General features: G+C 67.0%; 381 protein-coding genes, 2 tRNA genes and 14 pseudogenes (2 of these 397 cut by a window edge). 172 read left to right on the top strand and 225 right to left on the bottom strand.

Features of this window, described 5'->3' with window-relative positions; all coding sequences use genetic code 11:
• Nucleotides 1-515: the 3' end of an FAD-dependent oxidoreductase gene (locus PSR88_RS29010; RefSeq protein ID WP_016883454.1), read on the top strand. The gene continues 886 nt to the left of window position 1, outside the view; only the last 515 of its 1,401 coding nucleotides appear in the window; its start codon lies off the left edge, out of view; its stop codon occupies nt 513-515.
• Nucleotides 516-598: 83 nt separating this feature from the next.
• Here PSR88_RS29010 and PSR88_RS29005 read toward each other — a convergent pair whose 3' ends face one another.
• The 5 genes from PSR88_RS29005 to egtA all read right to left on the bottom strand — a co-directional run bounded on the left by PSR88_RS29005 (nt 599) and on the right by egtA (nt 5,392).
• Nucleotides 599-1,081 (bottom strand): hypothetical protein, encoded by a 483-nt coding sequence (locus tag PSR88_RS29005; RefSeq protein ID WP_016883455.1) that lies wholly within the window; start codon nt 1,079-1,081, stop codon nt 599-601.
• Nucleotides 1,082-1,154: 73 nt separating this feature from the next.
• Nucleotides 1,155-2,129: an L-histidine N(alpha)-methyltransferase gene (egtD, locus tag PSR88_RS29000; RefSeq protein ID WP_016883456.1), complete on the bottom strand. Its 975-nt coding sequence runs from the start codon at nt 2,127-2,129 to the stop codon at nt 1,155-1,157.
• Nucleotides 2,126-2,872 (bottom strand): ergothioneine biosynthesis protein EgtC, encoded by a 747-nt coding sequence (gene egtC / locus PSR88_RS28995; protein WP_029539514.1) that lies wholly within the window; start codon nt 2,870-2,872, stop codon nt 2,126-2,128. Before egtC ends, egtD begins: the two co-directional genes overlap by 4 nt.
• Nucleotide 2,873: 1 nt before the next feature.
• Nucleotides 2,874-4,178, bottom strand: a complete 1,305-nt coding sequence (egtB, locus tag PSR88_RS28990; RefSeq protein ID WP_016883458.1) for an ergothioneine biosynthesis protein EgtB — start codon at nt 4,176-4,178, stop codon at nt 2,874-2,876.
• On the bottom strand, nt 4,178-5,392 hold the full coding sequence (gene egtA / locus PSR88_RS28985; RefSeq protein WP_016883460.1) for an ergothioneine biosynthesis glutamate--cysteine ligase EgtA: 1,215 nt from the start codon (nt 5,390-5,392) through the stop codon (nt 4,178-4,180). The genes egtB and egtA overlap by 1 nt, the downstream gene beginning before the upstream one ends.
• Nucleotides 5,393-5,538: 146 nt before the next feature.
• On the opposite strand from egtA, the gene PSR88_RS28980 reads away from it, so the two are divergent.
• From PSR88_RS28980 to PSR88_RS28970, 3 genes and pseudogenes are all read left to right on the top strand, one after another.
• On the top strand, nt 5,539-6,714 hold the full coding sequence (locus tag PSR88_RS28980; protein WP_016883461.1) for an aminotransferase class V-fold PLP-dependent enzyme: 1,176 nt from the start codon (nt 5,539-5,541) through the stop codon (nt 6,712-6,714).
• 21 nt (nt 6,715-6,735) lie between these two features.
• Nucleotides 6,736-6,882 (top strand): annotated as a pseudogene (locus tag PSR88_RS28975) (PPOX class F420-dependent oxidoreductase); the annotation flags it as partial.
• Nucleotides 6,883-7,008: 126 nt separating this feature from the next.
• The gene (locus PSR88_RS28970) at nt 7,009-8,481 is read left to right on the top strand and encodes an FAD-dependent oxidoreductase (RefSeq protein ID WP_016883462.1); all 1,473 of its coding nucleotides are present in this window, start codon (nt 7,009-7,011) and stop codon (nt 8,479-8,481) included.
• A gap of 6 nt (nt 8,482-8,487) precedes the next feature.
• On the opposite strand, the gene PSR88_RS28965 is transcribed toward PSR88_RS28970, so the two are convergent.
• Both PSR88_RS28965 and PSR88_RS28960 read right to left on the bottom strand, forming a co-directional pair.
• Nucleotides 8,488-9,738: a GAF domain-containing protein gene (locus tag PSR88_RS28965; RefSeq protein ID WP_016883463.1), complete on the bottom strand. Its 1,251-nt coding sequence runs from the start codon at nt 9,736-9,738 to the stop codon at nt 8,488-8,490.
• Complete coding sequence (locus PSR88_RS28960) at nt 9,735-11,522, bottom strand: flavin-containing monooxygenase (RefSeq protein ID WP_011597822.1); 1,788 nt, start codon at nt 11,520-11,522, stop codon at nt 9,735-9,737. Before PSR88_RS28960 ends, PSR88_RS28965 begins: the two co-directional genes overlap by 4 nt.
• Nucleotides 11,523-11,855: 333 nt before the next feature.
• Between PSR88_RS28960 and PSR88_RS28955 the strand changes: the two genes are divergently transcribed.
• Both PSR88_RS28955 and pth read left to right on the top strand, forming a co-directional pair.
• Entirely contained in the window at nt 11,856-12,479 is a 624-nt protein-coding gene (locus tag PSR88_RS28955) for a 50S ribosomal protein L25/general stress protein Ctc (protein ID WP_009478948.1), read from the top strand.
• Between the two features lie 108 nt (nt 12,480-12,587).
• Entirely contained in the window at nt 12,588-13,160 is a 573-nt protein-coding gene (gene pth, locus PSR88_RS28950) for an aminoacyl-tRNA hydrolase (RefSeq protein WP_016883464.1), read from the top strand.
• A gap of 66 nt (nt 13,161-13,226) precedes the next feature.
• On the opposite strand, the gene PSR88_RS28945 is transcribed toward pth, so the two are convergent.
• Nucleotides 13,227-14,858, bottom strand: a complete 1,632-nt coding sequence (locus tag PSR88_RS28945; RefSeq protein WP_020476827.1) for a fatty acyl-AMP ligase — start codon at nt 14,856-14,858, stop codon at nt 13,227-13,229.
• Nucleotides 14,859-15,070: 212 nt separating this feature from the next.
• Here PSR88_RS28945 and PSR88_RS28940 point away from each other — a divergent pair, with 212 nt between their 5' ends.
• Entirely contained in the window at nt 15,071-16,774 is a 1,704-nt protein-coding gene (locus PSR88_RS28940; protein WP_029539515.1) for a peptide chain release factor 3, read from the top strand.
• Nucleotides 16,775-16,792: 18 nt separating this feature from the next.
• Here the strand turns inward: PSR88_RS28940 and PSR88_RS28935 are convergent.
• Nucleotides 16,793-16,987 (bottom strand): annotated as a pseudogene (locus tag PSR88_RS28935) (DNA-binding protein); the annotation flags it as partial.
• Between the two features lie 72 nt (nt 16,988-17,059).
• Here PSR88_RS28935 and PSR88_RS28930 point away from each other — a divergent pair.
• Both PSR88_RS28930 and PSR88_RS28925 read left to right on the top strand, forming a co-directional pair.
• Nucleotides 17,060-17,266 carry a hypothetical protein gene (locus tag PSR88_RS28930; protein WP_016883466.1) on the top strand — a complete coding sequence of 69 codons (207 nt, stop codon included), beginning with the start codon at nt 17,060-17,062 and terminating at the stop codon, nt 17,264-17,266.
• A 110-nt stretch (nt 17,267-17,376) separates the two neighbouring features.
• The gene (locus PSR88_RS28925; protein ID WP_016883467.1) at nt 17,377-17,883 is read left to right on the top strand and encodes a hypothetical protein; all 507 of its coding nucleotides are present in this window, start codon (nt 17,377-17,379) and stop codon (nt 17,881-17,883) included.
• A 19-nt stretch (nt 17,884-17,902) separates the two neighbouring features.
• On the opposite strand, the gene PSR88_RS28920 is transcribed toward PSR88_RS28925, so the two are convergent.
• The 3 genes from PSR88_RS28920 to PSR88_RS28910 are packed head-to-tail and all read right to left on the bottom strand — an operon-like array spanning nt 17,903 to nt 19,544.
• On the bottom strand, nt 17,903-18,580 hold the full coding sequence (locus tag PSR88_RS28920) for a pyridoxal 5'-phosphate synthase (RefSeq protein WP_016883468.1): 678 nt from the start codon (nt 18,578-18,580) through the stop codon (nt 17,903-17,905).
• A gap of 27 nt (nt 18,581-18,607) precedes the next feature.
• A complete protein-coding gene (locus PSR88_RS28915; RefSeq protein WP_016883469.1) occupies nt 18,608-19,021 on the bottom strand; it encodes a VOC family protein in 414 nt (137 codons plus the stop codon).
• A gap of 46 nt (nt 19,022-19,067) precedes the next feature.
• Nucleotides 19,068-19,544 (bottom strand): nuclear transport factor 2 family protein, encoded by a 477-nt coding sequence (locus PSR88_RS28910; RefSeq protein WP_016883470.1) that lies wholly within the window; start codon nt 19,542-19,544, stop codon nt 19,068-19,070.
• Between the two features lie 384 nt (nt 19,545-19,928).
• On the opposite strand from PSR88_RS28910, the gene PSR88_RS28905 reads away from it, so the two are divergent.
• Nucleotides 19,929-21,425, top strand: coding sequence for an acetyl-CoA acetyltransferase (locus PSR88_RS28905; RefSeq protein ID WP_016883471.1), 1,497 nt, complete (start codon nt 19,929-19,931; stop codon nt 21,423-21,425).
• Nucleotides 21,426-21,438: 13 nt separating this feature from the next.
• Here PSR88_RS28905 and PSR88_RS28900 read toward each other — a convergent pair whose 3' ends face one another.
• From PSR88_RS28900 to PSR88_RS28865, 8 genes are all read right to left on the bottom strand, one after another.
• Nucleotides 21,439-23,223: an ABC-F family ATP-binding cassette domain-containing protein gene (locus PSR88_RS28900; RefSeq protein WP_009478938.1), complete on the bottom strand. Its 1,785-nt coding sequence runs from the start codon at nt 23,221-23,223 to the stop codon at nt 21,439-21,441.
• The gene (locus tag PSR88_RS28895) at nt 23,223-24,158 is read right to left on the bottom strand and encodes a 4-(cytidine 5'-diphospho)-2-C-methyl-D-erythritol kinase (protein WP_011597813.1); all 936 of its coding nucleotides are present in this window, start codon (nt 24,156-24,158) and stop codon (nt 23,223-23,225) included. The genes PSR88_RS28900 and PSR88_RS28895 overlap by 1 nt, the downstream gene beginning before the upstream one ends.
• A gap of 72 nt (nt 24,159-24,230) precedes the next feature.
• Nucleotides 24,231-24,884, bottom strand: a complete 654-nt coding sequence (locus tag PSR88_RS28890) for an urease accessory protein UreD (protein ID WP_011597812.1) — start codon at nt 24,882-24,884, stop codon at nt 24,231-24,233.
• On the bottom strand, nt 24,884-25,573 hold the full coding sequence (ureG, locus tag PSR88_RS28885; RefSeq protein ID WP_009478935.1) for an urease accessory protein UreG: 690 nt from the start codon (nt 25,571-25,573) through the stop codon (nt 24,884-24,886). The genes PSR88_RS28890 and ureG overlap by 1 nt, the downstream gene beginning before the upstream one ends.
• A gap of 34 nt (nt 25,574-25,607) precedes the next feature.
• Nucleotides 25,608-26,243 carry an urease accessory protein UreF gene (locus PSR88_RS28880; protein ID WP_411755680.1) on the bottom strand — a complete coding sequence of 212 codons (636 nt, stop codon included), beginning with the start codon at nt 26,241-26,243 and terminating at the stop codon, nt 25,608-25,610.
• Nucleotides 26,240-27,961, bottom strand: coding sequence for an urease subunit alpha (locus tag PSR88_RS28875; RefSeq protein ID WP_011597810.1), 1,722 nt, complete (start codon nt 27,959-27,961; stop codon nt 26,240-26,242). Before PSR88_RS28875 ends, PSR88_RS28880 begins: the two co-directional genes overlap by 4 nt.
• The gene (locus PSR88_RS28870; RefSeq protein ID WP_029539516.1) at nt 27,958-28,272 is read right to left on the bottom strand and encodes an urease subunit beta; all 315 of its coding nucleotides are present in this window, start codon (nt 28,270-28,272) and stop codon (nt 27,958-27,960) included. Before PSR88_RS28870 ends, PSR88_RS28875 begins: the two co-directional genes overlap by 4 nt.
• Before the next feature lie 8 nt (nt 28,273-28,280).
• Nucleotides 28,281-28,583 carry an urease subunit gamma gene (locus PSR88_RS28865; protein ID WP_005238744.1) on the bottom strand — a complete coding sequence of 101 codons (303 nt, stop codon included), beginning with the start codon at nt 28,581-28,583 and terminating at the stop codon, nt 28,281-28,283.
• Between the two features lie 139 nt (nt 28,584-28,722).
• Between PSR88_RS28865 and dctA the strand changes: the two genes are divergently transcribed.
• Nucleotides 28,723-30,108, top strand: coding sequence for a C4-dicarboxylate transporter DctA (gene dctA / locus PSR88_RS28860; RefSeq protein ID WP_016883474.1), 1,386 nt, complete (start codon nt 28,723-28,725; stop codon nt 30,106-30,108).
• On the opposite strand, the gene PSR88_RS28855 is transcribed toward dctA, so the two are convergent.
• Complete coding sequence (locus tag PSR88_RS28855) at nt 30,102-30,944, bottom strand: ElyC/SanA/YdcF family protein (protein WP_029539517.1); 843 nt, start codon at nt 30,942-30,944, stop codon at nt 30,102-30,104. The two genes, dctA and PSR88_RS28855, sit on opposite strands and share 7 nt — an antisense overlap.
• Before the next feature lie 227 nt (nt 30,945-31,171).
• On the opposite strand from PSR88_RS28855, the gene PSR88_RS28850 reads away from it, so the two are divergent.
• Nucleotides 31,172-32,140, top strand: a complete 969-nt coding sequence (locus PSR88_RS28850) for a helix-turn-helix transcriptional regulator (RefSeq protein ID WP_029539518.1) — start codon at nt 31,172-31,174, stop codon at nt 32,138-32,140.
• A gap of 105 nt (nt 32,141-32,245) precedes the next feature.
• Nucleotides 32,246-32,680, top strand: a complete 435-nt coding sequence (locus PSR88_RS28845; RefSeq protein WP_016883476.1) for a hypothetical protein — start codon at nt 32,246-32,248, stop codon at nt 32,678-32,680.
• 89 nt (nt 32,681-32,769) lie between these two features.
• On the opposite strand, the gene PSR88_RS28840 is transcribed toward PSR88_RS28845, so the two are convergent.
• Complete coding sequence (locus tag PSR88_RS28840) at nt 32,770-32,973, bottom strand: cold-shock protein (RefSeq protein ID WP_005255446.1); 204 nt, start codon at nt 32,971-32,973, stop codon at nt 32,770-32,772.
• 298 nt (nt 32,974-33,271) lie between these two features.
• On the opposite strand from PSR88_RS28840, the gene PSR88_RS28835 reads away from it, so the two are divergent.
• Entirely contained in the window at nt 33,272-34,528 is a 1,257-nt protein-coding gene (locus PSR88_RS28835) for an integrase catalytic domain-containing protein (protein WP_016881501.1), read from the top strand.
• A 317-nt stretch (nt 34,529-34,845) separates the two neighbouring features.
• Here PSR88_RS28835 and rsmA read toward each other — a convergent pair whose 3' ends face one another.
• Genes rsmA through PSR88_RS28820 form a run of 3 tightly spaced genes read right to left on the bottom strand, consistent with a single transcriptional unit; the run spans nt 34,846 to nt 38,012 of the window.
• Nucleotides 34,846-35,736 (bottom strand): 16S rRNA (adenine(1518)-N(6)/adenine(1519)-N(6))-dimethyltransferase RsmA, encoded by an 891-nt coding sequence (gene rsmA, locus PSR88_RS28830; protein ID WP_011597804.1) that lies wholly within the window; start codon nt 35,734-35,736, stop codon nt 34,846-34,848.
• A gap of 10 nt (nt 35,737-35,746) precedes the next feature.
• A complete protein-coding gene (locus PSR88_RS28825; RefSeq protein WP_011597803.1) occupies nt 35,747-36,874 on the bottom strand; it encodes a resuscitation-promoting factor in 1,128 nt (375 codons plus the stop codon).
• A 22-nt stretch (nt 36,875-36,896) separates the two neighbouring features.
• Nucleotides 36,897-38,012, bottom strand: coding sequence for a resuscitation-promoting factor (locus PSR88_RS28820; protein ID WP_011597802.1), 1,116 nt, complete (start codon nt 38,010-38,012; stop codon nt 36,897-36,899).
• 241 nt (nt 38,013-38,253) lie between these two features.
• On the opposite strand from PSR88_RS28820, the gene PSR88_RS28815 reads away from it, so the two are divergent.
• Nucleotides 38,254-39,723, top strand: a complete 1,470-nt coding sequence (locus PSR88_RS28815; RefSeq protein WP_011597801.1) for an amino acid ABC transporter substrate-binding protein/permease — start codon at nt 38,254-38,256, stop codon at nt 39,721-39,723.
• Nucleotides 39,720-40,490, top strand: a complete 771-nt coding sequence (locus tag PSR88_RS28810; protein ID WP_009478922.1) for an amino acid ABC transporter ATP-binding protein — start codon at nt 39,720-39,722, stop codon at nt 40,488-40,490. The genes PSR88_RS28815 and PSR88_RS28810 overlap by 4 nt, the downstream gene beginning before the upstream one ends.
• A gap of 49 nt (nt 40,491-40,539) precedes the next feature.
• Here PSR88_RS28810 and PSR88_RS28805 read toward each other — a convergent pair whose 3' ends face one another.
• On the bottom strand, nt 40,540-40,980 hold the full coding sequence (locus PSR88_RS28805; RefSeq protein WP_009478921.1) for a DoxX family protein: 441 nt from the start codon (nt 40,978-40,980) through the stop codon (nt 40,540-40,542).
• A 138-nt stretch (nt 40,981-41,118) separates the two neighbouring features.
• Entirely contained in the window at nt 41,119-41,961 is an 843-nt protein-coding gene (locus tag PSR88_RS28800; protein WP_005255429.1) for a TatD family hydrolase, read from the bottom strand.
• Between the two features lie 35 nt (nt 41,962-41,996).
• Here PSR88_RS28800 and PSR88_RS28795 point away from each other — a divergent pair, with 35 nt between their 5' ends.
• From PSR88_RS28795 to PSR88_RS28785, 3 genes are read left to right on the top strand one after another with little or no spacing between them, the layout of a single operon-like run.
• On the top strand, nt 41,997-42,890 hold the full coding sequence (locus PSR88_RS28795) for an SDR family NAD(P)-dependent oxidoreductase (RefSeq protein WP_016883477.1): 894 nt from the start codon (nt 41,997-41,999) through the stop codon (nt 42,888-42,890).
• Nucleotides 42,891-42,943: 53 nt separating this feature from the next.
• The gene (metG, locus tag PSR88_RS28790) at nt 42,944-44,503 is read left to right on the top strand and encodes a methionine--tRNA ligase (protein ID WP_009478919.1); all 1,560 of its coding nucleotides are present in this window, start codon (nt 42,944-42,946) and stop codon (nt 44,501-44,503) included.
• Between the two features lie 47 nt (nt 44,504-44,550).
• Nucleotides 44,551-45,786, top strand: a complete 1,236-nt coding sequence (locus tag PSR88_RS28785; protein WP_050787398.1) for a DUF2786 domain-containing protein — start codon at nt 44,551-44,553, stop codon at nt 45,784-45,786.
• 17 nt (nt 45,787-45,803) lie between these two features.
• On the opposite strand, the gene rsmI is transcribed toward PSR88_RS28785, so the two are convergent.
• Entirely contained in the window at nt 45,804-46,634 is an 831-nt protein-coding gene (gene rsmI / locus PSR88_RS28780) for a 16S rRNA (cytidine(1402)-2'-O)-methyltransferase (protein ID WP_011597796.1), read from the bottom strand.
• 74 nt (nt 46,635-46,708) lie between these two features.
• Here rsmI and PSR88_RS28775 point away from each other — a divergent pair, with 74 nt between their 5' ends.
• A complete protein-coding gene (locus tag PSR88_RS28775; protein ID WP_037197419.1) occupies nt 46,709-48,217 on the top strand; it encodes a dolichyl-phosphate-mannose--protein mannosyltransferase in 1,509 nt (502 codons plus the stop codon).
• Nucleotides 48,181-48,309, top strand: coding sequence for a hypothetical protein (locus tag PSR88_RS28770; RefSeq protein ID WP_342338586.1), 129 nt, complete (start codon nt 48,181-48,183; stop codon nt 48,307-48,309). Before PSR88_RS28775 ends, PSR88_RS28770 begins: the two co-directional genes overlap by 37 nt.
• A 51-nt stretch (nt 48,310-48,360) precedes the next feature.
• On the opposite strand, the gene PSR88_RS28765 is transcribed toward PSR88_RS28770, so the two are convergent.
• The 4 genes from PSR88_RS28765 to PSR88_RS28750 form a co-directional block, all read right to left on the bottom strand.
• Nucleotides 48,361-49,992: a BCCT family transporter gene (locus PSR88_RS28765; protein ID WP_371113087.1), complete on the bottom strand. Its 1,632-nt coding sequence runs from the start codon at nt 49,990-49,992 to the stop codon at nt 48,361-48,363.
• Between the two features lie 90 nt (nt 49,993-50,082).
• A complete protein-coding gene (locus PSR88_RS28760; RefSeq protein WP_011597793.1) occupies nt 50,083-50,514 on the bottom strand; it encodes a DoxX family protein in 432 nt (143 codons plus the stop codon).
• A 50-nt stretch (nt 50,515-50,564) separates the two neighbouring features.
• Nucleotides 50,565-50,939, bottom strand: coding sequence for a GntR family transcriptional regulator (locus PSR88_RS28755; protein ID WP_016883479.1), 375 nt, complete (start codon nt 50,937-50,939; stop codon nt 50,565-50,567).
• Nucleotides 50,940-50,997: 58 nt separating this feature from the next.
• Nucleotides 50,998-51,681 carry an NAD(P)H-binding protein gene (locus PSR88_RS28750; protein ID WP_009478912.1) on the bottom strand — a complete coding sequence of 228 codons (684 nt, stop codon included), beginning with the start codon at nt 51,679-51,681 and terminating at the stop codon, nt 50,998-51,000.
• A gap of 87 nt (nt 51,682-51,768) precedes the next feature.
• Between PSR88_RS28750 and arsC the strand changes: the two genes are divergently transcribed.
• On the top strand, nt 51,769-52,125 hold the full coding sequence (arsC, locus tag PSR88_RS28745) for an arsenate reductase (glutaredoxin) (RefSeq protein WP_009478911.1): 357 nt from the start codon (nt 51,769-51,771) through the stop codon (nt 52,123-52,125).
• Nucleotides 52,126-52,138: 13 nt separating this feature from the next.
• Here the strand turns inward: arsC and arcA are convergent, their stop codons facing one another.
• Nucleotides 52,139-53,356, bottom strand: coding sequence for an arginine deiminase (gene arcA, locus PSR88_RS28740; RefSeq protein ID WP_009478910.1), 1,218 nt, complete (start codon nt 53,354-53,356; stop codon nt 52,139-52,141).
• Nucleotides 53,357-53,463: 107 nt separating this feature from the next.
• On the opposite strand from arcA, the gene PSR88_RS28735 reads away from it, so the two are divergent.
• Both PSR88_RS28735 and soxR read left to right on the top strand, forming a co-directional pair.
• Nucleotides 53,464-53,994, top strand: a complete 531-nt coding sequence (locus PSR88_RS28735) for an FABP family protein (protein ID WP_016883480.1) — start codon at nt 53,464-53,466, stop codon at nt 53,992-53,994.
• 41 nt (nt 53,995-54,035) lie between these two features.
• Complete coding sequence (gene soxR, locus PSR88_RS28730) at nt 54,036-54,515, top strand: redox-sensitive transcriptional activator SoxR (protein ID WP_016883481.1); 480 nt, start codon at nt 54,036-54,038, stop codon at nt 54,513-54,515.
• Nucleotides 54,516-54,518: 3 nt separating this feature from the next.
• Here soxR and PSR88_RS28725 read toward each other — a convergent pair whose 3' ends face one another.
• Nucleotides 54,519-55,013, bottom strand: a complete 495-nt coding sequence (locus tag PSR88_RS28725; RefSeq protein ID WP_009478907.1) for a DUF2505 domain-containing protein — start codon at nt 55,011-55,013, stop codon at nt 54,519-54,521.
• Between the two features lie 50 nt (nt 55,014-55,063).
• Nucleotides 55,064-55,507: a GNAT family N-acetyltransferase gene (locus PSR88_RS28720; RefSeq protein WP_016883482.1), complete on the bottom strand. Its 444-nt coding sequence runs from the start codon at nt 55,505-55,507 to the stop codon at nt 55,064-55,066.
• A gap of 124 nt (nt 55,508-55,631) precedes the next feature.
• Here PSR88_RS28720 and PSR88_RS28715 point away from each other — a divergent pair, with 124 nt between their 5' ends.
• The 5 genes from PSR88_RS28715 to PSR88_RS28695 all read left to right on the top strand — a co-directional run bounded on the left by PSR88_RS28715 (nt 55,632) and on the right by PSR88_RS28695 (nt 63,744).
• Nucleotides 55,632-57,086: a wax ester/triacylglycerol synthase domain-containing protein gene (locus PSR88_RS28715; protein ID WP_016883483.1), complete on the top strand. Its 1,455-nt coding sequence runs from the start codon at nt 55,632-55,634 to the stop codon at nt 57,084-57,086.
• Between the two features lie 17 nt (nt 57,087-57,103).
• Nucleotides 57,104-59,362, top strand: coding sequence for a glycerol-3-phosphate 1-O-acyltransferase (locus PSR88_RS28710; protein WP_016883484.1), 2,259 nt, complete (start codon nt 57,104-57,106; stop codon nt 59,360-59,362).
• Between the two features lie 4 nt (nt 59,363-59,366).
• Complete coding sequence (locus PSR88_RS28705) at nt 59,367-60,806, top strand: HAD-IB family hydrolase (RefSeq protein ID WP_009478903.1); 1,440 nt, start codon at nt 59,367-59,369, stop codon at nt 60,804-60,806.
• A 185-nt stretch (nt 60,807-60,991) separates the two neighbouring features.
• Nucleotides 60,992-61,621 carry a hypothetical protein gene (locus PSR88_RS28700; RefSeq protein ID WP_016883485.1) on the top strand — a complete coding sequence of 210 codons (630 nt, stop codon included), beginning with the start codon at nt 60,992-60,994 and terminating at the stop codon, nt 61,619-61,621.
• Nucleotides 61,622-61,698: 77 nt separating this feature from the next.
• Nucleotides 61,699-63,744 (top strand): ABC transporter ATP-binding protein, encoded by a 2,046-nt coding sequence (locus tag PSR88_RS28695; protein ID WP_342338583.1) that lies wholly within the window; start codon nt 61,699-61,701, stop codon nt 63,742-63,744.
• 3 nt (nt 63,745-63,747) lie between these two features.
• Here PSR88_RS28695 and PSR88_RS28690 read toward each other — a convergent pair whose 3' ends face one another.
• Both PSR88_RS28690 and PSR88_RS28685 read right to left on the bottom strand, forming a co-directional pair.
• On the bottom strand, nt 63,748-64,587 hold the full coding sequence (locus tag PSR88_RS28690; protein ID WP_016883488.1) for an SDR family oxidoreductase: 840 nt from the start codon (nt 64,585-64,587) through the stop codon (nt 63,748-63,750).
• Nucleotides 64,588-64,726: 139 nt separating this feature from the next.
• Nucleotides 64,727-64,870, bottom strand: coding sequence for a hypothetical protein (locus PSR88_RS28685; protein WP_005561362.1), 144 nt, complete (start codon nt 64,868-64,870; stop codon nt 64,727-64,729).
• 644 nt (nt 64,871-65,514) lie between these two features.
• Here PSR88_RS28685 and PSR88_RS28680 point away from each other — a divergent pair.
• Together PSR88_RS28680 and PSR88_RS28675 are read left to right on the top strand one after the other, a co-directional pair.
• Complete coding sequence (locus tag PSR88_RS28680) at nt 65,515-65,931, top strand: helix-turn-helix domain-containing protein (protein ID WP_005238699.1); 417 nt, start codon at nt 65,515-65,517, stop codon at nt 65,929-65,931.
• A gap of 133 nt (nt 65,932-66,064) precedes the next feature.
• Nucleotides 66,065-67,483, top strand: a complete 1,419-nt coding sequence (locus tag PSR88_RS28675) for a glucose-6-phosphate dehydrogenase (RefSeq protein ID WP_016883490.1) — start codon at nt 66,065-66,067, stop codon at nt 67,481-67,483.
• 14 nt (nt 67,484-67,497) lie between these two features.
• On the opposite strand, the gene PSR88_RS28670 is transcribed toward PSR88_RS28675, so the two are convergent.
• The 8 genes from PSR88_RS28670 to PSR88_RS28635 all read right to left on the bottom strand — a co-directional run bounded on the left by PSR88_RS28670 (nt 67,498) and on the right by PSR88_RS28635 (nt 74,446).
• On the bottom strand, nt 67,498-68,511 hold the full coding sequence (locus PSR88_RS28670; RefSeq protein ID WP_016883491.1) for a hypothetical protein: 1,014 nt from the start codon (nt 68,509-68,511) through the stop codon (nt 67,498-67,500).
• Nucleotides 68,511-69,011 (bottom strand): ImmA/IrrE family metallo-endopeptidase, encoded by a 501-nt coding sequence (locus tag PSR88_RS28665; RefSeq protein WP_016883492.1) that lies wholly within the window; start codon nt 69,009-69,011, stop codon nt 68,511-68,513. Before PSR88_RS28665 ends, PSR88_RS28670 begins: the two co-directional genes overlap by 1 nt.
• A 2-nt stretch (nt 69,012-69,013) precedes the next feature.
• The gene (locus PSR88_RS28660) at nt 69,014-69,853 is read right to left on the bottom strand and encodes a cell surface protein (protein WP_342338581.1); all 840 of its coding nucleotides are present in this window, start codon (nt 69,851-69,853) and stop codon (nt 69,014-69,016) included.
• Between the two features lie 544 nt (nt 69,854-70,397).
• Nucleotides 70,398-70,473 (bottom strand) — tRNA-Ala (locus PSR88_RS28655).
• A gap of 97 nt (nt 70,474-70,570) precedes the next feature.
• On the bottom strand, nt 70,571-71,311 hold the full coding sequence (gene glpR / locus PSR88_RS28650; RefSeq protein WP_009478893.1) for a gephyrin-like molybdotransferase receptor GlpR: 741 nt from the start codon (nt 71,309-71,311) through the stop codon (nt 70,571-70,573).
• A gap of 274 nt (nt 71,312-71,585) precedes the next feature.
• Nucleotides 71,586-72,221, bottom strand: coding sequence for a GNAT family N-acetyltransferase (locus PSR88_RS28645; RefSeq protein WP_011597779.1), 636 nt, complete (start codon nt 72,219-72,221; stop codon nt 71,586-71,588).
• A 25-nt stretch (nt 72,222-72,246) separates the two neighbouring features.
• Nucleotides 72,247-73,506, bottom strand: coding sequence for a gephyrin-like molybdotransferase Glp (gene glp / locus PSR88_RS28640; protein ID WP_005238688.1), 1,260 nt, complete (start codon nt 73,504-73,506; stop codon nt 72,247-72,249).
• Nucleotides 73,507-73,525: 19 nt separating this feature from the next.
• Complete coding sequence (locus tag PSR88_RS28635; RefSeq protein ID WP_009478891.1) at nt 73,526-74,446, bottom strand: UTP--glucose-1-phosphate uridylyltransferase; 921 nt, start codon at nt 74,444-74,446, stop codon at nt 73,526-73,528.
• Between the two features lie 105 nt (nt 74,447-74,551).
• On the opposite strand from PSR88_RS28635, the gene PSR88_RS28630 reads away from it, so the two are divergent.
• The 4 genes from PSR88_RS28630 to mscL all read left to right on the top strand — a co-directional run bounded on the left by PSR88_RS28630 (nt 74,552) and on the right by mscL (nt 76,903).
• Entirely contained in the window at nt 74,552-75,130 is a 579-nt protein-coding gene (locus PSR88_RS28630) for a 5-formyltetrahydrofolate cyclo-ligase (protein ID WP_016883495.1), read from the top strand.
• A gap of 103 nt (nt 75,131-75,233) precedes the next feature.
• On the top strand, nt 75,234-75,542 hold the full coding sequence (locus tag PSR88_RS28625; RefSeq protein WP_009478889.1) for an FmdB family zinc ribbon protein: 309 nt from the start codon (nt 75,234-75,236) through the stop codon (nt 75,540-75,542).
• A gap of 97 nt (nt 75,543-75,639) precedes the next feature.
• On the top strand, nt 75,640-76,353 hold the full coding sequence (locus tag PSR88_RS28620; protein WP_016883496.1) for an SAF domain-containing protein: 714 nt from the start codon (nt 75,640-75,642) through the stop codon (nt 76,351-76,353).
• An 82-nt stretch (nt 76,354-76,435) separates the two neighbouring features.
• On the top strand, nt 76,436-76,903 hold the full coding sequence (gene mscL / locus PSR88_RS28615; RefSeq protein WP_009478887.1) for a large conductance mechanosensitive channel protein MscL: 468 nt from the start codon (nt 76,436-76,438) through the stop codon (nt 76,901-76,903).
• A gap of 68 nt (nt 76,904-76,971) precedes the next feature.
• On the opposite strand, the gene PSR88_RS28610 is transcribed toward mscL, so the two are convergent.
• The 12 genes from PSR88_RS28610 to mrf all read right to left on the bottom strand — a co-directional run bounded on the left by PSR88_RS28610 (nt 76,972) and on the right by mrf (nt 87,530).
• On the bottom strand, nt 76,972-77,649 hold the full coding sequence (locus tag PSR88_RS28610; RefSeq protein WP_011597775.1) for an MspA family porin: 678 nt from the start codon (nt 77,647-77,649) through the stop codon (nt 76,972-76,974).
• 71 nt (nt 77,650-77,720) lie between these two features.
• Complete coding sequence (locus tag PSR88_RS28605) at nt 77,721-78,404, bottom strand: MspA family porin (RefSeq protein WP_011597774.1); 684 nt, start codon at nt 78,402-78,404, stop codon at nt 77,721-77,723.
• A 244-nt stretch (nt 78,405-78,648) separates the two neighbouring features.
• Nucleotides 78,649-79,326, bottom strand: coding sequence for an MspA family porin (locus PSR88_RS28600; protein WP_342338578.1), 678 nt, complete (start codon nt 79,324-79,326; stop codon nt 78,649-78,651).
• A 71-nt stretch (nt 79,327-79,397) separates the two neighbouring features.
• Nucleotides 79,398-80,081 carry an MspA family porin gene (locus tag PSR88_RS28595; RefSeq protein WP_011597774.1) on the bottom strand — a complete coding sequence of 228 codons (684 nt, stop codon included), beginning with the start codon at nt 80,079-80,081 and terminating at the stop codon, nt 79,398-79,400.
• A 663-nt stretch (nt 80,082-80,744) separates the two neighbouring features.
• A complete protein-coding gene (locus PSR88_RS28590) occupies nt 80,745-81,305 on the bottom strand; it encodes a molybdenum cofactor biosynthesis protein B (RefSeq protein ID WP_005567398.1) in 561 nt (186 codons plus the stop codon).
• The gene (locus PSR88_RS28585; protein ID WP_011597773.1) at nt 81,305-82,792 is read right to left on the bottom strand and encodes a S1C family serine protease; all 1,488 of its coding nucleotides are present in this window, start codon (nt 82,790-82,792) and stop codon (nt 81,305-81,307) included. Before PSR88_RS28585 ends, PSR88_RS28590 begins: the two co-directional genes overlap by 1 nt.
• 123 nt (nt 82,793-82,915) lie before the next feature.
• Entirely contained in the window at nt 82,916-84,391 is a 1,476-nt protein-coding gene (locus tag PSR88_RS28580) for a sensor histidine kinase (protein WP_016883498.1), read from the bottom strand.
• The gene (locus tag PSR88_RS28575) at nt 84,391-85,077 is read right to left on the bottom strand and encodes a response regulator transcription factor (protein ID WP_005238656.1); all 687 of its coding nucleotides are present in this window, start codon (nt 85,075-85,077) and stop codon (nt 84,391-84,393) included. The genes PSR88_RS28580 and PSR88_RS28575 overlap by 1 nt, the downstream gene beginning before the upstream one ends.
• 68 nt (nt 85,078-85,145) lie before the next feature.
• Nucleotides 85,146-85,754, bottom strand: a complete 609-nt coding sequence (locus tag PSR88_RS28570; protein ID WP_009478881.1) for a trimeric intracellular cation channel family protein — start codon at nt 85,752-85,754, stop codon at nt 85,146-85,148.
• Nucleotides 85,755-85,778: 24 nt separating this feature from the next.
• Nucleotides 85,779-85,952: a 50S ribosomal protein L32 gene (gene rpmF / locus PSR88_RS28565; protein ID WP_009478880.1), complete on the bottom strand. Its 174-nt coding sequence runs from the start codon at nt 85,950-85,952 to the stop codon at nt 85,779-85,781.
• Nucleotides 85,953-86,013: 61 nt separating this feature from the next.
• Entirely contained in the window at nt 86,014-86,268 is a 255-nt protein-coding gene (locus tag PSR88_RS28560) for a type B 50S ribosomal protein L31 (protein WP_011597770.1), read from the bottom strand.
• On the bottom strand, nt 86,265-87,530 hold the full coding sequence (gene mrf / locus PSR88_RS28555) for a ribosome hibernation factor-recruiting GTPase MRF (RefSeq protein ID WP_051004181.1): 1,266 nt from the start codon (nt 87,528-87,530) through the stop codon (nt 86,265-86,267). The genes PSR88_RS28560 and mrf overlap by 4 nt, the downstream gene beginning before the upstream one ends.
• 98 nt (nt 87,531-87,628) lie before the next feature.
• On the opposite strand from mrf, the gene rpmB reads away from it, so the two are divergent.
• From rpmB to rpsR, 4 genes are read left to right on the top strand one after another with little or no spacing between them, the layout of a single operon-like run.
• Nucleotides 87,629-87,865 carry a 50S ribosomal protein L28 gene (gene rpmB, locus PSR88_RS28550; protein WP_009478877.1) on the top strand — a complete coding sequence of 79 codons (237 nt, stop codon included), beginning with the start codon at nt 87,629-87,631 and terminating at the stop codon, nt 87,863-87,865.
• Complete coding sequence (gene rpmG, locus PSR88_RS28545; protein ID WP_005238642.1) at nt 87,865-88,032, top strand: 50S ribosomal protein L33; 168 nt, start codon at nt 87,865-87,867, stop codon at nt 88,030-88,032. The genes rpmB and rpmG overlap by 1 nt, the downstream gene beginning before the upstream one ends.
• Before the next feature lie 12 nt (nt 88,033-88,044).
• Nucleotides 88,045-88,350, top strand: a complete 306-nt coding sequence (rpsN, locus tag PSR88_RS28540; protein WP_016883500.1) for a 30S ribosomal protein S14 — start codon at nt 88,045-88,047, stop codon at nt 88,348-88,350.
• 9 nt (nt 88,351-88,359) lie between these two features.
• Complete coding sequence (gene rpsR, locus PSR88_RS28535) at nt 88,360-88,614, top strand: 30S ribosomal protein S18 (protein WP_009478875.1); 255 nt, start codon at nt 88,360-88,362, stop codon at nt 88,612-88,614.
• A 61-nt stretch (nt 88,615-88,675) separates the two neighbouring features.
• Here rpsR and PSR88_RS28530 read toward each other — a convergent pair whose 3' ends face one another.
• The 3 genes from PSR88_RS28530 to PSR88_RS28520 form a co-directional block, all read right to left on the bottom strand.
• Nucleotides 88,676-89,269: a DUF305 domain-containing protein gene (locus PSR88_RS28530; protein WP_016883501.1), complete on the bottom strand. Its 594-nt coding sequence runs from the start codon at nt 89,267-89,269 to the stop codon at nt 88,676-88,678.
• A gap of 70 nt (nt 89,270-89,339) precedes the next feature.
• On the bottom strand, nt 89,340-89,729 hold the full coding sequence (locus tag PSR88_RS28525; RefSeq protein WP_237724128.1) for a DUF6153 family protein: 390 nt from the start codon (nt 89,727-89,729) through the stop codon (nt 89,340-89,342).
• An 80-nt stretch (nt 89,730-89,809) separates the two neighbouring features.
• A complete protein-coding gene (locus tag PSR88_RS28520) occupies nt 89,810-90,862 on the bottom strand; it encodes a serine hydrolase domain-containing protein (RefSeq protein WP_016883503.1) in 1,053 nt (350 codons plus the stop codon).
• A 141-nt stretch (nt 90,863-91,003) separates the two neighbouring features.
• Between PSR88_RS28520 and PSR88_RS28515 the strand changes: the two genes are divergently transcribed.
• The 5 genes from PSR88_RS28515 (at nt 91,004) to PSR88_RS28495 (ending at nt 98,322) form a co-directional block, all read left to right on the top strand.
• Entirely contained in the window at nt 91,004-91,933 is a 930-nt protein-coding gene (locus PSR88_RS28515) for an AEC family transporter (RefSeq protein WP_011597763.1), read from the top strand.
• 14 nt (nt 91,934-91,947) lie between these two features.
• Nucleotides 91,948-92,412 carry a hypothetical protein gene (locus PSR88_RS28510; RefSeq protein ID WP_009478870.1) on the top strand — a complete coding sequence of 155 codons (465 nt, stop codon included), beginning with the start codon at nt 91,948-91,950 and terminating at the stop codon, nt 92,410-92,412.
• 1 nt (nt 92,413) lies between these two features.
• Nucleotides 92,414-93,577, top strand: a complete 1,164-nt coding sequence (locus PSR88_RS28505; RefSeq protein WP_016883505.1) for an MFS transporter — start codon at nt 92,414-92,416, stop codon at nt 93,575-93,577.
• 149 nt (nt 93,578-93,726) lie between these two features.
• Nucleotides 93,727-96,909 carry an NAD-glutamate dehydrogenase domain-containing protein gene (locus PSR88_RS28500; protein ID WP_011597761.1) on the top strand — a complete coding sequence of 1,061 codons (3,183 nt, stop codon included), beginning with the start codon at nt 93,727-93,729 and terminating at the stop codon, nt 96,907-96,909.
• A gap of 51 nt (nt 96,910-96,960) precedes the next feature.
• Nucleotides 96,961-98,322, top strand: coding sequence for a flavin monoamine oxidase family protein (locus tag PSR88_RS28495; protein ID WP_011597760.1), 1,362 nt, complete (start codon nt 96,961-96,963; stop codon nt 98,320-98,322).
• A 24-nt stretch (nt 98,323-98,346) separates the two neighbouring features.
• On the opposite strand, the gene PSR88_RS28490 is transcribed toward PSR88_RS28495, so the two are convergent.
• Entirely contained in the window at nt 98,347-99,873 is a 1,527-nt protein-coding gene (locus PSR88_RS28490) for a PucR family transcriptional regulator (RefSeq protein ID WP_011597759.1), read from the bottom strand.
• Between the two features lie 288 nt (nt 99,874-100,161).
• On the opposite strand from PSR88_RS28490, the gene PSR88_RS28485 reads away from it, so the two are divergent.
• Nucleotides 100,162-101,400: an MFS transporter gene (locus tag PSR88_RS28485; RefSeq protein WP_011597758.1), complete on the top strand. Its 1,239-nt coding sequence runs from the start codon at nt 100,162-100,164 to the stop codon at nt 101,398-101,400.
• Nucleotides 101,401-101,417: 17 nt separating this feature from the next.
• Nucleotides 101,418-103,067: an amidohydrolase gene (locus PSR88_RS28480; protein ID WP_016883506.1), complete on the top strand. Its 1,650-nt coding sequence runs from the start codon at nt 101,418-101,420 to the stop codon at nt 103,065-103,067.
• A gap of 9 nt (nt 103,068-103,076) precedes the next feature.
• On the opposite strand, the gene PSR88_RS28475 is transcribed toward PSR88_RS28480, so the two are convergent.
• Nucleotides 103,077-103,700 carry a TetR/AcrR family transcriptional regulator gene (locus PSR88_RS28475; RefSeq protein ID WP_009478863.1) on the bottom strand — a complete coding sequence of 208 codons (624 nt, stop codon included), beginning with the start codon at nt 103,698-103,700 and terminating at the stop codon, nt 103,077-103,079.
• Between the two features lie 103 nt (nt 103,701-103,803).
• On the opposite strand from PSR88_RS28475, the gene PSR88_RS28470 reads away from it, so the two are divergent.
• The 8 genes from PSR88_RS28470 (at nt 103,804) to PSR88_RS28435 (ending at nt 115,981) form a co-directional block, all read left to right on the top strand.
• Complete coding sequence (locus tag PSR88_RS28470) at nt 103,804-105,222, top strand: APC family permease (protein WP_016883507.1); 1,419 nt, start codon at nt 103,804-103,806, stop codon at nt 105,220-105,222.
• Complete coding sequence (locus PSR88_RS28465; protein ID WP_016883508.1) at nt 105,222-106,907, top strand: amidohydrolase; 1,686 nt, start codon at nt 105,222-105,224, stop codon at nt 106,905-106,907. Before PSR88_RS28470 ends, PSR88_RS28465 begins: the two co-directional genes overlap by 1 nt.
• 200 nt (nt 106,908-107,107) lie before the next feature.
• Entirely contained in the window at nt 107,108-108,538 is a 1,431-nt protein-coding gene (locus PSR88_RS28460) for a gamma-aminobutyraldehyde dehydrogenase (protein WP_011597753.1), read from the top strand.
• Nucleotides 108,539-108,589: 51 nt separating this feature from the next.
• Entirely contained in the window at nt 108,590-109,930 is a 1,341-nt protein-coding gene (gene gabT / locus PSR88_RS28455; RefSeq protein WP_005238605.1) for a 4-aminobutyrate--2-oxoglutarate transaminase, read from the top strand.
• A gap of 81 nt (nt 109,931-110,011) precedes the next feature.
• Nucleotides 110,012-111,973 (top strand): primary-amine oxidase, encoded by a 1,962-nt coding sequence (locus tag PSR88_RS28450; protein WP_016883509.1) that lies wholly within the window; start codon nt 110,012-110,014, stop codon nt 111,971-111,973.
• On the top strand, nt 111,966-113,420 hold the full coding sequence (locus PSR88_RS28445; RefSeq protein WP_011597751.1) for an NAD-dependent succinate-semialdehyde dehydrogenase: 1,455 nt from the start codon (nt 111,966-111,968) through the stop codon (nt 113,418-113,420). The genes PSR88_RS28450 and PSR88_RS28445 overlap by 8 nt, the downstream gene beginning before the upstream one ends.
• 34 nt (nt 113,421-113,454) lie before the next feature.
• Nucleotides 113,455-114,345, top strand: a complete 891-nt coding sequence (locus PSR88_RS28440; protein WP_016883510.1) for a universal stress protein — start codon at nt 113,455-113,457, stop codon at nt 114,343-114,345.
• Between the two features lie 55 nt (nt 114,346-114,400).
• The gene (locus tag PSR88_RS28435) at nt 114,401-115,981 is read left to right on the top strand and encodes an APC family permease (protein WP_011597750.1); all 1,581 of its coding nucleotides are present in this window, start codon (nt 114,401-114,403) and stop codon (nt 115,979-115,981) included.
• On the opposite strand, the gene PSR88_RS28430 is transcribed toward PSR88_RS28435, so the two are convergent.
• Entirely contained in the window at nt 115,941-116,552 is a 612-nt protein-coding gene (locus PSR88_RS28430; protein ID WP_005238594.1) for a TetR/AcrR family transcriptional regulator, read from the bottom strand. The two genes, PSR88_RS28435 and PSR88_RS28430, sit on opposite strands and share 41 nt — an antisense overlap.
• A gap of 162 nt (nt 116,553-116,714) precedes the next feature.
• On the opposite strand from PSR88_RS28430, the gene PSR88_RS28425 reads away from it, so the two are divergent.
• Together PSR88_RS28425 and PSR88_RS28420 are read left to right on the top strand one after the other, a co-directional pair.
• Nucleotides 116,715-117,695 carry a nitrilase-related carbon-nitrogen hydrolase gene (locus PSR88_RS28425; RefSeq protein WP_016883511.1) on the top strand — a complete coding sequence of 327 codons (981 nt, stop codon included), beginning with the start codon at nt 116,715-116,717 and terminating at the stop codon, nt 117,693-117,695.
• Complete coding sequence (locus PSR88_RS28420; protein WP_016883512.1) at nt 117,695-118,717, top strand: agmatine/peptidylarginine deiminase; 1,023 nt, start codon at nt 117,695-117,697, stop codon at nt 118,715-118,717. Before PSR88_RS28425 ends, PSR88_RS28420 begins: the two co-directional genes overlap by 1 nt.
• Before the next feature lie 50 nt (nt 118,718-118,767).
• Here PSR88_RS28420 and PSR88_RS28415 read toward each other — a convergent pair whose 3' ends face one another.
• The 4 genes from PSR88_RS28415 to PSR88_RS28400 all read right to left on the bottom strand — a co-directional run bounded on the left by PSR88_RS28415 (nt 118,768) and on the right by PSR88_RS28400 (nt 122,782).
• Nucleotides 118,768-120,741: a vWA domain-containing protein gene (locus PSR88_RS28415; protein ID WP_016883513.1), complete on the bottom strand. Its 1,974-nt coding sequence runs from the start codon at nt 120,739-120,741 to the stop codon at nt 118,768-118,770.
• Complete coding sequence (locus PSR88_RS28410) at nt 120,741-122,126, bottom strand: sigma 54-interacting transcriptional regulator (protein ID WP_009478852.1); 1,386 nt, start codon at nt 122,124-122,126, stop codon at nt 120,741-120,743. The genes PSR88_RS28415 and PSR88_RS28410 overlap by 1 nt, the downstream gene beginning before the upstream one ends.
• Nucleotides 122,127-122,189: 63 nt before the next feature.
• The gene (locus tag PSR88_RS28405) at nt 122,190-122,372 is read right to left on the bottom strand and encodes a hypothetical protein (protein ID WP_016883514.1); all 183 of its coding nucleotides are present in this window, start codon (nt 122,370-122,372) and stop codon (nt 122,190-122,192) included.
• Nucleotides 122,369-122,782 carry a VOC family protein gene (locus PSR88_RS28400; protein ID WP_029539523.1) on the bottom strand — a complete coding sequence of 138 codons (414 nt, stop codon included), beginning with the start codon at nt 122,780-122,782 and terminating at the stop codon, nt 122,369-122,371. Before PSR88_RS28400 ends, PSR88_RS28405 begins: the two co-directional genes overlap by 4 nt.
• Nucleotides 122,783-122,920: 138 nt before the next feature.
• Here PSR88_RS28400 and PSR88_RS28395 point away from each other — a divergent pair, with 138 nt between their 5' ends.
• Entirely contained in the window at nt 122,921-123,565 is a 645-nt protein-coding gene (locus PSR88_RS28395) for a winged helix-turn-helix transcriptional regulator (RefSeq protein ID WP_016883516.1), read from the top strand.
• Nucleotides 123,566-123,572: 7 nt separating this feature from the next.
• Here PSR88_RS28395 and PSR88_RS28390 read toward each other — a convergent pair whose 3' ends face one another.
• The gene (locus PSR88_RS28390) at nt 123,573-123,884 is read right to left on the bottom strand and encodes a hypothetical protein (protein WP_011597744.1); all 312 of its coding nucleotides are present in this window, start codon (nt 123,882-123,884) and stop codon (nt 123,573-123,575) included.
• A gap of 162 nt (nt 123,885-124,046) precedes the next feature.
• On the opposite strand from PSR88_RS28390, the pseudogene PSR88_RS28385 reads away from it, so the two are divergent.
• Both PSR88_RS28385 and PSR88_RS28380 read left to right on the top strand, forming a co-directional pair.
• A pseudogene (locus tag PSR88_RS28385) lies at nt 124,047-124,618 on the top strand (DUF4126 domain-containing protein).
• Nucleotides 124,619-124,635: 17 nt separating this feature from the next.
• Nucleotides 124,636-125,601 carry a serine aminopeptidase domain-containing protein gene (locus tag PSR88_RS28380; RefSeq protein ID WP_016883517.1) on the top strand — a complete coding sequence of 322 codons (966 nt, stop codon included), beginning with the start codon at nt 124,636-124,638 and terminating at the stop codon, nt 125,599-125,601.
• On the opposite strand, the gene PSR88_RS28375 is transcribed toward PSR88_RS28380, so the two are convergent.
• Both PSR88_RS28375 and PSR88_RS28370 read right to left on the bottom strand, forming a co-directional pair.
• On the bottom strand, nt 125,602-126,696 hold the full coding sequence (locus PSR88_RS28375) for an N-acetylmuramoyl-L-alanine amidase (protein WP_009478845.1): 1,095 nt from the start codon (nt 126,694-126,696) through the stop codon (nt 125,602-125,604).
• Between the two features lie 204 nt (nt 126,697-126,900).
• Nucleotides 126,901-127,766: pseudogene (locus PSR88_RS28370) on the bottom strand (DUF559 domain-containing protein).
• Nucleotides 127,767-128,197: 431 nt separating this feature from the next.
• On the opposite strand from PSR88_RS28370, the gene PSR88_RS28365 reads away from it, so the two are divergent.
• A complete protein-coding gene (locus PSR88_RS28365) occupies nt 128,198-128,431 on the top strand; it encodes a hypothetical protein (RefSeq protein WP_009478842.1) in 234 nt (77 codons plus the stop codon).
• Between the two features lie 55 nt (nt 128,432-128,486).
• Here the strand turns inward: PSR88_RS28365 and purH are convergent, their stop codons facing one another.
• From purH to PSR88_RS28345, 4 genes are all read right to left on the bottom strand, one after another.
• Entirely contained in the window at nt 128,487-130,043 is a 1,557-nt protein-coding gene (purH, locus tag PSR88_RS28360) for a bifunctional phosphoribosylaminoimidazolecarboxamide formyltransferase/IMP cyclohydrolase (protein ID WP_011597739.1), read from the bottom strand.
• On the bottom strand, nt 130,036-130,701 hold the full coding sequence (purN, locus tag PSR88_RS28355) for a phosphoribosylglycinamide formyltransferase (RefSeq protein ID WP_009478840.1): 666 nt from the start codon (nt 130,699-130,701) through the stop codon (nt 130,036-130,038). Before purN ends, purH begins: the two co-directional genes overlap by 8 nt.
• A 68-nt stretch (nt 130,702-130,769) precedes the next feature.
• Nucleotides 130,770-132,293 carry a DUF6350 family protein gene (locus PSR88_RS28350; protein ID WP_011597738.1) on the bottom strand — a complete coding sequence of 508 codons (1,524 nt, stop codon included), beginning with the start codon at nt 132,291-132,293 and terminating at the stop codon, nt 130,770-130,772.
• A gap of 112 nt (nt 132,294-132,405) precedes the next feature.
• Entirely contained in the window at nt 132,406-133,476 is a 1,071-nt protein-coding gene (locus PSR88_RS28345; protein WP_016883521.1) for a DUF5336 domain-containing protein, read from the bottom strand.
• A gap of 126 nt (nt 133,477-133,602) precedes the next feature.
• Here PSR88_RS28345 and PSR88_RS28340 point away from each other — a divergent pair, with 126 nt between their 5' ends.
• Nucleotides 133,603-134,229: an IMPACT family protein gene (locus PSR88_RS28340; protein WP_016883522.1), complete on the top strand. Its 627-nt coding sequence runs from the start codon at nt 133,603-133,605 to the stop codon at nt 134,227-134,229.
• 60 nt (nt 134,230-134,289) lie between these two features.
• Here PSR88_RS28340 and sucD read toward each other — a convergent pair whose 3' ends face one another.
• The 3 genes from sucD to PSR88_RS28325 all read right to left on the bottom strand — a co-directional run bounded on the left by sucD (nt 134,290) and on the right by PSR88_RS28325 (nt 138,499).
• Nucleotides 134,290-135,192, bottom strand: coding sequence for a succinate--CoA ligase subunit alpha (gene sucD / locus PSR88_RS28335; protein WP_005238543.1), 903 nt, complete (start codon nt 135,190-135,192; stop codon nt 134,290-134,292).
• A gap of 15 nt (nt 135,193-135,207) precedes the next feature.
• Nucleotides 135,208-136,377 (bottom strand): ADP-forming succinate--CoA ligase subunit beta, encoded by a 1,170-nt coding sequence (sucC, locus tag PSR88_RS28330; protein ID WP_005238541.1) that lies wholly within the window; start codon nt 136,375-136,377, stop codon nt 135,208-135,210.
• A 169-nt stretch (nt 136,378-136,546) separates the two neighbouring features.
• Nucleotides 136,547-138,499 carry a hypothetical protein gene (locus PSR88_RS28325; protein ID WP_016883523.1) on the bottom strand — a complete coding sequence of 651 codons (1,953 nt, stop codon included), beginning with the start codon at nt 138,497-138,499 and terminating at the stop codon, nt 136,547-136,549.
• A 231-nt stretch (nt 138,500-138,730) separates the two neighbouring features.
• On the opposite strand from PSR88_RS28325, the gene PSR88_RS28320 reads away from it, so the two are divergent.
• Nucleotides 138,731-139,792 carry a M23 family metallopeptidase gene (locus PSR88_RS28320; RefSeq protein WP_009478835.1) on the top strand — a complete coding sequence of 354 codons (1,062 nt, stop codon included), beginning with the start codon at nt 138,731-138,733 and terminating at the stop codon, nt 139,790-139,792.
• A 77-nt stretch (nt 139,793-139,869) separates the two neighbouring features.
• On the opposite strand, the gene pcrA is transcribed toward PSR88_RS28320, so the two are convergent.
• Entirely contained in the window at nt 139,870-142,356 is a 2,487-nt protein-coding gene (gene pcrA, locus PSR88_RS28315; RefSeq protein WP_016883524.1) for a DNA helicase PcrA, read from the bottom strand.
• A gap of 272 nt (nt 142,357-142,628) precedes the next feature.
• On the opposite strand from pcrA, the gene PSR88_RS28310 reads away from it, so the two are divergent.
• On the top strand, nt 142,629-142,925 hold the full coding sequence (locus tag PSR88_RS28310; RefSeq protein WP_005238528.1) for a chorismate mutase: 297 nt from the start codon (nt 142,629-142,631) through the stop codon (nt 142,923-142,925).
• 38 nt (nt 142,926-142,963) lie between these two features.
• Here the strand turns inward: PSR88_RS28310 and PSR88_RS28305 are convergent, their stop codons facing one another.
• Nucleotides 142,964-144,418, bottom strand: coding sequence for an NAD-dependent succinate-semialdehyde dehydrogenase (locus PSR88_RS28305; protein ID WP_029539525.1), 1,455 nt, complete (start codon nt 144,416-144,418; stop codon nt 142,964-142,966).
• 69 nt (nt 144,419-144,487) lie between these two features.
• Between PSR88_RS28305 and pgi the strand changes: the two genes are divergently transcribed.
• Nucleotides 144,488-146,140, top strand: coding sequence for a glucose-6-phosphate isomerase (gene pgi / locus PSR88_RS28300; RefSeq protein WP_011597733.1), 1,653 nt, complete (start codon nt 144,488-144,490; stop codon nt 146,138-146,140).
• A gap of 1 nt (nt 146,141) precedes the next feature.
• Here the strand turns inward: pgi and PSR88_RS28295 are convergent, their stop codons facing one another.
• Nucleotides 146,142-146,921 carry an FAD:protein FMN transferase gene (locus PSR88_RS28295; protein WP_016883526.1) on the bottom strand — a complete coding sequence of 260 codons (780 nt, stop codon included), beginning with the start codon at nt 146,919-146,921 and terminating at the stop codon, nt 146,142-146,144.
• A gap of 104 nt (nt 146,922-147,025) precedes the next feature.
• On the opposite strand from PSR88_RS28295, the gene PSR88_RS28290 reads away from it, so the two are divergent.
• On the top strand, nt 147,026-148,285 hold the full coding sequence (locus PSR88_RS28290) for a hypothetical protein (protein WP_016883527.1): 1,260 nt from the start codon (nt 147,026-147,028) through the stop codon (nt 148,283-148,285).
• A 1-nt stretch (nt 148,286) separates the two neighbouring features.
• Here PSR88_RS28290 and PSR88_RS28285 read toward each other — a convergent pair whose 3' ends face one another.
• Complete coding sequence (locus PSR88_RS28285; RefSeq protein ID WP_016883528.1) at nt 148,287-149,651, bottom strand: NAD(P)/FAD-dependent oxidoreductase; 1,365 nt, start codon at nt 149,649-149,651, stop codon at nt 148,287-148,289.
• 9 nt (nt 149,652-149,660) lie between these two features.
• On the bottom strand, nt 149,661-150,413 hold the full coding sequence (locus PSR88_RS28280; RefSeq protein ID WP_009478827.1) for an SDR family oxidoreductase: 753 nt from the start codon (nt 150,411-150,413) through the stop codon (nt 149,661-149,663).
• A gap of 88 nt (nt 150,414-150,501) precedes the next feature.
• Between PSR88_RS28280 and PSR88_RS28275 the strand changes: the two genes are divergently transcribed.
• Nucleotides 150,502-151,935: a dihydrolipoyl dehydrogenase family protein gene (locus PSR88_RS28275; protein WP_016883529.1), complete on the top strand. Its 1,434-nt coding sequence runs from the start codon at nt 150,502-150,504 to the stop codon at nt 151,933-151,935.
• A gap of 49 nt (nt 151,936-151,984) precedes the next feature.
• Here PSR88_RS28275 and PSR88_RS28270 read toward each other — a convergent pair whose 3' ends face one another.
• Nucleotides 151,985-153,436, bottom strand: a complete 1,452-nt coding sequence (locus PSR88_RS28270) for an NF041680 family putative transposase (RefSeq protein WP_244163528.1) — start codon at nt 153,434-153,436, stop codon at nt 151,985-151,987.
• A 168-nt stretch (nt 153,437-153,604) separates the two neighbouring features.
• Between PSR88_RS28270 and PSR88_RS28265 the strand changes: the two genes are divergently transcribed.
• The 3 genes from PSR88_RS28265 (at nt 153,605) to PSR88_RS28255 (ending at nt 157,598) form a co-directional block, all read left to right on the top strand.
• Nucleotides 153,605-155,134 carry a carboxylesterase/lipase family protein gene (locus PSR88_RS28265; protein ID WP_016883530.1) on the top strand — a complete coding sequence of 510 codons (1,530 nt, stop codon included), beginning with the start codon at nt 153,605-153,607 and terminating at the stop codon, nt 155,132-155,134.
• Complete coding sequence (locus PSR88_RS28260; protein WP_011597728.1) at nt 155,131-156,597, top strand: carboxylesterase/lipase family protein; 1,467 nt, start codon at nt 155,131-155,133, stop codon at nt 156,595-156,597. The genes PSR88_RS28265 and PSR88_RS28260 overlap by 4 nt, the downstream gene beginning before the upstream one ends.
• 98 nt (nt 156,598-156,695) lie before the next feature.
• Nucleotides 156,696-157,598 carry an SDR family oxidoreductase gene (locus PSR88_RS28255; protein ID WP_016883531.1) on the top strand — a complete coding sequence of 301 codons (903 nt, stop codon included), beginning with the start codon at nt 156,696-156,698 and terminating at the stop codon, nt 157,596-157,598.
• Nucleotides 157,599-157,604: 6 nt separating this feature from the next.
• Here PSR88_RS28255 and PSR88_RS28250 read toward each other — a convergent pair whose 3' ends face one another.
• Nucleotides 157,605-157,982: a VOC family protein gene (locus PSR88_RS28250; protein WP_009478824.1), complete on the bottom strand. Its 378-nt coding sequence runs from the start codon at nt 157,980-157,982 to the stop codon at nt 157,605-157,607.
• 145 nt (nt 157,983-158,127) lie between these two features.
• On the opposite strand from PSR88_RS28250, the gene PSR88_RS28245 reads away from it, so the two are divergent.
• On the top strand, nt 158,128-159,225 hold the full coding sequence (locus PSR88_RS28245) for a CaiB/BaiF CoA transferase family protein (protein ID WP_009478823.1): 1,098 nt from the start codon (nt 158,128-158,130) through the stop codon (nt 159,223-159,225).
• A 51-nt stretch (nt 159,226-159,276) separates the two neighbouring features.
• Here the strand turns inward: PSR88_RS28245 and PSR88_RS28240 are convergent, their stop codons facing one another.
• Nucleotides 159,277-160,761 (bottom strand): PLP-dependent aminotransferase family protein, encoded by a 1,485-nt coding sequence (locus tag PSR88_RS28240; RefSeq protein ID WP_016883533.1) that lies wholly within the window; start codon nt 160,759-160,761, stop codon nt 159,277-159,279.
• Between the two features lie 62 nt (nt 160,762-160,823).
• Between PSR88_RS28240 and PSR88_RS28235 the strand changes: the two genes are divergently transcribed.
• Nucleotides 160,824-161,036, top strand: a complete 213-nt coding sequence (locus PSR88_RS28235; protein WP_237724130.1) for a hypothetical protein — start codon at nt 160,824-160,826, stop codon at nt 161,034-161,036.
• On the opposite strand, the gene PSR88_RS28230 is transcribed toward PSR88_RS28235, so the two are convergent.
• Complete coding sequence (locus tag PSR88_RS28230; protein WP_016883534.1) at nt 161,009-162,547, bottom strand: alkaline phosphatase D family protein; 1,539 nt, start codon at nt 162,545-162,547, stop codon at nt 161,009-161,011. The two genes, PSR88_RS28235 and PSR88_RS28230, sit on opposite strands and share 28 nt — an antisense overlap.
• Nucleotides 162,548-162,579: 32 nt before the next feature.
• On the opposite strand from PSR88_RS28230, the gene PSR88_RS28225 reads away from it, so the two are divergent.
• On the top strand, nt 162,580-163,173 hold the full coding sequence (locus PSR88_RS28225; protein WP_371112957.1) for a methylated-DNA--[protein]-cysteine S-methyltransferase: 594 nt from the start codon (nt 162,580-162,582) through the stop codon (nt 163,171-163,173).
• Here the strand turns inward: PSR88_RS28225 and PSR88_RS28220 are convergent.
• Both PSR88_RS28220 and PSR88_RS28215 read right to left on the bottom strand, forming a co-directional pair.
• Nucleotides 163,109-163,540, bottom strand: coding sequence for a racemase (locus PSR88_RS28220; RefSeq protein ID WP_237724131.1), 432 nt, complete (start codon nt 163,538-163,540; stop codon nt 163,109-163,111). The genes PSR88_RS28225 and PSR88_RS28220 overlap by 65 nt on opposite strands.
• 85 nt (nt 163,541-163,625) lie before the next feature.
• Entirely contained in the window at nt 163,626-164,915 is a 1,290-nt protein-coding gene (locus PSR88_RS28215) for an adenylosuccinate synthase (RefSeq protein WP_005260012.1), read from the bottom strand.
• Between the two features lie 218 nt (nt 164,916-165,133).
• Here PSR88_RS28215 and PSR88_RS28210 point away from each other — a divergent pair, with 218 nt between their 5' ends.
• Together PSR88_RS28210 and PSR88_RS28205 are read left to right on the top strand one after the other, a co-directional pair.
• Nucleotides 165,134-165,787, top strand: coding sequence for a hypothetical protein (locus PSR88_RS28210; protein WP_029539526.1), 654 nt, complete (start codon nt 165,134-165,136; stop codon nt 165,785-165,787).
• Nucleotides 165,784-166,557: a site-2 protease family protein gene (locus tag PSR88_RS28205; RefSeq protein ID WP_009478808.1), complete on the top strand. Its 774-nt coding sequence runs from the start codon at nt 165,784-165,786 to the stop codon at nt 166,555-166,557. Before PSR88_RS28210 ends, PSR88_RS28205 begins: the two co-directional genes overlap by 4 nt.
• A gap of 39 nt (nt 166,558-166,596) precedes the next feature.
• Here PSR88_RS28205 and PSR88_RS28200 read toward each other — a convergent pair whose 3' ends face one another.
• From PSR88_RS28200 to PSR88_RS28185, 4 genes are read right to left on the bottom strand one after another with little or no spacing between them, the layout of a single operon-like run.
• The gene (locus PSR88_RS28200) at nt 166,597-167,100 is read right to left on the bottom strand and encodes a winged helix-turn-helix transcriptional regulator (protein ID WP_016883536.1); all 504 of its coding nucleotides are present in this window, start codon (nt 167,098-167,100) and stop codon (nt 166,597-166,599) included.
• 41 nt (nt 167,101-167,141) lie between these two features.
• Nucleotides 167,142-167,414, bottom strand: a complete 273-nt coding sequence (locus tag PSR88_RS28195) for a DUF6510 family protein (protein WP_005238458.1) — start codon at nt 167,412-167,414, stop codon at nt 167,142-167,144.
• A 19-nt stretch (nt 167,415-167,433) separates the two neighbouring features.
• On the bottom strand, nt 167,434-168,201 hold the full coding sequence (locus tag PSR88_RS28190; RefSeq protein WP_016883537.1) for a ferredoxin reductase: 768 nt from the start codon (nt 168,199-168,201) through the stop codon (nt 167,434-167,436).
• Complete coding sequence (locus tag PSR88_RS28185) at nt 168,191-168,790, bottom strand: molybdopterin-dependent oxidoreductase (RefSeq protein WP_009478805.1); 600 nt, start codon at nt 168,788-168,790, stop codon at nt 168,191-168,193. The genes PSR88_RS28190 and PSR88_RS28185 overlap by 11 nt, the downstream gene beginning before the upstream one ends.
• Before the next feature lie 107 nt (nt 168,791-168,897).
• Here PSR88_RS28185 and PSR88_RS28180 point away from each other — a divergent pair, with 107 nt between their 5' ends.
• Nucleotides 168,898-170,304 (top strand): MFS transporter, encoded by a 1,407-nt coding sequence (locus tag PSR88_RS28180; protein WP_011597718.1) that lies wholly within the window; start codon nt 168,898-168,900, stop codon nt 170,302-170,304.
• A 30-nt stretch (nt 170,305-170,334) separates the two neighbouring features.
• On the top strand, nt 170,335-171,504 hold the full coding sequence (locus PSR88_RS28175) for a thiolase family protein (protein ID WP_016883539.1): 1,170 nt from the start codon (nt 170,335-170,337) through the stop codon (nt 171,502-171,504).
• A gap of 17 nt (nt 171,505-171,521) precedes the next feature.
• On the opposite strand, the gene PSR88_RS28170 is transcribed toward PSR88_RS28175, so the two are convergent.
• Nucleotides 171,522-172,478 (bottom strand): helix-turn-helix transcriptional regulator, encoded by a 957-nt coding sequence (locus PSR88_RS28170; protein ID WP_011597716.1) that lies wholly within the window; start codon nt 172,476-172,478, stop codon nt 171,522-171,524.
• 63 nt (nt 172,479-172,541) lie between these two features.
• Between PSR88_RS28170 and PSR88_RS28165 the strand changes: the two genes are divergently transcribed.
• On the top strand, nt 172,542-173,003 hold the full coding sequence (locus tag PSR88_RS28165) for a pyridoxamine 5'-phosphate oxidase family protein (protein ID WP_016883540.1): 462 nt from the start codon (nt 172,542-172,544) through the stop codon (nt 173,001-173,003).
• Nucleotides 173,004-173,006: 3 nt separating this feature from the next.
• Here PSR88_RS28165 and PSR88_RS28160 read toward each other — a convergent pair whose 3' ends face one another.
• From PSR88_RS28160 to PSR88_RS28145, 4 genes are all read right to left on the bottom strand, one after another.
• Nucleotides 173,007-173,417, bottom strand: a complete 411-nt coding sequence (locus PSR88_RS28160; RefSeq protein WP_016883541.1) for a hypothetical protein — start codon at nt 173,415-173,417, stop codon at nt 173,007-173,009.
• A 69-nt stretch (nt 173,418-173,486) separates the two neighbouring features.
• On the bottom strand, nt 173,487-174,413 hold the full coding sequence (locus PSR88_RS28155) for a cation diffusion facilitator family transporter (protein WP_009478799.1): 927 nt from the start codon (nt 174,411-174,413) through the stop codon (nt 173,487-173,489).
• A 72-nt stretch (nt 174,414-174,485) separates the two neighbouring features.
• A complete protein-coding gene (locus tag PSR88_RS28150) occupies nt 174,486-175,553 on the bottom strand; it encodes an FUSC family protein (RefSeq protein ID WP_009478798.1) in 1,068 nt (355 codons plus the stop codon).
• Nucleotides 175,554-175,617: 64 nt separating this feature from the next.
• Nucleotides 175,618-176,034, bottom strand: a complete 417-nt coding sequence (locus tag PSR88_RS28145; protein ID WP_005260038.1) for a DUF3151 domain-containing protein — start codon at nt 176,032-176,034, stop codon at nt 175,618-175,620.
• Between the two features lie 138 nt (nt 176,035-176,172).
• Between PSR88_RS28145 and PSR88_RS28140 the strand changes: the two genes are divergently transcribed.
• Nucleotides 176,173-177,303, top strand: coding sequence for an alginate regulatory protein AlgP (locus tag PSR88_RS28140; protein ID WP_016883542.1), 1,131 nt, complete (start codon nt 176,173-176,175; stop codon nt 177,301-177,303).
• A 59-nt stretch (nt 177,304-177,362) separates the two neighbouring features.
• On the opposite strand, the gene fbaA is transcribed toward PSR88_RS28140, so the two are convergent.
• Nucleotides 177,363-178,397 carry a class II fructose-bisphosphate aldolase gene (fbaA, locus tag PSR88_RS28135; protein WP_016883543.1) on the bottom strand — a complete coding sequence of 345 codons (1,035 nt, stop codon included), beginning with the start codon at nt 178,395-178,397 and terminating at the stop codon, nt 177,363-177,365.
• Between the two features lie 204 nt (nt 178,398-178,601).
• On the opposite strand from fbaA, the gene PSR88_RS28130 reads away from it, so the two are divergent.
• Together PSR88_RS28130 and PSR88_RS28125 are read left to right on the top strand one after the other, a co-directional pair.
• Nucleotides 178,602-179,333 (top strand): VTT domain-containing protein, encoded by a 732-nt coding sequence (locus PSR88_RS28130; protein WP_029539527.1) that lies wholly within the window; start codon nt 178,602-178,604, stop codon nt 179,331-179,333.
• A gap of 25 nt (nt 179,334-179,358) precedes the next feature.
• Nucleotides 179,359-180,024 carry a DedA family protein gene (locus tag PSR88_RS28125; RefSeq protein ID WP_011597709.1) on the top strand — a complete coding sequence of 222 codons (666 nt, stop codon included), beginning with the start codon at nt 179,359-179,361 and terminating at the stop codon, nt 180,022-180,024.
• Here the strand turns inward: PSR88_RS28125 and PSR88_RS28120 are convergent.
• The 5 genes from PSR88_RS28120 to PSR88_RS28100 form a co-directional block, all read right to left on the bottom strand.
• Nucleotides 180,021-181,187, bottom strand: coding sequence for a GTP-binding protein (locus PSR88_RS28120; RefSeq protein ID WP_016883545.1), 1,167 nt, complete (start codon nt 181,185-181,187; stop codon nt 180,021-180,023). The two genes, PSR88_RS28125 and PSR88_RS28120, sit on opposite strands and share 4 nt — an antisense overlap.
• A gap of 50 nt (nt 181,188-181,237) precedes the next feature.
• The gene (locus PSR88_RS28115) at nt 181,238-182,593 is read right to left on the bottom strand and encodes an LLM class flavin-dependent oxidoreductase (protein ID WP_016883547.1); all 1,356 of its coding nucleotides are present in this window, start codon (nt 182,591-182,593) and stop codon (nt 181,238-181,240) included.
• A 68-nt stretch (nt 182,594-182,661) separates the two neighbouring features.
• A complete protein-coding gene (locus PSR88_RS28110; protein WP_009478790.1) occupies nt 182,662-183,780 on the bottom strand; it encodes a glycoside hydrolase family 76 protein in 1,119 nt (372 codons plus the stop codon).
• Between the two features lie 34 nt (nt 183,781-183,814).
• Nucleotides 183,815-184,507, bottom strand: coding sequence for a TrmH family RNA methyltransferase (locus PSR88_RS28105; RefSeq protein WP_009478789.1), 693 nt, complete (start codon nt 184,505-184,507; stop codon nt 183,815-183,817).
• A 4-nt stretch (nt 184,508-184,511) separates the two neighbouring features.
• Complete coding sequence (locus PSR88_RS28100; RefSeq protein ID WP_009478788.1) at nt 184,512-185,108, bottom strand: hypothetical protein; 597 nt, start codon at nt 185,106-185,108, stop codon at nt 184,512-184,514.
• Nucleotides 185,109-185,222: 114 nt separating this feature from the next.
• Between PSR88_RS28100 and PSR88_RS28095 the strand changes: the two genes are divergently transcribed.
• Complete coding sequence (locus tag PSR88_RS28095; protein ID WP_009478787.1) at nt 185,223-185,669, top strand: hypothetical protein; 447 nt, start codon at nt 185,223-185,225, stop codon at nt 185,667-185,669.
• Here the strand turns inward: PSR88_RS28095 and PSR88_RS28090 are convergent.
• Complete coding sequence (locus PSR88_RS28090; RefSeq protein ID WP_009478786.1) at nt 185,653-186,381, bottom strand: lysoplasmalogenase; 729 nt, start codon at nt 186,379-186,381, stop codon at nt 185,653-185,655. The two genes, PSR88_RS28095 and PSR88_RS28090, sit on opposite strands and share 17 nt — an antisense overlap.
• 103 nt (nt 186,382-186,484) lie before the next feature.
• On the opposite strand from PSR88_RS28090, the gene PSR88_RS28085 reads away from it, so the two are divergent.
• A complete protein-coding gene (locus tag PSR88_RS28085; protein ID WP_016883548.1) occupies nt 186,485-187,126 on the top strand; it encodes a ScbR family autoregulator-binding transcription factor in 642 nt (213 codons plus the stop codon).
• A gap of 5 nt (nt 187,127-187,131) precedes the next feature.
• Here PSR88_RS28085 and PSR88_RS28080 read toward each other — a convergent pair whose 3' ends face one another.
• Nucleotides 187,132-187,425 (bottom strand): hypothetical protein, encoded by a 294-nt coding sequence (locus PSR88_RS28080; protein ID WP_016883549.1) that lies wholly within the window; start codon nt 187,423-187,425, stop codon nt 187,132-187,134.
• Nucleotides 187,426-187,670: 245 nt separating this feature from the next.
• Here PSR88_RS28080 and PSR88_RS28075 point away from each other — a divergent pair, with 245 nt between their 5' ends.
• Nucleotides 187,671-188,939 (top strand): benzoate/H(+) symporter BenE family transporter, encoded by a 1,269-nt coding sequence (locus PSR88_RS28075; RefSeq protein ID WP_016883550.1) that lies wholly within the window; start codon nt 187,671-187,673, stop codon nt 188,937-188,939.
• Between the two features lie 4 nt (nt 188,940-188,943).
• Here the strand turns inward: PSR88_RS28075 and PSR88_RS28070 are convergent, their stop codons facing one another.
• Nucleotides 188,944-189,441, bottom strand: coding sequence for a DUF1992 domain-containing protein (locus PSR88_RS28070; protein WP_016883551.1), 498 nt, complete (start codon nt 189,439-189,441; stop codon nt 188,944-188,946).
• A gap of 130 nt (nt 189,442-189,571) precedes the next feature.
• On the opposite strand from PSR88_RS28070, the gene PSR88_RS28065 reads away from it, so the two are divergent.
• From PSR88_RS28065 to PSR88_RS28050, 4 genes are all read left to right on the top strand, one after another.
• The gene (locus PSR88_RS28065) at nt 189,572-191,119 is read left to right on the top strand and encodes a flavin-containing monooxygenase (RefSeq protein WP_016883552.1); all 1,548 of its coding nucleotides are present in this window, start codon (nt 189,572-189,574) and stop codon (nt 191,117-191,119) included.
• On the top strand, nt 191,116-191,571 hold the full coding sequence (locus PSR88_RS28060) for an SRPBCC family protein (protein WP_016883553.1): 456 nt from the start codon (nt 191,116-191,118) through the stop codon (nt 191,569-191,571). The genes PSR88_RS28065 and PSR88_RS28060 overlap by 4 nt, the downstream gene beginning before the upstream one ends.
• A gap of 93 nt (nt 191,572-191,664) precedes the next feature.
• Nucleotides 191,665-192,105: a MarR family winged helix-turn-helix transcriptional regulator gene (locus tag PSR88_RS28055; RefSeq protein WP_009478779.1), complete on the top strand. Its 441-nt coding sequence runs from the start codon at nt 191,665-191,667 to the stop codon at nt 192,103-192,105.
• A gap of 34 nt (nt 192,106-192,139) precedes the next feature.
• Nucleotides 192,140-193,408, top strand: a complete 1,269-nt coding sequence (locus PSR88_RS28050) for an MFS transporter (RefSeq protein WP_016883554.1) — start codon at nt 192,140-192,142, stop codon at nt 193,406-193,408.
• Nucleotides 193,409-193,465: 57 nt separating this feature from the next.
• On the opposite strand, the gene pyrE is transcribed toward PSR88_RS28050, so the two are convergent.
• From pyrE to PSR88_RS28020, 6 genes are all read right to left on the bottom strand, one after another.
• On the bottom strand, nt 193,466-193,996 hold the full coding sequence (gene pyrE / locus PSR88_RS28045; RefSeq protein WP_011597696.1) for an orotate phosphoribosyltransferase: 531 nt from the start codon (nt 193,994-193,996) through the stop codon (nt 193,466-193,468).
• Nucleotides 193,997-194,016: 20 nt separating this feature from the next.
• Entirely contained in the window at nt 194,017-194,811 is a 795-nt protein-coding gene (locus tag PSR88_RS28040; protein WP_009478777.1) for an SDR family NAD(P)-dependent oxidoreductase, read from the bottom strand.
• Nucleotides 194,812-194,878: 67 nt separating this feature from the next.
• The gene (locus tag PSR88_RS28035) at nt 194,879-195,682 is read right to left on the bottom strand and encodes a hypothetical protein (protein WP_016883555.1); all 804 of its coding nucleotides are present in this window, start codon (nt 195,680-195,682) and stop codon (nt 194,879-194,881) included.
• A 94-nt stretch (nt 195,683-195,776) separates the two neighbouring features.
• A complete protein-coding gene (locus tag PSR88_RS28030) occupies nt 195,777-196,712 on the bottom strand; it encodes a DUF5666 domain-containing protein (protein WP_011597694.1) in 936 nt (311 codons plus the stop codon).
• A 143-nt stretch (nt 196,713-196,855) separates the two neighbouring features.
• A complete protein-coding gene (gene clpB / locus PSR88_RS28025; protein ID WP_009478774.1) occupies nt 196,856-199,408 on the bottom strand; it encodes an ATP-dependent chaperone ClpB in 2,553 nt (850 codons plus the stop codon).
• A 168-nt stretch (nt 199,409-199,576) separates the two neighbouring features.
• Entirely contained in the window at nt 199,577-200,614 is a 1,038-nt protein-coding gene (locus tag PSR88_RS28020) for an alpha/beta hydrolase (RefSeq protein ID WP_009478773.1), read from the bottom strand.
• Between the two features lie 191 nt (nt 200,615-200,805).
• Here PSR88_RS28020 and PSR88_RS28015 point away from each other — a divergent pair, with 191 nt between their 5' ends.
• Together PSR88_RS28015 and PSR88_RS28010 are read left to right on the top strand one after the other, a co-directional pair.
• The gene (locus PSR88_RS28015; protein WP_009478772.1) at nt 200,806-202,026 is read left to right on the top strand and encodes a globin domain-containing protein; all 1,221 of its coding nucleotides are present in this window, start codon (nt 200,806-200,808) and stop codon (nt 202,024-202,026) included.
• Between the two features lie 59 nt (nt 202,027-202,085).
• On the top strand, nt 202,086-202,838 hold the full coding sequence (locus tag PSR88_RS28010; protein WP_016883557.1) for an FAD-binding oxidoreductase: 753 nt from the start codon (nt 202,086-202,088) through the stop codon (nt 202,836-202,838).
• Nucleotides 202,839-202,847: 9 nt separating this feature from the next.
• Here PSR88_RS28010 and PSR88_RS28005 read toward each other — a convergent pair whose 3' ends face one another.
• Both PSR88_RS28005 and PSR88_RS28000 read right to left on the bottom strand, forming a co-directional pair.
• Complete coding sequence (locus PSR88_RS28005; protein ID WP_009478770.1) at nt 202,848-204,014, bottom strand: FAD-binding oxidoreductase; 1,167 nt, start codon at nt 204,012-204,014, stop codon at nt 202,848-202,850.
• Between the two features lie 111 nt (nt 204,015-204,125).
• On the bottom strand, nt 204,126-205,703 hold the full coding sequence (locus PSR88_RS28000) for an AMP-binding protein (RefSeq protein ID WP_016883558.1): 1,578 nt from the start codon (nt 205,701-205,703) through the stop codon (nt 204,126-204,128).
• A 174-nt stretch (nt 205,704-205,877) separates the two neighbouring features.
• Between PSR88_RS28000 and PSR88_RS27995 the strand changes: the two genes are divergently transcribed.
• The 5 genes from PSR88_RS27995 (at nt 205,878) to PSR88_RS27975 (ending at nt 210,127) form a co-directional block, all read left to right on the top strand.
• Nucleotides 205,878-206,372: a CinA family protein gene (locus tag PSR88_RS27995; RefSeq protein WP_009478768.1), complete on the top strand. Its 495-nt coding sequence runs from the start codon at nt 205,878-205,880 to the stop codon at nt 206,370-206,372.
• A 58-nt stretch (nt 206,373-206,430) separates the two neighbouring features.
• Nucleotides 206,431-206,838 carry a ChaB family protein gene (locus PSR88_RS27990; RefSeq protein WP_009478767.1) on the top strand — a complete coding sequence of 136 codons (408 nt, stop codon included), beginning with the start codon at nt 206,431-206,433 and terminating at the stop codon, nt 206,836-206,838.
• Nucleotides 206,835-208,016, top strand: a complete 1,182-nt coding sequence (locus PSR88_RS27985) for a zinc-dependent alcohol dehydrogenase (protein WP_016883559.1) — start codon at nt 206,835-206,837, stop codon at nt 208,014-208,016. The genes PSR88_RS27990 and PSR88_RS27985 overlap by 4 nt, the downstream gene beginning before the upstream one ends.
• On the top strand, nt 208,016-209,494 hold the full coding sequence (locus tag PSR88_RS27980; protein WP_016883560.1) for an FAD-dependent oxidoreductase: 1,479 nt from the start codon (nt 208,016-208,018) through the stop codon (nt 209,492-209,494). Before PSR88_RS27985 ends, PSR88_RS27980 begins: the two co-directional genes overlap by 1 nt.
• Before the next feature lie 69 nt (nt 209,495-209,563).
• The gene (locus tag PSR88_RS27975) at nt 209,564-210,127 is read left to right on the top strand and encodes a type 1 glutamine amidotransferase domain-containing protein (RefSeq protein WP_016883561.1); all 564 of its coding nucleotides are present in this window, start codon (nt 209,564-209,566) and stop codon (nt 210,125-210,127) included.
• A 16-nt stretch (nt 210,128-210,143) separates the two neighbouring features.
• Here PSR88_RS27975 and PSR88_RS27970 read toward each other — a convergent pair whose 3' ends face one another.
• Together PSR88_RS27970 and PSR88_RS27965 are read right to left on the bottom strand one after the other, a co-directional pair.
• On the bottom strand, nt 210,144-211,328 hold the full coding sequence (locus PSR88_RS27970) for a sensor histidine kinase (RefSeq protein WP_016883562.1): 1,185 nt from the start codon (nt 211,326-211,328) through the stop codon (nt 210,144-210,146).
• 1 nt (nt 211,329) lies between these two features.
• Nucleotides 211,330-211,956 (bottom strand): response regulator, encoded by a 627-nt coding sequence (locus tag PSR88_RS27965; RefSeq protein WP_025432069.1) that lies wholly within the window; start codon nt 211,954-211,956, stop codon nt 211,330-211,332.
• A 289-nt stretch (nt 211,957-212,245) separates the two neighbouring features.
• On the opposite strand from PSR88_RS27965, the gene PSR88_RS27960 reads away from it, so the two are divergent.
• Nucleotides 212,246-212,722, top strand: coding sequence for a hypothetical protein (locus tag PSR88_RS27960; RefSeq protein ID WP_009478762.1), 477 nt, complete (start codon nt 212,246-212,248; stop codon nt 212,720-212,722).
• Nucleotides 212,723-212,769: 47 nt separating this feature from the next.
• Entirely contained in the window at nt 212,770-212,916 is a 147-nt protein-coding gene (locus PSR88_RS27955; RefSeq protein ID WP_009478761.1) for a hypothetical protein, read from the top strand.
• A gap of 86 nt (nt 212,917-213,002) precedes the next feature.
• Here the strand turns inward: PSR88_RS27955 and PSR88_RS27950 are convergent, their stop codons facing one another.
• The 4 genes from PSR88_RS27950 to dnaK are packed head-to-tail and all read right to left on the bottom strand — an operon-like array spanning nt 213,003 to nt 217,108.
• Nucleotides 213,003-213,410, bottom strand: a complete 408-nt coding sequence (locus tag PSR88_RS27950) for a heat shock protein transcriptional repressor HspR (protein ID WP_011597686.1) — start codon at nt 213,408-213,410, stop codon at nt 213,003-213,005.
• On the bottom strand, nt 213,410-214,594 hold the full coding sequence (gene dnaJ, locus PSR88_RS27945; protein WP_005238348.1) for a molecular chaperone DnaJ: 1,185 nt from the start codon (nt 214,592-214,594) through the stop codon (nt 213,410-213,412). Before dnaJ ends, PSR88_RS27950 begins: the two co-directional genes overlap by 1 nt.
• Before the next feature lie 22 nt (nt 214,595-214,616).
• Nucleotides 214,617-215,267, bottom strand: coding sequence for a nucleotide exchange factor GrpE (gene grpE, locus PSR88_RS27940; RefSeq protein WP_009478759.1), 651 nt, complete (start codon nt 215,265-215,267; stop codon nt 214,617-214,619).
• Complete coding sequence (gene dnaK, locus PSR88_RS27935; RefSeq protein ID WP_009478758.1) at nt 215,264-217,108, bottom strand: molecular chaperone DnaK; 1,845 nt, start codon at nt 217,106-217,108, stop codon at nt 215,264-215,266. Before dnaK ends, grpE begins: the two co-directional genes overlap by 4 nt.
• A 300-nt stretch (nt 217,109-217,408) precedes the next feature.
• Here dnaK and PSR88_RS27930 point away from each other — a divergent pair, with 300 nt between their 5' ends.
• Nucleotides 217,409-217,975, top strand: coding sequence for a hypothetical protein (locus PSR88_RS27930; protein ID WP_009478757.1), 567 nt, complete (start codon nt 217,409-217,411; stop codon nt 217,973-217,975).
• 6 nt (nt 217,976-217,981) lie between these two features.
• Here PSR88_RS27930 and PSR88_RS27925 read toward each other — a convergent pair whose 3' ends face one another.
• Nucleotides 217,982-218,242, bottom strand: a complete 261-nt coding sequence (locus PSR88_RS27925) for a hypothetical protein (RefSeq protein WP_237724132.1) — start codon at nt 218,240-218,242, stop codon at nt 217,982-217,984.
• A 70-nt stretch (nt 218,243-218,312) separates the two neighbouring features.
• Nucleotides 218,313-218,633 (bottom strand): hypothetical protein, encoded by a 321-nt coding sequence (locus PSR88_RS27920; protein ID WP_237724133.1) that lies wholly within the window; start codon nt 218,631-218,633, stop codon nt 218,313-218,315.
• 132 nt (nt 218,634-218,765) lie between these two features.
• On the opposite strand from PSR88_RS27920, the gene PSR88_RS27915 reads away from it, so the two are divergent.
• Nucleotides 218,766-219,308 carry a DinB family protein gene (locus PSR88_RS27915; RefSeq protein WP_009478755.1) on the top strand — a complete coding sequence of 181 codons (543 nt, stop codon included), beginning with the start codon at nt 218,766-218,768 and terminating at the stop codon, nt 219,306-219,308.
• Between the two features lie 215 nt (nt 219,309-219,523).
• Here PSR88_RS27915 and PSR88_RS27910 read toward each other — a convergent pair whose 3' ends face one another.
• Nucleotides 219,524-220,216 carry an RNA-guided endonuclease InsQ/TnpB family protein gene (locus PSR88_RS27910; RefSeq protein WP_202801320.1) on the bottom strand — a complete coding sequence of 231 codons (693 nt, stop codon included), beginning with the start codon at nt 220,214-220,216 and terminating at the stop codon, nt 219,524-219,526.
• Nucleotides 220,217-220,427: 211 nt separating this feature from the next.
• Between PSR88_RS27910 and galT the strand changes: the two genes are divergently transcribed.
• The 4 genes and pseudogenes from galT (at nt 220,428) to PSR88_RS27890 (ending at nt 224,410) form a co-directional block, all read left to right on the top strand.
• Nucleotides 220,428-221,594 carry a galactose-1-phosphate uridylyltransferase gene (gene galT / locus PSR88_RS27905; protein WP_016883565.1) on the top strand — a complete coding sequence of 389 codons (1,167 nt, stop codon included), beginning with the start codon at nt 220,428-220,430 and terminating at the stop codon, nt 221,592-221,594.
• The gene (gene galK, locus PSR88_RS27900; RefSeq protein ID WP_016883566.1) at nt 221,591-222,781 is read left to right on the top strand and encodes a galactokinase; all 1,191 of its coding nucleotides are present in this window, start codon (nt 221,591-221,593) and stop codon (nt 222,779-222,781) included. The genes galT and galK overlap by 4 nt, the downstream gene beginning before the upstream one ends.
• Nucleotides 222,782-222,898: 117 nt before the next feature.
• Nucleotides 222,899-223,048 (top strand): annotated as a pseudogene (locus PSR88_RS27895) (UDP-glucose 4-epimerase GalE); the annotation flags it as partial.
• A 42-nt stretch (nt 223,049-223,090) separates the two neighbouring features.
• Nucleotides 223,091-224,410 carry a DUF2252 domain-containing protein gene (locus PSR88_RS27890; protein ID WP_011597679.1) on the top strand — a complete coding sequence of 440 codons (1,320 nt, stop codon included), beginning with the start codon at nt 223,091-223,093 and terminating at the stop codon, nt 224,408-224,410.
• Nucleotides 224,411-224,415: 5 nt separating this feature from the next.
• On the opposite strand, the gene PSR88_RS27885 is transcribed toward PSR88_RS27890, so the two are convergent.
• From PSR88_RS27885 to PSR88_RS27875, 3 genes are all read right to left on the bottom strand, one after another.
• Entirely contained in the window at nt 224,416-225,912 is a 1,497-nt protein-coding gene (locus tag PSR88_RS27885) for a dynamin family protein (RefSeq protein ID WP_011597678.1), read from the bottom strand.
• The gene (locus PSR88_RS27880; protein WP_011597677.1) at nt 225,909-227,753 is read right to left on the bottom strand and encodes a dynamin family protein; all 1,845 of its coding nucleotides are present in this window, start codon (nt 227,751-227,753) and stop codon (nt 225,909-225,911) included. The genes PSR88_RS27885 and PSR88_RS27880 overlap by 4 nt, the downstream gene beginning before the upstream one ends.
• 172 nt (nt 227,754-227,925) lie before the next feature.
• The gene (locus PSR88_RS27875; RefSeq protein ID WP_016883568.1) at nt 227,926-231,279 is read right to left on the bottom strand and encodes an IniB N-terminal domain-containing protein; all 3,354 of its coding nucleotides are present in this window, start codon (nt 231,277-231,279) and stop codon (nt 227,926-227,928) included.
• 358 nt (nt 231,280-231,637) lie between these two features.
• Between PSR88_RS27875 and PSR88_RS27870 the strand changes: the two genes are divergently transcribed.
• From PSR88_RS27870 to PSR88_RS27850, 5 genes are all read left to right on the top strand, one after another.
• Nucleotides 231,638-233,464, top strand: coding sequence for an Hsp70 family protein (locus PSR88_RS27870; RefSeq protein WP_342338565.1), 1,827 nt, complete (start codon nt 231,638-231,640; stop codon nt 233,462-233,464).
• Nucleotides 233,465-233,471: 7 nt separating this feature from the next.
• Nucleotides 233,472-235,415, top strand: a complete 1,944-nt coding sequence (locus PSR88_RS27865; RefSeq protein WP_016883570.1) for a LuxR C-terminal-related transcriptional regulator — start codon at nt 233,472-233,474, stop codon at nt 235,413-235,415.
• A gap of 154 nt (nt 235,416-235,569) precedes the next feature.
• Nucleotides 235,570-236,730, top strand: a complete 1,161-nt coding sequence (locus PSR88_RS27860) for a hypothetical protein (RefSeq protein ID WP_016883571.1) — start codon at nt 235,570-235,572, stop codon at nt 236,728-236,730.
• Nucleotides 236,731-236,842: 112 nt separating this feature from the next.
• The gene (locus tag PSR88_RS27855; protein WP_011597672.1) at nt 236,843-238,162 is read left to right on the top strand and encodes a S1 family peptidase; all 1,320 of its coding nucleotides are present in this window, start codon (nt 236,843-236,845) and stop codon (nt 238,160-238,162) included.
• Between the two features lie 239 nt (nt 238,163-238,401).
• The gene (locus PSR88_RS27850; RefSeq protein ID WP_029539528.1) at nt 238,402-239,712 is read left to right on the top strand and encodes a S1 family peptidase; all 1,311 of its coding nucleotides are present in this window, start codon (nt 238,402-238,404) and stop codon (nt 239,710-239,712) included.
• A gap of 67 nt (nt 239,713-239,779) precedes the next feature.
• On the opposite strand, the pseudogene PSR88_RS27845 reads toward PSR88_RS27850, so the two are convergent.
• From PSR88_RS27845 to PSR88_RS27825, 5 genes and pseudogenes are all read right to left on the bottom strand, one after another.
• A pseudogene (locus tag PSR88_RS27845) lies at nt 239,780-240,219 on the bottom strand (NADPH-dependent FMN reductase).
• Nucleotides 240,220-240,250: 31 nt separating this feature from the next.
• Nucleotides 240,251-240,952, bottom strand: coding sequence for a hypothetical protein (locus PSR88_RS27840; RefSeq protein ID WP_016883575.1), 702 nt, complete (start codon nt 240,950-240,952; stop codon nt 240,251-240,253).
• The gene (locus PSR88_RS27835; RefSeq protein WP_016883576.1) at nt 240,949-241,689 is read right to left on the bottom strand and encodes a hypothetical protein; all 741 of its coding nucleotides are present in this window, start codon (nt 241,687-241,689) and stop codon (nt 240,949-240,951) included. The genes PSR88_RS27840 and PSR88_RS27835 overlap by 4 nt, the downstream gene beginning before the upstream one ends.
• A 171-nt stretch (nt 241,690-241,860) precedes the next feature.
• Complete coding sequence (locus PSR88_RS27830; protein WP_016883577.1) at nt 241,861-242,547, bottom strand: hypothetical protein; 687 nt, start codon at nt 242,545-242,547, stop codon at nt 241,861-241,863.
• Between the two features lie 292 nt (nt 242,548-242,839).
• Nucleotides 242,840-243,286 carry a hypothetical protein gene (locus PSR88_RS27825; protein WP_011597666.1) on the bottom strand — a complete coding sequence of 149 codons (447 nt, stop codon included), beginning with the start codon at nt 243,284-243,286 and terminating at the stop codon, nt 242,840-242,842.
• Nucleotides 243,287-243,905: 619 nt separating this feature from the next.
• On the opposite strand from PSR88_RS27825, the gene PSR88_RS27820 reads away from it, so the two are divergent.
• Both PSR88_RS27820 and PSR88_RS27815 read left to right on the top strand, forming a co-directional pair.
• Complete coding sequence (locus tag PSR88_RS27820) at nt 243,906-247,142, top strand: (Fe-S)-binding protein (protein WP_342338563.1); 3,237 nt, start codon at nt 243,906-243,908, stop codon at nt 247,140-247,142.
• 37 nt (nt 247,143-247,179) lie between these two features.
• Nucleotides 247,180-247,581, top strand: a complete 402-nt coding sequence (locus PSR88_RS27815) for a hypothetical protein (RefSeq protein WP_016883579.1) — start codon at nt 247,180-247,182, stop codon at nt 247,579-247,581.
• Nucleotide 247,582: 1 nt separating this feature from the next.
• Here the strand turns inward: PSR88_RS27815 and PSR88_RS27810 are convergent, their stop codons facing one another.
• On the bottom strand, nt 247,583-249,061 hold the full coding sequence (locus PSR88_RS27810; RefSeq protein ID WP_237724135.1) for an Hsp70 family protein: 1,479 nt from the start codon (nt 249,059-249,061) through the stop codon (nt 247,583-247,585).
• Between the two features lie 225 nt (nt 249,062-249,286).
• Between PSR88_RS27810 and PSR88_RS27805 the strand changes: the two genes are divergently transcribed.
• From PSR88_RS27805 to PSR88_RS27790, 4 genes are all read left to right on the top strand, one after another.
• Nucleotides 249,287-250,489, top strand: coding sequence for a hypothetical protein (locus PSR88_RS27805; protein WP_020476831.1), 1,203 nt, complete (start codon nt 249,287-249,289; stop codon nt 250,487-250,489).
• A gap of 88 nt (nt 250,490-250,577) precedes the next feature.
• Nucleotides 250,578-251,951: a GTPase gene (locus PSR88_RS27800; RefSeq protein ID WP_237724136.1), complete on the top strand. Its 1,374-nt coding sequence runs from the start codon at nt 250,578-250,580 to the stop codon at nt 251,949-251,951.
• On the top strand, nt 251,948-252,325 hold the full coding sequence (locus tag PSR88_RS27795) for a hypothetical protein (protein ID WP_237724137.1): 378 nt from the start codon (nt 251,948-251,950) through the stop codon (nt 252,323-252,325). Before PSR88_RS27800 ends, PSR88_RS27795 begins: the two co-directional genes overlap by 4 nt.
• Nucleotides 252,322-253,770, top strand: coding sequence for a dynamin family protein (locus PSR88_RS27790; RefSeq protein WP_016883581.1), 1,449 nt, complete (start codon nt 252,322-252,324; stop codon nt 253,768-253,770). Before PSR88_RS27795 ends, PSR88_RS27790 begins: the two co-directional genes overlap by 4 nt.
• A 35-nt stretch (nt 253,771-253,805) precedes the next feature.
• On the opposite strand, the gene PSR88_RS27785 is transcribed toward PSR88_RS27790, so the two are convergent.
• Both PSR88_RS27785 and PSR88_RS27780 read right to left on the bottom strand, forming a co-directional pair.
• Nucleotides 253,806-254,777 carry an alpha/beta hydrolase gene (locus PSR88_RS27785; protein WP_016883582.1) on the bottom strand — a complete coding sequence of 324 codons (972 nt, stop codon included), beginning with the start codon at nt 254,775-254,777 and terminating at the stop codon, nt 253,806-253,808.
• A 182-nt stretch (nt 254,778-254,959) separates the two neighbouring features.
• Nucleotides 254,960-255,994: an alpha/beta hydrolase gene (locus tag PSR88_RS27780; RefSeq protein WP_029539530.1), complete on the bottom strand. Its 1,035-nt coding sequence runs from the start codon at nt 255,992-255,994 to the stop codon at nt 254,960-254,962.
• 159 nt (nt 255,995-256,153) lie between these two features.
• Between PSR88_RS27780 and PSR88_RS27775 the strand changes: the two genes are divergently transcribed.
• Entirely contained in the window at nt 256,154-257,044 is an 891-nt protein-coding gene (locus PSR88_RS27775; protein WP_016883584.1) for an esterase/lipase family protein, read from the top strand.
• Nucleotides 257,045-257,049: 5 nt separating this feature from the next.
• Here the strand turns inward: PSR88_RS27775 and PSR88_RS27770 are convergent, their stop codons facing one another.
• The 3 genes from PSR88_RS27770 to PSR88_RS27760 form a co-directional block, all read right to left on the bottom strand.
• Complete coding sequence (locus tag PSR88_RS27770) at nt 257,050-268,914, bottom strand: non-ribosomal peptide synthetase (RefSeq protein ID WP_157180172.1); 11,865 nt, start codon at nt 268,912-268,914, stop codon at nt 257,050-257,052.
• Between the two features lie 207 nt (nt 268,915-269,121).
• Complete coding sequence (locus tag PSR88_RS27765) at nt 269,122-271,071, bottom strand: prolyl oligopeptidase family serine peptidase (protein WP_016883587.1); 1,950 nt, start codon at nt 271,069-271,071, stop codon at nt 269,122-269,124.
• A 24-nt stretch (nt 271,072-271,095) separates the two neighbouring features.
• Nucleotides 271,096-272,496 carry a carotenoid oxygenase family protein gene (locus tag PSR88_RS27760; protein WP_029539532.1) on the bottom strand — a complete coding sequence of 467 codons (1,401 nt, stop codon included), beginning with the start codon at nt 272,494-272,496 and terminating at the stop codon, nt 271,096-271,098.
• A gap of 150 nt (nt 272,497-272,646) precedes the next feature.
• On the opposite strand from PSR88_RS27760, the gene PSR88_RS27755 reads away from it, so the two are divergent.
• The 3 genes from PSR88_RS27755 to PSR88_RS27745 are packed head-to-tail and all read left to right on the top strand — an operon-like array spanning nt 272,647 to nt 275,121.
• Nucleotides 272,647-273,909, top strand: a complete 1,263-nt coding sequence (locus PSR88_RS27755) for a pyridoxal phosphate-dependent aminotransferase (protein WP_011597655.1) — start codon at nt 272,647-272,649, stop codon at nt 273,907-273,909.
• Nucleotides 273,910-273,964: 55 nt separating this feature from the next.
• The gene (locus PSR88_RS27750) at nt 273,965-274,684 is read left to right on the top strand and encodes a helix-turn-helix domain-containing protein (protein ID WP_016883589.1); all 720 of its coding nucleotides are present in this window, start codon (nt 273,965-273,967) and stop codon (nt 274,682-274,684) included.
• Complete coding sequence (locus PSR88_RS27745; RefSeq protein ID WP_016883590.1) at nt 274,681-275,121, top strand: hypothetical protein; 441 nt, start codon at nt 274,681-274,683, stop codon at nt 275,119-275,121. Before PSR88_RS27750 ends, PSR88_RS27745 begins: the two co-directional genes overlap by 4 nt.
• On the opposite strand, the gene PSR88_RS27740 is transcribed toward PSR88_RS27745, so the two are convergent.
• The 3 genes from PSR88_RS27740 to PSR88_RS27730 form a co-directional block, all read right to left on the bottom strand.
• Nucleotides 275,112-276,293 carry an MAB_1171c family putative transporter gene (locus PSR88_RS27740; RefSeq protein ID WP_016883591.1) on the bottom strand — a complete coding sequence of 394 codons (1,182 nt, stop codon included), beginning with the start codon at nt 276,291-276,293 and terminating at the stop codon, nt 275,112-275,114. The two genes, PSR88_RS27745 and PSR88_RS27740, sit on opposite strands and share 10 nt — an antisense overlap.
• Before the next feature lie 4 nt (nt 276,294-276,297).
• Nucleotides 276,298-276,759 (bottom strand): hypothetical protein, encoded by a 462-nt coding sequence (locus PSR88_RS27735; RefSeq protein ID WP_237724140.1) that lies wholly within the window; start codon nt 276,757-276,759, stop codon nt 276,298-276,300.
• A gap of 505 nt (nt 276,760-277,264) precedes the next feature.
• Entirely contained in the window at nt 277,265-278,407 is a 1,143-nt protein-coding gene (locus PSR88_RS27730; RefSeq protein ID WP_342338560.1) for an RNA-guided endonuclease TnpB family protein, read from the bottom strand.
• A 247-nt stretch (nt 278,408-278,654) separates the two neighbouring features.
• Here PSR88_RS27730 and PSR88_RS27725 point away from each other — a divergent pair, with 247 nt between their 5' ends.
• Nucleotides 278,655-279,950, top strand: a complete 1,296-nt coding sequence (locus PSR88_RS27725) for a YibE/F family protein (protein ID WP_029539533.1) — start codon at nt 278,655-278,657, stop codon at nt 279,948-279,950.
• An 11-nt stretch (nt 279,951-279,961) separates the two neighbouring features.
• On the opposite strand, the gene PSR88_RS27720 is transcribed toward PSR88_RS27725, so the two are convergent.
• From PSR88_RS27720 to PSR88_RS27705, 4 genes are all read right to left on the bottom strand, one after another.
• On the bottom strand, nt 279,962-280,195 hold the full coding sequence (locus tag PSR88_RS27720; RefSeq protein ID WP_237726957.1) for a hypothetical protein: 234 nt from the start codon (nt 280,193-280,195) through the stop codon (nt 279,962-279,964).
• A gap of 50 nt (nt 280,196-280,245) precedes the next feature.
• Nucleotides 280,246-281,664 carry an Hsp70 family protein gene (locus PSR88_RS27715; RefSeq protein ID WP_016883593.1) on the bottom strand — a complete coding sequence of 473 codons (1,419 nt, stop codon included), beginning with the start codon at nt 281,662-281,664 and terminating at the stop codon, nt 280,246-280,248.
• Between the two features lie 115 nt (nt 281,665-281,779).
• A complete protein-coding gene (locus tag PSR88_RS27710) occupies nt 281,780-282,745 on the bottom strand; it encodes an esterase/lipase family protein (RefSeq protein ID WP_016883594.1) in 966 nt (321 codons plus the stop codon).
• A 117-nt stretch (nt 282,746-282,862) separates the two neighbouring features.
• On the bottom strand, nt 282,863-284,185 hold the full coding sequence (locus PSR88_RS27705) for a UDP-glucose dehydrogenase family protein (protein WP_016883595.1): 1,323 nt from the start codon (nt 284,183-284,185) through the stop codon (nt 282,863-282,865).
• A 105-nt stretch (nt 284,186-284,290) separates the two neighbouring features.
• On the opposite strand from PSR88_RS27705, the gene PSR88_RS27700 reads away from it, so the two are divergent.
• Nucleotides 284,291-284,809, top strand: coding sequence for a protein-tyrosine-phosphatase (locus tag PSR88_RS27700; protein WP_011597644.1), 519 nt, complete (start codon nt 284,291-284,293; stop codon nt 284,807-284,809).
• On the opposite strand, the gene PSR88_RS27695 is transcribed toward PSR88_RS27700, so the two are convergent.
• Together PSR88_RS27695 and PSR88_RS27690 are read right to left on the bottom strand one after the other, a co-directional pair.
• The gene (locus PSR88_RS27695; RefSeq protein ID WP_029539535.1) at nt 284,774-286,483 is read right to left on the bottom strand and encodes a polysaccharide biosynthesis tyrosine autokinase; all 1,710 of its coding nucleotides are present in this window, start codon (nt 286,481-286,483) and stop codon (nt 284,774-284,776) included. The two genes, PSR88_RS27700 and PSR88_RS27695, sit on opposite strands and share 36 nt — an antisense overlap.
• A gap of 120 nt (nt 286,484-286,603) precedes the next feature.
• Nucleotides 286,604-299,281 (bottom strand): non-ribosomal peptide synthetase, encoded by a 12,678-nt coding sequence (locus PSR88_RS27690; protein WP_016883596.1) that lies wholly within the window; start codon nt 299,279-299,281, stop codon nt 286,604-286,606.
• A 228-nt stretch (nt 299,282-299,509) separates the two neighbouring features.
• On the opposite strand from PSR88_RS27690, the gene PSR88_RS27685 reads away from it, so the two are divergent.
• Nucleotides 299,510-301,402: a DUF4012 domain-containing protein gene (locus PSR88_RS27685; protein ID WP_016883597.1), complete on the top strand. Its 1,893-nt coding sequence runs from the start codon at nt 299,510-299,512 to the stop codon at nt 301,400-301,402.
• An 18-nt stretch (nt 301,403-301,420) separates the two neighbouring features.
• Here PSR88_RS27685 and PSR88_RS27680 read toward each other — a convergent pair whose 3' ends face one another.
• From PSR88_RS27680 to PSR88_RS27670, 3 genes are all read right to left on the bottom strand, one after another.
• Nucleotides 301,421-301,654, bottom strand: coding sequence for a hypothetical protein (locus tag PSR88_RS27680; protein ID WP_016883598.1), 234 nt, complete (start codon nt 301,652-301,654; stop codon nt 301,421-301,423).
• Entirely contained in the window at nt 301,651-302,904 is a 1,254-nt protein-coding gene (locus PSR88_RS27675; protein WP_016883599.1) for a S8 family serine peptidase, read from the bottom strand. The genes PSR88_RS27680 and PSR88_RS27675 overlap by 4 nt, the downstream gene beginning before the upstream one ends.
• Nucleotides 302,905-303,065: 161 nt before the next feature.
• Nucleotides 303,066-303,494 carry a hypothetical protein gene (locus tag PSR88_RS27670; RefSeq protein WP_016883600.1) on the bottom strand — a complete coding sequence of 143 codons (429 nt, stop codon included), beginning with the start codon at nt 303,492-303,494 and terminating at the stop codon, nt 303,066-303,068.
• A gap of 289 nt (nt 303,495-303,783) precedes the next feature.
• On the opposite strand from PSR88_RS27670, the gene PSR88_RS27665 reads away from it, so the two are divergent.
• Both PSR88_RS27665 and PSR88_RS27660 read left to right on the top strand, forming a co-directional pair.
• Nucleotides 303,784-306,630 (top strand): LuxR C-terminal-related transcriptional regulator, encoded by a 2,847-nt coding sequence (locus PSR88_RS27665; protein ID WP_016883601.1) that lies wholly within the window; start codon nt 303,784-303,786, stop codon nt 306,628-306,630.
• Between the two features lie 427 nt (nt 306,631-307,057).
• Nucleotides 307,058-307,204 (top strand): annotated as a pseudogene (locus PSR88_RS27660) (helix-turn-helix domain-containing protein); the annotation flags it as partial.
• 177 nt (nt 307,205-307,381) lie between these two features.
• Here PSR88_RS27660 and PSR88_RS27655 read toward each other — a convergent pair.
• Nucleotides 307,382-308,701, bottom strand: coding sequence for an HNH endonuclease signature motif containing protein (locus tag PSR88_RS27655; protein ID WP_016883602.1), 1,320 nt, complete (start codon nt 308,699-308,701; stop codon nt 307,382-307,384).
• Nucleotides 308,702-308,787: 86 nt separating this feature from the next.
• Between PSR88_RS27655 and PSR88_RS27650 the strand changes: the two genes are divergently transcribed.
• Nucleotides 308,788-309,201, top strand: a complete 414-nt coding sequence (locus PSR88_RS27650; protein ID WP_016883603.1) for a hypothetical protein — start codon at nt 308,788-308,790, stop codon at nt 309,199-309,201.
• On the opposite strand, the gene PSR88_RS27645 is transcribed toward PSR88_RS27650, so the two are convergent.
• Together PSR88_RS27645 and rfbA are read right to left on the bottom strand one after the other, a co-directional pair.
• Nucleotides 309,153-309,467: a hypothetical protein gene (locus tag PSR88_RS27645; protein ID WP_237724142.1), complete on the bottom strand. Its 315-nt coding sequence runs from the start codon at nt 309,465-309,467 to the stop codon at nt 309,153-309,155. The genes PSR88_RS27650 and PSR88_RS27645 overlap by 49 nt on opposite strands.
• Nucleotides 309,468-309,495: 28 nt before the next feature.
• Entirely contained in the window at nt 309,496-310,374 is an 879-nt protein-coding gene (gene rfbA, locus PSR88_RS27640; RefSeq protein ID WP_029539536.1) for a glucose-1-phosphate thymidylyltransferase RfbA, read from the bottom strand.
• A gap of 364 nt (nt 310,375-310,738) precedes the next feature.
• On the opposite strand from rfbA, the gene PSR88_RS27635 reads away from it, so the two are divergent.
• Nucleotides 310,739-311,671, top strand: a complete 933-nt coding sequence (locus PSR88_RS27635) for a polysaccharide pyruvyl transferase family protein (protein WP_157180174.1) — start codon at nt 310,739-310,741, stop codon at nt 311,669-311,671.
• 94 nt (nt 311,672-311,765) lie between these two features.
• Here PSR88_RS27635 and PSR88_RS27630 read toward each other — a convergent pair whose 3' ends face one another.
• The 7 genes from PSR88_RS27630 to PSR88_RS27600 form a co-directional block, all read right to left on the bottom strand.
• Nucleotides 311,766-312,824 carry a glycosyltransferase family 4 protein gene (locus tag PSR88_RS27630; protein ID WP_083853116.1) on the bottom strand — a complete coding sequence of 353 codons (1,059 nt, stop codon included), beginning with the start codon at nt 312,822-312,824 and terminating at the stop codon, nt 311,766-311,768.
• A 40-nt stretch (nt 312,825-312,864) separates the two neighbouring features.
• The gene (locus PSR88_RS27625; protein ID WP_157180176.1) at nt 312,865-314,367 is read right to left on the bottom strand and encodes a lipopolysaccharide biosynthesis protein; all 1,503 of its coding nucleotides are present in this window, start codon (nt 314,365-314,367) and stop codon (nt 312,865-312,867) included.
• The gene (locus PSR88_RS27620; protein ID WP_157180177.1) at nt 314,364-315,629 is read right to left on the bottom strand and encodes a hypothetical protein; all 1,266 of its coding nucleotides are present in this window, start codon (nt 315,627-315,629) and stop codon (nt 314,364-314,366) included. The genes PSR88_RS27625 and PSR88_RS27620 overlap by 4 nt, the downstream gene beginning before the upstream one ends.
• Nucleotides 315,630-315,723: 94 nt before the next feature.
• On the bottom strand, nt 315,724-316,365 hold the full coding sequence (locus PSR88_RS27615; protein WP_157180178.1) for a glycosyltransferase family 4 protein: 642 nt from the start codon (nt 316,363-316,365) through the stop codon (nt 315,724-315,726).
• A 458-nt stretch (nt 316,366-316,823) separates the two neighbouring features.
• Nucleotides 316,824-317,729 (bottom strand): glycosyltransferase family 2 protein, encoded by a 906-nt coding sequence (locus tag PSR88_RS27610; protein WP_157180179.1) that lies wholly within the window; start codon nt 317,727-317,729, stop codon nt 316,824-316,826.
• On the bottom strand, nt 317,726-318,337 hold the full coding sequence (locus tag PSR88_RS27605) for a glycosyltransferase (protein ID WP_157180180.1): 612 nt from the start codon (nt 318,335-318,337) through the stop codon (nt 317,726-317,728). Before PSR88_RS27605 ends, PSR88_RS27610 begins: the two co-directional genes overlap by 4 nt.
• A 582-nt stretch (nt 318,338-318,919) precedes the next feature.
• A complete protein-coding gene (locus PSR88_RS27600; RefSeq protein WP_016883608.1) occupies nt 318,920-320,440 on the bottom strand; it encodes a sugar transferase in 1,521 nt (506 codons plus the stop codon).
• A 733-nt stretch (nt 320,441-321,173) separates the two neighbouring features.
• On the opposite strand from PSR88_RS27600, the gene PSR88_RS27595 reads away from it, so the two are divergent.
• Entirely contained in the window at nt 321,174-321,677 is a 504-nt protein-coding gene (locus tag PSR88_RS27595; protein WP_016883609.1) for a hypothetical protein, read from the top strand.
• Here the strand turns inward: PSR88_RS27595 and PSR88_RS27590 are convergent.
• A complete protein-coding gene (locus tag PSR88_RS27590) occupies nt 321,661-322,059 on the bottom strand; it encodes a hypothetical protein (RefSeq protein ID WP_016883610.1) in 399 nt (132 codons plus the stop codon). The genes PSR88_RS27595 and PSR88_RS27590 overlap by 17 nt on opposite strands.
• A gap of 351 nt (nt 322,060-322,410) precedes the next feature.
• Here PSR88_RS27590 and PSR88_RS27585 point away from each other — a divergent pair, with 351 nt between their 5' ends.
• A complete protein-coding gene (locus tag PSR88_RS27585; RefSeq protein WP_016883611.1) occupies nt 322,411-324,219 on the top strand; it encodes an MFS transporter in 1,809 nt (602 codons plus the stop codon).
• A gap of 130 nt (nt 324,220-324,349) precedes the next feature.
• On the opposite strand, the gene PSR88_RS27580 is transcribed toward PSR88_RS27585, so the two are convergent.
• Genes PSR88_RS27580 through PSR88_RS27570 form a run of 3 tightly spaced genes read right to left on the bottom strand, consistent with a single transcriptional unit; the run spans nt 324,350 to nt 326,703 of the window.
• Nucleotides 324,350-325,099: a glucose 1-dehydrogenase gene (locus tag PSR88_RS27580; RefSeq protein WP_016883612.1), complete on the bottom strand. Its 750-nt coding sequence runs from the start codon at nt 325,097-325,099 to the stop codon at nt 324,350-324,352.
• A 26-nt stretch (nt 325,100-325,125) separates the two neighbouring features.
• Entirely contained in the window at nt 325,126-326,241 is a 1,116-nt protein-coding gene (locus PSR88_RS27575) for an LLM class flavin-dependent oxidoreductase (protein ID WP_011597602.1), read from the bottom strand.
• A gap of 60 nt (nt 326,242-326,301) precedes the next feature.
• Entirely contained in the window at nt 326,302-326,703 is a 402-nt protein-coding gene (locus PSR88_RS27570) for a nuclear transport factor 2 family protein (RefSeq protein ID WP_016883614.1), read from the bottom strand.
• 231 nt (nt 326,704-326,934) lie between these two features.
• On the opposite strand from PSR88_RS27570, the gene PSR88_RS27565 reads away from it, so the two are divergent.
• Together PSR88_RS27565 and PSR88_RS27560 are read left to right on the top strand one after the other, a co-directional pair.
• On the top strand, nt 326,935-329,607 hold the full coding sequence (locus PSR88_RS27565; protein WP_016883616.1) for a LuxR C-terminal-related transcriptional regulator: 2,673 nt from the start codon (nt 326,935-326,937) through the stop codon (nt 329,605-329,607).
• A gap of 113 nt (nt 329,608-329,720) precedes the next feature.
• Nucleotides 329,721-331,166, top strand: coding sequence for a 3,4-dihydroxy-2-butanone-4-phosphate synthase (locus tag PSR88_RS27560; RefSeq protein WP_029539537.1), 1,446 nt, complete (start codon nt 329,721-329,723; stop codon nt 331,164-331,166).
• 63 nt (nt 331,167-331,229) lie between these two features.
• Here PSR88_RS27560 and PSR88_RS27555 read toward each other — a convergent pair whose 3' ends face one another.
• Both PSR88_RS27555 and PSR88_RS27550 read right to left on the bottom strand, forming a co-directional pair.
• Nucleotides 331,230-331,982 carry a carboxymuconolactone decarboxylase family protein gene (locus PSR88_RS27555; protein WP_237724143.1) on the bottom strand — a complete coding sequence of 251 codons (753 nt, stop codon included), beginning with the start codon at nt 331,980-331,982 and terminating at the stop codon, nt 331,230-331,232.
• Nucleotides 331,895-333,553, bottom strand: a complete 1,659-nt coding sequence (locus tag PSR88_RS27550) for a class I adenylate-forming enzyme family protein (RefSeq protein ID WP_029539538.1) — start codon at nt 333,551-333,553, stop codon at nt 331,895-331,897. The genes PSR88_RS27555 and PSR88_RS27550 overlap by 88 nt, the downstream gene beginning before the upstream one ends.
• A gap of 413 nt (nt 333,554-333,966) precedes the next feature.
• On the opposite strand from PSR88_RS27550, the gene PSR88_RS27545 reads away from it, so the two are divergent.
• Both PSR88_RS27545 and PSR88_RS27540 read left to right on the top strand, forming a co-directional pair.
• Nucleotides 333,967-335,133, top strand: coding sequence for an LLM class flavin-dependent oxidoreductase (locus PSR88_RS27545; RefSeq protein WP_016883620.1), 1,167 nt, complete (start codon nt 333,967-333,969; stop codon nt 335,131-335,133).
• Between the two features lie 146 nt (nt 335,134-335,279).
• Nucleotides 335,280-335,957: a TetR/AcrR family transcriptional regulator gene (locus PSR88_RS27540; protein WP_029539539.1), complete on the top strand. Its 678-nt coding sequence runs from the start codon at nt 335,280-335,282 to the stop codon at nt 335,955-335,957.
• A 61-nt stretch (nt 335,958-336,018) separates the two neighbouring features.
• Here the strand turns inward: PSR88_RS27540 and PSR88_RS27535 are convergent, their stop codons facing one another.
• From PSR88_RS27535 to PSR88_RS27515, 5 genes are all read right to left on the bottom strand, one after another.
• Nucleotides 336,019-336,795: an SDR family NAD(P)-dependent oxidoreductase gene (locus PSR88_RS27535; RefSeq protein WP_011597593.1), complete on the bottom strand. Its 777-nt coding sequence runs from the start codon at nt 336,793-336,795 to the stop codon at nt 336,019-336,021.
• Nucleotides 336,796-336,978: 183 nt separating this feature from the next.
• Nucleotides 336,979-337,755, bottom strand: a complete 777-nt coding sequence (locus tag PSR88_RS27530) for an enoyl-CoA hydratase-related protein (RefSeq protein WP_011597592.1) — start codon at nt 337,753-337,755, stop codon at nt 336,979-336,981.
• 13 nt (nt 337,756-337,768) lie between these two features.
• The gene (locus PSR88_RS27525; RefSeq protein WP_011597591.1) at nt 337,769-338,632 is read right to left on the bottom strand and encodes an enoyl-CoA hydratase-related protein; all 864 of its coding nucleotides are present in this window, start codon (nt 338,630-338,632) and stop codon (nt 337,769-337,771) included.
• A complete protein-coding gene (locus tag PSR88_RS27520) occupies nt 338,629-339,111 on the bottom strand; it encodes a nuclear transport factor 2 family protein (RefSeq protein WP_011597590.1) in 483 nt (160 codons plus the stop codon). Before PSR88_RS27520 ends, PSR88_RS27525 begins: the two co-directional genes overlap by 4 nt.
• 127 nt (nt 339,112-339,238) lie before the next feature.
• Nucleotides 339,239-339,748 (bottom strand): nuclear transport factor 2 family protein, encoded by a 510-nt coding sequence (locus tag PSR88_RS27515; RefSeq protein ID WP_011597589.1) that lies wholly within the window; start codon nt 339,746-339,748, stop codon nt 339,239-339,241.
• A gap of 287 nt (nt 339,749-340,035) precedes the next feature.
• Here PSR88_RS27515 and PSR88_RS27510 point away from each other — a divergent pair, with 287 nt between their 5' ends.
• Nucleotides 340,036-340,617 (top strand): flavin reductase family protein, encoded by a 582-nt coding sequence (locus PSR88_RS27510; RefSeq protein ID WP_016883624.1) that lies wholly within the window; start codon nt 340,036-340,038, stop codon nt 340,615-340,617.
• Nucleotides 340,614-343,795: pseudogene (locus PSR88_RS27505) on the top strand (carboxyl transferase domain-containing protein). The gene PSR88_RS27510 and the pseudogene PSR88_RS27505 overlap by 4 nt, the downstream one beginning before the upstream one ends.
• Nucleotides 343,796-343,858: 63 nt before the next feature.
• Here PSR88_RS27505 and PSR88_RS27500 read toward each other — a convergent pair.
• Nucleotides 343,859-345,817 carry a flavin-containing monooxygenase gene (locus PSR88_RS27500; RefSeq protein WP_157180181.1) on the bottom strand — a complete coding sequence of 653 codons (1,959 nt, stop codon included), beginning with the start codon at nt 345,815-345,817 and terminating at the stop codon, nt 343,859-343,861.
• 285 nt (nt 345,818-346,102) lie between these two features.
• Here PSR88_RS27500 and PSR88_RS27495 point away from each other — a divergent pair, with 285 nt between their 5' ends.
• Nucleotides 346,103-347,428 (top strand): MFS transporter, encoded by a 1,326-nt coding sequence (locus PSR88_RS27495; protein ID WP_063711561.1) that lies wholly within the window; start codon nt 346,103-346,105, stop codon nt 347,426-347,428.
• A gap of 51 nt (nt 347,429-347,479) precedes the next feature.
• Here the strand turns inward: PSR88_RS27495 and PSR88_RS27490 are convergent, their stop codons facing one another.
• A complete protein-coding gene (locus PSR88_RS27490) occupies nt 347,480-348,325 on the bottom strand; it encodes an SDR family NAD(P)-dependent oxidoreductase (protein WP_016883626.1) in 846 nt (281 codons plus the stop codon).
• Between the two features lie 113 nt (nt 348,326-348,438).
• On the opposite strand from PSR88_RS27490, the gene PSR88_RS27485 reads away from it, so the two are divergent.
• From PSR88_RS27485 to PSR88_RS27440, 10 genes are all read left to right on the top strand, one after another.
• On the top strand, nt 348,439-349,374 hold the full coding sequence (locus PSR88_RS27485) for an alcohol dehydrogenase catalytic domain-containing protein (protein ID WP_016883627.1): 936 nt from the start codon (nt 348,439-348,441) through the stop codon (nt 349,372-349,374).
• A gap of 340 nt (nt 349,375-349,714) precedes the next feature.
• Complete coding sequence (locus PSR88_RS27480) at nt 349,715-350,146, top strand: nitroreductase/quinone reductase family protein (RefSeq protein ID WP_016883628.1); 432 nt, start codon at nt 349,715-349,717, stop codon at nt 350,144-350,146.
• 123 nt (nt 350,147-350,269) lie between these two features.
• Nucleotides 350,270-351,709, top strand: a complete 1,440-nt coding sequence (locus PSR88_RS27475) for a family 43 glycosylhydrolase (protein WP_016883629.1) — start codon at nt 350,270-350,272, stop codon at nt 351,707-351,709.
• A gap of 176 nt (nt 351,710-351,885) precedes the next feature.
• Entirely contained in the window at nt 351,886-353,310 is a 1,425-nt protein-coding gene (locus PSR88_RS27470; RefSeq protein WP_016883630.1) for an NAD(P)/FAD-dependent oxidoreductase, read from the top strand.
• Entirely contained in the window at nt 353,307-353,687 is a 381-nt protein-coding gene (locus PSR88_RS27465; RefSeq protein WP_016883631.1) for a cupin domain-containing protein, read from the top strand. The genes PSR88_RS27470 and PSR88_RS27465 overlap by 4 nt, the downstream gene beginning before the upstream one ends.
• Before the next feature lie 78 nt (nt 353,688-353,765).
• Nucleotides 353,766-355,301, top strand: coding sequence for an APC family permease (locus PSR88_RS27460; protein ID WP_016883632.1), 1,536 nt, complete (start codon nt 353,766-353,768; stop codon nt 355,299-355,301).
• Nucleotides 355,302-355,386: 85 nt separating this feature from the next.
• On the top strand, nt 355,387-355,848 hold the full coding sequence (locus PSR88_RS27455; RefSeq protein ID WP_011597577.1) for an Lrp/AsnC family transcriptional regulator: 462 nt from the start codon (nt 355,387-355,389) through the stop codon (nt 355,846-355,848).
• The gene (locus PSR88_RS27450) at nt 355,845-357,230 is read left to right on the top strand and encodes an aspartate aminotransferase family protein (protein ID WP_342338556.1); all 1,386 of its coding nucleotides are present in this window, start codon (nt 355,845-355,847) and stop codon (nt 357,228-357,230) included. Before PSR88_RS27455 ends, PSR88_RS27450 begins: the two co-directional genes overlap by 4 nt.
• Entirely contained in the window at nt 357,227-358,720 is a 1,494-nt protein-coding gene (locus PSR88_RS27445; protein WP_016883634.1) for a gamma-aminobutyraldehyde dehydrogenase, read from the top strand. The genes PSR88_RS27450 and PSR88_RS27445 overlap by 4 nt, the downstream gene beginning before the upstream one ends.
• Before the next feature lie 124 nt (nt 358,721-358,844).
• Complete coding sequence (locus tag PSR88_RS27440) at nt 358,845-360,035, top strand: TerC family protein (RefSeq protein WP_011597574.1); 1,191 nt, start codon at nt 358,845-358,847, stop codon at nt 360,033-360,035.
• Between the two features lie 80 nt (nt 360,036-360,115).
• Here the strand turns inward: PSR88_RS27440 and PSR88_RS27435 are convergent, their stop codons facing one another.
• Nucleotides 360,116-360,559, bottom strand: coding sequence for an SPW repeat protein (locus PSR88_RS27435; RefSeq protein ID WP_011597573.1), 444 nt, complete (start codon nt 360,557-360,559; stop codon nt 360,116-360,118).
• A 177-nt stretch (nt 360,560-360,736) separates the two neighbouring features.
• Between PSR88_RS27435 and PSR88_RS27430 the strand changes: the two genes are divergently transcribed.
• On the top strand, nt 360,737-360,895 hold the full coding sequence (locus tag PSR88_RS27430; RefSeq protein ID WP_016883635.1) for a hypothetical protein: 159 nt from the start codon (nt 360,737-360,739) through the stop codon (nt 360,893-360,895).
• 48 nt (nt 360,896-360,943) lie between these two features.
• A pseudogene (locus PSR88_RS27425) lies at nt 360,944-361,256 on the top strand (hypothetical protein).
• A 5-nt stretch (nt 361,257-361,261) separates the two neighbouring features.
• Here the strand turns inward: PSR88_RS27425 and PSR88_RS27420 are convergent.
• Nucleotides 361,262-372,046, bottom strand: a complete 10,785-nt coding sequence (locus PSR88_RS27420) for an amino acid adenylation domain-containing protein (RefSeq protein ID WP_016883636.1) — start codon at nt 372,044-372,046, stop codon at nt 361,262-361,264.
• A gap of 414 nt (nt 372,047-372,460) precedes the next feature.
• Here PSR88_RS27420 and PSR88_RS27415 point away from each other — a divergent pair, with 414 nt between their 5' ends.
• Genes PSR88_RS27415 through PSR88_RS27405 form a run of 3 tightly spaced genes read left to right on the top strand, consistent with a single transcriptional unit; the run spans nt 372,461 to nt 376,422 of the window.
• The gene (locus PSR88_RS27415; RefSeq protein WP_016883637.1) at nt 372,461-374,293 is read left to right on the top strand and encodes a DUF4012 domain-containing protein; all 1,833 of its coding nucleotides are present in this window, start codon (nt 372,461-372,463) and stop codon (nt 374,291-374,293) included.
• A gap of 51 nt (nt 374,294-374,344) precedes the next feature.
• Complete coding sequence (locus PSR88_RS27410; protein ID WP_029539540.1) at nt 374,345-375,310, top strand: glycosyltransferase family 2 protein; 966 nt, start codon at nt 374,345-374,347, stop codon at nt 375,308-375,310.
• Nucleotides 375,307-376,422, top strand: coding sequence for a polysaccharide pyruvyl transferase family protein (locus PSR88_RS27405; protein ID WP_016883639.1), 1,116 nt, complete (start codon nt 375,307-375,309; stop codon nt 376,420-376,422). The genes PSR88_RS27410 and PSR88_RS27405 overlap by 4 nt, the downstream gene beginning before the upstream one ends.
• On the opposite strand, the gene PSR88_RS27400 is transcribed toward PSR88_RS27405, so the two are convergent.
• From PSR88_RS27400 to PSR88_RS27370, 7 genes are all read right to left on the bottom strand, one after another.
• The gene (locus PSR88_RS27400) at nt 376,407-377,690 is read right to left on the bottom strand and encodes a lipopolysaccharide biosynthesis protein (RefSeq protein WP_016883640.1); all 1,284 of its coding nucleotides are present in this window, start codon (nt 377,688-377,690) and stop codon (nt 376,407-376,409) included. The genes PSR88_RS27405 and PSR88_RS27400 overlap by 16 nt on opposite strands.
• A gap of 17 nt (nt 377,691-377,707) precedes the next feature.
• Nucleotides 377,708-378,784: a Coenzyme F420 hydrogenase/dehydrogenase, beta subunit C-terminal domain gene (locus PSR88_RS27395; protein WP_342338555.1), complete on the bottom strand. Its 1,077-nt coding sequence runs from the start codon at nt 378,782-378,784 to the stop codon at nt 377,708-377,710.
• 138 nt (nt 378,785-378,922) lie between these two features.
• Nucleotides 378,923-380,332: a membrane protein gene (locus PSR88_RS27390; protein ID WP_029539541.1), complete on the bottom strand. Its 1,410-nt coding sequence runs from the start codon at nt 380,330-380,332 to the stop codon at nt 378,923-378,925.
• 42 nt (nt 380,333-380,374) lie between these two features.
• Nucleotides 380,375-381,481, bottom strand: coding sequence for a DUF1972 domain-containing protein (locus PSR88_RS27385; RefSeq protein WP_037197515.1), 1,107 nt, complete (start codon nt 381,479-381,481; stop codon nt 380,375-380,377).
• 54 nt (nt 381,482-381,535) lie between these two features.
• A complete protein-coding gene (locus PSR88_RS27380) occupies nt 381,536-382,624 on the bottom strand; it encodes a glycosyltransferase family 4 protein (protein WP_016883644.1) in 1,089 nt (362 codons plus the stop codon).
• An 85-nt stretch (nt 382,625-382,709) separates the two neighbouring features.
• Nucleotides 382,710-384,224 carry a sugar transferase gene (locus PSR88_RS27375; protein WP_016883645.1) on the bottom strand — a complete coding sequence of 505 codons (1,515 nt, stop codon included), beginning with the start codon at nt 384,222-384,224 and terminating at the stop codon, nt 382,710-382,712.
• Between the two features lie 532 nt (nt 384,225-384,756).
• Entirely contained in the window at nt 384,757-385,128 is a 372-nt protein-coding gene (locus tag PSR88_RS27370) for a hypothetical protein (protein WP_016883646.1), read from the bottom strand.
• A 190-nt stretch (nt 385,129-385,318) separates the two neighbouring features.
• Between PSR88_RS27370 and PSR88_RS27365 the strand changes: the two genes are divergently transcribed.
• Complete coding sequence (locus PSR88_RS27365; protein WP_029539543.1) at nt 385,319-386,065, top strand: alpha/beta fold hydrolase; 747 nt, start codon at nt 385,319-385,321, stop codon at nt 386,063-386,065.
• Between the two features lie 80 nt (nt 386,066-386,145).
• Here PSR88_RS27365 and PSR88_RS27360 read toward each other — a convergent pair whose 3' ends face one another.
• From PSR88_RS27360 to PSR88_RS27350, 3 genes are all read right to left on the bottom strand, one after another.
• On the bottom strand, nt 386,146-387,279 hold the full coding sequence (locus PSR88_RS27360) for a glycosyltransferase (RefSeq protein WP_016883648.1): 1,134 nt from the start codon (nt 387,277-387,279) through the stop codon (nt 386,146-386,148).
• Nucleotides 387,280-387,664: 385 nt separating this feature from the next.
• On the bottom strand, nt 387,665-387,910 hold the full coding sequence (locus tag PSR88_RS27355; RefSeq protein ID WP_157180183.1) for a hypothetical protein: 246 nt from the start codon (nt 387,908-387,910) through the stop codon (nt 387,665-387,667).
• Nucleotides 387,911-388,266: 356 nt separating this feature from the next.
• Nucleotides 388,267-388,797, bottom strand: coding sequence for an ester cyclase (locus PSR88_RS27350; RefSeq protein WP_016883650.1), 531 nt, complete (start codon nt 388,795-388,797; stop codon nt 388,267-388,269).
• A 150-nt stretch (nt 388,798-388,947) separates the two neighbouring features.
• Here PSR88_RS27350 and PSR88_RS27345 point away from each other — a divergent pair, with 150 nt between their 5' ends.
• From PSR88_RS27345 to PSR88_RS27335, 3 genes are all read left to right on the top strand, one after another.
• Nucleotides 388,948-389,673 carry an HAD family hydrolase gene (locus tag PSR88_RS27345; RefSeq protein WP_011597565.1) on the top strand — a complete coding sequence of 242 codons (726 nt, stop codon included), beginning with the start codon at nt 388,948-388,950 and terminating at the stop codon, nt 389,671-389,673.
• Between the two features lie 2 nt (nt 389,674-389,675).
• Entirely contained in the window at nt 389,676-392,015 is a 2,340-nt protein-coding gene (locus PSR88_RS27340; RefSeq protein WP_011597564.1) for a glycoside hydrolase family 65 protein, read from the top strand.
• 180 nt (nt 392,016-392,195) lie between these two features.
• On the top strand, nt 392,196-393,029 hold the full coding sequence (locus tag PSR88_RS27335) for a sulfurtransferase (RefSeq protein WP_011597563.1): 834 nt from the start codon (nt 392,196-392,198) through the stop codon (nt 393,027-393,029).
• A gap of 7 nt (nt 393,030-393,036) precedes the next feature.
• Here PSR88_RS27335 and PSR88_RS27330 read toward each other — a convergent pair whose 3' ends face one another.
• Both PSR88_RS27330 and PSR88_RS27325 read right to left on the bottom strand, forming a co-directional pair.
• Nucleotides 393,037-394,041 (bottom strand): cation diffusion facilitator family transporter, encoded by a 1,005-nt coding sequence (locus tag PSR88_RS27330; RefSeq protein ID WP_016883655.1) that lies wholly within the window; start codon nt 394,039-394,041, stop codon nt 393,037-393,039.
• Nucleotides 394,038-394,448, bottom strand: a pseudogene (locus PSR88_RS27325) (ArsR/SmtB family transcription factor). Before PSR88_RS27325 ends, PSR88_RS27330 begins: the two are co-directional and overlap by 4 nt.
• A 117-nt stretch (nt 394,449-394,565) precedes the next feature.
• Here PSR88_RS27325 and PSR88_RS27320 point away from each other — a divergent pair.
• Genes PSR88_RS27320 through PSR88_RS27310 form a run of 3 tightly spaced genes read left to right on the top strand, consistent with a single transcriptional unit; the run spans nt 394,566 to nt 397,476 of the window.
• Nucleotides 394,566-395,075 (top strand): MarR family winged helix-turn-helix transcriptional regulator, encoded by a 510-nt coding sequence (locus PSR88_RS27320; protein WP_016883656.1) that lies wholly within the window; start codon nt 394,566-394,568, stop codon nt 395,073-395,075.
• Nucleotides 395,072-397,015 (top strand): MDR family MFS transporter, encoded by a 1,944-nt coding sequence (locus tag PSR88_RS27315; protein WP_016883657.1) that lies wholly within the window; start codon nt 395,072-395,074, stop codon nt 397,013-397,015. The genes PSR88_RS27320 and PSR88_RS27315 overlap by 4 nt, the downstream gene beginning before the upstream one ends.
• Before the next feature lie 5 nt (nt 397,016-397,020).
• Nucleotides 397,021-397,476 (top strand): GtrA family protein, encoded by a 456-nt coding sequence (locus PSR88_RS27310; RefSeq protein ID WP_016883658.1) that lies wholly within the window; start codon nt 397,021-397,023, stop codon nt 397,474-397,476.
• Between the two features lie 32 nt (nt 397,477-397,508).
• Here the strand turns inward: PSR88_RS27310 and PSR88_RS27305 are convergent.
• From PSR88_RS27305 to PSR88_RS27295, 3 genes and pseudogenes are all read right to left on the bottom strand, one after another.
• Nucleotides 397,509-398,730: pseudogene (locus tag PSR88_RS27305) on the bottom strand (alkaline phosphatase PhoX); the annotation flags it as partial.
• 4 nt (nt 398,731-398,734) lie between these two features.
• The gene (locus tag PSR88_RS27300) at nt 398,735-400,531 is read right to left on the bottom strand and encodes a zinc ribbon domain-containing protein (RefSeq protein ID WP_016883661.1); all 1,797 of its coding nucleotides are present in this window, start codon (nt 400,529-400,531) and stop codon (nt 398,735-398,737) included.
• Between the two features lie 3 nt (nt 400,532-400,534).
• Nucleotides 400,535-400,954: a recombinase family protein gene (locus PSR88_RS27295; protein WP_237724144.1), complete on the bottom strand. Its 420-nt coding sequence runs from the start codon at nt 400,952-400,954 to the stop codon at nt 400,535-400,537.
• A gap of 514 nt (nt 400,955-401,468) precedes the next feature.
• Here PSR88_RS27295 and PSR88_RS27290 point away from each other — a divergent pair.
• The 3 genes from PSR88_RS27290 (at nt 401,469) to PSR88_RS27280 (ending at nt 403,328) form a co-directional block, all read left to right on the top strand.
• Nucleotides 401,469-401,786, top strand: a complete 318-nt coding sequence (locus PSR88_RS27290; protein ID WP_005573288.1) for an ArsR/SmtB family transcription factor — start codon at nt 401,469-401,471, stop codon at nt 401,784-401,786.
• Nucleotides 401,783-402,283 (top strand): SRPBCC family protein, encoded by a 501-nt coding sequence (locus PSR88_RS27285; protein WP_016883662.1) that lies wholly within the window; start codon nt 401,783-401,785, stop codon nt 402,281-402,283. Before PSR88_RS27290 ends, PSR88_RS27285 begins: the two co-directional genes overlap by 4 nt.
• Before the next feature lie 61 nt (nt 402,284-402,344).
• The gene (locus PSR88_RS27280; protein WP_016883663.1) at nt 402,345-403,328 is read left to right on the top strand and encodes a sigma-70 family RNA polymerase sigma factor; all 984 of its coding nucleotides are present in this window, start codon (nt 402,345-402,347) and stop codon (nt 403,326-403,328) included.
• Between the two features lie 3 nt (nt 403,329-403,331).
• On the opposite strand, the gene PSR88_RS27275 is transcribed toward PSR88_RS27280, so the two are convergent.
• Nucleotides 403,332-403,736 (bottom strand): VOC family protein, encoded by a 405-nt coding sequence (locus PSR88_RS27275; protein WP_029539545.1) that lies wholly within the window; start codon nt 403,734-403,736, stop codon nt 403,332-403,334.
• Between the two features lie 96 nt (nt 403,737-403,832).
• On the bottom strand, nt 403,833-404,504 hold the full coding sequence (locus PSR88_RS27270; RefSeq protein ID WP_016883665.1) for a type 1 glutamine amidotransferase: 672 nt from the start codon (nt 404,502-404,504) through the stop codon (nt 403,833-403,835).
• Between the two features lie 335 nt (nt 404,505-404,839).
• Here PSR88_RS27270 and PSR88_RS27265 point away from each other — a divergent pair, with 335 nt between their 5' ends.
• Nucleotides 404,840-406,231, top strand: a complete 1,392-nt coding sequence (locus PSR88_RS27265) for a WS/DGAT/MGAT family O-acyltransferase (RefSeq protein ID WP_016883666.1) — start codon at nt 404,840-404,842, stop codon at nt 406,229-406,231.
• Between the two features lie 2 nt (nt 406,232-406,233).
• On the opposite strand, the gene PSR88_RS27260 is transcribed toward PSR88_RS27265, so the two are convergent.
• A complete protein-coding gene (locus PSR88_RS27260; protein WP_009478374.1) occupies nt 406,234-406,530 on the bottom strand; it encodes a SelT/SelW/SelH family protein in 297 nt (98 codons plus the stop codon).
• Nucleotides 406,531-406,668: 138 nt separating this feature from the next.
• Here PSR88_RS27260 and PSR88_RS27255 point away from each other — a divergent pair, with 138 nt between their 5' ends.
• The gene (locus tag PSR88_RS27255) at nt 406,669-406,794 is read left to right on the top strand and encodes a hypothetical protein (RefSeq protein WP_005257351.1); all 126 of its coding nucleotides are present in this window, start codon (nt 406,669-406,671) and stop codon (nt 406,792-406,794) included.
• A 40-nt stretch (nt 406,795-406,834) separates the two neighbouring features.
• On the opposite strand, the gene PSR88_RS27250 is transcribed toward PSR88_RS27255, so the two are convergent.
• On the bottom strand, nt 406,835-407,608 hold the full coding sequence (locus PSR88_RS27250; RefSeq protein ID WP_016883667.1) for an alpha/beta hydrolase family protein: 774 nt from the start codon (nt 407,606-407,608) through the stop codon (nt 406,835-406,837).
• 137 nt (nt 407,609-407,745) lie between these two features.
• Here PSR88_RS27250 and PSR88_RS27245 point away from each other — a divergent pair, with 137 nt between their 5' ends.
• From PSR88_RS27245 to PSR88_RS27225, 5 genes are read left to right on the top strand one after another with little or no spacing between them, the layout of a single operon-like run.
• Nucleotides 407,746-408,723, top strand: coding sequence for an ABC transporter permease (locus PSR88_RS27245; protein ID WP_016883668.1), 978 nt, complete (start codon nt 407,746-407,748; stop codon nt 408,721-408,723).
• Nucleotides 408,720-409,646, top strand: coding sequence for an ABC transporter permease (locus tag PSR88_RS27240; RefSeq protein WP_016883669.1), 927 nt, complete (start codon nt 408,720-408,722; stop codon nt 409,644-409,646). The genes PSR88_RS27245 and PSR88_RS27240 overlap by 4 nt, the downstream gene beginning before the upstream one ends.
• Nucleotides 409,643-411,499 carry a dipeptide ABC transporter ATP-binding protein gene (locus tag PSR88_RS27235; protein WP_016883670.1) on the top strand — a complete coding sequence of 619 codons (1,857 nt, stop codon included), beginning with the start codon at nt 409,643-409,645 and terminating at the stop codon, nt 411,497-411,499. Before PSR88_RS27240 ends, PSR88_RS27235 begins: the two co-directional genes overlap by 4 nt.
• A 29-nt stretch (nt 411,500-411,528) precedes the next feature.
• A complete protein-coding gene (locus PSR88_RS27230; protein ID WP_016883671.1) occupies nt 411,529-413,214 on the top strand; it encodes an ABC transporter family substrate-binding protein in 1,686 nt (561 codons plus the stop codon).
• A gap of 49 nt (nt 413,215-413,263) precedes the next feature.
• Nucleotides 413,264-413,869, top strand: coding sequence for a hypothetical protein (locus tag PSR88_RS27225; RefSeq protein ID WP_016883672.1), 606 nt, complete (start codon nt 413,264-413,266; stop codon nt 413,867-413,869).
• Nucleotides 413,870-413,873: 4 nt separating this feature from the next.
• Here the strand turns inward: PSR88_RS27225 and PSR88_RS27220 are convergent, their stop codons facing one another.
• The 7 genes from PSR88_RS27220 to PSR88_RS27190 form a co-directional block, all read right to left on the bottom strand.
• Nucleotides 413,874-414,242, bottom strand: coding sequence for a hypothetical protein (locus PSR88_RS27220; RefSeq protein WP_009478367.1), 369 nt, complete (start codon nt 414,240-414,242; stop codon nt 413,874-413,876).
• A gap of 116 nt (nt 414,243-414,358) precedes the next feature.
• Entirely contained in the window at nt 414,359-415,630 is a 1,272-nt protein-coding gene (locus PSR88_RS27215; RefSeq protein ID WP_016883673.1) for a zinc metalloprotease, read from the bottom strand.
• Nucleotides 415,631-415,652: 22 nt separating this feature from the next.
• Nucleotides 415,653-417,593, bottom strand: a complete 1,941-nt coding sequence (locus tag PSR88_RS27210) for a DNA/RNA non-specific endonuclease (RefSeq protein WP_016883674.1) — start codon at nt 417,591-417,593, stop codon at nt 415,653-415,655.
• Nucleotides 417,594-417,676: 83 nt separating this feature from the next.
• Nucleotides 417,677-420,634, bottom strand: coding sequence for a CHAT domain-containing protein (locus PSR88_RS27205; RefSeq protein WP_016883675.1), 2,958 nt, complete (start codon nt 420,632-420,634; stop codon nt 417,677-417,679).
• 12 nt (nt 420,635-420,646) lie between these two features.
• Complete coding sequence (locus PSR88_RS27200; protein ID WP_016883676.1) at nt 420,647-422,047, bottom strand: lipase/acyltransferase domain-containing protein; 1,401 nt, start codon at nt 422,045-422,047, stop codon at nt 420,647-420,649.
• 123 nt (nt 422,048-422,170) lie between these two features.
• Entirely contained in the window at nt 422,171-422,740 is a 570-nt protein-coding gene (dcd, locus tag PSR88_RS27195; RefSeq protein WP_005238072.1) for a dCTP deaminase, read from the bottom strand.
• 9 nt (nt 422,741-422,749) lie between these two features.
• Entirely contained in the window at nt 422,750-423,418 is a 669-nt protein-coding gene (locus PSR88_RS27190; RefSeq protein WP_011597536.1) for a TetR/AcrR family transcriptional regulator, read from the bottom strand.
• A gap of 86 nt (nt 423,419-423,504) precedes the next feature.
• Between PSR88_RS27190 and PSR88_RS27185 the strand changes: the two genes are divergently transcribed.
• Both PSR88_RS27185 and PSR88_RS27180 read left to right on the top strand, forming a co-directional pair.
• Nucleotides 423,505-424,329 carry an oxygenase MpaB family protein gene (locus PSR88_RS27185; protein ID WP_016883677.1) on the top strand — a complete coding sequence of 275 codons (825 nt, stop codon included), beginning with the start codon at nt 423,505-423,507 and terminating at the stop codon, nt 424,327-424,329.
• Nucleotides 424,330-424,425: 96 nt separating this feature from the next.
• Nucleotides 424,426-424,499, top strand: a tRNA-Gly gene (locus tag PSR88_RS27180).
• A 407-nt stretch (nt 424,500-424,906) separates the two neighbouring features.
• Here the strand turns inward: PSR88_RS27180 and PSR88_RS27175 are convergent.
• The 8 genes and pseudogenes from PSR88_RS27175 to PSR88_RS27140 all read right to left on the bottom strand — a co-directional run.
• Nucleotides 424,907-425,209, bottom strand: a pseudogene (locus tag PSR88_RS27175) (IS1380 family transposase); the annotation flags it as partial.
• A gap of 141 nt (nt 425,210-425,350) precedes the next feature.
• Nucleotides 425,351-426,742, bottom strand: a pseudogene (locus tag PSR88_RS27170) (NAD(P)/FAD-dependent oxidoreductase); the annotation flags it as partial.
• Nucleotides 426,743-426,827: 85 nt separating this feature from the next.
• Nucleotides 426,828-428,042, bottom strand: coding sequence for a PucR family transcriptional regulator (locus PSR88_RS27165; protein WP_016883678.1), 1,215 nt, complete (start codon nt 428,040-428,042; stop codon nt 426,828-426,830).
• 99 nt (nt 428,043-428,141) lie between these two features.
• Nucleotides 428,142-429,551 (bottom strand): L-serine ammonia-lyase, encoded by a 1,410-nt coding sequence (locus PSR88_RS27160; RefSeq protein WP_016883679.1) that lies wholly within the window; start codon nt 429,549-429,551, stop codon nt 428,142-428,144.
• Nucleotides 429,551-430,912 (bottom strand): DegT/DnrJ/EryC1/StrS family aminotransferase, encoded by a 1,362-nt coding sequence (locus PSR88_RS27155; protein ID WP_016883680.1) that lies wholly within the window; start codon nt 430,910-430,912, stop codon nt 429,551-429,553. Before PSR88_RS27155 ends, PSR88_RS27160 begins: the two co-directional genes overlap by 1 nt.
• Before the next feature lie 76 nt (nt 430,913-430,988).
• The gene (locus tag PSR88_RS27150; RefSeq protein WP_016883681.1) at nt 430,989-432,422 is read right to left on the bottom strand and encodes an amino acid permease; all 1,434 of its coding nucleotides are present in this window, start codon (nt 432,420-432,422) and stop codon (nt 430,989-430,991) included.
• 173 nt (nt 432,423-432,595) lie between these two features.
• Nucleotides 432,596-434,056, bottom strand: coding sequence for an aldehyde dehydrogenase family protein (locus PSR88_RS27145; RefSeq protein WP_016883682.1), 1,461 nt, complete (start codon nt 434,054-434,056; stop codon nt 432,596-432,598).
• Entirely contained in the window at nt 434,053-434,952 is a 900-nt protein-coding gene (locus PSR88_RS27140; protein WP_016883683.1) for an NAD(P)-dependent oxidoreductase, read from the bottom strand. Before PSR88_RS27140 ends, PSR88_RS27145 begins: the two co-directional genes overlap by 4 nt.
• Nucleotides 434,953-435,198: 246 nt before the next feature.
• Between PSR88_RS27140 and PSR88_RS27135 the strand changes: the two genes are divergently transcribed.
• Nucleotides 435,199-435,513 (top strand): YbaK/EbsC family protein, encoded by a 315-nt coding sequence (locus PSR88_RS27135; protein ID WP_011597527.1) that lies wholly within the window; start codon nt 435,199-435,201, stop codon nt 435,511-435,513.
• 34 nt (nt 435,514-435,547) lie between these two features.
• On the opposite strand, the gene PSR88_RS27130 is transcribed toward PSR88_RS27135, so the two are convergent.
• The 12 genes and pseudogenes from PSR88_RS27130 to PSR88_RS27075 all read right to left on the bottom strand — a co-directional run bounded on the left by PSR88_RS27130 (nt 435,548) and on the right by PSR88_RS27075 (nt 451,991).
• Nucleotides 435,548-438,802 carry a protein kinase domain-containing protein gene (locus PSR88_RS27130; RefSeq protein ID WP_016883684.1) on the bottom strand — a complete coding sequence of 1,085 codons (3,255 nt, stop codon included), beginning with the start codon at nt 438,800-438,802 and terminating at the stop codon, nt 435,548-435,550.
• A gap of 97 nt (nt 438,803-438,899) precedes the next feature.
• A pseudogene (locus tag PSR88_RS27125) lies at nt 438,900-439,309 on the bottom strand (DNA-binding protein); the annotation flags it as partial.
• Between the two features lie 266 nt (nt 439,310-439,575).
• Nucleotides 439,576-441,168, bottom strand: a complete 1,593-nt coding sequence (locus PSR88_RS27120; RefSeq protein ID WP_029539549.1) for an AMP-binding protein — start codon at nt 441,166-441,168, stop codon at nt 439,576-439,578.
• Nucleotides 441,169-441,326: 158 nt separating this feature from the next.
• Nucleotides 441,327-442,712 (bottom strand): flavin monoamine oxidase family protein, encoded by a 1,386-nt coding sequence (locus PSR88_RS27115; RefSeq protein ID WP_016883686.1) that lies wholly within the window; start codon nt 442,710-442,712, stop codon nt 441,327-441,329.
• Between the two features lie 33 nt (nt 442,713-442,745).
• Nucleotides 442,746-443,435 (bottom strand): hypothetical protein, encoded by a 690-nt coding sequence (locus tag PSR88_RS27110; RefSeq protein ID WP_016883687.1) that lies wholly within the window; start codon nt 443,433-443,435, stop codon nt 442,746-442,748.
• Between the two features lie 77 nt (nt 443,436-443,512).
• Nucleotides 443,513-444,811, bottom strand: a complete 1,299-nt coding sequence (locus tag PSR88_RS27105; protein ID WP_029539550.1) for an NAD(P)/FAD-dependent oxidoreductase — start codon at nt 444,809-444,811, stop codon at nt 443,513-443,515.
• 5 nt (nt 444,812-444,816) lie between these two features.
• Nucleotides 444,817-445,191, bottom strand: coding sequence for a hotdog domain-containing protein (locus PSR88_RS27100; RefSeq protein ID WP_011597520.1), 375 nt, complete (start codon nt 445,189-445,191; stop codon nt 444,817-444,819).
• Entirely contained in the window at nt 445,188-446,852 is a 1,665-nt protein-coding gene (locus tag PSR88_RS27095; protein WP_016883689.1) for a flavin-containing monooxygenase, read from the bottom strand. The genes PSR88_RS27100 and PSR88_RS27095 overlap by 4 nt, the downstream gene beginning before the upstream one ends.
• A 110-nt stretch (nt 446,853-446,962) precedes the next feature.
• Complete coding sequence (locus PSR88_RS27090; protein WP_016883690.1) at nt 446,963-448,420, bottom strand: aldehyde dehydrogenase family protein; 1,458 nt, start codon at nt 448,418-448,420, stop codon at nt 446,963-446,965.
• Nucleotides 448,421-448,469: 49 nt separating this feature from the next.
• A complete protein-coding gene (locus PSR88_RS27085) occupies nt 448,470-449,564 on the bottom strand; it encodes a Zn-dependent alcohol dehydrogenase (protein WP_029539551.1) in 1,095 nt (364 codons plus the stop codon).
• 14 nt (nt 449,565-449,578) lie between these two features.
• Complete coding sequence (locus PSR88_RS27080) at nt 449,579-450,358, bottom strand: enoyl-CoA hydratase/isomerase family protein (protein ID WP_016883692.1); 780 nt, start codon at nt 450,356-450,358, stop codon at nt 449,579-449,581.
• Nucleotides 450,359-450,368: 10 nt separating this feature from the next.
• Nucleotides 450,369-451,991: a class I adenylate-forming enzyme family protein gene (locus PSR88_RS27075; protein ID WP_016883693.1), complete on the bottom strand. Its 1,623-nt coding sequence runs from the start codon at nt 451,989-451,991 to the stop codon at nt 450,369-450,371.
• Nucleotides 451,992-452,299: 308 nt separating this feature from the next.
• On the opposite strand from PSR88_RS27075, the gene PSR88_RS27070 reads away from it, so the two are divergent.
• The gene (locus PSR88_RS27070; protein ID WP_011597513.1) at nt 452,300-452,980 is read left to right on the top strand and encodes a TetR/AcrR family transcriptional regulator; all 681 of its coding nucleotides are present in this window, start codon (nt 452,300-452,302) and stop codon (nt 452,978-452,980) included.
• A gap of 33 nt (nt 452,981-453,013) precedes the next feature.
• Here the strand turns inward: PSR88_RS27070 and PSR88_RS27065 are convergent, their stop codons facing one another.
• Both PSR88_RS27065 and PSR88_RS27060 read right to left on the bottom strand, forming a co-directional pair.
• On the bottom strand, nt 453,014-454,483 hold the full coding sequence (locus tag PSR88_RS27065) for an MFS transporter (protein WP_011597512.1): 1,470 nt from the start codon (nt 454,481-454,483) through the stop codon (nt 453,014-453,016).
• Between the two features lie 19 nt (nt 454,484-454,502).
• Nucleotides 454,503-455,402, bottom strand: coding sequence for a phytanoyl-CoA dioxygenase family protein (locus PSR88_RS27060; protein WP_016883695.1), 900 nt, complete (start codon nt 455,400-455,402; stop codon nt 454,503-454,505).
• Nucleotides 455,403-455,648: 246 nt separating this feature from the next.
• Here PSR88_RS27060 and PSR88_RS27055 point away from each other — a divergent pair, with 246 nt between their 5' ends.
• Nucleotides 455,649-456,320: a TetR/AcrR family transcriptional regulator gene (locus tag PSR88_RS27055; protein WP_016883696.1), complete on the top strand. Its 672-nt coding sequence runs from the start codon at nt 455,649-455,651 to the stop codon at nt 456,318-456,320.
• 68 nt (nt 456,321-456,388) lie between these two features.
• On the opposite strand, the gene PSR88_RS27050 is transcribed toward PSR88_RS27055, so the two are convergent.
• The 3 genes from PSR88_RS27050 to PSR88_RS27040 are packed head-to-tail and all read right to left on the bottom strand — an operon-like array spanning nt 456,389 to nt 459,172.
• Nucleotides 456,389-457,162 carry a gamma-glutamyl-gamma-aminobutyrate hydrolase family protein gene (locus PSR88_RS27050; RefSeq protein WP_016883697.1) on the bottom strand — a complete coding sequence of 258 codons (774 nt, stop codon included), beginning with the start codon at nt 457,160-457,162 and terminating at the stop codon, nt 456,389-456,391.
• Nucleotides 457,159-458,514 (bottom strand): glutamine synthetase family protein, encoded by a 1,356-nt coding sequence (locus tag PSR88_RS27045; RefSeq protein ID WP_011597508.1) that lies wholly within the window; start codon nt 458,512-458,514, stop codon nt 457,159-457,161. The genes PSR88_RS27050 and PSR88_RS27045 overlap by 4 nt, the downstream gene beginning before the upstream one ends.
• Nucleotides 458,507-459,172 (bottom strand): hypothetical protein, encoded by a 666-nt coding sequence (locus PSR88_RS27040; RefSeq protein ID WP_011597507.1) that lies wholly within the window; start codon nt 459,170-459,172, stop codon nt 458,507-458,509. The genes PSR88_RS27045 and PSR88_RS27040 overlap by 8 nt, the downstream gene beginning before the upstream one ends.
• A gap of 158 nt (nt 459,173-459,330) precedes the next feature.
• Here PSR88_RS27040 and PSR88_RS27035 point away from each other — a divergent pair, with 158 nt between their 5' ends.
• Together PSR88_RS27035 and PSR88_RS27030 are read left to right on the top strand one after the other, a co-directional pair.
• A complete protein-coding gene (locus PSR88_RS27035) occupies nt 459,331-460,296 on the top strand; it encodes an alpha/beta hydrolase (protein ID WP_016883698.1) in 966 nt (321 codons plus the stop codon).
• An 824-nt stretch (nt 460,297-461,120) separates the two neighbouring features.
• Nucleotides 461,121-461,373, top strand: partial view of a phytanoyl-CoA dioxygenase family protein gene (locus PSR88_RS27030; RefSeq protein WP_237724145.1) — the 5' portion only. 620 nt of this gene lie beyond the right edge of the window; the window shows 253 of its 873 coding nt (coding positions 1-253); it begins with the start codon at nt 461,121-461,123; its stop codon lies beyond the right edge, outside the window.

Below are 461,373 nucleotides of genomic sequence, written 5' to 3'. Positions count from 1 at the left end.
GGGTCGAACGCAGCCCGATGGGCGACGTCGCGAAGGTGCACGCCGTCTTCGACACCCCGTTCTGGCGCGCCGACGGACTGTCCGGCCAGGCCACGATCTACGGCGACCGCGCCGTCGGCGTCGTGTTCGACAACTCCCCCGCAGATGCCGAACACGGTGTGCTCGTGTGCTTCGTCTACGGTGACCGCCAGCGGTCCTGGTCGGCGCTCTCCGACGACGACCGCCGAGCCGCGATCATCGACATTCTCGTCGAACTCTTCGGCGACCGCGCCGCGTCACCGATCGACTACACCGAGAAGATCTGGCCGCAAGACGTGTGGGCGCGAGGAGGATACGCGGCGAGCCCTACCCCCGGAACGTGGTTCGCACACGGGCACGACGGCTGGCGTGCTCCCGCGGACCGCATCCACTGGGCGGGCTCGGAGACCGCGAGCATCTGGAACGGCTACATCGACGGCGCAATCTCCTCCGGGGCGCGCGCTGCCGAGGAGATCCGGAAGCAACTGTCCCACTGAACGAACGGGACGCTCGTTCGATCTGACGCAACGAGCGTCCCGTTCGTGCGGGGGCGGAGCAGCGCGGGGATCCGCGAGGACGCTCAGGGGACGAAGAAGTACCCCAGGCCCGGAACGATCGTCGCCGAGGATTCGCCGAGGACGGTCGCCGTCACGTGCCCCGACCCTGTGGGCACGTCGACGACCGGTTCTCTGCCCGGCATTCCGAAACTGCCCGACGGAACGGTCACTGTTCCGGTCGCCCCCGTGCTGAGATTGAGCCACCGCACCGTGGTGGCGGAGGTGTACGTCGTGCAGTTCGCTCCCGGGGTGAACGCCGGGCACATGCTCGTCGCCGACAGCCGCGCGACGCCCGGTCCCGGACTCGCGCCGGTCGATGCGGCGAGCGACACCGTGGCGAAGGGAAACGGGTCACCGATGACCCCGGTGAACGGGACCTGGAACGCCGTCGTGGTCACCGACACCGGATCCGGTACGGCGGCGGCGATGCCGGCGGACGCGGTGGTGAGCGCCACCGCTGCGGCGCAGGTGCCGAGAGCGAGGACAGCGAGCTTCGAAGGACGCACAAGTTCTCCTCGGGTCGATTGCGCACTACGCGGTCACTATAAGCGCGATCGTGCCCGAAGTTGATCTTGTCGGTCAGTTCCGCGCGGCGCACACCAGCGCGAAGCGGTCGTCGGGATCGGTCCAGGTGCGGTCGACGTCGAATCCCGCCTCTGCCAGCTCCCGTCGGATCCCGTCGAGGGTGAACTTGGCCGAGATCTCCGTCCGCAGCTGCTCACCCGCGGTGAACTCCACATCCAGATCCAGTTCGCCCACGCGGATCGACATCGCACGCTCGGCCTCGAGCCGCATCTCGATCCACTCGTTGTCGGCGTCCCACAGCGCGACGTGCCGGAACTCGTCCACCGGGAAGTCGGCGTCGAGCTGCGTGTTGAGTACCTGCAGGACGTTGCGGTTGAAGTGGGCTGTCACCCCGGCGGCGTCGTCGTATGCGGGGACGAGGACGGCGGGATCGATCACCAGTCCGACACCGAGGAGGAGGTGCTCCCCCGGTTCGAGGACGTCGGCGATTCCGGAGAGGAATTCCGCCCGCTCGGCCGGCACCATGTTTCCGAGGGTGCCACCGAGGAACGCGATCGTGCGGCGGCCACCGCGAGGAAGGTGGTGCAGCGACTCGGTGAAGTCGCTGACGACGCCGCGCACGGTCAGATCCGGGAACTCCACGCCGATCTGCTCCGCCGCACCCTCTAGCGCGGACACCGACACGTCCTGCGGTACGTACGTGTGGAGACTTCCGTGCCGCGTACCGGCGCCCAGCAGGAGCCGTGTCTTCTCCGACGACCCCGATCCGAGTTCCACGAGAATCTCCGGCGCCGCGACCTCGGCGATCTCCCCCGAATACCGTCTGAGCAGTTCCCGTTCCGTACGCGTCGGGAAGTATTCGGGCAACGCGGTGATCTGCTCGAACAGCTCGCTCCCGCGGGCGTCGTAGAAGTATTTGGGAGGCAGCCATTTCGGGTTCGACGTGAGCCCGACGGTGGCGTCCTTGCGCAGAGCGGCCTTCAGCTGCTCGGGCTGCAGGTACACCTCGAGGGTCGGTGTGGTGGTCATCGTGCTCCCATCTCGAGCGGGGTGACGATCAGGCGTCCGGGGCGTGCGCTGACGAAGTGACGGTCCGGAATCGATTGCCATGCGGGGTTGTCGTCGTAGGGTTCGGACATCACGATGGCCCGCTCGTCGTCGACGAGCACCGACAGCGAGTGATGCCAGGTGGTGGCCCACAGTTCGCTGCCGTTGCCCAGCAGCAGATTCAATCGCGAGTTCGGGGCCGCGGCGACGACGTCCTGTACGAGCGCACTCATCGCCTTCTCGGGGTCCTGTTCGCCGAGCGCCCGGCGTAGGAGCAGCCACAACGCCGCCGAGTCGGTCGGTGCCTCGAGTTGCAGCAGATCGTTCACGGGGAGCTCCGCGGCGAGCGCGCCGAGCGACTCCGGCCACCCGCGGACCACCCCGTTGTGGCTGAAGGCCCAGGTCTCGTCGGAGAACGGTGCACAGGCCGTGTGTTGCACGGGCATCCCGACCGTCGCCGACCGTGCGGCGGCCACCACTGCGCGGGAGCGGATGTTCGGCAACGTCTCTCGCACGACGGGGTCGGACCAGAGCGGCTGGGCGCTGCGGTAGCGGGAGAAACCGTCCGATCCCCACCAGCCCACACCGAATCCGTCGGCGTTGACGGTTCCGCCGCCTCTCATGTCGCGTGGCGCGTAGGACTGGCGCAGGAGCGAGTTCTCGCCGCGACTCAAGAGGTCGCCCACCGACTGTTCCGGTCCCAGATAGCCCAGGTGTCGGCACATCTCAGCGGTCGTCCCCCGGAAGGTCCCGAGCACAGCGGAATCCGGAGAAGATCTGTCTCCGGATCGGGTGGTCCCAGTTGCGAAACGTCCCACGGCACGCCACCGGGTCGGTGCCGAACGAACCGCCACGCAGCACGCGGTAGTCGCCGCCGTAGAACACCTCCGAGTATTCCCGGTACGGGAATGCCGAGAACCCGGGATAGGGCTCGAACGGCGACGACGTCCACTCCCACACGTCGCCGATCAGCTGATGGACGCCCAGCGGCGATGCCCCCGACGGATATGCCCCGACCACCGCCGGACCGAGGTGACGTTGCCCGAGGTTGGCGAGCGAGGAGTCGGGTTCGGCGTCGCCCCAGGGGAATCGGCGCGACCGGCCGGTGAACGGATCCCACCGCGCGGCCTTCTCCCATTCGGCTTCGGTCGGAAGTCTCTTGCCGTCCCAGCACGCGAACGCCTCGGCCTCGAAGAAGCAGACGTGGACGACCGGTTCCTGGAGATGGATCGGCTCGGTCACCCCGAACCTTCGTCGCCACCAGGTTCCGCAACCGTCGTTCTCCCAAAATTGGGGAGCATCCAACCCGGCTTCGAGGCGGTGCGCCCATCCCCGCTCACTCCACAACTCGGGCCGCGCGTAACCTCCGTCGTCCATGAACTCGAGGTAGCGGCCGTTGGTGACGGGGACGGCGTCGATCACGAACGCCGGAACGTGCACGCGGTGCGCGGACCTCTCGTTGTCGAGCGCCCACGGATCGTCCGACGTTCCCATCGTGAATTCGCCGGAGGGAATGACCACTTCGTCCTCGTCGATCGCCCCGCCGACACGCGGTGCGCTCTCCGCGGCCAGCACAGCCGGGCCGGTGCGCAGTTGATGGGTGGCGAGCATCGTTTCGGCATGCTGCTGCTCGTGCTGCGCGATCATGCCGAACGCGAATCCGTTCTCCTCGAGCGGCCGGCCCCGGAACGTGCTGCGGTCGAGAACATCCCACGACTTGTCTCGAACGGTACGTACGTATTCCCTGGCCTCGTCCGGGTTCAGCAGCGGCAGGGACGGCCTGGAGTTCCTCGAATGTTTGAATGCGTCGTACAACTCGTCGATGTCGCGGCGGACCGGTTCCCGGCCTCCGACGTCCCGCACGAGCCACAGCTCTTCCTGATTGCCGATGTGCGCGAGATCCCACACGAGCGGGCTCATCAACGGGGAATGCTGTGCAACGAGGTCCTCCCCGTCCACACAGTCCGTCAACCCCGCGGTGCGCTCCCGCGCCCGTGTCAACACAGTCTCGATCTTTTCGCGGGTACCCATCAGCGTTCCTCGCTCGGTGCCTGGCCCCGGCAACATCGTTCGGCGGCGGCATCGAGCAGTCTGACGAATTCGGGGTCGGGCGAGTACGCCGCCGCCAGCGACAGCAGAGCTGTTGCCGCAGCGCGCAGTTCGAGGTCGGCCAGGCCGAACTCGGCCGCGTCCCGCCAGCGTTCGGCGGTGGGCAGCGCCGCGTCGAGTGCCTCGGCCATGGCGCCTGGGCCCGACAGCAGCGCGTCGATCGCCGCGATGGGAACCCGCCACTGGTCGCCCGGTTGCGCGTCGAGGTACCGCACCTCGAGATGACCGGCCGCGCGCACGGGCGGAAACAGGGTGGTGAGGTGGTAGTCGAGGTCGGCGGGCGTCGGGCGACCGATCACGTCGTCCAGTGCGCCCTCGACCCAGTCCGCGAAAGTTGCACCGTCGGGCGCTGTCCAGTCCGTTCCGTCGTTGCGGATGCACAGCAACGGCACGTCCAGCACCCACCCCGCATAGTCCGCGACGTGCGGGGTTCCGATGGTGCGCGGCGAATCGAGTTCGAGCCACGTTCGCATCCGCTGCGACGCCCATTGCCCGTCGGGTACCCCGTAGAGCCGCGGCGAACACGCGAAGGCCGCGATCAATGCGGGACCGATGGCATGAAGCAGGTGCCACCGCTTCTCCACCGCAACCGGATCGGCCCCGGCGTCCACGCTGATCTGCGTTGCGGCGGTGTTGCACATCATCAGCTTCCCGAAGGGCCCGATGCCGGTGAAACGGGATTCCATGGCGCAGTAGCGCGGCGATTGGAGGAGACGTTGCGCGGGCCGGCGGGTGTCCGCGGCCTCGGACGACATGAGGATCGATCGGGAAGACAACAGGTCCGTGAGAACCGCCTGATCGGCGGCGAGATAGTCGCACAATTCGCGTGCGGAGTAATAGGGGGCGCTGGACAGTTCGATCTGTCCGCCGGGTTCGACCGTGACGGCGCTGCCACCGGGAAGGGGCTGAGCAGGAGAAGTAGGATCGATGGTTCTGGGGGTGTGCGGCCCGAGAGCTTCGGCGAGAGCGGCGAGGTCGGGTCGCACGTATTCCGGCAGTTGCGCGGTCAGCCACTCCAATTCCGCGCCGATCAGCTGCGGTGGCCCCAGTTTGAAGCAGACACCACCCAGGTACGCCTCCGCCGCCGGCCGCGACGTGAAACACGTTGCCTCGACGGACTGAACTGCAGTAGCCATTCGACCCTCCCCTTCGGGCGCCGCCTGAACGTCGTTATCGACATTAGAGCGCCTCGGCCGTCGATGCACGCCCCATCGGCATACTTTTCGAGGAACCTGCACGGGTACGTTCGAGTCCAGTCACCGCAAAAAGGGAGGTATCGGACATGCTCGACCTCGAGCAGGCGCGACGGGACACCCCGGGCTGCCTCGACAAGGTGTTCCTCGACAGCGCGGGCTCCTCGCTTCCGCCGACCCCGGTCCTGGACGCCGTGTTCGCGCACCTGCGCCGGGAGGCCGACGTGGGCGGCTACGTCGCGGCCGCCGAACGGGCCGACGACCTCGCCGCCGTGAAGTCGTCCCTTGGCCGGCTGATCGGGGCGAGCGCCGACAGCATCGCCCTGGTGGACAGCGCCACCACCGCCTGGAACGACTTCTTCCATGCCGTTCCGCTCGAGGCCGGGGACCGTGTGCTGATCTCGGAGGTCGAGTACGCCAGCAACGCCATCGCCGTCCTGCAGCGGGCCCGATCCGTGGGCGCGACGGTCGACGTGATCCCCAGCGACCCCGCAGGCCAGATCGACGTCGCCGCCCTCGAAACGCTTCTCGACGACCGGGTCCGTCTCGTGTCCCTCGTGCACGTGCCCACCAACGGCGGCCTGGTCAATCCCGTCCGTGAGGTGACGGAGCTGGCACACTCGCACGGCGCGCTGGTGCTGCTCGACGCGTGTCAGTCCGTCGGCCAGATCGCCCTCGACGTGAGCGAGCTGGGCGTCGACGCACTCTCGGCCACGGGCCGCAAATGGCTTCGTGCACCTCGGGGCACCGGCTTCCTGTACGTCCGGCCGGAACTGGCCGCGACCCTCGAGCCGGCCGCCCTCGACCTGCACAGCGCGGAGTGGACCGCGGCCGATGCGTACCGGCTCGCCACCGATGCCAGCCGGTTCGAATTCTGGGAATGCGACGTCGCCGCACGCCTCGGACTCGGGGTGGCGGCCGACTATCTCCTCGACCTCGGTGTGGCCGAGGTCGAGGCGGCCGTTGCTGCCGGGGCCGAGCACCTCCGGTCGGGGCTCGCGGCGATCCCCGGTGTCACCGTGCGCGACCTCGGCGCCCGCCGCTGCGGAATCGTCTCGTTCACCGTCGACGGGTTCGATCCCGGCGACGTCCGGAAACAGCTGGCTGCCCGCAACGTCACCGTCACAGCCAGCCTGCGCGGATCGACACTGCTGGACATGAGCGCCCGCGGACTGGACGCCGTGGTGCGGGCATCGCCGCACTATTTCTGCTCCCCGGACGACCTCGACCGGTTCCTCGCGGAGGTGCGGACGCTCGCGAACTAGCGCAGTAAGCGCGAACTCCCCCCGGGCCGGGCGGCCGAGCACACGCGGCTGCGCACTTTTCCCGACGTCCGGATCCGTCCGTGCACGTGGTCCGGCAAGCCGACGGGCCCGCAGGCGCAGGCCACGGCGCGACTGCTGTCCGGCGAGGAGGCGCGGGCTGCGGGCGCTCGCCGACCTCCGGACGCGACGTCCCACTGACCGGGAGATCCACCGATTCGGGTTTTGTAACAGGTTACAGTTTGAGGGTAACCCACGTCACACCACACCCGTGACCGCCCGAGAGGACTTCCACCCATGGTCGACGCCACACCGATCCGCCCCCGGTCCGCAACAACGGTCACCGAGTGGGACTACGAGGCCGACGTCGTGGTCGCCGGTTACGGCATCGCCGGTGTGGCCGCCTCCATCGAGGCCGCGCGCGCCGGCGCCGACGTCCTGGTCCTCGAACGCACCAGTGGCTGGGGCGGTGCCGCCGCTCTCGCCGGCGGCTTCATCTACCTCGGCGGAGGAACGCCGCTGCAGAAGGCGTGCGGGTTCGACGACTCCCCCGAGAACATGAAGACGTTCATGATGGCGGCGCTCGGCCCGGGCGCCGACGAGGAGAAGATCACCGACTACTGCGAGGGCAGCGTCGAGCACTACAACTGGCTCGTCGACTGCGGTGTCCCGTTCAAGGCGAGCTTCTGGGGCGAACCCGGCTGGGAACCCCCGTTCGACGACGGACTCATGTACTCCGGCGGCGAGAACGCGGCGCCTTTCAACGAGATCGCGACCCCCGCACCGCGCGGCCACGTTCCGCAGATGGACGGCAAGAGGACCGGCGAGAAGGGCGGCGGCTACATGCTGATGAAGCCGCTCGTCGAGACCGCCGAAAAGCTCGGGGTCCGAGCCGAATACGACATGCGCGTCCAGACTCTCGTCACGGACGACACCGGTCGCGTCGTCGGGATCGTCGCCAAGCAGTACGGCAAGGAGGTGGCGGTCCGGGCGCGCCGCGGCGTCGTCCTCGCCACCGGCAGCTTCGCCTACAACGACAAGATGATCGAGGCCCATGCGCCGCGACTCATCGGCCGCCCCGGTGCCGCCATCGAGGAGCACGACGGACGGTCGATCCTCATGGCGCAGGCCCTCGGCGCCGATCTCGCCCACATGGACGCCACCGAGGTCGCGTTCGTCTGCGACCCCCAGTTGATCGTCCGCGGCATCCTCGTCAACGGCCGGGGGCAGCGCTACGTTCCGGAGGACACCTACTCCGGGCGGATCGGCCAGATGACCCTGTTCCACCAGGACAACCAGGCATTCCTCATCATCGACGAGGCGTCGTACGAGGAAGGCGCGGCCGCCACCACGGCCACGCCGTTCCTGCGCGTCCAGCCGAAGTGGGCGGCGGAGACTGTCGAGGAACTCGAATCCGACATGGGCCTGCCCGCCGGCGCACTGCAGTCGACCGTCGAGGTGTACAACAAGCACGCCGCCGAAGGATCGGACCCGCTGCTGCACAAGAAGTCCGAGTGGGTGAAGCCGATCGGCACCCCCGTCGCGGCACTCGACCTGCGCGGGTTCACCCTCGGTTTCACTCTCGGCGGCCTGCGGACGACCGTGAACTCCGAGGTACTGCACGTCTCCGGCGAACCGATCCCCGGCCTCTTCGCGGCGGGACGGTGCACGTCCGGCGTGTGCGCGGGCGGCTACGCCAGCGGCACCTCGCTCGGCGACGGCAGCTTCTACGGCCGCCGCGCCGGCATCAGTGCCGCGAAGCAGGCCTGACCGGGCCTACCCGACGAGCCGGACCGTCACGCCGGCCGCGAAGCGGTACGGCTGGGTGCTCAGGACCGCGCCGAGACTCTTGCGCAGACGCGAGACCTCGGCGCGGACCGCCACCACGTGGTCGCGGTCGCCGAACAACGATTCGCTGAGCGAGGCGGCGTCGACGCCCGCCGGTCCCGCGACCGACAGCACCCGCAGGATCTGGGCGTGCCGGGGCGAGAGGGCCCGCGTCCAGTTGACGTCGCCCCGGACCGTCACGTGCGGTGCGTCGCCGAGGTCGAGTTCCAGTTCGATGGCCGTCCCGTCGACGCGCCTGCGCACCAGCCAGCCGTCGCCGAGCGGTTCGGGTACGCACAGCCCGAGCCCCGGGACGAGCAGTGGCCGGTCCAGGCTCGGCGGCGAGACCCGCTCCGGGGCCGCGATGCCACTCGCCTCCGCGACCCACCCGTGCTTGTCGACGACCAGCGCCGGACCGCCCGCCGACGCCAGCAACGGTGCCGCCCTGCCGCGCAGCTTGTCCAGTTGCGCCGTGTGCTCACGCCACAGCGTCGCCTCGGCCAGACGCACCGCGGTGCGGACGAGCGCGACCGTGGTCGGGTGGATCGACATCGCCGACCCACTGATGTCGACCACACCGAGAATCTCACCGGTGCGCGGATCGTGAACCGGCGACCCGGTGCACGACCAGCCGTGATGCGAGGGGGCATAGTGCTCGGCCGAGAACAGTTGCACCGCAGCATCTTCGATCAGCGCCGTGCCGATCGCGTTGGTGCCGACCGCCTGCTCCGCCCAGCGCGCACCCTCCGTGAACCCCAGGGCATCAGCCGCTTTCCGGACCCCGCGGGAACCTTCCCGCCACAACAGGACACCGTCGGCGTCGGCGATGACCACGATGAAGTTCGCATCGTCCGCGACCTGCGTCAACGTGCTGCGCAGTTCCGGGAGCACGGTTCGCAGCGCCGTCCGGGTGCGCCGCGCCTCGATCTCGGAGAAGTCGGCGGGCTCCACGTCCGCGCAGTGGTCCGGGCTGACACCGCCGGCCTGCAGACGGGACCACGACCGCGCCACCACGTCCCGTGGAAGGGCGGGCGGCTGCTGCCCGGACAGCACGGCGTCGTGCACCTGGCTGAGCAGCCGGGCATGTCGCGGCAGATCCACACCGCTTGCCACTGCGGTCAGCCGGTCTGCGGTCGGACGTTCAGCGCTCACAACGCCGAGGCTACCCCCGGCGTTGTGAGCCACACCACTGTCCGTCATCGGATCGGCTGCAACCCTTCCTCCTGGGCCTTGATCTGGAAGGCCAGATACTTCGAGTAGTGCCGGGACTGATGCAGGTTGCCTGCCATGAACCAGAAACCCGGATGACCGGACCGGCGCCACACCGTGCGCAGCTCGCCCTCGGCGTCGAGGCCCCAGACGTCCTGGCAGCGGTCCGCGACCGCGTCGCCGAGGAACTTGCGGGCGCTCTCACGCATGTTCTTGTATCCGGTCGCGAGAACCACCACGTCCACCGGCATCTCGGTGCCGTCGGCGAACACGACCCCGTCCGGGGTGAAGTGATCGATCTCGGTTCCCTGCTTCACCGACACCTCGCCGCTCGCGATCAGCTCGGATGCGCCGACGTCGATGTAGTAGCCGCCGCCGCGTCGCAGGTACTTCATGAACAGGCCACTGCCGTCCTCGCCGAAATCGACCTTGAATCCGGCCTTCCGCAGACCGTCGAGCATCTCCGCGTCCTTCTCGGCGATGGCCTCCGTCGCCCCGGCGTGAATTCCCGCGAGCAACGGGTACGGCAGCGACGCGAAGATCAGGTCGGCGTCCTGCACCGCGGGCCCGCCCTCCTCGTACACGCCGCCGAACAGTCCGGGGATGCCGTGCTTGCTGCTCATCACATACGTGGACGAGCGCTGCAGGATGGTCACGTCCGCACCCTGCTCGTTGAGTTCCTGGGCGATGTCGTGGCCCGAGTTGCAGCAGCCGACGACGAGGGCCTTCTTGCCCTGCATCTCCCGGCCGCCGACGAACCAGCTCGAATGCTCGATGGTTCCCTCGAACGTGTCGGCACCAGCGATCCGCGGAATGTTCGGCACCCCACTCATTCCCGTGGCGAGGACGACGTGCCGGGGGTGCAGCGTGCGGGTGGAGCCGTCGTCGCGGGCGACGGTCACGGTCCATTCGCCGGTGGCGTCGTCATAGCTGCCGCCGGTGAACTCGGTTCCCGTCCACACGTTGAGTTCCATTGCGTCGGCGTAGAACTCGAACCAGTTCGCGAGCTTGTCCTTGGGCGTGAACACCGGCCAGTGGTCGGGGAAGTTCAGGTACGGCAGGTGGTCGTACCAGACCGGGTCGTGCAGGACCAGCGAGTGGTAGCGCTTTCGCCAGCTGTCACCGATCCGGTCGTTTCGCTCCACCAGCAGGGTGTCGACTCCGAGCTGTCCCAGACGGGCGGCGAGGGCGAGACCACCCTGGCCGGCGCCGACGATCACGACGGCCGGCTGCTCGGTCTCGAACTCGCCCTTGGCGGTTCGCCGGTCGAGCCAGTTGATCTTGCCGCGGTGGGCGCCGTGATTCGTGCCCTGAACCCGCCGATGCCCCTTCTTCTCCTCGTGGCCCTTGATCTCCTCCATCGCGCTGATCAACGTCCAGGCGCGCCACTCTCCGTCGTCGTCGCGCCTCAGCCGAACGAAACCGCGGCTGCGGGCCAGGGTCGTCTCGAATGTGAAGAAGGCCTGTATCCAGTCGCCCTCCGGATCAGCCACCGCCTCGGCGGGGTGCGCGGGTGACAGGACGAGGTGGCGCGGCTCGTGCACCGGAACCGAATCCGCGAGGCGCGACTCGATGTCCGCGCGACCGTGTGTGGTGTGCAGATCCCAGGTGAACGACAGCAGGTCGCGCCACCAACCGTCGACCAGGAAGTGCTGGGCGGCCCCGCGCGCGTCGCCTCGTTCGAGGGTGGCACCGAATCCGGCCAGCCAGCGCCGGGCGATGTCACCCGGCTGCGGGATGTTGGTGTCGACGGGTGCGTCGAGTGTGGCGGTCATGGTGTCCTCCGTCGTCGGCAATCGAGAAGTTCGATACCTCTGTGATACGGGTCACAAGGACGGTGCGGCAGGGTTGCATCGGATTGCACCGACCTCACCTCGGCGCCGCGCAGCCTCCCGAGGACACCCGATTAGCAGGTCAGCGGGCCATCCGGTAGAGTTCCATAAGTTGTCTCGGCGAGGGTGAACCAGAAGTTCCAATTGGCTGGCTCACCGTGATCGACGCGGCGACGGCTCTGCTCGAGCGTTTCGCTCCTGGCCGTCGCGTGTTCGTCCCTCGTCGACTCGAACCGCCCGCCAGTTACCACCGTGAGTTGTAGGAGCCGTTTCACCATGTCTGACGAAAATCGCCTCGTAGCCGCCGTGCGCACCGAGTTCGGCAAGGGCGCCGCCCGCCGCGCGCGCCGCGACGGCCAGGTCCCCGCAGTCCTGTACGGCCACGGTGAGGACCCCCGCCACCTGAACGTCCCCTCCCGCGACTTCGCCGCCATCCTGCGCGCGCACGGCACCAACGCCATCCTGACCCTCGACATCGAGGGCAAGGAGCAGGTCGCGCTCACCAAGTCGGTCGTGGTTCACCCGATCCGCAACTACATCGAGCACGCCGACCTCCTCGTCATCAAGAAGGGCGAGAAGGTCACCGTCGACGTTCCCGTCGTCGTCACCGGTGAGGCCGCTGCCGGCACCCTGGTCGCGCAGGACGCCGCCACCATCTCCCTCGAGGCCGACGCGCTGCACATCCCCGAGCAGATCGAGGTCTCGGTCGAGGGCCTCGAGGTCGGCACCCAGATCCTGGCCAACCAGCTCGAGCTGCCCAAGGGTTCCACCCTGCAGGCCGACGAGGAACTGCTCATCGTCAACGTCGTCGCAGCCCCGACCGCTGCCGACCTCGAAGAGGAGACCGGCGAGGCCGCGGCCGAGGCCGAGGCTCCGGCCGAAGAGGGCGCCGAGAGCTGATCCTCTCGCAACCGCACTGATGTCGGCGGCGCGTCGTCCCGGATTGTCCCGGGGTGACGCGCCGCTGTCGTCTGACACGACCCCCTCACGCATGGAAGGACCCTGTCGGTGAGTGAAGACACCGCTCTGGTGGTGGGCCTGGGCAACCCAGGACCGCAGTACGAGAAGACCCGGCACAACGTCGGCTTCATGGTGGCCGGCGTGCTGTCCGCTCGCATGGGTGGCAAGTTCAGCGCGCACAAGAAGAGCGGCGCCGATATCGTCCAGGGCCGACTCGAGGGCCGTCCGACGATCCTCGCCAAGCCGCGGTCGTTCATGAACCTGTCCGGTTCCGCCGTTGCCGGCCTGGCCCGGTTCTTCTCCGTCGATCCGGGCAACATCGTGGTCATCCACGACGAACTCGACCTCGACTTCGGGACCATTCGCCTCAAGCAGGGCGGCGGCGAGGGCGGACACAACGGACTGCGGTCCATCTCGAGCGCGCTCGGCACCAAGGACTATCTGCGCACCCGCGTCGGGATCGGCCGTCCCCCCGGACGGATGGATCCGGCGTCGTACGTGCTGAAGCCGTTCTCCTCGGTGGAACGCAAGGAACTCGACCTGGTCTGCGAAGAGTCGGCCGACGCCGTCGAACTGGTCCTGCGCGTCGGGCTCGAGGCCGCGCAGAACCGCCTGCATTAGGCGCTCCGCGCCCGTGAGTGGTTAACGAGTCTCTGGACTCTCCAACCACGCACGGGCGCGAAGCGCCTAGCTGACCAGATTCGCCGACGTGGCGCGGCGGAGTTTGCCCGACGACGTCTTGGGAATGCTGCCGGGGCCGAGGACGGCGACGGTGCGGGGCCGCACGCCGACCTCGGAGAACACGGCGTGCACTACCTCGTGCTCGATGCGCTTGACCACTTCGGGGTCCTGGTAGTCGTTGGTCTCCACCGCGACGGCGAAACTTTCCCGCTTCTGCCCCGCGTCGAGGCGCACGGCCACCGCGTTGCCGGGACGCACGCCGGCGACGGTGCCCGCGGCCCGCTCGATATCGGTCGGGTAGATGTTTCGGCCGCCCATGATGATGACGTCCTTGACGCGACCGCACACGACGACGAGGCCCTCTTCGGTGAAGTAGCCGACGTCGCCGGTGTTCAGCCAGCCGTCCGCGTCCTGCGCGGGCTTGTGCCCGTCGACCGTGATGTAGCCGGGTGTGACCGCCTTGCCGCGGACCTCGATGATGCCGACGCCGCGGGTCGGGAGCAGCTCACCCTCGCTGTCGACGACGCGACCCTCGAGGTTCGGCACCATCTTTCCGAGGGTGGCGAGGGCACGCGCGTTCGGCTTGCTCGACGGGACGGCACGCTGCATCGCCTCGAGGAGATCCGGGTCGACGAGGTCGAGGACCTGGCCCTGATCCGGATCCGGAATGGAGACGGCGAGGGTGGTCTCGGCCATGCCGTAGACGGGGGCGAGTGCCGACGGGTTCAGGCCGAAGCGGGCGCCCGCCTCGGCGAGCTTGTTCATCGTCTCGGGGTCGACGGGCTCGGCACCGTTCCACATGTACCGGACGGTGCTGAGGTCGACGGCGCCGTCCTCCGCCTGCTTGAGGCGGCGGGCGAGCAACGAGTACGCGAAATTGGGGGCGGCGGTCACCGTGCCCTTGTACTTGCCCATCAGCTCCGCCCACAGCAGCGGCGTGCGGAGGAAGTCCATCGGGGTGATGCTCACGACCTCCGCGCCGACCTGCATCGGAACGCTGAGGAACCCGACCATCCCCATGTCGTGGAACAGGGGCAGCCAGCTGATCATCACGTCGTCCTCGATGGAGAACTTGATCCGGTCGATCATGGCGTAGGCGTTGGTGTAGAAGTTCTCGTGCGTGACCTGCACGGCCTTGGGCGAACCGGTGGAACCGGACGTGAGCTGCTGCAGTGCGATGTCGCTCTCGAACGTCTCGACCGGGTCGATCTCCGTGCCCTCGTTCAGCTCGGCCACCGTCACCACGGTGATGCCACGCTCCTCCAGCAGCGGCTTGGCGGCGTCGAACGGCGCACCGAGGATGACGGCTTTCGCCTGAATCATGTTGATGACGGTCTCGGTGTCCTTGGCCCACACGGCCAGGTCGGTGCGCGGCGTCGGCTGATGCAGCATGGTGACGGACGCCCCGCGCATCCAGGTGCCCTGGCAGGAGGGTGCGATGTCGACGGGCTGACCGGCGAGGATGCCGATGGCGTCGCCGTGACCGATACCTGCCTCGGCGAGCGCACCCGCCATGCGGCGCGCGGCCTTGTGGATCTCGCCCCACGGCTGCCGCAGCGGCGCGTCGGGCTCACCCGTGTTGAGGCCACGGGTGCTGCTCGCCGCGGTCGCGTACATCTCGTCGGTGAACTTGCTCACAGTCTTCCTCCTGCACATACGGGTGTCCGAACGCAGAAACGGTGAACTCCGGAGCGCCCCGACGACTCACCCATATAAATCCCTCACCGGCCTCCGATCGTTACTCCTCCCTGGATGTGACTGTGCTGCGAGTTCGTGTTCGGTACCCGAGTAACCTGGTATGCGGCCACACGGTCTTCCTGCACGCACCCCGTCCCCCGAGAGGTTCTTCGTTGACTACCCCGTCCGACTCGGCCGACACCATTCCAGCCGAGGCGGCGCCTGTCGCCACATCCGGCTCACCGGAGGGGAAATCCGAGAAGGGTGTCCGGGCGGAGGCGTCGCGCCGCCGCACGTTCGCCGTGATCTCGCATCCCGACGCCGGTAAGTCGACGCTGACGGAGGCTCTCGCGCTCCACGCGAAGGTCATCTCCGAAGCGGGCGCGGTCCACGGCAAGGCGGGCCGCAAGTCGACGGTGTCCGACTGGATGGAGATGGAGAAGGCCCGCGGCATCTCGGTCAGCTCCACTGCCCTGCAGTTCAACTACCGCTCCACCGAGGCGTCGGCGGACGAGCCGGTCGACAACGTGATCAACCTGGTGGACACTCCCGGTCACTCCGACTTCTCGGAGGACACGTACCGCGTCCTGACGGCGGTGGACGCCGCCGTCATGCTGATCGACGCCGCGAAGGGTCTCGAACCGCAGACGCTGAAGCTGTTCCAGGTGTGCCGTCACCGCGGAATCCCGGTGATCACGGTCATCAACAAGTGGGACCGGCCGGGCCAGACGCCGCTCGAGCTTCTCGACGAGATCCAGGAACGCATCGGTCTCACCCCCACTCCCCTGTACTGGCCCGTCGGGATCGCCGGCGACTTCCGGGGCCTGCTGCGGCGCGGCGAGGACGGTGCCCCGCGGGAGTACATCCGGTTCACGCGTACCGCGGGTGGCGCGAAGATCGCCCCCGAAGAGGTCATGGATGCCGACGCCGCTCTCGCGAAGGAGGGCTCCGAATGGGAGACCGCCGCGGAGGAGAGCGAGCTGCTGTCGGCCACCGGTCAGGACCACGACCAGGAGCTGTTCCTCGGCGGCCAGACGTCGCCGGTGATCTTCGCGTCGGCGATGCTCAACTTCGGTGTCCGCCAGATCCTCGACACGCTGGTCGAGCTGGCGCCGCCGCCGCGCGCCCGGGAGGACGTCGCCGGCGCCCCTCGCGAGGTCACCGACCCGTTCAGCGCGGTCGTCTTCAAGGTCCAGGCAGGCATGGACACCGCGCACCGCGACCGGCTGGCGTTCATGCGCATCGTGTCGGGCGTGTTCGAGCGCGGCATGGTGGTCACCCACGCCCAGACCGGCAAACCGTTCACGACGAAGTACGCGCAGACCGTGTTCGGTCGCGAGCGTTCGACCGTGGAATCGGCGTACCCCGGCGACGTGGTCGGACTGGTCAACGCCACCGCGCTCGCCCCCGGACACACCCTGTTCTTCGAGAAGAAGGTGGAGTTCCCGCCGATCCCGTCGTTCGCGCCGGAGCACTTCTCCATCCTGCGGGCCGAGAGCGCGGGCAAGTACAAGCAGTTCCGGCGGGCCGTGGATCAGCTCGATTCCGAGGGTGTCGTGCAGATCCTCCGCAACGACCTGCGTGGCGACGCCTCCCCGGTCATGGCGGCCGTCGGCCCGATGCAGTTCGAGGTGGTCGCGGCGCGGATGAAGGCCGAGTTCAACGTCGAGGCCCGGATGGAACCCCTGGGCTACGCGTTGGCGCGGCGCACCGACGCCGAGTCGGCCGACGAGCTGAACCGTCAGCGCGGCGTCGAGGTGTTCACCCGCTCGGACGGGGTGATGCTCGCTCTGGTCAGCGACAAGTGGCGCCTGCAGTACATCCAGAAGGAGCTGCCCGACCTCACGCTCGAGCCGCTCGTGGCCGCCGCGGACTAGCGTCTTCTACTACAGCGTCTACATAGATCTCACACTCTCCGCCACTGGCGCAACGGATAGTTGAGATGGATGTGTGTCACGGCTACCTGTATCACCGTGCGGTGGTGCGGGTTTGACCGTGTCCCACACCGACGCTCGTGGTGCAGGAACATGCTGTTTCGGAGTCACCTCCATCCGCGGTGTCACGGTGGGCAGGCTGCGGCGGACCCGGCGCACCACATCACCGGGGCGATCCCCCGACATCGACGACCTCGTCACCGAACTGGGCGAGGTGCGCAACCGCGGGTGGGCCTGGAACGGGAACAGGGGACGGTCGGCGTGGTGTGTATCGCGACCGTCGTGCCCTACCGAATCCCCGCCACCGGCGCCCTCAGCGTGTCCATGCCCGCCGAGGTCGCGTCGTACCCGGGTGAGCTGGAGCGGATCGCCGGCGTGCTCACGAAGCACGCGTCCGCCTGGGCCCGGGAATTGAGGGCCGAGGGGGTCCGGTGAGCCGTAGAGGTGTGCGGCCCGCCGGACCCTCCTGGTAGCTTTCAGGTCGAATCGAGCACACTGACGGGCTTTGCGCGGTACCCGTTTGGCCACGAGCAGGAAGCGACACGATGGAGAACGGCATTTCCACCAACGGATCGGGCAGCAACGGCTACGCCGGCACGGGTTCGGCGTCGGAGTCCCCCTTCGCCGAACCGAGCACGGGCGGGCTGACCGGCAGCAATGGCAACGGCAAGTCCACGGCCAGCTCCGCCGAGAAGTTCACCTTCCCGCTGCCGACGCGCAGCTCGGGTTCGCACAGCACCGAGGAGCCGGCCGAGGCCTCCGACACGACGGCGTCGCCCGCATCTCGTGGACGCACCGTCATGCGACGCAACGCGATGGGAGTGGCAGCCGTGCGAGTCGCGGGCCGTCTTGCACACACCGAACTGCTCGAGGAGCACCAGGCTTCGGAGAGCAGTCACTCCGCCGATCCCACGGTGGACGCCGACGAACTGCTGGCGCTGCTCGGCGAGTACCTCGTCGCGGCCGGGTTCGAGCGCCCCGAGATCCACGCGAAGCTGAACGGCCAGTCGATCGTCGTCGACCTGCGCTCGCCGTCCGCGACCGCACGCTGACCCCCGCCGCCGGGCGCGGTCAGGGCCACAGCACCTCGCGGATCCACCGGCCGGACTCGCGGCGGTAGAGCTGGCGCACGTGCCTGCGCCCGGCGTCCGCCTGCCAGAACTCGACACTGTCGGGGACGATGCACCATGCCCGCCATGTGCCCGACACGAAGTCGGGGTCGGCCTCGATGCGGGCCACCGCCGCCGCGACGGCGCGTTCGTAGTCGGCGGGATCGTCCAGGACCTCGCTCTGACGACTGGCGGCTGCCACGGCCCGCGCGGTGACCGACCGTTCGCGGAAGTCGCGGGCGGACAGTGCCGGATCGCCCTGGACGACGGAACCGCGCACCCGCACCTGCCGACCTTGTTCGCGCCAGTAGAACGACAGTGCCGCAACGGCATTCGTAGCAAGTTCACGACCCTTCGGTGAGCGAGTGTCACCCGAGAACCAGAAGCCCTGCTCCGTGACGTCCTTGAGGAGCAGGAAACGCGCGTCAGGATTGCCGTCGGCATCGACGGTCGACAACGCAGCCGCGTGCGGTTCCGGAACACCGGCCGCCGCAGCCTGCGTGATCCAGTCGAGAAACAGTGTGGTCGGCGCATCCGGAAGCGCGTCGACGGGCGGAGGTGTCTCGCCGCCGAGTGCGGGCAGGGCGCGAATCCATGCGCGGGTGTCCGGAAACGACGATCGGTCGGGTGTTGTCGGCATGCGCCGACAGTAGCCGCGCCCGGACCCTCAGGCCGACGCGGCCGGATCGGTCGGCCCCACCAGCATCCAACGGTGGCCGAACGGATCGATGAGTGTCGCGTTGCGGTGTCCGTGCCCCTCCGAGATCCACCGCTCCACCGTGCCGCCGGCGTCGCGGGCACCCACCAGGACGGCATCGGGGTCGTCGACGGACAACATCAGACTCACCGACGTCGAACCGGATTCCGGCGCGGTCAGGCCCATCTCGGGGAATTCCTCGGCGAGATAGATCATGCCGGTCGGCAACCGCAGTTCCGCATGACCGACCCGGCCGTCGTCCATGACGATCGGCTCACCCACCACCTCGGCGCCGAATACCTTGGAATACCACTCGATCGCCTCGACACCCCGCCGCACGGTCAGGTACGGCAGCGCGCCGGGAACAGGGACGTCCGAAGCCATCGTCACCTCCCAGTGTCCGCGGTGCGTCGAGTCCCAGTGTGCTCCCTCAGGCTGACGCCGGAGGTTGCAACATCGCCCACTTGTTGGAGGTGAGCCGGAAGCTCGGGAAGTCGGAGAGCGCCGCAACCGATTCCCAGGTGCGTTCGTAGCCGGTGTGCGTGATCCGCCAGTTGCCGTCGGGGCACCGAAGATAACGATCGTGATAATAGGCTGACCCGCGCAGCAGCATGCCGTCCTCGGGAATCAGCGTGGTGTCCGCGAGAAACCACACCCCTACCGCGGTGTCACCGGTGACGGTGATCTCGGGTTGGCCGCACTGATGCTCGGTGATGACGTGGGTCCCGAGAGTGTTCTCGAGGAAGGACACGAACGAGTCACGGGAATCGAACGTGAGGTATTCGCTGTACGTCGCCGTGACGTTCGGGACCATCGTGTCGGCGAACTCCACCCACGACTTCGTGTCGAGAGCACGTGAGTAACGGTGCTTGAGCTGCTCGATCTGTTTGATTGCTTCGAGATCCATGACCCCCGCCTCCTGTGCAGCGAACATGCAAGCCCTGGACTGCAGATTAGTCGGATAATCTGCAGGTTCGCCTTGGTTTCCCCCGTTTTGCCCGGATCATGCATATTCAGGCCGTGATCCGGGACACGAAAAGGTTACGAAATGACTGCATGGCCTGCGCACCCGCATACCCGTCACACTACCTTAGGCTACCCTCACCTGGCGAGGCCCGGGGCCGCCGGCCTCCGCGGGCCCGAAGATTTCGCACCCCCGAGCATCGGCATTCCAGTTCTACTGCTACACAGAACCTTTCGAAATCCGGTCAGGATTGCTGTGACCCCGGATCCACAGGTATCTCGTCCGGCGCTATGGTGACGCTGACGTGGTCACGCGAGAGGGGAATCCATGGATCCGACCCGCATACCGGTGATCGTCGGAGTCGGCGACATCCGCTCCGGCCGAGCAGGCGATCCGGCAGCCCCGCGTGAACCGCTCGACCTGATCACCGACGCCGCGCGTGCCGCTCTCGCCGACAGCGGCTCCGCTACCCTCGGCTCCCGGATCGACGCGATCCATGCGGTGAAGACCGTCAGCTGGTCGTACGACGACCTCCCCGGACTGCTGGCCGCCCGGTTGAATCTGCCGTCACCACGATCGAGCACGTCCCCGATCGGCGGCCACTGGCCCGCGGCGTTCCTCGACCGCATCGGCGACGACATCGCCGCGGGCCGGTCGTCGGCGGCGCTCCTCGTCGGCGGCGAGGCGCAGGCGACCATGACGGCGCTCCGGAAGTCGGGCACCGATCCCGCGTCACTGGGCTGGGCGTCGGCGCCGGGCGGTCCCCCCGCGTTCGACCCGGCGGATCTCGGGAGTCCCGCGATGCAGCGCGCCGGCCTGATCGTTCCGACCCGGGTGTACCCGTTGTTCGAGAACCGGGTGGCGCACGAGTCGGGTGTCGGACCCGATCAGTCGCTGGCCGCGTCGGCCCGGATGTATTCGGCGTTCTCCGAACTGGCGGCGAAGAACCCGGCGTCGTGGACGTCCGAGGTGTACTCCGTTCAGGAGATCGCCACGGTGGGTCCGGGCAACCGGATGGTGTGCGAGCCGTACCCGTTGATGCTCAACGCCATGCCGTTCGTCGATCAGGCCGCCGCGGTGCTGGTGTGCTCGCTGGCCGTCGCGCGGGACCACGGCGTTCCGGAGGATCGCACGGTGTACCTGTGGGGCGGCGCGGGAGCCGCCGACCCCGTGGACGTACTGAGCCGCAACGGTTTCGGCACGTCCGCAGCGATGACGAACGCGGTGCACCGGGCACTGTCGCGGGCATCGATCGACGCCTCGGCACTCGACATCGTCGACGCGTACAGCTGCTTCCCGGTGGTACCGAAGCTACTCACCCGCACGCTCGGCCTGCCCGAAAGCATCGTGCCGAGCGTGACGGGCGGCCACTCGTTCTTCGGCGGTCCCCTCAACAGCTACACCCTGCACTCGATCGCCGAGGTCACCCGCCGACTGCGGGAAGGCGCGGGACCGGCCCTGGTCCACGGCAACGGCGGCTATCTGACGTACCAGCACGTCGTGTTGCTGGCAGGCGCCCCGCACCCGGGTGGATACGTCGGCGATCCGGAGCCGGTGCAGCTCGCGTCGGAGGCGCCGGAACTCGTCACCAGCTACGAAGGACGAGCCGACATCGTCACATCCACGGTGGAGCACGGGCGGGACGGCGCCCCCGCGACCGGCTTCGTCGTCGCGCACACACCCGACGGCCGGCGCCTGGCCGGACACACCGGCTCCGAGGAGGCGCTCGCACTGTCCGCGTTCGCGCAGACCCCGGCGCGGTCGGTGATCGGGCGGTCCGTTGACGTCACGGACCGCGACGGCATCCTGTCGCTGCGGTTCTGACCGGCCGGGGACGCTAATCCAGTTCGGCGGCCAGCGCCATCCACTGTTCCTCGGTGGCTTCCTTCTCCGCGACGACCTGCTTGAGTTCGGTGTCGAGCTTCTGCAGCTTGTCCGGATCGGTGGCCGCCTCCGCCAGCTTCTCGTGCAGCTTCCGTTCCCGGTCGTCCAGCTTCGCCACGGCCCGCTCGAGACGCGACAATTCCTTGCGCGCGGCGCGTTCGGCGGCCCCGTCCCGCACCTGCTTGGGGGCCGACGCACCGGTTGCCGTCGACGCCACCGACGGCGCGCCGGTGTCGACCATCTTCGCCCGGCGACGCAGGTAGTCCTCGATCCCACCAGGCAGGTTGGTCAGCTTACCGTCGCCGAACAACGCCCACGTGGAGTCACAGATGCGTTCGATCAGGTACCGGTCGTGGCTGATGACGACCATCGTGCCCGCCCAGCCGTCGAGGATGTCCTCGAGTTGCTGCAGCGTGTCGATGTCGAGGTCGTTGGTCGGCTCGTCGAGCAGCAGTACGTTCGGCTCCGACATCAGCACACGGGTCAGCTGCAGCCGGCGACGCTCGCCACCGGACAGGTCACCGACCGGTGTCCGCTGCCGCGCCGGCGTGAAGCCCAGCCGTTCGGCGAGCTGCCCGGCCGACACCTCCTTGTCGCCCAACGTGATCCGCTCGGCGACGTCCTTGACTGCTTCGAGCACCCGCATGTTCGTCGGCAGATCGTCGAGTTCCTGACGAAGCCAGCCGATGTGCACCGTCTGTCCCTGGATGCGCTTGCCCGACGCCGGCGAGATCTCCCCGGCGAGCGTGCGCAGGAGGGTCGTCTTGCCGGAGCCGTTGACGCCGACCAGGCCGACCCGCTCCCCCGGCGCCAACCGCCACGTGAGGTCGTCGACGAGCACCCGGCCGTCCGGCGTCTCCAGGCGCGCATCCTCGAGTTCGATGACGACCTTGCCGAGCCGGCGCTGCGCGAACGACGCCAGCGCGACGTTGTCGCGGGGCGGTGGGACGTCCGCGATCAACGCCTCGGCGGCCTCGATCCGGTACTTGGGCTTGGACGTGCGGGCGGGTGCACCGCGGCGCAGCCAGGCCAGTTCCTTGCGGGCGAGGTTGCGGCGACGTTCCTCGGACGCGTCGGCCTGCCGGGAACGCTCCGCGCGGGCGAAGATCCAGTCGTTGTATCCGCCCTCGTAGCTTTCGACCTTGCCGCCCACCACTTCCCACGTGCGGTTGGCCACGGTGTCGAGGAACCACCGGTCGTGGGTCACGACCACCAGCGCGCTGCGACGGCCGACGAGATGTTCCGCCAGCCACTGCACACCTTCGACGTCGAGGTGGTTGGTCGGCTCGTCGAGCACCAGCAGGTCGAGGTCCTGGACGAGCGCGGCGGCCAGTGCGACGCGTCGCCGCTCACCACCGGACAGCCCGTCGACCGACACCTCGAGCCCCAGGTTGTCGATGCCGATGCCGGCCAGGATCGACCGGATGCGGGCGTCGCCCGCCCACTCGTGGTCGGCCACCCCGAGCGGTCCGAGCACCACGTCGCCGACGCTCGAGCCAGGCGGCAGTACGCCACGCTGGGTCACGACCGCCATGCGCAGGCCGCCGACCCGGCTGACACGCCCGGAATCGGGCGCCTCCACGCCGGCCAGCACCTCGAGCAAGGTGGTCTTGCCACCACCGTTGAGGCCGACGACGCCGATGCGTTCGCCTTCCTGTACTCCGAGCGATACCGAATCGAGCAGCGGCTTGATGCCGAAGGACTTCGATACCTGCTCGAGATTGATCAGATTCGCCATCAGTGCGATCCCTCCGCCGCGTCGTTGATTATTCGGGCGCCCGGTACGGGTCCGCTGGCGACCCGCACCGTGCGACACACCCCCGCACCTGCGAGTTCTGCGCTGACCCGGACCGCGGCATCCGCTTCAGCACAAAGAAAGGCACAGGTCGGACCGGACCCGGAGACGATTCCGGCCAGTGCGCCCGCCGCGACCCCGGCTCGCAGCGTCCGCCGCAGGCCCGGATTCAGCGACAGCGCGGCCGACTGCAAATCGTTGCCCAGCAACGGGGCCAGCGTCGCGGCGTCGCCCGTCGTGAGCGCGTGCATCAGGTCTTCGGGTCCGCCGAGTCGCGGCGGATTCCCGTCGGCACGCAACCGGTCCAGCTCCCGGAACACGGTCGGTGTGCTCAAGCCGACCTTCGCGAGCGCGAGCACCCAGTGGAACGTGCTGCGGGAGAGCACCGGCAGAAGTCGCTCGCCGCGTCCCGTGCCGACCGCGGTGCCACCGTGGAGGGAGAACGGAACGTCGCTGCCGAGCTTCGCGGCGAACCCGTCGAGTTCCTCCCGCGACAGGTCGAGTTGCCACAGCGCGTTCAGCCCGACCAGCGTCGCCGCGGCGTCCGCGCTGCCGCCGGCCATGCCCCCGGCCACCGGGATGCCCTTGTCGATGGCGATCTCGACGTCCGGGCGCCGCCCCGACTCGGCCGCGAGCATCTCGGCGGCCTGCCACACGAGGTTGCTGCTGTCGGTCGGCACGACGCGGGCGTCCTCACCGCGGACCGTCACCGACAGCGTCTCCGCGGGGGCCACCGACACCGTGTCGCTGAGCGAGAGCGCCTGGAACACCGTGTTCAGCTCGTGATAGCCGTCGTCACGCAAGTCCCCGACGGCCAGATGCAGATTGACCTTGGACGGGGCCCTGACTACGACGGGGCGAGGAACGACGGAAAGCACAAGGGTAGAGCTTAGGCGCTCCCGGTACGGGTGCGGAAATGCGCACCATCACGCACTTTGCCGCTCACCGCGTCACAGGCGCGGGCCGAGCCGGGTGGTGAGGCTGCCGCCGCGGGCGAGGGGCAGACGGGTCCGCGCCGACCGGATGTCACCGGTGACGTCCGCGACCCGGTCGTCCGGGTACCGCAGTTCACTCGTGACGGCCGCGGGGCCGTCCAGAACGTCGTGCGAAACGGTGCCGACGCCGAGTTCCAGCTGGTGACGGAGCAACGGCAGGGCGCCGAGGTCGGCGTTGGTGACCCCGACCCAGCGTCCCGCGCTCTCCCCCGCCCGGCCGATCTGCACCCGCTCACGCAGCAGCAACGTCGACGACTCGGTGAGGGACACCGTCGTCTCGACGCGATGCTCCGCGCCGCCCGCGATCACCGTGGGTTCGAGCGCGCAGTCGAGCACGGCGTCGTCCGCGACCTCCACCGACCACTGCGCAGTGGACAGCACACGACCCCGGCCGGGCAAGGCAAGCGACGCGGCGACGCTGCGCAGCGTCAGCCGGGCACCCGGCAGGACCCGGACGGTGATCTCCCAGTGATCGCCGCCGAGCGGGGTCGCGGCGGTGCCGATCACGTGGACCGTGTCGCGGCCGGTGATCCGCGCCGCCAGTCCCCCGACCGCGGAGATCCGCGGACTGCGGTCGGGGGACGCGACGATCGTCAGTTCGGTGCGCACTACTGGTGCACGTCGGCGAGGGTGCGCACCTGCTCGCGCACCCACTCCAGAGCCGGTCCGGACGACGGGTCCTCCGTCAACGAGATCAACGCCGTGGGCCGTCCCTCGCGGACCCGCTCGGCGTCACGGCGCATCACCCCGAGATCGGCTCCGACCATGGGTGCGAGGTCGGTCTTGTTGATGACGAGGAGATCCGAGAACGTCACACCGGGGCCACCCTTGCGGGGAACCTTGTCACCACCCGCGACGTCGACGACGAAGATCTGCACGTCGATCAGGCCCGAGGAGAACGTCGCGGTGAGGTTGTCGCCACCGGACTCCACCAGGATCAGATCGAGCGGCGGGTTGGCCGCGATCAGGTCGTCGATGGCGTCGAGGTTGGCGGTGATGTCGTCGCGGATCGCCGTGTGGGGGCACCCACCGGTCTGCACGGCGGCGATCCGCTCGTCCGGCAGCACGGCGTGGCGTCGCAGGAAGTCCGCGTCCTCGGTGGTGTAGATGTCATTGGTGAGCACGGCCAGCGACAACTCCTCGCGCAGTTGCCTGCACAGCGCGGCGACGAGCGCCGTCTTGCCCGATCCGACGGGCCCACCGATCCCGATCCGGACCGGCTCCCCCGCCACCCGGACCCGCCGGGGACGGTCGTGCTGGTGGTCGTGGGGTTCACCATCGATGAAATGCGGTGGCATGGTTGATCTCTCCTTACTGGGATACAGCTGAGTGTCACGACACGAACAGGGGGCGATTCCGCAGAACGTGCCGCTCGGCGACGACATCCATGAAGGGGTCGGACACGCTGGACAGTCCGGTCACGCACCGGCCTGCGACGTCGTCGCACAGGTCGGACAGTGCGAACGTGCACGCGGCGACCTGCGCGGGATCGAGAGCGAGCAGACGCTGCGCGGCGATCGCGGACCCGGTCATGGTGGTGTACACGACGACCAGCGCCGCCTCCCGCGGTTCGACCGCGGTGACGGATCCGACCACCCCCGACACCACGGGCAGGTGCGGGCGTGTGCCCAGCGGCGACCAGTCGTGCCCCGGCCACGTGGTGCGGGCCAGCCGCAGCAGACCTCTCCCCTGCGCCCGCGACGACGACCGCGCCGCCGGGGACGGGGTGCGCGCATCCATCTCGGCGTCGGCGTGTTCGGCGGTGAGCCGGCCGGCGCACACCGCCGCGGTGATCGATCCCCCGACGAGCCCGGCGGTCCGTATCCGGCGAAGCAGGAACGCCTCCATCGTGGCGACGTCGCGGACGACACCGCTGGCGACGGCCTCCTCGATGCCGCCCGAATGCACGTGGCCGCCCGTGGGCAGCCGCGAGTCGGCGAGAGACATCAGGTGAGCGAGGCGCATCAGAACAGGAAGTATCGCTGGGCCATCGGCAGTTCCGCCGCCGGTTGCTCTTCCCACACGTCGCCGTCGATGCGGACCGTGAACGTGTCCGGGTCCACCTCGATCCGCGGCTGCGCGTCGTTGCGGGGCATGTCCGACTTGCCCCGCGACCGCACGTTCGCGACCGGCACCAGTCGACGGCTCAGGTCCAGCCGATCGGCCAGTCCGTCCTCGAGGGCATGCGGAGCGACGAAGTGCACGGACGTGGCGGCCGCAGCCTTGGGCGCCGCCCCGAACATCGGACGCGGAAGCACCGGTTGCGGAGTCGGTATGGACGCGTTGGCATCGCCCATCGCAGCCCACGCGATCATCCCGCCCTTGATCACCGCGTGCGGCCGGACGCCGAAGAACGCCGGATCCCACAGCACCAGGTCGGCGAGCTTGCCGACCTCGACCGATCCGATCTCGGCTTCCAACCCGTGCGCGACGGCAGGGCAGATCGTGTACTTCGCCACGTACCGCTGGACGCGCTGATTGTCGGCGCCGTTGTCGCCGGCCAGGAATCCCCGTCTGCGTTTCATCACGTGCGCCGTCTGCCACGTGCGCAACACGACCTCGCCGATGCGTCCCATCGCCTGCGAGTCGCTGCCGATCATGGAGATGGCGCCGAGGTCGTGGAGCAGATCCTCCGCCGCGATGGTGGAGGGCCGGATGCGGCTCTCCGCGAACGCCAGATCCTCCGGGATCTTCGGGCTCAGATGATGGCACACCATGAGCATGTCGAGATGCTCGTCGAGTGTGTTGACCGTGTGTGGCCGGGTCGGATTGGTCGAACTCGGCAGAACGTTCGCGTGCGCGGCCACCGTGATGATGTCCGGCGCGTGGCCGCCGCCCGCCCCCTCCGTGTGATAGGCGTGGATCGCCCGTCCGGCGATGGCCGCGAGAGTGTCCTCGACGAAACCGGCCTCGTTCAACGTATCCGAGTGGAGGGCCACCTGCACTCCCGCGGCGTCCGCGACGGTGAGGCACGCGTCGATGGCGGCCGGAGTCGAACCCCAGTCCTCGTGCAGCTTGAACCCGGAGACGCCGCCGCGCAACTGCTCCCACATCGACTCGGAGCTGACCGTGTTGCCCTTGCCGAGCAGCGCGATGTTCATCGGCCAGCCGTCGAGTGCCTCCAGCATCCGGGCGGTGTGCCACGAACCAGGGGTGACGGTGGTGGCCTTGCTGCCCTCGGCGGGGCCGGTGCCGCCGCCGATCATCGTCGTGATGCCGCCACCCAGCGCCTCGTCCATGATCTGCGGGCAGATGAAGTGCACGTGGCAGTCGATACCGCCTGCCGTCAGGATCTTGCCGTTCCCGGCGATGATCTCGGTGGACGGACCCACCACCAGATCGGGGTGGACCCCCGACATCGTGTCGGGGTTGCCCGCCTTACCGAGCGCGACGATGCGTCCGTCCCGAATACCGACGTCCGCTTTGATGATTCCCCAATGGTCGACGACCACCACGCCGGTGATCACCGTGTCGGGGGCACCCTCGGCGCGGGTCGCGCGACCCTGACCCATGGACTCGCGCAACACTTTTCCGCCACCGAACACCGCCTCGTCGCCGGCCAGCCCCGGCCCACCGCTGCGGTCCTCGGTGATCTCGATCAGAAGGTCGGTGTCGGCGAGCCGGATGCGGTCACCGGTCGTGGGACCGAACAGCTCGGCGTAACGTGCGCGGCTGAGTTCGGTCATGACGCGTCCAGCTTTCCGGGAGGAGTGAGGCTCAGCCCGTGCACCTCACGGGTCCCGCGCAGGGGGACGAGTGAAATCGTCTGCGCGATACCCGGTTCGAAGCGCACCGCGGTGCCGGCGGGAATGTCCAGCCGCAGCCCGTGGGCGGCGGAACGGTCGAACTGCAGGGCGTGATTGGCCTGCGGGAAATGAACGTGACTCCCGACCTGGACCGGGCGGTCACCGGTGTTGACCACCTCGAGTTCGGTGCGGGGAGAACCCTCGTTGAGCTCGATCACGCCCTCGGCGCACACGACTTCACCTGGAATCACGGTCACCCCTACGCAATCGGATCGTGGACGGTGACGAGCTTGGTTCCGTCCGGGAACGTGGCCTCCACCTGCACGTCGTGCAGCATCTCCGGGACGCCTTCCATCACGTCGGACCGGGTGAGCACCTCACGACCGGACACCATCAACTCCGCCACCGACCGGCCGTCGCGGGCCCCCTCCAGGATGTGATCCGTGATGAGGGCCACCGCCTCCGGATGGTTCAACACGAGGCCGCGTTGCCGGCGCCTGCGCGCGAGTTCCGCGGCGTAGCTCAGGAGCAGACGCTCCTGCTCGTGGGGCGACAAGCGCATGTGTCCTCCTGCGGTCGGTGCGTCGCAATACTGCCACGAACTGCAGTGTGGCACCGCCCACGCCCGGAACGGCCGCCGTTCTCACCGCGGAAACATTCGTGACACGAACCCGTCACAGCACCTTCCTAGTGTTCCCCCAATGGCCATCTCCACTGACGCCCATCCCCCACCCGGCGGCGACGTGTCGACAACCGGGACGCGATCGCCCTGGTACACCAACCTGTTCGTCCAGCTTCTCGTCGGAATCGTCGGCGGCATCACTCTCGGCTGGTTGTGGCCGACGGTAGGGTCGGAGCTCAAACCGATCGGCGACACGTTCGTCAAGCTGATCAAGATGCTCATTGCGCCGTTGATCTTCACGGTGGTCGTCACGGGAATCGCCAAGGTGGGCGACGTCAAGGCCGTCGGACGCATCGGCGTGAAGGCACTGATCTACTTCACCGCCGTCACCGGGTTCGCGCTGCTCTTCGGACTGGTCATGGGCAACATCGTCAAGCCCGGCGCCGGATTCGACATCGACCCGGCCACCCTCGCCGACGGCACCGAGCAGATCTCGGAGAAGACAGGCGGTGGCGAACTCCCCGGCGCCGTCGAATTCCTCATGGACATCGTCCCCACCAGTGTGGTGGGCGCGTTCGCCGACAACATACTTCTGCAGGTCCTCTTCTTCGCGGTGCTCTTCGGCATCGCGCTGGCCAAGTACGGCGAGCACGGTCCCCCGCTGGTCCTCGAATTCGTCGACCACCTCAGCCACATCATCTTCATGATCATCGGCTGGATCATGCGGCTCGCCCCGATCGGCGCGTTCGGCGCGATGGCGTTCATCATCGGCCAGTACGGAATCTCCACACTCGGCAGCTTCGCCAAGCTCATCGCCTGCTGCTACCTCGCCGGAGCGCTGTTCGTCCTCGTCCTCGCGCTGATCGCGAAGGTCGCCGTGGGACTGAACATCTTCACGTTCATCCGCTACACCAAGGAGGAGTTCGGTCTCGCGCTGGGAACCGCATCGTCCGAGGCAGTGCTTCCCCGCATCATGACCAAGCTCGTCGGCGCCGGGAACTCACAGGCCGCGACCGGGCTCGTGGTGCCGACCGGATACTCGTTCAACCTCGACGGGGCCGCGATCTACCTGTCCATCTCGACACTGTTCCTCGCCCAGGCCACCGGCCACGACCTGTCCGTCGCCGACCAGCTCGGCGCGCTGTTCATCCTGCTCCTCACGTCGAAAGGCATGGCAGGCGTACCCGGGTCGTCGTTCCTCGCGCTGTCGGCGACCGCGACCGCGCTCGGAATCTTCCCCGTCGCGGCGGTAGCGGTGCTGCTCGGCGCCGACCGGATCATGGACTCGATGCGGGTGTTCGTGAACCTCCTCGGCAACTGTGTCGCCACGTTCGTCGTCTCGAACTGGGAAGGCCAGCTCGACAAGCAGAAGATGCAGGACGCCGTAAACGGAAGGCTCAGCCCCGGCGGCGCGGATCCCGTCGCGCAGCCGCCGGTCGTGGCCGAATACGAGTCGCGTCAGTAGCCGGCGGGAATGCCGAAGACCCTGATCGCGTCGCGGTACATGCCGAGTTGCTGATCCTTGGTCAGCGGCATGACTTCGGCGATCAGCTGACCGGCACTGGTGATCGCGCTCATCGCCCCGACCACCGGCAGTCCGGCGACGTTAAAATCGACCGTTGCCCTGCGGATGTGGTTGGCCGACGTCACGATGATCGCACCCCCCGCGCCGAGCGAGCGCGCGAGCGGAACGGAGTTGAGCGCGTTGCCCACCGTCGATCCGGCACGATGCTCGGGGTGGATGCGTTGCGCCGGGACACCGTGCGACTGCAACCATCCCTGCATCGCGGCCGCCTCGGTGATGCCGTTCTGCGGGTTGCCGCCGGTGACGATGATCGGCGACATCGGCGAGGCCCACGACTGGACGAGCGCGGCCTGCAGGCGGTTGATCAATTCCGGTCGCATCGCGCCGTCGGGTAGCAGTCCGTAACCGAGGACGATGATCGCGGTGGACGGACCCTGGATGGCCGGAAGTGGGTTCGGGGGCGTGAACGACGCAATTCTGATCGCGTTCAGCATTCCGTCGACGCCGGCGCGCATCCCACCGTCCATCGCGCCGAGCCGGGCGAGCGCGGTCTCCCGGGTGACCAGGTCGCCCGCGGCGTCGGCGTAGATGGCCTGCAACGCCAGCGCATTGGTGTCGCCGGGTTCGCCGGCGACGGCGCCACCGATGTCCGCCAGGGCGCCACGGGTGTCACCCGCGGCGAATCTGCCCTGCGCGCTGTTGAAGAGGTCGGCGGCCGAGGCGGATGCCGTCGCGGTGGTCGAGACCGCCAGAGCCAGGCAGAAGGCGGTGGTCATGACGGTGGCGAGCAGCGCCCTGACTGCTGAAGAAATGGGCCGAACACGAAACTGCGTCACGCTGAGACCTTTCCGTCGGATTTTCACGAAGTACACATGCGATGGTCCGTGGAGCGTCGGCGCCAGTGTAGTGACACTCGTGGGGCTGGTGGGAAAATCGTTACTTACCGTTACCCGCAGTCGATAGAGGACCGAAGATGTCCTCTATCGATGGCATTCTGGGACGCATGCGGGAAACTTCGGCACGACTCCTCCGGCTACTGTCGCTGCTCCAGACCCGAAAGGACTGGTCCGGGGCAGAACTCGCCGACCGGCTCGGCATCACCCCACGCACGGTCCGGCGAGACGTGGAGAAACTCCGCGACCTCGGGTACCCCGTCGACGCGACGGTCGGGGTGGGCGGTGGCTACCAACTCGGCGCGGGCGCGGAAATGCCGCCCCTGCTCCTCGACGACGAGGAAGTCCTGGCCGTCGCACTCGGCCTGCAATCCGGTGCGACCGGGTCCGTGGTGGGCATCGGGGAGGCGTCGATGCGAGCGCTCACCAAACTCCGGCAGGTGATGCCGTCCCGTCTGCGGCACCGCCTAGAGGCGCTGCAGGTCGACGTGGTCCACCGCGAGCCCGCGAAGAGCGCCGTCGACGCGCAGATCCTGTCGGCCGTCGCCTCCGTGTGCCACAACCACGAACGACTCCGGTTCGACTACCGCACCCACGACGGCACCGAGAGCCGGCGTGAAGTGGAGCCGTACCGTCTCGTCCGATCCGGGCTGCGCTGGTACCTCGTCGCCTGGGACCTCACGCGCGCCGACTGGCGGTCGTTCCGCATGGATCGCCTGACACCCAAGATCCCGACAGGACCGCGGTTCGCGCCCCGCGAACTACCGCCCGGCGGCGCCGCCGAATTCGTCGCACGCGGCATCAACCGCGCCGTCACCCGGATCCGCGCACGGGTGCTGCTGCACGCGTCGATCGACGAGATGGCGACCCTGGTGCACGAAGACTGGGGAACCCTCGAAGAAATGCCCGACGGACGATGCGCGGTCGCGCTCGGCGGCGACTCCGTGCCGTCGATAGCCAACTGGCTCAGCGCATTCGGCGTCGACTTCACCGTCCTCGACCCTCCTGAGCTGCGCGAAGAGTGCCGGCGGGTGGGTGAGCGCCACCGCCTCTTCGCCGACCGCTACGGTAACGCCTGACCGAGACGCCGTTCAGCCGTCACCGTGGACCGAAAATCTGTGGGAACCGGACGGTCCTGCGCGGCGTCCAACCAGGTGACGACAGAAAGGGCGGGGTAGTCGGGGATGCAGCACACGATTGTCGAGGAGGGGCGCGCGCGGGCGCCTGCGGGGACGGGAACAGTCGGGAAGGTGCTCGTCGGGGGTCATCTGGCGCTCGCGGGCGCGACGGTGGTGATCATGGAGTTCTCGCTGGCGTTCGTGTGCACCCTCGACAACGGAACCCAGCCGTGGACGTGGCCGAGCAGGTACTCGACGGCTTGGTTCGTCACCGCGACCATCCTCGCCACCACACTGTGGGCGCTCTTCGTGACGGGTGTGGTGATCTTCTCGTCGAGGCCCCGGCGGGCGCTCGGCACGGCCACGTTCTTCGTCGCCGCGGCGCTCGGAGCCGCTGCGGTGATCGGGCTGTTCGGTCCGTCGGAGAATTCCGCACTGCAACTCTGGCTGGTCTGCGCCATGAATCTCGGGTATCAGGCCGCTCACCTGCGGTCGGCGTAGCCGGTCGGAAACGAGTCAAGGCCCCACTCTGACGAGTGGGGCCTTGCTCGAACGTCATGTCCCGGCGAACCGGGAAGTCATGGCCGTTCTCAGATCAGGGTGACGCCGGTGGCCTGCGGGCCCTTGTTGCCCTGGCCGATCTCGAACGAAACGCGCTGATTCTCCTCGAGCGTGCGGAAGCCGCCGCTCTGGATCTCCGAGTAATGGACGAACACGTCAGCGCTGCCATCCTCGGGGGCGATGAAGCCGAACCCCTTCTCGGAGTTGAACCACTTCACGATGCCCTCTGCCATGTAAATCTCCTCTAACACAGTAACTTCTTCAAGCAACCGGCTCGGTTACCTGGGTCATTGAACACGACCGTCTATGACAATTCCTGTGGAGGACGTCCAAACGCTCGCAACCATCGATTTGCGAGCGTGGGAAACACAAACACAAAACTTACGACCTCCAATAGTGAACCACACATCCGGCCGGTTGTCTCCCCCGCGACGAGACTCACGAAAACTGCCCGCGAAACCCCTCTCCGTGCCTCACGTAGGAATGCCCGCGAAACGGTGAGTGTGGTGGGGCATGAGGAATGGGTTGTCGATGCAGTCTCGTGCCGAGGTCACCAGCAGGTACGCGAAGGCGTATGTGAAGGCCAGCAAGACGGACAAGGGCCGAGTCCTCGACGAGGTGATGTCGGTGACCGGCTGGTCGCGGGACAACGCCCGACGTCGGCTGGTCGCGGCCGCGAAACGGCCACCGGGAACTGGCCGGCGGGTCGTCGAGCCGCCGAGGAAGCAACGGGCACCGAAGTACTCCTACGACGCCGTGAAGGTGCTGCAGCGGGTGTGGGCTGCCTCGGGTGGACAGTGCGGGAAGTACCTCGCCGCGTCGATGACAATCCAGCTCGATGGGCTCGAACGCCACGGCGAACTCGTCGACGGCCTCGACCGGTACAGCCGGACGGTCCGGGAGGAACTGCTGTCGATGTCGCCGGCATCGATCGACCGGTACCTCAAACCGGCCAAGGCCACCGACCGGATCAGGGGAATCTCGACGACTAAACCCTCACCGCTGCTGCGTAGTTCGATCAAGATCCGCAAGTCCGGTGACGAGGTTGAAGCCGAGCCGGGGTTCTTCGAAGGCGACACCGTCGCGCACTGCGGGCCGACGTTGAAGGGCGAGTTCGCCCGCACCTTGAACCTGACCGACGTGCACACCGGCTGGGTGTTCACGTCCACCGTGCGCAACAACGCCCACGTCCACATCCTGGGTGCACTCAAAGCAGGCGTCGATGAGGTCCCGTTCGAGGTGACCGGCCTGGACTTCGACAATGGCAGCGAGTTCCTGAACAAGGCCGTGATCAAGTGGGCCGGCGAACGGGAGATCTTCTTCACCCGATCGAGGCCCTACAAGAAGAACGATCAGGCCACCATCGAGTCGAAGAACAACCACCTGGTACGCAAGTACGGCTTCTACTACCGCTACGACACAGTCGAGGAACGGGCCGCGCTGAACCGTCTCTGGCGGCTGGTCAACGACCGGCTCAACTACCTGACCCCGACCAAGAAACCGGTCGGGTTCGGGACCGACCGCAACGGACGACGTACCCGGCTCTACGACAAGCCGAAGACGCCGCTGGACCGGCTGCTCGCAGCACGGGTGCTCACCTCGACCCAGCAGGTAGAGCTGGTCGCCTACCGAGACTCGCTCAACCCCGCGGCCATCGGCCGCCAGATCGCCGACCTGCAGGCCGTTTTGCTCAAACTCGCCAAGGACAAGACCGAACAGCTCTACCTCGATTCGATTCCCACGGCCCTACCCGACGTCCGCAAAGGCATCCGGATCAAGGTCTCCTGACCCACCCGCTTGGCGGGCATTTCTAGTTGAGGCACCACTCCGCTTTCGCGGGCATCTTGACTTGAGGCACTACGCCCCGGGCCGAACTCGCGCAGGTCAGGGGATGAAATTGGCGTACACACCGGGCGCAACGGGCGCCACGATCCCGTCCGGCGCCCACTGTCAGCCCCGCGTAGGCATTCCAGCGGACGAGCGCCGACCCCGGTCGTCCCGGAACCGGCCACGCCTGACCCTGCACCGTCGAAAACGGCGGGATACCGATGACCGTGGGATACCCCCCTGTGAGTACTTATCAACGTCCCGCGGTTAATAAGTACTCACGGCTGGGTGGCGGCGAGACGCACGAAGGCCGCCGCGTCGAGGGTCTCACCGCGGGCGGACGGTGCGATGCCGGCCTCGAGCAGTCGCCGCTCCGCCTCCGCGGGTGAACCGGCCCAACCGCCGAGCGCGGCGCGTAAAGTCTTGCGGCGCTGAGCGAAAGCCGCATCGATGACGGCGAACACACGGCGGCGGTGTGCGTCGTCGACGGGCCACGGCGGTTCGGCGTACCGATCAATGCGCACGAGACCCGACTCGACCTTCGGCACGGGCCAGAACACCGCGCGCCCGACGGCGCCCGCGCGCCGCACGGCGCCGAAGAAATTGGCCTTCACGCTCGGCACACCGTAGATCTTGCTGCCCGGGGACGCCGCCAGCCGGTCGGCGACCTCGGCCTGCACCATCACCAGAGCGGTTCGGAGACTGGGAAGTTCGGAGAACAGGTGCAGCAGCACCGGCACCGCAACGTTGTACGGCAGATTCGCGACGAGAGCCGTGGGCTCACCGGGGATCTCGGACGGCTTGACCCGCATCGCGTCCGCGCCGACCACGGTCAGCCGGTCCGCGAGTTCCGGAGCCCGGTCGGCGACCGTGACCGGGAGTCGCGCCGCGAGGTTGGGGTCGATCTCGACGGCGATCACCTTGTCGACGACATCGAGCAGCGCCAACGTGAGCGAACCGAGCCCCGGCCCGACCTCGAGGACGGTGTCCTCGCGTCCCACGCCCGCGGTGGCGACGATGCGGCGGACCGTGTTCGCGTCGTGCACGAAGTTCTGCCCCAGCTGCTTGGTGGGGCGCACGCCGAACTCCTCGGCTAGCGCACGCACCTCGGCGGGGCCGAGCAGTGCGGCCTGACCTCGAGCGACGGGGGGTACTTCGGCTTCGGACACCAGCCGAACTTTAACGCACGCCGAGCCTGCCCGAGCACGACGGCCACGCTCCCCAGCCCTGCGTCTTCTGCGTCTGCGACGCGACGGCGATCTGCTCCTCGCGGGTGGCGAGGTCGGCACGCGGCGCATACTTGAGGCCGCCCTGACGCTCCCACGTGTTCTGGTCGAACTGGACGCCGCCGAAGAATCCGTTGCCGGTGTTGATGGCCCAGTTACCGGTGGCCTCGCACTGCGCGAGCGCGTCCCAGACCGAACCGTTCTCGACGGGCGGCACCTCGGTACCCGGCTTCGCGCCGACGCGGATCACCTTCGGCTGCGCCGGCGTCGTGACCGTCGCGGACACCTGGTTGCGTCCGACTTCCCTGCCGTTGACGGTGTTGACCGCGAACGTGATGTCCTGGACGCCGGGCACGCCCGGATTCTCGAGCACGGTGCGACTCTTGTTCATCGTCGGGTCCTCGATGCGCTGCTCCTCCGGAGCCAGCGGCAACGTCTCGACCTTCGTCTCGGTGCGGTCGCGGGTGACGGTCACGGCCATGCCCTCGGTCAGCGGGGTGTCCGCGGCCGGGACGACGGTGTCGGCCTGCTCGAGCGGCGCGCCGTGCGCGGCGAGGAACTCCCCGACCGTCGGCGCGGCCATGCGCACATCGGTAACCGGGAGCGCGCCGTCGGCGAGCGTGACGACGAGCGGATTGAGCACCTCGAGCGCTGCACCGTCGAGCGGAAGTCGCTGCGAACGGGACGCGGACACGTGCACGTCCTCGCCGAGTTCGAATTGCTTCAGCGCGTCCTCGACGGTGAGCGCGGTAGTCCACACCGTCTTGGGCTGACCGTCCACCGTCAGCGTCACTTCACGCGCGCGGCGCAGCACCACGGTGTCCCCGTCGGACAGGCTCGCGTCACGTTCCGGTGCCACGGCGTCGCGGTCGTTGATCGAGTACCCGGCGTCGGACAGGGCGGCGTCGACGCTCGTGGTCATGGTGCTCAGCGAGATCTTCTCGCCGTCCACGTCGAGTGTGACGGTCTTGTGCCGGACCACGGCCATCACTCCGCCTGCGATCAGTGTGGCGAGAAGCAGGGCCACCACGGTGTAGAGCAGCGGCGAGCGAGCCGAGTTGATCTTCGCGAAGGGCGACATCGTGTTCCTTTACTTCAGACCGTCAGCGGAGTCCGAGCTTGCTGGTGCAGGCGGGCCATGCGCCCCAGCCCTGTGCCGCCTGGACCTTCTCGGCGACGGAGATCTGCTGTTCGCGGGATGCGAGGTCGGCGCGGGCGGCGTACTGGCTGCCGCCGAACGCCTCCCAGGTGCTCTGGGTGAACTGCAGTCCGCCGAAGAACCCGTTGCCGGTGTTGATGGCCCAGTTGCCGGTGGCCTCGCAGTGCGCGATCGAATCCCAGGTGGAGGCGTTGGAGATGGCGAGTTCCTTCACACCGACCTTGACCAGTGCCGGCGCGGGCTCGCGGAGCACCTGAGAGCTGAGCTCCTGGCGTCCGGCCTCGACACCGTTGACGGTCTTCACGGATGCGGTGACGGTGCGCTCGCCGGGAACTCCGGGGTTCGCGACGACGGTCTTGCCCTTGTCGAGCGCGGGATCCTCGACGCGGTTCTCGGGAGGCGCGATGGGCAGCGTCTCGGTGCGCGTCTCGGTGCGATCGCGGGTCACGTGGATCTCGGCGCCTTCGACGACGGGGGCGTCGGCGGGCGGAACGACGGTGTCGGCCTGCTCGAGCGGGGCGCCGTTGGCCGCGAGGAGCTCACCCACGGTGGGGGCTGCCAGTCGGACGTCCGTGAGCGGTGCGCCGCCATCGGCGACCTTGACGAGCTTGGCGTTGACGACCTCGAGCGCGGTACCTTCCAGCGGCAGGCGCTCGGCGCGAGACGCCGAGACGTGGACGTCGTCGGCGAGTTCGAACTGCTTCAGTGCGTCGTCGACGGTGAGGGCGGTGGTCCACACGGTCTTCGGCTGCCCGTCGACCGTGAGGTCGATCTCACGAGCACGCCGCAGCACCACGGTGTCGCCGTCGGAGAGCGACGCGTCGGCCGCGGGAGCGACCGCGTCACGCTCGCTGACGGCGTACCCGGCGTCGTCGAGCGCGCCGCCGACGTCGGAGGCCATCGTCCCGAGCGAGATGGTCTCGCCGTCGACGTCGAGCGTGATGGTCTTGTGCCGCGCCACTGCCAGCGCACCGCCCACGACGAGCGTCGCGAGCAGTGCCGCGACGACTACGTAGAGAAGGGGCGATTTGGCGTTGTTGATTCTGGCTAAAGGCGACACATGAATTCCCAAGGCTGGCGAAGGTTTGATCACGGTACGGTAACGAATCGGCGATGGTCTGGCAACTTTGCCGCTACGACCTGCGTGCGAGATCACGAAAAGGTTGAGATCGGGGACAGTTTTCACTTCACCGCGAAGGATCGCTTCTGGTCCGGACCACGTGCGAAACGCAGTATCTTGCGACATGCACCAAGAAGCCCGGAAGCGACCGGGCACTACTGACTGAGAAAGCTGGGGTTCCGTGCGCAGCAGATCCGATCGACTTCTGAGACTCGTCAGACGTCCGAGAGTGCCCGCGGTGATCGCCGCGCTGACGCTGCTCGTCACACTCGTCGCGCCCGGCCTTGCCGGCGCACAAGAGCCCGCACCGGGCAACAACTACACCATCGCCACCGACATCACGTTCGCCCCGTTCGAGTTCCAGGACGAGAGCGGCAAGCTCGTCGGAATCGACATGGATCTCCTCGCCGCCATCGCCGAGGACCAGGGGTTCACCTACCAGGTCAACGCCGTCGGATTCGACGCCGCACTCCAGGCGGTCACGGGCGGTCAGGCCAACGGCATGATCGCCGGCATGTCGATCACCGACGCCCGCAAGGCGACGTTCGACTTCTCCGATCCGTACTTCGAGTCGGGCGTCCAGATGGGCGTGCTCGAGAGCAACGACTCGGTCACCTCGTACGAGGACCTGCGCGGCAAATCCGTCGCGGTCAAGAACGGCACCGAGGGCGCCACGTACGCGGAGTCCATCAAGGACCAGTACGGATTCACCACCAAGTACTTCGCCGACTCGTCGAGCATGTTCGACGAGGTCCGCACGGGTAACTCGGCGGCCGTGTTCGAGGACTACCCCGTCCTCGCCTACGGCATCAAGCAGGGCAACGGGTTCAAGACGGTCACCGACAAGGTCCCCGGCGCCAGCTACGGGTTCGCCGTCGCGAAGGGCCAGAACGCGCAGCTCCTGCAGGAATTCAACACCGGGCTCGCCAACCTGAAGGCCAGCGGCCAGTACGACGAGATCCTCGACACCTACCTCAACTCGGACGCATCCGACGACGACAACTCGATCCTGGGCCTGATCAAGAGCACCTACCCGCTGCTGCTCGAGGGCCTGTGGCTCACGATCGTCCTGACCGTGGTATCGATCGCCATCGCGCTCGTCCTCGGCGCGATCTTCGGCCTGTTCCGGGTGTCGACCAACATCGTCCTGCGCGGCATCGGCACCACCTACGTCGACGTGTTCCGCGGCACCCCGCTGCTGGTGCAGGCGTTCTTCATCTACTTCGGCATCCCGGCGGCCCTGGACTTCCAGATGTCGGCGTTCACGGCGGGCATCATCACGCTGAGCCTCAACGCCGGCGCGTACATGGCCGAGATCGTGCGCGGCGGCATCCTGTCCGTCGACAAGGGCCAGATGGAAGCGTCGCGGAGCCTCGGCATCAGCTACCTGAAGTCGATGCAGAAGGTCGTGATGCCGCAGGCCGTGCGGACGATGATCCCGTCGTACATCAATCAGTTCGTGATCACGCTGAAGGACACGTCGATCCTGTCCGTGATCGGGCTCGCCGAGCTCACTCAGACCGGGCGGATCATCATCGCCCGCAACTTCCAGTCCTTCAACATGTGGCTGATCATCGGCGTGATGTATTTCATCATCATCATGGCGTTGACGAAGCTGTCGAACCGGCTCGAGAAGAGGATCAACAAGTGACCGAGACACCGGTGACAGAGAACAAGGCCGAGACCGCCGACCCGAAGATCCGGGTGAAGGGTCTGAAGAAGTCGTTCGGCGACAACGAGGTCCTCAAGGGCCTCGACGTCGACATCGCGAGCGGTGAAGTGGTCTGCGTGATCGGGCCGTCGGGCTCCGGCAAGAGCACGTTCCTGCGCTGCCTCAACCGGCTCGAGGACATCACGGACGGCAAGGTCGTGGTCGACGGGTTCGACGTGAGCGACAAGAAGATCGACATCGACCGGGTGCGTCAGCACATCGGCATGGTCTTCCAGCACTTCAACTTGTTCCCGCACATGACGGCGATCGAGAACGTGATGCTCGCGCCCGTGCAGACCAAGCGGGCCTCCAAGGAGGAGGCGCGGGCGACGGCGGTCCGGCTGCTCGAGCAGGTCGGGTTGGCGGAGAAGGCGGACGCGAAGCCGGCGAACCTGTCCGGTGGGCAGAAGCAGCGCGTCGCGATCGCGCGGGCCCTGGCGATGAACCCGGACATCATGCTGTTCGACGAGGCGACCAGCGCCCTGGACCCCGAGATGGTGGGCGAGGTGCTGCAGGTTCTGCGCGACCTCGCGAAGGGTGGCATGACGATGGTCGTGGTCACGCACGAGATGGGCTTCGCCCGCGAGGTGTCCGACCGGGTGATCTTCATGGCCGACGGTTACGTGGTCGAGGAGGGCACTCCGGAGCAGATCTTCGGCGACCCGCAGCAGTCCCGCACCCAGGACTTCCTGAACAAGGTCCTCTGACACGTGAGTGGCGAAGCGTGCCGGGGCACGCTTCGCCACTTACATGGGGTCAGACGGTGGCGCGTTCCTTCGCGACCCACGGAACCTTGTGGCCGAGCAGTCCGTCGACGCCGAACCGGCCCGATCCGACGACGGCGAGCAGCAGCGAGCCGACTCCCAGAGCCAGCACCAGCTCGTAGCCGCCCTCGCTGGCGAAGATTCCCTTGTCGACGTGCACGAGGAAGAAGGCGCCGACCATGTCGAGGAAGAGCAGGATGCCGAAGATCGGGACGGCCGCCCCGACGATGAGCGCGATTCCGCCGATCAGCTCGATCCACGTCGCGAGGAACGCCGAGACGCCGGGAAGCGGAACTCCCATGGCCTCGAAGCCGGCGGTCGTGGCGTCGAGTCCGTTGGTGAATGCCTTCTGCCAGCCGTGGGCGAGGAAGATGACGCCGATGCCCACGCGGGCGACGAGGATTCCCAGGCTTCGAACTGCGGGGTTGTTCATGGATGTGCCTTTCATCGTGGTGTCCCCGCGCGACCGGGACGACCGTTAGTTGAACAAGCAGCGATCCTAAGTTCTCTAACTTGAAACTTCAACATAGGGCCTTCGGCCCCGTGAGTGGTTGACGAGTCCAGGGACTCGTCAACCACTCACGGGCCGGAGGCCGTACACGCGCTCGGCGGTCGCGGTGGACGCCTTCGCCAGGTCGTCCGGATCCTCGCCACGGATCTCGGCGAGCGCCCGGACCGTGTACGGGAGGCAGTACGGCTCGTTGGGAGCGCCCCGGAACGGGTGCGGAGTGAGGAACGGCGCATCCGTCTCGACGATCAACTGATCCGATGGCACCAGGGGGGCCGCTTCCCGCAGGGCCTTCGCGTTCTTGAAGCTGACGGTGCCGGAGAAGCTGAGGACGTAACCGGCGTCGACGCACTCGCGCGCCATCTCGGCGTCCGAGGAGAAGCAGTGAAAGATCACCGTCTCCGGCGCACCCTCCTCACGCAGCACCTGCAGCAGCGCCTGATCGGCCTCCCGGTTGTGGATCATCAGCGTCTTGCCGAGCCGCTTCGCGAGGTCGATGTGCCAGCGGAAGCCCTCGGTCTGCTCGGGGACCGTGGCGCAGCCGTCGAGTTTCCCGGGCCAGTAGAAGTCGAGTCCCGTCTCTCCCACCGCGACCACCCGAGGATCACCGGCAAGTCGCTCGATCTCCGCCCGGGTCGCGTCGTCGAGCACGTTCGCCCGGGTGGGGTGGATGGCCACGGCCGCGTAGACGCGGGGATCCCAGTGGGCCGCATCGACGGCGAACTGCGCGGCCGCCAGGTCGTCGGCCACCGTGACCACCCGCTCCACCCCGACCGCGGCGGCCCGGTCGACGATCGCCGTGACGCTCGCGGCGTCCGAGGCACCACACGCGTCGAGGTGGGTGTGCGAGTCGACGAGCGGGAACAGCGGCGCGGGGGCTTCCGGGGCGGGACGGTCTTTGCTCATGCGGACATTGTCGACGCCGCCGCCGCACGTGTCACATGCGGTACTTTCTCCCGGACGGGGAGGGAGCCGTGTCCATGACTTCGAGCTCGATGAACGGCCGCGTGATCGCGGTGACCGGTGGCGCGAGGGGAATCGGGAGGGAGGTCGCCCGACAGCTGGCACTGGCCGGCGCCCGGGTCGCGATCGGCGACGTCGACGGCGCCGCCGCCCGCAGGACGGCGGACGAACTCGGCCGGGCGGGCGGGACGGTGGAGGGTCTCGAACTGGACGTCACCGACACCGCGTCGTTCGCGGCATTCCTCACGGCCGTCGAGGACCACTGGGGCCGGATCGACGTACTCGTCAACAACGCGGGCGTGATGTGGGTCGGCAGGTTCGACGAGGAACCCGAGTCCGCGACGGATCGGCAGCTCGCCGTGAACCTGCACGGCGTCATCCGCGGGGTGAGACTGGCGGCGCCGGCGATGCGTGCGCGCGGCCGCGGCCAGATCGTCACGGTGGCGTCGCTGGCGTCGAAGGTCGCACCCCCCGGCGAGTCGACGTATGCCGCGACGAAACACGGCGTGCTCGGTTACCTGACCGGTGTCCGCGAGGAACTCCGCGGGTCGGGCGTGCAGATCTCGGTGATCATGCCCGCTGTCGTCGACACCGAACTCGCGGCCGGCACGGCGACGGGCGCGGCAAAACTGCTGACGCCGGCCGACGTCGCGAAGACCGTCGTCGCGGTGATCCACCGCCCCCGGTTCGAGGTCACCATCCCCCGGTACGTCGGCCCGCTTGCGCGCCTGGTCACCGTCTTTCCGCAGTTCGCCCGCGACTTCGCGATCCGCCGCATGGTCCCCGACCAGGTCAGGTCCACGAACAAGTCGGCCCGCGCGGCGTACGAGTCACGCACCGTCACCGACGAGGACGGCGCCGGGCAGGCCTAGAACCCGAATCTGCGCGTCACGAAACGGCGGCGCGCAGATAGAGTGGTCGCACCATGAATGCTGCTGATTCCACCGCCTCGCGGCCACCTTTCTATCTGACGACGGCGATCGCGTACCCGAACGGCGTCCCGCACATCGGCCACGCTTACGAGTACATCTCCTCGGACGCCCTCGCACGTTTCAAGCGTCTGGACGGGTTCGACGTCTACTTCATGACGGGAACCGACGAACACGGCCTGAAGATGCAGCAGACGGCGGCCAAGGAAGGCATCGACGTCCGTGAGCTCGCCGCGCGGAACTCGGACGTGTTCGAGGCCATGGACAAGACGTTGAACATCTCCTTCGACCGGTTCATCCGCACCACGGATGCCGATCACGAAGAAGCCAGCAAGGCGATCTGGCGGAGGATGCTCGACAACGGCGACATCTACCTCGACACGTACTCGGGCTGGTACTCGGTCCGCGACGAGGCGTTCTACACCGAGGCCGAGACCACCCTGCAGGACGACGGTTCACGCCTGTCCACCGAGACGGGCACCCCGGTCGAGTGGACGGAGGAGTCCACGTACTTCTTCAAGCTGTCCGAGTACCAGGACAAGCTGCTCCGGCTGTACGAGGAGAATCCCGACTTCATCGCACCCGCGACTCGCCGCAACGAGATCGTCAGCTTCGTCAAGGGCGGACTGAAGGACCTGTCGATCTCCCGCACGACGTTCGACTGGGGCGTTCCGGTCCCCGACCATCCCGAGCACGTGATGTACGTGTGGGTGGACGCGCTCACCAACTACCTGACCGGCGCCGGATACCCGGACACCGACTCCGAGCAGTTCGGCAAGTTCTGGCCGGCGAACCTGCACATCATCGGCAAGGACATCACCCGGTTCCACACCGTGTACTGGCCGGCGTTCCTGATGTCGGCGGGAATCGAACTGCCGAAGCGCGTCTTCGTGCATGGATTCCTCTACAACAAGGGCGAGAAGATGTCGAAGTCGGTCGGCAACGTCGTCGACCCCGTCGCCATGGTGGAGCAGTACGGCCTCGACGCCGTGCGCTTCTTCCTGCTCCGCGAGATCTCCTACGGCCAGGACGGCAGCTACAGCCACGAGGCCATCGTCACCCGGATCAACGCCGACCTGGCGAACGAGCTCGGCAACCTCGCGCAGCGGTCGCTGTCGATGGTCGCGAAGAACTGCGACGCCCAGGTCCCGACCCCCGGCGAGCTGACCGAGGACGACACGGCGATGCTCGCGCAGGCGGATGCGCTGCTCGGGCGGGTTCGAGCCGAATACGACGTCCAGGCACTGCATCTCGCGCTGGAGGCGATCTGGTCGGTTCTCGGCGAGACCAACCGGTACTTCTCCAAGCAGGAGCCGTGGGTTCTGCGGAAGACGGATCCGGAGCGGATGGCGACGGTGCTGTACGTGACGCTCGAGGTGGTGCGGATCGTCGGCATCCTCGTGCAGCCGGTGATGCCGGACGCCGCGGAGAAGATCCTCGACCTCCTGGGCCAGAAGGCCGATGCCCGGCAGTTCAGCGACCTCTCGACACGCATCGTGGCGGGCACCCCGTTGCCGGCGCCGTCGGGCGTGTTCCCGCGTTACGTGGAGGACTGATCCGTGTGGGGTCCGTTCTTGTCGGACCCCGCATGCACACTCTCCCCATGACGCCGAATAGAACATACATTCGATCTCATCACGGTGGATTCGGGAACGGAGCGCGCGTGTTCGACGACGAAGTGAGCCCCCAGGCCGCCGCGGCGGTCCACACCCTGATGGGTGAGTTGTCGGCCGCGTACGAGCGTGGGTGGCAGCCCGCCGACGTCGTGCATCTTGCGCGGAGATCGAAGGAGCCGTCCGACGCGGCGCTGGCGGCGGCCCTGGTGCTGCACGAGGCGGAGCGCACGCGGGCCGCGCACCGGGCGCCGCGGGACTGGGTGGAGCAACTCCGCACCATCGGCGAGCAGTACCCCGGTGCGTCGCACCTGGCCGGGCGGGTTCCGGTCGACGGTCCCGACGTTCGGGCGCTGGCCGCCGGACTGCTGTTCGAAGACCCGTACCACTCCGTCTACCAGCTCACCGACCTGTCACTGACGTGGACGAATCTGCCCGGCTGGACGGTGCTCGCTCCCCCGCCGTCGACGTGGCCCGTCGTGCGGGTCGCCGACCCGGCCGCGGCCGTGCCGGGCGAGACCGAGGCCGACGCGAAGGTGCTCAACAGGATCCGCGGGCTGCTCGCAAAGGCCGAGGCCACCGATTTCGCGGAGGAGGCCGAGATCTTCACCGCGAAGGCGCAGGAGTTGATGACGCGTTACGCGATCAACGCCGCTCTCCTCCACACCCAGAACGGGGTGGGCAACACGGCGGTGCACAGTCGCCGCATCCACCTGGAGAATCCGTATGTCAAGGAGAAGGTGCACCTCCTCACCGAGATCGGTGACTCCAACCGGGTACGCACCGTGTGGTTCAGCTCTCTCGCCATCGCGACCGTGGTCGGAACCCCCCTCGACCTGCAACAGGTAGACATGCTGTTCACCTCGCTGCTCGTGCAGGCAACGCGCGCAATGCAATTCGCGGACGCCGACAGTCGCAGTGGTTCACGCACCACGTCGTTCCGGAAGGGTTTCCTCGCGGGCTTCGCCAGCCGCATCGGCCAGCGGTTGCGCGACGCCGACAGCCGGGCCACGGCCGAGGCCGCCGACGAGGCGTCGATCGCTGTCGACGATCTGCTGCCGATTCTGGCCACCAAATCCGAGGCCGTCGACGCCGAGTTCGACCGTCTGTTTCCGCGTACCAAGAAGGCGCGCGGCAGGGCTGTCGACGCCAACGGCTGGTACGCCGGACAGGCCGCCGCCGACGACGCGTCGCTGGCTCCCGGAGAGCGTGCCCTCCGGCGGTAGCGCTCGCCGGAGGGCACCTAGTCCTTCCGGGAGGCCAGCACCGTCTCGTAGAGTTCCCGCTTCGACACGCCGGTGGTGGCGACGAGCGCGCACGCATCCTTGAGCCGGGTGCCGTCCGCGACGAGTCGCTCCACCTCGTCGACGAGGTCGGCGGGGTCGGACGCGACGAGAGTGGCGCCTTCCACCACCACCGTGATCTCGCCGCGGACACCGTCGGCGGCCCACTCGGCGAGTTCGGCGAGGGTGCCGCGGCGAACCTCCTCGTACGTCTTGGTCAGTTCCCGGCAGACGGCGGCGCGGCGGGTTCCGCCGAGCACCTCGACCGCGTCTGCCAGGCAGTCGGCGAGCCGGTGCGGTGCCTCGAAGAACACACACGCGCGTTGCTCGGCGACCAGGGCCCGCAACCACGTCTTGCGCTGGCCTTGTTTCCGGGGCGGGAAGCCGTCGAAGCAGAACCGTTCGACGGGCAACCCGGACAGCGCGAGCGCCGTCGTCACCGCCGACGGTCCGGGCAGGCACGTCACCGCCAGATCCTCGGCCACGCACGCCGACACCAGCCGGTACCCGGGGTCGCTGACGGAGGGCATGCCGGCGTCGGTGACGAGGAGAACGGTCTTGCCGGACGCGACGTCGGCGACGAGGGCGGGCAGCCGGGCCGTCTCGACCTGGTCGTAGAAGCTGACGACCTTGCCGGTGATCGTCACGTCGAGAGCAGAGGCGAGAGCTTTGGTGCGGCGGGTGTCCTCGGCGGCGACGACGTCGGCCGTCCCGAGCGCCGTACGCAGCCTCGGCGAGGCGTCACCCACGTCCCCCATCGGTGTTGCGGCGAGCACTAGGCGACCAGTCATGACCCACAGCCTACGATTGCGGCGTGACGATGCTGACGGACGAGCGACCGACGCCCTCCGCACGACAGCCGTCCATGGTCGGACCGGCGCCCCTCGTGCCGCCCCCCGACTTCGGTCCCGTCGACCGCGCCCGCGGCTGGGTGGTCACCCTGTTCGTCACGGCGATCGGGGCGATCACCCGGTTCACGATGCTCGGTTACCCGACCGACGCGGGCACTCCCGTGTTCGACGAGAAGCACTACGCGCCGCAGGGCTGGCAGGTGCTCACCGGCGGCTGGCTCGAGGACAACCCCGGTTACGGCCTGGTGGTGCATCCGCCGATCGGCAAACAGCTGATCGCGGTGGGCGAGGCGATCTTCGGCTACAACGGCTGGGGTTGGCGTTTCGCCTCCGCCGTGGCCGGCACGATCATGGTTCTGCTGGTGATCCGCATCGTCCGCCGGCTCACCCGATCCACTCTGATCGGCGGCCTCGCCGGGATCCTGCTGGTCGCGGACGGCGTCACGTTCGTCTCGTCCCGGCTCGGCATGCTCGACATCTTCCTGGCAGTATTCGCGGTCGCCGCTCTGGGCTGCCTGGTGGTGGACCGCGACCAGGTCCGTGAGCGAATGGCCCGCGTGTACGACGAGGGCCGGATCGGCGACAGCGACTGGGGTCCGCGACTCGGGGTGCGCTGGTGGCGGTTCGGCGCCGGGATCATGCTGGGTCTGGCGTGCGGCACCAAATGGTCGGGCGTCTACTTCATCGTGTTCTTCGGGCTTCTCAGCGTCGCATTCGACGTGTCGGCCCGGCGCGCCTACGGGGTGCGTCGACCGTGGTTCGGTGCCGGCGTCCGCGATGTGGGCCCGGCGCTGTACGCGCTGGTCGTCGTGCCGCTGTTCGTGTACCTCGCCAGCTACTGGGCGTGGTTCGCCAGCGAGACGGGTGTGGACCGGCATGCCGTGGGCAACGAGATCGGGACGGGCGGCACCTGGTCGTTCGTGCCGGGCGCGCTCCGGTCGCTGTGGTACTACAGCGGCAACGTCCTCGAGTTCCACGAAGGCCTCACCAATTCGGCGGGCAATCATCACCCGTGGGAGTCGAAGCCGTGGACGTGGCCGATGGGTCTGCGCCCGATGCTGTACTACTTCGCCGAGGGTGATCACGTCACCGGCTGCGGAGCGTCGAGTTGCGTCAAGGCCGTGATGCTCATCGGGACGCCCGCGATGTGGTGGCTGGCACTGCCGATGCTCGTGTGGGCGCTGTGGCAGACCGTGGTGCGGAAGGACTGGCGGTACGCCACCGTCCTCACCGCCTACGGCGCCGCGTTCCTGCCGTGGCTGACCACCCTGGACCGCCAGATGTACTACTTCTATGCGGTGGCCCTGGCGCCGTTCATGGTGATGGGTCTCGCGCTGGTCCTCGGCGACATCCTGGGTAGCGCGAAGGCGTCGTTCGAACGGCGCACCACGGGCCTGCTCGCCGTCTGCCTCTATGTGGGGCTCGTGGTCGCCAACTTCATCTGGTTGTGGCCGATCCTCACGGCCGTCCCGATCACCGCGGACACGTGGCAGCACCAACTGTGGCTCCCCAGCTGGCGCTGACCCCGGAATTATCCCAGCTGGCGCTGACCCCGGAATTATCCCAGCTGGCGCTGACCCCGGAATTATCCCAGCTGGCGCTGACCCCGGAATGAGTCGAGCCGCCCGGGTCCCGTGGGACACCGAGCGGCTCGCAGACTGTTTCTCTAGCGGGACGAAATCCGGTCGCGACGACGTTTGGCCGCCACTCTCCGCATCTCTCTCCGCATTTCCCGGCCGTCGACGATCATCTGGTCGCGGGACAGATCCTTGTAGAGCGAGAAACACAACCCGATCATCACGAGGACGAACGGCGCCGCGGCGATGATCGTCATCGTCTGCAGTCCGTCCAGCGCGGTGTCGCCGCCGGTCCACAGGATGAGCGCGGCGACGCCACCGGTGAGCACACCCCAGAACACGACCACCCAGCGCTGCGGTTCCAGCGAACCGCGCTGCGACAGGGTGCCCATCACCATCGATGCGGCGTCGGCCCCGGAGACGAAGAAGATACCGACGAGGATCATCACCAGGACGGTCGTGATGCCGGTGAGCGGCAGGTGGTTGAGCATGCCGAACAGCTGACCCTCCTGGGTGTCCTGTCCGGCGAGGTCGATTCCGTCACGCTGCTCGCTGATTCCGGCACCACCGAAGATCGCGAACCACACGAGGCTCACGGCGCTCGGCACCACGATCACGCCGACCACGAACTGGCGGATGGTCCGGCCGCGGCTGATGCGTGCCAGGAACATGCCGACGAACGGGGTCCAGGAGATCCACCACGCCCAGTAGAAGATGGTCCACGAGGACAACCATTCGCCGGTCGCCGGATCGGACGACGCTCCGGTGCGGGCCGACATCTGCGCGAGCTGCGCGGCGTAGGCGCCGATCGTGGTGGGCAGCAGGTTGAGGATCAGGACCGTCGGCCCCACGACGAACACGAAGAGGGCCAGGATGACGGCGAGCACCATGTTGGTGTTGGAGAGCCACTGAATTCCCTTCGCGACACCCGACACGGCGGATGCCACGAACGCGAGGGTCAGCAGGGCGACAATGGCGACCAGCAGGAACGTGCTGACCTCCGACATCCACCCGACGACCTGGAAACCGGACCCGATCTGCAGTGCGCCGAGGCCCAGCGAAGCGGCGGTGCCGAACAGCGTCGCGAAGATCGCGAGAACGTCGATGAACTTGCCGATCGGCCCCTCGGCGCGACGGCCGAGCAGCGGGATGAAGGCGGAGCTGAACAGCTGCTTGCGACCCTTGCGGTACGAGCCGTACGCGATCGACAGTCCGACAACCGCGTACATCGCCCAGGGGTGCAGGCTCCAGTGGAACATGGTGGTGGCCATCGCAGTTCCGATGCCACCGTTGGAACCCGGAGGGGGTGTCACGTAGTGCGCGAGAGGTTCGGCGACACCGAAGAACATCAGTCCGATGCCCATGCCGGCGCTGAACATCATCGCGATCCAGCTGACCGTCCGGAACTCGGGCTTCTCGCCGTCCTTGCCGAGCGGGATGTGACCGAACTTGCTGAACGCGAGCCACAGTGAGAAGAGGACGAATCCGGACGCCGACAGGACGAACAACCAGCCCATGTCGGTGACCAGCCAGTCGAGTGCCTTGCCGGTCGTGGAGTCGAGATTGTCGGGGGCCACGAGCCCCCAGACGACGATTGCCGAGACCGCGGCGGCAGCGGCGGAGAACACGACTTGGTCGGTGCGAACACCGACCCGTTTGAGCCCTCCGCCGACGCTCGCGTCGGCGGTCTCGGAACCTTGATCAGGCAGATCAGTATTCATTGCCATGAACAACTACGTTGGTCATTTTCGATGGTAAAAGCAAGCTAGCCCATCGCTTCACACCGAATCGAGACCCAGCCTACGGCATCGTCACGCTGCGGTTTTTCCCCATCCCGAGCCTCTTCCGAGAAGCCCGTCGATGCTGAGGCGTCCGGCACCGATCACGGCGAGAAGAAGTGACCCGACGCCGAGTGCGACAACGAGTTCGTACCCGCCGTTCGCGACGAAGACGCCCTTGTCCGCGTGTACCAGAATCAGCGCTCCGAGCATGTCGAGGAACAGCAGGATTCCGGCGATCGGCGTGGCCACTCCCACGATGAGAGCAAATCCACCCGCGAGTTCGATAGTGGCGGCCGCAACAGCCGAAATGTCGGGAAGCGGGACGCCCATGTCTGCGAACGACGCCTGTGTGGCCTTCACTCCGTAGTCGAAGAACTTCTGCCAGCCGTGCGCGACGAAGACGACGCCGAGTCCGATCCGGGCAATCAGTAGTGCGAGGTCGCGGAAGAGTGCGGAAGCCATACCGAGTGTCTACCTTTCTGGGGTCACACCTTCTGGATGCGGCGCCGTCCTCATTCGGCGCCGCGGAGAGCGGACTGCACGAAGCCGAGGATCTCCTCGTCGGACACCCCCAGCTTCCGCAGGTCCTGCACATACCGTGTTGCGGCCTTCTCGGCCCCGGCGCGAATGGGGTCGCCGCCGCTCGCGATGAACGTGCCCTGCTTGCCACGGGTTTCGATGACACCCTGCTCGCCGAGTTCCCGGTACGCCTTGGCCACCGTGTTCGGAGCCAGACCCACCTCGACGGCGAGTGCGCGGACCGTGGGAATCTTGGTTCCCGCGATCAGCTGCCCACTGCGCACCTGCTCGATGATCTGCAATCGCAACTGATCGAACGGGGCGGTCGACGAATCCGGATCGATGTCGATGTCCACGGCCGGCGCCACCTCCGTTGTTCCACGCGTTGTATCAGACCGTAGTTGCGCGGTTGCGGCGCCGCAATGCTTACACCGCGGCGACGGCCTCCTCGATCGGCGTCGGGCCGGATGTCAGCATCAGCGTCTTCTTGGCAGTCTCCGGGTGGTCCAGGAGCGCCGCGACCACTGCGGCCACGTCGGCGCGCGGGACGGTGCCGGGCTCGAGAGGAGGCGCGGTGAGCGTGACGTGACCCGTCGGGTCGTCGTCGAGCAGACCGCCCGGACGGAGAATCGTCCAATCGAGGTGGGTGCGGGCGCGCAGGTCTTCCTCGGCGGCCGTCTTCGCGACGAGGTAGGCCGCGAACACCTCGTCGGTGCCCTCGGGGATCGGCTCCCCCGCCCCGAACGAACTGATCTGGACGAATCGCCGCGTTCCCGCCTTCTCGGCGGCGTCCGCGAGGAGAACCGCGGCCCCGCGATCGACGGTGTCCTTGCGTGCGATACCGCTGCCCGGGCCTGCGCCCGCGGCGAACACCGCGGCGTCCGCACCGACGAGCGTCTTCGCCACGTCGTCCGGGCTCGCCGTCTCCAGATCGATCACCACCGGTTCGGCGCCGAGCGCCGCCACGTCGTGCTCGTGATCGGGGTTGCGGATCAGCGCGACCGCGCGATCACCGCGTGCGGTGAGAATCTTGATGAGGTGACGGGCGATCTTCCCGTGTCCACCCGCGATGACGATGCGCCGCGGAGTTGCGTCCCTGTGCTCGGCCATGATCGATCTCCCTCTTTCGTCGACTATTCACGAGTTACTACCCCTGGTTCAGCGCTCCCTGCGGGCGGGTTTGTTCCCCGGTGCAGAATGTCGGGTATGGCGAACACCGCGACCATCTACCACAACCAGCGATGCAACACGTCCCGCACCGTCCTCGGACTGATCCGCGACGCGGGCATCGAGCCGACCGTCGTGAAGTACCTCGAGACCCCGCCCTCACGGGACGGGTTGCGCAAACTTCTCGACGACGCCGGGCTGAAGCCGAGCGAGGCGATACGCACGAAGGAGACTGTCTTCAAGGAACTCGGGCTCGCCGAAGCATCCGAGGACGAACTGCTGGAAGCGATGGTGGACAACCCCATCCTCATCGAGCGACCCATCGTCGTGACGGACAAGGGCACCGTCCTCGCCCGCCCTGCCGAGAAGGTCCGCGAGGTCCTCTAGGCCCTCCGGGCGCCTATAGCGGGTCGCGAGCAACCGGACAGGACATGCAGCGGGGCCCGCCGCGGCCGGAGCCGAGTTCGGAACCGGCGATCCGCAGTACCTCGATGCCCGACGCCTCGAGCCGGGCGTTGGTCTCGACGTTCCGTTCGTATGCGACGACGACGCCTGGTGCGAGTGCGAGCGTGTTGTTTCCGTCGTCCCACTGTTCGCGTTCGGCGGTGACGTTGTCGAGTCCGGTGTCGATGACGCGCAGCTTGCCGATGCCCATGGCCTCGGCGGCGGCGGTCAGGAACGGATCGGCTCCGCGGATCGACACACCCTTGTCTTCGCGGTGAATGGTGAACGCCGACAGCGTGTCCTGGATGATCGGGTACATCACGACGGCGTCGTGGTCGACCATCGTGCACACGGTGTCGAGGTGCATCGACGCCCGGGCCTGCGCGATGGGCACCACCAGCACGGTGTGCGCCAGTTCGTCCTCGAAGACGCTGCGCGCCAACGCCTCGGCGCCTGCCGGTGTAGTGCGCTCCCCCACCCCGACGGCGACGACTCCCGGTGCGAGGAGCAGGACGTCGCCGCCTTCGACGGGGGCCGTGTGGGATTCGTAGGCGCGCCGGGCGCCGCGGAAACGCGGGTGGTGGGCGTAGATGATGTCGGTGAGGGACGTTTCGCGGACGCGGGCGGGCAGGGCGAGGGACGTGATCGCGACGCGGGGTCCGATCCAGAACGACGAGTCCCGGGTGAACAGCAGGTTGGGCAGCGGGTCGATGACGAAGTCGCCGCCGTGGTGCATGCGCCGGACCAGCGACGCCGTGTTGGCGGCGACGGGAAGTTCGTCGAAGGTCATGCCCGCGGTGAGGATGGTGGACAGGTCGGGGGCCGGGACACCGCGGAGGTGTGCGGCCAATTCCTGGGCCAGGGTGTGCCCGAGTTTGCGGGCGTCGACGGCCGCGCCGATGCCCTGTATGCGGGCGGCGCCGCTGGCGCCGAGCGTCTCGGTGAGCAGGTCGGACAGCAGCAGGACCTCGACACCGCGGCTGCGCAGGAGGTCCGCGAACGCGTCGTGCTCTTCCTGCGCGCGGTCGACCCAGGGCAGTCCGTCGAAGAGCAGTTGGTCGTTGTTGCGGGGCGTGAGCCGCTTCAGTTCGTCCCCGGGCCGGTGCAGGAGGACGGCACGCAGCTGCCCGACTTCGGAGTTGGCCCCCAGCGGTGCAGAACCGGACGCGTTCATGTCTAGACGGTAATGCCGGCGGGCCCGGCAGGCACGCTCAAACACTCCGTCGCCGCCCGTGTCCCTCGGCGCCGCAGGCGAGTACCGTGAAACGGCGGAGGTATCTCATGGACGAGAACTCGACTCTCTCGCCGGCGCACTCGGATGCGGCGGCGAGTTCGTCTGCGAACACGCCGCCAGTTCCGTACGTTCCTTCCGCCCTGGCACCGTTCGCCGGTCTGTGGCGCGGCGAGGGCGAGGGCGCGTACCCGACGATCGACGACTTCGCGTACACCGAGGAGATCGAATTCGCTCCCACCGGTAAACCGTTCCTGGCGTACCGGTCTCGGACGAGGGAGGCGGGCAGCGGTCGGCCGTTGCACTCGGAGTCCGGGTTTCTGCGGCTCGTCGGCGAGGACGAGGCGGAACTGCTCGTGGCCCAGCCGACCGGATTCACCGAGATCCACCGTGGTCAGGTCCGGGAGGGGACCATCGAATTGTCGATGGTGGTGCTGAGCGCGTCCCCGGACGCGAAACCGGTGCACAGCATCCGGCGACAGTTGTCGGTGCGCGGCGGCGACCTCACGTACGACCTGTGGATGGCGCATGACCTGACTCCGCTCACGCACCACCTGCACGGACATCTCCGCCGCGACTGACCTCGAGTATTGTTCAGGTAACCGCGGAAAGGTTGCCTGTCGTGGAGATGCCCGAGTGGAGAGCCAAGGAACTGACGCCGGGGCAGCTGTCGGAGCGCAGTGGCGTGGCGGTGTCGGCGTTGCACTTCTACGAGCGCGAGGGGCTGATCACCAGCAGGCGGACGTCCGGCAATCAGCGTCGCTACCGCAGGGACACGTTGCGGCGGGTCGCGTTCATCCGCATCGCCCAGCGGGTCGGGATTCCGCTGGCCGAGATCCGGGACGCCCTCGCGACCCTTCCCGAGGGCCGGACGCCGAACCGGAAGGACTGGGAGAAGCTCTCGACGCGGTGGCATGCGGATCTGGATCAGCGGATCGAGCAGCTGATCCGGCTCCGCGACAACCTGACGGGCTGCATCGGCTGCGGGTGCCTCTCGCTCGGGAGTTGCGCGATCGTCAACAGCCACGACCGGCTGGGCACGGCGGGGCCGGGCGCCCGCACGTTGGACGTCGAACTCGACGGCCCGGCCCCCTGGGCGTGAGCGTCAGCTGTCGCCGAGCCACTTCTCGATCGCGTCGCGGTCCTGTCCGACCATGTCGCCGACCAGCTTCCTGACGAGGGACTCGATCTGCCCGCCGACGAGCGGAATCTTGACCTGCACCGCTCCGGCGACGTCCAGGACGGTGACGTCGCCCGACGCGCGGAGTACCGACGTGCACTCGATCTTCACCGGGATCCCGGTGGAGCTGCCACTGATCCGGCCGTCGGCGCGGTCGCCGTCGAGGGCGCCCCATTCGTCGGCACGCTCGACCTTCAGTTCACCCGAGACGACCTTGCGGACCAGCCCGGGGAGGGAGGACGCGCCGATGGTGTCGCGCATCGTCGCCGTCAGGGTCCCGGGGCCGCGGCTGTCGTCGAGGGTGAGTTTCTCCGGCGCCTCTTCGAACCGGTGCTGCCAGAACGCCCGATCCGTCACCGTCGCGTGCACCCGGTCGATCGGGTACGCGATCTGTTCGGAGTATTCGAAGCTTTTCGCCATGACGGCAGCCTACGACAACTCCGTGAGTGGTGAAGGAGTCCAGAGACTCGTCAGCCACACACGGGCGCGGAGCGCCTCATCGGCAGGTGGTCGATGCCGGCTTCGAGGTAATTCTCGCCGGTTCTGCGAAAACCGTAACGGCCGTACCAGTTTTCGAGGTAGGCCTGGGCGGAGATCTCGACGGGGCCCGGGAACGCCTCGAACACGGCTTCGAGCAGCCGACCCGCGAGTCCGCGCCCACGGGCGTGGGCGGCGGTGGCGACGCGTCCGAGGTGCAGTGTCGGTTCGTCGGCCAGCACACGCAGTGTCGCGAGAACCTCGCCGTCCTCCTCCGCCCAGAACTGGGTGGTGGTCGGTTCGAGGTCGCGTCCGTCGAGTTCGGGTTCCGACACGATGCCCTGCTCGAAGACGAACACGTCGGTCCGCAGGACCATGATCCGGTAGAGCGTGGCCGGGTCGATCCTGTCGAGCGTCGCGTGGTGGAGAGTCGGCACGTCCTCACCTTAGACAGAAAGTCCGGTGCGCAATCCGCCGGAACCAGGGACGCGATCTGCGGGGCGGGTCCACACTGGAAAAGCAGCAGCTGAGGGCAACTCGAGCAACCGAATGAGGGTGGGCATGGCCGACGGCGAACCTCTGATACCGCCGAGTGCCGTCGACGTGGATTTCTCCGACGTCGCCTGGGGAGCGGACCGCACGATGTCCGACTTCGAGACCGGGATGTGGCGGATGGAGGAGGTGCAGCCGAAGCTGCGCTCACCGATCGTCGCGGTCGACGTGCTCGACAAACCGCCGGACTGGGACCGGCTGGTCCGCGCCCACGAGTGGGCGTCGCACATGGTGCCGCGTATCCGGATGCGGGTGGTGGAGCCGACACTGCGGCTGGGCAATCCGATGTGGTCGGTCGACCCCGAGTTCGACCTCGACTATCACTTGTCGCGGGTGCGACTGCCGGAGCCGGCGACGTTCGACCACGCTCTCCGGATGTGCAGGCACATGGCGACCGAGCCGTTCGACCGCGCCCGGCCGCCGTGGAGCGCGATGCTCATCGAGGGACTCGACGACGGCCGCGCCGTCTACGTGGTGAAGACGCACCACAGCATCACGGACGGGCTCGGCGGCATCCAGTTGATGACGCTGCTGCACAGCAGGCGCCCCGAACCGTCGCCGGACAAACCGGATCGGCCTGCGCCGTTGCCGGAGCAGATGTCGGGTGGCGGCGCCCTGTTCGAGCAGGCACTCGACAACGTGCGCAGCGCCCCCGGCCGTCTCGGCGGCCTGATCCGCGGAGCGGTGCGGACGGCGATGACCGTCGTCGGCGACCCGGTGGGCAGTGTCACGGAGGTCGCCGGTTACGCGAACTCGATCCGGAGGGTGGTGACCCCTCCCCCGACCACGGGTTCGGACCTGCTGCGCGACCGCGGACTCGGACGCTGGTTCGGAGTGCTCGAGGTGAGTGTCGACGAACTGCGTTCCGCCGCCCACGTCGCCGGCGGGTCGCTGAACGACGCGTACGTGGCGGCCCTGCTGGGTGGCTTTCGCCGCTACCACGAATCGTTCGGCCGCGACCTCGACACGATTCCGGTGGGCATGCCGGTGAGCATGCGTTCGGCAGCGGATCCGACGGGCGGCAACCGGTTCGCCGCGGCCCGATTCGCCGGACCGGTCGGTGAACGCGACCCGGTCGCGCGGGTAAAGAAGGTGCGCGCGATCATCCTGGGGCTGCGCCAGGAACCCGCACTCGGACTACTGGATTCGGCCGCCCCGCTCCTGGTCCGGCTTCCGACGGTCGTGCTGGCGAACTGGTATCTCTCGCAGTCGACGGGTCTCGATCTGCAGGCCAGCAACGTCGCCGGGGTCCCCGTGCCGGTGTACCTGGCGGGTGCCCGGATCGAGCGGATGTTCCCGTTCGGCCCGGCCCCCGGCTGTGCGGTCATGGCCACTCTCGTCTCCCACGTCGGCACGTGTTGCATCGGCGTCAATCTCGACACCGCCGCCGTCACCGAGCCGGCGCGGTTCATGCAGTGCCTGCAGGAGAGTCTCGACGAGATCGTCGAACTGGGCCGCGGGTGAAAGGAAAGGCTGGCGCGATGGACGAGCACACGACACGGCCACGGGTCTACCTCATCGAGACGATGAGCGACATGGAGGACGACGTTCTCCGCACGTGGCTGGAGCGGCAGGCGAACGATTCCGGTCAGCCGCCGCCGACGGTCCGCGTCACCGACCAGGCCCTCGCCGACCTCGTGCGCCGGAAGGATGATCCGCTGCTCACCCCGCTGCGGGTGGTCTGGCTGCCGAAGGAGACCCATCCGGACGGCGCGCGGCGATTCCGGGAGACGCTGTCGCTGCGCGATCCGCTGCACCCCGGTCAGAACATGCAGCGCCGGGTGATGCGCGACGACCCGGCTCGGTGCCAGGTCCTGGAAGGCGACCCGGCCCCGCTGAGCGACCTCGAACGCCGGCTCGCCGAGAACGGCGGCGGGTCGCTTCCGGATTTCATTCGCCGCCAGGCGGCGCTGACCCTCGAGCGGGCCGAGCGCACCCTGCTGGGCACGCAGTACAAGGTGTCAAAGTTCGTCGTCGACGAGATCACCGACGCCAGCCGGTACCACGACGGCACCCGGGAGCTGTCCGCGAAGTTGAACCTCCCCGTCGCCGAAGTGGATCGCCGGGCCCGTAGGGCACTGGACGAGATGGTCGCCGCGCAGAGCAGGCGGGCCATCGCGCTGTGGGACCAGTTGGGCCGCTACTTCTCCCGCGCGTACCGCCTCGACGTCGACACCACCCGGCTCGACGAGCTGCGGGAGCTGAACAAGGAACATTCCCTGGTGTTCCTGCCCAGCCACCGCTCGTACCTCGACCCGCTGGTGTTGCGGCCGGCGCTGCTCGCGAACGATCTTCCGCTCAACCACGTGATGGGCGGTCTGAACATCAACTTCTGGCCGATCGGACCGATCGGCAAGCGCAGCGGCACCGTGTTCATTCGCCGGAAGATCGAAGGCGACGAGATCTACAAGTGGACGCTCCGCGAGTACATGCGCTATCTGCTCACGAAACGGTTCAACCTCGAGTGGTACATCGAGGGCGGGCGCAGCCGCACCGGGAAGCTGCGGCCGCCGCGGTTCGGTCTGCTCAACTACCTCGCGAAAGCCTTCCGGGACAGCGGGATGTCCGACGTGTATCTCGTTCCGGTGTCGCTGACCTACGACCAGCTGTACGAGGTCGGGGCGATGGCGGCGGAGGCGCACGGCCAGGCGAAGAGCAAGGAGAGTCTGCGCTGGCTCTTCGGATACGTTCGGGCACAGGGTCAACGGCACGGTGTCGCGCACGTCAACGTCGGCAGGCCGATGTCGCTGGCGGACTACCTCGGCCAGGAGGACGACCTGCGGCTGGCAGTGCAGAAGACGGCGTTCGAGGTGTGCCACCGCATCAACGAGGTCACACCCGTCACGGCGTCCTCGCTCGTCATGCTCGCGTTCCTCGGCATCGAGGACCGGGCGCTGACCGTCGCCGAGGTCGGTGCCATCCTGGGACCACTCGTGGACTACATCACCGCACGCTCGTTGCCGACCGCGGGCGATGTGGACCTGACCCACCCCGAGGTGATCCGCAAGGCGGTGCGGACCCACCTCGATTCCGGGGTGCTGCGGAGTTTCGATCAGGGCAGCGAGCGGGTGTTCTACCTCGGCCGGGATCAGCATCTCGTGGCAGCGTTCTACCGCAACAACACGATTCACTTCCTGGTGATGCGGGCGATCGCGGAAATGGTGCTGCGAGCGGCCGTCGATCAGCAGTTCACCGATCCGCTGAACGACGGATGGGATGCGGCACTGCGCATCCGCGATCTGCTCAAGTTCGAGTTCTTCTTCAGCGAGAAGGACAGCTTCCGGAAGGAACTGCGGGCCGAACTGGATCTCATCGACCCGGCGTGGGAGTCGAATCTGGGTGACCCGCAGCACGCCGCGAACCTGTTGTCCGGGATGCGCATTCACCTGGCTCACCGGGTTCTGCAACCGTTCCTGGAGGCGTACGCCGTGGTCGCGGGCCAGCTGCTCCGGACTCCGGTGGACCGGAAGTTCGACGAGAAGGCCTTCATGACCTCGTGCCTCGCGCTCGCCGAGCAGCGGCGTCTCCGGCAGCAGATCGGGAGCAGCGAGTCGATTTCGGCCGAACTCTTCACGACCGCGCTGAAGCTGGCACGGAACCGGGGCCTGGTCGAACCGAACGCCGAGAACATGGCGGCCCGGCGCGTCGAATTCGAGGCCGAACTCCAGACCCTGATCGATCGGGTGCTGCGCATCCGTGCCATCGCGCACGAGAATCTCGACCAGATGGGTGGTAGGTGAGTAGATGAGCGATCTCCGCAGTCTCCACGACGACATCGCGGCCGCCGTTCCCGGACCGGGTACCCTCGCCGCGTTCGATCTGGACGGCACCTTGATCAGTGGGTACTCCGCGAGTGTCGTCTACCGGGACCGCCTGCGTCGCTTCGACATCAGCGTGGCAGAGCTTCTGCGCACCACGGGTGCGGCGGTGGAGACCCGGTTCCGGGGTGCCGACGTCAGCAATTTGATGCGCATCGGAGTGGAGAGCCTGGCCGGGCGCATGGAGGACGAGATGCAGGAGTGGGGGCAGCGGCTGTTCCGTCAGGAGATCGCGAGGATGATCTTCTCGGAGGTCCGCGGACTGCTCGCCGCGCACCGGCACGCCGGTCACCGGGTGGTGATGGCCACCTCCGCCACCCCCTATCAGGCACTGTCGGTGGCCGCGGATCTCGACATCGACGCCGAGGACGTGCTGTGCACCCGGCCCGCGGTGCTGGACGGGATGCTCACCGGCAAGCTCGAATCGCCGCCGCTGTGGGGCCCGGCCAAGGCCGAGGCACTGCGCGAATACGCCGAGAAGCACGGCGCGGTTCTGGGTGACAGCTTCGCGTACTCCAACGGCGCAGAAGATGTTCCGATGCTGAAGTCGGTGGGACATCCCGTAGCCCTGAACCCCGACCGCAAGCTTGCGGCGACCGCGCGGCAGAACGGGTGGCCGTCGGTGAATCTGCGACCTCCGGAGAGCGGCGCCGACCCGATGTCCATCGCCCGCACCACCACTGCGATCGGCGCCCTGATGGGGGCGGCCGCGTTCGGCGTCTCCGCCGGACTGCTCACCCAGAACCGGCAGACGGGCGCCAACCTGGTCGGCAGCTTCGGCCCGGATCTCGCGCTCGCGATCTGCGGGATCAACGTGCGCATCAAGGGCAAGGAGAACGCGTGGTCGGCCAGGCCCGCGGTCTTCATGTTCAATCACCAGAGTTCGCTCGACATGCTGGTGATCGGCAGCGTCATCCGTCGCGACGTCACCGGCGTCGCGAAGAAGGAGGCCGCGCGCGATCCCCGGTTCATTCCCGTGGGGGCGCTGCTCGACGTCGCGTACATCGACAGGGCGGACAGCACGAAGGCGAGGGCTGCCCTCCGCCCGGCCGTGGAGAAACTGCAGTCCGGCGTCTCCATCGCGATCGCCCCCGAGGGCACCCGATCGCCGACTCCGCGTCTCGGCAAGTTCAAGAAGGGCGGATTCCACCTGGCGATGCAGGCGGGAGTGCCGATCGTGCCGATCGTCATCCACAACGCGGGCGAACGGATGTGGCGGAACTCGCTCGTCGCGCACCCCGGCACCGTCGATGTCGACGTCCTCGCACCCGTGCCGACCGAGGGCTGGAACCTCGCGGATCTCGACCGGCACGTCGACGAAGTGCGCACCCTGTTCGAGGACTGCCTGCACGCCGGGCATCGCTGAAAGATCTCTTCGAACAACGTTCCCGAGGGATGTAGAGAACCTCGATCGGGGCCTACCGACGCTGGTGGCCCGGTTCAGCGCTCCCCACGGGGTGTCGCAACCCGAGTAGTCGACTACGCGCGACGGGTCGCCGGCCGTACGGGAGAGTCGGGGTGAACCGGTGATGCATCGAAGGGAGCAGGACGATGAGCGAGCGTGACGGCGTCACGCCTCCCGACCGAACGGATGTGCGGCGCCACGAGTTTCGGCTCAGCATGCTCGTGGCCTCGATGGCCGTCGTCGGCACCCTGATCGGCTCCGTGTGCGGAGGCGTGTTCACCTTGCTGAACACCTCGAATCAGGTGGAGGCGACGGTGAGCCAATCCTCGAACGAGTTCCTACGAACGCAGCGGCAGCAGATCTACTCGGAGCTCCTGACCGCGGCCAACGAGGTGCGTATCACGTCGGGTTCCGTCTCGGTGGCCTTCGACCATTTCGACGGAACCGATCTCATGACCATGATCGCCGAAGTCCTCCGTCCGCTACCGCAACAGAACATCGTCCTCGGCTCGAAATTCACGGCGGTGGAGCTCATCGGATCGGAACCGGTCGTGGAATCGGCACGGCGAATGGTGGTCGAATACCTCGCCGGATCCGAGACGGTCGGCTGGCTGAGCACCGACTTCGCGACGGATGACGCCGTGTCTGCGGACACCCTGTCCACCCGTCAACAGCAGTTCGCCGACCACTTCCAGGCCGGGATGAGCGCCCAGGACGATTTTCTCGCCGCGGTGCGCGACGAACTCGGCATCCCCGAGGAGGGGGACCTACCGTAACCACCGGACCGGAGCAGGACGACGGGGCCGCGTCGACTCGGCTCGCCAGGACCGCGGCGGATGGGCACGATGGGGAGATGCCCGCGACCGGTTCCTCATCGACACAGCAGGCCTCGGAGGCACCCGCCGAGTCTTCGCTGCTCCCCCGCATCTGGGCGCTCCTGCATCCCTACCGCGGGTGGCTGGTGCTCGTCGCGGCCGCCATCGTCGTGTCCTCACTGCTCGGCATCGTGAATCCCTTCCTCACGAAGGCGGTGTTCGACCGCGCACTGTTTCCCACCGACGGCAGCGGTGTCCATCTGACACTGCTGCTGTGGCTGGTCGTCGCCATGATCGCGGTGACGCTCACGGGTTCGCTGATCGGCGTCGGCCAGAGCTACCTCACCACCAAGGTCGGCAACCTGTCGATGGCGGATCTCCGGGAGCGTCTGTTCGCCCACCTCGAGAAGATGGAACTGGCGTTCTTCACGTCGACCAAGACCGGCTCGATCCAATCGCGTCTGGCCAACGACGTCGGCGGGGTGCGGTCCGTCCTCACGTCCACGGCGTCGAGCATCCTGTCGAACGTCGTCACCGTGACCGCGTCCCTCATCGCGATGCTGCTGCTGTCGTGGCAGCTGACGCTTCTCGCGGTCGCACTGCTCCCCGGCTTCGTCTACCTGCAGCGGCGGGTCGGCGCCCGGCGACGGGTTCTGGCGCGCAAAACGCAGGAGTCGTTGTCAGACATGACCGCAATCACCGAGGAAGCGCTGAGCGTCTCGGGTGTTCTGCTGACGAAGGTGTTCAACCAGGCCGACACCGAGCTCGACCGGTACCGGACCGAGAACGCGCGGCAGACCGAACTGCAGGTGCGGCAGGCCATGACGGGCCAGGGCTTCTTCGCCGTCGTCAGCTCGTTCATGGCGATCACTCCCGCACTCGTGTACCTGCTGGCGGGGTATCTCGTCAGCGGCGGTTCCGCGGCGCTCTCGGCGGGCACACTCGTCGCGTTCTCGACCCTGCAGGCCAGGTTGCTGCAACCGTTGGTCTCGCTGATGCGGGTGACCCTCGACGTCCAGACGTCGATGGCGTTGTTCCGCCGCATCTTCGAGTACCTCGATCTGCAACCCGCGATCGTGAACCACCCGGACGCCGTCGAGTTGCCCGCGGACTCCCCCGGGCGGGTGGAGTTGGACGACGTGTACTTCGCGTATCCCGCGCCCGTCCGGCTCGCCACCGCCGACCCCGACCCGGTGGCACTGCGCAGCCTGGGGCGCGGCGGTGGGGGCGGCGGCATGCGCGGCGTCGCGGCCGTCGCGCCTCGCTTCCCGGCGGCGGCGCCCGACACCGAACCGGCGGAACGTCGCAGCCGGCGCTGGGCGGTCGCGGGCACGTCCCTGGAGATCGAGCCGGGTCAGCTCGCCGCCTTCGTCGGACCGTCCGGCGCAGGCAAGACCACGCTCTGTTACCTCGTTCCGCGCCTGTACGAGGTGGACAGTGGCGCCGTCCTCGTCGACGGCTACGACGTGCGCGACCTGACCATGAGCTCGCTCGCCGAGGCGGTCGGAATGGTCACCCAGGACCCGTATCTGTTCCACGCCTCGATCGCCGACAACCTTCGATACGCCAAACCGGAGGCGACCGATGCCGAACTGCAGGCCGCGGCGGAGGCCGCCAACATTCACGACCGCATCCTGGGATTCGACGACGGATACGACACCCTGGTGGGCGAACGAGGATTCCGCCTGTCCGGTGGCGAGAAGCAGCGATTGGCCATCGCGCGAGTGCTGCTGAAGAACCCCCGCGTACTGATCCTCGACGAGGCGACGTCCGCACTCGACACGGTTTCCGAGCGACTCGTCCAGCGGGCACTCGGTGAGGTGATGTGCGGACGCACCACCCTCGCGATCGCCCACCGGCTGTCCACCATTCAGCACGCCGACGTGATCTTCGTGATCGACGAGGGAACGCTGATAGAACGCGGAACGCACACCGAACTCCTTGCACGACAAGGGTTGTACGCGCGGCTCCACGCCGAGCAGTTCGGTGGCGGGCAGGTCGAGTGCCGGTGCACCGACGGCGTCCGATTCACCGACGGGACGGTTCTGGCCCCGAGCGCCCCCGGTCGGGGCGGAGAGTTCTAGCTCCTACAGGAACTTGCTGAACTGGTCGTTGGCCCTCTGCATCACGAAGTCGTACGGCGGCGAGAATTTGCGGGCCCACCAGTAGCCGAACCGGATGTCCGGCGACGTGTACACCAGGTACCGGTCCTTCTTGATGCCGGCGATGATGCAGGACGCGACCTTCTCGGGCGTGACGGCCCGCTTCTCGAAGAGGTGGATGGCCTTCTGGATGCGCGGGTCGTCGCGATCGACCCCGGCGATCTCGACCGTGCCCACCAGCGGCGTCTTGACCGCGCCGGGAACCACGAGGCTCACGCCGATGCCGTGCCGTTTGAGATCGAATCGCAGAACCTCGGACACTCCGCGGAGCCCGAATTTGCTTGCGCTGTAAGCCGCATGCCACGGCAGTGCCAGCAGACCGGCGGCGGAGGAGACGTTGACCAGGTGACCGCCGCGTCCTGCCCGCACCATCGGGGGCAGGAAACTCTCGATGATGTGGATCGGGCCCATCAGATTGACGTCCACCATGGACTTCCAGTGGCGGTGTTCGAGATTCTCGACCGTCCCCCACGCGGAGATGCCGGCGACGTTCATCACGACGTCGAGGCTGCCGAACTGATCGTGCACGTCGGCGGCGAATGCGGCGACGGCGTCGTAGTCGGACACGTCGAGCGCGCGCGAGAAGCTGACGGTGCCCCCGCGGCTGCCGACCTGTTCGACCGTCTGAGCCAGGCCGACCTCGTTGATGTCGGTGAGGAACAGTTCGGCGCCCTCCGCCGCGGCCGCCAGGGCGGTCGCCTGCCCGATCCCGCTACCTGCACCCGTGATCAGGCAGTTCTTGCCGTCCAGCGTCTTGATCGCCATAGCCGTGCGCGCCCCCGTCGTCACCGATCCGTGTCGGCTGGAAGTCTACGCACGCAATCTGATTGCGCGCACGCAACTGCAGGGCGCCCTTCCCGAGAAGAAATGTGAACCGGCCCGCGCCGGGCCGGTTCGTGACGGTTCACAACCGCTGAGTCATTTCTTCCTGATAGGTACGAATCGTCCTCTCGATTCCGTTGGCGTCGTCGTCGTTTCCTCGGTGCCGGGCGTCGTCGGCGCGCTCGCGCAGAACTCGAATCGCCTTCCGAAGCTCGGCGTCACTCATTCTGTGTTCCATATCACAATCATCCCCGACGGCTTCAGATTTGGCCAGACTCGGGGGCGTGCCGGAGCGGCGGAACCCCGCCTGAGCTGGACATATGTCCAACCAGACGGAGCGGAGCCGCACGGATCACGCGGCGACCGAGAGTCGGATCGGCGGCGCGCGGCCCGGCGCCCGTGCGAATGCCCCTACTTCACAGTAGTGTTCACCAGGCCCCGCGGGCCCGCGAGCGACCTCGCTACGTTGCGATGCGCAACGCAACACAATGGCGCTGAACTGGGGCTATGGGCACCACAGCCTCACAGCACACACCCCTGCGACATTGCCAGCTAACTTCCAGTGATTGAAACGGCAACCACGCACGCGTGCCGGCGACCGCAACCGGCGAGGCAGCCTTCGCGCGCCACACACCGACGCCTCTCTTGAACTTTCAACGGTAGAACGCGCGTGACGAGCGCAGAGGACGCCCGAAATGTCGGCGATCCGCGAGCGCACAGCAGGCAGTCGTTGAAACATATATGAGATAAGCGCGGCATCGGCGGACGACGTTTTGCCTCTATGTCCGTGAGTTATCAATCGGTTATCATCGTGGTACGGTGTCGTTCACACGACTGACGCGCGCACGAGAGAGGACCCGGCGGCTCACAATGGCAGATTTTGCTGCGCGGTTGAACAAGCTTTTCGACACGGTCCACCCTCCGGGACGTAAACCGCATACCAACGCTGAGGTCGCGGCGGCACTCATCGCAGACGGACATCAGATCTCGAAGCCCTACATCTCCCAACTCCGGTCGGGACAACGCACCAACCCCTCCGACGAGACGGTCGCGGCCTTCGCTCGCTTCTTCAAGGTGAAGCCCGACTACTTCTTCAACGACATCTACGCCGCGAAGATCGATCACGATCTCGAGCTTCTCTCGCAACTCCAGGGATACGGACTACGCAAGCTCTCCAGCCGCGCGTTCGACCTCTCCGAAGAGTCGCAGAACCTGCTCACCACGATGGCCGAGAAACTTCGTGCCAGCGAGGGGTTGCCGGAGGTCCCGCCGGACGCGTCCCGCTGATCACCGGAGCCGTTGGGCGGCAACGGGTTCGCCGCAGGTTGCACCCGACGTCCGGCTGAAACGCACCGGACGACACCGGACGACACCGCCGGAATGCCCTGCCCTGTGTGCCCGCGTGGCGCATGATGGAGCAATGGTTGACAGACCGCAGCTCGGTCCCACGATCTTCGTCCTCTTCGGTGCCACCGGGGACCTGTCCAAACGCATGGTCCTCCCCGCGTTCTTCCAACTCGCCCAGTCGGGGCTCCTGAACTCCGAGTGGATGCTGATCGGCACAGGCCGGGGCAACGTCTCCGACGACCAGTTCCGCGACCACGTGCGCGACGTCCTGAACCAGTTCGCCGTGCCGCACGACGACACCGACTGGGAGGCGTTCGCCCGGCGGCTGAGATTCGCCGGCGGCGGTTTCACCCCGGACAACCCGGGAACACTTCCCGCGACCGTTCGGCAGGCGCGGGAAGACCTCGACGCGTCAGACGCGCAGTTGGTGCACTACCTGGCCCTGCCACCCAGCACGTTCGCCGAGACCACCCGCGCGCTCGGCACGCACGACCTGGCCCGTGGCGCACGCGTCGTGTACGAGAAGCCGTTCGGGACGTCTCGAGAGGCGTTCGCCGAACTCGACGAAGCCGTGCACCACGTCCTCGACGAGAAGCAGATCTACCGAATCGATCATTTCCTCGGCAAGGAGAGCACCCAGAATCTGCACATCCTGCGCTTCGCCAACGGGCTGATCGAGGGCGTCTGGAACCGGGAACACGTCGAGCAGGTGCAGATCGACGTGCCCGAGACACTCGACATCGACGACCGCGCCCGGTTCTACGACGCCACCGGCGCCGTCCTGGACATGCTGGTGACACACCTGTTCCAGGTCGCCGCCGAGATCGCGATGGAACCGCCGGAGACGTTGGACGCCGACGATCTCCAATCCGCCCGCGAATCCGTGATCGGGGCGTTCCGCCCCCTCGACACGGCCGACGTGGTGCTCGGCCAGTACGAGGGGTACCGCGACGTCGACGGTGTCGCGGACGATTCGACGACGGAGACGTTCGTCGCCGCACGGCTGTGGGTCGACACGGACCGCTGGCGTGGGGTGCCGTTCCTCCTCCGGACCGGAAAGATGCTGGGTGTCAGCCGGCAACGGGTCAGCCTCGTCTTCCGAAGTCCCCGTGGCCCGCTCACGGACATTCCGCCGGACGGCGCCGTCCTGACGTTCGATCTGTCCGGGGACGGCGAGATCGACATCTCCATGGTGGTCAAGGAACCCGGACCCGATGACAGCCTGACGGTGGGCCACCTGGGACTGCCCCTCGACACGGTGCCGCTCGCCCACGCCCTCGCACCGTATTCGCGGCTCATCCTCGACGTCCTGCACGGCGACCGGTCGCTGTTCACGCGCCCCGACGGCTTGGCGCACGTCTGGGCCGTCGCCGACGCACTGCTGCGTGACCCTCCCCCGGCCAAGCCGTACCCCGCGGGATCCATGGGACCGCCGGAGGCCGAAGACCTCGCCTCGCCCTGCGGGTGGCTCGTCACCGGTTCGCCGGACTGATCGGCGGCTGAAGGCTATTCCGCGACCGATTCGACGGTGTCCGCCTTCGCAGGAACGGGGGCCGACTTCCGGACGTCGGCGTACGCGTCCGCCAGATCGAGCACCCATCGGCGCGGCGACATGCCCTGAGGCGGCGCGATCCACTCGGTGTCGAGGACGTCCGAGGCGACCGGGTCGTCGATCCAGCGGGCGAGAATCCGGGCGCGTTCGGCGGCCGATTCCGGAAGATCCTGTTCGTCCGTCTCGAGCATGCCCGCGCCCGCCTGCAGGTACAGCGCATCCATGACGTGTGCGACGGCGTCGGAGGCGCGGAGGACGGTCGTGCTCCCCTTGCCGTCGCCCTCGACCACTTCGGGGAACCGTGAAACGAGCACCGAATGCAGTGTGTTCATGCGGCGCAGGTCCTGCCGTGCGCGCAGCCACGTTTCGACGAGCACCCAGACGGTGCCGACGGAGACGATCACGGCCGCGATGGTGTACGCCGGCGAGGAGCCGACGGCCCACGTCTCGCCCGACACCCCACGCACCAGTCCGACGACCGCCGCAGCCAGGACGATCGCCGATCCGACCACGATCAGTGAGATTCCGCGGCCGAGTGGTGTCCACGCGACGTGCCGGACTCCGGTCACGACCACCGCGGTCAGCGCGATCACGATGAACACCAGCGCGGGAACGGGATATCCACCGGCAAGCCCGATTCCGAGCACGACGGCCACGGTGTAGACGACCACGGCGACGGCACGCAGCGCAGGACGCGGGAGTACCGGCCACACGGAGATCGCGCCGACCGCGCTCGCGGCGGCGAACAGCGTCCACGCCAGTTCGAGGACGATCTCCGACAGCCCGACCCCCGGGGCCACGGTGTCGAGGCGCCCGGCGACGTCCGGAACGGCCAACGTGGACGCGAGGGCCGCGCTGGACACGGCCACCACCATCGCCACGCGCAGCGGCGTCGGCTGACGCGCGGCGACCCGGCCGATCCGGGCACCCGCGGCAGTCCAGACGACGAGCGCAACCAGCCAGCCCATCAGCCGATCGCCTCGTCGTAGCGGAGCACGGACACGGGAGTTCCGCGCCCCTGCATCGTGTTCAACCGGATGAGCAGCATCGACGCGAACGTCTCGGCCTCCCACTCGGCCACCTCGTCGGACGGCTGCTCGTCTCCCCGCCGTCGCGACCGCTGGCTGAGCATGTAGGCGATCAGATCGTCACCGGCTTCGAGCGTCGCGGCGACGATCTCGGCTCCTTCGTGCCGAAACACGATGTGACCCAGCTCGTGCGCAAGCGTGCGGTCGAGGTCGGGCAGGCCCGGCGCCAGCACGATCACGTCCCGGTCCGGGTACGCGCGCCTCTGGCCGCACACACCGGGTGCCAGCGGCTTCGTGAAGTCGAGTTCGATGGGACGCTGCCGTTCGCGGGCCACCGCGTCCACCACGTGCCGGAGTGACACGGCTTCGGCCCGGGCCGCCGCGTCACACACCGCATCCACTGCCGCCGCTACCCGACGATGAGATCTGTTCGCCCCCACGACTACATCCCTCCACTCGAAGCGGGCGGGAAGAATTCCGCCCGCGCGGCCGCGATGCGCGCCTGTTGTGCGCGAGCACCCTTGAAGGTCAGCGCACCCGCCCCGCCGGCGCAGCACAGCAGCACGCCGACCCCACCGAGAACGGTGATCGCAGGCAACGGCTCACTGTGGACTACCGGAACCATTCCCGGCGGCGCGGCGGCCGGATCGTCCTGGGCCGGTGCGCCCGCAGCGGGCGACGTTCCGTCGCCGCTCGGGGTCTCCCCGGCAGGCCGATCCTGGGGTGCGGAATCTGCGGGACCACTCGTTCCCGGAGCTGCCGCGGCGGTTCGGGAACCGGAACCTCCGGCCGGCACTCCCCCGGACGCCGGGGGTGCGGTAGGACTCTGCGAGCCCGGAGCGGCTTCCACAGCATCGGAAGCCGAGTCGTTTCCGGAATCGTCGTCCCCGGACGTGTCCGGGCGCGCGATGGTCGGTTCGCCCACCGGCGGCAACGTGATCGGACGGGGCGGAGCGACCACGACCCGTGATGTCGAAGGTGTCGACGTCTCCGTCGGTTCGGTCGTCTCGGACGGTTCCGTGGTGTCGGACGGCTCGGCCGTCTCGCTGGGCTTCCCGGTCTCGCTCGGTTCCCGTGTCTCGCTCGGTTCCCGTGTCTCGCTCGGTTCCCGTGTCTCGCTGGGCTCTCCGCCGCAGCCGCGACTACTGGCGCAGTCGTGGTACTGGGGGTCGGCGGAGGCGTCGGACGGGAACACCGAGACGGTGACCCAGCCGAGCCCGGACAAGAAGGCCAGCGCCAGTCCGACCATGGTCAGCCTTCGAACAGCACGACGCGCGCTCACTGTGCACCCCCCTCGTATTCACGACACGACACCACGTCTACGGCGACGTCGCCGCTGTCATGGTATCGAGCGAATCGAGTAGAGGTGCTGGTGGTGCCGGTGTCGGGGAACCGGCACCACCAGCGGTGCCCGAGCCAGGTGGGACTCGAGCAGCTTCCGAGAACCCCTGCGGGTTCGGCGTTGCGGCCTGGAGGTGCTGAGCGGTCAGCGGAAGGTCGGCGTCTCCGACGCGGCCCTCGCGACGTCGGTTGGTCGGCCGGAGTTCACAGGACGTTCACCAGCAACATCGTCGCGGTGATGGTCGCGACCACCGTCGCCGGTTCCAAGAACTTCGAGATCTTGTCCATTGCCTGCATGTATTTCCACCCCGTGCGATCGACCCCTTGATGACCTACGGACAGTACACAGCATTCAGTTACCTTTTGGCAAATCCAAGAGTCGGCCATTCGCACGGTGCCACGCTCTCGCACCCCTGACGACGACGCTCACCTGGGTCGGAATGCAGAAGAGGCACTCTCTCCGGATGGAGTGAGTGCCTCTTCTGTGGTGGAGCTGAGGGGAATCGAACCCCTGACCTCTTCGATGCGAACGAAGCGCGCTACCAACTGCGCCACAGCCCCGTGCGGATCCTGCGATCCGCTCGGCAAACTCTAGCAGGCCACCCGCGGCGGGAGCGAATCGCCTACACCGACGTGGCTTTCGGCCCGATTCGCCCGGCTACTCACCGGCTGCTCGGCGCATCGTGGCCTGCTGCATCGGCGCGTCGTCGAAGTGTTCGAGATGATCGAATTCGGGGTCCTCGTCGTCCACTTCGAGGACGACGGCGCCCGGACGCCGCAACCGGGCCGGGATGAGGCGGAGTTCCTCGTCGCTGCGGGACTCGACACCCAACCTCGACCGGTTGAGTCGGGCGGTCCGCCGGCGACGGATCTCCTGCTCGATCTGAACCTGCCGGCGCAGATACGCCAAGTACCCGAAGAGGCCGACCACACCGGCCGCGAACGCCCACCACATCAGCGGGGAGATGATGAGCCCGAGCGCCGCCGACATGATTGTCGCGAACACCAGCCCGAGAACCGACCGTTGCCGGAACGCATACCGGGCCTCGCGCGCGATCGCGTCGGCCTCGGGGTCGAAGCCGCCACGCCCCCGGCGCGCCGGTACGTACTCACCGACCGGCGCCCGCTCACCGTCGAACTCGTCTTCCTCTGCGTGAGTGTCCACAAGGTCCTCCGCGTCGTAGCCGTAGTGGTCCGGTTCCGGTTGCCAGTACGGATCGCTGCGGTGTCCAGCCGCGGGTCCACGCTGCACGGGACGTTCGTCACCGCGGTGCAGCACGCGCGTCGCGAGTGCTGCGTCACTGGTTTGTCGAATCCGGGGGCGGTTGTTCACCAGCATCGGGACCAGGACGAAGAGCCACACGACGACGAGCCCGATCCAGAGAAACGAGTTCGGCATACGGCGACCTCCTCCCAATCGTCTACCAGCATGGATACCGCTGTTGACCCACCCAGGCTAACCGCATGAACACGCACATCTTCGCAGACGCGCCGATCTCACCATACTCAGGTGTCACATGCGTAACGCGAAAATGTGGTGCTCGACATGCCCCGATAAGACAGAGAGAACGATCCGGCAAAGACTCGCCGAAAGCGGAGCCCCGGTCAGGAAGCTTTGATACCGTGAGATAACTGCCGCGTAGCTGGACGTTTGTCCATGTCCGCTTCGGCGATCAGCCCCAAGTGGCTTTGCCACTCCGCACGAGCGAATCCGCCACCGTGCCAGGCACGTCCTCGACGGTCATGCCGACCAGAATGTGGTCGCGCCACTGCCCGTCGACGTCCAGGTAGCGCTTGAGGAGACCCTCCTCGCGGAAGCCGACGTTGCGCAGCACCGCCTGGCTCGCCAGGTTCTCCGGACGCACGGTGGCTTCGACGCGGTGCAGCCCCACGGGTCCGAAGGCATGATCGAGCCCCAGCGCGAGCGCGCCGGTGGCCACCCCGAGCCCGTTGACGTCGCTGGCCACCCAGTACCCGATCCAGGCGGAGCGCAGCGCACCCCGCACCACGTTGCCGATCGTGATCTGGCCGCAGAAATTGCCGTCGAGTTCGATGGCCATCGGCAGCATGCGACCCTTCCGGGCCTCCGAACGCAGACTGCTGCACAGTCCGGGCCATCCCGAAATATGATGGCGCGCTTCCCAGGGCGCCTCCCCGGTCGGTTCCCACGGTTCGAGGTGCGCGCGGTCGCGGGTGCGCAGACGGCTCCACGCCGACGCGTCACGCAACCTGATGGCGCGCACGGTGACGACGCCACCCTTCACGCGCAGGGGCCCGAGATGCGGCGGCCAACCCGGATGCTGTGTCATCCCGTCTCACACTGTCGCGGTGCCATCAGCCCCGCTGCGCCAGGAAGGCCACGTCCACCTGGTCACCGGTCCGGACCTCGGTGATCTCGGGGTCGATGAGGACCAGACAGTTGGCCTCGGCCAACGTGGCGAGCAGGTGCGAGGACGCGCCCGGCGCCCCGCCGAGAGCTTGGACGAGGTACTCCCCCGTGGCTTCGTCGCGCATGAGCTGACCGCGGAGAAAACCCTTGCGGTGCTCGATGGACGTGATCGGCGCGACGGTGCGAGCGGTGACGACGCGTCGCATCGGCTGCCTGCGCCCCAGCGCGATGCGGATCAGTGGGCGCACCATCACCTCGAAGACCACGAGGGCGCTCACCGGGTTGGACGGGAGCAGGAACGTCGGGACCTCGTCCCGGCCCAGCTGACCGAAACCCTGGACCGATCCCGGATGCATCGCGACCCGGTCGACCTCGAGGTTGCCGAGATCGGCGAGTGCGTCCCGCACGTCCTCGGAGGCGCCGCCACCGACGGCACCCGCGATGACGACGATCTCGGAACGGATCAGCTGACCCTCCACCACCTCGCGCAGGCGACGGGCGTCGGCGTTCGCGATACCGACCCGGTTGACGTCGGCGCCTGCGTCGCGGGCGGCGGCGGCCAGCGCGTAGGAGTTGACGTCGTAGACCTGGCCGGGACCGGGGGTCCGGTCGACGTCGACGAGTTCGCCGCCGACGGAGATGACGGACAGCCGGGGCCGGGGGTGTACGAGCACCTTGTCTCGGCCCACCGCCGCCAGCAACCCCACCTGGGCGGCTCCGATGATGGTGCCCGCCCGGACCGCGACGTCTCCGGGCTGCACGTCGTCGCCGGCCCGGCGCACGTAGTCGCCGGAGCGGACCGGCTTGTAGATCTTGACGCGGGCCCGGCCGCCGTCCGTGCGGTCGAGAGGAAGGACGGCGTCGGCGAGCGTCGGGAGCGGTGCACCCGTGTCGACCTTGACGGCCTGACGCGGCTGCAGCCGGATCGGCTGCCGCGAACCGGCCGTGACCTCACCGACCACGGGAAGCGACAGTTCGACGGGCGCACCGTCGTCGTCGCGGATGTCGGTTCCGGCGGCCTGGACGTCGACGCTGCGGACGGCATAGCCGTCGATTGCAGCCTGGTCGAAACCGGGAAGCGGACGCTCGGTGACCACCTCTTCGGCACACAACAGCCCCTGGGCTTCGGAGATCGCCACACGGACCGGCCGCGGCGCCACTGCGGCCGCGGTCACGATCGTCTGTTGCTCCTCGACCGACCGCAAGTTCTTGCCTCCCGAGCTTCTAGGAATCCGTCCGCTTCAATCGGTCGATCAGCCATTCGCGCAACGACGGGCCGTACTCGTCCATGTCCAACGCAAAGTCAACCGCAGCACGGAGGTAGCCGCCGGGATTTCCGAGATCGTGTCTCGTGCCTCGGTGCACGACGACGTGAACGGGATGGCCTTCCTTGATGAGAAGGGCGATGGCGTCGGTGAGCTGGAGCTCCCCGCCGGCGCCGGGTTCGATCCGCCGCAGCGCATCGAAGATCGCGCGGTCGAGGAGGTAGCGACCTGCGGCGGCGAACGTGGACGGCGCATCCTCGATGGCCGGTTTCTCGACCATGCCGATGACCTTGAGGACGTCGGGGTTGGTGGCGTCGGGAACCGTCTCGACCTCGAAGACGCCGTACGAGCTCACCTGATCCTTGGGGACGTCGATGGCGCAGAGGACGGTGCCCCCGCGCTTGCGGCGAACCCGCGACATCGTCTCGAGCACTCCGCGCGGCATCACCAGGTCGTCCGGGAGGAGCACGGCGATGGCGTCCTCGTCGTCGTCGAGGACCGACTCCGCGCAGCCGACCGCGTGGCCCAGGCCGAGAGGCTCATCCTGGACGACGGACTCCACCTCGAGCAGGCCGGGAGCCTTGCGCACCTTCTCGAGCAGGTGATATTTGCCGCTGGCCTCGAGCTTGCTCTCGAGCACGAGATCCTCGACGAAGTGGGCGACCACTCCATCCTTGCCCGGCGACGTCACGATCACGAGCCGGCCGGCACCGGAATCCGCGGCCTCTCCGGCCACGAGTTCGATACCCGGGGTATCCACGACCGGGAGCAGCTCTTTCGGCACGGTCTTGGTCGCGGGGAGGAATCGCGTGCCCATTCCCGCTGCGGGCACGACAGCCGTGCGAAAGGCGCTGGCGGTGTGCGGTGCGGCGTCTGTCATGCCCACACCATAACTGTGCGGACCTACTCGACAGTCACCAAGATCCTGTCAGTAACCTCCCGGAACCCGTCAGGGACGCTCGTCGGTCGGCTCTAAGGTTGGGGCATGCACGCACGAACGAAGGACGAGTGGCGGCAACTGGTGCTCTCCGGGCGACGAGCTCTGACCCCCGAACTCCGCACGGCCGAGGACCGGGCGCTCGTCGCACTCGGCACACAGGGAATCGCCGGTGGATCCACCGTCTGCGCCTATGTTCCCACCGCGCTCGAGCCGGGATCACTGGACTTTCTCGATGCCCTCCGGCAGGTCGCCGGACGCGTCCTCGTGCCCGTCACCCGCGATCCGGGCCCGCTCCACTGGTCCGAGTTCACGGGCGCGGACGGTCTCGCCGACGCGAGTTACGGCCTGCGCGAGCCGACCGGCCCGGTGTGGGAGCCCGACGAGATCCGTTCGGCCGGAACCATTTTCGTGCCCGCCCTGGCCGTCGACCGGAGGGGCGTGCGACTCGGCCGCGGTGCGGGCTTCTACGACCGGAGTCTCGGGCTCGCTGCCTCCGACGCGCGGCTGATCACGGTGGTCCGCGACGAGGAACTGGTATCCGAATTGCCCGAGGATCCCCATGACGTACGTATGGGTTGGGCACTCACCCCCGGCTCGGGCCTCGTCCCGCTCGGCGACCGCTGAGGACGTGTCCGGCCCGGAATAGTTCTCTGATTAGCGTTGTTGGCACTGTCGACTGTAGAGTGCTAAAACCTGCGGTTTGACTACACAGTGCGGAGGAACCCCGGTGCCTACTTATTCATATGCGTGCACGGCATGCGACAACCGTTTCGACATCGTCCAGTCGTTCAGTGATGACTCCCTGACCGTCTGCCCCGCATGCTCGGGCAAGCTTCGCAAACTGTTCAACTCCGTCGGCATCGTCTTCAAGGGCAGTGGTTTCTACCGCACCGACAGCCGCGGCACGTCCGGCGCGGCCAGCGAGCCTGCCAAGACCGACTCTGCTCCCGCCGCGAAGTCGGAAAGTTCGTCGACGGCCTCGTCCAGCTCGTCGAGCACCGCGGCCGCCGCACCGGCCAAGGCTGCTGCCAGCTAGTTCGCGCGTCTCCGCGAGTTATCCACAACCTCTCGTCCATCCACAGGCGGGCTCTTTCGGCGTACCCATGGGCCCGCCGGTCTCCTAGCGTCGAACCATGTCGTTCGACCCTGTCCCGACCGGTCGCCGCCGGTCGAACCGAGCACACCGAAGCCTGAGCCCGTCGTGGGCCGACCGGCTGTCGGATTTCGCCCATCCCGGTTGGGCCCGCACCCTCGTCGCCAGACGCGTCCTGGCCGCCGCGCTGGTCTGCCTCGCACTGGCCCTCCTCGCCCGCGGAGACCCCGACTCCGCCCGCTCCGCAGTCGTGGTGGCCGCCCGGGATCTACAACCGGGCGTCGTTCTCACGGACGCCGACGTGGAACTGGTGGACCTCGAGGCCGGGACCCTGCCCGACGGCGCCGTCACCGCACTGGCGGACGTCGACGGGCGCACCCTCGCCGGACCGACCCGCGCCGGAGAAGCCCTCACCGACGTCCGGGTACTGGGTCCCCGTCTCGCCGCGGCCGCAGCCGGCATGGACGACGCCCGGATCGTCCCCGTCCGGCTCGCCGACCCCGCTGTCACGGAACTTTTGCGTGAGGGCGATCGCGTCGACGTGCTCACGGTCGATCCCGACACACCAGCGAATCCGGACCTGCGCTCCGGCGCCACCGTGCTGGCGTCCCGCGCCGTCGTGGTATTGGTGACACCCTCCGAGAACGGACGTGACCAGCGCGAACGCGTGGTGATGCTGGCCCTGCCGGCATCCGAGGCCACGACGGTGGCCGCGGCATCTCTCACGAGCGCGATCACCGTGACCTTTCAGTGACCCGTCACACGGAGCCGCGCTCATCTAGGCTTTTCTGCGAACAGTGCTGGATGACTTGCCACCCACTCGAGGAGACGTCGACATGCTCAAGGGATTCAAGGACTTCCTGCTCCGGGGGAACGTCCTCGACCTCGCCGTCGCGGTCGTAGTCGGAGCCGCGTTCACCGCCATCGTCACAGCGTTCACCAACAACGTGATCAATCCGTTGATCGCCGTTGCGGGCGGCGCCAACGATCTGGGCTGGGGCTACCAGATTCTCTCCGACAACCCGGCCACCTTCATCAACATCGGCGCCGTCATCACGGCCGTGATCAACTTCGTGATCATCGCCGCAGTCGTGTACTTCATTCTCATCGTCCCGGCCAACGCCGCGAAGAAGCGGTTCATCACCGAGCCCGCAGACAAGAAGGCCAGCGAGGCCGACCTGCTGATCCAGATCCGCGACATCCTCGAATCGAGCCTCGAAACCAACGGCGCGACAGCGAGTCCCGACGGAGCGCACGCGATGACCGCGGACAAGGCCGCGAACCTCGAGCAGACCCGCGAATAGCTTCCGACGACTCCGGGCCCGTGCAGCAGCTGCGTGCACGGGCCCGGAGTCATGGGCGGAACGAATTATCAGCCGATGCTGAAGGGCTGACCCCAGAGAGTGACGGTGCTGCTGACGTTGTCCGTCTCGACGGACACGTTCACATACGACCGCGCCTGGGCGTAACCGGCGCAGCCACTCACGCCGAGGGTCGAATCGGCCCAGGTGACCGAACCGTCGGTACCCTCGAAGCTGTTGTATGCGGAATGCGACTCTCCGCCATAGGCGTCGGCCGACTCGAGGTCGAGGATGTCGACGCTGACAGCCTCACCGGGGCCGAGGGTGATACCAGCGCTCGTGCCGCCGTCGACAGGAACCGAAACGGTACCGTCGGCATTTACCACCGGAGTCGAGCCGGCTTCACCGCCTGCCTCCGCACCGAAGTCGACCTGGCAGGCCAGGACGTAACCGGGCTGGATGTCGGCACCGGTCGCTCCGGCGCCGTCCAGGTGGACGGAGGCCTTGCCATTCACCCAGACATTCCGGTGCAACGGAGTCGAACCCATCGACGGCGAAATGTTCGCACTCTCGTCCGTCAGGTTCACCGTCACCACGGTGCCGTCGGCCAACGTCTGCGTGATCGAACCACCAGGCAGCGGAATGAACGTGTCGGCGTTCGCCGCACCGACGGAAAAGAAGCCCATGGTCGCGGCAGCAGCGGCACCGACCGCCGCCAGACGCACACCGTTCTTACGGTTGATGTTCATTGTTCCCCTCTAAGGGTAGATAACTCGCGCACGCGAGAAGTGGGTGGGAAGAACTGCGGAAGAGACCGAAATCAGCCGATGCTGAACGGCGCACCGTACAGAACGGTCTTCGAGTAGTCGTTGCCCACGATCTCCACGACCGAGTACGAACGAGCCTGCGCGAATCCACCGCACTTCTGCACCTGCAGCTCCGCATCCTGGTACTGCAGCGCGTACACGCCGTCCTTCTTGATGTCCTTGCCACCCAGCGGCACGTACTTGACCTCACCCGAAGCCAACGGAACCGTCAGACCCGCACTCGTCGACAACGAATCGAGACCCAGACTGAACGACGGATTCGCCGACAGACCCGTGATATCCACCTGGCAACCCACGATGTACCCGGTCGACACCCGCGAAACACCATGCGTCGTTGCCGCATTCGTACCGTTGTAGGTACCCGCATTGTTCGTCGTGGAGTTCGCCTCCGGAACGTCGGTGACCTCCTTGATGCCCTTGACATCGGCAACGACGGTGCCCGACACCCACGCCACACGACCGGCGCCATTGGCAGCCAACGACGGCGACGACAGAGCGCTCTCCGCCGTCCGCGTCAACGTCACATTCGGACCGACCTTCGAACCATCAGGCAGCGGGATAAAGGTATCCGCACTCGCCGCACCAGTAGACATCAAACCGAGTGCAACAGCCGCAGCAGCACCCAGGCCTGCAATACGGGCGCCACGGCGCAGGCCGGACTTGCGGTTCTCGCTCATTCGTTCCCCTCATCAGGTGTGGTTGCTCCGACCTTCGGAGAAGACCTACGACCTAGCGAGGTCCAAAGTTAGACCATTCGAGTCTGAAACGTAATATCCAGAACGGTGCATTTACGTAAGTGTTACCTGACAAAATGGCACGTTATTTGCGTGTAATAGCGCATTTCGACGCGCCAAAAATCGGGGCGCGAGTATTACCGCGCCCCGATTCCGGGTAATTCCTACTTGTTTATGGAGAAAGCAATCAGCCGATGCTGAAGGGCTGTCCCCACAGGGTGACCGTGCTGCTGACATTGTCAGTGCTGACGGCAACCTTGACGTAGCTGCGCGCCTGGGCGTAGCCGGCGCAACCGCTCACGCCGAGGCTCGAGTCGGCCCAGGTGACCGAACCGGTCTTGCCGGTGAACTTATTGGCACCGGAGTGTGACTCGGCACCGTAGGCGTCCTTCTTCTCGAGATCGAGAAGCGTGACGTTCTTCGCCTGGCCGGGGCCGAGGGTGATTCCGGCGCCGGTGGTACCCGTGACCGGAATGGAGACAGTGCCGTCCTCGGCGACGGAAGGCGTCGAGCCCGTCTTGCCATTGGCGCTGGCACCGAAGTCGACCTGGCAGGCCAGGACGTAACCCGGCGTGATCGAGGCGCCCTTGGCTCCGGCGCCGTCCAGCGTGACGGCGGCCTTGCCATTCACCCAGACATTCCGGTGCAACGGAGTCGAACCCATCGACGGCGAAATGTTCGCACTCTCGTCCGTCAGGTTCACCGTCACCACGGTGCCGTCGGCCAACGTCTGCGTGATCGAACCACCAGGCAGCGGAATGAACGTGTCGGCGTTCGCCGCACCGACGGAAAAGAAGCCCATGGTCGCGGCAGCAGCGGCACCGACCGCCGCCAGACGCACACCGTTCTTACGGTTGATGTTCATTGTTCCCCTCTAAGGGTAGATAACTCGCGCACGCGAGAAGTGGGTGGGAAGAACTGCGGAAGAGACCGAAATCAGCCGATGCTGAACGGCGCACCGTACAGAACGGTCTTCGAGTAGTCGTTGCCCACGATCTCCACGACCGAGTACGAACGAGCCTGCGCGAATCCACCGCACTTCTGCACCTGCAGCTCCGCATCCTGGTACTGCAGCGCGTACACGCCGTCCTTCTTGATGTCCTTGCCACCCAGCGGCACGTACTTGACCTCACCCGAAGCCAACGGAACCGTCAGACCCGCACTCGTCGACAACGAATCGAGACCCAGACTGAACGACGGATTCGCCGACAGACCCGTGATATCCACCTGGCAACCCACGATGTACCCGGTCGACACCCGCGAAACACCATGCGTCGTTGCCGCATTCGTACCGTTGTAGGTACCCGCATTGTTCGTCGTGGAGTTCGCCTCCGGAACGTCGGTGACCTCCTTGATGCCCTTGACATCGGCAACGACGGTGCCCGACACCCACGCCACACGCCCGGCGCCATTGGCAGCCAACGACGGCGACGACAGAGCGCTCTCCGCCGTCCGCGTCAACGTCACGTTCGGACCGACCTTCGAGCCATCAGGCAGCGGGATAAAGGTATCCGCACTCGCCGCACCAGTAGACATCAAACCGAGTGCAACAGCCGCAGCAGCACCCAGGCCTGCAATACGGGCGCCACGGCGCAGGCCGGACTTGCGGTTCTCGCTCATTCGTTCCCCTCATCAGGATTCAAGCAGGTTCCCAGCCTCGACGATCGAAACTGAGGAGTGGTCCATTTCGGGCCCAGCGCAGTATTCGCAGCAAAGGTGTCCGCAGAGTTAACTGCGGACGACCAGTTGCCGGAATTTCGACACCAGAGACAAACCTCACAGGAGGCTCGTCCGGGCAACGACGTGGCACCACGCCCCGCCCTCCATCTTCGTACTGACTCGTCAGGGACATTAACCTGAGCTAAGAACCTGGGCAACGTGATCAGCTCGTGACGCAATTGTGATGTGCCTCACAAAGTTGAAAACAAGACGTTACCTACGAGTAGCCCCGCTTTTGAGTTGCCCGAACGAAAGAGGTCGTACCAGTGGTTTTCCGGGTGCGATTTTTTCCGTTACTTTCGACAACACTTAGATTCATCCAGATTTCAATCACGCGTCTACCCGTGATGAGGGGGGACCTGACGCCGAATCCACTCCTCGGACTCGTTGCGTTTGTCCACATACTGAGATGCCTCGTCCTGGCCGCGTTCGTCCGCGGTGGTGTCGGGGAAGACGTCCCCGAAGATGCGTTCGAGCCGGGCCCTGTCGATCGAGGCCCGGCTCGGAACTGCCTGCTCGTCGGTCTCGCTGGGCGAGTCCGGCTCGTCGGAACGAGAAATCGTCTCAGCCTTCCAGGCCGGACAATTCGGAAATCACGTGTGCCGCGAGCGGCGTCAGCGTGGCCATGCCGTCCCGGACCGCGGCGCGGGAGGACGCGAGGTTTACCACGAGTGTGCTGCCGGACACGCCGGCGAGCCCGCGGGAGAGGCCCGCGTCGAGCGAACCGGCGGCGAGACCCGAGGAGCGGAGGGCCTCCGAGATTCCCGGAATCTCACGGTCGAGGACCTCGGCGGTGACGTCGGGTGCGACGTCGCGCGGCGACACGCCGGTGCCGCCGACGGAGACGACGAGGTCGACGCCGCCGATGACGGCGGTGTTGAGCGCGTTACGGATCTCCACCTCGTCGGCCGCCACCGCCACGATGGCGTCGACGATGAAGCCGGCCTCGTTCAGCAGTTCTGTCACCAGGGGCCCGATGGAGTCCTTGCCGTCACCGTGAGCGGTGCGGTCGTCGACGATTACCACCAGCGCGCGGCCGGCCAGCGAGGCTTCGATGTCCATGGTCCCTACCGTAGTGGCCCCGTTCAGAACGGACTCGACCTGCCCGAGAATCCCCGTGTTCATCAGCGGCCACCCTGTTCGGCGGTTCCGAGCGTGACGTCGACGGTCTTCGTATTGGATCCGTTCCCGTCGGTGTAGGTGATGGACACATTGTCTCCCGGTGCGTGTGAGCGGATGGCGGCGATGAGTGCGTCGCCACTGGTGATGACACGGTCGTCGACCTTGGTGATGACCGACCCCTTCGGAATTCCTGCCTTCTCCGCCGGGCTGCCCGCCGTGACCTCGACGACGGTGGCACCGTTGGCGGCGTCCTGTGACGGGACCTGGATCCCGATGACGGCCTGGGTGGCCTTGCCTGTTTTGACGAGCTCGTCCGCGATGCGCCGGGCCTGGTCGACCGGGATCGCGAAGCCGAGTCCGATGGATCCGCTCTGCTCACCCGCACCGGAACCGCCGATGCTCGCGATGGCGGTGTTGATGCCGATCAGCTGGCCGTCCATGTTGACGAGGGCGCCGCCGGAGTTGCCCGGGTTGATGGCCGCGTCCGTCTGGAGTGCGTCGATGACGGTGTTCTGGTTTCCGGACTCACCGCTGGTGGACACCGGGCGATTGAGCGCCGAGATGATGCCCTCGGTGACGGTTCCGGCGAGGCCGAGGGGCGACCCGATCGCGACGACCTGCTGTCCGACCTGGACGTTGCCGGACGTTCCCAGCTCGATCGGAGTGAGGTCGGTCTTGCCGTCCACCTTGATGACCGCGAGATCGGACACCGGGTCGGCGCCGACCAGCTTGGCGTCCGCCGTGCTGCCGTCCGAGAAGGCGACCGTCAGCTTGCCACCCTTGGCGGCCGCGCCTGCCACGTGATTGTTGGTGAGGATCATGCCGTCGGACGAGATGACGATGCCGGATCCTTCGCCACCGGAACCGCCGGCCGTCGCGACCTCGATCTGGACGACGCTCGGGACCACCTTGTTCGCGACCGCCTGCACCGAACCCGCCGGTGCGTTCGCGGCCGGGGTCGCGGTGTTGTTCTTGGGGGCGTCGAGGGAGTTGGTCACCGCGGCGCCGCTGCCGTTCCGGTCGGTTGCCAGGGAGCCCACGACGCCACCGATGCCACCGCTCACGAGAGCGAGCGCCACAGCGCCCACCACGATGGCGGTGCGGGCGGGACGCTTGGTCGCGGTCGCCGTCGACCCCGCGCCGGCCTGTCCGGGGCCCTGAAGGCCGGGGAACGGGCCCTGAGGCGCCCCGTGCGGCCCGGCCGCGTGCTGGGCACCCGGGTGTCCGGGAGCACCGTGCTGAGGCTGGCCGAACTGCTGTGTGGGCTGCTGCGGCGCACCGTACGGATTGCCCTGGGGGTACCCGGCCGCGCCGTAGGGCTGCTGACCCGTCGGACCGCCCGCGGGATTCTGCGGAGTGGCCGGAAACTGCTCGGTCGGGTGGTAACCCGGCGTCGACTGCGGGTGGGCGGGCTGATCGGGGCGCGCGCCCTGGTCGCCACCGGCATTGTCGCGGCTGTTGCCGTCGTGACTGTTTCGATCTTCGGTCATCGCATCACTTCCATCTCCTGCGACCGCCCGCAAGGGGCAGTCGCACCGTCTCTGGCTACGAGAGTGCCCGGTGGGACTGAGAAGGTCCTGAGACCGGCCTTGGAGTTAGCCGAGACCCTGAGACTATTCCGCTTCGGGTTCACCGGGAAGGACGATCCGGATGAGCGCACCACCCCGTTCGGAGACGTCGACGGCGATCGTGCCGCCGTGCTTGACCACCACCTGCCTGACGATCGCCAGACCCAGCCCGGAGCCGGGCATCGAGCGCGAGGCCGTCGACCGGTAGAAGCGGTCGAACACCAGCTCCCGATCCTCCTCCGGAATGCCCGGACCCGCGTCGTCGACCGTCAGCTCGAGGAGGCCGTCGCCTGCCGGCTTCATCGCCACGCGCACCTGCTCACCGGTGGGACTCCACTTGGCCGCGTTGTCGAGCACGTTGAGCACCGCCCGCGACAGTCCCGCGTGGTCGCCGTAGACGAACCAGGGAACGGTGACGGCGGTGAAGTCGATCTCGTTGCGCCGGCGGCGTGCCCGCTCGAGGCTTCGTTCCACCACTTCGCTGAGATCGACTCTCTCGAAGACGGTTTCCGGTGCGTCCTCGCGGGCAAGATCCACGAGGTCGCCCACCAGCTGCGAGAGTTCCTCGATCTGCGCCACCACGTCGGTGCGCAGCTCGGCCATGTCCTCGTCCGGAATGTGCGGTGCGCCAGGACGACTCGACGCGATCAGCAACTCCATGTTGGTGCGCAACGACGTGAGCGGCGTCCGCAGTTCGTGTCCGGCATCGGCGACGAGCCTGCTCTGCCGCTCCCGCGATTCCGCGAGCGCCCTCAGCATCGTGTTGAAACTTTCGGTGAGCCGGGCGAGTTCGTCGTTGCCCGTCACCGGCATGGGCGTCAGGTCGTCGGTCCGCGCCACCCGTTCCGTGGCGGCGGTGAGCCGGGCGATCGGACGCAGACCGGTGCGTCCCACCGTCGTTCCGGCGGCGGCCGCGAGGACCACCCCGCACCCGCCGACGATGAACAGCACCCAGGCGAGCCGGTCGAGCACGGCGCCCGTCGGCGCCAGTCGCTGCGCGATCACCAGCGTGCTGCCGTCCTGGGTGCGCTCGGCCAGCACCCGCTGATTCTCCGCCGTCCGCAACGACGTGTCGCGCTCGCCGCGGGCCACGGACAGTTCGGGTTCACCGATGGGAACACTCGACCCCGGCGGCGTGTACGTGTCGAGGTCCGGGAAGATCAGCGCCACACTGATGTCCGTCGTGTACAGCGTCGCGCCCGCGATGTAGCGCGGATCGAACGTCACCAGATTGCTGTCGATCAGCGCCGACGCGCGGGTGCGCAACTGGTTGTCGACATCCGCGTACAGAGCCCGCGACACCACGGCGTACGCCGCGATCGCCATCACGGCCACCGCGATGGCCACCACCGACGCGGCGAGCAGCGTCACCCGCCACCGCAACGACACCGACCGCGTCAACGGCATCGGAGGGCGCATCTCGGGCGGTAACGGAATCGGGCCTGTGGGGTGCCGGGAAATGTGGTGCGAGTCGTACTTCGCCCCCGACTTGTCGGCGGTCTTGTGGAACGGAACTGCCATCACGGAGGAGTCTCCCGCAGCACGTAGCCGACTCCGCGGACGGTGTGCAACAGGCGGGTCTCTCCGTCCGCCTCCGTCTTGCGACGCAGATACCCGACGTAGACCTCCAGCGCGTTGCCGGACGTCGGGAAGTCGTAACCCCACACCTCCTCGAGGATGCGGCCGCGGGTCAGCACCCGGCGCGGGTTGGCCATCAGCATCTCGAGAAGCGAGAACTCGGTGCGGGTGAGGCTGATGGACCGCTCGCCACGCGTCACCTCGCGGGTGACCGGGTCGAGCGTGAGGTCCTCGAACGTCATCTTCTCCGAGTCGATGCCCGGCTCCGGCGCGGCGCGGCGCAGTAATGCGCGCAGCCGGGCCAGCAATTCCTCGAGAGCGAAGGGTTTGGGCAGGTAGTCATCGGCTCCGGCGTCCAGACCCGACACCCGCTCCGACACGGAGTCGCGTGCCGTGAGGACGAGAATCGGCAGGTCGTCGCCGGTGCTCCGCAGCCGACGGCACACCTCGAGACCGTCCAGGCGCGGCATCATCACATCGAGCACGAGCGCGTCGGGGCGCGCGTTCGCCACCTTCTCGAGAGCATCGATACCGTCGACGGCCAGTTCCACCGAGTACCCGTTGAAGCTGAGAGACCGCCGTAAGGACTCCCTCACGGCGCGATCGTCGTCGACCACCAAAATGCGCATACCCGACAGTTTGGCCCGATCAACTGAGATATGTCTGAGAAGGGATCACCGAAGTGCCCTGGCGGCGGTCAGTCGAGGACCCGCGGACCCGGCAGACCCCAGTTCCGCCACAGCGCCAGCACCCGCAGCGCCGACGCGAACACCGTGCCCACCACCAGCGCCACGTCGGTGCCCGAACCCCACTCGCTCACCACGACCACCAGCGCCGAACCGAGCAGCGCCGGCACCGCATAGAAGTCCCGCTGCAGCAGCAACGGGACCTCGTTCACCAGCACGTCGCGCAAGATCCCGCCGCCGATCGCCGCCGTCCCGCCGATGAGGCACGACGCGAGCGGACTCGCCCCGTGGTCGAGCGCGATCACCGCGCCCGTGCTCGCGAACAGGCCCATGCCCAGAGCGTCGAGCACCAGGATCTCCCGGCGTAGTCGCCCGACAGTCGAATGCAGGAAGAACACCAGCAACGACATGCCGAACGACGTGCCGAGGTTCGGCCAGCTACCCAGCGACGTCGGCGGGTGGATGCCCAGCAGGACGTCGCGGACGATGCCGCCGCCGAGAGCGGTGAAGACACCGACCACGCACACACCGAAGATGTCGAGGCGCTTCGTCACCCCCACCAGGGCACCCGAGGCCGCGAACACCGCGATGCCCACCAGTTCCAGGATGTACAGCAGCACCCGCCAAGGTTCGCACGAGGAGCGTCACTTCCCGGCCGGGTCCACCAATCCCAGCTTCACGGCCTTCACCAGCCGGCGCGGCACGCGATGCGTCGCGCCGCCCACCGTCACCCCGACGAGGTCGGGTGCCTGGGCCTTCCACTGCGATCTCCGGCTGCGCGTATTGGATCGCGACATTCTGCGTTTCGGTACTGCCATGTTCTGTCTCCTCCTTCGTCGACCCGTGAGTACTTATTAACCGCGGGCGGTTAACAAGTACTCACGGGCGCTTGCGCACTCCGTAGCGGCGTTCGAACTTCTCGACGCGGCCCGCGGTGTCCATCACCCGCTGCGCGCCGGTCCAGAACGGGTGCGACTCGCTGGTCACGTCCACGACCACCAGCGGATAGGTGTTGCCGTCCGACCACAGGGCGGTGCGGTCGCTGGTCACCGTCGACCGCGTGAGAAACGTCGTTCCGGTGCTCGCGTCCTGGAACACCACCGGGTGGTAATCGGGATGGATGTTCGCCTTCATTCGTGTCCCTCTCTCGATTCGGGTTCTGCATAGGGTGATTCGCTGCTCTCGCAGGGGTCTTCGTGGAACTGCCCGAACGGGTCTGGCCACGACTGCCAGGCCGCCTCGTCCGCGAGTTCGTCGTCGGTGACGAGCGCCCACTGCAACGTGCGGTCGATCTCGGTGGGGTCGGCGGCATGGACCAGCACCACCATCGACGTGTGCCGGTCGCCGAAGCGCTCGTCCCAGCACAGCGCGGCCATCGCGCGGCGTGCAGTCGGGACCTGTTCCTGTTCTTCCGGGGTCATCGCGGCCAGCCAGCGGTCGGCACTGGCCACCCGCAGTCCCCCACCGGCCGACTCGAGCCACAGCGCCTCGTCCGGCTGCGTCGCGACCCACACGCGGCCGCGAGACGTGACGACTCCGTCGAGGAGCACGTCGACGGCCTCGTGCAGTCGTTCCGGATGGAACGGCCGGGTGGCGGTGAACTCGACGAGCATGACGCCGCAGTCGTGGGACAGCGGCGGCTGCCCGCGCAGCAGCGGTGAGTGGGCGTGGGACAGCTCACCCCGCCGCGCGCCGGCCGGGATGTCGAGGAGCAGGCGCTCGACGTCGGGCGCGTCCCCGTCCCAGACGATCGGTGCGCCCGGTGCGAGCCGGGTCAGGACGGCGTGGAGACGGGCCTGCTGCCAGCCGTCGCCTGCGTTGCCCGACACCACCAGGGCGTCGGCGAAGTCCACCTGCCCGACTGCGACCTGTGCGACGGTGCGGTCGTCGTCCAGTGCGTCGTCGCCGGTGGCGTCGGCCAGCCACGATCCCGCATCGAGGCAGGTGATAACGCCGTCGACGCGCACGTCCCGCGATGCCGGACCGTCGATCTGCCCCACCACGCCGGACACCGCCACGTGCTCGACCGCCCAGCACACGGCCTCGGGTTCGAGCCGGCGGTCGAGGTGCAGCACGATGCGCTGCACCGAACCGCGGGTGTGCAGTCGGCGGAGCAGCGGGAGAAGGTCCTCGCGCAGCGTGCAGGAGATGCAGCCGTGCGCCAGTTCGAGGATGCCGAGGCGCTCGCGTGGCTCCCCCGACTCCAGCGTGGTGACGGTCCGGCGCACGACGCCTTCGTGCACGAGGTCGAGGTCGTGATGCACGACGACGGTGCCGTCGCGGAGCAGCGACCGCGCCGCGTCCTCGGTGGGGCCGTTCCACCCGGAAACCAGGATCAGCGGCGTCCGGCCGTCGAGTATCTCACTCACGAGCACCCTTTCGATAACGATTGTCATTACGTGGACAGAACGCTACATTGGAATCTCGTTGTTGTCGAAAATGATTGTCATCACCCTCTCGGGGCGGTCCCACGAGAGGACAGAGAGGAACGCCCATGTCGGCGCACTGCCAGGTGACCGGACGCCAGCCAGGATTCGGCAAGTCCGTATCGCACTCCCACAAGCGCACCAACCGGCGCTGGGATCCGAACATCCAGAAGAAGACATACGTCCTGCCCAGCGAGGGCAGGCGAGTCACCCTCACGCTCTCCGCCAAGGGCATCAAGACCATCGACCGGGACGGCATCGAGGCCGTCGTCGCCCGGATCCGCGCCCGCGGGGGAAAGATCTGATGGCCGCCCGCAACGAGATCCGCCCGATCGTGAAGCTGAAGTCGACGGCAGGCACCGGATACACGTACGTGACCCGCAAGAACCGCCGCAACGACCCCGATCGTCTCGTGATGAAGAAGTACGACCCGGTCGTGCGGAAGCACGTCGATTTCCGAGAAGAGAAGTAGAAGACACCCGACATGGCGACGAAGTCGAAGATCGCGAAGAACGAGCAGCGCAAGATCGTCGTGGCACGCTGGGCCGAGCGCCGCACAGAGCTGAAGGAGACCATCCGCCGTCCGTCGAGCAGCGAAGACGAGCGCGCGGAGGCCCGGGCGGCACTGCAGCGTCTGCCCCGCGACGCGAGTCCGGTACGATTGCGCAATCGAGACGCTGCGGATGGACGTCCGCGCGGCCACCTGAGGAAGTTCGGGCTCTCTCGCGTGCGTGTTCGCGAGATGGCGCACCGCGGGGAGCTGCCAGGCGTCCACAAGTCGAGCTGGTAAAGGAAGCAGATGGCAGTCAAGAGAGCACCGTCGAAGAAGCCGCGTCCCGTCGAGGGCCGCAAGCCCAAGAAGAACCCGTTGTTCGCGGCCAAGATCGAGCACGTCGATTACAAGGACATCAACCTCCTCCGCACGTTCATCTCGGACCGCGGCAAGATCCGTAGCCGCCGCGTCACGGGCCTGACCCCGCAGCAGCAGCGTCAGGTTGCCGTCGCCGTCAAGAACGCTCGCGAGATGGCTCTGCTGCCCTTCACGAGCCGGTAACTCACGTAGGCACCGAAAAGGCCGCGTAATCCTCGGATTACGCGGCCTTTCGTCATTCCGGTCAGCCGAGCTCGGCCTGCATGTCGGCGATCTCCTTCTGCTGGGCGGTCACGATGCCGGTGGCCATCTGCTTGACCTCCGGGTTCTCACCGTCGGCCAGTTCGGTGTTCGCCATGTCGATCGCGCCCTCGTGGTGCTCGATCATCATGGTCAGCCATTGCCGGTCGAATTCCGTGCCCGTCAGTGCCGTCAGGGCGTCCATCTGATCGGCCGACATCATTCCGTCGCCGTGGTTCATGCCGTGCATGCCGGACATGTCGAACGTCGGAACCGGTCGCCCCCACTGCTGGAGCCAGGTGGTCATCCGGTCCATCTCCGGTTGCTGCGCCGCCTTGATCGCGGCGGCCAGAGCGACCACGTCGGCGTTGTCGGTGTGGCCGGCGACCATGTCGGCCATCTCCACCGCCTGCGCGTGATGCGGGTACATGCCTTCCAGGAACGCGACGTCGGCGTCGTTGAACTGTGCCTGCGATTCGACGGCGGACGTCGAGGCGCCGGACGTCGACGAGGTGCCTGCCGAGTCGGTGCCGCAGCCGGCCAGGACGAGAGCCGCGCCTGCCGCGGCGGCGATCAGGGCAGTGATGGTGGTGCGCATGAAGAACTCCTCGAGATCGATTCGGGAAATGACAGCCGGATCCGCCGGGGCACGCGCCCCGGGCTCCCTGTCACACCCGCAGAATCGAGAGTTCCGCCAAAGAAAGCACCGTCCACGGTGGTGGTCCGCGCCCCGACTGCACACGGTCGGCGCTCACCCGCGACCGTCGCGCGGCGGGATCCACGGAATGCCACCACAGCAACATCACCGACGTCAGCGCGGCGATCACCACGATCACGCCGGCACACTGATGTCCGGTGAGATGGGGTTGCTCGCAGCCGTCCCCGCCGCAACCGTGGGGGTCTTCGGCGTGGGACGCGGTGACCGAGGGCTGCCCGTGCGCCGCGGCGATCGCGGTCGGCGCGATCAGGCTGTGCATGAGGAGCACCCCGGCGGCGACGGCGATCAGCAGCGCGGCACGCGCCGCGACTGTGCGCGTCCGCCCGGTTGCCGTCTCCACACGACCACTGTAACCGGACATACCCAGCGGGGGTACCTGGGCAGGTGAGTGACAATGTGTGCCCCGGGACGCGAAAACACTCACATCGGGGTGTGGGCGAGGATCTCCAGACCCTGCTGCTCGAGACCGCCGATGGTGTCGGTGAGGATGACGAGCCCGCGGTCGTTCTCGCGGTCGAGCACGACGGTGCACTGGAAACCACCGGTCGCGCCACCGTGCAGCGTGTACTCGCGACCTTCGAACGGGACGATCGACCACGTCAGCGCGCGGAAGTTGTCACCGATCCACCGCGGGTCCAAGGCCGCGGCGCCGGGGACCGTCCCGTCGAGGAGTGCACGGACGTACGCCGACATGTCGTTCGCCGTGGACCGCAACCCGCCGGCCGGGGCGTAGGCATCCAACGGCCACGGGTCCTGCGACCGGTGCAGGACGTCGAATCCTCGGGTGACATTCGGGGGCAGGTCGGCGGCGGTGAGCGGCATCCACGACTGCGACAGTCCGAGGGGGACGAGCATGCGCTCGCGGAGCAGCGACGGGTAGTCGGTGTGCGCGGCCGCGGCCAGCGCCTGACCGAGCAGCGCGAAGCCGACGGTCGAGTACGAGTACGTGCCGCGGGTCGTGAGCGGCGCCGACTGCAGCTGCTGCAGCAGGGTGTCCCGGTCGTAGGTGAACGGGTTGGACGCGACCACCCAGTGCCCGACGGCCACCACGGTGTCGGTGCTCATCGGGAACTGCGCCAGCCCGGACGTGTGGGACGCCAGCTCGAGCAGCGTCACGTCGCCGACCGGTGCGCCCTGCAACGGCAACAAATCTCCGACCTTCGTGTCCTCGCGCACCTCACCCCGGGCGACGGCGTCGACGAACAATTCCGCGGTGAATGTCTTGGTGACGGAACCGATCTCGAAGTCGGTGTCCTCGGTGGCCCCGAAATTCGCGAACCGGGCGCCGGACGCGTCGATGTACGCGACGCTCGCGTTCTCGCGGTAGCTGCGCCCGAGCACCTGCCCGGCGAGCGCGATCAGGTTCGGATCCCCGCTCGACGGCGGGGCCAGCGCCGACGCCACGGGAGCCGCGCCCCAGGCGAGGGTCCACGCGCAGAACAGCGCACAGAGGACGGTCGTTCGACGCAGCATTGCGACTCCTCGAGCGCGACGGAACGCGCGCACAGACGATCTCCCCGACCGGACGCTATTGTCACCCACCCGAACGCCGAGCACTAGACTTCGGAAGGTTTGCCGACAGGAGGCTTACCTGTCGAGGAGGTGCCCCGCAGCGTGTCGGGAGTTGTTGCGGGATTCACCGTCATATTCGTGATCATTGCGATCGGCTACCTGCTCGGCCGTCGCGGGACGCTGGGTGCGGAGGGCGAAACCGTCCTGGGCAGGCTGGTGTTCTTCGTCGCCACACCGGCGCTGCTGTTCGATTCGCTCGCATCGTCCGACCTCTCGGTGATCTTCTCGCCCACTCTGGCCGTCGCGGCTGTCACGGCATTGACGGTCGGCGCACTGTACATGGTCATTGCGAGAGTGTGGCTACGCAGGTCCCTTCCGGAACTGACGATCGGCGCCCTGTCGGCGTCCTACGTGAACTCCGCGAATCTCGGCATACCCATCGCCGTGTTCGTGCTGGGGGACGCGTCGTTCGTGGCGCCGCTGCTGCTGTTCCAGATCATCGCGTACTCCCCCATCGCCCTCACCATCCTCGACGTCACCACGCTCCGACGCGGCGCGTCGCGACTCGACACGATCACCGCGCCGTTCAAGAACCCGATCGTCGTGGCGGGGGCCGCGGGACTGCTGATCGCACTCCTCGGCTGGACACCCCCGGAAGCCCTGATGCAGCCGTTCCGGCTCCTAGGCGGCGCGTCGGTGCCGGGCGCGCTGCTCGCGTTCGGCATTTCGCTGTACGGGGTGCGGGTGCTGGAGAAGGGGACGAGCCCGCGACGCGACGTCGCGCTGGCGTCTGTGCTCAAGATCGTCGTGCAACCGGTGCTGGCCTACCTGATGGCGCGCTTCCTGCTCGGGCTCGACGGCCACGAACTGTTCGCCATCGTGGTGGTGGCGACACTGCCGACGGCCCAGAACGTCTTCGTCTACGCCAGCCGGTACGGGGTGGGAACGGTGCTGGCGCGAGACACGGCCTTCGTCACCACTCTGGCCGCGATTCCGGGGATTGCGCTGGTCTCCGGCCTGCTCGCGGGATGAGGTTACCGTGGCATATGCGCGTAATCGCCCTCGCAGTGCTGGCCTGCCTCGCCCTCGCCGGATGCGGGTCCGGTTCGAGCACCGACGAACCGACGATTCCCCCGGAGATCGCGTCCGCAGTGGATCCCAGCCCGACCAATCCGTCGTCGGGGATGCCGATTCCCTCCGAAGTGCCCGGCGGCGAGTTCGGCACCGTCTTCGAGTCGCGCCCCGACATCGTCCGGGCGAATCCGACGCCGTTCGAGTCGTGGTCCCGCGCGGACGGCAACACGGTGGCGATCCACTTCGTCACCGGGACCCCGGAGTGTTACGGCGCCGACGCGACCGTCACCGAGACCGACACCACCGTCACGATCTCGCTGCGCACCGGCACCCTCCCGGAGGCCGCCGACAAGATGTGCATTCTCGTCGCCGTGTTCGGCACCCTCGAAGTCCCGTTGCAGGCGCCACTCGGCAATCGCCAGGTGATCAACGGATGACGTGGTGAAGCACTGGTTCCTCAACGTCTGCGTTGCCACTGCTCTCCTCCAGGCCGTCTATCACGCTGTCCGCGTTCTCGTCTCCTACCGCGTCCTCGCGCTCGGCGGCGACGCCGTCACGATCGGCGTCGTCACCGCCCTGTTCTCACTGGCACCGCTGCTCGTCGCGGTCCGGATCGGACGCGCCGTGGACCGGCGGCACGCTGCCGCGGTGCTGCGGACCGGCGTGGTGCTGACCTCGCTCGGTGTCCTGGTGATCGCCGTGAGCGACGACCTGATCGTCCTCGGCCTCGGCAACGTGATCCTGGGGTTCGGCCAGATCCTCGTGACCGTCGCCGGGCAGGGGTTCATCACGCTCCTCTCCCCGCCCGGTCAGCTGGACCGGGGTTTTGCCGGATTGACGCTCGGCGTCTCGATCGGCCAGGCCGTCGGTGTTCCGCTGGTCGGACTGATCGCGGCGGGAAGCTCGGACGGCGGCGTCGTCGAAACCACTCTGGCGCTGACGGTGATGGGTGTGGTGTCGCTGGCCGCGATCCCGTTCGCCTGGCCGATACGCGAACGCCCGCAAGCGGCGGAGTCGCCGTCGAAAGGCGACCGGCAGTCCGTGTTCAGCATGATCTCGACGACCGGGATGCGGCCGGCCGTGTTCAGCAGTCTGATCGTGCTGGCGTCGGTCGACGTCGTCGTCGCGTACCTCCCCGTCCTCGGGCACGAGTTCGGTTTCAGCGTCCTCTTGGTGTCGCTGTTGCTGACCGCGCGGACCGCGGCGTCGATCGTGTCGCGCGCGTTCCTGCCGTGGCTGCTCACCCGAGTGCCGCGGCAGAAGCTGCTGATCTCCGCCACGCTGTGCTCGGCGCTGCCCACCGCCCTGCTGCCGTTCGTGCCCCACCCGGTCTGGATGGCCCTGCTCCTCGTCGTGGCCGGATTTTTCTGGGGCATCGGTCAACCACTGACGATGACGTGGGTGGCCGGGCTCGTCACCGCCGCCAACCGGGCCGCCGCGTTGTCGCTGCGCCTGACCGGCAACCGGCTCGGGCAGGTACTGATTCCGCTGGCCGCAGGCGCCGCGGCGGGGGTCGCGGGTACGTCGTCGATCTTCGTGATCACCGGCGGACTGCTCGGCACCGCAGCGGTCTCCACCTGGCGAGCCGTGAGTACTTGTTAACCGCCCGCGGTTAACAAGTACTCACAGCTCCGAAACGTCGCGTCCGTCGCCACACGACGCTCCACTTCGTCGGATGTGGCGTGCGTCTCTTCTCGACACACTGGTTCCCAAGTCACGCGTTTGCCAGATCAGGGGTCAGGAGCCACACGATGAGCTATACCGGTGTCATTCCGAGCACGACCGACACACCCCGTCCACGCCAGGACGAGGCCGCCGTGTCGAGCGCGGTCCTGGCGTCCGGAGGGACCACTCCGCGGCTGCGATTCGTCGACACCGCGGATGCATTGCCCGAGCCGGCCGCCGTGATGGTCTGGCCGCAGGGCACCCCGTTGCTCGCCGAGTTGGTCGCGCTGTTCGCGGACCTGGGGTTGCGGGTCGCGTCCCACGAACAGCTGCCCGCGGGCGAGCCCGGCAGCCCGCTGGTCCACCGCTTCGACTTCAGCACCGGCGACTTCGCCTGGGACGCCGAAACTCCGGGCCTGCTGTCCGATGCGTTCGAGGCCGCGGCCGCCGGACATCTGGAGGTCGACGGATTCACCCGGCTCGTCGCCGCGGCGAACCTGACGTGGACGGACGCCGTCCTGGTCCGGGCGGCCTGCCGCTACCTCCGCCAGGTGGGTCTGGGACTGTCGGAACCCAACATCGTGGCAATCTTGTTGCGGCACAGCGATTTCGTGCGCGGTTTCCGCGACCTGTTCACCGCCCGTTTCGATCCCGCCGTCACCGGCACCGACCGCGACAGCGCGGTCGCGGACGCGGAGCGCGTGCTGTTCGACGCGATCGACCGCACCGCGACGCTGGACGAGGACCGTCTGCTCCGCGGCCTGCTGTCGTTCACGTCGGCGGTGCTGCGCACCAACTGGTTCCAGCACGACCGCACGATCAGCGCCGCCCCCGCCGCGTTCAAGATCGACCCGTCGCTGTTGTCCTTGTCCGCGGCCGTGACCCCGTACCGCGAGATCTTCGTGCATTCGCCGATCGTCGAGGGCAGCCACGTTCGCAGCGGTCCGGTCTCCCGCGGCGGCCTGCGGTGGTCGGACCGCAAGGACGACTTCCGCACCGAGGTTCTGGGTCTGATGAAGACGCAGCACGTGAAGAACTCGCTGATCGTTCCGATGGGCGCGAAGGGCGCGTTCGTGGTGCGCACCGAGACGACGCCCGACGCGGTCCGTGCGGCGTACACGAGTTTCATCGACGGACTGCTCGACGTCACCGACGACATCGTCGACGGCGAGGTGGTCCACCCCCGCGACACGGTGATCTACGACGACGCCGACCCGTATCTGGTGGTGGCCGCCGACAAGGGCACGGCCCGGTTCTCCGACCTGGCCAACAGCATCGCGACGCGTCGCGGCTTCTGGCTCGGCGACGCGTTCGCGTCCGGTGGCTCCGCCGGCTACGACCACAAGGCGATGGGTATCACGGCGCGCGGCGGATGGGTTTCCGTCCGCAGGCATTTCGCGGAGATGGGCAAGAACGTCGACACCGACGCGTTCACGGTGGTCGGCATCGGCGACATGTCCGGCGACGTGTTCGGCAACGGGATGCTGCTCAGCCGCGCCATCCGGCTGGTCGGCGCGTTCGACCACCGGCACATCTTCCTCGATCCCGAACCGGATTCCGAGGCGTCCTACCGGGAGCGCGAGCGCCTCGCCTCCGTGGCGGGCAGCAGCTGGGACGACTACGACCGGAGCCTCGTCTCGGCGGGCGGCGGCGTGTGGCCGCGGACGGCGAAGAAGATCCCGCTGTCGCCGCAGGTGCGGGAACGCCTCGGCGTCACCGCCACCGAACTCCCCCCGCACGAGGTGGTGAAGGCGCTGCTGACCGCGGACGTGGATCTGCTGTGGAACGGCGGAATCGGCACGTACGTCAAGGCTTCGACCGAGGGGCACGCCGACGCCGCGGACCCGGCCAACGACGCCGTCCGGGTGGAGGCGAGCGACGTCCGCGCCGCGGTGATCGGCGAGGGCGGCAACCTCGGCCTCACGCAGCGCGCCCGCATCGAGTACGCGCTGAACGGCGGCCGGATCAACGCCGACTTCATCGACAACGCCACCGGCGTCGCCACGTCGGATCGGGAAGTGAACCTGAAGGTCGCGCTGGACGCGGCCGTGGCGGCGGGCGAACTCCCCGCCGAGGAACGGAACACGCTGCTCGCCCGCGTCCAGGACGAGATCGGCGAATCGGTGCTCGCCGACGCCGCCTCCCAGACCCTCGCCATCAGCCTCGCCGAAGTCCACGCACCGTTCCTGCTCGGACGCCACGAGCGGCTGATCGAGAACCTCGAGCGCGACGCCGGGATCAGCCGCGCCGCGGAGGTGCTGCCATCGGCGGCGGAACTGTCCGCCCGGCACCGCGCGGGCCAGGGACTGGTCCGGCCGGAGATCGCTGTTCTGCTCGCACAGTCGAAGAATCTCGTCGTCACCGAACTGCTCGCCTCCCCCGTGCTCGACGACGCCGTGTTCGACGGTGTTCTCGCCGACTACTTCCCGGCGTCCATCCGCGAACGCGTCCCCCAGCAGATCAGCGGTCACCGGCTCGCCCGGGAGATCGTGGCCGTGATCGTGGCCGGCGACATGATCGACCGTGTCGGCCCCGGCCTGATCCACCGCCTCGAGGAGCGGCTCGGCGTCGGCACCCCCGAGATCACCGTCGCGTACGCGGTGGTGCGGCAGGTGTTCGACATCGACCGCCTGTGGAACGAGGTCCTCACCTTGCCCGGCGCGTCCCACCGGACCCGGCTGAACCTGCACTTCGGCATCCAGGACCTGATCGAACGCACCACGTCGTGGTTGCTGCGGCATCGCACCGCGGGCACGGATGCGCAGCAGCTCATCGAGCGGTTCGCGAAGCCGGTTCAGGAACTCGCGGCGGCACTGCCGCGCCTCACCGGTGCGCCCGCCCAGGACCTGGGCACGCTGCGGATCCTGGCGCAGGGCTTCGCCCTGGAGACCACCGCGCAGTCGCTCGACCTGCCGATCACCCAGGTCGCCGAGACGTATCGCGAATTCGGTCGTGTGGTGGGCCTCGACTGGCTGTCGGAACGGTTCTCCGTCGGCGAGACCGGGACCGCCTACTGGGAGGCGATGGCGGGTGCCGTCCTCGTCGACAACCTGCAGGAGCACTGGCACGGCCTGATCGGACTGGTACTGCGCGACGCCTCGCCCGCGACGTCCGCCGCCGACGCCGTCGCCGGCTGGCTGGCCGAACACACCACCGCCGCGGACCGCTTGGCCCAGATGCTGGGCGAACTGCGGAGCCACGACCGCGTGGACAACTCGAGCATCTGCGTCATCGATGCCGAACTGTCGCTCGCGCTCACCCGCTGCTAATCGAACCACATTTCACGAATCCGTCAGCACTTCAACCAAAGGAGCTCGAAAGTGCCTACTCTCCAACGTGATGTCGCCATCGTCGGCGCCGGCCCGTCCGGCCTGGCCGCAGCCACCGCGCTGCGCAAGGCGGGGCTGTCCGTCGCGGTCCTGGAGGCGCGCGACCGCGTGGGAGGTCGGACCTGGACCGACACCATCGATGGCGCGATGCTGGAGATCGGCGGCCAGTGGGTCTCCCCCGACCAGACGGTGCTCATCTCGCTGCTCGACGAACTCGGACTCGAGACGTTCGACCGGTACCGCGAGGGTGAGTCCGTCTACATCTCCGCCTCCGGCGAGCGCACCCGCTACACCGGCGAATCCTTCCCCGTCGACGAGACGACCCGCAAGGAGATGGACCGGCTGATCCAGATCCTCGACGACCTGGCCGCGCAGGTCGGGGCCGAGGAGCCCTGGGCGCACCCGCTGGCCCGCGAACTGGACACGATCTCGTTCAAGCACTGGCTGATCGAGCAGTCCGACGACGCCGAAGCCCGCGACAACATCGGCCTGTTCATCGCAGGCGGCATGCTGACCAAGCCCGCTCACTCGTTCTCGGCGCTGCAGGCGGTGCTCATGGCCGCGTCCGCCGGATCGTTCTCACACCTGGTGGACGAGGACTTCATCCTCGACAAGCGCGTCATCGGCGGCATGCAGCAGGTGTCGATCCGGATGGCCGCCGCGCTCGGCGACGACGTCTTCCTGAACGCGCCCGTGCGCACCGTCCAGTGGAGCGAGAACGGCGCAGTCGTGCTGGCGGACGGGGACATTCGTGTGGAGGCGTCTCGCGTCGTGCTCGCCGTCCCGCCGAACCTGTACTCCCGCATCTCCTACGACCCGCCGCTGCCGCGCCGCCAGCACCAGATGCACCAGCACCAGTCGCTGGGACTGGTCATCAAGGTGCACGCCGTGTACGAGACCCCGTTCTGGCGTGAGGACGGTCTCGCAGGCACCGGATTCGGCGCGTCCGAGGTCGTCCAGGAGGTGTACGACAACACCAACCACGAGGACACCCGGGGAACCCTCGTCGCGTTCGTGTCGGACGAGAAGGCCGACGCGATGTTCGAACTGAGCGAAGAGGAGCGCCGCGCCACCATCCTCGGTTCGCTCGCCCGCTACCTCGGACCGAAGGCCGCCGAGCCGGTCGTCTACTACGAGTCCGACTGGGGCTCGGAGGAATGGACCCGGGGCGCGTACGCCGCGAGCTTCGACCTCGGTGGTCTGCACCGGTACGGGAAGGACACGCGGACGCCGGTCGGACCGTTCCACTTCTCCTGCTCGGACATCGCCGCCGAGGGCTACCAGCACGTGGACGGCGCCGTGCGGATGGGTCAGCGCACCGCCGCGGACATCGTCGCCCGCCTCGGCAAGTAGTCCCGTCCGATCATCGCCCGGCAGTCACGACTGCCGGGCGATGATCGCGAGCAGCAGTTCGGCGCGCACCCGCGCCACGTCCAGCCGGCAGTCGATCAACGACTCGATCCGCGACATGCGGCTGCGCAGGGTGTGCCGGTGCACGCCCATCGCCGCGGCCGCCGACTCCCAGTGCCCGTTCGCCTCGAGGAACGCCCGCAGCGATCCCAGCAGTTCCGTGCCGTTGGTGCGGTCGTACTCGTCGATCGGCGCGATCATCGTGTCCGCCAGCGAGTTCAGCACCTCCCGCGTCGAGCTGAAGGCGAGCAGCGCGCTGCCGGTGAGCGCCGCGAACTCCAACGGCTCGGCTCCCGCCTCGGCGGCCGACGCGGCGAGCTGGGACTGCTCGATCGCCGCCACCAGACCGGCGACCTCCCGCTTCCCGCTCAGCCCGGCACGGATCGCCTTCCGCGCCGGCGCGGACAGTCCGCGCAGCATCGCCCGCGCGAAGTCCACGTCGTCGGTGCCCCGCAGCAGAACGGTGACCCGCGTATCGTGGCGGCGCGAGAAGAGTTGCCGCCCGGCCTTGTTCATCGCGACCGCGACCGCCGACTCCACCCGTTCCGCGAGTGCCGGCGTCTCGGCCACGACCGTGAGTCCGCGGACCATCCCGTCGGCGTCCGCGGCGTGCCGAATCTGCGACCAGGCGGGCGCGAGGTCGCGGTCCTCGGTGAGCAGCAGGCCGAGGGCGTGCGAATTGAGCCGGTTCTGTGCGGTCCGGAGTCGCACCGGCTTCTCGAAATCCAAGGCGAGCAACGAGTTCGCGTGACCGAGCAGGATCTGGTCGACGTGGCTGAGCGCGGTGGGGCTGATCACGGCGAGGTGTCCGTGTGGTGTGCTGCCGACGCTGATCTGCTGCACCGTGATCGACGCGCCCGACCGTGCCAGCGACACGCTGCTCGACGCGCCGCCGGTGCCCGCCTCCAGCACTTCCCGCAGTTCCCCGAGTACGTCCTCCGCGGGCTGCGCCGGATGCGACTCCAGCACCCGGCCGGACAGGTCGAGGAGCAGGACGGTGGCCGACGTGGCGACGGCCAGCTCGCGCACAGTGGCACCGGTGCCGCCCTGGATGACGGCGCGGGTCATCCGCGGCTGCGCCCGGGACGCGCGCAGCACCGCCTCGTACTCCTGCTCCGCGAGTCGGTTCATGACCCGCTTGACCACGGCTGCGAACGGTGTCGGCAACGGCACCTCGAGCAGCGGCAGCCCGATCTCGTCGGCGACCGCGACCAGGTCCTCGGGCACCTCCGGATGTGAGAGACCGGTGCCGAACCCGACCGCCGCCACCCCGGCTTCACCGAGACCGCGCAGGTATCGGGCCCGGTCGGCGGCGGTCAACGGTAGCCGGATTCCGGTGGTGAGGAGCAGTTCTCCGCCGGAGAGCCACCGGAAGGGGTCCTGCAGTTCGGTGGTGTGGGCGAACGTGATCTCGTTGCCGAGACCGGCGGCGCCACCCTTCAATTCGAGAGCCAGGTCCGGCTGGGACAACATCCAGCGAACGGGAACGGTCATGTCGGCTCCTGCGCATTGCGGTCGGGTCCGTGCCACCCTGACCGGTCGGGATCGGGATAGCGCTGGACAAGTTGGCCAGCGGAGCACGGACGACTACTCCATTGTGTCAGACGTAGACCCTCGGGCGACGCCGAAACCCCACATTAACGAATTGAGTTCGTTTGACCCCTTGCGTACGGGACGCGCCCTCCGCATACTTAACGAATCCCATTCGCTAAGTGACCCACGTCTCACGCGGGCCGCCACCCGAGACACGGAGTTGTCGTTGACCCACCCCAGGAACCCCACGTGACCGCCGCAGTCCGCGTCCCACTGACACTCGGCCGCGGTATCGCCACGTTCAGCGTCTTCGTCGTCGGCTACATCACGGCCAATCTGATCCCGCTCATGATCATCGCGATGGTCGACGATCTCGGCATCACCCAGACCGTCGCCGGCGCCGTCCTCACCGGCTCCCTACTGGCCACCGCACTCGTCTGTCTCGCGACCACCCGGTGGGCGGCGGGGCGCTCGCGCCACCTGCTCGGCCGCGTCAGCCTCGTCGTGATGGCCGCGGGATTCGCCGTCGCCGCCACCGTCCACTCGGCGCCGATCGCGTGCGTCGCGATCATCGTCGGCGGGATCGGTGCCGGTGGCGCGGTCGCGGTCGGCGGGGCGGCCCTGGCCGCGCTGAACAATCCGAACCGGGTGTCCGGGATCAACGGGCTCGTCAACCGCACCGCGGTCACCGGGGTACTGGCACTGATCCCGATCCTCGGCCTGCACATGACCAATGCCTTCGGGATCGTCGCGGTGCTGGCGCTGGCGACGGTGTTCACGATCACCTGGCTGCCGTCCGCCCCCGCCGTCGTGGACGACTCGGCGAGCACCGCGCACACCCGAACCCCGTTGCCCGAGGGCGTCACCGAGAAGAAACTGGCCGTCGCCGGCTTCACCCTGCTCGTACTCTTCGCCGTCTGGGCGATCGGCGAGGACTCGCTGTGGGCGGTGTCCGGCATCATGGGCGCCGAACACGCAGCCCTGACGGAACAGCAGATGGGCCTGGCCCTGAGCCTCTCCACCGCGGGCGGCATCGGCGCCGCCCTCGTCCTCACGGCGCTCGGGTCACGCCTCGGCCGCACCGTCCCCACCGCCGTCCTCCTCGTGCTCGGCGCCGCCCTCAAACTGGGCTCGTGCCTGGCCACCGATTCGACGACGTATCTGGTGCTCATCATCGCCTGGAACACGGTGTACGCCGCGGCCTTCATCTACGTGGTCGCCATCGCGGCCGCGCTGGACTCGTCCGGCCGCTGGTCCGCCCCGCTCCTCGGAACGTATCTGGTGGGGTCCGCGTTCGCCCCGCTCTTCGGCACCCTCGTGACCGGCGCAGTCGGCTACGTCGCGTTCGGCGTCGTCCTCGCGGGCATCAGCCTCGTCCTGCTGGTGCCGATCGTGTCGATCGCCCGCCTGTCGACGCGCACCGAGCGCGCCTCCGCGGCACCCGGACAGGATCCCACTGCCCGGTACACCACCTCGGTCGTCGTCTGACGGAAAGAGAGAACACCATGAACACCGACACGACGACCCACTACCGCGGCGGCCGGATCTTCACCGCCGCCGAACCCGCCTGGGCCGAGTCGATGATCGTCCAGGGCGATCGCCTCACGTACGTCGGCGACACCGCGACCGCCGACACGCTGTCCGGCGACGCCCGCGTCGTCGAACTCGGCGGGGCCTTCGTCCTGCCCGGCTTCATCGACGCCCACACCCACCTGCTGATGATGGGCCAGGCCCTCCAGAAGCTGGACCTGCAGAGCGCCGCCGATCTGAACGACATCCAGGACCGCATCCGCCGATTCGCCGCCGAGAGCCCGGACGCACCCCGGCTCCTGGGACGCAGCTGGCTGTTTTCGGCACTCGACGGACACCCGCCGACGCGGCAGATGATCGACGCGGCCGAGGCCGACCGTCCCGTGTACCTCGATTCCAACGATGTGCACTCGGCGTGGGTGAACACGGCCGCGCTCCGCGAACTCGGCATCGACGCAGACACTCCCGACCCGATCGGCGGCCGGATCGAGCGTGATCCCGTCACCGGTGAGGCCACCGGCATGCTCTACGAGACGGCGGTGACCCAGATCGTGTGGCCCGCCCTCGCGAAGTTGGTCAGCGACACCGAGCGGGACGTCGCCCTCGCGGCCGCGTTCGAGCAGTATCTCGCGGACGGCGTCACCGGGGCGGTCGACATGGCGCTCGGCGCGGACGAGGTCGAGGCGCTCGAACGCGCACTGGCCGCAGGCGGGGGCACGCTCCCGCTCCGGGTGGCCGGCCACTGGCTGATCGAACGAACCGATTCGGACGAGGAGAACGTCCGCCAGGTGCACGAGGCGGTGGAGCACCACAGGCGACTGCAGGGTCCGTGGCTGCGGATCGCCGGGATCAAGATCATCATCGACGGCGTCATCGACAGCTGCACCGCGGCGATGAAGGAACCGTACTCGGACGGCACCAATGCCGAACCGATCTGGGACCTCGCCTCGCTGGCACCGGTGGTCGTCGCGGCGGATGCCGCCGGCCTCCAGGTGGCGCTGCACGCGATCGGCGACGAGGCGTCGGAGATCGCGCTCGCCGCGCTCGAACAGGCGATCGCCGCCAACGGGGTTCGCCCGCGCCGGCACCGGATGGAGCACCTGGAGACGATCACGAAGGACAATGTGGAGCGCCTTGCGCGCCTCGGGGTCGTCGCGTCGATGCAGCCGGTCCATGCCGATCCGGCGATCCAGGACAACTGGCGGGCGATGCTGGGCGACCATCGGGTCGAGCGGGCGTTCCCGTGGCCCGAGATGACCGCCGCGGGCGCCGTCCTCGCGCTGGGGTCCGACGCCCCCACGGCGCCGCATCCCCCGCTGCCCAACATGTACATCGCGACGACGCGTAAGTCCGCGATCGATCCGGCGCTCGCACCGAACCTGCCCGAGTACGCACTGCCGATGGCGGACGCGCTCGCGCACGCCACCCGCGACGCCGCCTACTCGTGCCGCTGGGACGATCTCACCGGTCAACTGGTGGCGGGCAAGGCCGCCGATTTCGTGGTCCTCGACGGGGATCCGTTCACCGCGGGCGCCGATTCCCTCCTCACAGCGCGGGTGCAGCTGACCGTGGTGGCCGGCTCCGTGTGCCACGAAGCGGAGGTGGCAGGCAGCCACCCGGTGTAGCCGACCCGGTCAGTCCCGTTCGGCTGCGGCGTCTTCCGTGACGCCGCAGCCGATCTGTTCACAGAACCCCAGCATGGCCGTGCGCGCGGCATCGACGGTGATGAGGCTGTTTCCGCCGACGATGTGCAAACCGTACGCATCCTCGAGGGCCACCAGATTCATTGCCGCCTGGTCGATGTCGCCGCGCACGGCGAACTCCCCCGCCGCGTGCCCGTCGCCGAGGATGGCGCGGTACGTCGCGAGCTGCCGCAGATACATCTTTTGGACCAGTTCGTCGTGCAGCGCCGAAGTGCCTGTCATGAAGTCGAATTCGTAGAGCAACCGCATCAGGGTGTCGTCGGGACCACTCGGCAGCCCGGCGTCGATGGCCGTCCGCAGCTTGGCGGCGTACGACGACTGCGCGGCCACCGCCTCGTCGCGCAGATCGCAGTAGCGCTCGGTGCCGGCCCGGTGCGCCTCGACGAGAAGCGAATCCAGATCGTCGAAGTAGTAGAGCAGCGCGCCGCGCGTCAGGCCCGCGCGCTTCGCGACATCGGTCAGGGACAGCGACCTGAGCCCGTGCGCGGATCCCGCCTGGAGCGTCGCCTCGATGAGTTCGGAACGCCGCTGCTTCTGAGTGTTCGGTCGCGCCATGCCGTTGACACTAGCCGACGTGATCTGTGACACTCGGCCCAGTTGTTTGACGGACCTGTCAAAAAACTATTTCCGGCCCTCCCCCTCCCCGAACGGACAGCTCATGGACCAGACCGCCCGGCCACCCACCGCCACTCCCCGCACCTACGAGGCCTCGCTCTCCCGGAGCATCGGCGTCGGCGGAAACATCCTGATCACCCTGTCGTCGATCTCCCCGGCGTCGAGCGTCTTCATCCTCGGCGGCTCGGCGCTCGCCCTGTTCGGCACCGGCGTGTTCTGGGCGTTCCTCATCGCCGGCATCGTGAGCATTCTCATCGCCTTCTGCTACGCCGAACTCGCCTCCGCGTATCCCGTTGCCGGCGGCGACTACTCGCTCGTGTCGCGGGCACTCGGACCGGCCTTCGGCGTCGCCACATTCTTCATCAGCCTCATCTCCCTGCCGCTGATCATCGCCGTCTTCGCCCTCGGGGTCGCCGACTACCTGGGCGTCGCGATCCACGGCCTGTCCCCGCAGCAGACCGCGCTCGTCGTGGTCGTGATCACCACCGTGACCGCGTGTTTCGACATCCGCACGAACGCATGGCTCACCGGCGTCTTCCTGGGCGTCGAGATGGCGGCGCTGGCGCTGCTCACCGTCCTCGGTTTCGTCCACATGGAACGGCCACTCACCAGCCTTCTCAGCCCGGAGGTCCTCGATCCGAGCACCGGCAACCTCGCGCCGCTGGCGATCTCCGGACTGATGCTGGCCGTCACCCAGGGGATCTTCGCGTACAACGGATACGGCGGCGCCGTGTACTTCGCCGAGGAGACCAAGAACGCCGCCCGCTCGATCGCGAAAGCAGTGATCTGGAGCGCCGTCATCACCGTCGCCACCGAACTCGTCCCGCTCATCGCGATCCTGGTGGGCGCCCGCTCGCAGACCGAACTCTTCGGTTCCAGCCTTCCCGTCGAGGCATTCCTCACCGAACGCGCCGGTCACGCCGTCGCCATGGTGGTCCTGCTCTCGATCGCCCTCGCCGTGATCAACGCGATCATCGCGATCACGCTGCAGGCGGGCAGGCTCCTCTACGCCGCAGCTCGCGATCGCGCTCTCCCCGAGACCGTCGCCGCGCCGTTGCAGACCGTCAGCACCAAGGGCCGCGTCCCCGTCCTCGCCACCGTCGTGATGGGCACCATCGCGTTCGCCGCGTGCTTCGTCCCGCTGGACGTCCTGCTCACCGCCACCGGGTCGACCCTGACGTTCACGTACCTGTTCATCGCGCTGGCCGCGATCAACCACCGCCGCGGCGGAGCCACCCGAACCGGCTACCGGATGCCGTTGTGGCCGCTGGCCCCGGGAATCTGCATCGCCGCACTCGGCCTCGTCTTCGTCGTCATGCTGCTCGACCCGGAGCAGTGGCTCAGCCTGGGCATCTCCCTCGGACTCGTCGCCGCCGGTTTCGTCTACTTCGCCCTGTACCTGCGACCGCGCAAGCACACCCACCTGCTGTTGCTGAACGCTGCACCCGAGGAGAACTGCTGATGCTCGACCTACTTCTGACCAACGGCGTCGTGCGCACGTTCGACACCACCGGCCGGGCCGAGGCCGTCGGCATCGCGGACGGCCGGATCCGGTACGTCGGAACCACCGAGGACGCACCCGCCGCCCGGCGCACCATCGACCTGCGAGGCAGGCTGCTCACCCCCGGCATCATCGACAGCCACAACCACCTGCTCCTCGGATTCGATCCCGACGCCGTGAGCCTCGAAGGCGCACACGACCTCACCGAGGTCCGGCGACGGATCGGCACGCACGCGGCCGCCCGCCCCGACCTCGACTGGATCTGCGCCGAGAACGCCGTCTACTCCGTGGTGACCGGGCGGCGACCGAACGCCGCCGACCTGCGCGGCCTCACGGATCGTCCGGTCTTCATCACCACCTACGACCAGCACTCGGTGTGGCTGAACGACGCCGCACTGCGGGTCCTCGGAATCGACCGCGGCACCCAGATTCCCTGGGGGCGGCCAGAATTCGACGACACCGGCGTACCCACCGGCTGGGTCACGGATTTCTATACCAGCGCGATGACGCGGGCCGGTCTGGCCGGTCTCCAACGCGACATCCCGATGTACTCCCCCGACCGCCGCTATCGCCGCATCACGTCCAGCTTGGAGATGGCGACCGCGAGCGGCATCACCACCGTCGTCGAACCACAGGTCCCGCTGGCCGAACTCGATCTGATGTATCGGGCCCGAGCCGAGGGACGGATGAACTCGCGGGTGATCACCGCCCTGTTCCACCCCGTCGGCGCCGACGCCGAGTTTCGCCGGGACCTGCGGGAGGCCGTCGACAGCGCACCCGTCGACGACATGCTGCGGCTCGGGCCGGTGAAGCTGTACGCCGACGACGTGATCGAACCGCACACCGCCGCCATGCTGTCCGACTACGCGAACCGGCCGGGGCACCGCGGCGCGCCCAGCCTTCCGCCGCACGAGTTCACCGCGATGCTCACCGAACTCGACCGCCTCGGCTTCCAGACGCACACCCACGCGACCGGCGACTGGGGTATCCGGCTGGCGCTCGACTCGATCGAGCACGCCGGCCGCGTGAACGGGACGGCCGACCGACGGCACGGCATCGTCCACGTCGAATGCCTCCACCCCGAGGACCTTCCCCGGTTCCGGGAACTCGGCGTCGTCGCGGCGATGCAGCCGCGGCACTGCTCTCCCGACCTCGTCGCGGGAACGTGGATGGAGAACGTCGGTGAGGACCGGTGGGACCGGGCGTGGCGGTTCCGTTCGCTCGCCGAGTCGGGGGCGGCGCTGGCGTTCTCCAGCGACTGGCAGGTCGGGGAGATGGATCCGCTCGTCGGCCTGTACTCGGCCCTGACCCGCTCGGGCCTGGACGGCCGCACCGACTGGACTCCGCGCGAGCGGATGGACCTGGATTCGGCGTTGCGGGCGTACACCCGGGGCGGCGCGTGGGCGTGGCACGCCGAGGACGAGCTCGGAGTGATCCGTCCGGGTGCCAGCGCCGACCTGGTCGTCTGGTCGGCGGACCTCTACGCGCTCGAACCCGGGCAACTGCTGGACCAGCGGGCCGACCTCACCCTCGTCGGCGGCGCGATCGTGCACGACGCCGACGCCGACGCCGACTCCGCGAGCGCCGGTGCGGACGTGCCGTTCGCCGGCTCCGGCGCGGCCGCGCACACCTGCTCGCACGGGTGACTTTCGGATTGGACAACTCGGCGCGGCGGGGGGCGCGTCTTTCACCATTTTGTCAGCTGCCCTCGGCTTGTGAGGCAGCGCACACTTGTTTTCAGATGTTCTGCAACTCCGGACCCCGGTCGGACTGTTCGACCGACGGTCCGTCCCGACCCACGAGTTTCGACCCACGAGTTTCGACCCCACGAGAGGAACCGGTACGAATGTCGATCGACGTACTCGAGAACTACATCAACGGTGAGTTCGTCGCCTCATCCGCGACAGAGACGCTGGACTTGATCAACCCCGTGGACGAGAGCGTCGTCGGGCGTGCGCCCGTCTCCACCAAGGCCGACGTGGATGCCGCCGTCGAGGCGGCCGAGCGGGCCTTCGTCTCGTGGGGCAAGACCACTCCGAGCGTCCGGCAGACCGCGTTGCTGAAGCTCGCCGACGCGATCGAGGCGCACAGCGACGAACTCGTCGAGGCGGAGTGCCGCAACACCGGGCAGCCCAAGCAGGTCATCGCCGACGAAGAGATCAAGGTGGGCGCCGATCAGCTCCGCTTCTTCGCGGGCGCGGCCCGGATGCTCGAAGGCAAGGCCGCCGGCGAGTACATGGACGGCTTCACGTCGTACGTGCGCCGCGAGCCGATCGGTGTCGTCGGTCAGGTCACCCCGTGGAACTACCCGTTCATGATGGCGCTGTGGAAGATCGGCCCCGCGCTCGCGGCAGGCAACACGATCGTGCTCAAGCCCAGCGACACCACCCCGAACAGCACGCTCGTCCTGGCCCGGCTGACCAAGGGGATCCTGCCGGACGGCGTCTTCAACGTCGTCCTCGGCAACGGTGAGACCGGCGCCACCCTCGTGGAGAATCCGGCCCTCGGACTGGTGTCGATCACCGGATCCGTTCGGGCGGGCATCGCCGTCGCCGTCTCCGCCGCACGCCAGCTCAAGCGCGCGCACCTCGAACTGGGCGGCAAGGCCCCCGCCATCGTCTTCGGTGACGTCGACATCGAGAAGACGGCGAGTGGCATCGCCGAGGCCGCCTTCTTCAACGGTGGGCAGGACTGCACCGCCGCCACCCGCGTCCTCGTCCACGAGTCCATCCACGACCAGCTCGTCGACGCGCTCGTCCGCAAGGCCGAGACGCTCAAGCCCGGCCTGCCGGACGACCCGGACACGTTCTACGGCCCGCTCAACAACGTCAACCATTTCAACGCGGTCAGTTCCAAGATCGCCGCGCTCCCCACCTCGGCCAAGATCGTCACCGGCGGAAAGCGTTCGGGAGAACAGGGATTCTTCTTCGAACCCACCGTGATCACCGGCGTCGACCAGCGCGACGACATCGTGCAGGAGGAGACGTTCGGTCCCATCCTCACCGTGCAGAGCTTCTCCGACGAGAAGGAGGCCGTCACCCTCGCCAACGACGTCCGGTACGGTCTGGCGTCGAGTGTGTGGACCAACGATCACGGCGTCACGCAACGGCTCTCGGCCGCACTCGATTTCGGTGCCGTGTGGATCAACTGCCACATCCCGCTCGTCGCCGAGATGCCGCACGGCGGATTCAAGTACTCCGGCTACGGCAAGGACCTCTCCGGCTACGGCGTCGAGGACTACACCCGCATCAAGCACGTCATGAGCTCCAACGACTGACGTCGCCCACCCCCTACCCATCCACGTCACGACCCTGAGGACTGCACCATCATGAACGACATCCAGTACCGGCTGCCGCAGAAGCGCGCCCTGGTCACCGAGCTCCCCGGCCCGAAGTCGGCGGCCCTCACCGCACGCCGCCGCGCCACCGTGGCCGCGGGCGTCGGCTCCAGCGTCCCCGTGTACGCGGCGGATGCCGACGGTGGTGTGGTCGTCGACGTCGACGGCAACTCCCTGATCGACCTCGGCTCGGGTATCGCGGTCACCAGCGTGGGCGCGTCCGATCCGGCCGTCGCCGAGGCGGTCCGGGAGCAGGTCGGGCACTTCACCCACACCTGTTTCATGGTCACCCCGTACGAGGGCTACGTCCGCGTGGCGGAGGAGCTCGCCGCCCTCACCCCCGGTGATCACGAGAAGCGCACCGTCCTGTTCAACTCGGGCGCGGAGGCGGTGGAGAACGCGATCAAGGTTGCTCGCCTCGCCACCGGCCGCGACGCCGTCGTCGCGTTCGATCACGCCTACCACGGTCGTACGAACCTGACGATGGCCCTCACCGCCAAGTCGATGCCCTACAAGGCTCACTTCGGTCCGTTCGCTCCCGAGGTGTACCGGCTCCCCATGTCCTACCCCTACCGGGACCAGGACGGACTGACCGGCGAGCAGGCCGCCCAGCGCGCCATCAGCCAGATGGAGAAGCAGATCGGCGCCGATTCACTCGCGGCGATCATCATCGAGCCGATCCAGGGCGAGGGCGGATTCATCGTTCCCGCCGAGGGATTCCTCCCCACCCTGGTGAACTGGGCCCGCGCCAACGGCGTCGTGTTCATCGCCGACGAGGTGCAGACCGGGTTCTCCCGCACCGGCGCCTGGTTCGCGTGCGAGCACGAGGAGATCGTCCCGGACATCATCACGATGGCCAAGGGCATGGCGGGCGGCATGCCGCTGTCCGCGATCACGGGCCGCGCCGAACTCCTCGACAAGGTGCACCCCGGCGGTCTGGGTGGCACGTACGGCGGCAACCCCGTCGCGTGTGCCGCCGCGCTCGCCGCGATCGACAGCATGCGGAAATTCGACCTGCCCGCTCGCGCACAGCACATCGGCGACCTGGCCCTGCCGCGGCTGAAGGCCCTGGCCGCCGACGTCGGTGTCATCGGTGACGTGCGCGGACGCGGCGCGATGCTCGCGATGGAGTTCGTCAAGCCCGGCACCGACGAGCCGGACGCCGAACTGACGAAGGCGATTGCCGCACATGCGCTCGAACAAGGTGTCATTCTGCTGACGTGCGGTACCTACGGAAACGTCATCCGACTGCTTCCGCCGCTGGTGATCAGCGACGACCTGCTCGACGACGCCCTGACCGTCATCGAGCAGATCGTGCGCTCGCTCGTCTGACCCGTGCGCCTTTTCGGTAGTCACCGCTACCGAAAAGGCGCACGAGCACGAAGTGCCCACCCCACGACCAGAGGAGACACCATGACCCGGACGACCACCGGCACGTTCCATCCTCTGGACCCGTTGGGGGCGGACGAATTCGCGAAGGCCGCGGCCGTCCTCGCCCGGGAACACGGGGTCGGGGACGGCTGGCGGTTCGCGTCGATCGAACTGGCCGAGCCGGCCAAGGCCGAGGTGTCGGCGTTCGACACGTCGGGCACCGTCCCGGACCGCCGGGCCGTCGTCGTGTGCTTCGACCGCAGCAGCGGAGACACCTATAAAGCGCTCGTCTCGCTCACGGGAGACAACGTGGTCTCCTGGGAGCACATCCCGGACGTCCAGGCGAATTTCACGGTGGACGAATGGGAAGAGGCGGACGCCTTCCTCCGCGGGCACCCGAACGTGATCGCGGCACTCGCGAAGCGCGGGATCACGGACATGAGCCTGGTGTTCATGGACGTGTGGACGTACGGCGACGCGGTGACCCCGGAGAAGTACAAGGGACGCCGGCTCGGCTGGTCGGACACCTGGGTGCGGGCAGCCGAGGGCGCCAACCCGTATGCGGGCCCGGTCAACGGTTTCCACTGCGTGATCGATGTCAACAAGATGGAACTGCTCGAGATCGAGGACACGTTCAGCGTCGAACGTCCCGAGGTCATGGGCGAGTACGTGCCCCGGCACATCCCGGAACGGATCCGCAACGCGAGCACCCGGCCGCCGTTGACACCATTGGACATCGTCCAGCCGGAGGGACCGTCGTTCACGCTCGAGGGCAACAAGCTCGAGTGGCAGAACTGGTCGCTGCGGGTGGGGTTCAACTACCGCGAGGGCATGACCCTGCACGCGGTGACGTACAACGACAACGGCCGGGTGCGCTCGATCGCGAACCGGATGTCGTTCGCGGAGATGGCGGTGCCGTATCGCGACACCAGCACCGATCACTACCGCCGCACCGCCTTCGACATCGGCGAGTGGGGCATCGGGTTCATGACCACGTCGCTGACCCTGGGCTGCGACTGCCTCGGTGAGATCCGGTACCTCGACGCCGTCCTCCACGACAGCCACGGTGTGCCGTTCACGATCGAGAACGCGATCTGTATCCACGAGGAGGACAACGCCGTCCTCTGGAAGCACGTCGACCACGACGCGGGCGCCGAGGTGCGCCGTATGCGGCGGCTGACGGTGTCGACGCACGTGACGGTCGCGAACTACGAATATCTCGTCTACTGGCGGTTCTACCAGGACGGCAACATCGAGTGCGAGGTCCGCGCCACCGGGATCATGGTGGTCAGCCATTTCCCCGAAGGCGGGGAGCACCCCAGCGGGACGCTCGTCGACAACCGCACGTACGCGCCGTTCCACCAGCACTTCCTGGTCGCCCGCCTCGATCTCGACGTCGATGGCACCGAGAACACGGTGTACGCGACCGAGACCGAGGTGGTGCCGATGGGCCCGGACAACCCTCTGGGTCTCGCGCTGCGCCAGAAGAACACCCCGCTGCGCACCGAACACGAAGGCCGCCAGGACTTCGACTGGCAGAGCCAGCGGGCGTGGAAGGTGGTCAACGACAACGTGACCACCGGGCTCGGCACCGCCCCCGCCTACAAGCTCGTTCCCGGCGGCGCGATACCGTCGATGTTCGACCCGGCGTCGCCGATCTTCCAGCGCACCGGTGCGATCGGCCACACCGTCTGGGTGACACCCAATTCACCCGACGAACGCTGGCCTGCCGGGGAATTCGTGAACCAGAGCAAGGTCGATCACGGACTTCCCGCCTGGACCGAGGCAAACCGCCCGATCGAGAACACCGACGTGGTGCTCTGGTACACGTTCGGTATCCACCACATTCCCCGGCCGGAGGACTGGCCGATCATGCCTGCGGACACCGTGTCCTTCTGGCTGAAGCCGGTCGGATTCTTCGACCGCAACCCCGCCCTCGACGTCGCCCCCACCCCGGAGGCGTGCGATCACCACCATTCCCACCACGAGGACTCCGATGACTGATTTCGAACGGCTCCGCGCCACCCTGCCCACCGGTCTGTGGATCGACGGTGCCCAGACCGACCCGATCGACGGCGGCACGTTCCCGGTCTACGACCCGGCCACGGGCACTCTCATCGCCGACGTCGCGGATGCGGGTGGCAAGGATGCGATGCGCGCACTGGACTCCGCCGCGGCGGTCCAGGAGGAATGGGCGGCGACCGCGCCGCGGCAGCGGTCGATCATCCTGCGTTCGGCGTGGGAGAAGGTCATCGAGCGCACCGACGACCTCGCGCTGCTGATGACGATGGAGATGGGCAAGGCACTGCCGGAGAGCCGCGGCGAGGTGAACTACGGCGCCGAGTTCCTGCGCTGGTTCAGCGAGGAAGCCGTCCGCATCCAGGGCCGCTACACCACGTCCCCGTCGGGCAGCGGACGGATCATGGTCACCAAGGTTCCGGTCGGACCCACCCTGGCCGTCACGCCGTGGAACTTCCCCCTCGCGATGGGCACCCGCAAGATCGGCCCCGCGCTCGCCGCAGGCTGCACGATCATCGTCAAGCCCGCCGAGGACACCCCGCTCACCATGCTGCTGCTCGCCGAGATCTTCGCCGAGGCAGGCCTGCCCGCCGGTGTGCTGTCGGTGCTGCCCGCGTCGAACGCCGCCGCCGTCACCGAACCGCTGCTCGCAGATCCGCGGCTGCGGAAGGTGACGTTCACCGGATCCACCCGGGTCGGCAAGATCCTCATCGAGCAGTCCGCACAGCAGGTGCTGCGCACGTCGATGGAACTCGGCGGCAACGCCCCGTTCGTGGTGTTCGACGACGCCGACATCGACGCCGCGGTCGAGGGCGCGATGGCCGCGAAGATGCGCAACGGCGGCGAGGCCTGCACCGCCGCCAACCGACTGATCGTGGCCAACTCGGTGCGCGAGGAGTTCACCACCAAGCTCACCGACCGGATCGCCGCGCTCACCGTCGGACCGGGCAGCGAAGAAGGAACCAACGTCGGCCCCCTCGTCAACGAGAAGCAGCGCCGCAACGTGGCGTCCCTCGTCGACGACGCCGTCGCCGCGGGCGCCCGGGTCCGCACCGGCGGCAAGTCCGTCGACGGTCCCGGTTACTTCTTCCAGCCCACCGTCCTCGACGAGGTGCCCGCGAACGCGCGCATCGTCCGCGAGGAGATCTTCGGACCCGTCGCCGCGATCACCGGTTTCGACACCGAGGCCGAGGGCGTCGCCGCCGCGAACGACACCGAATACGGTCTCGCCGCGTACATCTACACGCAGAACGTCGACCGTGCGTTCCGCGTCGCCGACAAGCTCGAGAGCGGCATGGTCGGCGTCAACCGCGGAGTGATCTCCGACGTCGCCGCGCCGTTCGGTGGAGTCAAGCAGTCCGGCCTCGGCAGCGAAGGCGGCACCGAAGGCATCGAGGAGTACCTCGAGACCAAGTACGTCGGCTTCGCGTAAACCACCCGCCCCGAGACAGATCGGAACCGTCACCATGCGTTTGGTCGTTGGATATCTCGCCACCCCCAGCGGGGAGGACGGTCTGGCCCTCGGGGCGCAGCTCGCCCGCAGTCTCGGCGCACAGCTCGACATCTGCATGGTGCTCCCGCCGGACCGGACGGTCCCGGCGAGAGTTCCGGCAGAAACCGGCTACGACGACATTCTCGCCTCCCGCGCCCAGCGCTGGCTGGACGAGGCGAAGTCGTCGGTGCCGAGCGACATCGACGTGGAAGTCCACCTGAGCTTCCACGAATCGTTCGCGCAGGGTCTCATCGACGAGGTGTCCCGGCTGGGGGCGCAGGCGATCGTCGTCGGCGCCGCCGGCGACGGACTGCTGGGGCGGCACTCCGTCGGCTCCGTGTCGACGGAACTGCTGCACTCGGCGCACGTTCCGCTGGCCCTCGCACCCCGAGGGACGCGGCACTCCTCCGCAAAGAAGATCCGCGAGGTCACCTGCGCTCTCGGGACCCGGACCGGGGCCGACGTGCTGTTGCGCACCGCGGTGCGGACGTGCGAGCGGATGAAGACCCCACTCCGCCTGGTCTCCCTCGTCGCACTCGACCCGCAGAACGACCTCCGCGATCACCGGGACACCCCCGACGACATCCGCGACCGGGCCGTCGCCCACGCGCAGAGCACCCTCGAAGTGGCGAAATCGGCTCTTCCCGAAGACTTTCCCGTGTCCGTCACGATCGCCGACGGCTCCTCCGTGGAATCGGCGGTCCGCACACTCGACTGGCAGGACGGCGACCTCGTCATGGTCGGCTCCAGCCGGCTCGCCCAACCTCATCGACTGTTCCTGGGATCCACCGCGGCCAAGATGCTCCGCGTCCTGCCGGTGCCCATGGTGGTCGTCCCCAAGCAGGAGTTCCCCAACAGTGAGTAAAACGTCCGCGACACCCGCCCCGGATCCACGCTCGTTCCCGACCGGAGGTTCAGACATGACGAACAGCGAAGGCGCACCGGCGTCGGCCGACGGCGCCGTGAGTGCCAAGGGGCTGGCCACCGGCGCGGTCGGGACCTTCTCCGGGGCGATCCTCGGGATCTCCTCCGTGGCACCGGGTTACACGCTGACGGCCAGCATCGGACTGATCGTCGCGGCGGTCGGGTTGAAGATGCCCGCCATCTTCATCGCCGGCTTCATTCCCATGTTCCTCACGGCGTACGCCTACCGTGAGCTCAACTCCGAATCCCCCGACTGCGGTGCGTCGTTCACGTGGTCGACGAAGGCGTTCGGTCCGTACGTCGGCTGGATGTGCGGCTGGGGCATGGTGATCGCCACGATCATCGTGCTCTCGAACCTCGCGGCGATCGCGGTCCAGTTCTTCTATCTGTTCATCGCGAAACTGTTCGACGCCCCGAGCATCGCCGACCTGCCCGGCAACAAATTCGTGAATGTGGGCACCACCCTGCTCTTCATCGCGCTCGCCACGTGGATCGCCAGTCGCGGCATCACCACCAGCGAGCGCCTGCAGGTCGCACTCGTCGGCTTCCAGATGGTGCTGCTCATCGCGTTCGCGGTGGTGGCACTGGTCCACGTCGGCAACGGGGACGCCCCCGCCGGGCTCTCGTTCGACCTGAGCTGGTTCAACCCGTTCACCGGACTGGCCCTCGGCGCGTTCGTGATCGGCCTGACGGGTTCGATCTTCGCGTTCTGGGGCTGGGACACCTGCCTGACGCTGGGCGAGGAGTCGAAGAACCCGAAGAAGACCCCCGGTCGCGCCGGACTGCTGTGCGTCGCGACGATTCTGCTGACCTACCTGCTCGTGTCGGTCGCGGCGATGATGTACGCCGGCGTCGGCGAGGACGGCCTCGGTCTCGGCAACCCGGACAACTCCGAGAACGTCTTCGGCGCCCTCGCCGACCCGGTTCTCGGCAACTGGGGCGGCATGCTGCTGTTCCTCGCGGTATTCGTCTCCTCGGTCGCGAGCCTGCAGACCACGTTCCTGCCTGCAGCACGCACGATGCTGGCGATGGGCGCCTACGGCGCGTTCCCCAAGAAGCTCGCCGAGGTGTCGCCGCGATTCCTGGTGCCGTCCTACGCGACAGTCGTCGCCGGTGTGGTGACCGCGGTCTTCTACACCGTCGTCACGTTCCTGTCCGAGCGCACGCTGCTCGACACGATCGCCGCGCTGGGCATCATGATCTGCTGGTACTACGGCATCACGGCATTCGCGTGTGTCTGGTATTTCCGGGACAGCCTGTTCACGAGTTTCCGCAATATCGTCTTCCGGTTCGCGTTCCCGCTGCTCGGCGGCCTCATGCTGCTCGCGGTGTTCGTGATCTCGATCCAGGAGAGCATGGACCCGGAGAACGCCAGCGGTGCGTCCATCGGCGGCATCGGCCTCGTCTTCTTCCTCGGCTTCGGCATCCTCCTGCTCGGCGCCGTGCTGATGATGATCATGCGCTTCCGCAGTCCCGCCTTCTTCCGGGGCGAGACCCTCAACCGCGACACGTCCGCGTTGCGGGACGAGGGCGATCTCACGGCTCGATCGGAGCCTGCGCCACCAAGCCCGCGATAAGCGTCCGCAGCCCGAACTCGAATGCTGCATCCGCCCGTCCGGGGTTCGGCCCGGACGTGGCGAGGGCGGCCAGCATGGCCTCGTTCGCCTCCGGAGCGGTCGCCCAGACCACTTCGGGGGCGGCGAGGTCCAGCGCCGACCCCAGCACGAAGCTGTCGACCGTCGTGATGGCGTGCAGAATCTCCTCGGGCGTGAAGCCACCGTCCGAGAATGCCTGCGCCAGCGCGTTGTACAGCCCGAAAGCCACACCGGACTGCACTGTGTGCGCGGTGAACAGAGGAATCAGCCGAGGATGCTCGGCGTAGTTGCGCCGATACTCGCGCGCCAGGCCGGCCACCGTCTCGCTCCACTTGCCGTCGGGGTCCGCCACCACGATGCCCGCCATCATGCGGGCACGCATCAATTCGATGATCTCCGCCCTCCCGGACACGTGGTTGTACAGCGAGGAGGGCCGCACCTTCAGCCGTTCGGCGAGACCCGGCATCGTGAAATCACCGGTGAGGTCCACCATGCGCATGGCAGCTTCGGTGATGATCTCCGGCGACAGCAGTCGCTGTGATGGCCGTGGCATGGGTGCCCTCCTGGTCGGTGTGTGTCACCGGCGACCAGGGTGGATACCGAAGGAATCGAAATCGTCACGCCCCACCCCTTGATCGCCGAGCATTCACCCACCATACTTAACGAATCCAATTCGTTTTAGGCGCTCGCCGAACCGAACATCCGAGGAAACACAATGTTGACGATTACCGCCCTCACCCCTCCCGAGTCCCTGTCGAGGACGCGCGAGACGGGACGCACCCCGCTCCGCGTCGGCCTCGTCCAGCACCGCTGGCACGACAACGACGAGGACCTGCGGGCCGAACTCGACGAGGGCATCGCCGCGGCAGCGAAACTCGGCGCGCGCGTGGTGTTCCTCCCCGAACTCACACTGAGCCGCTACCCCGCGTCGACGCCGGGTGGCGACAACCCGGGACGTACCGCCGAGGACCTCCTCACCGGCCCCACGTTCACGTTCGCCGCCAAGGCCGCCGCGGAACACGGCGTCCTCGTCCACGCGTCGCTGTACGAGCGGAACGACTCCGAGGACGGCGTGCAGTACGAGGACGGTCTCGGGTTCAACACGGCCATCCTCGTCGCCCCCTCCGGTGAACTGCTCGCGCGCACCCGCAAGCTGCACATTCCCGTCACCGCCGGCTACTACGAGGACACCTACTTCCGCGGCGGTCCCGCAACCGATCCGTACCCCGTCCACACCGCCGAGGCACTCGGCGGGGCGAAGCTCGGACTGCCGACGTGCTGGGACGAGTGGTTCCCCGAGGTCGCCCGCGCGTACTCGCTCGGCGGCGCCGAGATCCTGGTGTACCCCACCGCGATCGGCTCCGAGCCCGACCACCCGCAGTTCGACACCCAGCCGCTGTGGCAGCAGGTGATCGTCGGCAACGGCATCGCGAACGGCACCTTCATGGTGGTGCCCAACCGCCACGGCAGCGAAGGCCTCATCACGTTCTACGGCTCGTCGTTCATCTCCGACCCCTACGGCCGGATCCTCGCGCAGGCCCCCCGCGACGAATCCGCAGTCCTCGTCGCCGACCTCGACCTGCAGCAGCGCGAAGACTGGCTGGCCCTGTTCCCGTTCCTGGCCACCCGGCGCCCCGACACGTACGGCGTCCTCACCGAGCCGGTCGATCACGCCTCCCCGTTCGGGAGGGCCTGATGACCTGGCGCATGCCCGCGGAAGGCGAACTGCACGAACGCACCTGGATGGCCTACCCCAGTGAGGGCTACTCCCTGGGCGACACCCCCGAGGAACATCACGAGGCCCGTACCACGTGGGCCGAGGTGGCGCACGCCGTGGCCCGGTTCGAGCCCGTCACCGTCGTCGTCGACCCCGGACAGGTGTCCGCAGCCAAGGAATATCTGTCCACCGACATCGACATCGTCGAGGCGCCGCTGAACGACGCCTGGATGCGCGACATCGGACCCACATTCGTGCTGTCCGAGGACGGGCGCCTCGGCGGCGTCGACTGGATCTTCAACGGCTGGGGCGGCCAGGACTGGGCCCAGTGGGACAAGGACTCGAAGATCGGCGCACTGGTGGTCGAGCGGTCCGGGGCCGAACTCGTCGACTCGCCCATCGTCAACGAGGGCGGCGGCATCCAGGTCGACGGCCTCGGCACCGTGCTGGTGACCGAGACCGTGCAACTCGACCCCGGCCGCAACCCCGAACTGTCGAAGGCCGACATCGAGGCCGAGCTCGCCCGGACGATCGGTGCCACGAAGGTCATCTGGCTGCCGCGCGGACTGACGCGGGACCAGGACACGTACGGCACGCGCGGACATGTCGACATCGTCGCCGCCATCCCGTCACCGGGCGTCGTCCTGGTGCACGACCAGCGCAACCCCGAACACCCCGACTTCGAGGTCAGCAAGGCCGTCATCGACCTGCTGAAGCAGACCACCGACGCCCGCGGTGAGTCGTGGGAGATCATCACCGTCCCCGCGCCGACGGTCCTGCGCGACGAGGAGGGTTTCGTCGACTACAGCTACATCAACCATTTCGTCGTCAACGGCGGCGTCATCGCGTGCAGCTTCGACGATCCCGCGGACGAGGAAGCGGTCGCGATCCTGTCGGCGGCCTACCCCGGACGCACGGTCGTGTCGGTCGACGCCCGCCCGCTCTTCGCGCGCGGCGGCGGAATTCACTGCATCACCCAGCATCAGCCCGCCGTGCACTGACGCGCCTGTGAGTACTTCTTAACCGCGGGCGGTTAACAAGTACTCACGGGCTAGCGGCGGCGACGCATGTAGTCGCTGACGACGGCCGCGCCCAGACCGTCCAGCCCGGGCGCCACGACGCGTCCGCCGACCCGCTCGGCCATCCGGTCCACCACCCGCGCGAGACCGGGATCCTCACCGAGCCGGAAGAACGTGACGTGAGCGCCGAGGCGGGCGAGGGTGTCGAGTTCCCGGACCGTCAGACCGAGGGTCCGGGCGCTCGGCGGGTAGTCGAAGTACGCGAAGCCGTCCGGCTCGAGGTGGGCCGTCGGCTCACCGTCGGTGACGATCAGGACCACCGGCTGGGCGTTGGGGTGCCGGCGCAGATGGCGGGCCGCCAGCAGCAGCGCGTGATGCAGATTGGTGCCCTGGTCCCACGCGCCGTCCAGGCCGGCCAGCTCCGACGGCGTCAGCACCTGCGCGTGCCTGCCGAACGAGATGAGCTGAAGTTCGTCGCTGCGGAACCGGGTGCTCACCAAGTGGTTCAGCGCGAGGGCGGTGCGTTTCATCGGCACCCACCGGCCCTCCATCACCATCGAGAACGACGTGTCGACCAGCAGCGCGACCGCCGCCTGCGACCGCTGCTCGGTCTCCATCACCTCCACGTCCGACACGGACAACCGGACGGGGACGCGACCGCGCTCGACCGGATCGGACGCCGCCCGCAGCACGGCGTTGGTGATCGTGCGCGTGACGTCCCACGGCTCGGTGTCGCCGAACGCCCATTCTCGGGACGCTCCGGTCGGCTCCCCCATCGCCCCGGCGCGGCGCGTCTCCCGTTGCCCGCCACGCGAAGACAGCTGCTGCGCCACGTCCCGCAGAGCCGTCTGACCGAGTTGCCGCATCGCCTTGGGCGACAGGCGCCACTGGCCGTCCGCCCCGCGGTCGAAGAAGCCCTGATCGCGCAGGGCCTTCTCGAGTTCGGCGAGGGTCTGCGCATCGGCCGCCGCCTCGTCGCCGAGTTGCCGCGCCAGAGAGTCCGCATCGATGTCGTCGAGTTGTGCGCCCGCATACTGCTGCGACAGTTGCTCGGCGAGCGACTCGAGTTCCGCGATGTCCTGCAACGCCCCGGTGCCCTCGCCCAGGCCCATGCCGTCGTCGCCGCGGAACCGCTGCGCGCCCTGCCAGTCCTCACCCGGGCGCGCGGCCTGCAGATGCTGGTCCAGCCGGTCCAGCTGTCCGATCAGCGACGGATCGCCGAACGCCTGCTGCGCCAGTGCATCAAGTTCGTCGCGCTGCTCCTGCGACAGGGAGTTCCGCAGGCGCTGCGCCGCCGCCGCCCGCTGCGCCAGTGAGTCGAGCAGTTCCTCGACGTTCTGCGGGTCCTCGGGGAAGTATTCCCCGTGCTTGTCCATGAACTCGTCGAACTGTTCCTGCGTGTCCTCACCGCGGGAGTGCTTGTCCAGCAGGTCGTTGAGATCGGTGAGCATCTCGCGGATGCGTTCGCGGTCTTCTTCCGTGGCACCCTCGAGGACCTGTTTCATGCCGGCGAACCGCTGGTCCAGCACCTCTCGGCCCAGGAGGTCCCGGATCTTCTCGTAGTCCTCGCGGGCCTCCGAACTGCGCCAGTCGTAGTCGGCGAGTTCCTGCACGGCCTGCGCGGTGGACGGCGACAGTTCCTCGAGGCGCATCTCGGAGAAGCGGGCGTCGTCGTCGAGCGCGCGGGCCAGTGTCTTGCGTTCCTCGAGCACCGCGCGGTCGAGGAGTTCCCGGACCTCTTCGAGTGTGCCGTTCAGGTTGTTCCGCTTCAGCAGCTCACGGCGACGCCGATTGGCCTCGGCCGCAAGCTCGTCCAGGCCGCGCATGTCCCGGTTGCCGCGCCGGAGCATCTCGCGCAGCGCCTGCCGCGGCGACGTGCCCGCGAACACGTCGTCGCCGATCGCGGCCAGGGCCTCGCGCAGGTCCACCGGCGGTGCCAGCGGATCACCACCCTCGTACGGCCCGTACCGCGCGTTGTGCGGTCCGCGCTCCGCCTTGCGGGTCATTACGAATACACCGTCTGCCCGTTGATGTCCGGGTTCTTCGAGATCCGCCGCGCCAGGTACAGCCCTTCGAGGGCGAACTCGGCGGCCGCGGCCCTCTCGCCGTCGGACTCCGCGCCGAGACGCTCTGCCAGCTCGTCGAGGACCTCGAGTTCGGGCAGCTCGTTCAGCAGCGCCTTCGCCGTGATCCGCTCACCGGTCACCACCGGGTCGCCCTGCTCGACCGCGTCCACGAGTTCCGCCAGGTCGATGCCGCCGAGCCGGGTGCGGACCGTGTCGGCCGTCGCCCGCCGGAGCAGGTGCTCCAGGACCTCGATCTCGCGCCCCTCCTCACCGGATTCGAATTCCACCTTGCCCCGCAGCACGTCGACGACGGTCTCGAGGTCGACAGGCCGCGCGACCGGGTCTGCCTCACCGAGCACGGCGCCGCGATGCACCGCAGCGGCGCTGACGGTTTCGGCGCCTGCCACCGCGAAGCGGGCGGACACACCCGACCGCTGATCGACCGACGTCGACTCTCGGAGCAGACGGGTGAATCGGGCCAGGATCTCGAGGAGGTACTCGGGCACCTCCGCGGTGAGATGCGCTTCCTGCAGGATGACCGCGACCTCGTCGTCGAGCCGGGTCGGGTAGTGGGTGCGGATCTCGGCACCGAACCGGTCCTTCAACGGGGTGATGATGCGACCGCGGTTCGTGTAGTCCTCCGGGTTCGCGCTGGCCACCATCAGGACGTCCAGCGGGAGCCGGAGGGTGTACCCGCGGACCTGGATGTCGCGTTCCTCCATGACGTTGAGCAGCGATACCTGGATGCGTTCGGCGAGGTCGGGCAGTTCGTTGATGGCGACGATGCCCCGGTGGGCGCGGGGAACGAGCCCGAAGTGAATGGTTTCCGGGTCGCCGAGACTCCGGCCCTCCGCGACCTTGACCGGATCCACGTCGCCGACGAGGTCCGCCACCGACGTGTCGGGGGTCGCGAGTTTCTCCGAATACCGCTCGCTGCGGTGCCGCCACGCGACGGGGAGGGTGTCGCCCAGTTCCTGCGCCCGGCGGATCGACGCCGGGGTGATGGGCTCATAGGGATGCTCCCCGAGTTCGGAACCGGCGATCACCGGGGTCCATTCGTCGAGGAGCAGATTGAGGGTGCGGAGGAGGCGGGTCTTGCCCTGACCACGTTCGCCGAGCAACACCACGTCGTGACCCGCGATGAGAGCCCGTTCGAGCTGTGGTTCCACCGTCTCCTCGAAACCGACGATGCCGGGCCACGGATCACGACCGTCGCGTAGGGCCGCGAGCAGATTCTCGCGGATCTCCTCCTTGACGGTGCGTTGAACGTGGCCCGACTCGCGGAGCTCGCCGACGGTGGAAGGTCTGTGTTCCGATGACGTCACCACTCCACGCTACGAGGGTTCGAGCGAATCGGCACGCGGTTAACTCGCGCCGACCCGCCCGGGTCAGCCCTCGCGGCGCAGCGGGAGCAGTTCGCGGACCGTGCGATCGCGCAGGTACAGACCCGCCCAGACCGCGATTCCGACGTACACCGCGAACAGCACCGTGCTGAACAACGGCTTCTCGACGCGCCAGTTGGTGCGCGCGGTTCCCGACTCCGGCGTGACGGGTGTGGTCGCGGTGCTCACGATTCCTGCCCCTGTGCCGCAGCGGCATCCATCCACATGATCTCCCAGAGGTGACCGTCCGGGTCCTGGAAGCTGCGGCCGTACATGGACCCCTGGTCCATCGGGTCGTTGGAGAAGGATCCGCCCGACGCGAGCGCCTTGTCGGCCAGCGCGTCGACGGCCTCACGACTGTCCGCGGAGATGCAGATGATGGATTCGGTGGTCGTGGTGGCGTCGGCGACGGCCTTCTTGGTGAAGGTGGAGAAGAACTTCTCCGTCAGCAGCATGACGTGGATGTGCTCGCTGACGACGATCGACGACGCGTTCTCGTCCGAGAACTGCGGGTTCTTCTTATAGCCGAGCGCCTCGTAGAAGGCCGTCGACTTGCCGAGGTCCTTCACGGGGAGGTTCACGAAGATCATGGTCGACATCGAATTCTCTTTCCGTCGGTGAGGTGGAGCCGATTTCAAGTGACGAGCCATGCGACCTTTGTGGAGCAGATCACGTACCAATGTTGTAAAAAGAAATCTGATGATATCAATAGGCAACTTCGGTCTATAGTTGAAACCATGGCACGGCACGCTTACGGGCAGTACTGCGGACTCGCACACGCCCTGGACATCGTGGGACAACGCTGGGCACTGCTCATCGTCCGAGATCTCCTCGTCGGACCGCGGCGATACACGGATCTCAAGCAGGGTTTGCCCGGCATCCCGTCGAACATCCTGTCGGCCCGCCTGAAGGAACTCGAGGACGCCGACGTCATCGCGCGCCGCGCGCTGCCCCGGCCGTCGAACGCCGTGGTCTACGAACTCACCGACTACGGCAACGCTCTGGAGGACGCCGTGAAGTCGCTGGGCCGGTGGGGTGCGCGCACTCTCGGCGAACCCGACCCCGACGATGCCGTGACCGTCGACTCGATGGTGATGACCCTGCGGTCGACGTTCCACCCCGACGTCGCGCGGGACGTCAGCCTCACCTATGAACTGCGACTCGGGCCGATCGTGCTGTCGGCCCGCATCGACCGAGGCGAACTCGAGGTCGTGGAGGGCGCGGCCGACCGGCCCGACCTCGTGATCGAGACCGGGCCTGCGGTGAAGGCACTGATGGCGCGCGAGATCACCCCGGAGGACGCCATCGCCCTCGGCAGCGTGTCCGTCACCGGCGACCCGGCGCTGCTCGCCACGTTCGCCGACATCTTCAGCATTCCCTGAGGTCCGCCTACGCGGCGGCACCGTACGAGGCCACGACGTCCAACTCGTACCAGGCGGAGCGGTAGCGGTCGAACGTCACCGGATCAGCCTCCACCAGAAGGGAATCGAGCAGTACTCGCGGATCCTCGCGCCATGCCCGGACGACGTCCGCGACCGCGCGGTTCGAGAACAGACCCGACCCGGTGAGCGCCATCACCCACTCGTCGATCGCTCCCCGGTGAATCCGCTCGAGCGCCTCCCGGCGGAATCCGCCGTCGACGAAGTCGAGGGAGAACATGGCGGCGACGACATCACCGGCGGTCAGCTGTACGACGTTCATGGTGCGGCACCTTCCTGGAGTCGGGGCTGTCTCGGACGTAATCCGTTGGAACAACTGGTGATGCAGACGCTAATCGCCGATTGTGTGAGTTCTGTGATGCTTCTCTGAGATCTCGGCCGCGATGCCCGCCTGCCGTGGTCGCCGGGCCCCTACACTCCGTGCATGGAGACCTGGGTTCTGCCCGGACTGCTCGGTCTCGGCCTCGCCGCCGCGTCGGGACTGCGCACGTTCCTGCCGTTGCTGATGCTCAGCGCCGCGGTGCACTTCGAGGTGCTCGGGGTGACCCTGAACGAGTCGATGCGGTGGCTCGGTTCGACCGGGGCGCTGGTGGCGCTGTCGATCGCGACAGTGGTGGAACTGACCGCCGATCTCATCCCGTTCGTCGACACCGTGCTGTCCGTGATCGGCAACGTCACCGGCCCCGTGGCGGTGTCATCGCGACCTGGGCGGCCTTCGCGGACGTGGACCCGTCGACCGCCGCGATCGCCGGAATCGTCATCGGCGCGCCCCCGGCTCTGGCGTTCAGCACCGCGCAGACCGGCACCCGTGCCGTGAGCACGGCCTCCACCGGCGGACTGGCCAATCCCGTGGTGTCGGTGATCGAGGACGTCGTCTCGTTCGTCACATCCCTGATCGCCCTGCTGCTTCCGCTGCTCGTCATCCCGCTACTCGCGTTCCTGCTGTGGTTCGCGTGGCGGGGGGTGCAACGGGTGCGGCGACTGCGCGCGACGTGAACTGGTAGACAGTCCCCATGCCTGACACCGAGATCACGTTCGACAGCGGTGCCGTCACGTACTACGGCAGCCTCCGCACCCCCGACCACGCGAACGGGTCGGCGCCTGCCGCGCTGCTGCTCGCCGGCAGCGGTCCCACCGATCGCAACGGCGACAGCGCCCTGCTCCCCGGTGACATCGGAACGCTCCGCCACATCGCCGACGTGCTCGAACAGCACGGCATCCCCAGCCTGCGCTACGACAAGATCGGCAGCGGCGAGACCGCCCTCGGCCCCTACGAGGTGGAAGAGGTCGGGGGTCTCGGATTCACCACCTTCGTCGACGCCGCGTCCGCGGGCCTCGACTTCCTGGCCGCCCAACCCGGGGTCGACCCGTCCAGGCTGATCGTCATCGGTCACAGCGACGGCGGGCTCGTCGCCCTCGCTCTCGCCACCGCGGAAGACGAGTCGCGCGTGCGCGCCGTCGGACTGCTCGAACCGCTGAGTGTCCGGCTCCTCGATCTGCTCACCACGCAGATCCACGGACAGCTCGACGCCGTCGTCGGCACCGGCCAGCTGCCGGTGGAACTGGCCGACGAACTCCGGCTCGCCCTCGCGGACACCGTCGAATCCCTGCGCACGTCGGGGACGATCCCCGACGACCTTCCGGAACCCCTGCAGAACGCCGGGCTGGTGCACGCCAACGCGAAAGCGCTCGCGGAGGAGGACGCGCTCGACCCCCGCGCGCTGGCCGGCAGGCTGCCCGCCGGCTTCCCCGTCCTCACGAGCTGCTCCGCCAAGGACATTCAGGTGCAGCTGGCGGACGTCGACGGCCTGAACGCCGCCCTCGCGCACACCGCGCTGACACCGGTGCGGATGACGAACGCCAATCACGTCCTCAAGGACGTCGGCGACCGTCCGTCCACCGGACCGGATTACGTGGAACCGCTCCCCTACTCGGCGGAATTCACCGAACCGTTCAGCAGGTGGATCGCCGCGCTGTGATCAGTTCCCGCCCGCCCCGGTGATCACGGCCATCAGCGTGCTCGCCAGATCGGACACGAGCCCCAGGTTCTTGTCGTTGACGAGGTCTTGAAGCCCGTCGAGGCCCTCGACCTCGAGCAGCGGCGCCAGCATCTCCATCAACTCGGAGAACTGCGCCGAATCGGGTGCCGTCGACTTCGGTGCCGCCTTCGGGGTGGTCGCCTTCGGGGTGGTGGTGGTGGTCGACGACGCGCTGTCCTCGCTCGCCTCGGGCGTCGTCGTGGTGGCCGCCGGTGCCGCCGCCAGCTCCTCCGCAGGCGCCGCCTCCGACCCCGTCAGCAGGTAGGTGACGATGCCCGTCGTGATGGTGATCGCGTGCTTCAACTGGCCGTCGGTGCTCTCCAGCTGGGCGGAGTCCTCCTTGTTGGACCCGTTGCCCATCTCGACGAACACCAGCGGAATCTGAGTGAGCGCCGGTCCGGCCACATCGGCGCGGGTCTGGAGGCCGTCGTTCACGCCGGCGTAGTTGGCGGGAACGAAGCCGTCGGATTTGTAGGCGTCGCGCATCATCTTCGACGCCTCGAGGCCGCCGCCGGACTGCGCCGCGTCCGCTTTCTCATCGGGGATGGGCAGCGACGGGATGATCATGTGGAATCCGTGTTTGCTCGCGTCCTCGCCCTGCGCCGTCGAGTCCGCGTGAATGCTCACCGCGAGATCGGCATTCGATTCGCTTGCCGCACGCGCTCTTTCGTCGACGCATCCGCCCCAGCCGGTGTCGTCCTGCCGACTCAGGACGACCTTCGCGCCGAGACTCTCGAGGCTGCTCTTCACCAGCTGGGAGACGTTCCAGTTGATGGTGTGCTCGGGCACCCCGCCGAGCGACGTCATGCCGCTCGTCTGGCAGTCCTTGGTGTTGCCCCGGCCGTCGTTCACCTGCTGCGCGAGGTCGTGGCCCTCGCTGGAACCCTGATGTCCGGGGTCGAGGAACACCGTCATCCCGGACAGTTCGGTGCCGGTCGCCGTCGCCGCGGGTTCCGCCGAAACGTGAGCAGGGATGAGCACGGACGCACCCAGGACGCAGGCGCCGAGGCCGGCCTTGATCGCAAATCGGTTCATAACGGGGATGGGCGCACCGTCGCAGTCCGGGCGCCACTCTCCTTCCACAGGTGCCACTCGAGTCACATCAGCCCCGAGTGAATCAGCTGCACCGTGCGTGCGGGCAGCTCGAGGCCGGATCGAAAGCAACCTGTGACCAAAGTGTGGGGCCCAACGCGCAGTTCCGCAGGCAAACGCCGAGAGGAGGCCTGCGGTTCTGCGCACTCACACCGGGGCGCCTGCCTGCCGCAATCGGTCACGCACTCGCGCGACGATCACCTGCGGCCGCCGACGCAACTGCTCCGCGTTCACCCGCACCACCACCCACCCGAGCTCGGCGAGCCGTTCCATCCGTTCGATGTCCCACGTGCGCTGACGTTCGTCCGACCAGTGTTGTTCGCCGTCGTACTCGACGAGCACCTTTCACCTCCTCCAGCCCAGGTCCGCACGGGCGAAGACGCGGCCGCGGCGATCCTCGATCGGTATCCGAGTCTCCGGTGCGGGCAGCCCGCCACGGATCAGGACGAGGCGAGTGCGCGTCTCCGGTGGGGACTCGGCACCGGGATCCACGAGCAACACGACGTTACGCAGCGACGCGAGTCCACGTTCGCCCCGATGCCGTCCGGCCACCGAGGAAATTTCCGCCGGGCGCAGTCCGGTGTCGTGGCAGAGGGTGTCGAGTACCTCGACGGCGCGGTCGACGGGCAGCCATCGGCCCAGGTCGAAGACTGTCCGCGCCGGAGTGGTGACGAGCATATCGCCCACGCGACACACTTCGTCCGGCAGGAAGGCATCCGCACGCACTTCGATGCCGTCGACGGATCGCCGGCTGCCTCGCCGGATGAGCGTCGCCGACTCGCCCCCGCCGATCCACCGGGTTCCGTGTACGGCGGCCGCGGAGAAGCCTGCGAGTACCGCCTCACCGTTGGCCACAGCCACGCGGCACGTGCGCGGGAGAGTGCTGTCACCTCGGCACTTCTGTGCACGTACACGTCCCGGTGCAGGCGCCGGTAGGTGCGTAGACCGTGCCGCGTGAGCTGCCCGTCTCGCAGCGCTTCCGATCCCCGGAACGGTTGCTGGAATTCCCCCATCGTCGAACCCTGACAGTCCGGCACTCGACAAGAGTCGCGAATTCCGGGTCTGTGGATAACGCACGTCGCGAATCGCGCTGATCGGCGTCGGCGGGCATCTCCACAGAAGCGTCATTGCGCAGAACTGTTAGGTAAACATCGAGTACAACCCTGCATTTCTGCACAGCGGCCGGATATTGGAAGTGCAAACCCTCAACCGGTGATGTACGGTCATCTACCAACCAGCAACGACACGCAGAAAGGTACGGCCATGATGCAGCTTCACGCGCTCTTCGCATCCGTACCCGCATGGCGTCGCTGCTTCGCCGACAAGCACATCACCAAGTTCGGCGCACCCCGAGAATGTTGAGACTCAACCAAGTCATTCTCGGGCACCCAGGGCAAACCCCTCGGGTGCCTTTTCTTTTACCTTTCACTTTCAGGAGCACCCCATGAAACTTCGCATCAACCAACTGTCCACTTCTCCCCCGTATCTCGATCTGCCGGACGACCTCACCGGTTACGCCGTTACCCTCGACCTGTCGCACTGCGATGCCGCCCACGAGGCCGGCCTGGGTGTGCTGATCAGCGAGGTCCGCAGCCGCGGCGCCGCCCGCGTGGTCATCACCGGTTCGCCTCGCGAACTCCAGGGCACGGGCCGAGCCCACGGGGCCGCAGCCGCCTGACGACGCAGAACGGGCCCCGGCATGACGCCGAGACCCGTTCGAGAGCTGCCGAATGCTAGTGCGCGAAGTGCCGCGCACCCGTCAGGTACATGGTGATGCCGGCTTCCTTGGCCGCATCGATCACCTCGTTGTCGCGGACGGAACCACCCGGCTGCACGACTGCCTTGACGCCTGCGTTCGCGAGCACCTGCAGTCCGTCGGGGAACGGGAAGAAGGCGTCCGACGCGCCCACCGACCCGACCACCCGGTCACCGGCCCGCTGCACCGCAAGGTGCGCGGAGTCGACGCGGTTGACCTGGCCCATGCCGACGCCGACCGACGCACCGTCGGAGGCGAGCAGGATCGCGTTGGATTTCACCGAACGGCACGCGCGCCACGCGAACTCGAGATCCTTCAGGGTCTGTTCGTCGGCGGCGTCGCCGACGGCCAGCGTCCAGTTGGCGGGGTCGTCACCCTCGGCGTCGAGCACGTCGCGCTCCTGGAGGAGCGCTCCCCCGGACACGGGACGCAGTTCGATTCCCGTCGCGGTGGGTGCCTGGGCAAGGAGGACGCGAATGTTCTTCTTGCGCTGCAAGACTCCGAGCGCACCGTCCGCGTAGGACGGGGCGATGATCACCTCGGTGAAGATCTCGGCGACCTGCTCGGCCATCTCGACGGTGATCTCGCGGTTCGCGGCGATGACCCCGCCGTACGCGCTGACCGGGTCGCAGGCGTGCGCCTTGCGGTGCGCCTCGGCGATGTCGGCTCCGACCGCGATGCCACACGGGTTCGCGTGCTTGATGATCGCGACAGCCGGCTCACTGAAGTCGAAGGCCGCACGCCAGGCTGCGTCACCGTCGGTGTAGTTGTTGTACGACATTTCCTTGCCGTGCAACTGCTCCGCCTGGGCCAGACCGGCCGGGGCGGCAGGGTTCACGTAGAGGGCGGCAGCCTGGTGCGGGTTCTCGCCGTACCGCAGGACGGCCGAGCGGTCCCAGGTGGCGCCTGCCCACTCGGGGAACTGCGAGTCACCGGGTTCAACCAGCGTGGACGTCATCCAGCTGGCGACCGCGACGTCGTACGACGCGGTGTGCTGGAACGCCTGCGCGGCGAGCGCGGTGCGCTCGGGCAGCGTGAAACCGCCGTCGGCGACCGCGGTGAGCACGTCGTCGTAGCGGGCGGGATCCACCACGACCGCGACCGACGGGTGGTTCTTCGCGGCGGCGCGCACCATGGACGGCCCGCCGATGTCGATCTGCTCGACGCACTCGTCGGGGGTCGCACCCGATGCGACGGTCTGCGTGAACGGATACAGGTTCACGACCACCAGCTGGAACGCCTCGATGCCGAGTTCCTCGAGCTGCGCAAGGTGCTCCGGCTTCCGGGTGTCGGCGAGGATGCCGGCGTGCACCCGCGGATGCAGCGTCTTGACCCGGCCCTCGAGGCATTCGGGGAAGCCCGTCAGCGCCTCGACGGGGGTGACCGGGATGCCGGCGTCGGCGATCTTCGCTGCGGTCGACCCTGTCGACACCAGCTCGACGCCTGCCTTGTGCAGGCCCGTAGCCAGTTCGACCAGACCGGTCTTGTCGTAGACGCTGACGAGCGCTCGGCGTACTGCCTTGCGTTCACTCACTGGGGATCACGGCCTTTCGTCCATCGGAAACAACTCCACGGGTGGCGACAGCGGCGATGACGTCCGCCAACAACCGTCGCTCCACAGTCTTGATGCGCTCGTGCAGGGTCGACTCGTCGTCGCCGTCGAGCACGGGCACGGGTTCCTGCGCCAGGATCGGGCCGGTGTCGACACCCGCGTCCACGAGGTGGACGGTCGATCCCGACACCTTCACGCCGTAGGCCAGCGCATCCGGGACCGCGTGCGCGCCGGGGAATGCGGGCAGCAACGCGGGATGCGTGTTGATGATGCGACCGCCGAAGCGATCCAGGAAGGCGGGGCCGAGGATCTTCATGAACCCCGCCGACACGACGAGCGACGGCTGGTGCGAGGCGACGGCCTCGGTCAGCGCGACGTCCCAGGCGGCACGGTCGGCGTGGTCGCGCAGGCTCACCCGGAAGTGGGGAATGCCCGCCGCGTTCGCGTGGGTGGTCGCGTCACAGTCGCGGTCGACGCCGACGGCGACGATCTCGGCGGGATACCCGTCCGTGTGTGTTGCTTCGATCAGCGACCTCAGGAGGGTTCCCGCACCGGAGGCGAGTACGACGATCCGCGCCGGCGAACCGGTCGTGGGCTCCAGGTGGTCACGCGAGGAAGTCAGCGCTCTACTCCTGAACAATCGAAAGGCCGGGTGAATCGAAAGACGGGCGAAAATGGGGGCGGTCGCATCGTCGACCGACCAAGAGCCTAGTCGCTGGGGGTTGCGGGCCCTCGGGGCAGGTCGGCTTCCGTGCTCTCGGCGGCGTCTCCGGACCCCTCCGGTTCCTCCGCCGCCGTGTCGTCCTCGACCTCGACATCCACCACGACCTCGGCGTCGGAGTCGGTGTCCTGCGGTGCAACCGGCGCCGCCGGTGCTTCGGCGTCATCGACGAGTTCGGCTTCGATCACCCGACTCGGCGCGACGTCTTCAGGGACCACCGGCTCCTCGGTGATCGGGGCGGCGATCGCCGGGACCTCCTCCGCGCCGGGAAGGTGCGGCTCCTCGTCCTCGGTGTCGGCGTCGTCCTCGTCCGCGGCGCCCCGGCTCCGATGCCAGGCCACGACCACCGCCGTCACCGCGCCCGCGAGTCCGAGCCATGCGAACGTGAGCAGCCCGAACGCCCACCAGTTCAGCTCGACCGTGCCGAATGCGCCGAGCCTGCCGCCGGACACGAGGCCGAGTACCGCCGTCACCACGCCCACCCCAGCGGCAGCGGTCAGCACGGTGAACAGCGCTTCCTGCCCGGCGACGCGGCGCCCGCAATCGCGTCCGAGCATCACACCGATCAGCAGCGGAATCACCAGCAGCGCAGGCCACGCGCCACCCGACACCCCGTCGGGAACGGCGCCGAGCAGCGGCAACGGCGGCAATGAACCACCGACGTTCCCGAACACGCTGACCGAGACGTCCCCGATCTGCGCCGTCCCTCCCATGACCGCGGCCGCGGCACCCACCACGACGTTCGGCAGATACAGCACCGACAAGATCGTCAGTCCGAGCATTCCGACGACGCCGTCGCCACGTTCGAGCAGCGAGCCGACCGTCGACCACTCCATCAGCAGCGAGATGGTAACCATGACCGCGCCGGCACCGAGAATCGCCGTCAACGCACGCAGTCCCGGCCGCACCGCGTCCCGGACCCACGACGGAACCTGCGCACCCAGCGTCGGCCACATCGCGACCGTCACACCGATCACCGACGCGAGCAGGTGCACGAACAGCACCCACCCGAACGCGGCGAGCGCGTTCGGGGAAGACAACGGGATGACCGCCGACGCGTCCGCGATGACAGCGAGGCTGATCGCCGTCACGACCAGCGGTCCGGCCACCGCAGCGCCGATCACCTGCAGAGCGTGCCGCCGCGAGGATGCCGGGTGCACCACGCCGGCGCAGCCACGGGCGACCACCCACACCATCCCCGCTGTCGGGATCAACGGGAGGACTCCGAGTGACGTGCCGTCGATCGTCAACGGCACCTGGTGAATCGCCAGCCACGACGCCGCGATGGCACCGAACGTTCCGGTGAGGTCGCTGTTCGCCGCCACCAGCGTGACGACGATGAGTGCGGACAACAGGACGACGGTGACGCCCGCCGGCCGGAACGCGACAGCGAGCAATGCCCGCATCTCGTCGGCGTCGGGCACGGGTCGCTGTCGCGGGACTTGCCGCTCCTCGTCACCGACGGCTCGCCGTCGAGCACCCTGCGCGACGCGCTGCGCACGATCAACCAAAGAACTCATCCCCTCGAGAGTGGCACTCCGACGCCGCGACAGCGGTCAGGCGCGCCGCACAGAAGTGGCCTCCGACCACGTTCGGTCAGAGGCCACCTTGCTGGTTGGGCCGCTACTTGTCGTCCCTGTCGGCACGCGTGTCGAACGCCTGGGTCGGCGCGCTGTAGCCCTCCGATTCGGGCTTGTCGACCGATTCGGCCGGCTTCGCCTCGGTGGACGGCTGCTCGCCGTACTCCAGCGTGCGCTCGACGGGGGACGACTCCGACTGCGAGCCGTACGCAGGCGCCGCGTGCTGCGCGGAACCGTAGCTGGTCCCGGCCGGGTACTGCGAGCTGGGCGTTCCGGTGGACTGCGACGGGCTCGACGGCTGCGAGTACCCCTGGTACTGCGGCTGCTGGTAGGCGGTGGTCGGGGCGTCGTACGACGCAGACCCGGCAGCACCCGCAGCGGCCCCGTAACCGGGCTGCTGGGGCTGCCCGTAGCCCTGGCCGTAGCCGGGCTGGCCCTGCGCGGGCTGACCTTGCTGGCCGTAACCCTGCTGGCCGTAGCCGGGCTGGTTCTGCTGCCCGTAGCCGGGCTGCGACTGGCTCTGCTGCCCGTAACCCTGCGGCGCGCTCTGGCCGTAGCCCTGCGGCGGCTGTCCGTACGACTGCTGCGAGCCCTGCCCGTAGCCCTGCGGGGCGCCCTGGCCGTAACCCTGCGACGCCTGACCGGGCTGACCGAAGCCTGCGGCTGCGGACGGCTTGGGCGCCGGCTGCTTGAGAAGACCGATGTCGAACAGTGTGGCCGCGACGGCCACAGCCGACTGGATGAATCCGAGAACGAGGATCAGGATCGCGCCCCAACCGGAATCCGCGTCGACGTTCAGGAACACGAACAACGCGACAACCCAGCCAGCGACGGACGCCGCCGCTGCCGCGCCCGCATAGGACTGCTTCGGAAGGAGCGAGACCGCCGCGAGGAGACCTCCGAGGAACAGCAGGCCGAGCCCGTCCGTGTTCGCTTCGAACGAGTTCACGGACTCTCGCGCCAAGGTGGCGTACGGGGCGAACCCGAGCAGTAGATTGAGGACACCGAGAACTGCGACACCGATCAGAAGGAAGAAGCCCAGGCCTTTCGGTTCTCCCCCTGCAGTCGGTTGCGCGGGCGGACCGTAACTCGGTCCTCCGGGCGTGAACGTCATGACTTCTCCTAGTCGACAAGTGGTCGTCTGCGTGCGCTCTTCCGACGCTAGCCTACGTATACCCGGCGGTCACTGCCGTCACTCGCGGCACGCAGCGGCGGGAACAGTGCAGGAGACAATGGTCCAGTGCCGTACACCCTCGCTCCCCGCACCGCCGATCTCACCCTCGAGACGGAGGTGAAGCACTCCCGTTTCATCGCCGCCCTGCGGCGCGTCGAGGACACAGAGGCGGCGCAGGCTTTCGTCCAGGATCAGCGGCGCGCGTATCCCGATGCGCGACATCACTGTTCGGCGTACATCATCGGCAACGGGCCCAGTGACCGGGTCGAGCGTGCGAGCGACGACGGCGAACCCGGTGGCACCGCAGGCATACCGATGCTGCAGGTACTCAAGGCCCGTGATCTCGTCGACGTCACGGTGGTCGTGACACGGTACTTCGGGGGAATCAAGCTGGGGGCGGGCGGACTGGTGCGCGCCTACTCCGGCGCGGTGGCCACGGCGGTCGATGCCGCACCGCTCGTCCGAAGGGAACTGCGCCACCTGCACACCCTCGCCGTCGGCCACGCCGAGGCGGGACGCGTCGAGTCGGAGTTGCGTGGGCGGGGCGTCGTCGTGGTGGACACGACATACGGGGAATCCGCGGTCCTCACCCTCGCGGCGAGGGACTCGGCGGAGCTGGCCGATCTGGTCGCTGCCGTCACGTCGGGGACGGGGACACTCGATCCGGCCGGGGAGATGTGGGTCGATGCCTGAACGACCCGTGCGTGGTCGACGAGTGTCTGGACTCGTCGACCACGCACGGGCGCGGAGCGCCTAGGCCTGGACGGTCAGGCTCTGCAGGATCTCGCGAGCGAGCGCAGCGGTCTCGGACGGCGTCTTGCCGACCTTCACGCCGGCAGCCTCGAGGGCGTCCTTCTTGGCCTGCGCGGTGCCCGAGGAACCGGAGACGATGGCGCCTGCGTGGCCCATGGTCTTGCCCTCGGGGGCGGTGAAGCCCGCGACGTAGCCGACGACCGGCTTGGTGACGTTCGCCTTGATGTAGTCGGCGGCACGCTCCTCGGCGTCGCCACCGATCTCACCGATCATCACGATGACCTTGGTCTCGGGGTCCTTCTCGAACGCCTCGATGGCGTCGATGTGGGTGGTGCCGATGACCGGGTCGCCGCCGATGCCGATGGCGGTGGAGAAGCCGAAGTCACGCAGCTCGAACATCATCTGGTAGGTCAGCGTGCCGGACTTGGACACGAGACCGATCGGGCCGGTGCCCGCGATGTTGGCCGGGGTGATGCCGACCAGCGACTCGCCGGGGGTGATGATGCCGGGGCAGTTGGGTCCGATGATGCGGGTCTTGTTGCCCTTGGAGACGTTGTACGCCCAGGCGTACGCCGAGTCCTGCACCGGGATGCCCTCGGTGATGACCACGAGCAGCGGGATCTCCGCGTCGATGGCCTCGACGATGGCGTCCTTGGCGAAGGCCGGGGGAACGAACGCGATGGAGACGTCCGCGCCGGTCTTCTCGATGGCCTCGGCGACGGTGCCGAAGACGGGCAGCTCGACGCCGCCGTCGTGGGTGACGGTGGTGCCGGCCTTACGGGCGTTGACACCGCCGACGACCTGGGTGCCGGCCTTGAGCATCAGCGCGGTGTGCTTGGTGCCCTCGCCGCCGGTGATGCCCTGGACGATGACCTTGGAGTCCTTGGTCAGGAAGATAGCCATGTTTTTTGAGTCCCTTTACTTTGCGGCGAAGGCCAGCTCGGCAGCCTTGTCGGCAGCCTCGTCCATGGTTCCGACGACCGTGACCAGCGGGTGGGCGGCCTCGGCGAGGATACGACGACCCTCTTCGACGTTGTTGCCGTCCAGGCGGACGACCAGCGGCTTGTTGGCCTCGTCACCGAGCGTCTTCAGGGCGCCGACGATGCCGTTGGCGACCGCGTCACACGCGGTGATGCCACCGAAAACGTTCACGAACACGCTCTTGACCTGCGCGTCGTTCAGGATGACGTCCAGGCCGTTCGCCATGACCTCTGCGGAGGCACCGCCACCGATGTCGAGGAAGTTGGCCGGCTTCACGCCACCGTGCTTCTCACCTGCGTAGGCGACGACGTCCAGGGTCGACATGACCAGGCCGGCGCCGTTACCGATGATGCCGACCTCACCGTCGAGCTTGACGTAGTTGAGGTCGTTTTCCTTGGCCTTGAGCTCGAGCGGGTCCGTGGCGTCCTTGTCCTCGAACGCCTCGTGGCCGGGCTGACGGAACGCAGCGTTCTCGTCCAGCGTGACCTTGCCGTCGAGCGCGAGGATCTGGTCGTCCGGCGTGCGGACGAGCGGGTTGACCTCGACGAGGAGAGCGTCTTCGTTGATGAAGACCTCCCACAGCTTCTGGATCGTCACGGCCGCTGCGTCGAGCACCTCGGCGGGCAGCTTTCCTGCCTCGGCGATGCTGCGCGCGAACGCGAGGTCGACACCCTTGACGGCGTCCACGGGGATCTTCGCGAGAGCGTCGGGGTTCTCCTCGGCGGTGACCTCGATCTCGACGCCACCCTCGACCGAGCACATGGCCAGGTAGGTGCGGTTGGTGCGGTCGAGCAGGAAGGAGATGTAGTACTCCTCGGCGATGTCACTCGCCTCTGCGACCAGCAGCTTCTTGACGACATGACCCTTGATGTCGAGGCCCAGGATCGCCTCGGCGTTGGCCTGGGCGGCATCGGCGTCGGCGGAGTACTTGACGCCGCCGGCCTTGCCGCGGCCTCCGACCTTGACCTGCGCCTTGACCATCACGGGCTTGCCGATTTCTTCGGCAATCTCGCGTGCGCCGGCGACCGTGTCGGTAACACGCCCAGCCGAAGTCGGCACCTCGTGCTTGGCGAAGAGTTCCTTCGCCTGGTATTCGAAGAGATCCATCTGCTCACCGTCTCGTCTGCGTTGACACCCGCTCGAGGGGTAGGAGCGGGTCTGTTTTGGACTTTAACCAGTTGCCGGGCCCGGTCTGCGCCCGCGTGTCTGCTATGTGGTCCACATCACGCGATAACACGTACTGAGGCGGGCCTCACCGCAGTCGACGGGGCGGACCTCACCGATTTCTGCTGCGTGTCGTGAGGGCCGCGGCAGCCGCAATCAACACTATGCCCACCGTTGTCGGGACGACACCGGCCCCCATTGAGGGGTCGGTCACCCGGGCCGCGGTGAGCGGCCACGACAGGAGGTATACCCCCACGACAACGGCCGAACCGAGCAGGAGTGCCACCGCCCTGGCAGGCCGGGCACGTGAGGCGACGATCACTGCGAGGACCACCGCGACGCCCAGCAGGACGCGTCCCCACACGTCGAGGTTCCACGGGAACTCCGCGAACGACGCCGGCGCGTATTCGTCGCCGCGTGCGTCGGTCCCGTGGAAGAGCGGCAGTCCCAGGCCCACGAACGCGGCGACCGCCCCGAGGCCACCGACCGCGAGGACCGCGATCGAGGTGGACGGCTCCTCGGACGTGTCGATCTCCTCGCGTTCTGCCGAACCGGCGAACCACGTCAGCACGCCGGTGACGCCGGCGGTGACGGCCGCACACCACAGCAGCGCCGCGCCGATTCCGGCGCCGATTCCGGGAACGTCGGTGGCGAGCACGACGGACTGCGACACCGCGGCGACGGAGAACGGGATCGTCACCCACAGCACTCCGACCGCGGGTCGGACAGTGGAGGCGAACTCCGACAGCAGCAGCCAGACGCAGCCGACGACGAGCACGAGGGCGGCGACGAGCACGACGCGGGTGGCGTAGATGTCGGGGCGCACGGCGTCGGTCGGGATGTCGAGGACGGGGAGCAGGGCCCCGGCGGCGGCCAGCAGGGCGGTGACGATTCCGGCGGTCCCGGCGGCCACGTGCCAGCGGGCGATTCGGGCGCGGGCCGCGGCGGCCTCGGCTCGCAGCGCCGCCTTGGCGACGCCCTTCGCGGACGGGGTGACGGCCCCCTTCTTCACCGGGCCGCCCTGAGCGGGCGCGGACGACGAGGGGGTGGCGAGCGTCTTCAGGATCCTGCTGTCGCGAGCCCGGTCGACCATCGGGATGCAGACGCCGACGAGCACGAGGACACCGGCGCCGACCGTGCCCCACACCGCGCCGGGCCCGGGATGGATCCGTTCGCCCGCGGCGAGTCCGGCCACCAGGCGGGTCCCGACGACGCCGAGCGCGGCCAGGCCGGCCCCGACGAGCGCGCCGGACGCGACGGGCGGCGAGATGGACGCCAGTGCGGAGGCGACCACGATCAGAACGGCCGCCGCCAGCAGCCCGGCACCTGCGGACGCGGCGAGATCGGACTCCACGACCGTCGGGACGAGAATGACCGGATCCTCGGACACGAAGGCGGGAGCGAACAGCGCGCCGACGAGCACGACGGCGGCGACCACCGCGACCGCGGACGGCAGGAACCCGACGCGGGCACCCGTCGCCCGTCCGACCTGTTCGGAGCTGCGCGCGTCGCCGTAACCGTCCATCAGCGATTCCCGGTGGACCGCGACCATGCCGAGGAGGCCCCCGAAAGCGATCAGCACGTGTCCGGCGAGGGCGGCGTACGCGCCGGACCCGGCGGCGAGTTCGGCCGCCGTCTCGGGCCGGAACAATTCGAGTCGATTGGCGTCGATGGCGTCCGTCCACAGCTGCGTGTCGAGCACGGCGGCGCCGACGGACACTGCACCGGCACCGGCGAGCAGCGCCCCCGCGATTGCGGTGCGGCGCGCGAGAACCGCGGGGACGGCCAGGACGGGTGCCGCGACGGCGAAGACGGCAGCCCACAGCGCGGCCGCGCCGATCGCGGACGGCGCGGCTGCCCCGTCGACCGAACGGACGGCATGCAGGACGGGCGCCGACGCCACCCCCACGCCCCCGACGAGACCCAGGACGACCGCGAACACGCACCCCCGGCGCGCACGGGCGGGATCGGGCTCGTCGACGGCCGACAGACCGGCGCCGCCGGACGAAGGAATACGTTCGGGCTCGGCCCTACGCCCGTCCGGGGATCGAGTTGATGACGCCACACGCCGACGCTAGCGCCAACCCCCTGTCTCCCCGGGGTTGTGACACGCGTGGGCAGGGGCGAGATTGAACCGAGACGAAAAGTGGGTTCGACGTTTCCCCAGCTCAGTTTGTGATGCCCGTCACATGTAGCCGTTCCTCCGCGTTACAGGTTGCGCGCATCGCAACCGTTTCGTTACCGTCGCCAGGGTCCAAGTCACAGGCAGGTCACGAGCAGGAGGACGGACGGGCGTATGCACCATCGCAGCCAGTTCACGGCCAGCCGTTTTGTGAGTCACCACGATGACGAGTTGCGGGGTCACAACGACGAAGTCGCGCCCACGTACCCCTCGAGGTCGGTCGAGCGTTATCCCGAGACCGATAGTTCTGAGATTTCCAGCATGTTCTTCCGCAATTCGCAGTCCCCACGCTCCACCCCCGACAGCGTCGACGCCGGCACCGGCTTCGAGACCGTCGACACCGAGTCCGAGATTCCCGGCTTCACCCCCCGCAGCGGTTCCGAGTCCTTCGAGGGCGCACCCTCCCACTCCCGCCGCGGAGCCCACCGCATCCCGACTCCCCCCTCAGCTCTCAAAGGTCGCGCCGCAGTCCTCGCAGTCGCAGCGGGCGCCGTAGTCGCCGCAGGCCAGGCCGCCGTCACCAGCGGATCGTCCAGCTCCTCCGACCACTCCGAGGTCGCCCTCGCCAGTGACGAGTCGAGCACCATCGGAACCACCGCCGAGCCGCAGGCCGCCCAGTTCTCCACGGTCGCCGACACCGCCGCGTCCGATTCGAACGCCCCGCAGGTCCTCAACATCGCGAACCCCACCGACCTGTCGCAGTTCAGCAACCTGCTCGCCAAGGGACAGCGTTTCAGCGAAGAGCGCGCCGCCCGCGAAGCCGCTGCCCGCCGCCCCCTGTTCGTCCTCCCCGCCGTGGGAACCTTCACCTCCAACTTCGGAAGCCGCTGGGGCACCCTGCACGCAGGCGTCGACATCGCCGCCCCCATCGGCACCCCCATCGTGGCCGTCGCCGACGGCGAGGTCATCGACTCGGGTCCGGCTTCCGGGTTCGGCATGTGGGTCCGCCTCAAGCACGCCGACGGCACCATCACCGTCTACGGCCACATCAACACCTCCACCGTCACCGTCGGTCAGAAGGTCATGGCGGGCGACCAGATCGCGACCGTCGGCAACCGCGGCTTCTCCACCGGCCCGCACCTGCACTTCGAGGTTCACCTCGCTGGCGAGAACAAGATCGATCCCCTCCCCTGGCTGGCCTCCCGCGGCATCAGCCTCGGCCCCGAGATGGACTGACCGAAACCTCTCGGCACCACCCGAACACACGACTGCGGCGCATGCATTGCATGCGCCGCAGTCGTCTTTTCGTGTCTCTACAGCTTGACCATCGGGACGCCACCGATCAGCATCAGCCGGACCTTGCCCGCGCTGCCGAAGTCGATGGTGACCGTCGCGGTCGGCCCGGCGCCCTTGGTCTCGAGGACCGTGCCGAGGCCGTACTTGTCGTGACTGACGCGGTCGCCGACCGTGAGCACCAGGTTGTTGTTGCGGGTGCGGGCGGCACCGAAGCTCGGCGTGCCTGCCGACCCGCCGCCGTAACCGGAACCGCCGCCGAAGCCCTGACCGCCGTATCCCGATCCACGCGCACGGCCACCGCCGATCGCACCACCGGAACCGATACCGGTGCCGGGGTCCTCACGACGCCAGTGCACGAGATCCGACGGGATCTCCTGCAGGAACCGCGACTCCGGGTTCTGGATGGGCTGGCCCCACGCCGACCGCATGACGGCCCGCGTCAGATACAGCCGCTGCCGGGCACGGGTGATGCCGACGTACGCGAGCCGGCGCTCCTCCGACAGTTCCGTGGGGTCGCCGAGCGCTCGCATGTGCGGGAACTGACCGTCTTCCCACCCGGTGACGAAGACGACGGGGAACTCGAGCCCCTTCGCGGTGTGCAGGGTCATCAGCGTGACGACGCCCTCGTCGTTGTCGGGCAGCTGATCGGAGTCCGCGACCAGGGACACTCGCTCGAGGAAAGCGGCGAGGGAACCGGGGTCCGGTTCGCCGTCGCGGGCGTCGACGTCGCCGTCCTCCGGCGGTTCCACGAGGCCGGCCGCGTTCCGCGCGTCGGAGCTGAACTCACGCGCCACGCTGACGAGCTCGTTGAGGTTGTCGAGGCGCGCCCCGTCCTGGGGGTCACTGCTCGCCGCGAGTTCGGCGCGGTATCCCGTCCGTTCCAGGACCGCCTCGACGACGTCGCCGATGTCGCCGAGCTGGTCGGGGACGACGTCGTCCGCAGTGGTCTCCGGTGGGAGCAGCACCCGCAGTCCGTCCATGAGCTCGAGGAACGACGCGATGGCCTTCTGGGAACGGGTGTTCAGCAGCGGTACGCGGCCCTCACCGCCGTCCCGCAGTGCCTCGGCGAAGCTGATGCCCCGCTGCTCGGAATGGACGGCCACGCACGCCTCGGCGCGGTCGCCGATGCCGCGGCGGGGTGTGTTGAGGATCCGGCGCAGGCTGACGGTGTCGTCCTCGTTCGCGAGGACACGGAGATACGCGACGATGTCGCGCACCTCCTTGCGCTCGTAGAATCGCACTCCGCCGACGACCTTGTACGGAACGCCGAGCCGGATGAAGATCTCCTCGAGGGCACGGGACGAATTGTTGGTGCGGTAGAACACGGCGACGTCGCCGAACTTGGCGTCGCCGGAATCGACGAGCTTGTCGATCTCGGACGCCACGAACGACGCCTCGTCGTGCTCGTTGTCCGCGACGTAGCCGGTGATGAGTTCACCCACGCCCGAATCGGTCCACAGCCGCTTCTCACGCCGGCCGGTGTTCTTCGAGATCACCGAGTTGGCCGCCGACAGGATGTTCTGGGTGGAGCGGTAGTTCTGCTCCAGCAGGATGGTGCGGGCGTCCGGGTAGTCGCGCTCGAACTCCTCGATGTTGCGGATCGTGGCGCCGCGGAACGCGTAGATCGACTGATCCGCGTCGCCCACCACGCACAGCTCGGCCGGGGCGAGCCGGTGGTCCGCGTCCTCGCCGTCCGCGGTTCCGCCGACCAGCTCGCGTACCAGCATGTACTGGGCGTGGTTCGTGTCCTGGTACTCGTCGACCAGCACGTGGCGGAACCGCCGGCGGTAGTACTCCGCCACCTGGGGGAACGCCTGCAGCATCGCGACCGTCTCGCCGATCAGGTCGTCGAAGTCCAGCGCGTTCGCCGAACGCAACCGCTGCTGGTAGTGCCCGTACACCTTGGCGATCAGCCGAGGCAGTTCCGCCGGATCCTTGTCGGCGTCGGCACTCGCCTGATCGGGATCGACGAGCTCGTTCTTGAGATTCGAGATGTGGGTGGCGAGCAGCCGAGCCGAGTAGCGCTTGGTGTCGATGTTCAGATCCTTGGCGATCATCGTCAGCAGTCGCCGCGAATCGTCCGCGTCGTAGATGGAGAAGTTCGAGTTGAGGCCGGGGAGCAGCGCCGCCTGGGCCCGCAGGATCCGCACGCAGCTCGAGTGGAACGTGGACACCCACATGCTGTTGGCCCTGGGGCCGACGAGGTGGGCGACGCGTTCCCGCATCTCCGCGGCAGCCTTGTTGGTGAACGTGATGGCCAGGATCTGACCGGGCATCACCCCCCGCTCGGCCAGCAGATATGCGATGCGGCGGGTGAGCACAGCCGTCTTGCCCGAGCCCGCACCCGCGACGATCAACAGCGGAGAACCGGCGTGCACGACCGCTTCCCGTTGCTGTGGGTTGAGGCCCTGGAGGAGCGCATCGGACCCTGCGCGCGCCGGTGCGGCGGCGTGCGGAGTCGACGTGGCGCTCAGGGGAGAAGCGGTGCCGGAGATAGTGTTCATCGTCTATCAAACTTACCGGCGTGTACCGACAGCGTCACAGCCGCTTGGCCTGCGCGGTACCGCCATGGCAAACTGGTACACATGTTCAGTCCGCCGTCGCGCCCCCTGTGGCGATTTTTTTACGGGTACCGGCCTCCGGTGCCCGTGAACTGAACAGCTCACGAGCCCCGAGGTCCGCACCGGATCCGGGGCTTTTTCGTCAAACGAGCCTGGATCGGTAACGACTCGAGCCAAAACAACGATCCAAGTTCTGACAAGAGGGAGACGAACCAATGAGCACTCAGACCGTCGCATCAGCCGCCAAGGAAACCGCTGTGCCCACCAGCGAGGCCGAGATCGAGGTTCTCCGCCAGGAGATCGACAAGCTCGACGCCGAGATTCTCGCCGCTATCAAGCGCCGCGCAGAGGTCTCGCAGCTCATCGGGCGCACCCGGATGGCGTCCGGCGGTCCCCGCCTCGTCCACAGTCGTGAGATGAAGGTGCTCGAGCGGTTCAACGAGCTCGGCCAGGAAGGCCACACACTCGCCATGCTGCTGCTGCGCCTCGGGCGCGGCCGCCTCGGTCACTGATTTCCCGAAGCGGCCCGCCCGTCCCCCGACGGCGGTCGCTACGGCTCGAGTGCCACGTACTTGGTCTCCAGGTACTCCTCGATGCCTTCACTGCCCCCTTCGCGCCCGAAGCCTGACGCTTTGACGCCGCCGAAGGGGGCAGCGGTGTCCGAGATGACTCCCCGGTTGATGCCGACCATGCCCGATTCGAGGGCGTCGGCCACACGGAGTGCACGGTCCAGATCCCGGGTGAAGATGTACGACGCCAGGCCGAACTCCGTGTCGTTGGCCGCGGCGATGCCCTCCTCCTCGGTGTCGAACCCGGCGATCGCGACCACCGGACCGAACACCTCCTCCTTCAGGATCCGAGCCTGCGCGGGGATCTCGTCCAGCACGGTCGCCGGGTAGAAGTAACCGGGACCTTCCGGTGCGACCCCGCCGAGCCGCACCCGGGCACCGGCGCCGACGGCGTCCTGCACCAGTTCCCCGACCTTCTCGAGTTGATCCGCATTGATCAGCGGGCCGAGCGTCGTGCCGGGATCCGTGCCGGGTCCGAGCGTGTACGAAGACAGCTTGTCGACGAGCTTCGCGGTGAACTCCTCCCGCACACTGTTGGCGACGTGGAAGCGATTGGCCGCGGTGCAGGCCTCGCCGCCGTTGCGCATCTTGGCGAGGACGGCGCCGGCCACCGCCTTGTCCACGTCGGCGTCGTCGAAGACCACGAACGGCGCGTTCCCACCGAGTTCCATGGACGTGCGCAGCAGCCCCTTCGCCGACTTCTCGACGAGCATCCGGCCGACCCCGGTCGAGCCGGTGAACGTGAGCTTCCGCAGCCGGGGGTCGTCGAGCAGCGGACCGGTCACCTCCCCCGACTTCGACGTCGGCAGCACGGACAGCACGCCCTTCGGGAGCCCCGCGTCGGCCATCACCTCGGCGAGCAGGAGCATCGTCAACGGAGTCTCCGAGGCAGGTTTGACGATCATCGTGCAGCCGGCGGCCAGTGCGGGACCGATCTTGCGGGTGCCCATCGCGAGCGGGAAGTTCCACGGTGTGATGGCCAGACACGGCCCGACGGGCTGCTTGGTCACCAGGATGCGTCCGTTCCCCGCGGGTGCCGGTGTGTAGCGGCCGGCGATACGCACGGCCTCCTCGCTGAACCACCGGAAGAACTCGGCGCCGTACTTGACCTCCGCCGCGCTCTCCGGCAGCGCCTTGCCCATCTCCAGGGTCATCAGCAGCGCGAAGTCGTCGGCCCGGGCCGTGATCTTCTCGAACACCGCGCGGAGCAGTTCCCCGCGCTCACGTGCCGGCGTCGCCGCCCACTCCCGCTGCACCGCGACCGCGGCGTCGAGCGCTTTCATCGCGTCGGCGGGGCTGGCGTCCGCGACCTCGGTGAGGGCGTCACCGGTGGCGGGGTCGAAAACGGTGAACGTGGCGCCGTTCTCGGCGTCACGCTTCTCGCCGCCGAGGAAGAGGGTTGTGGGAACGGTTCGCATGAGTTCGACAGCATCCATGACGTCCATCATGCGCCGCACCGAAGTTCGCACGGAAGTTTCGACGCGCGGGCATTAAGCTCAAATCTCGTGAGCTCAGACATCACCGGAACCGCTGCCTGGCAGAAATTGCGTGATCATCACGCTCAAATTCAGTCCGTCCATCTTCGAGAACTCTTCGAGAAGGACCCGGCACGCGGGCAGGAGCTCACCGTCACGGCCGGCGACCTGTACATCGACTACAGCAAGCACCGCATCGACCGCGACACCCTCGGGCTGCTCCTCGAACTGGCGCGCAGTGCCGACCTGGAGGCACGCCGGGACGCGATGTTCGCGGGCGAGCACATCAACACCTCCGAGGACCGCGCCGTCCTCCACACGGCGCTGAGGCTGCCCGCCGACGCGTCTCTCGTCGTCGACGGGCAGGACGTCGTGGCCGACGTCCACGAGGTCCTCGACCGCATGGGCGACTTCACCGATCGGGTGCGCTCCGGTGAATGGCGCGGCGCGACGGGCGAGCGAATCAAGACCGTCGTCAACATCGGTATCGGCGGATCGGATCTGGGTCCGGTGATGGTGTACCGCGCGCTGCGGCACTACGCCGACGCGGGCATCAGCGTCCGGTTCATCTCCAACGTCGACCCCGCCGACCTGGTGCGCAGCCTGCAGGGCCTCGACCCGGCCACCACCCTGTTCATCGTGGCGTCCAAGACGTTCTCGACGCTCGAGACGCTCACCAACGCCACCGCCGCGCGGCGGTGGCTGCTGGGCGGTCTCGGCCTCGGAAACGAGGCGGTCGCAAAGCATTTCGTCGCCGTCTCGACGCACGCCGATCGGGTGGCGGAGTTCGGAATCGACACGGCCAACATGTTCGGATTCTGGGATTGGGTGGGTGGCCGGTACTCGGTCGATTCCGCCATCGGGCTGTCGGTGATGGCGGCGATCGGCAAGGAGCGGTTCGCGGAGTTCCTCGCCGGCTTCCACGCCGTGGACGAACACTTCCGGACGGCGCCGCTCGAGGAGAACGCGCCGGTCCTGCTCGGCCTGATCGGCCTCTGGTACTCGAACTTCTTCGGCGCCGAATCCCGTGCCGTACTGCCGTATTCCAACGACCTCGTGCGGTTCGCGGCCTACCTGCAGCAGTTGACGATGGAATCGAACGGCAAGTCGGTGCGTGCCGACGGTACGCCCGTCCCCACGTCCACCGGTGAGATCTTCTGGGGCGAACCCGGCACCAACGGGCAGCACGCCTTTTACCAGCTCCTGCACCAGGGCACGCGGCTCGTCCCGTCCGATTTCATCGGTTTCGGCGAACCCACCGACGACCTGCCCACGGCGGACGGCACCGGCAGCATGCACGACCTGCTGATGAGCAACTTCTTCGCCCAGACGAAGGTCCTGGCGTTCGGCAAGACGGCCGAGGAGATCGCGGCCGAGGGAACGCCCGAACATCTGGTGCCGCACAAGGTCATGCCCGGCAACCGGCCGTCCACCACGATCCTCGCGCCCAAGCTCACCCCGTCGGTGATCGGACAGCTCATCGCCCTGTACGAGCACCAGGTGTTCGTCGAGGGCGTCGTGTGGGGCATCGACTCGTTCGACCAGTGGGGTGTCGAGCTCGGCAAGACGCAGGCCGTCGAGTTGCAGCCGGTGCTCACCGCGGCGGAAGAACCGGCCGCGCAAAGCGATTCGTCGACGGACAGCCTGGTGCGCTGGTACCGCCGTCAGCGCGGACGGGCCTGATTCACCAGCTCTCGGTGGTGTAGACCCGGCCCGAACGATCCACCAGCCGGGCGCGCAATTCGTGCTGTTCGATCCAGCGGATCGCACCGATGCCGCGGGCGAGGGCAGCGACGCTGGCCGCGTATGCCCAGAGCGCGTCGTCGGCGATCACCGACACGGTCTCCCACTCGGTGGCGGTGGGTGGTTCGGCAGCCGGGGGCGCGAAGGCCGTCGCCATCGCCGTCCCGTTCACCAGTTCGACCTCGCCGTCGCCGGGCACCGGGATCTGCCAACCGCCGGCGGGACAGTGCCCGGCCGTCGCGACGACGTCGCCGATACGCACGGCGGCCCCGCACTCGAGTTGCCGGGCCACCAGTTCCGCCGCCCGGTCCACCGTGTCGGCCTTGGCGGTGTCGGTGATGTCGAACGAGGCGCCCCACGGCGCGAACACGACGTCGTCGTCGATCTGGACGTCGAGGAAGCTGGGTGCCGGGTGCACGGTGGGGATCAGGTCCCCGTCGGGGGATTCGGTGGCGAGCGGGTTCACCACCCCGTCGGTCATCCGGGCGGCCCAGAGCGCCGACCGCAGCAGTGCGGACATCCGCCGGCTGACCTTCACCGGCGCGCCCTGCGAGAGGTTGACGGCGTGGATCTCGGCGTCGCCGCGGTGGATGTCGCAGACCGATTCGGTCTCGTCGATGACGGCCGCGATCAGCGCTGCAGCCTCGGGTAGGGCGGCGCCTTCGGTGACGTCGACTTCCACGACGGAACCCCACACCTTCCATTTCTCGACGCTAACCATGGCGTTCTCCGTGTGCGGTCCGTACAGCGCTGCACTTCCAGTATGCGCCGGCTGTCCAGAGGTCGGCGTCCTGCGCCCACCTCGACCGGACGTACACTTCGCTGGTGAGCGCCCGATTGAGCGTCGTCGACGAGATGTTCCTGCGCACCCATCGGGGGTGGGGAACGCCGATCGTGATGCAGGGACTGTGGCGTACCGACGGGGAGGTGAACGCCTCGACCCTCGATGCCCTGAGCGCAGACTTCGCCCGCGGACCGCTGGGCAAACGGGTGGTGCGTCCGCGGATTCCCGGCGCGCGGCCCCGGTTCGAGCCGAGTATCGACGCCTTTCCCGTCGAGGACGCGGAGATCGAGGCCGGGGCGGTCCTCGCGTGGGCCGACGAGCACGGCTCGTTGTCGGTGGACCCCGAGCGGGGTCCCGCCTGGCGTCTGGCGTGCGCACGACCGGCCGGCGGGGGCACGGTGCTGTCGCTGGTGTGTTCGCACGTGATCGCGGATGCGCGCGGACTGGCGGCCGCCATCGCGGCGGCGCTGCAGGGACTGCCCCCGTCGGATCCGGGAGGTGCGGAAGGCGCTGTCGCGGACATGTGGGACGCCACCCGGCTCGCCCGCCGCGTGACCGAGGGAACCGCGCGTGCGGTCGCCGGTCTCGTGGTGAGCGGGGCCCGTCGCGGGGAACTCCGGCGCTTCCTGCACGTGAGCGGCAAAGCGTCCCCCGGCACACTTTGCCACTCACCTGTGTCGGCGGTGCTGGACGTGGACGCCGAGCGGTGGGACGCCGCCGCGGAGCAGGCAGGCGGAAGGCCGAACAGCCTGTTCCTGGCCGTGGTGGCCGAGTTGGCGCGGCGGGACGGCGAAACCCGCCCGCTCACGATCAGTGTGCCGATGGACCTGCGGGGCGCGGCCACCTCGTCGGGTACCGCGAACTCCGTCGCCATGGTCGAGGTGAACGTCCACCCGCAGGACACCGTCGCGGATGTGCGGGCCGCGAGCCGCGCGGCGTTCTCCGCGCCCGCGATGACGAGCCCGGCCGGGTTCCCGGAGGAAATGCTGCAACTGGTCCCCGACCGGGTGGCGCACGCCCTCACGGGCAACCCCGGCGAACGGGACGTGCTGTGTTCGAACATCGGACCGCTACCCGAGGCCCTCGTCTCGATCGGCGGTCACCGCGCCACCGGCATCGCCACCCGGGCCGTGCATCCGGGTGTCGTGACCAGCCGCACCCGGCTGTCCGCCTATCTCAGCCGATTCGGCGGCAGCTACACCCTCGCGCTCGAGTCGCTGGACAGTCCGGAACGCGCGGAACTCCGGGAGCGGGCGACGACCGTCCTCGCCCGGCACGGTCTCGATGCCCGCGGCTGGTGAGTCAGGACTCGGACGCGGGTTCGGCGTAGGGCAGACGCGCCGACTGCGGATCGCCGTAGGTGATCGCCCGCTCCCGGCGCGTTCGCGACGCCAGCGTGACGGCCCAGTTGAGCAGGGTGCCGAGCCGGTTACGGTACCCGGCGAGAAACGCGATGTGGATGGCGCCCCACGACACCCAGCCCAGGAACCCGGACATCCGGATCGGGCCCGCCTGGAGCAGCGCGTGCCTGCGGGCGATGTACGCCGCGCTCCCCAGGTCGCGGTACTTGAAGGGTTTGCGGTCGGGCGTTCCCCCCGTGACTGTGCGGGCGATGCACCCACCGACGTGCCTGCCGCCCTGCATCGCGACCTCGGCCACGCCGGGGAGGTCGTTCAGCGACATCAGGTCGCCGATCACCCAGACGTTGGGGTGTCCGGGCACGGTGAGGTCGGGTTCGACGGCGATGCGCCCGCCTTGAATCTGCTTCACGCCCAGTGCATTCGCGAGAGCTTCCGCGAACGGCACGGCCTCGACGCCTGCGGTCCAGAGGATCGTGCGAGCCCCGTAGCGCTTCTTGGTGCGCGCGGCGTTCTTGGCCGTCGTCTCGATGCTGGTCTCGCAGACGTCGGTGACGTGCACACCGAGGTGCGTTTCGACGCCGATCTTGTCGAGGGTCCGCTGCGCCGCCGCGGACAGTTTCCGATTGAACGACGGGAGAACGCGGTCGCCGCCGTGGAACAGCAGGACCCGGGCCTCGCAGGGGTCGATGGACTGGAACTCGTGGGCGAGAGCGTGCACGGCGAGTTCCCGGATCTGGCCCGCCAGCTCGACCCCGGTGGGCCCACCGCCCGCGACGGCGAAGGTCAGCCACGGCCTGCGTTCCTCCGCAGTGGGCAGCGATTCGGCCATCTCGAAGGCGCAGATCAGCTTCCGGCGAATGGCGAGCGCGTCGTCGAGGGTCTTCATCCCCGGCGCCCATTGGATGTACTCGTCGTGCCCGTGGTACGTCTGTCGCATGCCCGCCGCGACGATCAGGTAGTCGTAGGGCAGGTCGAACGTGGATCCGTCGAAGCGACTGGCGGTCAGGACCCTGCTGACGGCGTCGATCGCGTGCGCCTCCCCGAGGGCGACGTGCACGTTGCGGTTGCCGCGCAGCAGGTGCCGCAGCGGGCTGCTGATCTCGCCCTCGGACAGCAACCCCGTCGCGCATTGATAGAGCAGCGGCTGGAAGAGGTGGCTGGTTCCCCGGTCGAGCAGGGTGACGTCCACGTCGACGTCGCGGAGCCGCCGGGCGGCGTGGATTCCGCCGAACCCTCCCCCGACGATGACGACACGCGGCCTCGAACGCTGCAGGCCGAGGGACGAGGATTCCTGGGCGGTCGTCATAGGTCAGTCCTACACGAACCGGGATGTCCATGCATGAGGAAGGAATCTCAATGCGAGGTCGATTCCTCGCCATGTGATTCCGGGCAGCGCAGCGCGGTTCGTCTCCTTCTCGATGGCCGCGACCATCGCATCGACGCCGTCGTCGAGGGTGGCCGTCATCTTGGCACTGTCGCCGGCCCTGCCCGACATGTCGGTGGCGATGTACCCGGGCAGCAGCGTGGTCACCACGATCGGGCTCTTCGCCAGCTCCGCGGTGAGCGCCTCACCGAGGGCCGACACTCCCGCCTTGCTCGCCGAGTACGCCGCCTTCGGGCCGGGCAGACCACGATCGGCACTGATCGAGGACACGAGCACCAGGTGCCCGGCGTTCTGTTCGCGGAAGATGCCGAGCGCCGCCTCGCACTGCGACAGGGCACCGACGAAGTTGGTGCGGGCGGTGGCGAGATTGGCGTCGGCCCGGCCCGTTCCGATCCGGGCCCCTTTGCCGAGTCCGGCGTTGACGACGACGCGGTCGAGCCCGCCCAGCTCGTCGCGCAGTTCGCCGAAGACCCGGATCACCGCGTCGTGGTCGGTGACGTCGAGTTCACGGACGGCGACGGTGATCCCGGGATGCGCCGCCCGCAACTCGTCACGCACGGACTCGAGCCGCTCGACGCGTCGCGCACACAGAGCGAGGTCTCGTCCCTGGGCGGCAAACCGGCGAGCCATCTCCTCGCCGAGTCCCGAGCTGGCACCGGTGATCAGAATCTTCTGCCGTGTCATTCCGCCACACTATCTACCCGCGGGTAACAACGCGAGAGGCCCGCCGGAACCTCTGACATCCAGCACCGACCGGCTTACGGTTACAGGTATGACTGACTCTGGGAGCGGCGCGGAAGAGTTCGATGTCATCGTGATCGGAGGCGGCCCCGCCGGTGAGAACGCGGCGAGTTACGCCATCGCGGGCAGCGACCGCACCGCGGCGCTGATCGAACACGAACTCGTCGGCGGGGAATGCTCGTACTGGGCGTGCATGCCCAGCAAGGCACTGTTGCGTCCCGGTGAGGTCCTCGGGGCGGCGCGCAACATGCCCGGAGTGTCGGCCGGGCCGCTCGACGTGGACGCCGTGCTGGCGCGACGCGACTCGTTCACCAGCAACCACGACGACTCCTCGCAGGTGATGTGGGCCGACTCGCAGGGAATCGACGTCATCCGCGGATCGGCACGCATCACCGGGGACCGCACGGTGACGGTCGGCGATTCCCGTCAGCTGCGCGCCCGGCACGCCGTCGTGGTCGCCACCGGGACGACCGCCGCGGTCCCCGACACCCCCGGCCTGCGGGCGTCGTTGCCGTGGATCTCGCGGGACGCCACCAACCTGAGAGAGATTCCGCGCCGGGTCGCCGTGATCGGCGGCGGCGTCGTGGCATGTGAGAGCGCGACGTGGCTACTGGACCTCGGCGTCGAGGAACTGACGATGGTGGTGCGCGGCCGGGCGCTGCTCCCCAAGAACGAGCCGTTCGCCGGTGAGCGGGTGGCCCGCTCGCTGGAGAAGAAGGGTGCGCGGATCCTGTTCGGCGCGGACCTTCGCGGCGTCGAGCGAGCCGACGCCCGGGACACGGGGATCGGCCGCATCCACGGTGGTCCGGTGACGCTGGACGTGGCGGGACAGGATCCGCTCGTCGTCGACGAAGTCGTCGTCGCGACCGGGCGCACTCCGGCCACGTCGGCGCTCGGCCTCGACGCGCGACTGCTGAACTCCCACGGATTCCTCACCACGGACGACCACCTGACGACGGCGGACGAATGGTTGTACGCCGTCGGCGACGCCAACGGCCGCGCGTTGCTCACTCATATGGGCAAGTACCAGGCCCGCGTCTGCGGCGACGTGATCGCCGCCCGCGCCGAGGGCAGGCCGCTGGAGGGGGCCCGGTTCCGGGCGACCGCCGACCACGGCCAGGTTCCCCAGGTGGTGTTCGCCGACCCGGAGGTCTCGGCCGTCGGGATCACCGAGAAGGAGGCACGCGGCGCCGGCGTGGACGTGGAGACCGTCGAGGTCGACATCGCCGTCGCCGGCTCGTCACTGGCGCGCGACGATTTCAGTGGTCACGCCAAGCTCGTGATCGACCGGGCCACCGACACCCTGGTCGGGGCGACGTTCGCTGGCACGGACGTCGGCGAGCTCATCCATGCCGCCACCATCGCGCTGGTCGGGAAGGTGCCGCTGGACACGCTGTGGCACGCGGTCCCGTCGTACCCGACCGTGAGCGAGGTGTGGCTGCGGCTGCTGGAGGCGCGGAGCTGAGCCGTGTGGAGCGCCGCCGGCGGACCTGAACGCCCTCTCAGCTTGTTGTTTAACCTGGTTGGGTTTCACTTTCTGGCTCCGTCATGTCGATTTTGGTGCGTTTCCCGACGTGATGGTGCTGGGCGGGGCGGCGGTTCCTCGTGCCGGGTGGGCGTCCGGGACCGGGTCGAACGGGTTTCGGTGCGCCGGCCGGATTGGGCATGGTCGCGCGGATGCGCCGAAACCCCCGACGGACCCGGGCCGGCGTCAACCGTCGCGGTGGGGCGGGTCGTTCCCACGGTCGGCGTAGGTCTTCGGCGAGCGGCCGGGCGAGTCGGAGTTGGGTGTGCGCAATCAGGACGATCCACGTCCATCGGTCGGCCGCCTCGGGGTTGCGGATCTTCGGGGCGGTCCAACCCAACGTCTGCTTGAAGAGCCGGAACGTGTGCTCGATGTCGAAGCGCCGCAGAAACATCTGCCACAATCGGTCGACGTCGTCGGCGCCGACGTCCGGGTCCGAGTACCAGAGCCACACCGGTTTGGGGTGCCGGTTGCCGGGCAGGTGATCGACCGTCAGTCGGATCACCGTGCCTTCGACGATCGGCGGCGGACCCGGGTGGTCCGCCCACGATCCACGGTGAGTGATCCTCGGGTGCAACCGATTCCACGCCGCAGTGACGGCTGTTCCGTAGCGGTCGGTGTCGGTATCGGCGGCGCTGTCGGGTTCGGGCCAGGTCAGGGGGTCGGCGAATTTGAATTCGGCACCGTGCCGGGGCGGGCGCCCGGTTCGACCCGGCGGCGGCGCGGGGAAGTGCAGCACCCGATCCGAACGCATCCGACCCAACACCTGAACCGGTAGATCAGCGAGTAGGAACGCCACCCGTGCCAGTTCGTACCCGGCATCGAAGACGAGCACGATGTCCGGGTCGCCGTCTCTCCAGTGCCCGGCCGATTGCAATCGCCCGACTACTTCGCGGACTTGTGTCGTGGTGACCGTAGTTTCGTCGTCGTCGGGCCGCAGGCGCACCGCATCGAGTACCGCCGTCCACGACGTGCGTCCCACCTCCAGCGCGGCGACGAAGGAATACGGCCACCCGGGGATCAACTGTGCTTGATTCCTACCGCGACCGTAGACGTGACAGAACGCTCGCTGGGAGCTGGTTGGCGCATCCGGGCGCAGCCACGGGCTGATATCGATGGCCAGGACGATCCGGCCATCGCCGCTTCGCGGCAGGGGAAGTGCTCCGACTGCGCGTCGCAGTCGATCGATATCAACCCGGCCGCAGTTCAATCCGTCGTACAAGGCGCCGTGACCGCGCCGATGCTCAGGGGTCAGCGACAAGTCGACCAGTGTGGTGACCGGGTCCCCGGAACACAGCAACGCATCGGTCAGCTCGAACACCGCATCGCTGCGCGCCGACAAACACCGGTAGAACTCTTCGCGGAACGACACCAGCTCGACCCGGTCATCCGCGTACGACCCTTCCCCGACCACCTGCGTGTAGGGCACACTGACACTCACGACCACCGCTTGCCTTTGTCTCGAAAGTTCTGTGAGAGGAACCTCAAGATGATCAGGCGGTCGTCGCCCCATGCCGCGGCGACACGCCGAACAACATCATCACCAACTGCCCCACGCGACGGCAAAGGTTAAAAGTCAAGCTCAGGTGATCTCCGTATAGTTTCGGACATGGCGTCTGACACTCTCACGACCGACACGCTGGTGAGGACGACCGCAGGGGTGGTCCGCGGCCGGCGCGTCGGCGACCTGGTCGCGTGGCGGGGAATTCCCTACGCGGCGCCCCCGGTCGGGCCGCTGCGGTTTCGCGCACCCCAGCCGGTCACGCCGTGGTCCGGCGAGCTCGATGCCACCGAATTCGGCGACGCCGCCGTGCAGCACAAGAAGTTCACCGCACTCCGTCCGGGCAAGTATCAGCCGTCCAGCGAGAATTGCTTGACTCTCAACGTGCTGGCCACGCCCGGCACATCCGGGGCGCGCCCGGTGATGGTGTTCATCCACGGCGGCGCGTACACGCTGGGCATGTCGGCCACCGCGCTCTACGGCGGACAGTCGCTGGTCCGCCGCGGCGACATCGTGTACGTGTCGATCAACTACCGCCTCGGATCGCTCGGATACCTCGACTTCACCCAATTCTCCACCCCCGAACGACCTTTCGACTCCAACCTCGGACTCCGAGACCAGGTCGCCGCACTCGAATGGGTGCAACGCAACATCGCCGAATTCGGCGGCGACCCCGACAACGTCACCGTCTTCGGCGAATCCGCGGGCGCCAACGCCGTCACCACACTCATGACCACCCCCGCCGCGAAAGGATTATTCGCGCGGGCGATCTCGGAGAGTTCCGCCCCCGGCCTCGTCACCACCGCCGACCGCGCCGCCCGGTGGGCATCCGACTACGTGACGCTGCTCGGGGCCGAACCGGACACCGCCGCAGAGGCCCTCGCCTCGTCACCGGTCGGCGCACTGGGCCGGGCCGGAAATCGTCTCGGCGCGAAGGTGCTGTCGGAGACGCCGGGACTGCACCCGTTCGGACCCGTGATCGACGGCGACTTCCTGCCGAAGCCTCCGCTCGACGCGTTCGCCGACGGCTCGGCGCACCGGGTTCCGCTGATCATCGGTACCAACGCCCGCGAGGGCACCCTGTTCCCGAAACTCCTCGACGCGCTGCCGACCGACCCCGACCGGATCGGGCGGATGTTCGCACTCACCGACCCCGGCGCCGAGGCCCGCGTCACCGCCGCGTATCCCGGCTACCCGGCGCCGGACGCGGCCACCGACCTGGGCGGCGATCTCACGTTCTGGAAGCCGTCGATCGAACTGGCCGAGGCCCACTGCGCGTTCGCCCCCACCTTCAGCTATCGTTTCGACTTCGCTCCGCGCGCCATGAAATGGCTCGGACTGGACGCCACACACGGATTCGAGTTGTTCGCGGTGTTCGACATCGCCGACACCCTGATCGGCCGCGGCCTCACCCTGCCGGGCGGTCGTCGCGGACTCAAGGACGTGACGGACACCGTACAGCGACACTGGCTGCACTTCGCCTCGCAGGGAACACCGTTGGCGTCGTGGCCGAAGTACGACACCGACAGGAGGGCAACACTCGTGTTCGACACCGTCACCACCGTCCAGGACGATCCGCGCCGGGAGCGCAGGCTGGCCTGGCAGGGGTACCGGGGCTATTACGGGCAGGGCCTGTGAGCGCTCTCGAGGTCCACACCGAAGCCGGCGCCGTCGGAGGACGCCGGATCGACGACCTGACCGCATGGCGTGGGATTCCCTACGCCGCTCCCCCGGTCGGGCCGCTGCGGTTGCGGGCCCCGCAACCGGTCGCACCGTGGTCGGGGGTCCGGCGGGCCTTCCACTTCGGGTCCCCCGCCCCGCAGGGCGACGAGACCGACGAGGACTGTCTCACCCTCAACGTGCTCGCACCCGGGTCCACATCCGAGTCGCCGCGACCCGTGATGGTGTTCATCCACGGCGGCGCCTACTCCGGGGGGACCTCGTCCTCGTCGCTCTACAGCGGCGAATCGCTGGTCCGCCGCGGCGACATCGTGTACGTGTCGATCAACTACCGCCTCGGATCGCTCGGATACCTCGACTTCACCCAATTCTCCACCCCCGAACGACCTTTCGACTCCAACCTCGGACTCCGCGACCAGGTCGCCGCACTCGAATGGGTGCAGCGCAACATCGCCGAATTCGGCGGCGACCCCGACAACGTCACCGTCTTCGGCGAATCCGCGGGCGCCAACGCCGTCACCACACTCATGACCACCCCCGCCGCGAAAGGCCTGTTCGCGCAGGCCATCGCGGAGAGCCCTCCGGTGGCGTCCGCGTACCACCCCGAGCGGGCCGCGCGGTGGTCGCGCGAATTCCTCGAGATCGCCGGGGTCCCGCTCTCCGAGGCCGCGACGTGGCTCGAGACCGCCGACCCCGCCGGCTTCGTCGAAGCGGGGACGACACTGGCGCGCCGGGGCGCCGATGAAGAACCGGGAACCCGCGCGTTCGCGCCCGTTGTCGACGGCTTCTTCCTTCCCACGCATCCGCTCGACTGCTTCGCGTCCGGTTCCGGGCACCCGGTTCCGCTGATCATCGGCACGAACCGTCACGAGGGCAGGGTCTTTCCCCGGTTCCTGAACATACTGCCCACCGATCCCACCCGGATCGACAAGATGTTCTCGCACGTGGACGCGTCGGTGAAGGAACGGGCCATCGCCGCCTACCCCGGTTATCCCGGGAGGCGTGCGGCCGCGGACCTCGGCGGCGACGTGACGTTCTGGGAACCGTCCGTCCTGTGCGCGCAGGGTCACACGACCGTCGCACCGACCTACAGTTACCGGTACGACTTCGCACCCCGGTTGCTTCACATCCTCGGATTGGGCGCCACTCACGCGACGGAGATGTACGCGGTGTTCGGGCTGACCGGGCCGTGGGCGCGGCTGCTCACCGCGTTCGGGGGCCGCCGCGGGTTGCTGGCCGTCACCGACACCGTTCAGTCGCACTGGCTGCATTTCGCCCGGCACGGGACCCCGGCACCCGGATGGCCCCGGTACTCGCCGGAGCGCCGCGAGACGCTCATCATCGACGCCACGAGCCGGGTGGAGAACGATCCGCTCGGTGAGCGTCGACGCGCCTGGCTGGGGTACGAGCACCGACGCTAGCCGGCGGCAGTCGCGGGCGGATTCGCGGTGTTTTCGTTCCATGGTGCGACCCTCCCGGTTGCCCTAGTCTCGTAGAGACCTGCATTCGGGAGGCGAGAATGACCGAGTCGAACGATCTCGCAGGCCGCACCATGGTGGTCACCGGTGCCACCTCGGGGCTCGGCCTGGAGACCTGCCGCCAACTCGCACGCCGCGGGGCCACCGTCGTTCTGGTCGGCCGGGACCAGGACAAGATCGACGCGGTGATCGCCGAACTGTCCGAGAACACCGACCGCGACCGGCTGAACTCGGCGCTCGCCGACCTGTCCTCGCTCGACCGTGCGCGCAGGCTGTCCGAGGAACTGCTGCACCGGTTCCCGCGGATCGATGTGCTGGTGAACAACGCGGGCATCGACGTGGGGCATCGTCAACTGACGGTGGACGGCGTCGAAGAGATGTTCGCCGTGAACTACCTCGCGCCGTTCGTGCTGGCGACGTCGCTGGCTCCGGCGATGGCGCAGGCGTCGACCGCCGACGCCGCCGGTTACCGGCACCCGGCACGCATCGTCGACGTCAGCTCGTCGGGACATCGCGGAGGGCACCTCGACTTCGACGACCTCGACGGCACGAAGGACACGTTCCACGGCCAGCGTGCGTACAACAACTCCAAACTCGCCCTGACCCTGTTCACCCGCGAGTTGGCGCGCCGGTCCGATCCTGCGAGGCTGGTCGTCAATTGCGCCGACCCCGGGTTCGTCCGCGGCACCTCCCTCGGGCGGGGTCTGTTCGGCTACCAGGTGGTGGGGACACTCCTGACCCCGTTCGCGTCGGACGTCGCGAAGGCAGCGGACACGGTGGTCTGGACCGCCACCGCGACGGAGAGCGGCAAGTTCACCGGCGAATACGTCAAGGGCTGCAAGGTTGTTCAGCCGAGCAAGGACGCACGTGACGCCGAACTCGCCGCGCGGTTGTGGGACGCCACCGAGGCACTGCTCGCCGGCCGCGGTGCGGCCCGCCGCTGACGCCGGTCAGTTCGGATCCTCGAAGAGCGACAGCACGTTGCCGTGCGGGTCCCGGAACCACGCGACGCGGATGCCGTCCGGGGCGCGCCAGGCGGCGTGCTCGTCCTGATCCATGCCCGGGTACTCGGTGAACTCGATGCCCTTGCTGCGCAGTGTTTCGACGACCTTGTTCAGGTCGCCGACCTTCCACCCCAGCACCGTGTACCCGGTGTCGGCCTTCGCCTGCACCAGCGTGACCCGGAGCAGGGAGCCGTTGCAATCGAGGGCCAACGCGAACTCGTCCCGTGAGACGAGCGTCAGCCCCAGGGTCTCCACGTAGAACATCTCCGAGACGTCCAGATCGGTGCTGGCCACGAAACTCACGAGCTCACCCTGAAAACTCATGAATCAACTGTGCCCCGCGCACCCGCGGGCAGGCAAGAGCGCGGGCTCACCGACGGCGGTATCCCGTGACCCGGGGCACACGGACCGAGGGCCGCAAGTTAACGTCGATTCGACAGGTTGTCTCGTACCGGAATGAGGAACTCGCGTGTCTGCTCCAGTTACAGAGAAGAAGGGCCCCCTCGCGGGCATTCGCGTCGTCGAATTCGCAGGCCTCGGACCGGGCCCGCACGCCGCCGCCCTCCTGGCCGATCTCGGCGCCGACGTGGTGTGCGTCCAGCGTCCCGGAGTGATTCCGCCGGACGGCCCGTACGACCAGATCCAGCGGGGTCGTCGCGTCGTCGAGGCCAATCTGAAGGACCCCGAGCAGGTGGAGAAGGTTCTCGGTCTGATCGAGCGCGCGGACGTCGTGATCGAGGGCTTCCGCCCCGGTGTCACCGAGCGTATGGGCCTGGGCCCGGACGTCTGCCTCGGGCGCAACGAGCGACTCGTGTACGGACGGATGACGGGCTGGGGCCAGGAGGGTCCGCTGGCCAGCGCGGCCGGGCACGACATCAACTACATCTCGCTGACCGGGGTCCTGCACGCCATCGGCCGCAAGGGTGAGCGTCCCGTGCCGCCGCTGAACATGGTCGGCGACTTCGGCGGCGGTTCGATGTTCCTGATCTTCGGGATCCTGTCGGCGCTGGTGGAGCGCCAAACGTCCGGCAAGGGCCAGGTCGTCGATGCGGCCATGGTCGACGGCGCGCTGGCCCTGTCGCACATGATGTGGGCGTTCCGCGGCCGCGGCGTCTGGTCCGACGAGCGGGGTGTCAACCTGCTCGACACCGGCGCGCCGTTCTACGACACCTACGAGACGTCCGACGGCAAGTACATGGCCGTCGGCTCGATCGAGCCGCAGTTCTACGCTCTGCTGTTGCAGGGCCTCGAACTCGACCCCGCCGAACTCCCGCAGCAGATGGACATCTCGGCGTGGCCGCAGATGAAGAAGGTCTTCGCCGAGAAGTTCCTGTCGAAGACCCGCGACGAGTGGGCGGCCATCTTCCTCGGCACCGATGCCTGCGTGTCGCCCGTGCTGACGTTCGCGGAGGCGCCGTCCAACGAGCACATCGCCGCCCGCGGATCGCTGATCGACCTCGACGGCGTCACGCAGCACGCCCCGGCGCCGCGGTTCTCCCGCACCCCGGCCGGCGCACCCACCCCGCCTGCCCGCGAGGGCGTCGACATCGACACCGTCTGGACCTGACCCCCACGTGAGTGGCGATGCGTGTTCCGGCACGCTTCGCCACTCACGTGCTCAGACGACGAGGGACGGTTCCGTGAGCTCTCGGTCGACGGCCAGCATCTCGTACGCTGCCGCGACGCAGTCGACACCGCGACGCAGTTCGTCGGACGTCCGCGCGTACGGGAGCCGGACGAACCGCTCGAACGCGCCCTCCACCCCGAACCGCGGTCCCGCCGCCAGCAGCACCCCGAAGTTGGGGGCCGTCGCGGCCAGCGCCGTCGACACCGGTGCGGGCATGCGCAGCCACAGCGACATTCCCCCCGAACCGATGGTCGGGACCCAGTCCGGCAGGCGGTCGGCGAGAGCGTCGAGCATCGCGCCCCGCTGTTCCCGCAGTTCCGCCCGGCGCCGGGCGAGGACGAGTTCGTCGTCGGAGAGCAGATGTGCCGCCGCGAGCTGGTCCATCACCGGCGTGCCCAGATCGACCGCGGCCCGCGCCCCGGCAAGCCGGGTGATCAGCGCCGGATCGGCGCGAATCCAGCCGACGCGCAGCCCGCCCCAGAACGACTTCGCCGCCGACCCGATCGTCACGACCTCCGACTTCGCGGCGCCCCTGCCGTGCGCCGCGACCGGCCCCGGTGACGGTTCGTCCAGCCACAGGTCGACCATCGTCTCGTCCACCACCAGTGTCATGCGGGTGTCGCGCGCGATCCGCGCCAGTTCGGCCCGCCCGGACGCGTCGAGGCACAGTCCGGTGGGGTTGTGGAAGTCCGGGATCAGGTACGCCATCCGGGCCGCGGTCTGCCGGGCGGCGCTGCGGATTCCGTCGAGATCCCACGCCCCGGATGCCCCGCCTTCCGGACGGACGGGAACCGGGACCGGACGCGCACCGACCCTGCGGATCGCCTCCAGCGCGTTGGGGTACGTGGGGTGATCGACCAGCACCCGCTCCCCCGGCGCAGTGAGCACGTTGAGGAGCAGCCGCAGCGCATGCTGAGCGCCGGAGGTGACCATGATCTGCTCGGGCGAGGTCTCCAGCCCGCGCGCCCGGTAACGCGCCGCGATGACGTCCCGCAACGCGCCGATCCCCACCGGCTCCATCCCGTGAGTGGGCAGGAATTGCGGAAGCGATTGCAACGCATAGGAGTAGGCCTGCTCGACCGCTTCCGCGGGCGCGGCCATCGCGGCGTAGCTGAGGTCGACCACCGAGCTGTCGGAACCGGGCTGGTGTGCCCGGAACATCAGCCCGTTCTGCCGTGCCCCCAGCGGCAGCGCGACGGTGCTGCGCGACCCCTGACGGCTGATGAGATACCCCTCGTCCCGAAGCACCGAATACGATGACGTGATCGTGGTCCGGCTCAACTCCAGCATCGACGCCAGTTCGCGCTCGCTCGGCAACGCGACCCCCAGCGGGATGCGGCCGTCGTGCACGAGTAACCGGATCCCGTCGGCCAGCGCCCGGTAGGCGGGCCGCGCCGCCGACCGGCGGCCGCTGTCGTCCTGCCAGTTACCGAGGTCCCTGGCCAGGGAGCGTGCACCGAGTACGCGAGTCATCATGCAGTCCAGTATCAACCTCTTGGCTATTCAACTCAAAGCCAGTTCTGGCGAAGCTCGAATCCATGACGACACTGATCACCCTCGCATGCATGATTCTCTTGGCCGCAGCAGTCGCGCACTACGGCCCCAAAGAGGGAGGTACGGGCTTGTTTCGCCTGGAGCAGTTCCGCATCGGCGCCCCACTCGGTGGGATCTTTCCCGACCAGTCGAGCAGTCCAGAAGATCCGCACTGGCCTTCTTCAGACGATCAGCGCACCGGCGGCGGCAGCAGTTGACTGAACAGCACCGTCCCGGCCGCGTCGAGGAGGTCCACCCGCAACTCCGACGTCTGCCCGTCGATGAACACCTCACCGAAGTGCTGGTATCCGTCGAGCGGCGACGAGTTGGGTGCGGGCGGCGCGTGCACGAACACGGCCTCGGGGCCGAACGTGGCGTCGAGGTCGTTGGGACCGAAGCCGCCCGCGTTGAGTGGACCGGAGACGAACTCCCAGAACTCGTCGAAATCCTTGTATGCGGCGCGGTCGGGCGAGTACCGGTGCGCGGCGGTGTAGTGCACGTCCGCGGTGAGCCACACCGTCCCGGTGATCCGTCCCGCCTTGATCGCCGACAGCACCTGGGCGATCTCGGATTCCCGGCCCGACGGCCGACCGGGCTCCCCGTTCGCGACGCCCTCGAACGCGGTGTCGCCGTCCGGGACCACAACGCCGAGCGGGAGGTCGTTGGCGATGATCTTCCACGTCGCCGTCGACGCACCGAGTTCCCGGATCAGCCAGTCCTTCTGGGCCGCACCGAGAATCTGCCCGGCCGCACCGGTGTTGACCCCGTTCGCGTCCTTGTAGGTGCGCATGTCGAGGACGAACACCTCGAGCAGTGGGCCGTACCCGATCTTGCGGTACACGCGACCGTCGACCGCGTCGGCCGGCTCCACCGGCAGCCACTCGTGGTACGCCTGGAATGCCCTCTGCGCCAGCACGTCCACGCTCTTCTCCGTGTACGCGTCGAGGTCGAGGACCTCACCGGGGTACCAGTTGTTCACGGTCTCGTGATCGTCCCACTGAACGATCTGCGCCACAGAGGAATTGAACCTGCGGTAGTTGTCGTCGGTGAGGTTGTACGCGTACTGGCCGCGGTACTGGTCCAACGTCTGCGCGACCGCGCTCTTCGACTCGCTGACCGTGTTCCGCCACACGCGTCCCTCCGGCAGCGTGACGGACTCCTTCAGCGGACCGTCGGCGTACACGACGTCGCCCGAGTGCAGGAACAGGTGCGGGTCGCGCGCCGCCATCGTGTCGAAGATCCGCATTCCTCCGATGTCCGGGTTGATGCCGTATCCCTGACCCGCCGTATCCCCGGACCACTGCAACCGGATGTCGCCTGCGGCGCTCGGAGCGGTACGGAAGACACCCGTCGCCGCCTCCGAGGTGGCGCCGTCGTCACCTTCGAGGGTCACCCGGTAGTGCACCTGCTGCCCGGCGGGTAGTCCGGTCACTCGCAGCCGTCCGGTGCCGTCCGTGTCCGGGGTGAGCAGTCCACCCTCGAATCGCACCGGGTCGGTGAAGGACTCGGTGGCCGAGGTCTCCACGATCATCGTGGCGGGACGGTCGGACCTCGCCCAGACGAGCGCACCGTCGGCCCGCACGTCCCCGGTCGCGACACCATGCGTCAGGGTGGGTCGTTCACGGACCAGCGCCGGACCCGTGCTGCCGGAGTCGGAGCACGCGGCAGCGGGCACGGCCAGCAACCCGAGTGCGGTGGAGCGGAGCAGGGTACGGCGGGACAGATACACGAAAACATCTCCTCGGTCGGCGAGCTTCGAGGATGTCCAACCGTGGTCAACGGAAGGTGAACGTCAGATGTGGGAGGCATACTGGATTGGTGACCACAGGAATCGCCCTGTTCGACACGGCCCTCGGCACCTGCGCCATCGCATGGCGGGCCGCCGGGATCGTGGGTGTGCAATTGCCCGAAGGTTCACCCGAATCCACCCGGCAGCGTCTCGAACACTGCTTCCCGGATGCGGTGGAGCACCAGCCGCCTGCACCGGTCCAGCGGGCCATCGACGGGATACGCGAACATCTGGGCGGCGCACTCGACGATCTGCGGTGGATCGACCTCGACTTCGAGGGAGTCCCCGAATTCGACTGCACCGTCTACGACATCGCACGCGCGATCGACCCGGGCACCACACTCACCTACGGCGACATCGCGGCGGAACTCGGCAAGCCGGGGGCCGCGCAGGCCGTCGGTCAGGCCCTCGGCCGCAACCCGCTGCCGATCGTGATCCCGTGCCATCGCGTCCTCGCCGCAGGCGGGCAGGTGGGCGGCTTCTCCGCCGGCGGCGGCACCCTCACCAAGCGCGAGCTGCTGGCCCTCGAACACACTCCGGGTTTCGACGACCCGGTGCTGTTCTGATCAGAGGCTGCGGGTCGTCGACGAGTTCACGCGCCAGCGCCGCGGCCGCCGCCATCCTGTCGCCGTCGGGAACCCGGAGGGTCCGGACGACCCGCTGATCGACCCCGGTCACCCCGGCGCATCCCAGCACGAACGCCTGCCCGCCGGCGACGATCGCCCGCCCCACGGCGTGAACGAACGCGTCGACCGTCGACCGCGGGTCGCCCTCGAACACCCAGACACCGAGATCCGTCGACACCACCGCCACACACCTGCCGGCGTCCGACGAGTCGTACCCGAATGCCTCCAGGACGGCGGCCGCTGCATGGAAGCTGTCGTACCACCGGCCGGCCGGTGCCCGGGTACTCGCTTCGACAGTCCTGATCATCGGCTCGAATGTATCGCGGATCGCCGAATGTCGCATCGGTTCAATTCACCTGAACCGATGTCACATTCGGCGACGGGCGAGCAGGCTACCGCACCACGTCGCGGCGGACGATGGTCTCGTCGCGGCCGGGGCCGACGCCGATGCAGGAGATGTACGCTCCCGACAGCTCCTCGAGGCGCAGGACGTAATTCTGCGCATTCTTCGGGAGTTCCTCGAACGTCCGGGCGTGGGAGATATCTTCCCACCAGCCGGGCATTTCCTCATAGATCGGCTTGGCGTGATGAACGTCGGTCTGCGACATGGGCATCTCGTCGTACCGCACGCCGTCGACGTCGTAGCCGACGCAGATCGGGATGGTGTCGAGGCTGCTGAGCACGTCGAGCTTGGTGAGGAAGTAGTCGGTGATGCCGTTGACACGCGTTGCGTAGCGGGCGATCACGGCGTCGAACCATCCGGTGCGACGGGCACGGCCGGTGGTGACACCCACCTCGCCACCGGTCTTGGCGAGGTATTCGCCGTTCTGGTCGAAGAGTTCGGTCGGGAACGGGCCCGAGCCGACGCGGGTGGTGTACGCCTTGAGGATGCCCAGCACCGTCGTGATCTTGGTGGGTCCGATGCCCGAACCGACCGCTGCGCCACCGGACGTCGGGTTGGACGACGTCACGTACGGGTAGGTGCCGTGGTCGACGTCGAGGAGCGTGCCCTGCGAACCCTCCAGCAGCACCGTCTCACCGCGCTCGAGTGCCTCGTTGAGCTGCAGGCGCGTGTCCGCGATGCGGTGCTTGAAACCGTCGGCCTGCTCGAGCACCTCGTCGACGACCTGCTGCGGGTCGAGGGCCTTGCGGTTGTAGATCTTGACGAGCACCTGGTTCTTGAACTCGAGTGCCGCCTCGACCTTCTGGGTGAGGATCTTCTCGTCCAGCACGTCCTGCACGCGGACGCCGACACGCGCGAGTTTGTCCTGGTAGCAGGGCCCGATTCCGCGGCCGGTGGTGCCGATCTTCTTGGCCCCGAGGAAGCGTTCGGTGACCTTATCGATGGCCACGTGGTACGGCATGATCAGGTGCGCATCGGCCGAGAGCAGCAGGCGGCTGGTGTCCACGCCCCGCTCGTCGAGTCCGGCGAGTTCGGTGAGCAGCACTCCCGGGTCCACCACGACACCGTTGCCGATGACGTTCGTGACGCCCGGAGTGAGGATTCCGGACGGGATCAGATGCAGAGCGAACTTGTCGCCGTTCGGAAGAACCACTGTGTGTCCGGCGTTGTTACCGCCCTGGTAGCGCACCACCCACTGCAGGCGTCCGCCCAGTAGATCGGTAGCTTTGCCCTTGCCCTCGTCGCCCCACTGGGCGCCGATCAGGACGATTGCCGGCATGACGTTGTCTCCTACGGTCGACGTACAGTCGTATCCGACTGCGTGGTCCTGCCGTTCGTAGGCAGTGGCCGGGGGAACAGTCTAGCCGAGGGCACGGAGAACAGACCCCACAGTACGGCTGGGGAGGCCATCTCGGGCGTGCCACTAGGATGATCCGAAAGGGAAGCTGCGGAAATCGCGGCGGGACATCCGGGCGAGGAGTGGCGTTGACCCCCGTAGTGCTCATTTGCGGCGACGTGCCGCTTCCCCTGCCTCTGGGCTCCATTTCGACCTCGAGCGCACCTGCCGTCCCGGACAAGGACGACTTCGACGAGGTCTTCTCCAAACTTCAGGTCGTCGTGGATCCGCGACTGATCGTGGTGGGCAGCGACGCCGCCTTCGCGGCCACCCTGACCCGGTTGATGCGCACCGATCGCCTGCACATCGAACTCGCGTACGTCGCGGAGCATCGTTCGGAGGCGACGGATGCCTACCACCTGTCCTCCGGTGCCCGCGGCGCCCGCACCGCGCTGAAGGGGACGGCCAGGCCGGTCCCCCTCATCCGCGACGACGCGGGGATCGCGCTCGTCGGGTGCGCCACCGTCACGGGTCCGGACGGGGGTCCGCTCGTCGGCGAGGCCTACGTCGACGACACCCGGCTGTTCTCGGGGACGACGCCGAGCATGAACGTCGCCCCGACCCCACGGATGCCCGGTCTGCGGGCGTCGGTCGAGCCTCGCAGGCGCTGGCTGCCCCGCCGCTGGGTCGAGGGTCGCGCCGTGCAACTCGGGTCGCCCGCGGCGGCGCTGAACCGGGACGGCGTGCCGAACCCGCGCGAGGTCAAGCGTTCGACGTTCTACCGGCACGATCAAGAGTGGTTGCTGGTCCGATGAGCCTGCCCAGGGCGCGGACCACCGCGGTCCGTCCCAGCCCGGTGTTCCTTCTGGTCGTCGCTGTCGCGGTCGCTGGCGGCGTTCTCGCGTGGCGCGCCGAACTGGAGTCGGTGCTCGGCCACGTCGGGGTGTTCCTGCTGGTGGTCGCGGGATGGGTGGTGACGCTCTGCCTGCACGAGTTCGCGCACGCGTACACCGCGTGGCGGCACGGCGACACCGACGTCGAGGTACGCGGCTACCTGACGCTCAACCCGTTGAAGTACAGCCACCCGCTGCTGTCGATCGGTCTGCCGGTGCTGTTCATTGCGCTCGGCGGGATCGGGCTGCCCGGCGGCGCCGTGTACCTGCGCACCGGACTGTTCTCGCCGAAGGTGCAGGCGCGGGTGTCGCTCGCCGGACCCGCCGTGAACCTGGTGTCCGCGATCGTCCTGCTCGCCGTGATCCGCTGGTTCGGGCTGGGCGGCGACCACCAGGTGTTCTGGACGGGACTGAGCTTTCTCGCGTTCCTGCAGGTGATGGCCACCGTACTCAATCTCCTGCCGGTCCCCGGACTCGACGGGTACGCCGCGCTCGAACCGTTCCTCCCGCCGCGCACCCGCAGGTCCGTCGACCAGTTCAAGCCGTACGGCCTCCTGATCCTCGTGGCGCTGCTGTTCGTGCCGTCGATCAACGTGGTGTTCTTCGACGTCATCTACCGGCTGTTCGAACTGTCCGGGGTGCCGGAGATCTACGCGCAGTACGGCAACTACCTGATGCGCTTCTGGCTCTGACCCGTGAGTACTTGTCAACCGCCCGCGGTTGACAAGTACTCACGGGCGGGACCGGCGCGCATCCTCTTCGGTGAAGTTGGGAGTCAGCCGCAGTTCCGCCAACGGCACCTCGCGGTCGGGGCTGCGGACCTCGACGCGCACGGCTTCGCCGGTTGCATCGTCCCGCATCCCGATCGGCGCACCGTGCTTGCCCTGGAGGTACTTGTCGCCCCACTGCATCAGCGCGAGCACGGCGGGCAGGAGGTCGCGCCCCTTCTCGGTGAGCACGTATTCGTAGCGGGTGCGCTGCCCGGGCTCCTTGTAGGGTTGCCGCTCGAACAGGCCCTCGGCCGTCAGTTCACGCAGCCGGGACGCCGCCACGGCCTCGGTGATACCGACCCGTTTCGCGAAGTCGTCGAATCGCGTGGTGCCGTAGTAGGCCTCGCGCAGGATCAGGACGGCCGAACGCGTGCCGATCACGTCCATCGCCTTGCCGATGGAGCAGTGCGTCGCCCGCCAGGTGTCGCGATCTGCCAGAAAGCCGTCCAACCGTGCCGCGTCCATACACCTCAGCATAGCTGACTTTCAAATTCCATAGTCAGCAGCTACAACTTCCAGGACAGGTGCGACAGCCCGCTGGCGTCGAGTTCGAGCCCACGCGGAGTCGACACCAGCCGCAGCAGCACCTCCTGACACCCCGGGCACCGCACGACGACACCGGGCGCACGCGTATAGACGTGCACGGCCGCCATCGGCCCGTCGAGACCGCAGAACCGGCACTGTCCGGTCGCCGCGGTGAGGTCGTGAACGAAGATCTCCGCGAACGGCCCGCCGAGAACGTTCCCGTCCTCGAAGTCGTTGCCCTGCAACGTACTCATCGACAATTCCTTCCTCCGGTCACGGCCCCGAGGGACCGAACCGCTCGGTCTTGATGTCGTCCGGCGAGTGCCCGAGCGAGAGCAGCAGGCGAGCCGCCTCCTCGACGAATCCGGTGGGCCCGCACACGAAGCAGCGCGGCGCGAAGTCCGCGGGCCATCCCCACGCCGCGAGATCGGCGGCAGTGATCCGACCGGCCGGGCGCCGCGGCGAGTCCTCGCGGGTGTGGAGAACGAACGTCTCGACTCCCCCGTCGCCGCTCCCGGGCCTGTTCAGCTCGTCCGCGAACAATTCGTCGGCCCGCGTCCGGAGGGAGTACACGAGCCGGAACGGCGTGCGGTCGTGGCGGAACCGGCGCTCGCGAATCATCGACATCAGTGGCACGATCCCCGACCCACCCGCGACGAGGAGCACCGGCGCGCCGCCACCCTCGCGCGGCGACCACACGAACCAGCCACCGATCGGTCCGCGCACCTCGATCAGATTGCCCGGGGCGAACACGTCGGTGAGATACGGAGACACCTCGCCGTCCGCCACCCGCTGGACGACCAACTGCAGTCGCCACCCGTCCGGTGAACGCTCGGCCGGCGACGCCAGCGAGTAGCTCCGTTCGGTGGTGTATCCGTCGGGACCGGTCAGGCGGAGATCGACGTGCTGCCCGGCGCGATGCCCAGGCCAGTCCGGGACCTCGAGGACCAGGGCCCGCGCGCTCGCCGTCTCGGGCCACGACTCGACGAGTTCCGCCACTCGCCAGCTGAGCACGGCGCGGCCCAGAAGTTCACTGGTCACCCTGGTACCTCTGCTCCCGCCACGGGTCGCCGCGATCGTGGTACCCGAGTTGTTCCCAGAATCCAGGGACATCCTGGGTGACGAGCTGGATCGTCCGAACCCACTTCGCGGACTTCCACAGGTAGAGATGGGGCACGAGCAGGCGAGCCGGACCCCCGTGCACCGGCGCGAGTGGCGCGCCCTCGTAAGTGTGCACGATCCACGCCTTGCCGCCGAGGATGTCGGAGACGGGAAGGTTGGTGGTGTAGCCGCCGTCGCAGCCGACGAGGACGAATCCCGCGGACGTCTCGACGTCCGCGAACAGGGTGTCGAGGGAGACGCCCTTCCACGAGGTTCCGAACTTCGACCATCGCGTGACGCAGTGGAGGTCGACCGTCGGCCGATCCTGCGGGAGCTTCGTGAATTCGGCCCACGACCACTCGTGGCGCCGGCCGGTCTCGTCCGTCACGGTCAACGTCCACGTCTCGGTCGGGACGCGGGGCGTCGGTCCTGCCGAGAGGACCGGGAAATCGCCGACCTCGTACTGCCCGGGCGGAAGTGAGTGCTCGCTGCGAGGTCTGCCGTGGAAGCCGGGGGTCAGAACAGCCATGCCTCACGTTAGGACCGCCGCGGGGGTCTTCGCAGCGCAAACCGTCGATCCGAGGCGTCGGTCACACCTGACTTGCCTTCGCCATAGTCAGGTGTACATTGCTGACTATGGCCCTCAATAGTCAGGTGCGTGAGGAAGTGCGGCTCGGCCCGCTCCTCACCGTCCTCTCCGGCGCGTCGTTCGTCGCCAGCCTCGATCTGTTCGTCGTCAACGTCGCGTTCGGCGACATCGCGGCGAGCTATCCCGGGTACAGCCTCGGCGACCTCAGCTGGGTGCTGGGCGGCTACGCGATCGTGTTCGCCGCCCTCCTGGTTCCGCTCGGACGCTGGGCCGACCGCGTCGGCCGCCGGCGCGGATTCCTTCTCGGGTTGGCGCTGTTCACCGCGGCCAGCGCGGCATGCGCGCTGAGCCCCTCGCTGTGGCTGCTCGTCGCCTTCCGACTGCTCCAGGCCGTAGGTGCGGCCGCCCTGACCCCAGCCAGCCTGGGACTGCTCATCAGCACGGTCCCCGAAGCCAGACGTGCGGGCGCGGTCCGGATCTGGGCCGCGTCAGGCGCCGCGGCTGCGGCCTTCGGACCCGTGGTGGGTGGCCTGCTCGTCGAGGCGTCGTGGCGCTGGGCCTTCCTGATCAACGTCCCCATCGGAATCGCGTTCCTGATCGCCACCGTCCGGTTGGTCCCCGACTTCCGCCCGGCCGCCCGCGACGCGGACCTCGACCTGTTCGGAGCTGCGCTACTGACCGTCGGTATCGGCGCCCTCGCACTCGGACTGGTCCAGGGACCCGACTGGGGTTGGGGCGACCCCCGAATCGCGCTCGCCTTCACCGTCGCTGCCGTGTCCGTCGCACTGTTCTGGTGGAGCAACAGCCGACAGCGTGAGCCGCTCATCGAACCCGCCATGCTGAAGGTGCGCACGTTCGCCTGGTCGAACGTGACCGCGCTCGCGTTCAGTGCCGCCTTCGCGGCCGGCCTGCTCGCGAACATCCTGTGGCTGCAGCAGGTGTGGGGCTACTCCGCGCTGCTGACGGGTCTCGCGATCGCGCCGGGCCCGTTGATGGTGCCGGTGTTCGCGGTGGTCGGCCAGTTCCTGTCCCGCACGTTCTCGGCCGCAGCGGTCACCGCGGCGGGCAGTGCCCTGTGGGCGGCCGGTGCCGTGCTCGTTCTCTCGTCCGTCGGGAGGGAACCACAGTATGCGTCGGAACTGCTGCCCGGCTGGATGATCGCCGGTGTCGGGGTCGGACTGGCGTTGCCGACGATCCTGTCGTCCGCCACCGCCGGACTACCGCAGTCGCGCTCGGCCACCGGTAGCGCCGTCGTCACCATGAGTCGTCAGATCGGAACCGTGCTGGGTGTGAGCATGCTGGTCGCAATCCTCGGTACGACCACCGGTTACGCAGACACCCACTCCGCGTTCCAACTCGCCTGGTCGGCGGTGGCCGCGGCGGCCGTCGTCGCCGCACTCGCCGCCACACGGATGAATCCACCCCGTGAGTACTTGTCAACCGCCCGCGGTTGACAAGTACTCACAGCACCGAAAGGAACGATCATGAGAGACGCCGTCATCGTCGAGGCCGTCCGCACGCCGATCGGTAAGGGTAAGCCCTCGGGCGCCCTGCACGGAGTGCACCCCGTCGACCTTCTCGCCCACAGCCTGTCGACCCTCGTCGAACGCACGGGAATCGATCCCGCACTGATCGACGACGTCATCGGCGGCACCGTTACCCAGGTCGGGGACCAGAGCCAGAACATCACCCGCAGCGCGCTTCTGGCCGCCGGATTCCCCGAATCCGTACCCGGAACGACCGTCGACCGGCAGTGCGGCAGCAGCCAGCAGGCCGTGCACTTCGCAGCGCAGGGCGTGATGTCGGGTGCCTACGACATCGTCGTCGCCGCCGGTGTCGAATCGATGGGCCGAGTTCCGATGGGGTCCAGCAGCATCGGACGCGAAACGATGGGTGTGGGCTTCGAGCGCCGCTACCCCGACGGCCTCGTCCCGCAGGGCATCAGCGCCGAACTCATCGCCGCCCGGTGGGGACTGTCCCGCACCCAGCTCGACGAGTTCGCCCTGCGCAGCCACCAGAAGGCTGCGGCCGCAACGAGTGCCGGGAACTTCGCGAAGGAACTCGCCGTCCTGCCGGAGCTGAGCGTCGACGAGGCCCTCCGGCCGGACACGACGCTCGACGCGCTCGCCGGCCTGCGACCGGCGTTCCGCAGCGACTTCTACGAAGAGCGGTTCCCCCAGATCGACTGGTCGATCACCGCGGGCAACAGCAGTCCCCTGTCCGACGGAAGTGCGGCGCTGATGATCACCACGAGTGAGATCGCGGGACGCCTGGGACTGCGGCCGCTGGCCCGGCTCCACAGCTTCGCCGTCGTCGGCGACGACCCGCTGATGATGCTCACCGCCGTCATTCCCGCGACACGCAAGGTGCTGCAGCGCAGCGGACTCGACATCTCCGACATCGATCTGTTCGAGGTCAACGAGGCGTTCGCGTCGGTGGTCCTGGCCTGGGCGGCAGACACCGGAGCCGACCTGGACCGCGTCAACGTGCACGGCGGTGCGATCGCACTCGGACATCCACTGGGGGCCAGTGGCGCCCGCATCATGACCACGCTGGTGAACGCGATGGAGCAGCGCGGGGCCCGGTTCGGGCTGCAGACCATGTGCGAGGCCGGCGGACTCGCCAATGCCACGGTGCTCGAACGACTCGTGTGACGCGGCAGTAGTCCACCTCAGCCGTTCCGGCGGGCGATCGCGTCTCCCACCGCACGCAGCGATTCTCGCAACGAGTGCGGCTCGAGCACCTCGACTCCCCCGCCGAGAACGGTCAACTGGTCGAGCGCCACGTCCTCGGCCTCGAGTACCAGGTCTACGGTCACCCAGCCGTCGCCGTCCGGCGGTCCGGGTTCGACCCGTGCGGCCTCCACACCGACCACCCGGGGCAGCCGTTGCCACGACGCGGGCGAGAGCCGCACCCGGCACCGGAATCGCAGGAGCGCACGATCGAATTCGGCCACCGACGCCGTCCACCACGCACCCAGATCGAAGTTGTCGGGCCGCACCGACGCTTGTTTCAGCACGGTCGCGTCACTGATCCGCGACACGCGATACGACAGCGTCCGTCCGCGATGCTGCGCAACGAGATACCAGACACCGGCCTTCGCCACCAACCCCAGAGGGTCGAGAGTTCGTGCTGCCGAACGGCTCCCCTTGCGGTAGCGGATGCCGAGACGCCGGCCCTCGAGCACCGAGGACGCCACCACCGGGAGCTCGCCGTTGTCGCGTGGCCCGTCGAACCAACCGGGGGCGTCGACGTAGAGCCGATCCCGCCACAGCTGAGCCCCTGCGCGCAACGGGACCGGCAACGCCCCCAACAGCTTCGACTGCGCTGCAGCGGCGACGTCGCGAAGACCGAGATCGTCGGCGATCGACGGGACGCCGAGCAACATCAACGCGGACGTCTCCGCGCCCGTCATGCCACCGAGTTTCGACTGCCAGCCGTCGAGCAACCGGATTCCGCCACCGGGTCCGCTCTCCGTCCACAACGGCACACCGGCCGCCGACAACGCCGTGACGTCGCGATACACGGTGCGGACCGAGACCCCGAGTTCGTCCGCGAGTTGCTGCGCGGTGGCCCCGCGACTGCCCTCCAGACGGAGCATCACCTCGACCAGCCGACTCGAACGCATTCTCCGATCCTAGTGAAAATCACCGACAGTAGATGTCAGGGATAGGAGAGCACACTGGTCGGCATGACCAACTGGACGCAGTTCGAGACCGAAGCACCCAACCTCGCCAAGGCTGTCGCCGCACGCTTCGAGGCGCACAAGCACCACGTGCTGGCGACGCTCCGCAAGGACGGTTCCCCGAGGGTGAGCGGCACCGAGATCGAATTCTACGAAGGCGCGTTGCTACTCGGCTCGATGGTCGGTGCCCGCAAAGTGCAGGACCTGCAACGCGATCCGCGATTCTCTCTCCACAGCAACCCCGGTCACCACACGATGGAAGGCGGCGACGCCAAGCTCAGCGGCCGCGCAGAGGAGATTCTCGGGGAGCGGAAACAGCAGATCCTCGCGCACTACCCCGACGAGATCCCCGAGGCGGAGGTCTTCGAACTCGGCCTCGACGAGGTGGTGCTCACCACCGTCGACGGCGACCACCTGTACGTCGATCTGTGGCGGCCGGGTGCGGAGGTCACCCGGTTCACCAAGTGACGGTCACTGCGTGACCGCGAACCCGAAACCGAGGGGGCAGGTTGCAGCGCCGTTCTTGGCAGGACCGTCCGGATCGTAGGTTCCGCCGGGGATCAGATGGGCTGTGAATCCGGGCAGTTCGCGTTCGATACCCTCACCGTTCGTCAACGGCCCGGACGAGCCGATCGTCGGCGCCTGGCCGCCGATGTTGAGGTAGGTCACCTGAGCGTCGGTCGTGGCGTCCTTCGGCCCCTCGAACTCCCACTCGACCTCGTTGCCTTCCTTTTCGACATCGAGCGTCGCGGCGGGCTTACAGTTCGCCAGCGGATCGGGCATGAACGGCGCCGCGGAGGCGGTGGCCGGCGCTGCGAAGAGGGCGGCCGCACCGAGTGCGGCAACGGCGACGGGTCGTGCGAACGCTGCGAGAGTGGACATGATGTTCCCCTTCGTGAGTCGTCCCGCAACGATTTCCCGCCGCGATACCGGACGAAACAGACAGGGCGCCTACCAGGTGACGTTCTCGGCGCAGTGGCGTCCGTTGGCGGTGGATTCCACCTGCACTGTCGCGTGCGAGAGCAAGTGGCTCTCGAGGACGGTCCGCGCCGATTCGAGGACGACGGACGAGTCGGCGTCCGTGGTGAGGTGGACGGTGGCCACGTCCATTCCCGTCGTGAGCGTCCACACGTGGAGGTCGTGCACACCGGTGACCCCTGGCAGCGCTTCGAGGTCGGCCTGCACCGATTCGACATCGACGTCCTCGGGGGATGCCTGCGTGAGGATGCGCAGTGACGCGGCGGCGAGTTTCATCGCCCGCGGCACCACCCACAGCGAGATGAGGACACCGACGATGATGTCGGCGTAGGCCCAGTCGAACGCCAGCACGACGCCGCCGGCGATAAGGACGCCGACGCTGCCGACGGCGTCCGCGAGCACTTCGAGGTAGGCGCCGCGGACTGCCAGGCTGTCCTTGGAATCGGCGCGCAGCATCAGCATCACCACGAGGTTCGCGGCGAGTCCGACGGTTGCGGTGAGGATCAGCGCCATGCCGGGAAGTTCGGGGGCGTCGCCGATGCGGGAGATCGCCTCGTAGAACACCCAGACCGCGACGGCGAGCAGCATCGCGGCGTTGGCCATGGCCGTGAGCACCTCGGCGCGATGCCAGCCGAAGGTCCGGGCCGCGGTGGCACTGCCCTTGCGTGCCAGGACAAGTGCGACGAGCCCCATCGACATTCCGACGACGTCGGTCAGCATGTGCCCGGCGTCGGCGAGCAGCGACAGGGAGTTGACGGTCAGACCGACGACGACCTCGAGAACCAGGAATGCGAGGAGGATGACGAGAGCGATCACCATGCGGCGGATCCGCCCCCGCGACGGGCCTACCTCACCGCTGCCTTGCGTATGGCCGTGCGAATGGCCGTGACCGACTCCCATGGGTGAGCCTCCTCCCGAGTTGTGCCGATCATATGCGTACATACGCATATGTTCAACAGCGCGCTCGGGCGGTCATAGCTCGGGACGATAGGCCGGCTTCTCCACGGTCGGCGGCAGGGTGGCGATAGCCGAGATGCGTTTCAGCCCTGCGACCTGCAGAAGGTCGACGGTCAGCGACCGGATCTGCGCGAAGACGACCGTGGCCGACAAGCCCGCGTTCTCCACCAGTTCCGGTTTCAATCCGGACGCCACCGAACGCAGCACCCGCGCCGCCTCCGCCTGATCGGGTTGCTGCCCGGGGTCGGCGAGCGCCATCTGCCGGAGGGTCTCCAAGGCGTGGGCGAGTTTCTCTACCTGGTCGACGAGCCGTGGGTTGAGAATCTCGTCGTCACGCACCAGCGTGAGCGAACGCCGCGCGAGAACCCGGATGTTGCGCAACGCATTGTCGAGTGGGTCCGCGGCCGCGGTGAGTCGTTCGAGCCGGCCGCGGGTGTTCCAGTACAGCGGCGAGATTCGGCTGATCTCACGGCCGCCCGCGAGGTGGGTCCGCAGCGTGTCGATGGACGCCTGCGTTGCCCGCGCCTTTTGGAGGGCCTGCTCGATGGGCTTGTCGTCGTTGGCCACCAGACCGTCGGCCAGCAGCTGCATCACCTCGGACGCGGTCCCGAGAATGTTCGCGGCGTACTTCCGCGCCCGCCCCACGGGATGTGTGGGAATCAGCGCGACGACGGCGATCCCCACCAGACCACCGGTCAAGGCGTCCACCATGCGGTCGATGCCCGCGGTGCCGCCGGGTGGCAGCAGCGTCGCCACGAGCACCGCGGAGTTACCCGCCTGCATCGAGAAGATCGGTCCGCTGTTCAGCAATACGGCCGCGGACATCGCCAGCATCACGACGAGAGTGATCTGCCAGGTACCGCTCCCGATGACGGAGACGATGAGGTCGCCGACCCCGATCCCGATCGTGACACCAGCCACCAATTCGACGGAACGGCGCAGGCGGGCGCCGAGCGACAGCCCCAGCGACACCACCGCCGCGATCGGCGCGAAGAACGGCGTCGGGTGACCGATCACCACCGTCGCCACCCACCAGGCGGCGCCGGCAGCGATCGCGCACTGCAGGATGGGCAGTGCCGACACCCGCAGTCGCTGGGCCGAAGTCCTCAGCCCGTCCCGGCCACGGACTTTCGCCGAGCTGAGGGCGTTAACCGACGCCAAGCGCTTCGGCGGCTCGGGGATCGCAGTCCTCGAGCAGATCGAGGCACCGCGCGTACTCGTCCGTTTCGCCGATCGCCTTCGCCGCCTTCGCCAGCACGGCGACGCACCGGAGGAAACCACGGTTGGGTTCGTGGCTGTACGGAACCGGGCCGAAACCCTTCCACCCGTTGCGACGCAACTGGTCCAGTCCACGGTGGTACCCGGTGCGCGCGTAGGCGTACGCCGCGATGGTCTCGTCGGCCTGGAGGGCCGCCTCTGCCAGGTAGGCCCATGCGATGGATGCGGTGGGATGGGCGGCTGCGACGGAAGCCGGATCCTCGTGGTTCAACAGGGCCGACTCGGCCTCGTCGTCCCCGGGGAGCAGCGTGGGCTGTGGTCCGAGAAGGTCACCGAAAGACGTCATGCGCCTATTGTGCCCCCGCCGCGGCGCCGTCACTGCGTCGGCCCGCGTCCGCGACGCGCCCTGTCCCGGTCTCCGATGACGCACGATGTCGTTAGGCTGCCCCCAACGTTCATTTCTCTGCAGACCGAGGGGCAGCGAGTGCAGGACCCGAAGAAAGACGAATCGACTCAGAAGCCGGCCGCGGACACACCGTCCGGCCCGGCCGCGGCCGGCACTACCACCGGCAAGGGCACGGGTGGCGCCGACACGACCGCGAAGCCCGCGAAGAGCGCGCAGCCCGCGGCGGGCGCCGAGCCCGCCGCACCGAAGTCGCCCGAGCCGAAGCCCCCGCAGAAGAAGGCGCCAGAGAAGGCAGCAGAGAAGAAGGCCGACGAGCCGCAGCCCGAACTGCCCAAGCCTCCCGCGCCACGCCCGCGAGCCGAGGCACCTCAGGCCGGCGCGAACGCCGCCGCGAAACCCGCGGACAAGGCATCCGAGGCGGCCACCACCGCGATCCCGACGCAGAAGGGCGTGCCGGCCTCGGGCGACGCCGCGACGGTGAAGATGCACCGCCCACCCACCACACAGAACCCGGCGGCGCAGGCGCAGGCGAAACCGCCGTCCGACGACGAGACGGTCGCGATCCCGGTGACGAAGCCCGCGGTCCCGGCGACGCCGCCACCGCCCCGACCCGCCGCACAGGCGAACCAGCCTCAGAACGCGCGGCCCGTGCCGCCGCCGCCCGCTCCCCCGCGGCCGGCGCCCACACCGCCGAAGGCCGCACCGCAGCGGGTGCTGCCGCCCCAGCAGAGCGCGCCGCAACGCGTCGCCGCGGCGCAGCAGCCCGCGAAGAGGCACGGCAAGGCGTGGCTGTTCGCCGCGATCGCCGCCGGCGTCATCGTCGTCGCCGCCATCGCGGTCGCCGGGGTGGTGGTCTACAACAACAACCAGGCCGAGAACTCACCCGAGGCGCAGGTGCAGGGAACGATCGACACGTTCGTCGCGGCGCTCACCCAGGGCGATCTGGCGACGCTGCGTACCAGCACCTGCGGCAGCCTCGCCGAGTACTACCAGGGCATCTCGGATCAGGATTTCGCCGAGGTCCACCAGGTCGCCGTGAACCAGCAGAACATTCCGGTGGTCGGCGGCGTCGACGCCGTGCAGATCACCGGCGACAGCGCCATCGCCCAGGTGAAGGCCCACACGGCCGCCAACCCCGGCGAGCAGTCGTGGCGCACGTTCAACCTCGAGAAGGTCGACGGCACCTGGAAGATCTGCGACCCCCGATAAACGACTGTGCGCCCTTCCGGTAGCGGTGGCTACCGGAAGGGCGCACGGGCGCGAAGCGCCTATCCGGAGACGGAACGCCCCGCGGACTTGAGGTCGTTGCAGGCCTCGACGACGCGGGCCGCCATGCCGGCCTCGGCCTTCTTCAGGTAGCTGCGCGGGTCGTAGACCTTCTTGTTGCCGACCTCGCCGTCGACCTTCAGGACGCCGTCGTAGTTGCTGAACATGTGGCCCACGATCGGGCGGGTGAACGCGTACTGGGTGTCCGTGTCGACGTTCATCTTCACGACGCCGTAGTTCAGCGCAGCCTCGATCTCCGACTTCAGCGAGCCCGATCCGCCGTGGAAGACGAAGTCGAACGGCTGCGAGCTGTCGGACAGGCCCAGCTTGGCGGCGGCGACCTTCTGGCCGGTCTCGAGCACCTCGGGACGCAGCTTCACGTTGCCCGGCTTGTAGACGCCGTGCACGTTGCCGAACGTGGCGGCGAGCAGGTACTTGCCGTTCTCGCCGGTGCCGAGCGCGTCGACGGTCTTCTCGAAGTCCTCGGGCGAGGTGTAGAGCTTGTCGTTGATCTCCGCTTCCACGCCGTCCTCTTCACCACCGACGACGCCGATCTCGACCTCGAGGATGATGTTGGCGGCCTTCGCCTTGGCGAGGAGCTCCTGGGCAATTTCCAGGTTCTCGTCGATCGGGACAGCCGACCCGTCCCACATGTGGGACTGGAACAGCGGGTTGCGGCCGGCCTCGACGCGCTGCCTCGAGATCTCGAGCAGCGGCCGGACGAACGTGTCGAGCTTGTCCTTGGGGCAGTGGTCGGTGTGCAGGGCGATCGTGACGTCGTACTTCGCGGCGATCACGTGTGCGAACTCGGCGAGTGCGACCGCGCCGGTCACCATGTCCTTGACGCCCAGGCCCGAACCGAACTCGGCGCCACCGGTCGAGAACTGGATGATGCCGTCACTACCGGCGTCCGCGAAGCCCTTGATGGCGGCGTTGATGGTTTCGGAAGAAGTGCAGTTGATGGCGGGGAAGGCAAAGGAGTGCTCCTTGGCCCGACCAAGCATCTCGGCGTAGACCTCGGGAGTCGCGATTGGCACGGCGGCAGTCCTCCATAAAGAGTCGATTTCGGCGCGCGCGATCAGCGCAGCGCGCGATGTGGTCCTAGCAGTATGGCAATACCGGTAGCGTACGTCTCCCGGTGGCTGTCACGGCGCCCCGTTTCGGCAGGTCCACGACCCGGCCGAAACTCCATGACCTGCAGTATTCCGTCAGTCGGGGAATACGCCGGTACGCTGAGGGCCGTGATTGTGCAGGCAGCATCGGATTCCGTGACCAACCTCGCGTTGTTGCCGGGATTCCTCGACCCGGTGAACCTCCTCAACTCCTTCGGCACGTGGGTGCTCGTCGGACTTCTCCTGGTCGTCTTCATCGAGTCGGGATTGCTGTTCCCCCTGCTCCCCGGCGACTCGCTTCTCTTCACCGCGGGACTCATCGCCGCGTCGAAGTCGACGGAGATCGAACCGTTCGCCCCCATCGGGGTGCTTCTGATTCTGATCCCGATCGCCGCGATCCTCGGCGACCAGGTGGGTTTCTTCATCGGCAGCAAGGGCGGTACCGCCCTGTTCAAGAACGACGACGCGCGGTTCTTCAAGAAGAAGTACATCGACGAGTCGCACGCCTTCTTCGAGAAGCACGGCCCGATCACCATCATCCTTGCCCGGTTCGTTCCGATCGTGCGTACGTTCGCGCCGGTCGTCGCGGGTGCGTCGCGGATGAAGTACTCGCTGTTCCTGACGTACAACATCGTGGGCGGCGTCCTGTGGGGCGCCGGTGTCACACTGCTCGGCTACCTGCTCGGTCAGATCGAGTTCATCCGCGACAACGTCGACATCATCTTCCTGCTGATCGTCTTCGTGTCGGTCCTGCCGATCATCGTCGAGGTGGGCAAGCGCGTCGTGAGGTCCCGTCAGAGCGCGGGCTCCACGACCGAGGACGCGCAACCCGTCACCACCCCCACCGATCCGACGTCCTGAAACCGATCGGGGTAGCGCACTGACGATGGTCACCACGGCAGCAGGCAGCTTCGGGCCTCTCGTCTCGGCCGGCCCAGCGCTGGTCTGGGTCGTCGTCCTCGCGTTCGTGTTCATCGAGTGCGCGGTGATCCTGGGCCTGTTCCTGCCCGGCGACTCGATGCTGATCACCGCCGGAATCGTGCTGGCCAACCATGCGTCGGGCTCCGGCCACGTGTGGGCGTTGTCGGTCGGCGCGATGATCGCCGCCATCTGCGGAAACCAGGTGGGGTACGTCATCGGTCACCGCACCGGCAACCGCATCCTGGCCCGCAAGGGCGGGAAGTATCTCAACTACGCCAACCTCCACAAGGTCAACGTCCTGCTGGAGAAGCACGGCTTCTGGGCAGTGCTCATCGCCCGCTGGATTCCGTGGGTCCGCACCCTGTGCCCGCTGGTCGCCGGTGCGGCCAAGATGAACCACACCAAGTACACGATCGCGAGCACCATCGGCGCCATCTTCTGGGCACCTGTTCTGCTGCTCATCGGCTTCTACTTCGGCTCGTTCCTGGACCGGGTGTCGTGGCTGATGCCGGCCGTGCTCGCCGGGATGGTCGCGTTGCTGGTGATCGGCACCGCGCTCGGGGTGTGGCACTACCGGCAGGAGATGGCGCGGCCGCCTGAAGAAGTGGCCGTCGAAGAAGTACTCGACTAGTGCCGATGCACCGCTTCCCACGCGGGCAGCGGGTCGTCGAAGCGCACCCACGCCGCCGATCCTGACGCCAGTTCGTCGTCGGTGAGCAGCGCCGGGTCCAGGATGCGCCGCGGACCGTCGGGGTCGAGGCGGACACCGATGAACACGATCTCCTGCCCCGGTGTCTCGTCCGCGGACGCCCACAGCTGGGCCGGCTCGATCACCAGGTTCGGGCCGGCCTGCGACCACACGGCGGCGAGGTCGGGGCGGCTGGCGATCCAGCAGAACCCCTTGCTCCGGAGCACGCCGGTGAACCGCCCCAGCGCCTGATCGAGCCGGGCGGGGTGGAACGGCCGCGACGCCCGGTAGGTGACGCTGCGGATGCCGTATTCCTCGGTCTCCGGGGTGTGGCCCCCTGCCAGTTCCTCGGCCCGGCCGGGCAGATCGGCGGCGGCCTCCGGGTTGTACCGGCCCGTCCCGAGAACCTCGCCGGGATCCACGACGCCGCGCGTGGTGCGCAGCAGTCTCGCGGTGGGGTTGAGCCTGCGCACCGTGGCTTCCACCGCGCCGGCAGCACTCTCGCTCACCAGATCCGTCTTGTTCAGCAGGATGACGTCGGCGAACTCCACCTGGTCGACGAGCAGGTCGGAGATGCTGCGCTCGTCGCCCTCCCCCGCCTCGAGGTTGCGGTCGTCGAGTCGCTCGCCCTTGGCCAGCTCGCCGAGGAACGTCGCCGCGTCCACGACCGTCACCATCGTGTCGAGGGCGGCCACCGATCCGAGGCTGAGCCCGCCCTCGAACTCCCAGTCGAACGTGGCGGCGACGGGCATCGGTTCGGAGATGCCGGTCGATTCGATGACGAGATGGTCGAACCGGCCCTCCTTCGCCAGCCGCGCGACGGCCTCGACGAGGTCTTCCCGCAGGGTGCAGCAGATGCAGCCGTTGGTGAGCTCGACGAGTTTCTCCTGCGTCCGGTCCAGGTGTCCCTGCCCGGCGACGAGGGCGGCTGGGGGACCCCCTGCACGAAGTGCTTGGGGGACGATGTTCACTTCGCTCATGTCGTTGACGATGACGGCGACGCGCCGGCCGTCCCGGTTCGCGAGGAGGTGGTTGAGCAGGGTGGTCTTGCCCGCGCCGAGGAAGCCGGACAGGACGGTGACGGGGAGTGGCCGGGTGACAGTCATCCAGAAATGATAACTGTTTTCATTAAGCCGGGATTCGCCGGCGCACTCGACTACAACGCGACAGCGCCGGACGCGTCCGCGTACTGACTCTCGGGGCGGGGCAAACCGAAGTGGTCGCGCAGTGTGGTGCCCGAGTACTCGGTGCGGAACAGTCCACGCTCCTGCAGGATCGGGACCACCTTCTCCGCGAACACCTCGAGACCGCCCGGGTAGTACGGCGGCATGACGTTGAAACCGTCGGCCGCGCCCTGCGTGAACCATTCCTCGATGGTGTCGGCCACCTGCAGCGGCGTCCCGACGACCACTCGGTGCCCGCGCGCACCGGCGAGACGGTGCAGCAATCCACGCAGAGTCGGGTTCTCCCGCTCGACGATCCCGGCGATCACCTGCAGGCGACTCTGCTGGTTGTCCGTGACGTCGCCGGCGTCGCCGAACAGTCCGGCGGGCACGGGGGCGTCGAGTTCGAGGTGTCGCACGCTCGAACCCGTGAGGCCCTCGAGCTGGGCGAGCCCGTACTCGGGCGACGTGAGTTCGTTGAATTCGCGTTCCAGGTCGCGGGCCTCGGCCTCGGTGTCGCCGAGGAACGGGCTGATACCGGGAAGGATCTTCACGTGCTCAGGGTTGCGACCGTACTGCGTCGCGCGCTGTTTGACGTCCGCGTAAAACGCCTGCCCGTCCGACAGCCGCTGGTGCGCGGTGAAGATGGCCTCGGCGTACTGGCCCGCGAATGCGCGGCCCTCGTTGGACGCACCCGCCTGCACCAGCACCGGGTGGCCCTGCGGGGAGCGTGGCGCGTTGAACGGTCCCCGCACCCGCAGGTGGCGGCCCACGTAGTTGATCTCGTGGATCTTCGACGGGTCCGCGTAGATGCCCGCGGCCTTGTCGATCAGGATGGCGTCGTCTTCCCAGCTGTCCCACAGCTTGACGGTCGCGTCGACGAACTCCCGCGCCCGCGCATAGCGGTCGGCGTGGTCGGGGTGGCTGGCCAGCCCGAAGTTGGCGGCCGCCAGGTCGGTTCCGGTGGTCACGATATTCCAGCCGGCCCGGCCGTGGGAGATGTGGTCGAGGGAGGCGAACAGCCGCGCCAGATTGTAGGGCTCGAAGTACGTCGTGGACGCGGTCGCGATCAGACCGATCCGTTCGGTGGCGGTCGCGATGGCGGTCAGCAGCGTGATGGGTTCGAGCGCTCCGGCGGCGCCGTGCTCGACGTCGCTGCGCAGGGCCGGGCCGTCGGCGAAGAAGATCGCGTCCAGCTTCGCGGCTTCCGCGGTCCGCGCGATGTCCTGGAAGTAGGAGACGTCGTACAGCCGCTCGGGCGTCGTGAGCGGGTGGCGCCACGCCGACTCGTGGTGCCCGGCCGGGTAGATGAACGCGTTGAGACTCAGCTGCCGCTGTTGATCTGACATAACGAACTGTCTAACAGCGCCGAATCGGGGACGACACGGTTAATTTTCGCGTGATTCGAACCGTCGCTCTAGCGTCGCGGATACCCTGCCGCGGAGACCATGTGCGCGGCCTCCATCAGCATCCAGCCTCCGAGCTGGACGGACATGTCGCGTTCCGGGATCCCGGACGACCGCACGGTGCCCCCGGTGAACGTGGCGATTCCCCCGCCCAGCCCAGGCAGCTGCGCCTGCTTGGTCCAATCGTGGCCGAACAGCGGCTGCCCCTCGATCTGCAGCCGGTTCTCCCAGGCCGATTCCGCGGAGCTCAGCACGAGCTGGGCGGCGATCTCCCGCGCCCTGATGTCGGCAGGCGATTCCCACGGCAGCATCACCGCGGTCAACGCCAGATACCGCGCGAGGATCCCGTTGAACAGGCCACCGTCTCCCCCACCGCCGCCGTCGATGACGCCGTCGGGTGCGAGGTGCTCGTCGATGGCGTCGACGAGCCGGTGCGTCCTGTTGCGGTGCCGCGGCGAACCGAGGCGCACGGCGAGTTCGGTTTCGAGACCGAGCACGACGCCCTGACAATACGAGTAGACGTTCCTTTCGATCTCACCGCCCGGATGGATGCCGTCGACGATCAGGTTGGTGTGCACGTCCCGCAGCGTGTCGTCGATCCAGTCGGCCGTGGCCTGGGCGCGCCACAGCTTTCCGGTGCGGGCCAGCATGATCCCTGCGGGCCCGTTGGCCGGTGCGTTGTAGAAGTTCGAGCCCTTCCGCCACGGGATGCCGCCCCCGGCCTCGGGCGCCCAGGCGTCGAACAACTGGGATTCGAGCGCCTGCACCGCACTTCTGTTGTCTATGAAGTGCATTCGCTGGGCACGCTCGAGGGCGATACCCAGCCAGGCCATGTCGTCGTAATAGTTGTTGGTCCAGCCCGACACGTTCCGCAGACGGTGGCTGCGCGCCAGTTTCACGATGCGACGGCGACGGCGCGGCGTGGGGTCCCGTTCGAGCGCGTCCACGGCGCAGTCGAGCAGGTGGGCCTGCCACCAGTAGTGCCAGCTGAGGAACAGCCGCTCGCGCCGCACCGCCGGCCAGGCGACGACGCCCAGGGTGGTGCCCGGGAGCGCCCACAGCCGGCGAAGGTGCCTGCTCACCACCGCTTCTTCAGCGGCGTCCGCGCGCGCCGACCACGAGTCCTGCATGAGAGTTGATCTTGCCTATTCGCCGGGGGTTCCGCTACCAGGCACGGTCGAGGTCGGCGTGCTGACGAACCCACGCATGCATGGCGATTCCTGCGGCTACGCCCGCGTTGATGCTGCGGGTGGAACCGAACTGAGCGATCGACACCGTCATCGCCGCAACCTTTTTCGCCTGGTCCGTGACTCCCGGCCCCTCCTGGCCGAACAGGAGCACGCAGTCACGGGGCAGACTCGCCGTCTCGAGCGGGACGGATCCGGGCGTGTTGTCGACGGCCACGATGGTGAGACCCCGCTCACGTGCGAACTCGACGAGGCCGTCGACGTCCGAGTGGTGGAGGACGTGCTGGTACCGATCGGTGACCATGGCCCCGCGCCGGTTCCAGCGTCGACGTCCCACGATGTGGACTGCGGCGGCGGCGAACGCGTTGGCGGTGCGCACCACCGTCCCGATGTTCGCGTCGTGGCCGAAGTTCTCGATGGCCACGTGCAGCGGGTGGCGGCGGCTGTCGATGTCCGCGACGATCGCTTCCCGTGTCCAGTACCGGTAGGCGTCGACCACGTTACGGCGATCGCCGCCGGCCAGCAGTTCGGGGTCGTAGCGCGGGTCGGCGGGGACCGGGGTGTCGTGTTCCTCGGTCCACGGGCCCACGCCGTTCGGGTTGTCCCCCCATTCGGTCGGCCCCGCCTCGGCGTTTTCGACCTCGACCCGGCCGGTTTCGACTCCGCTCATGACGTCAGAACGTCTGGTTCGAATCGGGAGCGACGGTGAAACCGTGCGACGTCTCGTCGTTGGTGCACGTGACGGCCGTGGCCGTGGTGCTGCACGTGTAGCCGAGCTTGGTCAGTTTCGCCCCGGCGGGCAGGGCCGCGTCCGGTTCGTCGCCGCCCGACGTGTAGACGAGGCCACCCGCGCACATGAACGACGCCTCGCCGTCGTTCTCGACGCGGATGCCGTGACCCCAGTCGACCATGCAGTCGGCCGGGCGCGGCGGCACCGGGCTCGTCGACCCCTGACATCCGGCCTCGGTGCGGTTCGGCAGCTTGATGATGCCGCACTGGAACCCGCCGTCCGGGGACGTGAAGAAGTACGACTCGTTGTGCTCGTAGGGGACGTCGACGAGCGTCGTGGTCGGCGCCTCCGTCGTCGTGGGCGGCGGCGCAACGGTCGTGGTGGTGGTCGGCGGAACCGTGGTCGTGGTGGTGGTCACAGGAGCCGCGACAGTCGTCGTGGACGGCGGCGGAGCCACCGCGTCCGAGGACCCACCACACCCTGCGAGCATCATGGCCGAGCCAATGCTCAGACACACCAACGACACCCGACGCCACGCCATACGGCCACCTCCACACACGCTTACCTGCTGCCGACACTGCACTCTAACGGCAGTGCGGCGGTGGGGCCGCCTCGGCGACGCCGGGACGGGCTAACCTGGAGGTGGAGGCAATCGATGAATCATCAGCGCATCGTGCGGACGGTCTGCTTCGTCACGGTCGGCTACGTCATCGTCCTCGCCGTCTGGCTGGGATGGTTGATCGAGCACACCCCTCCGGCCACCATCCCGTACCAGATCATGGGATTGGTCGCCGCCTTCGGTTCGGCGCTGGGGTTCGGGATGATGGCGGCCGAACGGCCCAGCCGCGCCGACCGCCTACTCGAACGACACGGGCTCGAGGGCTGGGCGCGGATCGAGCACGCCACTCCGCTCAGCCGCACCCCCGACAACGGCGAGCTCACCGAATTGGATCTGCGGCTGACCGTGCCCGGTTCCGAGAGTTACGCCGGACGCGTCGTCTACGAGGTGCGGCGGGAGAACGCGACCCGCTTCGTTCCCGGCGAGACGATCACCATCCTCGTGGATCCGAAGGACCGGGACCACATCATGCTCTGCCCGTGACCCGGCGGCGCCCGAGCGTGAGCATCCCCTCGACGAGCAGCAACTGGGCCGCCGCGTAGCTGGCGAGGATCACGCCTTCCGCCACAGCCCTCCCCCGCTCACCCCGGATGAACAAGCGCCGCACCACGATCAGGCCGTCGGAGGCGGTGAACAGCATCCCGCCCACGCCGAGCCAGCTGCGACGGTCGGCGCCGGGCACGGCCACATTCGCGACGACGGCCGCGCCGGGCGCGAGGGACGGATCGGCCGACAGGGTCGACGTGGTGCCGAGCAGCGACCCGTACGCGGTCAGCGGCACGGCGACCTCCTTCGCCCGCCCGCGGAGCAGCGCCGCCGCGCCTGCCCAGCCGGCGAACCGGGGAAGCAGTGCGGGCGCGGTGGGCCGGGCGCCCCGGCGCAGCAACAACGCGGAATAGCCGACCTGCATGACGGCGAACGAGGACGCGCCACGCACCAGGCGGGCGTCGTCGTCGGGATCGATCATGAAGACGTCGCCCACGGTCGCGGCCGTGAGACCGGCGAGGAGGAGCGCGGCGTCGGCGGGGTCCGTGTCGGCGCGGCGCCGCAGCACGCGGGCGGCGAGCGCGGGCGCGATCAGTGGTTTCGCGACCTGCTGCCACCGTTCACGTCCGGTGACGGCCCCGACGACGGTGGCCAGTGTCGCACCGGCGAACACCGCGTGCTCGACACCCCAGTTGTTCTTCGACTTCACGTCTTCCTCCCACACTCGCGGACGTGCCGAGGTTACCGGCCCGAAGAGTGGTTGACTTGAGAGTGGACGCGACGGAGAATCCGCGATTGTGAGGGCACAGGTGATGGCAAAACAGGCGCGCGCGGCAGCCACCCGCCATCAGGTACTCGAGGGCGCGGCACTGAGCTTCGAGAAGCTCGGGTACGGCGGTGCCAGCCTGAGCGGGATCCTCTCCTATGCCGACGTGACGAAGGGCGCCTTGTACTTTCATTTCGAGTCCAAGGAAGCACTCGCCTGGGCCGTGATCAAGGAACAGCACGCCATGGCGATGCTGGCAGCGCAGCGAGTGCTCGCGACGGCGCAGTCACCGATGGAGGCGATCCTGTTGTGCGCCAAGGAGATGGCGCGCCAGCTGCTGACCGAACCCATCGTGCGCGCGGGGGTGCGACTCACCCTGGAACTCGGTACGTCCCGCGGCCCGGCCACAGATCCGTACATCGACTGGACCGACACCCTCGTCGCACTCGCCGGCAAGGCACGGGAGGCGGGTGAGCTGCGCGCGAGCGTCGACCCTGCGGCACTCGCCCGGTTCCTGGTCAGTTCGTTCACCGGCATGCAGTTGGTGTCGGAGGCACTGACCGGACGTTCCGACCTGTACGAGCGACTGGCCGACATGTGGGCGCTGCTCCTGCCCTCGATCGCGTCGGAGGACATGCTGCCCCGCCTGCTCGAACTCGCGTCACTGCGAGACGACGTCGCGTCCTGACGGGCTCAGACCCCGCCGGGAGTGGGCTCGGGAGTGTCCGGCGCCGGATGTGGCAGATCGAGCGGGTGCGACTGCGTCGGCGTCGGCTGGACGACGGCGATCCGCGCGCCGTCCGGGATGGCATCGACCGAGCAGATCGTTCCGAAGATGCCGAGCCCGCCGAACAACGCGAGTAGGCCGTAGGCCAGGAACGTCGACGTCCGTTCGACTACGCAACGTGGTTCACGCTGCGGTGCCACCGTGGCGCGCCGCGCGGACGCGGTGCGTCGCTCCCGGGGAATTCGGGTGAGTTCAGCCATGTGGCCCTTCTTCGCATGGTTCGTCGGTGCGGGTGGTGTCGAGTCGACACTTTCGAGTCTGTCGTGATGCCGCCCGAGTGTCGTGCACCCCAGGGATGGAATGCGCCCCACCCAGGGTTCAGCGGCCCGGCGTGGGGCTTCGGGACGCGGGTGGATATTATCCAGACCACAGCCAGGATGTACGCAGTGCGGATGGAATGACCGCTCTGCGTACATCCTGAGCATCGCCCGAGCAGGAAGGCCTCATGACGACCACCGAGGAACCGACTCGCAGCGACGACGTGCAGACGCGTCCCCCTCGCTTCGAACGACCGCCGTGGCCGCCCGCGGGCCCGCGCCGCCTGATCGGCGACCTCGGCGCCACCTACGCCGCCAACGGGCTGATCGGCCTGATCTTTTCCGCGACGGGGCCCGTGGCCGTGATCCTGGCCGCCGGCTCCGCGGGCGGACTGTCGCCCCAGCAGATGGCATCGTGGATCTTCGGCGTCTTCTTCCTCAACGGCATCATGACCGCCCTCGCAAGCTGGCTGTACCGTCAGCCGCTCGCGTTCTTCTGGACGATCCCCGGCACGATCATCGTCGGCGGCTCGCTCACCCACCTGTCGTGGCCGGAGGTCCTCGGCGCGTTTCTGGTGACCGGGCTACTGGTCCTCGCCCTCGGACTGACCGGGCGGGTGCGTCAGGTCATGGCGATGCTCCCGATGCCGATCGTCATGGCCATGGTGGCCGGCGTCTTCCTGAAGTTCGGCACCGACCTGGTCCGTGCCGTGGGAACCGATGCGGCCGTGGCCGTTCCGATGGTCGTCGTCTTCGTCGTCCTGGCATCGCGCGCCGCGCTCGGCCGGTGGATGCCACCGATCCTCGGCGCACTGCTCGTCGGGGCAGCCGCGGTGGCGGTCACGGGCCGCTTCCACCCGACCGGCTCGGGTACACCCTGGATCGCGGCACCGATGTTCCAGGCTCCGCAGTTCACCTGGCAGGCGATCACCGAACTGGTCGTGCCGCTGGCGATCACGGTCATCGTCGTGCAGAACGGTCAGGGCGCGGCCGTGCTGACGTCCGCCGGCCACAAGCCGCCGATGAACGTCGGCACCGTCCTGTGCGGGGTCTGGTCCCTCGCCACCTCCGCTGTCGGAGCCGTCTCGACGTGCCTGACGGGTCCGACCAACGCCCTGCTGGTGGCGTCGGGGCAGCGCACCAGGCAGTACACGGCGGCCGTCGTCTGCGGGCTGCTCGCCATGGTCGTCGGCCTGTTCGCGCCGCTGTTCGGTCAGCTGATGCTGGCCACCCCGGTCGCGTTCGTCGCCACGCTCGGCGGGCTCGCGATGCTCCGGGCGCTGCAGGGTTCGTTCGTCGCCGCGTTCAGCTCCCGGCACACGCTCGGCGCTCTCGTGACCTTCCTCGTGACCGTGTCGAACGTGCAGTTCCTCAACATCGGGGCCGCATTCTGGGGGCTGATCGCCGGACTGCTCGTGTCCCGGGTGATGGAATCGGGGGATTTCCGGAAGGAGTGATCCGTCACCGTCCCCGCCGCCACCACCGCGTGCCTGTCCGGGGCGGATCCGGATCGGGTTCCGGCGACGCCGTCACCGGCGGCTTCGGCGACGGCGGGTTCTGCTGCCGCCAGGTCGCGACGACCTCGTTCGCATCGACCGGGCTCACCGGGATCCGCGGACCGGAGGGCGCCCGCAACCAGGCGACGATCTGCAGGTTGAGCTGGGCCACCACGTCCCGCACCGCCCGCTCGGACGGCAGACCGCGGATCGTGTCGGGCAACCGCTCGATCTCCTTCCGCAGCTGCAGCGGAGTGGGAAGCAGCGAGTCGGTGGGCAGATTCTCGCGGCGAAGGTAGTTCTTCACCCACCACAGTTCGTCGTCGACATCGCCCGCCGGAATCGGCTTGCCCGCGCCGGGGAGATCATCGAAGTCGCCGCGCTCCTGAGCCAACCGGATCTGCTTGTCGATCCAGCTCTCGAAGCTCACCCCGGGAGGTTTGCGCTCGGTCACGGAGGACATTCTTCCAGGACCCGTCCACCCGGGGTTACCGACGGCACTTGCCAAGACACATACTTCATTTTACTGTGACAATGCGTCTCAGATAACTGGACTGGTGACGACGGTTCCGCATCCACCCAGGGAAGAAGCCATGACAGCGACAACCACTCAGCACGCCGCCGCACCCGACGGCGGCGGAGACGAGCGGCACCTGCGCGTCGTCGTGGTCGGCGCCGGACTGTCCGGGATCGCCGCCGCGGTCAAGCTCGAACGCGCCGGCATCACGGACTTCCTCGTCCTGGAGAAGTCCGCTCGCGTCGGGGGCGTGTGGCGGGAGAACACGTACCCCGGGTGCGGTGTCGACATCCCCGCCCCCGTGTACTCGTTCTCCTTCCACCCCAATCCGCGGTGGCGCAGCAACTTCGCCCTGCAACCGGAGCTGCTGTCCTACATCGAGGACACCGTCGACACGTTCGGTCTGCAGTCCAGGATCTCGATGCAGACCGACGTTCGCGAAGCCGCGTGGTCCGACGAGCGCCGACGCTGGATCCTCGACACCAGCCGCGGCACGATCGTCGCCCAGCACGTGATCTTCGCGGCGGGCCCCATCACCGAACCGAGCACGCCTGCCGTACCCGGAATCGACGGATTCGACGGCGACATCTTCCACTCCGCCCGCTGGAACCACGACGTCGACCTCACCGGGAAGAGGGTCGCCGTCGTGGGCACCGGCGCGTCCGCGGTGCAGTTCATCCCCGAGATCCAGCCGGACGTCGAGGAGTTGTACGTCTTCCAGCGCACCCCGGCCTGGGTGGTGCCGCGCCTGGACTTTCCGTTCCCCCGCATCGCCCAGTGGGCGTTCGCGCGGGTGCCCGCAGTGCAGCGCGCGCTCCGGCGGCTCCTCGATGTCATCCTGCGGACACTCACTTGGGTGATGCGCCGCGAACGTACCGCCCGGCTCCTCAACCCCATCGGTACCCGGTGGCTGGCCAGGCAGGTACCGGACCCGGCACTTCGCGCGGCCCTGACACCGAACTTCACGCTCGGGTGCAAACGCCTCCTGCTGTCCAACACGTATCTTCCGGCGCTGACGAAAAGCAACGTCGAGCTGATTCCGCACGCCCTCGCCGAGGTCGACGGACGCGTGGTCGTCGGAGCCGACGGCACCCGCCACGAGGTCGACGTCATCATCTTCGGCACCGGCTTCGACGTGAGCCATCCACCGATCGCGAGCCGGATCCGCGGCCGGGACGGAACGCTGCTGTCGGAGAAGTGGTCGAAGAGCCCCGAGGCCTACCTGGCCACCACGACGCCCGGCGCACCGAACGCGTACATCATGCTGGGCCCGAACATCTTGGTGTACAACTCGTTTCTCGGACTGGCCGAGACCCAGCTCGACTACGTGATCGACGGACTCACCAAGGCGGAGCGACAGGGCATCGAAGTGCTCGAAGTGCGCGATCAGCCGTTCCGCCGGTTCAACGACGCCGTGCAGAAGGGTCTGGAGCCCACCGTCTTCAACAACGGCGGTTGCAGTAGCTACTACCTCGACGCCGACGGCAGGAACTTCGCCGCGTGGCCCTGGTCCACCGGGTCCCTTCGCCGTCGCCTCGCCCGATTCGACCTCGAGAACTACGCCATCCGGCCGTACCGGACAGAGCAGTCCCCCGCCCTCCACCCGTCAGGAAAGTCACGATGATCGAGATCCATCACACTGCCGTCGCCGGCGCACCGGTCGCGGCCGCGTTCGACTACGTGGACGACTATCGCCACGTCCCGTCCTGGATGTTCGGGATCACGAAGTTCGATCCGATCGGCGACCAGGACCGGGGCCTCGGCGCGGTCTACGACGCCGCGATGAAGGTCGGCCCCAAGACTCTCGGCTCTGTGGTGAAGGTCACCGAGTGGGAACGCAATTCGGTGATCGAGCTCGAATCGATCGACGGCCTGTACACCCAGTCGCGGTGGCAGTTCGAGGCAATCGGCGAGACCGAGACCCGCCTGACGGTCGACTTCCGCTACGACCTGCCCGGTGGACTCGCGGGTAAGGCGCTCGGCAAGATCATCGAGCCGTTCGTCGCGCAGGCGATCCGCCATACCGACGCCACCCTGCGGCGTCAGGTCGAGCAGGGCGCGAAGCACTCGTCCTGAGCTTCGCGGCCCGCACTCGCCGAGGGGCGGATGCGGGCCGCGCGGCTCTTCGTCGGGTGTACATAGTTAGTTAGCCTATGTAATGTGTTTCCCATGGACGACGACACACGGCTGCAGAGCCTGCTCGTCGACCTGGTCACGAATTCTCACCGATTCACCAGGCTCGCGAGCTCCTTCGGATCCGAGGCTCACCCCCGGCCGTGGACACGTGCCCTCGCCCTGCTCGACGACCAGGGCGAGATTCGGATCAGCGAGTTCGCCCGCATCGACCGATGCTCGCAACCGTCCGCCACCGCCCTCCTCCAGAAGCTGGCCGATCGCGGATACGTCGCCCGCCGACCCGATCCGGAGGACGCCCGGGCAGTCCGGGTGTCCATCACGGACCTGGGCCGCGAATGGCTGACCGTGGCCCGCAACGAGATCGCGGGTGCACTCGCCCCGCACTTCGCGGACCTCGAACCCGAGCAACTCGAACGACTGACACAGGGCCTGTCGGAACTGCGCTCGATCGTCAAGTCGTCGGCGCGCGCCTGACCACCCATCCACACCCCGACGTACATCGAAGGAGGTGGCCGTGAGCACCACGACCGCAACCGTCACGAACAGCACATCCAGCGAGGCTCCACCGAGCCTCCTCCACCAGCCGAAGTCGGTGTGGGCAGTCGCCTTCGCCAGTGTCATCGCGTTCATGGGCATCGGGCTCGTCGACCCGATCCTCAAGCCGATCGGCGAACAACTCGACGCCACGCCGTCCCAGGTGTCGCTGCTGTTCACCAGCTACATGCTGGTCACCGGTGTCGCGATGCTCATCACCGGCGTCGTGTCGAGCCGGATCGGCGCCAAGAAGACCCTCCTCACCGGACTCGCCGTCATCGTCGTGTTCGCGGCGCTGGCAGGCAGCTCCGGCACCATCGGGCAGATCGTCGGCTTCCGCGCCGGCTGGGGACTGGGCAACGCCCTGTTCATCGCCACCGCGCTCGCCGCCATCGTCGGCGCGGCCAGCGGCGGCGTCGCCCGGGCCATCATCCTCTACGAGGCCGCGCTGGGCATCGGCATCGCCGTCGGCCCGCTGGTCGGTGGTGTCCTCGGCAACATCAGCTGGCGCGCACCGTTCTTCGGCGTCGCAGCCCTGATGGCCGTCGCGTTCATCCTCATCGTCGTGATGCTGCCGTCCGCGCCCAAACCGGAACACCGCACGTCGATCGCCGCGCCGTTCCTCGCCCTGCGCCACCGCGGCCTGCTCACCGTCGCGATCACCGCACTGCTCTACAACTACGGCTTCTTCACACTGCTCGCGTACACACCGTTCCCCCTCGACATGGGCACATACTCGATCGGATTCATCTTCTTCGGGTGGGGCCTGGCGCTGGCCGTCGCGTCGGTGTTCCTCGCCCCGCGGCTGCAGCGGCGCTTCGGCACGCTGCCGATGATGATGCTGGCCCTCGCGCTGTTCGCCCTCGACCTCGCCATGATGGCCGCATTCACCGACAACAAGACCGTGCTCGTCGTCGGTGTCGTGCTCGCCGGGCTCTTCTTCGGTGTCAACAACACGCTCATCACCGAGACCGTCATGATCTCCGCACCCGTCGAGCGGTCGACGGCGTCCGCGGCGTACAGCTTCGTCCGCTTCGTCGGCGGCGCGGCCGCACCGTGGGTCGCGGGCAAGCTCGGTGAGAGCAACATCCACATGCCGTTCTGGGTCGGCGCCGTGTGCACCGCCGCCGCGATCATCGTGCTCGCGACCGGACGCAAGGTCCTCGCCCACGTCGACGAGCACGATCCCGAACCGCACAGCGTCGAGGAAGCACTGGCCGTCACGGTCGCCGACGCCGACTGACCACCCCACGCGAGTGGCGAAGCGTGCCTCGGCACACTTCGCCACTCATGTGTGCGGTCAGAGATTCAGGTCGGGGAGACCCAGGAGCGAACGGTACTCGAGACCCTCGGCCGCGATCACCTCGTCGGCACCGGTAGCGCGATCGACGACGGTCGCGACACCCACGACGATCGCCCCGACGTCGCGCAACGCCTTCACCGCGGTGAGCGGAGAGTTGCCCGTGGTCGTGGTGTCCTCGACGACGAGGACACGCTTGCCGACGACGTCCGGCCCCTCGATCTGCCGCTGCATGCCGTGCGCCTTCGCGGCCTTGCGCACCACGAACGAATCGATCGGCCTGCCCGGGGCGTGCATCACGGCCATCGCCACCGGGTCGGCACCCATCGTCAGTCCGCCGACGGCGTCGAATTCCCAGTCCGCCACCAGTTCACGCAGCAACTTCCCGATCAGCGGGCCCGCCTCGTGATGCAGCGTGGCGCGGCGAAGGTCCACGTAGTAGTCGGCTTCCTTGCCCGAAGACAACGTCACCTTGCCGTGCACAACAGCCAGCTCACGCACCAACGCGGCCAAATCCTCGCGATCACTCATGCCCGAAACCCTACCCACCTCTACGTGCGGGCACGCCCCCGGCCGAACACGTTGGTCAACCTTCGGACCAGACTCTTCGGGACGAGGCGACCGGCAGTCGTCAGCACCTTGTACTGGAGACCGGGAATGCTCACGACCTTGCCGTCCTCGAGGTCGGCCAGCGACGCCGCGACCACCTGGTCGACGCTCAGCCACATCGGCTTCGGAATCGAACTCATCTCGATGCCCGCGCGCTCGTGGAACTCGGTGCGAATGAACCCCGGGCACAGCGCCTGGATCCGCACACCCGTGCCGCCCAGCCCGTTCGCCAATCCCTCGGAGAACGAAATCACGTACGCCTTGCTCGCCGAATAGGTCGATCCCCGCCCGGACAGCAGGCCGGCGACGCTCGCCACGTTGATGACGGTGCCGTTCGCCGACGCGATCATCGTGGGAAGCGCCGCGCGGGTCAGCTGCATGACGGCGGTCACGTTCACGTCCAGCTGGGACTGCAACAGCTCCGGCGTCGCCGTCCAGAATTCGCCCGACGTGCCGAATCCGGCGTTGTTGACCAGCACCTCGACACCCTTCCCGAGGCGCTGCGCCACTTCCTCGCGCCCGGACGCCGTCGCCAGATCGGCCTGCAGGATCTCGGACTCGGTGTCGAACAACGCCTTCATCTCGTCGGCGAGGGCCTGCAAGCGGGATTCGTCACGCGCGACGAGCACGAGGTCGTAACCGAGAGACGCGAACTTCCTCGCGAAACCGGCACCGAGCCCCGACGTCGGGCCGGTGACGAGGGCAACGGGTCGGGCGGAACTGGGGGGCGTCGACATACCGGTGACGGTAGCAAGGCGCTGCGCGCCTGTGCGCGGTTAACGAGTCCCAGGACTCGTCAGGCACTCACGGGCGCGGAGCGCCGGGGGCCGGCGGGCGAGGAGTGCCGGGGGTCTGCTGACGGGGAGCGCCGGGGGCCGGCGGGCGGGGAGCGCCTGGGGTCTGCTGCCGGGGAGACGCCGGACGCGCGGGACGCGCCTCGGGGGGAGCGCCTTCCCGCAGTCGCGGCCGGCTCGGGTCGTGGTGGCCACGGTCGAGTCCCCGCGGTTCGGTGATCGGGGGCAGGACGTGCAGGATGCCGGACAGCCGGGCGACGGCCTCGATGGCCGAATCCCACTCGCGTCCGCTGCTGCCGATGGGCAGCGAACCGAGGGTCCACTCGCCCTCGCTCCACAGCATGTTCACGTGCGGCGGCACCGACTCGGTGAACGCCACCATGCGCTGATCGCAGACCCTGCGGGCGATTTCGAGGTCGGTGGCGAACACGACCCGCGGTCCGATGGCACCGAGGAGTTCGAGATCCGAGTCCTTCGGCGGCGGGGTCGACTTGAGGCGCAGGTCGATGTCGACGTCTGAGCCCACACGGCGGCGCACGGCGACGATGGTCGCGGTCTCCTCGAGGTCGAACAGAATGAACGACTCGCCCCGGCGTTCGCCCTTCACCACATCGATGGCGCTGAGGTACTCCTGCTTGGCCAGCGCGGCGCGATGGAACTGGCCGGGCAGCTTCTCTTCGACGTTGTCGTATGTGTAGCCCTGGGCCTTGGCCCAGATCTGCCGCACCCGACCTGTCTGATCTCGACGCGAGCGATCGAAATAGAGCAGCGCGCACGCGCCTGCGAGTGCGATCAACGCCAGTACGAACCACATTCCCGTCATCGGTGATCAGCCTAGCGAGTCGACGCCGTTACGAGGCGAAGCGGTACCCGGACACCCCGTGTCGGTTTTGCCCGGACCCATCGTCTCAGTTACCGCCGAGCTTCGGCAGCTCGGTGCTGATGATCGTCTCGGCCATCATCGTGCCGTTCTCGACCTTCGTTCCCTGCACCATCACGGTGAACCCGGGCTTCAGATCGGCGACCGTGGTGCCGTCGAGTGCGATCACGTTGGTCTGCGCGTTGGTCTGAACCGTCAACCGGGAACCGCCGAGGGCGTCCAGGGTGAGTGTGGAGCCGTCATTGGCGCTGATCGTTCCGAACGCGGCGCCCGCAGCGCCGATGGCCTCGCCGATTCCGCCGGGAAGTTGATCGAGCGGCGACTCCGACGTGGTCGACGGCGGCGGTGTCGTCTTCGGCGGCGCTGTCGTGGCGGGCGGACGGGACGTGGTCGGGCCTGCGGCCGTGGTGCTCGAGGAGTTGTTGGGCGCGGACGTGACGAGGGCGACACCGAAACCGATGACGGCGATCAACAGCAGTGCGGCTGCCGTGGCGGCGATCCAGGTGCCGATCCGCCGGGGCTTCTTCTCCTCGGGATTCTCCGCGACCGGCGCCTGGTACTGCGAGCCCGGGTACTGGGGGTTCGGGTACTGCCCCGTCGGATACCCGCCCTGGTACTGCTGGGCGTCGTACGGCGGGTACGCCTGCGTGGCGTTCGGCGGCGGAGCCTGCGGGTCGTACCGCGGATCGTAGGTCGGGTAGGCCTGGGTGGGATTGGGCTGGTTCTGCCCGTACGCAGCGGTCGGATCGGACGTGTAGAACTGCTCGGTCGGCCTGCCTGCGTCACCCAGGTGCTCGGTGCGCTGCTCAGCCGATCCGAGGTGCTCGGTCGGCTGGTCCTGTCGCGACCATGCCTGGGTGGGGTCCTCGTCACCAGCCCTCGACGCGGAATCGTCGGGGGTCCACGACTCCGTTCCGTCGTACGCACGTTCCTGTGGGGTGCGCGGGTCGTCGGGGTTCGTCATGATCGGCCCCTCCCTCGGGTTCGTCTGGCCGGTGTGCTGCGGTTACGGACGGTCCAGGGTAACGGCGAAACTTAAGACGTCGCTGTGAAAACACAGGTGAGTGGCACGGCGTGCGGGAGCACACCGCGCCACTCACCCACGGATCAGCCGAGGACGAGCGCGTCCCCGGTCTCGGACACCTTCACGGGGACGGTGTCGCCGTCCTTGACGTCACCGGCGAGCAGCAGCTTCGCCAGCTGGTCGCCGATCGCCTGCTGGATCAGCCGGCGCAGCGGCCTGGCCCCGTACATGGGGTCGTAGCCGCGGACCGCCAGCCAGAAGCGGGCCGAGTCGGATACATCCAGCGTCAGCCGCCGCGCCGCGAGCCGGCGGGACAGCTGGTCGAGCTGGATGTCGACGATGGACTCGAGCTGCTCTTCCGTGAGCGACTCGAAGATCACGACGTCGTCGAGCCGGTTGATGAACTCCGGCTTGAACGCGTGCCGCACCGCATCCATCACCTGCTCCCGCGATCCACCCGCACCGAGGTTGGACGTGAGGATCAAGATGGTGTTGCGGAAGTCGACGGTGCGTCCCTGACCGTCCGTCAGCCGGCCTTCGTCGAGGACGGCGAGCAGGATGTCGAACACGTCGGGGTGCGCCTTCTCCACCTCGTCGAACAGCACCACCGTGTACGGACGCCGTCGCACGGCCTCGGTGAGCTGGCCGCCCGCCTCGTACCCGACGTATCCGGGCGGGGCGCCGACGAGCCGGGCCACCGAATGCTTCTCGCTGTACTCGGACATGTCGATGCGGACCATGGCGCGCTCGTCGTCGAACAGGAAGTCGGCGAGGGATTTCGCGAGTTCAGTCTTGCCGACGCCGGTGGGCCCGAGGAACAGGAACGAACCGGTGGGCCGGTTGGGGTCGGCGACTCCGGCGCGGGCGCGGCGAACCGCATCCGATACGGCGACGACGGCCTCTTCCTGGCCGACGACCCGCTTGCCGAGTTCGGATTCCATCCGCAGCAGCTTGGCGGTCTCGCCCTCCATCATGCGGCCGGCCGGGATGCCGGTCCATGCCGCGACCACGTCTGCGACGTCGTCGGGACCCACTTCCTCCTTGAGCATGACGTCGCCGTCGGCGGCGGCGCCGGACTCGCGGGCCGCCTGCTCGAGTTCCTTCTCGAGCTGCGGGATGCGGCCGTACCGCAGCTCCGCGGCCCGGCCGAGGTCGCCGTCGCGTTCGGCGCGTTCCTCCTCGCCGCGCAGCGTCTCGAGCTGCTCCTTGACCCCGCGCACGGAGTCGATGGCTTGCTTCTCGTTCTGCCAGCGGGTGGTCAGCTGGTTGAGCTTCTCGCGTTCGTCGGCCAGTTCCTGCCGCAGCTTTTCGAGCCGGTCCTTCGACGCCGCGTCGGATTCCTTCTGCAGCGCCATCTCCTCGATCTCGAGCCGGCGGACGATGCGTTCGACGGTGTCGATCTCCTCGGGTCGCGAGTCGATCTCCATCCGCAGCCGGGACGCGGCCTCGTCGACGAGGTCGATCGCCTTGTCCGGCAGGAACCGGGACGTGATGTAGCGGTCGCTGAGCGTGGCGGCGGCGACGAGCGCGGAGTCGGTGATGCGCACACCGTGGTGCACCTCGTACCGCTCCTTGAGCCCGCGCAGGATGCCGACGGTGTCCTCGACGGAGGGTTCACCCACCAGCACCTGCTGGAAGCGACGTTCGAGGGCGGCGTCCTTCTCGATGTACTTGCGGTACTCCTCGAGCGTGGTCGCGCCGACGAGCCGCAGCTCACCTCGGGCGAGCATCGGCTTGATCATGTTGCCCGCGTCCATCGCGGACTCACCGGTGGCACCCGCACCGACGATGGTGTGGAGCTCGTCGATGAACGTGATGACCTGACCGGCCGAGTTCTTGATGTCGTCGAGGACGGCCTTGAGTCGCTCCTCGAACTCGCCGCGGTACTTGGCGCCCGCCACCATCGATCCGAGGTCGAGGGAGATCACGGACTTGCCGCGCAGCGATTCGGGAACGTCGCCTGCGACGATGCGCTGGGCGAGTCCCTCGACGATGGCGGTCTTGCCGACACCGGGTTCGCCGATCAGCACCGGGTTGTTCTTGGTCCGGCGGCTGAGTACCTGCACGACGCGGCGGATCTCGTTGTCGCGGCCGATCACCGGGTCGAGCTTGCCGTTGCGGGCCAGCGCGGTGAGGTCGGTGGAGTACTTCTCGAGCGCCTGGTACGTCCCTTCCGGATCCGGGCTGGTGACGCGCGCACTGCCGCGGACCGTAGTGAACGCATCACGCAGCGCCTCGGGGGTGGCGCCGTGCCGCTTCAGCAGTCCGGCCACGTCCGACTCACCCGAGGCGAGACCGACCATCAGGTGTTCCGTCGACACGTACTCGTCGTCGAGTTCGGTGGCGAGGTGCTGTGCTGCGGTGAGTGCGGCGAGGGCCTCGCGGCCGAGCTGCGGTGTGGTCGTGGCGCCCGTCGTCTTGGGCAGCCGGTCGACGAGATCCTGCCCTTCACGATGGACCACGGTGGGATCGACGCCGACCGCCTTGAGTAGCGGGGCGGCGATGCCGTCGGTCTGGTCGAGCAGGGCCACGAGCAGGTGCGCGGGCCTGATGTCGGGATTACCGGCCGACGACGCCGACTGGAGCGCAGCGGTCATCGCGGCCTGGGTCTTGGTGGTCGGATTGAACGAGTCCACTGTTCACCTCTTCTGGCGTTGTAGAGCGGTCCGCCGCCTGCGGCCGAGTGGCACGTGGCGACGCTGTCATCTTTTTAACGCGCGAAGGGTTGAGTCTGTTCCGCTCAACTTTGAAAATTTTCCGCTACACCCATTCTGTCGCCCCGCGACGCTTCGCGGGGCGGGATGTCAGGCCCCGATCGCGGCCGCCATCGTCGGCCAGGACGCGGACAGGTCGTCGCGCCAGTACCCCCACGAGTGTGTTCCGACCGGCCGGAGGTCGACCGTGGCCGGAATGTCCAGGGCGCGGAGTTTCTCCGCCAGCCGCATCGTGCAGTCGTTGGTGACGGCCTCGATGACACCACCGACCACGACCTGCGTCGCGAGGTTGCGGCGGTCGCCGCCGACGGTCCGGGCGTCGAGAGTGTCGTACGGTCCCGGCAGCCCGCTGCCGTTGGAGATGTAGAGGGTGGTCCCCCGGAGCTTCTCCGCGTTGACGTACGGATCGTTCGCGGCCCACAGCGGATCGTTGGCCGCACCCCACATGTTCTCGGGGTTGCCGCCGAAGTCCGACACCGTGATCTCGACGAACCGGCGCGCCACCGGGTCGCTCGTCATCGCGCACCCGCTGTACGCCCCGACGCTCTGATACAGCCCGGGCTTGGAGATCGCGAGGTTGAGCACGCTGGTGGCCGACATGGACAGCCCGGCGATGGCGTTCTTCCCGGTCGTCTCGAGCGCCGAGTCGACGATGGGCGGCAGTTCCTTCGTCAGGAACGTCTGCCACTTGTTCCGCCCGAGTTCGGGATCGTCCTGCTTCCAGTCCGCGTAGTAACTGGACTGGCCACCGAACGGGATGACCACGTTGACGTCCTTGTCGGAGAAGAACTTCTCGATGTCCGCCTTCTGCTCCCAGCCGAACTGCTCGGAGTTCCCCTCGACGCCGCCGAGCATGTAGACGGTGGGACGCTTCTCCGACGCGGCCCGGATGACCCGGACGGTGATGTCCTTGTCCATGGCGGTCGAGTGGACGGTGAAGCTCATCTGCGATTCACCCACCGGGGTGACTTCGATCAACCGCGAACCGTCGGGCGCCTCGTCGGCCGAGATCGACTCGATCGTCGTCCGTGGTTCCGCCGAGACGACGCTTCCGCCGCTGATCACCGTCAACATCACGGCCGCCACGACGGCGGCGGCGGTCCGGCGAACCCGGACCGAACCGGCCACCCCCGGACGAAACCGACCCCGATCCCGCACACAGCCAACTCTCATGGGCCCCCCTCGGTAACGCCGCCTGTTTACTGGATGCATCGTGCCTTGCCGGTGGTCACAGCTCAATGGCGACCCACCGAAATACCGGGGGCGAACGCCCAACCGGCCGTTGCCGTAACCCCGGGTCCGCGCGCGGGACGGCTAGAATGCGGGTGTTCGAATCAGCAGGCACGGAGGCAGGGGACGGCTTGACACGAGATTGCCTCGATCCGCTCGTGATTTCGCGTCTGCGCGCCAGCTTTTCGTCGATCGTGTCCACCGAACACGGACGCAACCGGCTCACCACCACGTTCTACGCCACCCTGTTCGCCGAACACCCCGAATTCCGCGCGCTCTTCCCTGCTGCGCTGGATCAGCAGGGCCACCGCCTGTTCCAGGCACTGCAGTTCGTCATCGACAACCTCGACGACGAGGGCCGGGTCCTCGGTTTCCTGAGCCAGCTCGGCCGCGACCACCGCAAGTACGGCGTCGAGGGCAGGCACTACTTCGCGTCGGGCAATGCGCTGCTGGTCTCCGTGCAGAGCTCCTTCACCCAGGCCATCTGGACACCCTCGCTGACCGCGGCCTGGACGGAACTGCTCGACCTCCTCCTCCACACGATGGCCGACGCCGCGGACAACGACGACCTGCCCGCCGCGTGGGGCGCCACCGTGGTCGATCACGAACGCCGCCTCGACGACCTCGCGATCGTCCGTCTCGAGACCGACTCCCCCATCCCCTACGGTGCGGGCCAGTACCTCAGCGTCCAGATCCCGCAACGGCCCCGGATGTGGCGGTATCTGTCGGCGGCCATCCCCGCCAATCCGTACGGTCAGCTCGAGTTCCACGTGCGCCGCGTGTCGGGTGGGTGGGTGAGCCCCGCCATCGTGAACGAGACGCAGGTGGGCGACCGCTGGCTGCTCAGCTCCCCGCTCGGTGGCCTCGAGGTCGACCGCGACAGCGGGCAGGACGTCCTGATGATCGGTTCGGGGACGGGCATCGCGCCGCTGCGCGCCCAGGTGATGGAAATGGCGATGCGGTCGAACAATCCGCGGGTCCACATGTTCGTGGGCGGCAAGTACCCGTGCGATCTGTACGACATCGAGACCCTGTGGCATCTGTCGCTGAGCAATCCGTGGCTGACCGTGGTTCCCGTGTCGGAGGAGGACGAGGACCCGTGGTGGCACACGATTCCCGCTCCGGAGGCGCCGCCGGGATTGCATCAACGACTCCAGGGGCAGCTCGGCCGCGTCGTCGCCCGGTTCGGGTCGTGGGCGGACCGGCAGATCCAGATCTCCGGTTCGCCGGCGATGATCAAGACCACCGTGTACGCGTTGCAGGGCGGCGGTACACCGCCCGAACTGATCCGGCACGACCCCCTGATCTAGTTCCGCAGCCGTCCCCGCCCATCCGCCATCCGGTTCGACCGTCGGGAGAACATCACGCCATGCAAGCCACGCAGACCACCTGGACCAGCACCGTCGTCGAGCATCACCGTCTGCGGCACGACCTCGCCGTGATCCGCCTCGTCGGTGATTACGTCCCGTTCGTGCCGGGGCAGTACGTGGACGTGAGCGTGCCCCAGAACCCGCGGCTGCTGCGCAGACTCTCCCCCGCTCTGCCGCCGTCGTTGGACGGCAAGCTCGAATTCCACGTTCGGACGGTTCCCGGCGGCTGGGTCAGCGGCGACATCGTCACGGGGACGTCGCCCGGCGACCACTGGCAGATCCTCGAACCGCGCGGCACGATGTCCGTCGACGAGGACGGGCCGGACGTCATCATGATCGCCGGCGGCACCGGCCTGGCCCCGTTCCGGTCGATCCTGCTGGACCTGTCGCGCAGGCCGAATCCGCCGCGGGTGTTCCTGTTCACGGGCGATCGGACGCCGCGCGATCTCTACGCGTCGGACATGCTCTACCTGCTGCTGCAGGATCTGCCGTGGCTCACCGTCATTCCGGTGGTGGAGAACGTCGTGAATCCGGACTGGACCGACGAATGGTACGAGCACACCAGAGTGGACGTGGGGTTCACCGAGGACGATCTCATCGAGGGCTCACTGCCCGACGTCGTGACGTCCTACGGCGCGTTCACCGAGCACCAGGTGCTGGTGTGCGGTTCGGCGGCGATGGTCCGCGCCACCCTCGACCGTCTCCGCGACACCGGGACGCCCACGGCGAACATTCAGTTCGACCCGTACTGAGCCTTCGGGTCAGTAGGACGGATCGTGCCGGATGTTTTCCGGCGGAGTGCCCGCCGCGTGCAGCCGGAACTTGGTGGTGTTGATCATCGCGTCGGAGCCGACGAGCTGGATGTCGCGCTCGGCCCACGTCCCGAAGTCGGCGACGACCTGCCCCACTTTGCCGGTCAGCCGGCGGTGCATGCCGGGCAACGCGGCGCTGCTCGGGCCGGTGTACCACCACGGGTCCTCGTCCTCCTCGGTGACCGGGACGACGGTCAGCCACGGATTCTGCTCCGCGAGTGCCCACAGGGTGCCCAGGTCGTAGAGGTCGCAGGGGTACCGGCCGGCGAAGAAGAGGTGGACGCGGCGGTCCTGTCCGCGTTGCGACATCTGGAGGATCTGCGCGCGCAGCGGGGCGATGCCCGTCCCCGATCCGATCATGAGGATGTCGCGACTGTTGCCGTAGCGGACTCCCAGGTCGCCGAGCGGGGATCCGATCGCCCACCGCTCACCCACGAGGGTCTGGCTGACGATGGCGGGGCTGACCCAACCGCCCGACACCCGTCGGACGTGGAACTCGATGATGCCCTGGTCGTTGGCGGGGTTCGCCGGTGACAGGTACCGCCACATCCGGGGACGCGACGGCACCTGCACGCTCACGTACTGGCCGGCGGTGTAGGTCATCGGCTCGTCGAGTTGCAGGCGGACGATCGACACGTCCTTGCGGACCTGAAGGTGCTCGATCACGGTCGCGCCCCACGCCGGCGGGCCGCTCTCGGCGTTGGCCGCATCCATCATGGTGGCGGCGACGACGGCGAGGACGTCGCGCCACGCCTGCTCGAGTTCGTCGGTCCACGGCTCGGTCGAGGGGAACTGCTCGACCGCGGCGATCAGGGAGTTGCCGACGGCGACGTAGTGCGCGTCCTCGATTCCGTACTTGCGGTGGTCGCGGCCGAGCTGGGCGAGGTAGGCGAGGATCTGCCCGGATTCCTCCTCGAGCCGTTCGATCACGTACTGGACGGCGGAGATCAACCGGTCGCGCTGCGCGTCCATGGCCGCGGGGAAGAAGTCCCGGGCGTCGGGATACCGCGCGAACAGCAGGGCATAGAAGGACCGCGACAGAGTCTGAGGCCCGTCCGGCACCGCCGCGATAGCCTTGAAACTCGACCGGACCAGCGATATTGCCTGTGAATCCACCGCGCATCCTCGTCACCGACCGAACGCGGCCCCGCCGCGAAGTACTTGGGCAGACTATAGGCGCGGGCGCCACGCCGCAGACCAGGTCCCTTGTTTCCTGCCCTGGTAGTGCTATCCGACCGCTCGGTCTGCACTTTCCCAGTACCGGGAGCGCAGCGCCTTCTTGTCCAGTTTTCCGAGCGGGGTCAGCGGCAGCGCGTCGACGAAGTCGATCGATTTGGGGGCGTGCACCGATCCCTTCGCGGCCCGTACCCGTTCGACGAGTTCGGCGGCATCGACCGTCTGCCCGGCCCGTAACACGACGCACGCCTTGACGGCCTCGCCCCACTTCTCGTCCGGAACGCCGACCACCGCGACCGAGCCGACGGCGGGATGCGCCGAGATGACGTCCTCGATCTCCCGGGGGAACACGTTGAATCCGCCGGTAACGATCATGTCCTTCTTGCGGTCGACGATCGTCATGAAACCGTCTTTGTCCCTGCGCGCGACGTCGCCCGTGTGCAGCCAGCCACCGCGGAACGCCTCGGCGGTCTCGTCGGGCTTCTTCCAGTACCCCTTCATGACCAGCGGGCCGCGGACGCAGATCTCGCCGAGCTCACCTTGCGGGACCTCGTTCAGGTCGTCGTCGAGCAGGGCGACGTTCAGCCAGGGCACGGGACGCCCGCACGTCGCGAGCCGGCTGGGATCGTCCGCGAGGTGCTCTTCCTTCCGCAGCACCGCGATGGTCATTCCGCATTCGGTCTGGCCATAGAACTGGAAGAAGATCTGGCCGAACTTCTCGATGCCCTCCTTCAACCGGGCCGGCGACATCGCCGAAGCGCCGTAGAACAGCGTCTGCAGGCTGGACACGTCCCGCTTCGGCAGGTCGGGGTGATCCATCAGCAGGTAGATCATGGTGGGGACGAGCATCGTGGCCGAGATCTTGTGCTTCTCGATCGCCTCGAGGACGGCACCGGGCTCGAACGCGGGCAGCACGATCAGCGCGCCACCACGCAGCAGGGTCGGGATGAAGAACGCGGCGCCGGCGTGCGACAGCGGCGTGCAGATGAGGAAACGCGGTTCGTCGGGCCACTGCCATTCGGCCATCTGGATCTGATTGAGCGTCGCGCCGGACTGGTACGAGCCGACGACGCCCTTGGGCTTGCCGGTGGTGCCGCCGGTGTAGACCATGCTGCTGTTGTCGTCGGCGGCCACGTCCGCCGCCCGCAGGCGTCGCGGGGTGAACGTCTCGGCGAGCGCGAGAATGTCGGTGCCCACTTCGGACGGCCCCAACGACAACACGTTCTCGATCGAGGGCGACTGCGCCACCAGTTCGGCGGCGCGCTCCTCGAAGGCGGTGGGATCGAAGATCAACGTCTGGATCTCGGCGTCGCCGACGATGTACAGATGGTCGTCGAGCGAGCCCATCGGGTTCAGCGCGCTGGCGCGGCATCCGGAGATCATGGTGGCGCCCATGCTGATGAGCACTTCGGGCCTGTTCTTGGACAGCATGGCGGTGCTCGTGCCCTTACCGATTCCGAGCGAAGCCAGTGCCTGCGCAAAGCAACTGATCTGATCGCGCATCTCACCGCCGGTGAGGACGACGTCGCCGAGGTAGAGCGCAGGCTTGTCGGAGTTGCGTTCCAGTGCAGTGATGAGGAGGTCTGCAGCGAAGGCGGGTCGATGCAGATCTGCGAACTCGTCGGTCATCTGTAATCCTTCTACTCCCGCGACGCCGAGGCGCGTGGTCCGGCGGCCTGGATTTTCTGTGTCCTGGGTCACCGACACCCTAACCGGAAACCGGCAAAACTGAAACCTGTTCCACCTAGCTCGCGGGTGCCGACGGCAACTCCGCGCCGGAACACGTCCGATAACGTGAGGTCCATGAGTCCGCAGCACCGAATCGCAGAACGGATATCGACCGCTGCGCAGAGCGCGCACGTCTTCCTCGCAACGGCGGAATCGCTCACCGGCGGGCAGATCTCGTGCATTCTCGGCGCGGCGCCCGCCTCCTCCGACTGGTATCGGGGCAGCGTGGTCGCGTATTCCAGCGAAGTGAAGCACCGGGTGCTGAAGGTGCCGGACGGTCCCGTCGTCAGCGAGGCCAGTGCCCGCGCGATGGCCGGAGCGGTCGCCGAACTGCTCGGAGCCGACATCGCCGTCGCGGTGACCGGTGCGGGCGGCCCCGACCCTCAGGACGGGCAACCGCCGGGGACCGTCTGGTTCGGACTCTTCGCTCACGGCCGCATCGACACCGAGATGCACCGATTCGACGGTGAACCGCAGGACGTCGTGACCGCAACGACCGACCGTGCCCTGGAACTGCTCGAGCAGGCGTTGGTCTCCGCGCCCGGTCGAGTTCCTCCGCCGCTCGCATAGATCTCCGAGAGTCGGGTATTCGTCCGAACGGGCACCGCTACACCCGAGGAGGAATTCCGTGCCGAAGACCACCGACAGCGGCAAGCCGAAGAAGAGCGAGCTCCCCGAGACGCTGAAGAAGTCGTCCGAGAAGGCGCAGCGCACGTTCGCCAAGGTGTACGACTCCGCAATGGATCAGTACGGGGACGAGGAACGGGCGCATCGCGTCGCGTACGACGCCCTCAAACACAGCTACGAGAAGGTCGGGGACCACTGGGAGGCCAAGGACGAGAAGGGCCCGTCGGACGAGCGCGCGAAGAGCGGCGGCCCGAACGCGTCCGGTGAGACGGCCGAGGGAGTCGACGCCAATGCGAGCAAAGACCATCTCGTGCACATCGCGCAGCGGCTCGACATACACGGCCGGTCCACGATGACCAAGGACGAACTCGTCGACGCGATCGAGAAGGCGAACCGGAGAGCCCGATGAGAGCCGTGACGTGGCAGGGCAAACGGAAGGTCAGCGTCGACACCGTCCCCGACCCCGTGATCGAACAGAAGACCGACGCGATCGTCGAGATCACCACCACCAACATCTGCGGCTCCGACCTCCACCTGTACGAGGTGCTCGGCGCGTTCATGAGCGAGGGCGACATCCTCGGCCACGAACCGATGGGCATCGTCCGCGAGGTGGGGTCCGAGGTGACCGACGTGAAGGTCGGCGACCGGGTGGTGATCCCGTTCCAGATATCCTGCGGCAATTGCCACATGTGCGACCGAAAGCTGTTCACGCAGTGCGAGATCACCCAGAACCGGGACGAGGGTACGGGTGCGGCGCTGTTCGGGTATTCGAAACTGTACGGGAGCGTTCCCGGCGGCCAGGCCGAGTATCTTCGGGTGCCGCACGTGAAGAACACCCACATCACGGTTCCCGACGGCCCACCGGATTCGCGCTTCGTGTACCTGTCCGACGTGCTGCCGACGGCGTGGCAGGCCGTCGAGTACGCGGACATACCCGACGGCGGTTCCGTCGTCGTTCTCGGGCTCGGGCCGATCGGTGACATGGCGGCACGCATCGCTGCGCACAAGGGTTTTCGTGTCATCGGCGTGGATCTCGTGCCCGAGCGTCTCGCCCGCCCGCAGGCACGACACATCGAGACGGTCGACCTGACCGACGCCGAGGGCGAACTCGGCGACGTGATCCGGGAGATGACCGGCGGCCGCGGCCCCGATTCCGTCATCGACGCCGTCGGCATGGAATCGCACGGCTCCCCCGGCGCGAAACTCCTGCAACAGGTCACGTCGTACCTGCCCGACGCCCTCGCGGGCCCGCTGATGTCGACGGTGGGAATCGACCGGCTGCACGCCCTGTACTCGGCCATCGACATCGTGCGGCGCGGCGGCACCCTCTCGCTCATCGGGGTGTACGGCGGAATGGCCGACCCGATACCGATGCTCACCCTGTTCGACAAGCAGATTCAGGTGCGGATGGGCCAGGCCAACGTGAAGCGGTGGGTCCCGGACATTCTGCCGTTGCTCACCGACGCCGACCCCCTGGGCGTCGACATGTTCGCCACTCACGAACTGCCACTGGACCACGCGCCGCACGCGTACGAGATCTTCCAGAAGAAGGAAGACGGCGCTGTGAAGATTCTCCTGAAGCCGTAATGCCTTCTCTGTGGCTCGATCACGTCGCCGGGCACCGCGGTGCGGTCACCGGGCGGTCATGGGACGAACGTGGACGGTACGACACCGTGGTGGTGGGCGCGGGGGTGACCGGACTGATCCTCGGGTTGCTGCTCGCCCGTGCGGGACAACACGTCGCCGTCGTGGAAGCGCGGACCATCGGCGCCGTCACGACGGGGAACACCACGGGCAAGGTCAGTGTGCTGCAAGGTACCCGGCTCGCCGAGATCGGCCGACGTCACGCGGTGCACATCCTGCGGTCGTACGTCGAGGGAAATCTGGAGGGCCAGCAGTGGCTGCTCCGGTACTGCCACGACCGCGAGATTCCCGTCGGTACGGCACCGGATTTCACGTTCGCGCAGACCGAGTCCGGCGTCGACGCGGTGCGCGCTCAGTACACGGCCGCCCGATCGGCGGGCCTGCCCGTCCGCCTGGTGCCGGAACTCGACATCCCGGTGCCCCGCGTCGACGCCGTCACAATCGACGACCAGGCGTTCCTGGACCCGATGCCCGTTCTCCATGCGGTGGCCCGCGACCTGATCACGCACGGCGGCGACGTGTTCGAGCACCGTCGCGTGACATCGGTCCGGACGCTGGTGCGATTCCACGTCCTGTCGACGCCGGACGGCGACATCGAAGCCCGCCGTGTGGTTCTCGCGACGGGAACGCCGATCCTCGACCGCGGAGGATTCTTCGCGCGGCTGACGGCGGAGCGATCCTATGCGGCGGCGTTCCGGGTGCCGGGCGGTGCCCCCGGCGGCATGTACCTGACCGCCGATCAGCCCACACGGTCGCTGCGCCCGGCCGACGACGGCCGTGTTCTGGTCGTCGGCGGCAACGGTCACGACGTCGGGCGAAGCACGTCGCCACAGGCCGCGGTCGACGATCTGCTGGCCTGGACCGGCCGTCACTTTCCCGGGGCGACGCCGACCCACCACTGGTCGGCGCAGGATTACTCCTCGCTGAACGCGCTTCCCTACGTCGGCCCACTGGTTCCCGGCAGAGACGGCATTCTCGTCGCGACGGGGTACGGAAAGTGGGGACTCTCGAACGGCGTCGCCGCCGCTCTTGCGCTCGCCGGACGCATTCTCGGTGGCCACATGCGGTGGGCGGAGGCCTTCCAGAGCTATTCGCCGACGCAGCTTTTCGACCTTCCCGCGGCGGTGAAGGCGAACGGCGAGGTGGCGAGGGAGATGGCTGCGGGCTGGGGCGACGCACTCGTGGGGAGACAACGCGGGAAGGGCCGGGCTCGCATCGTGCGAGAGGGACTGCTGCCCGTCGGCGAGTACACCTCGAACGGTCACACCGAGCGGGTCTGCGCCGTCTGCCCGCACCTCGGTGGTGTGCTCCGCTGGAACGATGCGGAGGCGTCGTGGGACTGCCCGCTGCACGGGTCCCGATTCACTGCCGGCGGAACACTTCTCGAGGGCCCCGCAACCACCGATCTCCGACGGCTCTGATCCCCACCCGATTGGCCGCGGGCCACCTGGGTACCCGTCGCTTGTTCCCACGAAAGGAAGGAAGTGCCCATGACATCGGCAGAGACACTTCGCGGCCGGAAGGTCGCGATCCTGGCCACCGACGGCGTCGAGGAAGTCGAACTCGTCGAACCCCGGAAGGCCGTGGAGGACGCCGGCGCGGAGGTCCGGCTGATCTCGTTGTCCCCCGGCAAGATCCAGGCCATGAACTCGGATGTGAACGCGGCAGGCACCTATGCCGTCGACGCCGTCGTCGGCGACGTGTCGGTCGCCGACTTCGACGCATTGATCCTGCCGGGCGGTACCACGAACCCCGACCACCTCCGGATGGACGCGTCCGCCGTCGCCTTCGTCCGCGACTTCGTCGATTCGGGCAAACCGGTGGGCGTGATCTGCCACGGACCGTGGACGTTGGTCGAGGCCGACGTCGTCCGCGGCCGCACTCTCACGTCGTATCCCAGCGTGCGCACCGACATCCGCAACGCGGGCGGAACCGTGGTCGACGAGGAAGTGGTGGTCGACAACGGGTTGGTGTCGAGCCGCAACCCCGACGACCTACCCGCGTTCTGCGCGAAGATCGTCGAGGAATTCGCCGAGGGCCGCCACCCACAGTGACCTCGCCGGGCCTGGATCAGCCGGCATCCGGGACCGTCACCACCACTCGGGTGCCCGATCCGGGTGAGGACGTGACGTCGAAGGTGCCGCCGAGGCTTTCGACCCGCACGATGTGCGAGGCCAGTCCGATGTGCCCCTGCGCCACCCGTTCTGGGACGACGGCCGGGTCGAATCCGGCGCCGTCGTCGGCGACCGTCAGCGTGGTCCGCCCGCCGGCGCGGGTGAGTGCGAGTTCGATCGTGGTGGCGCGGGCGTGCTTCGACACGTTGGTGAGCAGTTCCCGCGCCACCCGGTAGAGCAGCTCCTGGCAGTCGGGGTGACCGACGTCGTCGACGCTCACCGTCATCTCGAACCCCCGCCGGGCGTAGAGATCCGCGAGCTCGCGCAGCGCCGCGGTGAGGCCCAGCTGCGCGAGGACCTGCGGATGCAGTGTGGTGACGGTGGACCGCAGCTGCGCCGCGGTCTCGCGGAGGGCGGACTCGGCGGCGACGAGCATGTCGTCCGGGTTCCGCTCCAGGGCCTCCTCCACATCCAGCCGGGCGGCCAGCACATTCTGCAGGGGCCCGTCGTGGAGGTCCTCGGCCAGTTGCCGTCGCTCGCGTTCCTCGGCACCCATCGATTCGGCGATCAACTGCCTGCGCACATCCATCAGCGAGATCACCGTCGCAGAGCGCCGGACCAGCACGTACGACAACGCCGTCGTCGCGGCCGCGAGCCACAACAGGAAACCGAAGTAGAGGTACACCTCGTCGGGGAAGCCGACTGCGTCGTCGCGCTTGGAGTAGACGATCCACACCACCTGGTACCCGACGGCGGTGCAGACGCCGACGATCGCCGTCAGACGCGGCCGGTACTGAAACGCCACCGAGATCGGCAACAGGAAGAACACCGGGAGCAGCACCGACGTCGCGCCGCCGGAGACGACGCACAACGCCACCACCGCGGTGACGTCCGCGGCCGTGGACACCCAGCCCGCCCACGGTCCGACGTCCCGCACCAGGACGAAGATCAGCCAGCCGAGAGCGACCGCCGCATACCCGATCAGCAGCCCCGCGAAGACGTCGGGTTGCCAGTGCGTCACGCGGATCACCGGTCCGAGCAGCGCCATCAGACCGATCAGCGGTAACCGGAGTATGGCGGTCACCCGGACCGCCTCGGTGCTGTAACGACGAACTACGCGACTCTGGGACGGATGCGGCACGTCACTCCAGCAAGCCGCGTCGCATCGCCTCGGCCACCGCGGCGGCGCGGTCGCTGACCCCGAGCTTCTCGTAGAGGCGCTGGACATGGGTCTTGACCGTCGACGGCGCCAGGTACAGCTCACCGGCGATCGTGGGAATGCTCTGCCCGCGCGCAATGAGCGCCAGCACTTCCTTCTCCCGACCGCTCAGCGCCGGCCCGACCGGTTCACTGCGACGACGCACCTCGCCTGCCAGTCCGACCGCGAGGGAGGCGGGGAGGACGTCGCGGCCCTGTGCGCAGTCCAGGACGGCTTTCACGATCTCCGCCCGGGTCGACTCCTTCGGCAGGAATCCCGCCGCCCCCTCCTGCAACGCGTGGTACACGATCGCGGATTCGTCGTGCGCAGACAGCAGCAGCACGCGCGTGGCGAGTTCGGCTCGTCGCACGGCCGCCGCCACCTGGGAACCGTCGAGCTCCGGCATCCGATAGTCGAGCAGTGCGACGTCGGGGGCGAGTTCGCGGATCAGGGCGAGCGCCGCCGCACCGTCGTCCGCCTCACCGACCACCTCGATGTCGCCACTCGCGAGGAGCGCACGGACGACACCGTCCCGAAAGATCGGGTGGTCGTCGCCCACCACGACCCGCACGGCGCTCACGGCGTGGTCCGATGCGAAGCGACTCCAGCGAAGTCCATTGCTCACTTTCTCACGAGAGCAGGCCCGCGCGGAGCACTTCGCGGGCCCGCTGTCCCCCGATCGGTGGACACCGGATTCATCCCGCCCTCCGTCCTGTCGGTGGACAGACGACGGCGCGCATTCACGACATAGTTGACACACACCGGAAACGGGGAGATCGGAAACCGAAAACCCCACGGCCCCAGACGTTCCACCCCAAAGCGTCAGACCCCCGAAGTTCCAGAACCCAGGAGAAGCCATCATGCGCACCACCGCCCGTCGCCGCGTCGCACTCTTCATCGCACTGCCCGCCACCGCAGTGGCCGTCACCGGATTCGCCATCGCCGCCGCCGGGGTTGCCACGGCGGGCACGATGCCGACATCGGGACCGACGATCGCGATGACGATCAGCAACGACACCGACCTGCCGATGGTCCTCGCGGGTTCGTCGAACCCCTACGGGCAGTGGATTCAGGCGCCGTCGGACTACCTCGCCCCGCACAGCAGCCAGATCGTGAAGGCATTCTCCACCGACCCGAACGGCGTCGAGGTGGATGCCACGTACTCGCTCCCCGGCGGTGCCCAGGCCGTGTTCCGCGCCGACAACTACAGCAACACGACCGACGTGGACGGAACCCGCGTCGACGCCAACTACGGCCACGCCTACGGCATCAGCAGCTGGATCGACTCGGGCTACCCGAACATGAACGCCGGCTACCACCTGTACGGACACCCCTGACAGCCGATCCCGACCATCCACCGAACACTCGACGAAAGCCGCAGAACATGATCATGCACGTCACCGAGACCCCCACCCCCACCGTCTCCCGCACGATGTGGACCACCGAGGAGATCAAGGCACGTCTCGAGGAGATGAACATTCCGCGATCACGCACCCGTCGCGGGCCCCGCTGGGGCAACCGCGACCGATAAGCCGGGGGTTGGGGCCCGATGTCGCACTGGTTCACTCCGACAGGACCAGTGCGACATCGGTTCGGTTCACCCGAGAGATCGCCGGGTCAGCGCTGGTGCCGCGGCTTCCACACGACGAGCGCGTTGCTCCGCGGGATCGGAACGAGGTCGCGCCGGTACCCGGCGTGAATCTTCGCGATCTCCTCGGCCAGCTCGCGAACCCTGTGCTGCAGAGCCTCCACCTGGTTGGTGAGTTCGATGATCCGCTTGATCCCGGCGAGGTTGACACCCTCGTCCTGCGAGAGGCGTTGCACCTCGCGGAGCAACGCCACATCCCGCGGCGAGTACCGTCGGCCGCCACCGGACGTGCGGTGCGGGGTGACGAGACCGAGCCGGTCGTAGTTGCGCAACGTCTGCGCATGCATGCCGGCGAGTTCCGCGGCCACCGAGATCACGAAGATCTGGGCGTCCGGATCAACGGCGCTCTCGCGTGGATCCTGAGTCGTATCGCTCATCAAGCACCCGCCCACCCGGCCCTCGGATCGAATCCGCTGGCCTTCTCTGCTTCCAGATAGGTCTTCAATGCTTCGGTGGCCGGGTCGTCGAGCTTCTGCGGAACGGCGACCTTGACCGTGACCAGTAGGTCACCGGCGCCACCGGCACGCTTGGGGACGCCTCGCCCGCGCACCCGCAGAACCCGGCCGTCGGCGGTGCCCGCAGGAATCTTCACACCGACACGCCCCTCCAAGGTGGGGACGGAGACGGTGGTTCCGAGCACGAGCTCACCGTAACTGACGGGAACGACGAGCGTGAGGTCGTCGCCGTTGCGGCCGAACACCTTGTCGGGACGCACCCGGACCGTGACGAACAGGTCGCCGGACGGTGCGCCGCGCAGGCCGGCCTCACCCTGGCCTGCCAGCCGGATCTTCTGTCCGTCACTGACACCCGCGGGGACGCGGACGGTGATGGTGCGAGTCCGGTTGGTGACGCCGTTGCCGTGGCACACCTCGCACGGCGAGTCGATGATGGAGCCGGTACCGCGGCAGTCGTCGCACGGCTCACTGAACCCGAACGCGCCCTGGTTGCGGCTGACGATTCCGGTCCCGTTGCAACGCGGGCAGACTCGCGGGCTGGTTCCCGGCTTGGCACCGCTGCCGTGGCAGGTGGTGCACGGCGACGGGCTGGTCAGACGCAGCGGAACCGTGACGCCGAGCGTGGCTTCGCGGAATTCGAGGGTGGTCTCCGTCTCGACGTCGCTGCCACGACGGGGACGGTTGGTCGTGCGGGTCGCGCCGCCGCCACCGGCGCCGCGATTGAACAGGCCACCGAAGATGTCGCCGAGGCCGCCGTCACCGGCCGCCGCGCCGCCGCCACCGAACAGGTCGTTGATGTCGAATCCGCCCTGGCCGAAACCACCGGCTCCGGGGTTGAATCCGCCGCCGCCCTGCCCGAAACCGCCGCTCGCGAACAGTCGCCGGGCCTCGTCGTATTCCTTGCGCTTGGCAGGGTCCGAGAGCACGGCGTGTGCTTCGCTGACGGACTTGAAACGCTCCTCGGCCTTCGTGTCGCCGGGGTTCGCGTCGGGATGAAGGTCGCGGGCGAGTTTGCGGTACGCCTTCTTGATCTCGTCCGCGGATGCGTGGGACGAGACGCCCAGCTCCTTGTAGAAGTCCTTTTCGATCCACTCCCGTTGGCTCACTGGGCGTCTCCTCCTCTCGCTCTTACTCTTGTTCCGACTCGGCGGGCTTCGCCGCCTCGTCGGAGGTGTTCGCGCCGGCATCGCCTGCGCGATCGATCACAGCTACCATCGCATGCCGCAGGACGCGATCACCGAATTTGTAGCCCTTTCGCATCACCGTGCCGAGAACGGGGTCGTGTCCCTCGCCCTCGTGCTGCACTGCCTCGTGCAGCGCCGGATCGAATGCGTCGCCCTCGGCGCCGAACTCGCTCAGGCCGAGCGACGTGAGAGTGCCGGTGAGCTTGTCTGCCACACCCTTCAGCGGCCCCGAGTCGAGGTCGCCGTGGCTGCGTGCACGGTCGAGGTCGTCCAGCACCGCGATGAGCTCACCGACGACGGACGCCTTGGCGTTCGCGATGTCGGCCTGCTTGTCGCGCTGGACGCGGCGGCGGTAGTTGGCGTACTCCGCCTGCAGTCGTTGCAGGTCGGCGGTGCGCTCCGCCAACTCGTCCGTCTCCGGAGCTGCCGTCTCCGGCAGGGCCCCTTCGTCCACCGAGCCGGGCTGCGGGGCGGCAGCGGTGCCCGCGAGGGGCTCCACTACCGGCTCCGCGTCCCGTGTCCGACCGGTCTCGGGGTCGATCTTCCGCTTGTCCACGAAAGTGACCGGTTCCTGCTCGGTGTTGTCGGACGTCACTTCTTCTCCGAGTCGGACGGCTCGTCCACGACCTCGGCGTCGACGACGTCGTCGGCACCATTCGCGCCGGAGCCGTCGGTGTTGGCGGCTTCCTCAGCGGCACTGGCCTCGTAGATCGCCTGGCCGAGGGCCTGCGACTCGGTGGCCAGCTTCTCGACCGCGGTCTTGACGGCCGCGATGTCGGTGCCTGCGAGAGCGTCGTTGGCTTCCTTGATTGCAGCCTCGACCTTCTCCTTGACGTCGGCGGGCACCTTGTCCTCGTTGTCCTTGATGAACTTCTCGGTCTGGTGCACCAGCGACTCGGCCTGGTTGCGCACCTCGGCCTCTTCGCGGCGGGCCTTGTCTTCCTCGGCGTGAGCCTCGGCGTCCTTGACCATCCGCTCGATCTCTTCCTTCGACAGACCGGAGCCGTCCTGGATCTTGATCGTGTTCTCCTTGCCCGTGCCCTTGTCCTTGGCGGTCACGTGCACGATGCCGTTGGCATCGATGTCGAAGGTGACCTCGATCTGCGGCACGCCACGCGGGGCGGGCGGCAGGTCGGCCAGCTCGAACGAGCCGAGCAGCTTGTTGTGCGAGGCGATTTCGCGCTCACCCTGGAACACCTGGATCTGCACCGAAGGCTGGTTGTCGTCAGCGGTGGTGAAGGTCTCGGAACGCTTGGTCGGGATGGTGGTGTTGCGCTCGATGAGCTTGGTCATCACGCCACCCTTGGTCTCGATGCCGAGGGACAGCGGGGTGACGTCGAGGAGCAGCACGTCCTTGACCTCGCCCTTGAGGACACCGGCCTGCAGGGCGGCGCCGACGGCGACGACCTCGTCCGGGTTGACGCCCTTGTTGGGCTCACGGCCACCGGTCAGCTCGCGCACCAGATCGGAGACTGCGGGCATACGGGTGGAACCACCGACGAGCACGACGTGGTCGATGTCCTTGACGGCGATGCCGCTGTCCTTGATCACGGCCTGGAACGGCGCGCGGGTGCGGTCGAGGAGATCGGACGTGATCTTCTGGAACTCGCTGCGGGACAACTGCTCGTCGAGGAACAGCGGGTTCTTGTCCGCGTCGACGGTGATGTAGGGCAGGTTGATCGACGTGCTCTGCGACGAGGACAGTTCGATCTTGGCCTTCTCGGCAGCCTCGCGGAGACGCTGCAGTGCCATCTTGTCCTTGGTCAGATCGATGCCGTTCTGAGCCTTGAACTTGTCGACGAGCCACGTGACGATGCGCTCGTCCCAGTCGTCACCACCGAGGTGGTTGTCACCGGACGTGGCGCGAACCTCGACGACGCCGTCGCCGATTTCGAGCAGCGAGACGTCGAAGGTGCCGCCACCGAGGTCGAAGACCAGGATGGTCTGTTCCTTGTCGCCCTTGTCCAGGCCGTAGGCCAGTGCGGCCGCGGTGGGCTCGTTGACGATGCGCAGGACGTTGAGACCGGCGATCTGGCCGGCTTCCTTCGTGGCCTGACGCTGGGCGTCCTCGAAGTACGCGGGGACGGTGATCACGGCGTCCGTGATGTCCTCACCCAGGTACGCCTCGGCGTCGCGCTTCAGCTTCATGAGCGTGCGCGCGCTGATCTCCTGGGGCGTGTACTTCTTGCCGTCGATCTCCACGTTCCAGTCGGTACCGATGTGGCGCTTGACGGAGCGGATGGTGCGATCGACGTTGGTGACGGCCTGGTTCTTGGCGGGCTGGCCGACCAGCACCTCACCGTTCTTGGCGAAGGCGACGATCGACGGGGTGGTGCGTGAACCTTCGGCGTTGGCGACCACTACGGGCTCGCCGCCTTCCAGCACAGACACGACCGAGTTCGTTGTACCGAGGTCGATACCGACGGCACGAGCCATAGTGTTCCTCACTTTCGTTTTGCAGTCCTGTGGGCAGGTTTTTCATTACTGAACTGCGATGTTGGCGCTTAGTGAGCGCCCTCCGCTCAAGTTTGCACTCCGACACCGTCGGGAGTCAATTCGAACTTGAGTCTTGCACGCTCATGTTGTCGTAAGGCTCAACGGAGGGGTGCGGAGATTTGTTCCCGGATGCCCACATCTTTTTTCGGCGCCTTGTTTCGAGGCCTTCCCGTAGCGAGGCCGCCGACGCGGACCCGCGCGTCGGCACGCCACGCTACGGCAGGTCGATAGGATCGCAGCGTGACGACACCCGAACAGCCGCCACGCCGGCCCGAACCGCCGCGACCCGTACCGCCGCGTCCGGAGTTCGCGGTCAGCCCGCTGCGCGCCACCCCCACCGATGACACCCCGAAGGCCGTCGCGGTGTCGCTGTCCGCCTGGGTGGGATCGTTCGTCGTTCTCGCCGGAATCGCCGGCGCCATCGCGCTCGACCTGGGCGCCGTCCGCGACGCCCTCGAGGCGTCGGTCGCCGCGGACAATCCCGGGGACTCCGCGACGGACATCACCGACACGGTGAACCTGACGCTGATCGGCAGCGGTGCCATCGCCGTCGTCCTGATCCTCCTCGGACTGCTGGGCATACAACTCCTGCGCGCCCGGAAACCGGCGGGCCAGATCACCCTCGCCGTCGTCGGCGTCCTCAGCGTCGCCGGCGGAGTGGGCCTGTGGACCCTGCTGTCCGACGCCGGTGACGCGACCGCCGGTGTGCTGCAATGGGCGCCGCTCGCCTACAGCGCCCTCGTCGCGGTGGGAGTGCTCGCCCTGTTCGCTCCCGGTGTGTCTCCGTGGCTGCGCCGGAACCGCTGACCGGACTCACACCTGGCACGGATCGGTGCTGCCGTGGAACTCCGGGTCCGGGTCGTATTCGCGGTTGGACGTGCCCGAGTACTCGAGATCGGGGTCGTACTCGTCGTTGGTCGTCCCCGTGAAGTCGGGGTCCGGGTCGAACTCGTCGTTGGTCGTGCCCTCGTAGGAGGAGTTGCAGGCCGGGTGGGCGGCAGCGGTCTGGGTCACGGACGCGGCGCCGAACACGAGAGCCACGGCTGCCAGTGCGGTCATCGTCGTGCGGATCATGATGATTCCTTTCATCGGTGGGCTGATCATCGGTGGGCTGGGCGGACTCCGAAGAGAGAACCGGGCGGGGTCACCCGGGTGCGGGCTGGTGGGGCATCGCAGGTTCGCCCGCGCCGATCCGGCTCGACCCGGCGATATCGAGATGGCGCGTCACCGTGGGGGTACCCAGATAAGGGCCCGCAACACCCGGCGCGAGCGGTGGAATCGTCAGGGCTCGCCTGAATTCCATCTGCCCGCCGGCGTCGCTCTCCGCGGCGGTCGAGGCGTATGCGAACGTGCCGACTCCCACCGTGACGGCGACGAGGACGGGCGACACCATGCCGCTGAGAACGCGGGGCCACACGCGTCGGCGCGAAGGCCGGGGCGCCGGTGTCGGAGAGTCGAAGTTCATACCGAGAATCCTTCGCGGCGGACGCTTTCCGCACATCCAGGAAGGCACCCAACTTGGACCCCGAGAAAAACCCTGAGAAGGCCTTCCTAATGAGGACCGTTTCTGACCTCAATTGCTTCTACTGTTCTTCTCATGACCACTTCGCAGAAGTCCCCGGCCACCGGTGAGCGCGCCGACCTCCTCCAGATCCTCCAGGAGCAGCGAGCCACCCTGTTGATCACCGTCCGCGGCATCGACGACGCACAGGCACGGCAGCGTTCGACCGTCAGCGACCTGACGCTCGGCGGACTGATCAAGCACGTGTCCCACACGGAAAAGCACTGGGTCGAAACCATTCTCGAGCCGGACGAGAACGCGGAATTCGACATGGAGTGGGCGATGGAGAAGTACTACATGCGCGACGACGAAACCCTCGAGGGACTGCTCGCCGAGTACGCCGAGGTGGCCCGCGCGACGGAGGCCGCCGTGGCCGGCCTCGACGACCTGGACGTGCTCGTCCCCCTGCCCACCGCACCCTGGGCACCCGAGCGGCAGTGGTGGACGATCCGCCGCACCCTGCTCCACATCATCCGGGAGACCGGCCACCATTCCGGTCACGCCGACATCATCCGGGAATCCCTCGACGGCGGAAACACCACCATGCAGATGGGCGCCGACGCGGGCATGGAGTTCTGACCCACCTGGCAGAACAGACGAAAACACCTCACCGGGTTCGGGTTCCGGTGAGGTGTTCTCTTCTCAGCATGTGGCGTTTCGAGTGTTGACTTACCTCCTGCGGTCCAACCTTTCGCCGACTGGTGAAAACCATGGTGCCCCGCCGCGGGGGCACCGGCTACCTACCCCAGGGGTACGGTTCCCCACCCGGGACCCAACCCATTATCAGGTGGCCCTTACCTCAAAGTGGTACTCGCCTCCCCAGCTTCTTCTTGCCCAGAAAAAGTCATTTTGACATCCTCCTCGACCCTGGGGTCGGGATTTTCTACCGCAGCCGGTCGGCTACCTCGGTGGGTTCCTGCTTCGCCGCGCTGCGCCGACATCGCTGCCGGTCTTACCCTCGCTCCATAGGCGTTTAGTCTCTCGGCGCGTCCCGCCGCGAGGATATTCTTGGCTGCATTGTGGTCTCGGTCGTGGACGGAGCCACATCCGCAAGTCCACGCGCGGACGTTCAGTGGCTTCCTTTCACCGACAGTCCCACACGTCGAACACATCCTGGTTGACGGAAACCACCGATCGATACGATGGAATGTGCGTCCATAACGGATCGCTTTGTACTCGAGCATCGACGGGAAAGCTGACCAGCCGGCGTCGTGAACTGACTTCGCCAACCGCGTGCGAGCGAGACCGTTCACGGCCAAATTCTCCATATACACCGCTTGGTTATCGCGAATGATGCTGGTCGAAGTCTGGTGATGAAAGTCCCTGCGTGCATCGGCGACCCTGGCGTGCAGGCGAGCGACCTTGCGAACCGCCTTTCGTCGGTTGTTGGATCCTTTCTGTTTTCTCGCCACCTCTCGCCGGGCTCTTTCGATCCTGCATTCGGCGCGGCGGAGCAGGCGGGGGTTCTCGACAACTGTGCACTTCATCGGCGTCCAACACGCGATGATCGAAAAGTTGCAAAATTGTTCGTTTGTGTTGACTTTCGAAGGGCAGAGGACAGAATCGGATCTGGACTCACCGAACTCCAGTGACCAAACCTCGGGCTGCACGCGTTGCCCGGGACAGCAGTCCTGTACGGAATCCGTCCCACCATTCCCGGTGGGCTGGTGACACGGGAGAACCGGGAAGGACTCGTCGATGACCGTGCGTGACGAACAGGATGCGCGGGAGACCGGGACACGGCTCCGGATGCGCAAGACCCGGACGACCCTCGCGGACGGCCGCGAACTGATCTACTTCGACGACTCGGAGCCGTACGTGTCGGGCGGAGCCACCCGCGAGCTGGTGGATTCACGTCCGCTGCCGCCGGCGGTGTCGCAGGCGCAGATGCGGTTCGACGTGCTCACCGGGGAATGGGTGGTCATCGCCGCCCAGCGGATGGACCGCACGTTCCTGCCGCCGCCGGACGCGTCGCCGCTCGCCCCGAGTGTGCCGGGCAAGGCGCCCACGGAGATTCCGGCCGACGACTACGACGTCGTGGTGTTCGAGAACCGTTTCCCGTCTCTGGCGACGGCCGCCGCCGAGCAGGACCTTCCGGACTGCGTCGACGGAGAAGCGTTGTGGCCGTTGGCACCGGGAGCGGGCAGATGTGAGGTCGTGTGCTTCACCAGCAACCCGGATGCCGCCTTCGCCACCCTGAGCGTCGCCCGGGTCCGCACCATCGTAGACGTCTGGGCCGACCGCACCGCCGAACTGTCGGCGCTGCCGGGGGTCCGGCAGGTGTTCTGCTTCGAGAACCGAGGCAAGGAAATCGGCGTCACCCTCACCCATCCGCACGGACAGATCTATGCCTACCCGTACCTGCCGCCCCGCACGGACGCGCTGATCCGGCGCTCCCGCGAGCACTTCGAGAGCACCGGGCGGCTCCTGCTCGCCGACGTCCTCGACGCCGAAACACGATCCGGCAGGCGCGTGGTCCTGGCCGCCGAACAGTGGACCGCGTACGTTCCCGCCGCCTCGCGCTGGCCGCTGGAGGTGCATCTCGCACCGCACCGCGACGTCCGTGACCTCACCGAACTGTCCGAAGACGAGCGCGACGAACTCGCCCACGTCTATCTCGAACTGCTGCGGCGGGTCGACCGGTTCTTCGAGGGTGTCGACGCCGTGCCCTACATCGCCGCGTGGCACCAGGCGCCCGTCGGCCAGGACCGCCCACTCGGACGCCTGCACCTGCAACTGTTCTCGATGATGCGGTCCCCCGGCCGGATGAAATACCTGGCGGGATCCGAGTCCGGGATGGGGGCGTGGGTCAACGACACCACCCCCGAGCGCATCGCCGACCGGCTGCGGGAGGTGGCGTCGTGAGTGCGGCGCAGTGGGTCGCCCCCGTCCACGCCGCCGCGGTCGCGGGCCCCGCGGAGGCGTTGTTCCGCAGCACGTTCGGCGGCGCCGCGGACGGCGTCTGGACGGCACCAGGCCGGGTCAACCTCATCGGTGAGCACGTCGACTACGCCGGCGGACTGGTTCTGCCGTTCGCGCTCCCCTACGTGACCGTCGTCGCCGTCCGCGTGCGCGGCGACGGGATCCTGCACGCCGTGTCCACGCACACCGGCGAGTCCTGGCACGGTCCGCTCGACGACGTCGCCCCGGGCCATCCGGCCGGCTGGGCCGCGTACGTCGCCGGGGTGGTGTGGGCGCTACGCCGGTCCGGACACCTCACGGCGGGAACCGGTTTCGACGTCGCAGTGCATTCGACTGTCCCCGTCGGCTCCGGGCTGTCGAGTTCGGCCGCGCTCGAGTGCGCCTTCGCGCTCGCCGTCGCCGACCTCGCCGGCCTGCCCACGGACGACGCCGGCCGCCGGCCGCTGATCACCGCGTCCATCCTCGCGGAGAACGAGATCGCCGGCGCGTCCACCGGCGGCATGGACCAGTCGGTCGCGATGCTCGCCCGCCCCGGCCACGCCCTGCTCCTCGACTGCCGGGACGGCGCCACCCGGCACGTTCCGCTCAACTTCGACTCCGCGGACGCCCGGCTGGTGGTCATCGACACCAACGCGCCGCACCGGCTGGTCGACGGCCGGTACGGCACCCGGCGGGCCACCATCGAGAAGGCCTGCGCCGACCTCGGCGTCGCCACCCTGCGCGACGTCGCCGACACCGACACGGCCGTCGCGGCGCTGAGTTCCCCGGCAGCACAGCGGGTCCGGCACGTCCTCGGCGAGATCCGCCGCGTCCGGGAAGTTGCCGACCTGCTCGAGCGCGGCCGGATCTCCGACATCGGCGACGCCCTGAACCGCTCGCACGCCTCGTTGCGCGACGACTACGAGGTCAGCTCCGTCGAACTCGACTCCGCCGTCGACGCCGCCCTCGAAGCCGGGGCCTGGGGTGCGCGGATGACCGGCGGCGGTTTCGGCGGCTCCGCGATCGCCCTCGTACCCGCCGACCGGGTCGACGCCGTCGCCGAGAACGTCGCCCGACGCGCCGGCAGCGCGTCCCTGCCCGTCCCCCAGTTCCTGCACGCCGAGCCGTCGGGCTCGGCGCACCGACTCTGAGATCCCCTTCGACGACCACGACCAGGTGGAGGCGGTGACCACGGGCGACTACGACCAGGTGGAGGCCATGACCATGGGCGACCGCGTGGCCGTTATGAAAGCGGGCATCCTGCAGCAGCGGTCCTCATCGCGTCCGGCGAACGTGTGCAGGCCGAACTGGGCTGGCGACCGAGACACACGGACCTCGATTCGATCGTGGCCGATGCGTGGACGTATCTGCAGTCGCTGGGCGCGCGGGAACGCTACCGTGGTGCAGTGCGGTCGTGACGAGGCGTGTCGCGTCCCGTCGACCGCGAGAAGGAGGCTGGGGTGGACGTCGACGATTCCGCAAGGCAGGGTCGGATCGTGGAGGTCCTCGTCGAGGCCTTCGCCGATCTGATGGAGGCGGATCCGAGTGCGTTTCGCACGAAGTTCCGGAAGATGGCCGCCGATCCGTTCGCCTTCTTCCGGGGCAGCGCCTGCCTCTTCTACGACGATCTGCGTGACTTCGATGATCCGTGGGCGGACGAGCGCACCGGCCGGGTGTGGATTCACGGCGATCTGCATCTGGAGAATTTCGGCACGTACATGAATGCGGAGGGCACCCTCGTCTTCGACGTCAACGATTTCGACGAGGCGTACGTGGGGCCGTTCAGCTGGGATCTTCGCCGGTTCGTCGCGAGTCTCGCACTGATGGGGTGGCAGAAGGCCCTCCCCGAGAGCGATGTCCGGGCACTCGCCGACACTTACCTGCGCAGTTACGTCGAGCACGTCCTGCACTATGTGCAGCGGGAAGCGGACGAGGCGTACGCGTTGCGCCTGGACAATTCGCGCGGCGCCATCCAGGACCTGCTGCTGAGCGCGCGCCTCGCCACCCGGGTGGACCTGCTCGAGTCCGTCACGGTGATCGAGGACTACGACCGGCGTTTCCGGCGGGGCCGCGGTGTCCGCGAACTCGACGAGGAGGAACGCGCGACCGTGTGCGAGGCGCTGGACACGTACATCGAGAGGGTGCCCAGCAGCAAGCGATCCACGCGACCGGTGTTCTACCGGATCAAGGACGTGGTCGGGCGGAAGGGCTTCGGGATCGGCAGCGCCGGTCTTCCTGCGTACAACGTGCTCATCGAAGGGGCGACCCAGGCGCTCGAGAACGACATCGTGCTCTCACTCAAGCAGGGCAACGTCGCTGCGCCCAGCCGCGTCGTCGACGAATCCCGGGTCCGCGACTACTTCGAGCACGAAGGACACCGCACGGTGGTGAGTCAGCGCGCGCTGCAGGTCCACACGGATCCGCTGCTCGGCTACACGGAGATCGGCGGCACCGGTTTCGTGGTCGCCGAACTCTCCCCGTACGAACTGGACCTCGACTGGTCGGATCTCACCGAACCGGAGGACATCGCGCCGGTGCTCGAGGACCTCGGCCGGGCGACGGCGAAGGTGCATTGCGTCTCCGACGAGGACAGCGATCAGACCCTCGTCACGTTCCAGACCGAGGACGCCATCCGGAACGTCGTCGACGGCAGGCTGGACGAGTTCGTCGGCGAGATCATCGACTTCGGCATCGCGTACGCCGAGGTGAGCCGCAGGGATCACCAACTGTTCGTGAACGCGTTCCGGGAAGGCGAGATCGCGGGCGTCTCCGCGACGTAACCGAGCTACAATCGGACGGTGTTCAGTTCCTCCAGAACACCTTCCGCGCTGCGGGCGGCGACGGTGCAGGCCCGCGCGGTGAACTGGTCGAGCAACGGGTGGCGTGCCCGTTCGCGCCACTTCCGCACCGCGGCGAGTGCCCGCATCCGCTGCAACTCCACGGAGTCGTCGCCGTCGGTGCCCAGTCGTTCGGCGATCTGGATCCCGAATCCGCCGATCAGGCGTTGCAACTCGGCCACGTCGTCGGCGGGCAACCCCACCTCGGTGGACCGCAGGCGCCCGAGCAGGCGCAGTTCCTGAAAACCGTGCACGTCGGAGAGCAGCCGTTCGGCCGACATCAGGATCTCACCCGCACCCGGCACCGGATGCGCCGTGAGCACCCGCTTGAGTGCCACGAGCGCCGAGTGGGTCTTCAACTGGTCGGCCCGCTGCCCGAACTGGATGTCGATCACCTGACGCAATTCGTCGAGGCCGCTGCGTTCCACCAATTCCGCCGCCAGCGTCGGCGAGTCCTTGGTGCCCAGCCGGATCAGGGTGACGGCCATCCGGATCCCGAAGAGCCCGAAGCGGTCTGCCAGCTGAGCGCGCATCCGGGCGTCCACTGGAAGCGGACTGTCCTCACGCGCGAACCGGTCGGCCGACAGCATCGCCAGGTTCAGGTCGTCCACCGGGACCTCGGCCAGATGCTGGAACGCGGTGAACTCGGCCTGACGCATCGTGCGGGCACCGAGCGCCAGCAGACCCGCGACGGGGACCACGGCCTGGCACAGCCCGGTGCGCTCGAGTTCGCCCGCGAACCGGGACGCCACTTCCTTCGCGGACATCATGGCGTCCAGGCGTCCCGCCCCCACCTCGTCGGCCCGCGACACGACACCGACCACACCGAGCGGTCCCGATTCGTCGCCCACGTGGTCGCCGATCTGACCGAGGAACTGGACGTCGGTCGCGTTCAGCGTGCGCAGCAGGTAGACCACGGCGTCGGCGCCGGACGCCTCGTTGTCGGGGGTGAGCATCTCGAGGGTGCGGGCCGAGACGTCCCTCGACAACGAGGACGTGCCCGGGGTGTCGATGATCGTCGTATGAGCCAGGGCGGACGACGGCCACTCCACGTCGAGGCGGTCCACCTGGTCGGCGGTGAGGTGGCCCAGGTCGAACGTGAGATGTCCGTCCCGGCGCAGCACCGGGACGTTGGCGGAACGCTGGGCGCCGCTACCGGGGTCCGGCTGGTACCAGGCCGTCACGGTGGGCGTCGACCCGCTGCGGTACCAGGTGACGACGCGGGTGCATTCGGTCGCGTCGGTGGGCGCGATGTCCTGACCCACCAGGGAATTGAGCAGAGTGGACTTGCCGGCCTTCAGCGAACCGGCAAGAGCCACCCGCAACGGTTGTTCCAGTCGCCGCGCGCATTCGGTCAGCTGATCCCGGATCTCGGGTCTGCCCGCGTACAACTGCCGGGCGGACGCGATGAGTGCCCGGGCCTCGTGAAGCGGAGCGGCCGTCATGCCGTGACCGCTCCCGCGTCGCCTGCGACGAGTTGCGCGGCTTGCTGTTTCAGTTCGGATGCAACGTGCAGGTCCTTCTCGAGCTGCGCGATCCGGCGGGTCCGTTCGGTGGACTCGAGATTCGCCGCCTCCTGCGCGGCGCGCAGCGAGTCGTTGATCGACCGCAGCGCCTGCTCGGCGATCGCACTGAAATGGTCGCGCAGCAACCGCTGAATCGACCGGAGCCGATCCTTCGACTCCTTGCCCACCTGGAAGCTGGCGTCGTCGGCGAACCGGCGGATCGCGGCCTTCGCCTCCGCCCGCCGCTTCAGGATCCGGCTCTCCTTGTCTTCCCGGTACGCCTTCGTGCCGAGGAGGACTCCGGCGCCGATCGAGATCGGATTGACCAGGGCCATCCCCATCATGGTGGTGATCAGACCGAACATGAGGACGCCACCGTACGACCCGCGCATCCCGACGAGAACCTTCTGCGTGATGCCGATACGTCCGGCCTCGAGGTCCGCGAGCGAGGCCACCGGTTCGAGGACACCGTCGACGTCCGCGACGTCCAGGTGCGGCAGCTCGACCGCACCCGTCTCGGCGAAGTGCTGCGCCACCACCTCGGCCAGCCACAGCGCGCGGTCGTGGGCCCACACGAAGTTGTCGCCGATCGCGGTGGCGAACTCCTGCTCGAGCCACTGACCCAGCGCGTCCCAATCCTTGCCGGGGTCGCCCTCGTCGACGGTCTCCTCGGCCTCCCGGGTGACGCGGCGCAACCGGTCCCGGAGGTCGTGATCGATGTCCGCGGCCAGGTCGGCTATACCGTCACCCAGCGTCTGCTGCCACAGCGACGTCTTCTTGTGCAGCTCCTCGGCGGCGGCCTTCGCCTTCTGCAGTTCGGCGACCGCGGCGACGCCCTTCGCCGGATCGCGCAGGGCGGCAAGCTCACTGCCGATCCCCAGGGTGAGATGCTCGGCCGCGGAGGACACGTCCAGCGACACGGCCCGGCGCGTGTTCGCCTCCGCCCGCGCCACCACCCGCTCGCGCAGGAACGCGTACAGGTCGACGAAACCGGACTCGGTGTTGAGTTCCTCGTCCTGCAGTCGCAGCGCGTGCGAACGCAGCACCGAGGAGATCGGGATCAGGGGAACGTCGAGACCGGCCCGCGCGAGGTGCCCGCGGTCGGCTTCGACGATCTCTCGCCAGTGCGGGTACAGGTCGGTCTTGCTGATCAGGCACGCCACCGACGGGCACAGGCTCGTGACCTGGCGAATGAATCCGAGCTCCGGTTCGGTGAATTCCTGGCTGGCGTCGGACAGAACGAACACGGCATCCGACGCCGGGATCAGCCCGAGTGTGCTCGCCGCGTGCGGGTTGCCGGCACCGCCCACGCCGGGCGTGTCGACCAGGACCAGACCGTCGGCGAGGAGCGGGCTCGGGACGTTGACCTCCACCCGCAGCACCTCCCTGCCCTCGGCGCGGGGCGAGGCCGGCGTGATGCCGTTCAGCTCGTCGAGCGGAAGAGGAACCCGGATCGGGTCGGCACCCGGATCGGCGAGGAGCAGTTCCGCCGACGCCACCTCGGCGTTCTGGACGACGGTGGGGATCGCGGTGGTCTCGTCGTCGCCCACCGAGCACACGGTGAGGTTGAGGAGGGAGTTCACGAACTGGCTCTTGCCCTGCTTGAGCGGTCCGACCACCACGATCCGCATCCGCGGATCCTGCACCCGGGTCCGGGCCGAGTCGAGGCGCTGCGCCAAATCGCCACGACCGAACCTCTTCGCCACGACCAGGGCCTGCTCGAGCAACGCCGTCATCGACTGGGACCCGGCTGGATTCTTCTCGGCGGCTGCACTGTCCATGAGCTTCGTTGACCCGCAATTCTTCCGACCTCTGTGCGGACACCACGTTCAGTGCACCGACACCCGACTGTGTGAAACAGCCCCGCACGCATAACGCGTCCGGGGCTGATTTCGTTACATCGTACGGCGGTTCCGGCCACCCCGTCTGGGGGATGCCGGAACCGCCGTCTCATCACGGCTCGAGGTGATCGACCACGTCCGTGACGTCGTGCGTCGTGGCCACCGAGGTGTCGGTGTCACCGAACAGCGAGCCGTCGGTGTCCGCGTGCAGGCCCGAGTCGGCGCCGAACGCGTTGTCCGCGTCGATCGACGACCAGGTGTCGGCGCCGGTGTCGACGGCACCGCCCAGGGTGGACCCCAGTCCGCCTGCGATCGACCCGGTGGTGTCGGCCACGACCCCGCCGACCGCACCGAGGTCGGCCGAACCGTCCGTGGTCGCGTCCGCGTCGGCGGAACCGCCTGCCGACGCTCCACCGTCGACCGAACCACCGGCGGACGCTCCGCCGTCGACCGCGCCGCCCACTGCGGCTCCACCGTCGACCGCTCCGCCGACCGCACCGTCGAGGGCGCCTCCGACCGAGGTGCCGAGCGATCCGAGGCCACCCACGCCACCGGACAATCCGGCGCCGAGGCCGGTGACCGCGTCGGTGGTGGCATCCAGTCCACCGGTCAGACCGGCGGTGGCGTCGACCGCACTGTCCAGGCCGCCTTCGATTCCACCGGCCACGTCTCCGCCGACACCGGCCGCGGCATCGACCGTGCCGCCGAGGCTTCCGCCGAGATTCGCGGCCGTGTCCAGGGCGCCACCGACCGTGCCACCCAGGTTGGCCGCCGTGTCCAGGGCGCCACCGAGGTTCGCGTCCACGTTCGCACCGGCGTCGGCGACCGCGCCGACCGAGGCGCCTGCCTCGCCCACCGCGTCGACGGCACCGCCGACGCTGCCGGTCAGTGCGGAGCCGAGGCCCGCACCGGTTTCGAAGATTCCACCGAGACCACCGGTGAGACCGCTGGTCAGACCGGCGCCCAGGCCACCGGCCGTGTCCAGTCCGCCGACCAGGTTGGTTCCGAGGCTGCCGCCGAGGTCCGCTCCGGCGTCGGCAACCGCACCGACACCCGCGGCGACACCGGCACCGATGCCTGCCGCGGCGTCCGCGCCGCCTGCGACGCCGCCGCCGACAGCGCCGCCCACGTTGCCCGTGACGTCACTGCCCACGTCGAGCAGTCCGCCGAGCGCGCCGTCGATGCCGCCCGTCAGGCCACCCGCGAGATCGGTTCCCGCGTCGAGCGCACCGTCCAGGGCACCGCCCACGCCGGCTGCGGCGCCGAGTCCGAGGTCGGCGTCCAGAGCGGAGTCCAGATCGAGTCCGCCACCGGCCTCCAGAGCCGTCTCCAGTGCGGAACCGAGGGTCGCGCTGAGGTCGCCGTCGGCTCCGAGGACGCCGCCGAGAGCGGTGCCCAGCGTGCTGCCGATGCTTCCCTCCGCGCCGAGAACGCTGTCCAGGTCGAGGGCGCCGCCGGTCTCCAGCGCACCGCCGAGCACACCGCCCAGGGCCGCGCCGAGGTCTGCGCCCGCACCGCCACCGACACCGAACGCACCGCCGAGCAGGCCGCCCAGGTCGGTCACGCCGCCGAGGTCGACTCCGCCGTCCGCGCCGAGCACCGCGTCGAGGGCCGCACCCAGACCGGCGGTGGCGTCACCGTCGACTCCGAGCACCCCGCCGAGCGCGCCGCTGATGGTGGTTCCCAGGTCGGCACCGGTGTCGAGGACACCGCCCAGCCCGAGGCCGCTCTCCAGGGCGCCGCCCAGGACCGTGCCCAGGTTCGCGCCTGCCTCGCCGCCCAGGCCGAGGGCCCCGCTCAGCGCCGTCGTCAGCTCCGACGTCAGTTCCCCGCCGAGACCGAGGTCGGTGCCCAGCCCGAGGCCCAGTCCGCCGTCCAGCAGACCGCCCAGGTCGATGTCCGTCACGCCGCCCGCGCCGAGCACGGCGTCGAGGGTGCTGCCCAGTTCGGCGGCCAGGCCACCGTCCAGGCCGAGGGCTCCGCCGAGGACCGTGCCGAGTGCGGCGTCCAGTCCCAGTCCGCTGTCGAGTGCGCCGGACAGGGCGCCGCCGAGGCCACCCTCCAGATCGAGGGCGCCGCCGAGCAGACCACCCAGGGCTCCACCGAGATCGCCGCTGACGTCACCGCCCGCGCCGAGCACGCCACCGAGGATGCCGCTCAGCGCACCGCCGAGGTCGCCGTCGGCACCGAGAACGGCGCCGAGGTCGAGGCCGCCACCGGCACCGAGAACGGCGTCCAGCGCGGTACCCAGACCGGCGGTGAGGTCGCCGCCGACTCCGAGTTCACCGCCGAGCAGTCCGCTCAGCGCACCGCCGAGGCTGCCGCCCGCACCGAGGATCGCGTCGAGGTCCAGTCCGCCGCCCAGGTCCGCGATCGAACCGAGAGTCGCGCCGAGTGCGCCACCGAGGTCTGCGCTCAGGTCGCCGCCCGCACCGAGGACACCACCGAGAGCGCCACCGAGGACCGCGCCGAGGTCGGTGCCGAGAACTCCGCCGAGCGAGCCGGCGACGTCACCGAGCAGTTCACCGCCGAGTAGGCCTTCGAGGGTGGCGCCCAGCCCGCCGCCCGCGCCGATCGCCGCGTCGAGCGCACCGCCCAGCGCGCCGCCGAGACCGGCGTCGACACCGAGCACGCCGCCGAGGGTCGTTCCGAGCACAGCACCGAGGTCGAGGCCGCTACCGAGTCCGGCGAGGATGTCACCGTCCAGGCTCCCGCCGAGGTCGACGACGCTTCCGAGGGCGGCACCGAGAGCCGCACCCAGCTCGGCGCCCAGGTCGCCGCCGATCGACAGTGCGGGGGCGAGGATCCCGGTGAGACCACCGGCAACGTCGACAACCGGCAGGGCCGTGATCGCCGCGGTGAGGGTGGTGGCGAGCTGCGCCGTCAGGTCGGCGCCCAGCCCGAGCGCGCCTCCGAGGGCCCCGCTGATCGCGGCGCCGATGTCGAGTGCGCTACCGAGGTCGAGGCCACCGGTGAGGGAGAGTGCTGCGTCGAGGGCTGCACCCAGCGCGGCGCCGAGCTGCGCACCGATCTCGCCGCCGATCTCCAGCGCCGCACCGAGCGCGGCGCTCAGGCCGGCAGCCAGTTCCGCCGCGAAGTCGAAGTCGCCGCCCAGGCCGGCACCCAGACCGAGGCCTGCACCGGCACCGATACCGACCGCACCGCCGAGACCGCCGCCGAGACCGAGGCCGCCGCCCAGGCCGCCACCGACACCTGCGCCGATACCGCCCGCCACGTCACCGGCGACGTCGGCACCGGCGTTGACGATCGCGGCCAGGTCGGCCCCGCCACCTGCGAACAGTCCCGACTCCGCGACCAGGGGAGCAACGGAGACGATGTCCGCGTGGCTCACACCCTGCAGGCCGGCGGCGCACAGCGCCTCGGTCGGGTTGGCGCAGTAGGCAGCCGCAGCCTGCTCGTCGCGAAGAAGGCCGAGAATGAAGTCGAGGACGGCATTGGTAGCCATGGCAGCTCTCCTGTAGTCGAGGTTCGGGGAGTTCGGGTGGCCACCACAACTGCTGTGACGGCGAGTGAAATACACGTTATGGATCGGCGGCCCCCTTCCCAACGGGGCGGCGCCCCCTACTCGGGGACCCCGGCATCGGGGATCTCCCATCGGGGGTCGGGGCCTCCCCGTTAGGGGATAGGGGGCCATTAGGGGATCGGCCCCGTAACTGCCGTAGACCAGCGGCGTCGGCGTAACGAAACGGCCACTCCACGCGACAATTCGAGTGACCACGACGGCTTCGGCCGTCACATACGACGGCGGCACCGTCCGCCTGACGCAGGCGGCGTGACGCCCGCCCGGACCACAGGAGTGGAACATGGCTGCAGCGCTCGGCATCGGTGTCGGATCGGTCAATACGGTGGCCGCCGTCGACACGGACGGGGCGAGCGTGACGGATGCCGCCGACCTCACTGTCCTGTCCCGCGCAAGTGTTCTCCACCTCTCCCCCGACCGCGCTCCCGTCCTCGGCGACAACACGAGCGAACCGGACGCGGTGACGGTGTCCGACTTCGCGAACCGCGTGGGCGACCCGGTCGGGATCCTCACCGACGACGGCTCGACCTACTCCGGTGAAGACCTGGTGGCCACCGCCGTGAGCTGCATCGTGCACGAGGCCGCGTCGGGCCGCCACGGCCTCCCGACCACCGTCGTCGCCCACCCGACCGTCTGGCCGCCGTACACCGTCGGTGTCCTCGCCGACGCGCTCGAGCAGGCCGGCGTCACGGACGCGACCCTGGTGTCGGAGGCGCAGGCGGTGATGACGTGGCTCGAACGGACCCGCGGCACCCTCGGCGACGCGTTGACCGTCATCTACGACCTCGGCGGCACCTCACTCGACATCACCCTCTTCCGTTCGGACGCACACGGCACGGAGACCGGCGTCCTCGGCAAGCCGGTGCGGTCCGAGGACTTCGGTGGCGCCCACTTCGACCACGCCACCATGCAGTACGTCCTCGGCAACGTCGCCGAGGAGTTCGGCGACATCGACCCGTTCGCCCCCGACACGGTCGCCGCCCTCACCCGGTTGCGGACCCGCTGCACCGCGGCGAAGGAGGCGCTGTCCTCCGACACCGAAGCCACCATCGGCATCGAGCTGCCCGGCATCTCCACCGACGTGCGGCTCGTGCGCTCGGAACTCGAAGACCTCATCCGCGCGTCCCTGCAGGAATCGGTGACGCTGGTGCGCGAGAGCATCCACGCCGCCGGCCTCGAATCCAGCGACGTCACCCAGGTGGTGCTCACCGGCGGAAGCGCCGCGATCCCGCTGGTCGCCGAACTCCTGTCGGCGGAACTGCGTGTTCCCGTCGTCGCCGCCGAACGTCCGGGCCACACCGCGGCCCTGGGCGCCGCCCTGCTCGCCGCCGACGACAATGCGGGACGCGCCGCCGCCCCGACCGTCGCGCGGATGCCGGTCGTCGTGCCCACCGCGACACCAGCCGCCGCAGCGCCTGCCGCCGCCCCGGTCACCGAGTCGGACGTCACCGAGTCGGACGCCGAGACCGTCGTCTTCGCCGCCCGCACCCCCGCACCGACCCTCGGCGAGCCCGCCGCCACCGGGATGTCGCGGAAGAAGAAGGCCGGGATCATCACCGCTTCCGCCGCAGCCATCGCCCTGCTCGCCGCGGGTGGGCTGTCGCTCGGCACCGCCCTCGACGTCACACCGTCGTCGTCCAACTCGGGTTCCACCACCTCGCAGTCGTCGGGCACATCGGCGGGCGCGGCCTCCACGTCCGGTGTTCCGGCCGAGGCCGCCGCGACGGGCGCCGCCGCTCCCGGCACCGAGGCGGCGGGCGTCGCCGCCGCGACCGGGGCACCCGGTACCGCGGCCGGCGTGGCGACCCCGGTCGCCGCACCCGGCACCGTCCCACCCGGCACCGCGGCACCGGCCGGGGCCGCACCGGTCGCTGCAGCGCCCGGCACCGCCCCGGCTCCCGCGGCCGAAGTACCCGCACCCGCACCAGCCCCGGCCCCCGCTCCGGCCCCGAGCGTTCCCCAGACCGACGGCGGCGCCGCGATCGCCAACACCATCGTCGGCGGTGCCGGCGCGGTGGGTGACACCGTCAACGGAGTGGGCGACACGGTCGGCGGCGTCGTCGGCGGAGTCACCGGCCTGGTGCCCGGCGTCCTCGGCAACGGCGGATAGGGCGCCGGTGTCCACGCTGCCCTCACCGCTTCCTCCCACGGAACTCGCGGAGCTCGACGGCCCGCAACTGTCTGCTCTCGCACTGGTTCTGCTCGGCAGCGACCTCGACGAGACCGTGGTCGCCCGAGTACTCGACATCGAACCCGACCGTGCCCGCGCCGCTGTCGACGCGCTCCGCGCGGACGGCTGGGTCGACGAACGGGACACGCTGGTTCTGGCGGACCACACGCATCTCACGGAAACGCTCGGCGAAAACCGGCTGACCACGCTTGCCCGCCGCCTGCTCACCCACCACGTCGACGGCGGAACGCTCACGCTTTCCGTCGCCCGCGCGGTCGCCGCGACCGGCACACCGAGCGACGATCTGAGCCAATTTCTCTGTGCCCAGGCAGAACTCGCCGAACCGGCCACCGCGGTCGCTCTGTACGCCGAAGCCGGCCGGGTCGGCAGGCTCGGAGACAGTGCCGTCGTCGCATACGCCGAGGCCTGCGCCCTGAACGGCGACCTCGACACCGCGGTCGGCCTGGCCGATTCGGTCCTCGAACGGTCCGGCACCGTCGGCGATGCGGAACTCGCTGCGGCGGTCAGGATTTCGGCCGCCGGCGCCGCGTTCTGCGGCATGATCGATCGCAGCGCCGAACTGTACGCCTGGCTCGGCGCCGACCGGGCGGGCGCCGACGCCTCCCTCGCCGCCTCCGTCCTGGTGGTCGCGGGGCGACTCGACGACGCCGAAGCCGTCCTCGCCACCAGCGCGGGCGCACCCCCCACGGCCGCCACCGCCGGCGCCGCACTCGTCGCGACCGGACTCGTCCAGTCGGCGACCGCGTCCGCCAACGCCGCACTGAACTCACTGACGCGTGCACTGTCGCTGCCCGGTCGCGCGTCCCGGCCACGGGTACTGCCCGACTCCCCCGCCGCGATCACCGCCCTCGCCGCGCTCCACTGCGGCGAACTCGCGCACGCGGACGCGGTCCTCGCCCGGGCACGGGAAACCGAACGGCCCGGCAGTGTCGCCGCGAACCGGCATCAGCTGCTCACCGCCTGGACGTCCATGGTCCGCGGCGACCTCGCCGCGGCGCAGTCACGGCTCGACGGCCTCGACGCCGCGTCGATGCGGCAACGCGATCTGCTGTTCGTCCACGGCCTGCGGGTCGGGCTGGCCCGGCGCACCGGCGACAATGCGGCACTGCTTCAGGCCTGGGCGGGCGCGCAAGGCGTGCTCGCCGAATACTCGGTGGACCTGCTGAGTCTGTTGCCGCTCGGCGAACTGTGGCTGACGTCGATCCGGGTCGGCGAACCCGCCCGGATCACCCACCTCGTCGAGGACGCGCAGTCGTTGCTGCGGACGCTCGGCGAGCCGGCGATGTGGGGATCGGCGCTGCACTGGTACGGCGTGCAGGCCTCGATCCTCGCCGAATGCCCCGCAGACCTGATGCCCCACGCCCGCGCACTCGGCGAGGCCGCCAAGGTCAGCACGTACGCGTCCGGGCTCGCCACCGCCGGTCGCGCCTGGCTGCGCGTGCTGCAGGGCGACATCGACGCCGCATCCGTCGAAGACGCGGCCCGCACCCTCGACCGGATCGGCCTGCCGTGGGACGGTGCGCGCCTCGCGGGTGAAGCCGCGCTGCGTGCGTCCGACACGAGGGTCGCGACCGCTCTCCTGCAGGTCGCGAGGGCCCTGCGGCAGCCGACATCCGCGGGCAACGGTGCCGACTCCGCGGTCCTGTCGAGTCCGAGCACACCGGGATCGCTCACCGACCGCGAGGCCGAGGTGGCCGAACTACTCGTCCAGGGGCTGACGTACCGGGAGATCGGGTCACGCCTCTACATCTCCGCGAAGACCATCGAGCACCACGTCGCGCGGATCCGGCGGCGGCTGGGCGCCGGGTCGCGGTCCGAGCTGCTGTCGATGCTGCGTGCGATGGGCCACGGGTATTCCGCCGACTCCTGACCCGTGAGTACTTATTAACCGCGGGTGGTTAATAACTACTCACGGGCGCCGAAGGCGCAGCAGCGCCCCGTGTAACCATTCGACTGCGGCAGGCGACACACTGTGCACATGGTGCGATGAGGCACCCCTCGAACTGTGCCAGTAAGGATCTTTCATGACCACCGGAGTCGGACTCACCGTCGGCGATGCGGTTTCCACAGCGGTGGTGACCGCTTCCGGAACCGACGTGAGGACGATCGAACACCCGTCCGTCCTCTTCACGGCCCCGGACGGCACGGTTCAGCTCGGCGACCCCGGCACGGAATCGACCGGTGCCGTCCGCGACTTCCTGGCCCGCGTCGGTGAGCCCGCGGGCATCGAGTACGCGGGCTCGCTGACCCGCGCCGAGGACCTCGTCGCGACGGCGATGTTCTGCCTCTTCAGGGAGGCCGCGGACGGACTGTCGGGGACGGTGAAGGTCACCGCGACCCATCCGTCGGACTGGGCGCCGGAGATCGTCACGAAACTGCGCGAATCCCTCGACTACATGGGTCTGGGCGACGCGACACTCATCCCGGAGTCCGTGGCGCTCGCCGCCTCGCCGGAGTCCCCGGCCCACGGCGCCGCACTGCTGGCGGCCGGGCTGGCACTGACCGACGAGGACACGAGCGCCGACACCGAGTCGATTCCGATCGTCGAGGCCCCCATGCCCACCGCGTACTCCGCCGTGACGGCGGTGCCCGCGGCCGCGGCCGCTGCCGCCGACGCGTATCAGCCCGCCGAGACCGAGGCGGCCGGTGCCGCGAGCACATCGACCCCACCTGCCAAGCGCACGGACCGTCGGCCGCTGATCATCGCCGGTGTCGCCGCGGCCGTCCTGGCGCTGGCCGGTGGGGCGCTCGCGTTCGCACTCACCGGCGGCGGCAGCACCCCGGTCCCGTCGATCCAGGACGCCCAGACCGCGTCGGTGACGACGTCCAGCGCACGACCCACGCCGGCCGCGTCCGTTGTCTTGCCGACGGCGAGCACGCAGGAGGTGGCCGTCACGACGGAGGTTCAGGCCCCCATCCCGGTGGCTCCCCCGCCTGCACCGGTGGAGACGACATCCGTGTTCGTGCCGCCGCCTCCGCCCCCGACGACGACGCCGGTGATCACCCTTCCCTCGATCACCACGGTCACGCAGACCACCACGACGACGACTGCCGCGACGACCACGACGCCGCCGGAGACGACCACCACGACAACAACAACCACGACGACGATGAAGGAACCCGCGGCCGCGACCACCACCACGACCACACCCGCGTTGCCGGCTCTCAAAAGCCCAGGTGAGTGAGGCTCTGATCACACCTCCCCGACCGTCTGACTCGTCCGTAGCTTAAGGTGGGGCGCTGATACCCACCCCAGAAGGAATCCTCAGTGAACGGATTCCGTGCAGAAGGGATTTCATGCGTAACGTGCTGGCGCACCGCGCCGCTGTTGTAGGCGCCTCGGCAATGCTTCTTCTCTTCCCGTTTTCCACTGCCGCCCAGGCCGACCCTGTTACGCAGCCCGACACCACTCAGCTGAGCGCCGACAAGTTGCCGGCCGAACTCGTCGAGGCCATCACCCGCGACCTGAAGATCAGCCCGCAGGAGTACCTCGACCGCGCCGCGAAGGCACAGGAGCTGGGTAGTTACGCCGAGGACTTCCGGGAGCAGCATCCCGACGACTTCGCCGGGGCCTGGATCGGCCTCGACGGCCAGCCCGTCGTCGCGGTCACCACGAACGAGGCAGCCGACGCCGCAGCCAAGGCCGGGTACGACACCCGCATTGCGCCCGTGTCCGCGAACGGCCTGGAGAAGACCCTCTCCGACGTGAACGGCTGGATCGCGGGACTGCCGAAGGACGTGGCTTCCCAGGTCAACTCCGCGTCGATCGACGTCCTCGAGAACCGCGTCGTCATCGATGTCGTCAACAGCCCCATCGGCCAGGCGCTGAACCTGCCGACGCTGCTCGCGAACGTCAAGGTGATGCTGAGCCCCGGCGGCGGCGGTCCGGTGGAGCGAGGTCCCCTCGCGGGTGACACCTACATCACCACCGCGGGTGAGCTGCCGAAGACGCCGATCTCGGAGATCTCCGTCTGCTCGCTCGGTTTCAACGCCGTGGACGACAGCGGCCAGGCCGTGAACATCAGCGCCGGACACTGCAACCCCGCCGAGGGTCAGCCGTCGCCGGTGTTCCTTCCCAATCACCAGAACGTGGACGACAGCCAGCAGATCGGCGCGTTCTCGAAGTCGTCGGTCGGCAACCCGGCCGACAAGCTGGACTACTCGGTGATCAAGCTCAACGAGGCCGGCGTCAAGGCCGGTCTGGACCGTCCCGCGGTTCGCGGCGCGAACGGCACCACGCTGGAGATCACCGGCACCGCCCGGCCCGTCGTCGGCGCCCCGATCTGCAAGTCGGGCCAGACGTCGTCGTTCACGTGTGGTGTCGTGGCAGCCGATCGCGTCGAGACGCAGCTGTTCGTCGCCGACGGTTCGAGCCGCGTGGTCAACGGTTTCGCCGGCACGGCCTGCACCCTCGCGGGTGACAGCGGCGGCGCCATCGTCACCGGAACCCTCGCGCTGGGCATCACCAGTGGTTCCAACGCCAGTGGCGCCCCCAACTGCACGGAGGCGAACCTGGTGCTGGCACCGGAGGGTGGCACCGCCAGCCTGGGCATCCCCGTCGCGGACATCGTGGACACGCTCGGATCCGGGATGCGCGTGCGCACCATCTCCGACTAGTTCCCCACCGCCCCACCCTGTGCCCGGTGTCCGCTCCGCTCGGACACCGGGCACAGGCGTATTCCGGCCCTGTGTCCGCTTTGTCCTGCTGCGTCGTCCACCGAGAGTGTTACAGGTGGGAATAGACGGGGCGAACCCATATAGTCGACTCCGACTGTGTACGGCCTTACCTGTCGGGGGGTCGTATTCGTATGCGCCCGCGAGGCAACTGCGAACAAACAAACATCAGAAAGGCCCCCATGCGAAGCTCCATCGCACGTCGTGCCGCCGTGTTCGGCTCCGCCGCGCTGCTGCTCCTCGGTCCGGTCGCCGCCTCCGCTCAGGCCGATCCGGTCGAGCCCGGAGTGTCCGGCCAGGCCGCCAAGCTTCCCGCGGAACTGATCGACGCTATCCAGCGTGATCTGTCGCTGAGCCCGGACCAGTACCTGGAGCACTCCGAGCTGGGCCAGAAGCTGGCCGAGTTCGCGAAGATCGCCCGCATCCAGTTCCCGGATGCGTTCGCCGGAACCTGGCTCGACAACGCCGGCACCCCGATCGTCGGGCTCGCCGACGGTGCCGACAAGGACGCCGCGGTCGCCGCGGCCGAGAAGGCCGGCTTCCAGGTGAAGGATGTGGCACAGAGCGAGAGCAGCCTGCAGGCTCAGGTGAAGTCGCTCGACAGTTGGCTGGACACCCAGCCGCCCGCCGTCGCGGATCTCGTTCGCGGTGTGGCCATCGACATCGTGAACAACGATCTCGTGCTCCGTGCGGACAACGTGGGCGGGTTGCAGCTTCCGGACTTCCTGAAGGGCGCACGCGTCGTGCAGTCGCCGGCCACGGCCGCTCCGCTGCCGTCCACCGACCTCACCCCCATCGCCGAACCGCTCCCCGCCGACGCCCTGCTGGGCGGCGACGCGTACGGCTCGCTCGGCGGCGGAGTGGGGCTGCGCTGCTCGCTCGGTTTCAACGGCACCGACAGCTCGGGCGGCCCGGTGAACATCACGGCCGGACACTGCGACCCCAACCGGGACGCTGCCGGCACCTCGGAGGCATCGGAGGCGTTCTCGCTGGTCCCGGGTGGCACCGGTCCGCGGATCGGCACCTTCGCCAAGACCAGCCTGGACATCCACGACTACTCGATCATCCGGGCCGACGACAGCGCCGCACACCGGTTCGAGAACAACGGCGTCCGGGTTCCCGGCGCAGCGCCGGTCGCCATCACCGGAACCGCCGATCCGATTGTCGGCGCCCCGGTGTGCAAGTCGGGTCTGACCACCGGTTTCACGTGCGGTGTCGTCACGTCCGTGGCGCAGACCGTCTCGGTCGGTGAGCGCACGCTGGCCGACAGCTTCTCGACGAGCATGTGCGCCCTGCAGGGCGACAGCGGCGGCACGATCGTGACGGGCACGCTGGCACTCGGAATCTCGAGCGCGTCCAACGTCGGGCAGTACCCGATCTGCCAGGTCGCGGACGTCGTCACGTTCGTCCTCGGCGAGAGCCCCGAGTTGTTCGCCACGCCGATCAACGAGGTGCTGGCCGAGAACCCGGGTCTGCGCGTGCGCACCTCGTAACGCACTCCACAGAAGACAACGGCCCGCTTCCCTCTCGGGAGGCGGGCCGCTGTCGTCGGTCGTGCACTCAGGCCGCGTAGGGCCGGACCGCCCGGGCATCCCGCAGGGTGGTGCCCCACCATTCGATCTGGTCGAGCGGTTCCCTGTTCTCGTCGAACACCGCCCACGCGCCGCGAAAGCTGACACTGTCGCGGACCGTGACCGCGTGAAGTTCCGCGAAACCCAACCGCAGCTCTTCCACCGCGCGGAGTCCCCCGCCCATCCCGCCGTACGACACGAAGCCGACGGGGTCACCACGACGAAGGCGTCCGCGGCCGCGAGCCGCGCCCCCACTGCGGCCACCGTCGGCTACGCGTCGGTGCCGAAAGCCGGGACCACCACGGGTAGTGGGACGTCCGCGAGGTCGATGACATCGAGAGCGGCGCAGCCGTACTCTCCCGCGGCGCGAACGAACCAGTCGGCGACGGTGGGTGCGAACCTGCCCTCTCTGATGCTGCCGACGATCACGGCAACCGGCTACCGAGCGCGCGGGAACTGATCAGGCGGTGGGCTCGGGCGCGGGCGGAACGAACGGCGTGTTGATGGTGACGAGGTACTGGATTCCGAGGATCACCAGTGCGGCGCCGCCCACGAAGATGGTTCCGGCCAACCCGCCGGCGGCGAATCCCGCCAGCAGCCCGCCGAGGCACCCGACCGGCGTGCCGATCACGGTCACGGCGAACAGGCCGCACCCGACCGCGAGACCCACGGCACCGAAGATCACACCGAAGATCAGGCCGCCGATCAGTGTCGCGTAACCGAGGTAGCTGTTGAAGTCGGCGAGCGCCGAGTCGTCACGCTCTTCCTGAGTGTCGAATCCGTCCTGCGCAACCGATTTCAGGGAGGACGCGACGCCGGCGGGAACCTGCGGAGTGAGCGTCACCGTGCGCCCATCGAGGTCGGCGTCGATCGGATAGACTGCGTCGCCGACGCGAATCGTGAGCGGCAGCGCAGCCACCACCTTGCCGCTGTCGTCCACCACCTCTATCGCTTCCCGGGTTTCGGTGATCCGGAAGGCGCCCGCGTCGATCGACGTGACGACGGACTCCCCCTCGGCGTGCGCCTCGTAGCCGATGTCGGACGAATCCCGCTGCGCCAGTGGAGCTGTGTGTGCGGTCCCGGCGGAGATTCCGAGTGCCGCGACGACGAGGAACGCTGCCCCGGTGACGGCCCGCAGGTTCCGTACGAACCGGCCGCTCATGCCGTGGGTTCCGGTGCGACGAACGGGCTGTTGATGGTGTTGAAGTACTGGATTCCGAGAACCACCAGGGCGCCACCGCCGACGACGATGGTGCCGGCAAGCGCGACGACGGGTGCGACGATCAGCGCACCTCCGATGCACCCGGCCACCGGACCGGCGAGGCCGAGAAACGGAATCACCAGCGCAGCCGTGCCGGGGATGACACCGATCGCGCAGCCGATCGCCCCGCCGATGATGGCCGCGACGATCGCGGTGATCGCGCTCGTGATCCCGAGTTGCTGCTGGAAGTCGTCGAGTGCGCGGTCGTCGCGTTCCTGCTTGTCCTGCGGTGCGGCGACGTCGTCGAGAGTCAGCCGCTCCGACACGGGGACGGGGGTCGCTGCCGACGGATCCATGTTCGGGACTAGCCGCAGGACGCGAGCGGTCTCATCGACCACCACGGCGAACGGATGCTGCAGGTCGTCGACCCGGAAGAACGTGGGAATGGACGCGACGACGCGGCCGCCGTCGTCGACCACGTCGACGGTGTCGTTCGCGGCGTTGATCGAGAAGGCGCCGGCGTCGAGGGTGGCCACAGCGGCGTCACCGTCGCGGGCGGTCTGGTAGTTGATGTTCGGGATGCCCTGTTCCGCGCCCGGCTGGGGTGCAGCGGCCGGATCGGCGTATGACGTGGCCGCCCCGACGCCCATCGCCGCGACGACGAGCAGGGAGGTGGCAGTAAACCGTCGGAGGTTCATCGAGATCCGTTTCGAGAGCAGCGCTGTGACGGACGAAGGTTAGCCTAAGCATGGGCTGACCCGGCAGGTCGGATACGCCGGTGTGACGAGGTTCACTCCCGCGAGGGGCGCAACGACGAACCGCCCGCCTCCGAAGGGAGGCGGGCGGCGTCTGAGTACCGCGGGGTGGGGCTACTTCACCCACTTCGTGGTGCCGGGCGGTGCGTTCAGCGTGTTGATCAGGTCGATACCGGCGATCGCCAGCGTCGGGCCGCCCACGACGATCGTGCCCAGTAGCGCACCGATCCCCGCTCCCGTTACGCCGAACGGCAGGCATCCGAAGACGGCCACGGGTGTCCCGACCACGCAACCGACGGCGAATCCCAGGATTCCACCCACGATGGTGCCGCCGAGACTGCCGACCGTCATCGCGATACCGAGCTGCTGCTGGAACGCCGACTGGGCCCTGGTGTTCTCGTCGATCGACGCCACGTCGTGCAGCGCGATGGGCGTGATCCGATCCTCGAGCGAGATCGGCGTTGCCTCGGCCTTGTCGACACTCGGCGTCAGACGCAGGGTCTTTCCGTTTTCGGTGATCTCTTCCTCGAACGGAAACTGCAGTCCGTCGAATCGGTACGCGAGCGGCAGGGAAACGACAGTTGCCCCACCCACATCCTTGATCGCGACGGACTTCCCGTCCGATGCGAGCGCAAAGGCGCCGGCGTCGAGCGTGGTCACGACCGTGCGGTCCTCGATGTGGGATTCGTATCCGATCTCGGTGCCCGGCTCGGCGACGGGTTCCGCGACCGCCACCCCGGACCCGGTCGCGAGCACACCCACCAAAAGTGCCGAAGTCGTAACGATACGACGCAACTTCATTCCATCCCCTTAAGGTTTCAACCCCATCCGTTGCTAAACAGTAACTTGCGGCTGTGACAGATCCCAATTGAGTCTCGCCTAGAGAAAAGGCGCTCACGAAATAGTCTGCTCAGGGTTATGAAAAATTGCGCCCAGAACGGCATTGGGATCGAATTTCAAGAATTGCACCAGTCAGGGATGCAGTTATTCCCACACAAAGCGGGGAACCGGTCGGTTTCTTCGCGGTGGCCTCCACTCATGACTCGGCCCCGCCGTGCGAGGCACGACGGGGCCGGGCGCTGATACGAGGGCTCTACTCGTCCCGGTCCGCGTAGATCGAGGTCCCCGGAGCGGCGTTGTACGTCTCCCACAACTGGTACGCACTGACGCCGAGGGTGGGGCCACCGGCGACGATGGTTCCAATGACCCCGCCGATACCGGCCCCGGTCACCAGCCCGGCGACGCAGCCAGCAGGAAGTGTTGCGATGCAGCCGATTCCGGCCCCAGCTATGGTTCCGACCAGGCTTCCGACCGTGACGGCGATGCCGACCTGCGCACCGAACTGACCGAACGCCCTGTCGTTCTCCTCGCGGGACGCGACGTCGTGGAACGGCAGCGAAGGAACCGCGGGCGCCGCTATTGCCGGAACAGGCGCCCCTGGAGCAGGTGCTGCCACCGGCCCTGCATGGGAAACCCCGGCAGCGAGCCCCATGGCGGCGACCGCCATCCCTGCCGTGACTGCAGCTTTTCTCACGATCATTGATGCCTCATTTCAGGAGCGTCCCGACGAAGTTCTGGTGTGATCGAAGTGCACTGCTCGGCCCCCCGTGTGACCGCTGGCCAGGGCCGGAAAACACGCTCAGAGTAACAGCGGAATCACGGCCGAAATGTTCATTGACGAAAAATTCATCGCACCCGCAAGTTACCGATCAGTAGCGCTTCGAATGTGTGTAATTCGCGCGAATTACACGGCATGAATTACGTCACTCGGGAGGGATTTCGGCAGCGTCGACGTGAGCACCCGGAATATCCACTCGTCGTCATCCGGCCGCAATGCGACCGCATCGGATTCGTGACGAAAATGACCGCCGGAGCCCTCTCCGGGAGCGCCGCGGACCGCCCCCGGCGGCCGTCGGCCGAAGTTAGGGCGACCTTGGGTGAACGCCGCAATTTCGACCCTTTAACGTGGCGAACAGAAAGTCCGATTGTGGCATGCATCACATGCCTCATCGGCGCCCGAGCTGCAGAGATCCCGCTGAGCGCCGGTAAGTTACCCGCAGGTACACTGAATAAGTTACTAGCGGGTAACTTAGCAAGCGTTAGGATCACGAGCAGTCCCGAGGTGGCCGCCCTGCCGCCCTGAAACGAAAGGCCGCGACATGAATGCCCTGACGATCACGTTGGGCACCATCGGCGTGCTGCTGAGCCTCGTATGTTGGTTCTCCTTCATCACTGGCGCATTGAAGATGGTCAACGTCGTCCGGATCGGCCAGTCGGCCCCGGACCGATGGCGCCCCTTCTTCCCGCGCTTCAAGCAGATGTGTGTGGAGTTCATCGCGCACACCCGCATGAGCAAGTTCCGCACCGTCGGCTGGGCTCACTGGCTGGTCATGGTCGGGTTCATGCTCGGAGCCATCGTGTGGTTCGAGGCGTACGGGCAGACGTTCGACCCGGCGTTCCACTGGCCGCTGGTCGGTAACACCGCCGTCTACCACGTCATCGACGAGATCCTCGGCCTCGGCACGGTCATCGGTATCACCACGCTGATCGTGATCCGCCAGCTCAACCACCCCCGCGTGCCCGCCCGGCTGTCCCGGTTCAGTGGCTCCGACTTCAAGGCCGCGTACTTCGTCGAGGCAGTCGTCCTCATCGAGGGCCTGGGCATGATCTTCGTGAAGGCCGGCAAGATCGCCACCTACGGCCACGCCAACCCGTGGACCGACTTCTTCACGATGAACCTCGCGAAGCTGCTGCCCGCGAGCCCGAACATGGTCGCGTTCTTCGCCTTCGTCAAGCTGATGTCGGGCATGATCTGGCTCTACGTCGTCGGACGCAACATCACCTGGGGTGTCGCCTGGCATCGCTTCGCGGCGTTCGCGAACATCTACTTCAAGCGTGAGGACGACGGCGACGTCGCCCTCGGCGCGGCCAAGCCCATGATGTCGGGTGGCAAGCCCATCAACATGGAGGACGCCGACCCGGACACCGACACGTTCGGCGCCGGCAACATCGAGGACTTCTCCTGGAAGGGCTGGCTGGACTTCACCACCTGCACCGAGTGCGGGCGCTGCCAGTCGCAGTGCCCCGCCTGGAACACCGGCAAGCCGCTGTCCCCGAAGCTGCTGATCACCTCGCTCCGCGACCACGGTTATGCGAAGGCCCCGTACCTGCTGGCCGGTGGCCGCAAGGACATGGGCGGCGACGAGATCGGCCTGGTGGACGGCGACGGCGCCGTGGACGAGGCCAAGCTGGCCGCGATCCCCGAGGCTGCGCGCCGGGAGGCCGAGCGCAAGCTGGTCGGCGAGACCGTCGACGGCGAGCTGGCCCCGGTCATCGACGCCGAGACGCTGTGGAGCTGCACCAACTGCGGCGCGTGTGTCGAGCAGTGCCCCGTCGACATCGAGCACGTCGACCACATCATCGACATGCGCCGCTACCAGGTGCTGATCGAGTCGGAGTTCCCGTCCGAGCTGGCCGGCCTGTTCAAGAACCTCGAAAACAAGGGCAACCCCTGGGGCCAGAACTCCAAGGACCGTCTCAACTGGATCAGTGAGATGGACTTCGAGATCCCGGTGTTCGGTCAGGATGCCGACAGCTTCGAGGACTACGAGTACCTGTTCTGGGTCGGCTGCGCCGGCGCCTACGAGGACCGCGCCAAGAAGACCACCAAGGCCGTCGCCGAGTTGCTCGCCACCGCAGGCGTGAAGTTCATGGTCCTCGGCGCCGACGAGACGTGCACCGGTGACTCCGCTCGCCGCGCAGGTAACGAATTCCTGTTCCAGCAGCTCGCCATGCAGAACATCGAGTTGCTGAACTCGGTCTTCGACGGCGTCGAGCAGCGCAAGCGCAAGATCGTCGTCACCTGCGCCCACTGCTTCAACGCCCTCGGCAACGAGTACCCGGAGGTCGGCGGCGACTACGAGGTGGTTCACCACACTCAGCTGCTCAACCGCCTGGTCCGCCAGAAGAAGCTGATTCCGGTCGCGTCCGTCGGTGAGGACGTCACCTACCACGACCCCTGCTTCCTCGGCCGCCACAACAAGGTCTACGACGCGCCCCGCGAGCTGATGGAGGCGTCCGGCGCGAAGTTGAAGGAAATGCCTCGTCACGGCGAGCGGTCCATGTGCTGTGGTGCCGGTGGTGCCCGCATGTGGATGGAAGAGAACATCGGCAAGCGCATCAACATCGACCGGGTCGACGAGGCACTCAGCACGGATCCGAAGAAGATCGCGACCGGCTGCCCGTTCTGCCGCGTCATGCTCACCGACGGTGTCACGGCTCGCCAGGAGTCCGGCCAGGGCGAGGGCGTCGAGGTCGTCGACGTCGCCCAGCTGATGCTCTCGTCCATCACGCGTCTCGAGCCCGAGAAGCTGAGCGAGAACATCAAGGTCATCCCCCGCGAGAAGCCGGCCGAACCGGCCGCATCGCCGGCAGCGGCCGAGGCCAAGGCCGAGGTGGTCGAGAAGGAACGCGTCGAAGAGGTCGAGGAGGCCGCTGCAACGCCGGCCGCCACGGAAGCTCCGGCGGGCAAGGGCCTGGCGATGAAGGGCCTGGCCAAGGCACCCGGGGCGAAGGCTCCCGGGGCGAAGGCTCCCGGCGCCAAGGCACCCGGCAAGGGACTCGGCATGGCAGGCGGGGCGAAGGCTCCCGGCGCCAAGAAGGCAGCTCCCGCTCCGGCCGAGGCTGCCGGTTCGGAGGCGCCCGCCGCGGAGGCACCCAAGCCCAAGGGTCTGGGACTCGCCGGTGGTGCGAAGGCACCGGGCGGCAAGGGTCTTCAGATGAAGGGTGCCGCCAAGGCTCCCGGCGCGAAGGCCGCCGCTCCGGCTGCCGACGCACCGGCGGCAGAGGCTCCCGCAGCGGAAACCCCTGCTCAGGACGCCCCCGCGGCGAAGCCGAAGGGACTCGGTCTCGCGTCCGGCGCCAAGGCACCGGGCAAGGGTCTGCAGATGAAGGGCAAGGCGAAGGCTCCCGGCGCGAAGGCCGCTCCCACGGACGCTCCCGCCGAGCCGGCAGTCGCCGAACCCCAGGCCGCCGAGCCTCCCGCGTCCGAACCGCAGGCCCCCGCAGCCGAGGCGCCGAAGGCTCCCCCGGCTGCGAAGGCCGGTGGGCTCGGTTTCAAGAGCGGCGCCAAGGCTCCCGGAGCCCGAAAGGCCGCGGCTCCCAAGGCCGCAGCACCGAAGGCCGAGGCAACCGCGGCCGCAGCACCGAAGGCCGAGGCTCCCGCGGCTGAAGCACCGAAGGCCGAGGCAACCGAGACCACGGCTCCGAAGGTCGAGGAGTCGAACGGCGACGGATCCAACGGCAAGGCACCGGAAACGGTGAAGGCTCCGCCGCCGGCCAAGCCTGGCGGACTCGGTTTCAAGGCAGGCGCGAAGGCACCCGGCCGGAAGAGCTAGCCGACAGCAGTGAACAGCAGCGCCCCCACCGTGATCGGTGGGGGCGCTGCTGTTTTCCGTGACGGCCCGCGTCGCGAACCGCGTAACCTCCGACATGATGACCTCGGGCGCCGATCTCACCTTTCGCCGCGCCGCCACGTACACGGCGGCGGTGATGGGCGGTGCCGTCGTCGTTGCGCTCCTCTCGGTCGCGTGGATGTCGATCGGGTCCGGTGACTGCGCCGAGTCGATGATGGAGTGTGCCGGCGGAGAAAAGTACGTCCTCGTCTTCGGCCCGCCCGCGTTGCTGCTCCTGGGCGGGGTCGGAGCCTTCGTCCAGACCTACCGGGTGTGGCGGGCCGGTGGCCGGTGGCCGATCTGGCAGGGTGCGGGCTGGATGTTGTTCGTGTTCATGCTCATCTACGCCTCACTGTCGGCCGGAGCACTCACCGAGGTCTGACCTACCGCGGTCCGGCGCCGCCGCGTCCCGACGTTCCGCCGCCCATCGGCTGGGCGGGTGCCGGGTCCTGCACCGTGTACTCCTGCCCGGTCTCGCCGGCCGACGAGGCCTGTTCGACGGACGAGGTTGTGGTGGTCGTCGCCGAGGGCGTGTCGTCCCGGCCGATCAGTTGGGTCGCCGCCGCGCCTGCACCGAGAAGGATGAGCGCGGCGGCGCTGGCCGCCACCATCCATCCCCGGATTCCCGACCTCGGTGTCTTCCTCACCGGCACACTGGTCGGCGCGACAACGGGGGTCGGCCCCTCGGCTGATGCGGACGGGGGCAGCACGCGCGACGACGCTGCTGCCGCGATCGGTCGTGGTGCCGCCGGTGGTTTCACCCGCGGTCCCGGTGCCGACATCACCCGGGAACCCGACTGGTGTAGCGATGCCCGCTCGGCAACGACCGCCGCACCGCGGGCGGACGCCGTCGCCGGCTCGGGTGACACGACGAGCGGGACGTCCACGGCCGTCGAGAGCAGTTCCGTCACGAGCGGGACCGCTGCTCCGCCGCCGAGGACGACGACGGCGTCGGCGGGGGTGCCGGTCTCGGCGAGGCGTTCGAGTTCGCGTGCCACCGTGTTCGCGGCGCGGGTGAGTGATACGCGGATGACGTCCTCGAATTCGGAGCGCATGACGCGTATCCGGCGTCGGATGCCGGGAAGCTCGACGGTCACCACGGCCGAGGTGTCCTGCGACAACCGCTCCTTCGCGATCCGGCAGCGGGCGGCGAGTTCGGCCAGCGCAACGCGGTGGGCGGGATCCTCGACGTCGAAGTCCGGGTTCGCGTTCTGTACGAGCGCGACCACATGTCTTATCAGCAGCCGGTCGGCGTGGTCTCCGGCGAAGTCGGTGCTCCGCGTCGATCGGACCACACCGAATTCGGCGCCGCGCCTCGTCGCCAGGGTCAGGTCGAGGGAATGGGCTCCGACGTCGCACAACAGCAGTGTCGAGAATTCGTCGAGCTTCTCGACCAGGGAGATCCACGTGAGTGCCGCGCTAGTGTCAGGGATGACGGTGACGGTGCGGTTCTGCAGGAGGCCCCAGCGTCGGATCTCGTTCTCGAGTTCCTCGACGGCGTATCCCGACCAGGCAGCCGGGGCCGCGACCACCACATGGTCGGGCGCCGGGGTGCGGCCACGGACGAGGCAGTCGAGCGCGGTGGTCACCAGCTGCACGGCCGGGGTCCGGGTCCCGTCGTCCCCGATCACCGGAACGGGATCACCGACCCTGTCGACGAAGTCGCGAAACACGATGCTGCCCTGCAGCGGTCCGCTGCGGTGCGGGCCGAGAGCCGGCGCGCTGCTCGACGACAGCGCGAGTTCGGCCGAGTGCCGCACCACCGTGAATCCGTCGTGCTCCCGGTGCATCTGCGATTCACCGTGCATCTGGGCGGACACGAACGAGTCGGAACCCATGCTGATCCCCATCGATGTCCGCATGTCGTGATCTCCGTTCCGTGGTGACGGCAGGCGCCTTTCCTGCCGATCGAAACGCTAAACCGCCTTCCTGTGCCGACCGCTGTGCGCTTCCTGCGATGTTCCTGTGTACGCGGCGTCGCGCGCCCCTAGGGAAGGTGCAGCGTCCTCCCATGGTCTTCCCAGGAACGGCCCATAACGTCGTCGGCAGTCGCCTCGAAGGGACAGACCCGAGATGAAGGAGCACTCATGACGAGAAGCGAAATCCACCCATCGGCCGTCCTCGATCACGACGTCCCCGCCCCGCACGCCGCGATGGACGTGCAGGCACCGCAGCCCGACCTGGGCGGCGCACCCCCGGCGGCGGACCTTCTGCGCAACGGGCTCGACGGGCTCCTGCGCGACCTCCACCCGACGAACCCCACCGCCGGAGAAGCCGCTCAGCACGGTGCGCCGCAGCAGAATTCGCGGCCAGCCGACGAATCACGCCACGACGCACCGCGCGACAACAGCGGTCGCGGATTGGAGAACGCCGGCAATCAGGCCCACCAGAACAACGCTGCCGCCGACCACGACGGCCGCACCGACGGTCACAATGCGGCGACCGCGGGAGCGGGCCACGAGAACGCGCAGGCCGGCGCTTCCGCGGCCCAGCCCGCGTTCACTCAGGCCAACCCGGTTGCGACGCAGCCGTCGACTCCGGCGCCGGCGACGTCGGTGTCCTCACCGACGTCGCCCGCCGCAATGCAGACTGCCGCAGCGAGTGCGGCGCCCGCGGCCCAGCCGATCACGACGACCCCGGTGTCGACTCACTCCGATGCGGCGGTGACGTCGCAGCCCCTCGACACGACGATCCGGCAGAGCAACGCCGAACCGACTTCCGTGTCGGCGACGTCCGGGCAGGTGAATCAGGTTGCGGATCAGCAGAATACGCGGAGTTCGGAGGCCACATCGACCTCGGCCGACGAGAGCACGCGAGCAGCGGCGACGACATCCGACTCCACCACACAGGGCGCGAGCGCACCCACCGCGGATCTCGGCGGGTCCCAGACGACGGCAGCATCGTCCGTCGCGACCGACGACCACACGACGGCAGCAGCGGCGGCCAGTGGTCTTTCGTCGACCGATCACACGACCTCGAACACGGGTCTCGGCAACGACACCGTGACAACCGACACCACGACAACCGACACCACGACCCACCTCACGAATACGACCGACACCGCAACGACCTTCGACACGCCGACCTCGCACGACTCCAGCACCGCGTACGACTCGAGCACCGCGTTCGACTCCGGCACCACCCTCGACACCGGCACCTCACTCGATGCGACGAGCGCGACGAGCGCGACGAGCCTCTCGTCGGGGTTGACGGCCGAATCCGGTACCACTCTCGACACCCACGATCAGAGCCTGACTGCGACGACGACTGTCGACCAGCACGTGTTCTGACCTCGACGTGGCGGGCCCGCCGACTCCCCTGCACGCGGGCCCGCCACTCCCCTCTCCCGAACGCCCGTCACCCACTCTTGCGGAGATCATGAACGCCACCGTCGAATCCCCAGCCGTCGCCACCCCTTCGCGCCCGAATCTTCCTGCCGAGACCACTGCGTCGATGGCTGCGCTGCTGGCGCAGCTCGCGGAACTCACCCGGACTGCGGGTCGCGGCGATCTCCTGACCCGGCTGTCGCACACCGAGTCTCGTCTCGCCGATCCGCGCACGCGGGTCGTGGTTCTCGGCCTGACCGACAAGGGTGTCAGTTCGGTGGCGGGTGCGCTCGTCGACGCGGACGTGTCGTCGACCGCGCAGTCCCGGCACGAGGCGGTAGTCGTCGAGTACGGGCCTGTCGCGTCGGACTCGGATTCGACGGTCACGCTCCCCCACGACCTGCTCGCCGAGGGACTGGTACTGGTCGATGCCCCCGGATTCTCCGGTCACGCCCCCGCCCGAGCCGCGGACACCCTGGCCCTCGTCCCCACGGCCGACGCGGTGCTGTTCGTCTCCGATGCGAGCCAGGAATACACCGAACCCGAGATCGCTCTGCTCACGCAGGTGCACACGCTGTGCCCGATGGTGATCTGCGTCGTCAACAAGATCGACTTCTATCCGCGCTGGGCGGACATTCAGAAGGCCAACCGCACTCACTTGCAGAATGCGGACCTACCGCTGCCGTTGCTGCCGGTGTCCGCACTGATGCACGCGGACGCCCGCGAGACCGGCGACGACGCGCTCGACGTCGAATCCGGCATCCCGCAACTGGTTGACTATCTGCGCAAACAGATCGTCGCACAGGCGGATGTCGTGCTTCGCAATGCGGTGATCGCCGATGTTTGCACCGTGACCGACCATCTGTCGCTGTCGCTGAGTGCCGAACTGGATGCGCTGCACGATCCGCATCGCGGCGCCGCACTGCTCGAGCAGATGACCCATGCCCGTGCGGCGGCGGATCAGCTCCGTCAGCGATCCGCGAACTGGCAGTACACGCTGGCCGACGGCGCGATCGAGTTGATGACGGACATCGAGCACGACCTGCGTCATCGTCTGCGCACCGTCGTCCGCGCGGCCGAGGAAGACATCGGCAGGTCCGACCCGGCGCCGCGATGGGAGGAGTTCGGTTCCTGGCTCGACGGCGAGATCGCGACATGTGTGCGGGAGAACTTCGTGATGGCGCACACGCGTTCGCAGGCCCTCGCCCTCTCGGTCGCGGGGCGCTTCGCCGAGGACGGCAAGGTCCCGGTTCCCGTGCTGCGCATCGACAACGTGGATCATGTGCTCGAACCCGTCAACACTCTCGAATCCCTGGAGAGCGCACAGGGTTTCACACAACGCGTCCTCTCCAGCATGCGCGGGTCGTACGGTGGCGTGCTCATGTGGTCGGCCTCGTCACGAGCCTCGCAGGCCTGGCACTGGTGAATCCCTTCTCGATCGGCGCGGGAGTCCTGCTCGGCGCCAACACGTATCGCGAGGACCGGAAGGCGCGTACCGCCCGCAGGCAGACGGAGGCGAAGGTGGCGGTGTCGCGGTTGATGGACGACGTGATCTTCCAGGTGGGCAAGGAGTCGAAGCAGCGGCTCCGCGAGGTGCAGCGCGTCCTGCGCGACCATTTCACCGACCTGGCCACCGAGATGCTCCGATCCGTCGACGATTCGCTGCGCGCCGCTGCGGATGCGTCGAAGATGCACGACGATCACCGTGCGACGCGGTCGGCGCAAATCCGCAGGGAACTCGACACGCTGCGGCAGATCCGAATGCAGGCCGCCGGATTCGCGGGACAGGTGTCGGCATGAGCGTCACTCGCCTGGGATCCCAGGCCCGTCAGCTGATCGAGACCGCCCGGCACGAACTGCGCAGCGACCCCGCCACCGTCGAGGAACTCCGGCACTGCGGCGCCCGCCTCGAGGAGCCGCTCCGCGTTGCCCTCACCGGCACGCTGAAGGCCGGGAAGTCGACGCTGCTCAACGCCCTCGTCGGTGAGGAGATCGCGCCCACCGACGCCACCGAGTGCACCCGGGTGGTCACGTGGTTCGAGCAGTCCACCACGCCGAGGATCGATCTCACCCACGACTCCGGACGCCGGACGCGACTCCCGGTGCACCGGGACGAGGGCAGGCTGTCGCTCGATCTGGGGACGGTGACCGCGGATCGGGTGGAGCGGCTGCAGGTGGGATGGCCGTCGGCGCTGCTCGGCGAGTTCACGCTCGTCGACACTCCCGGAACGTCGTCCAACTCGCGGGACGTGTCGGCGCGCACCCGGGCGCTGCTCCTTCCCGAGGACCGGCCGTGCGACGTCGACGCCGTCGTCTACCTGACCCGAGGTACCGACGCGGCGGACGTGCGGCTGCTCGACCAGCTACAGACCCGGGTCGGTACGGCCGCCGGACCGCTCGGCATCGTCGGTGTGCTGTCGCGGGCCGACGAGGTGAAGGGCGGCCGCGAACGCACCCTCGACGCGGCCCGGGCCGCCGCGGACGACGCGGGCCGCCGGGTGCAGCGGAGCCTGCTCCCCGTGTCGGGACTCCTCGCGCTCCGCGGCCGCACTCTGCGTCAGACCGAGTTCGACGACCTCGCCGTGCTCGCCGCCGTCCCGGACAGCGCACTCGAGTCCGCTCTGCGCTCGGTCGGCCGGTTCACCGCCGAGGACGCCGATCTCCTACTTCCGCCCCGGCAACGACGCGACCTCCTCGAATGTTTCGGCCTCTTCGGTATCCGGTTCGCGGTCAGGCTGATTCGCGCGGGCGCCACCGACGCGCCGACGCTGGCCCGCGAGCTGACGGCGCACAGCGGCCTCGAGGATCTCCGCCGCACGCTGCATCTGCAGTTCGGCCAGCGCAGCACCGAGTTGAAGGCGCACTCCGCACTCAGATCGCTGAAGGCCGTGCTGGCCCGCACACCGTCGTCGGCGAGCCGCAGCCTGAGCAGGGCCGCCGATCGGCTGCTCGCGGACACCCACGTGTTCCGGGAACTGCGGGTGTTGTCGGGACTGCGCACCAGCGGTCTGCAGTTGCGCGACACGGACGTCGTCCTGCTCGAGCGGGTGCTCGGCGGCGAGGGCATGTCGCCGCACACCCGCCTCGGCATGCCCGCCGACGCCGCCCCGGAGCAGATCTCGCGCGTCGCGCTGACGGCCCTGCGGTTCTGGCGGTCCCAGGCGGGACGCCCGGCCATCGACACGGCGACAGTTCAGGCGTGCGCGTGCGCGGCGCGTTCCTGCGAGGCGCTGCTGGCGCGGTGAGCGCTCGGCGTCGGGCGACTCGTCTGGCCTGTTTGCTACTCGGACAGGCCGAGCGATTCGGCAAGTTGCGGCCACGACGCACGCAGATCGTCCTCCCAGTAACCCCAGGAATGCGTACCGTTGTTACGAAAGTCGAACGTCGCTGGAATGTTCAGCTGCTGGAGACGCTCCGCCAGCCGGTGGGTGCAGACGTTGGTGGCGGCCTCGATCGCGCCGCCGACCGCTATCTGATCCTGCAATGGCGGAGATTGCGGGGTCCGCGGCCGCAGGGGGTTCTCGTGTGGTCCGGGGAGCCCGTTGCCGTTGGCGATGTATAGAGAGAGGCCGCGCAGCCCCTCTGCCTTCAGATACGGATCGTGGTCCCGCCAGCCGGGTCCGTCGTACGGGCCCCACATGTTCCTGGTGTCGCCCCCACCCCGCACCTCGACGACCAGCCGGACGTAGGCCTGGCCGAGCGGGTCGCTGGTCTGCGCGCACCCACTGTAGGAGGCGACTCCGCGATACAGGCCGGGAGCCTCGATGGCCAGGTCGAGCACGGAGGTAGCCGACATCGACAGGCCGGCGATCGAGTTGACTTCGTCGGTGCCGAGCACCGAATCGATCACCGGTGGGAGTTCACGGGTGAGGAACGTCGTCCACTTGTTCCGCCCGAGCACTGGATCGTCCCGCTCCCAGTCGGTGTAATAGCTGAGCAATCCTTGGGCGGGAATGACGACATTGGCATTCTTGTCGGCGAAGAAGCCAAGGACGTCGGTCTGGTTCAGCCAGTTCGCTCCGTCCTCCCCGCCTCCGGCACCGTTGAGCAGATACAGCGTGGGCCTCGGCTCGCTGGTGTCGGCGGGGCGGATCACCTGCATCGGGATCACCCGGTCCATCGACGGGGAGTACACGAACACGTCCCACCGGCGATCGTCGATCTTGTCGATGTGGTCGACAAATGCAGCCGACGCCGGTTGGTTCTCCTGCGGTTCGGCGCTTACCGGAGTTGTCCCTGCCAGGCTCAGCACGACCGCTACGGCGATCGACAGACCCGCAACGCATCGTCGACGCGCTCGCGCCGGCCGCGGGGAAGTTCCATGCATCGGCGGATCCCGCCCTTGTCCCGAGATTCTGTGCGCCAACAAAAGCCGCAACTGATCACGCTACCAATTGGGCCGCACCCTGAATACCGTTCCACTGCGACAACGCGCTACGCCGCGATAGCGGCCGCGAGCATGGGCCAGGACTGATGAAGTTCGTCCTGCCAGTATCCCCAGGAGTGGGTCCCGGTGGGTCGGAGATTCACGGTCGCCGGAATCTGGAGATCGCGTAGCCGGGCGGCGAGCCTCGCCGTGCACTGACCGGTGGCCGCTTCGATGGGGCCCCCGCGCACGATTTGGGCCACGAGGCTGTTCGGGTCTCCGTCCACGCTGGGATCGTCCAGCCTGTCGTGTGGTCCGGGCACGCCGCTGCCGTTCGAGATGTACAACCCAGTGCCCCGGAGTCGGGCGGCATTGAGATACGGATCGTGGGCCACCCAGCCCGGGCCGCCCAACGGGCCCCACATGTTGATGGGGTTTCCCGCGTTGTTGACCACCGCTGCGATCACGTAGGCACTCCCCAACGGATCACTGGTCATCGCGCAGCCGCTGTAGGAGCCGACGGCTTGGTAGAGCCCTGGTGCCGCGCTTGCAAGGCTGAGGACCGCGGTGCCCGACATGGACAGTCCGGCGATCGCGTTCTTGGCGGTGGTGCCGAGCGCCGAGTCGATGACGGGCGGCAACTCCTCGGTCAGAAAGGTAGTCCATTTGTTGCGGCCGAGGACGGGGTCGTCGCGCTCCCAATCCGTGTAGTAACTGGACGCGCCGCCGTACGGAACCACCACGTTGACATTCTTGTCCGAAACGAATTCGACCATGTCCGTCTCCTCGCTCCACCCGAGTTCGTCGGACGACCCCTCGACGCCGCCCAGCAGGTACAGAGTGGGCCGCGGGAGGCTGGTGTCAGCCGGACGAAGGACACGAACGGTGATGTCCCGACCCATCGACACCGAATAGACCGCCAGGTTCGACTGCCGCTCGCTCACCGGCTCGACGTGCACGAGTCGCGAGCCGTTCTCGGACGGCCGCGCGGATGCGAGGAGATCGACCTCTGTCGGGGGAACGGATCCTGCCACAACCTGACCCACCGCAAGAGACAAGGCGGTGAGCGATACGAGGACTGCAACAGACACTGCGTTACGCATAGTCGTTCGACCGTGAATTCCTCCCATGAACTTCTCGTTTCGACTGCCCAACCCGTGCTCCAGTTTACGAGTCGCACACGCACAGAGTCCTGTATCGGCGAAACTCCACCTCCACAATCGCCCGTCGAGCCGGGTGTGCCGATCACCTACGCTGGATGAGTGATCGCTCGTCGAACGATCCTGTTCCTTCTAGCCCAGTGCGGCCTCCTGCTGGTCCTCACGGCCCCCGTGAATGCCACACCGACAGCCACGCCCCTACCGGTGCCCTACGAGGTTCCCGACGGCGCATTCCTCGAGCTGACCCATCCCGACGCGTCGGCGCCCGGTTCGAATGACTGGGCGTGCCGACCGGGTGTGGCGCATCCCGAGCCGGTGATCCTGGTCCACGGTTCGACCGCGAACAAGCAAAGCAACTGGCAAACCTACGCGCCGCTGCTGGCGAACGAGGGTTATTGCGTCTTCGCACTGACCTACGGCGCACCGGCGAACACACCGTGGCCGATCAGTTCCCTCGGTGGCGTCGAGTCGATGGTGTCCAGCGCGCAGCAGCTGTCAGCGTTCGTCGACCGTGTCATGGCGTCGACCGGCGCCGGGAAGGCTGATCTCGTGGGTCATTCCCAGGGCTCGCTGATGCCGACCTATTACACGAAGTTCCTGGGCGGTGCAGACAAGATCGACCGGTACGTGTCGCTGGCCCCGTTGTGGAAGGGCGCCGACAGCGACCAGCTTCTCCCTCTGTGCCAGGCATGCCTCGAGATGGCGCCCGATTCCGACTTCATGACCAGGATCCGGGACGGCGGGGTGTATGCGCCTCGGATCACCTACACGAACATCATGACCCGATACGACACGGTCGTGGTCCCCTACACCAGCGGGTACGAGGAGGCGCCGAACGCGACGAACATCGTGTTGCAGGAACGGTGTCCGAGAGACCACGCCTCCCACCTCGAACTCATCGCCGACCCGGTCGCCGCGACGTATGTCCTCAACGCGCTCGATCCCGCGCACCCGCGGCCTGTGGTGTGCGAGTCGACACCCTTTGGGGAGTGACACGCTCACGTGTCGACTTGCCTGATGTGGTTGATGGCGTCGGTCAAGAGGGGTCCGGTGACGGCAAGGGCCTCGGGTGAGGTCATCCGCCAGTGCGTGGCCGGCACCGCGTGGTTGTGGACCACGCCCGTGACTGCGTTGTCCCACCCCTGGGCTGCCCGCTCTCCGGTGATGTCGTCCGCAGCGGCGGTGAAGAACACGATGTCACCGTCGAAGTGTGCAGGCCGATACTCGGACATCAACCTGGAGTTCCGCTCCGCTGTCGACAGGAGCCTCCCCACCACCTCTCCGACTCGTTCCACGGAAGACCCAGTCAATTCGGCCAAGGCGACAGTGACACCGTCGAGACCGCGACCGGATTCGGTCTTCGCGGCGGCCTCCTCGATGCCGAAACCGCCCAGCAACTCGCTCATCGAGATGACGTCGACCGGCCCGTCCAGCACGTCAGATCCGACGAAGCTGTCCATCATGGCCAACAATTCCACCTGCTCGCCCGCTGCCTGAAGCTGCACTGCCATCGCGTGGGCGATGACACCGCCGAGCGACCAGCCGAGCAGCCGGTACGGGCCGGTGGGGCTGACGCGACGGATCTCGCGGACGTAGCGAACGGCCAGTTCCTCGAGCGACTCGGGACGATAGCTCTCCTCGAGAATCGACGGAGTCTGCACGCCGTAGAGAGGGAGATCGGTATCGAGGTGTTTGGTCAAACCGGAATAGCACCAAGATAATCCGCCAATGGGATGGATGCAGAACAGTGGCGGCCCCGCGCCCGCGCGGATGGGCAGCAGCGGACCGAGGCCCTCCTCGGCTGTGCCCGCGACACCGCGCTCGATGCGGCGGGCCAGGGCTTCCGTCGTCGAATCCGAGAACAGCCACTGCAGCGGCACAGCCGACTTCAGCTCGCTTCTCACCCGGTACATGACCTGCGCTGCGACGAGTGAGTTGCCACCGAGGGCGAAGAAGTCGTCGTCCAGACCCACCCGCTCCAGGCCGAGAACCTCGGCGAACACACGCGCCACCGTCTCCTCGACCGGGTTGGTCGGCGCCCGGAACTCACGAGTGACCAACAACGGATCGGGCAACGCCCGCCGATCCAACTTCCCGGACGGGCTCACCGGCAACACATCGAGCACCATCAGCACATCCGGAACCATGTACCGCGGCAGCGTCCCACCGAGCACCTCCCGCACCGACTCGATTTCGACCGCGCATCCGCCCTCGGGCACCACATACCCCACCAATTGCTGACCGAACCCCGCCTCGTGCACCACCACCACGGCCCGCGCGATCGACTCCTGCGCCGCCAACACCGACTCGATCTCCCCCAACTCGATCCGCAGACCCCGCACCTTCACCTGAAAATCCATGCGCCCCAAAAACTCCAGATCACCGTTCGAGTTCCACCGGACACGATCACCGGTGCGATACAACCGCGAACCCACACCCCCGAACGGATCAGCCACGAACCGCTCCGCCGTCAGATCGACGCGGCCCTGATACCCACGCGCCAACTGCACACCACCGAGATACAACTCACCCGCCACCCCCACCGGCACCGGACGCAACCACCCATCCAGGACGAAGGCCTGCGTGTTCCACACCGGCCCGCCGATCGGAACAGTCAGCAACTCACCCCCACCACACCGATACGACGCCGCAGTCACCGCACACTCGGTCGGACCGTACTTGTTGTCCAACCGCGCCGCCGACCTCGTCCCCCACCGCGTAGCCAAGTCCACCGGCAACTCCTCACCGCCCGCGAACACACACCGCAACGAATCCGGTATCCGCACCCCCGGATCCGTCAACAACGCCGCCAACATCGACGGCACGAATGCCGCGACCGTCACACCAGCGTCCGCGATCAACGACAGCACATACTCCGGATCTCGATGCCCCTCCGGAGCCGCGATGACCATCCGTGCCCCCACACTCAACGGAACGAACAACTCCCACAACGACACGTCGAACGTCACAGGAGCTTTGTGCAACACCACATCCGAATCATCGAACCCGTACGCCGAAACCAACCACGACAGCTGATTGACAATCGCGCGATGGCTGACCGCCACCCCCTTCGGCCGCCCCGTCGACCCCGACGTGAAAATCACATACGCGGTGTTCTCCGGCCGCACCGCCGCCACCAACTCCGCATCGGTCACCGACGACGAATCGAATCCCGCCACATCCAGCACATCGACCTCGATAGCCTCCACCGACACCGGCAACGCCCCACCGTCCCGCGACGTGGTCAGCACCACCACCGGCTCCGCGGTCGCGAGCACATACTCGGTGCGCTCCGCAGGATGCTCCGGATCCAGCGGCACATACCCCGCCCCGGCCGTCAGCACCGCATAGATGCTCACCACCATCTCGACCGAACGACCCATCCCCACCCCCACCAACGACTCCGGACCCACACCCCGCGAGATCAGGAACCGCGCCAACCGGTTCACCCGAGCAGCGAACTCCCCATACGAGACCGACTCACCCTCGTACACCACCGCCACCGCATCCGGCGCCCGCGCCACCTGCGCCTCGAAACCATCGAGCAACAACTCCCCCGACACCTCACGCCGGGTGTCGTTCCACTCCACCAGCAACCGATGCCACTCGTCATCATCGACGACCGAGACATCCCCCACCCGCACCGCCGGATCCTCCACCACCGCCCCCAGCACCCGCACGAACCGCTCCACGATCCGTTCCGCCGTCACCGCATCGAAGATGTCCGCCGCATACGACAACGTGCCCACATACCCGCCGTCACCGCCGGCCGGCTCACCGAGGGTCATCGACAAATCGAACTGCGCCACCGCCCACTCGACCTCGAGCGGTGACACCGTCAACCCCGGCAGCTCCACCACCGACTGCGTGTAGTTCTGGAACGCCAACATCACCTGAAACAACGGAGAAAACGACTGCGACCGCACCGGGTTCAGCGTCTCCACCAACCGCTCGAACGGCACATCGGCCCGCCCGAACGCCTCCAGATCCGCATCCCGCACCCGAACCAGCAACTCCGCGAACGACCGACTCGGCTCACAATCGGCCCGCAGCACCAACGTATTGACAAACATGCCCACCAGATCGTCCAACGCCGCCTCACCCCGCCCCGCCACCGGCGACCCGATCACAATGTCCGAGGTCCCACTCAGCCGCGCCAGCAACACCGAAAACGCCGCCTGCACCACCATGAACGGCGTCGCCCCCCGCTCGCGAGCCAGCGCCCGCAGGCCCTGCACCATCCCGGCCGGCACAGAAAACCCGACGCTGGCCCCCACACCCGACCGCACCGCCGGACGCGGCCGATCCGACGGCAACGCCAGCACATCCGGCACCCCGGCCAACGCCCCCGCCCAGTACGCGAGCTGCTCCGCCATCACCGACGACGAATCCTCCTCCGAACCGAGAACCTCCCGCTGCCACAACGCGTAATCCGCATACTGCACCGGCAGCGGCGCCCAACCCGGTTCGTGTCCCGCGTGCCGGGAGGAGTAGGCGTGCACCAGATCGCGTGCGAGTACCTGGATCGACCAGCCATCGATGCTGATGTGGTGCACCACCATCACCAACACGTGCTCGTGCAGGTCCTCCCGCGGCAGCAAGCTCAACGCGATCGGGATCTGCGTAGTCACGTCGAAACCGCGGGCTAAGGCCGCCCGGATTCGGTCCTCGAGATCGGCGTCCGACACCGACGCGAGCGACACGTCGATCAGGTCGCTGCCGACCGTTACGTCGATCGCCGGCAGGATCACCTGGTGCGGACCGTCGGCGGAGTCGGGGTACATGGTGCGCAGCGATTCGTGCCGCTCGAGGATGTCCGCAGCGGCCTGGCGGAGTGCGTCGAGGTCGAGCGAGCCGGACAGCCGGAGCGCCGCCGCCACGTTGTACGCACTCGACGTGGGGTCGAACCGGTTGAAGAACCACATCCGGGATTGAGCGGGCGACAGGGGAATCCGGTCCGGCCTCGAGCGGGACAGCAGTTCCGGGCGCGGTCCCGCGCCAACATGCGCACGATCGGCCAGTGCGGCGAGAGCTCCGATGGTGGGGTTCTCGAACAGAGTCCGAACACTCACCCCGGTGCCCAACTCGGCGTTGATCCGGGCGATCACCCGGGTGGCGACGAGGGAATTGCCGCCGAGGTCGAAGAAGCTGTCCGACATCCCGATCCGGTCGATGCCGAGTACGTCCGCGAGAATCTCCGCGAGGACGTATTCGGTCGGGGTGCCGGGCGGGACGAACTGCGCCGAACTCGCGAACTCCGGGACCGGCAGTGCCTTGCGGTCGAGTTTGCCGTTCGCGGTCAAGGGCAGTTGCGCGAGCACGACCAGCGCCGACGGCACCATGTATCGGGGAAGCGTGGCGGCCGCGAAATCGAGGACGGCCCGCTCGGCCGGGGACCTCCCGGGCGCAGGCACCACGTATCCGGCGAGGTAGTCGCCGGTGGACCCGTCGTTGCGGACCAGTGCCACCGCCTGTGCAACATCGCCGTGCCGGAGCAGCGCCGCCTCGATATCACCGAGTTCGATGCGCTGGCCGCGAAGCTTGACTTGGAAGTCCGTGCGACCCAGGTATTCGAGCTGCCCGGTCGGCAGCCACCGAACCAGGTCACCGGTGCGGTACAGCCGACTACGGTCTCGCACATTTCCCGCCGCCACGAAGGGGTTCGCGACGAACCTGTCCGCCGTCAGATCGGACCGGCCCTGGTATCCGCGGGCGAGCTGCACGCCGCCGAGATACAACTCCCCCGCCACGCCCACCGGAACCGGTTGCAGGCGTCCGTCGAGCACATAGGTCTGGGTGTTCCAGATCGGCGCTCCGATCGGCACGGTGGTCTCGTCCGGCCCGGTCTCGTAGTAGGTCACGTCGACCGATGCCTCGGTGGGACCGTACAGGTTGTGCAGCTCGGCCTCGCTCGCGCGGTGCAGCGCCGCCGCCGTCATAGGCGGCAGCGCCTCACCACTGGTGAACACCCGACGCAATGAACTGCACCCGTCGACATGCGCCCCGGCGAGGAATACGGCGAGCATCGACGGCACGAAATGCACGGTGGTCACAGATTCTGCGCGGATCACCCGCTCGAGATAGGCGGGGTCACGGTGCTCGTCCGGCTCGGCGATCACCAGTCGCGCGCCGGTCTGCAACGGCCAGAACAACTCCCACACCGACACGTCGAATGTCACGGGGGTTTTGTGGAGAATCACGTCGTCGTCGCTCAGCGGGTATCGATGCTGCATCCACAGCAGCCGGTTGACGATGCCCTCGTGCGGCACTGCCACACCCTTGGGTCTGCCTGTGGAGCCGGAGGTGAAAATGACATACGCAGGGTTTCGGGTATGCAACGGCCCCAACCGGTCCCGGTCCCGGACGGGGTCATCGGACAGCGCCGATACATCGAGGGTGTCGAGGTCGACGGCCGGAACCTCGGCGGGTAGCGCGACGCGATCGGCGGTCATGGTGAGAACGACGATTGGACCGGCGGTTGCCACGACGTACGCGATCCGCTCGGCCGGCTGGTCCGGGTCTATCGGGACGTACGCGCCGCCGGCCTTGATCACGGCGTAGATTCCCACCAGCAGATCCACCGAGCGTCGCACCGCTACACCCACGAGCGATTCGGGGCCCACACCGCCGCTGATCAGGAACCGCGCCAGCTGATTCGCGCGGGCGTCGAACTCTGCGTACGTCATCACCGTCCCCTCGAACACGACGGCTGGGGCGTTCGGCGTGTGCGCCACCTGCGCGTCGAACAGCTCGGCGAGGGTGAGGCGCGGCACCTGGTGTTCCGTTGCATTCCAGGTGTCGACCACCAGCTCCCGTTCCGTCGGAACGAACAGGTCGACGTCGCCGACCGGGGTGCCTGCATTGCGCGCGATGGTCTCGAGAATCCCGATCACACGCGCCGCGAGTGTCGTGACGGTAGCGCGATCGAAAATTCCGTGCTGGTAACGCAGGCTCAGCCGCAGTCGAGGTTCGAGGATCGACAGCAGGGTGATCGGATAGTGCGTGGCGTCACGCGCATCGAGAGCGGTCACTCGCATCCCCGCGATGTCGGTGTGCTCGTCGAATCCGGACTTGTCGACGGGGTACGACTCGAACACCGACAACGTGTCGAACAGGTTGCCCAGACCCATGCGTGCCTGGATGTCACCGAGCCCGAGGTAATGGTGATCGAGCAGGGAAACTTGCTCACCCTGGAGGCGGGTGAGCAGCTGCGCACACGTCTCGTCCGGGTCGATCCGCACTCGCACGGGCACGGTGTTGATGAAAAGTCCCAGCATGCTCTCGACACCGGACAGCTGCGGCGGCCGACCCGACACGGTGGCACCGAACACCACGTCGCGACGGGAGAGCAACCGGGACAGCAGCATTCCCCACGCCGCCTGGACGACGGTGTTCATGGTGACTCCATGGCGCGCCACCACCGTGTCGAGCGCATCGATCAGGGCCGCGGGCAGCGCGATGTCAACCTCAGCCGGCACGCCGAACTGTTCCGAGGACGCCTGCGGCGCAAGCAGTGTCGGCTCTTCGAGCCCCTCCAGCGCACGTTCCCAGGCGCGGAAGGACGCATCGCGGTCGCGTGTCGCCACCCATTCCAAGTACGTGCTGTACGGCCGCGGCTCCGGGAGGGCGGGAGCGTCGTCCGCGGCATAGCGAACCAGCAGCTCGCGCACCAGCAGTGGCATCGACCATCCGTCGAGGATGATGTGATGGTTCGTCAGTGCCAGCACGTACTGTCCTGGTGCGGTGCGGATCAACAGCAGTCGCAGCAACGGGGGACGGGTGAGGTCGAATCGGGCGACACGGTCCTCGTCGAGGAGACGCTCGAGTTCCTCTCCGGCGGCCGTCCCGTACCCGGTCAGATCCACCTCACGCCACGGCACGTCCACGGTGTCGACAACCAACTGCGCCGGGATACCGTGGTCGTCGTACTCGAACGCGGCACGCAGAGTGGCGTGGTGTGCGAGCACGCCTGCGGCGGCACGGCGCAACCGCGCGGAGTCGACCGCGCCCTCGAGTTCGATGCGCAGTTGCGCGGTGTAGATGTCCAGCGAATCGGCGGCCAGCGTCGAGTGGAACAGCAGACCGGACTGCAACGGGGACAGCGACCAGATCTCTCGTAGCCCCGGGTACAAGCGCTCCCAATGCTCGATCCGACTCTGGCTCACCGTGACCAGCTGGCAATCGGACGGTGTCAGACCACCCGCGACGGACTGAACCGTGTGCGCGGCAAGACCATCGAGGGCGCTTCGCCACAGATCCGCGAGGGCGGCGACGTCGGAGTCGCGGATCACCCCGGTCGGATACGCGAACGATGCCGTCAACCGGGGTCCCTCGGGGCTGTCGACCACCATCGCGTTGATGTCGATCACCGCAGCCACGGCCATGCCGGATCCGCTCGCTCTGATCAGGTCCGGTGCCTCGGGGTCCGGCAGCCAGCCGAGATCCTGCAAGTCGCCGAGGTGTTGCACGCCCATGCGGCCCAGGTAGTTGAAACTGATCTGCGGCTCCGGAAGACCCCCGAGAATCGACCTCGCGCTCTCGTCGAGATGCCGAAGCAATCCAAATCCGACGCCACGGGCAGGCACCGCGACGAGCTGTTCCTTGACGGCCTTGATCACGACACCGGCAGCATGTCCACCCTCGAACGCCCCGCCGAGTTCGACGGCCGGCAGTTCGAGCCGGACCGGGAAGGCGCTGGTGAACCAACCGACGGTACGTGCAAGATCCGCGCCGGCCACCGCCTCCTCCTCGCGCCCATGACCTTCCAACGTCAGTAACACCGAACGCTCGTCGATCCCGTGCGAGTGTCGCCACTGCACGACCGCCATCGCCAGCGCCGACAGGAGTCCGTCGTTGACGCCGCAGCCGAACACATCGGGAAGTCGAGCGAGCACCGCATCGGTCACTGCGGGACTCACATCGATATGTACCCGCTCGGTCGTGCGCATCGTGTCGATCGCGGGCGCGATCGGTCGTGTGCCGATCTGTGGGTCAGGACCGCTGAGAACCTCTCGCCAGTAGGGTAATTCGTCTGTGTGCACTCCTCGATCTGCCGCGTCCTGCAGCCCATACGCCCAGCGGCGGAACGACGTGCCCACCGGGGCCAGCGTCGGTGTCTGCCCCGCGCCCAGCTGCAGCCACGCCGTCGCGAGGTCCGGCAACAGCACACGCCACGACACACCGTCCACCACCAGGTGATGCGCGATAACCAGCAGTCGGCCTGGTGCGCCCGCAGATTCGGAGACACACCACACCAGCTGGAGCATGATCCCGTTTTCCGGGTCCAGGCGGGCCGCAGCCGCCGCACACTCGGCGCTCACCACGTCGGTGAACGTGCGGCTGCCGGGTGCCGCCGCCGTGACGATCCTCGAAATCCGATCGCCGGCCGGAACGCTACCGGCAGCCGTCGTTTCGAACGCCCAGGTACCGTCGTCGTCGGGGACGAACTTCGAACGCAGGGCATCATGGTGATCGAGCACCGCCGCGAGCGTCGCACTCAACCGATCCGGATCGACATCAGACGGCAAGGTCAGCAGCAGCGCCTGGAAGAAGTCGGCGAAGGGGCCCCGCTCGAGCATCGAGTACATGATCGGCGTCGGTGGGATACGCCCGACGCCGCCGCCCTCGAGCTCCTCGAGGACGACCGCCGATTCTGCCTCCACCGGCACCGCCACCGCGGCGATTCCGGCTATCGTCTTGTGCTCGAATACGGCCCGCGCACTGAAGCTGAGACCGAACGCCCTGGCTCGGGCGGCGATCTGCATCGCGACGATGCTGTCGCCGCCGAGCGCGAAGAGACTGTCGTCCACACTGACCCGGTCGAGGCCGAGTGCCTCGGCGACGAGACCCGAGAGCTGCTCCTCCGCCGGTGTCGAGGCGGCGCGGAACTCGTGTTCAGTTGATCCGAAGTGTGGTTGCGGCAGTGCACTGCGGTCGAGTTTGCCGGCCGCCGTCACCGGCACGTGTTCGAGCCGCATTACCGCCGACGGGATCATGTGGGACGGCACGATTTCGGCGACGCCCTCGACAATCGCGACCGGATCGAATTCACGACCGGTGTCGAGGCGCACGTACGAGACCAGCGCCGTCGTGCCACCCGCCGTCCGATGAACCACCGTCGCCGCGAAGTTGACGCCGTCCTGGGCGAGCAGTGCCGAGTCGATCTCGCCGAGTTCGATGCGGAAGCCACGGATCTTGACCTGGGTGTCGGACCGGCCGATGAACTCGAGCGTGTAGTGCCCCGCCTCGGTTCCCTGAGACGACCGCACCCAGCGCACCTCGTCACCGGTGCGGTAGAGCCGAGACCCCGGCTCACCGAAGGGGTTGGCCACGAATCGGTTCGCCGTCAGCCCGTGCCGATGGTGATAGCCGCGTGCGATTCCGGGGCCGGCGAGGTAGAGCTCACCCACCACCCCGGCGGGCACCGCGCGGAGCTTGCGGTCGAGCACCACGACGCTCGTACCCTGGATCGGGCGGCCGATGGTAATCGGTTCGCCCGGCGTCAGCGGCTCACCTGCGGTGATGATGATGGTCGTCTCGGTCGGCCCGTAACTGTTGGTGAAGCGGCACACCTGGCCGAACCGCTCCACGAGGTCGGGGGTGCACACGTCCCCGCCGACCACCACCGCCTCGAGATGTTCGAGCCCACGCGGGTCGACTGTGTTCATCACCGTGGGAGCCGTGATGATGTGGGTCACCTGCTGTTCGCTCAGCAGGTCGACGAGGTCGCTGCCACCGTGCACCTCGGGCGGGGCGACGACCATCGTGGCGCCGGCGCTGAAGGCCTGGATCATCTCGAATACCGAGGCGTCGAAGCTGGCCGACGAGAACCGCAGCATCCGCGATTCGTCGTGAACGCCGAGTTCCGGGCGGGCGCCGGCAGCGAAGTTCGACAGACCGGTGTGGGTGACGACGACGCCTTTCGGAAGCCCGGTCGATCCCGATGTGTAGATCATGTACGCGGGGTGGTGGGCCGACAGCGGGGCGCGGCGATCCGCGTCGCCGATCGCGGCCCTCCGCTGTCGGTCACAGCGTGCGCGCACCTCGTCGTCGTCGAGGACGAGCCAGTGAATTCCGTCGGGCAGCGTTGCACGCAGTTCGTGCAGTGTGAGCCCCACCAGTGCCCCCGAATCGGACAGCATGTGCGCGACTCGCTCGGGTGGGAGCTTCGGATCGACAGGCACGAAGGCGGCCCCGGTCTTGGCGACCGCCCAGAACGCGACGAGTGACTCCGCCGACCTGGGGAGACTCAGCGCGACGAAGGTTTCCGGTCCGGCCCCCGATTCGATCAGTAGTCGGGCCAGTTGATTGGATTGCTGGTCGAGCTCGCGGTACGTGACCTCCCGTCCCGCCGCCCGAATCGCGACTGCGCCCGGTGCGGCGGCAACGCCGTCGGCCAGCAAGTCGGGGAGGAGCCGCTCCGGCTCTGCCTGCGGACCGCGACATGGCACGAGACCTGCGCGTTCGTCGGCGTGCAGCACGTCGAGAGCGGCGATGCGGTCGGTGGCCGCTGACGCGAAGGCGGCGAAGAATTCGAGGAACCGGACATGGTGACCGCGCAGCTCCTGTTCGGTGTACAAATTCGGGTTGGCCTCGAAGTCGACCTGCGCCACGTCGCCTGCGACGCCGGGATAGATGTTCACTGCGAGGTCCTCCACCGGACCGGTGGTCAGCACGTGGAGCCGGCCGATCGACGGACCGAGCCGAATCTCGTCGTGGAACATCATGATGTTGATCGACGGCCCGAAAAACCCCCGGCGACCACCCAGGACGCCCGCGTCCCGCCGTATGTCCTCGTGCCGGTACCTCTGGTGACGTAGTGCTCCGGTCAACTCCCGTTGCGTCCGTCTCATCAAGTCGACGGAGGTCGTTTCGTCCCCGACCGAGAGTCGGATCGGAAGGACGTTGGCGATCATGCCGCCCGAGCGGCGCAGCCGGGCGGTGGTGCGTGCCGAGACCGGCAGGCTCAACACCACGTCGTCCTGGCCGGTCAGGCGGGCCAAGAATGCAGCGACGGCAGCCACCGCGGCTGTCGCGAACGTCGCCCCGGGTTCCCGGTCGGTCAGACTCTGCAGTGCGGCTGTCGTGGCGGCGGGCAGCGGTGCGCTGCTCACCAGCGACTGCGCGCCGATCTCGGCCGCTCGCCCGGCGAGGCTGATCGTCGGTGGAAGATTGTGGCTGCGTTCGGCCCAGTACTTGCGGTCCGTCTCGAACCGGCTCGAGGTGCGGTAGCGCGCCTCTTCTTCGACGACCTCCCGCAGTCCACTGGCGGTGAATTCGGCCGGCGCGCGACCCTCGACCGCCGCGGTGTACAGCTCCGCGGCACGGTTCATGAACGTCATGGCGCCGAAGCCGTCGAGGGCGATGTGGTGAATTCGCGAGTACCAGAAGTAGCAGTCGTCGGCGACGCGCAACATTGCCGAACGGATCAGCCGATCATGGAGGAGATCAATCGGGTTGCTGCATTCGGCGCGCATCCACGCGAGAGCCGCAGCCCGGGGATCAGGGTCGGAACGGAAGTCGAGATGTGTCATCTCGAAGCCGAGCGACTCGTCGACCGTCTGGAGCGGCTCACCGTCCCACTCGACGATTCGGAGCAGTCCGGTACCGAGTTCCCGGAGTGCGGCGGGTCCGATCCGTGCGAGCAGGCCGATGTCGAGATCAGCGATACCGACCTCTACGTACTGAGCAATGACGATCGGAACGTCGCCCAGCAGGTGCTGGGCGAACCACATTCCACGCTGAGCGGCGGAGAGTGGGAACATCTCGGATGGCCATACAGCCTTTGCCATCACCGTGTCCGAAAGGACCGAAGTCGTATCGAAATCGTCCAGCGATGACACCCTCGGCCCTCGGCAATCCATGTATCGACACTGAAGCGCGCCAAGGGGAACACCCGTTTCACTCAGCTGCGGTTATCGACTCCTCTTTCCGACGCTACTCGCGGCCCAGCCGTCGACGCGATACCTCACTCCGTTGATACCGCGCGGTCTCTAAATCTCGGCGATCAGGGAAGAGCACAACAAATGGTTTGTTTTGTGCATCACGCCGTTTGGATTCCGGGTGGACGGTCAGCCGTTGGGCGGTCGCCACAGTTCGAGTCGCGGAATGTCCGGTGGCTCGAATCCCAGTACCTGTCCGTAGAAGGACAATTCGGCGTTGCGGGAGCTGATCAGGGTGGCGAGCTTCCGGAATCCGTGCGACTCCCCCTCGTACTCGAGGTATGCGTGCGGGATGCCCTTCTCCACGAGCGCATCCCGGAACCGTTCCGCCTGCGACGGCGGCACGATCGGATCGTCGAGCCCCTGCAGGAGCAGAACCGGGCAGTTCAGTCCGGCAACGTTGTTCAGCGGGGCACGCTCGGCGTAGAGGTCGGCCGCCTCGGGCAGCGGGCCGATCAGGCCGTCGATGTACCGGGACTCGAAATCGTGCGTCTCCTTCACGAACCCGTCGAGTTCGGCCACCCCGAAGTAGGACGCACCGCACGCGAACACGTCCGACGTGGTCAGCGCCGCGAGCACGGTCCACCCGCCGGCGGATCCGCCCTCGATCGCGAGCCGGCCGGGGTCCGCCATGCCCGCGTCGGCGAGGCCGGTCACCGCCGTCACCACGTCCTCGACGTCGACGACCCCCCACTGTCCCCGCAACCGGTTGCGGTACTCGCGCCCGTACCCCGTGGAACCGCCGTAGTTCACGTCGACGACGCCGATGCCGCGGCTGGTGAAGAACGCGAACACCGGATTCAGCGAAGGCGCGACCCGCGACGTCGGTCCGCCGTGCACGAACGCCACATACGGCGGCAACTCCCCGTCCTCGCCCCGGTACCGCGGGTGACGCGGCGGGTAGGCGATCACGTGGACTTCGCGTTCGGAGCCCTGGAACGTCAGCTGCCGGGCCTCGGGGAGATATGCCGCCTCGGGAAGTTCGGTGACCGACAGCCGGACCGTGCGGAGTGCGCCGGTGTCGAGGTCGAGTTCGCGCAGGCCCGACGGGGTCTGGGCGCCGCCGGTGAGCAGCAGGATCCGGTTGCCGTTGCGGTCCCCGAGGCCGACGCTGGTGAGCCCGTCCAGCGGGATGTCGACGAGCGAACCGGTCGCGGGATCGAGGACGGCGAGGGTGTCGGTTCCGAACGTCCGCACGGTCAGGAGCGTGCCGTCGTCGCGGCGGGTGTGCCAGCGGCCGCCGAGCATCCACAGCGCGCCGCCGAAGTCGGCGTCCATCGGGCACAACGCGACCGGGTCGGGATCGTCGATGCCGACGCGGTAGAGATTCCACCAGCCGCTGCGATCGCTGATCGTGTACAGCTCGGTGGGCCCGACCCATTCCGGTTGCAGCACCGATTCCTCGGGACCGCCGAGAAGTGTCCGCACCTTCCCGGTCACGCGGCCGCCCTCGACCGCCACGACCCTGAGCTCGGTGCCGTCCCACGGCATCTGCGGGTGATCCCATGCGATCCAGGCGAGGTGCCTGCGATCCGGGGACAGCCGCGGATTGGCCAGGAAATCGGAGCCGGCGACGACGGACCGCACCCGGTGTGGATCGTTCGCCGCCGACCCGTCCAGCGGAATCACGCAGATGTCGCGGGAGACGCCGCCGTCCGCGTCGTGCATCTCGCGGACGGCCCACACCTCGCCGTCGACCACCGACAGGTCGCCGTACCGCAGCGAGCACGGCTGCGGCGGTTCCGGTGTCAGCGGCACCGGGGTCCCGCCTTCGAGCAGGTACAGACGCTGATCGCTGAACTCGGCGAACACCAGGCGGCCGGCGTCGGTGACGGTCCAGGCGCCGCCGCCGTACTCGTGAACCCGGGTGCGGGCGTTCCACGGCGCGGGCAGGACGTCTTCCGGTTCGTCGTCCAGACCGAGGCGCCGCACCGCGACCCGCCCGCCTTCGCTGGGTCGCAGTTCCGACCACCACACGTCGTCGCCCACGTACCGGCCGCCCTCGACGGGGTGGCCGCTGGAGGCGAGATCCGCCGCCGCGATCGGAGAGGGCCAGGAACCGTAAGGCGCAGAGGTCATCCGCCGAGGATATTCCGCCGTCCCCTACTCCGCAGGCAGCCACGCGCCGTGCAGGCCCGCCGGAACCCGGATCGGCAGCCGCACCTTCCCGATCGGCCCCGCCCCGGGGTCGTCGGCGGGCAGCACGAAGAACCAGGACGACATGTCGCGCCGGTCGGTGCCGATCATTCCCCAGTACTCGTGCTCGGCGCCGGGCATGAAGATCGGCTCACCCACCGACACGCTCCCCGGATCCCAGTGCGCCTCGGTGCCGCGGGCCGTGTCGAAGAACCACAGCGAATCCTGCCGTCCCTGGCTGCGGTCGAGTTTGCCGACGGTCGCCACCGCCCGGTGCCCTCGGGTGAGCTCGCGGTCGTCGACCCGCGGGAACTCGACGTCGCGGTCGCACACCACCTCTCGCGTCACCCGCCCGCTGTCGGGGTCGACGACGGCGCGAACCAGGGAGCCGAGCGACGGCGACGGGGCCTTCGCGAACCCACCGGGATACGTCCACTCCACGTAGTCGACGCTCACCCTCCCGTCGGGCAGATCGAAGGCGTTCGCGAAATGCCACACCCAGTACGCGTCGTGCATCGACCACCGCACCGGACCGCCGTCGCGGGGCACGAGCGCGATCCTCGTCCCGTCCTCCGGCCGCCAGTCGAGCACGGACCCGCCGGTCAGCACGGCGGCGATGTCGAAGACCAGCGGGCACAGCATCAGAACGATGTAGCGCTCGGTGAGCGCCATGTCGTGGATCATCAGCGGGGTGTCCGCACCCTCGACCACGGTCGGTGTCCGCGCGACCGAGCCGTCGGGGTTGACCACCGACCACGTCAGGTACGGGGCCTCGAGCATGTAGTTGAACAGCACCATCTGTCCGGTGACCGGGTCGATCTTGGGGTGCGCGGTACTCCCCACACCCATGGCGCCGTCACAGTTCTCCCGCCCCAGTGTGCTCAGGTCGGCGGGGTCGAGGCGGAACGGCAGCGTGGTCTCGGCCATCGCGAGCAGCCGTCCGCCGTGCCGGACGATGTTGATGTCGGGCAGCTCGCGCGACATGCCCGCGAGTTCGGGCCCCACCTCGTCCTCCGTCGGTGTGTAGAGGTCGGTGACCCCGGGCCAGATGACGTGCCCGGCCTTCTCCTCCGCCTGCACCATCGGGGTTCGGACGAAGCGGTTGGTGTACCGGGCCGTGCCGTCGGCCAGTTCGATTCGGTGGACCATGCCGTCGCCGTCGAACGGGTAGACGTACGTGCCGATCGGGTCGAACCGCGGGTTGGGACCGTTGCGCAGATAGGCGCCGTGCAGATCGGCGGGCAGCTCGCCGATCACCTCGAGACCCCGGACGTCCACCTCCTCCCGTTGCGGCGCGAACACCCCGACAAGATGGCTGTGGTGCGCGATGTCGACAGGTCCGGGACGACGGGATACCGGTGCTGACATGTACGTCATTCCCTCCGGGCGCGGTGAACACGAGACGGATCCGACCCGCTTTCGAGGGTACGGCGGCCACCTGCGCGGGCGGGGTGTTTCGACGACGCGCCGACGGTCCTGTACCCACCAGTAGAAATCCGGTTGCCCGGGAGTGGGAGAATGACGCTCGTGAGCAACCCAGACCACGGCCATCACCGCAAGCCGCACCGCAAGCTGGAGCAGTCCACCAAGCTTCAGAACGTGCTCTACGAGATTCGTGGACCGGTACATGCCCACGCCGCCCGGCTGGAGGCGGAAGGCCACCGGATCCTCAAGCTCAACATCGGCAACCCCGCGCCGTTCGGTTTCGACGCGCCGGACGTGATCATGCGCGACATGATCGCCGCGCTCCCGTACGCGCAGGGGTATTCCGAGTCCAAGGGCATCCTGTCGGCGCGGCGCGCGATCGTCACCCGCTACGAGCTGGTCGCCGGGTTCCCCGAACTCGACGTCGACGACATCTACCTGGGCAACGGTGTGTCCGAGCTCATCACGATGACGATGCAGGCGCTCCTCGACAACGGCGACGAGGTGCTGATCCCGGCACCGGACTACCCGCTGTGGACGGCGATGACGAGCCTCGCCGGCGGCACCCCGGTGCACTACCTGTGCGACGAGGGCAACGACTGGAACCCCGACATCGCGGACATCGAGTCGAAGATCACCGACAAGACCAAGGCGCTGCTCGTCATCAACCCGAACAATCCGACGGGTGCGGTGTACTCGATGGAGGTGCTGCAGCAGCTCGTCGACCTGGCGCGCAAGCATCAGCTGCTGCTTCTCGCGGACGAGATCTACGACAAGATCCTCTACGACGACGCCAAACACATCTCACTCGCCACGCTGGCCCCGGACCTGCTGTGCCTGACGTTCAACGGCCTGTCGAAGGCGTACCGCGTCGCCGGCTACCGGTCCGGTTGGGTGGCCATCACGGGCCCGAAGGAACACGCCGCGGGTTTCCTCGAGGGACTCGACCTGCTCGCATCGACGCGTCTGTGCCCGAACGTGCCCGGTCAACACGCCATCCAGGTGGCGCTCGGTGGGCACCAGAGCATCGAAGACCTGATCCTGCCGGGTGGGCGACTGCTCGAGCAGCGTGATGTGGCGTGGGAACGCCTCAACATGATTCCCGGTGTCTCCTGCGTGAAGCCGAAGGGCGCGCTGTACGCATTCCCCCGCCTCGACCCGAACGTGTACGAGATCTACGACGACGAGAAGCTGGTCCAGGACCTTCTGCTGCAGGAGAAGATCCTGATGGTGCAGGGCACCGGGTTCAACTGGCCGGACCACGACCATCTCCGCATCGTGACGTTGCCGTGGGCGCGTGATCTCGCTGTCGCCATCGAGCGGTTCGGAAATTTCCTCACCAGCTACAAGCAGTAGGATCGAGACACAGCAAGCGACACGCGCGTCGCTTGCGTGTCTCCTGGGGGAAAGCATGGTCACCAGCACCCGCGCGCGTTTCGGACAATTCGTCCACCGGCGACGGCGTTTGCTGAACCTCACACAGGACGAGGTCACGGCCGCGGGTGGCCCGTCCGACGCAGCTCAGACGCGCGCCGAGAACGGGACCGGCCCGGATCCGAGCATCGAGACCCTCCGCAAACTGGACGTCGCGCTCCGCTGGGCTCCGGGCAGCGCGGCTCGCACCCTCGACGGCGGTCATCCGACCCCGCTCGAGGCGCTCGACGGGGAGGACCGGTCGCCGGCCGCGCGCCCGCTGACGCTCGGGCCGTCGGAGATTCCGCTGGATCTGGACACGATCATCGAGATCCTGGGGCCGCACACCAAGATCACCAAGCTGAGCGCGGCGCATCCCGAGGTTCCGGGGCTGGCCGAGGCAGCGGGGGAACTGAGCCGGGTTGTCTCGAAGATCACCGGCGCGTACGTGACGCGGTTGCTGGAAGTCAACGGAGGACCCACCGGACCACGCCAACCCCTGGTGGAATTCGCGTTCGGTCACCTGCTGGAGGAACCGACCACGGTCACCGACCCGCGGGAACTCGAGGAAGCGCGGTATCGCCGCTTCCTCTACGGCCGGGGAGAGGATCTCGACGCGGCCACCCGGGAGCGCTTCTGGCGTCGATGGGAGGACGCGGTGAAACTCGTGGCCACCGAGGATCCCGAACGCAGCGGAGACGCGGAGGTGAGCGCATGAACGGCGTGCCACTGTCGGTGCGGGTCAACCGCCTCTTCTCGCTGGCCCACGACCTCGACGGTCCCGAACCGGGTGACGACACCGTCGCCGCGGGTGTGTCTCGGATACTCGGCCGTCCCGTCGAGCCGTCCGAGATCGAGTCCCTGCGCATAGACGATCATCACGCGCCCGAGCCCGACGTCCTGCGGGCGGTCGCGCAGCACTTCCATGCCCCCGAGCAGTACCTCGCCGCTGACGGCTACCACGACTACGACACGCTGGTCCGTTTCAAGATCGCGGTCCGCGAGGCCGGTGTCCGGCACCTGTCGATGCGATCGCTCGATGCGTCCGCGGAGCCGACCACTGCGGAGATGGAATCGCTGATTCCCCTTCTGGAGAATCTGCGGCGGAGTCACGGACCGCTGCCGGTCGCGGCGCCGGACCCTCGTCAGACCTGAGCGGGGACGCGCGCCGACGGGTCGGCGGGGCCGCCGAACTGAGGGAGGCGACGCGCCCACAGTTCGGCCGCCACGTGCTCGGCGTCCCGCCAGTGATCGGCCAGCCGGGCCAGCTCCCACGGTTCGCCGCCGACGTCGGTCGTGAACAGGTGGGCCGTCCCACCCGTGCCGTGCGCCCGGTGACCGGCCCTGCGGGCCAGGCATGCGAGGTGCAGCCGCGTAGCCGTGACCACGGGTGGTGCGGCGCCGGTGTGTCCACCGAGCTCGAACACCACGTGCCGGTCGAGGATCATGATCGCGTCGCGTATCTCGACGCTCATGCGGTCCAGGCGGCTACGGGCCGACAGTGCCCGACGATCCGCCGGTCGCAGTTCCAGGACCACTTCGGGCACAGCGCCGGTCAGGGTCCGCCACATCGGTTGCAGACGCCGGGCCACCTGCCGCGACCGCCGGCGGTGACCGAGCACCCGTACCACCGGTCCGACCGAGATGAGCGCGCCCGCCGACACGACGAGCAGGCGGATGAATGCCCCCGAGTCGCTGTGCGATTCGGTCAGGGCGTTGTCTTCGCTGACCGCGTTGACCACGCCGGTCGTCACGACGACCCCCATGTCGAACACCTCGAACAACGACAGGGCGATGACCGCGAGAAACACCCGGCGCTCGCGTCCCGGTGTCGCGCTGCGCACGGCCTTCAGCGAGATCCACAGGTTGAGCAGGGCGACGGACAGGATCGGAACCGCGTACGTGATGCAGTACGCCGCGAAGGGCCAGCCGCCCTCGTCGGCTATGGCGACGCCCCGCGATCGCGCCGGCGTGCTCAGGCCGATCAGGATTGCCCCCGCGACGGCACACATCGACAGCGAGACGACGTGGATCCGGGGAAGGCGCGCCGGGCCGAGTGCCCACGCGGAGAAGAGGCTGATCAGCGACGCCGCGGTGAGGATGATGCAGACGTTACTGAGGGTGTTCGCGAACCCGTACCCGAACCAGCGGTCGAGCCAGGTCTGTGCCAGTGATCGCTGCAGGACCAGGGAGAGGGATGCGAAGACGAGGGCGGCGTTCATCCGGCGTTCGGCGACCGTCGACCGGACGAGAGCCAGGCGCAGGAGAGTCGTTCCCCAGACGACGGCGAGGAGCGGCCAGCTCACATAGGTGGGCGGTTCGTACACGGCGTCAGAACGTTCCGAGCATCCGCGACACCCGTGCGTCACCGACGGTGTCGTCGCTCGTCCCCGCTCGACGACCCGCCATGATCAGGGTGGCGAGAAGTTCGGCCTCGTATTCCTGGTCGTTCGAGTAGTTGGACCGGCCGAGCATTCTGACCACGCGCGCCGTGTCGACCGACGGCGCGGCCGCCGACAACACCGTCGGGTCGACGGAGGTGTCCCCGATCGTGTTGCGGTCGTGGCCCAGCACCATGTGTGCCAGTTCGTGGCAGATGATGTGGGTGGCGTGCACGTCCGACGTCCCTGCTGCGTACAGGATCACGTCGTCCTCGGCCCTCGCGAGCCAGAGACCGGAATGACCGCCGTGGACCAGGGCGTGCGAGACCGGGACCAGGTGAATCGGGCGTCCACGACGGGCTGCGACGCCGGCGACGAGCTGATCCCTGTTCCAGGGCACGGGAATACCCATCTCCGCCACGATCCGGCGAAGATGGTTGCTGGATCGCGACTGCCGCGAGATTCGCACTGGAACACCTCCGAACGGCCATAATCGTAGGCCGTCGGGGTGCGAGGTCACGACATGTGGGCGATTTCACCTACCCGGTTGACGAATACCCCTACCGTGTCGGTAGATTGGCAACCGGCACCTCGAGTGCCTCGAGCACCTGTCGCCCCTCCCCCCCTGTGGGCGCCAGGTTGGTGGCGGGGTCAACCCCCCCTGTACCCCGCCACCCAGCTCGGCAAATCTCTCCACGCAGCGGCTCGTCGTCCGCGGAACACACCCCTCGTTCGGAGTTCCGGACACCCCTGCGTGGAGTTCGGCGTTCGCTGCAGATTAGCTGCTGCGTGCCACGTGCACCGTGCGTGCCATGCTTCGATATCTATTGACGTCCTCTCGGCCGTGAACGACCGAGATTCCCCTCGAGACTCGCGTCCCGAGGTTCCTGTTTCACCGACAGTTGCCTCCCCACACTTTATGTGCGGGGCGGTCTCACACCATCTCCGCAGGCTGCCACCGTCAGTCCGACGGCCAAAATGTTCTTCGCCGCGTTCACATCCCGATCATGGACGGCGCCGCATCGGCACGCCCACTCCCGCACGTTCAGCGGCATCGTCGAGGCGATCGCCCCACACACCGAGCAGGCCTTCGACGACGGATAGAACCGGTCGATCGCCACCACCCGCCGCCCGTACCAGCCGGCCTTGTACTCGAGCATCGACCGGAACTCGGACCAACTCGCATCCGAGATCGCCCGAGACAACGACCGATTCTTCACCATGTTCCGCACACTCAGATCCTCGATGGCGATCACTTGGTTTTCGCGCACCAGCCGAGTGGAGAGTTTGTGCAGATAATCGCGACGCCGATCGGCGATCCGGCCATGTATCTTCGCGACTTTTTGTCGGGCCTTAGCCCGGTTACAGGATCCTTTCTCCTTCTTGGCCAGCACCCGCTGCGCCTTCGCCAACCGCTCACGGTCCTTGCGCTCATGACGCGGGTTGGTGATCTTCTCCCCCGTCGAGAGCGTGTAGAGGCTCGTGATCCCGGCATCGAGCCCGACCACATGATCTATCGGCCCGAGCTCGGTGATCGTGTCCTCGACGAGGATCGAGATGTGGTACTGACCGCGAGCGTTGCGCGACACCGTCACCTGCGACGGCACGGCCCCCTCCGGTAACGGCCTCGACCACCGAATGTCCAGGGGTTCGGACTGCTTGGCCAACCGGATCTGCCCGCCGCGGTAGGTGAAGCAGTTCGAGTAGTAGGTCGCCGAATCCTTCGACCGGCCCTTCCTCTTGAATTGCGGGTAGCGGGTCTGTTTGCGCCAGAACCTGTCGAACGCGCCCTGCAACTGCCGCAATGACTCCTGCAACGGCCCCTTCGACGGCTCCGACAACCACTCGGTCTCGGTGTCCCGTTTCCATCCGGTGAGCATCTTCGAGGTATCCGCGTAGGTGACCCGCCGCCGCTCCTGCGACCAGGCACGCGAGCGCTCGGCCAACGCCCGGTTGTAGACATACCGGGTGCACCCGAACGTCCGAGCAAGCTGTTCCGCCTGCACCGCAGTCGGATAGAAACGGTACTTGAACGCCCGCTTCACCACCCTCCCCGCCATGACCCAGACACTAGCCACACAGTCCGACATAACCAGATCGGCTCTCCGGACCTGAAGGACCGGGTTTGCGCCGAAAGACTCACGGATCACACCGGCGACATATAAGCGACACGAGAGCAATACGAGCCTGACAGTTCGGCAACACTGGCACCGCACGCCACTTCCGTCACAGCGTCGCCGGTCGCCGTCCGACTACCCTGGCGTGCGTGCCGAGACAATCCCCCCAGCAGCCGACGCGATGCGGCCGATGAGCGAATTCCACGGACACGGCCACGGACACGGCCACAGCGGCGGACCGGCTCCGATGGGGCCCGTGGCCGCCAAGGTGGTCGTCGGGCTCCTCGTCGCCATCGGCGTCGCGGTGCTCATCGGCGTTATCGCGTTGTGGCCCGGCAAGCCGGGCGTCGACGTCGAACAGCCGTTCCAGAGCGCCCAGGGCGGTGCGGTCGTCACGGAGTCGGGCACGGTCACGATGCAGAACATCGGCGACTGCGGAAGTCCGTCGGCCGGGCGCGTCTTCACCGGCACCCCGCTGCCGCCGCCCGCCGGCGCGTACGAGTGCCAGCGCAGCATCGTCGACATCGAGTCCGGTCCCAATACCGGCACCCAGACGCTCCTCGAGATCATTCCCGGCCCCGGGCAGCCCGACCTCCGGGTGGGCGAGAGCATCCGGTTGTCCCGCCAGACGGACGTGAACGGCACGACGGAGTACTCGTTCGAGGACTACGCCCGCGGCCTGCCCGTCACCCTCATCGCACTCGCGTTCGCCGCCGTCGTGATCGCGGTCGCGCGCTGGCGCGGATTCCGGGCGCTCGTCGGCATCGTCGTCTCGTTCGGCGTGCTCGTTCTGTTCACCCTCCCGGCCCTCCTGGACGGAAAGCCAGCGATCCCGGTGGCTCTCGTCTCGGGCGCGGTGATCCTGTATGCCGTGCTGTACCTCGCGCACGGTGTCTCCCTGCGAACGAGTTCGGCGTTGCTGGGCACTCTCGCGTCGATGCTGGTGGCCGCGATCCTGTCCTACGCCACCATCGAGATGACTCGTCTGACAGGGCTTTCCGAGGAACAGAACACCAACGTCCAGACGTACATACAGCACGTCAGCATCACCGGGCTCCTGCTGGCCGGGTTCATCATCGGCTCGCTGGGTGTGCTCAACGACGTCACCATCACGCAGGCGGCGTCGGCGTTCGAACTGGCGTCGCTGGACCCCGACGCGTCCCGGCGTCAGATCTTCGGTTCGGCGATGCGCGTCGGTCGCGATCACATCGCCAGCACCGTCTACACCCTGGTCCTCGCGTATGCCGGCGGGGCGTTGCCGCTGCTGTTGCTGTTCAGTGTGGCGGGGCGGTCGATCCAGGACGTGCTGCTCAGTGATGCCGTGGCCATCGAGATCGTGCGTTCGGCGGTCGGTGGCATCGCCCTGGCACTGTCGGTTCCGCTGACCACCGCGATCGCGGTGATGCTGGCACGTCCGATCGGCGCGGGTCCCTCCGGCGGGGCGCCCGCGATCAAGCCGTCACGCGGTGGCCGCCATTCCAAGTAGCGCGGCGACCGCTAGCTGAAGACGCCGAACTCCCGGAGGACGATGAAGATGATGGCGATGACCATCAGCGCGTAGACGGTCAGCATCGTCACTTTGGCCGCATGCTCGCTGGTGGGCGGGAACATCTTCAGGATCGGCTTGGAGTAGGCGACGAGCCGGCGCGTGTCTGCCGGCGAGGCCGCCGAGGGCCTGGGAACGTTGGGAGTGCTGTGGAACTCCGCTGGATTTGCAGTCACTGCACACATCCTCTCTACGCCGGAACCATTCCCATCGTAGGCCCGGAGAACGGCGGCGACTACGTTCCGGGGAACCTGGGGAGTTCGGGCAGTTGGAGCGGCGGCAACTGAATCTGCGGCAGACCGGGGAACAGCGGCGCGGGCGGTGGGGCCGGCGGTGCGGGCGCCGGTTCGGGAATCCGGATCTGCGACGCCGTCTGGACCGGCGCTTCGACGGCCTCGGACGTCGGAGGCGGCGGGGGCGTCCTCGGGGACGGTGTGGCCACCTCGGTGACGACCGGCGATTCGGTGGTGAGTTGTGTGGTCACCGGCTGAGACGAGCCCTCGGTGCGGGCCAGCAGGTTCTTGCCGTACCCGAGCCCGAGACCGATCACCGCGACCACGGCGAGTGCGCTGCCCGCCAGCGCGGCCCCCCGTATCTGGGGTTTGGCCACCTGCTGACTCGGCGGCGGCGCGGCGGCGCTCAGCCAGGACGGAGTACTCGACGGCGCACCGGTGCGTGCGACGGTCGCGCTCGGAGCCTGGTAGGTGGCGACGACTGTGTCCGGTGCGGACTGCGGTGTGTAGGGCGGCGGGATGACCCTGACGACCTCGGCGGGTGGCTGCACCACCTGCTGGGCGAGCAGCGCAGCACCCTGTGCCGCAACGAGTTCCGGGTGATCGGGAACGACGACCGGCAACCCGAGCCACGACTGCAGCACCGACCGCACGAGGGGAATGCGGGCACCGCCGCCGATGAGCACCACGGCGTCGGGGGTTCGTCCCGACCTCGTGATGACGTCGCGGGCGAGACGTGCCGAGGATTCGACGGTGACACCGATCAGCGCGTCGAAGACGCCGCGGGACAGCAACAGCAGCCCGCCGTCACCGGGCACCGCGACGGCACCGCCGGTGGACAGCCGCTCTTTCGCCTCACGACAGCGGAGGTCGAGCGCGAGCCCGGCTGCCGCGTCGCCGGGCTCCTCGATCCGCTTGTTCTCCAACTGGTTGTCGCGGATCAGCCGGTCGAAGACGTCTCCGCTCACCGTGTCGGTGCGGACCGTCTCCACCACCTTCCCCGTCGCCCGGTCGACGACACTCACGGTGAGCCCGGAGCTGCCCAGGTCGTAGAACAGGAGCGTCGCATGGTCGCCGAGGGCGCCCGAGACGTCGAGGAACTTCAGTGCCGCAGACGCTTCGGTGACGAGCTGGTAGTTGGCGAGTTGCTGCCGGGCCATCGCCGCCTGGACGGCGCCTGCCTGGGCTTCGTCGCGGTAGGCGACCCCGGTGGCTCGGACCTGCCCGGCGTCGGGTGCCCCGGCGAGGACGACGCCGATCGATTCGGCGGCGAGTTCCTCCGGTAGGTCCCGCCCCGCGGCGACGACCTGGGCCCGGAAGTCTGGGAGGAGCCGGCTCCCGGCGTCGTCACGGTTCACGGAGTCGGGTCGTGCCAAGCGCACCGCGCTCGCACCGACCGACACACCTAGAACCGAACTCATGGGCCGCCTGACTCGACTGTGCACGGGTTCGATCCGGAATCCCCCCACTCCATGGCCCGCAGTCTAGCGAAGCGGTCCGACGGGGCAACCGAGCAACCGTTCGGCGCGGGGCAACTCAGAAATTGCTCGCGATGATCACTCCCGCGATGCCCGTGCCCAGCGGCACGAACGTGCACGGCGGCACGATCGCGTGTGCAGGATCGAGCGTATTGAGGACCAATTGCTGCGAGAACGGGTCGTAGGGCAGGTTGAAATGTCCGGTCTGATCGAGCGGGCACAGGTCCTGGACGAGGATGTTGGTGGCACCGGGGTCGTGCAGCGCGACGTTGGTGTACGGCTGGATCACCTCGTCGTACCGCGTGCCGATCGTGGTGTATTCGACGCCGGGGACGGTGTCACCGCCCGCATTGAGCGCGGTGAGGAACGGCGATCCCTGCACCTGCTCGGCGAGGGCCTCCGAACCGATCCCCACTATCAACTCGTTGCCGCCGGGCAGCGTCTGCAGAGCCGTCGCGATCCCGAAGAACGTTCCACCGTAGGACGGGGACGCGAGACCGACCCAGCGGTTCACCTTCGAGGCCCCGCCGAGCCTGTTGACGTAGTACCGGGCCACCGTCGCGCCCTGCGAGTGCCCGACCAGGTCGACCTCGTCCGCACCGGTTGCGGCCAGTACGTCGTCGACGAACACCTCGAGTTCGGCCGCCCCGTCGGTCATGGTCTGCATCCCGAAGTGTTCGGTACCCGGTTTCCGTCCGTAGTTGAGGGCGTACACGCAGTACCCGGCGGCCTTCAGTTTCGGGCTCAACCCGGCCCAGTTCGAGTACGCACTGCCGTCGCTGCCGTGAACGAGAATCACGGGGTGGGGGTGCGCGGGACCGGGGCGGCACGAGAAATCGTTGGTCCCGGGCGGCGCAGAATGCGGATGGTGCTTCGCGTAGGAGATCGCCGAACCGGCGTCGGATTGCGCCGGCCCCGGCAGGGTCGGTACTTCCGCCGCCTGAGCCGGGGCGACCCCGAGCGCACAGATACAGACAACGGCAGCGAGGAATGCGAATCGGGATCCGTGACGTGCCTTCCACATCGCCAGCCCTCCGTTGCGATTGAGGCTGACGCTACCGTCCGCGATGTTCCCGGGAGCGGAGATCGTCAACCCGTTATCGCAGGCGACCGCAAGGTCACAAACCGTTATCCGAGCGCGCTATCCCTTCCCGAGACCTCGATAGACCCACCCGGCGGTGCGCCAGTCCGCGGCGTCGAGACAGTTGCGGCCGTCGACCATCACCCGGGCCCGGACCACATCGTTCAGATCCTCCGGTTTCAGGGCCACGAACTCCGCCCACTCGGTGAGCAGCAGCACCGCGTCGGCGTTGTCACATGCCTCGACCGCCGACGTCGCGTAGTTCAGCGTCGGGAACAGTCTGCGTGAGTTGTCCAGGGCTTTCGGGTCGTAGACGCTGACCACCGCCCCGTGCAACTGCATCATCCCCGCCACGTTGAGTGCCGGCGAGTCGCGGACGTCGTCGGATTCGGGTTTGAAGGCCGCGCCGAGCACGGCGATGTTGGCGCCGAGCAGCGAACCTCCGCACACCTGCGCCGCCAACTCCACCATCCGGGTGCGGCGCCGCATGTTGATGCTGTCGACCTCCCGGAGGAAGTGCAGGGCCTGGTTCGCGCCCAGCTCGCCCGCCCGCGCCATGAACGCGCGGATGTCCTTGGGCAGGCAGCCGCCGCCGAAGCCGAGACCGGCGTTGAGGAATCGCCGGCCGATCCGCGCGTCGTATCCCAGGGCGTCGGCAAGCTGGGTGACGTCGGCGCCGGTGGCCTCGCACACCTCGGAGATGGCGTTGATGAACGAGATCTTGGTGGCGAGGAACGCGTTGGCCGAGACCTTCACCAGTTCCGCGGTGGCGAGGTCGGTGACCAGGAACGGAATGTCCTCGCCGAGCAGTCGGGCATACAGTTCACGCAACTCGGTCTCCGCGCGTCCGGGGCGCTGCCGGTCCACACCCAGCACCATCCGGTCGGGGTGCAGCGTGTCCTCGACGGCGAAGCCCTCCCGCAGGAACTCCGGATTCCACGCCACCTCCACGGCGTCACCCGCCGGCGCAAGCGCCCGGGCCCGCGCCCCCAACTCCGCCGCCGTCCCGACGGGAACGGTCGACTTTCCGACGATGACGGCGGGACGATCGAGCAGCGGCGCGAGGGTGTCGATCACCGAGTGCACGTGTCGCAGGTCCGCGGCGTATTCCCCCTTCTTCTGCGGGGTGCCGACACCGAGAAAGTGGAGGTCCGCGAACTCGGCGGCCTCGCTGTACGACGTGGTGAAGTGCAGTCGACCGGCGTCGATGTTCCGGCGCAGCACCTCCCCCAGTCCGGGCTCGTAGAACGGGACCTCCCCGGACGAGAGCTTCGCCACTTTTCCGGGATCGATGTCGACGCCCAGGACGTCATGGCCCAGTTCCGCCATGCAGGCGGCGTGGGTGGCTCCCAGGTATCCGGTTCCAAACACGGTGCAGCGCATGCACCCTTGATAACCAGCGCAGGTGAGCGCGATATTTACCCGACTGATGTTCGAAGCCAACAGTGCGTGTACGAACGGTGCGAGGCGAGACCCTATGCTTCGCCCATGCATGTTCTCTTCGTCTGCACCGGAAACGTCTGTCGCTCCCCAACGGCTGAGCGCCTCGCAGTGGCATACGCCGAGGAGCTCGGGATCACCGATCTGACTGCCGAAAGCGCAGGTACCCGCGCCGCGGTCGGACGCCCGATGGAACCGACGGCCGCGCAAGTCCTCGAAGGGCTCGGCGGTGATCCGAGCGATTTCACCGCGCGGATGCTCACCGCCGATCTGGCGGCGGACGCCGATCTGGTGTTGACGATGACTGAGCGTCAGCGCGAGAAGGTGCTGGCGCTGGCCCCGGAGCAGCTGAAGAAGACGTTCACGCTCCGGGAGGCGGCTCGGCTCGCGGAGGCGGCGGATGCCAAGTCGGTGGCCGACCTGGCTGCGGCACGTCCCAAACACAAGGCCGACGAGACCCCGGAGGACGTTCCGGACCCGATGGGGCAGGACGAGGACACCTTCCTGACCATCGGGTCCGAGATCGCCGATCTACTGGGTGTGGTCGCGCGGAGCGTCCGTCTCTGACCAGGCTTCCTGGTCGTCGCGGTAGCGGCGGGTGCGTCGCGGTGCGGAAGGCACCGGTGCGCCCGCCTGCTGCTCGTTGCCGTAGTGGTCGGGACCGCCGTACCACTGCTGACCCTGGTCGCCCTGGTAGGCCGGGGCGCCCTGGTAGGCGGGCACTTCCTGCTGATCTCCCCCGTTCGGACCGTACGAGTACGGCGGGTATTCGTCGCGAACGTACGGGGCCGGCTGCGGAGGTGCCGGCTGCTGAGGTGCCTGGTGCTGAGGGGGCTGCTGCTGCACGGGAGGCTGCGTGGGTGCGGCCTGCTGCATCTGCGGCAGAGACTTGTCGGTCTCGTAGTAGTACTTGTACTCGTAGACGCCCCGTCCGCGGCTCGGCGTCATCGTGATGATCGTTCCGAGGATGGTTGCCCCCACACTGTGCAGGTTGCCCACCGCCCGCGACAGCTGATCCCGCTTGGTTTCGGCGTGCCGCGCGATGACCAGCGCGCCATCCGACATCGCGGTCAGCACGGTCGCGTCGGTGACCGGCAGCAGCGGCGACGCGTCGACGATCACGTAGTCGAACCGGCCGCGCAGATCGGCCAGCACCTGGCGGGCCGTCTCCGTTCCGAGGAGCTCACTCGGGTTCGGCGGGATCGGTCCGGATGCCAGGACTGTGAGACCCGAGTACTGCGTCGGCTGGAGCACGGCGTCGAGGTCGGCCTTGCCGGCGAGGACGCTGCTGAGACCGACGGAACCGACGACACCGAGGTACTTCGACACCCGCGGTTTACGGAGGTCGCCCTCGACCAGGCACACGTTCTGGCCGCCCTCCGCCAGCACGAGCGCGATGTTGATGGCGGTGGTGGTCTTACCCTCGGTGGGCAGCGAACTGGTGACGACGATGACGCGAGGCGGGTTGTCCACCTCGAGGAACTGCAGGTTGGTCCGCAGCTCGCGGTAGGACTCCGCGCTCGACGAGTTGCCTTCGGCGAAATTGATGGCCTGCTGCGTCTGCCGGTCCTTGTCGAACGGGATGGTACCGATCAGAGCGGAACTGGCCAGCTCCTCGACGGTGCGCCGGTCCTTGACCGTGTTGTCGAGGCGATCACGCAGGACGGCGAAGGCGATACCGAGCAGAAGCCCGACAGCCGCACCCAGCGCGAGGTTGCGGAGTGTCTTGGGTGAGACGGGAATCGACGGGGTCTGCGCCTGCTGTTCGACGACGACCCGGGCGGCGGGGGCGCCGCCCTTCTCCGGGGTCTCGAGCTCCCTGGCCATGACGACGAACTCGTCGGACAGGGCGTTGGCGATGTCGCGGGCGCGTTCCGGCGACGGATCCTGCACCTTGACGTCGATCAGCACGGTGTCGGGTGCGGAGCTGGCCTTCACCTGTGAGGCGAGCGCCGAGGCCGTGCCGCCGAGATCGAGCTTGTCGATGGTCCGCTGCGCGAGAGTCTCGCCGGTGAGCAGTTTGGTGTAGGACGTCACTCGCTGCTGCGAGAACAGGTTTCCCTGGTACACCTCGTTCACCGACGATCCCGCGGACGTCGAGACGAACAACCGTGTCGAGGCTTCGTAGATGGGAGTCGTCAGCAACGACGCCCCGAGCGCACCGAGGATCGCCACGACGGTGGTGATCGCGATGATTTTCCAACGTGACTGCAGAATTCGCAGGTAGTCCTGAATTTCCATTATCGAGTCTCTTCCAATTGCGTCACGCTCAGCGGCGCGATCGAGCTGTCATTCACATCGTCTTGACCCGACTGAATCGCTACATCGTAGTGATGAGGTCCACTGTCGGCGTCACGTGCATCACGGTCCGCCGTGGTCCCCCGATCTCCGAAGCAGTCGGCCGATCTCGGCGAGCGGTCCTGGGTCTGCCATCTCGGAGTGGGTGGTCTCGATGTGGTGCGCGGTGACGACGCCGTCGGTGTACTCGCGCCAGGCGTCCACGACGTCCGGGTGCCGGTTCAGGTCCCGGGCCGCCACGAACAGGTCGATGTCGCCGTCGAACACGCGGGGGCTGTGGGTCGACGCGATCATCTCGAGTCGCTCGATCACGGCGCGGATCTCGCGCAGTCGCTCGACGCTCACGTACCCGCCGAACTGCGCGATCAGCTCGTCCTCACTCAGGGTTTCCGGTTCGGGTGGCTGATGCTGCGGCAGAAGCGTGTCGAGGAGCGCCGGTGATGCCACGTCGTGGCCGGCTTCGCGGAGCTGGACGGCCATTTCGTGGGCGATGGTGCCGCCGAGCGACCAGCCCAGCAGATGGTAGGGGCCCTCCGGTTGGACGACGCGGATCGCGTCGACGTACCGCGCGGCCAGCTCCGGCAGCGTCTCGGGGAGATTCGGTACTCCGGTCGCCTGCAGTCCGAACAGCGGACGGTCGCCGACGTGATCCGCGAGACCGCTGAAGCACCAGGCCAATCCGCCGAGCGGGTGCACACAGAACAGGGGTGCTCCCGCACCGGCGGAACGGAGTTCCACGAGGGTGTCGAAGAAGCTCTCGAGCCGTGCTCCGTCTTCTATCCGCGCGGCCAGTCGCTGCACCGTGGGGTCGGTGAAGATCCACTCGATGGGAACGTCGCGTTCGAGCCGGCGACGCAGTTCGGTCGCCACCGAGGCGGCGCCCATCGACGTGCCCCCCAGGGTGAAGAATGCTTCGTCGGCGGGGACGTCGGCGACGCCCAGCACCTCCGCGAATACCGCCGCAATACTCTCTTCGAGTTCGCCTGCGGGCAACACTGATTCGGCCGGCACGGTCGTCGGCGCCGGAAGTGCGGCGCGGTCGAGTTTGCCGGACGGCAGCAGCGGCATCGCATCCACGACCGTCACCGAGGACGGCACCAGGTGCCGGGGTAGCCGGCCGCGCGCGAAGTCGACGACCGACCGGGGCGTCAGATCCGCGGCGCCCCCGACGTAGGACGCCAGAACGGTGTCCGTCGAGTTCGGCACCGCAATCGTTGCAGCGAATTCAACTCCGGGGTGCCCACGCAGCACGGCGTCGACCTCGGCAGGCTCGACCCGGATTCCGCGAATCTTCACCTGGGAGTCGCTGCGACCCAGGTATTCCAGCTCACCGTTCGGGTCACGCCGCACGATGTCGCCGGTGCGGTACAGCCGCTCCCCTGGTTTCCCGTAGGGATGTGCGACGAATTGTCCTGCTGTGAGGTCACTTCGACCCACATATCCACGCGCGATGCCGCTACCGGCCAGATGCAGTTCGCCCGTCACCCCGTCGGGCACGGGATGCAGGCGCGAATCGAGGACGAACACGGCGTTGCCGTCCAGGGGGCTTCCGATCGTGATCGGACGTCCGGGTTCGAGGGGGCCCGCAACGGACGCGTCGATGGTGAACTCGGTGGGACCGTAGGCGTTGAACAGTCGGTGCCGCCGCGCCCAGCGATCGGCAAGTTCGGCCGGCAGTGCTTCTCCCCCGACGACGACGGTGGACGGCGGAAAGCGCTTCGGGTCGAGTGAGGCCAGCACGGTCGGCGTGGCGGTGAAGTGAGTGATCTTCTGCGACACCAGGAGATCAGCCAATTCGGCGCCCGCATAGGTGAATGCGGGTGCCACCACGAGCGCACCACCTGACGACGCCGCCCACAGTATCTCGAACACCGAGACATCGAAAGTCGGGGAGGTCAGCTGCAGCACCCGCACAGCCTCGCCGTCCTGCGGGGCAGAATCGTACGCAGGGGTGGCGAGCAGGGTCGTGAGTCCGCGGTGTGGAACGACGACGCCCTTGGGCCGGCCCGTCGACCCCGACGTGTAGATCACGTACGCGGGGTTGTCCACCTCGGGCGTCATCGGATCCGCGTCACCCGAGGGCTCCTCGTCGAGCCGCAGCCAGTCGACGGATCGAGGCAGATCTCCGGTGCCGTCGACCGTCAACCCGAGCGTGGCGCCCGAGTCTTTCAGCATCCAGTCGAGCCGCTCCGCAGGATGAGTCGAATCCAGCGACATCCACGCCGCACCGGCCTTGGTCACCGACCACACCGCCACCATCCAGTGCCAGCCGCGGGTGGTCGCCACCGCGACGACGTCCTCCGGCCCGACATTGCGTGCCGCCAGCGCGCGAGCCCACCGTTCCGACACCTCGTCGAGTTCGCGGTACGTCCACTGCTTGTCGCCGTCCGCCAGTGCGACGGCGGACGGGGTTGCGCGAACTCGGGTTTCGAGGATGTCGCCGAGCGTCCGTGGCATGGCCACGGGCCGGGGCCCCTGCTCGAGTTGGGCGCGTTCGGCGTCGTCGAGGATCTCGAGGTCCCCGACAGCTGCCGCCGGGTCGGTCAGGGCGGCCTCGAGGACCGCACCGAACCGTCGCAGGAGCGTCAGCGCCGTCTGCCGCTCGAACAGGTCGGTGGCGTAGTCGAGTCGCACGGTCATGGCCTCGGCTGCGTCGGTCACATCCCACACGAGGTCGAACTCCGTCGCCTGCACGTCGGGATGGTGCTCGTCCGTGCCGAGGAACAGCTGCGGGAAGTCGAGGGCGCGCTGATACGTCAGCATCACCTGGAACAGCGGGTTGTACGCCGCGGACCGTTGCGGGGCGAGGTGCGCCACGACGTCGTCGAACGGGACGTCGGCGTGCGCGAGTGCGTCAAGGTCGACGGTGCGGACGTCCGCGAGAAACTCCTCGAACGATTGCGCCGGCATGACCGCGGTGCGCAGTGCCACGGTGCCGACGAACATGCCCACGACGGCGTCGAGCCCCGGGTCCGGACGGCCGCCGACCGCGGTGCCCACCACCACGTCGGACTGTCCGCTCAGACGCGCCAGAAGGACCGCGAGGGCTGCGTGGAGCACCATGAATAGGGTCGTTCCGCGGCTGCGTGCCAATGTGACGACCCGATCCCGCAGGTCGTCCTCGAACGTCCACTCCACACTCGCCCCGATGTGACTGGGGAGTGCCGGCCGGGGACGATCGGTCGGCAGCGCGAGCGGCGCCCCCACCCCGGAGAGCACGTGCGACCAGTGCTCGAGCTGGGCGCGAGTCAGGCTGTCGGGATCGGAGGCCGCCCCGAGCAGTTGGCGCATCCAGATGGCGTAGTCGGCGTAGTCCACGGCCAGTGGCATCCAGTGCGGGGCCGTACCGTCGGCGCGGCACCGGTAGGCGGTATCGAGGTCGGCGAGCAGCGGTCGCATCGAACCGCCGTCCAGCGCGATGTGGTGAATTACGACAGCGAGGGCGTAGTCGCCGCTGTCGGTGCGCCACAGTTTCACCCGCACAGGGGTTTCGGTGGTGAGGTCGAACGGCCGAGCACTCCACGTGTCCACGGAGGAGTCCGCTTCCGCGGTGAAATCCTCGGACACGGACTCGACAGGCATCACCTGCTGGTACGGACCTTCGGCGTCGGCGGGGAAGACGGTGCGCAACACCGAATGCCGTTGCAGCACGTCCCGCATCGCCAGTCGGAGGGCTTCGACGTCGACGTCGCTCCCGACCCGGGTGACGAAAACCATGTTGTGCAGGGCGGTATCGGGGTTCACCCGACTGAGCAGCCACATGCGTTGCTGCGCCGGAGCCAGCGGCACCCGCGCCCCGCTCGCGCGTGGTACGAGCACCGGCCGAGGCGCTCCCGACGAGGGGGCGCCCAGCCACCGAGCGAGCGACGAAGGGCTCGGGTTCTCGAACAACACGCGCACCGGGACGTCGACGCCGAACGTCGCAGACAAACGAGCCGTCACCGCGGTCGCCGACAGCGAATCGCCGCCCGCTTCGAAGAAGTTGTGACCCGCACCGATCCGAGTGGAGCCGAGAACGTCGGCGAACACGCCGGCCACCATCTCCTCGACGGCGGTGCGAGGCGGTGTGACGATCACGTCGTCGTCCCAGGCCTCCAACGCCGCGACGTCGAGCTTGCCGTTGGCAGTGAGAGGCAACGTGTCCATCGTGACGATCCGGGGCGGCACCAGGTACGAGGGCAGACGCCCGGTCAGCTGCTGTCGCAGCGTCCGGGCGTCGATGCCCGTTCCGGCGACGAAGGCGACGAGGTCGTGTCGCTGCACCGACACGGCGGCCTGCTCGACGCCGTGCAGTTCCAGCAACGCCGCCTCTACCTGTGCCGGTTCGATGCGCATGCCGCGCAGCTTGACCTGGCGGTCGACCCGGCCGATGAAGGCGAGGGTGCCGTCGGCCCGACGGTGCACGACGTCGCCGGTGCGGTACATGCGGGTGCCGTCCGAAGCCGCGACGAACCGCTCCGCCGTTCGGTCGGGCGCACCGAGGTAGCCCTGGGCGATTCCGGATCCGGCGAGGTAGAGCTCGCCGACACCGCCGACGGGGACGGCCCGCAACCGGGTGTCGAGCACGAACGCGGTGGTTCCGGGGATGGGCGCGCCGATCGTCACCGCACCGCGCGCAGACGCCAGGTCGATCTCGGTCAGCGTCGCGGCCACCGTCGACTCGGTCGGACCGTAGGCGTTGACCAGAAGTCGCCCGGCACTCCACGTCGCGGCCAATTCGGAACTCAGAGCCTCGCCTCCGACACCCACGACGCGCACCGACTCGAGCCCGCGCGGGTCGAGTGTGGCGAGGACGGACGGCGTGGAAAGGTAGTGCGTGACACGCTGATCGACGAGGAGCCGATGCAACACGGCACCCGCGAAGACATCGGCGGGCGCCACCACCAGGCAGGCCCCCGACCCGAAGGCGAGCAGCATTTCCAGCAGCGCGGCGTCGAACGCCGGGTTGTACCCGTGGAGTACACGGTCGTCGGGGCTCACCCGGTACCGCCGCACCACCTCGCCGGTGAGCGGCCCCATCCCGCGGTGCGTGACGGCGACGGCCTTGGGTGTGCCCGTGGAGCCCGAGGTGTGGATCACGTACGCCACGTCCCGTGCGCACTTCTGGTAGCCCTGGCCACCGAAACCGCTCACGGGGCTGAACGCCGCACCGGTCTTGGCGACGGCCCAGAGTTCGACCACGAAGTCCGACGACCGCGGCAGGTCGATCGGAACGACAACGCCCGGTGCGACGCCCAGTGCTGCGAGCTCGCGCGCCCGTGCATCGGAACGCTCGTCCAGCTCGCGGTAGGTCAACGTGACGTCACCGTCGGTGAGTGCAGCATTGTCGGGGTACGCGGCGGCGGTGGCCGTCAGGATCGCGGCCAGGGTGCGCTCACCCGCGGGTTGCGCACCGACGAGGGGCTCGGCTCCGGGCATCGCGAGGTCGCCGACCGCCACACCGGGATCGGCGCGGATCGCCCCGAGTACCCGCCCGAGGTTGGTCACCACGGCCTGCACGGTCGCGCGGTCGAAGAGGTCGGCCGAGTACACCGCGGCACCGCGAAGCCCTGCGGGGGCACCGCCGTCGGATATCTCGGTGAGCGTCAGGTGAAGGTCGAACTTAGCTGTTCCGGTGTCGAACTCCTCGGCCGTCACCGTCACGCCCGCAGCTTCGATAGTCGGGATCTGCAGGTTCTGCAGAGCCAGCGCCACCTGCGGGGTCCGGCCGCCGAGCAGTCCGGCAACCACCTCGAACGGCACATCGGCGTGCTCGAATGCGTCGACGTCGAAGTCCCGGACCTGGGCGAGGAGCCCGGTGAACGGCATGTCGGGTTGGACCTGAGCCCGCAGTGCGAGAGTGTTCACGAACATGCCCACCAGGGAATCGAGCACTCGTTCCCCGCGCCCGGCAACGGCCGTGGCGACGACGACGTCGGGCTGGGCACCGTGCCGCGACAGCACCACGGACAGCGCCGCGTGCAGAACCATGAACGGTGTCGCATGGTGCTGTGCGGCCAGGTGGTACACGGCCTCCTGCACGTCCGCCGACACCTCGAACTCGACGACACCAGCCCGGTTCGACGTGCTCGTCGGTCGATCCGGCGGAAGTGGCGCCGTGCTGTCGACACCGTCCAGCGCTCGACGCCAATGCTCGACCCTGCGCTGCCCGTAGTCGCCGTCCAGCAACTCCCGCTCCCAGACGGCGTAGTCGGCGTACTGCAGCGGCAGCGGATCATTTTGCGGGGCAATCCCGGAGGAGTGCGCGGCGTAGGCGCTCAGCACGTCGAAGACGAGCGGGGTCAGCGACCATCCGTCGGCGGCGATGTGATGGATGTTCACGGCCAGCACGTGACTCTGCGGGTGCAGGCGCAACAGTGCGACGCGGATGGGCCGGTCCCGGGTCAGGTCGAATCCGCGGGATGCGAATTGCTGCATGAATTCGGCGGGATCGTCCACGTCGACCGGATTCAGGTCGAGCGCGACGGGGTCGAGGATCTCCTGGTAGGGATGGCCGTCCACGGGGTACCGCGTCCGCAGCGTCTCGTGCCGCCGGATCACGTCCTCGAATGCCGCGGTCAGCGCGTCGACGTCGAGCGCGCCGTCCATCCGCACGGTGGCGGGCAGATTGTATGTCGGCGACTCGGGATCGGTGCGGTTCAGCACCCACATGCGGTACTGGCTGCGGGACAACGGAATGCGGTCCGGTCGGGGGCGTGCGACGAGGGCCGGACGCAGGTCGGTCTCGGGGACCGCGTCGTCGAGGGCTTCGGCCAGTTCGGCAACGGTGGGGTGCGTGAACAGAGTTCGCAGCGGCACCACGTGACCCACGGAGTCGGTGAGCCGCGCCGTGAGCTGCGTGGCCAGGAGGGAGTTGCCGCCCGCGTCGAAGAAGTGCGTCCCGCGGCCGACGTTCTCGATGCCGAGGACGTCCGCAAACACTCGTGCCACCACGCGTTCGGTGTCGGTGTTCGGCGGTTCGTTCTCGGCGACCGCCAGTTCCGGCATCGGCAGCGACCGCAGGTCGAGTTTGCCGTTCACGGTGGGCGGCGCGGCGTCGAGCACCACCACAGCGGTCGGCACCAGGTAGGCCGGCAAGGATTCGGCGAGACGACGTCGCAGATCGTGGGTGTCGATGTGGCCGTTCGGCAGGACGTAGGACACCAGCATCTCGGTGCCGGCGTCGGTGGTGCGCACGACGGTGCCGGCGAACACGACGTCGACGAGCCTAGCTATGACGGTGTCGATCTCCGCCGGCTCGATGCGCACCCCTCGCATCTTGATCTGGGAGTCGTTGCGGCCCAAGTACTCGAGCTCGTATCCCTCGGCGGCCTTCCGCCAGCGCACCAGGTCACCGGTGCGGTACAAGCATGCGCCGTCTTCGGCCGCGACGAACCGCTCGGCCGTCAGCCCCGGCTGGTCTGCGTATCCGCGGGCCAGCCCGCTGCCCGCCAGATACAGCTCCCCGGACACGCCGGGCGCCACCGGACGCAGCCGGTCGTCGAGTACCACCGCGGAGACACCGTGCACGGGGGCGCCGATCGTGACCGGCTCCCCCACCACCAGCGGTCCGGTGCTGAGCGCGTACATGGTGGTCTCTGCAGGGCCGTACGCGTTGTACAGGCGACGGCCGTCCGCCCAGCGGTTCACCAGCTCGCTGCCGAGCCGCTCACCGCCCACCATCAGCATCTGCAGATCCGGAAGTTTCCGTTCGCCGAGGGTGGCGAGGATCGTCGGCGTCATGCACGCGTGCGTGATGCGGTCGCGTTCCATCAGGTCGGCGAGGGGCGGACCGGCGTATTCGGCGTCCGACGCGATCACCAGCGTTGCTCCCGTCGCCCCGGCCACCAGGACCTCGAGCAGCGTCATGTCGAATCCTGCCGCGCCGCGGTGCAGCATCCGGGAGCCGGGCCCGGCCGCGTACCGCTCGCGCAGGTCGGCGTCGAGTGCGGCCAGACCGCCGTGCGTCACCACGACGCCCTTCGGTGTGCCCGTCGTTCCCGAGGTGAACACGACGTACGCTGCCTCGGACGTGAGCGGCAAGGCGTGGTCCGACACACGTTGCCACTCACGTGGGGTGAACGGGGTGCGCACGGGGTCGAAAAGCACTGGTGCCGAGCCGGTCTTCGCGATGGCCCAGAGTCGCACCACCGAGTCCACCGACCTCGGCTCGGCCCACGGAACCAGACTTCCGGGTCCTGCACCATTCTCGGTGAGTTCACGTGCGACGGCGTCCGAACGAGCGTCCAGCTCGCGGTAGGTGAGTTCGACGCCCCCACCGGATACCGCGACGGCATACGGAGCGAGGGTGACGCCCCGGGTCAGGATGGACCGCAGCGTCGACGGCTCCGGAGCACCGGGACCGACAGCGGGCACCAGTGCGGCGCGCTCCGCGGCATCGAACAGGTCGATGTCGCCCACCGGAAGCTGAGGGTCTGCGCTGACGGCCTCGAGAAACCGCACCAGCCGCGACGCGAATTGTTCGATCGACGAGTGCTCGTACAGGTCTGCGTCGTAGCCGAAGTCGAGGTGCATACGACCGCCGGGCCCGGATTCGGTGACCGTCAGTTGCAGATCGAAATTCGCCCTGTCCGCCACGTCACCGACGGGTGTCACCGTCAGCCCGGGCAGCGTGACCTGACCGATTCGGCTCCGCTGCATCGACAGCGCCACCTGGAACAGCGGGTGATGGGATGTCGACCGGGCCGGGTTCAGCAGCTCGACCAGAGTCTCGAACGGCATGTCGGCGTGCGTGTAGGCGGCGATGTCCCGTTCGTGGACGTGGGCGAGCAGCTCCGCGAAGGTCGCCGTCGGGTCCACCGCGGTGCGCAGTACGAGGGTGCCGGCGAACATCCCGACCATGTCGTCGAGTTGCGGATCGGTGCGGCCGGCGACGGCGGTGCCGATCGGCACGTCGCGGCTGCCGCTGTAGCGCGAGAGGACGGCGGCCAGCGCGGCGTGCAGCACCATGAACGTGGTGGCCCGGCCGTTGCGGGCCAGTGTGTTCAGCGCGTCGTGCAGCTGTTCATCGAGTTCGATGCCGACCGTGCCGGCGTGACCGGACGCCGCGGCGGGGCGCGGGTGGTCGGTGGGCAGCGTGACCTGCTCGGGCAGGTCTGCGAGGGTGTCGAGCCAGTACTGCTGCAGGGTGTCGGCGGACGCGTCGTCGAGGACGGTCCGTTGCCACACGCTGTAGTCGCTGTACTGCACCGGCAGTGGAAGCCACTCGGGGCTGCCGCCGTCGAGCCGCGTCTGGTACGCCGTCATCGTGTCGCGGATCAGCGGGGTCAGCGACCACGCGTCGGCGGCGATGTGATGCACCACGAGCGCGAGCACGTGCGATTCGGGTCCGACGCGGTACAGCCGCGACCGGATGGGCGCGTCGACGGACACGTCGAATCCGCTGTCGACGAACGCCCGCAGGTGTGCGTCGACTGCGTCCTCCGGCAGCGCGATCGGGGTCAGGTCCAGCGGGACGTCGCCCGCGTCGAGCACGACCTGGTGCACGCCGTCGGCATCGGAGGGGTACACGGTGCGCAGGGTGTGGTGCCGTTCGATCAGGTCGTGGGCTGCGGACGCCAGGGCGTGCACATCGAGATCCCCGTCGAGACGCACGACGAGCGGAAGGTTGTATCCCGATGCCCCGGTGTCGAATTGGTTGACGAACCACATCCGCTGCTGCGCCGGCGACAGCGGAATGCGACCGTCGCTCGACGCGGGCCGGAGCGGGGGACGTCGACGCTCCCCGCCGGAACGCTCCTCGATCCGGGAGGCCAACTCGGCCACGGTGGGCGCTTCGAACACATCCTTCACCGTCACGTCGATGTCGAAGACGGCACTGACCCGCGCGGACACTCGGGTAGCGAGCAGCGAGTTGCCGCCCAGGTCGAAGAAGTTGTGTCGCGTCCCCACCTCGGCGCCGCCGAGCACTTCGGCGAACACGTCGGCCACCACGTCCTCGATGGGAGTGTGGGTGCCCTGCCCGTCATCGAGCAGTACGCCCGGATCCGGGAGTGCGCCGCGATCGACCTTTCCGTTGACGGTCAACGGAATTGCCGGAACATGCACCAGCGCGCCGGGCACCATGTGGTCGGGCAGGACCGTCCGCAGGTGCTGGGTCAGGCTGGGCTGATCGGCGTCGGCCACCACGTATGCGACGAGCTGCTTTCCGACAGCCGTGTCGCGGAGGACCACCACCGCTCGTTCGACGTCCGGATGCCGGAGTAGCGCGGCCTCGATCTCGCCGGGTTCGATCCGGTATCCGCGCAACTCGACCTGAGCGTCGGCGCGTCCCACATAGTCCAGGCGGCCGCCGCCGCGATACCGGACCAGATCGCCGGATCGGTACATCACGGTGCCGTCGACAAACGGGTTCGCGACGAACCGTTCCGCGGTCAGCCTGGGACGGTGCAGATATCCGGAGGAGACCTGGGCCCCCGCCACATACAGCTCCCCCACGCCGCCCGGCGGCACCGGTCGCAGCGCGGAATCGAGCACGTACGTCAGCACACCCGGTAGCGCGCGGCCGATGGTCGCTGATGCATCGGGCGTCGAGGGGTCGAGTTCGGAGCGGGTGACATGGACGGTCGTTTCGGTGATGCCGTACATGTTGATGGCACGCACTGCGGGATGCCGTTCGAGCCACGGCCACACGGGTGTCGGGTCGAGTGCTTCGCCGCCGAAGATCAGCAATCGCACGGCCAGATCCGCGTCGTCGTCGACCTCGGCCAGCTGACCGAAGGCGGACGGCGTCTGGTTGAGGACGGTGACGCCCTCGCGGACCAGCAAGTCCTGGAACTCACGGGGTGAACGGGCCAGGAAGTGGTCGACGAGCACCAGCCGGCCACCGGTGGTGAGGGCGCCCCACATCTCCCACACGGAGAAGTCGAAGGCCGGTGAGTGGAACATCGTCCACACGTCCTCCGGACCGAACCCGAACTCGTTCCGCGTATTCGCCAGCAACGACAGCACATTGGCGTGCGTCACCAGCACACCCTTCGGCCGGCCGGTCGATCCGGACGTGTAGATCACATATGCACTTCGTGCCCGTGAGTACTTATTAACCGCCCGTGGGTAAGAAGTACTCACGGGGGGCGAAGCCGCATCGGCGATCACCGCCACCGGCCTCGCGTCGTCCAGCAGGTACTGGATGCGCTCCGCCGGGTACTGCGGGTCGACGGGCAGGTAGACGGCGCCGGCGCGCACCACTCCAATGATTGCCGCAATCAGATCCGGCGACTGCGGCAGCGCGACAGCCACGATGTCGCCGGCGACGACGCCCGCCGCGCTCAACGACGTCGCGACCGCCGCTGAGCGTTCGTCCAGTTCGGCGTACGTCAGCGTCTCGTCTCCGAACGTGACTGCCACCGCGTCCGGGCGGTCGGCTGCCTGGCTCAGGAACAACTCGTGCAGTGACGCGGCGTCCGGCTCCACCCCGGGGTTGCCGGCCGTCGCTTCGGCCCACTCGTCCCAAGTGAGCACGTCGACTGCGCCCACCGGGGCATCGCCTTCGACCGCGGCGAAGGCGCTCAGAAAGTCGACGAACCGCGACAACAGCCGCTCGAGTTCCTCTTCTTCGTAGCGGCCGGGGTTCGCTTCGAAGTCGACGCGCACGGTGCGACCGTCCACCGACGGGTACAGGTTGAGCGACAAGTCGTCGGCAACCCCCGTCGTCAGTACGTTGAACTCACCCACGAGTTCGCCGAGCACGATCTCGCGATGGAAGTTCATGATGTTGACGGTCGGGCCGAACCCGTGGCGCGACGGTTGGACGCGACCTTCCCACATGTCCTCGTGGCGGTACCGCTGACGACGCAACGCCCCGGTGAGTTCGAGTTGAACCTTCCGAACCAGTTCCTCCACGCTCTCGCCCGGATCGAGATGAACCCGGAGGGGCACGATGTTCGCCATCATTCCCGTCGAACGGCGCGCGGACGCCGTGGTTCGAGCCGAAACAGGAAGGCTCAGTACTACGTCGGTGGCGGCGGTCATTCGTCCCAGATATGCGGCGAACGCGGCCACGATCACGGGAACCTCGGACGAGTTCCACGCGCGCGCCAGTGCCTCGATCCGGCTCGCGACGGCAGCATCCATGACACGGCTGGACACCCGAGGCGGCGACGTCGGTCGCGCATGCCGATCCGTCAACCGGACAGGTTCGGGCAGTTCAGCGGTCCGCTCTGCCCAGTATTCGCGATCGCGGAGGTACCGGTCGGTGGTCCGGTATTCACTCTCCGCGTCGTGCAGCGCGCGCATGCTCATGGCCTTGGACTGCGGCGCCTCGGTGCCGCCGACGAGATGGGTGTAGAGCTCCGCTACACGGTTCATCAGCACCATGGCGCCGTATGCGTCCATCACCAGGTGGTGGGTGCGGGAGAACCAGTAGTAGTGGTCGTGGCCGAGGTGCAGCAGGGTGGCGGAGATCAACCGATCGGTCATCAGGTCGAGTGGCCGACTGTATTCGTCCGTCATCCAGCGGTGCGCCTCGGCGACCGGATCCGCGTGATCCCGCAGATCCCGATAGACGAGTGCATCCTCGATGCTCTGATCGACCACCTGATGGGGCTCACCGGCCACATCGACGAGGCGGACCACAGCGGACTCCAACTCGCGACAACCGCGATCGGTAGCCGACACGAGAAGGTCGTAGTCGAGCCGTCCGCGTACCTCGACGAATTGGGCGATATTGAAGGGCACGGCGGGATCGAGTTGCTGAGCGAACCACAGCGCTTGTTGCGCACGCGAAAGGGGAAAGGGTCTCACTTCCCCCACCCCGCCCTCACAGGGCCTTGACACACATTTGTCCCGCCACTCAGCCGTACCTCGAAGTTGTGAGGCCGTGCCTCGACGGGACTTACATCGTGGGCGCCTCGTAGTTCGTTACGTGGGCTAGACAATACTGGGCAAATCGCCCGCCCTCCACACGAGGGGCGGCGGTGAGCGATACGTCACGATAATCTCTCCACACCCTCAGACAGGAGCCGAGCAGCAATGGACGACAACGTCACGGGCCCGTCGGGTTTCGGCACGTCAGGCCCGGACAATCGCGGCTCGGACGACCGAGCTCGGGCGGCGGACAGCGACCCGGTTCGACGTGTCCGTAAACGCCGGACACACCAACCCCAGGTGCGGGCGCATCGCTTGCGACGCCGTGTGATCATCGGGGGCTCGGTGGCCGTGGCGGTCGTCGTCGCCTTCGGCGCGTGGCTGGGCTTCACCGCCCGCGAGGCGCAGGCGAACCTCGAGGAAGCCCGCAGTCACGCGCAGCTCGCCAAGGACGCCCTGCTGGACGGCAACACCGAGGACGCCCAGCGGTCAGCGGCCGACGCCGACAAGTACGCGTCGCGGGCCTACGAGAACACGCACTCGATCCCGTGGAGCATCACCGCCGCCGTCCCGGTTCTCGGTAGCCCGCTAGCAACTTCTCAGCAGATCTCCGAGGTCGTGCGGGGGCTCACGCGCGACGTCTTGACACCCGCCGTGGACGCCGGAAGCACCCTGGCCCCGGATCAGCTGATCCAGAGCGGTGGCCGCGTCAACGTGCAGTCGCTGCGCAGTGCCGTCCCGGTGCTCGATCAGACATCCGTTGCCGCCCAATCGCTGTCGGATCAGGCACGAAGCATCGACGAGGCCACCTACCTCGACGTGGTGAACGAGGCGCGCACGGCGTTGCAGGATCAGACGGCTGAGCTGTCGAATCTGCTGAGCAACACTGCGATCGCCGCAAAGGTGGTGCCCGCGATGCTCGGTGGGGACGGGCCGCGAAACTACTTCCTCGGATTCCAGACGAACGCCGAAGCGCGTGGAACCGGTGGACTGTTGGGTGGATTCGGCATCGTTCGCGCCAACGACGGCGGCGCCAAGGTTGACACGCTCGCCTCGAACTCGGAGCTGTCGATGGACAAGCAACCGCTCGATCTCGGTCCCGAGTTCGAGGCCCGCTACGGCGCCAGCCGTCCCACCACCGACTTCCGGAACAGCAACCTGAGCTCGCACTTCCCGTATGCCGCACAGATCTGGAAGTCGCTGTGGGCGCAGGAGTCCGGCGAACAGGTCGACGGAGTCGTCGCGACCGATCCTGTCGCCCTCAGCTATGTCCTCGGTGCCATCGGCCCGGTCACGATGCCGGACGGCGAGGTGATCACCAAGGACAACGTTGTGGAGCTCACCGAATCGACCGCGTACGTGCGATTCGCCGATGACAACAAGGCCCGTAAGCAGTACTTGCAGACTGTCGCAGCACGAGTGGTCGACAAGATGACCGGCAAAATCTCGTCCCCGCAGGCCCTGCTCGACGCGCTGGGCAAGGCTGCCGGCGAGGGTCGCATCGCGGTGTGGAGCGCGGACCCCGCCCTCCAGCAGGTGCTTTCGACTACCAAGGTCGGCAATGTGGTTCCGGACGATGCGGCGCCGTATGCGGGTGTCGTGGTGAACAACCAGGGCGGGAACAAGCTCGACTACTACCTCTCGCGTGAGATCGAGTACGTGGCCGACACTTGTGTCGACGACACCCGGTCGTCCACTGTCACCGTGCGCCTGACCAACAACACGCCTGCAGACGAGTTCCCAGACTACGTTGCGGGGTTGTTCGAGAACGTCGGCAATGTCGCGAAGGGCACGAACGCCGTCGACCTGTCGTTGCTCGCCACCCGAGGGGCGACTCTCGGCAAGGTGACCGTCAACGGCGCTCAGCAGTTCGTCTTCACCGGCACCGAACTCGGTCACCCCGTCTTCAACGTCCGGGCGATGATTCCTCGGGGCAAGACGACCGAGGTGAAGTTTGAGCTCACCGAGCCCACCGCCCCTGGCGAGGCCCGGGTTCCGGTGCAGCCGTTGGTCGATTCGCCGAACGTCACGGTTGACGTGCCGAATTGCGGTAGCTGATCGTTTCGGATACCGCCGCTACTGCGGGTCCGCGTCGGGCGGCGGTATCCGAACGATGTTCTCCGTTTCGACGGACTGCACACCGGGCACGGACTCGAGCACGGCGCATTCCTCTTCTCCGACTGCGCCGGAGATGATTCCGATGGTGACGTGCACCTGATCGACGCGCATTCCGCGCAGTCGCAGCGCCGCGCCGACCGCTTCGATGTTGTCGAGGTGGTCGGCGTCGACGGTGACGGTGATCCCGATCATGCTGGTGCCTGAATCAATCCCGATCCGACGTCGAGGGACGGCAGCATGAGCCTCCGAGCCTTCTGCGTGAGGACGGCCCACAGTTCGGTTCCCGTGCGTCCGGTTGCCTCACACCACAGCGCGGCGATGCCCGCCACGTGTGGGGCCGCCATGCTCGTCCCGCTCTTCGCGCCGTACCGCGTGGGCACGGGAACGGTCGAGAACACGCCTACCCCGGGCCCCGCCACGTCGATCTGCCCGCCGATGACGGGGTTGCTCCGGGCCGAGAAGTTGCCCAGCCCCAGTGTCGAGTCGAGTGCTGCGACAGCCATGATCGACGGACTGTTCGCGGGTGGACCCACGAACCCCATGTTCCCTGCCGCACGGTTGGCGTTGTTGCCCGCTGCCGCGACGATCAGCGACCCCGACGCCAGTGCCCGGCTGCCCACCGTCTCGTACGCAACCGACACCGCCTCGACGTTCGCCCCGAGGGACATCGAGATGACCTGGCAGCCGTTCACGATCGCCCATTCGATTCCGGCGAGAATGCTGCGGTCGGCTCCGCGTCCCTGATCAGACAGCACCTTGCCGACGTAGATGTTCGCCTTGTGGGCGACTCCGTATCGGCGGGTGCCACTCGGGGACTTGGGTCCGCACGCGGTTCCGACACAGTGCGTGCCGTGACTGTGCCCGTCTTGCGGACCAGCACCGGGCACGAACGACTGGGCCGTGATCGTGCGGTCCTCGAAATCCGGATGCGTCAGGTCGAGGCCGGTGTCGAGGACGGCAACTTTGACGCCGAAGCCACCGCACGCCGACGCGGCGACATTCGTGGCTTGCAGTCCCCACGTGAGCTCCGAGGTGTCGCTGAAGCTCGCCGCCTCGGCCTGCACACGAGGATCGGTGCCGATCGAGAGGGCGTAGTGCATCAGCTCGGGCTCGACGGAGAGCACCGGGCCGTCGGTGGCCGCGGCCGCCTGCAGTGCCGCCAGCTGGTCGGGATCGGCGGTGACCACCGCAATCCCCAGTTCGTCGAACACGACGGCGTCGGATTCCTGAGTCTCCGACAGGTCTACCGCGCTGGATTCGAATTCGGTGCTGCGTGCGACGTTCGACAGCCCTGCAACGGTGCGCAAAGTCTGCCCAGCGTCCGTTCGGTTGCCGCCTTCGGCGAACACGACGACGTGGCTGCCTGTGACTTCAGGCTCGGAGGGGGCGGCGAGTGTGTTGTCGCCGTCGTTGTCGCCGTATGAATTTCCGTGTGATATCACGATGTAGTCCTTGGCTGCGATGAGTGAGTTTCGAGTGACGTGCTGCGCCGGCGTGGCGCTTGTCGGACGTCCTCAACGGTCCGGCACGTGGTCCCGAATTCCGCGAGTGGCGCGCTACCCGAAGTTTGCGCGGGCCGAGCTGTCGGGGTGAGTAGTTCGGTTCACGCGACCGCAGACATTGCGTGATACCAGTCGACGACGACGGACCGCACGCCGATCGACGCGATCATCGTCGAGATCGGACCGTCGAGGCACAGCTGGCTGTCGACGTGCCGAGCGTCGGAGCAACCGCAGATGCTCTGTGCGGCCCGCAACCCGATCAGGATCTCCGGAGAGGATTCGGATCGGCTGCCCTCGATGAGGAGGGCCTCCTCGTCGACGACGCGGACCGCGACGTCGTATCGGTCGGCGACGTCGCCGACGATCAGTGCAAGGTAGTCGACGTCGTCGACGCGGGTGGCGATCAGTCGCGCCGTGCCGGTTGTTCCCACCGGCACGACTTCGTCCAACACCAGGACAGCGGACTCGACTTCACGGAGTTCGACTCGTCTCGCCGTCCAACTGAAGAAGGGCTCCGGCCGCGCGGTCATGACATGCTCCTGTAGTTCGACGCAACAACTTTCCGCGATACCCATTCAGCGTCGCCCGGATGTCGGCTAATCTCGCGAGTAGCGTCCTACCCGATCGCGCGAGACATACTTTCGGTCGATCACGAAACCGAACTCGTGCCCGTGTCGCGCTACTCAATCCATCGACGCCTCCGGAGTACTGAGGCCGAAAGCGACTCCAAGGTTGTATTGCACTGTTTCGCTGGAGAACTCGCGATCAATACTCGTCTCGGTGCTGTCACCAGTGCCGCGAGAATCTAGAATCAGACCTATGGGTCCGGTGTGGCCTCTGATTCAGCGGCAAGTCGAGTTCGACGCGATCACCGCGTCGCTCACGGCTCGGTCCGGGGGATGCGGTGTCGTCCTCACGGGCGATCCCGGCGTCGGCAAGACCACCCTCGCGCGGTTCGCCACCGAGTCGTTGCCACGTGAGGTGAAATGGGTGGCGGGCACCGAGTCGGCGCGCAGCATCCCGCTGGGTGTGTTCGCCCATCTGGTCGGGGCGTCCACCTCCCGGGATCCGGTCGCCTTTCTGTCCGCGGCGCGGCAGGCGCTCCTCGACGACGGCCACAGTCGTGATGTGGTGATCGGTGTCGACGACGCGCACCTCCTCGATCAGCTCTCGGCGACATTCCTTCATCAGCTTGCCCTCGACAGGGCGGTGCACATCGTCGCCACCGTTCGCAACGGCGAGACCGTGCCCGACGCGATCACGTCGTTGTGGAAAGACGGTCACCTCCTGCGGCTCGAGCTGGCGCCGTTCAGCCGGGAACAGAGCATCGAGTTGATCGAATCCGTGCTGGACGGCCCCCTCGAAGGGCTGAGCGCGGACATGATCTGGGAGGCGTCCGGCGGGAACGCGTTGTTCGTCCGGCATCTGGTGGAGGGCGCCCTCGACGCGGGGACGCTGCGCCGTTCCGGTGGCGTGTGGCAGTTGCGGGGGCGTGCCGCCATCACGTCGGAGCTCGCTTCCCTGCTGGAGCACCGGATCGATCGGATCCCCCACGATGTGTTGCAGGCATTGCAGCTTCTCACCTTCTGCGAGCCGCTCGATCTGGACATCCTCGGGCAGCTGGCGGGTGAGGACGCGGTGGAGGAGGCCGAGCGACGCGGCCTCGTCAGAATCGTCGAGAATGGACACCGGCTCGACGTTCGTTACACGCATCCGCTGTTCGGTGAGGTGATTCGACGACGGGTGGGGCGCGCGGCGGGCCGACGGCTCCGGGGACAGCTCGTGGAGGCTCTGAGCAGCCGGGCCGTGGTCGGATCCTCCAATCGAATTCGCCTGGCAGAGTTGGCCCTCGACAGCGACCGGTCGGTCGAACCCGATCTGTTGGTCGACGCCGCCGAGGACGCAATCGGTTTGGCGAATGTTCCTCTGGGGGAACGGCTCGCGCGCGCGGCACTCGACCAAACCGGCAGCTTCGAGGCGGCCGACCTCCTGGCCCGTGCTCTGCTGTGGCAGGGGCACGCCACCGAGGCCGAATCGTTGCTGCTGTCCTTTTCGCCCGACAGCCTGGACCAGGTGCAACTCGTGCGCTGGGGTACGTCGCGGATCGCAAACCTGTTCTGGGCGAGCGGCGAGTCGGAGAAGGCGGACGAGGTGCTCGCGGTTCTGCGCGAGAAGGTCACGCATCCCAGTCTCGTGCCGATCATCGAGGGCATCGGCTCGGTGTGCGCGGTATTCGAGAATCGGCCCGAGGAAGCAGCAGCGGCCGCGAAGGCGATTCTGTCCTGCGACCGAGTACTGCCGTGGGCAATCGAGTGGGCGTTCTTCGGTGGCGGGTTGTCCCTGGCACTCACGGGACGCGGCGGCCAAGTGCCGGAACTGGCGGCACGCAGCGCTGCGGTGGCCGATCAGATCGACGGGTTGCTGCGGTTCCCGGCCGCACACGGTGAGATCCTCGCGTTGACCCTCACCGGACAGTTCGGCGCGGCGCAGCGCCGGGCCGAGGAATACCTCTCGTTGGCGTCGAGCGGCCGCTACGTTGCCTGGGGGCTCGCGAACATCCTGGTGGGGACGGTGGAACTTGCCCGCGGTCGGTTCACCGACGCCGCGGGCCGCCTCGAGCAGGCGATCGCGGCCCTCAACGTCGGCGATACGGCCGATGCGATCTCGTGGAGTTTTCCCGCCTACATCGTCCTCGGTCAGGCGTATGCGGAACTCGGTCGCATTCACGAGGCGGACGGGATCATCGCTGCGGCGCAGGCGCGGAACGGCCGGCACGTTGCCGTGTTCGGGCCGCAACTCATGATGTCGCAGGCGTGGCTCGCCGCAGCACGAGGTGAAACCTCGCGGGCCATCGATCTATCGCGGTCTGCGGCAGAGTGCGCTTGTACATCAGGGCAATTCGGCATCGAGGCGGTCGCGCTTCACCTTGCCACCCGGTTCGGCGACACCACGGCCGCTACGCGGCTCGCAGAGTTGGCCGACATCTGCGACGGCGAACTTGTCGACATCGTTGCCCGGCATGCAGCGGCAGTCGCGGCAAGAAACGGATCCGGTGTGGCAGCGGCAGCGGCCGAGTTCGAGAAGATCGGCGCCCTGCCGGATGCCGCTGACGCTTACGCTCGGGCGGCGATCGCGTTCACGCATGCCGGCGACAAGCGGCGTTCGATCGAGTGCGCTGCCGCGGCCGAAGCCCTCTCGGCCCGATGCGATCACATGTCGTCTCCCGCTCTGGTGGAGGCCGCACATCCACTCCCCCTGACGAGCCGTGAACGTGAGGTGGGGTCGATGGTTGCGGCCGGCCTGTCGAGTCGGCAGATCGCCGAGCGGTTGTTCGTCTCGGTGCGGACCGTGGAGGGTCATATCTACCGTGCGTCCATGAAGCTCGATGTCACCGACCGTAAAGGATTCGCGCAGGCGATGGGGACGACGGTTCACGCCGAACGAACCACCGGAGTCGTCCGCACCTGGAGCGACGCCGAGGGCTGGGGCGTGATCGATTCCGACACAACCCCGGGTGGCGCGTGGACGCACTTCAGCAACATCGCCGGGTCGGGCGATCGTTCGCTCACACCGGGACAGCACGTGACATTCGAGCCCGAGATCTTGGTCGGCAGAACGCAGGACGGCTACCGCTACCGTGCACAGGACGTCCGGACGGTGGAGTAGAGCTGCTCACCGGATGTGTTCATCCACGTATCGGAGAATGCAGCATCGCCCCTGGAGGATTACCTTTGACGAACCCGACCGTTTTGGCAGATGTAGAGGTAGTCCCAGGGCGACGCTCGAGTCGTGCTCCCGCCGGACTGCATCACGATTTGCCACCCGGGTTCGCTGACACGACTTCTGCAGCTCGTCTCGCCGAATCGGCCGACATCTGCGACGGCCATTTGTCGTGATTGCGGCCGGGCATGCCGCCGCAGTTCAGTTGGGAATCGGGGGGCGATGTGGCATCTGCAGCAGTCGAGTTCGGGAGAATCGGCACCCTGCCCAATGCCGCTGATGCATACGTTCGGGCCGCGATTGCCTACAGGCGGGCGGAGGCAAGCGACGTTCGAGCGAGAGTGCTACCGCGGCCGTAGCCCCTGTCGGTCCGATGCGATCACATGCCGCCCCCGCACTGGTGGAGGCAGCCTATCCACTCCCCCTGACGAGGCGTGAACGGGAGGTGGGGTCGATGGTCGCGGCCGGGTTGTCGAACCGGCAGATCGCTGATCGGTTGTTCGTGTCGGTGCGGACGGTGGAGGGTCATATCTACAATGCATCCATGAAGCTCGATGCCGCCGATCGCAATGGGCTTGCCGAGTCGATGGGGACTACGGTTCGGTGTCGTCGTGCCCGGGCTCCGGGCACGACGACATGCCGGCTCTGCAACAGGAATCATCCTGTTGCAGAGTCGGCAATGTGTGTACGCGTCGGGTCAGGACGCTCGGGGTCGACCCCGGTTGTGTGCCGGTATCGGCTTTCGTTCCCAGTCGACCTGCCTGGGTGGGATGAACATGGGATGCCGGTCGGCTCCCATTTCTATTTCCCACTCACTGTGGTGGAGCAATCGGTGGTGGAATCCGCAGAGCAGCACGAGGTTGCCCATGTCGGACGGCCCGCCGACGGACCAGTGGACGATGTGGTGACCTTCGCACCATGATGGCGGCGCACCACACCCGGGGAACGCACATCCTCGATCCCGCGCCACCAACGCTTTTCGCTGTCTCTTGGTGACGGTCCGGGTGGAGATGCCGAGGTCGAGTGGCGCTCCGTTCTCGTCGAGCACGATCGGTGTGTAGATCGAATCGCAGCTGAGAAGCCTGGCCGCCTTGATGCTCAGTGGCCCCATCCACTCGGTCCACGCGACTCCGTCGACGGCAAAGAGCGAGTCGTCCGGCGAGGCGGCGGCATCATGCTCTGCGCGTGCACTGCAGTCGGTGTGGTCGGCGAGATCTCGAACGCTGACGTGGAGGGAGACGTGTGGCCGTTCGCCGCCTTCTTCGCCGGCGATCCCGGAGTTGAGGTAGCGGCGCAGGAGTTCGGTGAATCCGTCGGCCCGTCGCTGTCCGGGGGTGCGGCTGTCTTTGGTTCCGTCCTGCGCGGGCCGAGGCTTGGACAGTCCGGAGAGCGCCGAGAGCAGCATTTCGCCGGTCACGGCGTCCAGGTCGCCCTTGACGGCGACGCGCCCGTTGAGTGTTTTGGACGCGTGGAACTCGTTGAGGTCGGTGTCTTCACTGGGCGGCGGATCGTCGGATTCGAAGGCGCGTTCCAGTCTGGCGATCACGGCGCGCACTGCGTCGGTGTTGGCGGTGGGACCGGTTGCGGCGAACAGCAACGCATTTCGGCAGTCGTCCATAGCTTCGAGCGGCATGCCCTTGGGTGGCCGTTCGCAGAACTTCATGATCAGCGCTGCGTGCTCTGCCGAAATGTTGGTGTCGAAGTACTCGTCTGCAATCTCGGGCTGCTGACGCAAACCTCGGCCCAACAGCACGATTCGCCCCGCAGCACCTACCTCGAGCAACGTCTTGGAGGCCAGCCACATCTTGGCGTTCGGAAATCCCAGCACATCGACCTTGCAGCGATAGTCGACGGCACCGACGAGCTTGACGCGCAAAGCTTCGAGTCGCTGAATCTCCTCCGAGATACGAACGACCGATTCGAGCAACTCCGCCTCGGCCAGACGCCACGCATCACCGACCGCGGTCGCCAAAATCTCTTCCGACAACGCCCCCTGGATATCTCCCCCGAGCCCCATTCTTGAATTCTAGTTCGAACACACTTTCGAGTCAATGGCTTGTGCAAAATGGATCTTTCGTACGCGAGCCAAGCAACAATGGCGGCATGACAACTACCGGCGTCGTCCGTAGCTGGAACATCGAGGAGATGCAGGGCATCATCGATTCTGACGAAACTCCGGGCGGGTGCTGGACGTTGTTCCACAGCGTGGCGGTCGAGGGCTTCCCCGCGCTACGCGAGGGCCAGCAAGTGGAGTTCGAGTGGAACGCGCTCGACAACCCAATGAACGGCTGTAACTTCGCCGCGATTCGCGCGTGGCCCGCGGCCAGCGAGCCGTACGTCGCGCCACCGTCGGACAGCCCCTGGGAGAAGATGTACCGCGCACGCGGCAGGTGGTACCGCCAGCTGATCACCATGACGCTGGTCCACCCGTGCTGCGCGGCGAGGTCCCGCGTGAACAGGGCCTCGCCTCACGTCGTACTCGGTTGCGGCGGGACGCAGGTGACGGTGAAGCGCTGATCCTGGATGGCGCAGAACTCGGCCATCTTGCGGTCGCCCTTCCAGTAGGGATTCGACAGCACAACGTTCGCCGAGAAGCCCTCCCGCGCAAGCTCGATACCATACTCCTCGCGGCCGTCCCGCTCCCCACCGAGCACGATGATCGCATCGACCGGCCTCATCGGATCGACTCGCGACTTGGTGTAAGCGAAGTGGCCCACCACGCCCAGGCCGGCGACAGCACCGAATGCAGTCATTGCGAGACGAATCAACTGCCGCATGCCCACAGGCTAAGCACCCGGAGCTGTTTCTATCTCAGTGAGAACCAGGGCCGACTTCGAGCAACTGCAGCAGGTATTCTCCGTACCCCGATTTCACCAGGTTCTCCGCCCGAACCCTCAGCTCGTCATCGTTGATGAATCCTTGACGCCACGCGACTTCCTCGGGAGCTCCGATCTTCAGCCCCTGCCGGTGCTCGATAGTGCGTACAAAGTTCGACGCTTCGAGGAGTGAGTCGAACGTGCCGGTGTCGAGCCACGCGGTTCCTCGCGGCAAGACCTCGACGTTGAGGCGCCCCTCCTCGAGGTATGCCCGGTTCACATCAGTGATCTCGTACTCACCACGATCGGACGGTCGAAGTTGCTTCGCAATCTCGACGACGTCGTTGTCGTAAAAATAGAGACCTGGGACGGCATAGTTCGACTTCGGCGTCGCCGGCTTCTCTTCGAGGGAGAGCGCCCGCCCATTGTCGTCGAACTGGACAACCCCGTAGGCGGAGGGGTCGGCAACCCAGTATGCGAAAATTGATCCGCCCTCTAGAAGCTCGAACCTGCCGAGCTGATGGCCGAGCCCGGCACCGTAGAAGATGTTGTCGCCGAGTACGAGTGCTGCGGGGTCGTTTCCCACGTGGTCCGCACCGAGAACGAAGGCCTGCGCGAGCCCGTTGGGTTGGCCTTGCACCGTGTAGGTCAGGTTGATGCCGAACTGGCAACCGTCGCCGAGTAGCCGTTGAAACTGATCGGCGTCGTGAGGAGTGGTGATGACGAGTATGTCACGGATACCGGCGAGCATGAGGGTGGTTAGCGGGTAGTAGATCATCGGCTTGTCGTAAACAGGCACCAACTGTTTACTGACGCCAAGAGTAATCGGGCGCAGGCGGGTCCCTGAGCCGCCCGCAAGGATGATTCCCTTCACCGAAAACACCTCGCAGTTCCATTGAGAAATCGCAAAATCTTATGCCCCATCCAAACGCCTCGCGCGCATCCTTATCGATCAAGGCATCTGACTGACACAGGTAGTATAGTCCCATGCGAAAAGGTGAACGAGCCGAACGTCAACGCCTCAAACAGACCCCAGGCAGGGGCATACGAGCGTAACGCCTCGGCCATACCATACATTCAAGAAGCGGATATCAGGAGATATCGGACACCCCCCGAGCGCACCGAATATTCAACCGTCACAATCGCATTGGAACATACAACACATGTACGCAGCACTTACCAAGATTCAGACTGAGACGTACAGCATACTTAAACAGCACCTACCTCAGAATGCCAGTGTGGCTATTGTCGACTTTCCGAATCATCAGAATGCGGGCGACTCGCTCATATGGCTTGGCCAGAAAGAGTACCTCCGCCGTCTGGGTACAAATATTGGATACGTGTGCGACATCTCACGATATGATCCGCGGATCTTGAACGACCTCGTTCCCGAGGGGCCGATCCTGATACAAGGCGGCGGGAACTTCGGCGACAGATGGATCCCAATGCAAAATTTTCGCGAACGAGTCATCCAGGACTTTCCGGATCGATCCATCATTCAACTGCCGCAAAGCATCGATTTCTCACCAGGACCGCGACTAGAACACGCGCAAAAAATACTCTCCAACCATAGAGATCTAACTATCTTCATTCGCGACCGGGCCGGCGTAATGATGACCCAAGAGCTATTCCCAAACAATACGGTCGTTTTTTGCCCCGACCTGGCGTTCGGAAACAAACCAATCACGCCAACAGCTGAACCTGAAAAAGAGTTCGTCTTCCTTAAGCGGCGCGATAGCGAATCAGTTCACGGGACAAACTTCCCAGGCGCTGAACATATCTCATACATTGAGTCCGAGTGGGGCCTAACCGGTTTGCGCGCCATCCAGTGGGCAATTCTCCACTTCCCCGGCGCCGTCGCAAAGCGTTCATTTTATGCGCGCAACACTCTTCAGCCTTTGCTGGCAAAATTATACGACCGACAAGCTGAACTCAATGTCCGGAATGCCATCGGAATCCTATCGCGGGGAGACAAAGTCCTGACAGACCGGCTACACGCGACTGTCCTTGCTTCACTTATGGGGAAACAAGTACTTGCCATGGATAATTCCAATGGCAAAGTCCGAGCAATCTACAACGACTACCTTTGCCGGATGCCTGGGACGACATTTGTCGACTCTGAGGTTGACGCCAAACGTGAAATCTCCAAATTGTTTGGCGACAGCGCGTAGAGGCACATTAAAGGTAGTGCGAGCGCCAGTGCGGACAAGCCTTTGGGTTACTAGCACAAATTCCTAGAAAAAGGACCCGATCTGAGCACCTTCACTAAGCAATGCTCGCCACACCGTTTAGACTCGATACCATGTCGGCAATATGTCTGGACATAAGTGCCGTTGTAAAATTCTTCTCAACGCGAAGACGTCCCGCGCGTCCCATCTCGATCGCAACTTCGGGGTTGCCAAGTACGGAGAGAGCTGCACGCGCCATCCCCTCCGGACATTCGGGCTCGACCAGGTACCCACTAACTCCATTCTCAACATAGTCCTCAAGACCGGGCGTTCCCGAGATAACCACCGGGCGACCGGTGGACATAGCCTCCAAAGTGACAGTCAAACCTGAAGCATGCAGGTTCTGACGAGTCGCCACCATTGCCAACGCTGACTCCCCATACATTCGATGCACGTCTCGATGCGAGACTCTACCGATCTTCTTAACCCCAGTAGGCGCAGTTAGTTCAGAGTCGGTTTGCACAAGTGCGCGAACATCGGGCCGATGCTTAATAACCAGGTCCAAAGATTCGAATAGTGTCTCAGGATCACGATCGCGATCGATACCGAAACTGACAATGATAGGAGATCGACCCGTAGGGTACGGAACATAAGTGTAAAATGTCTCGTCGATGCCGAAGGGCAGATAACAAACGGCCGGACCGCCGCGTCCCAGCCAATCAGCAACCACCGGCAACTGTGCACGTGATAGACACCACACACCATCCATTTGTCTTAAAATCTTCTTAACAAAACGGTTTTCAAACTTCCGCTCTCCACGGCACACTTCGTCCGTCGCCCAAATAACGCCGCATAACATGCGCGTGGCGGCTCTGCGATTGACCATTCTGACTGCCGCCCGCTCATCCCAAGCGATCGAAACATCGACACTCTTTCGTTGAAACGAACGCAATCTCGACAACGACAGCGCAAGAGACCAAACACTCGCGCGATCCAAATCGGCGGCACGCACATCATCGAAATGCATTGCCAACCGATTTAACCCATATGGCCATTCGTCAGGTACATCACTTTTGCAAGAGCGACTCTTCCACGCCGCAACACCGTTTGCGCGCGCAAAAGCGACTTCAAGAGTTTCTTGCCCACCATGATCCATCAACAAAACCAGCTCCCTTCCCGTAGCGCATCTTTCTTGCTCAAAGACCCGTACGCATCACTTTAGCGATGCGGTCCACCTTAAACCTGCGCTGAAACAGCAGAGCACTTGCTCCCGCCATTACCAAGAACGAGATACCCAGCACAAAACTTGGAATCTGAATCTGAAACAGAATTCCGACAATTTTTGTAACAACAGCTCCCAGTGCGCCTCCGGCCGTAATTGTGCATACTGGTGCAATAACCTCCTGCCTCCATCTACGAAAGCTAAGATCAAGATCGACGCTCGCACGACGCCAATAAAGTGGTTCTAGTACGATCAAGGGTGCGCTCAGCCCAAATGCTACGCCTACAATTCCGAAACGATAACCTGCTGGAACACCGATCAAAATAAATAGGAGCAGCCATAAAACCTGCAAGGGTAGCAGTCTACCGGGCCGGCCAATGCCATCCAAGGCCGGAATCAACGGAATATGCATACTACTAAGCAGCAGACCCAAGAGCAGGATAATGAGAGCCGCAGAGATCTCCGCCACGGGGACCTCGGGACCCAACCAAATACGGACAATCGAATCCGCGGAAACAATCAACGCTAAACACCCAAGTACTGCTCCCAACGTTGCGACAAGAACGTAGCTCACAAGGTACTCGCGCGCCCGAACGGTGCTCGTAATCCAAAGCCTGCTCATTACGGATCGCGAAGGCTCCGTCACCCAGGTAATTATTTGACGGACGCTCCCGTAGATTCGGAACGCAGCATTGAAGTAGGTCACGTCCGCAGGCGAACCCACAATCGAAGTAATCAGAGTGCCAGCTTGAAGAATCAAGGATCCAGTGGCTCCCATCGCGAATGCCCGAAGACTGTAGCTGAACATATGACGCAGCACGCGATGACTCACCAAAAGCACACGACCGTAGGCAACACGGTTTCTTACAACCAGAAAAGCGGACAGGACCGAAGGCGTCATAAGTGCCACGGTCTCAGCAACTGCAACTGCCACGATGTCTCTCATTAGCAGACACGCTATGCAGGTGCCAACGATCCGCATACCGGCCCCGGCTATTTGATTCCGGCGTTCGTACGTCATGTAGCCAGCGCCGATAAGCGCGGACTCAAAAGGCTTCAGTACCATTGAGGAGAGCAGAACTGTACCGATTCCGATTAGAACTAGACCGTCTTCGCGGGAGATCCCTGCAGCATCGAACTTCGAATCAAGAATCCAGATGGTGCCCGCCACGTACGCCGGCGCAACGACTAGAACGACTGCAGTGACCCATGCGAGACCTGAAGACAGCAATTCTGACGGGTTGAATCCACCTATACTCGATCGAGCCTGCGATCCGAAGTGAACGATTGCTGTTCCAATACCCAGATCTGAGTAATACAAATATGTTGCCACAACGCTGAGCGTCAGCCAAACACCATACGCGTCCGCACCCACAGTTCTAATTATTAGAGGAATTAGCAGCAATCCAGCCGCCATCAAGGCGATTCCGGCAAATGCGCTACTAACAACACCACCCGCAGCACTTCCTGTTTTCACCGATGAGCCTCCGCGGAAGCGGTGTAGTACCGATTCGAATACGGATCGAGCCGGTTCTCAACTACCTTCCTTGCACCTCCGAATTGTTCCTGTGCTACAACTACTAGGATCATCAGTACGATATTCCATGAGAGCTCGTCAAACGACCAACCGGCAACCACGAACGCCACAGCACATGCGCGGTGCGCCCAGGTACCGCCACGAAACAGCGAAAACAGCGTGAGAGCGATCAGACCCATGCCTACCATGCCAAACTTAAGCACGAGCGTAATCCACTGGTTATCGATCGCCTCTATCCCGCTTGATCTAAGATAATCGAAGGCGGACAGAGAGCTGATCAAGGCCGGATCAGTACCAAAGGTAATTCGCAGTAGGCTGCCCGACATTACCGCGGGAATAGAATTTAGTGACTCCAATCGGTGCGTGAGCGAAAGTGAGCCCTGAACTTCAGCTAGCCCTACTATCGCAACAACATCGAACAATAATGCGAATGCCGAGGTTGCCAGAAATATCACGGACGCACGAACGATAAAAAATCTATTGCCAGACCTACAGAAATGGAACGCGAGGATCAGTGCAGCGACAAGTAATGCACTTCTTGTTCCTGAGGCGAAGATTCCAGCGAATAGGAGGACAATGATCGATACCACCGTCATCCTCCGAAGATACCCCGCTGCTAGGATCAACGCGCAACAGAAAGCACAGAACATGCCAAGTGGAAGGGGATGCGCTACGGTTCCAATCCCGCGTGTGTCGGCATTCGGGAGGAGACTATTCTCCAATCCCCATTGAGGGATCGGCCCTCCCAGCAGACCCCAAAGTGGTTGAATGTGGCCCATCACTTCGAGAATCGCGAGAGTTGCCTGCACACACCCCAATGCCACAATGACGAGAGTGACCGATCGGAGCTTCTCCCTAGAAAGAGAAGGTAGCAGTACTACCAACGGCAATAGAGTGAACACTTGAAGCAAGAGAGCATATACCGATTCGAGTGCCCCGTATGCGAATGTAACGAGCGCGGCGTACGTCAGGAAGAACAGCAAATATTTTGTGGGTTGGCTTTTCTTCAATCTAAGGAAGTCGCGTCGGAATACGAGGACCGCAGTTAGCAGGATGCAGGTTACCGGTAACGCGAGCTTAAGCAAAAATGGTGCGCCGAAGTTTGGGGCGATCACAATACCTGCACAACTCATCGTTGATACAAGTAGGGCCGATTTTTGAAAGTCGGCCAGGACCACATGAATCGAGACCAAGAAGAGCATGGATAGGATTAGGGTGACAAGTCCTATTCTGTTACTCCAAGCGGCGGTCCACCCGGCGGCGATAACACCGACCAGGGTGAAAGTCCACAATACATTACGCACTGAGCCAGCTCGCTACGGCATTGTGGGGCCCAGATGTCCTCCAATAGCCAGAGTTAGTGTCGTATATCTCGTCGCCGCGCTCGGCTGCATATGCCGGGTCGAGCAACATGCGGACGCTTTCATCAACGAGGTCATCATCGTTCGAGCTCACCGGCAAACCGAGAACTTCGTCCAATGACCCAATGGCGGCTTGCGTGGCTACTACCGGCAGGCCCCTACTACACGCCTCGAGCAGCTTGACCCGGACTCCACCTCCCGTGGATATGGGTGCAATCATCGCTCTCGATTGGGAAAGGAATGGGGACAGGTCATCGACAAATCCCCAGTGCTTTATCCCCTCAACGCTTTTCCACTTCGCGCGCGGATTCATCTTTCCTATGATGTTGAGTCGCGCACCGGGCACTCGCGCAGTCACACTGGGCCACAGGCGGACGAGCCTGGCGACGGCTTCATAATTCGGCCACCATGTCTGGTCCCCGATGAATAGCATCGTCCGTCCAGATGCCTTAACGTCAGCTTTTACATCCGGTGGCAACGTCAGGTTCAGAAGGTCGACTCGGTTAACTCCGTGCCGGATGTATCGCTCCAGTTCCTGACGATCGAAGCAAGCTGTCCGGCGCGCGTTCTTCGCCACTCGAATCTCATCGCGCAATATGCTCCGAGCAAGACCTCGCTTCATCAAGTTTCCACTTGCTCTCGCTACATCGGACTCCGACACGTGCGTATTCACCCAAAGCTTGTCATGCAACTCCGGAAATGCCAATACCGATTCTGCCATGTAAGAGTGCTCTGCAATGTAGATGTCGCGCTCTGCTTCCCCAATCCAGCTTCGAAGACTCGGTGTGTCGAACCGCACATGAATGGGACTCTTAAGCCGACCGAGCGATCTCGCGCTGATACTGAGATGGTTTACGGGCGGCTTTGCAACGCCATATAAGTCGCCCCGAGGACCGAGCAATCCCTTCGACTGCGTCAGCGAGATAGCGTCAACCTGGAATGAATCAGCCGCGATCCTCATCATAAGTTTACTGATCGTCGTGTCACCCCCATGGAACTCAGCCGGATTTTTAGCAAGGACGAAGCACACGCGTTTCAATTGAGTATCCGATTCCTATTCCGGTGGACTTGCGAAAAGGGGTCTGGCGGGGGCCTTCCAACCACACTACGTATTCCATCTAAGACACCCCTAACCGACCACACCGGACCCAAGAAGTTGCGACGAACTATCCAACCAGGTATGGCTCGAATGAACTTCGCAAGGATTGCGAGTACAACCCGGAATACCGTGAATCGACTTCGCGCAAATAATATGTGGTTGCGAAATCGCAGATATGCCGTGTAGTCCCCAGGTTCCTGATACGCGCGCGCCTGCGGATTCACGATCACCTTGTACCCTAATTCCCTCATCCGATAGGCAAGGTCAACCTCTTCAAAGTAGAGGAAGTATTTTTCGTCGAGTCCTCCGATCTCGTCAAGAACCGCGGTGCGCATTAGCATTACCGCCCCATCCACCCATTCCACGTCGTAGTCTGCGTCAAGTAGACGATGTTCCAAGTGAATGGTTTCACCGCCGGAGGTCAAAATTCCGCCGGCGGAAAATAGACTCTCTATGTTTGAGTTTCTATATAGAAGGGGGCCGACGAGTGACACTCGATCATCATTGCTGATACTCGAAAAAAGCCGACAAATAGTTTCGGACTCAAGAACGACCTCTTGAGTTAGGACTAATAGGAACTCTGTGTGTCGCTCGACCTCGAGCCGAGCCCTGTTCACAGCCGCGGCGTAACCGGGATTCGGAAGTGGAATGACCTCGACCGGAATGTTCACACGCGGGGAGTACAGTACTTCGATGTCGAGATCTTCGCTATTGTCGATGACCACGATCTTCTTTGGCGGACAGGCAACGTCACTCAAGTTCGTTATTAGACGACTTACCTGAATCGCCGCCTTATAGTGAATGATGACAGCTACATAGTCCCTCACCTGTTCGACGCTCACCCTCGAACGTCCAACGATTCAAGAACCTCGCGGATTTCTACATCGAAACGCCGACGTCCGAACTTTTCAACAATCGACTTTGCGATTGCAATGTTGTGCCAGGTAACTGATTCGAACTTTTGTATTGCAGCGTGAAGCGACTCGACTGTGGGATCTGGGAAGAAAACGCCAGATTCGCCCTCTACAACGGTGTCGAGCGCCCCTCCTGCCCCGTAGGCAACGACAGGAAGTCCGCACGCCATAGCCTCAAGTGCCGTGATACCGAAATCGTCCTCGCTTGGGAAGATTAGAGCGTTCGTTGAACGGTACAGCGCGGCGAGCTCCTCTTCATTCTGCCAACCCAAAAATTTAACGTTCTTACTCGCATGCCGCTCAAGCTTCCGCCTATCGCGGCCGTCTCCCGCGACGAGGAGTGTCTTTCGTGGATTCCTTTTGAAATACTCAATCAGCAAACTGAGCCTTTTGTAGGGTTCGACGATTCGACCAACCCAGAGGTATGCGTCAGATCTTTGGGATTCCGAATCGACAGTGTAAATCTCATCGGCGTAGGCGGGCGCCACTATCGCAAGCGCTGAAAAGCCATAGTAATCTTGAATCCTTGCTGCCACGGCTCTGCTTGTCGCAATGAAGTGGGGATTTCGGCGTGCGACCGATCGGTCCTGCCGTCGCCATCGTGCACCAAAGACCCGGGTAGCTAACCGTGCGGCAAGATCGCCTCCCACGGAATAGTCTCTTTGGCCACTCCATGCCTGGCGGAATGGAGTGTGGCAGTACACGACCTTGGTTCCGGAGACGCGCACATGGTGCGCAAATGAGTAGGACGACGCGACAATGTTGCCGTCGATTGGGCTCTGCCGTTTCAGAATGTCGCCATATAGGGGCGCAATCAGGCGGTAGGTTCTCTCGTTGAGGGGGAGATCAAGGACTGGGGCGTGGTGCTCTGAGAGTGCATTCATCACGGCAGGGTTCCCGGCCAAATACCGGATTGGGTTCCGAGATCCAATCGCACGCTGGATATCGCAAGTGACGCGCTCAGCTCCGCCGTACGTGAACGCGAAGTCGTGGACTACCGTCCAGTTTGACCATCTCGCAAACTGATTCGTGTGCACTAAATCATTTGCGCCCGCGGAAGCTATCGGATTACCCACATTAACGCCTTCCACATACTGTTTTCCTACTGGTTGCATCCGTCAGTACGCGCCGTGGCCCGCAAGGACCGCCCTCAGCGTCTTTCCTACAATTAAGAGATCCCCCACCATCGACCAGTTCTCCACATAAGAGAGATCCAGTCGCACAGTCTCCTCCCACGAAAGATCGGAACGTCCGCTCACCTGCCACAGCCCGGTGACACCAGGCTTCACGAGCAGCCGGCGCCTCACGGTGCCGTCGTAGGCCTCCACCTCGCGGCGCAGCGGCGGCCTGGGACCGACGACGCTCATCTCGCGTCGCAGAACGTTGATGAACTGCGGCAGCTCGTCGATGCTGAACTTGCGCATGAAGCGGCCGACCTTCGTAACCCGCGGGTCCTCACGCATCTTGAACAGAACGCCGGCACCTTCGTTTGCCTTCATCAGCGAGGCCACCTGCTTGTCGGCGTCCACTACCATGCTGCGGAACTTGAGCATCGGGAATGGCCTGCCGTCCAAGCCCATCCGCTCCGACTTATAGAAGACGGGCCCTTTACTGGTCAGCTTGATCGCGATTGCGACCGCCAACAGAACCGGGCTGATCAGAATCAACGCGAGAGTCGCGAACACAAAGTCGAACGACAGTTTCGAGAACCGCTGCGCACCGTGGTACTGCGGCTTCTCCACGTGGATCAGCGGAAGGCCGGCGACGGGTCGCATCGAGAGTCGGGGGCCCGACACGTCCATCATCCCTGGAGCAACCACGAGGTCGACGTGGTGCGGCTCCAGCGCCCACGCCAGGTCCCGCATTCCGTCGTGGCCGAGATGCTCGGTCGCCGTTACAGCCACTGTGTCCGCCTGGCAGAACTCCAGCGACTCCACCACGTCCTGCTCGTCGCCGAGTACTGGAATCTCCCGCCCGTTCACGGTGATCTTGTCGCCATATTTGCCGGTGTGCCCCGGAATGCACACGCCGACAACTTGGTATCCGTCAGCAGTGCCGCGGGAGAAGGATTCGGCGAGATTCCGCACCGAGCGCTCACCGCCGACCACCAGGACGGACGTCTGAAATTCTCCACGCGAACGCTTGCGCGTGATCACCTGGCGCCACACCCAGCGGTTCACCATCAGGGCAACTAGGCCCACGGGGAACGCGATCGCCAGGTAGAGGCGGGCCAGGTCGAGTCTGAAGAGAAGTGCCAGGATCGCGATGAATCCGAAGAGGCGCACCGTCGATACGAAGATCCGGCGATACTCGTCGGGACCACTACCGATGACCCGAATGGTGCGGGTCCGGAAGATCACCAACGTCACCAGCCACGCGACCACCAGCAGGGCCGACACCAGCGTGTAGCTCAGGTTGTGGATGGCTTGGCCAGTCGTCAGAACACCACTGTCGCCGAAGCGAATCCACTGGGCCAACGCGACAGCAGCGATCACCACCAGGGTGTCGGAGATCAACAGACGCCGGATGTACGCCGCCTGCCACTCTCGACGACTCCCGAGTCGTCCTGTCTCCGAAGAGACCGTTGTCGCGCCCGGTGCACCCGATGCGGGGCCGAGCGGAACATCGAATGCGGTCACATTCGTTGCCTTCCACCTGAGAACCAATAAGCCGGCAAGCGCTGCTGTCTTGCGACTGTTGGCGGTGACTGACGACCGCCCCCCTGTATTGCTGCCGAGATGATGATCGCACCTTCAACCAACTTCGTTACAACCGGAGTGGCGAGAGTCACAGCCACGAGATTTGAACGGCGAGAACAGGTTCCTGTGCAGGTAATGGGGCTATAGATCGAATGAATGACGCGATCTACACCACGTGGGGCCCCGTGAATAGGGACTAAGGTCCTGGCGTCGCGAAACAAGTTCCGGTATTTTGCCGAACCCTACTCGATAGTCAGGTCAATGTGGCGTCGCGGTCGCGGTCGCGGCGGACCGCATTCCCCACCATCACTAGCGGCGGTCTGTCATTTGCGTGAATGGTCTTGTGGTGCCACCGCGTAGGCGCCTTGATAGGCCGCTCTACGATCGGCGCCGAACCATCACGATCAAAGGAGTGTTCACGTGGATAGAGACAGCATTTGGAATACCCCCTGGGGAATGCTTTTCTCGTTCGGCTCAGAACTGGTGCATGCGCTGAATTTCGGCAGCGTCAATACGTAGCGAAAGAGTGCCCGCCCTCCGACGTGGAGGGCGGGCACCGCGAGAACTGTTTTACCGGGGCGGCGTTTCAATTCCGATTGCGCATCGTCATCTGTCCAACGCTCACTGGCCGATTTGCGGATAGACCGAGCGCGTCAATGGCACGATTGACGCCGTGACCAGTCACCCGCTCGACGATGCACCCCACCGCAGCCGCTGGCGCCGTCTGCGTGCCGCGTGGCGGCGGAAGCTCGATCCGAGTGAGCAGTCAGCGGTGGTGTCGTGGGGCGCGTTCACGCTGACGTTCGCGGGGGTGCGGGCGCTGACTCATTGGATCAGGCGCGGGCACGGACCGGCCGGCGGTGGGCTGAGTCTGCACGGCCGTCATTTCCACCATTACAACCTCGGCATCGTGGCGCTGGCCGGGGTCGGGGCGGTGGCGGTACGTGGCTCCGAGAAGCAACGTCGCCATCCGACCGTGCCCATCTCGTACGGCGTCGGCACCGCGCTCATCGTCGACGAGTTGGCGTTGCTGCTGGATCTGGAAGACGTCTACTGGGCGAAGGAGGGGCGGACCAGCGTCGACGCCGCGGTGATCATCATCGGGCTCGGCGGGCTGATGACTGCAGGATTCGAGTTCTGGCCCGCGGCCCAACGCGCACTCACGGAGCCGACGTAGGCGGCAGCGCACCGGACAGCCGGGCCGTCCCCCACGGCTCGATGTCGTAGACGGGGATGCAGTCCAGGCCGCGGGCGCGCACGCGCTGCACGACCGCCGCATCCGCCGACGGACAGGTGCCGTCGGCGACGGCCTCGGTGACGATCGCGCACAGCACATCAGCCTGGAGTTCGCGTACGGGTTTCAGCCCCTGCTCCACCGTCCAGTGCCGCACGGCGGCCCAGTGCGTCACCTCGGTGACGGTGGACGGGTTGCCGATGAACAGCACACTCCGCGTGACATTCCGCCCGGCCGCGACAGCCGATGACTGCACCTGAATCTCCGCCTCGGTGCACCACTCGGACGCCACCTCAGCCAACGTCGTGCTCGCAATCGTCGACATCTACCTCGTCCTGTTCCTGCGTCCGACTCGCATGAGAGTCATCCTGTCGCGTATCGGGCGCCCGGATTGTCCCCCGATCGGGCCTTGAATGGGATGATTCGACTGTCCCCCGATCAGGCCACAGCGCCTGGGGTGCGGGGTGGAACGAGACGTCGTATCATCACAAACCTGATCGACCGTCTCGACGGAACCGGTTGAGCGACAGCGACATAACGGACAAACCGGGCATTTCCGATTAGGGGATGCCGCGGTCGGCCGAATGCCCCACCACACAGAACACTCGACAACGGAATACTTTGCCTTCCGATTACTTACTTTTGAAAACTATGAAAACCCGAGAGGTGAAATTCCTTGGTCTCGCACACGCAGGAACCCGCCGTTTCGAACGGTGACGGCACCCGGACACTCGACGAACTCGGCCCGCACTACAAGTGGATTGCGTTGTCGAACACCACCCTCGGCATGCTGGTGGCGACGATCAACTCGTCGATCGTGCTGATCGCGCTCCCTGACATTTTCAAGGGCATCCACCTCAACCCACTCGAACCCGGCAACACGAGCTACCTGCTGTGGATGATGATGGGCTTCCTCGTCGTCACCGCGGTGCTGGTCGTCAGTTTCGGGCGGCTCGGCGACATGTTCGGCCGCGCCCGGATGTACAACATGGGCTTCGCGGTGTTCACGATCGCCTCGATCTTCCTGGCAGTGACGTGGTTCGACGGGACCGAGGCGGCGCTGTGGCTCATCGGATGGCGCGTCGTGCAGGGCGTGGGCGGAGCGTTCCTGATGGCGAACTCGTCGGCGATCCTCACCGACGCCTTCCCCGCCGATCAGCGCGGACTCGCGCTCGGGATCAACGGTGTCGCCGCGATCGCCGGATCCTTCCTCGGCCTGCTCATCGGCGGCATCCTCGCGCCGATCCACTGGAATCTGATCTTCCTCGTGTCGGTTCCCTTCGGCGTGGTCGGCACGATCTGGGCCTATCTCAAACTCCGCGACACCGGCGTCCGCCGGCATGCCGACATCGACTGGTGGGGCAACATCACGTTCGCCGTCGGATTGATCGCCGTGCTGGTCGGCATCACCTACGGAATCCAGCCGTACGGCTCCTCGTCGATGGGCTGGGGCAGCCCGCTGGTGCTCTGGTGCCTCGTCGGCGGTCTCGCAGTCCTCGCGATCTTCTGCGTCATCGAGACCAAGGTCGCGAATCCCCTCTTCAACCTGCATCTGTTCCAGATCAAGTCGTTCACCTGGGGCAACATCGCCAATCTGGTCGCGTCACTGGGCCGCGGCGGTCTGCAGTTCATCCTGATCATCTGGCTCCAGGGCATCTGGCTGCCGCAGCACGGCTACGACTACAGCCGCACCCCGCTGTGGGCGGGCATCTACATGCTGCCGATGACCATCGGGTTCCTGTTGTCGGCACCGGTATCCGGGGTCATCTCCGACCGGTTCGGCACCAAGTGGTTCACCAGCACCGGCATGTTCATCACCGCGGCCACGTTCGGTCTGCTGATCGCCCTGCCGGTCGACTTCGACTACTGGGCATTCGCCGTGACGCTGTTGATCAACGGCGTCGGAATGGGGATGTTCTCCGCGCCGAACCGGGCCGAGGTGATGAACAGCCTTCCCGCCGACGCGCGCGGCGTCGGCGCGGGCATGATGACGACGTTCCAGAACGCGGCGATGGTGCTGTCGATCGGATTCTTCTTCAGTCTGATGATCGCCGGACTCAGCTCCAACCTTCCGGCCGCGATGAGCGACGGACTGATGGCGAACGGGGTATCCGCGGCGCAGGCCACCCAGATCGCGAATCTCCCCGCCGTGGCCGTGCTGTTCGCCGCGTTCCTCGGCGTCAACCCGATCCAGGAACTGCTCGGACCCCAACTGTCCTCGCTCACCGAGCAGCAACAGGCGCACCTGACCGGCCTGGACTTCTTTCCCCAGCTGATTTCCGGCCCGTTCGCCGACGGCCTGGCCATGGCGTTCGCCTTCGCGATCGTCGCGTGCGTGATCGGCGGAATCGCCTCGCTGCTCACCGGCCCGCAGAAGAAGCCCACGACCGACGAGCCGCACGAGTCGGTCGGCGCGGAACTCGCCGGAATCGCCGGCGAAGCCGGAATCGGCCCGAGCGAACTCGTCCACGACCGGACGAACTGACCAGACCCTGGACGTGGATTCACCGAACCTCACATGGCCGCCGAATCGGATGCCGAACAAGACCCTCCGATTGCCACCCCAGGTTGTGGAAGGTCCCGTTGAAGACCTTCCACAACCTTGGGCTCAGCGCCTACTGCGCGAGCATGCCTGCGTCGACCAGATGCTCCGATCCGGTGATGTAGGAGGATTCGTCCGACGCGAGGAACAGAACGAGGTTGGACACCTCCTGCGGATCTGCGATGCGACCGAGGGGAATCTGAGCCAAGGCGTCGCCGCCCTCTTCGTTGGTGGCCTCCACCATCATCGGAGTCTGGATGAACCCAGGGTGCACGGAATTGACGCGAATGTTCTTGGGTCCGTATTCGACGGCTGTCGCTTTCGTCATGCCGCGGACTGCGAACTTGCTTGCGACGTACGCCAAACTGGGGAACCCGTAGTTCGCGGCCATGCCGGCGATCGACGAGATGTTGACGATGGAGCCGATACCGGCTCGTTCCATGGAGGGCAGAACGGCTTTCATCCCGAAGAACACACCGTCCTGGTTGATACTGCACACCTTCCGGTAGTCGCCCTCGGTAAGCTCTGCCGTCGTGGCCAGCGGGCCGAGAACCCCTGCATTGTTCACCAGCACATTGATCTCGCCGAACGCCTTCACACTCCGTTCGACGGCATTGGTCCATGAATCGAGTTGCGTGACATCGTGATGCACAAAGACTGCATTCTCCCCCAGCTCCTTGGCAAGTAGCTCCCCTGCGTGGTCCGTGATGTCCGCCAGTACGACCTTCGCCCCGTGCTCGACGAAAGTCTTCGCGTGCGACTCACCCATGCCACGAGATGCGCCGGTGATGAGGGCCACTTTGCCCTCCAACCGCTTTGTCATTTCTGTCCCTTCGTTCGATCCGAGTACTACGACGTCACCGACACAGGAAGCGAGATCTTGGGAGCCACTTCCTTCTGGATCATGGCCAGCGAATTGAACCAGGGCGCGGGATCGTCGTAGTAGTCGTGCGATTCGACCTGCAGGGTGCCCCAACCGCCGCTGGCCTCGAACAAAGTATTGATCTTGTCCACCACGGTGTCCGGTGAGCCCACACAGAACACGTTGTCGACGACCCACTCGAGGTCGACGTCGGCCCTGTCCGCGCCGGCGTCCTTGATGAATCCATCCATCATCCCGAACCGCCACCAGATGGGAATGAGGTAGCGCTCGAAGCAGTATCCGATAGGCCCCTCCATCACGAGCCGCTTCGCCTCTTTGTCCGTGTCGGCGACGAACACCGTCTGGGACACGTGATAGCGCGCGCGATCCGCGACGTGCCCATTGGCCTCCGCAGCCGTAGAGTAGGTCTCCCAGTGCGTCTTCAGAGCGTCCAGGCCGGAGAAGATCGACATCGGTCGGAATCCGCGCTCGCCCGCAAACTTCATCGACGGCGACTTGGCACTGAATCCGGTCACCGCGATCTCCGGTGCACCACCCCACGGGCTGAGATCCGCGAGCATGTGCTGGTCGTCGCCCTCTTCGCCGTGCAACTCTTCGGGGTAGCCCGCATTCCAAAAACGGCCCTCGTAGAAGAACGGTTCACGCTTCCAGATCTTCTCCATGATCTCGAGCGATTCGCGGACCATCTCGTTGGTGAATTGCGTGTCTTCACCATTCTTGATGCCGTGGATGTACGTGGACTGCGGGTACGCACCCGCACCGACGCCGAGGAAATACCGACCCTCGAGAATCTGCGAGAGCCAGCCGACCATGATCGCGAGCTTCGCCGGATTGTGATGGGGAAGGATGTGAGCCATCGGCGCGAACTTGATCCGCTCGGTCTGGCGTGCGGCTGCTGCGATAATCAGCTCCGGGTTGGGGATGTTCTCCCAACGCTGTGAAGCGTGTTCGGAGAACATGATCGAGTCGAAGCCGATCTTATCGGCCTCGACGGCCTGCTGTACGCACCAGTCGAATGTCTGGCGCGCGGTCCGCTCAGGGCGCATGTACGGGTGGACGATGAGTCCGGTTTCCATTGCCATCGTGAACTGCCTTTCAACTAACTTGTGGTCGATTACCCAGTGGCGGTACGAAACCCCTTGTCAGGCATAGAAGATGTCGTATGCGTGCTGGGTATCCATGTACTCCTTGACGGACAGGATCTTGCCGTCGCGAAACTCGAACAGGAAGTGGTACGCGTTCTGATAGACCTTGCCGTTCTTCAACTTCGCGTACGACGTCGCCTCGACGGCCACCTTGTCGCCTTGCGCGATTGCCGAAGTCGGGGTGATTTCGAGCGCGCCGTTCTCGTACACGGAGGTGACCCCGCCGAGCAACGCGCCGAGACCTTCCTTGTCATAGCTGCCCGACATCCCGTCGATCCGTCCCGAGACCCAGTAGGTCGCCTCGGGATGGAGAGTGTCGAGAATTTGTTCCACGTCGCCCGTGGAGAAGACCTTTGTGAAGTTGTCGGCCAAGTCGATGTTCTGTTCCGGCGTAGTCATGGATGCTCCGTTTCTTTCCTCTATGACCTGGATCACTGTCCGCCGGCGGCGCTCGGGGCGAAACCGTAGTAATACTCGATTCCCCACCCCTCCCGAATCTGCCGGCATCTGACCAGCTCAGAGCCGATATGCACGCCGAGGCACGCCGCTGCAATCGGTCAATACGCGTGTTGTCAGATCTTGACCACGCGGTCGGGGCGCGACATGATCGAACAGTGACACCGCTCACAGATGCCCGCGTGCAACAGAGAGGACACCGTGAACGCTGACGAGTGGCGCGAGATAGTCGAGCTTCGACAATCCGGCGAATCGATCTCGGGCATCGCGACGCGATTGAAGATCTCGCGCAACACGGTGCGCCGCGCCCTCGAATTCGAGGCACCACCCCAGGACCACCGGCCACGGTCAGGATCGTCGGCCGATGCCCTCCGACCCCGGATCGCCGCGGCGCTCGACGCAGACCCCGACGTCACGGTGGCCCAGCTGCATCGGGAACTGGAATGGAGCGGATCGCGGAATACTCTGGCGAGCGCGGTCCGCCGCATCAAGGAGGAGCGTTCGCCGCGAACGTCCGGCACGCACACGTCGAGCACCCGCATGTCCAGTGCAACCGATATTCCACTCTTCTCGACGAGTTTCGTCGGCCGCAGCGAAGAACTCCACAGAATCCGGGTGCTGCTCGGCGACAGCCGCCTCGTCACCGTCACCGGCCCCGGTGGCATCGGCAAGACCCGACTCGCAGCAGAGGCCGCAACCGCGTACCGGCGGGCATTTGCCGATGGAATCCGCTTCGTGGAGCTGGCGTCACTGCGAAGCGAAACCCTGCTCCCCCAGACCATTCTGGACGTCCTGGGGTTCGACGAGCGGGACGCACCGGAACGAAGTGCAACCGAATCGCTCCTCGAATCGCTCCGCGACAAGCACCTGTTGCTGGTGCTGGACAATTGCGAGCATCTCGTCAGCGCATGCGCCGAATTGGTCGCGCTGATTCTACGAAACACCGAACACGTGAAGATCCTGGTCACGAGTCGTGAAGTGCTGTCGATTCCGGACGAGCACGTGCACGTCCTCGAGCCGCTGTCCACGACGGACCACCGCGACCCGGACATGCCCGGTGCCGCCATCGAGTTGTTCGAGAACCGCGCATCGGCGGCACTGTCCGGATTCTCGATCACGGATTCGAGCCGGGACGGTGTGCGCCGGGTGTGCACGCAGCTGGATGGCATGCCGCTGGCCATCGAACTGGCGTGCGCGCGTTTGACCGCGCTGTCCGTAGACGATCTCGCAGAACGTCTCGACGACCGGCTGGCGTTGTTGACGACGGGTAATCGTGGCGGGCCGAGCAGACATCGAAGCCTGCATGCGACGGTCGAGTGGAGCTACGACCTCTGCACTACTCAGGAGCAGGTGCTGTGGGCGAGATTGTCCATCTTCTCCGAAGGCTTCGATCTCGCCATGGCCGAGAGCATCTGCGCTGGAGCCCCTGTCGACGCCGCGAGCATTCTCGATACCATCGCCGGTCTGATCGGGAAGTCGGTCTTACAACGCACCACCGGCGAAGGACATGTCCGGTTCAAGATGCTCGAAACGATCCGGCACTTCGGTGCGAGCAAACTGTCCGACAACGAGAAGGCCGAGCTACGGGTGGCACACCTCCGTTGGTGCGCCGAGCTGGTACGTACCGCCCGCCGGTCATGGACCGGGGCCGAGCAGGAGAGTGCGAGCAACCGGCTTCGGGAGAACCGCGCCAACCTGCGGTCCGCACTGCAGACGGCGCTGACGGGCCAGAACCACGAGACGCTGCACCTTGCCTCTGGCCTCGTCGCGACGTGGTTTCTATGGTCGTCGGCCTTTTCGGTACGAGAACACCGCATGTGGGTGACAGAGTTCCTCGCGCTCTCCGACCTGGCCGAAGACGTCGTACCCCAGCTCTACGCCACCCTGGGCGTGCTGCAGACGATGCAGGGTGACCGGGTCGAGGCAGTTCGGACACTCGACACTGCCGCGCATGGCGCACGCGAACTCGGCGACGATGCGACCCTCGCGTTCGCTCTGCAGACGCAAGGCCTCAACACCTACCTCGGCGGTGATTTCGAGGCCGGCGAACACAACCTGTCGGAGGCGTTGGCACTGTACGAGCGCCTGCCCGGCATCACCGATCTCATGTGGACCGCCCACATCGAGATGGGAATGCTGTGCAGCTCGAACGGAGAGAGCGACCGCGCTGCCGAACATTTCGAGTTCGTTCACACCCAGGCATCGGCCACGGGAGAGAAATGGATGTTGTCGTATGCCGTGTACGGACTGGGCTTGGTAGCGCTGATGCGCGGTCGTCACGACGAGGCGATCACCCTTGCGATCGACGCCCTCGCCCTCAAACGCGCCTTCGACGACACGGTCGGAGCCACACTGGTCACAGACCTTCTCGCGTGGGCCGAAGCCGCGACCGGTTCCGGCGAACGTGCAGCCGTACTTCTCGGCGCAGCATCGTCCATGTGGGATTCGTTCGGCATGCAACTGTACGGATCCCAGCACTGGGTCCAACGACGAGAAGTGTACGAATCGCGCGCGCGGACTTCGCTCGGCGACACGGTCTACTCCGCATCCCATCGTCGCGGCTCCACGTTGTCGATGGCCGAACTCATCGCTTACGCCCTGGACGAGGAGTTCTCCGACAGCCCCGTGCCGTCGTCGTCGTACCCGGCAGTCGGGCTCTCCCCTCGCGAGTGGGACATTGCACAGTGCGTTGCGGACGGGCTCACCAACAAGGAGATCGCGGATCGGCTGGTCCTGTCGGTCAGAACCGTCGAGGGGCACGTCGCACACGTGCTCCGAAAGCTGGGTGTCCCCCGCCGCCACCAGGTGGCTGCCGCGCTCGCAAATCCTTCATCCCGCAGGGGGTAGAGCGTCGAAGGCCGTTTTCAATGTCTACGTTGATGTTGACACGGTGAGCACAATTTGCGACGCTCGTCACAGTGCAGACGTCAGTCGTCCATATCGAAGCGAGGTTCCCCACAATGGATGGTCCAACAACCCGCGTGCAACGAGCGCTGTCGGACATGAGCGCCGGACGTCCAGTCGTGCTGACCGGCAACTCCCCCACCAGCGACGCCCACATCCTGATCCCGGCCGAGAAGGCAACCGTGGAATCGATCGCATTTCTTGTTCGCCACAGTTCGGGGCTGGTCTGCGCCGCCATGGTCGGCGCGGACTGCGACCGCCTCGGGCTCCCGAACATGGTCGGCGCGGACAGAGATCATGCCGGAACGGAGTTCACGGTCAGCATCGATGCAATCGGACCCGGCACCGGAATTTCGGCGTCCGACAGGGCGGACACACTGCGCCTACTCGCCGACTCGGCGAGCACCCCCGACGCGTTCACCCGGCCCGGGCACGTGCTTCCGGCACGGTCCGTACCCGGCGGCGTGCTCGAGTTCCGCGGACCAGCGGAAGCTGCCGTGGATCTCATGTCCGTCGCAGGTTTGCATCGGACCTGCGCCTACAGCGCCCTCGTCTCCGAGCTCGATCCGACAGCTATCGCCGACTCCGCTGAAGCCGAAACATTCGCTCGTGCACACGAACTCGGACACCTGTCCATCGATGACGTCGCGACATATCGGCGAATGGCCGAACCGCACATGCTGACGCAGTTCACCTTCGAGCGTGACAGCGTCCACGGCCCGGTTCGCTGCGTCGGCTACCGCAGTGACGTCACGGGCTCGGAATATCTCACCTACTCCATCGGACCGGCAGTCGCCGGCACAACCCCGCTCGTCTGCTTCCAGCAAGAGAGCGATCCCGCACCGCATCTGTGTCAGGACGGCCCGATCGGAGTGGCACTGGCGCAGGTGGCCGAACACGGCTACGGAGCCGTGGTGGTGGCGAGATACGCCCCGAACAACTACATCTCGGCCGACACGCACGGCGACCTCGCCGAGGTGGTGCGCGAGTGCGGCTACCACTCCCCCTCGCTGAGCAATTTTCCACCGGAGTCGCGGACGATGATGTGGCACATCGGATTGAGCATCAGCGCCGGAGGCTCTGCGTCGCTCGCTCGCGGTAACGCTCCGGCGCCGTTCGGATTCGAGAATCCTTCCATCGTCGGTACGGTCGTTCACGGCGATCAACGCGGACGAGAGCTTGGCTTCCGAACTGCGAATCTGGAGCTGGAAGATTCGAATTCGGTCGCCGACGGTGTGTGGGCAGGCCGGTGCACACTCCCCGACGGCTCGACCGCGATCGCTGCGATATCGATAGGCCGGCGCCCGACGTTCTACGGCAGGTCCGGAGTTCGACTGCTCGAGGCACACTTGCTTGACTTCGATGGCGATCTTTACGACGCAACTCTCGAGGTGAGCCTCCACCAGTGGATGCGCGGACAGGTGACCTTTGCGTCGAAGGAAGAACTGGTCGCCGCCCTCGCCGCCGACGTGGTGCGGACACGATCGCTGATCGCCGGCTGAACAATGCGGATCGGCCCCGATACGAAAGTTCGTATCGGGGCCGATCCTGTGCAAAGAGAAAAGTCAGCCGACCCCGTGGTGCTCAGGAGCAGCTGCCGCGATATCGAGAACTTCGCGGATGCTGCGGGCACCTGCTCCGAGGTCGAGGGCGTTCTTCAGGTGTAACAGGAACCCGGGCTTGTATCGGTGGGTGGGAGTGGAATCGGCAGCGAGAGAAATCAATTCCTTGGTCACGGCCCGTAATGCCCGACTCTTCCACGGCACCGCGCAGTAGTCGAAGAACGCGACGAACGTTTCTGGTGACATCCGCAGCAGTGCATCGAAGAATCCCGGAAGCTCGTCCTCCATCCGCTGCCAGTACGGATCGGTACCGATGTGGCGGTCCCACAAGTCCTGCTGCGAAGCATCGAGCGGTTCGGCCTCGCCACCGCCTCTGCGCAGAATGGCACTCGACAACTGCCTGGACGCCTCGAACAGCGTGTGCACACCGAGACCCGAGACCACCGTCAACGCCTCCTGGATCTGCGTGGCGTCGAGACCCAGATCGAGCGCCTCCTCGATATAGCGGCCGGTACCCGCCACATCCATCGCCGTGGCCGCCGAACACACCGCGATGTGGGTGAGCACACGCGTCTGCTCATCGAGGGCTGGGCCCTCGTCCACGTCTTTCAAAATCCCTTCGGCCAACATACGAAGATCTCCGATGTCGAACTCGACTGTCATGGAGGTCATCCGGCTGCACTCAGCGAGCCGGCCAGCGTCGCCAATTGCGCTTTGAGTCCGCGCTTGTTGATCTTCGTCGCCGACATCGGCCACTCGCCGGGCTCGACGAAGAACACTGCGCGCGGGACCTTGTACCGGCCGATCTTGCCGTCACAGAATTCGATCAGTTCCGCTTCTGTCAGCTGATGTCCTTCTCGGACCTCGACGAATGCCACGGGCACTTCGTCGAGCCGGTCGTCCGGGCGGCCGATGACGGCGGCCGTCAACACAGCAGGATGCTCACAAAGGAAGGACTCGACTTCGATGGCCGCGACGTTCTCACCACCGACCTTGAGCATGTCCTTGAGCCGTCCGTGGAACACCAGGCACCCCGACTCGGTACGGCTGTAGAGGTCGCCGGTCCGCAACCAGCCGTCGGAATCGATCGTCTCGGCGGTCTTTGCGGGATCCTTGTAGTACCCCTCGGTCACGCAGTAACCGCGAATCAAGATCTCACCGGGAACCCCGGCCGGCTGCTCGGCACCACTGAACGGATCGACGATTCGAATCTCGATGCCGGGTACGGCCTTTCCTTGCGCACCGCTTCGATCCTCGAACGACTCGTCCGGCTCGCTGAGGGCATAGATGCCGGTCGTTTCCGTCATTCCGCATGCGGCCATGAGCTCGGCGGCCGGGAACAGATTCTGAACCTCTTCGATGAGGACGCGGGGACCGATCAGGAACAGGTACCGAATCGAGTCGAACTCCGCTGCGTCGAACTTCGGGTGCGCCATCATCATCTGCATCGGTGCGGGGAACCAGGGCCAGACGCAGGTGGGCCGTTCGGCCCTGATCAGCTCGATGGCGCGGCCAGGTTCGAAGAACGTGTCGGTCAGGAACGTTCCCCCGGCACCGATTGCGCCGATGAGGGGGGCCAGCGCAGCGATGTGGAACAGTGGTCCGCCGGCCCAGCTGATGTGGCGCTCTCCTGCCGAGAGGCGGCCGGTCGCGCGCTCCACCGGGCCACGCGTCATCGATTCGTGGGTGAGCAGGCATCCACGGGGGTTGGCGGTGGTCCCCGACGTGTACAGGATCGCGGCGATGTCCCTCGTCCGCACCCGGCGGCGATGACGATGCACGAGAGTCGCGTCGACGGTCTCTGCTGCCGCATCCAGGGCCGCCCTGGACGTGAAACCGGGCCGTTCGGTTCCTTTCAGCAATACGGCTCGACGCAGCCGCGGTGCTTCGGGAAGATCGAGATCACCTGAGCCCGCCGCGGCCAAGGAGGGCAGCGCTTCGTGCAGCACCTGCACGAAGTCCACGTAGTCGTCGGGACCGGACACCGTCAGCAACGCGGTGATGTCCGCGTTCTCGATGATGTAGCCGAGCTCCTTCGCTTTGTGCCGCGCGTTGAGCGGTACGACTACCGCCCCGATCAAGGCCGATCCGAAGAGCCCCTCGACGAACTCGATACCGTTCGGCGCCAGGAGCGCGACGTGATCACCGGACCCGACGCCCATGGCCAACAGACCTCGCGCGACCGCGACCGCGCCGTCGAGCACCTGGGCATACGTGAACCGCGCCTCGGGAAATACGATCAAGTCGCGGTCAGGGCACAGGTGGGCACCGCGCACCAGCAGGTCGCCGAGTGGGGTGACGTTGCACCAGTCGCCGATGTCAGTCATCTCGTCCTCAATCATCGATCGTCGGCAGCGGATGCGCCACCGAAGTTGTCTTGATCAGCGGCGCTTGATCCGCGCGCACCAGGGGAACGTGTCGACGTAGACGCTAAGCGACTCACGTCACACTGTCAACGCTGAAGTTGATTTACATGAGTGTTGATTACACCCAACTTCAACGTCAACGTTGCAGTTGACAAAGTGATCCGGATCACCCTACGTTGGGAATACGCCAATGCGAGCATTTCGCCTGGCGGACCGCCACGACATGTGTCGGATCGATCGGACAGAACAGCTCTGCATGCACGTTCCACGAACCCACCCTCGCTTTCCTTCGGGCTGTCCACCACCACTGTCAGGCTCGTGCCGGACACCGCAGCAGAGTGCATTCACAACGACCAGAAGCTGGAGATTCACAAATGGAATGCGGCGTTTTCCACACCCCGTACATGCGTCCCGGTCGCAAGGACAAGGACACCTTCGAATACTCACTCCTGCTTGCAGCAGCATGCGACAAGTTCGGCTACCGCGATTTCATGGTCGGCGAGCACGGCATGCAGGCATGGGAGAACATTCCGAATCCCGAGTTGCTGATCGTCGCGGCAGCACAGATCACCGAGCGCATGCGCTTCGCGCCCATGGCGCACATCGTGCCCCTGCACAACCCGTCGACGCTCGCCATTCAGATCGGCTACACCTCGCAGTTGCTCGAGGACAGGTACTTCCTCGGGGTCGGAGCCGGATCGTGGGAGAACGAGGCAGTGCTTCGCGGCCAGCCCGGCGACCTGTCCGAAGCTCACCCCCGCCTGATGGAGGGACTGGAGGTGATGGACAAAGTGTGGCGCCAGGAGCCATTCGACTTCGAAGGCAAGTACTACAAGGCCGCCCGCCTCGACGGACAGATCGATCCCGGTAGTGTCGCGTCCCATGGAGAGTTCAAGGTCAAGGACGGCGAGGAGTACCACCTGACCGCGGATCACTCACCCCATGGTGGCGCGGACGGCCTCGAAATCGCTGTCACAGGCCTGAGCAAGAACTCACCGTCGCATCGCCTCGCAGGCGAACGAGGCTGGACCCCGATCTCGTTCTACGGTGGTTCGGCCTTGCTGAGATCGCAGTGGGACACATATTCGGAGGCGGTCAAGTCCATCGGCGGAACCCCGCAGGGATCTCGATTCAAGATCGCACGAGATGTGTTCGTGGCGAAGACCGACGAAGAGGCCAAGGAGAAGGCAAAGAACGGTGCACTGGGACTCGCCTGGCAGAAGTACCTGATGCCGGTCTACCAGAAGTACCGGATCCTTCAGGGCTTCATCGACGACGCCGACCACAAGGTCGACATCGACGACGTCGATCTCGACTACCTGGCCGACAACGTGTGGCTTTGCGGAAGCCCGGACACCGTCATCGAGAAGATCGAGAAGACCTTCGACCTGGCCGGCTTCAGGTACGGACAGCTTGCCGTCAACACTCACGACGCCATGGACGATCCCGAGCCGTGGATCGAATCCCTCCGCCTTTTCGCCACCGAGGTCGTACCGAACGTTCCGGTCGAAGGAACACACGAAACCGTCGCAGTGGGCTGACCCCACCGATAACAGGGCCCCGGGAAGTTGTCGACAAACAGCGACTTCCCGGGGCCTTACCCGTCCCCACCTCGACCTCGATCGACGCCGAGGTCGATCGACGTCAACGTTGATCAATGCCCTCGATCCGGAGGTATCATCCGACAATGCCAACTTCGACCGCAGCCAACAGCGGCATGAGCCGACGCCGTCGCAGCGCTCAGAACGACAGCAGCCCCAACTACCAGGCCAAGCGCCAGGAACTGTTGCGGACAGCAGCTGATGTCTTCAAGGAGAAGGGCTTCGAAGGAGCAACCCTCAACGATATCGCCGAGCGGTTCGGGACCGACCGAGCGTCGATCTATTACTACTTCGCGAGCAAGAAGGAACTGTTCCAGGCTCTTTTCCACGACGTTCTCGTCGATGTTCTGGATCAGAACATCGCGGTCGCAGAGGAGATCCTCGCCGGCGACGACGACGCACCCGAGAAGCTTCGCCGCCTCGTCGATCAACAGATGAACTCGTACGAGAAGAACTACCCCTTCGTCTACCTCTACATCCAGGAAGACATGGCGCAGCTACAGCTGGACACCACGTCCTGGGGCAAGGACATGGCACGAAAGACCAAACGCTTCGAAACCATTGTCCTCGACGTGCTGCAGCAGGGAGTCGACGACGGAACTCTACGCAGCGACGTGTCGGTGCAGTTGATGTCCAAGGCACTGTTCGGCATGGTCAACTGGACGCATCGGTGGCTCAAGCCGGGAATGCGCAGCGTGGACGCCAAGCAGACCACCGAAGCCTTCTGCACTCTGTTCTTCGACGGTGCGCGGACGCAGAACTGACAGTGCGCTGGGCCCGCGACGCGAGGTCGGACCCAGCACACAGCGCCCTGTCACCGCACTTTTACCGTCCGGAGATCAGCCCTCCGTCGACAGGGAACATTTGTCCAGTGATGAAGTGTGAAGCATCGCTGGCGAGGAAGACCATAACTGGCGCCAAGTCCCGGTCGGCTCGACCGAAAGCCCCACCGAGAGGTATGTCTGCAGCGGTTTGGTCGTCGTGCGCTTTCAGCTCTTCGGGAGACAAGGCGGCGCGAAACTCGTCGTACATCTTTGTCCACATGTACGGGAGTACGTAATTTACCCGAATCCCATCCGGCCCCCATTGACGGGCGACGTTCCGGCTCCATGTATGGACCGCACCCTTCGACGCGGCGTACAGAGCATTGTTGATCTCACCCGTCAGTCCCGACTCGGAACCGAAGTTGATGATGTTCCCGACACGATTCGATTTCATCAGGCGATGTGCGGCACCGTTGGTGTTGATTGTCCCTAACACATTGACATCGAAAATGAATCTGTAGATTTCAGCCGAGATTCCAGCAGGATCGCAGTGCTTGTGTACACCAGCCACGTTCACGACTACGTCAAGGCCTCCCAGTTGGTCAGCAGCGGTCTCGAAGACTTTCTCAACCTGGTCGCGATCACGCACGTCGCACGAGTGAAAGGTTGCTTTGCCAGGTCCGCATCGGCTCGCTTCTTGCGCTACCGCAACACCCAGCTCGTCAGCGAGATCCAGAGAGGCGACGTCAGCGCCCTCCGATGTGTAGGCCCGGACGACCGACTCGCCGATGCCCATGGATCCGCCCGTGACAATGATTTTCTTTCCGTCCAGCTGCATAGCCAAGTACTCCTTTTGATCTCAGGTTTGTCGGCGACCACGGGTGGATTTCACTCTCGGTGCTCGCAACACCATCACGCGGCCATCCGTCGACCGGCGCTGGGTGCAGGTGCCGTGCGCTCGAACCGCGGCGCGTACGCCGAGCCCAGCACCCCGCACCCAGCGACCAGACGAGAAGCAGTGTCAGCGACCGCTCCATTGCGCAGCACGCTTGTCTGCGAACGCTGCACGTCCCTCGATGCGGTCCGCGCTGTTCGCGTACGCCTCGATGGGCTCGTAGCGAGTTGCCAACGCGACATCCAGCGGCCATCCTGCACGCGACAGAACTGCGTCCTTTGCTGCTTGGACAGCAAGCGGTGACGCCGACGCGATTCGATCCGCCCACGACGACGCGGTCTCGAGCAGCTTCTCGTACGGCACGATCTCGTTGACCAGTCCGTAGCGCTCTGCCTGCTGGGCGTCGATGCGCTCTCCGGTGAGGATCAAGGCCATCGCGATGTGATGAGGCAGCTGCCGTATCGCGCGATGCATGATGCCGGCCTCGCCGATGATGCCGACCTTCGTCTCCGGAATGCCGAACTGAGCGTTGTCGGCTGCGACGATGATGTCGGCGCACATCGCCAGTTCGAATCCACCACCGATTGCGTATCCCTGCACCGCCGCGATCAATGGTTTACGAAGCGTCAGCATCGGCCCGCCGACACCGGTGAGACCGCCGCCGAGCGCCATCCTGCGGCCGTCGCCTTCGGTCCCGCCGCTCACGTTGGCGCCGGCGCAGAACGCCTTCTCCCCCGTAGCACCGAGCACTGCGACCCAGATGTCCGGATTCGAGTTGATCTCGGTCCAGGCTTCGAACAGTGCCGCGTCCATCTCGGGATCGATGGAGTTCAACGCCTTGGGGCGGTCGAGCGTCACACGTGCAATGTGGTTGTCGACCTCGAACAAGATTCCGCTGCTCACGGTAGGTCCTCTCTCATAGTTGTTCTGCGACCGCATGATCGGGTAACGCCACGGGTTCGCGGTAGGCAGCGATCGCCGCCTTCAGTCCCACGTCGGCGACGAACTTGCGCACCTCGGCCACCGACGGCGACAGATGGAGCAGGGCATCCATTTCTGCACCGCCTTGGGCTGCGGTACGCACGCCCATTGCTTCCATCGTCTTGTTGATGGACAACTTCTTGATCCGCAGGATGTCCGACGGCGTGCGTGCCATACGAGCGGCAAGCGCCTCGGTCTCGGCGATCAGATCTTCCTCGGCCACCGCGTGATTGGCCCAGCCCCACTCGACCGCGGTCGTGCCGTCGATCGAGTTGCCAGGAACGAACGCCAGTTCCTTGGCACGTTTCGGGCCGACCAGGGGCGCCCACAACGGCGCGATGTATCCACCACCGAGTGGGATCGCCGGCTCACCGATCTTCGCGTTGCGCGCCACCAGGGTCACGTCGGTGAACACACACATCTGTGTGGCTCCTGCGATGCAATATCCGTGCACTGCAGCAATCACCGGTTTCGGGTGATCCCAGATCGCGAGAAAGCGATTGACGTTGCGAGCCAGCCGCTCTCGGTCCGCTACCGGGTCCGGCTCGGCGACGACCTTTCCGACCTGACCGATGTCGTAGCCTGCCGAGAATCCCTTGCCTGCTCCACGGATTCCGATGATCGGTCCGCCGGCCGTCGCCAGAGCGGCCAACGCCGCACTGAACTCGTCCAGCATCTCGTTCGAGAGCGAGTTGGCCTTGTCCGGCCGGTTCAGCACTATCCAACTGATCGGTCCCCGGTGCTCAATGCGTAGATTTTCGTAGCGGGTCTCGGCAGGCGTGTCCGCGATCGCCGTCATGACCGCCCGATCGGGATCTGCTTCTTGACATGGAAGTCCACGACACCGGACGCGCGCAACTCGCGGCGCGAGAAGCGCCAGCCATGCTCGTCGTCCCGCACGAAATCGTCGTGATACTGGCCGAAGAAGTACCCGTCGGCCTTGCCTTCCTTGGTGTAGCGATGCCATGCATACAGGACCGAGCGGACCTTGGCCGACGTCAGATCATCGGAGAAGTCGACGACGATGTTGGATACGTGGTGACTGGTTGCCGTGAAGAACGTTCCGATGCCGTCGAGCGTCTCGCGATAGGCGGCGCGGCCGTCGGCGCCGAAGTCGGGACCGTAGGCGACGTAGCAGTCCTCGGTGAACAAAGCGACGAGATCGTCGGGACGGTTCATGTCGAGGTTGTAGGCGTAGTCGAACAGGACGCGCTCGATCTTGCCGGTCTCCACGAGCTCGGCGAGCTCCCTGGTGGACACCTCATGGGTTGCAGTCATATCGATCTCCTTGGGGCGTGAATTGTTGATGTACGGTTCGATCACCCGCCTCGGCCACGAGACGGGAAATCAACATTGATGTAGATTCCGAGGACAGAGTGCACCCGTCGGCAACGGGTGCGAACGGTCAGACGCGAACCGCGTAGTCGGAGGACGCAGGTTCGGCCCCGGGCCACCGAACAGGTAAATCCGAAGTGAGCGACGTGGCCACTTCGTCCCAGGGGCCTAGATGCACGGTGCGCATGTTGCGAGACGCGAACTTCCAGCGCCCACCTTCGCGGACGTACTCGTCTTCGTAACGCACAGCGCCGAACACCGTCGTTCCACCCGTTGCGATCTCGAGGTGTGCACCTACCAGCCCTGTCGCGTGATCGTCGTCGACGAACTCGAGCAGGACGTAGTGCGGCGTGTGAATGGTGGTTCCAAACGCGGTACGAGCTTGCCGAATCATGTTCGCGATCCCACTGCCGGTGGTGGCGCCGGGGAATCCTCCAGCCGAGAACGTCCCGTTCTCTGCGAAGACATCGGCGATGGCGTCGAAATCGTCGAAATCAGAGGCGAGGAAGTAGCGGACCGCAAGGTCTTCCAACTCCGCCCTGTCTTCAAGCCGACGCACCCTGCTTTCCATGTCGGACATGTGCACTCCTTTGCGCGGTGAAGGAAATCCAGCGACTCGACCGAAGGGCCGAACCCCGCATCTCGCGATCAACGTCAGCGTAGATCGCTGTCCCGATCATTGTGCCCTGCGCCACAGATGTCAACCTTCGACCCCGCGGCCACAACTACTAAATCTACGCCATCGTAGATTGCATCAACGACATAGTTGACAGATTTCCGGCTCCGGAGGAGGCTGCAATCAGTCTCCGCGTCGGGAGTCATATGTCCTCGATGCACGGCTCGGCTTCACGGACGAAAGGAATCACCATGGGCTTCACAATGGAGGGCAAGGTCGAGACACACGAATCCGACTCGCGCACCGCTGTCCCCGACGGCGTGATCGTCGACAAATTTCACGCGATAGACCCCTTGCGCTTCCGAAACGTTCTCGGCCACTTCCCCACCGGCGTCGTAGCTGTGACCACCATGGACGCCGAGAACAACCCGACCGGCATGGCCGTCGGGTCCTTCACCTCGGTGTCGCTCGATCCGCCACTGGTCGCGTTCCTGCCCGACAAGTCGTCGTCCACTTTTCCCAAGATCCGCACGGCCGGACGCTTCTGCGCCAACGTGCTCGGCTCCGAGCAACAACAGATCTGCCGCAGCCTCGCCCGAAAGGGAACCGGCAAGTTCGCGGACGTCGAGTGGGCCCCCACCCCCTCCGGTATGCCTCGCATCGAGGGTGCGCTGGCGTGGATCGATTGCGAGATCGATGCCGTGCACGACGCCGGCGATCACCACATCGTCGTCGGCCGTGTGCGACACCTCGAACTCGACACACCCGAGTCGCCGCTGATCTTCTTCCAGGGCGGTTACGGCGGGTTCGCCGCCGACCGGCAAGCGGTATGACGTCCATTCTGATCGCCAATCGCGGTGAAGTAGCGCTTCGAATCATCCGCACCGCCACAGCACGCGGAATCAAGACGATTGCGGTGTACAGCGAGGACGAGCACGATGCCCCGCACGTCGCTGCTGCCGACCATGCACGTCCGCTTCGAGAAACGGGCCCCGCCGCGTATCTGGATGTCGCGGCCATTCGCGACGCGGCACTGGCGTCGGGGGCATCGACGGTCCACCCCGGATACGGATTCCTCAGCGAGAGCGCCGAGTTGGCTGAGGCCTGCGCCGAGGCGGGGCTGACCTTCGTCGGACCCGACGCTCACACGCTGAGAACTCTCGGGGACAAGTCCGCCACACGTGAACTCGCGACCGGCTGCGGAGTACCCGTACTCGCTGCCACCGCAGGTCCCACATCGAAAACCGACGCGCGTCAGTTCGCGCAGTCACTTCCCGCCGGCGCGGTAATCGTGAAAGCCACCGCAGGCGGCGGGGGTCGTGGTATGCGAATAGTAGAGGATCTCACCGAACTCGATCGTGCCATCGACAGATGCCGTTCCGAGGCGGAACGCAGTTTCGGCCTGTCCGATGTCTACGTCGAGGCCTACCTACCGCGCGCACGGCACATCGAAGTCCAGGTCGTGGGCGATGGCGTGAGCACACCGATGCATCTCTTCGACCGCGACTGCACGGCGCAACGCCGCCACCAGAAAGTCGTGGAGATCGCACCCGCGCAGAACCTTCCCGATTCCACTCGCAAGGAACTCCACTCCGCAGCACTGACGTTGGCGTCCTCAGTCGGGCTGAGGGGACTTGCCACATTCGAGTTCCTCGTGGAGTCCGACCATCTCGATCGGTGGTACTTCATCGAGGCCAATCCACGCCTCCAGGTGGAACACGGAATTACCGAGGCGATCACCGGCCTCGACCTGGTCGGTCTGCAACTCGACGTCGCACAGGGACGCACGCTCGAGGACGTACAACTCTCACCGGCAACGCTCGGCGAACCGAACGGTGTCGCGATCGAGGCGCGGGTCACCGGCAGCCCGAGACCCGATGGCTCCGACGTACTCACCGACGTTCGGTTTCCGTCCGGTTCTTCGATCCGCGTCGACTCTCACGCACACGTAGGAATGCGAGTGGGAACCGGATACGACCCACTTCTGGCAAAGGTCATCGTGCACCGGGACGACGGCCACTTCGGCTCAGCCGCAGCAGAACTGATCCATGCACTCTCGGATCTGACCCTGGACGACATGGATACCGACGTCACGACGTCGGCGTGGCTGCTGGGCAGTCACGAGTTCCGGTCCGGCACGGTGACGACACGAACGATCGACGATCATCTGGCAACACTCTCGATACCGGATTCACCGGCGGAGCCGGTGACACAACTCGATCTGCGGGCCCCGTCGCCGGGCACCGTCGTCGCGACGGCCGCGGTGCCGGGACAGGTCGTGCGAAACGGCGACGCGCTGATCACGCTCGAAGCCATGAAGATGGAGACCGACGTCAGCGCGACAACAGCAGGGCGCGTCGCCGACGTGTGGATTGCGGTCGGCGATACCGTGACAGCTGGCCAGTTGCTCGTGACCCTGAGGCTCGATGTGAGTCAGGACGACGCATCGACAGAGCCCGTCGGCGTGAACGTGACGGCCGAGCGCACGGACCTTGCCGAGATCGAAGTGCGGCAGCGCCGAACACTGGACGAGTCGCGTCCGGCGGCGATCGAACGTCGGCACGAGCGCGGCAAACGCACCGCGCGCGAAAACGTCGACCATCTCGTCGACGAAGGGAGCTTTCACGAGCACGGATCTCTGGTCGTGGCTGCGCAGCGACGACGGAGGTCTCTGGACGAACTCGAATCCGAAACGCCGGCAGACGGCCTGGTCGCGGGCTTCGGAAGGGTCGCCGGACGGCCGGTGGCAGTGCTCGCGTACGACTACACGGTGCTCGCCGGAACCCAGGGCCTTCAGAGCCACAAGAAGGCCGAGCGAATGTTCGAGCTGGCAGGCCGCAGAGGAACGCCGGTAGTTCTGTTCGCCGAAGGTGGCGGGGGCCGCCCCGGGGACACCGACGACATGTCTCGGGCGACGAGGATGGATCTCGGGACATTCGTCGCACTCGGACGGCTCAACGGTTCGGTTCCGACCGTGGGGATCGCGTCCGGTCGCTGTTTCGCCGGAAATGCTGCGCTGCTGGGATCGTGCGATGTCATCGTCGCGACTCGTGATTCGTCGATCGGCCTCGGCGGGCCCGCCATGATCGAAGGGGGCGGCCTCGGAGTGTTCGCCGCGGACGACATCGGGCCGGTGTCCGTCCAGGAGGCCAACGGGGTCATCGACATCGTCGTGGCCGACGAATCGGAGGCAGTCGACGTCGCACGGCGATATCTCGGATACTTCGCCGGCCCGAAGATCGAGTGGACCGCCGCGGACCAGCGAATCTTGCGCCACATCGTCCCCGAACGACGCAATCGGCCGTTCGACATCCGCACGTTGATCGACACCATTGCAGACGAGGGATCCGTTCTCGAACTCCGACGCGGATTCGCGGCCGGCTTGATCACTGCGCTGGTCCGGATCGAGGGACATCCCATTGGGCTCGTTGCCAACGACGGCAGCCGTGCAGGCGGCACGATCGGCAGCGCCGAAGCCGACAAGATGACCAGGTTCCTGCAACTGTGCGAGGCGTACGGCCTGGCTGTTCTCTCGCTCTGTGACACAGCCGGTTTCCTGGTCGGACCCGACGCCGAACGCACCGCCTCGGTACGTCATGTGAGCCGGCTTTTCGTCACAGCGCCTGCTCTCACCGTTCCGTTCTGTACGGTGATCGTCCGCAAGGCATTCGGACTGGGCGGCCAGGCCATGGCAGGCGGAAGCTTCCGCGTCCCGGACACCATCGTGGCATGGCCGTCGGCCGAACTCGGTGCCATGGGCCCGGAGGGGCCGTCAGTCTCGGCTATCGTCGTGAGCTGGCTGCGATCGAGGACGCCGAGGAACGGGAGCGCATCTACCAACAGCACCTCGAGGACTACGTGGCGCAGGGTAAGGCCGTCAATGCGGCGTCCGTGTTCGAGATCGACGACGTCATCGATCCCGCCTCGACTCGCTCACGGATCGTCGATGTCCTCGCCGCTCCGCGTCCCGACCGCCCGACTCAGGTTCGCAGGCGCATCGACGCGTGGTAACGGTCATCCTCGAACGAATTTGCCCCGGAACCGATTCGGTTCCGGGGCAATGTCCTCGGTGCGCTATCGCGCGGTGTAGTTCTCCAGATCAGGGCGCCGCGTCATCTGCCAGTACTCGACGTTGAGGAACGGCATCACGAACACCACCCGTCCGTGCGAGTTCCGGTAGTACGTCGACATTCCACGATGCGTCCAGACCGTGCGTGCATGAGTCGAGTCCACCAGCTCGTTGTACTCCTCGTTCGCCTCGGGGCGCGCATCGATCGCCTTGATTCCCTTCTTGAACATCTCTGTCAGTAGCCCACGGATGTAGCGCATCTGGACCTCCATGAAGAACATGAAGCTGCCGCTACCCGGGAACGAGTTGGGACCACCAAGCATGAAGAAGTTGGGGAACCCTGGAACCGACACACCGAGGTAGGCCTTGGGGTCGTCGTCGTTCCAGACCTCACGGAGCGTTCGGCCGTCCATTCCCACGACGTCCATGGAACTCACGAATCGTGCTGCTTCGAATCCGGTGGCCCACACGATCACGTCCACGTCGTTCTCAGCGCCCTGATCGTCGACCAGGCCCTCGGGGCGGACAGCGGTGACGGACCTGTCGACGAGGTCGACGTTGTCCTTGCGCAGAGTCGAGTACCAGCCGTTGTCGAGCAGAATCCGCTTGCCGAACGGCGGGTAGTCTGGGATCACCTTGTCGAGCAGATCCGTTCGATCTCCGACCTGCGACGTGATGTACCGCGTGAAGTACTCTCGATGGGCATCGTTGCGGGCGTTCACCGAGCGTTCGGGATGCTCCCATTCCGGGTCGACGCGCAGCGACTCGATCACCTTGTCGCCGAACTGCCAGAACAAGCGAATCCAGTACCAGCTGTGGTAGATCGGGCAAGTTTGCATGAGGCGGCGCAGTTCCATGGGTATCGGGGCGCGGAACTTCTCGAACGGCGCGACCCATTGCGGCGAGCGCTGGTAGATACTGAGATGGGCGACGCGGTCCGCGATGGCCGGTGCGATCTGCATGGAGCTGGCACCCGTGCCCACGATAGCAACACGCTTGCCATCCAGATCGAGATCGTCGGGCCACGCAGCCGAATGGAAACTCGTTCCGGTGAAGCTCTCCATCCCAGGGACGTTCGGCGTCTTCGGGCGATTCAACACTCCCACCGCACTGATCACCACATCGGCCCTCAGCGTCGACGACGAGCCATCGGGATTGATCATGTCGACTGACCACTGCGCGGCGGCTTCGTCATACCGCGTCGACCGCACCTCGGTTCCATAACGAACACGCTCGCCGGCACCGAGGTCCTTCAGCACGGCTCCGAAGTAGGCCTGCAGTTCGTTGCGGAGTTCGAAGTGTGTCGTCCAGTCGTTCTTCGCGAATGAGAACGAGTACAGGTGACTGGGGGTATCGACACCCGCGCCGGGATACGTATTCTGCCACCAGTTTCCGCCGGCCTCCGGCTGCTTCTCCAGAATGACATAGTCGATGCCCATGTCCTCGAGCTGTTGCGCCGCAGCTATTCCCGCAACGCCTGTACCGATGACGACCACCGAGTATCCTTCCGGTGCATCGACAGGCTCCAGTGCGAGGCTCGGAGCGTCGGGCGCGGCACGGCGAGCGAGCTCGAGAGAGAGCATGGGTCCGTACTCCTCCCCGACTTCTTCGCCCGTGCAGACACTGATCATCCGCACCGTCAGTTCCGGAGAGGGAGTCTCCACCGCAGGAAGAGCGCCGTTCTGCAAGTCGAGGATGGCCTTGACCGCGGCCTCCCTGATCTCATCCTGAATCGGCTCCTCGAGACCGCCCGAGTCGTGGTCACCGAGACCTTTGCCTCTCGTCGGCCTGTATGGCGCTGCCAGCCACTTCTCGTCACCCGTCGTCTGGAACACGACCATGAGCAGCGAGGGCACATTTGCCCGTGCAACCGCGGTTCGAATCTCGGATTCGGTGAGCCGATCGGGATTGATTCGATCGTCGGTTGCTGCGCCTGCCTCCTGGACCTGCTGCGCTGCCTTCATCTGAGCACCTCTCGCGTCGAGTGCGGCGTCCGGAGCTGTGAGTCGCTCCTCGCCGAGATCACGAACTTTCAACATGGACGTTGAAAAGCCTTCGACTCATGGTGGCAGCCGTCGCGGAGAGTTGTCAACGCCCGCGTTGCAAAAGATGCGCCCATCTACACAAACGTTGACAACGTCAGCCCAGGCGGGCAACATTCGTGTTGATTTCCGTGTGTCAGTCGTCACATACATACGTCGGACCCGGGGCACAGGCCTCTGGCGACACTCACCCGAATGGACATCACCATGCCGAACACAGTCCGCTCCACGCCGCGCACCGAGGTGGTGCTCGACGTCCAGAAGTCGCGAAAGGCACTTGTCGCAGGTTCGCTCGGCAATCTCATCGAGTGGTACGAATTCGCGATCTACGCCTACATGGCGCCGATCATCGCGCCCTTGTTCTTCCCGTCGGACAACCCGACTGCGTCGATACTCTCGACGTTCCTGCTCTTCGCCCTCGCCTTCTTCCTGCGCCCTGTCGGGGCAGTGATCTTCGGGCGGATGACGGACAGATTGGGACGTAAGCCCGTACTCGCGCTGATCATTGTGCTGATGACCATTGCCACGACGTGCATCGGCCTTCTGCCTACGCACTCCTCGATCGGAATCCTCGCGCCCCTGCTGCTGACGCTGTGCCGCATCGCCCAGGGATTGTCCGCGGGCGGCGAGATGGGCGGAGCGGTGTCCCTGATGGTCGAGTCCGCTCCCTCCGGCAAACGCGGGCTCTACGGCTCCTGGTCGTTCGTCGGAACCACCTTGGGCTTCGTGCTCGGCGGCGGCGTCGCGACACTTCTGGCAGTCCTTCTCTCCGACGATGCCATGGCTTCCTATGGCTGGCGGGTCGGGTTCCTCATTGCGGCTCCCATGGGCCTCATCGTCCTCTACCTTCGGCTCAAGGTCGACGAGACGCCGCACTTCAAGCAGATCCAGGTCGAGGTCGACTCAGGCAAACCTGCCGTCGGGGAACCCATCGAGCGACGACCACTGACGTTTCTCGCGGCAACCATGGGCGTCGTGGTCGTGTACAACGCAGTCGGCAACACCTTCATGGTCGGAATGCCGACTTTCCTGTCGACAAGCTACGACATGACCTTCGAGCGGTCCTACTTCCTTGCACTCGTCACCGGACTCATCGCCGGGCTGTCGATGCCGGTGTTCGGTGCACTGTCCGACCGCGTGGGACGACGCCCGGTGCTTATGTTCGGATCGGTTGCGGTGGTCGTCCTTTCCTACCCCCTCTATTTCATGCTGAATCTCGGCTTCGGCGGCGGACTGGTGGCACTCGTGATCGCCGGTCTGCTCATCGGCGTCGTCGGCGGCCCGATGCCGGCATTCCTGTCCGAACGTTTCCGTACCCGCAACCGTGCTACCGGCGTATCCGTGACCTACGCGTTGTCGGTGGCGATCTTCGGCGGCACGGCGCCGTACATCATCACTTGGCTTGCATCCACCACAGGTGATCCGCTGTCGGCGGCCTACTACACGCTTGGATGTGCAGCAATCAGTGTTGTTGCGCTATTGACGATTCGTGGCGCACAACGCTCGCAACACCGCGAGGAACTCGAGCTCTGACGAAGATCGCGCCCCCTGGTCCACTGGACCAGGGGGCACAGAGCTTTTCCGCTACCGTACGGCTGCAAATCCTCCGTCGACCGGAAGCAGCTGACCGGTGATGAAGTGCGACGCGTCGCTCGCCAGGAATACGAGCACCGGAGCCAGATCGCGTTCGGCGTTTCCGAACGTTCCACCGAGCGGAATGTCCTTGCGGAGCTGTTCCTGATAGGCGGCAAGCTCTTCCGGCCCCAGCGAGTTGGTGTATTTGTCGAACATCGGTGTGTTTACATAGGGCAGAACAGCATTGACGCGGATTCCGGATGGACCCCATTCACGGGCGACAGTCCTGGTCCACGTATGCACGGCACCCTTGGACGAGCCGTAGGTTGCGTTGGCCAATTCCCCGGTAAATCCGGACATCGACCCGAAGTTGATGATCGCCCCCGTGCCTGCCGACTGCATGATCCGGTACGCGGATTGGTTGGTATGAATCGTTCCCAGCACATTCACACGGTAGATGCTCTCGAACAAGTCATCGGTGATCTCCTCGGCCATCGCGGAGCGCTGCAGACCGGCGATGTTCACCAGGACATCGATTCCACCAAGTTCTCTTGCAGCACTGCGGAACAACGACTCGGTAGCATCACCGTCGGTGATATCGAGACGCGAGAACTCGACCACTCCGGGCCCAGCGTCGCTCGCTTCCTCCGCGACGACCCTACCGCCCTCCTCGTTCAGGTCGTACGAACGCACGGTCGCACCCTCCATGGCGTATGCCTTTACGATGGCAGCACCGATACCTTGGGCGCCACCGGTGACCAGGATGCGTTTTCCTTCGAGTTGCATGCTGACTTCTTTCAGATTGAATTCGGCTTCCGACAAGCGTGATAACGAATGCTGCCCGAGGCGGATCACGGACCGAGTCGTCCACTTCGTTGATGATAGTTGCACAGCTGTGGTTAACTGCAACAACACTTTTCGATATACCACAAGCCGCCATCGACGGCATAGCGTAAAGGATCGAAGCAATGAAGGCATGGCGATTTACCGCGGTCAACGAAAAACTGCGACACGAAGAAGTCGGCGAACCGGTGCCCGGCCCCGAAGACATCGTCATCGACACCGGAGCGGTCGGCCTGTGCCACTCCGACATCGGGTTCATGAACGGAACTATCACGCACCTACTCGGACACGTCCCCATCACACTCGGCCATGAGATAGTCGGCACCGTCTCTGCTGTCGGATCGAACGTCTCCGAGTTCGTCCTCGGTGACCGTGTCGGGATACCTGCAACCACGGACGGCCCCGGGACCGCGATGGACGGCGGCTACGCCGAGAAGGTCAGGGTTCCGTCCCACCTCCCCGTAGCGTTACCCGATGGGTTGTCGTTTCTCGACGCGGCGTCGGCGACTTGTTCGGGTCGCACCGCGTACAGGGCAGTGCACACAGCTGGGCAGATCGAATCCGGGATGAAGGTCGGTATAGTCGGATTCGGCGGCCTCGGCTACTTCGGTGTCCAGATCGCCAAGGCCGCAGGAGCTTCCGTGTTCGTCGCTGACGTCAATGAGGCACGGTGGCCACTCGCATGCCATCTGGGTGTCGAGTCGTGCTCGAAGGACATCCGTGTCTTCGAATCCGAGGATCTCGACGTGATCATCGACTTCGCGGGCGCGGACGGAACTCTCGACTCCGCAATCGGAGCCATTCGGCATGGCGGCCGCATCGTCGAGGTTGGGCTGGGCGTCGAAGCCACATCCGTTTCGATCCCCAGCATCACTATGAAAGAAGTACATATCGTCGGTGCATCGAACGGCACCAAAGCCGAAGCGAGCGCAATACTCGCGCTGATAGCCAAAGGGGCAGTGCAGCCGAAGACCGAGCAGATCTCCTTCGGCGAGATTCCCGATGGCCTGCACCGCCTCGAGCGGGGCGCACCTGACGGACGCCTCATCGCCGTACTGTAGACCGACCTCCGCTTGCCGCCGATAGGCGACGGTTGCCCGATGCTACTGCCGCCCCGCCCAACTGACCCCCGAAAGGGGCCCACGGAGTGGGACACCAGCGCATTGTGAACCTACCTGCGGTGATCCGGCACTGTTGACTTCGTGAGATCCGCGCCAGAGTCTGAATGGGCCTGCACAGCAACCTCCGTGCGGCCCCGACACGTTCGTTTGTAGTCAGACCGCCCGCGACGGTTCGGTCAGGAGGGTTTCCCGTTCAATTGTCACACTTTGATCTTGGAAACCCTCCGTGTGCCCGTCCTGTAGCGACACCCTTCGAGGAATCAACCGTTAGGCTGACACCATGCCGACGGACCGCGGACTCAAGTTCATGAACGCCGCCCACCGCGCCCTCCTGCGCGTGACCGGCGGGCGGGTGGGGCGGAGTTTCGGCAAGATGCCGGTGGTGGAGTTGACCACCGTCGGCCGCAGGACCGGGAAGGTGCACAGCGTCATGCTGACCGTCCCGGTGAGGGAAGGCGACACGCTCGTCGTGGTGGCCTCACGCGGCGGCGACGACCGCCACCCCGCGTGGTTGCTGAACCTGCAGGCCAACCCGGAGGTCCAACTGTCGCTGCAGGGAAACCCCGCGCAGTCCATGCGCGCCCACGTGGCAACCCCGGAGGAGCGGGCCCGTCTGTGGCCGAAAGTGACCGCCGCCTACAAGGGGTACGCCGGCTACCAGAAGAAAACGGACCGCGAGATCCCTCTGGTCCTGCTCGACCCCACGACCTGACGCCGGTCACCGCCGGCAGAACACGGTTCGGTTGCAGTCCGGCGCTGTGAGCCGGTTCCACCCTTAACCTCGACCTCACCCTTATAGATTTGCGGATTCCGGGCAGGCGAGGTTGGGAGTGACGTGGACACTGACGAGGCTGCGCTACGCAAGTCCGGCACCCGACACCGTCCGCGGCGCGGGTGGATCGTGACGACTCTGATGCTTCTCGTCTTCATGGGTGCGCCTGCCCCGTCGGCGACGGCCGAAGCGATCGTGCAACCGGTGGCCGCCGACCCGAGCGTCGTCCGCGCATCCGACGGCATGTTCTACATGTACACGACCGCCGACGACTGGGGCGACGGCCAAGGCATGCACAACATGTCGATCTTCAAGTCCGCCGACCTCATGGACTGGATGTACCTCGGCGACGTCTTCCCCGACCGGCCCGCGTGGCATCCCGACGGCAAGCTCGCGTGGGCACCCAACGTGCTCGAGTCCGGCGGCCGGTACAGCCTGTACTACTCGCTCTACGACGAGTCGAACCCGTGCATCGGTCTCGCCACCGCCGACCGGCCCACCGGACCGTGGACCGATCTCGGCCGCCCCGTGTTCTGCGCCCACGACGTCGGCGTCGGCGGCACCATCGACCCGTTCGTGTGGGACGACGGCACGACGAAGACGATGTTCGTCGGCAACTTCCAGGGCGTCCACGCCATCCCCCTCAGCCCGGACGGCACCGCGGCGGCCGGCGAACCCGTACGCGTCGCGGACGAGCGCTTCGAAGGCCCGTTCGTCGAATTCCACGACGGCTACTACTACCTGTTCCTCTCGGCCGGCAATTGCTGCAACGGCGCCGACACCGCCTACCGCGTCCTCGTCGGCCGGTCGGAGTCGCTGACGGGGCCGTACCTCGACCGGAAGGGCCAGGACCTGAACGAGGGTGGCGGCGCCCTCATCCTCGCCGGCAGCGAACCGTGGGCAGGGCCGGGCCACAACACGGTGGTCTCCGACGACGCGGGCTCGGATTGGATCGTGTACCACGCCATTCCGCGCGACAACCGGGATCTGCCCAGCGGAGCCCGCCGGCGCGAAGGGATGATCGACCGGATCGTGTGGGCGAACGGCTGGCCCGAGGTGGGCGACGGTTCGCCCGCGTCGACCGGGCCGGCGAACCCCGACACGGACCTGCCGGTGCGGGTCACGCTGCGCGCCGATTCCGACACCACACTGCCCGCGGGCGGCGGCACCGTCGACACGACCATGCTCGTCGAGGCACCCGAGGACCGTCCCTACGCGGGGCAGGTATGGGTCAGCGCGGTCTCCCCGGACGGCCAGACAAGCGATCCGTTCTTCGGGCCGATCGACGTCGACCTGCAGCCCGGCGAGGTCCTCGAGGAGGCCGTCGCGTACACGGTGCCGGGAGATGCGGTCGCGGGGACCTATTACGCCTACGCCTTCGCGGGCACCTTCCCCGACGAGACCGTCGAGTTCGGCACCGTTCACGCCGTGAAGTCCGGCGACGAGGCCAGGATCAGCCCGGTCCGCTCGGTGTCGCTGCACCTCGGCACGGTCGCGCGCTGACGAGGCAGGCCAGTAAGGAACCACTGATTCGGTTTTCGATTCTCACTTCGACAACTGATTCCGCAATGTTTCCCGCCTTTTGCTATTGAAATAGTGGGGAGCGTAGGTCAGGATGGGTGCCACGGTGACGTGCCTCACACGTCACCTTTCGGTCATTCCACCAACAAAGGTGCTCCATGCTGCAGACAGTGTTCGAGAAGAATCAACCGAACGCGAAGGTCGTCGACCATGCGCTCCGGCGCACTCGGTTGGCACCGTTCTGGATCGAGGACGTCGCCGACACCCCCACCTACCCGGCCGCCTCGGCCGACGCCGCGTACGACCTGGTGGTCGTCGGCGGCGGATACACCGGACTCTGGAGTGCTCTCCTCGCGAAACAGCGCCACCCCGACCTGTCCGTCGCCCTCGTGGAGGGCGAGACCATCGGATGGGCGGCATCCGGCCGTAACGGCGGGTTCGTCGAAGCCAGCCTGACCCACGGCAGCGAGAACGGACGTCGACGCTGGCCGGGAGAAATCGACACCCTGGAGGCGCTCGGACTCGAGAACCTCGACGACATCGAGAAGACCGTCCACACCCTGGGGTTGGACTGCGATTTCGAACGGAACGGCGCGATCTCGGTCGCGATCGCCGATTACCAGGCGAAGGACGTGCTCGACACGCCGCCGAGCGCTACCACCACGGTGCTCGACGGCCCTGCGATGCGCGCACAGGTGAACTCGCCGACGTATCTGGCCGGCGTATGGGACAAGCAGTCCACTGCGCTGGTGCATCCGGCCAAGCTCGCCACCGAACTCGGCCGAGCCTGTGCCGAGCACGGTGTCGAGATGTTCGAGCACACCAAGGTCCTCGATCTCGTCCGCTCCCGATCGTCGTCCCGGGTCGGCGTTCGGACGGCGTCCGCGACCCTGTCGGCCGGCCGAGTGATCCTGGCAACCAATGCTTTTCCGTCCCTGCTGAAGCGGTACCGGCTGCACACGGTGCCGGTGTACGACTACGTGCTCATGACCGAACCGCTGTCCGACGCACAGCTCGCGGAGGTGGGATGGTCTGCCCGGCAGGGCGTCGCCGACATGTCCAACCAGTTCCACTACTACCGGCTCACCCGCGACAACCGAATCCTCTGGGGCGGCTACGACGCGATCTACCATTTCGGGCGGGGTATGCACCACGACCTCGAAGACCGTGCCGAGTCCCACACGAGGCTCGCAAGCCACTTCTTCACGACGTTCCCCCAGCTCGAGGGTCTCGAGTTCACCCACCGGTGGGGCGGCGTCATCGATACGTCGACACGCTTCTGCTCGTTCTTCGGTTCCGCGGCGAAGGGACGGATCGCGTACGCGGCCGGCTTCACCGGTCTCGGGGTCGGCGCCTCCCGCTTCGCGGCGAACGTCATGCTCGACAAGGTGTCCGGTGAGACGACGGCATTGACGGAGTTGGACTTGGTGAAGTCCATGCCCCTCCCCTTCCCGCCCGAACCGTTGGCGGCGGCCGGCATCAACGCCACCCGGTGGTCCCTCGATCGCGCCGATCACCAGGAAGGCCGGCGGAACCTCTTCCTCAAGGCTCTCGACGCGGTGGGATTGGGGTTCGACTCGTGAGCGACCCCGCGGCCGGGGTCGTCGCCTGGGAATCCGGACCGCACATCGAGGCTCGAACCGCCGATCTCGACTACCACCGCCTCCCGGACGAGCAGGTGATCGGCGACAGCGTGCCGATGGTCGGCGAACGAGTGCTCGGCGACTTCGCCGGTGTCACCGTCGGCGTGTGGGAGATCGAGCCCAGCGTCTCGTCCGACGTCGAGATCGACGAGGTGTTCGTCGTGCTCAGCGGTGACGCGACAGTGCAGTTCGACGACGGCACCCCCGATCTCGAACTCGGTCCCGGAAGTGTCGTCCACGTGCGGTCCGGGCAGAAGACCCGGTGGATCGTGCGTGACACGCTGCGGAAGATCTTCATCGCCGCGCCGGCCACGTAATCGCGAAAACCACTACACCCCTTCATCACACACGCACGGGCACCTCTGCCCGCAGCCGCACACCTCGAGGGAGACTTGATGAGCATTGCCGAACCGCCACCCTTGAAGACCCAGCCCTCGAAGACCCACGACCCGCTCGGCACCGCGAAGGGCCTCAACAGCGGCGCACTGGGTTTGATCGGCAACACGGTGATCGGACTGTCCTCGGTCGCGCCCGCCTACAGCCTCGCCGCGACACTGGGATACGTCGTTCTGGCCGTCGGCGACAAGGCGCCGTCGATGTTCCTCGTCGCGTTCATCCCCATGTTGCTCACGGCGTTCGCCTACCGCGAGCTCAATCGGGACACCCCGGACTGCGGCACCTCGTTCACCTGGGGCACCAAGGCGTTCGGCCCGTGGATCGGCTGGATGGCTGGGTGGGGACTCGCCGTGTCCGCGATCATCGTCCTCGCCAACACCGCGGAGATCGCGGCGATCTACCTGTTCGAGGTTCTCGGGTTGCACGCGGCAGCCGAGTCGCTCACCGCGAAGGTGCTGCTGGGCTGCTTCTTCATCGCGGCTATGACCTACGTCAGCTTTCGCGGCATCCTCATCAGCGAACGGCTGCAGAACGTGCTGATCGCGGTGCAGTTCACCGTCCTCATCGGGGTCAGCGTCATCGCACTGTCGAAGGTGTTCGGCGGCACCGCCGGCCCGCAGGCGGTCACCCCGCGACTGGACTGGATCATTCCGACCGGTGTCTCGATGTCCAGTGCCGCACAGGCGATCATCCTGTGCATCTTCATCTACTGGGGGTGGGACGCCTGCCTGGCGGTCGGTGAGGAAACGAAGGATTCCGAGCGGACTCCCGGCCGCGCCGCGGTCTTGACCACGGTCATTCTCGTCGCCACGTACGTCCTCGTCGGATATGCGGTCCAGTCGTTCGCCGGGTTCGGGGACACCGGGATCGGACTGAACAATCCCGAGAACGTCGACGACGTGCTGACCACGCTGGGCGGACCGGTCGCCGGGCCGGTGGCAGCCTCGTTGCTGCTGCTGACGGTCTCGATCTCCGCGCTCTCCTCGACCCAGACCACCATCCTGCCGACGGCTCGCGGAACGTTGTCGATGGCGGTCTACGAGGCACTGCCGCGCCGGTTCGCCTCGGTGCACCCCCGGTACATGACCCCCGGCTTCGGAACCCTGGTCATGGGAGCCGCGGCACTGCTGTTCTACCTGGTCCTGTCGTTCGCCAGCGCCAACGCTCTGCAGGATTCGGTGGCGTCACTCGGACTCGCGGTCGCCTTCTACTACGGCATCACCGCCTACGCGTGCGTCTGGTACTTCCGTCGGACACTCCTCGACTCGGCACGTAATCTGTTCATGCGCGGCATCTTCCCGCTGCTCGGTGCCCTCTGCATGACGTGGGCCTTCGTGCAGAGCGCCGTCGACATGCTGCGTCCCGACTACGGATTCACCGCGTTCGGCCCGTTCGGGGGCGTGTTCGTTCTCGGCGTCGGAATGCTGGTGGTCGGAATCCCCCTGATGTTGCTGTGTTTCGCGACCGGTTCCCGGAACTTCTTCCGCGGACGCACCCTCACCGCCGACACCGAAGTGAAGGTGCCCGAATCGTGAGTACCCACGTCACCAGGAAGAGGCGATAGTTCCGAAATGTCCGAGCCGATTGTCTTCGACACGACGAGCAAGGGAGGATTCGACCATGTCTGAGCAGCCTGCCTCTCTCGATCCCGTGTCCAAGCAGATCATCGAGCAACTTCAGGAGGATGGACGACGGTCGTACTCGGCCATCGGCAAGGTCGTCGGATTGTCGGAAGCGGCTGTACGCCAACGCGTGCAGAAGCTGATCGATACCGGCGTCACGCAGATCGTCGCGGTGACCGACCCCGTGCAAGTGGGATTCTCACGTCAGGCCATGGTCGGAATCCGCTGCTCGGGGGACGTCACCGAGATCGCCGCTCGCCTCGCGGACGTCGACGCCATCGATTACGTCGTGTTGACGGCAGGCGCCTACGACATTCTGGCCGAGATCGTGTGCGAGAACGACGACCACCTCCTTGCCGTGCTCAACAAAGAAATTCGCACTATTCCCGGTGTGCTCGGCACCGAGACGATGGTGTACCTGAAACTTGTCAAACAGCAATATGATTGGGGAACCCGATGACTACGGTTACCAACTCTTCGCCCACCACGGCGCACCTCGAGGCGGCCGCCCGCCGCCATCTGTGGGGTCATTTCTCCCGCCACGGGCAGGACATCACCCCGCCGATCATCACCCGCGGTGAGGGTGCCAGGATCTGGGACACCGCCGGCAAGAGCTACCTCGACGGGCTGTCCGGATTGTTCGTCGTCCAGGCCGGACACGGCCGCACCGAACTCGCCGAGGCCGCCGCCAAACAGGCCGAACAGCTCGCGTTCTTCCCACTCTGGTCCTACGCCACCCCACCCGCGATCGAACTCGCCGAACGCCTCGCCGGCTACGCCCCCGGCGATCTGAACCGGGTCTTCTTCACCACCGGCGGCGGCGAGGCCGTCGAAAGCGCCTGGAAACTGGCCAAACAGTACTTCAAGAAGGTCGGCAAACCCGGCAAACACAAGGTCATCTCCCGCTCCATCGCCTACCACGGCACCCCGCAGGGGGCCCTGGCCATCACCGGCATCCCCGCGCTGAAGGCCCCGTTCGAACCGCTCACCCCCGGCGCGTTCCGGGTCCCCAACACCAACATCTACCGGGCCCCCGAACCGCTCGGCTCCGACCCGAAGGCGTTCGGGATCTGGGCCGCCGACCGGATCGCCGAGGCCATCGAATTCGAGGGCCCAGACACCGTCGCCGCCGTCTTCCTCGAACCGGTGCAGAACGCCGGCGGCTGCTTCCCACCGCCGCCCGGCTACTTCGAGCGGGTCCGGCAGATCTGCGACGAGTACGACGTGCTGCTGGTCTCGGACGAGGTGATCTGCGCGTTCGGCCGGATCGGGTCGATGTTCGCGTGCGACGACTTCGGGTACGTGCCCGACATCATCACCTGCGCCAAGGGCCTGACCTCGGGGTACTCGCCGATCGGGGCGATGATCGCCTCGGACCGGCTCTTCGAACCGTTCTCCGACGGGACCTCGATGTTCGCGCACGGCTACACCTTCGGCGGACACCCCGTCTCGGCGGCGGTCGCATTGGCGAACCTGGACATCTTCGAACGCGAGGGCCTCAACACCCACGTCGCCGAGCAGGCCCCGGCGTTCCGGGCCACCCTCGACAAGCTCACCGACCTGCCGATGGTCGGCGACGTGCGCGGCGAGGGCTTCTTCTACGGCATCGAGCTGGTCAAGGACAAGACCACCAAGGAGTCGTTCACCGACGACGAGGCCGAACGGATCCTGCACGGATTCCTCTCCACCGCCCTGTTCGACGCCGGCCTGTACTGCCGGGCCGACGACCGCGGCGACCCGGTCATCCAACTCGCCCCACCCCTGATCTGCGGGCAGACCGAATTCGACGAAATCGAACACATCCTCCGCAGCGTCCTCACCGAAGCCTGGACCCTGCTGTGAACCACCAGGACCTTCCCGGGCTGTACGTCGGCGGCCGCTACCGGGACGGCCGGGCGGCCGAGCGGTACGAGGTGCTCGACCCGGCCACCGGTGAGGTGATCTCCTCCCGCACCGAGGCGTCGGTGGACGACGTCGACGACGCGGTCGCCACCGCGAAAACCGCCTACGCGGACTGGTCGACGACGAGCCCGGGCGAGCGTTCCGCCGTCCTGACCCGATGGGCCGCCGAGCTCACGGAGATGTCCGACGACATCGCACGCACCGAAACCCGGCAGACGGGCAAACCGATCAAACTGTCGACCGAGTTCGACGTTCCCGGGTCGATCGACAACGTGTCGTTCTTCGCCGGCGCGGCCCGCACCCTGGAGGGCAAGGCGTCGGGCGAGTACTCCCCCGACCACACGTCCACCATCCGCCGCGAACCGATCGGGGTGATCGGCTCGATCGCGCCGTGGAACTATCCGCTGCAGATGGCGGCGTGGAAGATCCTGCCCGCGGTCGCCGCAGGCAACACCATCGTGCTCAAACCGGCGGAGATTACTCCCCTCACGTCGCTGCTGTTCGCGGAAGCCGCGTCCCGCGCCGGAATGCCGGACGGCGTCGTCAACGTGATCACCGGCCGCGGCGCGACGACCGGGTCGTCGCTGGTGTCGCACGGGGACGTGAGCATGGTGAGTTTCACCGGCTCGACACCCGTGGGACGGCAGATCGCGGGCGCCGCGGCGGGCAAACGACTCCACCTGGAACTGGGTGGGAAGGCCCCCTTCGTGGTGTTCGACGACGCGGATCTCGAGGCCGCGATCAACGGAGCCGTCGCCGGTGCCCTCATCAACTCTGGCCAGGACTGCACCGCGGCCACCCGCGCCTACGTGCAGCGGCCGCTGTACGACGACTTCGTCGCCGGAGTGGCATCGCTCATGGACACCGTCCGGCTCGGCGACCCGTCCGATCCCGGCACCGACATGGGTCCGTTGGTGTCGCGGCGGCAGCAGCAGCACGTCGCCGGGTTCATCGATCGCGCCCGCGACACCGGGGCGAAGATCGTCCGCGGCGGATCCGTCCCCGGGGGCGATCTCGCGTCCGGCTTCTACTACGAGCCGACGCTCGTCGTGGGTGCCGACCAGTCCAGTGAGATCGTGCAGCGGGAGATCTTCGGCCCGGTTCTCGTCGTCCTGCGGTTCGAAAACGATTCGGACGGAATCGCACTCGCCAACGACACCGACTTCGGGCTGGCGGCGTCCGCCTGGACGCGGGACCTGTACCGGGCCCAGACCGCCTCCCGCGACATCGCCGCGGGCTGTGTGTGGATCAACGACCACATCCCGATCATCAGCGAGATGCCCCACGGCGGGTACAAGGCGTCCGGTTACGGCAAGGACATGTCGACGTATTCGCTCGACGAGTACACCAACGTCAAGCACGTCATGTCCGACATCACCGGAACCGCCAGGAAGGACTGGCACCGGACGGTGTTCGGCGACCGACGATGAGCCCGGTCGCCGGGACGGCAGCTCGTGTGCCGTCCCGGCGACAGCGGCGGTTCTGCCAAGTCGCGCCCCGCGCGCGACTACGCTGACGAACAGGCGCGTTCGCTTCAGCTGAAAGGCAGAGACGATGCATGTGACCCCGTTCGCCTGGATTGTGACGATCATCGTGATCGTCGCGCTGCTCGCGTTCGACTACTTCTTCCACGTCCGCCACGCGCACATCCCGACGCTGAAGGAAGCGGCCATCTGGTCGTCGATCTACGTCGGCCTCGCGCTGCTCTTCGGCGTCGCGGTCCTGATCTTCGGCGGCGTCGACATGGGTTCGGAGTACTTCGCCGGCTACGTCACGGAGAAGGCGCTGTCCGTCGACAACCTCTTCGTCTTCCTCATCATCATGTCCAGCTTCCGGGTGCCGCGCGAAGACCAGCAGAAGGTCCTGCTGTTCGGCATCGTGTTCTCGATCTTCGCCCGGACCGCGTTCATCTTCCTCGGCGCCGCGCTGATCAATTCGTTCGCGTGGGTGTTCTACTTCTTCGGCCTGATCCTGCTGATCACCGCCGGCAACATGCTGCGACCCGAGACCGAGGATTCGCACTCGGCCGACAACTTCATCATCCGGATCGCGAAGAAGTTCATGCACACCACCGAGCACTACGACGGCGACAAACTCTTCACCATCGAGAACGGCAAGCGGGCGATGACGCCGATGCTGCTGGTGATGGTTGCTATCGGCGGCACCGACATCCTGTTCGCACTCGACTCCATTCCCGCGATCTTCGGCCTCACCCAGAATGTCTTCGTCGTCTTCACGGCCACCGTGTTCTCGCTGATGGGTCTGCGGCAGCTGTACTTCCTGCTCGACGGTCTCCTCGACCGCCTCATCTACCTGTCGTACGGACTGTCCGCGATCCTCGCGTTCATCGGGGTCAAGCTGATCCTGCACGCGCTGCACGAGAACAACCTGCCGTTCGTCAACGACGGCGAACCGGTGAACGTCATCGAGATCAGCACGTTCGCGTCGCTGGCCGTCATCATCGGCATCCTCGTCATCACCGTGATCGCGTCGCTCACCAGCAAGAAGGGCAGGGCACAGTCCGCGATCGCCGGTGCCCGGCGGCACGCGATCAACTACCTCGACCTCGATTACACCGCCGACCTGGCAGAGCGCGAACGCATGTACGACAAGTTGCGGGGCGAGGAAGAGCAGCTCAAGAAGCTCGACCCGAAGTTCAAGAAGATGGTCCGCGAAGAAACCGCACTCATGGACCTCATCAAGCGCTCCCACCAGGAGCACGACGCGTTCCTCAAACAACGTTAGGTGAACTCAGCGAAGCGCCCACCGAATCGGCGGGCGCTCCTGTGACTCGTGCCCCATCCCCATGAAGGCACGCGCCGCGACTACCTCCTCCTCATCCGCATTCCGCCGTCCGCCATTCCCATGGCGGTGATACCGAGACCCAGCAGACAGACGACGATGCCGCAGATCACGTTCGACCAGATCATTCCCGCCGTGGTGGTTACTCCGACGACCAGCCACGGGCTGACGATCATCCACAGACCCAGCAGCGGCGCGACGAACGCCATGCCGTGCGTGCGTGAGTAGGCCGACGTGAAACCGACGGCAAGCAGTGCCACCGCAACACCCGACAACAGGTTGCACATCGCCAGGCCCGACTGGCTCGCGAACCCGACAATCCACGGCGACGCCGCCATGTAGAGGCCCGCCATGAACATCAGGCCCTCGGTGACCTGCGTCATCGGCTGTTCTGAGACTCGGTCGTAGCGAGCCCGCAATTCGGCGATATCAGGGTGTCTCTCGATCGACATACCTGGTGTCGTCATCACCCACCTCCTTGAAAAGAGAACCAACCCCTACCGAAGGGGGTGCCCCGAACTTCGTCCGGCAAACCAGTGATGACCAGGTAATTTTTCCGAATTTCCGCTACCGACCAGTCCTAACGGACGGCGGCGTATTCGTAGCCCTTGGGTAGGCGTCCAGGGGGCGGGCATACTCGATGTGTGTGGTGGATTGCCTGGGTCGCGCTGGTGTGGGTAGCACTGTCGGTGCCGCTCGCGATCGTCATCGGGAAAGCGATACGGCAGAAAGACCTGCACGAACTGCCCGCCAAAGAAGACGCGACGAGTAAGAACGACCCTCCCGACCGAACGGTCGCATGACCGCGCCCCACCGGGTGCGTTCCCGCTGCAGCTTGGAAGAATGACGGGATGGCGCTGCCCTTCTATCCACTCGTGTTCATGAACCTGTTGTTTGCGGCGACCACACTGTGCCTTGCACGACCCTCCCGCGCGTCCGCCGCAGCCACCGTCGCCGCCGCCGTGCTGTGGATATTCGGCAACGGTCCGCTCGAGGGTCAAGTGCTGTGGGAGTTCGACGCAACGCACGGCCTCACGGTGTCCGATCTGCTGTCCGTTGCGGCCGTCGCCATCGCCGTCTGGACGCCTCTCGACCACCGGGGACCGACCGTCGGCTCGACGAAACGGGCGACGCCGGAGAACGCCGTTCCGGACCCGGTACTGACCGGGTCAGCCTCTCAGGGCCGCCCCGACCACCCTCAACACCCCAGGTGACGTCATGTGCCAATGCGCACTGTCGACGATGCGGTTCCGGACAGCGCCCGTCACGTAGGGCTCCCAACTCGCTGCCGCCGCCGATCCCGTCGGATCGTCCCGGCCGGCAGTGAAGAACGCGACGTCACCTCGAAAGACACCCGGGGTGTGGCGCTCGAGCAGCGCACAGTTGTGTGCGGCACTCTCGATCAGCCTGTGGAGCTGGTCGCGGCTGAGAACGGCCGTGGGGCCGCCCGTCGCCGCCAGGAGGTCCACCGCCGATTCGGGTGTCATGTCCGCAACGGCCGCCGGCACGTCCGCCTCGACGCCGATACCCGCCAGCAGGTCACCCGCGCTCACCGGCATCTCCGTGTCCCTCGGGTCCGGCTGCTGCGCGTAACTGTCGAGCATCACGACGGTCGCCACCTCGTCACCCGCAGCCTGGAGTTGCACCGCGACTGCATGCGCGAGGACTCCGCCGAGCGACCAACCCAGGAGTTCGTACGGCCCGCGGGGTTGGATCTTGCGGATCTCCTCCACGTACCTCGCCGCGAGATCGTCGATCGACGCCGGCAAAGTGTCCTCACCTGTGATCGCCGGCGACTGAAGGCCGTAGATCGGCCGTTCGGGATCGATCCTGGACGTCAGACCCGTGTAACACCAGGCGAGACCCACGATCGGGTGAATGCAGAACAGCGGCCGCCCCTCCCCTGCCGACCTGATGGGGAAGAGCACATCGAGCGCCCCGTCACGGTGCCGATCGGCCGAACTCAACCGTGCCGCTATCGAACTCGGGGTCGGATCCGTCATCACCATCTGCAGCGGAACCGCAACACCCGTGGACGCCTCGAGCGCACTCACCACGCGGACCGCCAGCAGAGAGTTACCGCCCAGCTCGAAGAAATTGTCGTCCGCGCCCACCCTCTCGACACCCAGCAGCTCCGCGAAGGCGGTGGCCACCGCGACCTCGGTGTCCGTCGCCGGGGCGCGGAACGCCCGGGGTTCGAACCGCGGCTTCGGAAGCGCACGCCTGTCGAGCTTCCCGGCCGACGCCAGGGGCAGCTCGTCCAGAACCATGATCTGCGACGGCACCATGTACGCGGGTAGCCGTTCTCGGGCAGACGCCGCCAATGCGTCGGTATCGATCCGCCGGCCCTGTTCGGCCGCGACGTAACCGACGAGGTGGTCACCGCCACGCTCGTCCGAGACCAGCGCCACCGCGGCCTGGGACACCCCCGCCGCCGCCTCCAGCACCGACTCGATCTCCCGGAGTTCGATTCGCAGGCCACGCAACTTGACCTGGAGGTCCGTTCGGCCCAGGTACACCAGCTGACCAGTTCGGGTCCATTTCACGAGATCGCCTGTGCGGTACAGGCGTTCCCCTCCCCGGCCGAAGGGATCGGCGACGAATCGTTCCGCGGTGAGCTCGCTGCGTCCCACATAGCCGCGGGCCAGTTGGTCGCCGCCGAGATAGAGCTCGCCGGCCACACCCACCGGAACCGGGTTCAGCCGTGCGTCCAGCACGTACGCCCGGGTGTTCCACACCGGCGCACCGATCGGCACTCGCGCATCGACGGATTCGCCCAGCCTGAAGGTTGTCGTGGTGATCGCCGCCTCGGTGGGACCATACGTATTGTGGAATGCGCCCGGACGAAGTGCGATCACGTCCTCCACGAGCTCGGACGGCACCTCCTCGCCGCCCACATGGAGGTGCCGTAGCGAGGACAGGGCCTCCCCCTCACCGATCGCGAGGAACGCGGCCAGGACCGACGGCACGAAATGCATCATGGTGATCCGGTGCTCGCGGATGACGGTCGCCAGATAGTCGAGGTCGCGATGCCCGCCGGGCCGCGTCACCACCAGTTGGGCACCCACGATCAGGGGCAGGAAGATCTCCCACACCGAGACATCGAACGTGTACGGAGCCTTGAGCACTCCGCGGTCGTCGGCGGTGACCTCGTACTCCTCGGCGAGCCAGCGCAACTGATTCACGATTGCGGCGTGGCTGACGGTCACGCCCTTGGGGCGTCCCGTCGACCCCGACGTGAAGAGAACATAGGCGGTGTTCTGCGGCCGCAGCGAACGCACCCGGTCGGCATCGCAGATCGGGTGCGAACCGAACCCGGACAGATCGACGGTGTCGATGTCGACGCGTGCGATACCGGCAGGCAAGGACGCGTACGTCCACGACGTGGTCAACACCAGATCCGATGCCGCGGAGCTCAGCACGTCCTCGATACGCTCTGCCGGGTGGTCCGGGTCGAGGGGCACGTAGCCACCGCCGGCCCGGAGGACGGCGCACATTCCGGCGATCATGTCCGGCGAGCGCTCGAACGCAAGCGCCACGAGGGAGTCCGGGCCTACTCCACGCTCGACGAGCAGCCTCGCCAGGCGGTTGACGCGTAAGTCCAGCTCGCCGTACGTCAACGCATTGTCCTCGAAGACCACGGCAACGGCACCTGGGACGCGGGCCACCTGGGCATCGAGAAGATCGACCAGTGTTTCTGCGCGCAGCTCCACGTCCGTCGAATTCCACGTGTCCAGCATCTGGGCCGTCTCGTCGTCCGTCAGCAGGGAGAGCTCGCAGACCTGACGACTCGGTTGCGTTGCGAAAGCCTCGGCGACGCGTACCAAACCGCTGGCGAACCGATCCGCCGTCTCGGAGTCGAACAACTCGGTGGAGTATGTGAGCGTCCCGGAGACACCGGCCGCGCCACCGTTCGCGTCGTAGCTGTCCGAGAGCGAGAAGTCGAGATCGAACTTGGTGACCTGCGCATCGATCTCGAGCGGCGCGATGGTCAGTCCCGGCAGTTCCAGCGCCGCCGCGGTCTGGTTCTGAAATGCGAGCATGACCTGGAACAGCGACGAATACGATTGCGAACGAGCTGGATTCAAAATTTCGACCAGCCGCTCGAACGGCACCTCCGCGTGGGCCAGCGCCCCGAGATCGGTCTCGCGCGCCTCGTCCAGAACGTCGAGGAGGGAGGCGCCGGGATCCACCTCGGTACGCAGTACAAGTGTGTTGACGAACATGCCGACCACGTCGTCGAGCACCCGTTCACCGCGGCCCGCGACCGGAGTGCCGATCACGATGTCCGAGGTTCCCGTCAGGCGCGCCAGCAACACCGCCAGAGCGGCATGCATCACCATGAACAAGGTCGAATTATGTTGTTGTGCAACATCACCGAGACGTCGATGCGTGTCGGCACCGATGGTCACGGGGACGACGGCACCCCGATTGGTACGTGCCGCGGGCCGGGGGCGGTCGGTCGGTATCTCGAGGAACTCGGGAATTCCCGCGAGTCTGCGCGTCCAGTAGTCGATCTGCGCCGCCGCCGGCGATTCCGGGTCGCTTTCGTCGCCCAGCACCTCCCGCTGCCACAACGCGAAATCGACGTACTGCACCGCGAGCGGTGTCCACCCGGGACGTTCGCCCCGCGACCGCGCCAGGTACGCCGTCGCCACATCCCGCGCCAGTGGTGCCATGGAGAAGCCGTCCGCACTGATGTGGTGCACCACCACGACCAGGATCAGTTCGTTGTCGCTCACCCGCAGCAGCCGCCCACGGATCGGGACCGTTGTCGAGACGTCGAATCCTCGTGCGACGACCGAGAGTACGTGGGCGTCGACAGCATCTTCGGCGACGATTGTCGGGGACAGGTCCAATTCCACAGTTTCTGCGGGCACCACGATCTGCACCGGCTCGCCGTCGTGTTCCGGGAACACCGTCCGGAGCGATTCGTGCCGTTCCAGCACGTCGTGCACCGCCTGCTGCAGTGCGGGCACGTTCAGCTCTCCGGTCAACCGCACGGCCAGGGGCATGTTGTAGGCCGGGGATGCCGGGTCGAAGCGGCTCAGGAACCACATCCGCTGCTGCGCCGGCGACAAAGGAATACGTTCCGGTCGAGGCTGCCTCGACAGGACCGGGCAGTTACCCGTGCCGAGCACCGAAGTCACCTGCTCGGCGAGCGCTTCCACCGTCGACGCCTCGAACAGCATCCGGACCGGCACGTGCGCATTCAGCGCCTCACCCAATCGGGCGGCCGCCTGCGTCGCGATCAGCGAGTTGCCGCCCAGTGCGAAGAATTCGTCGTCGAGCCCGACCTGTTCCACCGCGAGCACCTCGGCAAAGACGGCGACAACGGCCTCCTGCACCGGCGACACGGGTGCCCGGAAGACCCTCGATTCGAGTACCGGCGCCGGCAACGCCTTCACGTCGATCTTGCCCGAGGGGTTGAGAGGAAATGCGTCGAGTACCACGACTGCGGCAGGCACCAGGTACGACGGCAACACGTCTTCGAGTCTCTTGCGCAACAACTCGACGTCGAGGGACCCGCTGGGCACGACATACGACACCAACGCGTCGGCACCGGCCGCGTTGGGCCGGGCCACCGTGATCGCACCGTCGACGTCGGCGACCCGGGTGATCACCGCGTCGACCTCCCCCGGTTCGATGCGGACGCCACGAATCTTCACCTGCCGGTCCACTCGCGCGACGAACTGCAGATTGTCGTCGGCGCGGCGATGCACCAGGTCGCCGGTCCGGTACATACGGGTACCACCCGCGCCCGCAACGAACCGCACCGCGGTCCGCCCAGGATCACCGACGTAGCCGCGCGCCAGTCCGGAACCGGACAGATACAGCTCGCCGATCGCACCGACGGGAGCAGGGCGCAAACGGTCGTCGAGCACCCGACCGGTGGTGCCGGTAATCGGTCCACCGATGGTCACGTGGCGCTCGACCGCGGCGAGGGTGGCGACGACGGTCGACTCCGTCGGCCCGTACGCATTGAGCATCCGCCGGCCGTCGCTCCATGCCGCGGCAAGATCGGGATGCAGAGCCTCTCCGCCGACCGCAACGACGTCGATGTGCGCGAGCCCGTCCGTTTTCAGAGACGCCAGCACTGCCGGCGTCGACAGATAATGGCTCACCCGGTGTTCCACGAGCACTCGGTGCAGATCCGGTCCCGCAAACACCTCGGCGGGGGCGACCACCAGGCAGGCACCCGAACCGAATGCGAGCAGCGCCTCGAGGAGCGCGGCGTCGAAGGTGGGGTTGTAGGCGTGGAGTACCCGCGAGTCCGACGTGACCCGGTACCGGCGCACCGCTTCCTCGGTCAGCGAGGACACACCGCGGTGGGGCACCATCACCCCCTTGGGCGTACCGGTGGAGCCCGACGTGTAGATGACGTACGCCACCTCGTCCGGATGCACCGGAACACGCACCGGAGCCACATCTTCCAGATAGTCGCCCGCGGTGACCGGCAGCCACGCGATCCGCGAACCGCCCACCGACATTTCCCCGACGCCGACACACACGTCGGCCTCGGTCAGCACTCTCTCCAGACGCTCCGCCGGATGTGTCGGATCCACCGGGAGGAAGGCAGCACCGGTCTTGGTGATGGCCCACAACGCGATCATGAAATCCACCGACCGCGGCAGGGCGAGCGCGATCACGCGGCCCGGCCGCGCACCTGCGTCGATCAGCACCCGCGCCAACGAATCGGACCGTGCGTCGAGGTCACGATAGGTGAGGGTCACGGCACCGTCGGAGAGCGCCGGCGCAGTCGGGGAGTTGCGGGCAGTGCCGGTCAGAATCTCGGAAAGGGTTCTCGGTTCGGAAGGTTCGCCGCCGTCGAGGACTGCGCCGGCGGCGAGGCCGATGCTGCCCACGTCGATCTCGGGGCGGTCGGTGACGACGGCCAGCACGTCCACGAACAACTCGGCCAGCGATCGAACGGTCGCGGCGTCGAACAGCGACGGCGTGTAGGTGATGACACCGTCTACTCCGACAGGGTCGTGGTCCGACCAGCGCTCCGAGTACGTGAAGGCCAGATCGAACGGCGTCGGCGTGGTACGACTCTCCGACGTCGGCGCGAGCGCCAGCGACACCTGCGGTCGCTCGCCACCGAGCAGGTCGGCGAGGGCCTCGATCGGCACGTCCGCGTCCCGGAAAGCCGCAACATCGAAGCCGCGGACCTGCTCGAGGACCTCGAGGAACGACATGTCCGGGGTGACGCTGGCCCGCAGCGCCACCATGTGGGCCCGATCTCGCGTCAGCCCCGCATTGCCGCCGATGACGATGTCGCGGTGAACACCGATGCGTGCGAGCAGGATTGCGAGAGTCGCCCGCAACACCGTGAACAACGTCACGCTCTGCTCGCGCGCCAACCGGAGGGCTGCCTCGTGGCGATCGGAGCCGATCGCGAACTCGTGCACGCAGTCCGACGGGGAGATGGCTCCCCCGACTACCCGGTCGGTCGGCACCGGCGACGACGACCCGACGCCGCGCAACGCCCGCTGCCACCGGGCGAGGCTGCTGTCTCCCGATGTCCCCGGTAGCCGCTCCAGTCGCCCGTCGAGATACCGCCCTCGGTCCCCGGTTCGGTACATCCGTACTCCCCCGGCACCCTCCGTACCCTCGGGCACGAACGGGTCTGCCACGAACCTTTCGGCAGTACGCCCGGGCCGACGGTGGAATCCTCGGGCAACCTGCTGCCCTCCCACATACAGTTCCCCGACCGTGCCGGGCGGGACGGGCCGCAACGCCCGGTCCAGCACGTAGATGCGGGACCCGGCATCCAGCTCGGCGGGTTGCGCAGGCTCGCGGTCCCGTCGATCGTGCCCCACCGTCCCGCCATCGACGAGTGGATCCCAGATGTCCGCCACCACGGCGTCGCGGTCGTTCCCCGACCATGCCAGCACATTCGCGTGGGTCACCGCGACCGGTTCCGAGCCCACGGGGCAGAGCACATAGGCAACGCGGTCGGGGTGAATCGGCTCCGACTCCGACGCGGTGGCGTCGCGGTCGTCGTCGTTGTTCAGCTCGACCTCGTCGAGCAGCACTGTCGGGTATCCGCCGTGCGGGATCGCTCCGGCATCGGCACGACTGATGAGCAGCAGTGTCGGCACCACATCGGCCAGCGTGTACCGGATGCGTTCGGTGGGATGGTCGGGAGTCAGGGGCAGGCAGGCTGCGCCCGCCCGCAGCACGGCAATGTGCGCAACGACCTTGTCGACCCAGTTCGACAGTCCGACAGCGACAATGCTCGAATCTCCGATTCCGGATGCTCTCAGTGCCCGCGCCAACCGGTTGGAGCGACGGTCGACCTCGGCATAGGAGAGCACCTCCCCACCGCAGCTGACGGCTGCGGCGTCCGGGCGGTCGGCAACTCGTTGCAGAAAGATCTCGGGCAACGACGTGCCCCGGTGCGTTGAATCCCTCGTTCCGCCGATGGCTCCAGCCCGCTCGTTCGGCGTCAGCAGGTCGATCGAGCTCAGCGCAACCCCGGGGTTGTCGGCGACCACCACGAAGAGCCGGTGCAGCCGCCACGCCCATTGCTCCACGGTCTGCCGCTCGAAACGAGGTGCTGCGTAACGCATTACCCCCTCGATCCGGTCGCCGTGGCCGTCGACCCGACCGCGCAGCGATACCACCAGATCCAGGCCGTCGAACTCCCGCACCGGCTCCGCTTCCATCGACAGCATCACTTGGAAGAGCGGGTGACGATCCGGCGAAAGCTCGTGCCCGACAGCATCGACCACCTGCGCGAACGGGACCGCACCGTGCGCGCGTGCGGCCTGCTCGCCGCGGTCGGTTTCGACCAGGAACTCCTCGAACGTCAGACGTGGATCCAGTCTGCTGCGCAGCACCAGAGGCTCGGAATCGTGACCGTCCCGTCCGTCGGCGCAGTCCGGCAGGACCGCTCCGACGGCGAGGTCGTCCTCACCGCTCACGACGGACGACAACACCGCCACGGCCGCGTGCACGACCGTGAAGAGCGAGACCTCGTGCCGGGCCGCCAGATGGTGCACGTCCCGGCACAGGGCGGGATCCACGGCGAACGGAACCGCACCGGTGAGTGCCCCGGAGTTCACCGAGACTTCGCGGTCCACCGGCAACGGCAGGGAACTCGGCAGACCCCTGAGCTGCCTTGCCCAGTAGCGCAATTCGCGTTCGTACGGCGCAGGAATCGGCAACGCGGATCGATCGACCTTGCCGCTGGGGGTGAGCGGCACCGAATCGAGAACTGTGACCGTCGACGGCACCATGTACGCCGGCAGCCGCTCGGCCACGCCGGCGAGAACGTCGCCAGGATCCAGGCCGGTGCCGTGAACGTAACCGTCCACCACCAACTCGCCGCTCCGGTCGTGTGCCACGGCGATGGCCGTGTCGACACCCGGATGCCGACCGAGGATCGCGGTGATCTCGCCCAGTTCGACCCGGAATCCGCGGATCTTCACCTGATCGTCGGCCCGGTCCACGAATTCCAACTCGTGGTCCTTCGACCACCGGACAAGGTCGCCCGTCCGGTACATGCGTCGCAGATCGGTCGCGAACGGGTTGGCGACGAAACGAGTCGCGCTCGCACCCGGCCGCTCCAGGTATCCGCGGCCCACCCCCGGACCGGACAGGTACAACTCGCCGACCACTCCGGCCGGCACGGGCTGCAGGAAACGGTCCAACACTACCGCGGACACACCTTCGATCGGTCGCCCGATCGTGGTGCGGGAACCGGGGACGAGTGCGTCGGTGGCCGTGGCCCACACGGTCACTTCCGTCGGACCGTACAGGTTCAGCACGGTGCGCCCCAGGCCCCACCGCGCCACCAGTTCCGGCGGGCAGACCTCCCCCGCGACGGCGAGTACCTCGAGATCGGTCAATCCAGCCGGATCCATCTGCGCTGGGACGGCGGGTGTCGTGGTCCAGTGGGTGATCCGCTCACGCCGCAGCAGGTCGGCCAGCGCTTTCCCTCCGCGCACCGGCGGCGGCGCGATCACCAGCGTCGCACCGGCTGTGACCGCGACCAACAACTCGTGAATCGAGGCGTCGTACGAGGGCGACGCGCCCATGAGCACTCGCGAGCGGGAATCTGCTGCGTAGAGACGACGCAATGCGGCGGCGTGATTGGCAAGTCCGCGATGGGGCATGGTGATACCGCGTGGCGCCCCGACCGAGCCGGACGTGTAGATGACATACGCCGCGTTGTCCAGCCTGATCCGGTGTGCCAGTTCAGCATCGGCTATAGGTGCGCCGTTCCCCGGCGCATCGGCCACATCCACCCACTCGACACCAGGAGGCACCACCTCCGGTTCCGTTGCGACAGCGATGGTGACGCCTGATTCGTCGATCATGTGCGCGATGCGTTCGGCCGGATAGTCCGGGTCCACCGGAACGAACGCCGCACCGCACCGCGCGACGGCCCACACCGCGACCACCTGTTCGATCGAGCGGGGCAGCATCAACGCAACACGGTTGCCGACGCCGACACCCTGCGCGAGCAGTCTGCGCGCGAGCCGATTCGATCGCTCGTGCAGAGCGCGGTAGGTCATCTCGGCATCGCCACAGCGGACGGCAACCGTGTCGGAATCCGCTGTCAGGTCGAACATGTCCGGAAGGGTGAGCGGAGACACCGAGGGAGGGCCGGTGAGAGGCACAAGCGTCTCGAGTTCGTCGTCGGTGAGCAAAGGCAGGCTGCCGACCGCCGCCTCGGCGTCCGCGCCGACGAATCCGCCCAGATACTCCAGAAATCTCTCGTGGTGTCCCGCAAGTTCGTCTCGTTCGTACACCGCCGGGTTGCCCTCGAAGTCCACGCGGACGTTCTGGCCGGCGGCCCCCGGATAGATCGCCACCGCAAGGTCGTCCACCGGGCCGGCGGTGAGAACGTTCAATTCACCGAGTACCTCACCCCACCACGTCTCGGTGTGGAACATCATGATGTTGACCATCGGCCCGAAGCCGCTGCCGACGCGGGAGGTCGACCGCATGTCGTGGAGGATGTCTTCGTACCGGAAACGTTGATGCCGCAGCGCACCGGTCAGTTCCAGCTGGACACGGCGCACCAGGTCGTGTGTAGTCCCGTGCGCATCCACCGCGATCCGGAGCGGAACGATGTTGGCCACACTGCCGCCCGAACGGCGCGCGCCCGCGGTGGTGCGAGCAGACACCGGGAGACTCAGCACGACATCCGAATTGCCCGTCATCCGCGCGAGAAATGCGGCGAACGCCGCGACCACGATCGGTACCTCGAACGAATTCCACTCTCGAGCGAGTGCTTCCAGCTCGTCGACGACACCGGGATCCATCACCTTGCTGGCGAGCAACGACACGGCCGACGGGGCGCTCTCCCGGTCGGTCAAACGGGAGGGCTCGGGCAGGTTCGCCGTTCGTTCGGCCCAGTACTCTCGGTCGATCTCGAATCGGCGGGATCTCGGGTACGCGTCCTCGGCCTCGTACAGTTCGCGAAGCGGCAGGGCCTTCGACGCAGGAGCTTCGGTGCGCTCGACTGCGTGTGTGTAGAGCTCGGCGACCCGGTTCATCAGCACCATGGCGCCGTAGCCGTCGAGGATCAGGTGGTGCGCGAAGGTGGTGAGGAAGTAGTGGTCACGGCCGACGTGCAGCAGTGTCGCCGAAATCAGCCGGTCCCGGTACACCGACATGGGGCGGCGTCGCCGCTCGTCCATCCATCGGTGCGCGTCCGCCACGGGATCTTCACGGGACCGCAGGTCGACGTAGGCGAGTTCGTCGTCGATCGTCTCGTCCGGCAACTGGTACGGCTCACCCGCGTAGTCGACGATCCGAACCCCGGGAGACTCGATGTCGAACGAGCCCTGCTCGGACGCCCACTTCAACGCTCCGACGTCCACAGGCCCACGCAGCTCGACATACTGCGCGACGAGAATGGGGACGTTCGGTTCCAACTGCTGCGCGAACCACAGTCCCTTTTGGGCATGCGAGAGCGGGAATGCACGTGAATCCACTTCACCTGCAGTCTTGCGCGGGAACCCCGAGCCCACTATCTGTCCCCCGATCTACAACTTTGACGAACAGCCCGAAAGCGGGCCGTATACGTATGGGTGTTGCAGAGGAAATCGTTACGGTGACCCTACTCGCAGTCCCAGCTCATTCGCAGCGCTCGTGCGGCGGGTACCCATGCCACCACCGAACAGGAACATGACGGCGCTTACCCTTACTCTTTGACAACCGGAACAGACACGGACACTGGAGGATACGACAGGTTGGCGCAAGTCCACGAACTTCGCAGAAAACGGGAGTGCGGCAGCGGAAACCCTCGCCACGACACGACCGGCAGTAGTCCTGCGCATGCCCTCCGCGACTGGCAGTTCAGCTACGCGACCAGAAACCTTATCCTCGATAGCTAGGAGCAGACCTGAATGGACGCGAAGTCGCCCAACAACTCCCACAGCGACGGTTCGATACCCGCTGAGGCGCCGACGGCGCCGCGCCGATGGACCGTCCGCCGGCGCATTCTGACCGGTGCAGGCGTTGTCGCCGTCGCCGTCGGCATATGGATCGGCTTCTCGGCCTGGCAGGTCCAGCACAACCTCACAGGCGCGCGGGACAACGCGCAGCTCGCGAAGGATTCATTGCTCGACGGCGACACGGCGGGCGCCCAGCGAGCGGCGGCCGAGGCCTGGGAACGGGCTGAGGGCGCACAGGACAACCTGCACTCGGTCCCGTGGAGTTCCCTGGCAGCCGTGCCCGGTCTCGGAGCCCCGTTCGAATCGGCGCAGCAGATGTCCGACGTCGTGGTCGGGCTCACTCGCGACGTTCTCACACCCGCGGTCGACGTCGGCGTCGCGTTGTCACCCCGGGATCTGATCGGCGAGGGCGGCAGCGTGCAACTCCAGCCGCTGCGCGACGCGGCCCCGGCGCTGCAGGAGACGTCGACTGCAGCGCGGAACCTGGCAACTCAGGCGCAGCGTATTCGAGGCGCGGGATACCTGGGCCTCGTGGACGATGCGCGGACCGAGCTACAGAATCAGACCGACGACGTGGCAAAACTTCTGGAAAACACGACGATCGGCGCCAAAGTACTGCCGGCGATGCTGGGCCTCGACGGACCGCGGAGCTACTTCCTCGCGTTTCAGACCAACGCGGAGGCACGCGCCACCGGCGGACTCGTCGGCGGTTACAGCGTCATCCGCGCCAGCGACGGAAAGCTGGGCATCGAGAAGCTCGGCAAGAACACCGAAGTGTCCTACGACAAGCGACCTCTCGACCTCGGCCCCGACTACAAGAGCATGTACGGCAACTACAATCCGTCGGTCGACATCCGAAACAGCAACCTGAGCTCCCACTTCCCGTACGCCGGCCGGATCTGGCAGTCGATGTGGGCGCAGGAGTCGGGTGAGCAGGTGGACGGAGCAATCGCGACGGATCCTGTGGCACTGAGCTACGTCCTTGCCGCCGTCGGCCCGGTCACCCTGCCCGATGGGGAGGTCGTCGATGCCGGCAACGTCGTGGAACTGACCGAATCCACCGCGTACACCCGATTCATCACCGACGAGGCCAATTACACCGCCGACAACGCCGACCGCAAGGAATACCTGCAGACCATCGCCGGGAAAGTCGTCGAGAAGATGACCGGCAAGATCGAATCACCCCAGCGACTTCTCGACGCGGTCGGGAGGGCCGCCGGGGAGCGACGCATCGCCGTGTGGAGTGCGCATCCGGAAGAACAGGCGATTCTCGCCGAAACCACGCTGGGATACACAGTTCCCCAGGATCCCGCCCCGTACGCAGGCGTCGTGATCAACAACAACGGCGGCAACAAGCTGGACTACTACCTCGACCGCGAGATCGACTACACCGCCGGCGCTTGCACCGGTGACACCCGTACGACCGCCGTCACCGTGCGGCTGACCAACAACACCCCGGACACCAAGTTTCCGCGCATCGTCGCAGGCACTTTCAAGGACAAGCCGCTGCCATACGGGACCAATCTCGCCATGGTGTCGCTACTGTCCACCAACGGCGCGACCCTGACGAAGGCGAGCATCGACGGCAGGCAGGCGTTCGCCATTCAGGGAAAGGAGCTGGGTCACCCGATCTTCACGGTCCCCGTCACCATCCCGAAGGGCGCGACCGTCGAGTTGCGATACGAGCTGAACGAGCCCACTGCACCGGGTGCGGCGCGAGTGCCGGTCCAGCCGCTCGTCGATGATCCGAAAGTGACCGTCAATGCGCCAGTGTGCGGTGGATGATCCTTTCGTTCGTCGGTTATGCACTACCCGCGCACGAATCGAAGGAACGTGATGAGCGAGTCGCAGGTTTCCGTGATAATAGTGACCTACAACAGCGAAGCCGTCATCGGCGATTGCGTTCGCCCACTGTCCCGACAGGACGGAATCGAACTCATCGTGCTGGACAACGCATCCGCGGATCGCACGCTGGCGGTTCTCGCTGAGGAAGCGCCGGACGCAGTCGTAGTCAGGAACGAGGAGAACGTGGGTTTCGCCCGGGGTGTCAACCGTGCGGCACGCCATGCACGGGGGCGAGCGATACTGCTGCTCAATCCCGATGCACGCATCTCCCCTCGAGACGTACTCGCTCTGGCGACAATCTTCGACGAGTCGCCAAATGTCGGGATCGTCGCACCGACACTCAGTCAACCGGCCGGACGCCTCCAGATCCGCGAAGGCGGCAGGGAACCCAACGTCGTCAGCGTGTTCAACCACTTCTCGGGCCTTTCACGGCTATCGCACAGACATCCTCATTTCGAAGGTCTGTATCTCCTCCATTCCCACGATTTCGGAACGCGCGAGCTGGATTGGGTATCCGGGGCCTGCATGATGGTCCGCAAGCAGACATGGGACGAATTGGGCGGACTCACAGAAAGATGGTTCATGTATGCGGAGGACCTGGAGTTCTGTCTCCGCACACGGCAACACGGCATGCGGATCATCATGAGTGCCGAACAATCGGGAACCCACGTTGTCGGAGGCAGTACAGGCCCCAACGCATCGAAAAGGCCGAATCCTGCATGGGTGATCAATCTCTACGATTTGTACAAGTGGAAGATGGCCCAGAATCGTGTGCAGAGCGTGATGTGGAAGGCCTCCGTCGCCGCTGGCCTACTGTCGAGATCGGTGGCGTTCTACGTGAAATCGCTCGGCTCACCGGAACGGTCAGTGCTGTGGCGGTCCGAGTCGCACAAGTTCCTCTGGTACACCCGCTCACTTCTCGCGCAATCCAGCAGAATCGATGAGGTCACGGCATGACCGGTCCGAATCCGCGAATCCTCGTGCTCTGGGCCGATCGGGAGTCGACGAATCTCGGCCTTCGCGCTCTGGCGGAGGGAACAGAGTCGATAGTCGAACGGAGATGGCCGAACGCCGAATTGACCTTCCACACCCAGGACAGCGACGACACCCCACTCAGCAAGCGACGCGTGCTCCGGGACGTCTTCCGCTCACGCGGACCGATCAAGCGGGAACTCTCCCGATACGACGCGATTCTGGACACCGGCGCCGGCGACAGCTTCACGGACATCTACGGGCTTCGACGCCTTATCTTGATGGCCTATGTACAGCGCGTCGCCGCACAGTTGCGAGTACCGACCATTCTAATGCCCCAGACGATCGGCCCTTTCGACAGCAGACTCGGGCGGATCATCGCGACGAGATCCCTCCAACGGGCCACCAGCGTGTTCGCCCGCGATCCAGTCAGTCTCGAGTATGCGAAACAGCTGGGAAGGCAGTCGACGTCCGAGTCGACAGACCTGGTGTTCGCGCTGCCGCGTACAGAACACACCGCCGATATCGAGCGGGACGTGGTGATCAACGTCTCCGGGCTTCTCTGGCACGAAAATCCGCACGTCGACTACGAAAGCTATCGTCGATCCGTCACAGCCCTGATCGATGGGCTGCTCCAACGCGGTCGCAGGGTCGCCCTCCTAGCCCACGTCCTCGATTCGACTGTGACAGATAACGATGTACCGGCAGTCCGAGAACTCGGGAGGCACTTCGGAGACTCGGTCGAGATCCTCGTTCCGGACTCCCTGACATCGGTTCGCGGCATTCTCGCCACGGCCGATGTGGTCGTCGGTGCGCGCATGCACGCTTGCCTCAACTCGCTGTCCGTGGGTACGCCGGCGATTCCCTGGGCGTACTCGCGCAAGTTCGCACCGCTGATGGATGCGCTGGGGTGGAACCTGCACGTCGATCTGAGAACGACCACGGATCCAGCTCGCGAGACCCTCATCCTCATCGACTCGACGGACTTCACCGTGGCACGCAACCGGGTGCTGCAACTCCTTGTCGGGACCGATTCGAGAATGGACGAACTCGGTGCCACCCTCGGCGACATCGGTGTCGGTCAGACAGCGCTGTGATCGATGTGGCCCTTGGTCACGACAGTGAAGGCTTGAGGGAGGTCACCGGCGTGAAACAGCAACGACGTGGCACTCAATCGGAGGGCACGCACGCTCGCTAGGGTTGTCAACAGCCAGCCCGCAACAGACGCCAGCGCCGCCCCTGCGCCGCCCAGAGCAGGTCCCAGAACGAACATCAATGCGACGCTCAGGCCCAGTCCGACTAGCTGCGCGGCGGTCATGAGGACACCTTTGTCTTGCGCCACAAGCATCTGTGACGCAACATAGTTCACGGCTAGAAGGACCGATCCGCACAGACAGATCAGAGTGATCGAAACCGAACCCCGGAAGCCCTCACCAAAGATGAGAGGAATGAGCAGGGGCGTCGTACATGCCAACACCACGACAGGCACGATAGCGGTCAGGGCGGTGATACGAATCGACAACGCCGACAGGCGCATATTCGCCTCCCCTACCGAGGCAGCGGCATCCCGGAACATTACGGACGCAATCGTGTGCCCCAGGGTCATCGGCAAGCTCGCAACTGTTATCGCGATAGCAAACAATCCCGCATCGTGAGCCCCGATCGCGACCACTGCGATGATCTGAGGAAGCGTATTCGACGCGGTCTCTGCCGCTTGACTCCCGGAAAAGGCAATGCTTTCTCGCGCCAGTGGACGAAGGCGCGATCTCGGTCCACGCGGCGATATACGCGTGAGATACACCCCCATGAGGGTGGACAGAAGTGTGCTCGCAGCCGCACAGACAAGTATCCACGGCAGGGTCAGGCTTCCGAGAATCCATCCGAGGGCGACTCCGAATGTAAGTGCAACTGGTTGCGTCGATTGCAGAAGCGCGATAGCGCCGTACCGCCGGCCTCCGATCAACACGCTCTGAAAGCAGAGTGTTGCGATGAATCCAACGGAACAACCCATCCCGAAAATGAACGCCCTGGCACTGTCGGGATCGAGTTCAGTGACGACATACCGCTCGATCAGGAAGCCAACCGCAACTGCCACCGGAACCAAGAACGGCAGAACAAGGTATACGGCACGTAGCGTCGCGTCAGGAGCACCTGTCGACGCACGCCGGCGCACGGCAAGCGGTAGCCCCATCCCCAGAACTACCGGCGCGAGAACCGTGGCGGCGAAGCAGGCCGAATAGAGGCCCCGCCCTGCGGGCCCCAACTCTCGCGCGATCACCGGAGCAGTGATCAGGGGGGAAAGCTGGACGATCAGTCGTGTCACCGCAATGATGCTCGGCGACTGGACAGCCGCCGAGATTTTCATCCGCGCATCGCTACCAGTTACCATCGCCGGGCCCGTCGAAACGTTCCGGCCGCGGCACGCAGGGTTCTGGCCGGTGATCGCAACGCCAACCACCACAGGCGGAAGCCGCGATACCGGGGCGTCGGATGTCCCGCAAGCCTGCTTCCCGCTAGACGTCCCAGCAGGGTGGCACGCCGAACCACCTGGAACGGTTGTACAGCCGCAACATCGTCTGGATCGACGGCGCGGACCGAGATCACGCCTTCCTGAGCGGCACGCCGGATGACCTCCTCGCCTCGCCTTGTCCTCGCGATCAGAACGCTGAGCCCATCCTGATCGGTGAAGTCGGGGTAGCCCTTGGCGTCCGCGCGCCAGAAGTCACCGGCAGAGATATCCGCGCTTTCGCCGACGCCGTCCGGACACAGCTTGCAACGCTGCTGGACGGCCGGCCCGAGATGCTTCCCCCACGAGTCGTCATAAGTCGTCCGAACCGAGTTGCCCCGTGCATCCTCCGCGTAGAAGTCGCCTGGCCAGCCATGCCCCCGGTATCGCATTGCTGCCAACTCTGTGTCCTCGTCCACGCCGAGCTCGCGGATCAGGGAGTCGGTCGCGTGCTGACTGGGTACACCCGCGCAGAAGAATGAAAGCAGCAGCGGAGGCTGTTGATCGCGGGACTTCGCAAGCGCTCTCAGCGCGGCTATCTCGCAGGGCTTCCCGACGACCGCTGACCCTGGATTGTCGATGTCGGCCACCGCCGCATTCGCAGTGGGTGCATACCGTGACCCTGCGGCCCGGACGACACCCGATCTCGTCCGGACTGCAATCGATTCGGTCCTCGCAGGACCCGACTCCGCGGCGGCAGCGACGACGACACTGTCGATCTGCCCGGTGGCGAGCAACCATTCGTTCAGGGCCGTGAGGGTGCCACCACTGCTTCCCTTGAATCGGATGTCCTCGTCAAGTGCGTAGGCCTCCCAGATCGACACTATCGGGCCCAGGAAATCGTGACGGGTGGCATCGGCTGGACGCTGTGCCTGCACGGAAATACCGGGACACGACTGGCGGAACTCCGCCAAGGCTGTCGGGTCGGTTTCCGACGAATCGGACGAGCTCATACGGGGACGGATGAATCCGTTGTCCGCAAGTGCCAGGGCAACGTCCTTGTCGAGTTGCGCACATGCCCCACAACCGGAACAGTTTCCGCGTCGCACGACCTCCGCGATCTCGGCGTGCAGGAGGTTCCGGTGCATGAGTCAGAGTCCCTTCATCGCAGTGGATGCCGTCGCGGAGCTGTCGTCGTCCCCGTGCGCGGCGGAATCCCCGTCGACATTCGTCCCCTCATCCTCGTCTGTCATCGGACGGATCAGCGACGCCATGATGATCCAGGTAACGCCGAACCAGAACATGCTGGTCATCGTTGCTGCGGCGGCAAACGTCACCACGACCGCGTAGGCAATCGGTCTTCTCTGCCACGGCACGTGGCGCAACACCGTGACGACGAGCCCCACCAACAACAACAAACCGACGATGCCCACGTCGTAGAGTATTTGCACCGGAAGCATGATGATGTGGCCGGGAACTCCGGGCGAGCCTGGCTGGTCGTGGCGCAGACTGAATGTGTTGGTGCCGTTGCCGAGCCAAAGGTGTACTCCGTGCATGTCTTCGGCGGCAGCCTTCGCTACCTCGATCCTGAAACCGATGTTTCCGCCCTGAAAGTCGATGTCACCCAACTTCCCCGACGGCTCGAGTGCCTCCGCAGTGGAGGACGACGCCGTCGCTGCCGGTTCTGCCCGCCCGACATCCTCACCGAAGGCGGGAAGGAGGGTTGCAGCGCCGTAGCCGACCGCAATCCCCACGATCACGAGCACCGGGCCGAACCACAGCCCTGTGCGTTGCCGACCGTTCTGATGCGAGCGCACCACTTCGTACGCGAGATAGACGATCAGACCTAAGACCAGGCAGAAGACGGCAGTGCGCGTTTGTGAACCGATAACTCCCAGAGGCACAGCGACGGCAGCGGCGATCATCCAGAGTCGGTTGCGACCCTTTCGCGCCACCAGGAGAAGCGTCCACAACACGAGGATCGACGCATAGATGTTCGCTTCCTGCGACGTCATGCGCGCTACGTAGACCTGGTACATCCCGTCGAAATCCGTACCAGGTGTGAAGCCGCCGTGTGAAACGTTGGCGACGATGAACGCGGCGAATCCTGCCAGTCCCCATGGAACGACCCAACGTATACCTGTGTTCTCAGCCCATATCGCGCGCGTGCCGAGCGAGATGATTCCCGCGAGCAGCAGTAGATCGATGACAAACCACACAAGGATCGACGCACTCTTTCCGAGGCTCGGAGAGAATATCAGCGTGGCGACGACATTCCAGGCGATGAACGCACCGAAGACGAGCACCACCGGATGTGTCAGGGCGCGGAAGAAGTCGGCCCTGGTCCGCGCCCACGCAATCAGCCACCCTACGAGGAGTAGCGGGACCACCTGCTCGACGCGGACGTTGTAACCGGCTATCGCCACACCGTAATGGCCGAGGAAGGAGGACACGACAACAGCGACCACCAGCGCGAGGGTCACCAACTCATGCCTGTCGCGCTCGTGGACGAGAGTGCGCCAACCGGCGACACGTCGAGGTTCAGTGGACTGCGCAATCATCAATCAAGGTCCTTGGAGATTTGTCGAACAACTCAAAGAGGATCAGCCGATCGCCGCGAGGAGAGACTCTTCGTAACGTTGGCAGACATCTTCCCAGGTGTAGTAGTCGTACGCCCGTTGGAGCGCCCGATCTCGCATTACCTGCTGGCCTGCCGAATCGGCGATAACGTCCTTCACCGTGGTGACGATCGCCGAGGATTCGGCCGCGACAAATCTTCCTGCGTCACCGAGTACCTCGCGGTTATACACGGTGTCCCGGGCGACGATGGGTGCTCGGCACGCCATAGCCTGAACCAACGCCGGATTTGTTCCACCCACACTGTGACCGTGAAAGTAGGCTCCGGCGTTCTGCCATAGTGAGAACAGTTTTCGGTCGTCGCTGACGTGGCCCATCCACGTGATCCGTTCATTTCGCTGCGCCAGGGCGCGCACCTGCTCATCCAACTCGCCTCCGTACCCCGATGATCCGACGATGACGACGTCGCGATCGCGACTCAGGACTTCTGCAGCTTCGAAGAACTCGACCACGGTGTTTTCCGGAACGAACCGTGCCACCATCAGTACGTACTTCTTCGGAGTGAGTCCCTCGACGGGGGGAAGCGGAGCGACGAAGTCGCCTCCGTACGGTATGAAATCGCCCTCACGTTGGAAGTCGTTTTCCCACCGACGCTTGATTTCGAGGGAATCGACTACCAAGCGCGTCGCGTAACGCGCCGTGAGGGAGGCACCGGTGCGAAACACCTTCTTGGCGCCCTTTCCCCACTTTGCGCGCTCCCATTCGATCCCATCCACGTTGACGACAGTGGGAATTCCACGTGACTTCAGCGCAGGGAGCCAGAACCCGTTCGCCACGTTCAGAACAAGGGCAACGTCGGGCCTTTTCACCGCCGCATCCAGGCAAGATGTCAGCCCGTAGGACAGCGTGCTGAGCGAGCGCGATTCGAACCCGAGCGTGTTGCGAACAACGACTCTCCTGTCGCGGGCGGGATCGGTAGGGACCGTTGCGCCCGGCCGTGAATAGACGGTGACATCCCACCCTTTCTCCGCGAGGCACGGAGCGAGACGCCGGATCAGGGTCTCGAAGCCGCCATAGTAACTCGGATAGCCCCTCGTACCGATGATTGCAACCGAACGGCCCACTGACGTCATTGAACTCCTGCTCTTCCTGTCGAAACCACACTGTTCACAAACAAGCGGTCGGTACTACGTGCTGTCGGCTAGTTCCGCGATAGCAGTTCTGATGGTTTCCACGGTGAAGTCCCAGTCCCCTGTTATTCGACATTCCGCACCCGGCGGCGTCGTATATCCCCGTTGATGCCTGGCTGGGGCCAACAAATCGGTGATCGCGTTCGAGATCGCCGAGACGTCGTTAGGATCGACATACTCCGCAGCTCCGCCGAGATTCTCTCGGAAGACCGGTATGTCGCTCACGAGAACGCGCGCGCCGAAGTACGCCGCCTCCACCGGCGGCAGGCCGTATCCCTCACCGAGAGACAGGAAACAGAAGAGCGCGCAGTTCTCATAGAGCCACCGCAACTCGTCATCCGGCGCGAATTCGACGAACATGACTGCACCCGTGGCCACCCCCGACCTGACCACACTGGACTCCGAGAAGCGGCCCGATCTCTGACCGACAACGACGAGGGGAAAATGCTCTGAGATTGCACCTGATTCGATCGCGGCGGCGATGGTGTTCTCCAGATTCTTGCGGATATTCAGTCGGCCTACAGTCAGCAAGAACGCGTGGGACTTCAATCCGAACGATGGCTTTCGCGCAGGAGCGGTCAGAAGTGTCGTCGACAGCCCAAGGCCCGTCACAGCCACTTCCGACGAGAGGGAGTTGTACGCGGCTACGCGCTTCGCCTCGTGTTGCGTAGTGGTCATGACGAGGCCGGTGCGTTTCGCGAGGATCGGAATTGCCGAGAGGTAAAGTCGCTCGATCTTCGTGAACCACTCAGGGTTGCTCTGGAAGAGAACGTCATGAACGAGAACCGCAGCGCTCGAGGTCGGTGCACCGAAATTCTGCAGAAACATGGCGTCGAAATCTCGCCCTGACTTGAGGTAGAGGGGAAGCTCGATCGCGTTGATTGCCGGATGCCGTCTCATTCGCGTCGAAATACGCTCGACTCCCGCAGGCAACTCTGCATCGGAGTCACTCCACTTGGACGGAATCGCAAGAACAAGTTCATCGTCGGGGAACACCGCCCGCCATCTGCTGACGATCTCCCGCAACACGAGCCGGTTCGAATACGGGCCATCGACCCACCAATAGGCATCGACCAGGATTCGCATTAAAAGATCACCAGCTTTCCCGTGTCGATCTGCCTCGAAACACATCTCGAGATAGGCACCGCATCATTGACGTCCTCGTCGTGGATCAGTACGCGCCGTCACTCGCCACCACAGCCTTCAGGGTCTTGGCGATGATCAGCATGTCGCCGACCATCGACCAGTTCTCGACGTAGGACAGATCCAGACGCACCGAGTCCTCCCACGACAGGTCCGAGCGCCCGCTCACCTGCCACAGGCCGGTGACACCGGGCTTCACCAGGAGTCGGCGATGCACCTCGCTCTCGTAGGACTCGACCTCGACCCGCAGGGGAGGTCTCGGTCCCACCACACTCATTTCGCGTCGCAGCACGTTGATGAACTGTGGCAACTCGTCGATGCTGAACTTGCGCATGACTCGGCCGACACGGGTGACACGCGGATCCTCTCGCAATTTGAACAGAACTCCGGCACCGTCGTTGCGCCCGCTCAGGGTCGCGCTGTGCTTGTCGGCGTCATCCACCATCGACCGAAACTTCAGCATCGGGAACGGCCTGCCATCCATGCCCATTCGTTCCGACTTGTAGAACACAGGCCCTCGACTCGTCGCCTTGACCGCCACCGCTGCAACGACCATCACGGGACTCGTCAACACGAGCGCAACAGTGGCAAAGAGCAGGTCGAACGACGTCTTCCCGAATCGCTTCGCGCCGTGATAGCGCGGCTTCTCCACGTGGATCAGAGGCAGACCCGCGACAGGTCGCATCTCGAGGCGCGGCCCGGAGACGTCCATCATTCCCGGAGCGACCACCATGTCGACGTCCAACTGCTCGAGGTCCCACACCATTTCACGAAGCCCGTGATGGCCGAGATGCTCGGTCGCCGTGACCGCGACGGTGTCGGCACCGGATCGCTCGATCGCATCGACGACGTCGTGCTCGTCGCCGAGTACCGGAATCGATCGTCCGTCCACGGTGATCGTGTCGCCGGACGACCGGTAATGAGCTGGGACACATACCCCGACCACGTTGTACCCGTCCGCTGTTCCACGGTCGAAGCTCCTGGCGAGGTTGCGCACGGAGTGTTCGCCTCCGACGACCAAGACGGATGTCTGGCACAGCCCGCGAGCACGCTTGCGGGCGAGGACGCGCCGCCACATCCAACGGGTCAGCAGAAGACCGAGTAGACCCGTGGGGAATGCGATTGCCAGGTACAGCCGTGCCAATTCCAGCTGCAGGAGGAGCGCTGCGATCGCAATGAGCCCGAACAGTCGTAGCGTCGCGGTGGCGATGCGTCGATACTCCTCCGGGCCACTCCCGACCACTCGTGGGGATCGCACGTGAAAGACGGCGAGCATGGCGAGCCACGACGCCACGAGAGCGACGGAAATCAGGCCGTAGCTCACATTGCTCAGAGTGCGCGAGTCGACAAGCGACCCGGGGCCTCCGAAGCGCACCCATTGAGCCAGGGCCACCGCTGCCACCACGACGAGGGTGTCGGTGAGGAGAATTCGCCTGATGTACACGGCCAGCCAGTGTCGGCGTGCGACCCCTCGGTGCGCTGGAACCGCCGCAACGCTGTGAACAGCTGAAGATCTGTCCACAGTCGAGTTGAACGTCGCCATGCATCCCCTCCACTGTCGAACCGACCGTCGGCAGAGTGTGATGGTCGAGTCGGCCGTTTCACGACAGCGGATCTCCGGACGCGGACAGTGCCGTCGTCACCAACGAGAAAAAACCAGAAGTGCCCCGAGCACCGCCATGTAGATAGACGACATCGAACATTCACAACGAGTGTGGACGCTATCAGCGCGATTCCGTCCTGTCTCATCCGCACCGGCGACATGAGACCGTGCGGTCTGCACTAAATACGGACTGAGCAGCGGTTATTCGCTCCTACATTTGGTTCGGGGACAGTCGTTTTCGGCAAACTGACCACAGGTGTTCGGGCAGAAGGATTTTCACGCAGTCAAGTCCGCATCGGGGTGTCTGCGCACACTCGAGGTCCTTCCAGAACTCGAATTGCATACCCAAAGTTGGCGATTGCGAGACGTATGCGATCCCATCACCGAATCGAAGACAATTTTCACGAGTCGGCACCGAAATTCGGTGACCGACTCGAGAATTCGAACGGTCCGGCATCGACGCTCTCCCGTGTCACGCCCCGCCACGGTGGGGCGCGGCCGACGCACCGACCTGCGGCCGTCCCATCCTCGCCCGAACGCGGGCAGTCACCTGCCAGATCAAGGTCGTGTCATGGACGCTGATGCACGGCACGCCGAGCGCACGGGCGCGCTGAACGGCAGCCGATTCCTTCGGCGAACAACGTCCGTCCAGGATGTCCTCGGTGACAATGACGCAGAGCACGTCTCCCTCGAATTCGCGGATCGGTTCCATTCCGTGCAGGGCCACCCATTGCCGGACCATCGCCCACTGCGACACATCGTTGTAGCGGGTGGGATTGCCGACGAACAACACGCGGCGAGACCGCCGGGCTCGGGCGACCTCGATGCGGGAGATAGGTGACATGCCGAAGGCTCCTGTCTACGTGAACGGCTGATCCCGGTACGAGACAACTCTCTCCCGTCCCGGTGCCCACGTCTGTCCTCCGATCAGGTCGTGCATCGGATGAATCGCGCCTCCCCCGATCGGGGGACACCCCCGCACGTGAGTGGCACAGTGTGCTCGGGTGCGCATCGGCACTCACATGGGAGGTTGCATGATCACCGTTCTGTGCTGTCGCGGCATCGGTGAGGATCGGGGCGTCAACATGCTCACCAACACCACACAACTGCTGGATCCCGCACGGTTCGTCGTCAAGCAGGTTCCGTGGGAGGCGAGCTACGGACCGGTGCCCGATCCGGGTGGTTCAGCGTTCGACAAGGCACTGTCCGAGGGACGCACACTCCTGTTGCGGATGATCGCGGAGGACCCGAATCCCGTTGTTCTGCTCGGCTATTCGGGAGGCGCCGCGCTCGCCGGCAACGTGGCGGCGGAGGTGGGACGGGGCCAGCACCCCGCCCTGGACGTGCGTGGGGTCGGACTGATCGCCGATCCCCTGCGGCCGGCGTCTCCGGACCTGCCCGGGTGGGGCATCGCCGGGCAACGCCCGATCACAGGGATGCCCGTGTGGCAGATCGCCGATCCGCTGGACGTCATCTGCTGCTGTCCGGGCAACTCGCCGCTGCGCACGTTCGCAGACCAGTCGGCGGCCTTCTCACTCGCCGACCCGGCGGCGTGGGTGGCGGACCTCCTCGACCGGCTCCGCACCCGCAGGTGGCAGGCGGTGATCCTGAACTGGTGGCGACCGTGGACGGTGTGGCAGCAATACTCCGAGGCCATCGACGACGTGAACGGTTACCTGTTCCGGGGCGACCACACCAGTTACTGGGCGCGGCTCGCCCCGGGCACCAATCGCACCTACAGTGAGTTGCTCGCCGATCGCGTCGGCAGCCTTTCCGACTGATCCCCCGCACGCCGAGGGATTTCAGAGTAGGGCCGCACGGGGCGGAGATGCAGATACATGCCTTGCTCAACGCCCTCCCGTCATCGCACTCCCCTCCGTCGTTCTCGGATCGGCAGTTGATCGATGAGGTCCGCGGCATGAACGGCACCGTCATGGGCCCGGATCCGGGCTCCCAGAGTTGCTGCGGTCGTCCTGTGTGGTCCGGCCACGAGCAGCTCGCCAACCGCCGACCGGATGCGCTCGGGCGCTGCCGTCTTGCGGAGGCAACGGGCGACGCCGCGCTGCTCCAGACTGCGGCCGATCATCTTCTGGTCGAGCGCCGGGTGGATCGGCAGAATGACCAAGGGCAGGTCGTGCGCGAGGGCGCGCATAGTGGTGTCGTGTCCGCCGTGTCCGATAACGAGGGTGGCGGTCGGCAGGATCTGTTCGTGTGGAACGTAACCGTGCACTTCGGTGTTCGGACCCGCCGTGAAGCCTGTCGGGTCGACGGACGGTCCGGTGGTGACAACGGTATGGGCAGGCAGTCCACCGACAGCCTCGAGGATGTTCTGCAAGGCCCGCTGTTGCCCGTCGAAGTTGAGGCTGCTGAGGCTGACCAGGATCAGCGGATCGCGTTCGGACACCGGTGTCAACGGGGACGGCATCGGATGTCGCACCACCCCGGTGTAGTGGACTGAGGCGGGCAGGCTTCGATGGGAGGCCGGATCGAGGTCCTTGTCGGTCGTCACCAGCGCCAGGTCCGATGACGTCCACAGCCTCAGTGGCCGCTGACCTTTCAGACGGGCCATCACGGGCGTCACCCCACGTGTCACGCCTTGATACATGAACTCGTAGTAGGTGTGCACCAACGTCACACGCGTCAGTTGCGCGTCGGCGGCGGCCTGCAGGGCCCCATACAGCAGGCAGTCGACCACGACCACGTCTATCGGCTCGCGCGCGACGGTGTCGAGTAGATCGATTCCAGGCCCGGCGTCGGTGAAGACGGCGAGCGATTGGTACAACCCAGTGATACCGGGATGATTTGTGGTCGACTGCCAGGGTCGCGCGTGGGCGTAGGGCGTGAACCGGAAACCGTGTCTTTCGATCCGCCGGCGTTGCTGGGCGTGCCCGAGAAATCGAACCTGGTGACCGCGGTTGCGTGCCTCCGTCGCGATGCCGAGAGCGGGTGGCACGTTGCCGCCGCCGTCCCAGGTGACGAACAGGATGCGTGCCATGGGTGCCTCCAGGGGCTCGGGGTCGCGCCTGATGGGTGTGCCCACGGTTCGAGGCAGACGACGGCCCGGACTGCAACTTGTTTCCAGGGTGATCTCGTCGAGCCTGTGGTCCCGTCCCCATACAGATCCAACGTCGCGGGCGGACCCGACCATCATGTCTACAACGATGATCCCCGGACTATCGGCCGTCAACAGCGGCGGTACAGCCAATGCGCGCAGTTGCAGCCCGGGATCGGCACCCATGACCCTGGTGGCGAATTCACGCGCCGGCATCCCAGAGGGCCCACACGCAATCTCGGTAGACATGGCGACGCCACTGGACATCGGCACCCGAGGACGGGGCGCCGCCATGCTCGCGATGCCCTGCCACTCACCGTTACTTCGACTAGGGGGTGTCTCCTTTGGCGTTCTCGGCGTCCGGAATCTCCGCGTCCGGATTCTCCGCGTCCGGGTTTTCCGCGTCCGGGTTTTCCGCGTCCGGATTCTCACCCGCAGGAGGCTGCTCGGTGGGAGTCTGCTCGGTGGGAGTCTGCTCGGTGGGAGTCTGCTCCGCCGCCGGCGGGTTCTCGACGACGGCCGGCGGCGGCACCACCGCCGGCGGCTGCTGCTGGCCGGCGACCGGAGCCTGCACACCCGCGCCGGAACCACCCTGTCCGCTTCCTTGCCCGCTCCCCTGCGTACCGCCACTGCCATTCGACTCGGGTTCGACAGCCGGCGGTGCGAGTTCCGATGTCGACGGAGGGGTCGTGGCGGCGGCGGATGTCGCCCTGGTCGTCGAGCTGGACGTTTCGGATGTCGGCGTCGGTTCGCCGTCGGACCCGCAGGCCGACAGCGTCAGGAATGCACAACTTGCCGCGATAACCACCGAGCGTTTCAAGGACCATCTCCTTCGTTCGAGTATCTATCGATCGAACGAAACATACGGTCCGTTTGGTACGTTTTGGTGTTCATACGGGGAATCGTCACCGTTCCGACATGAACTGCCGCTCAGCTCTCCGCGTTCCTGCGCGCTGCACGTTTGGCCCAGGCATTGCGGACCATGGACAGCGGCGTCGGCGGCACCCAGCCCAGCTGGACCGCCTGGCCGAGGTCGTCCCGGGTGGCCCAGTGCTCGATGACGCGGCCGTCTTCGACGCGCAACCAGTGCGACTGGTTGACCGCCAACGATCGTCCCGTGGGCGCGAACACCTGGTCGATCGACCCCTGCTCGTCGTAGACGACGAATGGTCCGACGTGCCTGCCCTTCATGATCGTGTAGGCGACGGCGAGGTCGCCCTCGACGACGACATGCTCGACGTCGAACCGCAGCTCGGCGAACGCGGAGCGCAGCCACACCGCGGTAGCGTAGAACGCGTCGGGTCCACGCCCTCGCGTCCGCGGGGGTTCCGTCGCGCTCTCCCGGTTGAATGCGTCCGTGTGGACGACGGAATCGAAATCGGCGCGGCTTCCGTTCGCCATGATCTCCATCGCGCGAACGGCGAGGGATTTCACGTGCTCCGACGGGGCCGGTTCCTCCATGTTCACGGTGCACTCCGCAACAGTCGGTGGGAACTCTCAGTATTCGACCGCCCTCGACTGGAAGTCAACGACCTGATGGGTCCGTTCGAGTGCGGGATTTGCGCGCGCCTCAGCGAAACCGCCGCCGACGGCGGTACCGTCGGGGAGGTGATGGGACTGCCTGATGCTATCTCGGCCTGCTTGTTCGATCTCGATGGTGTGCTCACGGCAACGGCGGTGCTGCACCGGAAGGCGTGGAAACGCACGTTCGACGAGTTCCTGAAGCATCGCGAGGGCGCCAACTTCCGGCCGTTCACCGACCAGGACTACTACGACTACGTCGACGGACGTCCCCGCGCCGACGGGGTCCGGACCTTTCTCACGTCCCGCAACATCACGTTGCCGGAGGGGTCGCCGGATGATCCACCCGGCGCCGAGACCGTGAACGGTGTCGGGAACAGCAAGAACCGGCTGCTGCTGAAAGTCATCGAGGAGGAGGGCGTCAGCCCCTATCCTGGTTCGGTCCGCTACATCAGCGCGGCGTACGACGCCGGCCTGAAGATCGCCGTCGTCACGTCGTCTGCGAACGGCAAGGCCGTCCTCGACGCGGCCGATCTCAGCCGCTACGTGCACGTCCGCATCGACGGGGTGGTGATCAGCGAGCAGGGTCTCCGCGGGAAACCCGCGCCGGATTCATTTCTCGCGGCCGCCCGCGCCCTCAACGTGCACCCCGATCAGGCGGCCGTTTTCGAGGACGCCCTGTCCGGAGTGGAAGCGGGGCGGGCAGGCGAATTCGGCTACGTCGTCGGGGTGAATCGCAACGATCAGGCCGAGGCGTTACGTGAGCACGGCGCCGACGTGGTGGTGAACGACCTGGCCGAACTCCTGGAAAGGTGAGCATGGACGACAAGGGCTACGAGATCTCGCCGTGGCAGCTGCGCTGGCGCGGACTGGATCTGGAGGCGCTGCACGCCACCGAATCCACCTTCGCACTGTCCAACGGACACATCGGGATTCGTGGCACGTTCGAGGAGGGTGAACCGCGCGGTCTCCCCGGCACCTACCTCAACGGGTTCTACGAGCAACGTCCCCTGCCGTACGCGGAGGCGGGCTACGGCTACCCCGAGGACGGGCAGACCATCGTGAACGTGACCGACGGCAGCATCATCCGCCTGCTCGTGGAGGACGAGCCCATGGACATGCGGTACGGGAGTGCACCGGCGCACGAGCGCGTCCTCGACTTCCGATCGGGCACCCTGCGCCGCACCACCGAGTGGACGTCGCCGACCGGTCGCCGCGTGCGCATCCATTCGGAACGTCTGGTCTCGTTCACCTCGCGTGCGGTCGCCGCCATCCACTACGAGGTCGAGCCGCTCGACGGTGACATCGAACTCGTCCTGCAGTCGGATCTACTCGCCAACGAACACATCCCGGCCCGCACGGACGACCCGAGAGTCGCTGCCGCCCTGGATACTCCATTGGTCTCCGATTTCGCTGCCGCCCACGACTTCAGGGCGGTCCTCGCCCACCACACGCGTGCGTCGGGACTGCGGATGGCCGCGGGGATGGACCACGAGGTCGACTACCCCGCCAACGGGCGGTGCAGCATCGAGACCGAGGAGGATCTGGCTCGGCTCACCGTGGCCGTCGACATCCCCCAGGGTGAACGCCTGAAGGTAACGAAATATCTGGCGTACGGCTGGTCGGCGCGGCGGTCGACTCCGGCCCTGCGCGGCCAGGTGGAGGGGGCGCTCGCCGGAGCACTCGAAACCGGCTGGGACACCCTGCTGAAACGCCAGCGCGAGTATCTCGACACCTTCTGGGAGACAGCGGACGTCGAGATCGACGGCGACGCGGAACTGCAGCAGGCGGTGCGGTTCGCGCTGTTCCACGTGCTGCAGGCCGGTGCCCGCGGTGAATCGCGGGCGATCCCGGCGAAGGGCCTGACCGGGCCCGGATACGATGGTCATGCGTTCTGGGACACCGAGACGTTCGTCCTCCCCCTGCTCACGTACACGGTGCCGGACTCGGCCCGCGACGCACTGCGCTGGCGGCACTCCACGCTCGACAAGGCGAAGAACCGCGCCGTACAGCTGGGGCAGGCAGGCGCCGTGTTCCCGTGGCGGTCGATCGACGGAGAAGAATGCTCCGGCTACTGGCCCGCGGGAACCGCAGCCTTCCACGTGGGTGCCGATGTCGCCGCGGCCACGTCCCGGTACCTGGCCGCGACCGGGGACGAGGAGTTCGAAGCCGAATGCGGCGTCGAACTGCTCGTGGAGACCGCCCGGCTGTGGACATCGCTCGGCCACCACAATGCGCAGGGCGAGTTCCGCATCGACGGTGTCACCGGGCCGGACGAGTACACCGCCGTCGCCGACAACAACGTGTTCACCAATCTCATGGCGCAGAAGAATCTGCGCGACGCGGCGGCCGCCTGCGAGAGACGCCCCGGCCTGGCGCGCGAGCTCGGTGTGGACGACGAGGAAGCAGCGCTCTGGCGAGATGCCGCCGAGCACATGCGCATTCCGTTCGACGACGCTCTCGGCGTGCACCAGCAATCCGACGCCTTCACGCACCACGCCGAGTGGGACTTCGAAGGCACACCACCCGAGCATTATCCGCTGCTGCTCCACTACCCGTACTTCGATCTCTACCGCAAGCAGGTGGTGAAGCAGGCCGACCTGGTGCTGGCGATGTATCTTCGGGGCGACGCCTTCACCGACGAACAGAAGATCGCCAATTTCGCCTATTATGAGGCCCTGACGGTTCGGGACTCGTCCCTGTCGGCGTGCGTGCAGTCCGTGATGGCAGCCGAGGTCGGGCAACTTCAACTCGCCTACGACTACCTCGCCGAGGCCGCCCTGACCGATCTCCACGACCTCCACGCCAACGTGGAGAACGGATTGCACATCGCCTCACTCGCCGGGACGTGGATGGCGTGCGTCGCGGGATTCGGTGGGATGCGCGACCACGGCGGCAACATCTCGTTCGCACCGCGGATCCCATCGCAGCTGGTCAATCTGTCGTTCCGGATGACGGTGCGGGGCAGCCAGATCCACGTGGACATCCGCGCCAAGACCGCAACCTACCGCCTGCTGTCCGGTGAACCGGTTCAGCTCGCCCACCACGGCAACCCGTTCATTCTCGACTCCTTCCCGGTCACGCGGCCGATCCCCGAACTGCCGATTGCCGCGCCGGTGCGACAACCGTACGGGCGCGCACCCGTCCGTCGGGGCTGACATCCGATCAGGAGTAGGAGTCGGTCTGCGCGTCTGCGGTCCGGGGTCGTACTGACGCGCCACTTTCCCACGCTTCGGGGCCGAAGCGGCCCTCTGGACGAAACGAGTGGAGTCTAAGTTCGAGAGCTCGCCGTCATGCACACCGAACCTGCGTTGTGCGACAGTGGTGCGATGAGCCCTGTGGTGACGATCGACGCGTTGGCGGAATCGCTGAGCGGCGACGCTCCGCCGGTCCTTCTCGACGTGCGGTGGGCGCTCGGCGACACCGAAGGCAGGCGGCACTATCTCGACGCGCACATTCCCGGTGCCGTGTTCGTCGACCTGGACACCGAACTGGCCGCCCCGGGATCCCCGGAACTGGGCAGGCATCCGCTGCCGACGGTGGCGGACCTCCAGGACGCCGCGCGCCGGTGGGGTGTCCGGGCCGGCAGCCCTGTCGTGGTCTACGACGCCACCGGGAACCTTGCCGCCGCGCGGGCATGGTGGCTGCTGCGCTGGGCCGGAGTTGCGGACGTGTCGATGCTCGACGGCGGTCTCGGCGCGTGGATGTCGGCGGGCCGTCCCGTCCGATCCGGTGACGAGCACCCACCACTGCCCGGTGACGTCGTGCTCACCGCAGGCCACCTGCCGACGCTGACCGCGGACGAGGCCGCCGAGTTCGCCGCCGACGGCTGCCTTCTCGATGCCCGTGCCGCCGAGCGGTATTCGGGCGCGACCGAACCGATTGATCCCCGCGCCGGGCACATTCCCGGTGCCCGCAGCGTCCCGACGTCCGAGAATCTCGGGCCCGACGGACGGTTCGCGCCTGCCGAGGCGCTGCGCGAGCGGTTCGCCGTGGTCGGTGCCGAGCCCGGACGTCCCGTCGGCGTGTACTGCGGATCGGGTGTGACGGCGGCCCACCAGGTTGCGGCGCTCGCGCTCGCCGGCGTCGACGCCGCCCTGTATCCGGGGTCCTGGTCGCAGTGGTCGTCCGATCCCGGGCGGCCGGTCGCCACCGGCCCCGACCGGCGATGACTGCGAGTCACGCCGTCTGACCGACCGTCTCCGCGTCGTGCGCCGGATAGGCGTGGATGAGGGCGGTACTCAGCTTCGGAACCGCATGGGTGAGTGTGTGTTCAGCGGTGTGCGCCACGCGGTGCGCGTCGCGCAGGCTGGTCGAGGGATCGATGTCGAGTTCGGCGTCGGCATGCAGGTGGTGCCCGATCCAGCGCATCTTCACACTCCGCACCCCGACCACCCCCGGTTCGGCGGCGAGGGCCCGTTCGGCGACGTCGACCAGTCCCGGGTCGACGCCGTCCATCAGCCGCCGGAACACGTCGCGCGCCGCAGTCCGCAGCACGAGCAGGATCGCGGCCGTGATGACCAGGCCCACCACCGGGTCGGCGAGCGGAAGCCCGGCCGCGACACCGCCGGCGCCCAATACCACGGCGAGGGAGGTGAATCCGTCGGTCCGTGCGTGCAACCCGTCGGCGACGAGCGCGGCGGAGCCGATCCGCCTGCCGACCCGGATGCGGTACAGCGCCACCCATTCGTTGCCGGCGAATCCGATGACACCGGCGAGGGCCACCCACCCGAGGTGGTGGATGGGCACCGGATCGAGGAGGCGGCGGGTCGCCTCCACACCCGCGACGACCGCGGACAACGCGATCATCACCACGACGAACAACCCGGCGAGGTCTTCGGCCCGGCCGTAGCCGTAGGTGAATCGCCGGGTGGCCGCCCGCCGTCCGAGGGCGAACGCGATCCACAGCGGGACCGCCGTCAGCGCGTCGGAGAAGTTGTGCACGGTGTCGGCGGCGAGAGCGACGGACCCGGACAGCGCCACCACGATCACCTGGGCGAGGGCGGTGACTCCCAGCACCACCAGGCTGATCTTCACCGCCCGGATCCCGATCTCGCTCGCCTCGAGCGCGTCGTCGACGCTGTCCGCGGAGTCGTGGCTGTGCGGGGCGAAGATCTCGCGGATCGCCCCGCGGACGCCGCCCGAATGTCCGTGGCCGTGGCCGTGGGAATGTCCGTGATTCACGAGCCGCCTCCCTCCGCGGCGAGGTCTGCGCCCTCGTGGATGACCTGCAGGTCGCCGCCGGTGGCGCGGTGATGTCCCGGGATGCCGGGGCCCGCGTGCTCGGCATTGAACACGGCGTCGGTGACCAACTGCTGCACGTGCTCGTTGGCGACGCTGTAGTAGATGGACGTTCCCTCCCTCCGCGTGCGCACCAGCCGCGCCATCCGGAGCTTTGCGAGATGTTGCGAGACGGACGGCGCCGGCTTCCCCACCCGTTCGGCCAGCTCGTTCACCGACAGCTCGCCTCACACCAGTTGCCAGAGCACCTGCACCCGGGTGGCGTCGGCGAGCATGCGGAAGACCTCGACCACCAGCCCGACCTGGTCTTCGTCGATTCGGCGCCGACAAGCGCGCTTATCTGCATTCATACGCAGATAATAGGTCACTTCGTTTTGTGATGCATCAGACACCGAAAGGACTTACTTGCTTGCGCTAACGATGTATATAGTTGCTTGCATCAAGTAAGTCGTCCTTCAGGGGTTGCCATGTCCGTCTCGTCAGTGCCTACCGTGCCGTCCGTGTCTCTCGGCACCACCGAAGCGCTCATCGACGAGGTCTTCCTCTTCGGCCGCGTGCTTCGCGACGCCCTGGTGTCGGAAGGCGACGGTCACATCCCGCGCGCGTTGACGGGGGTCCTCCTCGTCCTCGCGGCTCGGGGGGAATGCCGGCAGAACGAACTCGCCACCGAACTGTGTGTCAGCCAGTCCTCACTCAGTCGCCAGATCACCGATCTGGTGGACGTCGGCTACGTCACCCGCCACTCGGATCCCGCCGACGGACGCGCATTCCGAATACGCGTGTCGCCGGAGGGAATGGCCTACGTCAAGCACGTGAGAACACAGCGAGCGGCACGAATGCAGAAGTTGATGACCGGCTGGAACGAAACCGAGGCAGCGATTGCCCTCGAATCCATCCGGCACCTGAAGGAAACACTCTTCGATCCAGAACACCGGATCGTTACGAGCTCGAACCCGATTGGAACACAAAGCGTATGACCGAAACACAGACTCGGCCGCCGGTTGAAGAAACGACGGCCATGACGCACCGCCAAATCCTCGAAGCCCTCACGGGCCTGCTCGCCGCGCTGTTCACCGCGCTGCTGAGCAGCACGATCGTCGCCACCGCCCTCCCCACGATCATCGGCGACCTGAAGGGCACGCAGACCGCGTACGCCTGGGTCATCACCAGCGCCCTGCTCGCCAACGCCGCCTCGACACCCATCTGGGGCAAGCTCGCCGACCTGTTCAACAAGAAGGTCCTCGTCCAGAGCGCGATCGTCATCTTCGTCATCGGTTCGGTGATCGCCGGCTTCGCGCACAACGTGCCGATCCTGCTCACCGCGCGCGTCATCCAAGGCATCGGTATGGGTGGCCTGACGGCTCTCGTCGTCGCCATCATCGGCACCATCGTCGCTCCCCGCGAGCGCGGCCGCTACTCCGGTTACATGGGTGCCGTCATGGCCGTGTCGATGTCGGGTGGCCCGATCCTCGGCGGCGTCATCGTCGACAGCCCCCTCGGCTGGCGCTGGTGTTTCTTCGTGTGCGTGCCGCTCGCCGTCATCGCACTGTTCCTGCTGCAGCGCACCCTGCACCTCGCGACCGAGAAGAAGGACGACGTCTCCATCGACTGGCTCGGCGCCCTGCTGCTGACCGCCGGTGTGTCCATCCTGCTGATCTGGGTCTCGTTCGCCGGCAAGGCCGGCTACTACGAGTGGTTCTCCCGTGAAACGGTCATGTACGTCGGATCGGGTGTGCTCCTGCTGGCCGCGACGATCCTCGTCGAAGCCAAGGCCAAGTCGCCGATCATCCCGCTCAAGATCGTCACGGAGAAGACCACCGGACTCGCCATCATCGCGTCCGTCGCCGTCGGTGTCGGAATGTTCGGATCCACCACGTTCCTCGGCCAGTACTTCCAGACCTCGCGTGGCTACACCCCCACCATGGCCGGAGTGCTCACCATCCCGATGGTCGCCGGCATGCTCCTCGGCACCGTCGGATCCGGACAGCTCATCACCCGCTTCGGCAAGTGGAAGCCGTTCGTCGTCGGCGGCGCCGTCCTCATGATCGTCGGCTTCGGATTGCTCGGCACCATCGATCACGAGACCAGCCTGACCCTCGTCGGCGCATACATCGCGATCATCGGTCTCGGCATGGGCATGCTGATGCAGAACCTGGTCCTCGCGGTGCAGAACACCGTCAGCGTCCAGAACATCGGTGCGGCATCCAGCTCGGTTGCCTTCTTCCGGACCTTCGGTGGCGCGATCGGCGTCTCGGTTCTCGGTTCGGTGCTGGCCACCCGCGTCGCCGACCTGTCGGCCGACGGTTTCGCGAAGCTCGGCATCCCCGCCGGGTCGAGCAGCGGCGGCGGAAGCCTGGACCTGACGTCCATGCCCGCCCCCGTGCAGGGTGTCATCCGCGCCGCATACGGAGACGCGACCGGCCGGATCTTCCTGATCGCCGCCGCCGTCGCCGTCGTCACCCTGATCGCCGTAATCCTGCTGCCCAACCGCCCGCTGCGTCGCACCATCGACCTGTCGAGCGAGCAGGAGCCCGTCCAGGAACCCGAGTACGCCCCCGTTCCGGAGTACGCACTCGAGCCCGACATGGCGCCGATCCAGTCGTCCGAGGTCCGCGGCGGCAGGCACGAGGCCCCCGCCGATCAGCGGCAGCCCTTCGCGGGGTTGAGCGCCGACGCCCGGGACCGTCTCCTGTCCATGCTGCTGCCCCAGCCGGAGCGAACGCTGGAAGCGATCGACGAAGCGGAGAAGATCCGCGACGAGGTCAACCGCCTGCGTAACGATCTCAACGCCAAGCTCGTCGAATTCGACGCGGTCTGGGATCGCCTGCGCGAGCTGGGACTGAGCGAAGAGCAAGTGGCCGGCGTCCTCGGCGGCGGCCACGTGACGGACACCGGCAACGGCGCCCTCATCCACTGAATGAGATGATCGTTCAGTTCCACGACGCCGTCGGCCCGCCCACGTATCCCCCTCTACGTGGGCGGGCCGGCGGCGTGTTCGCTCAATTGACCCGGTTCACGCTGGTGGGCACGTCGAGCAATGTGCTCTACGCTCTCGCGTTCTTCACCCTCGACATGTACGGGTCGTTCGTCGCCAACCTCGTCGGCGTGGTGACCAGTTCGATGCTGGCCAGCGAACTCCACCGGCGGCTCACCTTCCGGGCCGTCGACCGCGTCCGCTGGTTCGTCGCACAGTGGGAAGGCGGAACCCTCGCGCTGATCGGCCTGGCCGTCAGCTCACTCGCGCTCGCCCTCCTGCACATGCTCTTCCCCGGCGCCGACGGCCCAGCGCAGGTCGCGCTCGTCATCGCCGTCAGCGCCGTCGTCGGCGGGCTGCGGTTCCTCGCGCTCCGCGGGTGGGTTTATGCCTCCGGCCCGTGAGTACTTGTTAACCGCGGGCCGTTAACAAGTACTCACGGCAAGGGACGGTGCCACGGACCCGTGATCGCCAACGTCAGCCCCGGCGACTGGATGTTCGCGAACAGGATCTTCCCGTCCGCGCTGAACGCCGGGCCGCAGAACTCGCTGTCGTTCAACTCGTTCCGCGCCATCGCGAACGGCTCGCCCTCCGCCGTGACGCCCACGAGGTGGCTGATCCCTTCGCCGTCCTCGGCGAGGATCACGCCGCCGTACGGCGAGAAGGTGATGTTGTCGGGCCCGTCGTAGTTTCCGGTGTCGACTGCGGGATCGGGATTGACACCGAACAGGGTCTTCAGCGTGACGGTCTGCTTCGCCGGGTCGTAGAACCACACCTGGCCGTCGTGCTCGGCGACGCTGCCGTCGCTGGTCCGCGCGTAGCTCGCGACGAAGTAGGCACCGCCGTCGCCCCACCACTGCCCCTCCAGCTTGCGGCTCCGGGTGACGACGTCGTTCCCGAACTGCTCACGCACCGGCGTGCTCGTCGCGTCACGGTCCGGCACACCTACCCACTGTACGGTGTACACGGTTCCCGGCTCGGTGGCCTGCGACAGGTCGGGGACGTGCGTTCCGCCCTGGAAGCACGCCATCGCCTGGAGAGCGCCCGCGGCGTCGCCGCCCGAAGACTGCGCGAGTTCGCGCAGCGCGTTCGGCCCGCCCCGGAAACCCTGCGGCGGCGTCCACCGGTAGTACAGGCCGTTCGGCCCGGACGCGTCCTCCTTGAGATAGATGGTGCTCGACGCCGGATCCACCGCCACGGCCTCGTGCGCGTACCGGCCCAGGAACTTCAGCGGCACAGGACTTTTGCCCCTGTTCGCGTCCTGACTCGCCGGGTCCACCTCGAAGACGTAACCGTGGTCGAGCAGGAACCCGTCCTCCCCCGCGCGCGCCTCCGTCTCCTCGCAGGTCAACCACGCCCCCCACGGGGTGATGCCGCCCGCGCAGTTGTTCACGGTGCCCGCGACGCTGACGTACTGGCCCTGCCGTGCCCCGTCGGCGCCGACCGCGGTCGTGGTCGTGCCGCCGCGCGCCCGCGTCGTACGTCAATCCCTCGAGAGCGGGCACGCCGAACGGTTCGTCGCTGCCGATCTCGTGATTGGTGACGAGTGTGGAACCGCCGGGTCGCGCGAACACCCCGATGGCGTCGGGATCGCTCGGCACCGGTACGCCACCGTCCAACTGCGTCTCACCCGACAGGGAGACGACGGTGTACGAAAAGCGTCTACGTAGATCTCATACTATCTGCCACTTGCGTGGCGGGCGTGGGAGATGGACGTGTGTCACGGCTACCCGCATCACCGTGCGGCGGTGCGGGTTTGACCGTGTCCCACACCGACGCTTGTGATGCAGGAACATGCTGATTCGGAGTCATCCCCAACCGCGGTGTCACGGTGGGCAGGCTGCGGCGGACCCGGCGATGCCGCGGCCTACGCGGTGTCGGACCGTTCTTGTCGCGGCACCGGCGCACCGGCGCATGTTCGGCGACCCGGATCGCGGGCATCTGCCCACGCCGGCGGGTGGCTTTGTTTCTGCCGAGGAGCGCGCGTTTGGCCAGGTTCACCCCGGCGATGTGGTCCCGGTTGCCGCCGACCCGGCAGCATGCACACCACGCGGTGTGGTAGCCGCCGGGGCGCGCAAGTGGTTCGTCGCAGCTCGGACATTGCGCGGACGATCCCCGGGCGGGCACCGAAACCACCGCGATACCGACCTCGGCGGCGGTGTGCGCGAGGGCGTCGACCGCTTGGCGGCGGGCGGACTGCGCGGCCCGGTTGTTGTTGACCCGTCCGTGCCCGCGGGTCTCGAGGGTGGTGAGATCTTCCACCGCAATCAGCTGCGCCTGGGTGTCGGTGGCGTAGTCGGTGACCTGGCGGGCGAAGTGGAACGCCAATTCCCGGTTGATCTTCCCCCGCTTGATACCCACCGCCTCGCGGTGGGCGTCGAGGACGGCGATCTTCGCCTCCAGCTGGGCGCGGACCTCAGATGGGGCGGTCGCGGCCAGTTGGGTCAGGCGAGCCGCCTTGGCGTGCAGCAGCTGCCCCTCGGTTTGCAGGCGGGCCAGTTTGATCCCGAGGCCTCGGTCGTCGTAAGTGAAACCCCGATAGTCCGAGACCACACCCTCCGGGGTGTGTGTCGCGACGGCGGCGGCACCGAGAGTGGACGGAGACCAGTCCACGCCCACCGCCGTCGTTCCCGAGGTCAGATCAGCGGCGGGGACCGCTTCGGTGGCAGCGCACCGCAGCAGCAGACCTCGGTGATCGAGGGCGAGGGTCGGGAGATGCCACTCGCTGATCGGCCGCCGGTGCAGGTGCGGTGGGATCGCGGCGGTCAACCGGACCCGTCGCCACTGCGCACGCCCTGTCGGGGCGGCGGCGGTGGGCAGTTTCACCGTCAACGTCATGACGGCGTCGGTGACGGTGAGGTGGGCGAGTTGCCGATCCGCCGCGGAAAGCCGAGCCATCGCCGACACCTTGGGTGGCGCCTGCACGTCGGTGATCCGCAGCCGCGCGTCTGCCGCGCCGCGTGCGCGCGCCGCGAGCTGCCGCACCACGCCCCGGGCGAATCCGGACGGGACGTACTCCGCAGCAGTGGTGGGTGCGGCGATGCGGCCGGTGGCCGGGTCGAACCGGGCCGACAGTGCCGTGATCGCGGTGTCTCGGTATGCCAGAGCCCGCAAAGTGCCTACCGCCTGCGCGGTCACCACCCGCGTGACACGCGACGGAACGTAGACACCGTCCGGGTAGTGCGGAGTCCAGCCGAGCCGCGCAGCCGCGACATGACCTTGCCTCGGGAGTTTCCGGCCGTGGCTGTCACATCCGGCGGCCAGAACATCGAAGGTGGCCGGTTGCCACAGCCGCGACAGCAGGTGCGCTTCGGCGCCCGAGATCAGGTCGAGCATCCACCCGACACGAACGTCGACGTCGTCGAGCCCGATCGGCGCACCGGTCGCGTCATCGACAGCCAGGTAGGGGCGGGTGGTGAACGAGAACTGCCGCAGCGCGGTGAATCCGGCATCGGCCATCAGCTAGCACCTCTCCCACCGTGCCGGCGCATCGCCGAAGAAGCCGACGTTGACTCCGCTTCGACCACAATCGGTGAAGCGGCCGGAAAACGACGCGAGCACTGCCATGACGTCATCCAACAGCTCCTCTACCAGCGACATGTCCCCAAGTTCACGCCGGGCCTCGACCTTAACGCCGACCACCGACAGGTAACGCTCGATCCACGCCACCGGCAAACCGCGCCAACCGATCCCGCCACACCACTCGCAGCACCGCGAAGTGACCCTGGCTGCGTCGTCGAGCATTTGATTCAGTCCCGGCCGGGTCTCCCGCAGACCTGAACCACGATCCCTGTAGACCCGGTACACGGTGCCGGTGGCACTCTCGCGCAGCATCTTCTCCTGATTGGCGAGCGAGGATTCCTGACCGGTCGAGCCGGACACCCGGCAGTACAACGCGTCCGCCCTGTCGGCTGGAACACACTCCCAAGTGTGGGTCGGCCCAGGTGGACGTCGAGATCCTCCCGATCGAAGACTCGCTGACCGGAACCTGTACGCCGAGACGGTAACCGGCCCTCCGACGCGGCCTTCCGACGCGGCCTTCCGGACCCCCCACCACCGACATGCTCGGGTATGCCGCCGCCTCGCCGATCCGCATGATCCGATAGCAACAGGAAGGACTAGAAAGTATTAGGGATTACGGTAACAGCTGAGAGCCAACCGGCAGGGAGAGAATTCGGTTCGGGTCCGGCACGAGCGGTCCGTAGCCGATCGCCTGCCCCGGCGCCGCGGACACGAACGCCGGACGGACGAGGGCGTCGACGCTGCCCGCAGTGCCACGCCGAGGCCCGCGCGCGAACCGCATGCGAACTTCCCCTGTGAGTACTTCTCACCCCCCGCGGTTGATAAGTACTCACGGGCGTTGACATGTGACCAAATGGTCACCTATTGTCGATTCATGGACGACGATCACGTCTTCAAGGCGCTGGCCGATTCCACCCGCCGCCTGATACTCGACCGATTGTTCGCCCAGGATGGTCAGACGCTCACCGAACTCGAGTCGCAGGTCGAGATGACACGATTCGGGGTCATGAAGCATCTGCGTGTGCTCGAAGACGCGGGGCTCGTCGTCACGCGCCGCTCCGGCCGGGAAAAACTTCACTACCTCAATCCTGTGCCGATACAGCTGATCCACAACCGGTGGATCGACAAATACACCGAGCGTCACACGAGTGCGCTCGCTCAGCTGAAAGCCGAACTGGAGGAAGAGAAATGACTACCGCCGACGCAATCCAGATCTATGCGATCTACATCAAGGCGACGCCGGAGGCCATCTGGGATGCCATCACCAAACCCGAGTGGTCGCAGCAGTACGGTTACGGCGGCCTGGTCGACTACGACCTCCGCGCGGGCGGCGCGTTCCGATCGCGCGCGGACGATGCGATGAAGGAATACCCGGGCGTGCCCGACGTGATCGTCGACGGCGAGGTGATCGAGTCCGATCCGCCGAAGAAGCTGGTGCAGACGTGGCGGATGCTGATGGACGCCGACAACGTGGAGGGTTTCACCACCCTGACCTACGAGATCGTGCAGTCTAGCCGGCCCGGAGTCGCGAAACTGACTGTCACACACGACCTCACCAACGCACCGGGCCTGGCCGAGATGGTCGCGGGCAAGCGGGAGTCCGAGGGCGCGGGCGGCGGCTGGAACGAGGTGCTGAGCGGAATGAAGACTCTGCTCGAGACGGGGCAGCCGATGGTGAACTGGGGCTGACCGTCGGGTCGGTGGGCGCGAGGGCCCGACATCTGTCGGACGGCCGCAGTAAGCTCCAACCATGACGGCTGCGCAGTCGCTCGACGGGGATTTCCTCGCACTCGCCGACCCTTACCGGCGCGAGTTGCTCGCCCATTGTTATCGCATGATGGGCTCGCTTCACGACGCCGAAGACCAGATGCAGGAAACCTTCATCCGGGCCTGGCGGGGGTACGACGGCTACCAGCAGCAGGCGTCGCTGCGGACATGGCTGTACAAGATCGCCACCAACACGTGCCTGACGGCCCTGCAGAGCAAATCCAAGCGTCCGCTGCCGAGCGGGCTGGGTGCGCCCGACTCCGACCCCACCGCCGACCTCGTCGAGCGGCACGAGGTGCCGTGGCTCGGGCCGCTCCCCAACCGCCTCATCGACGACGACGCGAACGATCCCGCCACCGTCGTGACGTCGCGCGAGTCGGTGCGGCTGGCGTTCATCGCCGCCCTTCAGCATCTTCCTGCACGTCAGCGCGCGGTTCTCGTCCTCCGCGACGTGTTGCAGTGGAAGGCGTCGGAGGTCGCGGCGGCTCTCGGTACCACCACCACGGCGGTCAACAGCCTGCTGCAGCGCGCACGCGCGCAACTCGAACTGGCCACGCCGACGGCCGACACCCTCGTCGAACCGGAGTCCCCCGAGGAACGCGACCTCCTCGACCGGTACGTCGCCGCGTTCGAGAACTATGACATCGACGCGATCGTCGAACTGTTCACCAAGGACGCCGTCTGGGAGATGCCCCCGTTCGACGGCTGGTATCGCGGCGGCCCTTCGATCGGCACCCTGATCAGGGGAAACTGTCCGGCCAACGCTCCGGGAGACATGCGGCTGGTGCCCACGGCGGCCAACGGACAGCCGGCCCTCGGCCTGTACATGCGCGGGGAGGACGGCGTCCACCGGCCGTTCCAACTCCACGTCCTGGACGTGACGGCCGACGGGGTCTCCCATGTCGTCTGCTTCTTCGACGTCGATCTGTTCGAGAAGTTCGGACTACCGGAGACCCCGCCCGCCTGACCCCTACGCCGGCACGGCGGCGGGATCCATCCACATGACCTCCCAGACGTGACCGTCCAGGTCGCGGAACGCGCGTCCGTACATGAAGCCCTCGTCCTGGAGCTTGCCCCACGCCGTTCCGCCGGTGGCGAGGGCCTTGTCGACGAGGCTGTCGACTTCCTCGCGGCTGTCGGCCGAGATACACATCAGGGCCTCGACGGACTTGGACGTGTCGCAGATGCCGCCCTCGATGAAGTCCGTGAACCGGGACTCGACGAGGAGCATCACGGACGTGTGCTCGTTGATCACCATGGCGGTGCAGGAATCGTCGCTGAACGTGGGGTTGAACTCGAAGCCGAGTCCGCCGAAGAACGTCTTGGTCGCGTCGAGGTTCTTGATCGGCAGGTTCACGAAGAGCATCCGGGACATGTGATTCTCCTTCTCGGGTTCCGCCCAGTGCGGAAGGTCATCGATACAGACCGCAGCGGTGCGCAAAACTCATCGGCGTCCGCTCGCCCGATCCTCTCAGCTCTCGGCGAGGTCGAGGAACGAGCCGATCATGATCCGCCCGGCCGCTTCCACGTCGTCCATGTGTTCCCCCGACGGGGCGGTGTCCGGCGGCATGTGAGCCTGCATCTCCGGCAGCTGCGCGCGGGTCAGTTCGACGTGGAACTGCAACCCGTACGCGCGGCGGCCGATCGCGAACGCCTGATTCTCGTAGAGGTGACTGCTCGCCAGCCGGACCGCGCCGTCGGGGAGGTCGAAGGTGTCGCCGTGCCAGTGGACGACGGACACCTCGGCACCGACCGAACCGAACACGGGATCCCGCGTCCCGTCCTCGGACACGGTGACCGTCCCGGCGCCGTTCTCCGGCGTCGGCCCCCGGCGGATCACGCTGCCGAACGAGGCGGCGAGAAGCTGGGCGCCGAGGCAGATTCCCAGCATCGGGAGTCCGGCGTCCACAGATTCTTTGATGAAGTTTCGCTCTCGCGGAAGTTGCGGGTGGGTAACGTCATCGAGTGCGCCCATCGGACCGCCCATCACCACGAGTCCGCCGATGTCGCGAAAGTCCGGCAGTTCGGATTCTCGGTACATGGGGTACTCGGTGTAGCGAATTCCCCGCTCCGCCAGCAAAGTACCGACGAGTGCCGGTCCTTCGAACGGCACGTGCTTTACAACCGCCCAGTGCTTGTTCATGCCACAATTCTTACCGAGTAGGGACTTTCGGCCCTATGCAGGCCAGGATTCGCGAATTCCGCACTGAGTGCACAAAATTCGGATGTTCACACGGAGTTCATGTTCGGTGTACACCACCCGAATGACACCGTCCGAACTGGACGCTTGTCTAGTGGCATGGCTCACGGGAAACCTGTACAAATACGGGCGTCACGCTTTCGTGACCAGTCCCATATCAATTAGTTATCCGGTGGTGGTCCCTGACAAACGGAACTTCACCATCTCCCGTTACCTCAGACCACAGACGAGCCCTCCCGCGATCCGGGAAGTCGTCTACGGGATGGAAAGGGCCTCAGATGCCGCTCCCCATGTCCCCTCTCGACTCGATGTTCCTTCTCGGCGAGTCTCGTGAGCACCCGATGCATGTCGGCGGCGTGGAGATCTTCCAGCTCCCGGAAGGCGCCGACACCTACGACATGCGCGCGATGCTCGACCGCGCGCTCGCCGACGGCGGCGGAATCGTCACGCCCCGCCTCGCCAAGCGAGCCCACCGGTCCTTCTCGACGCTCGGTCAGTGGAGCTGGGAGACGGTCGACGACATCGACCTCGGTCACCACATCCGGCACGACGCGCTGCCCGCCCCTGGAGGCGAGGCCGAGCTGATGGCACTGTGCTCGCGGCTGCACGGATCGCTGCTCGACCGCAGCCGCCCGCTGTGGGAGATGCACCTCATCGAGGGACTGAGCGACGGACGGTTCGCCGTCTACACCAAGATCCACCACGCGGTCGCCGACGGCGTCACCGCGATGAAGATGCTGCGCAACGCGCTCAGCGAGAACTCCGAGGATCGGGACGTGCCGGCACCGTGGCAGCCGCGGGGACCGCGGCCGCAGCGGACGCCGTCGAAGGCGTTCAGCCTGTCGGGTCTGGCCGGTTCCACGTTCCGCGCCGCCCGCGACACCGTCGGTGAGGTCGCCGGGCTCGTGCCCGCGCTCGCCGGCACCGTGTCCCGCGCCTTCCGCGACCAGGGCGGCCCGCTCGCCCTGTCCGCACCCAAGACCCCGTTCAACGTGCCGATCACCGGTGCCCGCCAGTTCGCGGCGCAGTCGTGGCCGCTCGAACGTCTCCGGCTGGTCGCCAAACTGTCCGACACCACCATCAACGACGTCGTGCTCGCGATGTCCTCGGGAGCGCTCCGCAGCTACCTCGAGGATCAGAACGCGCTGCCCGCCGAACCGCTGATCGCGATGGTGCCGGTGTCGCTGAAGAGCCAGCGCGAGGCGTCGAACGGCAACAACATCGGGGTGCTCATGTGCAACCTCGGCACCCACCTCGCCGATCCGGCGGATCGCCTCGACACCATCCGGACGTCGATGCGCGAGGGCAAGGAGGCGTACGAAACGATGAGTGCCACGCAGATCCTCGCGATGAGCGCTCTCGGCGCGGCACCGATCGGCGCGAGCATGCTGTTCGGACACAACTCGCGGGTGCGTCCGCCGTTCAACCTCATCATCTCCAACGTTCCGGGCCCCAGCTCGCCGCTGTACTGGAACGGTGCGCGACTCGACGCGATCTACCCGCTGTCGGTGCCCGTCGACGGCCAGGGCCTGAACATCACCTGCACCAGCAACGACGACATCATCTCGTTCGGGGTCACCGGCTGCCGCAGCGCGGTGCCCGACCTGAAGTCGATCCCCGCCCGGCTGGGGCACGAACTGCGCGCCCTCGAGCGCGCGGTCGGAATCTGACCCTAGGGACTCTTACGGTCGCTGTGGCCGAGGTGGCGGTCGGGTGCCACCCGGTCCCGGACCAATTGCTTGAGCACGGTGATGTCGGGGAAGCCGCCCTGCTCCTTGCGGTCCCAGATCAGTTCGTCGTCGACGGTGATGCGGAAGACCCCGCCGGTGCCGGGGACCAGCGCGACCTCACCGAGTTCCTGCCCGAACGTGCCGAGTAGTTCCTGCGCCATCCACGCCGCACGCAACAGCCACTGGCACTGTGTGCAGTAAGTGATCGCGACCCGGCCGTCTGCGCTGCTCGTCGTCATCGTGCCAGGTTAACCGAACGTGCTCCCCCGCTTGCGGTTCGAGTTGCGCGGAGGACACCTGTTCGTCATGCGTACGTCAGCATCCTGAGGCAGACTGTCGATCGCCATGCTGTGCCACCTCGACGAAAGGAAGCCGCCATGTCCACCGCGCTCGAAGAATCGCGTCGCCACGCCATCGAGCTGACCAACGAGAAGATCCAGGCCGTCAAGGACTTCTTCACCAACATCTTCCGCCTGGACACCACGCACCGCACCGAGGCCTGACCACGGGGGGGAGGTCTTCGCCGAGAAGGCCTCCCCACGTTCACCGGATCGATCCGAAGAACTCCACGACCTCCGCGGTGCGGAAGTGGTCTTCCGAGACGTGCGGTCCGCTCACCTCGACGAACTCGACTGCGCCTCCGCCGCGGCGGAGCATCTCGACCCACGGTCCCGTGACGCCGGCGATGTTCGCCACCTCGTCCTCCCGCGACGCGTACACCCGAATCGGCACTCCGGCATAGTCTCCCGGCTCGTGCCGGACGGCGTCCCAGCGCTCGGTCTTCGGTTCGAGGTCGTGCCCGTCCGCGGACACACGGAAGGCGTCCCGCACGGTGTCGCGTCCGTGTTCGCCCCGTTCCCACACCGCGCGCAGCGACAGCGACGGAGCGATGAACACAACGCCGTCCCACGCGACCTCCCGCAGGCGCACGGCGTTGGCAGCGGCGTTGCCGCCCATCGATTCGCCGATCAGGAAGCGGCGTGTCACCGGCCACCGATGCGACACCCACTCGTCCAGCGCGACCACCGCGTCCTGCGCCGGCCGGTTACCCCACTGGTCGCCGTGCAGGTACGGGCTGGCGACCAGGTAGCCGGCGTCCAGCAGGCCGTCCCGCAGGCCGGCGCGGTCGTTGATCGACCTCTCATCCCCCGTCCGCCCGTGCAGGTAGTACACGACCGCCGACGGCGCCACTCCGCACGGCACCGCGACCAGCGCACGATCGCCGGAGCGCGGGACGGTCACCGCGTGCTCCTCGTACGTCGTGAGGTGTGCCGTGCGCCGCGTCAGCGGTTCGGCGGACCCGGCACGAAGTATCACCCCGCCACGCTAACAAGCGGGGACGCGACGTGCCTGGCGGCGATCTCCGACCCGACACCGGTTTCGCCGAGACGAGCTGACGTCCGACGCCACGCTCCTATAATTTCAAGCCTGAGCCCTAGTTGCGAGGGGGACGGATGGCCGGCTTCCTGCTACGACGAGCGCTCAACTACGTGGTGCTGTTGCTGCTGGCGTCGTTCCTGACGTTCAGTCTCGCCTCGCTCACGTTCCGTCCGCTCGACAGCCTGGAGCAGCGCAATCCGCGGCCACCGCAATCGGTGATCGACGCGAAGGCCGCCGAACTGCATCTGGACGATCCGATCCCGGTGCGGTACGCGAACTGGCTGGGCGGTGTGGTCCACGGCGACTTCGGCACCACCATCACGGGTCAGCCGGTGTCGGACGAGCTGGGTCGCCGGATCCTGGTGAGCATGCGGTTGCTGATCCTCGGTTCCGTCATCGGAGCGGTAGTGGGTGTGCTGATCGGCGCCGCCGGTGCGATCCGGCAGTACAAGTTCAGTGACTATTTCAGCACCGTCGTGTCGCTGCTGATTCTCAGTGCGCCGGTGTTCCTCGTCGCGACCCTGCTGAAATACGGTGCTCTCCAGATCAACTCGGCCACCGGCAACCAGATCTTCCTGTACACCGGCGAGTCCTCGGCCAGCACGATCACCGGGTTCTGGCCGCAGTTCGTCGACCGCGTGCAGCATCTCGTGCTGCCGACCATCGCGCTGGCGCTGGGCAGCATCGCCGGTTACAGCCGGTACCAACGCAACGCGATGCTCGACGTTCTGGGAAGCGACTTCATCCGGACCGCGCGGGCGAAGGGACTGACCCGGCGGGCGGCACTGCTCAAGCACGGGCTCCGGACGGCACTGATCCCGATGGCGACACTGTTCGCCTACGGATTCGGGGCGCTGGTCGTCGGAGCGACGTTCACCGAGACGATCTTCGGCTGGCACGGGATCGGCGAGTGGATCGTGATCGGCATCGACAATCAGGACACCAACATCGTCGTGGCGATCACGTCGTTCACCGGGCTGATCGTGCTGTTGTCGGGACTCCTCTCGGACGTGGTGTACGCGGCGCTCGACCCGAGGGTGCGTGTCGGGTGACCGAGATCCAGATCGCGTCCACCGATGCGGCGGTGTCGGCCGTCGGTCGCCGGACCCTGTTGTGGCGGCGGTTTCTCCGGAACAAGCCCGCCATCGCCGGGGTGTGCCTCCTGGTGTTGCTGTTCGTGGGCAGCTTCGTCGGACCGCACCTGCTCCCCTACGACTATCAGCAACTCGACTACACCGCGCTGCTGCAGCCGCCCAGCGCCGAACATCCGTTCGGCACCAACCAGATCGGCCAGGACGTTCTCGCCCAGACGCTGCGCGGGCTGCAGAAGTCACTGATCATCGGGATCTGCGTCGCGATCTTCTCCACGGCCATCGCGGCGCTCGTCGGTGCCCTGGCGGGGTATGTCGGCGGCTGGCCGGATCGGGTGATCATGTGGCTGGTCGACCTGCTGCTCGTCGTTCCCAGCTTCATCATCATCGCCGTGTTCACTCCGCGGCTGAAGTCCTCGAGTTCGATCGTCCTGCTGATCCTGCTGCTGGCGGTGTTCGGCTGGATGATCACCGCCCGGATGGTCCGGGGAATGACGCTGAGCCTGCGCGAGCGGGAATTCGTCCAGGCGGCCCGGTACATGGGCGCCCCCACGCACAAGATCATCACGAGCCACATCGTCCCGAACATCGCGTCGATTCTGATCATCGACGCGACCCTGAACGTCGGTGCCGCGATCCTCGCCGAGACCGGGCTCAGTTTCCTCGGGTTCGGCGTCCAGAAACCGGACATCTCCCTGGGGTCGTTGATCGCCGACGGCACCGAATCCGCCCTCACCTACCCGTGGCTGTTCCTGTTCGCGGGCGGACTGCTGGTGATCACCGTGCTGTCGGCGAACCTGGTGGGCGACGGTCTGCGTGACGCGGTCGACCCCAGCTCGACGCGCGCCCGGTCCGGCAAGCGGAAGAAGAAGGTGAAGCGGTGACCGGGCAACCGCTGCTCGAGATCGAGGACCTGCGGGTCAGCTTTCCCAGCGAGGAGGGCCGCATCGAGGCGGTCCGCGGCGTCGGCTACGGCGTCTCCGACGGCGAGGTGCTGGCCATCGTGGGTGAGTCGGGTTCGGGCAAGTCGGTGGCGTCGCTCGCCGTGATGGGTTTGCTGCCCGAGCATGCGCGCGTCACCGGCTCCATCCGGTTGCAGGGCCGCGAGTTGCTGGGCATGGGCGACAAGGAGCTGTCGGCGCTGCGCGGGAAGACGGTCAGCATGGTGTTCCAGGACCCGCTGTCCGCGTTGACGCCGGTGTACCGGGTCGGTGACCAGATCGCCGAGGCGCTGCTCGTCCACGGTAGGGCGAGCAACAAGAAGGATGCCGCGCAGCGTGCCGTCGAGCTCCTCGACCTGGTAGGGATACCCGATCCGGCGGTGCGCGCCAAGGCCTTTCCCCACGAGTTCTCCGGCGGCATGCGCCAGCGCGTCGTGATCGCCATCGCCATCGCCAACGACCCTGCGCTGATCATCTGCGACGAACCGACCACCGCCCTCGACGTGACCGTGCAGGCGCAGATCCTGAACCTGCTGCGCAAGGCCCGCGACCTCACCGGCGCCGGCGTCGTGATGATCACCCACGACATGGGCATCGCCGCGACGCTGGCCGACCGCGTGGTGGTGATGTACGCGGGCCGGGTGGTGGAGTCGGCGCCGGTGCGCGAACTGTTCGCCGAACCCCGAATGCCCTACACCGCAGGGCTGCTCGTGTCGGTGCCGCGGATGGATGCACCGATCCGGAGCCGCCTGGTCTCGATCGCCGGTGCCCCGCCCGCGTTGCATTCGCTGCCACCGGGCTGCACGTTCGCGCCGCGCTGCCCGCTCGCGGTGGACGCCTGCCTGCTCGCCGAGCCGGAACTCGTCTCGACCGGACCCGGTCATCAGACTGCGTGCATCCGCGTCGACGAGACGGGCACCCGAGACCTGTTCACGGCGTATCGGCGGGACCAGCCGGCACCCGCCCCCACCGCGGAGGCGGCACCCGAACACCGGGTGGTGTTGCAGGTGACCGATCTGGTGAAGACGTATCCGATCACCAGCGGTCTGGTGTTCCGCCGCAAGCGGGGCGAGATCCGGGCGGTCGACGGCATCAGCTTCGACATCCGGGCCGGCCGCACGCTGGCGCTGGTGGGTGAATCCGGTTCGGGCAAATCGACCACGTTGACGCAGATTCTCGACCTGGCCGCGCCGGAATCCGGTTCGATCGCGGTGCTGGGCGCCGACGTCGCGGCGCTGAGCCCACCCGAGAGGCGCGCGATCCGGCGCAAGATGGCGGTCGTCTTCCAGGATCCGACGGCGTCACTGGACCCCCGGCTGCCGGTGTTCGACGTTCTCGCCGAGCCACTCCGGCTGGACGGCCGCAGGCGTGAGGAGGTCGGCCGCCGGGTACCGGAGTTACTCGACCTCGTCGGGTTGCGCCGCGAGCACGCCGACCGCTATCCGGCGGATTTCTCGGGCGGCCAGAAGCAGCGGATCAGCATCGCCCGGGCGCTCGCACTCGACCCGGAACTGCTGATCCTGGACGAGCCGGTGTCGTCGCTCGACGTCTCGATCCAGGCCGGGGTGCTCAACCTCCTGCGCGATCTTCAGGAGCAGCGGGGCATGTCGTACCTGTTCGTCTCCCACGACCTGTCGGTGGTCCGCAACATCGCACACGACGTCGCGGTGATGTACCGGGGCAGGATCGTCGAGTCGGGGGCCGCGCAGACGATTTTCGAGAATCCGCAGCACGAGTACACCCGGGCGCTCCTCGAGGCAATTCCCGTTCCGGATCCGACGTTTTTGGCACACTAGCGTCAGCGAACTTCGAGGAAGGGCACCCCATGAGGATTCGTTCGGCGCGCACCCGCCTCGCGGTATCGATCCTGGCCATCGGACTCGTTCTCGGTGGCTGCGGCGGTTCGGATACCGGTGATGTCGAGGCCGGATCCGGATCGATCGGCACCACCAACGACATCAACCCGCACGACCCCAGCGAGCTGCGCGACGGCGGAAACCTGCGGTTGGCGTTGTCGGGCTTCCCCCCGAACTTCAACACGCTGTCCAACGACGGCAACGACACCGAGATCGGCGCCATGCTGAAGCCGATGATGCCCCGCGCGTTCAGCACCGACGCCTCGGGAGCGCTGTCGGTGAACCACGACTACTTCACCGACGTCGCGCTCACCGGCACCGACCCCCAGCAGGTCACGTACACGATCGACCCGAGGGCGGTGTGGTCCGACGGCACCCCGATCACGTGGGCGGACATCCAGTCCCAGGCCGCGGCACTCAGCGGTGAGAACAAGGACTTCCTGATCGCGAACACGTCCGGGTTCGAGCGGGTGGACAGGGTCGAGCGCGGCGTCGACGACCGTCAGGCGGTGATCACGTTCGCCGAGCCGTACGCCGAGTGGAAGGGCCAGTTCGCGGGCAATTCGATGCTCTACCCGAAGTCGGTGACCGCGACCCCCGAGGCGTTCAACGAGAGTCTGCGCGACGGGGTCACGCTGACGTCGGGACCGTTCCGGATCGCGTCGATCGACAGGGCGCAGAACCGAATCACACTGGGCCGCAACCCCGCGTGGTGGGGTGACACCCCGAAACTCGACACCATCACCTACAGCGTGCTCGACGACGCCGCGCGCATTCCCGCTCTGCAGAACAACGAGATCGACGCGTCCGGACTGGGCACCATCGACGAGGTGAAGACCGCACAGGGTTCGGAGGGAATCGCGATCCGCCGGGCGCCGGGAAACCAGTTCTCGCACATCACGTTCAACGGCGCGGAGGGATCGATCCTCGCCGATCCGGAGTTGCGGGTGGCGCTGTCCAAGGGCATCGACCGGCAGGGCATCGCGACCGCGATCCAGAACGGTCTGGTCGACGATCCCCAGCCGCTGAACAACCACGTCTACCTCAACGGTCAGGAGGGCTACCAGGACAACAGCGCAGCCGTCTCCTACGACCCCGAGGAGGCCGCGAGGCGGCTCGACGAACTCGGCTGGACACTCGACGGCGAGTTCCGGGAAAAGGACGGGCGCAGGCTCGAGATCCGCGACGTCATGTACCAGTCGACCACCTGGGTTCAGATCGCACAGATCCTTCAGCAGAACCTCGCGCAGATCGGCGTCAAACTGAACATCGACACCCGCGGCGGCACCGGATTCTTCACCGATGTCATCCAGCCCGGCGACTTCGACATCGCCCAATTCTCCTGGGTGGGTGACCCGTTCCCGCTCAGCGGCCTGCCCCAGATCTACGCGTACAACCCCGACGACCTGCAGGGCAATTACGGCCGGATCGGTTCGCCCGAACTGAACGCGCTGATCGAGCGGACGATCTCGGAACTCGACCCGCAGAAGGCGATCGAACTGGCCAACGAGGTGGACACCGCGGTGTTCGAGGAGGGGTTCTCGCTGCCGCTGGTGCAGGCGCCGGGCAATGTCGCGGTGCGCGACAACCTGGCGAACTTCGGCGCCGCCGGACTCGCGTCCTACGACTACACGAAGATCGGCTTCCTGAATTAGCGGGTTCGCGGCCGTCCGCTACCCCGTTGCCGTCGGCGCGTGTGCGCTGGTGGTGTGCGGCGCGTTCGCCGTCGTCGCCGACGCCGATCAGCTCAGTGCACTGGTCGTGGTCGCGGCGACGGTGCTCGGTGTCACCGGCCACACATGGTTCGCTGCCACCCGTTCGGGGTCGGAGCCGGGGCGCCCTGCCACGGTGCACCGGGTCCGCCAGCAGCATCGGCTGACCAGCAGGTCCTGGATCGAGGTTCGTGAGGAACCGGGTTCACTGTGGATTCCGGTGTTCTTCGATCCCGTCCTGATCACCCTGCCGACCCCGACCGCGGCGACCCTCCACTGCGTGGGGCGTCGCCGTGTCGTCGTCTGGGAAAACCGTCGACTGCTCCCCTCCGGTCGAGCGCGTCGCTCGGAGCCGGCCGGGCGGTTGATCGACAACCCGTCGCGTCCGGATCCGGACGGTCCGGTGCGCGCACGGACGGCCGCTCGGCCGGTCCGCCGGCTCGTCCTCGACGCCCAATTCGCGGTCGCGGCGCCGTTCGTCGGGGCATTGTGGGTCTACGTCGCGGGCGGTGGGCTGCCGACGTTCGCCGGCGCGACGTGTGTGGCGGCGGCCGTCGCGGTGTGGTTGGCGGCCGTCCGCGGCTCCGACCCCAGCTGAGGGGTCAGGACATGGTGACGCCCGCGCTGACGAAGCACGGCAGCAGTCCGGCGATCTCGCTCAGCACGGGGCCGAACCCCACGGCGGCGGGAACCGGGTCGTTGACGAACGCGACACCCCGGAACCCGGTGGTGAGGTTCGTGAACTGCACGACGGCGCCGTTCCACTGCGCGAGCGGCGCGGCGGTGGTGTACCGGATCCGGTCGGGCGCGACCCGCTCCGCGTTGAACGTCAGCCACGCGCCGGGGGCGCAGGTCGACATCGAGCCGGGGATGAAGGGCGCCGCGGAGACGGCCGAGGGCACTGCGAACGACAGTGCGCCTGCCACGGCGATCACTGCACCCAACCGGCCCACCACTTGTCGAGTAGACATCGGAATTCCTTTCGGGGCGCGCCAATCCGTCTCCCCGAGTACGGCGGAACCGCGTCACTGAGTGTGAATACCAGGTCAGAGAATTATATCCCCGCGGGTACCTCCCACCGCCAGGGTCAGGAGGCGTCACCCACGTCCAATTCGAGACGGTCCTCCTCGAGCCGCACCACCCGGACGGTGCGCAAGTCGCCCGCCGCCGTGGTGACCTCGAGCCGCCCGTCCTCGGCGGGCACCCACGTGCCTTCACGTGGTTCGTCGGCGTCTCCCCGGCCGATCACCCAGTCGACGAACGAGCCGTCCGGCCGGAATTCGATACCGCCACGCCCCCTCGCGCGCGGGAAGTCGAATCCGGCGGGCCTGTACACGCGGACGCCGTCGTGGTCCTCCTCGAACGAGTGCCGCCATCGTCCCGCGGCACTTCGGGAAACCAGCGCGGACGCGGCGGACTCCGTTCCCCCGGGCCGCCCGGTCCACAACTGCTTCCGGACGCCGTCGAGGCACGCTCCCATCCGCGCGCCCTGCCCCTTGGTGAACATCACCATCCCGGCGTCGTCCGTGTAGTCCATGTAATCCATGAACAGGTCGCCGTGGGGGCCGTTCCCGCAAGTGATGTGCGGGAATCGCGGCATCCCGACGTTCTGCCCGCCCTGATTGGGGGTGTCGCCGACCTCGTCGGAGCCCCGGCACCCGGTGCCGTCGTCACCCCAGATGTGGAACAGGTTGAAGTAGTGCCCGATCTCGTGGGTCGCGGTGCGCCCGAGGTTGAACGGGGCCCGTGCGGTGCCCGTCGTCCCGAACGCGGTGTAGGTGATCACGACGCCGTCGGTGGCGACCGGACCGCCGGGGAACTGCGCGTAGCCGAGCAGACCACCGCCGAGCGCACAGACCCAGATGTTCAGGTATCTCTGTGTCGGCCACGGATCGGCGCCGCCGGTCTCCGCGGATTTGACGCCGTCGTTCTGATCGAACGCATCGACTTCGGTTGCAGCTCGGTTGATTCCGTTCGTCGCCCGTCCGTCCGGATCCGTGTCGGCGAGGTAGAACTCGATTCCCGCGTCGCCGACCAGATGCTCGAACACGGACGGAACGGTGTCCACGTCGTCGTTGGTGGCCCGGAAATCCTTGTTGAGCACCTCGATCTGGCTCTCGATCTGCGCGTCGGAGATGTTCTGCGCCGCAGCCTTCCACACGACGTGAACGACGACCGGAATCCGTGCGACGCCGCGAGCGGCGATCGACTGCAGCGATTCCAGGTCGATGGTCTGGTTCTCGATCTCCGATCGGGCGATGCGATACGACTCCGACTCGGTCAACAACCGGCGGTGCACGTCCATCGCCCCGCAGGTGCGCTGCGTGGGCAGATCGATCGCTGATTCGTTGGTGCTCATGGCGTCGGGCTCCCTTTCGGTTTCAGAGAATCAGGTCCTGGGGACGGATCAGTTCGCGAGGCAGGGCGCTCGCCTCGATCCGCTCGAGCGGATCGGCCGCGATGCACGGGTCCAACCCGAGCCCGGTCAACTGGGCGATCCGCCGCACGGGCACCTGGAACGTGCGGTACGCACCGTAGGAGAACGCCTCCTCCCCCTCGGCGAATTCGTCGAGCAGGGCGGCCTGGCTGAGCAGGTATCCGGTGACCGAGAGACCGCCGTTCTGCTTGACCATGGCCACCGTCTTCCAGAACTGACGCGGCAGCGCCACCCCGCGGTATTCGGGGTCGTCGGGCGCGAGAACGGGTCCGGTGACGACACTGACGGCGAGGTCGGCGTTGTCCGCGTTCTTCAGGACGTAATCCTCGAGGCCCAGCCACAGGGTCTGGCCCGCGTTGAAACTGTGATGTTGCGGAGTGCAATTCGTGAAGTGGAACGTGTCGTCGTTCGCCGCCTTGGCGAGCGGCCCCCACGCCGGGTCGAGTCGGCGCACCAGGTGTCCGCGGTCGAGCGGATTGTCCCGATACACGTCCTCCCCCGTCTGCTGGTCGGCCGGAAGTCGCGGGTCGAGAATCCATCTGTCGCTGTCACGCCGCGGGCTCTGCGACTGCGTTCCGTCGATGTTCACGGCAGTGAACAGCGCCAGCGCCCGCTCGCGATTCATCACGACGCTGAAGTGGTGGTACTTCAACTCCGGTGACGCGACCGACGGTGTCCCGGGCCGCGGAAGGGGTAGCGGCACACGCAGGAAGTTCGCGTCGTACCCGCCGCGCGTGCTGTAGTTCGGGTCGATCGAGATCGCCTCGGGCTCAGCGGGTCGCCGGGCGGCGGCCGGTGAGTCGACGGAGCCGAGACGCACCGTGATCTCGAGGGGAACCCGGACGGTCACTTCCCGTTCATGTTCGACGGCCGGGGATGCCGTCGGGGCCGTCCGCTCCGCGCGGACGATGTCGTCGGCGAGGTCACGTGACTGCGGGGTGAGGTTCTGCGCGCGCACGTACTCGAGGATGCGGCTGATGCGCACGCCCTCGTTGAGGACACCACCGAACTCGGTGTGTTGTGGCGCCCGCACACTCGCGTGATGCAACGCGACCACCTCCCACTGATCGTTGAACACCGGCGAACCCGAGGATCCGGGTTCCGTGTCGGCCGAGTAGTGCAGAAACCGCTCGGGTATGTCGACGATACGGTTCTCCCGCAGGGCGATCTGCTTCTTCTCGCCGCGAGGGTGCTGCACGATGGTCACGAATTCGCCGATGACGGCCTTGCCCTCCGCCTGGATCAGCGGGTTGAAACCGAACTGGGCGAGCGTTCCGGGTTCGGCTCCGACCGCGACGAGCGCGAAGTCGCGTTCCCGGTCGGCGAGGTAGAACCGCCCCGGGTCCAGCGGGAACATCTGCACGGGGCGCGGTTTCCCGTCGATGCCGTCCTGGTAGTCGAACTCGATCACGCTGCTGCGCGCAGTGTCCGCGTTCGGCAGCACGTGGTGGTTGGTCAGCAGCAGCGTGGGTGAGACGAGGAAGCCCGTGCCGTAGCCCTGCAGGGTTCCCCGCGCGTCGCGGATGTTGACGCGCCCGATCGACCGGGCGGCGGCGGCGCCGGCATCGAGGTATCGGACGCCGACGAAATCGGCTGTGTTGATTATCTTCTCGAGAACCTGATCCGGAAGGGTGTCCGACTCCCAGTCCCCCGCCGCGTAGTAGCGACCGAGCCGGTCCACCCGCTTCGCGATCCGATCGGGAGTGTCCGCGGCGGCGACGCCTCCGGGGCCGTTGAGTGCGTCCACGTGCTCGCCCCGCTGCGGTGCCCGTTCGCGGGCACGCAATTCCGCCGCATCGCGCTGTCGCTGCCGTTCCGCCTCGAACGTTCCCCCGGGCATCGCGCGCTGCGACTGTCCGTCTCCGATGTTGTCGACGATGGTCATGACTCGGTCCTCACGTAGGTCGGGCGGCTCGTCCTGCGATTGCGAGCCTGCTCGTCGCGGGCACATCGGTCATGCGTAGTGAGCTACTCGTTTCTCGGCCCGGCCACGGTGTCGGTGCGTTCGTACTGTTCGACGCCGTTTCGGACGACCCGTCGGATGCGGTCGCCGTCGGCCACGAGGTCGTCGAGCAGCGGAACCGCCAGTTCGGGCCGGATGGGGGTTTCCGCGAGGAGCTGCCCGAGTTCGAGTGCGTCCGACCCGAGCGCGCCGACGATGACCTTCCGCCGCGCGGAATCCAGCGCCGCCTCGACGTCGAGTTGCTTCGCGGTGTCGCCGCGCGTCGCCTGTATCGGTGTCGCCGTCTCGACCAGCAGCGCCCGGACCTCCGGCGCCGTCAGGTCGCGGTCGGTCGCCCACACCAGCATGGCGGCGACCGCCACGTACAGCGCGGCGAACGTCGTGCCGTCCATCTCCGGTCGATCGACGAGCTGCTCGCACGCTGTCCCGGTGATCGTCCGCGGCGCGTAGATGTCGGGTTTCCCCGCGTCGGGGAAGTACGGGGTTTCGTGGGTGAGCGTGCCGTCGTCCTCGACGGCTCCGACGGCGAACGCGTCCGCACTCCACGCAGGATATGCCGGTTCGTCCGAGTGGTCGCCCGAGGCGATCACCAGCCTGCCGTCGCTCACCAGGTGCGCAATCACCGCATTCTGCGCATCCGAGGGCACCGCGTTGCCGTAGTCGAACACCAGGATGTCCGCGTCGGCCAGGGCCGCGTCCTCCATCCACCGGCAGACGTCGCGCTCGGACGGGACACCGTCGCCGAAGGCCAGCTCCCCGGGAAGGAGTTCGGCCAGTGCCGATTCACCCTCCCCCGTCTCTCCGGCTACTACCCGCCCCGGAACCCCGTGCTTGATGGCGCACTGCGTGACAGCGACGGCGATCTCCTCGCGTCGGCCCACCGTGAACGGACCTGCGACCGCCAACCGCAACGCGCGCCGCACCGGCGACGCTGCCGCTGCCTCTGCTTCGGGGACAGCGGTTTCGGCGCCGAAGAAGTCGGACCCGTTCGATACCTGGGGCGCCGCTTTCGGGGCGCCGACGCCGAGTTGCCGGACGAGGACCGGCAGGTCCCGCGGGTCGAACGTGCCGTTCCGGGCGGCGAGATCGGCCAACTGCTCCCACAGTTCCAGGTGTCGCACGTCCGCGTAGAGCCGGGACAGGTCCTTCTCCGGATAGCGGGTCAGGGTCGGCAGATTGCGCCGGATCCACTGCCACACTTCAGGCCACGACAGGGCGTCGAGGCGGATCGTGCGCACCTCCGAGGGGCGGAGCGGTCGCGTCAGTTCGACGAGGTCCGCGGTGGCCGCCACCGCGAGCCGCGCCTTGCTGCGCCGCTGTGTCAGCAGGACCAGCGCGTCGAGGAGGCCCTGGGCTCCGGGTGCGTCGCCGAGCAGCAGGTCACCGTCGTCGATGACGATCGCAACCGGGACTTCGGTGAGGTCGCCGAGTAGTCGCTCCCACCAGTCGCCGGCGCTGAATCTGCCCGGCCGGACGGTGCGCACCCCGACGTCGCGCATCAGCTCGTCGACGAGGCGGGCCAGTTCGCGGACCGGGTCGGGGTCCGCGAGTAGCCGTTTCGCGCTGATGTACAGATGTGCGATCTGCGGATCGAGCTCGTCGAGCACCCGGTCCAGAAGCGAGGTCTTTCCCGTCGACGGCATTCCGACGACGTGCAGCAACCGCGCCGGCGTCTGCCCGGACAGCACGTCCACCCCCTCGCGTAGCTCCGCGAGGCGGGAGATGAAGCGAAGTTCGCCCTGGCGGATACCGAGCCGCAACCCGACCCGCCGGGACGGCGGCTCCGGCCGCGCCCGCGCCTCCGGGTCGATGATCGCGCCGGGCTCGCTACCCCCGACGAACAGGCACGGAACCGCCCAGTCGAGCAGCGGGTCACCGCTGTTCTCGTCTCCGTTGATCGCGAGCCGCGCCAGCCGCAACGCCTCGGCCACCGGCTGGCCGGCGGTCAGTGCCTGGTAGAAGAAGCGCGTCAGCAGTCGCTCCGTCCTGAAGGGCAGCACCGCCTGCATCCCGATCACCATCGGGCACGCATCACGTACGCAGATGTCGGCGGACGACAGCGGCCCGGGCCAGGGATCGTCGTCGGCGGCACCGTCCGGCGCGCGTGCCGTCTCACACCCCGCGAACACCGCCAGCCGGAGGTCCGGGAGTTGCTGCAACAGCAACGCGAATTCCTGGCTGGGCAGCAGCATCCCGCGACCGTTGCGCCGCTCCAGCTTGAGCCCGTCCGGATTGGCGTGGCCGAGGTAATGGAAGAGGTGAAAACCGCGTCTCTGCATGCCCATTCGACTGCGGAGCCGTTCGACGGACGGGCGGTCCTCGACCACAACGCGGAGCAGACCCCGGTCCACCAGGGGCCGCAATTCCGACAGAAGGCTACGTTTCTCGGCATACAGGTCGAACGGGGCCTCGGAATCCTCGGGGCCCTCCCGCAGAGGGCTCGACATCACCAGCAGAAGGTTGAGCGGCGGCTCGATCGGCGTCTGCCGCAACGGGTAGGTGCGCGACCGTCCCGATCGCACCACGTGGACGTCGCGCGCCATGGCGAGGAACTGGTCGGGTCGTTGCGGATCCAGCAGCAACTCCCACGGCCAGGCGCACACTTCCTGCGGTGCGGCGAGGACGCGGAGGAGAAGCTGGGTTCCCGTGGTCCGGGCCAACCCCCGGCTCTGCTGCAGCAGCGTGACGATGTCCGGAACCCCGAACACCAGGTCCGTCAACACCTGCCCGACGTCGAGGGCATGGGTTGCGGCGTCGGTGCGCGCGTGCCGGACGGTGTCGGTCAACCAGTCGGACGGGGTGTCGATCGTCTTCCCGGTGACATCGTTCGGCAGTTTCCATTCCGGGATCGGCCGCCGCACCGCGAAGACCGAACCCATCCGCGACTGCGCCGAGAGCCAGATGTGGTCGCCGGCCCGGAGAACGCTGATCTCCAGTGCCTCGAAACCGGGTGTCGGTCCCATGCGTCCGCGCTCCTAGACGTCCACGGACCGGGCGATCTCGTCGAGGTCGACCACACTCGCGACGTCGGTGACCGGGTGCACCCCGGGTGCGCGCACGGTGATCCGGTAGTCCTGGGCGGCCAGCCCGTCGAGGCTGGTCTGCTGCCAGCCGTCGGCGGTCGACACCAGCGGGTGTTCCCGGCTCGGACCGCCGGCCATCGGCTCGACCGTCGCGAGAAGCCGAGCGCCCCCGGCACCCGTGCGCGCCCGGATCACCAGCGGCTCGGCGGTCGTGACGTCGTCGACTTCCAGCGCGACCGATTCGTTCACCGCCGGAAACACGTTCGGAGGCGCGAGCGTCGCGGTGTTCAGGATTCCGCCCACGTGGTCGAGCACCGGGTCGTCGTTCTGGAGGGAGCCGTGCCGCTGGCTGAAGAAGGCCGCGTTCTTCCATCCCGTCATGAGTTCGTGCGGGGTGGACGACAATTTCGGCACGGTGCCGTCGCCGCCGCTCTCGTCGGGTCCGCGGACGGTCATCGTCTCGACCTTCTCCCCGGCGAGCCGGGCGGCCCACTTGGTGGGCTGGAAGTCGCCGATCACCGGCCGGATGTCGTAGCCCTCGTGTCCCGACTTCAGCCGTGCGTCGACGGCGTCGCGCAGACCGCGGTGCAGGCGCACCGCCGCAGCCATCCGGCCGGCGTCGAGACCCGTCCCCGACCAGTCGAGCTTCTCGTCGTCGAGCGCGAGCCACGACCCGTCATCGCCCGCCATGCACCGATACGACGGCAGCAACTGGTACGCGGACGTGAACGACCGGATCAGCGCGCTGAGGTCGACGGTGAACGGACCCCACCCCTTGCGGAAACCGTTGACGAGGAAGTCGAGCGCATTGACCGAACCGGAGTACGGGGTCCCGAACGTGACGAGGGTGCGGGTGTCACGCCACCCGTCCAGGAATTCGAGGAACAGTCGAGCGACGATTCCGCCCATGGAGTGACACACCAGCACGAGCTTCGCGTCCGCGTTGCCCGACTTCTCGCGCCACCGCGTCAGCCAGTCGTGGGTCCGGCGGGCCAGGGCGCGGGCCGCCACCCGGTTGTCGCGCCGCCAGTCGTAGGGGAACTCGAAATAGTTGTCGCCCGGAACCACCCCGAATCGGCGGACGACGTCGTCACGGAACTTCGTGTACCCGTCGATCTTCCAGTCCAGCCCGGGAACGAAGTGGAAGTCCGGGACCAGGCGGGTGGCCACGACGCCGTCACCGAGGTCGTCGACATCCGGGTCGTCGCCGTCCAGCTTCAGGCGTTTGATGTTCCCGCCCAGCGACAGCACGCCCGCCAGCGCGACACCCGGTGTCGGCGCCCATACGTCCTTGCCGTCACGGGCGAGGACCGACCCGCCGATGCCGGGCAACAACACGACTACGTCTTTCATGGCGGCCTCCGGGATCGAACGCCCAGGAGAGGGCGGCTTCGAATCTCAGTCTTCTCCCACCCGCCGCAATACACACGAGTAGCGGACCACTCGGTTTGCAATATTTTCGTCGGGCCGCGCGGCTCAGCTCTGCGCGAAGTTGAGGTAGGCCTTCGACGGCGTCGGGCCCCGCTGGCCCTGGTACTTGGAGCCGACGGCGGAGCTGCCGTACGGGTGTTCCGCCGCGCTCGACAGCCGCAGCAGGCACAGCTGGCCGATCTTCATGCCCGGCCACAGGGTGATGGGCAGGTTCGCGACGTTGGAAAGCTCCAGCGTGATGTGCCCGTTGAAGCCGGGGTCGATGAACCCGGCCGTGGAGTGCGTCAACAGTCCGAGGCGGCCGAGCGAGGACTTGCCCTCCAGGCGTCCCGCCAGGTCGTCGGGCAGCGAACACACCTCCAGCGTGGAGCCGAGAACGAACTCGCCCGGGTGCAGGACGAACGGCTCCCCCTCGGCCGGCTCGACCAGCGTCGTCAGCTCGTCCTGCCGCTGAGCTGGGTCGATGTGCGTGTAGCGGGTGTTGTTGAACACCCGGAACAGGCTGTCGAGGCGCACATCCACGCTCGAGGGCTGGACCATCGAATCGTCGAACGGGTCGATGCCCAGACGTCCAGCGGAAATTTCGGCACGGAGATCGCGATCGGAGAGGAGCACAGGTAGAGGTTAACGGGTGTGGATGGCCATGGAGAGCAGCAGTTCGGTGCAGGTGTCCACGAGCTCCTCCTCGGGGAGGGTCACGGTGCCGTTCAACCACGCCGTCAGGGTCTGCGCCAGGCCGCCGACCATGAAGTGCGCGGCCAGGTCGAGGCGCGGGCTCTCGGCCACCTCGTAGTACCCGACCGTCTGCTTCGTGACCAGGCCCGCGAACAGCCGCGAACTGTCGAGGCGGCGCTGCGCCAGCACCGCGCTCGACTGCGCCACCGAGAACATGAGACGGCCCTGACGCGGATCCTCGGCAACCTCCCGCACGATGTTGCGGACGCCGGCGCGCACGATGTCGCGTTCACCCGGCCCGGCGTTCGACACGGCGTCCAGGGTGCTGGTGGCGATCCGGTCCACCACGTGGTCGTAGACGGCGACGGCCAGCGCGTCGCGGTCGGTGAAGCTCTCGTAGAAATAGCGGGTGGCGAGTCCGGCCTGCTTGCAGACTCCGCGCACGGTCAGGGCGTGGTCGCCGTCCGCGCTGCCCAGCAGGTCGAGTCCCGCCTCGATGAGCTGACCGCGCCGTTCCGATTTCCGCTGGTCACGCTCCTGGCCGCCATAGACGCGCCCACCGTCGCTCGTCGAGGGTCCGACGTTCGCGTTCACCGGTGCGGTAGCCATGCGCACCATCTTTCCACCGGACCCTGGACGGCGAACATATATGTGAGTACGGTCGTGTTCAGATATCGAATCCGTGGTGGGGAGAGGGAACACAAATGTCGACGTCACTCGAAGTACCGGACCGTCTCGATCAGGTCATGGACGGCGCCGGACTACTGGCAGGCGCCGCGAACATCATCATGCAGCTCGCCCATCCCGGGGTCGGGTACGGCGTATACGAGAGCAAGGTCGAGAGCGGCCAGCTGTTCAGGCATCCGATCAAACGGACCCGCACCACGCTGACCTACCTCGTGGTGGCGGCCCGCGGCACCGACGAGGAGAAGGCGGCCTTCCGCAAGGGCGTCAACCGCGCCCACGCCAAGGTGCGCTCCACCCCCGACAGCCCCGTGCAGTACAACGCGTTCGACCCCGAACTGCAGCTGTGGGTGGCCGCCTGCATCTACCGGGGGTTCGAGGACGTCAACCGCGCCCTGCACGGCGACCTCCCCCCCGCAGCCGCCGAGTTCTTCTACAAGGAAGGCGCCACGTTCGGCACCACCCTCCAGGTGCCCCCGGACATGTGGCCCGAAGACCGCGTCGCATTCGAGGAGTACTGGAACAAGGCCCTCGACAAGGTGTCGATCGACGACACCATCCGCGAACACGTCCTCTCCATCGCACAACTCGAATTCCTGCCCGCCATCGTCTCCCGTCTGTTCGGCCGGCTCAACATGTTCTTCACCAACGGCTTCCTGCCCCAGCAGTTCCGCGACGAAATGCACCTGACATGGACCGACAAGGATCAGCAGCGCTTCGACCGGACCCTGCGCACCATCGGCACCGTAAGCAGGCGCATCCCCGTCCGCATCCGGGAGTTCCCCTACAACCTGCTCATGTTCGATCTGCGACGCCGAATGAAGGCCGGCAAACCCCTCGTATGACACACCGCGCGTGTGCCCGGGTAGTCCGGATCACCATCTGATAATGTTTCCGCCGCAGGGTGTTGGGCCTGCCTACGGGCGCCCAATATCGTGCGCGCCGATGTAGTTCAATGGCAGAACATCAGCTTCCCAAGCTGAATACGCGGGTTCGATTCCCGTCATCGGCTCCATCTCTCTCTGCACTTACTCGGCTCCATCCATCCACCACGACGGACGGACGACCGAACCACCGGGTGTACACCCGATAGAGCCTGTTGGGTTCACCTATTAGGCCGGGATCGGATTCGGACCGTACTTTCTGCACATTCGACGCGGTTACACCCGCTTCTGCGGTCGGTGTGCGAGACGTTCGACCTGTGGGGCGCTGAATCTGGCGAACCCGTGCCTGATAATGGGTCATTTTCTGCCGGGAGGTGTGGCAGACGACGATTCTGTGTGGCACTTGTTGGCCCGATTGCCGCGGCGCCCTCGAACCGGTGTGTTCTCGAATGCCGCTTCTCCGAGGTACCGAGCCCACGGATCGGGAATCCCGCGACTGGCGAACCAGTCGTGCAGGCTGAATGTCCGTTCGGCCAAAGCCACACAGGATGCGGGTGGCTACGGCGTCGAGTTGGCGGACGTGCCCGAAGGTGAACGACCGCAGGAACGAGCCCAGCGTCGACGGGGCATACGGGCGGTCGAAGACCGTGGGGAGGGCTCCGTGCCGCAGCACTGCCATGTCGTCGATGCTGTCCGCGCCCGCACCATTCCGGCCACCAGTGCGGACACCTTGCCCGCATGCACCCTTGTCGGTCGGCACCGACACATGCTCATCCGCCAGGGCCTCCAAGCCGCACCGGTGTGCCGACCCGAGCGCCAGAACCAACCGCACAATTTCCACAACGCCGGGGCCTAGCCAGCGGCAGCGAGCGACAAAGCCGGTCACACCACCGCCGATCCCTGCAGACCTCTTCTTTCCCCGAGACGGCGAAGGAGAGGGGGGCGTTTCCGGCGCGAACGCGTCGCCAAGGAAATCTGCGCCGGCCTTTGCGATCGGGTCGTCGGCGTCGTCGTGGCCGTTGTTGATCAGGTGTAGTTGGGCGATGGCGTTTCGGGCTGTGATCTGTTGGTCGGTGATGGTGAGTTGGCCTCGCCAGCGGCCGAGGAAGGTGCAGGTCCAAGAGATCAGCGTGGCCAGGCGGCTGCGGAAGCCGACGACGTACACGACGTGGACGGCCAGCCAGAGTATCCACGCGAGAACACCGGTCAGTTCGAGGTTGCCGACCTTGGTGACGGCCTTGAAGCGGGCGATCGTGGCCATCGAACCTTTGTCGCGGTAGCGGAACGGTGCCCGCTCGGATGTGGTGCGGTCCTTGGTGGCTGCGGTGAGCTCGGTTTTGATCTGCTGCGCGGCGTAGCGGCCGCCCTGGATGGCGACCTGCGCGACACCGGGCAGACGATCCTTGGCCATCATGTCGCCGACGACGAAGACGTTCGGGTGTCCGGGCAGGGTGAGGTCGTCCTCAACGGTGACACGGCCGGCGCGGTCGAGGTCGGCCCCGGACTGGGCGGCGAGCTGGGCGCCCAGGGGGTTGGCGGCGACGCCGGCGGACCACACCTTGCAGGCGGCGTCGAGGCGGTGGTGTTCACCGTCGCTGTCGCGGACGGTGAGCCCGTCGGCGTCGACGTCGGTGACCATTGTGCCGAGTTGGATCTCGACGCCGAGCTCCTCGAGTGCCGCGGCGGCTTTGTTACCGAGGTTGAGTCCGAACGGTGGCAGAACGGTTGGGGCGGCGTCGAGGAGGATGATCCGGGCGTCGCGGGTGTCGAAGTTGCGGTAGACGTCGACCAGGGTTCGGTGCGCGAGTTCGGCGATCTGCCCGGCCATCTCGACACCGGTGGGTCCGGCACCGACGACGACGAAGGTCAGCAGCTTTGCACGCTCGTGGGGGTCGGAGCAGATCTCGGCGCGTTCGAACGCGCCGAGGATGCGGCCGCGGAGTTCGAGGGCGTCGTCGATGGTTTTCATGCCGGGGGCGTGTTCGGCGAAGTGGTCGTTACCGAAGTAGGACTGTTGGGCGCCGGCGGAGACGATGAGACTGTCGTATCCGGTGACGGTGGTGCGCCCGTCCTGCGCGGAGGTGACCGTCTGGGCGGTCAGGTCGACCGTGGAGACGTCGCCGAGCAGGACGGTGGCGTTGGGTTGGTCCTCGAGGATCATCCGGGTCGAGGGTGCGATCTCTCCTTCGGAGAGGATGCCGGTGGCGACCTGGTACAGCAGTGGCTGGAACAGGTGGTGGGTGGTGCGGTCGACGATAGTCAGGTCCACGTCCGCGCGACGCAATGCCTTGGTGGCGAACAACCCGCCGAACCCGGACCCGATCACCACCACCCGATGGCGCGGAGAGGCGGCGGGCGCGGCGGGGGAAGTCATGACAGATCTCCTTTTGGCCGACGTGACGAATCGGCCTGCGATAGATGAGGAACGGGGCGTGCTGCGTCGGATTTCGGCGCCTGGTTCAGATTCGTGGGCGTCGCGTCCAGCGGCGTGCCTTGAGCGCGAGGTGCAGCTCGAGGCGGGTGGCGCCGTTGAGGGGGTCGACGCCGAGGATGTCGCGGATCTTGTTGATCCGGTAATAGAGGCTGGTCCGGTGCAGGTGCAGGGTGTCGGCGACGGCTTTGACGTTGTCGCCCTGGTCGTAGAACACTTCGAGGGTGTTCACGAGGTCACCGTTGGGGTCTGCTTCGACGAGGGCGGCGAGTAGGTCGGAGACGGTGCCGTCGGTGCGTAGGCGGGTGGCGATCAACCGGTATGGGCCGATGGTGTCCCAGGTGGCGATGGTGCCCGATTCCGGTTCGACGGCGGCGGTTTGAGCGGCGATCACCGCCCGCCGGTATCCTTCGGGAAGTTGGTCGATGGAGGAGATGTTCTCTGCCACACCGGTGTAGAGACGTTCCGGCGAGGTAGTGCCGGGTTGGGTGACGCCGGATGCGGCGGCGAGCCGCTGATGCAGACGCAGGGCGGCGTTCGCCTCGTTGTCCGGTCGCAGCAGCACCACCGAGTGGCTGTCCTGCACCGATCCGGCGACCACGCTCGGATACCGTGAGACGGTCTGCTGACTGGCCAGTCGCAGCTGGGCGGCGCGGGTCTCGGAGAAGGCGGTGACGTCTTCGCCGGCCGAGAAGATCGAGACCGCCAGCCGCAGCGAGGACGCCGACCGCACCGGCGACCAGTTCGCGACCGTGTCGAGGGCATCGGCGTTGCCTTGGCAGGCGGCGAAGAACTCGAGTTCGCGTTGATGTCGTTCGTCCAGGTGCGGGGAGGCCATTTCGTAGAGGACGGTGGCGAGGAGTTCGACCTGGTCGGCGATGAGGGCGACCGTCGTGGTGACCCGATCCGGGTTCTCCGGGGCGAGCGGGTCGATGACATAGAGCAGTCCGGTGCGCACGCCGCGGTGGATCAGCGGAACGCAGATGCGGGGGTCCATCTTCAGGTCCGGGTTGGCCGGGATGATGATCGGTTCGACGGCAGTTCCGGTGCCGTGGCGTGCTTCCCAGTCGCGGATGTCCTCGGGTACTTCTCGGTTGAGCAGGGACCGTACCCGGGCGTCGTCGGCACGGCCGTGCTGGGCACTGTAGGCGACGAGTCGGCCGGTGAGGTCGTCAAGGGACGCACCGGTGCCCAGTGCGTTGGCGATCTCGTCGATCGCGGGTTGGATCTCGCTCTCGCTCACAGCCTCATCATCCGCTTCATGCGTGGGTCGGGGCGGATCCGGTGCAGGCAGACGCGTCTGTCGATCCGCTGGGGTCGGGCTCGGGTGGGTGCGGTCATGTCAGCATTCGGGGACGTTGACGGCGAGGCCGCCGGTGGAGGTTTCCTTGTATTTCGTGAGCATGTCCATCCCGGTCTGCCGCATGGTCTCGATTGCCTGGTCGAGCGTCACGCGGTGGGTGCCGTCGCCGTGCAGGGCCATTTTCGCCGCGTTGACGGCTTTGACGGAGGCGATGGCGTTGCGTTCGATGCACGGGATCTGCACCAGGCCGCCGATCGGGTCGCAGGTCAGGCCGAGGTTGTGTTCGATGCCGATCTCGGCGGCGTTTTCGACCTGCGCGGGGGTGGCGCCGAGCAGTTCGGCGAGGGCGCCGGCGGCCATCGAGCAGGCGGAGCCGACCTCGCCCTGGCAGCCGACCTCGGCGCCGGAGATCGAGGCGCGTTCTTTGTAGAGCACGGCGATCGCGGCGGCAGTGAGCAGGTACTTCACTACCGCGTCGTCGCGGTCGTGCTGGGTGTTGAGGCCGGGGAGGTAGCGCAGCGCCCAGAACAGGACGGCGGGGACGATTCCCGCGGCGCCGTTGGTGGGGGCGGTCACGATCCGCCCGCCGGCGGCGTTCTCCTCGTTGACCGCCATCGCGGCGACGTTGAGCCAATCCATCGAGTCGGCATGGTCGACGACCTTCTCGCGTTCGACCAGGCGGGAGTAGAACTCCGCGGCGCGGCGCTTGACCCGTAGCGATCCCGGCAGGTGGCCGGGGGTGGTGAACCCGTTGTGGATGGAGGCGGCCATCACCTGCCAGATTTCGAGCAGCCCGGCACGGATTTGTTCGGGGCTGCGGGTGGCGAGTTCGTTGCGCCACATGACATCGCTGATCGGCAGGTTCTTGCGCTCGCAGATGTCGAGCAGTTCGGCGCCGGTGCGGAAGGGCAGTGGTACCGGGGTCTCCGGCCCGGCGGCGTTGTGGCCGTCTCGTTCCACGAAGCCGCCGCCGATCGAGTAGTACACGGCCTCGTGGGCGGGGGTGGTGGCGGCGAGTTGGTCGGCGGAACACTCGGCGGCGGCCGGGTCGGTGTGGACGGCGAACCGGATGGTGTTGGTGTGGCGGTCTTTGATGGTCAACGGGTGCATGCCGATGTCCGCGGTGCCGAAGACCAGGTCGGTGGTCGAGCCGAACTGTAGGCGGTGTTCGGTGTCGATTTGTTCGACGCGGGTGTGGGCGTAGGTGGGGTCGACCGTCTCGGGGGCGTTGCCCTCGAGGCCGAGGAGGACGGCGCCGAGGGTGCCGTGCCCACGGCCGGTCGCCGCGAGGGACCCGTAGAGGTCGACCTCGAGGCGGGTGATCGACCGGACGTCGAGGAGGTGTTTGACCTCGTCGACGAACAGGGTGCCGGCGCGCATCGGGCCTACTGTGTGCGAGCTGGACGGGCCGATGCCGATGGAGAAGAGGTCGAAAGCGCTGAGAGCCATCAGACGGTGCTCCATTCGTCGGTGGATGGACAAGCGGCGGGACGACCCCACAGGTCGGTGGTGACCTGTCGGCGCAGGTGCCGGGTCGCCGGGGTCAGTGGGGTGTCGTCGGTGGTGGTGAGGGATCGGTGCACGAGAGCGGCGAGGTCGGTGACGGTGTCGAACCCGGCGCCGCAGCGGATGAACTCCTGCACGCCCAGGCGCACGCCCTCGGGTGGGGTGCCCGGGCTCTGCCACGGCAGCCGGCATGCGCCGGTGTAGATGCCGTCGGCCTCGAGCCGGCGGACCGCGGCCGACGCCCCGCCGATGCCTTGGGCGTCGATGACGACCTGGTGGCTGCGTGTGTAGCCGAGGCGGCGGCCGACGACGACCAGCCCGAGCGCGTTGAGGTTCGCGGCCAGCTCGCCTGCGTACTCGATGGTGACCGCGGCCCACGGCGGCGACTGGTCGACCGCCTCACCGGCGGCTACTGCGAGCGGGCCGAGGCGGGCTGGGTCGTAGTTCGACAGCATCGTTGGATATGCGGCGGCGGCGAGGCGCTCGGCATGCTCGGCGGAGTGGGTGACGGCGGCGCCGCCCGCGGGGCCGGCGAAGGTCTTGTATGTCGAGAACGTCACCACATCGGCGCCCTCGGCGAGTGGGTCCTGGTAGTAGCCGGCGGCGATCAAACCTGCGGTGTGGGAGGCGTCGTAGACCACGACGGCACCGACCCGGTCGGCGGCCTCGCGGATCGGTCCGAGGTTGTGAGGGAACAGGGTGACGCTGCCGCCGACCACGATCAGCCGCGGTCGTAACCGGTGGACGAAGTCGTCGATTTCCCCGGCGTCGATGTCGAGGGCGCTCGGCGAGTACGGCAGGTGCTCGACGGTCAGCCCCCGAATGCCCGCGGTGCCGAGTATCTGTTGATGGCTGGCGTGGCCGCCGGATTCCGGGGACAGAACGGCGATGGTGTCGCCGGGGTCGGTAAACGCGATATAGGCGGCGAGGTTGGCCATGGTGGCGGTCAGGTACCGCACCTCGGCGTAGGTTCCCCGCAGCGCCTGGGCGACCTGGCGGGTAGCGAGCACCTCGAGGTGCTCGATCTCCTGCACCGCGGTCTGCACCTTCTCCCCCGGCCACCCCAACGCCGGGCGGGTGGACAGCGCGGTGTCGTGTGCGGCCGTCACATTCGGGGACAGGACGTTGGTGCCGGCGTAGAGGACGATCCCATCGTTGATCCGCGCATGGTGCTCAGCCAGCGACCGATGCACCGATTCGACGACCTGGGCGGTGCTGGTCTCGGTATGCGCGGTCTCCAGGGTCGACAGACGCTGCTGAGCGATCGGTGATGCCCAGGGAGCGATGGTCGAACGGGGTGTCATGCGTCTGTCTCCTGGTCGGTGGTGGGTGGACGGCGAGCCTGGCCGCACCCGGTTGCAGGTGCGGCCAGACTCGACGTCAGGGATGTAGTGCGGGACGGTCGTTTTCGGTGGCCGGGCTCGGCGCCACCGGGGACGCTGTGCGCCGGGCCGAGAGGTAGTACCCGGTAAGCAGGACGGCGGCCCAGATCGGCAGGGCATAGAGGGCGATGCGCTGGCCCTCGTCGAAGGCGAGCAGGACGGTGACCGCAGCCAGGAAGGCGAGGGTGGCCCAGCACAACGGTGTGGCGAGCGGAAGGCGGAAGGTGCTTGCGGGGACCTCACCGCGCTCGACGCGGCGCCGGTAGACGAGGTGGCAGGCGACGATGACGCCCCAGGACCAGATCGCACCGAGGGTGGCGACCGAGGAGATGTAGGAGAACGCCTGCTCGGGGACGATGGCGTTGATCGCGACGCTGACGAGCATCAGAGACCCGGAGGCGATGATGGCGGCGGCCGGGACGTGGCCGCGGTTGGTCTTCTCGAACATTTTCGGTGCGACCCCGTCGGCGGCGAGCTTCTTGAGCAGGCGGCCGTTGCTGAACAGGCCCGCCGAACACGACGAGAGCGCGGAGGCGAGGACGACGAAGTTCATGATGCTGGCGGCGGCGGGCAGCCCGATCTGGGTGAAGCCCTTCACGAATGGGCTCGAGTCGGCGTTGAACTGATCCCACGGGAAGAGGGAGAGAAGCACGACCAGGGTGCCGACGTAGAAGATGCCGATGCGCCAGGGGATGGAGTTGATGGCCTTGGGCAGGACGGTGGCGCGGTTCTTGGTTTCGGCGGCGGTCATGCCGATCAGTTCGACACCCTGGTAGGAGAACACCACGATCTGGAAGGCGAGCAGGACGGCGAGCAGGCCGTGGGGTGCGATGCCGCCGTGATCCCAGAGGTTGGCGATGCCGCCTTCCTGGCCGGCCTTGCCGACGTTGAAGACCAGGGCGAAGATCCCGCCGGCGATGAGGGCGACGATGGTGATGACTTTGATGGAGGCGAACCAGAATTCGGCTTCGCCGAAGAAGCCGACCTTGGCCAGGTTCAGGGTGACGAGCGCGATCAGGGCGATCAGGGCGGTGAGGTATTGCGGCATCGAGGGGAACCAGAATCTGACGAAGATGCCGGCGGCCGTGAGCTCGGCCATGCCGATGATGGTCCAGGTGATCCAGTATCCCCACCCGGTGATGAAACCGTATACAGGGCCGAGGAATTCACGAGCGTATTCGGCGAAGGAGCCGGTGACGGGCCGGTACATCAGCAGCTCGCCGAGGGCGCGCATGATGATGAAGATGAACACGCCGGTGATGGCGTAGACACCGATCAGGGCGGGGCCGGCGTAGGAGATGCCCTTGCCGGAGCCGAGGAACAGGCCGACGCCGATGGCGCCGCCGATGGCGATCATCCGGATGTGCCGTTTGTTCAGGCCTTGTGCGAGGCCGTCCTCGTTCAACTGTTCGTGGGAACTGTCGACTGTCATGGTGTGTCCTTGTTTCCAGGGTCGGCGAGGACCGCCGTGACACAGGGAAGGTGCCCGGCGTCGCTCGGTTGCTCTAGCTGGGGTTCGGATCGAGTGCGAGGGAGGCGCTTGTCCGAGGACGCCCGAGTGGGCTCCCGGCGCCGCCGCCGGGGCGGCGCCGGGAGAGGCGGAGGTCAGACCGCGATGGTGATGTTCTTTACCTGGGTGAAACTTTCGAGTGCCCCGTCGACGGAGTACTCACGGCCGAGGCCGGACTGCTTGATGCCGCCGTAGGACATGCCGGGCAACTGGCCGCCGCCGCGGTTGATCTGCACCCAGCCGACCTCGAGGGCGTTGGCGGTGCGGATGGCCTTGGTGATGTCCTTGGTCCACACGTAGCCGGCCAGACCGTAGGTGCTGTCGTTGGCCGCGGCCAGGACCTGGTCCTCGTCCTTCCATGGGATCACCACGAGCACCGGTCCGAAGACCTCTTCGCGGGTGATGTCCCAGTCGGCGTCGGCGCCGGTGATGACGGTGGGGGCGACGAAGAAGCCGTCACCGTCCACCGGACGTTCGGGTCCGCCGGTGATCACGGTGCCACCCTGGGTGATACCGGAGGTGATGTAGCGGCAGACGGTGTCGAACTGCTTCTCGCTGACGATGGCACCGATGTCGGTGGCCTCGTCGAGCGGGTCACCGATCTTGAACTGGCCCAGCTTGTTCTTCAGCTTCTCGAGGAACGAGTCGAAGATGTCCTCGTGCAGGTACAGCCGCGATCCGGCGGTGCAGGACTGGCCCTGCCGGGTGAAGCGCATCCCGGCGATCACACCGTCGACGGTGGCGTCGTCGTCGGAGTCGGGAAATACGATCGCCGGCGACTTGCCGCCGAGTTCGAGGGTGACCGGGACGATCCGGTCGGCGGCCGCGGCGAGGATTTCCTTGCCGACACCGGTGGAGCCGGTGAAGGTCAGCTTCGCGACGTCGGGGTGCTTCGACAGCGGCACGCCGACCTTCTGGCCCGATCCGGTCAGCACGTTGAGTACACCGGCGGGCAGGATCTCGTGCGCCCATTCGGCGAGCTTGAGCACGGCCAGCGGAGCGAGTTCTGCGGTCTTGAGGACCAGCGTGTTGCCCATCGCCAACGCCATCGCGATCTTGAGCGAGGACAGCGTGACCGGGGCGTTCCACGGGACGATACCGCCGACCACACCGAGCGGCTCGCGCACGGTGTAGCTGACGAGGTTCTCCCCGAACGGGAGGGTCTCGCCCTTCTGCTCGGAGGCGATCTGACCGTAGAAGCGGAAGATGTCCGCGCCGCTGGCGGCCTCACCGCGGGCCTGCGTCCGCAGGGCGTTGCCGGTCTCGGAGGCGATGATCCGGGCGAGTTCTTCCTGATTTTCGGCGATCTTGTCGCCGAGCTTGATCAGCAGGGCGCCGCGGTCTCGGGCCGGCAGCGCTTTCCACGGACCGAACGCGTCCTTCGCGGCGGCGACGGCGCGGTTGACGTCAGCCTCCCCGGAGTCCGGGATCAGTGCGAGAATTTCACGGCGGGCCGGGTTTTCGACCTCGAGCCAGTTTCCCGAATCAGCGGGGGCCCACTGGCCGCCGATGAGCTGGCTGACCTTGGTCGCGGTGGTCAGGGTGGGGGTGCTCACTGGTTGTTTCCCTTCGTCTGCAGGCGGATGCCGGTGAAGTCTTCGTAGAACTCGACGACACTGGTGAAGTCCTTGCCGCCGCGGCCGTCGCGCTGGCCGATGCTGAACAGGTCCCGGACCAGGCTGGTGACCGGGGTGGGGAGCTTGGCCTTGCCGGCGGCGTTGAGGAACAGGCCGAGATCCTTGTGCATGAAGTCCAGGGCGAAGCCGGTGGGCCGCTCCTCGGTGAACAGGGTCTTGGGGAAGTAGTTGCTCAGCACGTTGCTGTTGGCCGAACTCTTCGTCAGCACGGCGACCGCGGTGTCGAGATCGACACCGGCGGCGACGGCGCTGCTCAGACCCTCACCGAGGGCGACGATGTTGGCGGCGGTGATCTGGTTGTTGGCGAGTTTGATCGCCTGGCCGCTACCCGACGGGCCGACGTGGAAGATGTTGCCCGCGTAGGTTTCGATCAGCGGAATGACCTTCTTCACCGAGGCCTCGTCGCCGCCGAGCATCACCGCGAGGGTGCCGGCCTCGGCGCCCTGCACGCCGCCGCTGACCGGGGCGTCGAGGAAGCAAGCCCCGGCGACCTGGGCATCCTGCGCCAACCGGCGGGTGGTGTCCGGGTCGATGGTGCTGTGGTCGACGATGACCAGGCCCTGATTGCCCTGCTGCAAGACGTCCGCGACGACGGCCTCGACGATCGCCGGGGTGGGCAGGCTTAGGAAGAGTGCCTCCGCCTTCCGCGCCGCTTCACCGGGTGAGGCGACCGAGCGGGCACCGAGCGCGACCGCGGCGTCGACAGCCGCCGTATTCAGGTCGTACACCGCGACGTCGTGACCCGCCTTGACCAGGTGCGCAACCACCCGGCCACCGATGTTGCCGAGGCCCACAAAGCCCACGGTGGATGTCATCAGTTGCTCCTATCGAGGAAGGGTTCTCGCTGACCAGCGAGACCGTCGTTTTTCGTACGACGCCAACACTAGGAACACGTGAGCTGGGTCACGACCGGCAAATGACGAGAGCTTTTCCCGATCTGCCCTACATTTGTCGAACCGGCTCTTCAGGGGCGTTAACCAGGCATTTCGCAGTCCACACGGGAGTGTGATTGGCTACCGCGCTGTGTCACCCTTCTGAACCGACGCCGCGCCGCCGCCGTCGTGTCCACCGCACTCATCGACGCAGGCCTGACCGACCGCATGCGGATCTTCGACACCCCTGTTCCCACCGCTCCGGAAGCCGCCCGCACACTCGGGTGCGAGACCGCCGCGATCGTCAACAGCCTCGTTTTCGACGCCGACGGCTCCCCCTTGCTCATCCTCGCCAGCGGCGCCCACCGCGTCGACACGGAGCGGGTCGCCGGAGAACTCGGCTTCGACACATCCTCTCGCGTGACGCTCTGCGCTAACCAGAACGATTTGCGGCGATCACTATGGTTCGCAGGTAGCGCTCGAACGTGGAGGCGGGTCCGATGACTGACCCGTGCCTCCCCGTCACGCTGAGCGGAAATTAGGACGATTGTCTCTCTTCGACAACCCAGGCTGCGACCTGTGCTCGTGAGGTGAACCCGAGTTTGGTGAGGATGTGTTCGACATGTCCTTGCGCGGTGCGGTGCGAGATGACGAGTCGGGCGGCGATCGCCTTGTTGGTGAGGCCCTCGGCGATCAGTTCCGCAACCTGCTGTTCGCGTTTCGTCAGGGTGGCGGGACCCGGGGGCGTCGGCTTTCGGGGGTCTTCCTCGAGCGCGTAGGAAGCAGCGGAACCGAGATCCATGGCCCTGCCGCGCTGCCGGGCCTCCTCGAAGGCGTGTTCGGTGAGCATCCGGCGGGCGGACCGCTCGCATTCTTCGTGATGGACGAGCAGGTCGGGAACGAACACGGAGGGGCTTCCGGCCGCACGGCCGAGCGCGTCCGCGGCCCCCATCAGTGTGCTGGCGCGTTCAGGGTCACTGGTTCCGGCGATCCAGGCGAGTACTTCGACGCAGTTCGCGCAGCTGACCGGGTCGTCGACGAGTCGAGCGAGCCGCACTCCTTCTTGGAGTAGGTCGGTTGCGCGACGCTGATCACCCAGACGCCATTGTGCGACGGCCATGGCCCACAGTGCGTAGGACCGATAGACGGATTCACCGTGAGCTTCCGTGATCGCGAGAACTTGTTCGTAGCATTCGATCGCCCGGTGGGGTTCGGTGTCGGCCAGTTGATACGTCAATCCCAGCAGCGTCAGTGACTCGATCCGCAGTGCGAGTTCGTTCTCTGCTTGTCGCAACACCGGCTGTGCCGGCTCCAGACGTGACGCCGCGCGCGAGAGGTCGCCGGTGAACAATCCGACGATGCCGTCCGCGTGGTCGACGATCGCGTGCGCTATCGGGTCGGTCATCTGGTTGGCGAGGATCCGCGCCTGCTCGACAAGGGCAGCCCCTCGCTGGTGGTCCCGCTGCTGTTCGGTCATGAGGCAGTCGGCGTACAGCGCCCGGATGTAGGTGATGGTCGGGTGTTCTTTCCGGAGTGACAGGAATTGGTCGAGCCAGCGCCTCGCCTCGCTGAGCTGGCCTCGCGACCCCCAGAGCTGCAACAAGGGTGTGGCAATCTGTAAACCGGTGTCGGCATCGCTTTCGTCGAGGCAGAAATCCATCGCGTCCCGCAGATTCGGCTGCTCACTGCTGAGTCGCTCCATCCACTCGAGCTGTCTGGGGCCGATGAACTCGTCCTCGGCGGTGCGAGCGAGCTGGCGATACCAATCCCGGTGCCGTCGGCGCAGATCGAGGTACTCGCCGGATTCTTCGGCCTTCTCCCGGCCGTAAGCGCGTAGCGTCTCGAGCAGTCTGAAGCGGACCACGGAGTCGTGCTCTTCGCGGATCAGGATCGACTTGTCGACGAGGGATGCCAGTGAGTCCAGCAGATCCCCGGTGGGCATATTGTCCCCGCACACGTATTCTGCGGCATCGAGATCGAAGCTGCCGGGGAACACCGACAGTCGTGCCCACGTCAGTTGCTCGAGCGGGGTGCAGAGGTCGTAACTCCAGTCGACACATAACCGGAGCGTCTGCTGGCGTGAAGGCGCGCCTCGGCTCCCGCGAGTCAACAGTGCGTACCGGTCGGAAAGTCTCTGCAGGATTTGTTCGGGCGACATCGCACGCAATCGCGCCGCCGCCAATTCGATGGGCAGCGGCAACCCGTCCAATTGCTGACAGATCCGAGTCACCGCGGACTTGTTGGCATCTGTCAACGTGAATGTCGATACCGCCGTGGTGGCGCGTTCGGTGAACAGCGAAACGGCGTCGTAGCGGGGCAGACCCTGCAGGGACGGCTCGCGGTCAGGGTCGGGGACGGTGAGTGGGGGAACGCGCAGCGTCGCCTCGCCGGCTATCGCAAGGGGTTCGCGGCTGGTCGCGAGGATGCGCAGGTTCGGGTTGCATTGCAGCAAAGCTGTGGCGAGGTCGGCGACGGCGTCAACCACCTGCTCGCAATTGTCCAACACCAGCAACAGTTCTCGCGACGACAGGACGTCGAGGATGATCTCGCGTAGCGACCGGTCAGTTTGGTCCCGCACACCGAGTGTGGACGCCACCACGTCGATCAGTCGAGATTCAGTGCGGACCTCGTCGAGCTCGACGAGCCATGCTCCGTCGGCGAACTCGCGGTGGATACTCGTTGCAAGTCGTAGTGCGAGGCGTGTTTTCCCGACTCCGCCGATTCCGACCAACGTCAGCAATCGTGACGACGCCAGTAGATTCTTCGCTTCGGTGATCTCGTGCCTGCGACCGACGAAGCTGGACAATTCCAGGGGCAGGTTCCCGCGCTCACGGCGGGAAGAGTGTGTTGGAAACTGCCCCTGTGATGACAGGTCTGGTTCCACCGTGGCTCGCGCATGGAGAGCCATGTCACCCGCAGGCAATCCGCGACTGCGTTGAATTTCGCGTAGGCGCTCACCCAATACGGCGGCAGAGGGTTGCCGGTCCTCGGGGCGACCGGCCATTGCCTGCTCGATCACGGTAGCAACATCGTCGGCAATGCCGTGATCCCGCAGATCCGGAGCGGATTCCGTTGTGATGCGGATGAATTGGGCTACCACCTGTTCGCCGCTGCGGCGCTCGAATGCGGCGTGGCCGGTGACTGCGCAGAACAGGGTGGCTCCGAGTCCGTAGATGTCCGAGGCGGGGCTCGGGGCGGCGCCGCCGAGGACCTCGGGCGCAGTGAACGCGGGTGAACCGGTGACGATGCCGGTAGCGGTCTCGAACCCGCCGGAAATATGCGCGATCCCGAAGTCCGTGAGCGCCGGCTCGCCATAGTCGGTGAGGAGAATATTCGCCGGCTTGACGTCGCGGTGGACGATGCCCTCGCCGTGGGCGGCCTCCAACGCGCCTGCCAGTTTCACCCCCAACTCCAGCACCTCGTCCACACCTAACGGACCGTGCCGTCGGATACGTTCGTCCAAGGAGCCCTGCGGATGGTACGGCATCACGATGAATGGTTGTCCGCTGTCGGTGACCCCGACCTGGAGGACATTGACGATGTTGGGGTGGCCGGTCAGGCGGCCCATCGCCCGCTGTTCGCGAAAGAAGCGCTCCCGGTTCTCCTCCGCGAGATCGTTGGTGAGCACCTTCACGGCGACGGTCCGGTCGAGTGCGGGTTGCATGCACCGGTACACGACACCGAAGCCTCCACGCCCGATCTCCCGGGCGTCGTCGAATCCGTCAACCGCCAGTTCCGACGCGACCGACGGTGTCACATCGCGATGCGTCTCGAACGGATCGATATCGGACATCGTCCCAATCGATTCATCCGGTCCGCGATACGTTCGATGCAATCCGCACGGTCAGCCTCTCGACGACAGGTTTCCAGGATATCGCTGACGGTAGCGTCTACATAGATCTCATACTTCCTACCACTGACGTGGCTGGCCTTGGAGATGGATGTACTTCACGGCTACCCGTAACACCCTGCGGTGTTGCGGGTTCTACCGTGTCCCACACCGACGCTTGTGGCGCAGGAACAGTCTTTGTCTGGTTCACCCCCACCCGGGGTGTCGCGGCGGGAGCACTGCGACGGACACGGCGATGCCGCGGCCGGCTCGGAGTGGGACTCTTCTTGTCGCGGCATCGGCGCACCGGCGCATGCTCGATCACCCGGATCTGCGGACTGTCCCCGCGCTTGCGAACGGCTTGTCCGCGTCCCAGTTATGCCCGCTTGGCCAGTTCACGCCCGCAACATGGTCACGATGTCCGCCGACTGTGCACCGCACACACCAGGCCCGGTGATAACCACCCGGCCGGGGCGAGTGAGCAGCCCGGAAGTTGTCGTATCGTCGTGTACCGCGGGTTCTTTCAGCGAAACTGCGAGACACGGGGTGCTCGGTGTGGATCTCGTCGTCGGCGACAATTTGGCCGGGCAAGCCGACGCGCACGGCCTCGGTGGCCTCGTCGATCTGGGTGAAATCCATCGACATGCCTGCGGCCGCCATGGAGATGGGCAGCTGCAGGACACCGTCGATGAGGGTGGCGGTAGTGGTCGGTTCGATGTGTGCCTTGTCGGAGGGCCCTACCTCCCAGCAGTTTCGGCGGCGCGTAGGTCCTTGCGGAGGATCTTGCCCGCGGCGGACTTCGGCACCAGGTCGATGAACTCGACCTTGCGGACCTTCTTGTGCGGCGACACCCGCTCGGCGACGAACGCGATGACCGCGGCCTCGTCCAATTCGGCACCGGGCTGGCGGACGACGAACGCCTTCGGCACCTCCTCGCCCTCGTCGTCGAGAACCCCGATGACGGCGGCGTCGGCGATCTGCGGGTGCGTCAACAACAATGCCTCCAGCTCGGCGGGCGGCACCTGGTAGCCCTTGTACTTGATCAGCTCCTTCATCCGGTCCACGATCGTCACCACCCCCTCGGAATCGACGGTCGCGATGTCGCCGGTGTGCAGGTACCCGTCCGCATCCAGGGTCTCCGCGGTGGCCTCGTCGTTGCCCAGGTACCCGGCCATGATGTTCGGGCCCTTGCACCACAACTCACCCGGTGCGCTGACCCCGTCGGCCGGGTAGGCGACCTCCTCGCCGGTGCCCGGGTCGACCAGCTTGCATTCCATGTTCGCGATCGACGGACCCACCGAATCCAGGGCGATGTCGTCACGGTCGAACGGAATCGCATGCGAGACCGGGCTCATCTCCGACATCCCGTAGCCCTGCCGCACCCGGCAGCCGAGCCGGTTCGCGACGGCCTTGCCCAGCTCCTGATCCAGCGGGGCGGCGCCGGAGAAGATCGAATGCACACTCGACAGGTCGTAATCGTCGACCAGCGGATGCTTGGCCAACGCCACCGCGACCGGCGGGGCGATGAACACATACGTGCACTTCTGGCCGGAGACGATCGACAGGAATTCGACGAGGTCGAACTTCGGCATCGTGACCAAGCTCGCCCGGTTGTACAGGGCCGCATTGAGCAGCACCGTCATGCCGTAGATGTGGAAGAACGGCAGCACCGCGAGGAGCTTGTCGTCGGCGCCGATGCCCATCCGCGGGTTGATCTGACACACATTCGCCACCAGGTTGCGGTGCGTGAGCATCACCCCCTTCGGCCGGCCGGTGGTCCCGGACGAGTACGGCAGCACCGCCAGCTGGGTGGCCGGATCGAACGACACCTCCGGGGCGGGGGCGCGCTCGGCCAGCAGATCGGTCAGTGACGGGTGCCCGTCGGCGCCGTCGAGGACGATCACGTTCGCTACCGGGATCCCGACCTTCGCGGCCGCGGCCTTGGCCTGCGGCAGCAGCGGGGAGACGGTGAACAGGAACTTCGCCTTCGAGTCGGTGAGCTGCTTGGCGATGTCCTCCGCGGTGTAGAGGGCGTTGATGGTGGTCGCGACACCACCGGCCCGCAGGATCCCGTGGAACACCGACGCGAACGCGGGAACGTTCGGCGAGTGCAGACCCACCACCTCGCCGACGGCGAGACCGCGCGCGGCCAGCGCCCCGGCCACCCCGTTGATCTGGGCGACCAGCGACTGGTAGGTGGTGACCGCGCCGGAGGCACCGTCGATCAGCGCGGGCCGGTCCAGGTCGGCCGGGTCGACCTGGCCGAAGAGGAAATCGTAGACACTGAGGTTCGGAATCTCGACGTCCGGAAACGGGCTCTTGAAGCTCACTGGGGCCTCTCCCTCGAAGTGTTGCAGCAGTGGTGAATTGGTCTCGTGGCCGAATGCCGGGCGCACTCGAATGCGTCGACCCCGAGTTGTTCGGCTGAGGGCGTGCCCGGACTACGCGGCAACTACCCCGCGCTCCGGCAAGCTGGCGAAGCGACTGCTCAAACTCTGATTGCCGAGTCCTTCTCTCTCGCGGCCTGGCTCAGGCTCGCCAGTACGGCCTTCGCCGCTCGCTCGCCCGACGTCGCTGCGTCGGCGAGCGACGGCAGATCGAGCTGGTAGTCGCCGGCGAGGTGGATGGTTCCGAGCGGATCACGCAACGTCGGAAGCGAGTTCCTTCGCCCGGGCGCCCAGAAGGGCACGACCCGACGATGCCGCCGCACGATGCCCTCGCCCAGTTTCCCTTCCAGCTCGGGGAACACTGCGAGCAGGTCCTGCTGGTATCGCGACACGATCTCCTCGTCGGGGAGGTCGAACAACGCGTCGGCGTGAGCACCGCCGGCGAAACAGGCCAGCGCTCCACCCGGCTTACGGTCGTCGCCGTTCCGCATCGCCGCGGCGTGGTTGAACATCGCCTGGAACGACAGTTGCGGCGTCGAGACAGCGAAGTAGTCGTCCCAGCGTTGCGGCCCGACTTCGTCGGTGAAGAATCCGACGATCACGTACCGGCCGTAGGTGATGTCGTTGAAAGCATTCCGGTGTTGCTGCGGGAGGTCTGGGATGATTCGCTCGGCGACATCGGCGGGTGCGGTCACGATCGCGCGCTTTGCCCGCAGCCGCACCGGTCGGTCACCGTCGTGATAGTCGACGACCACGCCGTCACCGTCCTGCCGCACCGAGCGCACCACCGAGTTCAGCCGGATCCGGCCACCGAGATCTTCCGTCAGCACGTCGGTCAACGTCTGATTGCCACCCACCGGCAGCGAGAAGTTCGGGATCTTCTCCGGGTCGGCCAACGCGAGGCCGACGGACGTGACGAACTGGGTGGCGGCCGTCTCCTCCACCTCGCATCCCATCCACTGCGCCGACCACGACCGGACGACATCGGCGGCCAGCTTCGACCGGACGCCCTTCAGGAGGTACGACGCCAGCTTGGTGTCGAGGTTGGCGCGAACCCGCTGTGCGATACGGCTCTGCGACTCCAGGAACGGCATGGCCGCGAGGATGCGTGCACCGACGAGGGCCATGCCGAGTCGGTCCAGCATGGTCATCCGCGTGCGGAACATGAGCGCGACCGGATTCGAGGTGTCGATCACCCCGCCGTTCAGGTACAGCGCGACGCTCTTGCCTGCGAGCGAACCCATCTCGATGCCGTGCCGGTCGAGGGCATCGATCAGCGTGCCGGTGCCCTCGGTGAACTGGGTACCGACGTTGATCCAGTAGTCGCCCTTCCTGACGGTCTCGACTCGTCCGCCCACGCGGTCGGTGGATTCGAGAACGACTACGTCGGTCTCCGCCGCCAGCGTGGTTGCTGCCGTCAGCCCGGCCATTCCGGCGCCCACGACGACTACTTCGGTGGTCTCTTCGTGCACTTCGTGCGTTGTCATTCTCGGTTCCTGACTTTCGGGAGCTGGTGCGGATCACGCCGCAGCTGCAGCGCGGACCGCCTGAGCGTCCACGCGCTTGTTGTGGGCATCGAACGCCCGGTAGGCGCGGAAGTACGCGAACATCTGCAGGCCCCACGTGGACAGCGCGAAGATGTAGAAGATCGTGTGCTCCGCGTCGTCACCCGGGATGTGGACGAAGTCGTAGGTCGCGGCGATGACGAATCCGCAGGCCGTGGCAACCGCGGCCCAGACAGCGTGCCCGCGCTCGCCGATTCCCCACAGGCGCTTGACGAAGTAGATCAGGAAGATCGTGGTGAGCACGTTGACCACGACGTAGAAGATCTTGCCGGGGGTTCCGATCGCCTCGGCGAACTGACTGAGGAGGAAGCCCACCACGGCCGCGAGGGCGAAAGCGCCGATGTCCACCGCCACGGACGGCTTGTACCGGTGGGTGACCTTCATCAGTCCGAGGACCAGGATCAGCGTGATGCCGACGGACCGGGAGAAGGCATCGAGGAAGTAGGCGAAGGCATACATCGGGCTGTCGTGACCGGCCTTGATGAGGCCGTAGACCAGGAAGTTCGAACCCGACGTCGCGACGATCATCCACTCGATGCCGAGCAGGTAGTTCTTGTAGATCCGGATGAACTTGATCCCGTACGTGAATCCGACGGCGATCATCCAGATGTCCGCGACCGCGAAGAGCAGTTCTCGGATGGACATGATTTTCTCCTTGGATGGTGACATCAGCCGACCGGACGGACGGCGAAGAATTCGAGCAGCCGGGTCGGTGGCGATGGCTATTTCGTGAGGGCTGCCAGGCGGTCGGAGGCGCGGTCGGCGAGCCAGGTCGCGTGCAGCGCAGGGCCGCTGACAAGGCTGGGCCAGAAGCGCTTTCGGCCGTTCCAAATCGCCGACAGGTCTTCGTGCAGTGGCGCCCCGTCGATTCGGTCCGCCAGCAGGTGGCCCACGTACTGCGCCTGGGCGAAGCCGTGGCCGTTACAGGCGAGCGAGTACAGCACGTTGTCGGACGCCTCACCGGCGACGGGGAGCCACGTGGAACTCATGCCGATCCAGCCGCCCCACGCCTGCTGCGGCTCGATGTCGCGCAGGCCCGGGAAGCGCTCGCGGAATCCGCGGACGAGGTCGTCGGCGACGTTTTGCGCCGGGGTGCGGTCCGGAAGTGGGTTTCGCCCGGTCTGCACGCGGCGGGTGCCGAACACGATGGTGCCCCGCGGGGTGACGCGGTAGTTCTCGATGATCATGTGCAGCGTGACCATCGGGGCGCGGCTGGTCCAGCCGATCTCGTCGAGTCGCTCGGGTGCGACGGGTTCGGTCTCGACCAGGGACGTCCACACCGGGGTAGCGAGGTTCTTCGGCGCGATGGACAGACCGGTGGTGTGGGCGTTGGTGGTCAGCAGCGCCTTGCGTGCCCGGACCCGCCCGTGCGGTGTTTCGACCGTGACCCCGCCGCCGGAGTCGGTGACGTCGCGCGCCGGAGTGTGTTCGTAGACGCGCGCGCCGGACGCGATCGTCGCTGCCCGCAGGCCGAGGGCGAACTCACCCGGGTTGAGCGTGCCCCCGACACCCTCCCGCACTCCGCCGAGGAAGCCGTCCGGGAGGCCCGCCTCCCGGCCCTCGACGAATTCGGCCGACGATCCGGCCTCGGCCATGACCTTGGCATTGCGGCGCGCGTGCCGCAGCTGCCCCTTGGACACGGCGGCCATCACGATTCCGGCCTGCCGGTAGCTGCACTGGATGTCGTGGTGAGCGATGGCGTCCTCGGCGAAGTGCACCGCGTTCTCGGCGTACCGGTACAGGTTCCGCAGCCGCTCGCGCTTCAGCAGAAAACCCAGCAGTTCCGGATCGGCGGCGATCGAGTTCGTGATGTATCCCGCATTGCGGGAGGTGGCGCCCCAACCGAGGGTCTGCGCCTCCAGGAGCACCACGTCGACGCCCTTCTCGGCGAGTCGGAGTGCGGCCGACATGCCGCCTCCGCCGCCGCCGATCACGACCACGTCGCAGTCGATGTCTCCGGTCAGGGACGGTTCGACCGCGGCGGGCGATGTGGCCCAACCTGTGTCGTGAATCAGCTTCATCGTCGTCACTCCGTCTCGCTTGCAGGGATGACCGCGGTGCCGCGAGCGCGCACCGCGACCATCGGCGACTCCAGGACCTGTGAGCGGCCGGTGTCGTCGGAGCCGCGGCAGATCACCCGGAGCTCGAAGTCGACCGTGCGGCTGCGGTTTCCTTTTTTCACCAGCCGGGCCTCGGCCTCCACGACGTCGCCGCCGCGGACCGGGGCGAGGAACTCGACGGACGAGTAGCCGGCGAACAACCCCTCGTGGCCATCGGTCTCGATCGACAGGTTCGTGCCGACGTCGCCGAAGAGCTTCAGGGCGAATGCACCGTCGACCAGATTGCCCGCGTAATGCGCGTCGGAGAAAGCGACGTAGCGCCGGTGGACTGCCGTGCTCACGAGATCTCCCGGTGGATGGGGCCGAGGTGGGGGGACTCTGTTTCGCCGTCGATCCGGACACCTGGGTAGCCGCGCTTGGCGATCTCGGTGCACATCCGGCGGTACTTGCCCACACCGCCGACATAGCCCATGAAGGTGTTGGGCTTGCCCTCGACGTTGGAGCCTCGGTACCAGGAGTCGGTGGTGGCGTACAGCGTCTGGGCGACGGTCTCCTCCGTGATGTCCACCCAGTCGTTCTGACCCTCGGGAGTGGCCTCGACGAGCGTCGCCCCGGAGTCGCGGGCGTGCTCGATGAGATCGGCGATCCAGTCGACCGCCTGCTCGATGGTCATCACCACGTTGCTGGCGAGCGCGGGGCTCTGTGGGCCGGCGACCATGAAGAAGTTGGGGAAGTCCGTGGTCATCATCCCGAGGTACGTGCGGATACCGTCCTGCCAGGTCTCCTGCAGTTTCCTGCCGGACGCGCCGGTGAGACCCAGCCCGTACAGCGGGCCGGTAAAGGCGTCGAACCCGATGGCGAGCACCACGGCGTCCGCCTCGTAGGTGCCCTTCGAGGTGACGATCGCGTTCGCGGTCATCGTCTCGATCGGTTCGTCACGCAGCGACACCAACGACACGTTCGGCCGGTTGTAGGTCTCGTAGTAGTCGGTACCGAAGACGCTGCGCTTGGCGCCCAGAGGGTGGTACCTGGGTACCAGCAGCTCGGCGGTGGCCGGATCCTCGACGATCTCGCGGATCTTGTCGTGGATGAATTCCGACGCGGTTCGGTTCGCCTCGACGTCGGTGAGCAGGTCGGCGAACTCGCCGCCGACGCCGTTGAAGCCACTTCGTTCGTAAGCCGCTTCGTAGCGCCGCTGCCGTTCCTCGGCCGACACGTCGAAGGCCTTGTCGGTCACGGGGCGGTCGGGGATGCCGCCGGGTGAGTGCCGGCACTCCTCACGGATCGCCGGGTAGTCGTCCTTGATGGAATCGACCCGTTCCAGGGGAAGTTCGGCGTTGCGCGCGGGCATCACGTAGTTCGGAGTGCGCTGGAACACCGTGACGTGCTCGGCAACCTCCGCGATCAGTGGGATCGCCTGCACACCCGACGATCCGGTGCCGATCACGGCGACGCGCTTGCCGGCGATGTCGTCGAGCGAAATGTTCCACCGGCTGGTCGACACCTGGAGTCCGGTGAAGTTCCCCAGGCCCGGCACGTCGAAGTCCTTCGGGGTGGACAGGCCGCCGGCGCCCGAGATCAGGTAGCGGCCGCGGCGCGTCTCGCCGTTGTCCAGCTGCACCTCCCACAGCCGCTCGGCCGCATTCCACGTCGCACCGACGACGCGGGTATTGAACGTGAAATGCTTGCGCAGGTCGAAGCGGTCGGCGACGTGGTTGATGTAGCTGAGGATCTCGGCCTGCGGCGCGAATCGCTGGCTCCACGTCCACTCCTGCTGGAGGGCCTCGTCGAACGAGTACGAGTAGTAGATGCTCTCGACGTCGCAGCGCGCGCCCGGATAGGTGTTCCAGAACCAGGTGCCGCCGACGCTGGGTCCGGCCTCGAATCCCGCAAAGGTCCACCCGGCGGTGGTGAGCCGGTGTGAGAGGTAGAGGCCGGAAAAACCGGCGCCGACGCCGAGGACGTCGACGATCCCGGTATCCGAGGTGGAGGGGAAGTTCATGGGGTTTGCCGCTTTCATTGAAGTAGTCATATGACTGGATCAATTGACTGTGTTCAGTAGACCAGTGGTACCGGTCACAGTCAAGGGTTGAGTCGAAAGTAGTCCGGTTCTTACATCGGAAGGTCGGGTGAATCGACGCCGACCACCCGGTCGCCGCAGAACACGCGCACGGACTCGCCGGGGGCGTGACCGCCGATTCCGGAAGTGCCCCAGAAACTTTGCGCCGAACCGTCGGCGAGATCGGCGACCTTGGCACCGTTGACGCGCACCTCGCCCGACAGCACCCGGGATCCGACCTCGATGGCGCGGTCCAGGTCGCCGCCGAAGACGTACGCGTCCAGACCCGACGGGTTGGCGTTGGCAACGCGCAGAGCGTCCTTATCGGACTCCACGGCGTGCAGGCTGATGAGCGGCCCGAACAGCTCGGCGGTCGCCACGGATGCGTCGGCTCCCGAAGCGACTGTCGGGGAAAGGAAGAACCCGTCGAGGGCGGGCAGCTGTGCTGGTTGATGGATCGTCGCGCCGTGGGCCCGCAGCTCATCGATCCGGCTCTGCAGCGTGGCGAAATGCGGGGCGTTCGAGATCGGGCCCAGGTGGGTGTTCTCGTCGAGTGAGTGCCCGATGTCGATGCGGGAGATGCGATCGAGCAGCGCGTCGAGCAGCGGCTCGACGAGGCTCTTGTGCGCCAGCACCTTTCCGGGGCCCTCACACCATTGACCGTTGAGCTTCGTCATCCCCTCGAGGATCCCGTCGGCGGCGACGTCGATGTCGGCGTCGTCCAGCACGAGGGCCGGGTTGTTGCCGCCGAGCTCGAGCTGGAGGACCTTGAAGTCCTCGGCGGCGGCGCGGGCGATTGCACGGCCGGCGGTCGGGCCGCCGGTGAACGAGACGATCTTCACGCGGTGATCGCCGGTGATCGCGGCGCCCACGTCGCCCGCGCCGTGGACGAGCTGCAGCGCACCGTCGGGCAGCCCGGCCTTGACGAAGCACTCGACGATGATCTGGGCGCTGCTCGGCGCGTGCTCCGACGGTTTGAGGATGACGGGGCAGCCGGCGGCGAGGGCGCTCACCATCTTCGCGGCGGGGATGAAACTGGGCCCGTTCCACGGCGTGAGGATGGCGGCGGGGCCCCACGGGACCTTGTAGAGCCGCACGTCGCGGCCGCCGGCCTCCAGCGCCGTACGACGCGGGGTGGCGCGCAGATCCGCAGCGGACGAGCGGATCCGGTGCGGGAGGAACTGCGCGACCATCCGAGCTTTCCCGATCGGAACACCGCTGGTGAGGGCGTCGGTCCGCGCGATGTCCTCGATCCGCGCCTCGACGATGTCGGCCGCCCGCTCGATGACCGCCGCGCGTTCCTCGCTCGCCGCGTCATCCCAGCGTTCGAAGCCGTAGGACCTCTCGGCATGGCGCAGTGCGCGCTCCACGTCCTCCGGACCGGTGGTGACGGCGCGGTGGACGGGCCGGCCGGTGTTGGGGTCGAGATTCCACGCGTCCGGGATCGTGCGGCACTCGGACCACTCGTCGGCGATGTAATTGACCGGTTGGGGCATTTGCGGGTTCGACATCTGCGGCCTCCTTCGATGGGCTTTCAGGTGTGGATGGAGTCGGGTGTGATCACGCGGTGAGGTCGGCGACGATGCGGGTCACCTCGCCCGACTTCATCGCCTCGAAGCCCTTGTTGATCTCGCCGAACGGGATCACGTCGCTGACCATCTCGTCGAGCAGCAGGCGGCCCTGCAGGTAGAGCCGCGCGAATTGGGTGATGTCCTCGTGCGCTTGCCCCGAGCCCATGTAGGAGCCGATGAGGCGCTTTTCGCCGAAGAAGAAGTCCGATGCGGGGAGGGTGAGGTCGGTGCCGTCGGGTGCGATGCCGACCAGGCATGCGGTGCCCGTAGCGCGCAGGACCGCCAGCGCGGTGGCGGCGGTGCGCGCGTTGCCGACGGCCTCGAAGGAGTAGTCGACGCCGTCGCCGAGCACGTTCCTGATTTCGGCCGGGACGTCGGCCGCGCCGTTCACGACGTGCGTGGCACCGTACGTCCGCGCCGCCGCGAGCCGGGCGTCGTCGAGATCCACGGCGACGATCGCCGAGGCGCCGGCGAGCCGCGCGCCCTGGATGATCGCCGATCCGACACCGCCGCAACCGATCACGGCCACGGTGGCGCCGGGGCGGACCTGCGCGCCGCGGAACACGGCGCCGACGCCGGTGACGATGCAGCACGACAGCAGGCACCCGACGTGCAGTCCCACCTCGTCGGGCACCGTGACCAGCGAGTTTTCCCGCATCAGGGTGTGACGGGAGAATGCGCCGATGTCGGCGAGCCGTTCGACGGCCTGGCCGCCCGGCAGTTGGAAAGCGGGGCGGGGGCGCTGCCGGATCTGCGAGACGCGCTGGCATTGCGTCGAGTGCCCGGCCTGGCAGTTGCGGCACAATCCGCACGAGGGTGTGAGGGCGCCGACGACGCGGTCGCCCGGCCGCAGCGAGGTCACCGCGGAGCCGACCGATTCGACGATGCCCGCCACTTCGTGCCCGACCACCACGGGCAGGTCGGCGCCCACGGTGCCGGTCATGTAGTGCAGGTCGCTGTGACACAGGCCCACATTGGAAACCGCGACGCGGACCTCGTTCGGCTCCGGGTCGTCGACCTGAATCTCGGTGAACTCCAGCGGTTCGTTCAACGCGGTGAGAAGTGCTGCCTCGGTGGTGATCATCATTGTCTCCGATCTCAATTGCTTTGCGCGGGCGCCGTCGGCGTCGCGTTCTTCGATGCCCAGAAACCCTCGATGCCCTCGGTGAAGGCGCCGGACTCCCACGACTGGCGGGCGGCGTCGTCCTCGCGGACGAACGCGGCCTCGATCTCTTCGGGGCGCGGTCGCAGCAGACCCAGGTGCAGTGCGGTGATACGAGGGTCGGAGTTCCACTGTCTGATCACCTCGACCGCGCGGTCCACCAGTGTCTGTGGGGCCACGATCTCGTCGAGCAGCCCGATCCGCAGTGCCTCTTCCGCGTCGATTCGCTGAGAGCCGAGGATGATTCGCATCGCGTGGTTGCGCACCAGGCGGCCCATGAGGAAGCTCGAGGCGTTCGAGATGATGATCCCGCGGTGGTTCTCCGGCTGGTAGTACTCGGCGGCGGGGGTGCCGATCCGGGAGTCGCAGCACAGCGTGATCTCCGAGGCGCCGCCGACCGCGATCCCGTTCACGGCCGCGATCACGGGGACTTTCGTCTCGAGAATCGCCCGGGTGATGTCGTGGAAGGTCGCGAAGGCCTCGTGAATCTCGTTGTAGCTGGCCGGCACCGACTGCAGGTCCTCACCGGCGGAGAAGGCCCGCCCGGCACCTGTCAGCACGATCCCACGGACGACGTCACCCGTCCCGAACCGGCGGATCGTCTGCGCGAGTCTCACCCGGGCGGCCACGTCCATCACGTTCAGCTTCGCCGGGCGGTTCAGCGTGAGCACGGCGACGTCGCGGTCGATGTGCACGTCCAGGTAGTTCTCGGTCATGTCTGGCTCCTCAGTTGGCACTGCCGACGGTGCGCGGCGGCTGCAGGTCGTAGGTGATGCCCGGATGTTCGGCGGAGCGCGCCTTCAGGGCCGGCTTGGACACCCGCTCCGACGGGGTCCGCGGGAAATCGGCGACGAACTCGACGTAGCGCGGAACCTTGAAGCGCGCCAGCTGGGTTCGCGCGCCGTCGATGATTCGCTGTGCGGTCTCGCGACTCTCCGGGCTGCCGGGGGCCAGCTGCACAAAGGCCTTGACCTCCTCGCCGAACAGCTCGTCCGGGACGCCGACCACCGCCGCCGCGACGACGGTGTCGTCGCGCTCGAGGACGCGTTCGACCTCGGCGCTCGCGATGTTCTCGCCGCCGCGGCGCACCATGTCCTTGATCCGGCCCACCAGGCGGTAGCTGCCCGCCTCGCGGACCGCGACATCGCCGGTGTGCAACCAGCCGTCGCGCAGGACCTGCGCCGTGTCTTCCGGCCGGTTCCAGTAGCCGAGCATCATCGGTCTGCCCGAGGTGATCAGTTCACCGGGTTCGCCGTCGGCGACCTCGCGACCCTGCGGATCGACCACCCGGACCTGCTTGGTGGGAATCGGCTGCCCCAGCCGCCCGCTGCCGACGTCGGCCGTGTGCTCGGGGTGGCTGACCAGGTCGACTCCGCTTTCGGTCATCCCGAAGATCTCCCGCCACGGTGCACTCCAGCGCTGTTCGAGTTGCGCGTGCAGCCCGACGGGGATCGCCGAGCACAGCACCACGCGCAGGTCGTTGTCCCGGTCCTGCGGGCTCGGCGCCTGTTTGAACAGCAGCGTGGGCATCGAGCCGAGCACGTAGCAGAATGTGGCGCGGTGCTTGCGGACGTCCGCCATGAAACCCGAGGCGGAGAACCGGGGCAGTACCACCAGCGGCGCGCCGATCGTGAGACACAGCGAGGTGTTCCACTGCGGGTCCATGTACGAGAACGGCTGCGAGGTGAGTGCCACGTCGTCGGCCCCGAGACCCGCCGCACTCGCACAGATCCACCCCAGCCGGACCCAATAGTCGTGGGTCAACATGCACGCCTTCGGGAACCCGGTTGTCCCCGAGGTGTACTGGAGGTTCGCGAGCGTGTCGCCGGAGATGTCGACCCCCGGCCTGTCCGCCGGATACTGCGCGAGTTCGTCGCGCGAGACGGCGTCGACGATCCGGACATCGGCCAGATCGCCGTTCGCGGCGCGCACCTCGTCGACGAGCGGGGCGTGCTCGGCGTCAGTGAACATCACGCGGGCGCCGGAATCCCGCAGCACGAATTCGAGGTCTGCGCGCCGGTATGACGAATTGATCGGCACCGCGACGCCACCGGCCTTGAGGATCGCGAGCCAGGCGATCGGCCACTGCACCACGTTGGGCAGCATGATCGCGACCCGGTCACCCGCGCGGACCCCGTCCTCGGAGACGAGTCGCTGCGCCAGGCGCGACGTCCAGTCGTCGATCTCGCCGAAGGTCCACGCCCCTTCCTCGAACCGGAGGAACTCGCGGTCGGGATACCGGAGGGCCTGGATCGCCAGCAGGCCGACGAGGGTATCGATCGGCGGGTCCACAGCCATGCGATCGAGCGCGATCGCGCGTTCCTGGTGGACTGTTTCGACTCCGGTCATGGTCATCCTCTGGGTCGGGTGTGATGCGGTGCCGATGCGGGTGCAGCTCGCGATCTCGAGTCGTGACGGCGCATCCGCGGTGAACTCGTGGACCGCAACCCTCCGATCGCCGAGGGCGCCGGAGTGTGGGCCCGGTCATAGCCTAGAAGAACATAGTCAAATGATCAAGGCAGATGATCACAATGCGCTAGGTGCTGCAAGTCGCGGAGGTCTGATCTCGACCACATGCCCGGCTCGCTCGTACCTCCGACTGGTAGCGTTGCGGTGACTTGATCAGTCGTTCGCATCTGATTCGACAGGAGAAACGCATGGCCCGCATTCCCGCTGCCGAACGTCGCGCCGAACTGGTGGCGGCTGCCGTGCGCATGATCGCCGCCCATGGGGTGGACGGCGCGACCACACGCCGCATCGCGCAGGATGCGAACGCTCCGCTGGCCACGCTGCACTACTGCTTTGCCACGAAGGAGGTGCTGTTCGCGGCGGTATTCGAACACGTCACCGCACAATACCGAGAAGTGTTGGTGCGCAACGATTCCCAAGGAGACGTCGAGACCAACGCGCGCGCCCTGTTGCGCGGCGTGATGGAGTGGTACCTGGCGAATCCGGACTTCGGCGCGGCGATCGTCGAGCTGATCAGCTGGGCCCAGCGTCAGGAGGGCAAGCAGGCCGAGATGGTGTACAACGAGGCATTCGCGACCATGCGGCGGATCCTCGAGGCCGCCGCGACCGGTGCAGGCCAGTCGGTCGACCCGAAAACGATCGACGAACTGACATACATCGTGTCCACGCTGTCTGACGGATTCGCGCTCAACTGGCTGGTGTTCACCGACCGTACAGTCGCTGAGTCGCAGATCGAGCTCGTTCTCGGCGTCCTCGACGCGTGGATGGCCGCCAACCTCGGCGATGTGCCGAGGCCGGCGACTCCGGCCGCGAAGACTTCACCCGAAGAGGCCCTGCGTTCACTGGTGTCCTGGGTGAGCGTGGAATGACGCAGCTGAGATCGTCGGTCAGGGCCATCTGAGTCAGGACGCGGCAGCTTCGACGCGTCGACCGGTCCGGGCGCGTGAGATCAGCACGGTCACCACGACGAGCAGGGCGAGGACTCCCGACAGCCAGTAGCCGGTGCCGTAGAGGCCCTTAGCGGCGACCTCGAGGCCGGTGCCGACCACCGGAACCAGGGAGGCGCTGAGGTCGCCGCTGACCAGTGCGGTGCCGAAGGCGAATCCCACTGCCATGGCCGTGCCGGCGATACCGGCGGCCATCCCGGCCTTCTCCTCCGGCACTGCCAGCTGCACCAAGGTGAAGCCCGCTGCGTAACCGATTCTGGTCCCGAAACCCATGACGGCAGCCCCCACGAGGTAGTGCCACTGCTGCTCGTGCGCCAGGGCGAGCCAGGCCAGCCCCGCGACGTTGATGAGCGCTCCGATAATGAAGACGGGCACACCACGGCCGTTGATCAGAGCGCGGTCGAGCACGGTCCCGCGGATCAGGAACGCTGCCGCGAACGGTGCCATGAGCAATCCGGTCTGCAGCGCGCTGAGCCCGAGCCCGTAGGCGTCGTCGGGACGAAGATCCCCGGGAATGACCTGGGCGTATGTGCTGAGCAGTAACAGGAAGGCCGAGTTCACCGCAGCGAACAGTGCGATGCACAGGCACGAAGCGGTGACCAGAGGCGCCCTCAGCAGAGCGACGTCGAACACCGCCGCGGTCGACCGGCGCTCGACGCGCACCCAGGCGATGCCGCCGACGATGCCGACCACCAACGGAACGAGCGCCGCGGCGCCCCACACGAGGCCTTGCGTCAGAGTCAGCAGGATCGCCGCGACCCACGCGATCATCCACACCGTTCCGAGTACTGCGATGCGACCGCCACGCTCGGCAGGCGGGGCATGGGGGATCGTGACATGGCACGCAAGGGTCGTGGCCGCGCACACTGCGGTGAGGATGACGAAGAAGCTCCGTAGCGACAGGCTCTCGACGATGAAGCCGCCGCCGATCATGCCCACGACGATGCCGACACCGGTGGCGATGACCAGAACCGCGACACCCACGGTGATGCCGTCCTCACCGAGATTGCGGCGCAGGAAACCGAGCGGAAGCAGCTGCGCCGCACCCCCGAAGCCCATGAGAGTGCAGCCGACCAGCAGGGTCGGATACGAGTCGCCGACAGCCGGAACGAGCGCACCGACCGCGAGGAATGCCGACGCCGCCACCGAGGCGTTTCGGTCGCCGTACAGATCGGCGAGGCGCGGCAGCAAGATGAAGCCCGCTCCCCCACCGAGGGTCAGCGCGGTGTAGAGCCACGTAGTCTCGGCCACTGTGGCAAGGCCGTACTGCGCCTGGATGGTCGGCAACAGTGGCGGCAGGATGAAGATGACGGCGTTGGTCAGGACGATCAGCAGCGTGGCGACGCCGATGAGCACTCCCTTGTGCGGCGCACGACGAGCGGGCCGCTCGCCGGCGAGTCCGGCGTGCTGGTGGATCTCAGTCATGTGTTTCTCCGATTCGTGATCAGGGGCGGGCCGGGAGCACGGCACCGATTGCGGTGTAGTCGTCACGGGTGAGCAGGTCCCTGGGGTCGGACATCTGGCCCCCGACCTCGACCCAGCCGACGTAGTGCTCCGAAGACCAGTCGAGTGCTCGCCGGATCTCCTCCGGGAACGACCGGACCTCGTCGAGGGTGTAGGTGAGGAAAGGGTTCTCCTCAGGGCGCAGGAATGCGAGGTCGTAGCCCATCGACAGACCGAAGCGATACTCGTCCGTGGTGGTGTTCTCGCCACCACCGTGATAGGTGGAGCCGATCCAGATCAGCGCCGACCCGGCCTTCATCTGCGTCGGGACCGCCTCCTCGCGGCGCGGTGCGCGCTCGTCGTCCCACAGGTGCGAGCCCGGGATCACCAGGGTGCCGCCGTTCTCGGCAGTGAAGTCGCTGACCGCCACCATGATCTGCACCCGCGCTTCGCGCTGATAGGTGGGGTGCCGCCACAACCACACCGAGTCGTCGCGATGAAGCGGCTGCGAGCCCTGCCCTGGGCCGATCTTGATCGCCATCGTCGCGCCGACGTGCATGCCTGCCGGGTTCGGCACCGACTCTTCACCGAAGAAGATGTTGATCGGCTTGTCGAGGATGCACTCGGCGACGCCTCGGTACAACGGGTTCAGCGCGATTGTCGCCATGTGCTCGGTCCGCGCGAACAAGCCGCCTGCGCGCTTGGTTCTGTTGCCGGCAAACAGCTCGTCGTGGCCGGTGTCGACTCGGTCGAGCACGGGGTTCAAGTCGTTCTCGAGTCCCTCGATGGTGGCTTCGTCGAAGAGTCCTTCGATGATCACGCCGCCGTCTCGCATGATCACCTCGACCACGGCTTCTGGTGTGGAGTCGGGGCCGAGACGCATCAGTTCGTTCGTCGTCATGCGGGGTCTGTTCCTTCGAAATTTGGGCCGGTCGCATTAAATGTGCGCCGAGCCGACGATGTGATCCGGCTCATACCGTAAGCCAAGTAGGTCATTCGATCAAGGCATATGACTGTGTATTCACCGATACACGCTGCAGCTCGCGACAGTCCTGTCGGCGATATGGCAGTCCGGTGACCGTTCCGACTGATAACGTGCGAACTGACTTGATCATTCGTCCAGATTTAATTTCGACAGGAGGAACGCATGGCCCGCATTCCCGCCCCCGAACGTCGCGCCGAACTGGTGGCTGCGGCCGTGCGCATGATCGCCGCCCACGGGGTGGAGGGTGCCACCACCCGTCGCATCGCGCAGGAGGCGAACGCTCCACTGGCCACCCTGCACTACTGCTTCGCCTCCAAGGAGGTGCTGTTCGCGGCGGTCTTCGAGCACGTCGCCGGACTGTACCGAGAAGTGCTGACGCGCAACGATGTCCACGGCGACGTGCCGACCACCGCCCGTGCTCTGTTGCGCGGCCTGCTGGAGTGGTACGTGGCGAATCCGGAGTTCGGCGCGGCGACCGTCGAGTTGATCAGCTGGGGCCAGCGTCAGGAGGGCCGGCAGGCCGAGATGGTGTACAACGAAGCCTTCGCGACCATGCGGGCGATCCTCGAGACTGCTGCGGGCCGACCGGTGGACGCGGCAATCATCGACGAGCTGACGTACATGATGTCCGTGCTGTCCGACGGATTCGCGCTCAACTGGCTGGTGTTCACCAACCGCACAGCGGCCGAGCCGCAGATCGAACTCACCGTCGGCGTGCTCGACGCGTGGATGGCCACCAACCTCGGCGATGTCTCCCGACCGGCGCGCGGAGCTTCGACGGTTTCCCCCGCGGAAACCTCGCGCTCGCTCGCGTCCTGGGTGAGCGTGCAGTGATTCCGCGCTGACGCCGAAAAACAACTGTCGGCCGCCACTTTTGGTGGCGGCCGACAGTTTCTTCCAGGTCAGATCCGCTGGTTGCCTTCGGCGACGATCCAGCTCAGCGCCGGGTCGTCACGTTCCATCCACTCGGGATGCCACTGGACGCCGAGCACCGCGGCACCCGGTAGCTCGACCGCTTCGACGACGCCGTCGGCCGCGCGTCCCGTGACCACGAGGCCGGTACCGCAGCGGTCGACCGCCTGGTGGTGCCACGAGTTGGTCACCACGCCGGCGCCGAACAGCCGTTCCGCGATCGAACCGGGCTCGAACGTCACCTTGTGGTCGTCGGCACCGTCGGTGAGCGGGGGCGACACCGACAGGTGCTCGACAGCACCGGGCGGGAGGTCGGCGATCAACGTGCCGCCCAGGGCGACGTTGATCACCTGCAGGCCGCGGCACACTCCGAGCACGGGGATGTGCCGGTCGAGGGCGGCACGCACGAGCGCGATCTCGAACTCGTCCCGATCCGGATCGTGGACCATCGGATCGTCCCGCGGATCCACGTCCCGGACCACCGACGGGTCGCCACCCCAGTACGCGGGATGAACGTCCTGGCCGCCGGTGATGACCACACCCGCCAGCCAGTGGCACAGCGCCTCCGGGTCGGCATCGTAGGGCAGGTTCACCGGAACCCCACCGGCCCTGTCGATTCGCTGCGAGAAGTCGGACATGAAGCTGTCGGTGAGCAGGTGACCGTAGCGCTTGTCCAGACCGTCGACCAGTCCCAGCCGGAACCGTCGTCCGGTGATGCCGATCATCGGCCGGAGGAGGCCCGGCGTCGAATTGCCCGCGCTCACGGGAACTCGAAGTACCGCGCCGACTCCCATTCGGAGAGCTCGGCGAACGGATCACCGCCCGTGGTGTGGAATTGCATCCACTCCCACCGCCGCGTACCGACCCAGTAGTCGACGAACTCGTCCCCGAGTTGTTCGCGCAGGATCAGGTCCGTCTCGAGTGCATCGGCCGCCTTGGTGATGGTGTCCGGCAACCGCTCGAGGTCGGGCACACACCACGCCATGTCGGTGACCGGCTCGGGTGGCTCGATCGCGCCGTCGAGACCGGCGATCACCCCGGCGAGGATGGTCGCCACCGCGAGATACAGGTTCGCGTCGGCACCGGGAACCCGGTACTCGAGGCGCGAGTAGGCCGGGTGCCCGCACACCGCACGCACCGCGGCGGTCTTGTTGCTGATGCCCCACGTGACCGTCGTCGGAGGGCCGCTCAGGTCGATCAGGCGGCGGTACGAGGTGATCTGCGGCAACACGATCGACGTCGCGCCCCGCATCGTCGCGAGGAGTCCGCCGACCGCATGCAGCATCGTCGGCGACGGGCCGTCGGCGGCGTAGAAACTGTTGACCCCGTCGCGCTGCAGAGACAGGTTGACGTGTGAGGCCTGGCCGTACCCGGCGGTCGGCTTGGCCATGAAGGTGACGGTGTGGCCGAGTTCGAAAGCGACCTCGCGCATCACCTGGCGGGTCCGAGCCCAGTTGTCGCACACCGAGATCGGATCGCCGGGAACCAGATTGAGTTCGACCTGGCCGGCCGCGTCCTCGTCGCTCCAGGCCTCCCATTCGATGCCGATCTCGTCGAGGCGGCGGGCGACCGCCGACATGTAGTCGATCCAGTCCTTCGACTTCGCGAGGTGGTACGCGGTTCCGGCGGAACCGCCGAGCGGGGTCAGGTCGCGATACCCCTTGGCCCTGGCCTCGTGGATGGACTCCTGGAACAGGGTCGCCTCGATCTCGACCGCCACGGTGGCCGTGAAGCCGTGTGTTGCGAGTCGGTCGACCAGCTTTCGGGCCAGGTTCCGCGGACAGGTCCCGACCGGGGTGCCGTCCGCCTGCCAGTAGTCACCGATCACGGACTGCAGGCCGGGCTCCCACTGCACCAGCGTTGACATGTCGGGCCGGAACTGCAGGTCGGCGAGGTGCCCACGCCACTCGGGGTAGGCGAATCCGAAGGTCGGATCGTTGCCCAGGTCGAGGCCGAACAGAAGATCGGCGAACGCGAAACCCGAGCCCGCGCTCGCGGCGAACTTCTTGGGCGCCACGTTCTTGCCGAGGAACGAGCCATCGTGATTGGTGGCCTCGAGTCGGACCGTGTGGACGGCGGCGGTGCGATCCGTTGCGGTGGTGGTGATTTCAGACATCGTAGCGAACCTTCCAGGATGCGGCGACGAGCACCGACAGCTGAGAGAGCGTGCCGCGCACGCCGACCAGACCGGTGGACAGGGCGGCGATCAGGTCGTCGGCGCCCGAGAAGATGCCGGCCAGCAGATCCGGGGGGCCGGCGATCACATAGTGGGTCTCGCCCTCGCCGACGACCTGCTCGGCCAATCCGTCGGGGCCGTCCGCGACTACGACGAGCACGTCGGGAATCCCCGGCACCGACCGGGCCGCGGCCCAGAAGGTCTCCGCGGCGACCTGCCAGTCCGGCAGCGGCGGCGACAACAGCGCCAGCGCAGCGGCGGCGAGGTCACCCTCGCCCGCGGGCTCCCCAACCTGGGCGAGCCGGCCGTTCAGGTCGACGGTCAGGGTGAGGTCGGGTGAGGTGAACACTCCGCTCGACACCGCGACGACACCGTTGGAGATGCTGATCGTCGCAGCCTGCGGAGTGTCGTGGGAGCGGACCGCGACAATGCCTTCCACCCCCTCCACGACGGAATGTGCACGGTTCGCGCGGACGGAATTGGCGATCGTGCGTCCGATCAGCCGGACGATCGGACTCGCGTCGTCCTCGATCCGAATGTCGACCCCGTCGACCGCGTCGGCCTCGCGTGTCGCGTGGCCGATCGTCGTTTCGGTCATCCTTCAGTCCTTTCGATTCGACGAGATCATGTGCACGGTAGACCGTCAGCAGCGGATCCCAGTTGGTGATGCGACCGTTATGATCAACCGTCTTGGTCGCGTGACTATGATAGTGAGGCACAGATCACTTGTTGTCAATGACTTGCGAGGTTTCCGAGATGAACGACGACGTCCCCACCTGGTGGAATCTGCTCGACGGCGACGCACAGGCCGCGGCCGGGATGCTCGCCCACGCCCTGCCGAAACCGATCCGGGAGCTGGGACCGGAGCAGGCCCGGGCGCTCCTGAACACGACCCCAACCGCCGAGCCGATCACGCCGCTCGACCGTGTCGAACAACTGACCATTCCAACCCGCGCAGGCGCGATCCGGGCTCGCCTGTACGGCGCGACCCGTGCCGCACCGGACGGTGACGCGCCCGCCCTCGTCTATCTGCACGGCGGAGGTTTCGTCCTGGGGACCCTGGACGGGGCCGATGAGCTGTGCCGCGCGATCGCCGCCGGATCCGGATGGACGGTCGTGTCACTGGACTACCGCCTGGCTCCCGAAAACCCCTACCCGGCCGCACTGGAAGACTGCCTCGACGCCTACGCGTGGCTGACCCGAACAGCACCGGAGTTCGGTGTCGATCCGGAACGCATCGCGATCGGGGGCGACTCCGCCGGCGGCAATCTCGCCGCCGCCCTCTGCCTGCACCGACGCGACGAGCACAGCACCCTCCCTGTGACGCAAGTACTCGCCTACCCCGCCGTCGACGAGACATTCACCGCGCCGTCGTGGTCGGAATTCGCCGACGCACCGATCCTGAGTGCCGCGGACGCCCGCTGGTTCTGGGAGCAATACGTCGGCGAGCACCACTCGGGCGGCGACCATCTCGCCGCACCGATGCGCGCCGAGTCGCTGCGCGGTCTGCCGCCTGCCCTGATCCTGACCGCGGAGGTCGACCCGATCCGGGACGACGCCGAGGCCTACGCGGCACGGCTGCGGCGCGACGGCGTCCCCGTCTCGCTGACCAGGTATGCCGGCGTCTTCCACGGCTTCGTCACCGAGATCGGCGCGTTCGCGCAGGCCAAGCAAGCGATCGACGAGGTGTGCCTGCACTTGCGCGAGGTCGTGCGCGCATAATTTCACACCCTGCGGTTCCGCCGAAATCACAACATTTGGTGATCGGTCAGATTCCGAACGCCATCCCAGGCCCTGGGCAGATCGTTCGATCCGATGAATTCTCGCGAGTAGCGCAGATGGCGCCAGCGGCGACGAACCGCATGGGCGGTCAATCGCACGCGCACTCGTCGCGACACCGAGGCGGAGTGCCTCATCGAATTCACCGGTATATGGGAACCATATGGCGGTACGAAAGAGATCTTGTCCACTCCGGAATGTCGCGGCTCCAGTTCATCGAGCGGCTGGGGCAGGGCATACCTGAATCAGTTGCGCTCGAGCGGAAGTACGCGTTCAGCGAGCACATATCCCGCGATCGCGGCGAACCGACGAGCTTCAACTCGTTTCGTGAGGTCACTCGGCGGGACCTTCCGCATCCTATTCCTTTGACGAACTCCGTTACTCGCGTGGGGGCGTCTAGAGGTTACCGCGACAGTTCACCGCGATCCGGTAGCAACGGGGTTCCCGCGGTGGCTTCAGTCGTCCGCGGTGGGGTGATGAGTCCGCGGAGGGCGCGCGTGCCAACTCTACTGGCCGGATGCGGCCTTCTGCCGGGTCGTCGGTAAGCCAGGATCCGAGAGTGACACGAAAATCATGCATCACCTTCAAGAGACAGCAAGTGCGCCAACGTGATCGAGGGCCGCGACCACGCGGATGTCTGCCCGTGCCCGCGAACCTGCCCTTGGATACGTCACTCTACAACCCCGGAGCCTTTCAGACGACGATCGTTATAAGAATCTGAGCAATTATCACAACAGCTGTTGTGTATATCGTGTCGATCGCTTACCGTGACGATCGCCACATCAACCAAGGATTGGAGAAGGGCCATGATCGACGAGGCAACCAAACAGCAGTTCCGCGAAGACGGGGCGGCGCTGATCAAGAACTGGCTGAATCCGCAGCAGATGGACGAGATCCACGAGGCATTTCTCTGGAGCGTCGCCAACCCTGGTCCGCACGTGTTCAACCGGCTTGACGGTACCGAGCTGCAGACGCACATCGACAACGCGAACCCGCGCGCCAAGGACATGTTCGACGACC

The organism is Rhodococcus sp. DK176, from assembly GCF_038447315.2.
In the GTDB taxonomy this organism is placed as follows: Bacteria; Actinomycetota; Actinomycetes; order Mycobacteriales; family Mycobacteriaceae; genus Rhodococcus_F; species Rhodococcus_F jostii_A.
Note: the sequence above shows the minus strand (reverse complement) of the source record. Positions and strands in the feature narration are given on the sequence as shown.

Excerpts from the sequence above, each read along its gene's own strand:
- rpsN (WP_016883500.1), top strand. The coding sequence starts at position 88,045 with ATGGCGACGAAGTCGAAGATCGCGAAGAACGAGCAGCGCAAGATCGTC.
- PSR88_RS27735 (WP_237724140.1), bottom strand. The coding sequence starts at position 276,759 with ATGGGTATTCCCGTGCCCTGGAACAGGGATCAGCTCGTCGCCGGCGTC.
- PSR88_RS28630 (WP_016883495.1), top strand. The coding sequence starts at position 74,552 with ATGCACGCACGAACGAAGGACGAGTGGCGGCAACTGGTGCTCTCCGGG.
- PSR88_RS27350 (WP_016883650.1), bottom strand. The coding sequence starts at position 388,797 with ATGGAGGAACCGGCCCCGTCGGAGCACGTGAAATCCCTCGCCGTTCGC.
- PSR88_RS27765 (WP_016883587.1), bottom strand. The coding sequence starts at position 271,071 with ATGACCTCTGCGCCTTACGGTTCCTGGCCCTCTCCGATCGCGGCGGCG.
- PSR88_RS27280 (WP_016883663.1), top strand. The coding sequence starts at position 402,345 with ATGACGGCTGCGCAGTCGCTCGACGGGGATTTCCTCGCACTCGCCGAC.
- PSR88_RS27730 (WP_342338560.1), bottom strand. The coding sequence starts at position 278,407 with ATGGCGGGGAGGGTGGTGAAGCGGGCGTTCAAGTACCGTTTCTATCCG.
- PSR88_RS27405 (WP_016883639.1), top strand. The coding sequence starts at position 375,307 with ATGACCGGTCCGAATCCGCGAATCCTCGTGCTCTGGGCCGATCGGGAG.
- PSR88_RS28320 (WP_009478835.1), top strand. The coding sequence starts at position 138,731 with ATGCACCATCGCAGCCAGTTCACGGCCAGCCGTTTTGTGAGTCACCAC.
- PSR88_RS27805 (WP_020476831.1), top strand. The coding sequence starts at position 249,287 with ATGACGAGAAGCGAAATCCACCCATCGGCCGTCCTCGATCACGACGTC.
- PSR88_RS27590 (WP_016883610.1), bottom strand. The coding sequence starts at position 322,059 with ATGTCGACGATTGCGAGCACGACGTTGGCTGAGGTGGCGTCCGAGTGG.
- PSR88_RS27570 (WP_016883614.1), bottom strand. The coding sequence starts at position 326,703 with ATGACTACGCCGGAACAGAACATCGACTTGGCCGACAACTTCACAAAG.
- PSR88_RS28390 (WP_011597744.1), bottom strand. The coding sequence starts at position 123,884 with ATGAACGTCGTACAGCTGACCGCCGGTGATGTCGTCGCCGCCATGTTC.
- PSR88_RS27130 (WP_016883684.1), bottom strand. The coding sequence starts at position 438,802 with ATGTCCGATATCGATCCGTTCGAGACGCATCGCGATGTGACACCGTCG.
- PSR88_RS27715 (WP_016883593.1), bottom strand. The coding sequence starts at position 281,664 with ATGAGTTCGGTTCTAGGTGTGTCGGTCGGTGCGAGCGCGGTGCGCTTG.
- PSR88_RS27955 (WP_009478761.1), top strand. The coding sequence starts at position 212,770 with ATGATCATGCACGTCACCGAGACCCCCACCCCCACCGTCTCCCGCACG.
- PSR88_RS27655 (WP_016883602.1), bottom strand. The coding sequence starts at position 308,701 with ATGGGGCTCGGGGGAGATATCCAGGGGGCGTTGTCGGAAGAGATTTTG.
- PSR88_RS27620 (WP_157180177.1), bottom strand. The coding sequence starts at position 315,629 with ATGCTCTTCTTGGTCTCGATTCATGTGGTCCTGGCCGACTTTCAAAAA.
- PSR88_RS27535 (WP_011597593.1), bottom strand. The coding sequence starts at position 336,795 with ATGCAGCTGGACGGAAAGAAAATCATTGTCACGGGCGGATCCATGGGC.
- PSR88_RS27105 (WP_029539550.1), bottom strand. The coding sequence starts at position 444,811 with ATGAAGCTGATTCACGACACAGGTTGGGCCACATCGCCCGCCGCGGTC.
- PSR88_RS28000 (WP_016883558.1), bottom strand. The coding sequence starts at position 205,703 with ATGACCGACGAGTTCGCAGATCTGCATCGACCCGCCTTCGCTGCAGAC.
- PSR88_RS27700 (WP_011597644.1), top strand. The coding sequence starts at position 284,291 with ATGCATGTTCTCTTCGTCTGCACCGGAAACGTCTGTCGCTCCCCAACG.
- PSR88_RS27265 (WP_016883666.1), top strand. The coding sequence starts at position 404,840 with ATGCCGCTCCCCATGTCCCCTCTCGACTCGATGTTCCTTCTCGGCGAG.
- PSR88_RS27710 (WP_016883594.1), bottom strand. The coding sequence starts at position 282,745 with ATGTGGAAGGCACGTCACGGATCCCGATTCGCATTCCTCGCTGCCGTT.
- PSR88_RS28215 (WP_005260012.1), bottom strand. The coding sequence starts at position 164,915 with ATGCCGGCAATCGTCCTGATCGGCGCCCAGTGGGGCGACGAGGGCAAG.
- PSR88_RS27515 (WP_011597589.1), bottom strand. The coding sequence starts at position 339,748 with ATGTCCGACATGGAAAGCAGGGTGCGTCGGCTTGAAGACAGGGCGGAG.
- PSR88_RS27400 (WP_016883640.1), bottom strand. The coding sequence starts at position 377,690 with ATGAAAATCTCGGCGGCTGTCCAGTCGCCGAGCATCATTGCGGTGACA.
- PSR88_RS27390 (WP_029539541.1), bottom strand. The coding sequence starts at position 380,332 with ATGATTGCGCAGTCCACTGAACCTCGACGTGTCGCCGGTTGGCGCACT.
- PSR88_RS28415 (WP_016883513.1), bottom strand. The coding sequence starts at position 120,741 with ATGACCCGCAAGGCGGAGCGCGGACCGCACAACGCGCGGTACGGGCCG.
- PSR88_RS28425 (WP_016883511.1), top strand. The coding sequence starts at position 116,715 with ATGTTGACGATTACCGCCCTCACCCCTCCCGAGTCCCTGTCGAGGACG.
- PSR88_RS27960 (WP_009478762.1), top strand. The coding sequence starts at position 212,246 with ATGCGCACCACCGCCCGTCGCCGCGTCGCACTCTTCATCGCACTGCCC.
- PSR88_RS28875 (WP_011597810.1), bottom strand. The coding sequence starts at position 27,961 with ATGACCGAACTCAGCCGCGCACGTTACGCCGAGCTGTTCGGTCCCACG.
- PSR88_RS28070 (WP_016883551.1), bottom strand. The coding sequence starts at position 189,441 with ATGTCCTCCGTGACCGAGCGCAAACCTCCCGGGGTGAGCTTCGAGAGC.
- PSR88_RS28760 (WP_011597793.1), bottom strand. The coding sequence starts at position 50,514 with ATGGCTTCCGCACTCTTCCGCGACCTCGCACTACTGATTGCCCGGATC.
- PSR88_RS28420 (WP_016883512.1), top strand. The coding sequence starts at position 117,695 with ATGACCTGGCGCATGCCCGCGGAAGGCGAACTGCACGAACGCACCTGG.
- PSR88_RS28450 (WP_016883509.1), top strand. The coding sequence starts at position 110,012 with ATGACCCGGACGACCACCGGCACGTTCCATCCTCTGGACCCGTTGGGG.
- PSR88_RS27720 (WP_237726957.1), bottom strand. The coding sequence starts at position 280,195 with ATGTGTGCAGTGACTGCAAATCCAGCGGAGTTCCACAGCACTCCCAAC.
- PSR88_RS28670 (WP_016883491.1), bottom strand. The coding sequence starts at position 68,511 with ATGGGCTGGCTGGTTGCGCTCGTCGTCTGGACTGCCGCGGGTGCCCGG.
- sucC (WP_005238541.1), bottom strand. The coding sequence starts at position 136,377 with ATGGATCTCTTCGAATACCAGGCGAAGGAACTCTTCGCCAAGCACGAG.
- PSR88_RS28695 (WP_342338583.1), top strand. The coding sequence starts at position 61,699 with ATGCCCGCGACCGGTTCCTCATCGACACAGCAGGCCTCGGAGGCACCC.
- PSR88_RS27200 (WP_016883676.1), bottom strand. The coding sequence starts at position 422,047 with ATGAAAGACGTAGTCGTGTTGTTGCCCGGCATCGGCGGGTCGGTCCTC.
- PSR88_RS28960 (WP_011597822.1), bottom strand. The coding sequence starts at position 11,522 with ATGACCGCCACACTCGACGCACCCGTCGACACCAACATCCCGCAGCCG.
- PSR88_RS27160 (WP_016883679.1), bottom strand. The coding sequence starts at position 429,551 with ATGGCTCTCAGCGCTTTCGACCTCTTCTCCATCGGCATCGGCCCGTCC.
- PSR88_RS28265 (WP_016883530.1), top strand. The coding sequence starts at position 153,605 with ATGGCGTCTGACACTCTCACGACCGACACGCTGGTGAGGACGACCGCA.
- pcrA (WP_016883524.1), bottom strand. The coding sequence starts at position 142,356 with ATGAACACTATCTCCGGCACCGCTTCTCCCCTGAGCGCCACGTCGACT.
- PSR88_RS28510 (WP_009478870.1), top strand. The coding sequence starts at position 91,948 with ATGCGCGTAATCGCCCTCGCAGTGCTGGCCTGCCTCGCCCTCGCCGGA.
- PSR88_RS28580 (WP_016883498.1), bottom strand. The coding sequence starts at position 84,391 with ATGGCAGTTCCGTTCCACAAGACCGCCGACAAGTCGGGGGCGAAGTAC.
- PSR88_RS28635 (WP_009478891.1), bottom strand. The coding sequence starts at position 74,446 with ATGACAGACGCCGCACCGCACACCGCCAGCGCCTTTCGCACGGCTGTC.
- PSR88_RS28380 (WP_016883517.1), top strand. The coding sequence starts at position 124,636 with ATGCCTGACACCGAGATCACGTTCGACAGCGGTGCCGTCACGTACTAC.
- PSR88_RS27115 (WP_016883686.1), bottom strand. The coding sequence starts at position 442,712 with ATGACAACGCACGAAGTGCACGAAGAGACCACCGAAGTAGTCGTCGTG.
- PSR88_RS28035 (WP_016883555.1), bottom strand. The coding sequence starts at position 195,682 with ATGTGGTTCGTACTGGCGTTGATCGCACTCGCAGGCGCGTGCGCGCTG.
- PSR88_RS28645 (WP_011597779.1), bottom strand. The coding sequence starts at position 72,221 with ATGACACAGCATCCGGGTTGGCCGCCGCATCTCGGGCCCCTGCGCGTG.
- PSR88_RS28900 (WP_009478938.1), bottom strand. The coding sequence starts at position 23,223 with ATGGCGAATCTGATCAATCTCGAGCAGGTATCGAAGTCCTTCGGCATC.
- PSR88_RS27415 (WP_016883637.1), top strand. The coding sequence starts at position 372,461 with ATGGACGCGAAGTCGCCCAACAACTCCCACAGCGACGGTTCGATACCC.
- PSR88_RS28095 (WP_009478787.1), top strand. The coding sequence starts at position 185,223 with ATGAATCATCAGCGCATCGTGCGGACGGTCTGCTTCGTCACGGTCGGC.
- PSR88_RS27840 (WP_016883575.1), bottom strand. The coding sequence starts at position 240,952 with ATGAGCGGCCGGTTCGTACGGAACCTGCGGGCCGTCACCGGGGCAGCG.
- PSR88_RS28255 (WP_016883531.1), top strand. The coding sequence starts at position 156,696 with ATGACCGAGTCGAACGATCTCGCAGGCCGCACCATGGTGGTCACCGGT.
- PSR88_RS27830 (WP_016883577.1), bottom strand. The coding sequence starts at position 242,547 with ATGAAGTTGCGTCGTATCGTTACGACTTCGGCACTTTTGGTGGGTGTG.
- PSR88_RS28920 (WP_016883468.1), bottom strand. The coding sequence starts at position 18,580 with ATGCCGACAACACCCGACCGATCGTCGTTTCCGGACACCCGCGCATGG.
- PSR88_RS28600 (WP_342338578.1), bottom strand. The coding sequence starts at position 79,326 with ATGAACATCAACCGTAAGAACGGTGTGCGTCTGGCGGCGGTCGGTGCC.
- PSR88_RS28075 (WP_016883550.1), top strand. The coding sequence starts at position 187,671 with ATGACGACCACCGAGGAACCGACTCGCAGCGACGACGTGCAGACGCGT.
- PSR88_RS28560 (WP_011597770.1), bottom strand. The coding sequence starts at position 86,268 with ATGAAGGCGAACATCCATCCCGATTACCACCCGGTGGTGTTCCAGGAC.
- PSR88_RS27550 (WP_029539538.1), bottom strand. The coding sequence starts at position 333,553 with ATGACTGACATCGGCGACTGGTGCAACGTCACCCCACTCGGCGACCTG.
- PSR88_RS27665 (WP_016883601.1), top strand. The coding sequence starts at position 303,784 with ATGGGTCCGGTGTGGCCTCTGATTCAGCGGCAAGTCGAGTTCGACGCG.
- PSR88_RS27230 (WP_016883671.1), top strand. The coding sequence starts at position 411,529 with ATGAGGATTCGTTCGGCGCGCACCCGCCTCGCGGTATCGATCCTGGCC.
- PSR88_RS28030 (WP_011597694.1), bottom strand. The coding sequence starts at position 196,712 with ATGACGAACCCCGACGACCCGCGCACCCCACAGGAACGTGCGTACGAC.
- PSR88_RS27855 (WP_011597672.1), top strand. The coding sequence starts at position 236,843 with ATGCGTAACGTGCTGGCGCACCGCGCCGCTGTTGTAGGCGCCTCGGCA.
- PSR88_RS28365 (WP_009478842.1), top strand. The coding sequence starts at position 128,198 with ATGAAACTTCGCATCAACCAACTGTCCACTTCTCCCCCGTATCTCGAT.
- egtB (WP_016883458.1), bottom strand. The coding sequence starts at position 4,178 with ATGGGTACCCGCGAAAAGATCGAGACTGTGTTGACACGGGCGCGGGAG.
- PSR88_RS28620 (WP_016883496.1), top strand. The coding sequence starts at position 75,640 with ATGTCGTTCGACCCTGTCCCGACCGGTCGCCGCCGGTCGAACCGAGCA.
- PSR88_RS28280 (WP_009478827.1), bottom strand. The coding sequence starts at position 150,413 with ATGACACGGCAGAAGATTCTGATCACCGGTGCCAGCTCGGGACTCGGC.
- PSR88_RS27320 (WP_016883656.1), top strand. The coding sequence starts at position 394,566 with ATGTCCGTCTCGTCAGTGCCTACCGTGCCGTCCGTGTCTCTCGGCACC.
- PSR88_RS28795 (WP_016883477.1), top strand. The coding sequence starts at position 41,997 with ATGCGGTACTTTCTCCCGGACGGGGAGGGAGCCGTGTCCATGACTTCG.
- PSR88_RS28715 (WP_016883483.1), top strand. The coding sequence starts at position 55,632 with ATGGCCGACGGCGAACCTCTGATACCGCCGAGTGCCGTCGACGTGGAT.
- PSR88_RS28905 (WP_016883471.1), top strand. The coding sequence starts at position 19,929 with ATGGATCCGACCCGCATACCGGTGATCGTCGGAGTCGGCGACATCCGC.
- PSR88_RS28435 (WP_011597750.1), top strand. The coding sequence starts at position 114,401 with ATGACGAACAGCGAAGGCGCACCGGCGTCGGCCGACGGCGCCGTGAGT.
- PSR88_RS28925 (WP_016883467.1), top strand. The coding sequence starts at position 17,377 with ATGGAGAACGGCATTTCCACCAACGGATCGGGCAGCAACGGCTACGCC.
- PSR88_RS28395 (WP_016883516.1), top strand. The coding sequence starts at position 122,921 with ATGGCACGGCACGCTTACGGGCAGTACTGCGGACTCGCACACGCCCTG.
- galT (WP_016883565.1), top strand. The coding sequence starts at position 220,428 with ATGACCGTGCGTGACGAACAGGATGCGCGGGAGACCGGGACACGGCTC.
- PSR88_RS28375 (WP_009478845.1), bottom strand. The coding sequence starts at position 126,696 with ATGAACCGATTTGCGATCAAGGCCGGCCTCGGCGCCTGCGTCCTGGGT.
- PSR88_RS28910 (WP_016883470.1), bottom strand. The coding sequence starts at position 19,544 with ATGGATCTCGAAGCAATCAAACAGATCGAGCAGCTCAAGCACCGTTAC.
- PSR88_RS27885 (WP_011597678.1), bottom strand. The coding sequence starts at position 225,912 with ATGACGGCCGCTCCGCTTCACGAGGCCCGGGCACTCATCGCGTCCGCC.
- PSR88_RS27985 (WP_016883559.1), top strand. The coding sequence starts at position 206,835 with ATGAGAGCCGTGACGTGGCAGGGCAAACGGAAGGTCAGCGTCGACACC.
- PSR88_RS28480 (WP_016883506.1), top strand. The coding sequence starts at position 101,418 with ATGAACACCGACACGACGACCCACTACCGCGGCGGCCGGATCTTCACC.
- PSR88_RS27070 (WP_011597513.1), top strand. The coding sequence starts at position 452,300 with ATGGCCCGCATTCCCGCTGCCGAACGTCGCGCCGAACTGGTGGCGGCT.
- pyrE (WP_011597696.1), bottom strand. The coding sequence starts at position 193,996 with ATGAGTGATCGCGAGGATTTGGCCGCGTTGGTGCGTGAGCTGGCTGTT.
- PSR88_RS28765 (WP_371113087.1), bottom strand. The coding sequence starts at position 49,992 with ATGAATACTGATCTGCCTGATCAAGGTTCCGAGACCGCCGACGCGAGC.
- PSR88_RS27340 (WP_011597564.1), top strand. The coding sequence starts at position 389,676 with ATGGACGACAAGGGCTACGAGATCTCGCCGTGGCAGCTGCGCTGGCGC.
- PSR88_RS27685 (WP_016883597.1), top strand. The coding sequence starts at position 299,510 with ATGGACGACAACGTCACGGGCCCGTCGGGTTTCGGCACGTCAGGCCCG.
- PSR88_RS27630 (WP_083853116.1), bottom strand. The coding sequence starts at position 312,824 with ATGGATCATGGTGGGCAAGAAACTCTTGAAGTCGCTTTTGCGCGCGCA.
- PSR88_RS28305 (WP_029539525.1), bottom strand. The coding sequence starts at position 144,418 with ATGGATGCTGTCGAACTCATGCGAACCGTTCCCACAACCCTCTTCCTC.
- PSR88_RS27825 (WP_011597666.1), bottom strand. The coding sequence starts at position 243,286 with ATGATCGTGAGAAAAGCTGCAGTCACGGCAGGGATGGCGGTCGCCGCC.
- PSR88_RS27435 (WP_011597573.1), bottom strand. The coding sequence starts at position 360,559 with ATGACGACACCAGGTATGTCGATCGAGAGACACCCTGATATCGCCGAA.
- PSR88_RS28120 (WP_016883545.1), bottom strand. The coding sequence starts at position 181,187 with ATGACTGTCACCCGGCCACTCCCCGTCACCGTCCTGTCCGGCTTCCTC.
- PSR88_RS27500 (WP_157180181.1), bottom strand. The coding sequence starts at position 345,817 with ATGAAGGCAGCGCAGCAGGTCCAGGAGGCAGGCGCAGCAACCGACGAT.
- PSR88_RS27075 (WP_016883693.1), bottom strand. The coding sequence starts at position 451,991 with ATGACCGGAGTCGAAACAGTCCACCAGGAACGCGCGATCGCGCTCGAT.
- PSR88_RS28575 (WP_005238656.1), bottom strand. The coding sequence starts at position 85,077 with ATGCGCATTTTGGTGGTCGACGACGATCGCGCCGTGAGGGAGTCCTTA.
- PSR88_RS27780 (WP_029539530.1), bottom strand. The coding sequence starts at position 255,994 with ATGCGTAACGCAGTGTCTGTTGCAGTCCTCGTATCGCTCACCGCCTTG.
- PSR88_RS27455 (WP_011597577.1), top strand. The coding sequence starts at position 355,387 with ATGTCTGAGCAGCCTGCCTCTCTCGATCCCGTGTCCAAGCAGATCATC.
- PSR88_RS27215 (WP_016883673.1), bottom strand. The coding sequence starts at position 415,630 with ATGAGCACCAACGAATCAGCGATCGATCTGCCCACGCAGCGCACCTGC.
- PSR88_RS28785 (WP_050787398.1), top strand. The coding sequence starts at position 44,551 with ATGACGCCGAATAGAACATACATTCGATCTCATCACGGTGGATTCGGG.
- PSR88_RS27035 (WP_016883698.1), top strand. The coding sequence starts at position 459,331 with ATGAACGACGACGTCCCCACCTGGTGGAATCTGCTCGACGGCGACGCA.
- PSR88_RS27995 (WP_009478768.1), top strand. The coding sequence starts at position 205,878 with ATGAGTCCGCAGCACCGAATCGCAGAACGGATATCGACCGCTGCGCAG.
- PSR88_RS27275 (WP_029539545.1), bottom strand. The coding sequence starts at position 403,736 with ATGTCCCGGATGCTCTTCGTGAACCTGCCGATCAAGAACCTCGACGCG.
- PSR88_RS27755 (WP_011597655.1), top strand. The coding sequence starts at position 272,647 with ATGACGCTCGTGAGCAACCCAGACCACGGCCATCACCGCAAGCCGCAC.
- sucD (WP_005238543.1), bottom strand. The coding sequence starts at position 135,192 with ATGGCTATCTTCCTGACCAAGGACTCCAAGGTCATCGTCCAGGGCATC.
- PSR88_RS28065 (WP_016883552.1), top strand. The coding sequence starts at position 189,572 with ATGACAGCGACAACCACTCAGCACGCCGCCGCACCCGACGGCGGCGGA.
- PSR88_RS28250 (WP_009478824.1), bottom strand. The coding sequence starts at position 157,982 with ATGAGTTTTCAGGGTGAGCTCGTGAGTTTCGTGGCCAGCACCGATCTG.
- PSR88_RS27910 (WP_202801320.1), bottom strand. The coding sequence starts at position 220,216 with ATGAAGTGCACAGTTGTCGAGAACCCCCGCCTGCTCCGCCGCGCCGAA.
- PSR88_RS27365 (WP_029539543.1), top strand. The coding sequence starts at position 385,319 with ATGATCACCGTTCTGTGCTGTCGCGGCATCGGTGAGGATCGGGGCGTC.
- PSR88_RS28240 (WP_016883533.1), bottom strand. The coding sequence starts at position 160,761 with ATGATGACTCGCGTACTCGGTGCACGCTCCCTGGCCAGGGACCTCGGT.
- PSR88_RS28080 (WP_016883549.1), bottom strand. The coding sequence starts at position 187,425 with ATGGCTGAACTCACCCGAATTCCCCGGGAGCGACGCACCGCGTCCGCG.
- PSR88_RS27065 (WP_011597512.1), bottom strand. The coding sequence starts at position 454,483 with ATGACTGAGATCCACCAGCACGCCGGACTCGCCGGCGAGCGGCCCGCT.
- PSR88_RS27480 (WP_016883628.1), top strand. The coding sequence starts at position 349,715 with ATGCCGACGGACCGCGGACTCAAGTTCATGAACGCCGCCCACCGCGCC.
- PSR88_RS27385 (WP_037197515.1), bottom strand. The coding sequence starts at position 381,481 with ATGACGTCAGTGGGCCGTTCGGTTGCAATCATCGGTACGAGGGGCTAT.
- PSR88_RS28840 (WP_005255446.1), bottom strand. The coding sequence starts at position 32,973 with ATGGCAGAGGGCATCGTGAAGTGGTTCAACTCCGAGAAGGGGTTCGGC.
- PSR88_RS27860 (WP_016883571.1), top strand. The coding sequence starts at position 235,570 with ATGACCACCGGAGTCGGACTCACCGTCGGCGATGCGGTTTCCACAGCG.
- PSR88_RS27255 (WP_005257351.1), top strand. The coding sequence starts at position 406,669 with ATGTCCACCGCGCTCGAAGAATCGCGTCGCCACGCCATCGAGCTGACC.
- PSR88_RS28235 (WP_237724130.1), top strand. The coding sequence starts at position 160,824 with ATGACGACACTGATCACCCTCGCATGCATGATTCTCTTGGCCGCAGCA.
- PSR88_RS28170 (WP_011597716.1), bottom strand. The coding sequence starts at position 172,478 with ATGCGTTCGAGTCGGCTGGTCGAGGTGATGCTCCGTCTGGAGGGCAGT.
- PSR88_RS27725 (WP_029539533.1), top strand. The coding sequence starts at position 278,655 with ATGAGCGAATTCCACGGACACGGCCACGGACACGGCCACAGCGGCGGA.
- arcA (WP_009478910.1), bottom strand. The coding sequence starts at position 53,356 with ATGAACGCGTCCGGTTCTGCACCGCTGGGGGCCAACTCCGAAGTCGGG.
- PSR88_RS27190 (WP_011597536.1), bottom strand. The coding sequence starts at position 423,418 with ATGGTGCGCATGGCTACCGCACCGGTGAACGCGAACGTCGGACCCTCG.
- PSR88_RS27410 (WP_029539540.1), top strand. The coding sequence starts at position 374,345 with ATGAGCGAGTCGCAGGTTTCCGTGATAATAGTGACCTACAACAGCGAA.
- PSR88_RS27110 (WP_016883687.1), bottom strand. The coding sequence starts at position 443,435 with ATGTCCATCCGAGAACTGCTCTTCGCGGTCGCGGACATCTGGATGATC.
- PSR88_RS28675 (WP_016883490.1), top strand. The coding sequence starts at position 66,065 with ATGGTTGACAGACCGCAGCTCGGTCCCACGATCTTCGTCCTCTTCGGT.
- PSR88_RS28060 (WP_016883553.1), top strand. The coding sequence starts at position 191,116 with ATGATCGAGATCCATCACACTGCCGTCGCCGGCGCACCGGTCGCGGCC.
- PSR88_RS28400 (WP_029539523.1), bottom strand. The coding sequence starts at position 122,782 with ATGTCGACCATGATCTTCGTGAACCTCCCCGTGAAGGACCTCGGCAAG.
- PSR88_RS28490 (WP_011597759.1), bottom strand. The coding sequence starts at position 99,873 with ATGACCGTTCCCGTTCGCTGGATGTTGTCCCAGCCGGACCTGGCTCTC.
- rsmI (WP_011597796.1), bottom strand. The coding sequence starts at position 46,634 with ATGACTGGTCGCCTAGTGCTCGCCGCAACACCGATGGGGGACGTGGGT.
- egtD (WP_016883456.1), bottom strand. The coding sequence starts at position 2,129 with ATGACCACCACACCGACCCTCGAGGTGTACCTGCAGCCCGAGCAGCTG.
- PSR88_RS28040 (WP_009478777.1), bottom strand. The coding sequence starts at position 194,811 with ATGTCGACGCCCCCCAGTTCCGCCCGACCCGTTGCCCTCGTCACCGGC.
- PSR88_RS28500 (WP_011597761.1), top strand. The coding sequence starts at position 93,727 with ATGAGCTATACCGGTGTCATTCCGAGCACGACCGACACACCCCGTCCA.
- PSR88_RS27575 (WP_011597602.1), bottom strand. The coding sequence starts at position 326,241 with ATGGCAATGGAAACCGGACTCATCGTCCACCCGTACATGCGCCCTGAG.
- PSR88_RS27315 (WP_016883657.1), top strand. The coding sequence starts at position 395,072 with ATGACCGAAACACAGACTCGGCCGCCGGTTGAAGAAACGACGGCCATG.
- PSR88_RS28735 (WP_016883480.1), top strand. The coding sequence starts at position 53,464 with ATGGACGAGAACTCGACTCTCTCGCCGGCGCACTCGGATGCGGCGGCG.
- PSR88_RS28610 (WP_011597775.1), bottom strand. The coding sequence starts at position 77,649 with ATGAACATCAACCGTAAGAACGGTGTGCGTCTGGCGGCGGTCGGTGCC.
- PSR88_RS28725 (WP_009478907.1), bottom strand. The coding sequence starts at position 55,013 with ATGGCGAAAAGCTTCGAATACTCCGAACAGATCGCGTACCCGATCGAC.
- PSR88_RS28800 (WP_005255429.1), bottom strand. The coding sequence starts at position 41,961 with ATGAGCAAAGACCGTCCCGCCCCGGAAGCCCCCGCGCCGCTGTTCCCG.
- PSR88_RS28430 (WP_005238594.1), bottom strand. The coding sequence starts at position 116,552 with ATGCCACGGCCATCACAGCGACTGCTGTCGCCGGAGATCATCACCGAA.
- PSR88_RS27495 (WP_063711561.1), top strand. The coding sequence starts at position 346,103 with ATGCCGAACACAGTCCGCTCCACGCCGCGCACCGAGGTGGTGCTCGAC.
- PSR88_RS28110 (WP_009478790.1), bottom strand. The coding sequence starts at position 183,780 with ATGCAGGACTCGTGGTCGGCGCGCGCGGACGCCGCTGAAGAAGCGGTG.
- egtA (WP_016883460.1), bottom strand. The coding sequence starts at position 5,392 with ATGGCTACTGCAGTTCAGTCCGTCGAGGCAACGTGTTTCACGTCGCGG.
- mrf (WP_051004181.1), bottom strand. The coding sequence starts at position 87,530 with ATGACAATCGTTATCGAAAGGGTGCTCGTGAGTGAGATACTCGACGGC.
- PSR88_RS27380 (WP_016883644.1), bottom strand. The coding sequence starts at position 382,624 with ATGCGAATCCTGGTCGATGCCTATTGGTGGGTCGATGGCCCGTATTCG.
- PSR88_RS27920 (WP_237724133.1), bottom strand. The coding sequence starts at position 218,633 with ATGAACTTCGACTCTCCGACACCGGCGCCCCGGCCTTCGCGCCGACGC.
- PSR88_RS28220 (WP_237724131.1), bottom strand. The coding sequence starts at position 163,540 with ATGATCAGGACTGTCGAAGCGAGTACCCGGGCACCGGCCGGCCGGTGG.
- PSR88_RS28965 (WP_016883463.1), bottom strand. The coding sequence starts at position 9,738 with ATGACGGACAGTGGTGTGGCTCACAACGCCGGGGGTAGCCTCGGCGTT.
- PSR88_RS28805 (WP_009478921.1), bottom strand. The coding sequence starts at position 40,980 with ATGAACAACCCCGCAGTTCGAAGCCTGGGAATCCTCGTCGCCCGCGTG.
- PSR88_RS28185 (WP_009478805.1), bottom strand. The coding sequence starts at position 168,790 with ATGGCTGTTCTGACCCCCGGCTTCCACGGCAGACCTCGCAGCGAGCAC.
- PSR88_RS27205 (WP_016883675.1), bottom strand. The coding sequence starts at position 420,634 with ATGGGACCGACACCCGGTTTCGAGGCACTGGAGATCAGCGTTCTCCGG.
- PSR88_RS27800 (WP_237724136.1), top strand. The coding sequence starts at position 250,578 with ATGAACGCCACCGTCGAATCCCCAGCCGTCGCCACCCCTTCGCGCCCG.
- PSR88_RS27670 (WP_016883600.1), bottom strand. The coding sequence starts at position 303,494 with ATGACCGCGCGGCCGGAGCCCTTCTTCAGTTGGACGGCGAGACGAGTC.
- PSR88_RS28085 (WP_016883548.1), top strand. The coding sequence starts at position 186,485 with ATGGCAAAACAGGCGCGCGCGGCAGCCACCCGCCATCAGGTACTCGAG.
- PSR88_RS27770 (WP_157180172.1), bottom strand. The coding sequence starts at position 268,914 with ATGGATTGCCGAGGGCCGAGGGTGTCATCGCTGGACGATTTCGATACG.
- PSR88_RS27510 (WP_016883624.1), top strand. The coding sequence starts at position 340,036 with ATGGGCTTCACAATGGAGGGCAAGGTCGAGACACACGAATCCGACTCG.
- PSR88_RS28470 (WP_016883507.1), top strand. The coding sequence starts at position 103,804 with ATGGACCAGACCGCCCGGCCACCCACCGCCACTCCCCGCACCTACGAG.
- PSR88_RS27185 (WP_016883677.1), top strand. The coding sequence starts at position 423,505 with ATGTCGACGTCACTCGAAGTACCGGACCGTCTCGATCAGGTCATGGAC.
- PSR88_RS27260 (WP_009478374.1), bottom strand. The coding sequence starts at position 406,530 with ATGACGACGAGCAGCGCAGACGGCCGGGTCGCGATCACTTACTGCACA.
- PSR88_RS27080 (WP_016883692.1), bottom strand. The coding sequence starts at position 450,358 with ATGACCGAGAACTACCTGGACGTGCACATCGACCGCGACGTCGCCGTG.
- PSR88_RS27560 (WP_029539537.1), top strand. The coding sequence starts at position 329,721 with ATGGATGGTCCAACAACCCGCGTGCAACGAGCGCTGTCGGACATGAGC.
- PSR88_RS27975 (WP_016883561.1), top strand. The coding sequence starts at position 209,564 with ATGACATCGGCAGAGACACTTCGCGGCCGGAAGGTCGCGATCCTGGCC.
- PSR88_RS27290 (WP_005573288.1), top strand. The coding sequence starts at position 401,469 with ATGGACGACGATCACGTCTTCAAGGCGCTGGCCGATTCCACCCGCCGC.
- PSR88_RS27060 (WP_016883695.1), bottom strand. The coding sequence starts at position 455,402 with ATGACGACGAACGAACTGATGCGTCTCGGCCCCGACTCCACACCAGAA.
- PSR88_RS28465 (WP_016883508.1), top strand. The coding sequence starts at position 105,222 with ATGCTCGACCTACTTCTGACCAACGGCGTCGTGCGCACGTTCGACACC.
- PSR88_RS28115 (WP_016883547.1), bottom strand. The coding sequence starts at position 182,593 with ATGTCAGATCAACAGCGGCAGCTGAGTCTCAACGCGTTCATCTACCCG.
- PSR88_RS28100 (WP_009478788.1), bottom strand. The coding sequence starts at position 185,108 with ATGGCGTGGCGTCGGGTGTCGTTGGTGTGTCTGAGCATTGGCTCGGCC.
- PSR88_RS27485 (WP_016883627.1), top strand. The coding sequence starts at position 348,439 with ATGAAGGCATGGCGATTTACCGCGGTCAACGAAAAACTGCGACACGAA.
- metG (WP_009478919.1), top strand. The coding sequence starts at position 42,944 with ATGAATGCTGCTGATTCCACCGCCTCGCGGCCACCTTTCTATCTGACG.
- PSR88_RS27470 (WP_016883630.1), top strand. The coding sequence starts at position 351,886 with ATGCTGCAGACAGTGTTCGAGAAGAATCAACCGAACGCGAAGGTCGTC.
- PSR88_RS27370 (WP_016883646.1), bottom strand. The coding sequence starts at position 385,128 with ATGTCACCTATCTCCCGCATCGAGGTCGCCCGAGCCCGGCGGTCTCGC.
- PSR88_RS27980 (WP_016883560.1), top strand. The coding sequence starts at position 208,016 with ATGCCTTCTCTGTGGCTCGATCACGTCGCCGGGCACCGCGGTGCGGTC.
- PSR88_RS27245 (WP_016883668.1), top strand. The coding sequence starts at position 407,746 with ATGGCCGGCTTCCTGCTACGACGAGCGCTCAACTACGTGGTGCTGTTG.
- PSR88_RS28475 (WP_009478863.1), bottom strand. The coding sequence starts at position 103,700 with ATGGCGCGACCGAACACTCAGAAGCAGCGGCGTTCCGAACTCATCGAG.
- PSR88_RS27270 (WP_016883665.1), bottom strand. The coding sequence starts at position 404,504 with ATGAACAAGCACTGGGCGGTTGTAAAGCACGTGCCGTTCGAAGGACCG.
- PSR88_RS27055 (WP_016883696.1), top strand. The coding sequence starts at position 455,649 with ATGGCCCGCATTCCCGCCCCCGAACGTCGCGCCGAACTGGTGGCTGCG.
- PSR88_RS28605 (WP_011597774.1), bottom strand. The coding sequence starts at position 78,404 with ATGAGCGAGAACCGCAAGTCCGGCCTGCGCCGTGGCGCCCGTATTGCA.
- PSR88_RS27545 (WP_016883620.1), top strand. The coding sequence starts at position 333,967 with ATGGAATGCGGCGTTTTCCACACCCCGTACATGCGTCCCGGTCGCAAG.
- PSR88_RS28825 (WP_011597803.1), bottom strand. The coding sequence starts at position 36,874 with ATGTCGCCCTTCGCGAAGATCAACTCGGCTCGCTCGCCGCTGCTCTAC.
- PSR88_RS27310 (WP_016883658.1), top strand. The coding sequence starts at position 397,021 with ATGATCGTTCAGTTCCACGACGCCGTCGGCCCGCCCACGTATCCCCCT.
- PSR88_RS28685 (WP_005561362.1), bottom strand. The coding sequence starts at position 64,870 with ATGAGTGACGCCGAGCTTCGGAAGGCGATTCGAGTTCTGCGCGAGCGC.
- PSR88_RS27460 (WP_016883632.1), top strand. The coding sequence starts at position 353,766 with ATGAGCATTGCCGAACCGCCACCCTTGAAGACCCAGCCCTCGAAGACC.
- PSR88_RS28750 (WP_009478912.1), bottom strand. The coding sequence starts at position 51,681 with ATGGCCGAGCACAGGGACGCAACTCCGCGGCGCATCGTCATCGCGGGT.
- PSR88_RS28125 (WP_011597709.1), top strand. The coding sequence starts at position 179,359 with ATGGTCACCACGGCAGCAGGCAGCTTCGGGCCTCTCGTCTCGGCCGGC.
- rpsR (WP_009478875.1), top strand. The coding sequence starts at position 88,360 with ATGGCAGTCAAGAGAGCACCGTCGAAGAAGCCGCGTCCCGTCGAGGGC.
- PSR88_RS28530 (WP_016883501.1), bottom strand. The coding sequence starts at position 89,269 with ATGCGCACCACCATCACTGCCCTGATCGCCGCCGCGGCAGGCGCGGCT.
- PSR88_RS28015 (WP_009478772.1), top strand. The coding sequence starts at position 200,806 with ATGCGGGTGTTCGAATCAGCAGGCACGGAGGCAGGGGACGGCTTGACA.
- PSR88_RS28205 (WP_009478808.1), top strand. The coding sequence starts at position 165,784 with ATGAGCCTGCCCAGGGCGCGGACCACCGCGGTCCGTCCCAGCCCGGTG.
- PSR88_RS28775 (WP_037197419.1), top strand. The coding sequence starts at position 46,709 with ATGGTCGGACCGGCGCCCCTCGTGCCGCCCCCCGACTTCGGTCCCGTC.
- PSR88_RS28980 (WP_016883461.1), top strand. The coding sequence starts at position 5,539 with ATGCTCGACCTCGAGCAGGCGCGACGGGACACCCCGGGCTGCCTCGAC.
- ureG (WP_009478935.1), bottom strand. The coding sequence starts at position 25,573 with ATGCCACCGCATTTCATCGATGGTGAACCCCACGACCACCAGCACGAC.
- PSR88_RS28595 (WP_011597774.1), bottom strand. The coding sequence starts at position 80,081 with ATGAGCGAGAACCGCAAGTCCGGCCTGCGCCGTGGCGCCCGTATTGCA.
- PSR88_RS27220 (WP_009478367.1), bottom strand. The coding sequence starts at position 414,242 with ATGTCTACTCGACAAGTGGTGGGCCGGTTGGGTGCAGTGATCGCCGTG.
- PSR88_RS28865 (WP_005238744.1), bottom strand. The coding sequence starts at position 28,583 with ATGCGCTTGTCGCCCCACGAGCAGGAGCGTCTGCTCCTGAGCTACGCC.
- PSR88_RS27140 (WP_016883683.1), bottom strand. The coding sequence starts at position 434,952 with ATGACATCCACCGTGGGCTTTGTGGGCCTCGGCAACATCGGTGGCCGG.
- PSR88_RS27395 (WP_342338555.1), bottom strand. The coding sequence starts at position 378,784 with ATGAGCTCGTCCGATTCGTCGGAAACCGACCCGACAGCCTTGGCGGAG.
- PSR88_RS27375 (WP_016883645.1), bottom strand. The coding sequence starts at position 384,224 with ATGGCGACGTTCAACTCGACTGTGGACAGATCTTCAGCTGTTCACAGC.
- PSR88_RS27520 (WP_011597590.1), bottom strand. The coding sequence starts at position 339,111 with ATGACTGCAACCCATGAGGTGTCCACCAGGGAGCTCGCCGAGCTCGTG.
- PSR88_RS27750 (WP_016883589.1), top strand. The coding sequence starts at position 273,965 with ATGGTCACCAGCACCCGCGCGCGTTTCGGACAATTCGTCCACCGGCGA.
- PSR88_RS27790 (WP_016883581.1), top strand. The coding sequence starts at position 252,322 with ATGAGCGTCACTCGCCTGGGATCCCAGGCCCGTCAGCTGATCGAGACC.
- PSR88_RS27440 (WP_011597574.1), top strand. The coding sequence starts at position 358,845 with ATGCATGTGACCCCGTTCGCCTGGATTGTGACGATCATCGTGATCGTC.
- PSR88_RS27925 (WP_237724132.1), bottom strand. The coding sequence starts at position 218,242 with ATGATCCGCACGACGATGACCGCACTGGCAGCCGTGGCTCTCGTGTTC.
- PSR88_RS28295 (WP_016883526.1), bottom strand. The coding sequence starts at position 146,921 with ATGGTTAGCGTCGAGAAATGGAAGGTGTGGGGTTCCGTCGTGGAAGTC.
- PSR88_RS28195 (WP_005238458.1), bottom strand. The coding sequence starts at position 167,414 with ATGAGTACGTTGCAGGGCAACGACTTCGAGGACGGGAACGTTCTCGGC.
- PSR88_RS28520 (WP_016883503.1), bottom strand. The coding sequence starts at position 90,862 with ATGCTGCGTCGAACGACCGTCCTCTGTGCGCTGTTCTGCGCGTGGACC.
- PSR88_RS27950 (WP_011597686.1), bottom strand. The coding sequence starts at position 213,410 with ATGAGCGATACGACTCAGGATCCACGCGAGAGCGCCGTTGATCCGGAC.
- PSR88_RS28145 (WP_005260038.1), bottom strand. The coding sequence starts at position 176,034 with ATGACGTCTTTCGGTGACCTTCTCGGACCACAGCCCACGCTGCTCCCC.
- PSR88_RS28105 (WP_009478789.1), bottom strand. The coding sequence starts at position 184,507 with ATGAGCGGAGTCGAAACCGGCCGGGTCGAGGTCGAAAACGCCGAGGCG.
- PSR88_RS28585 (WP_011597773.1), bottom strand. The coding sequence starts at position 82,792 with ATGACCGAAGATCGAAACAGTCACGACGGCAACAGCCGCGACAATGCC.
- rpmB (WP_009478877.1), top strand. The coding sequence starts at position 87,629 with ATGTCGGCGCACTGCCAGGTGACCGGACGCCAGCCAGGATTCGGCAAG.
- rpmF (WP_009478880.1), bottom strand. The coding sequence starts at position 85,952 with ATGGCAGTACCGAAACGCAGAATGTCGCGATCCAATACGCGCAGCCGG.
- PSR88_RS27095 (WP_016883689.1), bottom strand. The coding sequence starts at position 446,852 with ATGAACTTCCCCTCCACCTCGGATACCGGGATCGTCGACGTCCTCGGC.
- PSR88_RS27835 (WP_016883576.1), bottom strand. The coding sequence starts at position 241,689 with ATGAACCTCCGACGGTTTACTGCCACCTCCCTGCTCGTCGTCGCGGCG.
- PSR88_RS27345 (WP_011597565.1), top strand. The coding sequence starts at position 388,948 with ATGGGACTGCCTGATGCTATCTCGGCCTGCTTGTTCGATCTCGATGGT.
- PSR88_RS27915 (WP_009478755.1), top strand. The coding sequence starts at position 218,766 with ATGACCACTTCGCAGAAGTCCCCGGCCACCGGTGAGCGCGCCGACCTC.
- PSR88_RS27300 (WP_016883661.1), bottom strand. The coding sequence starts at position 400,531 with ATGGCCGATGCCGGATTCACCGCGCTGCGGCAGTTCTCGTTCACCACC.
- PSR88_RS27150 (WP_016883681.1), bottom strand. The coding sequence starts at position 432,422 with ATGACAGTCGACAGTTCCCACGAACAGTTGAACGAGGACGGCCTCGCA.
- PSR88_RS27085 (WP_029539551.1), bottom strand. The coding sequence starts at position 449,564 with ATGATCACCACCGAGGCAGCACTTCTCACCGCGTTGAACGAACCGCTG.
- PSR88_RS28845 (WP_016883476.1), top strand. The coding sequence starts at position 32,246 with ATGCAGCACACGATTGTCGAGGAGGGGCGCGCGCGGGCGCCTGCGGGG.
- PSR88_RS28970 (WP_016883462.1), top strand. The coding sequence starts at position 7,009 with ATGGTCGACGCCACACCGATCCGCCCCCGGTCCGCAACAACGGTCACC.
- PSR88_RS27695 (WP_029539535.1), bottom strand. The coding sequence starts at position 286,483 with ATGGAAATTCAGGACTACCTGCGAATTCTGCAGTCACGTTGGAAAATC.
- PSR88_RS27680 (WP_016883598.1), bottom strand. The coding sequence starts at position 301,654 with ATGATCGGGATCACCGTCACCGTCGACGCCGACCACCTCGACAACATC.
- PSR88_RS28850 (WP_029539518.1), top strand. The coding sequence starts at position 31,172 with ATGCGGGAAACTTCGGCACGACTCCTCCGGCTACTGTCGCTGCTCCAG.
- PSR88_RS27565 (WP_016883616.1), top strand. The coding sequence starts at position 326,935 with ATGCCCGCGTGCAACAGAGAGGACACCGTGAACGCTGACGAGTGGCGC.
- PSR88_RS28700 (WP_016883485.1), top strand. The coding sequence starts at position 60,992 with ATGAGCGAGCGTGACGGCGTCACGCCTCCCGACCGAACGGATGTGCGG.
- PSR88_RS27760 (WP_029539532.1), bottom strand. The coding sequence starts at position 272,496 with ATGTCAGCACCGGTATCCCGTCGTCCCGGACCTGTCGACATCGCGCAC.
- dctA (WP_016883474.1), top strand. The coding sequence starts at position 28,723 with ATGGCCATCTCCACTGACGCCCATCCCCCACCCGGCGGCGACGTGTCG.
- PSR88_RS28310 (WP_005238528.1), top strand. The coding sequence starts at position 142,629 with ATGAGCACTCAGACCGTCGCATCAGCCGCCAAGGAAACCGCTGTGCCC.
- PSR88_RS27045 (WP_011597508.1), bottom strand. The coding sequence starts at position 458,514 with ATGTCTGAAATCACCACCACCGCAACGGATCGCACCGCCGCCGTCCAC.
- PSR88_RS27880 (WP_011597677.1), bottom strand. The coding sequence starts at position 227,753 with ATGGACAGTGCAGCCGCCGAGAAGAATCCAGCCGGGTCCCAGTCGATG.
- PSR88_RS28460 (WP_011597753.1), top strand. The coding sequence starts at position 107,108 with ATGTCGATCGACGTACTCGAGAACTACATCAACGGTGAGTTCGTCGCC.
- PSR88_RS27285 (WP_016883662.1), top strand. The coding sequence starts at position 401,783 with ATGACTACCGCCGACGCAATCCAGATCTATGCGATCTACATCAAGGCG.
- PSR88_RS28835 (WP_016881501.1), top strand. The coding sequence starts at position 33,272 with ATGCAGTCTCGTGCCGAGGTCACCAGCAGGTACGCGAAGGCGTATGTG.
- dnaK (WP_009478758.1), bottom strand. The coding sequence starts at position 217,108 with ATGGCTCGTGCCGTCGGTATCGACCTCGGTACAACGAACTCGGTCGTG.
- egtC (WP_029539514.1), bottom strand. The coding sequence starts at position 2,872 with ATGTGCCGACACCTGGGCTATCTGGGACCGGAACAGTCGGTGGGCGAC.
- PSR88_RS27210 (WP_016883674.1), bottom strand. The coding sequence starts at position 417,593 with ATGACCATCGTCGACAACATCGGAGACGGACAGTCGCAGCGCGCGATG.
- PSR88_RS27540 (WP_029539539.1), top strand. The coding sequence starts at position 335,280 with ATGCCAACTTCGACCGCAGCCAACAGCGGCATGAGCCGACGCCGTCGC.
- PSR88_RS27040 (WP_011597507.1), bottom strand. The coding sequence starts at position 459,172 with ATGACCGAAACGACGATCGGCCACGCGACACGCGAGGCCGACGCGGTC.
- PSR88_RS28690 (WP_016883488.1), bottom strand. The coding sequence starts at position 64,587 with ATGGCGATCAAGACGCTGGACGGCAAGAACTGCCTGATCACGGGTGCA.
- PSR88_RS27360 (WP_016883648.1), bottom strand. The coding sequence starts at position 387,279 with ATGGCACGCATCCTGTTCGTCACCTGGGACGGCGGCGGCAACGTGCCA.
- PSR88_RS28010 (WP_016883557.1), top strand. The coding sequence starts at position 202,086 with ATGCAAGCCACGCAGACCACCTGGACCAGCACCGTCGTCGAGCATCAC.
- PSR88_RS28225 (WP_371112957.1), top strand. The coding sequence starts at position 162,580 with ATGTCCAACCGTGGTCAACGGAAGGTGAACGTCAGATGTGGGAGGCAT.
- PSR88_RS28855 (WP_029539517.1), bottom strand. The coding sequence starts at position 30,944 with ATGACCACCGCCTTCTGCCTGGCTCTGGCGGTCTCGACCACCGCGACG.
- PSR88_RS28955 (WP_009478948.1), top strand. The coding sequence starts at position 11,856 with ATGTCTGACGAAAATCGCCTCGTAGCCGCCGTGCGCACCGAGTTCGGC.
- PSR88_RS28440 (WP_016883510.1), top strand. The coding sequence starts at position 113,455 with ATGCGTTTGGTCGTTGGATATCTCGCCACCCCCAGCGGGGAGGACGGT.
- PSR88_RS28445 (WP_011597751.1), top strand. The coding sequence starts at position 111,966 with ATGACTGATTTCGAACGGCTCCGCGCCACCCTGCCCACCGGTCTGTGG.
- PSR88_RS27875 (WP_016883568.1), bottom strand. The coding sequence starts at position 231,279 with ATGGCTACCAATGCCGTCCTCGACTTCATTCTCGGCCTTCTTCGCGAC.
- PSR88_RS27580 (WP_016883612.1), bottom strand. The coding sequence starts at position 325,099 with ATGACAAAGCGGTTGGAGGGCAAAGTGGCCCTCATCACCGGCGCATCT.
- PSR88_RS27810 (WP_237724135.1), bottom strand. The coding sequence starts at position 249,061 with ATGCGGACATCGATGGGGATCAGCATGGGTTCCGACTCGTTCGTGTCC.
- PSR88_RS27525 (WP_011597591.1), bottom strand. The coding sequence starts at position 338,632 with ATGACGGCGATCGCGGACACGCCTGCCGAGACCCGCTACGAAAATCTA.
- PSR88_RS28165 (WP_016883540.1), top strand. The coding sequence starts at position 172,542 with ATGACCAACTGGACGCAGTTCGAGACCGAAGCACCCAACCTCGCCAAG.
- PSR88_RS28705 (WP_009478903.1), top strand. The coding sequence starts at position 59,367 with ATGAGCGATCTCCGCAGTCTCCACGACGACATCGCGGCCGCCGTTCCC.
- PSR88_RS28680 (WP_005238699.1), top strand. The coding sequence starts at position 65,515 with ATGGCAGATTTTGCTGCGCGGTTGAACAAGCTTTTCGACACGGTCCAC.
- PSR88_RS27870 (WP_342338565.1), top strand. The coding sequence starts at position 231,638 with ATGGCTGCAGCGCTCGGCATCGGTGTCGGATCGGTCAATACGGTGGCC.
- PSR88_RS28590 (WP_005567398.1), bottom strand. The coding sequence starts at position 81,305 with ATGAACACGGGGATTCTCGGGCAGGTCGAGTCCGTTCTGAACGGGGCC.
- PSR88_RS28055 (WP_009478779.1), top strand. The coding sequence starts at position 191,665 with ATGGACGACGACACACGGCTGCAGAGCCTGCTCGTCGACCTGGTCACG.
- PSR88_RS28275 (WP_016883529.1), top strand. The coding sequence starts at position 150,502 with ATGACTGACTCTGGGAGCGGCGCGGAAGAGTTCGATGTCATCGTGATC.
- PSR88_RS28345 (WP_016883521.1), bottom strand. The coding sequence starts at position 133,476 with ATGACGTTCACGCCCGGAGGACCGAGTTACGGTCCGCCCGCGCAACCG.
- mscL (WP_009478887.1), top strand. The coding sequence starts at position 76,436 with ATGCTCAAGGGATTCAAGGACTTCCTGCTCCGGGGGAACGTCCTCGAC.
- PSR88_RS28180 (WP_011597718.1), top strand. The coding sequence starts at position 168,898 with ATGGCCCTCAATAGTCAGGTGCGTGAGGAAGTGCGGCTCGGCCCGCTC.
- PSR88_RS28200 (WP_016883536.1), bottom strand. The coding sequence starts at position 167,100 with ATGGACGCGGCACGGTTGGACGGCTTTCTGGCAGATCGCGACACCTGG.
- PSR88_RS27650 (WP_016883603.1), top strand. The coding sequence starts at position 308,788 with ATGACAACTACCGGCGTCGTCCGTAGCTGGAACATCGAGGAGATGCAG.
- PSR88_RS27155 (WP_016883680.1), bottom strand. The coding sequence starts at position 430,912 with ATGACACCCCGTTCGACCATCGCTCCCTGGGCATCACCGATCGCTCAG.
- PSR88_RS28710 (WP_016883484.1), top strand. The coding sequence starts at position 57,104 with ATGGACGAGCACACGACACGGCCACGGGTCTACCTCATCGAGACGATG.
- PSR88_RS28285 (WP_016883528.1), bottom strand. The coding sequence starts at position 149,651 with ATGACGACCGCCCAGGAATCCTCGTCCCTCGGCCTGCAGCGTTCGAGG.
- PSR88_RS28915 (WP_016883469.1), bottom strand. The coding sequence starts at position 19,021 with ATGGCTTCGGACGTCCCTGTTCCCGGCGCGCTGCCGTACCTGACCGTG.
- PSR88_RS28160 (WP_016883541.1), bottom strand. The coding sequence starts at position 173,417 with ATGTCCACTCTCGCAGCGTTCGCACGACCCGTCGCCGTTGCCGCACTC.
- PSR88_RS27745 (WP_016883590.1), top strand. The coding sequence starts at position 274,681 with ATGAACGGCGTGCCACTGTCGGTGCGGGTCAACCGCCTCTTCTCGCTG.
- PSR88_RS27090 (WP_016883690.1), bottom strand. The coding sequence starts at position 448,420 with ATGTCGAACCCGCAAATGCCCCAACCGGTCAATTACATCGCCGACGAG.
- PSR88_RS27705 (WP_016883595.1), bottom strand. The coding sequence starts at position 284,185 with ATGCGCTGCACCGTGTTTGGAACCGGATACCTGGGAGCCACCCACGCC.
- gabT (WP_005238605.1), top strand. The coding sequence starts at position 108,590 with ATGAACGACATCCAGTACCGGCTGCCGCAGAAGCGCGCCCTGGTCACC.
- PSR88_RS27850 (WP_029539528.1), top strand. The coding sequence starts at position 238,402 with ATGCGAAGCTCCATCGCACGTCGTGCCGCCGTGTTCGGCTCCGCCGCG.
- PSR88_RS27450 (WP_342338556.1), top strand. The coding sequence starts at position 355,845 with ATGACTACGGTTACCAACTCTTCGCCCACCACGGCGCACCTCGAGGCG.
- glpR (WP_009478893.1), bottom strand. The coding sequence starts at position 71,311 with ATGCCGAACTCGTTTCTCTGGATCGGGCTCGTCGTCGTGTGGCTCTTC.
- rpmG (WP_005238642.1), top strand. The coding sequence starts at position 87,865 with ATGGCCGCCCGCAACGAGATCCGCCCGATCGTGAAGCTGAAGTCGACG.
- PSR88_RS28155 (WP_009478799.1), bottom strand. The coding sequence starts at position 174,413 with ATGGGAGTCGGTCACGGCCATTCGCACGGCCATACGCAAGGCAGCGGT.
- PSR88_RS27820 (WP_342338563.1), top strand. The coding sequence starts at position 243,906 with ATGAATGCCCTGACGATCACGTTGGGCACCATCGGCGTGCTGCTGAGC.
- arsC (WP_009478911.1), top strand. The coding sequence starts at position 51,769 with ATGTCGGGTATGGCGAACACCGCGACCATCTACCACAACCAGCGATGC.
- PSR88_RS28175 (WP_016883539.1), top strand. The coding sequence starts at position 170,335 with ATGAGAGACGCCGTCATCGTCGAGGCCGTCCGCACGCCGATCGGTAAG.